This window comes from Nonomuraea rubra, from assembly GCF_014207985.1.
Lineage (GTDB): Bacteria > Actinomycetota > Actinomycetes > Streptosporangiales > Streptosporangiaceae > Nonomuraea > Nonomuraea rubra.
Genome location: NZ_JACHMI010000001.1, coordinates 2,284,225 through 2,739,430, shown reverse-complemented (window position 1 = coordinate 2,739,430; position 455,206 = coordinate 2,284,225). Strand labels below are relative to the sequence as shown.

Genomic DNA, 455,206 nt, shown 5'->3' with positions numbered 1-455,206 from the left:
ATCGTCTACATCTCGATCCCGTCGGAGAGCAAGCAGCTCCTGCCCGACATCCGCACGGTGATGAACCAGATCCGCCTGACCACCCAGTAGCGGGGCGCGCCTAGAAGGTGCACTCCATGTGCTTGATCCCGTTGATGAAGCTGGAGTGCAGCCGGTCGGGACTGCCGGCCTCGATCCCCGGGACGCGCCGCAGCAGCTCGCGGAACATCACCGTGATCTCCCGCCGGGCCAGGTGAGCCCCGAGGCAGAAGTGCGGGCCCGGGCCGCCGTAACCGACGTGCGGGTTGGGGTGGCGGGTGATGTCGAAGCGCAGCGGGTCGGGGAACACGCTCTCGTCCCTGTTGGCCGCCCAGTAGAACAGCACGACCTTCTGCCCCTTGCGGTAGAGGTGGCCGTTCATCTCGAAGTCCCTGGTGGCCTTGCGGCGCATGAAGTTCACCGGGGAGGCGAGCCGGACGATCTCCTCGACGGCCCCGGGAGCGCGGCCGTCGACGTCCTCCAGCCAGAGGGCGCGCTGGTCCGGGTTCTTGGTGAGCAGGCGCATGCCGTACGAGATGGCGTTGCGCGTGGTCTCGTTGCCCGCCACGACGAGCAGGATGAAGAACGAGCCGAGCTCCTGCATGGTCAGCCGCTCGCCGTCGATGTTCGCGTTGACCAGCGAGGAGGTGAGGTCGTTGGTGGGGTTGTCGGCGCGGTGGGCGGCCAGGTCCTGGACGAGCTGCTGCAGCTCCATGCCGGCGTTGAGGAGGCGCTCGGCGAGCTGGGTGAGGTCGTCGCCGGCGTACTCGGGGTCGAAGCCGCCCAGGATGATGTTGGAGCGGTCGAAGACGAATTGGTAGTCGCGCTCCGGGATGCCCATCATGTCGCAGATGATCTTCAGGGGCAGCCGCGCGGCCACCTCGGTCACGAAGTCGCAGCCGGGCCCCTTGGCGAGCAGGTCGTCCACGATGCCGACGGCCGCAGACTCCACGTCCGACTCGAACTGCTTGATCATCTTGGGCGTGAAGGCGCGGGAGACGATCCTGCGCAGGCGGGCGTGCCGCGGGTCGTCCATGTTGATCATCGAGCCGAAGTACTCGGCGAACTCCGCGGGCATGTCCGGGATGTTCGTCGCACCGCCGTCGCCCGAGCAGAACACCTCGGGGTTGCGGCTGGCCTCGAGGATGTCGGCGTGCTTGACCAGTGCGTAGTAGCCCGGCCCCTTGGGCATGTACGTCATCTCCATCTCCTCGAAGAAGGCCGGGGTATGGAGTGAGCGCAGCCGCTCGAACGCCTCCTCTCGCTCGCTCATGGGCTTGGCCCAGAAGTCACGATCCGACAGGTCGAAGTCCAGGACGCTCATGAGGCCATCATTGGAAAAGCGGCCACTTACGTCAATGGGTTGGACGTACACCGTACGTACGTGGCGGGAAAACCTGTGGCTCCCGACGCGCCGCGGGTCCTAGGGTGAGCTCCGTGTTCTTCTTCCGACGTTAGCGATCCGCCGGCGGGTCGCGGACGACCCACCGCCGGCGATGCGGGACGGCCGATCGACCGCCGTCCCGGGTCGCGACGTGGGAGAAAGACAGTTGCATACCTTTGCCGTGGCCAGGGCCGTGCGTGGCATCGAGCCCCTGGTGGCCATGGAGATCCGGCGTTCGCACACGGGCGTGGTGCGCGGGGTGCGCCACCGTGAGGTGTGGTTCGAGGCCCGGCCGGAGGCCGACCTGCTCGGCCTGCGTACGGCCGACGACGTGCTGCTCGCCGCCGCCGTCGTGGACGGGATCGGCCCGGCACGCTCCGCGCTGCTCCGGCTGGCGCGGGCGGCCCGCGAGGTGGACCCCCGGCTGATGGGCGCCCCCGGCAGCGGGGTGGAGGTGTCGGCGTCGTTCGTGGGGCGGCGCAACTACACCAGGTTCGAGATCGAGGACGCGGTGGGGGCCGAGCTGGCTCGGCCGCTGCGGGTGCCGTACCACTCCAGGCGGGACGGCCGGCGGCCGCCGGCCGGCGCGAGGTCGTGGCGGGTCACGATCGAGGACGATCAGGCCGTCATCGCGGTACGGGTGGCGGCGCGGCCGTTGCACCGGCGGGCGTACAAGACGGCCTCGGTCCGGGGCACGCTGCATCCGCCCGTGGCCGCCGCCATGGCGCAGCTCGCCCGGCTCGGCGGCACCGGGACGGTGGTCGATCCCTGCTGCGGCGCGGGCACCACCCTGATCGAGGCTCGCGCACTGGCGGGCGGGGGCGCGGACCCGGCGGGGATGCGCTTCCTCGGCTTCGACCACGACCCCGCCGCCGTAAAGGCCGCCACCCTCAACGCCGGCCCCGCCACACCCGGCCTGCCCGCCGCCCTCGACTCACCCGAGTCGCCCCGCCTGCCCGCCGCACCCGGGCTGCCCGCGGCGACCGGCCTGCCGGGCGCATCCGGCACCCAGGCCGCGGGTGGTGCGGGCGCAGGGGCTGCTCGGGTGCCGGTCGCGTGGGCGATGGCCGACGGCGGGCGGATCCCGGTGGGTGACGGGTGCGCGGACCGGGTGCTGGTGAACCCGCCGTGGGGACGCCAGGTGCCGCCCGCCGGCCTGCTCTCCCGCGGCCTGGCCCCGCTGTGGCGGGAGGTGCGGCGGGTGCTGGCTCCGGACGGGCTGGCCGTGGCGCTGGTGCACGACGGGATCCCCCGCGGGTTCGCGGTGGAGGAGGTGGTCGAGGTGAGCCTGTCGGGACAGCACCCGCTGATCGCCGTGCTGAGGCCCCGCTGATGCTGAGCAGGCCCGGCTGATCAGGAGGCCGGGCCGAGCCAGTCCAGGATGAGCCGGTTGACCTCGGCGGGCCGTTCCAGGTGGAGGAAGTGCCCGGCACCCGCCACCTGCTCGGCCCGCGACCCCTCGGGCAGGTGGTCCAGCGCCCCCTTGACCAGGTCGGCGCCCAGGCACCCGTCCTGCGAACCGTGCAGGTAGAGCACGGGCCCCGTGACGCCGCGCTCGACGGCGGGGTAGCGGCCGGAGGGCGGCGTGGTGCCGAGCATGGCGCGGTAGTAGCCGATGGCCGCGCTCAGGTTCGCGGGATCGCCGAGGCTGCGGCGGACGAACTCCAGGTCCTCGCTCGCGTCGTACCCGGGCGACCAGTCGCGCCACAGGTTGTCGATGAAGCCGGGCCTGGCGGCGGCCGTCTCGGCCAGCGCGGTCTGGAACAGGAAGATGTAGAACGAGCGCTTGAGCTGCTCGTAGTCGAGGAAGAGACCCGCCAGCGAGCCGGGCGGCGGCACGGCGAGCGTGACGGCCCGGCGGAAGCGCCCGGCGGTGGCGTAGGCGGGGAAGGCGCCCCAGTCGTGCCCGATGACGACGGCGTCGTCCCCGCCGCCGAGCTCCTCGTGCAGCGCGCGCACGTCGGCGACCAGCGCGGCGTCCTCGTAGGCGCCGTCGGCGGGGACCTCGGTGGGCGCGTAGCCGCGCAGGAAGGGTGCGACCGCGCGGTAGCCGCGCTCGGCCAGCGCGGGCATCAGGTGCCGCCAGGTGTGCGCGGTGTCGGGGAAGCCGTGCAGGCACAGCGCCAGCGGCCCCTCCCCCAACGATAGATACGCGAACTCCACCCCATTGGCGTGGATAGTCCTGATCTCCATGACTGCGAAACCTAGCACGCCGGATCTTCCACCACCGGACATCTCAGAACGCCCACCTCAGATGCTTGACGCCGTTGATGAAGTTGGACAGCAGGAAGTCGGGCTCCCCCACCGCCCTGACCTCCGGCAGCCGGGTGAACAGCTCGCGGAAGATCACGGTCATCTCCCTGCGTGCCAGGTGGGCGCCCAGGCAGTAGTGCGGGCCCGGACCGCCGAAGCCGACGTGCGGGTTGGGGTCGCGGGTGATGTCGAACGTGTCGGGGTCGCGGAAGACCGACTCGTCGCGGTTGGCCGAGTTGTAGAAGAGCAGCACCTTGTCGCCCTTCCGGTACGCGGTGCCGTTCAGCTCGTGGTCCCGCGTCACCGTGCGGCGGAACTGGATCACCGGCGTGGCGTAGCGCACGATCTCGTCGCAGGCCCCGACCACGCGCCCGTCGAAGTCCGCCAGCAGCAGCTCGCGCTGCTGGGGGTGGTCGGTGAAGAGCTTGAGCCCGTACGCGATGGCGTTGCGCGTGGTCTCGCTGCCCGCCACCACCAGCAGGATGAAGAACGAGCCGAGCTGCTGCGAGGTGAGCCGCTCCTCCCCGTTGACCAGCAGGCTGACCAGGTCGCCCGTCGGCCGCCTGCGCCGCTCGTCGCCGAGGCGGGCGGCCAGCCGGTTGAGCGAGTAGCCGGCGTGCAGCAGCCTGACCAGGCCGCGGGCGACGTTGACGCGGCTGAAGCCGGGCGAGATGCCGGTGTACTCCGGGTCGGCGTTGCCGAGGATGATGTTCGTCCGCCGCAGCACCATGTCATGAAATTTCGCGGGGATGCCCATCATGTCGCAGATGACTCGTACGGGAAGCCTGGCCGCCACCTGCGTGACGAAGTCGCCGGGCCCCTCCTCGATCGCCCGGTCCACGATCTCGGCGGCGGCCCGCGCCAGGTCCTCCTCCATCTTCGACAGGATGCGCGGCGTGAACGCCCGCGACACGATGCGCCTCAGCCGCGCGTGCCGCGGATCGTCCATGTTGATCATCGAGCCGAAGTAGACGCTCAGCCAGCGCGGCATGTCGGGGATGCTGTTGGAGCACGGCTCGCTGCTGAACACGGCCGCGTTCCTGCTGGCCTCGGTCACGTCGGCGTGGCGCACCAGGGCGTAGTAGCCGGGGCCGCCGCCGATGAACGGCACGGCCTGCTCCGGCACGAACACCGGACGCTCCAGCTCGCGCAGCTTGCGGAAGGCCGCCATGCGCTCGGCCTGCGACCGGGCCCAGAACGGGATCTGCGACAGGTCGAGGTCCGCCGGCAGAGTCATACCGTCGAGACTACGCAAGTGACCACTTACGTCAAGCCTTGCTCGCCCTGATCAGGTCGGCCCCCTTCTCCCCGATCATGATGGCGGGGGCGTGGGTGTGGCCGCGGTTCAGCGTCGGCATGATCGACGCGTCGGCCACCCTGAGCCCTTCGACGCCGCGCACGCGCAGCTCCGGGTCCACGACCGAGCCCTCGTCGGTGCCCATGCGGCAGCTCCCGACGGGGTGGTAGAGGGTCTCGCCGCGCTCGCGTACCCACTGGGCCAGCTCCTCGTCGCTCTCCGGCCCCCAGTACGGCGCCATCGGCCCGCCCGCGTACGGCTTCATCGCGGTCGTGGCGAACACGTGCTTGGCCGCCTTCAGCCCCTCGACCAGGCGCTTGACGTCGGCCTCGGCCGTCAGATAGCCGGGGTCGATCACCACGTCCCTGCCGCTCAGCCCGATCCTGCCGCGGCTCTCCGGCTGCAGCAGCACGACCCCGACGGTGAGCCCGTGGCCGGTCGGCGGCGCGAGCCCGTGGTCCACGAACGGCACCGGCGCGAAGATCAGCTCGATGTCGGGCGCGGGCTCCTCCGGCGAGGTCCTGATGAACGCCACGGCCTCCCCGACGTTCGTGGTGAGCATGCCGGAGCGCAGCACGATGTAGCGCAGCAGGTTGCCGATCGACTCGGCCTTGGTCAGCGTCACCGGCTGCTTGCACTCGACGAACACGCCGCTCGACAGGTGGTCCTGGAGGTTCTTGCCGACCTCGGGCAGCTCGTGCACGATCGGCACCCCGGCGTCGCGCAGCTCGTCGGGCGCACCCACGCCGGAGCGCAGCAGCAGGTACGGCGAGCCGATCGCGCCCGCCGCCAGGATGACCTCCAGCCTGGCCTTGATCGGGGCGCCGCCGCTGTGCTCGATGCCCGTCGCGCGCCTGCCGTCGAACGTCACCCTGTCGACCGTGGTGTTCGTGATCACGTGCAGGTTGGGCCGGGAGAGCGCCGGGCGCAGGTAGGCGTCGGCGGAGCTCCACCTCCTGCCCCTGTTCTGGGTGACGGGGGTGGCGCAGTAGCCCTCGTTGCTACGGCCGTTCAGCTCGGACAGCCGGGTGTAACCGAGCTCCTCGCACGCCTTGAGGAAGACGCCGGTGGTGACGTTGGGGCTGCGCAGCTCGGAGACGTAGAGCGGGCCGTCGGTGCCGTAGACGCCGCCCTGGTTGCTGCCGACGCGGCGCTCGGCCTTGGTGAAGTAGGGCAGCACGTCGTCGTAGGCCCAGCCGGGGATGCCCCACTGGTCATAGTCCTGCTGGCAGCCGCGTACCCACATCTGGGCATTGAGCGAGGAGGAGCCGCCCAGCACCCGGCCGCGGGGCCAGTAGAGCTCGCGGCCGGACATCTCGCTCTGCTTGGCCGTCTGGAAGGCCCAGTCGTACTCGGTCTTGAACAGCTTGGCGAAGCCGGCGGGCATGCGGATCTCGAGCTTGTCGTCCTTCCCGCCCGCCTCGACCAGCGCCACGGAAACGCCGGGGTCCTCCGACAACCTGCCGGCCAGCACGCAGCCGGCCGAACCCGCCCCGACGATCACATAGTCGAACTCCATGACACCCCTCCAAGGGGTAAGTAACTTTCCACTTGCTTACTTCACGCGGGGCGGGCGCGTCCATATGCACTTGTGACCTGAGTTACCTACCAGTCGGTATGCCCGTCCTGCGAAGATGGCGCGAAGCCGTTCTAGAGGGAGGAAGGCGTCATGCTCAACCTGTCGATCGTCCTGGAGGACAGCGCCAGGAACACCCCGGATGGCACCGCGATCGTCTTCGGCGACATGCGGCTGCCGTTCTCCATGATCGACACCGTAGCCAATCAGGTTGCGAACCTGCTGGTGACACGCGGCATCGGCAAGGGTGACAAGGTCGCGCTGGCCTGCCCGAACCTGCCGTATTTCCCGTTCGTCTACTACGGCATCCTGAAGGCCGGCGCCACGGTGGTGCCGCTGAACGTTCTCCTCCAGCCGCGTGAGATCGCCTACCACCTCGACGACAGCGACGCCAAGGCGCTGTTCTGCTTCGAGGGCACGCCGGAGCTGCCGCTGGGCGAGCGCGGCAAGGCCGGCTTCGAGGCCGCCGAGGGCTGCGAGCACTTCTTCGTGCTGCCCGCCACGCCGCTGGCCACCGAGTCGGAGTACGGCGAGTCGTTCTGGGCGGCGCTCGGCGGGATGGCGGCCGAGTTCGAGACCGTGCAGACCGCGGCCGACGACACCGCGGTGATCCTCTACACCTCGGGCACCACCGGCCAGCCCAAGGGCGCCGAGCTCAGCCACCAGAACATGCTGATGAACGCCATCATCAGCGACCGCATGTTCCCCCGCACCGAGGGCGGCGACACCTACCTCGCCGTGCTGCCGCTGTTCCACTCCTTCGGCCAGACGACCGTCATGAACACCGGCTTCCTGCGCGGCTCCACGGTCGTGCTGATGCCGCGCTTCGAGCCGGGCGAGGCGCTGGCGCTCATGGCGAAGGAGGGGGTCACGTACTTCGCGGGCGTGCCCACCATGTACTGGGCGATGCTCACGAAGATCCACAGCGAGGGCGCCGAGGTGCCGCGCTCGCTGAAGGTGGCCGTCGCCGGCGGCGCGTCCTCGCCGGTGGAGGTGCTCAAGGACTTCGAGCGCACGTTCGGCGTCGGCATCCTGGAGGGCTACGGCCTGTCGGAGACCTCTCCGGTGGCCTCCTTCAACCAGATCGGCAAGCCCGCCAAGCCCGGCACGATCGGCACCCCCATCTGGGGCGTGGAGATGAAGCTGGTCGACGGCGACTGGAAGACGATCGAGGGCGAGGGCCCCGGCGAGATCGCCATCCGCGGGCACAACGTCATGAAGGGCTACTACGGCCGGCCCGAGGCCACGGCCGAGGTGATGAAGGACGGCTGGTTCCGCACCGGCGACATCGCCACGCGTGACGCCGACGGCTACTACGCCATCATCGACCGGGCCAAGGACATGGTCATCCGGGGCGGGTTCAACGTCTACCCGCGCGAGGTCGAAGAGGTCCTCATGACCCACGACGCCGTCTCGCTGGCCGCCGTCGTCGGCGTCCCGCACGACTCGCACGGCGAGGAGGTCAAGGCGTACGTCATCCGCACCCCCGGGGCCACGATCACCGAGGACGAGCTGATCGCCTGGGCCAAGGAGAACCTGGCGGCCTACAAGTACCCGAGGATCGTCGAGTTCCGCGACGCCCTGCCGATGACGGCCACGGGCAAGATCCTCAAGCGCGAGCTCCGGTAACCTGAGCTGTTCGAGGCGCGGGCCCTCGTCCGCGCCTCTCGCGTCTCAGGATGGAGGCTCCGGTGCTCGCCCTCTTCGACCTGGACAACACGCTGATCGACCGGCTGGGCGCGTACCGGCGGTGGGCGGCCGAGTTCGCCGCGGAGCGGGCGCTGGGCGCCGGGGCCGTGCCCTGGCTGGTGGCCGCCGACGCCGACGGGTCGGTGCCGATGGAGCTGCTCTTCACCCGCATCCGGGACCGGTTCGGCCTGCCCGAGTCCGCCGGGGAGCTGTGGCACGCCTACCGGGCCCGGCTGCCGCACCTGATCCGGTGCCGGCCGGAGGTGCTGGACGGGCTGGAACGGCTGCGCGCGGCCGGCTGGACGGTCGGCATCGTGACGAACGGGATGACCGACAACCAGACCGGCAAGATCCAGCACAGCGGGCTGGCCACCCGGGTGAACGGGTGGGCGATCTCGGAGGCGGAGGGCGTGCGCAAGCCGGACGCCCGGCTGTTCGAGATCGGCGCCGCGCGGTGCGGCACGTCGCTGGGCGACGGCGGCTGGATGGTCGGCGACGACGCCGTGAACGACATCACGGGCGGGCGGGGCGCGGGCCTGCGCACGATCTGGATCGACCGCACCCGGGAGCTCGAACGGCACGGCCTCGCCCCCGCCCCCGCTCCCGGCCCCGGCTGCGATCGGGTCGTGACCGACGTCATGACCGCCATCGCCTTCCTGGCCGGGCTGCGCGGCCCGGGCGCGGGCCGGTAACTTGCCGCGTATGCGTGATCGACCGGACGACTTCGACGAAGAGCTGCTGCGCCCCGCGCTGAACGACTGGGGCATCGAGGCGGCCACGCTGGACTACGCGCCGGTCGGGTTCGGCGACTTCCACTGGATCGCGACCGGCGCGGGCGGGCGGCGCTGGTTCGTGACGGTCGCGGACGTGCGGCGGCAGAGCTACGACGGGCTCAGGCTGGCCATGGAGACGGCCGCGGCGCTGCGCGAGGAGGCGGGCCTGGCCTTCGTCGTGGCCCCGCTGCGCGCCGCCGACGGCAGCACGCTGCGCCGCCTCGACCGGCACCGGTACGCCATGAGCGTGTTCCCGTACGAGCGGGGCACGGGCGGCGACTTCGGCGACGAGCTGCCGCCCGCCGAACGCGGCCGCGTCATCGACCTGCTGGCCGAGCTGCACGCCACCCCGCCGCCGCTGTCCACCCCCGACCGGCCGGTGGCGCTGACCGGCAGGGCGGGGCTGGAGCAGGCGCTCGGCGACCCGGTCCTGCCCTGGCTCGGCGGCCCCTACTCGGAGCCCGCCCAGGACCTGATCGCCCGCCACGCCGGGATGTTGCGGCGCAGGCTGGCGGAGTTCGACCGCCTGGCGGCCAGGCCGGGCGAGCCGGTGCTCACGCACGGGGAGCCGCACCCGGGCAACCTCCTGCGGGCCGGCGAGCGCCGGCTGCTGATCGACTGGGACACGGTCGGGATGGCCGCCCGGGAGCGGGACCTGTGGCTGGTGGCCAGGGACGAGGACGACCTGGCCCGCTACACGAAGGCGACGGGGCGGGCGGTGGACCGCGAGCTGCTGGGGCTGTACCGGCTGCGCTGGGCGCTGAACGACGTGGCGGAGTTCGTGGAGTGGTTCCGCTCGCCGCACGGGCGCACGGCGGACGCCGAGCAGTCGTGGGAGGCGCTCACCGGCACGCTGGAGCAACTGGCGCGGTAGCCCGCCGAAAGTTTCATCGCTTTCCCCCTCTCCTTCCGGCCTCGGCGCAGCTCACAAGCGTCCCATCACATCCGCTCGCACCAGGCATATTGCCACGCCGAAATTTTCTGTGGACACTCGCAATATTTCGGCTGCCCTGCGAGAGGAACTCAATGAAGCTGAAAGCTCGCATAGCAAGCGCCATCCTCGCCGCCGCGGCCCTCGTGGCGGCCGCCCTGATCACCGCGCCCCCGGCCGCCTCGGCCCAGCTCACCGAGGTGACCGGCTTCGGCACGAACCCCACGAACCTGCGCATGCACCTGTACGTCCCCGACGGCGCCGGCACCAGGCCCGCCCTGCTCGTGGCCGTGCACTACTGCACCGGCTCCGGCCCGGCGTTCCACTCGGGCACCGAGTTCGCCTCGCTGGCCGACCGGCACAAGTTCATCGTCGTCTATCCGTCGGCGACCAGGAGCGGGTCCTGCTTCGACGTCTCCTCGCCGCAGTCGCTCACCCACAACGGCGGCAGCGACCCCGTGGGCATCGTCTCCATGGTCAGGTACGTCCAGCAGCGCTACAACGCCGACCCGGAGCGCACGTACGTGACCGGCGCCTCCTCCGGCGGCATGATGACCAACGTGCTGATCGGCGCGTACCCGGACGTGTTCAAGGCGGGGGCGTCGTTCATGGGCGTGCCGTTCGGCTGCTTCGCCACCACCGACGGCTCCAGCTGGAACAGCACCTGCGCCAACGGCCAGCTCATCAAGACCGCCCAGCAGTGGGGCGACCAGGTACGGGCGGCCTACCCCGGCTACGCCGGGCCGCGCCCGCGCATGCAGATCTGGCACGGCACCGAGGACAGCACGCTGCGTTACCCGAACTTCCAGGAGCAGATCAAGCAGTGGACCAACGTCCACGGCCTGAGCCAGACGCCCAGCCTCACCGACCAGCCCCGCTCCGGCTGGACCAGGACCCGCTACGGCGGCACGGGCACGAAGGCGCCGGTGGAGGCGATCAGCCTTCAGGGCGTGGGCCACAACCTGCCGCAGAGCGGGATGGCGGCCATGGCGATCGACTTCTTCGGCCTCTCCGAGGGCGGCACCGACCCGGACCCCACCATCACGCCCACGGTCACGCCCCCGCCGGGGAACTGCAAGGTCACGTACACGATGAACACGTGGAACACCGGCTTCACGGCCGCGGTCACGATCGCGAACACGAGCACGGCCCAGCTCTCCTCCTGGAGCCTGGCCTTCGCCCTGCCCGCCGGCCAGAGCGTCACCTCCGCCTGGAACGCCGCGATCTCCCCCAGCAGCGGCCAGGTGACGGCCAGGAACGTCGCCTACAACGCCACCATCGCCCCGGGAGCGTCGGTCTCGTTCGGCTTCCAGGCCACGCACGGCGGCAACACCGGCAAACCACCCGCCTTCACCCTGAACGGCACGGCCTGCACCACCTGAGATCGTCCCCGGCCGGTCGGACCTGCGGTAATTGCGGGGCCGCGAGCCGATCGGCCGGGGCACGCCCGCCCTGGAAAGTGCTTCACCTTTACCGCTTCCGCGCTTGCCCCGGCGCCGACTGTAGCCATACGGTCACTTTAAGCAGTCAGGACAGGGGAAGGAGAGCACCCGTGGGCAGGCACGCGAAGCCCCACAGCCCCAAGGAGCAGGAGCCGCAGGAGGATTCCGGCGGCGACGAGCATCGCCCGAGCAAGGGGCGGCACGCGAAGGACAGGCAGCGCCGCACCCCGGCCGAGCCGGCGCAGTCCCTGTCCGGGCCGGCCGGGTAGAGACGGAGCTCGCGCCGGCCGCAGGCTCCGTCCCGTTTCGAGCGAGGGGGTGGGTTCCCCGCGGCCCACCCCGTACCCGGCGGGCGTCAGGGCCAGTCGCGGGCCGGGCGCAGGGGCACGCCGGAGCGGCCGTTCTGGTCCAGCTTGACGCCGAGCACCTGGTGGAGCTGGACCTTGTTGCGTTCGAAGCCCACGATGCAGCCGGCCATGTACAGGGCCCACACCCGGGCCGTGCCCATGCCGACCTCCTGGACCGCGTCCTCCCAGTTGGCGTCCAGGTTGTCGCACCAGTGGCGCAGCGTCTTGGCGTAGTGCTCGCGCAGGTTCTCCTCGTGGCGGATCTCGAAGCCGAGGTCCTCCATCTGCCTGATCAGCCAGCCCACCGACTCCAGCTCGCCGTCGGGGAAGACGTACCGGTTGATGAAGCCGCCCTTGTTGAACGTCTTCTCCTTGCCGGTCGGCCGGGTGATGCAGTGGTTGAGGATGCGGCCGCCCGGCTTGAGCTTGCCGTACAGGAACTCGAAGTACGAGGGCACGTTCGCCTTGCCGATGTGCTCGGTCAGGCCGATGGAGCTGACCGCGTCGAAGCCGGACTCCTGGACGTCGCGGTAGTCCATGAAGCGGACCTCGGCCAGGTCCTGGAGGCCGGCGTCGGCGATCGCCTTCTGCGCGTACTCCGCCTGCTGGCGGCTGAGCGTGACGCCGAGGGCCTTGACGCCGTACTCCTTGGCGGCGTGCATGACCATGCCGCCCCAGCCGCAGCCGACGTCGAGCAGTCGCATGCCGGGCTTGAGGCCGAGCTTCCTGGCCACCAGGTCGAACTTGGCGTACTGCGCCTCCTCCAGCGTCGAGCTCTCCTCCGGGAAGCAGGCGCACGTGTAGGCCATGGACGGGCCCAGCACCCACTCGTAGAACCGGTTGGAGACGTCGTAGTGGTGATGGATGGCCTCGGCGTCACGCTGCTTGGCGTGCCGGGAGCCCAGCCTGGCCAGGGCGCTCTGGCGCATCTCCTGCGGAGGCGGCGGCACGCGCATGAGGAGCGGCTTGACGCCCAGGGCGCGCACGGCGTCGATCTTCTCGGAGGTGGTCAGGTCGTTGGTGGTGATGTTCCACATCCGGTCCAGCAGCGTGTACATGTCGCCGTGGACGTCGATGTGGCCGGAGATGTAGGCCCTGGCCAGCCCCAGCTCCCCCGGAGCCTGGGCCAGATAGCCCACGGCTATCGGGGATTTCACCTCGATGGCCAGGTCGGCGCCGTCCGGCCCCGCCTTGCTGCCGTCGTAGGCCATGAACGAGATGTTCGCGTTCGAGCCGACGATCTTCTCAAAGATGGATGCGAGAGCCATCTGCTTGCTCACCTTCCCCGTACACACTTTTCGTACAGGTCCAGCAGGCGCCCATTCGGGTCGTATTCCCGCTTGACCGGCCAATAGGCATCGCCGTTGTACAGCTGCCAGAACTGCTCACGGGCGTAGAACGAGGTCGAGTAAAGCGACTTGTGCCCGTCGAGGTCGTGCACCGCACGCTCGATGAGCCGGTTGTAGTAACCGTCGAACTGCCCCCGCGGCAGTGGCACCATTCCCCAGAAACCGAAGTTGACGTAGAGCTTGCCCGGCTCTAGCGGGTAGACCGGCCAGCGGGAGCTCGCCCGCAACGGGCACATCCACACCGGGGTCATGCCCACCTTGTCGTGGAAGAACTCCAGGAACTCCGCGCCGCGCTCGACCGGCGTCTCGACGTCCTGGATGACCGACTCGCTCACGGGCTGCCCGCGCCACCTGTCGACGCGGGCCGTCAGGCCGTGCCTGCGGTCGAGCGCCACCAGGCGCCGGTAGACGTCGGAGCGCATCCAGCGGCGCGGCATGAGCGAGCGGACGACCGGCTGCTGCACGCCGAAAGCCCGCGAGCACCAGAACCAGTCGGTGTCCCAGCGCCACAGGTAGTCGCGGACCGTCAGCCAGTCGCGGCTGCGCTGCCTGATCGACTGGTAGTAGATCCGCATCCCGGTGTAGTCGGAGATGTAGGGCGCGCGCTCGGCGAAGCGGCCCAGCGTCAGGTACATCTCCCCGGGCTCGAAGAACACGCCGTCCACGAAGTCGACGCGCTCGCCGTCGTACACCATGCTGTCGCAGATCTCCTGCATGGCCAGCATGCACTTGCCCGCGTCGGTGAACTTGACGTGCGTCAGGTGCACGTACGGCTGGACCTTGCGCAGCTTGATCCTGATGCGCAACGCGTAGCCGAGCGTGCCGTAGGAGTTGGGGAAGGCGCGGAACAGGTCGCGGTGCTCGTTGTCGTCGCGGGCCACGACGACGCGCCCGTCGCCGGTGAGGATCTCCAGCTCCTCCACCGACTCGTGCGGCAGCCCGTCCCTGAAGCTGGTGGACTCGATGCCGAGCCCCGTCACCGCACCGCCCAGCGTGATCGTCTTGAGCTGCGGCACCACGTACGGCATGAGCCCGTACGGCAGCGTGGCGTCGACCAGGTGCTCGTACGTCGTCATGCCCTGGACCTCGGCGGTCATGGTCTCGGGATCGACGCTGATGACCTCGTCGAGATCCCGGGCCGAGAGCTTGGCCGTCCTGCCGCCGTCGCGGAACCTGAACAGGTTGGACGTGGCCTTGGCCAGCCGGGGCGCGGCGTCGCCGGGAATCTCGGCGTACGACTGCCTGATCTGCTCTACTGCCCGCCGGTGTGTCGACATCGTCGTCGTCACGAAAGCACCCCCTTGAGCTGGTAGAGATCGTCCGTAAGACCGTATCTCCCAAGGGCGAGGTCGAACAGACCGGGGTCGTTAAAGACACGAAAACTGTTCATCGTGCCAGGTGGATTCCGCTATGCGATAGGCGATCGGGTAAACCTCCTGGAGATCACGGGCGATACGCCGTTCACCACGCCTTCCACCGCGCGCCCCTCGACGGCGGCGGCGAGGTTGCCGAGGACGGCGGTGACCAGGCGTCCGGTGGACTCCGGCGTGACGCCCGCGACGTGCGGGGAGAGCAGGACGTTCGGCAGGTCGCGCAGCGGGTCGCCGGCCGGGAGCGGCTCGACGTCGAAGACGTCCAGCGCGGCCCCGCCGAGGTGGCCGTCGCGCAGCGCCTCGACGAGCGCCCCCTGGTCGACCACGCCTCCTCTGGCCGCGTTGACGAGCAGGGCGCCCTGCTTCATGCGGCGGGGGTCGACCAGGCCGCGGGTCTCGTCCGACAGCGCGATCACCACGATCACCACGTCGCTGCCGGACACGAGCGCGTCGAGGTCCTGGTAGCCGGGGTCCTCGCGGGGTGTGCGGGTCCAGTAGGTCACCTCGCAGCCGAGCGCGCGGAACAGCCGCGCGCACATGGCGCCGATCGGGCCGTAGCCGATCACGCCGGCGCGGCGGCCGTGCAGCTCGTGCGGCAGCAGGCCCTGCTGGGGCCACTCGCCGGCGCGTACGGCCGCGTCGGCCGCGGCCAGCTTGCGTGACAGCGCCAGCGTGGCGGCCAGGCACCACTCCGAGACCGCGCCGGCGCTGACGCCGGGCGTGTTGGCCAGCGGCACCCCGGCCGCGGCCAGGGCCGCCAGGTCGTGGCCGTCCACACCCACCGACGGCTGCTGCACGAACGCCAGCCCGGGCGCCGCCGCGACCGCCTCCGCGTCCATGACGAGCGTGCCCGTCCAGTCACCGAGCACGATCTCCGCGCCGGGCAGCGCCGCCAGCAGCGCGTCCCTGTCGCGGGACGCCGGCAGGCGCAGCGTCACCCGGTCGCCGAGCGGGGCGAGCAGGTGGCGCATGGCCTGCTCGGGGAGCGGCGGGAGGGCGAGCAGGTTCCAGGGGCTCATCCCCCCACAGTAAAGCTGTTGATCACCTGCCGCATCAGTGGCCTGTTGCGCTGCCACTGCTCCTCGGTGACGGTCCACGACAGCACGTACGCGGTGTCGCCGATCGCCAGGGCCCGGCGGACCTCGTGGTAGCGGGTGCCGGGGCGTACCCAGGGGGCGTCGCCCGCCTCGCCCGCCGTCCAGGAGAACTCCCACTGCACGGCCTTGACGCCTTGGTGCGTGACCGTCCTGCGGCCGCGGTTGACCACGTTCTGCGCGTTCTGCCGCAGCGCCTCCTGGCCGTCGCGGATGATCTGGTGCGGGTCGAGGCTGGCGTACACGGCCTCGACGCCGAGGTGGGCGTTGCCGTCCCTGCGGGTCCACTCGGTGTACGCCTCGCCGAGCGCGCCGCGCCAGCCGGTGGGCCGCATGATCGACCAGCCGTCCCGCGACTGCCACGCCCGCACCGCGGGCGCCGCCCTGGTCGCGCTGGGCGACGGGGTGGCCGAGGGCGTCGCGCTCGGCGTCGGCGCCGCGGTGGGCGAGATCGCCTGGGTCGCGGCGGCCGGCTGGGTGGTGGCCCGCGGCGTGCCCTCGGCGGGCGAGGCGGTCCTGAAGTAGACGACCGCGCCGCCCGCGAGCACCAGCACCACCGTCGCGGCCGCCGCGAGCAGCGCCCGGCCGGGGCCCTGCCGCTGCTTCTTCTTCTCCGGGACGTCGAGGTCCTGGGCCGGGGGCCTGGCGGCGATGATGGCCGCGAGCAGCCGGTCGGCCTCCTCGGCGTCCAGGCGGTCCTGGGGCTCCTTCTGGAGCAGCCCCTTCAGGACCGGGTGCATGATCGGCGGGATCCTGCGGTAGTCCGGCTCCTCGGTGAGCAGCGCGTTGAGCGTGGCCATGGCGTCGCCGCGCTCGAACGGCGAGCGGCCGACCATGCACGCGTACAGGGTGGCGCCCAGCGACCACAGGTCGGACTCGGGGCCGGCGTTCTCGGCGCGTACCCGTTCAGGCGCCAGGAAGCTCGGCGAGCCGGTCACCATGCCGGTCCTGGTCAGCGAGACATCGCCCTCGACCGTGGCGATGCCGAAGTCCATGAGCACGGCCCGGCCGTCCTCGGACAGCAGGATGTTGCTCGGCTTGACGTCACGGTGCAGGATGCCCGCCGCGTGGGCGGTCCGCAGCGCCGACAGCACCTGCCTGCCCACGTCGGCCGCCTCCCGCACCGGGAGCGCGCCCGTGGTGAGCACGACCTGCTCGACCGTCGGATGGCTGACCAGCTCCATCACGATCCACGGCCGCCCGTCCTCCTCGATCACGTCGTACACGGCGACGACCGAGGGATGGTTGAGCTTGGCCGCGGTACGGGCCTCGCGGGCGGTCCTCAGCAGCTGCCGCTCCTGGTCGCCGGGCGACATCGTCTCCGGCAGGAGCACTTCCTTGATGGCCACCTGCCGGTTCAGCAAAGTGTCGTGGCCTTCCCAGACCACGCCCATCCCCCCGCGGCCCAGTTCGCGCAGCAACTGGTAGCGCCCTGCGATGAGCCGGTTGCTATCCGAAACCATTTCCTACCCCTGTTGACCACCCGACAGTGGGCAAGTTTCCCATACCTCCCAGATCTTCGCCGGAAGGTCGGTAAGGCCGCTTGCACCAGTTCACCGAATGTTGTTCTACTGGGGCAGGGTCCACAGCCGAGGAGGGGTCGATGCCTGAGGTTCGCCGAGGTCCGCTGTCCGGGGTGCGAGTGCTGGAGCTCGCCGGCCTCGCCCCTGGGCCGTTCGCGGGGATGATGCTAGCCGATCACGGGGCGGACGTCCTGCGGATCGACCGGGTCAAGGCGGTTTCCGACCGCCCGCGCACCGATGTCATGGATCGCGGCAAGCACACGATCGGGCTGGATCTGAAGGCGCCCGAGGGGGTGGCCACGTTCAAGGAGCTCGTCCGGCACGCCGACGTCGTGATCGAGGTGTTCCGGCCGGGGGTGGCCGAACGGCTCGGCATCGGGCCCGACGACCTGCACGCGATCAACGAGCGGCTGGTCTACGGCCGGATGACCGGCTGGGGGCAGGACGGGCCGCTGGCCCCGACCGCCGGGCACGACATCGACTACATCGCCGTGTCGGGCGTGCTGTCGATGCTGGGCCGCGAGGGGGACAAGCCGACCCCGCCGATCAACATCCTGGGCGACTTCGCCGGCGGCGGGCTCATGCTCGCGTACGGCGTGCTGCTGGCCCTGTTCGAGCGGGAGCGCACCGGCCTGGGCCGGGTGATCGACGCGGCCATGGTGGACGGCGCGGCGATCCTGTTCTCGATGTTCTACCAGGCGGTCCAGGGCGGGCACTGGGGGCCGCACGGCACGAACCTGCTCGACACCGGCGCCCCGCAGTACGACACGTACGAGACGGCCGACGGCAAGCACGTGGCCGTGGGCTCGCTGGAGCCGCAGTTCTGGGAGGCCATGGTCACCCTCATGGGCCCGACCGACCTGCCCGACAGGAACGACAGGGCCCAGTGGCCCGCGCTCAAGGCCCGCCTGGCCGAGGAGTTCAGGAAGCGGACGCGGGCCGAGTGGGAGGAGCTCTTCGACGGCTCCGACGCCTGCGTCTCGCCCGTGCTGTCGATGGCCGAGGCGCCCGCCCACCCGCACAACGCCGCCCGCGGCTCCTTCGTCCAGGTCGGCGGCGTCACCCACCCCGCGCCCGCGCCGCGCCTGCTCGGCGTGCCGGCGCAGGACCTCTCCCCCGCCACCCGCCTGGCCGACCTGTCCGGCTGGGGCCTGTCCCAGGAGGAGGCGGACAAGCTACGCAGCCAAGGGGTACTCGCATGATCGACTTACTCGACGGCGACCTCTACGCCGGTGACCCGTCCCCCGTCTACGCCTGGCTCCGCGAGCACGCGCCCGTCTACCGCGACGAGCCCAACGGCCTGTGGGGCGTCTCCCGCCACGCCGACATCTCGGCCATCGAGCGCGACCCCCGGCTGTGGACCAGCACCGCCGGCTACCGCCCCCAGCTCCCCTCGGAGCCGTCCATGATCGGCCTGGACGACCCCGAGCACGCCGAGCGCCGCCGCCTGGTCTACCGCCGTTTCACCCCCCGCCACGTGCACGCCCGCTACGCCGCCCGGGTCCGCGAGGTCGTCGTCGAGCTCATCGACCGCGCGCTGGAGCGGGGCACGGTGGACGCGGTGAACGAGCTGGCCGCGCCGCTGCCCGCCCGCATGATCGGCTGGCTGATCGGCTTCCCCGACGAGGACTGGCCCCGGCTCAAGCACTGGTCGGAGACCACGATCGTGGCCGGCGGCGGCCTGCGCTACGTCACGCACGAGGCCGCCGTGGCCGCCGGCGAGTACGGCCAGGCCGTGCTGGAGCTGGCCGCGGAGCGGCGCGCCCACCCGCGCGACGACCTGCTGTCCCTGTGGTGCGCCACCCCCGGCTACGACGACGAGTGCCTGGCCAACGATGCTCTGCTGCTGCTCGACGGCGGCGCCGAGACCACCAGGACGGTCATCGCCACCACCATCGACGCGCTGATCCGCCACCCGGACCAGTGGCGCCTGCTGCGCGCGGACCGGGGCCTGATGGAGGGGGCGGTGGAGGAGTTCATCCGCTGGACCACGCCCGTCCTGAACATGTGCAGGGCCGCCACCCGCGACACCACGCTGCACGGGCAGCAGATCCGCGAGGGGCAGCAGGTGCTGCTCATGTACGGGTCGGCGAACAGGGATCCCGAGGTGTTCGGCGACCCGGACGTCTTCGACGTGACCAGGAAGCCGGGCGGGCACATCGCGTTCGGCCTGGGCACGCACTTCTGCCTGGGCGCGGCCCTGGCCAGGCTGGAGTTGCGGATCTTCTTCGAGGAGTGGCTTGACCGGGTGGGGTCGGCCGAGTGGGCCGACTCCGGCGGGCCGCGCATCCTGCCCAACGCCTTCGTCAGGGGTGTGACGTCGTTTCCCGTGGTGCTGCGTAGCTCTTGAGCGCGATCGAGTCGTGCAGGCGCACCCCCTTGCTGCCGAGCTTGATCGCGGCCCTGGTCAGGGCGACGGGCAGGCGGTTGACCAGCCGCACGCCCTGGGTCATCGTCCACAGGTCGGACCGGCTGCCCGGCACGATCCGCTTCGCCGCGTTCATCGCGAAGGTGCGGCTGCGGCGCACGTACTCGCCGATCTCGGCCTCGTACGCCGGGTAGGCCCGCGTGTGGTCGCCGCCGTGTGCGGCCAGCTCCCCCGCCAGCACGTACGCCCCCACGACCGCCAGGCTCGTGCTGCCCCCGACGGCGGGCCCCGGGCAGTAGCCCGCGTCGCCGACGAGGGTCACCCGGCCGCTCGACCAGGTGTCGAGGCGGAGCTGGGTGATCGAGTCGAAGTAGAACGCGGGCGTGCGGTCCAGCTCCGCCAGCAGCCTGGGCACCTCCCAGCCGAGGCCGGCGAAGTGCTCGCGCAGCAGTTCCTTCTGCCGGGTGACGTCCCTGTGGTGGTAGTCGAGCGGCTGGGGCGTCCTGAAGAAGAACCCGGCCCGCGCGTCGTCCAGGTGCGCCGCGCCGTACATGACGGCCATCCTGCCCACCGCCGCGATGCCCTCCATGTGGTTGTCGAGCCCCAGGAAGTTGGGCACCGAGATGACCGCGAGGTAGGCGCCGACCCAGTGGGTGAAGCGCGACTCGGGGCCGAAGACCAGGCGGCGCACGTTGGAGTGCAGGCCGTCGGCGCCGATCACCAGGTCGAACCTGTCCGGCTCGCCGCGTTCGAAGGTGACCTCGCCCTCCTCGGAGATCGAGGTGATGGAGTCGCCGAAGACGTACTCGGCGTCGTGGCGGGTGGCCTCGTAGAAGATCTCGCTCAGGTCGTCGCGCATGATCTCGACGTGCCGGTCGGAGACCGCGCCCAGGATGCGCCGCAGCTCCAGGTCCACGCGGGCGCCGCGCTCGGTGTGCAGGGTGAGCCGCTCGGTGCCGGTCTTCCTGGCCACGACCTGCTCCAGCACGCCCATCCGCTCGACGATGTCCATGGCGGGCTTGAACAGGTCGACCGCGTGGCCGCCCGCCTTGCGCAGCGCCGGGGCCCGTTCGACGACGGTGACGGTGAAGCCGTACCTGGTCAGCCAGTACGCGAGCGCAGGCCCCGCCACGCTCGCCCCGGAGATGAGAACCCTCATGACCCCTCCTTACCTTCCGTTAAGTAAGGACGCTAGCACGCTGACTTACTTAACGGAAGGTAAGGACTATCCTTGATCCATGCCCAGTGACACCAAGGCGCGCATCCAGGCGGTCGCCCGCGAGCTGTTCGTGCGGCAGGGCGTGCAGAACACCAGCCTGCGCCAGATCTCCGACCGGCTGGGCATCACCAAGCCCGCGCTCTACTACCACTTCTCCTCACGCGACGACCTGGTGCGCAGCATCGTGCAGCCGCTGGTCGAGGACATCGAGGGGTTCCTGCGGGACCGGGCCGTGGAGAACGATCCCCGCGAGCTGCTCGGCGACTACTTCGAGCTGATCTGGCGGCACCGCGAGGTGATCGTGATGATGGTGCGCGACCTGTCCACGCTCGGCTTCCTCGACCTGGGCACGCGCATGTTCGAATGGCGGCGGGAGCTGGTCGCCAGGTTGCTGGGGCCGGAGCTCGCGCTGGAGCAGCAGATCCGCGCGACGGTGGCGCTGGGGGGCATGTCGGACTGCGCGGTCGAGTTCGCGCAGCTGACGCTGGAGGAGGTCAAGCCGACGGCCGTCGAGGCGGCGGCCGTCGCGCTCGGGTTCCGTCAGACGGCCACGTAGAGATCCACCCCGTCGGGGTGGTGCACCTCCAGATCCGTCGTGAAGGCACGCGCCGGCGTGCCACCGGACTCGGTGTGCTTCCACACCGCCTGCCACGACTCGACCAGGGCCTGCGGCATCGGGCCGCGGACCTCCAGCCTCAGCGCGTGAGCGGCCGGCACGCGTACGGCCACCATGCCCTCCGGCAGCCGCGGCACCGTGCGCACGCCCGTGCCGACGATCTGCGTGAAGGCCCCGTGATGGTCGCTCTCGTAATCGGTGAGCACCGCGTACAGGTTCTCGTCGACGCGGCCGGGCACGTGCGCGAAAGCCCCTGGCGCACCGGCCCGCTGCCACAACGCGGGCAGTTTGGCCCGAGCCGGATCCAGCTCGTCGGCATTGGTGGTGCGTACGGCGAAACCGACCACCACCAGTTCGGCCCGTTCGGTGACGTTCACAGGCCCTCCCTCCCCCAAAAGTGTCCCGGCCGATCATAAGGCCCCGCGAAACGGGGAAAAGCCTTGTTGACCTGTCAGCACATAAGATGGATGAACGTGAGATTTCTCAACGACCTCGAGCCGCATTACGACCTGACCTATAGCGACGTGTTCATGGTCCCGTCGCGTTCCGCGGTCGGTTCCCGGCTCGCAGTCGATCTTTCGACGAACGACGGCACCGGCACGACCATTCCGATCGTCGTGGCGAACATGACGGCCGTCGCCGGCAAGCGCATGGCCGAGACCGTCGCGCGGCGCGGCGGCATCACCGTGATCCCGCAGGACATCCCCCTCGACGTCGTGGCGAACGTCGTCGACTGGGTCAAGAACCGCGACCTCGTCCACGACACGCCCCTTACCCTGACCTCGCACGACACCGTCGGCGAGGCCCTGCAACTGCTGCCCAAGCGGGCACACGGCGCGATCATCGTCGTCGACTGGGAGAACCGCCCCGTCGGCGTCGTCACCGAGGCCGACTGCCGCGACATCGACCTGTACACGCAGCTCTCCCACGTCATGTCGAGCGAGCTGCTCACGCTCCCCGCCGGGCTCGACCCGCGCACCGCCTTCGACCGGCTGCACGAGGGCCGCCACCGCCTGGCGCCCATCGTGGACGCGGAAGGCCGGCTCGTCGGCATCCTCACCCGCACGGGCGCCCTGCGCGCCACCCTCTACGAGCCGGCCGTGGACGCCGAGGGCAGGCTGCGCATCGCCGCCGCCGTGGGCGTGAACGGCGACGTCGCCGCCAAGGCCAAGGAGCTGGTGGAGGCCGGAATCGACTGCCTGGTCGTCGACACCGCGCACGGCCACCAGGAGAAGATGGTCTCCGCCCTGCGCGCCGTCACGGCCCTCGACCCCGGCGTGCCGGTCGCGGCCGGCAACGTGGTGACCGCCGACGGCGTGCGCGACCTGGTGGACGCCGGTGCCGACATCCTCAAGGTCGGCGTCGGGCCCGGCGCCATGTGCACCACCCGGATGATGACCGGCGTCGGGCGGCCGCAGTTCTCCGCCGTGCTGGAGTGCTCCGCCGAGGCCCGCCGCCTGGGGCGGCACGTGTGGGCCGACGGGGGCGTGCGGCATCCGCGCGACGTGGCGCTGGCCCTGGCCGCCGGGGCGTCGAACGTGATGATCGGGTCGTGGTTCGCGGGCACGTACGAGTCGCCGGGCGACACCCATGTCGATGCGAACGGGCGCGCGTACAAGGAGAACTACGGCATGGCCTCGGCGCGGGCCGTGCGGTTGCGGACGGCCGAGGACTCCGCGTTCGAGCGGGCCAGGAAGGCGTTGTTCGAGGAGGGCATCTCGACGTCCAGGATGTACCTCGATCCGAAGCGGCCCAGTGTGGAGGACCAGATCGACGCCATCGTGGCCGGGCTGCGGTCGTCGTGCACGTACGCCGGGGCGTCGAACCTGGAGGAGTTCCACGCCAAGGCCGTCGTGGGGATCCAGAGCTCGTCGGGGTACGCCGAGGGCATGCCGCTGCATCAGAGCTGGTGAGCCACCGCCGCGGCCCCTGGGCCGTCGGCGCGGCTTTTGCCGTCGGCGCGGCCCCGTGCTCAGGGTTCGGGCGGTCTCATCACGTCCTGCGCCAGCCGCCCGCGGCATTGATCCCGCCGTCCACGTGCAGCGTCGTGCCCGTCACGAACCTGGCCAGGTCGCCGGCCAGGAACAGGGCCGCCGCGGCGGCGTCGCAGGGGTCGCCCAGGTGGCCGAGGGGCGGCACGCGTACCGGCTCGTAGGGGAGCGGGCGGGCCAGCATGCGCTCGCGCACGCCCGCCTCGCCCTCGGTCCTGATCGCGTCGGGGGCGATGGCGTTGACCCTGATGCCGCTGGGGGCCAGCTCCAGCGCCAGCGACTTCGTCAGGCTCGCCACGGCCGCCTTCATGGCCGCGTACACGGCGAACCCGGGCGCGGCCTGGTGCGCCTCGCTCGACGTCACGTTGATGATCGACGCGCCCGGGGACATCATCGGCAGCAGAATCCGAACCATGCCGGTGACCTGCGTGAAGTTCTCCTCGATGAGGATCTGCTCGCCGCGCGGCGAGGTGTCGGCGAACCCGGCGTGGAAGGTGCCGCCCGCGTTGTTGACCAGCACGTCCACGCGGCCCCACCGCTCGCGTACGGCCTGCGCGAACACCTCCACCGCCACGTGGTCCCGCACGTCGAGCGTCATCGCCAGCTCGCCGTCCGGCTTGTCGCGGTCGCAGACCGCGACGTGGGCGCCGAACGCCGCGAACGCCTCGGCGATCGCCAGGCCGATGCCCCTGGCCGCCCCGGTGACGACGGCCACGCGGCCGGTGAGCAGGAACGCGTCGGGAGAAAGGGCGGCCATGAACGTTGACCATATCCCGAGCGCATAGAGTCGTCGGGTCCATTCTCTTCAGAGAACAACCGTCAACAGGAGCACTTTCGTGGCACTCCAGAAGCCCGAGATCGATTTTCCGGGCGGCGAACCGCCCAAGGACCTCGAGATCGAGGACCTGACCGTCGGCGACGGCCCCGAGGCCAAGCCCGGCCAGAACGTCCGCGTCCACTACGTGGGCGTGTCGTTCTCGACCGGGGAGGAGTTCGACGCGTCGTGGAACCGCGGCGACGCGTTCGAGTTCCCGCTGGGCGCCGGGCGCGTCATCGGTGGCTGGGACCAGGGCGTCGCGGGCATGAAGGTCGGCGGCCGGCGCAAGCTGGTCATCCCGCCGCACCTCGGCTACGGCACCCGCGGCGCGCCTCCGCGCATCAAGCCGAACGAGACGCTCATCTTCGTCGTCGACCTGCTCGGCGTGAGCTGACACCTCCGCGAGGAGGCGCCGGGCCGCCGCCGGCAGCCCGCCGGCCCGGCGAGGCGCCGGTGTCCTGGTGGCCCGGCGCCTTCCCCGTTTTCGACACATCGCGTGGATATGCCGTTATCAAGTGGGGAAATGTCGCCGGCGTAAGGCACCATAGGCGTGTGCTTCTGATCGACGTGGTCCGGGTGTCCGAGGCGGTGACGCGCACGTCCGCGAGGCTCGGCAAGGTGGGTCACCTGGCGGAGCTGCTGGGCCGGGTCGGTCCGGAGGAGGCGGAGATCGCGATCTCCTACCTGTCCGGCGAGCTGCCCCAGCGCCAGGTCGGCGTGGGCTGGCGCACGCTGGAGGACATCCCGCAGCCCAAGCTGGCCGCCACCGCCACGCTCACCGACGCCGACCGGTTGCTGACCCGGATCAAGGCCGTCTCCGGCCCCGGCTCCCAGGCCGCGCGCAAGGCGCTGGTGGCCGAGCTGTTCGCCGGGCTGACCAGCCAGGAGCAGCAGTTCATGCGGCGGCTGCTGCACGGCGAGCTGCGCCAGGGCGCGCTCGACGGCGTCATGATCGAGGCGGTCGCCAAGGCGTCGGGCGCCCCGTCGGCGGACGTCCGCCGCGCGCTGACGCTGCGCGGCTGGCTCCCGGCCGTCGGCGCGGCCGCGCTGAGCGGCGGGGTGGCGGCGCTGCACGCGTTCAAGCTGGAGGTGGGGCGCGCGGTCGCGCCCATGCTGGCGGGCAGCGCGCCGAACGTGGCCGCCGCGCTGGAGAAGGCCGGCGCTCCGGCGGCGCTGGAGTGGAAGCTCGACGGCGTACGCGTCCAGGCCCACCGCTCCGGCCCGGAGGTGCGGGTGTTCACCCGTACGCTCGACGACATCACGCCGCAGGTGCCCGAGCTGGTCGAGGCGGTGCTGGAGATGCCGTCCGGCGACCTCGTGCTCGACGGCGAGGTGATCGCGCTGCGGCCCGACGGGCGGCCGCATCCGTTCCAGGTGACGGCCAGCCGCGTCTCCAGCAAGACGAACGTGGCCGCGCTGCGCTCGCAGACGCCGCTGAGCGTGTTCTTCTTCGACGCGCTGCGCGTGGACGGCGCCGACCTGCTCGACCTGCCGTACGCGCAGCGCCAGGAGGTCCTGGCCCGCACGGTCCCGCAGGGCCTGCTGACGCCCCGGCTGGTGACGGGGGAGGTCGCCGAGGCCGAGAAGTTCTTCATCGACGTGGTCAAGGCCGGTCACGAGGGCCTCGTGGTCAAGTCGCTCGCCTCCACGTACGCGGCCGGCCGGCGTGGGGCCGGCTGGATCAAGGTCAAGCCGCGTCACACGCTCGACCTGGTGGTCCTCGCGGCCGAGTGGGGGCACGGCCGCCGCGAGGGCAAGCTCTCCAACCTGCACCTGGGTGCGCGCGACCCGGAGGGCGGGTTCGTGATGCTCGGCAAGACGTTCAAGGGGCTGACGGACGAGCTGCTGGCCTGGCAGACCGAGCGCTTCCTGGAGCTGGCCGAGGGGCCGACGGACGAGTGGACGGTGCGGTTGCGGCCGGAGCTGGTCGTGGAGATCGCGTTCGACGGGGTGCAGCGCTCGCCCCGCTACCCGGGAGGCATGGCGCTGCGCTTCGCCCGGGTGCTGCGATACCGCCCGGACAAGCGCGTCGAGGACGCCGACACCGTCGAAACGGTGCGCTCCCTGATGATCTGATCGTTTCCGCGTTCTCCGGAAACGATCAGATCCACCGCGTATGGTCGGCCTTCAAGGCACCCCGTGCGGCATAAGTGAGAAATTTCACTGGATGTCCCATTAAGTTGCCTTTACCTGCTCTTTGTCGCATATGTTCGTGCCCATCGCGCGGGATCCCCCATCCCGCAGCGGGATCGGCCGCCGCACGCCCCCACCCCTCACGGCCCAGGCCTTTCCCTGCCCTATCCCCTACCTAGGACCGTGGTTTACCTTGGGCCAGCACACCCGCAAGCCGTCCCGACAGGATCGCAAGCCCTCTCCCCAGGCCCCCAAGCCACCTGCCCAGGACCGCGAGGCGTCTGCTCAGGACCGTGCGCGGTCAGGTCAGGGCCACAAGCTCACCGCGAACAAGCGCCGCTGGACCACCGTCGCCGTCAGCGCAGCCGTCCTCGCGGCCGCCTCCACCACCGCATGGGCCGCCATCGGCAACGACGACTCCCCCGCCCGGACCACGGCCCTCTCCCCGAAGCCGGCCTCATCCCCGGCCCCCGAACCCCCAGCGGCGGCCGCCCAGCCGGACACCACCCGGTCCCCACAGCCCGGCACACGCTCCCCCGCCCAGCCCGTGGATCCCTCCACAACCTCCTCACGATCGGACGAGACCTCGCGGCCCGCCCGAACGCCGGCCAAGCAGACGGAGTCGAAGACCGAGACCGAGACCGAGACCGAGACCGAGACCGAGACGGCGGAGGCGGAGGCAGAGGCGGAGGCGACGAAGCCGAGGTACCGCGTCCTGTCCTCCGGCCGCTGCGGCGCCTCCTACTACGGCGAGCCCCAGATGACGGCCAGCGGCGAACGCTTCAACCCCGCCGCCATGACCGCCGCCCACAAGACCCTTCCGCTGGGCAGCAAGGTCCGCGTCACCAACCCGGACAACGGCGAGTCCGTCACGGTCCGCATCAACGACCGGGGCCCGTACATCGGGGGACGCTGCCTGGACCTGTCCAGGGCCGCCTTCGCCGCCATCGGCAACATCAACGCCGGCGTGATGCGGGTCAAGTACGAGGTGCTGGGCCGCTGAGGCCATGGACAACTCCGACAGCAGGTCTCCGCAGGGCGGAAAGGGCATTTCGGTCCGGCTTGGCCGTCACTTCACCAGGCGGATTGTCAGCGGATAACGGAAATCGCCCTCCGACAGCGCCGAGACCCCGCCGACGACGGCGAGAACCACCGCCGCGACCCAGATGAACGGCACCAGCACGATGCCGACGAAGGTCAGCGGCAACAATACCGAGGCGCCTACGACCGTGATCTGGAAGTTGAGTGCCTCGAGGGCGTGCTTGCGGATGTAGGGCGAGGTCTTGCCGCCGGTGAGCAGCAGGAGCAGCGGGCCGAGGATCGGGAATCCGACGATCGGCAGCGCGTGGGCGAGGGCTCCGCCGAGACGTTCGTTGCTCTCCGCCGTGCCCGGCTGCGACGCCGGATGCGGGAGCGCGGCGGCGGCCCTGGGCACGGCCTGCGGGCCGTACAGCTCGTTCATGATGGGCACCAGGTCGCCGTGCGTGCGCGCCGTCATGGCGCGCTCCAGGCGGTCGTCGAATTCGAGCTTGTCGAAGCGGCCTTCCGCGTAGGCGGCTTTGACGTGCTCGACCACGTTCTCCCGGTCCTGGTTGGTGACGCGCAGATGAGCTGGCGGCACCTGTCCCGGCCCGGGGGTTTTCGGTACCCCAGCCATTGTCGTCATGCCTCTCCTTAGGGAATCGAACCGTCACCACCCATACTGCGTCGCGGATACCTCCGGTGCCATCGGGAGAATCCCGGATTCGTCCCCGAGATCATCCCCGACGCAAGCGCTCCAGACGGTATAAAAAGGATTCATGAGATGGCGAGACCGCTACGGCATTCGTCGACTGCGCGGCCGCAAGATCGCGAAGTTCGACCGAGAGGCGACAGACGCCGACATCGAGGCGCTCATCGCCTTTGCCCGTTCGCGGCGCGGTGTCGAGTTCTACGTCGAGCCAGAGACATTTGCCACCGATACGACCGCTGTGGCGGTGGCCGACGATGGCGAGTGGACCAGGCGCAGGGTCGGCTCGCCGGCTGTGATCCACAAGGTCGCCCGCGATCTTGCCTTGCCTGTCTACGACGTTCAGCTCACCGGGTACCCGCCGCGGATGCGTGCGTACAACGAGCGTCGCAGGAAGGAAGAAGGCAGCCTCTGACCCCTGCCGTTGTGGTTCAGGCTGACTCCGCTGTGCGGCCGGTCGCGTTCAGCGCGCCGGCCAGCTCGCGGCGTGAGGTCACGCCGAGCTTCATGAACACTTTGCGCAGGTGCCATTCGACGGTCCGCGGGCTGAGGAACAGCTGGGCGCCGATCTCGGGGTTGCTCCGCCCGGCGACGGCGAGCTGCGCGATCTCCGCCTCCTGGGCCGTCAGCTCGTCGAAGGCGTCCACCCTGCGCCGCCGCACTCGTTCCCCCGCCGCGGCCAGCTCCCGGCGCGCCCGCTCGGCGAACGCGTCCATGCGCATCTCGCCGAACAGCTCGAGCGCCTGCCGCAGCTGATCCCGCGCGGCCACGCGGTGGCCGGCGCGCCGCAGCCACTCACCGTAGAGCAGGTGCGCACGGGCCAGTTCCGGACGCACTCGCGTCGGCGACAGCCTCTCTATCGCCTCGCGGTACAGGCGATCGGCGTCCGCCCCGTCGCTCAGCAGCGCGCGCAGGCGCGTCTCGACGCCGAGTGCCCAGTCGGTGCCCGCGGCGGCAGTGCCCTGGCGAAGCCGGTCGAGCGCGGCGCGTGCCGCCTCCGGACGGCCGGCCCTGGTGGCCGCCTCGACCAGCTCGATCCTGGCCCAGTCCGAAACGAACAGCTCAGGGGTGTCGTCGGTAGCCTGCTGGGCCGCCACCAGCGCCTCCTCGTACCGGCCGAGGCCGTTGCAGAGCATGGCGGTGGCCGACCGGGCGTACTGCACGGCGCAGCCCTGCCCCGCGGCCTTGGCCTCCGAGATCGTCACGTTGATCAGCGTGCGGGCCTCGGCCTCACGTCCCCGCGCGCCCGCGAGCATGAGCCTCGCGTACGAAGCGATCCGCGACCCCGTCGCCTGGGTGACCGCGCCGGCTTCGGCGATCAGCAGGGCCGCGCCCCTGAGATCTCCGCCCACGCACAGAGCCTGGGCCAGGACGTCGAGGGCGACGGGCAGCACGCTGAGCGCGCCCGATTCACGAGCGATCCGGATCTGACGGGTCAGGGGGCCGGCCCAGGCCTCGTAGTCCCACACCATCACGGCCGCCGCAGTGGAACGAACGACCTCCTGGATCGTGGCCGCGCTGTCTCCGCCGAAGCTGTCCGCCGCCTGCCGGAGGAGGGACGCGGCCGCGTCACGCCCGCCGGTCACGGCGAGTGCGAGGCCGTCCAGGAGGAGATCGGCGGCCTCCGGAGGACCTTCAGGGCGCGGGCAGGCAAGGGCCTGGCCGGAGATCTCGGCCATGCTGGTGCCGCGCGTCATGGCACCCGCGAACAGCGCCGCGCTCCAGGCGTCGAGGTAGGTCTTGCGCGCCAGCCCAGGGTCGAGGGGCTCAAGCGTCCGCGCCGCTTGTAGCAGCAGCAGGGGGCCTTCGCTGCCGCGCGTCTGCCAGTACCTGGCCTGGGCGCGCAGCAGGTTCGCGCGGGCGCGTTGCAGGTCCCCGAGCGGCCCGGCCTCCGCCGTGGCCAGCAGCCCCAGCGCGACGTTGAAGACACCCGCCTGAACGCTCGCCCCCGCGGCGGTGAGCGCACGCTCCGCCCGCCGCACCGGATCCGCCGTCAGCGCCACCGCGCGTTGCAGGAACGAAGCCGCCGCCGCCAGGCCACCACGGGCCTGCGCCTGACCGGCGGAGCGTTCCAGCTCGGCCGCGACCTCCTCGTCCGGGCCTTCCGCGGCGGCGGCAAGATGCCAGGCCCGGCGAGCGGGATCGGTGTCCCGGTCCGTCGCCTCGGCCAGCGCCAGGTGCGCCGCCCGCCGGTCCTGCGCCTGGGCCGAGCGGTACACCACCGTACGCACGAGGGGGTGACGGAAGACGACGCGCTCGCCGATCGTCATCAGCCCGTCGGTGTACGCCGGGTCCGCCGCCGCGGGCCCGATGCCCAGCCGGTCCGCCGCGCGCCACAGCAGCAGCGGATCACCGAGTGGTTCCGCCGCCGCCACCAGCAGAAGCGCCTGGGCCGGGGCGGGGAGCGCCTCGACTCGGCGGCGGAAGCTCTCCTCGATGCCGGCTGAGACCTCCGGCCACCTGAACGGCCCGAAACCCCCCGCCAGCTCTTCGACCGGCAGCCCGCGCGGCAGCTCCAGCAGGGCGAGCGGATTCCCGCGCGTTTCGGCCACGAGCCGGTCGCGTACCTGCTCGTCCAGAGGACCGGGCTGAGCCCACTCCAGCAGTGCCCGCGCGTCGTCGGGCTCCAGGCCGTGCACCGTCAGCTCCGGCAGCGCGGCGAGGGTCTTGTCGTCGCCGGGCTCCCGCACGGCGAAGACCATCGCGACCGACTCGGCGACCAGCCGCCGGGCCACGAAGGCCAGCGTCTGCGCCGAGGCCCTATCCAGCCACTGCGCGTCGTCGATCACGCAGACGAGCGGCCGTTCCTCCGCCACCTTCGACAGCAGCGTCAGCACTGCCAGGCCGACCAGGAACCGATCGGGGGCGCCCCCGCCCCGCAGGCCGAAGGCGATCCGCAGCGCATCCGCCTGCGTGTCCGGCAGCGCGGGCAGGTGGTCCAGGAACGGTGCGCAGAGGAGGTGCAGGCCCGCGAACGCCAGCTCCATCTCCGACTCGACGCCCGCCGCCCGTGCCAACCGGCATCCGGAAGCACGGTCGCACAGCTGATTCAGCAAGGCGGTCTTGCCGATGCCGGCTTCCCCCCGCAGCACCAGGACCTCGCTCCGGCCGGTCCGTACGCCCTCCAGCAGGCGGTCCAGGGCTTCGCGTTCGCGGTGCCGGCCGCGCAGGTCAGGCAGGGGGTCTTCGCGCACCCGGCCAGGGTATCGGGCATCCTTTTCCGGCTTGCCGGCCGGCCCGGGGGGCTCACATCAGGGTGCGGGCGTACTCGGAGTTGGTGTAGTCGCGCCACTCCACGATGCGGCCGTCCCGCAGGCGGTAGATCGCCATGTTCTTGATCGGGGCGAGCGGGCGGCCGGGCAGGGCGAGTCCGTGGAGCTGTTCAGCGATCACGATGTCGCCGTCGACCGCCTGGTGGAGGGTGGTGAACTCGACGCGTTCCATGGCTGAGAAGACTCCGGCCCAGAGGCCGACCACGGCGTCCCGGCCCTTGATCTGGGGGCTGCCGTAGTTCTCGAAGACGATGTCCTGATCGAAGTAGGGGGCGAGCTTGGTGGCGTCCTTGAGGGCGAAGAGGTCGAGGAACTGCTTGATGGTGGTGTCGTTGTCGGTGGTTGCCGGGGTGGTGTTCATGGTTGTCGTTTCTGCCTGGTGAGGTGGACGCGCGGCTGAGGACGGGGTGGCGGTGGGTCTCCTGGTCTGGAAGCGGGAGACCCACCGGGCCACCTGGTCAGCGCAGCTTCCTGAAGGTCTCCCGGAGGTCGCCGGCGAAGGCTTCGGGGTTCTCGTAGTGGACGAAGTGTCCGCCCTTCATGTGGGCGTTGACGTTGATCACGTTGAAGGAGTCGCGCGTGGGGCCGTTCTCGAAGGCGGCGATCCGCTCCTCGACGGTGTTGACGCCGGGCGGGTAGGCGTCGCCGAGGAGGAAGGTGAAGCCGGCCGGCGGCTCGACGACGGGCCGGCGGTCGTGGGAGGGCACCCACGGGTAGCGCACCGCGTTGCGGTACATGCGGATGGAGGAGCCGATGGCCTGGTTCACCCAGAAGGCGGTGGCCTCGGCCAGGATGAAGTCGCGGGGGAAGTTCGCGGCGAAGTCGCCTCTCTTGTCGCTCCACTTCTTCCACCGCCGCAGCAGCCAGGCGAGCATGCCGATGGGCGAGTCGTTCAGGCCGTGGGTGAGGGTCGAGGCGTCGAGCATGTGCACCGCGACGTGCGAGACGTAGGTGCTGACGAGGTTCTCCAGGCCCGCGCGCAGCTCCGGTGTGGCGTCCTCGGGGATCTTGGCGCCGTCGGTCAGGTCCCAGAACCGCTCGTTGGCGAACTGGCCGGGCGGCAGGTCCTGGCCGTAGTGCAGGCCGATGATGCTGTCGGCGTACTTGTGGCCGAGCGCGCTGGTGACCAGGGCGCCGTAGTCGGAGCCCGCCGCGGCGTACTTGTCGTAGCCGAGCACCTCGGTCATCAGCTTGTGCATGATGTCGGCGATCTTCCAGTAGTTCAGGTCGCCCCTGCCGACGGGGGTGGACCAGGCGAATCCGGGCAGGTCGGGGATGACGAGGTCGAAGGAGTCGGCCGGGTCGCCGCCGTGGGCCGCCGGGTCCGTCAGCGGGCCGACGAGCGGGAGGCTGAACCCGCTGGACCACGGCCAGCCGGAGTGCACGGCGAGCGGGACGGGGTTCGGGCCCTTGCCGCGTACGTGGTAGAAGTGCACGGGCGTGCCGTCGATCTCGACCTTGTACTGGTCGTAGGTGTTCAGCCGCTGCTCCTGCGCACGCCAGTCGAAGCCGTCCGCCCAGTACTCGACGAGCGGCTTGAGGTAGGCGGTGCTGATTCCGTAGTACTCCTCCTCGTTGTCCAGGTCGTCGAAGAAGCGGGTCCTCCTCAGCCGGTCCCTGAGGTCGTCCAGGGCCTCCTGGGGAACATCGATCTTGTACGGCTCCAGGTTCATGACAAGGCTCTCTTTCTTGTGTGTCGGCGGGGTTCAGGCGGTGAAGTCGAGGCGGATCCGGGTCTGCTGAAGTTCGGCGATGTACCAGGTGCCGTCCGTCTTGACGAAGCGGGCGTGGTAGTGGCCGAAGCCGTGCATGCCTCTGAAGGGGATGTCGTCGGACACAGGGGCGTCCTCGGGCCTGGTGACGATGTCCTCCATCGCCCACACGCCGTGAGCGCCGGTCGCCGAGTCGACGTCGATCTCGTCGGAGAACAGGTGATGGACCAGGGTCACGCCGGGGCCCCCGCTCGCGCCTACCGTGGCCGCGATCCCTTCCCGGCCCTCCATGTGCAACCAGACCGATCCGTCAGGTTTGTACGGGGTGAACGTGCCGTCCGGCGTGAACAGATTCGCCAGGTCCTGCCAGCGTTGGTGGTCCGCGTAACGAACGTAGCGAGCCATCAGACGACGCAGCTCTTCGACAACGCTCAGACGCTCGATGGCATCCATGATCGATCATCCCCTCTACCGACGAGGCGCCCAGTGCTGCGGTACAGCCGGCTGGGGCCGTCGAACGGACTACTCTGCGATCCCACTTCTGGACTCAGCGGTCCACTCATCATGCGACTCGAAAAATGGACCCGCAAGTCCAAAAATGGGGACGCCGGCTCCTCGAACCCGGCCTCGACCACCCTCGCCGGAGCCGGCGCGGGCAGGACCAGGGTGAGTCACTGGCCGAGTCCCTGGCGCCGCACCCGGCCGCCGGGACGCGTGACCAGACCTGTGGCCGGGCCTGTGGCCGGACCTGTGGCCGGACCTGCGCCCGGTCATGCTCTGGGCCACGCGAACCCGCCCCTCCATCCGCACCCGCGAACCGAGGTCCCCGACTGGCCAGGGACGAGCCTCACCCCAGGGAGTCGACCAGTGATGCACCCGGGTCCTGCCGGCGGTCCCGCCCGGCGAAGCTGACCGGCATCGGCTGCGGGACCTGGGCGGTGAAGGGAGCGGGGCGTGGATTCAGCCACGACGACGTTGGTCGGCCGGGAGGGTGAGCAGGCGCGGCTGGCCGCCTTCGTGGAGGCCGCCGCGGGGCAGGCCCTCGTCGTACGGGGCGAGGCCGGGGTCGGCAAGAGCACTCTGCTCGACTACGCGGTGGGGCTCGCGCGGCAGAGTGGCCACCTCGTCATCCGGGCCACCGGCGTCGAGGCGGAATCCGAGCTGCCCTACGCCGGCCTTCACCAGCTGCTCCATCCGCTGCTCTCCGGTGCCGTGCGGCCGGACGACGGCTGCCGTGCGGTCTTCGACGCCGCCTTCGCCCAGCATGAAGGCAAGCCGCCGTCAGTCATGGCGCTCGGCGTCGCCATGCTCGGCCTGCTGTCCCGTGTGGCGGCGAAGCAGCCACTGCTGCTGGTCCTCGACGACGGCCAATGGCTGGACGACCCCAGCGCCGACGTCTGCGGGTTCGTGAGCCGCCGGATCGCCGACAGCCCGGTGAAGCTGCTGGTGGCCGTCCGCGCCGACATCGCCTCCCGCTTCGACACGGGGGCGCTGCCGGAGAGGCTGGTCGGCGCGCTCTCCGACGATGACGCGGCGCGCCTGCTGGATCGGCACCATCCGGCATTGGGCAAGCACGCCCGGCAGATGGTGCTGGACCAGGCCCAAGGTAATCCCCTGGCGCTCCTGGAGCTGCCCGCCCACGGTGCCGGCCACCCCGGCGACGAGCTGCCGCCAGGTGCCTCCGGCCGGCACGACGTGCCGCTGCCCCGGCGGCTCCAGCTCCTGTACGGCACCCGCATCGCCGCCCTCAGCGACACCGTCCGCGCGGAGCTGCTGATGGGCGCTCTCGACGGTGTCGGAGCACGCCCGGGCGACGCGGGCCCGGGTCCGCGCTACCGCATGCGCAACGTCGACGAGGCGGTGGCGTGCGGCCTGCTGGACACCGAGCCTGTCACCGACGACCTCACCTTCCGCCATCCGCTCGTACGGTCGAGCGTCGTGCAGCTGGCCACGCCCAACCAGCGCCGCGCGGCGCACACGGCGCTGGCGCAGGTGCACCGCGACAACCTCGAGCGGCGTGCCGTACACCTGGCGGCGGCCACCCTCGATCCCGACGAGGAGGTGGCCGAGGTGCTGGAGGCGGCGGCCGGTTCGGCGACCCGTCGTGGCGGCGCCATCGCGGCCGTGGCCTGGCTGACCCGCGCCGCCGAACTGAGCGAGAACCACGCCGACCGCTCCAGAAGGCTCGGTGACGCGGCGTTCGTCGCCGGGCACGCCGCGCTCCTCGGCCAGGCGCGCAAGCTCGTCCTGTACGGCACCGCACCCGACTCGGCCGGGTCCCCGGCCTCGGTCCTGGCCACGGCCCACCTGGCGCTGTACCAGGACGGCGACGTACGCTCCACCCACCGGCAGGTCACGGCGGCGATCGAACGCCTGCGCAGCTCTGCCCAGCCCGGCGAGGTGCTCGCCAGGCTGGTGATCCTCTTGCTCGCCATCAGCCAGTACGCCGCCGACCGCGCCCTGTGGCAGCGCGCCCATGAGCTGCTCGACTCCCTGGGTGACCTCGTCACGGAGCAACCACGCGTCTACAGCAACACCTGGAGCGACGTGGTCAGGCACGGGCAGGGCTGGTCAGAGCCGGTGGAGCGGGCGGCGGCCGACCTGCGGGGGCGGGAGCCCTGGGAGGTCACGCACCTGGCCGTGTCGGCGTACCACCTCGACCTCCTCACCCAGTACCGCCCCTACCTGCAGCGTGCCGTGGCCCGCGAGGTGGAGACCGGTGCGGTGTTCAGTGGGATGGCCATGCTGAACCTGACCATGCTGGACCAGATGGCGGTCGGGGAATGGGAGGCGGCCGAGCGCACCGGCATGCGGGCGCTGGCCCTGGAGATGGAGCACGGCCACGAGCTGTTCGCGCACCAGACGCGTGGCTACCTGGCGCAGCTCGCGGCGCTGCGCGGGCAGGTGGGAACGGCTCGGGACCTGCAGGCCGTGGTCGACGCCTGGGCTCGCCCGCGCGGGATCGGGTTCCTGACCCAGCTCGCCGACGCCGCCGGTGTGACGGCCGCGCTGAGCGCCGGCGACTACGAAACCGCATACCTCTACGCCATCGGCATCACGCCACCGGGAACGTTCGCGCCCTACGCCGACCAGGCCTCCCGGACCCTGCTCGACCTCGTCGAGGCCGCCATGCGCACCGGCCGCACGGACCAGGCCCGCCGCCACGCGCTGGCCGCCCGCGATGCCGGCCTCCCCGGGCTCTCCCCACGCTTGGCCCTGATCACCTACGGGGCGCTGGCGATGACCGCCGACGGGGACGAGGAAGCCGCCGAGATGTACGCGCGGGCCGAATCCCACGAGGCCGCGGCACGCTTCCCGTTCGAGCTGGCCCGGATCCGGCTCGCGCACGGGAACCGCCTGCGCCGCACCCAGGGCCGTGCGGCAGCACTGCGGCTCCTGGTCCTCGCGGCCGAGTCGTTCGATCGGCTCGGCGCCACCGGCTGGGCGGAGCGGGCACGAACCGAACTCCGGGGCACCGGGGCGGCGCCGCGCGTCTCCACGCTCAGCCTGGCCTCGTTGACGTGGCAGGAACGCCGGATCGCCGACCTGGCCGCCGGTGGCCTGACGAACAAGGAGATCGGTAAGCGGATGCACCTGTCGCCGCGTACCGTCAGCTCGCACCTGTACCGCGTCTTTCCCAAGCTGGGCATCACGACGCGCGCCGCACTACGCGACGCCCTGAGCAGGATGGACGAAGTCACGTCGCCGGTCTGACCGGGGTATCGGCAGCCGCTGCGGGCTCGGTGAACCTCCGGCATCCCTGCCCGGCCGCCACCCTCGCCCCAGCCACCAACCCGGCCGGGCGCCACCCTCCACCCAGAGCCCCAGCCGCCGCCCCGGCCAGGTACCACCCTCGCCGCAGAGATCCAGCCGCCGCCCTCGGACGAGATGTCGCTCTCGGCCGGGCAGGATCACCGTGCAGGTGTCGACCGCACCGGCATCAGACACGTAGAGCGCTGCGGAGGCGGGACCGCCGGCAACTGGCCGGCTCAGGGGCCGGCTCGTCGGCCGTGCCGTCATTCGAGAGCGGGGAGCGGGTCCTCCTCGTCGAGGAGGTTGATCAAGGGGAGCAGCCAGGAGGCGCAGGGTGGGCCCATGGTTTTGTCCAGCTCGGCCGGGGTCGGGAGGCGGCCTTGGAGGATGGTCGGGGAGAGCAGGTTCTGGAGGGCGTGCATGAGGAGGTTGGCCATCGAGTAGGCGGGGTCGGCGGTCAGGGCGCGTTCGAGGGCGATGGTGGCCTGGACGCTGTTACCCGAACGCCAGGCCGCCATCGCCAGCAGCGACGCGACCGGCGGGATGAAGCGTGGCTCCAGCCTGCGGGTCAGATCCTTCCAGAGCAGGGCGTGGGAGTCGTCCATCAGGGTCCACGCCTCGTCGCGGACTCTCATGACCGTCAGGTCCAGGCCCAGCCTGGCCGCTTCCGCGTCGTTGAGGCGGCCGCCGTCGGAATGGGTCTCCAGGGCCGAGTGAACCCTGGTCAGGGCTTCGGACACGAACTGCCCGGTGAAGGCGGTCAGGTCTGTGGCCGCCGTGACCCTGGCCTGGAAGTCCGCGATCGCCGCTGACGTGGCTCGGCGCATCGCCAGCCGTACGGGGCCGGTGACGGGGGCGAGCGTGCGTTCCAGGGCCTCCCTGTTGGGCAGGGCCACCAGGCCGCGTACCGTGGCCTCGGCCGCGATCTGGCTCGAGGACAGGTCGTACGGGGTGCCCTCCGCCGGGCAGCACGTCGCCAGATCGCAGACGTACGACCAGTAGCGGCCCTCGTGAGCCCGCAGCGCCTCGCCCACCCGGACCCCGTCCTTGGCCGCCAGCCGCCTGGCCTCGTCGACCGCCGGGGTGACCAGGTCTCCCGGGCCGTATCCGATGATGACGATCTCCGTGATGCCCTCGCGGCCGAACAGGGGCGACATCGCGTCGAGCGTGCCCGGCGGGAACGGCAGGCCCCAGCGGGCCACCATCTTCACCTGCCCCCGGGCCAGGCCTACGACGATGAGGCTGGCGGAGGGGTGGAATCCGACGAGGTACGGCACGGCGGCCAGGACGTCGGTGGGGCTGGTCAGGGTGAGGCAAGGCTCTGGGGTGAAGGGGGTGGTTGAGGGCGATGGCGTGGGCGGGGGACCGGAGGCCTGCTCGGACGCCTGCAAGGGCATCCGGGTGGCGGGCTGCTCGGGCAGTTGTGCGGGCAGTTGTGCGGGCATCGCATCGGTGGCTTCGAAAGAGCCCGGGGACGGGGACAGGGACAGGGTCGAAGGCGGGGGCAGGGCCGAGGGCAGGGTCGAGGGCGAGGGCACCCCGCCGGTGGCAGGGGCGGGGTGCGGGCGGTGGGGAGCGGGGGTGGGGCGGTTGCTCGTCATGGCTCCAGAGCGTGCCGGGTTTCGAGGGGCCGGAACGGCGTTGGGCGGCGTTCTGTGGATAACGGCGGGCGAGGATCGAGCGGGTTGTGGATAGACCGTCGAGCTGCCCGTCCGGTCCGGAGCGTCGGTCGGTCCATGGTTCGTCAGCTCACTGGCGGCTCCGTCCGCCGGACGTCAGCCGGCGAGCAGGAAGGCACATGCGTGCAGTGCCAGGGACGAAACGACGAAGAAGCCGAGCAGTTTCCGGGGGACGCGTGGCATCGTCAGCCAGGCCGCGGCGGGATATGCGAGGGCCCCGCTGAACAGGATGAGCGTTAGGGCGCCCAGCATCGACACGAGCAGCAGCGCGTCGGCGACCTGCCAGATCGCCGCCACGAAGACGCCGGCCACGATCGCTACGAGCCAGGAGGATGCACGTGCGGCGAGGATGCGCCTGACCCCCGATCGATCATGAGCGCATCGTGACACAGCGGACAGACACCTGGCTACGGCGCGATCTTCGCGCGGCGGCGCGACCTTCCGGGAGGCAGGGCAAGGCCGTGCCCGCCCGCGAGCGCAGGCGGGCACGGCCACAGATGCAGGATGCAGGCGGGCACGGCCACAGATGCAGGATGCAGGCGGGCACGGGCCACGCCCCAGGTCAGGAAATACTGGCAGGACCGCTCAGATGAGCGGGCCCGATCACCACGGCACCGGCCCCTCGGCGCTGAAGAAGCCACCGGTAGGCCCCTCCGCGTCCAGCGTGGCGAGCTGCACGAGCACCGCAGCCCCCTGAGCAGGAGTGAGGAAACCACTGTGGTTGTTGATGTCCGTGGCGACATAACCGGGAGCGGCGGCGTTGACGAGGACACCGTCCTTGCGCAGCTCGTTGGCATACTGCACGGTCAGAGCGTTCAGCGCCGTCTTGGAGGGCGAGTACGCGGCCGACGCCGGCAGGTCCGTCAGCGGGCCCTCCGGGTTGGCGGAGATGGCCAGGGAGCCGCCGCCGCTGCTGACGTTGACGATGCGGGGCGCGGATGAGCGGCGCAGCAGCGGGAGCATGGCGTTGGTCAGCGCGATCACCCCGAAGACGTTGGTCTCGAACACCGCCCTGACCATGTCGAGGTCGACGGTGCTGGGGATCTGGTCGACGGCGTCCTGGGGCGAGACCTGCCCGGAGCCGGTGATGGCGGCGTTGTTGACCAGCACGTCCAGGTGGCCGAAGCGTTCCTCGATCCACTTGGCGGCGTCCGCGATGGTGGCCGCGTCGGTGACGTCCAGGGTGAGCGCGTGGGCGTCGCCGCCCGCGGCCCGCACGGCCGCGGCGGCCTCCTCACCGCGCCGCGGATCTCTGGCGCCCATCAGGACGGTCATGCCCAGCGCGGCCAGTTGCTCGGCGGCCGCGCGGCCGATGCCCTTGTTCGCTCCGGTGATCAACACCACGGTCCGGTGTGCGGAGTGCTCGTTCACGATCAAGCTCCTGTCAGTGAGAGTCGGTCTCCCCCGGGACGAGACAGCCCTGCCGTTCTGTGACATCGGCTGAACGAGCCGGAGGGCCGTGTCACAGACGACCCCGCTGTCTCGTCTCGGGTAACGGACACAGGAACGTACGTCGGAAGGGTGACGGTCATGCGGGTGCGCGGAGGTTTCCACGATGCCGAGGAGGAGCGGGCGTGAGCCGGGCCGAGGAGTTCGAGGAGCTGCGGCCGTTGCTGTTCTCGATCGCCTACCGGATTCTCGGCAGCGTGAGCGAGGCCGAGGACGCGGTGCAGGAGACCTGGCTGCGCTACGAGTCCTTCCCGGCGCAGCCCGCGTCGGCCAAGGGGTTCCTGGCGGCCACGGTGTCCAGGATCGCGATCGACGTGCTGCGCTCGGCCCGCGTCCGGCGGGAGGAGTATGCCGGGCAGTGGTTCCCCGAGCCGCTGCTCGACGACCCGTACGAGGATCCGGAGCGGTCCGCGGAACTGGCCGACTCGGTGTCGATGGCGGCCCTGTTGCTGCTGGAGCGGCTCAGCCCGCTCGAACGCGCGGTGTTCGTGCTGCGCGAGGTGTTCGGGTTCGGGTTCGGCGAGGTGGCGTCAGCGGTGGGACGCTCGGAGGCGGCGTGCCGCCAGCTCGCGGTGCGGGCGCGCCGCCACATGGACGCGGGCCGCGCCCGGTTCGAGGCGGATCGCCGGGAACGGAAGGCACTCGCCGAACGCTTCTTCGACGCCTTCAGGGAAGGGGACGTGGACGGGCTGCGGGAGCTGCTGGCCGCCGACGTTCAGATGGTCGGCGACAGCGGGGGCAAGGCGCCGCTGTGGGGCAAGGGGGTGTTCGGCGCCGAGCACGTGGCCCGCGTGCTGGCCTCGTTCGTCACGCCGTTCGTACGGATCGGCGGCGTCGTGGAGACCCACGAGCTGAACGGCCAGCCCGGCGCGATCTTCCGCGACCGGGACGGCAGGGTCGTCAACATCCTGGCGCTCGACATCCTCGATGGGCAGGTCCAGACGATCCGTGCGGTGATCAATCCCGACAAGCTCGGGCATCTGGGGCCGGTCGCGGACGCCTGGACGGTCGTCCGCGAGACGAACCGGGCCCGCCGACGGCCCGAGGACCTGTGAGCCGTTCCGGAGAGGGTTAGGAGACCGGGGCCAGCCGGGTCCGTACGAGCAGGGCGGCCCCCGCCACCGCGGCCGGCATGGCGATCACGGCCACGAACGGCACCAGGAACAGCAGGAACACCGCCACCCCGAACCCCAGCGCACTGGCCTTGTTGGCGCGCAGCAGCGCGAAGCGCTGCTTGCGGGCCAGGCCGCGGCGTTCGAGGGCGAGCGTGGTGAGCTCGACTGTCAGGAAAAATCCGGACACGAGGGCGCCCAGCACCGGCACCACCGTCTGCCCGACCACCGGCACGAACCCCAGGAAGAACAGCGGGATCGTGAACAGCAGCACGAAGAAGAGCGTCACCAGGCTGTCACGGATCGACCGGGGCAGCGTGCGCCACCACGGCTGCTCCTCCTCGCTCTCCAGCGGGTCCGCCGCCGCCGACAGCTTCTCGTAGAACGGCTCCCCGATGGCCAGCGTCAGCGCCGCGAACGTCAGCACCGCCAGCACCAGCCCGCCGACGAACAGCGCGATGCCCACCAGCGTCCTGAACAGCTCCCGCCAGCCCCACGAGTCGGCGAACGGCGTCAGGAACTCGGCCACGGTGTACGCGTTCGTCCCGAAAAAGATCAGCACCCCGGCGTAGAGCGCGAACGCGATCAACGCGGGGATCAGCCCGAACAACCACCACCGGGTGTTCCTGGCGACCCATCCGAACCCTTGGAAGAAGAAGCCGACACCGGCCGTGAAGTCGCGCACTGATCGCATGCCCGGCAGGCTAGCGCCAGAACGATGTGACCGCGTAGCCCAGCTCGGCGAACAGCTCGCGCACCAGCGGGAGCGAGATGCCCAGCACGTTGCCGTGGTCGCCCTCGATGCCCTCGACGAACCAGCCGCCGCGCCCCTCGATGCTGAACGCCCCCGCCAGGCCGAGCGGCTCGTCGGTGCCGGCGTAGGCGGCGATCTCCTCCTCGGAGGGCTGGCCGAAGCGCACGACGGTGGTGGCGACCTCCGCCACCTGGCGGCCGGCGGCCACGTCGATCACGCAGTGGCCGGTGACCAGGCGGCCCGTGCGGCCCCGCATGAGGCGCCAGCGCTCGACGGCCTCCTCGCGGGTGGCGGGCTTGCCGTACGGGCGCCCGTCGAGCTCCAGGATCGAGTCGCAGCCGATGACCAGCCCCTCTTCGAGCCCGCTCGCGACCGCCTCGGCCTTGGCCGTGGCCAGCACCTTGCTGAGCGCGGCCGGCGAGTGGGCGGAGTAGGCGTCCTCGTCGACCCCGCTGACGATCACTTTCGGGTCGAGACCCGCGCTGCGCAGCAGGGCGAGGCGGGCGGGGGAAGCAGAGGCCAAGACGATCACTGGCACAGCCTACCGGTCACCAGTCGGGGTTCGACCTGCCCGGGGCCACCTGCCGCTCGCTGCGCATCGGATCGTGGTACGGGTCGTAGGGCCCCGCCTGCTTCGGCACCGCCGTGCCGCCGAAGATGCCGCCCAGCAGGGTCCCGAGCAGCTCCCCGAGCCCGCCGGGGATGGCCGACTCCTCGCGGTTCAGGTCGTCGGCCACGGCGCCGGCGTCCATGTCGCGGCTGGCGGCCCGGTTGGCCAGCAGCGACATGATCATGGGTGCGATGAGCGGCAGCAGCTTCATGATGGTCGCGGAGTTGACCCCGGCGAGCTGCGAGAGCTGCGCCGCCGCCTGCTCCGTGCCCTGCCCGCCCAGCACGTGGCCGAGGATGCTGTGCCCGTCGCGGGTCAGCGAGGCCACGTCGCCGTTGAACGGGTCGGCGTCCATGTGGTCGTCCAGGGCTCCGCGCAGGGCGTCGGCGCCCTCCGGATGAGTGGCGTTGCGGGCCATGCCGCCGACGATGGTGCCCGACACGGCCTCGATGACCTTGCGGGCGGTCAGCGTGTCCGTGCCGAGCATGCCGGCGATCTGTTCCACTCCTTGGTCTCCGAGTCCGGCGAGAAGCTCGTCATAAAGTGTCACGACGGTCCCCCGATCAGTCTGTCTCGGGTGACCTGCCCTCGCCGGGCCCGGAAGAACGTCCGAATTGCCCTAATTCTCGGAAAAGTGCGCCGGGACGGGGGCGGCCGCCGCCGGGCGGTCCTCGGCCGGCCTGGGCAGGCCCGCGGCCGTGTACGCGCCGAGCTCGTCGAGCGTCTCGTGCTCCAGCAGCGCCGTCACGATAGCGTCCAGCTTGTCGCGGTTCTCGGTGAGGATGCGGACGGCGCGCTCGTAGCACTCGTCCACGATCCGCCGGGCCTCCTCGTCCACCATGGCGAGCGTGACGGGCGAGGCCTGCGGCTGCTGGCCGTCGTTGGGCAGGATGGTCAGCGGCCCGACCTTCTCCGACATGCCCCACCGGCCCACCATGCCGCGGGCGATCATGGTGACCTGCTCCAGGTCGTTCTCGGCGCCGGTGGTGATGACGCCGTACACGACCTGCTCGGCCGCCATGCCGCCGAGCGCGCCGGTGATGCGCCCGCGCAGGTACTGCTCGTCGTAGGCGTACCGGTCGGTGTCGGGCGTGGACAGCGTGACGCCGAGCGCCCGGCCGCGCGGGATGATCGAGATCTTCCTGACCGGGTCGGCGCCCGGCTGGAGCATGCCGAGCAGCGCGTGGCCGGCCTCGTGGAAGGCCGTCCTGGTGCGCTCCTCCTCCGGCATCACGATGCTGCGCGCCGCGCCGAGCTGCAGCTTCTCCAGCGCGTCGGCGAAGTCGGCCGAGGTGACCTTCTCCTTGCCGCGCTTGGCGGCGAGCAGGGCGGCCTCGTTGACCAGGTTCGCCAGGTCGGCGCCCGTCATGCCGGGCGTGGTCTTGGCGATCTGCTCGGGGCTGACCTCGCCGTCGAGCGGCACGCCGCGCGTGTGCACGGACAGGATCGCCGCGCGCCCGGCCGCGTCGGGCAGGCCCACCTGCACCGTACGGTCGAAGCGCCCGGGACGCAGCAGCGCCGGGTCGAGGATCTCGGGCCGGTTCGTGGCCCCGATGACGATCACGCCCTCGGCCCCGGAGAAGCCGTCCATCTCGGTGAGGATCTGGTTCAGCGTCTGCTCGCGCTCGTCGTGGCCGCCGATGCCGCCCGCGCCGCCGCGAGCGCGGCCGATGGCGTCGATCTCGTCGATGAAGACGATCGACGGCGCCACCTTGCGCGCCTCCTCGAACAGGTCGCGGACCCGGGAGGCGCCCACACCGACGATCATCTCGATGAACTCGGAGGCGCTGGCCGAGAAGTACGGCACCTTGGCCTCACCGGCGACCGCCCTGGCCAGCAGCGTCTTGCCGGTGCCGGGAGGCCCCGCCAGCAGCACGCCCTTGGGCAGCTTCGCGCCCAGCTTGCGGTACTTGCCGGGGTCCTTGAGGTAGTCGACGATCTCGACGAGCTCGTTCTCGACCTCGTCGATGCCCGCCACGTCCTCGAACGTGACCCGCACCTTCCCGGCCTCGACCGGCTTGGCCGCCTTGGACTTGCCGAGCCCGCCCAGGCCGCCGCCCATCATGCTGGCGCCGCGCCGCATGATCCAGATCCACAGGCCGGCCAGCAGCAGCACGGGGAGCAGCGACAGCAGCAGGTTGGAGAAGAAGCCCCGGGTGATGGGCTGAGAGGTGATCTCGACCTGGCCGGTGGCGAGCTGCTGGTCGAGCTGGTCGGTGTTGGCGAACGCCGGGATCTCGGTGGCGAACTTCGTGTACTGCTCGCCGCTCTCCGGGTTCTTCGCCGCCGACCTGAGGTCGCCCTCGACCGACAGGCCCTGGGCGTAGATGTCCTTGACGTTCTTGGAGCTCACCTGCTTGGTGAACTCGGTGTACGAGATCGTCTCCACCGAGCCGCTGTCGACGAACGACGACACGACGAAGAAGCCCGCGTAGACGACGAGCAGGGTGACGATGAAGCGCCACCAGTTGATCTTGGGCTTGCCACCGGGCGTGCCCGGCAGGCCCTCAGAGCGCCAGGGCGGCTTGCCCTTGCCCTTGCCCGAGGCCTGCGGCGGTCCAGAGCGTTCCACGGCGTCACTCCCCAATATCGCCGCATTTATGATCTTTCTAGCCTAGAACACGCACCCCTGAGGCCACGCGGCCGATATCACGCCACTGCTTGCGCTGCGAGTCAGGCACTGTTACGAACGCCAGACCCGGTTTGCTCATTCCCCCGTCCACCACCACGACCGCGGCGCGCGAGGTGCGCTTGCCGTAGGTGACGCGGTAGACGAGCATCCAGCCGCGCCCGACCGGCTGCGAGGCCAGCCACGTGATCCGGGAGCCCTTGGGGTGGTGGTTGAGCGTCCAGCGGGCGGCCAGCAGGGCCGTGTCGCGCGGCGAGTCCTGCTCCATGATCGGCAGCGGGCAGGTGACGAACATGCCGCGCAGGCTCGTGCCGCGCTGCTTGGGCAGCACCTGCTTGGTGGTGAACGGCGCCGCCCCGTACGACTTCCACGGCCCCGGCAGCCTCACCACGGCCAGTCCCGTCCGCGGGTCCTTGACGAAGCGCTTGCCCGGGGAGAGGGGGGCCATGCGCTTCACCGCGCGGGTGAGCCTGGGGACGCGCGGGTCGGCGTACAGGGCCTCCATGGCCGTGTAGCCGGGTGCCAGAGAGGCGCCGGGGCTCGGCGTCCCCCTCGGGGCGGAGGACGACGCCGCCGCGGGGGTGGCGGGAGGCGCGGAGCCGGACGAGGGCGGCGCGGCCGGCGGCGCGGTTACCGGCCCCGCCACGACCTCGTCCGGCTCCGGCGGGAGCACCACGACCACCGCCACGGCGACGACCGCGGCGACGGCGGCGGCCACGGCCAGCCCCCGGTACACCACCCGCATGCGGATGTCACCGATGCGGGAGCGTTTGGGCGGAGAAGTCGGGACCCCACGCCTTGCGGCCGTTCTCACTCGGGAACCCTTGATCTCATCTTCCCCATGGAGCACGACGGGAGCGTACGACAAATCCCGCCATTGCGCCCCGGAAGCTACCGAAGTGCAATCATGGCGTGGTGGAACAGGTTGAGCTGCGATTCGACCACGCCTCGCGGGCGTCCCAGACGCACACGAATCTCTCTGCCCTCCGGCAGAGCTCCACCGGCCTCTGGGTGGCCGGCGACGAGACCGCCTCCTTCGAGCATCTGACGTGGACCGGTGACCACTACGGCGACCAGCGCACCTTCATGCTGGCCGACTACATCGCCCTGCCCGCCGGGCCGCAGGACGAGGCGGACATCGAGGGCCTGGCCCGGGCGAACGGGTACCTCTGGCTGGTCGGCTCGCACAGCCTGAAGCGCAGGAAGGTCAAGTCCAAGGACCCGGAGAAGGGCGCCGAGCGGCTGGCCACGGTGATCAGGGAGGAGAACCGCTTCATCCTGGCCCGGCTCCCCCTGGACCCGCGCACCGAGCTGCCCCAGCGGGGCTCGGTCCTGTCGGGCTCCCAGAGCCTCACCGCGCACCTGCGCAACGATCCACACCTCGCGCCGTTCCTGGCCCTGCCGGGCAAGGACAACGGGTTCGACGTCGAGGGCATCGCGGTCACGCCGGAGCACGTCTATGTAGGGCTGCGCGGCCCCGTCCTGCGCGGCTGGGCCGTGGTGCTGGAGCTGCGCGTCGAGGACGCGGGCAAGGGGCGGCTGCGGCTGAGCGAGCCGTACCGCAAGCACTTCCTGAACCTGGGCGGGCTCGGGGTGCGGGACATGTGCCCGGACGGGAACGCGCTGCTGCTCCTGGCCGGGCCCACCATGGACCTCGACGGCCCCGTGCGGGTGGTGCGCTGGCGGCCCGGCGGCAGGCGCCAGGGCGTCGTACCGGCCGACGAGCTGGAGACCGTGCTGGAGCTGCCGTACGGCGTGGGCTGCGACCACCCCGAAGGGCTGGCCCGCCTGTCGGACGGCCGGCTCATCGTGGTCTACGACAGCCCGTCGCCCGCCAGGATCACCCCGGCGGGCGGCGTCCTCGCGGACGTGTTCAAGGTCTAGCGACCCGACGCGGGCGCGTTCAGGGTCTGGCGACGCGGCCGGCCAGCCAGGGCGCGTCGGCCACGAACGTGCACGAGCCCGGCTCGATCTCGGTGAACCCCGCGTCGCGCACCACGGGCAGCCCAGCCGCCACCATGGCCTCGAAGCCGCCCTGGGAGGCGGCCGTGCGCACCGACACCGCCAGCCCCCGCTCCCGCCAGGCCGCCCGCTCCCCCGGGTCGCTGGCCCACCAGGCGAGCTGGGCGGCGTGCCCGGCCTGCGCCATGGCCTTGCCCGCCGACATCTCCAGCGCCGGGTTGGCCCACAGGACCGGCGGCCCGGCGGGCCCGGGCGGGGCGGGGTCGGTCAGCTCGGTGCCCGACACCTGGAGGCGGGCCAGGTCGCGCGGCCAGTCGTCGAGGGGCACGGGCGGGTGCACGCGCACCTCGGCGGTGCGGTGCTCGATCGTACGGCCGGGCAGCGCCACGGCCCGGCGCCACTCGGCGCCCCTGGCCCTGCGCACGACCTTGCGGATCTTCCCGGTGGACTGCCAGGCGCGCAGCTCCTCCGCGAACTCGCCCGGATCGTCCAGCAGGGTCAGCACGGCCATGGCGGCCGCCTCCAGGGCGTCGGTGCGCTCGGGAGGGGTGGCCCGCTCGATCCGCACGACCAGGGGCAGGACATAAAGCTCGTCGTTCATCGATTCCTAGCATGCCCGATGGCCAGGGACATGCCGGCGGCCAGGAGGCACAGGGCGCCGGCGGCGTACCAGGCCAGGTCGTAGGCGCCCAGGTGGTCGCGGGTGAGCCCGGCCCCGATGGCGGCGAACGCGGCGCCGACCTGGTGCGAGCCGAACACCCAGCCGAACACCACGGCCCCGTCGGCCCCGTAGATCCGCCGGCAGAGCGCCACCGTGGGCGGCACCGTCGCGACCCAGTCCAGGCCGTAGAAGATGATGAAGATCAGCATGCTGGGCTCGGTCGTGGCCGCGAACAGGCCGGGCAGCACCATCAGCGACAGCCCGCGCAGGCCGTAGTAGACGCCGAGCAGCACCTTGGGGTCGATCTTGTCGCTGAGCCAGCCCGAGGCGATCGTGCCCGCGATGTCGAAGATGCCGATGATCGCCAGCAGGCCCGCGGCGACGGGCTCGGCCATGCCGTGGTCGTGGGCGGCGGGGATGAAGTGGGTGCCGACCAGGCCGTTCGTGCTGGCCCCGCAGATCGCGAAGCCGCCCGCGAGCAGCCAGAAGGGCCGGGTCCGCGCCGCCGAGGCGAGCACGGTGACGGCCCGCAGCGCCGCGTTCGTCCTGGCGGGCTCGGTACGCACCTCGCCGGGCGGCGCGCCGAGCGCCGTCGTGCCCACGTCCTCGGGGCGGTCGCGCAGCAGCCACCACACGAACGGCACCACGGCCAGCGCCGCCACGGCCACGGTCAGCGAGGCGAAGCGCCACCCCGGCCCCTGCGCGAGCTGGGCGAGCACCGGCAGGAACACGAGCTGCCCGGTCGCCCCGGCGGCGGTGAGCACGCCGGTCACCAGGCCGCGGTGGCGTACGAACCAGCGGTCCACCACCGTCGCCGCGAACACCAGCGCCATCGACCCCGTGCCGAGCCCGACCAGCACGCCCCAGCAGAGCAGGAGCTGCCAGCTCGCCGTCATGAGCACCGTCAGCCCGCTGCCCGCCGCGATCAGCAGCAGCGCGATGGCCACCACGCGGCGCATGCCGAAGCGGTCCATGAGGGCGGCGGCGAAGGGGGCGGTCAGGCCGTAGAGCACCAGGTTGACGGAGACGGCCAGCGAGATGGTGCCGGCCGACCAGCCGAACTCCTCCTGCAGCGGCGTGATCAGCACGCCGGGGGTGGCGCGGAAGCCGGCCGACCCCAGGATCGCCACGAACGCGACGGCCGCGACGTACCAGGCCCGGTGCAGCCCGCGACGGGTGGGCGAGTTGGTGCTCACTGTCATGCGCCAATCCTGATTTATCCCCTTACAGAGCTACGAGTGGCCGGAAAGCCAATATGTGCAAGAATCCGGCCATGGAACGTCATCGTGTCGCCGTCGTGGTGCTCAACCACTTCGCCCCGATCGACCTCGGCGTGCCGGGCCAGGTGTTCTGGGCGGCGGAGACCCCGTCCGGCGAGAAGCTGTACGAGGTGGTGACCTGCTCGGAGGGCCGCATGCCGGTGCGGTGCAGCGCGGGCTACACCGTGCTGCCCGACCACGACCTCGACGTGCTCGACAGCGCCGACACCGTCGTGGTGCCCGGCATCCACGCGGGCCGGGCGCTGAAGGACGGCACGATCAAGGACACGCTGCGCGCGGCCCTGCAGGGACGGCCGCGGACGATGTCGATCTGCACGGGCTCGTTCGTGCTGGCGGCGGCGGGCCTGCTCGACGGCCGCCCCGCCACCACGCACTGGCGCGAGGCGGGCCGCTTCGCCGAGCTGTTCCCGCAGGTCAAGCTGGACCCGGACGTCCTGTTCGTGGACGACGGAGACGTGCTGACCTCGGCGGGCGTGGCCGCCGGCCTGGACCTGTGCCTGCACGTGATCAGGCGCGACCACGGCAGCGAGGTGGCCAACCGGGCGGCCAGGCGCTGCGTCATGCCGCCGTGGCGGGACGGCGGCCAGGCCCAGTACATCGACCGGCCCCTCCCGCTGAGCCTGGGCGGCGGCACGGCGGCCACCCGCGACTGGATGCTCGCCCACCTCGACGCCCCGCTCGACCTGAACGCGCTGGCCGGGCACGCCAGGATGAGCGTGCGCACGTTCACCAGGCGCTTCCGCGAGGAGACCGGCCAGAGCCCGGCCCGGTGGCTGAACGGCCAGCGCGTGCAGCACGCCAGGCACCTGCTGGAGACGACGGACCTCGGCGTGGAGGAGGTGGCCAGGCGGGCGGGGTTCGGCACGGCGGTCTCGCTGCGCCAGCACCTGCACGCGGCCGTCGGCGTGCCGCCGCTGGCCTACCGCCACACCTTCCGCCGCACGCCCTAGGATCCGGCCGGCACTCAACCGTCCGGCCCTCTCAGGTGTCCTTGGGGAGCGGAGGTGCGAGTGGACGATCCGACGTTCGAGAATTTCGTGGCGCAGCGGCTGCCTGCGCTCTTCCGCTACGCCATGGTCCTGACCCAGAACCGGCACGACGCCGAGGACCTGGTCCAGGAGGCGCTCACCCGCACCGGCCTGCGCTGGGCCGCCGTCAGGCGGAAGGACTCCCCCGAGGGGTACGTCCGCACGGCCATGATCCGCATCATGGCCAACCGCTGGCGGCGGCCCAGGCGGGAGGTCAGCGTGGCGGCGCCGCCCGAGCCCGCGGCCGAGGACCTCGGCCTGGAACGCCTGCTGGACGACGCCGGGGTGCGTTCCCGGGTCGCCGAGCTGCCACCGCGTACGCGGGCCGTGCTGGTGCTGCGCTACGTCGAGGAGCGCAGCGACGAGGAGATCGCCCGGCTGCTGGGCTGCAGCCGTGGCAGCGTCAAGAGCAAGGCGTCGCGGGGGCTGGCCCGGCTCCGCGAGGCCGCCGACCGCGCGGAGGTGGACCATGGATGACCTGGAGAGCCGGCTGGCCACGCTGCTCGGCGAGCCGGGCGCGGCGGACCCGCCGCCCGACCTGGCGGGCCGGATCCACCGGGCCGTGGCCACCAGGCGCAGGAACCGCCGCACGGCCTGGCTGGCGGCCCTGGCCTGCGTGACCGCCGTGCTGGTCGCGGTGCCGCTCACCCTGCGCGACGGGGGCGGCGACACCGCCGCGACGGTCGATCCCGCCCCGCGGCCCACCGTGACCGTGACCGTCATCGGGCCTCCCTCCGGCGGCCCGGAGCCCACCAGGACCGTCACGGCCGTCCCGGAGCGGCCCGCAGGCCAGGCTTTCGAGGAGCGGTTGCGCCACCTCGTGGCCGTGACCGGCATGGTGAAGGTCGGGACGCGCACGGCGTCCGGCGAGCCGTTCACGCCGTCGGCGCTCGGCCCGGACGGCACCGTGCTCGGGCTGACGCCCGGCGGCGTGGCGGCCGAGGCGCCCGCGACCGGCGGCACGCCCGGCAACGCCGGCTTCTCCGCGCAGTCGGGCCTGGGAGCGGCCGAGGGCCTGCGTACCTGGACGGAGAACGGCGAGCAGCGCTGCCGTACGGCCGGCGGCCCCACCCGCACGATCAGCCCGCAGGGCACCGACCCCCAGGCTCCCGTCTGGGTGGACGGCGGCGCGATCGCGGGCAGCGACGCCATGGGCCAGCCCTGGGTGGCCGCGGGCTGCGCGGAGACCGGCAGGACGGTCACGGACGGCCGCCCCGCCGCCGGGACGCCGGTGGCGTTCTCCTACCCCTACCTGTTCACCGTCGAGCCGGCCAACGACGGCAAGCTGCGGCTGGTGGACGTGCGGACGCTGACGGTGGCGGCCGAGCACCCGCTGCCCGAGGGGGTGCGGGCGCACACGATGGGGCAGCCGCGGCAGCAGTGGTACGCGGCCGCCACCGACACGGCGTTCGCCTGGGTGGCCGGGGGCGTGCTGCGTTCGGTTCCGCGTCACGGCTGGGAGCCGGAGAGGTCGTTCGGCCCGGTGCCGGAGCCCGGCGAGGGCGAGCGGGCCTGGATGACGGCCGGGGACCGGCTGGTCGCGTACACGACGGGAGACCTCTCGCTCGTGCACGATCCGGAGACCGGCGTCACGCTGAAGCAGCGCGGCCTCGTGCTGGCGGCCGGGCCGTGGCTGCTGTGGCAGGAGGGCGACGCCTACCGGCTGGCCCGGGTGAAGTAGGGCGCTCAGCCGGGCAGGTGCTTCTCGAACCAGTGGTGCGCGTATCGTTCGTCGCTGAACGCCGGCACCTCGGAGTATCCCGACGACCGGTACAGGGCGATGGCCTCGGTGAGCGCCCGGTTGGTCTCCAGGCGGAGCGTGCGCACGCCGTGCCCGGCGGCGCGCGACTCCGCCTCGGCGAGCAGCATGCGGCCCAGCCCCAGGCCCCGGGCGGACGGGGCCACCCACATCCGCTTGAGCTCGGCCGTCGCCGACCCGGGGTGCAGCTTCAGCGCCACGCAGCCCACCGGCTCGGCGTGCAGGGTGGCGACCAGCAACATCCCGGCGGGCGGCCGCAGCTCGTCGTCGGTGGCGGGCAGGCTGCGCGCCGGGTCGAACCCGGACTCGAAGCGGCGGCCCAGCTCGGCGACGTACGCCGCCAGGCAGTGGCGGGCGCCGGGATGGCCGGGGTCGAGCACGCCGATCTCCACCATGGAGGCGGCGAGCAGGCGCTCGACCTCGGACATCGCGGCCACCAGCCGCTCGCGCCGCTCGGTGGGCAGCCGCGCGAGCATCGACGCGGCCGCCTCGTCGGAGCGGCGGTCGAGCTCCTGCCACTCGGCGGCCCCCGCCGGGGTGAGCCTGGCCGTGCGGACCCGCCCGTCGGGCCCGGCGGCCTCGACCACCACCAGGCCGTCGGCCTCCAGGGCGCGCAGCAGCCTGCTCAGGTATCCGGAGTCGAGGTCCAGGCGGGCCCGCAGCGCGCGCAGCTCGCTGCCTTCCGTGCCGATCTCCCAGAGCAGCCGGGCCTGCCCGAGCGGCCGGTCGCGGCCCATGAAGGCGTCCTCCAGCGCTCCGATGCGCTGCGTCACGGTGCGCTGGAAGCGGCGCACCCGCGCGATCGCCGTGGCATCCATTCTCTGACTCTAGTCAGAGAATCTCAGGCCGGCCAGGGGCCGGCGATGGGAACCGTGCTGTAGTCCTCGCCGGCGACCGGGCGGATCTCCTCCCAGTGCACCCAGCGGGCGTTCGCCTCGTGGCGCACGCCGCCGTGCGCCTCCATCGTGCGAGGCGGCCACAGCAGGTATCCCCACCGCGCCCCCTGCGCGTCGTCACCCCAGGCCAGCAGGTAGCGCGCCGTACCGTCGGGGACCGCCGCCACGAGGGGCGGCCGCCAGATCTCAGGTAGCTCCACAGGGCTCATACGTACCATGATACGAACGCCAGTTCGATATGGCCATCGAACACGTCCGGGAAACACGGAAAAGCCCGCCCGATCAAGCTGATCGGACGGGCTTCGCTGTGGAGCTATGGGGATTCGAACCCCAGACCTCCTCCATGCCATGGAGGCGCGCTACCAACTGCGCCATAGCCCCTCGTTGCGTGTAAAAGTGTATCCGACTCCGGGACCACCTGAGCACGCCTCGGCCGAGGGGCCTGTGACGATCAGCCGACGGATTGGGCCTTTTCGATGAGGGTGGTCAGCTCGGAGACCATCGGATCCTCGGAGACGGAGGCCAGCCGGGCGGCCTGCTCGCGCAGCGCCGGCAGGTCCAGGCCGAACGCCTCCCGGTCCCGCAGGTACATCGCGAACGCCGCCACCACGACGTCCACCTGCAGCCGTACGGGCGCCTCGGACCAGATGCCTCCGGCCAGGTCGCCGGAGTCCAGCGACTCGCCGGCCTCCGAGGCGGTCCTGGTGTCGGGGTCCTGCCAGCGCACGGTGGCCTGGGCGAGCTGGCCGTCGGCGCCCGGCTTGAGCTTGAGCGCGTACAGGGCGGTGACGGAGTGGCCGGGGCCGATCTCGCCGCCGTCGCGGCTGTCGTCGCGGAACTCCTCCGTGGCGAGCGCGCGGTTCTCGTAGCCGACGAGCCGGTAGCTCTCCACGACCGAGGGGTTGAAGACGACCTGGGCCTTGGCGTCGCGGGCGCGCAGGTCGAGGGTGGCGGGCAGCTGCGTGGTGAAGAGCCTGGTGGCCTCCTCCTCGGTGCTGACGTACACGGCCAGGCCGTCGCCGGTGTCGGCGAGCCGCTCCATCAGCTCGTCGCCGTAGTCACGGCCGACGCCCACCGTGAGCAGCGTGACCTGCCTGGCGGCCTGCTCCTTGACCTTGGCCGAGAGGCTCTGCCACACGGTGTCGCCCTGGTTGGCCAGGCCGTCGGACAGCAGGATGACGCGGTTGGTGGCGGCGGGGCGGAACGCCCTGGACGCCTGCTCGTAGCCGGCGAGCACCCCGGCCTCCACGTTGGTCCCGCCGGCGACGGTCAGCCGCGACACCGCCTCGCGCAGCTCCTCCCTGGCGGTCAGCGGGGTCATGGAGGCCAGCACCTCGGCCTCCTCGCTGAAGGCGACGATCGAGACCTGGTCGCCGGGGGCGAGCTGGCCGAGCAGCTCCAGCAGGGCGGACTTGACCAGGTCCAGCCGGCCGGCCTCGGCCATCGAGCCGGACACGTCCACCACGAACGTCAGGTTCGCGGGCCGCCGCTGGGAGGAGTCGGAGGCGCGGGTCTGCAGGCCGACCCGCAGGACGGCCTCGTCCCGCTGGGGCAGCTTCGCGCCGTCCACGTGCACGGTGAACCCGTCGTCCGAGGGCTGGGCGTAGTCCTGGCGGAAGGCGTTCACCCACTCCTCGGGCCGGATCTCGCCGGGCGCGGGCCAGCGGCCCTCCTGGAGGGTACGGCGGGCGTAGCCGTACGAGGCGGTGTCCACGTCCAGGGCGAACGTGGAGATCTGCGCGGTCGTCGTGTCCTGCTCGCTGTCCTGGCGCGGTGACGCGGACGCCTCCGCCTCGGCCTGCCGGTCGGGGACGGCCGGTTGCCGGGGCGCGGCGGTCCCGGCGGGAGCGCTCTGGCTGCTGCTCTCGGTGCTGCCGGCACCACCACAGGCCGCCAGCCCCAGCAGGGCGACAAGGCCCACACCAGCCACCAAAGGGCGAAATCTCATCTCAACCACCTCCGAGTCGTACGACGGAATGCGCTCCACCACGGCCGGGCCGGTGACGCAAGCGAGCGCAAACCGCGATCGATACGTGATCAGTTGTGACGAATGAGAAAAATGAGGTAAGCCTGGTGCCGTGCGCGTCTATTTGGGCCTGGCCTCAAAGCGGCAGGACATTTCCCCAGCGGATCTGAATAGAGCCCGTTCCGTAATCGAATGGGCCTTTCCTGTGCCTCCAGAGGTGATTCGCGGCCAGGAATGGCACGGCCGGGGGGTGTCGCTGTTCGCCTGGACCAACGAGCCCGACGACTCCCGGCAGCCCCCGCTGATCTCCCGTCACGGCGACCGGGTCATCGGGCTCAACGGCCATCTGGCCGATCCCGCCGACGTGGCGGCGCTGCCGGACGACTCCGTGGGCGGCTGCTTCTCGGCCTGGTTCGCCCGTGACGGCGAGCTGGGCGCGAGCACCGCGATCAACCGGGTCTGCCCCGTCTTCCACGCCGAGACGCCGGAGCTGCACGTCGTCGGCAGCCGTGCCCTGCTCGTGCACCTCGCGGCCCGGCCGGACGACCGGATCGAGCACGACGTGCTCGCCCTGCAGTCGATGGTCAGGCAGGGGTTCTTCCTGTCGGACGAGACGCCGTACAAGGGGGTGTCGGCGCTGCGGCCCAGCTCGCGCCTGGTGGTGCGGGACGGCGTGCGCGCCATCACCGAGACCCCGCTGCCGGAGGCGGCGCCGGCGCCCACGTCGGCGCGGCACAAGCGGGCGGCGATCGGCGAGCTGGCGGACGCGCTGCTGGCGACCGTCGCCCCGCTGCGCGACCTGGGCGAGCCGGTGAACCTGGCGCTGACCGGCGGCCGCGACACCCGCATCCTGGCGGCGCTGCTGCACGCGGCGGGGGTGCCGTTCAGGACGACGACGAACGGGCTCGACACGCACCCGGACGTGATCCTCGCCCGCATGATCGCGGAGCGGCTCGGGGTGGAGCACACGGTCATCGCCCCGCCGCAGACCGCCGCCAAGGACGCGGTGCTGGTGGAGCATCCGCGCAGCCGCGCCTGGGAGACGCTGCGCACGTGCGAGGGCATGACCTCGGCGTACGAGTCGATCGTGAGCTACCTGCCCTACTCCGGCAAGCCCACGATGTCGGGCCAGAGCGGCGAGACGCTGCGCGCGGGCAGCCTGAACCTGCTGCAGAGCGACCTCAGCGACAAGGCCCTGCTGCGGCGCATCGACACGACGTTCCGCAAGGACGCCAAGCTGTTCACCGCCGAGGCCAACGAGCACGCCCGCGAGCTGGCGGAGCCGTGGCTGGCGCGGCCGAACCGGCTGGAGACGCTGGACCACCTCTACATCTGGTACAAGGTGGGGCGCTGGCAGGCCAGCGCCCGCGCGGGCTCGTTGCGGCGCGGCGACCCCGTGCGGCCGTTCCTGGACAACCGGGTGGTGCGGGCGGCGCTGAGCCTGGACCAGGGCTGGCGGCTCTCCGAAGAGGTCATCTATACGCTGATCTTGCGGTTCGCCCCGAAATTGCGGGATGTGCCGATCGAGGGCAAGCCGTGGCGGTTCACCGAAGGCGCGGCCCCGCAGCGCAGGTTCCCCTGGCCTGGCCGCCGGCCCGGCCCGCCCCCGCACCTGCCCACGACCAGGACCGGAGGCGGGTGGAGCTGGCGGACCAGCCCCGGCCCCGCGCTCACGGACGTGCTGCGCGAGCAGGTGCTCGGCAGCCTCGACGCCCTCGCCCCGATCGTCGAGCCGGACGAGGTGCGCGCCCTGTTCGCCGACCCGGTCGTGCGCAAGCCGGCGCAGGCCTGGCACCTCTACACGGTCAGCACCCTGCTGACCGGCCTGTATCCCGGCAAGGCACCCGAGGACCTGCCGCAGATCACGGTTTCCAGGCCGGATCCCGGCCGATGAGCCCGAGGAAGCGGTCGAGCGCCGGCGCGTCGTCCGGCACCGGCACCTCGGCGCCGAACGCCCCCTGCTCGCGGCCCCTGGGCGCCATCTTCGCGGCGAACGCGAGCAGCAGGGCGGCCGTCTCCTCGTCCACCTCCCAGTCGAGGCCCGTCGCCCTCGACAGGTCCCACCCGTGTGCCACGAGGTCGGTCAGCGCCATGTTGGCCAGCACGGCCCTGGGCAGGCCGCCCATGGCCTCGCTGACGCCCTCCCACGCCTCCGGGCGCTCGTAGACGGCGAGCATGCGCCCGGCCCGCTCGGGGAAGTCGCCGGTGTACTCCTGCTTCGGCGGCACGAAGGGGCCGCCGGCGGCGACGGACTCGAACAGGGAGGCACCCCACTCCATGTGGTTGAGCAGGGCCTTGACGTCGTACTCCGCGCACGGCGTGGGCAGCCCGAGGCGGTCGTCGCCGATGGCGCGCACGAGCTCGGTGGTGCTGCCCGCGGCGCGCCTCATCAGTGGCAGGATCTCGTTCATACGTTCTAGTCTGCCAGTGCGGCGTTCTCCACCCGTACCCGTACGGAGAGAAGTGCCGCATTCGTGATCGTGAACGCCAGGGCGGTCACCCAGGCCGTGTGCACGAGCGGCAGCGCGATGCCCTCGGCGACCACGGCGACGTAGTTCGGGTGCCGCAGCCACCGGTACGGCCCCCGGTGCACCAGCGGCAGCCCCGGCACCACCACGACCCGCGTGTTCCACTGGTGCCCCAGCGTGCGGATGCACCACCAGCGCAGCCCCTGGGCCAGGACGACGACGGCCAGCATGGGCCAGCCGAGCGCGGGCACGAACGGGCGGCCGAGCAGCCACACCTCGGCCGGCGCCGCGGCCAGGAGCGCCACGTGGGCCAGCACGATCCAGGGGTAGTGCCGCCTGCCGTACTCGACGCCGCCTCTGGCCCTGGCCCAGGCCAGGTTGCGCCTGGCCACGACGAGCTCGGCCAGCCGCTCGGCCACGACCAGGCCGATGAGCAGCGCGTACGCGGTCACCAGTGCAGCAGCAACAGCTCGGCGGAGAACCCCGGGCCCAGCGCCATGAGCAGGGCCGGGGCCCCGGGCCTGCCGCGGGTCTCCTGGAGCACGTGCAGGACCGAGACCGACGACAGGTTGCCGTGCTCGCGCAGCGAGCTCCACGTCACATCGAGGGCCTTGGCGGGCAGGCCGAGCGTCTCCACGATCTTCTCGATGACCTTCGGGCCGCCGGGATGGCAGACCCAGGTGGCCACCTGCTCCGGCGTCAGCCCGTAGTCGGCCAGGAACTCCTTGATGTCACCGGCCAGCACCTGCTCCACGAACCCCGTCAGGTCCGCGTCCAGCACGATGCGGAAGCCGTGGTCGCCCACCTCCCAGCCCATCAGGTGCTCGGTCCCCGGATAGAGCCGGCTGCGGGTGGCGACGACCTCGGGTCCGCTCCCGCGCCCCGTCGCGACGACGGCCGCCGCCCCGTCGCCGAACAGGCCGCTGGCCACGAGGTTGGCGATCGAGGTGTCGTCGCGCTGGATCGTCAGCGAGCACAGCTCCACGCACACCAGCACCGCCACGTGGTCGGGCCAGCCGCGCAGGTAGTCGTGCAGCCGGGAGAGCCCGGCGGCGCCCGCCGCGCAGCCCAGGCCGAACACCGGCAGCCTCTTCACGTCGGGCCGCAGCCCCATCCGCTGGGCCAGCTTGGCGTCCAGCGAGGGCGTGGCCAGGCCCGTGGTCGAGCAGAACAGCAGGTGGTCGATCTTCTCGGGGCGCACGCCCGCCTTGTGCAGGGCCCCCGCCAGGGCTCGCTCGCCGAGGTCCAGCGAGAGCTCGACGTAGGCGTCGTTGGCGCGGGCGAAGGAGTCGAGCTTGGCGTAGTCGGCCAGCGGCAGCGCCAGGTTGCGGCCTCGTACCCCGGTGGCCTCGTGGAATCGCCTCAGCAGTCCCTCGTCGCATTCGGTCAGCCGGGAGAACGCCTCGGTGATCTCCGCCTGCTCGTAGCGGTGATCGGGCAAAACGGTCTGTACTCCCGAAATATGCATATATCTCTCCTGCCGCGGAGAGGCTGCAGCTAACATGCGGGCATGCTGCTGCCCCTTCCGGCCAGGCCGCACCGGGTCGCCGTGCTGGCGTTCGACGGGATGGCGCCGTTCGAGCTGAGCTGCGTCGTCGAGCTGTTCGGCCTGCCCCGGCCCGAGCTGGAGATCCCCTGGTACGACCTCACGGTGTGCGCGGAGACGCTCGAACCGCTGCGCGTGGTCGGCGGGTTCACGATGACGGCGGCGCACGGGCTGGACACGCTGGCCGGCGCCGACACCGTGATCGTGCCCGGCGTGGCCGACGTCCGGGGGCCCGTCTCCGAGCGGACAGTGGTTGCGTTGCGGGAGGCGCACCAGCGGGGCGCGCGCATGGTGTCGATCTGCTCGGGTGCGTTCGCGCTGGCCGCGGCCGGGCTGCTCGACGGCCGCCCGGCCACCACGCACTGGCGCTACGCCGAGCTGCTCCAGGAACGTTTCCCCGCCGTCCTGGTCAACCCCTCCGTCCTGTACGTGGACGACGGCGACGTGCTCACCAGCGCGGGCAGCGCCGCCGGGCTCGACCTGCTGATCCACCTCGTACGCCGCGACCACGGCCCCGGCGTGGCCAACACCGTGGCCCGCCGCCTCGTCGTGCCGCCGCACAGGGAGGGCGGTCAGGCCCAGTTCATCCAGGCCGCGGTCACCCCCGTGGAGGACGACGACGCGGTGGCCAGGGCCATGGCGTGGGCCATGGAGCACCTGGCCGAGCCCATCACCGTGGCCGCCCTGGCCGGGGTGGCGCACATGGCCGAGCGCACGTTCATCAGGCGTTTCAAGCGCCAGACCGGCACCAGCCCGCTGCGCTGGGTCATCTCGCAGCGGGTGGCGGCCAGCCTGCCGCTGCTGGAGTCGACGGGCGCGCCGGTGGAGGAGATCGGGGCGGCGGTCGGGTTCGAGAGCCCGGTGACGTTCCGGCACCATTTCACCCGCGCCATGCGTACCTCGCCGTCGGCCTACCGCAGGGCGTTCAGCGCGTGAGCCGCCAGAGGGAGGTCACCTCCGCGGCCCTGGCCGCGTGCAGCGGATCGTCCTGATCGCCCGCCCGGCGGTGCCGCGGCGTGACGTCCATCCGCCCGGCCACCCTCAGCCCCGCCCCCGCGAACGCCTCCAGCAGCTCGCTCCGGCTGCGCAGCCCGAGCTGCTCGGCCAGGTCCGACAGGATGAGCCACCCCTCGCCCGCCGGCTCCAGGTGCTCGGCCAGCCCGCCCAGGAACCCCCGCAACATCCGCCCGTCCGGATCGTAGACGGCGTGGTCGAGCGGCGAGAACGCCTTGGCGGGCACCCACGGCGGGTTGCAGACGACCAGCGGCGCCCGCCCCTCCGGGAACAGGTCGGCCGTCACCACCTCCACCCGCCCGGACAGGCCCAGCCGATCGACGTTCGCCCGCGCGCACTCCACGGCCCGCGAGTCGAGGTCGGTCGCCACGACGTGCCGCACCCCGCGCCTGGCCAGCACCGCCGCCAGCACGCCCGTGCCGGTGCCGACGTCGAACGCCAGCCGGTCGCCGGGCAGCGGCGCCCGCGCCACCAGATCGACGTACTCGCCCCTGATCGGCGAGAACACCCCGTGATGCGGATGGATGCGCGCGTCCAGCGCCGGGACGTGCACCCCCTTGCGCCGCCACTCGTGCGCGCCGATCAGCCCGAGCAGCTCGCGGAGCGGCCCGACCGCGGGCGGCGCCTCGGGCCCGAACACCTCGGCGCACGCCTCCCGCACGTCGGGCGCCCTGCGCAGCGGCACCACGTGGCCCTCCGCGTACGGGACGAGCAGCATGCCGAGCGTGCGCGCCCGCTGGGACTGCGCCTGGCGGTAGCGGTGGAAGCCGCTGCCGGGCTCGGCCGGCTTGCAGCGCCGGCCCATGGCGGCCAGGAGCTGCCTGGCGCCCTGGAAGTCGCCGCGCCACAGCAGCGCGGTGCCCTCGCAGGCCAGGCGGTAGGCGGTGGCGGCGGTCATGCGGTCGTCGGCGACGACGACCCGCCTGGGCGGCGGCGCGCCGAGCGCGGAGCGCCAGGCCGCCGAACGCTCCTGCCCCGCCTCGGTCCACTGGATCATCGTCACCCGACCGTTTCACGGACGCGGCCGCACGGCCACCGGTTTTCCGGGGAGAAGACCGTTCAGGCAGCAGCGTGGCCGGCGCGGTGGGCGCGGCGGTGCTGTCGGGCGGGGCGCCGGGCTCACGCCTCCTGAGGGCGCCTGGCGCGCAGGGCGTCGAGCATCAGGTGGAAGTGGCGGCGCCACTGCCCGGGGTCCGCCTCGGCCACCCGCGAGTTGCCCATCACGAAAGGCCAGATCGGCCGGCCCGACGTCGGGCCGCAAGCCCCCTCCCGCTGGGCCCGCTGCACGAGCCGCTCGACCAGCCCGTTGACCTCGGCCCCGACGTCGAGGTGGGCCAGGCAGGCCAGCTCGGTGAAGGCCCGGTCGCGGGCCTGCAGCTCGCACGTCCGCTCCAGGAAGCACACCAGCCCTTCCCAGGCGTCCCCGACCTCCAGCGACTGCCTGGCCAGCTCGGTCCAGGCGGCCACCTTCCCGGCGAGGATCGCGTCGATCAGGTCGCCGCGCTCGGGAAAGTGCCGGTAGAGCGTGCCGATGGCCACGCCGGCGCGCTTGGCCACGACCTCGAGCGGGGCCTGCAGCCCCCGCTCGGCCAGCACCTGCTCGGCGGCGGCCACGAGGGCGTCGCGGTTGCGCTGCGCGTCGCGGCGGAGGGGGCGGTCCATACCCGCCATTCCAGTGAAGGTGAGGCATGCCCTCAGGCTCGCGCTAACCTGAGAAACACCCTCGACTTAAGGAGCGCCCGCCCACCCGGCCGACCTCGCGGACGAGGGCTCCCTGACCGAGGCGCTCGGCCGCATCGGCCCGGTGGACGTCCTCGTCCACAACGGCGGCGGCACCGCCAGGGGCCCACGCCCCTGTCATGGACGTCACCAGGCACAGCGCCCAGGACGCCTTCGACAGCGCGGTGCTCGCGGCGGTCACGGCGGTCAGGGCGGTGCTGCCGGGCATGCTGGAGCGCGGCTCGGGACCCTGCTGTTCACCTCGGGCATCTCCGCCGTGCACCCGCTGCCGTTCCTGGGCAACATCGGCCTCGCGGCGGCCGCCCTGCGCAACTACGCGCTGTCCCTGGCCGAGGTGCTGCGCGGGCGGGGCGTCCACGTGGGGCACGTGCCGATCTCCGCCGCCCTCGCGCCGGGCTCGCCCGCGTCCCCCGAGGCCGTGGCCGAGGCGCACTGGAGCCTGCACACCGGCCGCGACCGCCACGAGGTGATCCTCGGAGACCTGGCCGTCGTCCGGGCGGCGATCGCGGCCCATACCGTGGAGGCATGACCTTCCCCGGCACCCCTCGCCCGCGCCCCCGCTGGCACCACGCGGAGACCGACCTCGACGACTTCGCCATCGTGAGCTACCGGGTGGACCCCGACGCCCTGGCCAGGCACCTGCCCAGGGGGTTCGCGCCGATGAAGATGACGTTCGGTGACGGGCCCGGGGCCCTGGTCTCGGCCGTGGCCTTCCGCGACCGCGACTTCCACTTCCGGTTCCTGCCGCAGGTGGGCATCGACTGCGGCCAGATCAACTACCGCGCGTACGTCACCGCCCACGGCAGGCCCGGCGTCTGGTTCTTCGGCACCGCCCTGGACCACCCGGTGGTCGCGATCCCCCGGTACGTCTGGGGCATGCCGTGGCGCCGCGCCCGCATCGCGATCGAGGCCGACTGGGACGCCGCTCCGGCCCGCTGGGAGCTGCGGGCGGGGCAGGCGTACTGCGAGGCGGCCGAGCTTCCCGAGCCGCTCCCGCCGCTCGACGGCTTCGCGGGCGAGACCGACTGGCTGGAGCGGCTCACCCATCCGACGCTGGGCTGGTACCGGCGCGGGGACGGGCGGGTGGGCACGTACAGCATCTGGCATCCGGTCATGCGGCCCCGCCACCTCGCCGCCACGTCCGCGCGGTTCCCGGTCTTCGAACGGCTGGGCCTGATCACCCCCGGCACGGCGCCCCACTCCGTGCTGGCCCAGCCGAGCCTGCACTTCGACATCCACACCCCGCCGCGCCGCTTCCGCGCCTGAGACGGCGTTCCGATCAGAGCGATCCGGTCAGAGCGTGTAGTCGAAGGTGTAGGAGTGGCCCCCGTCGGGGCCGATGACGATGTCCATCTCGCCCCTGATGCCGCGCAGCTCGCCCGTCCCCGAGTCGGCCACGACCCTGATCCGCAGGCCCCGCTCACCGTTGTCGCTGGTGGCGTCGTGCTGGACGACGAAGCTGCCCGAGCGGCCGTCCAGGGTGCCCTCGATGCGCTCCAGCGCCACGTACGAGCGCGACTCCTCCACCGGGGTGGTGGCCACCAGCATGGTGACGAGGCTGGTGCCGGTCAGGTCGCCGGCGAAGGTCTTGGTCAGCGTCACCACGCCCAGCGTGACGCCGTCGCGGTCGTCGTACGGCGGCTGCGGGGTCCAGCCGGCGGTCTCGAAGGTTCCCTTTGCGGTCATGACCCTCATCCTGGCGGCCATACCTGTCAGATCCCGTCAGGTACCGGCGAGCCGTTCCACGACCGGGGCGAAGGCGTCCATGAACTGCGCGTTCACCGACACGTACGAGATCCCGAGATGATCGCGGCGGCGGCGCAGCGTGTCGGCCATCTCGGCCACCGTGCCGGTGAGGATGCCGGTGCCGGTGCGGCCGAAGCGGCTCAGCGCCCACTCGGGCGGCTCCGCCCCGGCGCAGGCCAGGTTCATGGCCAGCTCCAGCTCGTGGAAGCGGTCGCCGGCCAGCTCGTACAGCTCGTCGAGCTTGGCGGCGACCTGCTCCTCGGTGTAGTGCGGCGGCACGCCGAGCGCGACCGTGTCGGCCTTGCTCGCGGCCAGCCGCAGCAGCCTGGTGCCCGAGGCGGCCACCAGGATCCGCACGTCCCGGACGGCGTCGATGGTCCGGGAGAGCCGGTCGATGCGCTGGCTGGGCGTGCCGAAGCGCACGCCGAGCGCGGCCGCGTCGCTCTCCGCGTCGGGCCGCCCGGCGCCCAGGCCCAGCTCGAACCGGCCGCCGGTGAGCTTGTGCAGGGTGGCGCTCTCCCACGCGACGGCCTGCGGCGTGCGGTTGGGGACGCTGAGCACGTACGTGCCGACGCGCAGCGTCGTGGTGGCCGTGGCCGCCACCGCGGCGGCCGTGAACGGCGACAGCGTGCCGAGCGTGTCGGGCACGAGCAGGGTCGAGTAGCCCAGGCCCTCCGCCCGCCGGGCCAGTCCGGTCCACGCGCCGGCGTCGGGAGCCTGCCCGGCTACCGCGCCGAATCTGAACGGGTGATCGGTCATGGCCCCTACGATCGCCCACGGGCCGGGGGCGTGACATCGTCCCCCGGACCCGTGACCCGCTACATCCGCGGGAGCAGGCCCTCGCGGGGTGCTACTCCCCCAGCAGTACCCGGGTGAACTCGTTGGCGAACTTGCCCGCGGGGTCGAGCCGGCGGGCCAGCGCGCGGAAGGAGGCGGGGCACCCGGGCCACCGGGTGAACAGCTTGCCCCAGTGCGGGATCGGCTCGAACGGCGCCAGCGTCTCCTCCACCAGCTCCAGCACGGGCATCACCGCGGCCACGTCCTTGACCCAGGTGAAGTGGATGCCGACGCTGTCGCGGCCGTTGAACGGGCTCAGCCACAGGTCGTCGGCGGCGATGGAGCGCACCTCGGAGATCTGCAGCACCGGCCGGACGCGGTCGCCGATCGCGATTAGCGCGCGCAGCGCCTCGACGGCGTGCCGCCTGGGCACCAGCAGCTCCGACTGCAGCTCGTCGCCGGCGCCGCTGGGCGGGTAGTCGGCGCGGAAGTGCGGCAGCCGCTCGTACCAGGGGCCGGGCACGCCGAGCTGAGCGGTGCAGCTGTCGGCCGGCATGGCGGGCAGCGGGTGGCGGGGGCCGTCGGCGGGGGTGGTGCCGTACCAGTCGGGGCTGTCCAGCTCCTCCTCGCGCTTCAGCCAGACGCGGGTGTCGCGGTAGTCGGTGAAGAGGCTGACGCTGTAGCCGCTGGACATGATCTCGTCGAAGTGCGCGAGCGCGTCCTCGCGCAATCCCTCGCGGACGTATTGGCGCAGCTCGAAGGCGGGTACGAGGTCGAGCGTGAGCGAGGTGACGACGCCGAGTGCGCCGACCGACACCACGGCGCCGGGGAAGTCGGCGTCGCCGCGCGAGAGCGACAGCAGCGAGCCGTCGGCGGTGACGAGCTCGATCCCCGACACGGCGGCGGCCAGGCTCCGCACGGCGTCGCCCGAGCCGTGCGTGCCGGTCGCGACCGAGCCGCCGACGGAGATGTGCGGCAGCGAGGCCAGGTTCGCCAGCGCGAACCCGGCCCGGTGCAGCAGCGGCGCGAGCGTCGCGTACGTCGTGCGCGCCCCCACCCTCACCGTGGCCGCGGCGCTGTCGATCTCCACCTGGTCCGGCATCCGGTCGAGCACCACCAGGTCGCCGTCGGTGTCGGCGACGTGGTTGAAGGAGTGCGCGCTGCCGAGGGCCCGCACGGCGGCGCTGCGCGCGACGAGCCGTTGCAGCTCGTCGAGGGAGGTCGGATGGTGGAGGTCTTTCGCGTGGAATGTGGTGTTTCCAGCCCAATTGCTCAGCGTCACGGCCTTACCTTCCCACAGCTCCACCTTGTCAGCCCGTCCGGGTGCCGCTAGTTTCAGGTGCCGCCGACCGGAGGTGTGCCGTGCTTCTTCTGTCCCAGGCCGTCGGCCTGGTCACGCTCGTGCTCTGGCTCTATTGCCTGTTCGACGTGATCACCACACCCGACGTCGCGTGCCGCAACCTGCCGAAGATCGCCTGGGTGCTGATCGTGCTGCTGTTCCCGCTCATCGGGTCCGTCGCCTGGCTGGTGGCCGGCCGCCCGGAGCGCGCCGTCCAGGCCCGGCCGAGCGCCTACCCCGAGTACGACCGCCCCGGCCGCTTCGCCGCCACCAACCCTGACGACGACGAGGAGTTCCTGCGCCGCTGCCGCGAACGCGCCGAGGAGCAGCGCAGGAACGCCCCCAAGAAGTCTCCCGAGGGAGAGGCCTAGAAGCCCTGGGCCAGGCGGTAGTACGCCTGGTTCCAGCGCAGCTCCTTGGCGAACTGCTCGGTCGTGGTGCCGGCGTCGATGACCACCAGCTCCACGCCCAGCATGTCGGCCAGGTCGACCAGCTCCTCGCGGCCGACGGCCTTGGACAGCACGGTGTGGTGCGGGGCGCCGGCGGTCAGCCACGACTCGGTGGAGGTGCGCAGGTTCGGGCGCGGCTGCCACACGGCGCGGGCCACCGGCAGCTTGGGCAGCGGCTGCGGCGGGGTCACGACGTCGATCTCGTTGGCCACCAGGCGGAACCGGTCGCCCATGTCGGCCAGGCCGATCACGATGCCGGGACCGGGCTCGGCGTCGAACACCAGCCGGACCGGGTCCTCCCGGTTGCCGATGCCCAGCGGGTGGATCTCGCACGACGGCGTGCCGGAGGCGATCGACGGGCAGACCTCCAGCATGTGGGCGCCGAGGATGAGCTCGTTGCCCGGCGTCAGGTCGTAGGTGTAGTCCTCCATGAAGGAGGTGCCGCCCGGCGCCATGGCCTTGAGGGTGCGCAGGAGGACGGAGGTCTTCCAGTCGCCCTCGCCGCCGAAGCCGTACCCGTCGGCCATGAGCCGCTGCACGGCCAGGCCGGGGAGCTGGCGCAGGCCGCCGAGGTCCTCGAAGTTCGTGGTGAACGCCTTGAAGCCGCCCGACTCCAGGAAGCTGCGCAGGCCCAGCTCGATCCTGGCGGCGTAACGCAGCGAGTCGTTGCGCTCGCCGAGCAGCTCGGGGGCCACGGTGTACTGCTCGGCGTACTCCTTGACCAGCGCCGTCACGTCGGCGTCGGAGGCCGCGTCCACGGCCTCGACCAGGTCGTTGACGCCGTAGGTGTTGACCGAGACGCCGAAGCGGAGCTGCGCCTCGACCTTGTCGCCCTCGGTGACCGCCACGTCGCGCATGTTGTCGCCGAAGCGGGCCAGCTTGAGCGTGCGCACCTCGGCCAGGCCCTTGGCGGCGCGCAGCCAGGACAGGATGCGCTCGCCCACGGCCGGGTCGCTGACGTGCCCGGCCACGGTCTTGCGCGGCACGCCGAGCCGCGTCTGGATGTGCCCGAACTCGCGGTCGCCGTGCGCGGCCTGGTTCAGGTTCATGAAGTCCATGTCGATGGTGGCCCACGGCAGCTCGACGTTGGCCTGCGTGTGCAGGTGCAGCAGCGGCTTGCGCAGCGCGTCGAGCCCGGCGATCCACATCTTGGCCGGGGAGAACGTGTGCATCCACGCGATCACGCCGGCGCACGAGTCGTCGGCGTTGGCCTCCAGCATGATCCGCCGGATGGCCGCCGCGTCGGTCAGGACGGGCTTCCACTCCACCGGCATGGGCAGCTGCTCGGCGATCCGCTGGGACTGCTCGGCCACCTGACGCAGCGTGTCCTCGCCGTAGAGTCCCTGACTGCCGGTCAGAAACCAGATGTTCAACGCGGGCTCCTCTGTCCGTAGACGTTCTGATAGCGGTCGTACAGGCTGTCGATGTCGGCCTGCGCGATGGGCAGCGGATCGCCGAGCTGGCGGGCGACGTGGACCGTACGGGCCACGTCCTCGCACATCACGGCGGCCTTCACCGCGGCCTTGGCGTCCTTGCCGATGCTGAACACCCCGTGGTTCTGCATGAGGACGGCCTTGGAGCGGTGGCCCTTCAGCGTCTCCACGATGCCCTGCCCGATCGAGTCGTCGCCGATCAGCGCGAACGGGCCGATGGGGATCTCGCCGCCGAACTCGTCGGCCATCGCGGTCAGCACGCACGGGATGGCCTCGCCGCGGGCCGCCCAGGCGGAGGCGTAGGTGGAGTGGGTGTGCACGACGCCGCCCACCTCGGGCATGTTGCGGTAGACGTAGGCGTGCGCGGCGGTGTCGCTGGACGGCGCGTGCCCGCCCTCCACCAGGTTGCCGTCGAGGTCGCACACGACCATGTTCTCCGGCGTCAGCTCGTCGTAGGAGACCCCGGAGGGCTTGATGACGAACAGGTCCTCGCCGGGGACGCGGCCGGAGACGTTGCCGGCCGTCCAGACCACCAGGTTGTAGCGGACCAGCTCGGCGTGCAGGTCGGCGACGATCTTCCTCATGTCCATCAAGCCTGTGCCTCGTTCCTGATCGCACGCAGCGCGTGCAGCATCTGTCCGTCTCCGAAGAAGTCGTGGAGCCTGCGGTACTCGGCGTAGAGCCGGTCGTAGGCGTCGGCGCGGGCCTCGTCGGGCACGTACGCGTTCTCGGTGCGCTTGCCCATGGCCGCGGCGGCCTCCTCGATGGAGGCGTACTCGCCGGCGGCGACGGCCGCGTGGATGGCCGAGCCGAGGGCGGGGCCCTGGTCGGACGCGATGATCGACAGCGGGCGGCGCAGCACGTCGGCGTAGACCTGCATGAGGAAGCGGTTCTTCAGCAGGCCGCCGGCGACGATGAACTCCTCGACCGGCACGCCCGACTTCTCGAACGTCTCGACGATCATGCGGGCGCCGAACGCGGTGGACTCGATGAGCGCGCGGTAGACGTCCTCGGGCCTGGTGGCCAGGGTCTGGCCGATGATCACGCCGGAGAGGTTGTGGTCCACCAGCACCGAGCGGTTGCCGCCGAACCAGTCGAGGGCGACCAGCCCGTGCTGGCCCACGGCCTGCTTCTCGGCCAGCTCGGTCAGGCGCTCGTGCCCGTCGGTGCCGAAGTTCTCGACGAACCAGGCGAAGATGTCGCCCACCGCCGACTGCCCCGCCTCGTAGCCCCACAGGCCGGGGACGATGCCGTCGCGGACGACGCCGCACATGCCGGGCACCTCGGCGAGCTGGTCGCTGGGCATGATGTGGCAGGTGGAGGTGCCCATGATGGCCACCATCTGGCCGGGCCGCACGGCGTCGGCGGCGGCGGCCGTGACGTGCGCGTCCACGTTGCCGACGGCCACGGCGGTGCCCTCGGGGATGCCCGTCCACCCGGCGGCCCGCGCGGTCAGGCGCCCGGCCAGGCCGCCCAGCGGCGCCAGCGTCACGTCTCCCACCTTGTCGCCGACCTCGCCGGTGGCGAGCTTGCCGACGAATCCGGCGAAGCCCGGGTTCAGCTCGGCCAGGTACTCCTCGGACGGGTAGGCGCCGTCCTGGAAGACGCCCTTGTAGCCGACCGTGCAGATGTTGCGGCTCTCGGCGCCGGTGAGCTGCCAGATGATCCAGTCGGCGGCCTCGATCCAGCGCTCAGCCCTGGCGTAGACCTCGGGGGCCTCCTCCAGGACCTGCAGCCCCTTGGCGAACTCCCACTCGGAGGAGATCTTGCCGCCGTAGCGCGGCAGCCAGCTCTCGCCCCTGCGCGCGGCCAGCTCGTTGATCCGGTCGGCGTGCGGCTGGGCGGCGTGGTGCTTCCACAGCTTGGGCCAGGCGTGCGGCTCTTCAGGCGTCTCGAAGCAGAGCGGGGTGCCGTCGGCCGTGGTGGGCAGCACGGTGCAGGCGGTGAAGTCGGTGCCGATGCCGACGATCTCCCCGGCCGGCACGCCGGCGGCGGCGATGGCCTGGGGCACGGCGATCCGCATCACGTCGATCCAGTCCTGCGGCGACTGCAGCGCCCAGTCCGGGCCCAGGCGCACCTCGGTGCCCGGGAGGGTGTGCTCGATGACGCGGTGCTCGTACTCGTGGACGGCGCTGCCCAGCTCGGCGCCGTCGCTCACCCGTACGACGACGGCACGCCCCGAGAGCGTGCCGAAGTCCACTCCTACGACGTATTTGTTAGCGCTCACATTGAACTCCAGGGATTGTTCGGGGGCATGCACATCATCTACCGGGCGGGCTCATCTGACGGGCGCCGTGCTCGACCGGACGACGAAGCTGGGGCGGACGACCAGGCGCTCGTACGCGGCGTGGCCGAGGTCGATCTGCCGCAGCAGCACCTCGATGCAGTGCCGGCCCACCACGTCGAAGTCCTGCCTGACCGTGGTGAGCGGGGGCGAGAAGAACTCCGACTCGGGGATGTCGTCGAAGCCGACCACGCTGATCTGCTGCGGCACCTTCACGCCCTTCTCCGACAGGGCGCGCAGCACGCCCAGCGCCATCTGGTCGTTGGCGGCGAACACGGCCGTGACACCGTCCATCGCGGCCAGGCTCTTGCCCGCCTCGTAGCCGGCGCGCGGGCTCCAGTCGCCGGCCAGCGGCTCGGGCACCGGCCTGCCCGCCTCCTCCAGCGCGGCCCGCCAGCCTTCGAGCCGGCCCTCCGTCTCCAGCCAGTCGTGCGGGCCGCTGACGTGCCAGACCGTATCGTGGCCCTGGTCGAGCAGGTGCCGGGTGGCCAGCCTGGCCCCCTCGATCTGGTCGATGCACACGACCGACACGTCGGCCCTGTGCGTGCCCTCGACCGCCACCGCGGGCAGGCCCGAGGGCAGGCTCTCCAGCGCGAGCCCGGCCGAGCGTTGCGGGGCGACCACCACGACGCCGTCCACGCCCTGCTCGGCCAGGTAGTCGATGGCGTCGCGCACGTTGTCGGCGTCGATCGACTTCAGGCTGACGATGCTGACGAAGTAACCCGCGGTCCTGGCCGCCTGCTCGATGCCGTAGATGGTGCTGGCGGGGCCGTACAGCGTGGTGTCGAAGGACACCACGCCGAGGGTCCTCGAGCGCTTGGTGACCAGGGCGCGAGCCACGAGGTTGCGCCGGTAGCCCAGCCGGGTGATCGCCGCCTCCACCCGGGCGCGGGTGTCGGCCCGGACGTTCGGATGGTCGTTGAGCACCCGGGAGACCGTCTGGTGCGACACGCCCGCCTCCTTGGCCACGTCGGCCATGACCGGCAGGCGGCGCTTAGGTGTCGTCACGGTCTCTCCTTTTCGCTGGGCTCTGAGGATCTTACTTAGCGGGAGGCCCCTGCCCGGCGCTTGGTCCAGACGTCGAACGCGACGGCGGCCAGGAGCACGATGCCCTTGACGAGCATGACCCGCTCGCTGGGCGAGCCGATCAGGGACATGCCGTTGTTGATCACCGCCATGATCAGGCCGCCGGTGATGGCGCCCACGACCTTGCCGACGCCGCCCTGGACGGCCGCGCCGCCGATGAAGGCCGCCGCGATGGCGTCCAGCTCGAAGCTGTTACCCGCGGTGGGCCCCGCCTGGTTGAGGCGGCCGGCGAAGATGATGCCGGCGATGGCCGACAGCACGCCCATGTTCACGAAGATCCAGAAGACGACCGACTTGACCTTCACGCCGGACATGATCGCCGCCTGGAGGTTGCCGCCGATCGCGTAGATCTGGCGGCCGAAGACGGTGCGGTTGGCCATCATCGAGTAGGCCAGCACGAGAATCGCCAGCAGGACCAGCACCCACGGGAGGTTCTTGAACCGGGCGAGCTGGATGACCAGGAACATGATGATCGCCGCGCCCGCGATCATCTTCAGCCAGAACAGCGCCATCGGCTCGACCGACTGGCCGTAACCCTTGCGGGCGTTCCTGGTGCGCAGCTGGGCGGTGAACATGCCGGCGATCGCGACGACGCCGATCAGCAGGCTGAACAGGTCGGCGCCGCCGAGCGGGCCGAGGCCGATGTTGCCGAGGTAGCCGTCGGTGAAGCCGTTGGCCAGCGTACGGACCTGGTCGGGGAACGGCCCGATGCCCTGGTTGCCCAGGACGGTCATCGTCAGCGCCCGGAACAGCAGCATGCCGGCCAGGGTCACGATGAACGCCGGGATGCCGAAGTAGGCGATCCAGTACCCCTGCCAGGCTCCGATGAGCGCGCCGGCCACCAGCGTGGCCAGCAGGGCCAAGGGCCAGGGCCAGCCCATGTTCACCATGAGCACCGCCGCCAGCGCTCCCGTGACCGCCACCACCGAGCCGACCGACAGGTCGATGTGCCCGGCGATGATGATCAGGATCATCCCGATCGCGAGGATCAGGACGTAGGAGTTCTGGACGATGATGTTCGAGATGTTCTGCGGCGTGAGCAGCGCGCCGTCGGTCAGGATCGAGAACAGCACGATGATCGCCGCGAAGGCGATGTAGATGCCGCTGGATCGCAGGTTGAGCGAGACTCCGCCGAACGACACCCGGCCCGGCTGCTTGGGCGCTCCCCCGCCGTCCTGGGCGCCGACCTTCACGTCGGCAGGCGTAATGGAGCTCATCAGAGCTACTCCTGTCCCTTGGTCATGAGGTGCATGAGGCTTTCCTGGGTGGCCTCCTGGCGGGGAACCTCGCCGGTGATGCGACCTTCGGAGAGTGTGTAGATGCGGTCGCACAGGCCGAGCAGCTCAGGCAACTCACTGGAGATCACCAGCACGGCCTTGCCCTCGTCGGCGAGGCGGTTGATGATCGTGTAGATCTCGTACTTGGCGCCGACGTCGATGCCGCGGGTCGGCTCGTCGAGGATGAGCACGTCCGGCTCGGTCATGATCCACTTGGACAGCACGACCTTCTGCTGGTTGCCGCCACTGAGCTGGCCCACGATGCTGTTGACGCTCGGGGCCTTGATGTTCATGCTCTTGTGGAACTCCTCGGCGACCCGGTACTCCTCGTTGTCGTTCACCCAGCCGCGCTTGGCCAGGCCCTTGAGCCCGGCGGCGCTGATGTTGGTCTTGATGTCCTGGATGAGGTTGAGCCCGTACCGCTTGCGGTCCTCGGAGGCGTAGGCGATGCCGTGGTTGATCGCGTCCTGCACGTTGCGGATCTCGATCGGCTTGCCGTCCTTGAAGATCTTGCCGGAGATGTGCACGCCGTACGTGCGCCCGAACAGGCTCATCGCCAGCTCGGTACGCCCGGCGCCCATCAGCCCGGCCAGCCCGACGATCTCCCCGCGGCGCAGCGTCATCGCGGCCCCGTCCACGACCTTCCGGTCCGGCTGGCTGGGGCTGTAGACCGTCCAGTCCTCGATCCGCAGCGCCTCCTCGCCGATCGTCGGCTCGTGCGGCGGGTAGCGGTTGTCGAGGGCGCGGCCGACCATGCCGGCGATGATGCGGTCCTCGGTGACGTGGTCGGTGACCATGTCGAGCGTCTCGATCGTGCGGCCGTCACGGATGATCGTGACGGAGTCGGCGATCGCGGTCACCTCGTTGAGCTTGTGCGAGATGATCACGCAGGTGATGCCCTCGTCACGCAGCCCGCGCAGCAGGTCCAGCAGGTGCGCGGAGTCGTCGTCGTTGAGCGCCGCGGTCGGCTCGTCGAGGATGAGCAGCTTCACCCGCTTCGACAGGGCCTTGGCGATCTCGACGAGCTGCTGCTTGCCCACGCCGATCTCGGAGATGGGCGTCGTCGGGTTCTCGCGCAGGCCGACCCGCTTCATCAGCTCGGCGGCCTCGTAGTTGGTGCGGTTCCAGTCGATGACGCCGCGCCTGGCACGCTCGTTGCCGAGGAAGATGTTCTCCGCGATCGACAGCTGGGGGCTGAGCGCCAGCTCCTGGTGGATGATCACGATGCCGGCGTGCTCGCTGTCGCGGATGCCGCCGAACTCGCAGCGCTCGCCCTCGAAGAAGATCTCGCCCTCGTAGTCGCCGTGCGGGTAGACCCCGGACAGCACCTTCATCAGCGTCGACTTGCCGGCGCCGTTCTCGCCGCAGATGGCGTGGATCTCGCCCTGCCTGACCGACAGGTTGACGTCCTGCAGCGCCTTGACGCCGGGGAACGTCTTGGTGATCCCGCTCATCCGCAAGATGTGCTCGGTCATATCCCCTCGCTCAGGAAAAGCCCCGGGGAGCGTCGTCCCCGGGGCTGAACCCCTACTTGAGCTGGTCCTCGGTGTAGTAGTTGCCGCCGACGATGACTTCCTTGTAGTTGGTCTTGTCGACGATCACCGGGTCGAGCAGGTACGAGGGCACGACCTTGTTGCCGTTGTCGTAGTCCTTCGTGTTGTTCACCTCGGGCTGCTGCCCCTTGAGCACGGCGTCGGCCATCTTCACCGTCTGCTCGGCGAGCTTGCGGGTGTCCTTGAAGATGGTGGAGTACTGCTCGTCGGCGACGATCGACTTCACCGACTGCAGCTCCGCGTCCTGACCGGTCACGATCGGGTACGGCTTGCTGTAGCCGGAGCTCTTCAGCGCCGAGAGGATGCCGATCGACAGGCCGTCGTACGGGGACAGGACGCCGTCGACCTTGGTGCTGCCCGTGTAGGTCTTGGTGATGATGTCCTCCATGCGCTTCTGCGCCGTGGCGGGGTCCCACCGGAGGATGGCGGCCTGCTTGAAGTCGGTCTGGCCGCTGGCGACCTTCAGGGTGCCGTCGTCGATCTTCGGCTGGAGCACCGACATGGCGCCGTTCCAGAAGAACGTGGCGTTGTTGTCGTCGGGCGAGCCGCCGAACAGCTCGACGTTGAACGGGCCCTTCTTGCCGTCCTCGACGCCCAGGCCCTTCAGCAGCGAGGTCGCCTGCTGCACGCCGACCTTGAAGTTGTCGAAGGTGGCGTAGTAGTCGACGTTGGGGCTGTTGCGGATCAGCCGGTCGTAGGCGATGACCGGGATCTTGGCGTCGGCGGCCTGCTGGAGCTGCGAGGTGATCGCCGTGCCGTCGATCGAGGCCACGATCAGGAGCTTGGCTCCCTTGGTGATCTGGTTCTCGATCTGGTTGGCCTGCGTCGGGATGTCGTTCTCGGCGTACTGGAGGTCGACCTTGTAGCCGAGCTTCTCGAGCTGCTGCTTGACGTTGTCACCGTCGTGGATCCAGCGCTCGGAGGACTTGGTCGGCATGGTGACGCCGATGAGGGCACCGGCGTTCCCGGCGGCCGCGGAGGCGGAGGCCTCCTGGTCGACCGTCTTCGTGCTCGAGCCACAAGCCGTCATGGTCGCGGCGAGCGCGATGGCGGACACCACGCCCCCGATCCGTCCCAACCTCATGAGCATCCCTTTCCATGGGGGTCGCGGCAGACGCAGGACGCGGCGGCTGCCGGTGATAAATTGGGGGATTCGATCACAGAACGTGACGAATCAGAACAAAGTTCGCACTCGTTTCGCCTGATTGTTATCGCTAACAAAGTCTATGTCAACGCTCGGACATAACCTCACAGAAACGTTCAGGTAACTTCCACGCAGGTCAGCGGCCTGAGCGGGCCGAGAACAGGCGCTGCAGCAGGATGAAGACGAAGAGCAACATTCCGATGAAGATCTTGGTCCACCATGACGACAGGGTCCCTTCGAAACTGATGATCGTCTGAATCAGCCCCAGCACCAGCACGCCGAGCACGGTCCCCAGCAGGAAGCCGCTGCCGCCGGTCAGCAGTGTCCCGCCGATGACCACCGCGGCGATGGCGTCCAGCTCCATGCCCACCGCGTGCAGGCCGTACCCGGAGAGCATGTAGAACGACAGCAGGACACCGCCCAGAGCCGAGCAGAACCCGCTGATCGTGTAGACGGTGATCTTCGTCCGCCCCACGGGCAGGCCCATGAGCAACGCCGACTGCTCGCTGCCGCCCGTCGCGTAGACCGAACGGCCGAAGCGGGTGTAGTGCAGCACGTACGCCGCCACCACCACGACCAGAACCGCGATGATCACGCTCGGCGAGATCCACAGGTCGGCGAACAGGTCGATCCTGGTCTGCGCGAACGCCGTGAACGTGGCGTCCTCGATCGGGATCGAATCGGTCCCGATCGTGTAGCACAGCCCCCGCGCCAGGAACATGCCCGCCAGCGTCACGATGAACGGCTGGATGTCGAAGGCGTGCACGATGTACCCCATGACCAGCCCCAGCCCCGACCCGATGGCCAGCACCAGCGGCACCACCAGGTACGGCGGCCACCCGGGCCCCGCCATCAGGCTGGCCGAGATCATCGTCGACAGCGCCACCACCGACCCCACCGACAGGTCGATGCCCCCGGTGAGGATCACGAACGTCATCCCGACCGCCACCACCAGCAGGAAGGCGTTGTCGATGAAGACGTTCAGGATCACCTGCCCGCTGGCGAAGCCCTCGTAGCGGATCCCGCCGGCCACGAACATGGCCGCCAGCAGGCACCCGGTCACCAGGACGGGCAGGTACTTGGCCGGGATCGAGGCCCGGCCCACCGTCAGCGTCGTCACGTGGTCACCTTCACCTTCTCCTCGACGGCGGGGCTCGCGGGCGCCGCCCGCCCGCGCCCGCCGAAGACCTTCGCGCGGAACGACGGGGACTGGACGAGGCAGACCGCCGTCACCACCAGCGCCTTGAACAGCAGCGTCGTCTCCGGCGGCACCCCGATCGAGTAGATCGTCGTGGTCAGCGTCTGGATGATGAGCGCGCCCACCACGGTGCCGCCGAGCGAGAACCTGCCACCGGCCAGCGACGTGCCGCCGATCACCACGGCCAGGATCGCGTCCAGCTCGATCCACAGGCCCGCGTTGTTGCCGTCGGCGCTGGAGACGTTCGAGCTGATCATCAGCCCGGCCACGCCCGCGCACAGGGCGGCGAACGCGTACACCATGACGATGATCCCGCGCGCCCTGATCCCCGCCAGCCTGCTCGCCTCGGCGTTGCCGCCGACCGACTCGATCAGCATGCCCAGCGCCAGCCGCCTGGTCAGGAACGCGCTGATCGCCAGCACCCCGAGCACGATGAGGATGCCGAACGGCACGGTCAGCCAGTAGCCGCCGCCGATCACCTTGTACGCCGGGCTGTTGACAGTGATGATCTGCCCGTCGGTGATGAGCTGCGCCAGGCCGCGCCCCGCCACCATGAGGATGAGCGTGGCGATGATCGGCTGGATGCCGATGCCCGCGACCAGGAACCCGTTCCAGGCCCCCAGCACCAGGCAGAGCCCCAGCGCCAGCACCACGGCGGTGAACACGCTCGCGTCCTGGCTGATCTGCAGGCAGGCCAGCGCGCCCGAGATCGCCACCACCGAGCCGACCGACAGGTCGATGCCGCCGGTCGCGATGACCAGCGTCATGCCCAGCGAGACCAGGATCAGCGGGGCGCCGAAGCGCAGGATGTCGATCAGGCTGCCGTACAGGTGGCCGTCCTTGACCTCGATCGAGAAGAAGCTGGGGGTGAAGAACACGTTCAGCACCAGCAGCAGGGCCAGGACGGCCAGCGGCCACAACAGACGTCTCATGAGGTCCGCCCTCCGCTCGCGATCGTCTCCATCAGGACGTCGGTCGTGAGCGCCTCGTCGTTCGGCAGCTCGGCCACCAGCCGCCGGTCCCGCAGCACCTGCACCTTGTGGCTGAGCCGCAGCACCTCCTCCAGCTCGGCGGAGATGAACAGCACCGCCATGCCGCCGTCCGACAGCTCGGCCACCAGGCGCTGGATCTCGGTCTTGGCCCCGACGTCGATGCCCCGGGTGGGCTCGTCCAGGATGAGCAGGCGGGGCTCCAGGATCAGCCACCTGGCCAGCACCACCTTCTGCTGGTTGCCGCCGCTGAGGTTGCGCACCAGGTGCTCGGGGTTGGGCGGGCTGATCTTGAGCGCCTTGACGTACCTGGACACCAGCTCGTCCTGCTGCTCGCGCGGCACCGGCCTGGTCCAGCCCCTGGTGGCCTGCAGGGCCAGGATGATGTTCTCGCGCACGGTGAGGTCGGGGATGAGCCCGTCGGCCTTGCGGTTCTCCGAGCAGAACGCGATCTTCTGCGTCATCGCCGCGCGCGGCGTGCGCAACGACTGCGGCGTCCCGCCGACCGCGATCTCGCCCGTGCTCGCGTGGTCGGCGCCGAACAGCAGCCGGGCGATCTCCGTACGTCCCGAGCCGAGCAGCCCGGCCAGGCCCACGACCTCGCCCTCGTGGATCGTCAGGCTGAACGGCGCGATCGCCCCGGTCCTGCCGAGCCCGCGCGCCTCGACCAGCGGGCGGTCGAACACCTTGGCCTCGCCGTGCAGCCGCTCCAGCACGGCCAGCTCCTGGCCGATCATCTTGGCGACCAGCTCGACCTGCGGCAGCTCCGCGGTCGGGTACTCCCCGACCAGCCGCCCGTTGCGCAGGATCGTCATCCGGTCGGAGATCTCGTAGACCTGGTCGAGGAAGTGGGAGACGAACAGGATGGCGATGCCCTCCTCCTTCAGCCGCCTCATCACCCGGAAGAGCTGCTCGACCTCGTCGGCGTCCAGGCTGGAGGTGGGCTCGTCGAGGATCAGCACCCTGGCGTCGATGTCGATGGCCCGCGCGATGGCCACCATCTGCTGAATGGCCAGCGAGTACGACGACAGCGGCGCCGAGACGTCCAGGCTCAGCTCCAGCCGCGACAGCAGCTCGCCGGCCCTGGCCCGCATGCGTCTCCAGTCGATGCGGCCCCTCTTCCTGGGCTCACGGCCGAGCAGGATGTTCTCGGCCACCGACAGGTTCGTGCAGAGGTTGACCTCCTGGTAGACGGTGCTGATCCCGGCCTGCTGCGCCTCCAGGGGGCTGCCGAACGCCACCGGCGTGCCGCCGAGGTCGATGGTGCCCGCGTCGGCCGGGTGGACGCCGGTGAGCACCTTGATCAGAGTGGACTTGCCGGCGCCGTTCTCGCCCATCAGCGCGTGCACCTCGCCCGGCAGGAGCCGGAAGTCCACGCCGTCGAGCGCTTTCACGCCGGGGAACTGCTTGCTGATCCCGGTCATCGTCAAGACCGGGGCGGATACGGTCATGGACCCTCTCCAACGAGAAACCGGACCGGCCCCCGCCGGCCCGGCGTCTGTCCGATCAGTACTGGCGGGTGGACAGGACCTGCTTGGCCTGCTCCTGCGTGAACGTGGTCTCCTCGGTCACCACGCGGGCGGGCACCTGCTCGCCCTTGACGACCTTCTTGGCCAGGTCCATCAGCTGCGGGCCGAGCAGCGGGGAGCACTCGACAATGAAGTTGATCTTCCCGTCGGCGAGCGCCTGCATGCCGTCCTTCACCGCGTCCACGGTGATGATCTTGATGTCCTTGCCCGGCACCTTGCCTGCACCCTCGATGGCCTCGATCGCGCCCAGACCCATGTCGTCGTTGTGCGCGTACAGCACGTCGATGTCCGGGGTGGACTTCAGGAAGGCCTCCATGACCTCCTTGCCCTTGGCCCGGGTGAAGTCGCCGGTCTGCGAGGCGACGATCTTGAACTTCGGGTCGGCCTGGATGATCTCGGCGAAGCCCGCCTTGCGGTCGTTGGCCGGGGCCGAGCCCGTCGTGCCCTGCAGCTCGACGATGTTCACCGGGTCCTTGGTGTCCTTGTACTCATCCACCAGCCACTGCCCGGCCTTCTTGCCCTCCTCGATGAAGTCCGAGCCGAGGAAGGTCTTGTAGAGGGAGGTGTCCTTGGAGTCGACCGCGCGGTCGGTCAGGATGACCGGGATCTTCGCGTTCTGCGCCTCCTTCAGCACCGTGTCCCAGCCCGACTCCACCACCGGCGAGAAGGCGATGACGTCCACCTTCTGCTGGATGTAGGAGCGGATGGCCTTGATCTGGTTCTCCTGCTTCTGCTGGGCGTCGGAGAACTTGAGCGTGATGCCCGCGTTCTTCGCCGAGTCCTGCACGGACTTGGTGTTCGCGGTCCGCCAGCCGCTCTCCGCGCCGACCTGGGAGAAGCCCATGGTGATCGAGTCGTCACCGCCGCCGCCGCTCGTGCCTGCACTGGTGGTGCCGCCACCGCTGCCACACGAAGCCACCGCCATCGCGGTGAGACCGGCGAGCACCAACGCCGAGATCCTCTTGAACACGTGGGGGGTTCCCTTCTCATGTGAACGCTAACAACCCCAGCTGGGCGCCAGCGCGTCCTGCCTTGCCGTACGGCACTACGCCCGGGCCGTACTGACCCTGGGCACGAACGTGGGCGGCACCACGAGCCGCTCCCGCTCCTGCGGACCGCCTTCGAGCTGCCGTACGAGCACCTCGATGCTGTGCCTGCCCACCGCGTCGAAGTCCTGCCTGATGGTCGTGAGCGGCGGCGAGAAGAACTCCGACTCGGGGATGTCGTCGAAGCCGACCACGCTCACCCGCTCGGGCACTCTCACCCCCTGCTCGGTGAACGCCCGCAGCACTCCCAGCGCCATCTGGTCGTTGGCGACGAAGACCGCGGTCACGTTCCTCATGCTCGCCAGGCTGCGTCCCGCCTCGTATCCCGAGCGCGGGCTCCAGTCACCGGCCAGCGGTCGCGGGGCCTCGCGGCCCGCCTCCTCCAGCGCGGCCCGCCACCCGGCCACGCGCCCTTCCGCCTCCAGCCAGTCGGACGGCCCGCTGACGTGCCAGACCGTCTCGTGCCCCAGCGACAGCAGGTGCTCGGTGGCGACCCGGCCTCCCGCGACCTGGTCGACGCAGACCACGGACACGTCGCCCGCCTGCCCGCCCTCGACCGCGACGGTGGGCACGCCGAGCGGCAGGTCGGCCAGCGCCTGTGCGGCCGAGCGCTGCGGCGCGACCACCACGATGCCGTCCACGCCCTGGTCCGCCAGGTAGTCGAGGGCATCGCGCACGCCGGCCTTGTCGATCGACTTGAGGCTGACGATGCTGACGAAGTAGCCGGCCGCCCTGGCCGCCTGCTCGATGCCGTAGACGGTGCTGGCCGGGCCGTACAGGGTGGTGTCGAAGCTGACCACGCCGAGCGTTCTGGAGTGCTTGGTGACCAGGGCGCGGGCGACGAGGTTGCGGCGGTAGCCGAGCTTGTCGATCGCCTCGAGCACCCGCGTCCGGGTCTCGCTGCGCACGTTCGGATGGTCGTTGAGCACGCGGGAGACCGTCTGATGCGACACGCCGGCCTCCCTGGCCACGTCGGCCATGACCGGCAGGCGGCGCCCCAGGGTGGATCCCACAGCCGTGCTCCTTTCCTGGCTTGGCCCCGACTGTGAACGCTAACAAGACGTGTCGTCAATAGTTCGCCGCATTACGGTCGGGTTACACAGGACCCCCTTGACGGCCGCCCTGAGCACTCCTTACGTTGTCGCCGATCGCGGTTGTTAACGCTCACTTGATTGTTAACGCTAACAACACCTGAGGAGCCCCCCACTCATGTTGCGCATCGCCTTATCCGCCCTGCTTCTGGCCGGTCTGCTGACCGCGCCGGCGGCCGCGGCGGCGGATCCCATCCCCGAAGGCGCCGTCGTGGACCAGTTCGACGGCACCACGCTCGGCGAGGACTGGACGGTGCTCTCGCCGGACGACTCCCGCTGGAGCCTGTCGGGCAGCGCCCTGCGCCTGGACACCCTGACCGGCGACACCCACCAGGCCACCAACAACGCCAGGAACCTCTTCCTCGTGGACGTCCCCGACGGCGACTTCGAGGTGGTCACCAAGCTGAGCGCCCCCGTCTCGCTCGACTACCAGAGCGCGGGCCTGCTGGCCTGGCAGGACTGGGACAACTACGTCCGCGCCGGCCTGGCCCACGTCGGGTTCGCCGGCGGCCCGGTGATCGAGACGGCCACCGAGGTCGGCGCGGCCTTCACCTCGGCCTTCGCCGCCAGGCCCGGCTCCACGGCCGAGGTGCTCAAGCTGGCCAGGACCGGCGACGAGTTCACCTCCTCCTACTGGGACGGCACGGCCTGGGTGCAGGCGTCCAGGATGACCGCCGGCCTGAAGGTCGGGCAGGTCGGGCTGTTCGGGCTGTCGGCGCAGAACGGCACGTCCGTGCGGGCGGAGTTCGACTACTTCGCGATCAAGGCGGCCGAGGGGGCGGCCGTGGTGCCGGAGGGGCCGTTCACGCTGCGCGCGGAGGCGGCGCCGTACCTGTCGGCCGACCGCTCGGGTGTCGTGCGGGCCTCGGCGAAGGCGCCCATGACGGGCCTGGTCCTCACCGCCGAGCCCGGCGGCGCGCTCAAGGACGTCGAGAGCGGCAGGTACCTCCAGGCCACCACCCCCGTCCGGCTGGGCACGCAGGCCACGCCCTACCAGCTCAAGGACGCGGGCGGCGGCAAGGTCACGGTCTCCTCGGGCGGGCGGAACCTCGCGGTCAGCGACGGCAGGCTCGTCCTGGGCGCGGACGCGACCAGGTTCCGCGTCGAGGGCTACACCTCCGGCAAGCTGAGTGTGGACACCAGGGCGAAGGGCACGAAGGTCAGCCCCAACCTGTACGGCGTCTTCTACGAGGACATCAACCACGCCGCCGACGGCGGGCTCTACGCCGAGCTGGTGCAGAACCGCTCGTTCGAGTTCAACTCCGTCGACGAGCCCTCCTACACGGGCCTGACCGCGTGGAGCGAGACCGAGCGAGGCGCCACCGTCACGCCCGCCGTCACCGGCGAGGACCCGCTGAACACCAACAACCGCAACTACCTGCGGCTCGACGTGACGGGCGAGGGCACGGCCGGCGTGAGCAACGCCGGGTTCAACCGCGGCCTGCCGCTCGCCGGGGGTGAGCGCTACGACTTCTCCGTGTGGGCCAGGCGCGCCGAGGCGGGCCCGCTCACGATCACCGTCGAGGACGGCACGACCGTGCTCGGCAAGGTGACCGTGCGGGTCAAGGCGGGCGGCTGGGCCAAGTACCGGGCGTCGTTCACCGCCTCGGGCACCACCGACGCGGGCCGGCTCGTCGTGCAGGCCCCCGCCGGGCGGACCGACCTGGACATGGTCTCGCTGTTCCCCCGCGACACGTTCAAGGGGCACGGCATGCGGACCGACCTGGCCGAGCTGATCGCCGATCTTAAGCCGCGGTTCCTGCGCTTCCCCGGCGGCTGCGTGACCAACGTCGGCACCTACGACCCGTACGCGGAGACCGGCGACCGCCGCCGCATCTACCAGTGGAAGGAGACCATCGGCCCGGTCGAGGAGCGGCCGACGAACTTCAACTTCTGGGGCTACAACCAGAGCTACGGCATCGGCTACTACGAGTACTTCCAGTTCGCCGAGGACCTCGGGGCCGAGGCGCTGCCGGTGCTGTCGGTGGGCGTGAACGGCTGCGGCGAGAACCGCCCGCTGACCGACGAGGCCAAGCTGGCCCGGTGGGTGCAGGACACCCTCGACCTGATCGAGTTCGCCAACGGGCCGGTCACCTCCACCTGGGGCAAGAAGCGGGCGGCGCTGGGGCATCCGAAGCCGTTCGGGCTGGAGTACATCGGGCTCGGGAACGAGGAGATCTATCCGGAGTTCTTCACCAACTACCCGAAGTTCGCCGACGCGATCCGGGCGAAGTACCCCGACATCAAGATCATCAGTAACTCGGGTCAGACGTCGCAGGGCGCCTGGTTCGACCGCATGTGGCAGTTCGCCCGCGACCAGAAGGCCGACCTGGTCGACGAGCACTACTACAACAACCCCGACTGGTTCCTGGCCAACAACCACCGCTACGACACCTACGACCGCCAGGGGCCGAAGGTGTTCGTGGGCGAGTACGCCTCCAGGGGCAACACGTTCTACAACGCGCTGTCCGAGGCGTCGTACATGACCGGGCTGGAACGCAACTCCGACGTGGTGGAGCTGGCCTCGTACGCGCCGCTGCTGGCCAACGTGGACTACGTGGACTGGACGCCGGACCTGATCTGGTTCGACAACGACCAGGCGTACGGGTCGCCGAGCTACCACGTCCAGCGCCTGTTCTCCACGAACGTCGGCGAGCGCGTGGTGCCCAGCACGTTCGAGGGCGAGACCAGGCCCGTCGAGGACATCAAGGGCGCGATCGGCCTCGGCGCCTGGAACACCGCGGTCCGCTACGACGACGTCAAGGTCACCGCCGCCGACGGGACCGTGCTGCTGTCGGACGACTTCTCCGCCGGCGCCGGCGCCTGGACGCCCGGCCTGGGCACCTGGGCGGTGCAGGACGGCGCGTACGCGCAGACAGCGCAGGTCGAGGACGCCAGGTCCACGGCCGGCTCGGCCGACTGGTCGAACTACACGATCGAGCTCACCGCACGGAAGACCGCCGGCGCGGAGGGCTTCCTGGTGATGTTCGGCGTGCGTGACACCGGCAACTTCTACTGGTGGAACGTCGGCGGCTGGAACAACACCCAGTCCGCCATCGAGAAGGCCGTCAACGGCGGCAAGTCCTCGATCGCCACCTCGTCCACCACGGTCGAGACCGGCCGCGACCACCGCTTGAAGGTGCAGGTCAGCGGGCGGCGGATCACGACGTGGCTGGACGGGCAGCAGGTCAACGACTTCGTGGACAGCTCCCGGGTCGAGCCGCTGTACCAGGTGGTGTCCAGGGACGGCAGGTCGGTGACGCTGAAGGTCGTCAACGCGCAGGACACGGCCGTGCGGAGCAGCGTGGACCTCGGTTCTGCCCGGTTCCGGCCGTCGGCCACGGTGACCTCGCTGACCGGCGCGCCCTCGGACACGAACTCGATCGCCGACCCGGACCGCGTGGCTCCGGTACGGCGGCAGGTGAGCGGCTTCTCCTCGGTCTTCACCTACGACTTCCCCGCCCACTCGGTGACGTTCATCGAGCTCACCGAACGGTGACCCATGAGGGGGCGGGCACCCGGCCCGCCCCCTCTACGGGACGGCGCGGAAGTGCGTGGTCATCCGGCCCTCGTCGTCGAGCACGTGGAAGGCGATCAGCGGCGGCAGGGTGAAGTCGACGCAGTTGGCGAAGCTCGTCCCGCCCTCCCACGGCATCGTCAGCGTGGAGACCACACCCCCGCCGACCAGCAGCGGCCTGCCGGCGAACGTGGTGGCGGCGGCCGTGTGGGCGTGCCCGGCCAGCACGGCGGGCACGCCGGCGCGGCCGGCGAGCAGAGCCTCCAGCCGCCCGGTCTCGTGCATCCTGATCCCGTCGCCCGGCGGCGTGTGCAGCTTCACCGGCGGGTGGTGGAACGCCACGAACACCGGCAGGCCCGCGCTGTCGTCCAGCACGCCTTCCAGCCAGGCGAGCGTCTCGTCGTCCAGGTGCCCGTCGTCCCTGCCCGGGATGGAGGAGTCGCACATCGCGTAGACCGCGCGGCTGGTGCGCAGGACCTGGTTGACCGGGCCGTCCGCCGGCTCCTCGCCCAGCAGGGAGCGGCGGAACTCCCGCCTGACGTCGTGGTTGCCCGGACCCACCAGGACGGGGTGCCGCGAGGCGAGCAGCTTGGCGGCCGTCTCGTACTCCTCCTGCGCCCCGTGGTCGGCGATGTCGCCAGTGACGAGCACCGCGTCGAGGTCGCCGGGGATCGTGTCCAGGTAACGCATGACGGCGGTGGTGCGGGCGACGCTCTCGGGGGTGGCGCCGATGTGGATGTCGCTCAGGTGAGCGATCACGATCATGTGGCTCCCGTCCTTCCTGGTTCCGGCTGCTCACCACCGTAAGCCCGGGCACCGGACCAGGGGTAAGGTCCGGTTCCGTGCGCAAAGATTGGGCCGGTTCCGGGGTGGACCTGCATCTGGAGCTCGCCGCCGGGGGCGGGCGGCGGCGGGCGCTGGAGGAGGCGCTGCGGCAGGCCGTCAGGGACGGGCGGCTGCCGCGCGGCACCCGGCTGCCCTCCAGCCGCACGCTGGCCGCCGAGCTGCGCCTGTCACGGGGCACGGTGAGCGCGGCCTACGACCAGCTCGTCGCGGAGGGCTACCTGGCCACGCGCCCCGGCTCCGGCACGGAGGTCGCCACCACGCCGTCCGCCCCGGGCATGCCGCCGGGCGCGTTCCCCGCCGAGCCGACGCCCGGGCCCCTGCACGACCTGCGGCCCGGGCAGCCGGACGTGTCCGCCTTCCCCGCCCGCGCCTGGTTGCGCGCCACCCGCCATGTGCTGGCCACCGCGCCCGCCGCCGTCTTCGGCCCCTGCGACCCGCGCGGCCGGATCGAGCTGCGTACCGCGCTCGCCGGCTACCTCGCCAGGACCCGCGGCGTGCTCACCACGCCCGACCTGATCGTCGTCACCACCGGCTTCGTCCAGGCGGTCAACCTGCTCGCCACCGTGACCGGCGGCCCGTTCGCCATGGAGGACCCCGGTCACGACTTCTACCGCGAGGTGGTGAGAAGAGCGGGGCGCGAGGTCGTACCGCTGCCGGTGGACGAGCTGGGCGCGCGGACCGGCACCCTCACCCCTGACGTGGCCGCCGCCGTCGTCACGCCCGCCCACCAGTACCCCATGGGCGTCCCGCTGCACCCGTCCCGCCGCCTGGCGCTGCGCGCGTGGGGCGGGCTGGTCGTCGAGGACGACTACGACGGGGAGTTCCGCTACGATCGCCGGCCCGTCGGGGCGTTGCAGGGCACGGCGCCGGAGCAGGTCGTGTACTGCGGCACCACGTCGGAGTCCCTCGGCCCGGGGCTGCGCCTGGGCTGGATGGCGGTGCCGCCCGCGCTGATCGGCCCCGTCACCGAGGCCAAGCTGCACGCCGACGCCCATACCGAGGTGCTCGGCCAGCTCGTGCTGGCCAGGCTGATCGAGACGCACGACTACGACCGCCACATCCGCGCCGCCCGCCTGCGTTACCGCCACCGCCGCCAGCGGCTGCGCGCCCGCCTGTCCGGCGTGCTGCCCGGCGCGGCCCTGCCCGGCGTCGCGGCCGGCCTGCGTGCCCTCCTGCTGCTCCCCCCGGGCGGCCCGCCGGAGGCCGAGGTGCTGGCCGCCTGCGAGCGGGCCGGCATCGCCCTGCGCCCCTCCTCCCCCCTCTGGCACGGCGAGGGCCGCGACGGCCTGCTCATCGGGTACGCCGCCCCCTCGGAACGGGCCTACCCCCGCGCGCTCGAAGCCCTGGCGAGCACATTGGAGGGCACCTTGGCGGGCACCTTGGCGGGCCGGGAACCGCGGAGCCGTCCCGCACGTTCTTCTTCATGAGCGCACGATGGCGGAGGAGGGACATGGGCTGGCACTACCGCAAGTCAATCAAAGTGGGGCCGTTCCGGATCAACCTGTCACGGCACGGCGTCGGTCACAGTTTCGGCAATCGGCGCTTCCACGTCTCGACCACCCCCGACGGCCGCCGCTACGTGTCGGTGAACCTGCCCGGTGGCATCCACCTGAGCAAGGCCATCGGTGGCAAGCGCCACCGTCACTATCGTTACTGACACTCGGCGGTCGCGAGGCCGCTTGAGATAGAACGGGCCGGGGGCGAAAGCCTCCGGCCCGTCCCCTTTCCCCGGGCCCCGCCGCGGCGGCAGAGTGGTCGGATGAGCCCTCACATGAGCCCTGAGGAGTTCCGCCGCCACGGCAAGCAGGTCATCGACTGGATCGCGGACTACCTCGCCGGCATCGAGTCCCACCCCGTGATGTCCCAGGTCAAGCCGGGTGAGATCCGGCGTGCCCTGCCGGCGTCGCCGCCCGAGCACGGAGAGCCGTTCGAGAACGTGCTGTCGGATCTCGGGCAGGTGCTGCTGCCCGGCATCACGCACTGGCAGCACCCTGGCTTCTTCGCCTACTTCCCCTCCAACGCCAGCGGCCCCGCCATCCTGGGCGACCTGCTGTCCAGCGGGCTGGGCGTGCAGGGCATGTTGTGGGTGACCAGCCCGGCGTGCACGGAGCTGGAGACGGTGGTGGTCGACTGGCTGGCCGAGCTGATCGGGCTGCCGGAACGGTTCCGCACCGACGCGGCGGGCGGCGGCGTCATCCAGGACTCGGCGTCGAGCGCCTGCCTGGTCGCGCTGCTGGCGGCGCTGCACCGGGCGAGCGGCGGGCGGGTCGCGGCCGAGGGCATCGACCGGCGGTACACACTGTACGTGAGTTCCCAGACGCACTCCTCGCTGGAGAAGGCCGCGCGGATCGCCGGCCTGGGCGCGGCGGGCGTGCGGGTGGTGGACGTGGACCCGCGCACGCTGGCCATGGACCCCGCCCACCTGCGCGAGCTGCTGGCCGAGGACGAGGCGGCGGGCGCCGTACCCGCGATGGTGTGCGCCACCGTCGGCACGACCTCCACCACCGCCGTCGATCCGGTGCCCGCCATCGGCGAGGTGTGCCGGGAGCGCGGGGTCTGGCTGCACGTGGACGCCGCCTACGCCGGGGTCGCGGCGATCTGTCCCGAGTTCCGGTGGCTGAACGACGGCGTGGCCGAGTACGCGGACTCGTACGCGACGAACCCGCACAAATGGCTGCTGACCAACTTCGACTGCGGCGTGCTCTGGACGGCCGACCGCGGCCCGCTCCTCGGCGCGCTGTCGATCCTGCCCGAGTACCTCAGGAACACCGCCACCTCGACCGGCTCCGTCGTGGACTACCGGGACTGGCAGGTGCCGCTGGGCCGCCGGTTCAGGGCGCTGAAGCTGTGGTCGGTGATCCGCTGGTACGGGGCCGAGGGGCTGCGGGCGCACCTGCGCAAGTGCGTCGAGCTGGCGGCCGAGCTGGCCGGATGGATCGCCGCGGACCCGGGCTTCGAGCTGCACGAGCAGCATCCGCTCGGGCTGGTGTGCTTCCGCCCCCTGTGGCCCGGCCTGGACGACGCGGCGCAGGCGGACCGGGCCACGCTGAGGCTGATGGAGCTGCTCAACGCGAGCGGGTCGATGTACCTGACGCACACGAGGCTCGCCGGCCGGGTGGTGCTGCGGCTGGCCGTCGGGGCCGCGGCGACGGAGCGGCGGCACGTGGAGCAGGCGTGGGAGCAGATCCGCTGGGAACACGCGGCCCTGTCCACGACCATGCCGTGACTCAGCCATCGCTCGGTCTTGGCGTGCCTACTCGCCTTGGCTTGGCTAGCGGTAGCGCTCGACGAGTTCGGCGCCGATCCTGGCCAGCTCGGCGCGGACCTCGCCGGGCTCCTCGACCTCCACCCGCGCGCCCCACCCGGCGAGCTGCTCGGCGATCGTCAGCGCCATCGGCGCGGCCACCCGGGCCCGCACCCGCCCGTCCCCCGTCTCCCCCAGGCTCTCGAAGTGTCGCCCGAAGTGGTCGCGCAGGATGGGCAGGAGCCGGGCGGAGATCAGCACGGTCGCGGTGACGGTGGAGCGCCGCCGCTCCATCTCCTCGACCACCCCGGCCCAGGCCCGCGACAGCTCGAAGCCGTCCGGCCGCTCGAACTCCTCCTCCGTCACCTCGGCCGCGACGATCCGGTCGACCCGGAACGTGCGCTGCCCGCGCTCGGTCCCCGCCAGCAGGTACCAGACGTCGTCCTTGTCCACCAGCCCCCAGGGCTCGACCAGCCGCTCGGTGTGCTCGCCGTCGCGGCGGCCCGCGTACCCGAGCCTGACCCTGCGCCGGCGCACGGTGGCGCGTTGCAGGACGCGGACCAGCTCGGGCCGTTCCTTCTCCGGCTCGCCCCAGCGGGCGGGATCGACGACCACCGCGCCGGCCGCGGCCTCGGCCTCCTCCCTGAACGTCTGCGGCAGCGCCCGCAGCAGCTTGCGCAGCGCGGACCTGAGCTCGGGCGCGTCGGGCGCGGCCGGCCCGGCGAGCAGGAACAGCGCCTGGGCCTCGTGCGCGGTGAGCCCGGTCAGATCGGTACGAGCGCCGCCCAGCAACGACCAGCCACCACCGCGCCCCGGCTGCGGGTAGACGGGGATGCCCGCGGCGGACAGCGCTTCCAGGTCCCGCCGAGCGGTGGCCACCGACACCTCCAGCTTCTCGGCCAGCTCGGCGGCGGTCACCCGGCCGCGCGCCTGCATGAGCAGCAGCGCCGCCACCAGTCGGTCAGCTCGCATGCCCCCATTCTCCGCGCTGAAGTGCTCACCGGATGACCACTTATGCCAGGCGGGTCGATGCGACCGGCGCGAGGCGGGCGCGGGTCCGTGGTTCTCGGGGCGGGCCCGTTCTGCCATCCTGGTGCCGTGTCCAGGCCGCGCATCCTGCTCACCGCCCCGCCCCGCACGGGCAAGACCACCGTCGTCCGCCGCCTCGCCGACCTGCTGCGGGCGGCGCACGTGCCGATCTGCGGTTTCCTCACCGACGAGGTACGCGAGCGCGGCCGCCGGGCCGGCTTCACCGTGGCGGACTTCGCCGGCCACCAGGCCGTGATGGCCCACCTGTCGTGGGTCACCGGCCCCCGCGTCGGCAGGTACGGCGTGAACGTGCCCGCGTTCGAGCGCATCGCGCTACCGGCGATGCAGCAGGCGCTCACCACGCGCGGCGCCGTGGTGCTCATCGACGAGATCGGCCCCATGGAGCTGCTGTCGCCCGCGTTCATGCCGCGCTGCGTGGCGTTGTTCGAAGCCGGCGTGCCGATCGTGGCCACCGTCCACCAGCGCACCCACGCCTCGCTGAAGGCGCAGATCGACGCCGGCCTGATCACCGTGACACCGCAGAACCGCGACGAGCTCCCCGAGAGTCTCAGCCGCCTGTTCACCGGTTAGCGGCTCTTCACCGGCAGCCCGAACGCCGACAGCCCCTGCTCGTGATGCTCGATCAGGCCGAGGCGCCGGTAGAAGGCGTGGTTGGCGGGCCCGTCGGGTGTGGACTCGTGATCGGTGGTCAGCACGAAGTAGCGGCAGTGCGCGTACCGCTCCTTGAGGTGCTCCAGCAGCCGCCGCCCGACGCCCCGCCCCTGGAACTCCCTGCCGACCAGCAACTCCTGCACATAGCAGATCACCTCGTCGTCGGACACCGTCCTGGCCAGCCCGAGCAGCCGCCCGTCGCCGTCCCTGGCGGTGAGCACGAGGTGCGAGTTGGCCAGTGCCCTGCACACCTTGGCGATGTCACGGGTCCACACGGTCCAGCCGACGGAGTCGTAGAGCTCGAAGATCTCGGCCTCGTCGAACGAGGTCTCCTCAGCGATGATCATCATCTGTGTGACTCTACGACGTATCAAGGTGGAGCTATGGGGATTCGAACCCCAGACCTCCTCCATGCCATGGAGGCGCGCTACCAACTGCGCTATAGCCCCTTGCGATCAACAAGTGTAACGGAGTTCTGAACCCCTTGTGTCACACCGGGGCCTGCGTGGTACGTCTATGGTTTTATGTCGACATTTGAGGATCACCGGGGCGTGCTGGTCGCGGTCGCCTACCGGATCCTGGGCAGCGTGGCCGACGCCGAGGACGTTGTGCAGGAGGCGTGGCTGCGCTGGTCCAGGGTGGACGAGTCGGACGTGGAGGACCCCAAGGCGTTCCTGATCACGGTGACCTCGCGGCTGGCCATCGACCGGCTGCGGTGGGCGAAGTCGCGGCGCGAGTCGTACGTGGGTCCGTGGCTGCCCGAGCCGATCAGCACCGCGCCCGACGTGGCCGAGCACGCCGAGCTGGCCGACTCCGTGGAGATGGCGATGCTGGTCGTGCTGGAGACGTTGTCGCCGCTCGAGCGGGCGGTGTTCGTGTTGCGGGAGGCGTTCGACCTGCCGTTCTCGGAGATCGCGGAGATCATCGGGCGGGCGGAGCCGGCCACCAGGCAGCTCGCCCGGCGGGCCAGGGACCACGTGCGGGACAAGCGGCCCCGCTTCGACGTGGACCGGGACGAGCGCCGGCGGATCACCGAGCGGTTCATGGGCGCCTCCGCCGGCGGCGACCTGGACGCGCTGATCGAGATGTTCTCCGACCAGGTGTCGATCATCAGCGACGGCGGCGGCAAGGCCAGGGCGGCGCTGCGGGTCATCACCGGCGCCGAGAACGTGGGCCGCTACCTGACGTCGATCAACACCCCGGCGAACATCGCCAAGTTCATGGCCTCGATCGGCAGGGCGGAGCTCGCGGACCTGTCCTTCGCGGTGGAGACGCTGAACAACGCGCCCGCCATCGTCATCTCGGCGGGCGGCCAGGTGATCAGCGTCATCTCGCTGCTGGTCAGCGAGGGCAAGATCGAGACGATCTACGTGCTGGCCAACCCGGAGAAGATCGGCCACCTCCAGCCCTCCTGAGCTCAGCCGGCGCGGCCGGTGCGCATGGTCAGCGTGGCGTCGTCGAGCGACAGCTCGACGACGAGCCCGGCCAGCTCCCCCGTGCGGCTCACGTGGGTGCCGCCGCACGGGATGGACGCCTCTCCCTCCGGCAGCGAGCAGTGCCAGGTGCGGCGGGCCGTCAGCTCGGGGCCCGGCACCTCCACCCGGACCGGAGCGTCGGCCGCCACCCACGCCGCGAGCTGGTCGTTCACCTGCCGGGCGAGCTTCCCGGGGTCGAGGTCCTCGGCGGAGAAGCCCTTCTTGCGCAGCGACTTGCCCAGGCGGTAGACGTCCACGCTGCCGTGCGGGGTGATGCGGGAGGAGGTGATGGCCGCCTGGTCGAAGTCGGGGCGGCCGAGCGAGTCGGGCCGCGCCTCCTTGCGCCACCGGTCGGCCAGGGCGGCGTTGAGCGCGAGCGCGGCCAGGTGGCAGCCGGTGTGACCGGCGCAGAGCGCGGCGCGGAAGCCCGCGTCCACGTCCAGGCCGACCTCCGTGCCCACGGGCAGCGGCGTCTCGGTGACGTGGACGACCAGCCAGTCCCAGCCCTCGGCGCCGCGCCGGGCCGGGATGTCCGGGCCGAGGAAGATCTCGCCGGTCTCCGACCGCGCCCCCGTCAGGCAGTCGACGACCGGCAGGCCGCCGATCGTGCCCCGGTCGGCGGGCTGGTCGGGCCAGGTGTGGTCGAGGGGGTGGAACGGCGTCTCGGAGACGACGAGGCCGTGCCGCTCCCCCGCCGGCACGGCCTCGACGATCGTGGAGCGGCCACTGGTCAGGCCGCCGGGGAAGGTGACGAGGGTGGAGTTCACCCGGCCATTCTCTCGTCCTCCAGGTAGCGGTCGCGTCCGGCGTACAGGCCGGTCAGGAGCTGGACGGCGATCACCACGAAGATCAGCGTGTACGGCACCGCCCACCCCCCGGTAGCCTCCCGCAGCACGCCCACCAGCAGCGGGCCCGCGCCCGAGATGAGGTAGCCGGCGCTCTGCCCGAAGGCCGACAGGGCGGCCGTGGTCTCCGGCGTACGGGTGCGCAGCGCCAGCATCATCAGCGCCAGCGGGAACGACCCCATGCCCACGGCGACGAACACGACCCAGACCATGGCCGTGGAGGCGGGCGCGAACCACAGCCCGAGGAAGCCGATCACGTAGAACACGACGAGCCCGACCACGGTCGGACGCTGGTCGCGGAAGCGGGAGGCGATCATCGGCACGGCGATCGAGACGGGGATGTTCAGCGCGGTGAACACGCCGAGGATCAGCCCGGCCTCGGAAGTGGTGTAGCCGCCGTCGGTGAGGATGGTGGCGAGCCAGCCGAACATGATGTAGGCGATCATCGACTGGGTGCCGAAGTAGACCGCGATCATCCAGGCCAGCCTGCTCTTGACCATGCTGCGGATGCCCAGGTCCCGGCCGCCGGTGTCCCGCTCCGGCTCACTGCGCAGCAGCGCAAGCCACGGAATGGCGGCGACAGCGGCCAGGGCCGCCCACACGCCGAGCGCGATGTGCCAGTCCCCCGAGGCACGCTCGATCGGCACGGTCGCGGCGGCGGCCAGCATGGTGCCGGCGGCCAGGGCCGTGGTGTAGACGGTGGTCATGAGCCCGGTCCGGGCCGGGAAGTGACGCTTGATCAGCGTCGGGATCAGCACGTTGCCGACGGCGCCGCCGGACAGCGCGACCGCGCTGCTCAGCAGGAACACCGGCGCGGAGCCCACCAGCGACCTGACCAGCAGCCCGACGCCGAGCGTGACGAGGGCGAGCAGCAGCAGCCGGTGCTCGCCGACGCGCCTGGCCAGCGTCGGGGTGATGGCGCCCACGCTGGCGAAGGCCAGCACGGGCAGGGTGGTCAGCAGCCCGGTGCCGACACTCGACATGCCGAGGCCGGCGGCGAGCTGGTCGAGCAGGGGGCCGACGCTGGTGACGCCGGTGCGCAGGTTCAGTGCGGCGAGGACGATTCCCAGCACGAGGAGCCAGGCCAGCGGGGTGGTTCTGCCTCGGGACTCTTGGGCGAGCACGCTCATGGCGGGAACGGTCCTCCACTCATCAAATCATGGGACGAATGTCACCTTAACAGGACCGAAATATGCATTTATTCCTGGCGCGCCTCCCTCAGGCATGACAAAACCCCCGGAGCCGGGCTCCGGGGGTTTTGTGGCAGCTCACAGCACCGGGGGAGGTGGTTGCCCCGGCCCCTGGGGAGTCCCCGGACCGGGAGTACCGGGAGAGCCCGGAGGCACCGGCCCCGGAGGGGGCAGCGTGCCGCCCGGCGAGGCACCGCCGCCACCGGCAGGCGGGTAGTCGCCGCCCACCGTGCCCGGCGGCACGTTCCTGGCGCTGTCGCCGTAGGTCGAGCCCTGCTCGTGCTCGCGCTGGTGCGGCCCCGGCACGTCGCCGCGCCAGCCGCCGGTCTCGCCGCCGCGCGACTCGATGAAGGTCTTGAAGCGCTTCACGTCGCCGATCACGCGCATGCGTACGAGCTGCAGCTTGTCGCCCGCGGTCTCGAGGAAACCCTCGGGGTCGTACTCCATCTGGAGCGTGACCCTGGTGGTGCCCTCGTCGATCCGGTGGAAGGTCACCACCCCGGCCTGGTGCGGCTTGTCGACACTGCGCCAGGCGATGCGCTCGTCGGGGTGCTGCTCGGTGATCTCCGCCTCGAACTCGCGCCTGATGCCGGCGATCTCCGCCACCCAGGCCGTACGCGTGTCACTGAGCTGCTTGACCGACTCCACACCCTCCATGAACTCGGGGAAGCTCTCGAACTGCGTCCATTGGTTGTAGGCCACCTGTACGGGGACCCTGACGTCTTCGGAATGTTCGATCGTGCTCATGGGGTCTGCCACTGCCCCCGCACACCGGGCGTTAACGCCTGCGCCACAGCCAGAACAGGCCCACGAGAGGCAGCACGAGGGGGATGAACAGGTAGCCCCTGCCGTACGCCGACCACACGGTCTCGTCGGGGAACGCGGCCTGGTCCAGCAGGCTGAGCGTACCGATGATCAGCACGCCGGCCAGCTCGATGCCGAGCGCCACCAGCGCGAGGCGGCGCGCGCCGCGCCAGAGCGCGACCGTGAGCACGATGTAGACCAGCGCCGCGAACGCCGACAGCGAGTACGCCAGCGGCGCCTCGCCGAACCTGGTGGCGATCTGCACGCCCGCCCGCGCCCCCGCGGCCAGCGAGAACAGCCCGTAGACCGCGATCAGCGCGCGGCCTGGCCCCGAGCCGATGGCGGTCGTCACGCCGTGCCCTGCCAGATCTGCAGCAGCCTGCCCGTCATCACCGCGATCGCGAACCCGGCCACGGCCAGGATCGCCGGCCCCCACCTGCTGCGCTCGGCCAGCGCCAGGAACACACCCGCGGGCGGGATCAGCACCTCGCCGCCGACGTAGCCGAACAGCGTGACCTTGTCGTCGGGCCCCCGGCCGTCGGCCACCCCCGCGATCACGAACCCCGCCTGCACCAGCACGGCCACCTCCAGCAGGGCGAACCCGACCAGCAGCACCATGCCCATCGGCCGGTTGCGGATCGCGACGATCAGGCTCATCAGCATCAGCAGCAGCGAGCCGGAGATGACGATCGTGGAGACGGTGGTGTTCATCGGGGGTAAGGCTATCGCCCGGTATCGCCGCCCCCGATGGAGCCCTCGATCCCGTCGAGCACCCAGTTGAGCCCGCGCTCGAAGTTGTCGTCGGCCCCCCGCACGCCCTGCTCGATCATCGGCGCCAGCCGGGGGAACTCGCCGCCCTCGACCAGCTCCCTGATGTACGGCTCCGCCAGCGCGGCCCGCTCGGACTCGTCGATCCCCTGCTCCCTGGGCGAGCCGCGCTCCGCCGCCTGCCTGACCACGAACCCGGTCATGTAGTCGTTGAAGACCGCCAGGAACCGCCAGGCCGTCAGCCGGTCGATCCCGAGCCCGTCGAAGGCCGACAGCTTCTGCTCCACGTGCCGCAGCCCGTTGGGCCCGACGGCCACCCGGCGGGAGATCAGATCGACCCGCCACGGGTGCCGCCGCACCAGGTCCAGCTCGCGCCGGGCGAGCAGCAGCAGCGCCTCGCGCCAGTCGCCGGGCAGCGGCTCCTCGACCACCGCCTCCGCGGCGATCTCGTCGGCCATCAGCGCGAGCAGGTCCTCCTTGCGGTCGATGTAGGAGTACAGCGTCATCGCGCGGGCGCCCAGCTCGGTGGCCACGCGCCTGATCGAGACGGCGTCGAGCCCCTCGGCGTCGGCCACGGCGATGGCCGTGGCGACGATCGCCTCCCGGGTCAGCACCGGGCGGCGGGGCGGGGTCGGTCTCGACCAGATCGATGTCACGGCACCGATTCTAGACAGCGTACGAAAGTGATACGATGTACGACATGCGATACGGCGTACGAACCTCCTTCCGGACCACCGGCCTGGTCGTCCTGCTCGGCGTCGTCATGACGATGCTCGACACGACGATCGTCAACGTCGCGCTCGGCACCCTGGCCCGCGACTTCCACACCACGCTCGCCACCATCCAGTGGGCGGCCACCGGATACCTGCTGGCCATGTCCATGACCGTGCCGGTCACCGGCTGGGCGGTCGGCAGGTTCGGCGTGCGCAACGTCTGGCTCGGCTCGCTCGTGCTCTTCGTCGCCGGCTCCGCCCTCTGCGCCGCCGCCTGGTCCCTGTGGAGCCTGGTCGCCTTCCGCGTCGTGCAGGGGGTGGGCGGCGGGCTGCTCCAGCCGGTCGGGCAGATGATGCTGGCCCAGGCGGCGGGCAAGGAGCGGATGGGCCGGGCGATGGGCCTGATCTCGGTGCCCGCCATGCTGGTGCCCGTGCTCGGGCCGCCGCTCGGCGGGCTGCTCGTGCAGGGCCCGGGCTGGCGGTGGCTGTTCCTGGTGAACCTGCCGGTCTGCGCGGTGGCGCTGCTGGCCGCGCTCCTGCTGCTGCCCCGGGAGGGGGGCGCGGGGCAGCGGCAGCCCCTCGACGTGCTCGGCCTGGCCCTGCTGTCGCCCGGCCTGGCCGCCGTCATCTACGGCCTGTCGGAGGTGGGCAACGGGGCCTTGCTGCCGCATCCGGCGTTGTGGATCGGCATGGCGCTGGTGGCCGTCTTCGTGTGGCGGTCGCTGCGCGGCACGTCGCCGCACGGCACGTCCCTGCATGGCACGTCTCTGCGTGGCACGTCTCTGCGTGGCACGTCGCTGCTGGACCTGCGGCTGTTCGGTGATCGCACGTTCGCCGCCGCGGTGCTCGCCCTGGGGTGCTACTCGGCCGCGATGCTCGGCTTCACCGTGCTCGTGCCGCTCTACAGCCAGCTCGCCGAGGGCGGCACCGCGCTGGAGGCGGGGCTGCTGCTGGCGCCCATGGGGATCGGCGCGGCCATCACGATGCCGCTGGCCGGCAAGCTCACCGACAGCAGGGGGCCGCGCGGCACCGGGGCGACCGGGGTGGTGCTGGTGGTGGCGAGCATCGCGGCGTTCGTGCCGGCCGGCGGGGGGCCGGTGCCGATGTTCACGCTCGGGCTCGGCCACGGGCTGGTGGCCACGTCGGTGATGGCGGCCGCGTTCAGGACGCTGGAGCCCGCGGCCATCCCGGCGGCGACCACGCTGAGCACGATCGCGCTGCGGCTCGCCGGGCCGTTCGGGGTCGCGCTGGTGGCCGTGCTGCTGCAGGTGTTCACCAGGGCGGGCGTGGCGCAGGCGTACCCGTACACGTTCTGGATGGCCGCCGGGCTGGCCGGCGTCTCGCTGCTGCCGATCGCGCTCATAGGATCGGGTACGTGGAGAAGATCCTCGTCAGCGCCTGCCTGATGGGCCGCAGGGTGCGCTACGACGGCGGCGCGAAGACCAGCTCCGACGCCTGGCTCGCCGGGTGGCGGGAGGAGGGACGGCTGGTGCCGTTCTGCCCCGAGGTGGAGGGCGGGCTGCCGGTCCCGAGGCTCGCCGCCGAGATCGAGGGCGGCGCCGGCGGCGAGGCCGTGCTGGCCGGCGCGGCCCGCGTGCTGGCGACGGACGGGTCCGACGTGACGGCCGAGTTCCTGGCGGGCGCGCGGGGGGCGCTGGCCGTGGCGCGCGAGCACGGCATCCGGATGGCGGTGCTGAAGGAGGGCAGCCCCTCGTGCGGGGTCCTGGCCGTCTACGACGGCTCGTTCCAGGGACGCAGGGTCCCGGGGCGAGGGGTCACGACGGCGCTGCTGGAGCGGAACGGCATCCGCGTCTTCAGCGAGGACCGGCTGCCGGAGGCCGCCGGCTACCTGCGCACCCTGGAGACGTAGAAGGCGCCGCTCAGCCCCGAGGCGAGCGCGAGCGCCATGACGCTGTGGTACCAGGTGAGCAGCGCGCTGCCCGGCTCCGGGCCGAAGGCCAGCGCCAGGATGCCGAGCAGCACGCCGCCGAGCGCCGCCGCGTGCGTGTAGATGAGGCCGTCCCAGGCCCAGGACCGCCGGGCCAGCGCGCCGTACCCGCCGCCGATCAGCACCGCGCAGCACAGCGTCTCCACGATCGCGGCCGGCACGATCACCGGCTCGCGTACGGGCCCGAGCTCCGTTCCGGCGTGCAGCAGCGCGAACGTCGCGAAGACCAGCGCGTAGAGCAGCGACAGCCCGCCCAGCAATCTCCGGAGTGCGTCCATGCCACCACGCTGCCACGGCGCCGGGGCGGACGGAGTCGTCCCTAGGGAGTCGGCTCCGCTACGCCTCCGGATGTAGGCAGCAGCCGCCTCACCAGGCGAATGGTCTCGTCGATCGTCACCGTGGCGTCGAGGTCGGAGTCGCACGCGGCCACCTCGCGGCCCGCCTCGCCCATCATGGTCGTCAGCAGCACCACCAGCACCTGGCTCTCCCGCGAGTCGTCCAGGCCGAGCAGGCGCTTGTTGCCGCCGATCCAGTTCCAGCCGCGCTGCCTGCGCAGCGTGGTGAACTCGACCGGCCCGTCGTTCTCCAGGAACAGCCTGGCCACCTCGCGCTGCTCCCACGAGCCCTCCAGGTACGCGCGGGCCCCCGCCAGGAACTTCTCGGCCTCCCCCGCGCCCTTGACCGACTTCGCCGCGCGGGAGGTGCGCTCCTCCTGCCCGCGCATGAACTGCTCCCACAGGGCCAGGAACAGCCCTGGCTTGCCGCCGTAGTGGTGGTACAGGCTGCCGACGCTGATCCCGGACGCCTCCACGATGTCGGCGACCGTGGCGTCGGCGTACCCCTTGGCCAGGAAGACGTCGCGGGCCGCGCGCAGCAGCGTGTCGCGGGTGCCGCTCGACCGGCTCCAGCGTCGGCTCCTCATCAATACTCCCAGGTGTCGGTGCGCTGCTCGTGGCCGATGCAGAACACGCCCGTGCCGTGCTCGCCCCTGGCCAGGTCCACCCGGATCCAGCCGTCGGCGCGGGCGACCTTGGCGGTGTAGCCGCTGACCGGGGTGGCCGAGACCAGGCGGCAGCCGTCCGGGCCGAGCGTGAACGCCACCTCGCCGCCCTTCACCTTCACCACCTTGAGTGACGGGCTGCCCGGCTTCTTCGTCGCCGGAACCGGGGTGCGCCGCTGCTCCTCCGGCGTGCGGCGCGGGGCCGACGTGACAGGCGCGGACGTGACAGGCGCGGACGTGACAGGCGCCGGCGTGGCGGGCCGGCGTGTCACGGCCCGGTCGTCCGCCGCGATCGTCTGGGCGAGGAACGGCTCGACGTCCACGTCGTCCACGAACTCGTCGCGCAGCACATCCCGCACGCCGAACCACGAGACCGACACCGCGACCACGGTGGCACCGCACCAGATCGCGGCATATTTCAGGGCTCGACGCATGAGACGCATTATGTACGGTTGGGCCCCATGGCGACGGTTCTCGTAGTCGAAGACGACGAATTCGTCAGATCGGCGATCATTCACGAGCTGGGCCGGCGCGAGCACGCCGTCCGCAGCGCCGGCTGCGCCCTCGACGCGCTCAGGGAGATCTCGCAGTCCCCTCCCGACGCCGTCATCCTCGACCTCGGCCTGCCCGACCTGGACGGCTCGGAGGCGCTGCGCATGGTGCGCGGCATCTCCGACGTGCCGATCATCGTGGCCACCGCACGCGACGACGAGGCCGAGATCGTCAGGCTGCTGCGCGCGGGCGCCGACGACTACCTGGTCAAGCCGTTCTCCGGCGACCATCTCAGCGCCCGCCTGGACGCCGTGCTGCGCCGGGCCAGGTCCGCGCCCGAGCCGCGCGTGGTCGCGGTCGGCGGCCTGGTCGTGGACGTGGACCGGCGGGAGGCCGCGCTCGACGGCGGGCCGCTGGTGCTGACCAGGCGCGAGTTCGACCTGCTCGCCTACCTCGCCGCCCGCGCCGACCGGGTCGTCACGCGCAAGGAGCTGCTGGCCGAGGTCTGGCGGCTCGCCTACGGCGACGACCAGACGATCGACGTGCACCTGTCGTGGCTGCGCCGCAAGCTCGGCGAGAGCGCGTCCAGGCCCCGCTACCTGCACACCGTACGCGGCGTCGGGTTCATGTTGTCAGCGCCCCGATGAGGCGGACGCTCGCGGTGCTGATGGTCGCCGTCACCTCGATGGTCGCGCTGGCCTTCCTGGTGCCGCTGGCGCTGATCGTCAGGGAGACCGCGCAGAGCAGGGCCGTGGCGGGCGCCGAGCGGCAGGCGTCGGCGCTGGTGCCGGTGCTGGCGCTGACGACCAGCGGCGACGACCTCGGGCACGCGATGGCGCGGACCGAGGCGGGCCGGCGCGGCCTGCTGGCCGTGCACGTCGGCGGCGGCGCGACGGTCGGCACGTCGCGCGCGCCGGCCGCGCAGGTGGCCGTGGCCGCCGCCAGGACCAGGGCGAGCACGGTCGAGCTGGACGGCGGGTACGTGCTGCTGCGCCCGGTGGCGCTGGACGGCGACCGGGGCGCGGTGATCGAGGTGTTCGTGCCCGCCGACGACCTGAACCGGGGCGTGCTGTCCTCCTGGGCGGTGCTGACGGGCGTGGCCGTGGTGCTGGTGCTCGGCTCGGTGCTGGTCGGCGACCGGCTCGGGGCTCGGGTCGTACGGGCCTCGCGCCGCCTCGGCACGGCGGCCACCGCGCTCGGCTCCGGCGACCTGAGCGAGCGCATCCACCCCGACGGGCCGCCCGAGCTCAAGGCGGCGGCCAACGCCTTCAACACCATGGCCAACCGCGTCACCCACCTCCTCGCGGCGGAGCGGGAGCTGGCCGCCGACCTCTCGCACCGGCTGCGTACGCCGCTGACCGCGCTCAAGCTCAGCCTCGACCAGCTCGGCCCGCAGGCGGAGCCCAGCAGGCAGGCGCTGGCCCGGCTGGAGGGCGAGGTCACCACGATCATCTCGGCGGCCCGTCGCCCGGCACGCGCCGGCCAGTCGTTCGGCCAGTCGTTCGGCCAGTCGTTCGGCAGGTCGTGCGACGCGGCGGAGGTGCTGCGCGAGCGGCTGGCGTTCTGGTCGGCGCTGGCCGAGGACCAGGGGCGGCCGTGGCAGCTCGTCGGGGCGACGCTGCCGGTTCGGGCGCCCGTACCGGCCGGGGAGCTGACGGCGGTGGTGGACGCGCTGCTCGGGAACGTGTTCCGGCACACGGCGGAGGGCACGGCGTTCAGCGTCACGCTGCACGAGGGCCGCGGGGTGGTGGGCATCCTGGTCGCCGACGCGGGGCCGGGCATCCCCGACCCGGAGGCGGCCTTGGAGCGGGGTGCCAGCGGGAGCGGGTCCACCGGGCTCGGGCTGGACATCGCGCGGCGGCTGGCCGAGTCGACCGGCGGGTCGCTGCGGCTGGATCGTTCGTCGCTGGGCGGGGCTCAGGTGCAGGTGTGGTTGCGCCGTGAAAAGCTCTCTAAGCCAGCCTTAAAGGACACTTAAGCCCGATATTTCGGCATTAGCGGTGCCCCAAGGTGTTCTGCATGCAGATCAACCGCAAGGCGCTCGCCGCCGCCACCCTGGCCGTCCCCACCCTGCTCGTGCTCGCCGTCGCCCCCGGCACCGCCTCGGCCCACGGCACCATGAGCAACCCGCCCAGCCGCACGATGGTCTGCTACAGCGAGGGCCCGGAGAGCCCCAGGTCGGCCGCGTGCAAGCAGGCCGTGGCGACCGGCGGCACCCAGCCCCTGTACGACTGGAACGAGGTCAACATCGCCGACGCCGCCGGCCGGCACCGCCAGATCATCCCCGACGGCAAGCTGTGCAGCGCGGGCCGCGACAAGTACCGCGGCTTCGACCAGGCCCGCGCCGACTGGCCGGCGACGACCATGACGAGCGGCGCCACGCACACCTTCAAGTACCGGGCGACCGCGCCGCACAAGGGCGCCTTCGAGCTGTACATCACCAACGACAGCTACGACCCGGCCAAGCCGCTGAAGTGGTCGAACCTGGAGTCCACGCCCTTCCACACCGTGACGAACCCGACGGTGGCCGACGGCTACTACACGATGACCGCCAAGCTCCCGTCCCGCCAGGGCCGCCACCTGATCTACGCGATCTGGCAGCGCAGCGACAGCCCCGAGGCGTTCTACTCCTGCTCGGACGTGGTCTTCGGGCAGAGCAACCCCTCGCCCGCGCCGACCCCGACCGGCACGCCCACGGCGACCCCGAAGCCCACCCCGACGACCTCCACCCCCAGGCCCACCTCCACCGCCACGCCGCCTCCGGCCGGCGGCAACGACGCCCTGGCGGCGATCGACGCGGGCGTCGGCGTCTCCCCCGCCACCGCGGCCGCGGGCGCGCAGGTGAAGGTGACGGCCGTCTGCGGCGGCTCCCAGGTGCGCGAGGTCACCTCCGCCGCCTTCCGCCCGGCCAGGAACCTGCCCGCCGTGCCCACCGTGGCCTGGTCGCCGAGCCTGAAGGCGGCCAAGGCCGGCACGTACGCCGTGACCGTGCGTTGCAAGGACGGCGGCGTGGCGCGGACCTCGCTCACCGTCGGCTGATCGATCGGGAAATGCGGCCTATCCCTTTCCCGGAAACTTTCCCGCCGGCTCGCGAGTCGTACTGGTGGGGCGCGTCGGAAGACGGGGGATCGCTGGGGTGCGATTCCGCCGTGGCGCGTTCAGGGGGCCCGATTTCATCGGAAACGGGGAAGGGACACGGCAATGCCTGTCGACCTGAACAACGAACGACCCCTGGCCTGGGACTCGGCCACGCTCGACGCGGACACCAAGGCCATGCTCGACAACCTGCAGCCCAACATCCTGCGGGCTCACGTACGCGAGCACCTGTCCGTGCTGTTCGTCCGGTTCAACGACGTGGCCGAGGGCAGGGCGTTCCTGCGCTGGGTCGCGAGCACGAAGATGAAGTCGGCACGCAAGCACATGCAGGAGGTACGGGACTTCGCGGCAGGCCGCAGCCGCGGGACCCCGTACGTCGGCATCGGCATCAGCAAGGCCGGCTACCGCGACCTCGGCCACTCGGTGGAGGACGTGCGCAAGTTCGGCGACCCGGTCTTCCGCGACGGCATGAAGCGGCGGATCGCCGAGGTGAACGACCCTCCCGTGGAGGAGTGGGAGCGCGCCTACCAGCGCGAGATCCACGCCGTCATCCTGATCGGCGACGCGGAGGCGGAGCCGGTGGAGCGGCTGCGCGAGGAGATCCTGGGCGAGCTGCCCGAGAGCGCCCGGCTGCTCGGCGAGGAGCGGGGTCAGGGCATGCGCAACCCGGCCGGCGACGGCATCGAGCACTTCGGCTACGTGGACGGCCGCAGCCAGCCGCTGTTCCTGAAGGACGAGGTGGACAAGGAGCCGAAGAAGCACTGGGACCCGGCGTTCCCGCTGGGCAACGTCCTGGTGCCCGACCCGTTCGCACCGAACCCGGCCCGCCACCACGGCAGCTACCTGGTGTTCAGGAAGCTGGAGCAGAACGTGCGGGCGTTCAAGGAGATCGAGCGGGACCTGGCCGACAACCTGGGCCTGAGCGGGGTGGACCGCGATCGGGCGGGCGCCATGCTCGTCGGCCGCTTCAAGGACGGCACGCCCGTGACGCTCAAGCCCAAGCCTGGCGGCGGGCCGGTGGTCAACGACTTCACCTTCGACGGCGACGACGGCTCCAAGTGCCCGTTCTCCGGCCACGTCAGGAAGACCAACCCGCGCTCGTTCGGGCGCGAGGTGCTCATGGCGCGGCGCGGCCAGACCTACGGCGAGCGCACCGACGACCCGTGGGACGACTCGCCGCCGGAGAACCGGCCGAGCGGCGAGGTCGGGCTGCTGTTCATGGCGTTCAACAGCAGCCTGCTCGGCCAGTTCGAGTTCACCCAGCAGAGCTGGGCGAACAACCCGGACTTCGAGGTCCCGGCCACCGGCCACGACCCCGTCATCGGGCAGGGCGACCGCGACGTCAAGGTCGCCTTCCCCAAGGCTTGGGGCAAGCCCGAGCTGTCCGCGCCGCAGGCCCAGGTGGCCCAGACGGTCACCATGAAGGGCGGCGAGTACTTCTTCGCGCCGTCCCTGGCCTACCTGCGTAACCTGTAACAGTTTCAGCCCGCCTTGATGCCCGTGAGGCCGAGGATGCCGGCGACGAGCCGCTCCCTGAGCCTCACGGGCAGGCGGGTGAGCAGGCCGATCAGGCGCGCGTCGCCGGGGGCCACGTACAGGCGCCTGGGCCTGCGGGCCTCCAGCGCGGTCACGACCGTGCGGGCCACGGGGTCCACCGGCGCGAGCCGCTGCCTGGCCTGGGCCCGGCCGACGGCGGCCAGGTGGCGGGCGTAGAGCGCGCTCCTGCGCGGGTCGGCCAGCGCGAGCGAGGCCCGGGCCGCCGCCCCCGACTTGTCGAAGATCTCGGTCGCGGTGCTGCCCGGTTCGACGAGCACCACGGGGATGCCCCACGCGGCCAGCTCCATGCGCAGCGCCGTGGACATCGCGGCCAGGGCCGCCTTGCTGCCGGACAGCGGAGCCAGGAACGGCATCGGCTGCCTGGCCGTCGGTGCGCTGATGTTGATCAGCCGGCCACCGCCCGCCCGCAGCAGCGGCAGGAACGCCTGGGTGACGAACGCGGGCCCGTAGGTGTTGACCTCGAACTGGCGGCGCAGCTCGGCGTCGTTGCGCTACGGCCTGCTCGGGCTGCTCGCGGAGGGCCCGGCCAGCGGCTACGACCTCGCGCGGCGCTTCCACGAGGTGCTCGGCGCGCTGTGGCCCGCCCAGCAGCCCAAGATCTACGCCGAGCTCAACCGGCTGGCCGCCGAGGGGCTCATCGAGGTGGAGAGCGAGGGGCCGCGGCGGCGCAAGGCGTACCGGATCACCGATGAGGGCCTGGCGGCGGTACGGGGGTGGCTGACGTCGGGAGAGGTCGACCACACGCTGCGCATCCAGGCCGTGCTGCGCTCGGCGTTCTTCTGGCTGATGGAGCCCGAGGAGCTGCGCGCCCACCTGGAGGCCGAGCAGGCGCACTTCGCCCGCGAGGCCGAGCGGTACCGGCAGTTCGCGGCGGCCAAGGACCCGCGGCGACTTCGGCGACGGGCCCCAGACACGGTCGCTGCGCATCTCCGCCGAGGCCGGGCACCGCCTCTACCAGGCGCTCCCCGACTGGGCCGCCTGGAGTCTCGACAGGGAAGAGCTCTCCAAGTGAGCAGAAGGATGTACACCGGGTTCGGTCCGGCGAAGGAGGCGGGCACCCCGCCGCGTTCAGCATGATTTCCTCATGACCATCGCGCTGCTGCTCGCACTCGCGGGCCTGGCGGTGCTCGACAGCACGAGCTTCGGCACCCTCGCCATCCCCGTCTACCTCATGCTCGGCCTGGACCGCTCGCGGACCGCCCGGCTGCTGGTCTACCTCGCCACCATGACGGTGTTCTACTTCCTGGTGGGGGTCGCGCTCATGCTGGGGCTGACCACCGCGATGGACACCTTCGGCGACGCGCTCGACAGCAAGGCCGCCTACGCCGTGCAGCTCGTCCTCGGCGTGGGGCTGTTCGCGCTGAGCTGGCGCTTCGACCCCAAGTGGCGGGCCAAGCGGGGGCTGCCCGAGCGCACCTTCGAGCCCCGGATGGGCGGGCCGCGCACGATGGTGCTGGTGGGGCTGACCGCCGGGGTGCTGGAGGTGGCCACGATGGTGCCGTACCTGGCCGCGATCGGCATGATGACGACGGCGGAGCTGGCGGTGGCCCAGTGGGCGCCGCTGCTGGCCGGGTACGTGCTGATCATGATCCTGCCGGCGCTGGTCCTCATGGCGCTGCGCGCCGTGGCGGGCAGGCGGCTGGAGCCGAAGCTGGAGCGGCTGCGGGCCTGGCTGGTCAAGCACTCGTCGTCGATGCTGAGCTGGGCCCTGGCGATCGTCGGCTTCCTGCTGGCCAGGGACGCGGCCTTCTACCTGTTCTTCTAGCCGGGTGCGGCGCGGGAGCATCCGGGAGGCGCCTCTAGGATCAGATCTCCGGGGGGAGATCTACGATGTTGCGCGCGTTCCTGCGGACCGAGGCGGGCAGCACCAGCGTGCTGCTCGCCGCCACCGCGCTGGCCCTGCTCTGGGCGAACTCGCCGTGGGGTGACACCTACGAGGCGTTCTGGCACACCTCGATGGGCATCTCCTTCGGCGACGCGCAGTTCTCGCTGGACCTGCGCCACTGGGTCAACGACGGGCTCATGTCCGTCTTCTTCTTCCTCATCGGCCTGGAAGTCTCCTACGAGGTGCGGCTCGGGCAGCTCAGGGACCGGCGCCTGATCGCCGTGCCCGCCCTGGCCGCGTTCGGCGGCATGCTCGTGCCGGCCGGCGTCTACCTGCTGCTCAACTACGGCGGGCCCGGCGCGGGAGGCTGGGGCGTGCCGATCGCCACCGACACCGCGTTCGTGCTGGGCCTGCTCGCCGTGGTCGGCGCGCGCTGCCCCGACCCGCTGCGCGCGTTCCTGCTGACGCTGGCCATCGTGGACGACGTTCTGGCGATCATCATCATCGCGCTCTTCTACACGGAAGACCTGTCCGTCACCGCGCTGATCACCGCCGCGCTGCTGCTGGCGGCCATCGTGACGCTGCGGTGGCTGAAGATCTGGCGGGCTCCCGCGTACATCGTGCTGGGGTTCGCGCTGTGGGTGGCCACGCTGGAGAGCGGCATCCATCCGACGCTGATCGGCATCGCGCTGGGGATCCTCGTCTTCGTGTACGCCCCCACCGACCACAAGCTGCTGCTCGCCGGGGAGGCCGTGCAGGAGTTCACCAGCGAGCCGAGCGCGCGGGCCGCCAGGGAGGCCGCGCTGCGCGTCCAGCGGGCCGTCTCCGTGAACGAGCGCCTGCAGCTACGGCTGCACCCGTGGAGCAGCTACGTGATCGTGCCCGTTTTCGCGCTGGCCAACGCCGGTGTCCGCCTCGACGGGGAGACGCTGCGCGCCGCCGCCACCTCGCCGGTCGCCATCGGCGTGGCGCTGGGGCTGCTGCTGGGCAAGGTCGCCGGGATCTCGCTGGGCACCTGGCTGCCGCTGCGGCTGGGCTGGGGCGTGCTGCCGGGGAACCTGGTGTGGGGGCAGCTGCTGGGCGGGGCCGCCGTGTCGGGGATCGGGTTCACGGTGGCGCTGTTCATCGTGGACCTGGCGTTCCAGGATCCCGCGCTGCACGACCAGGCCAAGATCGGCATCCTGGCGGGCTCGCTGCTGTCCGCCGCGCTGGGCTGGCTGATCTTCCGCCTGGCGTGGGACCGGGGCGGGGTGTGCGCGCCGCCCGAGGCCGAGCCCGCCGAGGACCTGCCCACCACGCTGGCCGTCCCCGTCGGCCCCGGCGACCACGTACGCGGCCCCGCCGACGCCCGCGTCACGATCGTCGAGTACGGCGACTTCGAGTGCCCGTACTGCGGCCGGCTGCACCCGATCCTGGAGGAGATCCTCAGGAGGAACCCCGACGTGCGGCTGGTCTTCCGCCACTTCCCGCTGCGCACGCTGCACCCGCGCGCCGCCTCGGCCGCGCTCGTCGCGGAGGCCGCGGCCGACGAGGGCAGGTTCTGGGAGATGCACGACATCCTCTACGACAACCAGCGGTTCCTCACCGACGCCGACCTGGAGCACTACGCCGCCGAGCTGGGCGTCGTCCCCTGGTCCGACGTGGCCGGCCACGTCGCCAGGATCGGCGTGGACGAGGCGTCCGGCCGCGACAGCGGCGTGCGCGGCACGCCGACGCTGTTCGTGAACGGGGTGCGGTACGAGGGCGGGCACGATCTCGATTCGATCACCCGGGCGGTGGAAGAAAGCCGGGAGTCCGCGTAACGTCGTCGAGTCGCGTAACGATCCCCTGGAGCTTGTTAGATGCTTGCCAACATCCTCAACATCCTCAACCTGGTCGTGATGTTCGTCCTGCTCGTGGGCGGTGCCGTGTTGATGGGCATGCGCAGGGGCGAGCACGGCCGGGCGGCCGTGGCGGGCATCGTGGGGTGCGTCGTCCTGCTGCTCGCGGTGATCGTCAGCGCCGCCCTCGCCTTCCTGGCGCCCACCCTGGTCGAGTCGCTCGGCATCGGCGGATACCAGCCGGTGTTCATGCTGGTCAACGCGGCTTCCATGATCCTTCAGGCGGTGGGGACCGGGCTGCTGATCTGGGCGGTGGTCGCGCGCCGGAACCCGCCGCAGCAGGCCCGGCCCGGTCAGGGGGCGTGGCCGACGCAGCCGGAGTGGCAGCACGGGCAGCCCGAGTGGCAGCCCGGGCCCCAGCAGCCCGGACCCCAGCAGCCCTGGCCGCAGCAGCCTGGGCCGCAGCAGCCTGGGCCGCAGCAGCAGCCGCCTGGATGGCAGACGCCGCCGCAGCCGCCCTTCGGCCAGGGGCCGGGTCAGGGCTGAGCCTGGCGCAGGTACGCCTCCCAGGTGATCTCGCCGGCGGGCCTGGCGTTCGTGGTCAGGTGGCCGGCGCGGAAGGCCCGGCCGAGCCCGCCGGGCAGGCGCAGGCGCAGCACGGGCCTGCGCAGGCGCCGGGCCCGCAGCCAGCTCGCCGCGGCCTCGGCCATGGTCAGCGACTCGGGGCCGCCGTACTCCGCCACCTCGCCGGTCGGCCCCCGGCCCGCCAGCGCCGCCAGGTGCCCGGCCAGGTCCCGCACGTCCACGGGCTGCATCGTGATGCCCGGGTCGGCGATCAGGAACCCGAGCCTGGCCATGCCCCGCAACGCCTGCTCCACGAACTCGTGGAACTGCGTGGCCCGCACGATCGTCCACGGCACCGGGCCGTTCCGGACGAGACGCTCAGCCTGCACCTTCGTCCGGAAATATCCCCACGGCACCCGATCCACGCCCACGATCGAGACGTAGATCAGGTGCCGCACCCCGGCCTCCCGTGCCGCCGCGAGCAGCACCGACGTGCCGTCGAGCTCCACCCGCCGCGTGTAGCGGCCCCGGTAGGGCGCCGCGGCCAGGTGCACGATCACGTCCGCCCCCGCCACGGCCTCCGCCACGCCCCGGCCGGTGGTCAGGTCCGCGACCGCCCACCGCACGCCGCCGCCCGCGGGCCGGTCCCTGCGGCTGGTCGCCCGCACGTCGTACCCGGCTCCGGCCAGGCTCTCCAGAACGGCCCGGCCGAGGCGCCCGCTGCCGCCCGTCACAAGTACAGCTGTCATGAGGCATGGACGGGACAGCCCCGGTAAGTGTGACAATGTTGCCGTACCCGACACTCCGCAGCGTGTTCGAGGGAACCATGACGCGAGAGCCCGGCCCGCAGGATCCCGATCCCGACCAGACGATCCGATACCGCCACCCCGGGCAGCCGGACGAGCGGCGGCCTCCGGACGCGCCCAGCACGCGGCGGTTACCGTACACGCCGGACATGCTCCCGGACGTGCAGCACTACGAGGCCAGGCCGTCGAGGTCGGGCTGGTGGTGGGTGATCGTGGTCGGCGGGCTCGTGCTGCTCATCGCGGCCGTGGCCGTGGCGGCGATCCTGTGGGTGCGCTCGGCCTCCGCCACCGGGGCGTTCATGCTCGGGTGAAGTCCATGGTCCAGTTCGTCTCCCAGGTCTGTCCGTCGTCGTCGGAGAAGGCCTGCTCCCAGCGGGCGGTCTCGGAGCCGGCCGTCCAGACGAACCGGCAGCGCACCGGCCGGCCCTCGTGGCTCTCCTCTCCGTAGAACACGCCCCTCTCCCCGTCGAACGAGCCCACCATGGGCCTGGTGTCCAGCCGTCCGCTGGCGCTGCTGGCCCAGTAGATGGACCACTGCCGGGACGCCGGGTCGTACACGCGCACGGTCAGCCCGTTGAACCCCTTGGTGGGGAACTCGATCTCGTCGAAGCTGGCCGCGCCCCCGAAGTGCCGGGTGGCGGCGGACCGGCCGGGGAACTCGTCCCAGTCGTCGCTGCCGGACAGGGGCTTGACGAGGCGGCGGTTGACCACGTTCCAGTGACCGGCGAGGAAGTCGAAGTCGTTCATGCGGAGAACGTACGGCCGGGTCACTGACAGGTAGTGTCAGTGATGTGCGTGCCTCCCGCCTGGTCTCCATCCTCCTGATGTTGCAGACGCGCGGGCGGATGACCGCACGGGAGCTGGCCGATCGGCTGGAGGTCTCGGTACGCACCATCTACCGCGACGTCGAGTCCCTGCACGCCGCAGGCATCCCCCTCTACGGCGACGCGGGCCCGAGGGGCGGCTACCAGCTTCTCGACGGCTACCGGACCCGGCTCACGGGCCTGACGGCCGACGAGGCGGAGTCCCTGTTCCTGGCGGGGCTGCCCGGCCCCGCGGCCGAGCTGGGCCTGGGCACGGTGGTGGCGGCGGCGCAGCTCAAGCTGATGGCGGCGCTGCCGGTCGAGCTGAGGGACCGCGCGGGCCGCATCCAGGAGCGGTTCCTGCTCGACGCGCCCACCTGGTACCGCGACCAGGACCCGGCGACCTACCTGGCCGCCGTGGCCGACGCCGTCTGGAACGAGCGGCGCATCCAGATCAGGTACCGGCGGTGGAAGGAGCCGCAGGAGGTGGAGCGGCGGCTGGAGCCGTACGGGCTGGTCGTCAAGGCGGGGCGGTGGTATCTGGTGGCCCGGGCGGGCGAGGACGTGCGGACGTACCGCGTCTCGCAGATCCTCGACCTGCAGCCGCTGGCGGAGAAGTTCGCCCGGCAGGAGGGGTTCGATCTGGCCGCCTACTGGGCGGGGTACCTGGCGGAGTTCGAGGCCAGGCTGCGCTGGGGGGAGGCCGTGGTGCGGCTGTCGCCGCGCGGGGTGGAGCGGCTGGCCGATCTCATGACGCCCGGGGTGGTGGCGGCGGCCGACGAGAGCGCGTCGCCGCCCGACGGGGAGGGCTGGACGCGGGTGACGGTGCCGATCGAGTCGATCGAGCACGCGGCAGGGGAGTTCCTCAGGCTGGGGACGGATGCCGAGGTGCTGGCTCCCCTGGCGTTGCGCGAGCGGGTGGCGGCGACGGCGGACGAACTGTCCCGGCGTTACCGCGAGGCGGGACCAATTAATGGGGATATCTCGGGATAAGACACCCCTCGGCCCCAGGATGCGCGCGCCATGGACCTCCACGAGCGCCTGCTGGTCCAGGTCAGCGTCAGGGACGTCTACGACGCGGCGACGCTGGCCGGCCACCCCGGCTCCGGCCTGGTCTTCACCGGCCAGGCCGGCCACGACGCGGTGCGCATGGTGCGCAGGGCCGGCTACGACGGGCCGCTGCTCGCCGACCGCCGCCGGTACGCCGGCTCCGCCCGGGTACGGGGCACGGCGCGGCTGTCGGCCGACTGGATCGCGGACCAGGTGGAGGCGGGCGCGACGGCCCCGCTCACCGATTCCGGATATGTCGGGCCAGGGGATCACGAGGCCCTGCACGCCATCCTCGAACAGGCCCTCCAGTGGGACGGCGCCGTGGCGGTGCTGCCCGTACACGCCCGCTGGGTGATCGAGGACCGCGGCACCCTGCTCCGCACGGTCGCCGGCTACGGGTCGCCGGTGGCGCTGGTGGTCGAGGACGGGCCGCCGTACCGGCCGGTCCCGCTGCCGCTGCTCTCGGCCGGGGTGGCCGCGCTGGGGGCGCTGGCGTACGGGGCGGAGTGGGCCGCCATCGGCGTCCGCGAGGTGCTGCGGCACCTCTACCCGGAGCCGCACGAGGTGCGCGGCGGGTGGCGGCGCGGCGGGGCGCGCAGCGCGTTCGTGGTGGAGCGGCTGGAGTTCGTGCCGGTGGAGCGGCTCGGGGAGGGCACGTGCGGCTGCTCCACCTGCCACGGGCGGCCACTGCGGCACCTGGCCGGGGCTGAGGAGCTGCAGGTGAACACGCACAACGCCAAGGTCCTGCACGGGCTGCACAACCGGCTCGTACGAGCCACGCACCGGGAACGCTGGTGGCACACCCTGACGGAAACGGCCTCCTCCAACGCCACCCCCTGACGCTCCGGGCGCCTGCCGCCATGGTGCACCCCACCCTGAGGCTCCGGCACCTGCCGCCGTGGAGCACCCCACCCCCCTGCGACCCCGTCCGGGGGACGCGACTCATTCACAGGACAACCTGGACAGCCAACCCTCTTTCCACAGAACCGCATTCGGATCCTCGCCACCCGGCCCCGCAGAGCATCCTCATAGCCACCTCGACAACACAACCATCCACCACCACCGCACAACCAAGGAGCCACAGGATGCCCGGAGGCCCACCCACGCTCGGTTTCAGCCTGATCGTCTACGCCACGGTCGGCCTGGTGACCCTGATCGCGCTCAAGCTGAGGAGGCGACGCAGGTGACCACGCCCTCCTCCCCCGCACTCCCGCGGACGTCCCCGCCCCTGACCGTCACGGTCATCATCCCGGCCCACAACGAGGAGGCCGGCCTCCCCGCCACCCTCCGCTCCATCAAGTCCCAGTCCGTCCCCCCAGACAAGATCATCGTCGTGGACGACGGCTCCACCGACCACACCGGCGCCGTCGCCGCCTCCTACGGCGTCACGGTCCTGCGCCCACCCGGCAACCTGGGCAGCAAGGCCAAGGCCCAGAACCACGCGCTTCCCCACTGCGACACGGACCTGATCCTGGCGGTCGACGCCGACACCGTCCTGGCCCCCGACTACATCGAGCAGCTCAAGCCCGCTTTCGACGACCCGGCCGTGCAGGTGGCGGCCGGCAACGTACAGACCCGGTTCGCCCGCACCCCGTGGGAGCGCGGAAGGTCCACCGAATACCTCTTCGGCTTCCACTGGCACCGCCCGATCCAGCAGCTGGCGGACAGCCCCATGGTCTGCTCCGGCTGCTGCTCGATGTTCAGGCGCACAGCCCTGGAGGAGTCCGGCGGCTTCCCGGAACGCACCATCGTCGAGGACATGGACTTCACCTGGAGCCAGCAGGCGGCAGGCCGCCGGGCGGTCTACGTCTCCGACGCCGTGGCCTGGGCCGCCGACCCCGAGACCCTCACCTACCTCCGCAAGCAGGTGTGGCGCTGGATGGCCGGCTTCATGCAGAACGTCCGCCTCCACCTTCCCCGCCTGCTCACCCGCAAGCCCATGCTCGCCACCTGGGTCATCGTGGCCCTCCTGGAGATCCTGGCGGCCCCGCTGTGGTGGGCGGCCCCGGTGCTCCTCACCACGGCCTACCACGAGCCGGTGCCCCGCACGCTGGGCTGGTGGGCGGGCGCCGAGCTCTTCCTGACGATCCCCGCCCTCCTCTACGCGGCCAGACGCCGCCGCCTGCCCATCACCCAGGTCCTGCTCAACCTCCCCTTCGTGTACCTGAACAAGGCGGTGAACCTCTACTACGCCTGGAAGGCCCTCCTGGTGGAGCTGATCCTGGTCCCCCTCCGCCTCTCCCGGGGCCTGGTGATCTACGAGAAGGGCCGATGACTCCATTCTGTATCTGTTCAGTAACAGAGAGTAGTCATAGGATGTGGTGCCGATCGATCCGTCCATCCCATCCCGAAGGGACGTGCTCCGCCATGACCATACGCAGGACCGCCGCCACCCTGTCCTCCCTGACGCTGGCGCTGGCAGTGTCGCTGTGCACCCCCGCCCACGCCGCCACAGGAACGTTCACCTACACCTACCCGACCCCGAACGGCACGAGCATCGCCGACCTGACGGACCCCCACAGCGGAACCTGCATCAACATCCCCGAGGTCTACAACATCGAGGACAGCGCCCACTCCCCCGTCAACCACACCGATTCGACGGTCACCATGTTCACCGGCGTCGACTGCACGGGCGACTACTACTCCCTGCGCCCCGGCGGCCGCGCGAGCAGCCGCCTCCTGCTCAAGTCGGCCGTCTTCTCCTGACCCATCGGCAGGGCGGGACACCCACGTACCAGCCTCACGGTGTCCCGCCCTGCCGGCTCCGCCTCACCCGGGCCCCGTAGCATCATCGAGACACAACCCCTGATCAAGCTGAAGAGGCGAAAAGCGATGGCCGACCCCGAGCCGACAAGCGATCGGCTCCTCTTCCTCCCCCTGTCGGCAGCCGATGCCGAGGAGATGGTCCACGTCCTCAGCGCGGAAACCCTGTACACCTTCACCGGAGGCACCCCGCCCACCCTGGACGAGTTACGCGCCCGCTACATCCGCCAAGCCGCCGGCCGTTCCCCTGACGGAACCCAGGAATGGCGCAACTGGATCCTCCGCAGGAAACCGGCCGCCAAGGCCATCGGCTACGTCCAGGCCACCATCATGGACGAGGGTCGCCGAGCCGAGGTCGCCTGGGTGATCGGCACACCATGGCAAGGCCAGGGCTACGCCTCCGAAGCCGCCAAGGCCCTGCTCATCTGGCTCCGCGCGACGGGCGTCACCACCGTGCAGGCCCACATCCACCCCGCCCACACCGCCTCCGCCACCGTCGCCCGCAACGCCGGCCTCCTCCCCACCGCCCAGTTCAACGACGGCGAGCAACTCTGGCAACGCTCCTTCACCCAGCCCCCGGAACGTTCCCCCCACTGACGAGCGAGTGGCAGGGCCCGCCGCCCCTCCAGGCAGAGGGCCTGAGCCCCATGCGGCCCCCGGGCCGCACCTCCCCGGGCGCAACGCAAACGCCCCGACCCTGAAACCCAGGATCGGGGCGAATTGTCCGGTGGAGCTATGGGGATTCGAACCCCAGACCTCCTCCATGCCATGGAGGCGCGCTACCAACTGCGCTATAGCCCCTGGTCACCGCTCCGAGTCCACCCGTTGCGGCGCTCCGAGAGCATATAGCCATCCGCCCCCATTCACCTAATCGCGCCGCCCACCCCGCACCCTGGCCACCAACACCCCCACCCCATCGAGCTGCCGCCGCAGCCCGAACTCGAAGACCGAGTCGAGATCCAGGTCCAACCCCGGCTCCCCCACCACCTTGGCGAGCGTCGGATAGGCCCCGGAGGCGAACAGCGCCTCCAGTTCCCCTTCCCGCGCCAGCATCCAGTCATCCTCGGTGATCCCCGTCTCCGTACGCGCCTGCTCCTCAACCTCCAGGCTGACCGCCGCCCCGCGCACGTAACTCAGCAACGACATCACGGCGTGCATCATGGCGTTCGCGTCCAGCCCGAGCCCGTCCAGCGCACGCAGCAGCCGATCCGTGTGCGCCATGCCGTTGGGCACGAACTCGGGCCGGGTCAGTGAGACGGCCCGCGCCAGCCAGGAGTGCCGCCGGTGGATGCGCCACTGCTGCCGCAACGCCAGCTCCAGCTGCTCCCGCCACCCGCGCGGGATCCGTTCGGCCGGCGGATCGTCCCCGTACACCGCGTCCGCCATCAGGTGAACGAGCTCGTCCTTGCCCGCCACATGCCGGTACAGGGACATGGCGGAGACGCCCAGCTCGGCCGCGACCCGCCGCATGGAGACGGCCGCGAGACCTTCCTCGTCGGCGATCCTGACGGCCGCTCGCACGATGCGCTGCCTGGTCAGGTCCTGTACCTGCGTCCGCGCGCCCGCCACCACGGTGCCCACCCCCGGCACGGCCCGCGCCAGCCCCTCCTCCTGGAGCCTGCTCAGCACCTTGCTGGCGGTGGCCATCGCCACTCCCCACTCCTGGACGATCTGCCGCGTGGACGGCAGCCGATCACCCGCCGCCAGCTCCCCGCCGGCGATGCGCCGCCGCAACTCCTCCACGATCCGGAGGTACGGCGCACTTCCCCGATCCACCGAACCAACCCCCTCGATCGCACTAGTGCACCAGTCCGATTTCTACCAGACATCCCGAACGACCGCACTAGTGCAACAGGCAGCGATATTGCCGCGCCACCAGCCCGTCCTTAGAGTGCGCGTACACCGTAAACACCCACGGAAGGTCACCGCGATGCGCGACCTCGCCATCCTCATCTCCGGCGCAGGCATAGCCGGCCCCGCCCTGGCCCACTGGCTGGCCCGCCACGGCAACCACCCCACCATCGTCGAGCGCGCCCCCGACATCCGCCCGGGCGGCCAGGCGGTCGACTTCCGCGGCGCGCCCCAGCTGGAGGTCCTGTCCCGCATGGGCATCCTCGACCCGGTCCGCCAGGCCCAGACCCACATGGGCGACATCAGGATCGTCAACGAGCACGGCAGGCGCCTGTCGAGCCTGCCCTCGGAGGCGTTCAGCGGGGAGGTGGAGATCCTGCGCGGCACCCTGAGCCGCATCCTGCACGACGCCGCCCCCGCCGAGTACGTCTTCGGCGACTCCATCACCGCACTGACGGAAACCGCCGACGGCGTCCACGTCACCTTCGAACGATCCGCCCCCCGCACGTTCGACCTGGTCGTAGGGGCGGACGGCCTCCGCTCCAAGGTCCGCGAGCTGGCCTTCGGCGACACCTCCGGCAGGATCCACCACCTGGGCATGTACGGCGCGATCTTCTCCTTCCCCGGCACGTACGGCCTCGACCACGAGGGCGTCATGTACAGCGAGCCCGCGAGCTGCGCCACGATCGTCAGCACGGGCGGCCGGACGAGAGCCGCCCTGGACTTCGCCTCGCCCCCGCTCGCCTACGACCACCACGACAGGGCCCAGCAGGAGGCCCTGGTCGAGAAGGCGTTCGACGGGCTGGGCTGGGAGATCCCGCGCCTGCTCGCGCAGATGCGGGCGGCGGACGACTTCTACTTCGCCCCCGCGGCCCAGGTGGTCCTGTCGGCGTACTCGTCCGGCCGGGTGGCGCTGCTCGGCGACGCGGGTTACGCCCCCGGGCCGGGCGGCATGGGCACGGGCCTGGCGCTGATCGGCGCGTACGTGCTGGCGGGCGAGCTGGCCGAGGCCGGCGACCACGAGACCGCCTTCAGCCGGTACGAGAGCCGCATGAGGCCCTATGTCACCATCTGCCAGCGCCAGGCGCAGGGGGCCGACAAGTTCCTGGTTCCCCGGAAGAAGTCCCAGATCTGGCGGCGCAACCAGATGATGCGGCTGCTGCCGTACATGCCGGGCAAGAGCCTCATCAAGCGCATGACCGAACGCGCCGCCTCCGCCATCGACCTCACCTCGTACGCGACGCCCTGAGATCCTCGCGGCCCCCCTCAGACGGCTGTGGGGAACGGGCCGCGATTCCACGCCATGGCGTCCCCGAAGGCCGCTACCAGGTCCACGTCGGTGCGCGTCGCGTCGGCGTACGCGCGATGCAGGTTGAGCACGAGCCGTTCCGCGTCAGGCCAGCCCCCGAAGTCTCGCAGGTCGGCGCGGCGGGCCACGTCCAGAGGGCTCAGCCCGCGCCGGAGCCCGGCCACCGCGGTGCCGGCCACGAACCGGTAGTAACGCTCGTGATCGGCCAGGATGCCGGGCAGCGCCGCGGCGTCGGCGAGCGGCCCGTGCCCGGGCACGACGTGGTCGGCGCCGAACCCGGCCAGCCACTCCAGCGACCGCAGGGCCCCGTCGACCGACCCCATCAGCACCAGCGGCGTCACCCCGTGGAAAAGCAGGTCGCCGGTGAACAGCACGCGTTCCTCCGGCAGCCAGGCCACCACGTCACCGGCGGTATGCGCGGGATGTCCGGGATGCAGCAGATCGATCCGCCGCCCGCCGCTGTAGAAGGTCAGCTCGGAGCTGAACACGAGCGACGGTGGCCGCCGCGTCACCCCGCCCCAGTCGGGCACCGGCGACCAGAACGGCGGGCACCCGTCGATGACGAAGTCGGCCAGCACGCTCTCGCGAACACTCTCGTGCCCCACGATCACGGCCTCCTCCGGCAGCAGGCAGTTGCCGTGGGTGTGGTCGCCGTGCTGGTGCGTGTTCACCGCGGCCCTGACCGGGGAGTCGCCGGTGGCCGCGGCCAGCGCGCGGAGGAATCTCCGGGTACGTTCCTCGGTGGCGCAGGTGTCGACGACGATCGTGCCGTCGTCGCCCGTCACCGCGCCGGCGTTGTTGACCCACCAGGTGCCGTCGGGCTGCACCCACGCGTGCACCCCGGACACGATCTCCTGCAGCGCGGCCGAATCCGGCCTGATCCGCTGATGTCCCATGCCCTCGACTCCAGCACGGCACCGGGCGGGGCATCATCAGCGGGAAAGGTTGCGATCCCCCGCCGCCGAGATGTCACAGCCGGAGCGGACGGCCTCCGCCAGCCCGTCCACCGCCGCCAGCACCCTGCGGGCCTCCGCGACCAGCCGCTCCCCGGCCGGCGTGAGCACGACCCTCCGGCTCGTACGCTCGAACAGCCGCCGCCCGACCTCCCGCTCCAGGCGCTGGATGTGCCGCCCGAACGGCTGGGCCGCGATGAAATGCCGCTGCGCGGCCCGCCCGAAGTGCAGCTCCTCGGCGAGCGTGACCGCATAGCGAAGTGACCGAATCTCCATCGACGAACCTTCCCCGACGTCAGCGGCCCGCCCTCCCAGGCCGCCGCGGTCTCTGTCGCCGGGTTATTCGTCCGGGGCCGCCCCATGTATGTCCGTACGGCCCCCGAGCCGTACGAACCTCAGGCCTCGGCCTCGGGCTTGTCGTCGCTGTGCACCGGCTCGGGCAGGGTGCCGGCGTTGTGCTCCAGCAGCCGCCAACCCTTGCGCCCCTCCTGCAACACGGACCAGGAGCAGTTGCCCAGCCCGCCCAGCGCGGGCCACAGCTGCTCGGGCAGCCCGAGCAGCTCGCAGATGCCCAGCCGCAGCGCCGCGCCGTGCGAGACCACGACCACCAGCCCGTCGTCGTCGACGCGGGCCGCCCACCGGCGCATCGCGGTCGCCACCCTGGCGGCCACGTCGGTGACGGGCTCGCCGTCGGGCGCCTCCCAGGCGGCGTACTCGTCGGGCCAGCGCGCGGCGATCTCCTCACGGGTGAGCCCTTCCCACTGCCCGCCACCGCGCTCGCGGAAGTCCTTGTCGACCGCCACGTCGAGCCCGATCAGCCGCCCGAGGGCCAGGGCGGTGTCGTTGGCCCGCATGAGGTCGGAAGAGACGATCATGGTGGGCCGCAGCGAAGCCAGCAGCGAGGCCGCCCTGGCGGCCTGCGCGACGCCGGTCTCGTCGAGAGGGATGTCGGAGTGGCCCTGAAAACGCTGCTCGACGTTCCACAGAGTCTGCCCGTGACGCAGACACACGATCCGCCGGCTCATGCGGCGGCCTCGCGGAAACGCGGGAAGGAGGGGGTCACGCGCGGGCCCGCTGGAGGTTGGCCTGCATGACGCTCTCCGGCAGCGAGATGGCCGGGCAGTCCTTCCAGAGGCGTTCGAGCGCGTAGAACGTGCGGTCTTCCTCGTGCTGGACGTGGACGACGATGTCGATGTAGTCGAGCAGCACCCAGCGGCCCTCGCGCTCGCCTTCACGGCGTACGGGCTTGGCGCCGGCCTCGGTGCGCAGCCGCTCCTCGATCTCGTCGACGATGGCGCGTACCTGGCGGTCGTTGGTGGCGGAGCAGAGCAGGAACGCGTCGGTGATGACGAGCTGTTCGCTCACGTCGTAGGCGAGGATGTCATCGGCCAGCTTGTCGGCCGCGGCCTCCGCGGCGATGCGCACGAGCTGGACGGATCTGTCAGATGCGGTCACGATGCGGGTCTGTCCTCCTGTGTCGGCAGCATGCCCTTATGTTGAGGGTACCCTTCCAGCCCGAAACCCCTCACCTGTGTATCCGCGGGTCCCGTCAACCTGCCGCGTGGTACAGCCCGCGCTTGTTGATGTACTGGACGATTCCATCGGGCACCAGATACCAAATCGGCTCGCCCTTTGCCACGCGCTGACGGCACTCGGACGAGGAAATGGCCAGGGCGGGAATTTCCAGCAACGTCACGCGGCCTTCGGGCAGGCCGGGGTCGTGCAGCGTGTGCCCGGGGCGCGTGCAGCCGACGAAATGCGCCAGCTCGAACAGCTCGTCGGCCTGCTGCCAGTCGAGGATGGCGCCGAGCGCGTCGGCGCCGGTGATGAAGAACAGCTGTGCCTCAGGCCCGTAAATCTCGGAGATATCGCGCAAGGTGTCGATCGTGAACGTGGGCCCCGGGCGGTCCACGTCGACCCTGCTGACGGAGAAGCGGGGATTGGACGCCGTCGCGATCACCGTCATCAGGTAACGGTCCTCGGGCGCCGAGACCTCCCGCTCCGACTTCTGGTACGGCCGCCCCGTCGGCACGAAGACGACCTCGTCGAGCTGGAAGTGATGGGCCACCTCGCTGGCCGCGACCAGGTGGCCGTGGTGGATGGGGTCGAACGTCCCACCCATCACGCCCACTCGCCTCATCCCCTGCACACCAGGCGCATTCATCATGAAACGGACCTTACGCGGACGCATTCCCCCAACATGAATGGACCCCCCTTCGTGATGACCGCGCATCACTTCCGTTGCGGACGTAGCATGCCGGGCATGACGACCACCCCGGACCGCAACCGCGTCCAACTGCCCGGCATCTCGTCCCGAGCCTACGAACACCCCGCAGACCGGTCCGCCCTGGTCGCTCTGCGTAAGCTCAGTGGGTTCGACACGGTTCTCAAGCAGATGTCCGGTCTCATCAGTGAGCGGCGGCTGCGCCTGATGTACCTGGCGTCGGCCGTACGCGTGAGCGAGACCCAGTTCCGCTCCCTCTACGACATGGGCCGCGACGCCGCCTACACCCTCGACCTGCACCGGATCCCCGAGATCTACGTCCAGCAGGACCCGCAGGTCCAGGCCAAGGCCATCGGCTTCGACGACCCGTTCATCGTCGTGACCACCGGCCTGCTCAACCTCATGAACGAGGAGGAGCAGCGCTTCGTCATCGGCCACGAGACCTCGCACATCCTGTCGGGGCACGCGGTCTACCGGACGATGCTCGACATCCTCACCCGCCTCGCCACCCGCGTCGCCTGGATCCCGCTCGGCTACATCGGCCTGCGGGCGATCGTCGCGGGCCTGGAGGAGTGGTACCGCAAGTCCGAGCTGTCCTCCGACCGCGGCGGCCTGCTCGTCGGGCAGAACCCCGAGGCGGCCAAGCGCGCGCTGATGAAGCTCGCCGGCGGCGACTACACCCACGAGATGAACATCGAGGCGTTCCTGGAGCAGTACCAGGAATACGACACCGCGGGCGACCTTCGCGACGGCTTCCTCAAGGTCCTCAACCTCCTCGGCACCACCCACCCGTTCGCGGTGGTGCGCGTGGCGGAGCTGGACAGGTGGCAGCGCAGCGGCGAGTACGAGCGCATCCTCGGCGGCGACTACCCCCGCCGGGAGGACGACCCCAACGCCAGAGTGACCGACGAGATCAAGGCCGCGGCGGAGTCCTACCGCGCGTCCTGGCAGCAGTCGCAGGACCCGTTCATCGGCGTCCTGCGCGACGTGGCCGAGGGCGCGGTCAACGCGGGCGAGCGCATCTTCAACCGCTTCTCCCGCCGCGACGGCGGCCAGGGCTGAACCTCACGCGACGGATCGACGTGATCGGCCGCGCCGGCCCGCCGTGAGACGGCGGCGGGCCGTACAGCCCCGCTTCCTCGCAGCAGGAGGGCTCAGAGCAGGAGCGCTCACAGCAGGAGGGCGATCGCGCGTACGGCAGCCGCGCACAGGGCGACGAACCCGCCCAGCACGGCCAGTGCGCGCAGCCCCTCCCTGCGCAGGTCGGGCAGCCGGTGCCCGATCCGCTCGATCTCGCGCCCGGTGATACCGCCGCACAACATCCCGAACACCACCCCGGCCACCGTCACGGGCGCGGCCTGCTGCCACCAGTCGGAGTCGATCTGACCGCCGCCGGTGGCCCACAGCGCCCCGCCCGACGCGACCGCCACCGGCACCCCAGGCCACACGACGGCGGTGACCGCCGCCCCGGCCAGCGCCATCGGGAAGAGCAGCACGCGCAGCGTCACCCGCGTTCGCCGGGAGCTGCGCTTCCTGACCATCCAGTGGCTCATCCAGAGTGTCCTGGTCAGCACCACGAAGGCGGTCGTGATCGCGATCGAGGCGATCGGCCAGATCACCGAGGCCACCACGCACGGCACGGCCAGCACCGCGAGCATCAGCAGCGCGCCGTTGCCCGCGGGCAGGGTGGTGGCCGACTCGGCCTTCGACCTTGCCGTCGTCCTGCTCCTGACGGCCGCCGCCGTGCGCTGGCGTGAGGCGGTCAGCTTGGGCCGCGGGCCGGTGGTCTTCCCGTCGACGCTCGTACGGGCCCGCGGCGCGGGCACCTTCCCCTCGGCCCGGCTGCGCGCCACCGCCGCCGCGCCCTTCCCGTCGGGGACGGCCCTGCCTCCGGCCCGCCCGCTCCCGTCGGAGGCGGACCTGCTCCCGCTCCGCCCGCTCCCCTCGGGCACGGGCCTGTTTCCCGTACGCCCGCGCGGCGGCGGCACCTTGCCCTCGGCGGGCACCGCGTTGGGCCTGCTGCGTGCCTTGGCCTCGCCCCGCGCACCGGACTCCTCAGTCGTACGGCCGCGCGCCGCCGTGCCCTTGGGAGCCTCCTCGGCCACGTCACCGGCGCGCCCACCGGCCGCCGCCTGCTCGCTCTCAGCCGTGCCGGTGGCCGTGCCGGTGGCCGCGTTGGTGGCCGCGTTGGTCGCCCTGGCGAGCCTGGACAGGCGATCGGCCAGCAGTGCCGCCGTGGGCCGCTTGCCCGGCTCCCTGTTGAGCGCGGCGCGCACCAGCGGCAGCAGCTCCACGGGCACGCCCTTGAGGTCGGCCTGGCCGTTCAGCACCGCGTACATCTGCGCCTCGGCCGTGCCCCGCCCGAACGTGGGCCGGCCCGTCGCCGCGAACGCCACCGTGGCGGCCCAGGCGTGCACGTCGGCGGGTGAGTCGACCTGCTCGTCGGCGAAGATCTCGGGCGCCGTGTAACCAGGCGTGCCGAGGAACGTGCCGGTCATGGTCAGCCGGGTCGCGTCGAGCACCTGGGCGATGCCGAAGTCGATCAGCACCGGCCCGCGGCCGGCCATGATGATGTTGCCGGGCTTGACGTCGCGGTGCACGACCCCGGCCGCGTGGATGATCGCGAGCGCGGCGGCGATGCCCTGGGCCATGTCGACGAGCTGGGACACCTCGAGAGCGCCGCTCTGGCGTACCCGGTCGAGCAGCGTGGCGCCCTCGATGTGCTCCATGACGAGGTACGGCCGGGCACAGTTCAGGTCGGCGTCGAGCACCTTGGCGACGTACGGGCTCTCGACCCTGCGCAGCGCGCGGACCTCGCGCTCCAGCCGGATGCGCGCGGTCTCGTCCTCGGTCAGATCGCGCAGGACCTTGAGAGCGACCTGCTCGCCACGGCGGGTGGTGGCGAGGTAGACCTCACCCATTCCGCCCCGGCCGAGCCGCTCGACCAGGGTGTACGGCCCGACCTTGCCGAGCTTGCTCACCGTCCCTCCCCGCCCGGCGCGCCCATAAGGGACACAACCCTAGCGCCGGTACGCGAGTTACCGTGTGAGGCACGCCGAAGGATTATCGGCGTGTGTGATCGGAGAGCATGCTGTCGAGCCGGGCCGTGGGCTCGTCCGAGAGCTGCCTGCGGCCCTTCCTGCGCCAGTTGACGTGGCCGCGGCTCTCCAGCCAGAGCAGCAGCCGGTCGGCGCCGAAGAGCACCGCGGCCGAGAAGACCAGGGCGACGACTATTTCCATGCCCCCAGTCAAGCCGCGGCACCCCGCGCCGGTCAGGCCGACACGCCGGTCAACCGCACACCACCGTGCCCTCTGACGTGCGCAAATGCCCCTCACCCGTATAGACCCACTTGGTGGAGGTGAGCTCGGGCAGCCCCATCGGGCCGCGCGCGTGCAGCTTCTGCGTGGAGATGCCGATCTCCGCCCCGAACCCGAACTCCCCGCCGTCGGTGAACCGCGTCGAGGCGTTGACCGCCACGGCCGCCGAGTCGACGAGCGCCACGAACCTGCGGGCGGCCGGCTGCGACCGGGTGACGATGGCGTCGGTGTGGCCGGAGCCGTAGCGCCGGATGTGCGCCACCGCCTCCTCCAGCGACCCGACGACGGCGGCGGCGATGTCGAGCGAGAGGTACTCGGCGTAGAAGTCGTCGTCGGTGACGGGCACGACGCCGGCGCCGTAGCCGGCGATCCGCTCGTCGCCGTGCACGGTCACGCCCGCCTTGCCCAGCGCGGCCAGCGCCTTGGGCACGAACGCGTCGGCCACGTCGGCGTGCACCAGGAACGTCTCGGCGGCGTTGCACACCGACGGCCGCTGGGCCTTGGCGTTGACCAGGATCTGCACGGCCAGGTCGACGTCGGCCTCGGCGTCCACGTACACGTGGCAGTTGCCCACGCCGGTCTCGATCACCGGCACCGTGGACTCCTCCACCACCGAGTTGATCAGGGATGCGCCGCCGCGCGGGATCAGCACGTCGACCAGCCCGCGGGCCCGCATGAGCTCCTTGACCGAGTCGCGGGTCTGGCCCGGCACGAGCTGGACGGCGCCGGCGGGCACCTCGGTGGCCGCCAGCGCGTCCTGCATGATCCGCACCAGCGCGGTGTTGGAGGAGTAGGCGCTGGACGAGCCGCGCAGCAGCACCGCGTTGCCGCTCTTGAGGCAGAGCGCGGCGGCGTCGACGGTGACGTTCGGGCGGCCCTCGTAGATGATGCCGATCACGCCCAGCGGCACCCTGAGCTGGCGCAGCTCCAGCCCGTTGGGCAGCGTGGAGCCGCGGACGACCTCGCCGACCGGGTCGGGCAGGTCGGCCACCTGGCGCACGGCCTCGGCGATGGCGCCGATCCTGGCCTCGTCGAGCCGCAGCCGGTCGATCATGGCCTCGGAGGTGCCCTGGGCCCTGGCCCGCTCGACGTCCTCGCCGTTGGCCGCGACGATCTCGGCGGCGTGCGCGACCAGGGCGTCGGCGATCGTGCGCAGCGCCCGGTCCTTGGGCGCCCGCGGCAGCGGGGCCAGCTCGGCGGCGGCCTCTCGTGCCGCACGGGCGACCTTCAGGAACTCTTCGGACATCACGCGCTCCTTGCCGGGGCTGGTCTAGTTGTGGGCTTCCAGTATGACCATGTCGTCGCGGTGAATCAGCTCGCGTTCATATTCCGGACCGAGCGTGCTCGCCAGCTCCCTGGTGGAGCGGCCGAGCAGCCCGGGGATCTCGGTCGCGTCGAAGTTGACCAGGCCGCGGGCCACCACGAGCCCCTGAGGGCCGCACAGGTCCACCGGATCGCCCGCCGCGAACTCGCCCTCCACCGCCGTCACCCCGGCCGGCAGCAGCGACTTGCGGCGCCCCACGATGGCCTCGACGGCGCCCTGGTCGAGGTGGAGGCGGCCGCGCCCGGTGGTGGCGTGCGCGAGCCACAGCAGGCGCGTGCCGGGATGGCGGCCCCCGGGGTGGAAGTAGGTACCGACGTCGGCTCCGGCGAGCGCCTGGGCCGCGTGAGCGGCCGCTGTGAGCACCACGGGCACGCCCGCCCCGGTGGCGATCCTGGCCGCCTGTACCTTGGTGATCATGCCGCCGGTGCCGACGGCCGCGCCGTTCTTGCCCAGCTCGACCCCGACCAGGTCTTCAGGCCCGCGGATCTCGGCCAGCCTGCGCGAGCCGCTGCGGCTGGGCGGGCCGTCGTAGAGCGCGTCCACGTCCGACAGCAGCACCAGCGCGTCGGCGTGGATCAGATGGGCGACCAGCGCCGCGAGGCGGTCGTTGTCGCCGAAGCGGATCTCGTCGGTGGCCACCGTGTCGTTCTCGTTGACGATGGGCACGATGCCCAGCTCCAGCAGCCTGGCCAGGGTGCGCTGGGCGTTGGCGTGGTGCGCGCGCCGCATCATGTCGTCGGCGGTCAGCAGCACCTGGCCCACACGCAGCGCGTAGCGGGCGAAGGAGGAGGTGTAGCGGGCCACCAGCACGCCCTGCCCGACGGACGCGGCGGCCTGCTGGGTGGCCAGGTCGCGCGGTCGCGCGCTCAGCCCGAGCGGGCCCAGGCCCGCCGCGATCGCTCCGGAGGACACCAGGACGATCTGCGTGCCGGTGCGGCGCCTGGCCGCCAGCACGTCCACCAGGGCGTCCACCCGGTCCACGTCGATCATGCCCTGGGGGGTGGTGAGCGAGGAGGAGCCGACCTTGACGACCACCTTCGACGCTGCGCTGATCTGTTCCCGCACGTAAGGCAGCCTATCGGCTCGCCGTAGGGCCCTCGCTACCGAATTGATCCATTGGCTGCATTGACTGCATTACTACAACGAATGTAATTTTTCGCTCGTGGAAACTCGTACCTATGCCGTCACCGGCGCCGCCTCCGGCATCGGCGCGGCCACCGCCGCCCACCTCGCCTCGTCGGGAGCGAAGGTGATCCGCTGCGACGTGCGCGACGCGGACGTGCTGGCCGACCTGACCACCCCGCAGGGCCGCGACAGCCTCGTGTCGGGGGTCACGGCGGCCTCCGGCGGCAGGATCGACGGGGTCGTCGCCGTCGCCGGGCTCGCGCTGCCGTCCGAGCTGACCGTACGGCTCAACTTCTTCGGCACGATCGCCACCCTGGAGGGCCTGCGGCCGCTCCTTGCCGCGTCCCCGCAGCCCAGGGCGGTCGCCGTCTCCTCGCTGAGCGCCATCGTGGCGGCCGACGAGAGCCTCGTGGAGTCCTGCCTGACCATGGACGAGAACGCCGCCGCCGCGGCCGCCCGCGCGCTCGCCGAGTCCGGGCGGGGGCGCGCCGTCTACCCGTCGAGCAAGCTCGCCCTCAACCGGTGGCTGCGCCGCGCCGCCCTGTCCTGGGCCGGATCCGGCATCCCGCTCAACGCGGTGGCGCCGGGCGTGGTGGACACGCTGACGGCTCGTACGACGTTCCTGGACGACCCCGCGGCCCGCGCCCTCGTGGCCGCCGCCATGCCCCAGCCCCTGGGCTTCCCCGGCCCGGTCGACGCGATCGCGTCCCTGCTCGCCTGGACGGTCGGCGCCGCCAACTCGTTCATGACCGGCCAGATCCTGTACGCGGACGGCGGCGCGGAAGCAACCCTCCGCACCTGACCCCACCCCGCGAGGCGCGCGCGAAAGAAACCACGCGCGCCGTCACCCCTTCGTAGACGGACCGGGTGCTACCCGAGGCGCATGTCGCTGCCGCGCGGCCCCTGCCGCGCCGACTCGGCGTTCAGCGTCGGCTGCCAGTCGAAGACGTAACCGCCCTCCATGGGCCCGATGACCACCTCGGCCCCGGCCTTGGCACCCGCCTTGGCCAGCTCCACCTCGACCCCCAGCCGCTCCAGCCGGTCGGCCAGATACCCCACGGCCTCGTCGTTGCTGAAGTCGGTCTGCCTGATCCACCGCTCCGGCTTCTCACCGGTGATCTGGAACAGGTTGTCGTTGACCCGCCGCACCCTGAACCCGGCCTCCCCGAGCTGCTTGGGCCGGATCACCAGCCGCGTCGGCTCCTCGACCGGCTTGTTGGCCCTGGCCGCCGCGACCCACTCGCCCATCGCGTACGTCAGCTCCCGCAGCCCGTCGTGCGTGGCGGCGGAGATCGTGAACACCTGCAGCCCCTTGGCCTCGAACTCGGGCCTGACCATCTCGGCCAGCTCCCGCGCGTCGGGCACGTCGGCCTTGTTCAGCACGATCATCCGCGGCCGGTCCTCGAGCTTCCCGTACGCCCGCAGCTCGGCCTCGATCACCTCGTAGTCCGTGATCGGGTCGCGCCCCGGCTCCATGGTGGCGCAGTCGATGACGTGCACGAGCATGTCGCACCGCTCGACGTGCCGCAGGAACTCGTGGCCGAGCCCCTTGCCCTGCGAAGCCCCGGGGATCAGCCCGGGCACGTCGGCGACGGTGAACACGTTCTCCCCCGCGGTCACCACGCCCAGGTTCGGGATCAGGGTGGTGAACGGGTAGTCCGCGATCTTCGGCTTGGCCGCGCTCAGCGCCGCGATCAGCGAGCTCTTGCCGGCGCTCGGGAAGCCGACCAGCGCCACGTCGGCGACGCTCTTCAGCTCCAGGAGCACGTCGAGGCCGTCGCCCGGCTCGCCGAGCAGCGCGAAGCCCGGCGCCTTGCGCTTGGTGCTGGCCAGCGCGGCGTTGCCGAGCCCACCGTGACCGCCCTCGGCGATCACGTACCGCGTACCGGCGCCCACGAGGTCGACCAGCACCTCACCGGTGGCGGCGTCCTTCACCACGGTCCCGTTCGGCACCGGCAGGATCACGTCCTCGCCGTTGGCGCCGTCACGGTTGGAGCCCTGGCCCTGCTTGCCGTTCTCCGCCGCGCGGTGCGGGCGGCGGTGGTAGTCGAGCAGGGTGGCGGTGTTGGGGTCGACCTCGAGGATCACGTCGCCGCCCCGCCCCCCGTTGCCCCCGTCGGGGCCGCCGAGCGGCTTGAACTTCTCCCGGTGGATGGAGGCGCACCCGTTCCCCCCGTCACCGGCCCTGATGTGAAGGACCACCTGGTCCACGAAGTCCGGCATCCCCGTATTCCTCCATCACCCCGCCAGGGGGCATCTCATTTCCAGCCCCAGGGCCGTGAAAGCCCTGGAAACGCCAAGGGGTGGATCGACACCCGATCGAGTCGATCCACCCCTGAAGCAACAAACCCGAAGGTCGGAGAAGCAGGAAACCCTACTCCGCGACGGGAACGATGCTCACGGCCCGGCGGCCGCGCTTGACACCGAACTGCACGTGACCTGCGGCCAGCGCGAACAGCGTGTCATCGCCACCACGGCCGACGTTGTCGCCGGGGTGGAAGTGGGTGCCACGCTGACGGACGATGATCTCGCCCGCGTTGACCAGCTGGCCACCGAAGCGCTTGACGCCCAGACGCTGGGCGTTGGAGTCACGACCGTTCCGGGTGGACGACGCGCCCTTCTTGTGTGCCATCTCTCAAACTCCCGTTCAGGCCTGCTCGATACCGGTGATCTTCACCTGGGTGTACCGCTGGCGGTGACCCTGGCGCTTCTTGTAACCGGTCTTGTTCTTGTACTTGAGGATGCGGATCTTCGGGCCCTTGGTCTCACCGAGGATCTCGGCGTTGACCGTGAACTTGCCCGCCTCCGTGGTCACATCGCCGTCGTTGACGACGAGCACCGTCGGCAGCGAAACCGAAGAGCCGACCTCGCCGGCGACCTTGTCCACCTCGAGGACGTCACCGACGGAGACCTTCTGCTGCCTGCCGCCGCAACGAACGATCGCGTACACCGCGGAACCCTTCTACTGACTCACTGTTGTCTCGAACATCGGCCGCCTCACGAAGAGGCGGCCGCCGAATGCTGCGCCTGTCATTCGGCCTGTCTCAAACCGACGAACCGAGTAAGCGCGCCAACAGGGCACGTCACCTGACGCACCGGTTCACCAGGGTACCGGATTAACGGCCCCCTAGGCGAACCGGACGGATCGTCGGAAGTCCGCCGAGTGGCTACTCGGCCGACTTGGCTCGGCGGGAGCGTCGCCGCCCTCTGCCGGAAGTCTGGCTGGCCTGGTCGTCCTCGGCCGGGACGTCATCAAGCGCACCGGTCACGGTATCACGGCTGGAGGAGTCCTTGGCCGCGGAAACCTTGTCCTGAACCGCCTTCTCGACCGCCATCTTGCCCTGCGTGCCGCGCGGCTCCGGCTTGCTCTCCACCGGCTCCGTGGAGACCAGCAGGCCGCGCCCGTTGCAGCACTCGCACGGCGTCGAGAACGCCTCCAGCAGGCCCTGACCGACCCGCTTACGCGTCATCTGGACCAGCCCCAGCGAGGTGACCTCGGCCACCTGGTGCTTCGTCCTGTCGCGCGCCAGGCACTCCAGCAGCCGCCGCAGCACCAGGTCGCGGTTCGACTCCAGCACCATGTCGATGAAGTCGATCACGATGATGCCGCCGATGTCGCGCAGCCTGAGCTGCCGGACGATCTCCTCCGCCGCCTCCAGGTTGTTCCTGGTGACGGTCTCCTCCAGGTTGCCGCCCTGGCCGGTGAACTTGCCGGTGTTGACGTCCACGACGGTCATCGCCTCGGTACGGTCGATCACCAGCGAGCCGCCGCTCGGCAGCCACACCTTGCGCTCCATCGCCTTGGAGAGCTGCTCGTCGATCCGGTACGACTCGAACACGTCGCCGTGCTCGCCGTCGTCCCACTTCGACAGGCGCTCGGCCAGGTGCGGAGCGACGTACTTGACGTAGTCGTCCACCGTGTCCCACGCCTCGTCGCCCTGGACGACCAGGTTCGTGAAGTCCTCGTTGAAGACGTCACGCACGACCCTGATGGTCAGGTCGGGCTCGGCGGACAGCAGCTCCGGCGGGCTGGCCGACTTGGCCTTCTTCTGGATGCTCTCCCACTGCGCCGACAGCCTGGCCACGTCGCGGGCCAGCTCCTCCTCGGAGGCGCCCTCGGCCGCGGTACGCACGATCACACCGGCGTTCTCCGGCATGACCTTCTTCAGGATGCTCTTGAGCCGCGTGCGCTCCTTGTCGGGCAGCTTGCGGCTGATGCCGGTCATCGACCCGTCGGGGACGTACACGAGGTAACGCCCGGGAAGGCTGATCTGCGACGTCAGGCGGGCGCCCTTGTGCCCGATCGGGTCCTTCGTGACCTGCACGAGCACCGACTGGCCCGACTTCAGCGCCGACTCGATCCGCTTCGGCTGGCCCTCCAGCCCGGCGGTGTCGAAGTTCACCTCACCGGCGTACAGGACAGCATTCCTGCCCTTGCCGATGTCCACGAACGCCGCCTCCATCGAGGGCAGCACGTTCTGCACCTTGCCGAGGTAGACGTTGCCGACGTACGACTGGCTGGCCTCGCGGTTGACGTAGTGCTCGACGAGCACGCCGTCCTCCAGCACCGCGATCTGCGTACGGTCGCCCTGGCGGCGCACCACCATCATCCGGTCCACGGACTCGCGGCGGGCCAGGAACTCCGACTCGGTGATGATCGGCGGGCGCCGGCGGCCGAGCTCGCGCCCCTCGCGGCGGCGCTGCTTCTTGGCCTCCAGCCGGGTGGAGCCGCGCACGCTCTGCACGCCGTCGGTGGCGGTCTCGAGCGCCCCCGTACGGCCGGAGCGCGGCGCGCGGATGCGCACCACGGTGTTCGGCGGGTCGTCGCTGGCCGGCTCGGCGCCCTCGTCGGCACCCCGGCGGCGGCGACGGCGGCGACGCCGCGACGTGGAGGACTCCTCTTCCTGGGCCTCCTCCGCCTGCTCCTCGTCGCCCTCCTCCTCGGACTCCTCGCCGTCCTCGGCCTCGTCGCGCTCGCGCGTCTTGCCGCGGCCCCTGCCGCCCCTGCGCCGGCGCCTGCGGCGGCCGCCGCCCTCCTCCTCCTGCTCGTCGGAGGTGTCGAGGTCGGTCTCGTCCTCGGTCACGCTCTCGTCGACCGGCTCCTCGGCCTCCTCGGGCTCGGGAGCGGGCTGCGGCTCGGCCTTGCGCTGCACGACCGGCTTGGCCTGGCTGGGGTCGGGCGCCTGGAACAGCGGCGCGAAGATGGCCGCGGGCCGCTGGAACGCGGCGCCGCCCGGCTCGACGTCCCTGCGCGCCGTCAGCCCGAAGGGGTCGGCGAGCAGGCTCGGCCGCACGTTGTCCTCGTCGAGGTCCTCACCCGCGGGCTCGTCGTCGAGCGGCTCGTCCTCGGGCAGGATCTCCAGAATGTCCTCATCCGCCTCACTGGCACCAGCAGCCGCGGCACCCTCGCCGGCACCAGCACCCGCAGTGCCTGCACCAGCAGCCGCAGCGCCCTCGTCGGCACCAGCGCGCGCTGTGCCTGCGCCAGCCGCGGCACGGCCCCTTCGGGCGCCCGCGGCGCGGCCCTTACCGGCCGCCGCCTCGACGCCCGTAGCCTCGCCACCGGTCACGCCGGCATCGGCCAGGCCCTCACCGGCACCCGCCGCAGCACCGCCGGCCTCGCCCGCGGTCACCGCAGTACCGCCAGGCTCGCCCCCGGTCACCGCAGCGCCTTCGGCCTCGCCGGCGCCCGCCGCGACAGCCCCGGCCTTACCGGCCTTCGCCGTCGTCGCCTTACGCGTACGGCGTCTCGCCGTCCCTGCAGCGGCAGCCTCGCCGGCCGCAGGCCCGGCAACGCCCTCAGGCGCCTGTCCACCGGCACCCGCGACCGCCGCCTCGTCACCGAACGGCGCCACGACCTCACCACCACCGGAGGGCGCGACCACTTCGGCCCCCTCGGCGGCACCGGCCTCGACACCCCCGGCCCGCGCGGCGGAGTCCTCCACGGACCACGCCTCGGCACCGGCCGCCGGCGCCGCGGCCTCTTCGGCCTCGGCCTTCTTACGCGTCCTGCGCCGCTTCACGGGCGCCTCCGCGGCGGCCTCCCCGGCAGCCTCGGCTTCCGGAGCCGCCACCGCGGCTTCCGCCTCGGCCTCAGCGGCCTTCTTCGTCGTACGTCGCCGCGTGGTCGTCGCGGTCGACCGTGTCCTCGTGGCCCTCTTCGGCTTCTCGTCCACGGCCTCGGCGACAGCCTCAGCCACGGCGCCCTCCACAGGGCTCACCTCTCCGGCCTCGGCCGTACCGGCCGCAGCCCTCTCCGCGAGCAGCTCAGGCGCCGGCTCCCCGGCGGCCCGCTGCGCGGCGGTGCGCTGCACCGCCTGCACATCGGCCACGGACGGCGCGGCCTGCGCGGCGGCGACTGTGACCGGGGCGGAGGCCGGCTCCTCGGGCAGCTCCGGCGGAGGACCCGCGGGGCGGCTGGCGGAGCGGCGACGACTGGTCACCTCGGGCTGTTCAATTGTCTCCCCGTCAGGGCCAGTGGCCCCGGCGTTGGGCTCGTTGTCGAGCATGCGGGCGCTCTCCCGTCAGCTCCCGGGCGCGTCGCCGCGCCGCGCAGGAGCTCTCGTGTCTCGTTGTCCGCCGGCGCTCCCATGGAGAGCGCGCCGGCGCCAAGTCCTGTCAGCGGTCGTGCTCGGCTCATGCCGGGCACATCCTTAACCGGCGACGTGCTCACCCGCCGGTCCCGCCTCGCCGCCGCGCGTGGTGTCGCGGTCAAGGTCGAGCGGATCGGCAAGTGCACCGGTACTCGCGTCGAGCGGCCCCTGCGCCAGCCTGGTCACCTCGGGGGGAACCGGCGGCGCGAAGTCGGCCACAAGGCGCAGCCCTGTGAGCACATCGTCGGGTCGAACGGCAGGCGTCATGTGCCGAACAACCATGCGCAGTATGACACACGGCTCTCCCTGCACCTGAGCTGCGATTCTGTCTGCTCCCTCGGAAACCCTGAGCCCCAGGACGGCCTGCCGCGCGTCGAAGCGGCGGGGACCCTTCTTGGTCAGGCGCTCGACTTCCACGGTGCCTTCCGCGAGGAACTTCTCCACCGCCACCTCGGCGAGCTCGCGATCGGCACCCGGCAGCCGCACCTCCCAGTCGGAGACCTCCAAGCGGTCAGCCAGCCCACCCTGCCCCGCCTCCACGACGTCGAGCACATCGAGCCCGGAGGGCAACGACTCGTCCAGGCTCTGTCTGACCTGGGCGGGGTCGCACGGCGTGGTAACACCGATCTCGAGGTATTCGGCTTCGCTGGCGACGCCGGTCGGCGCCGCGCCCGCGTAGGAGATCTTCGGGTGGGGCGAGAAGCCCGCGCTGTAGGCCACCGGAATGCCGGCACGGCGGACCGCCCTCTCGACGGCCCGCGAGATGTCGCGGTGGCTGGTGAAGCGCAGGCGGCCGCGCTTGGCGTAACGCACACGCAGGCGCTGCACCGTGGGCGCGGGCGGAGGCCCTTCGGGAACAGGTTTCAGAGCTTGTCGTCCTTCCCTTGTAAGAGTTCCTTCGTCTCAGGATAAGCCGCTGCGGCGGATGAACGTGTACGCCGTGACACGGCTCGCCCACTGAGCGCGCTAGACCACCGTAAGAGGAAGGAGTTTCCGCCCCGTGGGGCCGATCTGAATTTCGGTGCCCATGGTCGGGCAGACCCCGCAGTCGTAGCACGGAGTCCAGCGGCAGTCTTCGACCTCACCGCCGGAGACGGCCTCCTGCCAGTCCTGCCACAGCCATTCGCGGTCGAGCCCGGCGTCGAGGTGGTCCCACGGCAGGACCTCGTTCTCCTCCCGCTCGCGGGTGGTGTACCAGTCGACGTCGACGCCCGCCTTCTCGGCGGCGGCCATCCAGCGCTCGTAGGAGAAGTGCTCGCTCCACCCGTCGAACCGGCCGCCGTCCTCCCAGACGGCTCTGATGACGGCGCCGACCCTGCGGTCGCCCCGCGACAGCAGCCCCTCCACGATGGACGGCTTGCCGTCGTGGTAGCGGAAACCGATGGCGCGGCCGTAGTTCTTGTCGCCTCTGAGCGAGTCGCGCAGCTGCTTGAGCCGCCGGTCGACCGTCTCGTGGTCGGCCTGGCCGGCCCACTGGAACGGCGTGTGCGGCTTGGGCACGAAACCGCCGATGGAGACCGTGCAGCGGATGTCGCGGCTGCCGGTCGCCTCGCGGCCCGCCTGGATGACCTTCTTGGCCAGGTCGGCGATGCCGAGCACGTCCTCGTCCTGCTCGGTGGGCAGCCCGCACATGAAGTAGAGCTTGACCTGGCGCCACCCCTGCGAATACGCCGTGGTGACGGTGCGGATCAGGTCTTCCTCGGTGACCATCTTGTTGATCACCTTGCGCATGCGCTCCGAGCCGCCCTCGGGCGCGAACGTCAGGCCCGAGCGCCTGCCGTTCCTGGAGAACTCGTTGGCCAGGTCGATGTTGAACGCGTCGACCCGGGTCGAGGGCAGCGACAGCGAGGTGTTGGTGCCTTCGTACCGGTCGGCCAGGCCCTTGGCGACCTCGCCGATCTCGGAGTGGTCGGCGGACGACAGCGACAGCAGGCCGACCTCGTTGAAGCCGGACTCCTTGATGCCGTTCTCCACCATCGCGCCGATCGTGGTGATGGAACGCTCGCGCACCGGGCGCGTGATCATGCCGGCCTGGCAGAAGCGGCAGCCGCGCGTGCAGCCGCGGAAGATCTCCACGCTGAACCGCTCGTGCACCGTCTCGGCCAGCGGCACCAGCGGTTTCTTCGGATAGGGCCACTCGTCGAGATCCATCACGGTGTGCTTGTGCACCCGCCACGGCACGTCGGCCCGGTTGGGCGCGACCCGCTTGATGCGGCCGTCGGGGTGGTACTCGACGTCGTAGAACCTGGGCACGTAGACCCCGCCGGACTCGGCGAGCCGCATCAGCAGCTCGTCACGACCGCCGGGGCTGCCCTCGCCCTTCCATTCGCGGATGACCTCGGAGATGGCGATGGAGATCTGCTCCCCGTCGCCGAGCACGGCCGCGTCGAGGAAGTCGGCGATCGGCTCCGGGTTGAAGGCCGCGTGGCCGCCGGCGAGCACGATCGGGTCGTCCTCGCCGCGGTCGGCGGCCAGCAGCGGGATGCCGGCCAGATCGAGCGCCGTCAGCAGGTTGGTGTAGCCGAGCTCGGTCGAGAACGACACGCCGAGCACGTCGAAGGCGCGCACCGGCCGGTGCGCGTCCACGGTGAACTGCGGGACGCCTTCGGCCCGCATGAGCTCCTCGAGATCGGGCCAGACCGCGTACGTACGCTCGGCCAGCGTGCCCGGAAGCTCGTTGAGAATCTCGTAGAGGATGGCCACGCCCTGGTTGGGCAGCCCGACCTCGTAGGCGTCCGGGTACATCAGCGCCCACCGCACGTCCGCCGAGTCCCAGTCCTTGACGGTCGAGTTGAGCTCACCCCCGACATACTGGATGGGCTTCTGCACCTTGGGCAGCAGCGCTTCCAGGCGGTGGAATATCGACTCGACAGGCATACCGTCAAGGGTAGCGGCGCTCAGACGGTGGCAGGTCCGGGGATGTCGATGTCGTTTCCACTGAGCACCAGGATGTGGTGCCCTTCGTAGCAGGTCAGCTCGACGGCGATGACCCCGCTGTCCAGATTGTGCACGGCGACGACGTGATTCGCGGGCAGCAGGAAGCGTTCGCCGCACTCATCGCAATATGCCAGGAACATACCCCTAATTAAACGACTGTCTTCGCACTCTGATGGCCTGCAGAAGCCCAATCGCAATGAGATTGGCGAACGTGGCGGTGCCGCCGTACGACACGAACGGCAGCGGCAACCCCGTGATCGGCATGATCCCGATCGTCATGCCCACGTTGATGAACGTCTGGAAGGCGAACCAGCACACGATCGTGCCCGCGACCAGCGTCCCGAACCGGTCCTCGCACTGCCTGGCGATCTTCAGCCCGCGCAGCAGCACCACCCCGAGCAGCAGCACCACGGTGACCGACCCGAGGAACCCGAACTCCTCCCCCGCCACGGTGAAGATGAAGTCGGTGTGCTGCTCCGGCACGAACCGCCCGGTCGTCTGCCCGCCGCCGAGCAGCCCCTTGCCCAGGAGCTGCCCCGAGCCGATCGCGATCATCGACTGCGTGCTGTTGTAACCCACCCCGCGCGGGTCCACGCTCGGGTCGACGAACGCCGTGAACCGCGCCACCTGGTACGGCTCCAGCATCTGGAAGTAGAACACCGAGAACATCCCGGCCCCCGCGACCAGCGTGAGCGCCCCGATCCACCGCTTGCGCATGCCCGCGATGATCAGCCCGGCCGCCGTGATCACCGCGAGCACCATCGCGGTGCCCAGGTCCGGCTGGAGCATCACCAGCCCCATCGTGATGCCCGAGGCGACGAGCGCCAGCGCCACGTCCAGCCCGCGCGGCCGATCGGTGCCCTCGGCCGGCTGGGCCAGCAACATCGCGATGATGAGCAGCAGCCCGACCTTGGCGAACTCCGACGGCTGCACCGCGAACCCGCCACCGAGCAGGATCCACGAGTGCGACCCGTTGATCGTCGCCCCCAGCGGCGTGATCACCAGCCCCAGCCCGACCAGCGACAGCAGGAACACCAGCGGCGCGTACGCCCGCATCGCCCGATGGTCCACCATCGCCACGATCCCGCACAGCACCACGCCGATCGTCTCGTTGAGCAGGTGCTTCTTCACCAGCCCCGTCGAGCCGGGCGCCCACGTCCTGGTGGACGACCACACCAGCAGCGTGCCGATCACGCACAGCCCGGCCACCGCGACCAGCATCAGCCCGTCGAGCCTGCGCACGGTGGAGTTCTCGGCGGTGATCCGCCGCAGCAACGAGGGCCGCCGCACGGCCGCTGTCCGCGCCATCACCCCCGCCCTCCCGTACGCCTGTTCATCCCCGGATCACCGTTCCGTCCGGGGCGAAGCGCGGCAGCCGCGTGGTCAGCCGCCCGCCGTTGGGCACGGCGGGCTTGCGCTTGATGCCGTAGATCCCCTCATAGATCTCCCGTACGGCCGGCGCCGCCGTCTGCGCGCCCATCCCGCCCTGCGAGACCATCGCGACCACCACGTACTGCGGGTTCTTCGTCGGCGCGAACGACGCGAACCACGAGGTGTCCTGCTTCCCCCAGACCTCGGCGGTGCCCGTCTTGCCGCCCACCCGCACCTTGTTCATCGGGAACCCGGCGAAGGCCCCCGCCGCCGTTCCGTCGGCGGCCACCTGGCTCAGCGCGTGCTTGATGTACAGGCGCTCCTTCTCGCTGAGCGGCAGCTTGCCCACCACCGGCACGGGGATGGTCCTGACCACCTTGCCGTCGGGCCGCACCTGCGCCCACCCGATGCGCGGGCTGCGCACCTTGCCGTCGCTCACCAGCGCCGCGTACGCCCTGGCCAGCTGCATCGGCGTGACCAGCACGTCGCCCTGCCCGATGGAGAAGTTGGCCGAGTCGCCCGGCCGCAGCAGGAACCCCTCGGTGCAGTTCTCCAGCGCCAGCCGCTTCAGGAACTCGGCCCGCGCCCTGTCCTTCTCCTCCGGATAGCCCTTGCGCGACCGCTCGCAGTTGATCGCGCTGGTCTTCTGCCACAGGTCCTTCTTCCAGGCGCGGTCGGGGATGCGGCCCCCGGACTCGCCCGGCAGGTCCACCCCGGTCGGGCTGCCGAACCCGAACGCCCGCGCGATGTTGGCGAACACCTCCTTGGGCTTCCGCTTCGGGAAGCGCCCGCCGTCCTTCAGATACTGCTCGTACGCCGCCCGGTAGAAGATCGTGTCGCACGACTTGACCAGCGCCGTATGCAGGGTGAGGGTGCCCAGGGGGATGCCGCGGAAGTTGTTGAAGGCCCGGCCGCCCACCGCGACCGAGCCCGGGCAGGAGTAGTGGCCGTTGAGCGGGTATCCCGCGCGCAGCATGGACGCCACCGACGAGATCTTGAACGTCGAACCCGGAGCGAACTGCCCGTTGATCGCCCGCGACACGAGCGGCTTGCCGGACTTCTCCGACAGCAGCCACTGGTAGCCACGCGCCGAGATCCCTCCCGCCCAGATCTCCGGGTCGTACCCGGGCGCGCTGGCCAGCGCCACGACCCGCCCCGTACGCGCGTCGAGCACCACCGCGGCGCCGCCGTCGGCCGACGGAGCCGACTTCATCGCCTTGTCGAGCGCCTTCTCGGTCACCGCCTGCACGCGGGAGTCGATGCTGGTCACCAGGTGGTCGCCGGGAACCGGGGTGATCTGCTCCTCGACGCCGAGCGCCTTGCCCATCCGGTCTACCTGCACCCTGCGCAGCCCGGACTTGCCCCGCAGCGCCTCGTCGTAGACGTACTCGAGCCCGTCACGCCCGGCCAGGTCCACCCCCGAGAAGCTGGCCTTGAGCCCCTCCCGCTTCTCGAGCTCGGCCTCGGTGACCGGCTGCAGGTAGCCGAGCATCTGCGCCCCGGCCCTGCCACCGGGATACTGCCGCACGGAGTGGATCTCCGCCGTCACGCCCGGAAACTCCTCCTGCCGCTCCAGGATCTGCAGCGCCTCGCGAGTGTCGACCTTCTCGTCCAGCGGCACCGGCTGGTACGGCGAGCCGGTCCAGCACGGCTTGCCCACGCCGGGCCCGCACGGCGTGATGCGCTGCTGCAGGTCCGACACCGGCCGCCCGAGCACCGCCGAGAGCTTGCGCAGCACCTTGACGCCGCCGTCCTTCATCCTCGACAGGCGGGTCCTGTCCACGGAGACGACCAGCGCGGTCTTGTTGCGGACCAGCGGCCGGCCCGAGGAGTCGAGGATCTGCCCGCGCACCGCCGGCACGATCACCGCCCGCGTCCTGGTCTCCGTCGCCCGCGTCACGAACTCCTGCCCGCGCACCACCTGCACCTGCCACAAGCGCACGGCCAGCACGACGAGCAGCGTCAGCACCAGGACGTGCAACACCAGCAGCCGGGCCCGCATTCTGGTCATGTCGCGAATCTCTTTCTGGTGGTCAGCCAGATCACGATCGGCGAGACCAGCAGGGTGTAGACGATCGTGACCGGCACCTGCTCGGTCAGCGTGGACATCGTCACCCGCGGATCGGAGATCAGCCCGCCCACGGCCGCCGCCAGCAGCGGCGCCATCAGCACGCAGAGCACGACGGTCGTCACGGGCCCGCCCGCGCCGCGCCCGGCGACGTAGCCGACCAGGGCGAGCACGAACGCGTACTGGCCCATGAGGTGAGCGGTCGGCGGCATCACGTCGACCAGCAGCCCGGCGAAGAACCCGAGCACCGCCCCCGGCGCGGGCCCTCTGACCAGCGCGGCCCCGATGACGGCCAGCAGCACCAGATCGGGCGCTCCGCCGGCGGGCAGCGGCATCCGGTTGACGAGCATCACCTGCGCCAGCAACGCCAGCACCACGGAAACACCCCCGATCACCGCGCTCCCTCCCCGTACGCCGACCCCATCCCCGCCCCGCCGATCACCACGACCACTCCACGCCCACCAGCCCCGCGCCCGCACCCGCACCGCGCCACCAACACCGCCCGGCAGGCGCCCGCGCATCTCCCCGTCCCGCAGGCACCCGCGCAGCTCCCCGCCTCGCAAGCGCCCGCGCGTCTCACCGCCCGGCAACCTCCTGCGCGTCTCACCGCCCGGCCGGCGCCCCTGCGCCAACGCCCTCCCCTCACCGCGAGCCCTCCTTGGAGGGCAGCACCGCGTCACGCGGGTCCCGCTTCGGCGCCTCCACCACCACGCCGACCACGTCGAGGGCCGTCAGGTCCGCGTACGGCCGCGCGTACGCGATGCGCGTCAGCTCCCCGGGAGTGGACTCCACCCGTTCGATGACCCCGATCGGCACCCCCGGCACGTACGGCCGCGCATGTTGCGAGCCGAAGCTGACGATCCGCCCGCCCCTGCTCATCGCCGCCGTGGAGTCGAGCAGCCGGAACTGCACGAGTCGCCCGTGCTCCCCCACCCCGTGCACGACGCCGATCTCCTTGCCGCCTTCCAGCCGCGCCCCTGCGGCCGAGGCGGGATCGCTGAGCAGCACCACCGTCGACGTACGGGAGGAGGCGTGCAGCACCCGCCCCACCAGCCCGTCGCCGTTGAGCACGGTCATCTCCGGCCGCACCCCGTCGTTGGTGCCGATGTCGATCTGCACCGCGTCCTCGAACCCGGGCTGCCCCCGCCTGGCGACCACGTTGCCGGGGACCACCTTGTACCCCCCGGCCCCGGCCAGCCCGACCAGCCGCTCCAGCTCCTTGGAGCGGTCGGCGTCGAGCTTGCCGGCCAGCAGCCCCGAGCGCAGCTTCGCGTTCTCCGCCTTGAGCGCCTCGATGCGCTCCCTGGCGGCGGGTGCGGTCAGGATCGCGTGCACGAACGTGCTGACGGGCCGCATCACCCCGCCGCCGAACTGCTCCGCCGTGCCGAACAGGTAGGACCCGGCCGCGCGCAACGGGCGCAGCGGTGAGCTCTCGCCGGTGCGGTGGTCGATGGTCAGGATGACCAGTGCCGCCGCCAGCAGCACTCCCAGGATCAGCCGGGCACGGCGTGAATCTCGCATCAGTGTCGCGACTCCGGCACCAGAACCTGCTGGAGGGCCTCGAACTCCTCGGCGCACTTGCCGGACCCGATGGCCACCGAGTCGAGGGCGTTGTCGACCAGGTGGACGGGCATGCCCGTCTCGGCCTTGACCCGCTCGTCGAGCCCCTTGAGCAGGGCGCCGCCGCCGGTGAGCGCGATGCCGCGGTCCATGATGTCGCCGGACAGCTCGGGCGGGCACTTGTCGAGCGTGGTCTTTACCGCGTCGACGATCGCGTTGACCGGCTCCTCGGTGGCCTTCCTGATCTCCTCGCTGGACACGATGATCGTCTTGGGCAGGCCACTGACCAGGTCGCGCCCGCGGACCTCCGCGTGCGCCTCCTCGCCGAACGGACAGGCCGAGCCGATGGCGATCTTGATCTCCTCGGCGGTGCGCTCGCCCAGCATCAACGAGAACTCCTTCTTGGCGAACGCGATCACCGCCTGGTCGAGCTCGTCGCCGCCGATCCTGATCGACTGGCTCGTGACCACGCCGCCCATCGAGATGATCGCCACCTCGGTGGTGCCGCCGCCGATGTCGACCACCATGTTGCCCGTCGGCTCGTGCACCGGCAGCCCGGCCCCGATGGCGGCGGCCATCGGCTCCTCGACGATGTAGACCTTCCTGGCCCCCGCCTGGTAGCCGGCCTCCTTCACCGCCCGCTGCTCAACGCTGGTGATGCCACTGGGCACCGCGATGATGATGCGCGGTTTGGCGAAATGTCGCCGTCGATGCACTCGTTGAATGAAATATCGCAACATCCGCTCAGTGACGTCGAAATCCGCGATCACACCGTCCTTGAGCGGACGGACCGCGATGATGTTGCCAGGTGTACGGCCGATCATCCTTTTGGCCTCGATGCCGACCGCCACGATTTTGCCGGTCGCCGTGTTGATCGCGACGACTGATGGCTCGTTGAGCACGATGCCACGGCCACGCACATAGACCAGCGTGTTGGCGGTGCCCAGGTCGACCGCCATGTCACGGCCGAGGAACGCGAGCTTGCTGCCCATGGGGAACGGAGCCCTCCGTAACGTCGTTCGCGAATGACTACGGATCGAATTCGAATCGTAACGTGACGTACCCACCGATGGGCGCAATGAGCCGTCGCGCCCATCAAAAATCTCCAGCCCCTACCTCAACCGCAATTTTGCCCGGATTGCACCACAACATCCGCTGAGAGTCTGGAACGATCCAACAACCAACCGCGAGAAACCTTACGGTAAGCCGCCGACAAAATTCTGCCGCGCCCCGGCATCCGTACAGAAGTAAAACGCGCGCCCCCGCGGCCGGAGCCGCGGAGACGCGCGCGAAAACCCGGACGGACTAGAACCGGTCCGGGAAGAAGATCTTGACCTCGCGGGCCGCCGACTCGGGCGAGTCGGAGCCGTGCACCACGTTCTCGCCGATCTCGAGGGCGTGGTCGCCGCGGATCGTCCCCGGAGCCGACTTGACCGGGTCGGTGGCGCCGGCCAGCGCGCGGAAGGCCTCGACGGCCCGCGGGCCCTCCAGCACCATGGCGACGAGCGGCCCCGAGGTGATGAACTCGACGAGCTCGCCGAAGAACGGCCGCTCGGAGTGCTCGGCGTAGTGCGCCTTGGCGGTGTCGGCGTCGAGGGTGCGCAGGTCCATCGCCACGACCTTGAGGCCCTTGCGCTCCACACGGGCGATCACGTCACCGATGAGGCCGCGCTTAACCCCGTCGGGCTTGATCAGGACAAGAGTGCGCTCGGACACTTGGAGTTCTCCTTCGAACAGAGTGGGGTCGCGACTGCAGGCATCCGGCCTGGCCGCGAAGACGCTTCGCGGGGCACGCGCCCACGCGTCGCCGTAGCAGGGCCCTCAGCTTACCGTCCCCGGCCGGGCCCTCGTTTTGCGCGGAGCCTACGAAGACGCGCCATCGTCCTCGGGAGAGTGCCCCTGAGGCGGCACAGCGGGCCCCTCGGACGCGACCCCGCCCTTGTCGAAGGCCCCTCGGGCCGCCACGGGCAGCACCACCCGGGGGATCGCGCCGGTCGGCCCCTCCTCCTCCTCGTCGTCGGCCCCGTCCGGCGCCGGCACGAGCAGCACGTCCGCCGGAGCAGCGGTGGGAATGCCCGCGCAGGGAGGCTCCACCGACGGGACGGGCTCCTCCGGCTCGGCGCCCGTCCCGGAACGCCGGGCCATCACGGACGCCAGCACGATGATCACCACCACGAGGAAGCCGCCGATCAACGCCCACCAGTGCAACGCCTCCACGAAGCTGTCGACCAGCTCCTGAGCGGACCGCACCCCGTCCAGCATGGCCATCTGCACCCCCGTACCGAGCAGGAACCCCGCCAGCACACCCGTGCAGCCCAGCGACAGCCCGAACACCGCCGCCCCGGCCCCCACCTCCTGCAGCGCCGCCGTCAGCGCCACCGCCGCGCCCACCGCGAGCAGGCTGAACGGCACCGTCAGCACCATCCCGTCGGCCGACGGCACCACGAGCCGCACCGAGCAGAGCCCGGCCACCATGGCCAGCAGCCCCAGGGGCGCCAGCCAGCGCCCGGCGGCCCGCGTGAGCAGCCGCACCGCCACCGAGGCGCCCACCGCGAGCACCCCCGCCACGGTGTACGGCACCCACAGCCCGCGCAGCCCGGGTCCGCCGAGACCGCCCATCTCCACCAGCGTGACCTGCGCCGCGCTCGGCAGCAGCACCACCCCGACCGCGACCATCGTGTACGCCATCGTGCGACCGCGCGCGGCCCCGATCGAGGCCAGCGCCAGCAGCCCGAGCACCGCCACCACCGCCAGCAGGATCACCGGCACGGCCCGCCAGCCCTCGCTCGCCGTGCTGATCGCCGCGACCGCGATGGCCGCGGCGGGCACGGCCGCCAGCAGCAGCCGCCCGCGCTCGCGCGGATCGGGGGCGGGAGTCTCTGGCCGCCCCAGCAACATCCACGCGACCAGGTGAACCGCGGCCAGGCCGAGCGCGACCCCCGTCACCATCGGGTACGGCTGCAGCGTCACCCGCCAGCTGCTCACCTCGTCCAGCGGCCACAGTGCGAACGCCTGCGCCGCGAGCAGGCTCAGGCCGAACACACCCACCCACAGGGCCCGCAGGACCGGCACGCGGTCCCACACGGCCGCCAGCGTGGTCGTGAGGACGAGCCCGGCACCGACGCCGCGCAGCACGCGCACCGCGCCCACGACGAGCTCGGTGTCCGCGTACCCGCCCGCGGCGTCGGACAGCGCCACCAGCGCCAGCCCGCCGACCAGCAGGTGAGCGGCAGGCACGCGGCGCAGCGCCACCCCCGCCAGCGGGACGGCCAGCATCAGCGCGGGCAGCGCGAGCCCGTGCGTGCGCATGAGCCCGGCGTGGTCGAGGCCGGGCGGCAGCAGCCCGGCGACGACGGACAGCGTGTTGGGGATCGCGACGACCGCCAGCGGCAGCGACGCCACGACGAGGAGCCCGAGCAACGTGTCGAGCAGCCAGGGATGTCTGAGGCGCGCCTGATGCGGCGGCCGCGTGCTTGGGGGGACGGCCATAGAGGCCGACTTTAGCGGGAAGTAGCGCCCTCGACACGGCGAGCGACGATAATCACCGTGATCCACAGCGCCGTGAAGATCGCGCCGAGGAAGAACATCGTCGTCACGAGGAAGCCCGTGCAGATCGCGAGCACCTGGACGACGCTGCCGAGCACGTACCCGAAAGGCCGCTTGAGCAGGCCCGCGGCGATCACGCACAGCACGGCCAGACCGATGCCGACCGTCACGGCGAGCGCCGGCTCGACACCGCCCACGCTGATCGCCACGGGCGTGATCAGCCCGGCCACGATCGCCTCCATGCCGAGCACGCTCGCGCCGAGCCTGCGCATGCCCGGGGTGACTTCGAAGTTCATCATGTGCCGTCCGCCTTGAGCAGCAATCTCGCGTCGCCCGCCGTCACGACGGACCCGGTGATGACCACGCCCGTGCCGCTGAACTCGCCCTCGGCATCGGCGATGCCGATCGCCCTGTCGATGGCGTCGTCGAGCCGCTCGACGACGTGGACGCGCTCCTCGCCGAACAGCGGCACGGCCAGGGCCGCCAGCTCCTCGGCGGTCATGGACCTGGGCGAGGAGTTGCGGGTCACGACGATCTCGTCGAGGACCGGCTCCAGCAGCTCCAGCAGCCCGTCCACGTCCTTGTCGTGCATGACCCCGACCACGCCGATCACCTTGGCGAAGTCGAACGCCTCGTGCAGCGCCTCCAGGGACGCCTGCATGCCGCCGGGGTTGTGCGCGGCGTCGATCACCACCGTCGGAGTCCGCCGCACGACCTCCATCCGCCCCGGCGAGGACGCCTGGGCGAACGCGGCGCGTACGAGCTCGACGTCGAGCGGATCGTCACCGCCGGTCAGCGCCTCGACGGCGGCCAGCGCGCAGACGGCGTTGCTGGCCTGGTGGGCGCCGTACAGCGGAAGGTAGACCTCGTCGTAGACGCCCTTGAGCCCGCGCAGCGTCAGCAGCTGCCCGCCGATCGCCACCTCCCGGCTCAGCACCCCGAACTCCAGCCCCTCGCGCGCCACGACCGCGCCCACGTCGGCCACACGCCGCATCAGCACCTCGGCCGCGGCCAGCTCCTGCTGGGCGAGGATGGTGGTCGCGCCGGCCTTGATGATGCCCGCCTTCTCACCGGCGATGGCCGGGATGTCGGGGCCGAGCCGGTCGGTGTGGTCGAGCGAGATGGGCGTGATCACCGACACGGTGCCGTCGGCGACGTTCGTCGCGTCCCACGACCCGCCCATGCCGGTCTCGACGACGGCGACGTCGACCGGCGTGTCGGCGAACGCCGCGAACGCCATGGCCGTCAGCAGCTCGAAGAACTGGATGCGCCGCCCCTGCGTGTCGGCCAGCTCGACGTACGGGATGACCTCCTCGTAGACCTGGGAGAACCGCTCCTCGCTCAGCGGATCACCGTCGACGGTGATCCGCTCGCGCATCGACACCAGGTGAGGGCTGGTGAACCGCCCCACCCGCAGGTTGCGCTCCCTGAGCAGCGCCTCGGTCAGCCGCGCCGTGCTCGTCTTGCCGTTGGTGCCGGCGATGTGTATGACCGGGTACGCCCGCTGCGGCGAGCCGAGCAGGTCAAGAAGGGCCGCGATCCGATCGAGCGTCGGCTCGAAATCCCACTCGACGCCACGATCCATGATCGCGCGTTCTACCGCACGAAAATCCACCCTTCAACCCTACTGACCGCCGGCAGCGGTCCGTACGCGGGGCGAACATATTGCCGGACATATAGAAAAGTGGAGGGTACTCACCCGGACGGCCACGGTGCCACCTTGGGAAACAGCCCGCTCCACCCCCCGGCGGGCCGCTCTTGAGGAGGCAATCGTGGACGGCGAGCACACTCGCGCGGAAAAGCAAGGCGGCATCAGCAGAAAGACGCTGTTCAAAGCGGCACTCATAGCGACACCGGTCCCCTTACTCGCCGCACAGGTGCCGGCCCTCGCCCGGCAGACGGCCGAGACCGGCGGGCCGCTCACCCCCACCCCGTACTGCGACGACGGCGACGACCCCACCATCCCGCAGACCGAGGGCCCCTACTTCAAGCCGAACTCCCCCCAGCGCACGGTCCTGCCCGGCGCCGGCACGCCGCTCACCGTCAGCGGGTACGTGTTCGGCCTCGCGTGCCAGCCCCTCGCCAACGTGCTGCTGGACTTCTGGCAGGCCGACAACAGCGGGGCGTACGACAACATCACGTACAACTTCCGCGGCCACCAGTACACCAACGCGCAGGGCGCCTTCAAGCTCACCACGATCGTGCCCGGCCTCTACCCGGGCCGCACCAGGCACCTCCACGTCAAGGCCCAGGCCCCCGGCCGGCCGATCCTGACGACGCAGCTCTACTTCCCCGGCGAGCCCCGCAACAACACCGACACCATCTTCGACCCCCGCCTCCTGATGACCGTCCGGACGGTGGGGACGGGAAGGGAGGCCACGTTCGACTTCGTGCTCAACGTCCCGGGCGTACCGCCCACGGACCCACCGACGAGTCCGCCTCCGGGCGGCGGCACCTGGCAGGTTGGGGTGACCTACCAGGCGGGTGACCGGGTCACCTATGGCGGCGCTGCCTACCGGTGTCTGCAGGGGCACCAGGCGCAGGCGGGCTGGGAACCACCCAACGTGCCCGCGCTGTGGCAACGCGCCTGACCCGCACGGTCCCCGAACGCAAGAGAGGGCCACTCCGGCTGCCGGGGATGGCCCTCGTTGCACCAAAAAAGAAAGGGCCCCGACGCTCGGCGTCGGGGCCCTTTCCTTATAAAGATTGTCCGGCGGTGACCTACTCTCCCACACCCTCCCGAGTGCAGTACCATCGGCGCAGAGAAGCTTAACTTCCGGGTTCGGAATGTAACCGGGTGTTTCCTTCCCGCCATAACCGCCGAAACCCTGCGAAACAGCACAGCTTGCTGTCTCAGAACTGCATAGTGGACGCGAGCAAAAGAAAGTCTGCTTTGTGGTCAAGTCCTCGGCCTATTAGTACCGGTCAGCTCCACACGTTACCGCGCTTCCACCTCCGGCCTATCAACCCGGTCGTCTACCGGGAGCCTTACCCCCTCACAGGGTGGGAGACCTCATCTCAAGGCGAGCTTCCCGCTTAGATGCTTTCAGCGGTTATCCCTTCCGAACGTAGCCAACCAGCCGTGCACCTGGCGGTACAACTGGCACACCAGAGGTTCGTCCGTCCCGGTCCTCTCGTACTAGGGACAGCCCCTTTCAAGTCTCCTACGCGCGCAGCGGATAGGGACCGAACTGTCTCGCGACGTTCTAAACCCAGCTCGCGTACCGCTTTAATGGGCGAACAGCCCAACCCTTGGGACCTACTCCAGCCCCAGGATGCGACGAGCCGACATCGAGGTGCCAAACCATCCCGTCGATATGGACTCTTGGGGAAGATCAGCCTGTTATCCCCGGGGTACCTTTTAGCCGTTGAGCGACACCGCTTCCACACGCCGATGCCGGATCACTAGTCCCAGCTTTCGCTCCTGCTCGACCCGTCAGTCTCACAGTCAAGCTCCCTTGTGCACTTACACTCAACACCTGATTGCCAACCAGGCTGAGGGAACCTTTGGGCGCCTCCGTTACTCTTTGGGAGGCAACCGCCCCAGTTAAACTACCCACCAGACACTGTCCCCGATCCGGATCACGGACCAGAGTTAGACGTTCAAAACGACCAGAGTGGTATTTCACCAATGACTCCACCCGAACTAGCGTCCGAGCTTCCCAGTCTCCCACCTATCCTACACAAGACGCTCCAAACGCCAATGTCAAGCTGTAGTGAAGGTCCCGGGGTCTTTCCGTCCTGCTGCGCGTAACGAGCATCTTTACTCGTAGTGCAATTTCGCCGGGTCTGCGGTTGAGACAGCGGGGAAGTCGTTACGCCATTCGTGCAGGTCGGAACTTACCCGACAAGGAATTTCGCTACCTTAGGATGGTTATAGTTACCACCGCCGTTTACCGGCGCTTAAGTTCTCACCTTCGCCCAGAAAACTGGACTAAGCGGTCCCCTTAACGTTCCGGCACCGGGCAGGCGTCAGTCCGTATACATCGTCTTACGACTTCGCACGGACCTGTGTTTTTAGTAAACAGTCGCTTCCCCCTGGCCACTGCGACCCCCACCAGCTCCGAGTGCAAGACTCATCACCAGCAGAGGTCCCCCTTCTCCCGAAGTTACGGGGGCAATTTGCCGAGTTCCTTAACCACAGTTCACCCGATCGCCTTAGTATTCTCTACCTGACCACCTGAGTCGGTTTAGGGTACGGGCCGCCACAACACTCACTAGAGGCTTTTCTCGGCAGCATAGGATCATCCACTTCACCACAATCGGCTCGGCATCACATCTCAGGATTAACGCGCGGCGGATTTGCCTACCGCACTCCCTACATGCTTACCCCAGGACAACCATCGCCTGGGCTGGACTACCTTCCTGCGTCACCCCATCGCTTACCTACTACCCGATCGGATCGAGCGTTCACTCTGACCCCAAGCCCGAAGGCTTTAGGCGAGCTAAGGACTCTTAGCATCACGAGGTTCAGTATGGGCGCATTGAAGCGGGTACGGGAATATCAACCCGTTGTCCATCGACTACGCCTGTCGGCCTCGCCTTAGGTCCCGACTTACCCTGGGCGGATTAGCCTGGCCCAGGAACCCTTGGTCATCCGGCGCGAGGGTTTCTCACCCTCGATTCGCTACTCATGCCTGCATTCTCACTCGCACAGCCTCCACAACTAGATCACTCTGCTGCTTCGCCGGCTGCACGACGCTCCCCTACCCACCCAGACCCAAAGGTCTGAGTGCCACGACTTCGGCGGTGTACTTGAGCCCCGCTACATTGTCGGCGCAGAATCACTTGACCAGTGAGCTATTACGCACTCTTTCAAGGGTGGCTGCTTCTAAGCCAACCTCCTGGTTGTCTTTGCGACTCCACATCCTTTCCCACTTAGCACACGCTTAGGGGCCTTAGTCGGTGATCTGGGCTGTTTCCCTCTCGACTACGAACCTTATCGCCCGCAGTCTCACTGCCACGCTCTCACTTACCGGCATTCGGAGTTTGGCTGACGTCAGTAACCTTGTCGGGCCCATCGGCCATCCAGTGCTCTACCTCCGGCAAGAAACACGCAACGCTGCACCTAAATGCATTTCGGGGAGAACCAGCTATCACGGAGTTTGATTGGCCTTTCACCCCTACACACAGATCATCCCCCAGGTTTTCAACCCTGGTGGGTTCGGTCCTCCACCCAGTCTTACCTGAGCTTCAACCTGCCCATGCGTAGATCACTCCGCTTCGGGTCTACAGCATGCGACTCAAACGCCCTCTTCAGACTCGCTTTCGCTACGGCTCCCCCACACGGGTTAACCTCGCCACACACCATAACTCGCAGGCTCATTCTTCAAAAGGCACGCAGTCACATCACAGCCGATCCGAAGATCAGCTAAGCTCCTACGGCTTGTAGGCACACGGTTTCAGGTACTATTTCACGACCCCTCACCGGGGCACTTTTCACCTTTCCCTCACGGTACTCGTGCACTATCGGTCATCAGGGAGTATTTAGGCTTACCAGGTGGTCCTGGCAGATTCACACAGGATTTCTCGGGCCCCGTGCTACTTGGGATCCCCTCCAGCAGTCGACAAGGTTTCGCCTACCCGGCTCTCACGGTCTACGGCAGCCCTTCCCAGAGCTTTCAACTACCCCATCGATTTATCACTGCTTGCGGTCCCGGCAGAGACCGCCAGAAGGTCCCACGACCCCGGACATGCAACGCCTGCCGGCTATCACACACGCCCGGTTTAGCCTCATCCGCTTTCGCTCACCACTACTCACGGAATCACTCTTGTTTTCTCTTCCTACGGGTACTGAGATGTTTCACTTCCCCGCGTTACCACCAACCGCCCTATACATTCAGGCGGAGGCAACACCACATGACTGGTGCTAGGTTTCCCCATTCGGACATCCCCGGATCAACGTCTGGTTGGCGACTCCCCGAGGCTTAACGCAGCCTCCCACGTCCTTCATCGGCTCCTGATGCCAAGGCATCCACCGTGTGCCCTAAAAAACTTGGCCACAAAGATGCTCGCGTCCACTATGCAAATCTCAAACAACAAACAGCAACCACCTCCAGACCGCGTGATGCGACCCTTCAGTGGCCCTGTACTGAGTCAAACGAGCGCTGCCCGTTTCCTCAGGACCCAACAGTGTGTCCGATGCTTCACGGCTCCTGGCCTGTCGTTCCCACTCCCCGAAGGGCGGTACTAACCAGGCAGCAACCACGCTGCACCGAATAGCCAGTGCTCCACTAGTGAGCTGTCACCCCACCGATCGTGCGCCGGTGACGGGTGAGAGTGCTCCTTAGAAAGGAGGTGATCCAGCCGCACCTTCCGGTACGGCTACCTTGTTACGACTTCGTCCCAATCGCCAGCCCCACCTTCGACCGCTCCCCCCCTTGCGGGTTGGGCCACGGGCTTCGGGTGTTGCCGACTTTCGTGACGTGACGGGCGGTGTGTACAAGGCCCGGGAACGTATTCACCGCAGCATTGCTGATCTGCGATTACTAGCGACTCCGACTTCATGGGGTCGAGTTGCAGACCCCAATCCGAACTGAGACCGGCTTTTAGGGATTCGCTCCACCTCACGGTATCGCAACCCTCTGTACCGGCCATTGTAGCATGTTTGCAGCCCAAGACATAAGGGGCATGATGACTTGACGTCATCCCCACCTTCCTCCGAGTTGACCCCGGCAGTCCCCCATGAGTCCCCAGCACGCCGAAGCGCCTGCTGGCAACATGGAGCAAGGGTTGCGCTCGTTGCGGGACTTAACCCAACATCTCACGACACGAGCTGACGACAGCCATGCACCACCTGTCACCCAGTCCGAAGAGGCCCACATCTCTGCAGGTTTCCGGGTGATGTCAAACCTTGGTAAGGTTCTTCGCGTTGCGTCGAATTAAGCAACATGCTCCGCCGCTTGTGCGGGCCCCCGTCAATTCCTTTGAGTTTTAGCCTTGCGGCCGTACTCCCCAGGCGGGGCGCTTAATGCGTTAGCTCCGGCACGGAGATCGTGGAAGATCCCCACACCTAGCGCCCAACGTTTACAGCGTGGACTACCAGGGTATCTAATCCTGTTCGCTCCCCACGCTTTCGCTCCTCAGCGTCAGGTAAGGCCCAGCAAGCCGCCTTCGCCACCGGTGTTCCTCCTGATATCTGCGCATTTCACCGCTACACCAGGAATTCCACTTGCCCCTACCTACCTCTAGCCGACCCGTATCCACCGCAGACCCGCAGTTAAGCTGCGGGCTTTCACGGCAGACGCGACCAGCCACCTACGAGCTCTTTACGCCCAATAATTCCGGACAACGCTTGCGCCCTACGTATTACCGCGGCTGCTGGCACGTAGTTAGCCGGCGCTTCTTCTGCAGGTACACGTCAACTTCGTCCCTGCTGAAAGAGGTTTACAACCCGAAGGCCGTCATCCCCCACGCGGCGTCGCTGCGTCAGGCTTCCGCCCATTGCGCAATATTCCCCACTGCTGCCTCCCGTAGGAGTCTGGGCCGTGTCTCAGTCCCAGTGTGGCCGGTCGCCCTCTCAGGCCGGCTACCCGTCGTCGCCTTGGTAGGCCACTACCCCACCAACAAGCTGATAGGCCGCGAGCCCATCCCCAACCGAAAAACTTTCCACCACCACCCGATGCCGGAGGCGGTCGTATCCGGTATTAGACCCAGTTTCCCGGGCTTATCCCAGAGTCAGGGGCAGGTTGCTCACGTGTTACTCACCCGTTCGCCGCTCGAGTACCCCGAAGGGCCTTTCCGCTCGACTTGCATGTGTTAAGCACGCCGCCAGCGTTCGTCCTGAGCCAGGATCAAACTCTCCAAACAATGTCTGGATTATCTATCCAAGCGTTTCATCAAGTATCACTTGACGAGGTGTTGCATGAAAATCATGCACTGGCTTTTAACACACTGTTGAGTTCTCAAGAAACGGACGCGTTCATCCGCACCCGAGCCCTTCTGGACCCCGGTGCGCGAGGCGCACATTTCATTTCCTTCATACTACCAGATCCGGACGATCCTTGTCAAACCGCCCGATCCGGGAGCTTCCGGACTTGCCTCTCTTCGAGGCAACCCTGCTAACTTACTCTAACTTTCGGCTCTTGTCCAACCGCGCGGCTGGAGCCACCCGAAAGTCGGGGTTCGTTCAGCGGGATGTCAGCGCCGATTGGCCCTGCGTTGAAAACTGTAGCAGCCTCGGAGACGTGGAAGGTCCATCTTCGGTAACGAATGGACCTTCCCCTCGTGCGGATGGTTCAAACACCCAGGGCGGCGAGCTGGGCTTCCAGCCGCTCGATGTCGGCCGACGCCTGCTCCGCCCTGCTCCTGACCTTGGCCACCACGTCCTCCGGCGCCTTGGCCATGAACTGCTCGTTGCCCAGCTTGCCCGCCACCTGGGCGGCCTCCTTGCGCGCGGCGGCCAGGTCCTTCTCCAGCCGCTTGCGCTCGGCGGCGACGTCGATGGCGCCCGCGGTGTCAATCTCCACGCTCACCGCCCCCACCGTGAACCGCGCGGTGGCGCTGAACGACTCCGGCGGATCCGTCAGCCGCAGCAGCGAGCGGATCGCCGTCTCCTGGCCGGCCAGCGGCGTGCCGCCCAGCCCGAGCCGCGCCGCCACCTTCTGGCCGGGCTTGAGCCCCTGGTCCGAGCGGAACCTCCGGACCTCCGTCACCAGCTCCTGCAGCGCCTCGATCTCCGCCTCGGCCGCCGGGTCGGCGTAACGCTCCTCTCGCAACGGCCACGGGGCCACCGCGATCGACTCGCCGCCCGTGACGGCCCGCCACAGCTCCTCGGTCACGAACGGCACCAGCGGATGCAGCAACCTCAGCAGCGCGTCGAGCACGTGCCCGAGCACCAGCCTGGTGTGCTCCAGGCCCTCACCGAGCTGGATCTTGGCCAGCTCCAGGTACCAGTCGCAGACCTCGTCCCACGCGAAGTGGTAGAGCAGATCGGACGCCTTGGCGAACTCGAACTCCTCCAGAGCGGCGTCGGTCGCCGCGATCACCGACTGCAGGCGTGAAAGGATCCACCGATCGGCCGCCGTCAGCTCGGCACCGTCGAGCGAGCCGACGGCGGCGCCGTTCATCAACGCGAACCGGGTGGCGTTCCAGATCTTGTTGCAGAAGTTGCGGGAGCCGGCCGCCCACTCCTCGCTCACCGCGACGTCGGCGCCGGGGTTGGCGCCGCGCAGCAGGGTGAAGCGGGTGGCGTCGGCGCCGAAGCGCTCGACCCAGTCGAGCGGGTCGACCACGTTGCCGAACGACTTCGACATCTTCTTGCCGTACTGGTCGCGGACCATGCCGTGCAGCGCGACGACGCGGAACGGCGGCTCGCCGTCCATGGCGTACAGGCCGAACATCATCATCCGCGCGACCCAGAAGAACAGGATGTCGTAGCCGGTGACCAGCACGGACGTCGGGTAGAAGCGCTCCAGCTCGTCCGTGCGGTCGGGCCAGCCCATGGTCGAGAACGGCCACAGCCCGGAGGAGAACCACGTGTCGAGGACGTCGGAGTCCTGCGTGTAGCCGGCCGGCGGCTCCTCGTCGGGGCCCACGCACACGACCTCGCCGTCGGGGCCGTACCAGACCGGGATGCGGTGACCCCACCAGAGCTGTCGGGAGATGCACCAGTCGTGCATGTCGTCGACCCAGTCGAAGTAGCGCTTGGCCAGCTCCGGCGGGTGGATGCGGGTACGCCCGTCGCGGACGGCGTCGCCGGCGGCCTTGGCCAGCGGCGAGACGTTGACGAACCACTGCAGTGACAGCCTCGGCTCCACCACCGTCTTGCAGCGCGAGCAGTGGCCGACGGAGTGCAGGTACGGGCGCTTCTCCGCGACGATCCTGCCTTCGGCGCGCAGCGCGGCGACGACGGCGGGGCGTGCCTCGAAGCGGTCGAGCCCCTGGAACGGCCCGTGCGCGGTGATGACGCCGCGCTCGTCCATGACGGTCAGCGACGGCAGGGAATGACGCCGCCCGATCTCGAAGTCGTTGGGGTCGTGGGCGGGGGTCACCTTGACCGCGCCGGTGCCGAACGCCGGATCGACGTGCTCGTCGGCGACGACCGGGATCATGCGGCCGGTGAGCGGCACCTCCACCATCGTGCCGATCAGGTGGGCGTAACGCTCGTCGGACGGGTGCACGGCCACGGCGGTGTCGCCGAGCATGGTCTCGGCGCGCGTGGTGGCCACCACGATCTCGTCGGAGTAGCGGATCGAGACGAGCTCGCCCTCGTCCTCGCTGTGCTCCACCTCGATGTCGGACAGCGCGGTCAGGCAGCGCGGGCACCAGTTGATGATGCGCTCGGCGCGGTAGATGAGCCCGTCGTCGAACAGTTTCTTGAAGATGGTCTGGACGGCCCGCGAGAGCCCGGGATCCATGGTGAACCGCTCGCGCGACCAGTCGACGCCGTCGCCGAGCTTGCGCATCTGGCCGAGGATCCGGCCGCCGGACTCCTCCTTCCACTCCCAGACGCGCTCGACGAACGCCTCGCGCCCGAGGTCGTGGCGGGACTTGCCCTCCTTGGCCAGCTCGCGCTCGACGACGTTCTGGGTGGCGATGCCGGCGTGGTCCATGCCGGGCAGCCAGAGCGTCTCGCGGCCCTGCATGCGGGCGCGGCGCGTGAGCGCGTCCTGGATGGAGTGGTCGAGCGCGTGCCCGATGTGCAGGACCCCCGTCACGTTGGGTGGCGGGAGGACGATGCTGTACGGCTCGCGCGAGCTGCCCGGGTCGGCGCGGAAGTAGCCTTCGGATACCCAGCGCTCGTAGCTGCGGGTCTCGACGTCGGCCGGTGTGTATTGAGTAGGCAGCTCTGGCGTTGTCACAGGAACCAATTCTAGGGAGGCGGGCAAGCGGAACGCCCCATGGTTTCCACCACGGGGCGTTCGGTTGCTCCCAAGAGCCTGCTCAGGCGGACTTCTCCTGCGGCGTGTGCTGCTGCTTGGCGGCGAGCTGGTCGCGCGGGACGAGCGTCGGGATCGCGTGCTCCAGCACCGACTCGCGGGTGATGACCACGCGGGCGACATCCTGCCTGGAGGGCACCTCGTACATGACGGACTGCAGCACCTCCTCCAGGATGGCGCGCAGCCCGCGGGCGCCGGTGCCTCGCAGGATGGCCTGGTCGGCGATGGCCTCCAGGGCTCCGTCGGTGAACTCCAGCTCCACGCCGTCGAGCTCGAGCAGCTTGCGGTACTGCTTGACCAGCGCGTTGCGCGGCTCGGTGAGGATCTGGATGAGCGCCTCACGGTCGAGGTTGTGCACCGAGGTGATGACCGGCAGGCGGCCCACGAACTCGGGGATCATGCCGAACTTCAGCAGGTCCTCGGGCATCACGTCGCCGAAGATGTCGGCCGTGTCGACCTCTTCCTTCGACCGGATGATGGCGTTGAAGCCGATGCCCTTCTTGCCGATGCGCGACTCGATGATCTTCTCGAGGCCGGCGAACGCGCCACCGCAGATGAACAGCACGTTGGTGGTGTCGATCTGGATGAACTCCTGGTGCGGGTGCTTGCGGCCGCCCTGCGGAGGAACCGACGCGGTGGTGCCCTCCAGAATCTTCAGCAGCGCCTGCTGCACGCCCTCACCGGAGACGTCGCGCGTGATCGACGGGTTCTCGCTCTTGCGGGCGATCTTGTCGACCTCGTCGATGTAGATGATGCCGGTCTCGGCCTTCTTGACGTCGTAGTCGGCGGCCTGGATGAGCTTGAGCAGGATGTTCTCCACATCCTCGCCGACGTAGCCCGCCTCGGTCAGCGCCGTGGCGTCGGCGATGGCGAAGGGCACGTTGAGCATCTTCGCCAGGGTCTGCGCCAGCAGCGTCTTGCCCGAACCGGTGGGCCCGAGCAGCAGGATGTTGCTCTTGGCCAGCTCCAGAACGTCGTCTCTGCCCCGGTCGCCCGACTGCACCCGCTTGTAGTGGTTGTACACCGCCACCGAGAGGGCCTTCTTCGCTTTGTCCTGACCGATGACGTAAGCGTCGAGGAACTCGTAGATCTCTCTTGGCTTGGGCAGGTTGTCCCACTTGAGCTCGGAGGACTCGGTGAGCTCCTCCTCGATGATCTCGTTGCAGAGATCGATGCACTCATCGCAGATGTAGACGCCTGGACCGGCAATGAGCTTCTTGACTTGCTTCTGACTCTTTCCACAGAAAGAGCACTTCAGCAGGTCTCCCCCGTCGCCGATGCGTGCCACCCCAGATACTCCTTTGCGTGGGACCGCCCTGCTCCCGCGAGCAGTGTCTCCGGACATCCTCCGGACTAGGCCGAACCGCTCAGGTTTCGACGTTACCGTCTTCTGGGCCCTCAGTGAGCCCCCTAGCGGCGAGTCGCACCGGAACGTGCCCTATTGGGCAGCGCTCCGGTGCGTCACGTCTCGTCTAGGAAGCTACGGCCTGAGCTCGTTTCTTCCTGGACGGGATGATGTCATCGATCAGACCATACGCCTTTGCCTCGTCCGCGTTGAGAATTTTGTCGCGTTCGATGTCCTTGCGGACTTCGGCGGATGACTTGCCGGTGTGCCGGGCCACGATGTCCTCCAGCAGCGTGCGCATGCGCAGGATCTCGCGGGCCTGGATCTCGATGTCGCTGCCCTGGCCGCCGCCCTCGGTGGACGGCTGGTGGATCAGCACCCGGGCGTTCGGCAGCGCGAAGCGCTTGCCCGGGGTGCCGCCGGCCAGCAGCACGGCCGCGGCGGACGCGGCCTGGCCGAGGCAGACGGTCTGGATCTCCGGCCGGACGAACTGCATCGTGTCGTAGATCGCCGTCATGGCGGTGAAGGAGCCACCCGGCGAGTTGATGTAGATGCTGATGTCACGGTCGGGGTCGAGCGACTCCAGCGTCAGCAGCTGGGCCATCACGTCGTTGGCCGACGCGTCGTCGATCTGCACTCCGAGGAAGATGATGCGGTCCTCGAAGAGCTTGTTGTACGGGTTCATCTCCTTCACGCCGTAGGACGTGCGCTCGACGAAGGAGGGGAGAACGTAACGGCTCTGGATGTTCATGTCAGCTCCCCCTAGGAAACCGGGCCCGCGGAGGGCACCTGACGCGCGCTGCGCACCACGTGATCGATGAACCCGTAGTCCTTGGCCTCCTCGGCCGTGAACCAGCGGTCACGGTCGGAGTCGGACTCGATCTGGTCCAGCGGCTGCCCCGTGTGGAAGGCGATCCGCTCGGCCAGCGTCTTCTTCACGTAGAGCATCTGCTCAGCCTGGATGGCGATGTCGGCGGCGGTACCGCCGATACCACCCGACGGCTGGTGCATCATCACCCGGGCGTGCGGCAGGCCGAAGCGCTTGCCGCGTGCCCCCGCGGTGAGCAGGAACTGCCCCATCGAGGCAGCCATACCCATCACCACGGTGGAGACGTCGTTAGGCACGTATTCCATCATGTCGTAAATCGCCATACCGGCACTCACCGAGCCCCCCGGCGAGTTGATGTAGAGCGTGATGTCGCGCTCGGGGTCATCGGCGGCGAGCAGGAGCAGCTCGGCGCAGATGCGGTTGGCGATCTCGTCGTTGACCTCCTGCCCGAGCACGATGATGCGCTCGCGGAGCAGGCGCTGGTAAAGCTGGTCCTCAAGCCGGAAGGCGGAGCCGTTCTCACGGCCTCGAGACTCAGGCTGATAGAAGGTCGGCGGGCTGGTCACAGCGTCACCTTCCGATGCGTCGTAATCGATTGGCTTTGCTTGTGACCTTAACGCGCGCCGCCCACAGGTCATGCCCGGTCCCCCGGACTGTTCGCTGACGGCGCAGGTTCGGATGGATCGGCTCCTGTTGCCCTTCGCGGCTTGGTGCGGCTTTCGTCCCGGTTGCGGATGGCGACCCGTCCCCCGGGCGGCTCCCCGTACTCCCCCACAGGGCTCTCAGACGGCGCTCGGGATGTCGCGTACGGACGCCGCCGCGCAAGAGTGCGTCCCGCGGCTGCTCTCCCGGCAGCGGCCATCTGAGCGCCGCGGGCGCCACGGCCTTCGCGGCAAACGTCGCGGGCGGGCCACACCTCACTGGCGGTGACGGCACACTTCCATGGACGGCGAGGCCCGCGAAACATGAGAAGCCCCCGGACCGTGAGTCCGGGGGCTCCTGTTACTTCTGAAGCGTCAGGCCTCGGCCTTGTCCTCGGCGGGCTTGTCACCGGCGTCGGCCTCGGCGGCCTCCTCCTCGACCGGCTCACCGTTGATCTCGGTGTAGATGGCCTTGAGGTCGACCTCGTTGCCGTCGGTGTCGACGACCTTGGCGGCGTCGCCGAGCACGGACTTGGCCTTGTCGCGCACGATCTCGACCATGGCCAGCGTGAGCTGGTCGTTGTCGGCGAGGTGCTTGGCCAGCTCGTTGGGCTGCACGCCCATCTCCATGGCGCGGCGGACCACGAAGTTGGTCAGCTCCTGCTCGGAGACGCCCAGCTCCTCGTTCTTGACGATCTTGTCGAGCACGAAGCCGACCTTGATCGCACGGGCGGAGTTCTTCTCGAACTCCTCGAAGCGCTCCTCCTCCGTCGTCTGGTACAGACGGAAGAAGGCGTCACGGCTGAGGCCGCTCTCGGCCACCTGGTGGTTGAGGTTGTGCTTGCGGGCGTCGACCTCGGCCTTGAGCGCGCTGTCCGGCAGCGGGATCTCGATCTGCTCGAGCAGCGCGTCGAGCGCCTTCTCGCGGGACTGCACGACCTGGTCGATGAGCTTGTTGCGGCGGGCCTGCTCGCGGATGCTGTTCTTCAGCTCGTCGAGCGTGTCGAACTCGCTGGCGAGCTGGGCGAACTCGTCGTCCAGCTCGGGCAGGACCTTCTCCTTGACCGACTTGACGTTGATGATGACGTCGGCTTCCTCGCCGGCGTTCTCACCACCGACCAGCTCGGTCTTGAAGCTCTTCTCCTCGCCCGCGGACATGCCCTCGAGCGCGGCGTCGAGGCCCTGCAGCACGGAGCCGGCGCCGACCTCGTAGGAGACCTCGCTGGCCTGCTGCTCCTCGATGTTCTCGCCGTTGATCTCGGCGCGCAGGTCCATGATCACGAAGTCGCCGGTGGCGGCGGGGCGCTCCACGCCGGTCAGCGTGGCGAAGCGCTGGCGCAGCGCGTCGAGCTGCGCGTTCACGTCCTCGTCGGAGACCTCGGCGGAGTCGACCGTGACCTCGATGCCCTGGTAGTCGGGGACCTCGAAGTTGGGCCGGATGTCGACCTCGGCGGTGAACTCGATCTGCTCACCGTCGTCGATCTTCGTGACCTCGATGTCAGGCTGGCTGACGGGGAACACGTCGGCCTCGTCGACGGCCTGGCCGTACAGCTTGGGCACCGCGTCGTTGAGGGTCTCCTCCAGCACTACCGCCCGGCCGAAGCGCTGTTCGATGATGCGGGCCGGAACCTTGCCAGGCCGGAACCCGGGGACGCGCACCTGCTGCGCGACCTTCTTGTACGCCGCATCCATGCTCGGGCGCAGCTCGTCGAACGGCACCTCGACAGTGAGCTTGACCCGGGTCGGGCTGAGCTCCTCGACAGCGGTCTTCACGGAATGGTCTCCTTGATCAAGCTACGAGTGATCGCGGGCGCGTCCAATCGGTACGGCTCACGCGCCGCGCCCACATGAGCGGTGTTGGGCATGCTCCGCAACGGCTGCATCCAACGCCGATGGCCAGTCTAGGGCAGATGCACACCCAACCACGACGCCGCCGCGGTCAGAACTCCTCCGCGATCGTCCTCAGCAGCTCGATCGTCTCATCCGGGGTGGTGCTCACGGCGCACAGCCGCTCCATCACCTCGGTGTATCGGTCCACGTCCTCACGCTTGTCCAGGTAGAGAGCGCTGGCGAGCTGCTCCACGTACACCACGTCGGGCAGGTCGTTGTCAGGGAAGCGCAGGACGCTGAACGCCCCGCCCTCCGCGCTGTGCCCGCCGAAGCTGAACGGCATGACCTGAATCGTGATGTTCGGCTGGCGCATCAGGTCGATGAGGTGCTCGATCTGCGCCCTCATCACCTCGGCCCCGCCGATCGGCCGCCTGAGCGCGGCCTCGTCGATCACGGCCCAGAAGACCGGCCCGTCAGGCCTGTCCAACATCCGCTGGCGCTCCAGCCGGAGATCCACCCTGCGGGCGATCTCCTCCGCCCCGATGCCCGCCGCTCCGGCGGTCACCACGGCCCTTGCGTACTCCTTGGTCTGCAACAGTCCTGGCACGAACTGGACCTCGTAGGTCCTGATCCTGACGGCGGCCTCTTCAAGGCCGACGTACGCCTGGAACCACGTGGGCAGGACATCGTTGAACCGGTGCCACCAGCCAGGCTCGTTGGCGGTGGCGACCAGATCGAGGACGGCGGAGCGTGCCTGCTGATCCACGACCCCGTACAGGGTCAGCAGGTCCGCCACGTCACGTTCTTTGAACCCCACCCGGCCGAGTTCCATTCGGCTGATCTTGGACTCCGACCCCCTGATGAGGTGGCCGGCCTCCTCACGAGTGACGTTCTTCGCTTCCCTGAGCTTGCGCAGCTGGGAGCCCAGGAGGATGCGCAGCGCCGTCGGCCCGGAACCCGGCTGGTTCTGCGTCACTTTGCCTCCTATCAAGGTCCGCACACACAGTGACACCACATTGCCGGGTATGACAAGGTCTCAACCTCGTGTCCGGATTCGGAGATTTATCCCCAAAACGTCGCTTGCTGCTGCACATTGCAACTGCACGTGCATTTGGGTCTTGCAGGTGCCGCGTTCGTGACCCATGATGGCTTAGTGCATATTGGGCCAAACATGCACTAACCAAGGCTGAACGGGGAGGTATCGGCGGCATGGTGGAGGATCCTCTGGCCACTGCCGATTGCCTGCAGATCACCCGGGAGGTCGGCTTCGACCGGCTCCTCACGGGTGGCAAGCCGTACACGACCTCGTGCCCCCTGCCCTTTCAGGCCGACTCGGTGAAGACCGCCAGGGACGTCACGCGCAGGACACTGCGCGGCTGGGGGTTGCACGATCTCAGCGACGACGCCGCGCTGGTGGTCTCCGAGCTGGTCACGAACGCGGTCAGGTACGCGATGTACGCGGCGGGCCGCAGGGAGATCGAGCTGCTGCTGATGCGGGTCGCGCCCCACGTGCTGCTCGCCGTGGCCGACCCCAGCGACGAGGTGCCCACGCCCAAGGAGCCCGACTTCGTCTCCGAGAACGGGCGGGGCCTCTACATCGTCGAGACCTACAGCCAGTGCTGGGGCTGGGACCCGCTGGCCCGCGGCGGCAAGGCCGTCTGGGCGCTGTTCCGCGCCGACGCCTGACGGTCCCGTCATCCGCTTCAGCGCTGACGCCTGGCGCCCGTCACTCGTTTCGGCGCCGACGTCTGACGCCTCTCATTCGCCGGTGACGCCGTCGATGCGCTCGCGCAGCAGGTCCGCGTGGCCGTTGTGGCGGGCGTACTCCTCGATCATGTGCACCAGGATCCACCGGTGCGTGCAGTCCTGCCCGTTACGGTCACCCACCGCGTCCAGCGGCTTGGCGGCGGAGATCGCGCGGGCGAGCCGGATCTCCTCCTCCCACGTGTCGAACGCCTCCTTCGCCGACGCGGTGTCCACCTCGGAGAAGTCGGCGTCGTTGTCGCGGTCCTTGTCCCACAGCTTGGGCAGGTCCTCGCCGTTCAGCACCCGCCTGAACCACGAGCGCTCGACGTGCGCCATGTGCCTGACCAGGCCCAGCAGGGACAGCGCCGAGGGCGGCGCGGAGCGCTCGCGCAGCTGCTCCTCCGACAGGCCCGCGCACTTGACGGCCAGGGTCCCGCGGTGCCATTCGAGCCAGTTGTTCAGCATGGCGCGCTCGTCGCCTGCGAAGGGGGGAGGGGTCCGGTTGTCTGTCACGAGCCCCGACCCTATCCCCCGCCGGCCGGGCGTCGGACTCGGCTCTCCCGCTGCAGCAGCAGGTACGCCGCCTCCCGTACGGTGTCGTCCCTGACACTGGCCACGAACTCCTCGGGCGTGCCCCCGCACAGGTGGCGCAGGGCCGCGGAGGCGTCCAGGAGGGACTGGATGAGCGCCGGCTGCGAGGTCAGGCGGCGGGGCCGGCCGTCCCCGCGGGCGGCGACGCAGCCGTGCCTGCCCTCGTACACGAAGGGCGGCGGGAGACTCGTGCCGTCCTCCAGGGTGACCGGGCGTTCGAGCGGTCGCCTGCGGTAGTTGGGCTCGGTGAGGTCGAGGGCGGCGAGCTGGAGCTCGTCCAGCCAGAGCACGAACAGCCTGGACGTCTCACCGGGTGTCTCGATGGGCGCGGCCGGCACGTACCCCCACTTGCTGACGTGCGCGGACACGCCGGGCGCGATCCCCGGTACCCGCGCGACCGTCATCGGGACGACCGGGCGTACCCCGTGATCGCGGAACTTCCTGCGCAGCTGGCCCGGCGCGGCGTTGGAGCCGACGGCGACGACGCGGTGGCGGGCGTCCAGCGGCGCCTGCCCCGCCGACGCCAGCAGCGCGGCGATCGCCGCGCCGCCCTCCCGCCACTCATGCGGTACGTACGCGTCGTCCACCAGGACGCCGGAGCCGGGCGGGATCCGGCCGGGGTACGTCAGCGGTAAGGCCATCGGGTCGTCCGCGAAGAGATCCACGCCTCCCAGGATGCCCGCCCGGCTTCCCGCCCGATTTCCCGCCAGGTTCAGGACGCCCGCCCGGCGACCGCCGACCACAGCCGTGCCGTGTTCTCCCAGCGCCCCCACGCGATCAGGAGGCAGAGCACGAGCAGGACCAGCGGCAGCAGTACGCCCCCTCCCCGGAACACGAACGCCTCGGTCAGCACCGCGCCCGCCATGAGCCCCGCCAGCGCCAGCCCTGCCGCCCCGGCCAGCCGTGGCACCAGCAGCGCCACCGCCCCCGCCACCTCCAGCACCCCGACCGCGACCCGGAACCAGTCGCCGAGCCCGATCGCCTCGAACGTGGAGGCCGACGGCTCGGCGCCCGCGAACTTCCCCAGGGCCGCCATCACGAAGAAGCCGGCCACGGGGATCTGCAGGATCCACATGACGATGCGCATGAGGGTTCTTCCTCCCTGTCGTCGATGTCTCCGACGCTAGGGACGCCGCGCGAGCCGGGGAATCGAGCTACCTGCCCGGTCGGGGTGTACCTGGATGCACCCTGGCGAAATGGACAGCGGGGCGCTTCCCAGGGCAGGCTGTAGAGCATGGCCGCCCAACCTGACCAGCGCCTGCGCGAGCTCGCCCTGCTGCGCCGGGTGCGCGACAGGATCGACCGCGACTACGCGCAGCCGCTGGACGTGGAGGCGCTGGCGCGTGGCGTGCACCTCTCGGCCGGACACCTGAGCCGGCTGTTCCGCGCCGCGTATGGAGAGTCGCCGTACAGCTATCTCATGACCCGGCGCATCGAACGTGCCATGACGCTGCTGCGGCGCGGCGACCTGTCGGTCACCGAGGTCTGCTTCGCGGTCGGCTGCTCGTCGCTCGGCACCTTCAGCACGCGCTTCTCCGAGCTGGTCGGCATGTCGCCGAGCACGTACCGGCGGCTGGCGGCCGGTGACGCGGCCGGTCTGCCCAGTTGCGTCGCCAAGCAGGTGATGCGGCCGATCAGGAACCAGGAGACGCCGGCCGCGGGCGCCCGCCTGTCGTAGGCGGCATTCGCCCCTCGGAGGAGGCGGCGACGGCGGTGTGCCGTGTGCGCGGGTCAGCAGATCGTGGTCAGGGAAACCTTGAAGGTGCCGTACGAATGGCGCGGGGTGGTGAAGGACTTCTCCAGCTGGTTAGGAGGAGTGGTCGTGTACCTGTGGCTGGTCCGCTTCGCTTGGGATCTTCACGGTAGAGAGCGCCGATATGTTCCTGGCATGCCACCGTGCCGCGCAGGCGGAACGGGCCCGAGCTCCGGGCGGCATGATCGAGCAGCTGGAGGTCGGCGGACTGGCAACGTCCGCTGACGTACGCCCGCGTTCGAGTCATTCACCGCGATTCAACCTGTTTCAGCAGCTCTCCCAGGCCCACCGAACGGGGACGAGGACGCTCCGAGTCAGCCCTCCTACGCGTTATGCAGGTGTGTTCTCGCGCCAGCCACCGGTCATCCATGGGCGCGCCCATGATGGCCTCCGCCGTCATCAGCGACGCCGTGCCGTAATTGTTCTGCCACCCCTCCAATCCGCCGGGCGTGGTGCTCATCCAGCGCTCCACCGTCTCCTGATCGGGCTTGGCGTCGTCCTCCCACCCAGTGCCGTCGAAGCTCACCACGACACGCCCCTTCTCCCTGTACGTGACGAAGGGTGGACCGAAATCGCTCCAGCCGACGTCCAGGCACACACCTGCCGGGGAGAGGCGAATCCGCTCGTCGGTTCCCACGCAAGGCAGCCCTGGTTCCATGAGAACGACCCCATGGCCGAGCGCACCAGCGAAGAGGACCGGCATCCCGTCCTCCATGCCGAGATGGGCCGCCTCGTCGGCCTCGCGGAAGGTGGCCGTCATCGGCAGGTTCCAGCCTGCGCCGTAGAGGGCGAGAACATCGTCCAGGGTCGCGTCCGTGAGCCAGGTGATCCAGGTGGTGTTCCCCAAGGCCTCGGCCACCTGCTCGTAGTCAGTCACGACGTGATCTTGCCGTTCACTGCGGCAGGCAGCAAGAGCTGGATTGTGAGACGAGGCATGGCAAAGGCCCCGACTCACGATGTGAATCAGGGCCCTGACCAGCAACCACCCGTCGGGGCGACAGGATTTGAACCTGCGGCTTCTTGCTCCCACATCCACTCAACCATGATCTCTACCAAGGCGAATAAGCCCTGTGACCTGCATCAGAAGTCTTTGAGAGTCCGTGAGCGTCCGCGATTGCTCGCAGCGATCGTCACTCAATACGTCACCCAGCAGGGCGCCTCAGCACATCGGGCAAGGATGCTGCCCGAGAGCCGCAGATATGTCTCTGACGCACGGGCTCGGCAAGATCCATTCCGAGGGCTATCGTACCGTCGTGACGCTCACAGACACCGATGTGGCCGGTCTTCTCGCACCTGCCGGTCTGCTGTTCATCAAGCGCATGGACCACGATAGTGTCCGGTTGCCTGCACTGCCCTCGGGGCACTCAGCCGCGAGTGCGCGCCCCGAGCACGGCCGATTCGACTCCTTACCTGACGAGGTAGCCGACGTCGAGGCCGACGATATGCCTGAAAAGGTCAACGCGGGCTGGTTCCGGATGGCAACCGAGTTTGGGCTCTTCAACGAAGATCGCGAGTTCCTGCTCTCGGTCTGCTACGCGAGGTACTGGGAAACCGGCACGGGGGACGATGACATCGCGTGGGTTCAGGTGCGACTTCTCAATGAGTGGGACCTCGCCGCAAGTGAAGTAGATCTGCTGAGAAGCTGGATGGCAGGGATGTTCACCGAGCGCTTCGTGCCGGAGTTCACGATGGCGTCTCTGGACGGGCAGATGAAGCTGAACACCACTGTCTGGGGCGACGGCACAGTCAGCACCATCGTCATACGCCCGGGTGCCGACCGCGCGAACTCCACCCACAGGAGGTGATCAGCCCTCAGCCACCCCTCTACGTTCAGGGCCGTGTGGCGATCACCTCGGTGCCGGAGCGCTCCCGCCGGAGGCATGCCTTGACCGCCAGGCTCAGTCCGGGACTCGGCATCCCCTGGTGCTGGTGAACGTCATAGTCAAGCAGATAGACAAGCAGAAGGCCCCACCCGAATTGGGTGGGGCCTTCTGGCTGGTCGGGGCGACAGGATTTGAACCTGCGACTTCTTGCTCCCAAAGCAAGCGCGCTGCCAAGCTGCGCCACGCCCCGTCTCGCCGAGTGCGCATGCGCTCCGGGACTCCGGTACGCTTACGCCCTGACGACCGGATGAAGTCTAGACCAGAGTTCGACCGGTTCGCGCGGACGTAGCTCAATGGTAGAGCCCTAGTCTTCCAAACTAGCTACGCGGGTTCGATTCCCGTCGTCCGCTCCAGTACAGCGCAGGGCCAGGTCAGGAGCCTGGCCCGAGGCTTTTCCAGGCCTCTGCGGTGGCCGAGGCCAGGGTGCGCATGCGTTCCCCGTACGCGGCGTGGCCGTCGAGGATGAAGCCGCCGTCGCCGTACGGCAGGTCGCTGAAGCTCGTGCGGAAGCGGGCGGGCGGGCCGCCCGCCGGGAGCGGCGGGTACGGCTCCAGCGGCGCCATGTCGTAGCTCGCCCTGGATCGGTGGTTGTTGCGGGCCACCTGGTGCGCCCGTAGCCGGAGCACCGCGTCGATGCCCTGGTCGAGGTAGAACTGCAGCCAGCGGAACTGGCTGTCGAGGTACTTCTCGTGACCGCGCGAGGGGTGTTGCAGGAGGTAGGCGCAGACCACCACCGCGTGCCACTTGTACATCTCGGGGTCGAGCTGCTCCTCCGCCAGGATCGTGTTGTAGTAGTCGGCGCACACGCCGAGCGGTCCCGCCGTCGCGCCGCAGTCGCACTGAGCCATGGCGGGCACCCTAGCGAGGCGGTCGCGGGAACGTCGACGACATTTCGGGCGTCGAGGGCCCGCAAAGGCCGGAGGGCTGTGGCCGGAAGGGGATGAACGCGGCGCTCGTAAGCTGTGATCGATGCGTGTGCGACCGATCTCCCGTGAGGCCCTCGTCGAGGAGCTGGCCGAGCTGATCTCCGGCCGCCCCCAGGGCGCGTGGGTGCGGGTGGCCGTGGACGGGGCGCCTCCCGCGCGGCCGGGGGCGCTGGCCGACGAGCTGGTGGCGCCGTTGCGGCTGCGCGGGCGGCCGGTGTTGCGGGTGTCGGCGGGCGATTTCCTGCGGCCCGCGTCGCTGCGGCTGGAGTACGGCAGGACCGACCCCGACGCCTTCCACGACGACTGGCTCGACGCCAAGGCGTTGCGCAGGGAGGTGCTGGAGCCGCTCGAACCGGGAGGCTCGGGGCGGGTGCTGCCGGCGCTGTGGGACAGCGGGATCGACCGGGCCTACCGGCTGCCGTACACGGAGCTGCCTCCGGGCGGGGTGGTGCTGGTGGACGGGGCGCTGCTGCTGGGGCGGGGGCTGGCGTTCGACGTGAGCGTGCACGTGTGGCTGTCGCCGGGCGCGCTGGAGCGGGGGACGCCGGAGGGCGAGCGGTGGACGTTGCCTGCCTACGAGCGGTACGAGCGGGAGGCGCGGCCCCAGGAGGCGGCCGACGTCGTGGTACGCGCCGATCACCCCGAACGGCCGGCGGTGCTGGTCCGGTGAACTCCGGCGGCGCAGACTGAGGCAATGATCCCCAGCAACTGGTACAACATCGTTCCCGATCTGCCCGCCCCGCCGCCTCCGCCGCTGCATCCCGGCACGCGCCGGCCCGTCGGTCCCGACGATCTGGCGCCGCTCTTCCCCATGGAGCTGATCGGGCAGGAGGTCAGCGGCGAGCGGTACGTCCCGATCCCGCAGGAGGTGCTGGACGTCTACCGGCTCTGGCGGCCGACGCCGCTGATCCGGGCGCACCGGCTGGAGCGGGCGCTGGGCACGCCGGCCAGGATCTACTACAAGTACGAGGGCGGCTCCCCCGCCGGGTCGCACAAGCCGAACACGGCCGTGCCGCAGGCGTACTACAACGCGCGCGAGGGGGTGCGGCTGCTCACCACCGAGACCGGCGCCGGTCAGTGGGGGTCGGCGCTGGCGTTCGCCTGCGCCCAGTTCGGCCTGGAGTGCCGGATCTGGATGGTACGGGCCTCGTACGACCAGAAGCCCTACCGCCGCTCCCTCATGCAGGTGTACGGCGCCACCGTGCACGCCAGCCCCTCCCCCGTGACCGGCGCGGGCAGCAAGATCCTCGCGGGCGATCCGGACTCTCCCGGCAGCCTGGGGATCGCGATCAGCGAGGCGGTCGAGGTGGCGGGCGCGACGCCCGACGCCAGGTACGCGCTCGGCTCCGTGCTCAACCACGTCCTGCTGCACCAGACGGTGATCGGCGAGGAGGCGCTCGCCCAGCTCCCGGAGATGCCGGACCTGGTCATCGGCTGCACCGGCGGCGGCTCGAACTTCGCCGGCCTGGCCTTCCCCTTCCTGCGGGAGAAGCTGGCGGGGCGCATCCGGACGGTGTTCCGCGCGGTGGAGCCGGCGGCCTGCCCGACGTTCACGCGCGGCGCGTACGCCTACGACTTCGGTGACACGGCCGGCTTCACGCCGCTGCTGAAGATGCACACGCTGGGGCACTCGTTCGTGCCGGACCCGATCCACGCGGGCGGGCTGCGCTATCACGGCATGTCGCCGCTGCTGTCGCACCTGTACGAGCTGGGCCTGTTCGAGGCGGTGACCCGCGCCCAGAACGAGTGCTTCGAGGCCGGCGTGCGCTTCGCCAGGACCGAGGGGATCGTGCCCGCGCCCGAGCCCACGCACGCGCTGGCCGAGACGATCGCCGAGGCGCTGCGCTGCAGGGAGAGCGGCGAGGAGAAGGTGATCCTGACGGCGTTGTGCGGTCATGGGCACTTCGATCTGGGGGCCTATGACCGGTATCTGGCGGGCGAGCTGGAGGACTACACGCTGCCGCAGGACCGCATCGACCAGGCACTGAGCGAACTGCCGTGACGAACAGCCGGGGGTGGCCGCCGGAACGGGGCGGCCACCCCCGGCCGCCCCACGTCATCGCGCCGTGGGGCGCTTGCCGTGGTTCGCCTTCTTCTTCTTGCGTGCCCTGCCCTTGCGTGCGCGCCTGGCCATAAGCTCGCCTCCGGTGATCGGTGAGCCCTCACCGTCTCCCGCCGCGCTGACCAGCGCAAGCGTTCCCGCGCTAACTAACATTCCCCAACAATTCCGTGTCATAATTTGGTGGAATCTGTTGGAAGGAGCGGGCGTGCTCGCACAGCAGCGTCAGCAGGCGATTCTCGAACGCGTGCGCAGCAACGGCGGCGTCCGGGTGGCCGATCTCGTACGCGAGCTCGGCGTCTCCGACATGACCATCCGCCGCGACCTCGAGGTGCTGGCCGAACGCGGGCTGCTGGAGAAGGTGCACGGCGGCGCGACGGCGCTCGGCCCCGGCTCCACAGAGGAGCCCGGCTTCACCGCCAAGTCCGCCCGCCAGCAGCAGGAGAAAGAGGCCATCGCGCGCCACGCCGCCACGCTCGTCCGCCCCGGCACGGCCGTGGCGCTGTCGGCGGGCACCACCACGTGGGCGCTGGCCCGGCACCTGGTCGGCGTGCCCGAGCTGACCGTGATCACCAACTCGATCCCGGTCGCCGACGTCTTCCACCGCAACCCGCGCGCCGACCGCACGGTCGTGCTGACCGGCGGCGTACGCACGCCGTCCGACGCCCTGGTGGGCCCCGTCGCCGTGGCCGCGATCCGCCGCCTGCACGTGGACACGCTCTTCCTGGGCGTGCACGGGATGAGCGTGCGGGCCGGGTTCACCACGCCCAACCTGCTGGAGTCCGAGACCGACAGAGAGCTGGTGACGGCCGCGACCCGGCTGGTCGTCCCCGCCGACCACACGAAGTGGAACACCGTCGGCATCAGCACCATCGCCGAGCTGAGCGAGGCCCACGTGGTCATCAGCGACGCGGGGCTGCCGGAGGACGCACGCACCGAGCTGGCCGAACGGGCCGGAGAACTGATCATCGCGGAGGGCTCGTCTTGAAGCGCACCATCACCCATCTGGCCGACGGCCGGGAGCTGATCTACTTCGACCGGCGTGACGACGCCGACAGGAGCGCGATCGACCGCCGGACCCTGGAGCCCCGCCCCGTGGCGTCCGAGCTGCGCTACGACCCGCTGACCGAGGAGTGGATCGCGATCGCCGGGCACCGGCAGACGCGCACGTTCCTGCCGACCGGCGGCACGGCCGAGTGCCCGCTGTGCCCGTCGTCGGACACGCGGTCGTCGGAGATCCCGGCCTACGACTACGACGTGGTGGTGTTCGAGAACCGCTTTCCCTCTTTCTCCACAAATTTCGGGACTTATGTGGAGCCGGGCGGGTTGAGTGACGTCCGTCCGGCGGTGGGGCGGTGCGAGGTGGTGTGCTTCACCTCCGATCACTCCTCCTCCTTCTCCAAGCTCTCCGACTCCCAGGTGGAGCTGGTCATGGAGGCGTGGGCCGACCGCACGGCCGAGCTGTCCCACATCGAGGGCGTGGAGCAGGTGTTCTGCTTCGAGAACCGGGGCGAGGAGATCGGCATCACGCTGGCCCACCCGCACGGCCAGATCTACGCCTACCCGTACGTGACGCCCAGGACGAAGCTGCAGCTGGCCGCCGCCGGGCGCTACACCAAGGGGAACCTGTTCGCCGACGTGCTGGCCGCCGAGCGGGAGGCCGGGACCCGGGTGGTGGCCGCCAACGAGCTGTGGACGGCCTTCGTGCCGGCCGCCGCGCGCTGGCCGTTCGAGGTGCATGTCTACCCGCACCGGCAGGTGCCCGACCTGGCGGCGCTGACGGAGGAGGAGCGGGCGGCGTTCGCGCCGCTGTACACCTCGGTGCTGCGGGCGTTCGACGGGCTGTTCGACATGACGATGCCGTACATCGCGGCCTGGCACCAGGCGCCGGTGCGGGCGGGCAGGGAGCTGGCGTACCTGCATCTGGAGCTGTTCAGCATCAGGCGGGCGGCGAACAAGCTCAAGTTCCTGGCGGGTTCGGAGTCCGCGATGGGGGCGTTCGTGAACGACGTGCTGCCCGAGGAGGCGGCACGCATGATTCGATCACAGATAGATCACTAATGGATTTCTAGTTAAGGTCGCATTACTCGTGATCTACCACTAATATCCCCATATGCACCGGCCGTAACGGCCGTAGCAACGCCTAATCCCGGGCGCCTCGCCCGGGAGCCGGGGACCCAAACCGCACCTGGGGTGAATCCGCTACGGCGGTAGGGAATCGCACCTCCCATGCCCGAACCCGTCAGCTAACCCGGCCGGCAGAGGGAGAGGAAACATCCACGTGGCGGCTTCGTCCCCCGCGATCCTTGCCATCGGCCTCATTACCGCCACCGCCGCCGCCCTGTCGGCGGCCCCCGCCACCGCCGTCGCCCGGTCGACGGCCCGCACCACCGCCGCCTCAGCGGCGCCGAAACCCACGGAAGCCGAGCTCCGCGCCCAGCTCAAGCAGCTCAACAACAAGGTCGACAAGCTCATCGAGCAGTACAACCTCAAGCGCGTCGAGCTGGCCAAGGCGCAGGAGTCCGCCAAGACGGCCGCCGCCAAGCTGGCGGCCGCCGAGCAGACGCTGGCCGGAGCCGAGCAGCGGGTCGCCGACATCGCCCGCCTGCGTTACCAGAACGGCGACCCCTCCTCGCTGCCCGGCTTCATGCTCCCGACGGACGCCGGCAGCGCCGCCCTGCTCGAACAGCTCACGGCCGAGCAGCAGGCGCTCGTCGCGATCGTGGCCAAGGCCCGCGACGACAAGCAGAAGGCCAGCGAGGAGGCCGCCGCGCTGACGGTCAAGATCAAGGCGGATGCCGCCAACGTGGACGAGCAGCGCGACGAGGCCGAGAAGGTCATCGACGACATCAAGGACAAGCTCGAAGACCTCGTGCCGTACGGGACGGGCCGCAACGCCAACGGCACCTGGGCCCCCGAGCTGCCCACGGGCTCCGACAACATCACCTCCCGTACGCGGCTGATGAAGGCCCAGGTGGAGAAGAACTTCTCGCTGCCGTTCACGGTGGGCTGCTTCCGCTCGGGCTCCAGCGGCGAGCACCCGCTGGGCCGGGCCTGCGACTTCATGATGAGCTCCGGCGGCTCGATGCCCTCGGCCGCGAACCTCGCGCTCGGCGACAGGATCGCGGACTGGGCGATCAAGAACCAGGACAAGCTGGGCGTCAAGTACGTGATCTGGAAGCAGCGGATCAACCAGGGGTCCGGCTGGCGCGCGATGTCCGACCGGGGCAGCATCACCGAGAACCACTTCGACCACGTGCACATCTCGATGAACTAGGAGTCACAGGCCGAAGGGCAGAACCTGACCTCCGGGTAGCGCGGGGACGGCTCGTCCAGGACCGGCCGCTCCTGCGCCTTGAGGTGCCGGTCGAGGAAGGCCGCCACGTACGTGCGGGTGAGCTCGGCGGATCGCTGCGCGGGCAGGGCGCCGTAGGCGGGCGTGATGCCGAGCGAGCCCTGCAGCAGCGGGCCGTCGGTGAAGGACTGGTGATCCGCGCCCGTCACCACGATCCAGCGTTTCCACCCGGTCAGCAGCTTCCAGTCGCGCTCCCACGACGGGTCCCGCCCGCCGGGGACGTGCTCGGGCGCGCCCACGAACAGGAACGGCCGGGAGAACCCGCTCTTCGGGATCCGGGCGTAGGTGGAGCCGTCCAGGTTGATCCCGGCGCGGAGCCGCGGGTCCCGCACCATGGCCGCCAGGGCGCTCGCCCCGCCGATCGACTGCCCCGCCATCGCGATCCTGGAGCGGTCGAGCACCGCGGAGCCGTCCCACGCGGACGGGAGCCGGTCGAGCACGAACGAGGCGTCCGCCGCCCGGATCCGGGCCACGCCCGTGCCGAAGCCCGGGTCCGTGTCGCTGTCGCACGCCAGGCACTCCGCGACCGTCCCGTCGGCCAGGGTCGTGGCGTAGCTCTCGTAGGGGTGGTCGATGCCGGCCACCACGTACCCTCGGCTGGCCAGGTCCTCGGCCAGCGACGTGAGCGTGCTGACCGGCTTGGTGAAGCCGGGCGAGAGCAGCACCAGCGGCAGCTCCCGGCCGGCGGGCTCGGCGTCCGCGACGGCGTTCGTGCGCGTCCTGCTGAGCGTGTCGGGCGGCACGTTCGCGCTCCTGAGCCCCTTCAGCACCAGCTCCGACTCCTTGGCCGACATGTACGGCGCCCGCGGCCCGCCCCGCTCCTCCGCCGGGTACCACAGCGTGACCTTGAGCTCCCTGGCCCCGGCGTCCAGGTTCCACGGGTCGGGGCGGGAGGTGTCCTTCAGATGCAGGACGGTGGTGCCGACCGGGTGCTCGCCCGTGGGGGCGGGCAGGGTGGCGGGGCCGGACGGCGGGGGCGCCACGGCGGCGGTTCTGGGCGGGGTGGGCGCGGTGCAGGCGGATGCCGCGAGAACGGCCAGCCCGGCGAGCGCCACCGCGATCGGTCTCATGTTCCCTCACTCGTGCAGCAGGGTCAGGGCCTTGGCCAGGACGGGATCGCGCCCCGCCGCCGCGTCACGCGGGGACGGGATCACGTGGTGGTCGGGCGGCACGCCGATCCGGTCGACCACCTCGCGGTCCGGGCCGAGGTGGTGCTTGGCGGGGAAGCTCAGCGTGGTGTTGTCCGCCAGCAGGTACGACTGCGCGGGGCCCGAGATGACGCCGGCCGTCCTGGTGCCGACGAGCTGCCCGATCCGCAGATCCTTCACCGCCGAGCTGACGTGCTCGCACGCCGAGGCGCAGCTGCGGTCGATCAGCACCGCCAGCGGCAGCCCCACCAGCTCGACGGTGTCGTCGGTGCGGAAGGCCTCGCACGTGCCGTCCACGGCGCACTGGTATCCGGTGACCTTGCCGTGGACGAACGCGCTCACCAGCCGCACCGCCTCGGCGGGGATGCCGCCGCCGTTGCCGCGCAGGTCCAGCACGACGCCGGTGAGCGTCCTGCCCTGGCGCATCCTGGCGATCGCGTTGAGCGCCCGTTTCGCCGAGTCGGGGGCGAACCCGGACAGGCGTACGTAGGCGACGCCGTCGTCCAGCAGCTTCGACCGCACCACCTGGAGGGTGGCGAGGTCCCGCTGGTAGAGGCCCGGTTCGAGCGTCACGGTCCAGCGGCGGCCGGTGCTCTCGCGCAGCAGCCGGAGCCGGACCGGGCGCGCTTCCGGGTAGTCGGGGTAGAGCGCGGCGATCGCGGAGGTGGCCCTGCCGTCGATGAAGGGCGCCGAGCCGTTGATCGACTCGATGACGTCGCCGGGACGAACCCCGGCCGCCTGTGCCGCGCCGCCCTGCACGGTGGTGACGAACAGGGGCGGGACGGCGGCGCCCGGGTTGCCGTCCACCTGGGGGCCGTTGACGCTGGCATGGAGGCCCAGGCCGTAGCCGTCGCCGTCGTAGTGGTCGGGGTGCCTCGCGGCGCCGTGCGCCCAGCGGGCGTGGTTGTCGCCGAGTGCGCCCACGAGGGCTTCGAGGGTGGCGACGGCGAGCTTGTCACGCAGGTCGGGGACCTGGTCGGTGGTCTTCCTGTAGACGGCCTCGAAGGCGGTCCAGTCGGTCTTCCTGTCGCCGCTCAGCGCGGGCATGGTGGCGTCGGGCACGTCGCGGCCGCTGCGGTTGAGCTCCTGGGTCAGGGCGACGAATCCGGCGGTGAGCAGGGAGCGGGCGTCGAGCGTGGTGGCGGCGTAGTAGTGGGTGAGTATGCAGAAGTAGGCCTGCTCGATGACGTCGATCGTGGTGGGCTTCTCCGGGCCGGGCGGGCCCTGGGGGCTCGCGCAGACCGTGCCGGCGGCGGTGACCGCCTGGCTGCGCGGCGGTGACGGGGCCGTGCAGGCCGCCGCCAGGAGGAGGGCGAGCCCGGCCGTCACCGTCCTGATGACGGTCATGACAGGCGCCTCCTGATCCACCAGAAGGACAGCCAGGTGAGGCCGAGGGTGAGCAGGGCGTAGATGCCGGTCTCGATCCACTGCAGCGGCCAGAACCGTTCGAGCGGCTGGTAGGTCGCCTGCTGGCGGTAGCCGAGCCGGTTGATCTCGACCATGCACGCGTTGCCGGCCTGGGGCCCGGCTCCCGACAGCGCGCAGGGCCCCGACGTGGTGGAGACCGGGATGACGCCCATCTCGCCGCTGGCGGCGATCTTGCGTCCTGACGGGTCGACGAGGTCGCTGGACAGGACCCAGGAGCCGGTGTGCCCGGGGATCGCCGCCGTGAGGTTCGCCGAGAAGACGCCCTCGCGGCTGATGCCGAGCCCGTCGATGTTCTCCCGGCTGAGCTCGAAGGTGGCCGTGACCGGCGGGATCAGGTGGGGCCTGACCAGCAGGGGCATGGCGATCTGGACGGCGGCGAAGACGGCCAGGGTGAGGGCCATGGCGGGCAGGGTGCGGCGTACCAGCATGCCCACGGTCACGCCGAGGGCGAAGGCGAAGGCCGCGTACCCGAGAGGGGCGATCCCGCGCGCGCTGAACACCAGCGGGTCCATCAGCGCGAACCCCTCGGGGGCGGACTGGTCCAGCGGCCCCGACCACCAGGTCACCGCCAGGCCGCTGACGCCGGCGGCGGCCGTGGCGACCAGGCCGGTGAACCCGAGCTTGATCATCAGCCATCGGGTCCTGGTGATGCTCTGGTTCCACACCAGCAGGTGCGTGCCCGCCTCCAGCTCGCGGGTGATCAGCGGCGCTCCCCAGAAGAGCCCGACCAGGGCGGGCAGGATCAGTACGACGAGGGTGCTCGCCAGGAACGGGAGCTGGTAGGCCTCGAAGAACCGGTTGTAGAAGCTCCCGCAGTCGTCGCCCCGCGTGCAGGAGGCGATCCCGGCGGTGTAGTCGGCGGCCAGCCCCGAGCCGGTCAGGAGCAGGACGGCGGCCAGCAGCGCGAGCAGGGCGGCCGTCATCGTGGCCGCGCCGCGGAACTGCCGCCAGGTCAGCCAGATCATCGCAGGGCCTCCAGGTCGGCGGCGGTGGAGTGGTCCATGTAGGCCAGGACGAGGTCTTCCATACCGAGCCCGCTGACCGTCCAGGCGGGGTCCATGGCCGGGGCGTCGCCGGCCACGACGAACGTGCTCTGCCGGTCGGTGTGCCGGGCCGAGACGACGCGCCCGGCGGTGGGCGGGGTGCCATCGGTGCGGCGCGGGCCGGTGAGCCGGTGGTGGGCGGCCAGCAACTCCTCGGTCCTGCCCGCGACCTGGACGCGCGAGTCGACGAGCACGATCAGGTAGTCGCAGGTGCGTTCCAGGTCGGAGACCAGGTGGGAGGAGAGCACCACGCTGAACCGGTGCTCGGCGGTGGCCTCCATGAGGCCCTGGAGGAAGTCGCGGCGGGCCAGCGGGTCGAGCGAGGCGACCGGCTCGTCCAGGATCAGCAGGTCGGGCCGCTTGGCCAGGCCGAGGGTGAGGGCGAGCTGGGCGCGCTGGCCGCCGGACAGCCTGCCCGCGCGGTGTGCGGGGTCGAGGCCGAGCCGCACGATCCGCTCCCGCGCCAGCGTGGCGTCCCAGCCGGGGTTGAGCCGGGCGCCGATGCGCAGGTGGTCGGCGACGGTCAGGGCGCTGTAGACGGGGGTGTCCTGGGCCACGAAGCCGACCCTGGCCAGCTGCGCGGGGCCGGCGGCCGGGCGGCCGCCCAGCACGCCGATGCCGCCCGTCGTGGGCTCCAGAACGCCGGTGGCCAGCTTCAGCAGCGTGGTCTTGCCGGCGCCGTTGGGGCCCACCAGGCCGACGACGTGGCCCTGAGGGATGTCGATGGTGCAGTCGCGCAGCGCCCAGCGCCTGCCGTACCTCTTGCCGAGCCCTTGTGCTTCTAAGACCGAAGTCACGCTTGGTCCTCCTGAGCAGCGTTTCTTCATTTATCTAGTGTCCTAGCACTTTAGGTAGGCGAATGTATGGGGCCGGTAAAGAGGCACGGGCGGGGCGGCTAGAACGGCAGCGTCGGGGCGGGCGGCGCGTCCGGCAGCAGGTCCGGCAGGGCATCCGGCAGCAGGTCCGGCAGGGCATCCGGCCGCACGGCTGACGGGGCGGACGGCGGGACCGGCAGCCGGGAGTGGGCGGGCAGCAGGGATTCGCACGCCCGCAGCGCCGCCCCGTACTTCTCGGACAGGACGTCCACGCGCTCGCCCTCGATCCGCAGGTTGATCAGCCCCTCCGAGGAGAACGTGACCTCGGGGAAGCCGGGCAGCCCGTGCGAGCGCATGCAGGCCGTGAACGCCTTGCCGCCGTCGCCGGCGGGCGCCGCGTCGGCGCTGGGGATCCAGCTCAGCCCGGCGGCGAGGACGACGCCTGCCAGGACCATCTTTCTGATCATCATGCCTCCGTTCGTTTCGGGTGCTCCCAGGCAAGCCGGTCAGCGGTTACACGGCGGTGACAGCAACGGTTACCCCGCTGTAACCCCGGTGGCGGGCATCCTGGGGATCATGAGGGTGTTGGTGGTCGAGGACCACGAGGAGCTGGCCCTGACGGTCGCCGCGGGCCTGCGCCGCGAGGGCATGGCCGTGGACGTGGTGCTGGACGGGGCGGACGCGCTCGAACGCGCCCAGGTCCATCACTACGACGTGGTCGTGCTCGACCGGGACCTGCCCGGGCTGCACGGCGACGAGGTGTGCCGGGCGCTGGCCGCCTCCGGGAACCCGGCGCGGATGCTGATGCTGACCGCCGCCGGGACGATCGACGACCGGGTGACCGGGCTCGGCATCGGCGCCGACGACTACCTGCCCAAGCCGTTCGCCTTCGCCGAGCTGGTCGCGCGGGTCCGGGCTCTGGCCAGGCGGTCGCAGCAGGCCCTGCCCACGGTGCTGGTCCACGGCGGCCTGCGGCTGGACCCGGCCACCCGGGTCGCCACCCGCGACGGGCGCCGGCTGCCGCTGAGCCCCAAGGAGTTCGCCGTGCTGGAGCTGCTGCTGGCCGCCCAGGGCGCGGTGGTCTCGGCCGAGCAGTTGCTGGAGCGCGGCTGGGACGAGTTCGCCGACCCGTTCACGCACACCGTGAAGGTGACGATCAGCCGGTTACGCCGCAAGCTCGGCGATCCGCCGCTGATCGAGACGGTTCCGCAGGCCGGGTACCGGATATGAGGCGGACCGTACGGTTGCGGCTGACCGCGCTCTACGGCGGCCTGTTCCTGACGGCCGGGGTGGTGCTGGTCGCGCTCATCTACCTGCTGGTCAGGTACTCGCCCTTCCCCGCGCCACCGCCCGCGCCCGCGCCGTTCGGCGGGCTCGCCGTGCCCGCCCCCGCGCCGCCGGCCGCCCAGGCGGAGACCCTGAACAGGCTGCTGGTCAACTCACTGATCGCGCTGGCCGTCATGGCGGGCGCGGCGATGGTGCTGGGCTGGCTGATGGCGGGGCGCGTGCTGCGGCCGCTGGGCGAGATGACGGCCACCGTACGACGCATCACGGCCGACCGGCTGGACCGGCGGCTGGCCGCGTCGGGGCCCGACGACGAGCTGAAGGGGCTGGCGGACACGTTCGACGAACTGCTGGACCGGCTGGAGGCCGCCTTCACCGCGCAGCGGCGCTTCGTCGCCAACGCCTCGCACGAGCTGCGTACGCCCCTGACCCTGCAACGCGCCATGGCCGAGGTCGCGCTGGCCGATCCGGAAGCCGACGCGGCGGCGCTGCGCGGCGTGCTGGAGCGCGTGGTCGCGTCCGGCCAGCACCAGGAACGCCTCATCGAGGCCCTGCTCGTGCTGGCCCGCAGCCAGCAGGGCCTGGCCCGGCGCGAACCCCTCGACCTGGCCGTGATCGCCGCACGGGCCCTCGACGAGCATCCGGGGATCAGCCTCGCCTCCGGTCTCTCCCCCGCGCCCGCGTCCGGCGACCCCGCCCTGATCGAGCGCCTGGTCACGAACCTGCTGGACAACGCCGTGCGCTACAACGTGCCCGGCGGCCGGGTCGAGGTGGAGACCGCCACGCGCGCGGGCCGCTCCGTGCTCAGGATCGCCAACAGCGGCCCGGTGATCGCGCCCGGCCAGGTCCACCTGCTCATGCAGCCGTTCCAGCGCCTGGAGAGCGGCAAGAAGGCGAGCGGGGACGGCCTGGGGCTCGGCCTGTCGATCGTGGCCGCCATCGTCGAGGCCCACCACGGCACGATCGACGCCCGCCCCCTTCCGGGCGGCGGGCTCGACGTCACCGTCACGCTGGAGCAGGCGTGAGGTGCCCGCTCAGTTCGTGAGCGTGAGCGGGTTGACGAGGTCGGCGTAGACGAGCAGGCCCGCCATGATCATCATCACGATCGCGATGGCGTACGTCAGCGGCAGCACCTTCGCGATGTCCACGTACTTCGGCTCCGGTCGCCGCATCACCCTGGCGAAGGCCCGCTTGACGCCCTCCCACAGGCCGCCGGCGATGTGCCCGCCGTCGAGCGGCAGCAGCGGGATGAGGTTGAACATGCCGATCGCCAGGTTGAAGCCGGCCAGCAGGTTGACGAAGATGGCGATCTTCTTCTCGGTGGACAGGTCGGAGGCCAGGATCTCGCCGCCCATGCGACCCGCGCCGACCACGCCGACCGGCCCCTCGGGGTCGCGTTCCTCGCCGGAGAAGGCGGCGTGCCAGACGCCGACCATCTTCTCCGGCAGGTTGAGCAGCGAGCTCGCCACCCGGCCCGTCAGCTCGCCCATGTAGCCGATGACCTGGCCGATGCTCTGCTGCTCCATGACCTCGGTGGGCAGCACGCCGAGGAAGCCGACGTTCTTGTCGATCTTCTCGGGGTCGTCGAGGTTGGGCCGGTCCTGGGCGATGAGCGTGACCGAGAGCGTCATCGGCTTGCCGTCACGGACGATGCCGAGCTGCACCGGGCCTGCGCCGTGGGAGCGGATCAGCCGGGTGGCGTCCTCCCAGGAGCCGATCTGCTTGCCGTTGAAGCTGACCATCTGGTCGCCGGGCTTCATGCCCGCCTGCGCGGCCGGGGTCGGCTTGTCGGTCGGCTTGCACTGGGCGCGCTGCTCGGAGATCGGGATCACGCACGTGTTGGTGTCGGGCGAGACGATCGGCGCCCAGGTCGGCAGGCCGATGCCGACCAGCAGGATGGTGAAGAAGATGAAGGCGAGCACGAAGTTCATCGCCGGGCCGCCGGACATGATGATGACCTTCTGCCACCACTTCTTGCGGTAGAAGACGCGGTCCTCGTCGCCCGGCCGCACCTCTTCCTGGGCGGCGTCGCGGGCCGACTCGATCAGGCCCTGCCACGGGCCGGTCGCCGTGCTCCTGACCGTGCCCGGCGCGTCACCGGGGCGGGGCGGCAGCATGCCGATCATGCGGATGTAGCCGCCGAACGGGATCCACTTGATGCCGTACTCGGTCTCGCCCTTGCGCCGCGACCACGCCGTGGAGCCGAAGCCCACCATGTACTGGGTCACCTTGACGCCGAAGATCTTGGCCGGCACGAGGTGGCCGAGCTCGTGCAGCGCGATGGAGACCATCAGGCCGAGGAGGAAGAGGATGATCCCCACGACGTAGAGCCAGTTCATCTAGGCGTGCTCCCCGGCAGACGACAAGGACAGACGAAAGGACCGACAGCCCCAGAGTAGTCGAACTCCCCACGGCTGATGGCTTACCGCTTTTCCTTGGCATTGACAGCCCGCGATCACACGATCACTCTGGGAGACGACGGAGGGGGACGTCTTGATCCGCATACTGATAGCCGAGCATCTGCCGTTGGTGCGCCGTGGCCTGCACGCCACCCTCGGAGCCGAGCCCGACCTGCGGGTGGTCGCCGAGGCCGTACGCGCGGAGGAGGTGGTGCGAGCCGCGTTGTCGTCCGAGGCCGACGTGGCCGTGGTCGATCTCGACCTGCCCGGGCCGGCCGTGACCGGCGACCTGGCCGAGCACGTGCCCCGGTGCGGGTTGCTGATCCTGTCGGCCGCGCCCAACCCCGGCCAGGTACGCGAGGCGCTGGCCGGGCCCGCGCTGGGGTTCATGAGCCTGTGCGTGCCGCCCGAGCGGCTGGCCGAGGGGGTGCGCCAGGTCGCGGCGGGGCGGCAGGCCATCGAGGCGGAGCTGGCCGTGGCCGCGCTGCAGTGCGCGTCCAACCCGCTGACCAGGCGGGAGCTGGACGTGTTGCGGATCGCGGCGGGCGGGGCGCGCTCGACGGAGATCGCCGACGAGCTGTTCCTGTCGGTGGGCACGGTGCGCAACCATCTGTCGCGCATCATGTGCAAGACGGGCGCGCGCAACCGGCTGGACGCCGTACGCATCGCCAGCGACAGCGGCTGGTTGTGAGGTATCCGGCTCTGGTGGGCCGGGTTTGAGGGGGCCGGTACTGGTGACGGGACCCGGAGGAGCCGCGCCGCTCCGCCGGGGCCCGAACACCTAGAGGATCTCAGCCGTGCAGGGCCGCTGCCAGTGACCGCCATCACGACCGGCCCGTGTGAAACGTCACGGGTTCGCGGGCTCGTTCACGGGGCTGTCACGGGCGCCAGATGAGCACCAGCGCGCAGTCGTCGTTGTGCCCGGAGGCCATGGCGTTGACCAGCGCCCTGGCGCCGTCGCGGAAGCCGGAGGGCAGCAGCCGCTCCGCCTCGCCGAGCAGCCGGTCGAGGCCGGCGTCGATGTCGCGCCCCGGCTGCTCGATCAGCCCGTCGGTGAACAGCAGCAGCGCGTCGCCCTTGCGCAGGGTGCCGCTGTCGGGCTCGCAGTGCAGGTCGGGCACCACGCCGAGGACCACGCCCTTGGCCGAGGCCACCTGCCAGTTGCCGGTGCCCGCGTCGAACTTGACCACCGGCGGATGCCCGGCCGAGGTGATCGTGTAGTCGCCCGTGGCCAGGTCGAGGCGCACGTGCACCGCGGTGACGAACCCCTCGTCGCCCCGCTGCCTGTGCAGGTAGGCGTTGCACGCGGGCAGGAAGTCGTCGACCGAGCCCAGCAACCCGCCGAACGTGCCCGACAGCAGCAGCGCCCTGGTGCCCGCGTCGACGCCCTTGCCCGACACGTCGACCAGGGCGATCTCGACGGAGTCGCCGTCGCGCATGGACACCAGGAAGTCGCCGCCGAACGACGACCCGCCCGCCTGCTTGAGCACCACCTTGCCGCCCCAGTCCTTGGGCAGCGGCGGCAGCTCGCCCTGGCTCCTGAGCCGGTCGCGCAGCTCCAGCAGCATGGCGTCGCCGCGCAGGCCCTGCACGCCCAGCTTGCCCCTGGTACGCGCCATGAGCACGGCGAGCACGGCGGTGAACACGATGGTCACGGTCAGCCCCAGCCCCACCCGGCCCGCGCCGAGGTTGGCGGCGACGTACGCCAGCGCGACCCCGACCCCCACCAGCAGCTTGACCAGGCTGGCCAGCCGGAGCTGGAGCCCGCCGACGAGGGTGACCAGGATGAGCAGGGACGGCGAGAACCACTCGTTGGAGACCTCGGCCGCGAGGAACCCGATGACGAGCGCCACCACGACCAGCGTGCCGAGCAGGTTGCGGTCGCGGGCCAGCATCCGCCGGACGAACCGCACGACAGGCACCAGACCAGGCACCCGCACCAGGGCCGCACGGACCCGTGGCGGGATCAGCGGCGCCGGTCGGGAACTCATGATGCGCCTGACTGTATCGGTCTGACCCGTGTTTGGGCAGCCCACTTGACCAACGCCTTGATCATTAAGGCGGTATATTGGGTGGCCGTCCCCCTTTGCCCGCTCATACCGTGGACGGATGACGTATCCCATCCGCCCGATTGACGAGGCCGAGTGGCCGGCGTTCTCCAGGGTGAACGAAGAGGCGTTCGGCTGGATGCCCCACCCCAAGCAGGCCGAGCGGTTCAAGGCGCAGACCGAGTTCGGCCGGACCCTCGCCGCCTTCGACGGCGAGCAGATCGTGGGAGTCACCGGCATCTTCAGCCTCCCGATGACGGTGCCCGGCGGGCGGCTGCCCGTCGCGGGCGTGACCGCCGTCAGCGTGCTGGCCTCGCACCGCCGCCGCGGCGTGCTGTCGTCGCTGATGCGCAGGCAGCTCGCCGACATCCGCGAGCGCGGCGAGTCCGTGGCCGCGCTCTACGCCTCCGAGTCGCTCATCTACGGCCGGTACGGCTACGGCAGGGCGGCCGCGGAGCTGGCGCTCAAGGTCGACACCCGCCACTCGGCGTTCGTCCCCGGCGCGCCGCAGGACCCCTCGCTCCGGCTCAGGGTCGCCAGGCCCGCCGACGTGCGTCCGGAGCTGGAGAAGCTGTTCGCCTCGATCGTCCCGCACCGGCCCGGCCGGTACGAGCGCAAGCCCGAGTTCTGGACGGCGGTGCTGGCCGACGAGGAGTACGACCAGCGCGGCAACGGGCCGCTGCGCTCGATCCTGGCCGAGGACGACCACGGCGTGCGCGGCTACGCCCTGTTCCGCATCAAGCCGTCCTGGGACGAGACGGCCATCCCCGACGGGACCCTGAAGCTGCAGGAGCTGGAGGCCGCCGACCCCGCGGCGTACGCGCTGCTCTGGCGCAGCGTGCTGGACCGCGACCTGGTCTCCACGGTCGAGGCCGGCAGGCCGGTGGACGACCCGCTGATCGCGCTGGTGGCCGACCAGCGCCGGCTGCGCGCGCGGTGGTTCGACGAGCTGTGGGTTCGCGTGGTCCAGGTCGACAAGGCGCTGACCGGGCGGGCGTACTCGGCGCCGGTGGACGTCGTGATCGAGGTCGAGGACGACGTGTGCCCGTGGAACGCCCGCCGCTGGCGGCTCACCGCCGACCTGACGGGCGCCGAGTGCAAGCCGGTGGACGAGGAGCCGGACGTGACGCTGCCGGTGGCCGCGCTCGGGTCGGCGTACCTGGGTGACGGCACGCTGGGCGAGCAGCTCGGCGCGGGCCTGCTGCGCGAGCACTCCTCCGGTGCCGTACGCAGGCTGGCCACCGCCATGTCGTGGAGCCCGAAGCCGTGGGCCGGGCTGACCTTCTGACGTAGGCTCGGCGGTATGGCGCTGCAGAGCTTGCAGATCACGGCGGTCGTCGCCATGCGCGCCCGCGACGTGTCGAGGCCGTCGAAGGAGCAGCAGGAGGCCGCCGACCGGCGGCCCCTGCGTGACGAGACGCCCAGGCGCGACTCCAAGCGCAAGGGCTGAGGGCCGGAGGGCCGCACGCCGGCGGGCCCTCCGGGGGTGGCTACGGCAGCGAGGGCAGCTGGCCGATCGTCTCGTACGTGGTCAGCTGCGCGATGCGCCTGCTGTGGCGCTCGCTGCCGGAGAACGACGTGCCCAGGAACACCTCCACGAACCGGGTGGACTCGTCGAGGGAGTGCATGCGGGCGCCGACGCTGACGACGTTGGCGTTGTTGTGCTCGCGGGCCAGGCTGGCCGTCTCCTCGCTCCACGCCAGGGCCGCGCGGATGCCGCGCACCTTGTTGGCGGCGATCTGCTCGCCGTTGCCCGATCCTCCGATGACCACCCCGAGGCTGCCGGGGTCGCCCGCGACGCCCTCGGCCGCCCGCAGGACGAACGCCGGATAGTCGTCCTCGGCGTCGTAGACGAAGGGACCGCAGTCGGTCACCTCGTGCCCGTGGTCCTTCAGCCAGGACACCAGGTGGTTCTTGAGCTCATAGCCGGCATGGTCGGCACCGATGTAGACACGCACCCGACCAGTCTTCCACAGCCCCGCCGATCGGGCTCGCCCGCTAGAGTAAGGGTCTGCATCGCAGTCCAGTCCTTACATCGCGAAAGCAGAGAGCCATGCGAGAGATCCGCGTCATCGGCGATCCCGTCCTGCGCACGCCCGCAGAGCCCGTGACGGACTTCGACCGGGAGCTGCGCCGGCTGATCGACGACATGTTCCAGGCCATGTACGCCGTCAACGGCGTCGGCCTCGCGGGCCCGCAGATCGGCGTGTCGCGGCGGCTGTTCGTCTACGACATCGCCGGGCGCAAGGGGCACGTGGTCAACCCGCTGCTGACCGTGGACGACCCCGAGGACGTGCTCGACGAGGAGGGCTGCCTGTCCGTGCCCGACCGCCGGACCCGCCAGCCGATCTACGCCACGGTCGCCCGCGCCGCCGGCGTGACCGTCGAGGGCCTGGACCGGCTTCAGCGTCCCGTACGCGTCAAGGCCCGCGGCTCGCTGGCCCGGTGCTTCCAGCACGAGACCGAGCACCTCGACGGCAAGCTGTACGTCGATCGCCTGCCGCGGAACGAAGCCCGGGAGATCATGCTCAAGGCATAGATTGACGGCATGAGCGTACTTTCCGGAAAGGGCGCAGTGGTTACCGGAGGCTCCCGGGGCATCGGCAAGGCCGTCGTGGAGCGACTGACCAGCGACGGCGCGGAAGTCGTCTTCTGTTACCAGAGCTCGGACGAGGCCGCCCAGCAGGTGGCCAAGGAGACCGGGGCGCACGCCGTACGCGCCGACCTCGGCAGCAGGGAAGACCTGGAGCGGCTGTTCGCCGAGGCGGAGGCCCGGCTGCCCGGGGTGGACATCCTCGTCAACAACGCCGCCACCGACCAGCCGAAGAAGCTCATCACCGACCTCACCGACGAGGAGTACGAGCGGGCGTTCGCGGTGAACACCAGGGCCGTCTTCCTGTCCCTGCAGTGGGCCGGCCGGGTGATGCGCGACGGCGGGCGCATCGTCAACATCTCGTCGCTGAACACGCAGGTGCCCGCGCCGACGCTGGCGCTCTACTGCGGCTCCAAGGGCGCGATGGAGCAGTTCACGAAGGTGGCGGCGCGGGAGCTGGGCCCGCGCGGGATCACCGTCAACACCGTCTCCTCCGGCGCCACCGACACCGACATGCTGCGCAACGCCAACCCGCCCGAGGTGCTGGAGCAGACACCCGCCATGACCGCGCTGCAACGGCTGGGCAGGCCCGACGACCTCGCCGCGGTGGTCGCGTTCCTCGCCGGGCCCGACGGGCGGTGGGTCACCGGGCAGAACGTGCTGGCGACCGGGGGCCTGTTCATCTAGGCGCCGCTTCGGGGGGCCGCCCGCCCCCCGAAGGACCGCCTACAGCTGCAGCGACTTGACCTCGAGGTACTCCTCCAGCCCGTGCTCGCCCAGCTCGCGGCCCACGCCCGACTGCTTGTAACCGCCGAACGGCGCCAGCGGGTTGAACCGGCCGCCGTTGATCGACACCTGCCCCGTGCGCAGCCGGCGGGCGACCCCGACCGCGTGCTCCTCGGTGCCCGCCCAGACGGCGCCGGCCAGGCCGTATTTGGTGTCGTTGGCGATCTCGACCGCGTTCTCCTCGGTCGTGTACGGGATCAGCGACAGCACCGGGCCGAAGATCTCCTCCTGCTCGATCGTCATCCCCGGCTCCACGGCCGCGAACACCGTGGGCTCGACGTAGTAGCCGCGCTCGTGCGGCCGCTCGGTGCCGCCCGCCACGAGCCTGGCGCCCTCCTCCTGGCCGCGGTTGACGTAGCGGATCACGCGGTCGCGCTGCGCCGCGGAGACCAGAGGGCCGATCTTGGTGGACTCGTCGAAGGGGTCGCCGACCCGGTAGCCGCGCGCGGCCTGGACGGCCAGGTGCACGGCCTCGTCGTACTGGTCGCGCTGGACGATCATGCGGCTCCACGCCGAGCAGGTCTGGCCCGCGTTGACGAAGCAGTTGGCCACCCCGACCTTGACGGCCAGCGCCAGGTCGGCGTCGGGCAGGATGATGTTGGCGGACTTGCCGCCCAGCTCCAGCGCGACCCGCTTGACGGACTCGGCGGCCAGCGCGGCCACCCTGCGGCCCGCGGCGGTGGAGCCGGTGAAGGAGACCATGTCCACCTCGGGATGGGTGGCCATGGCCTCGCCCACGACCGGGCCCCGGCCGCTGACCAGGTTGAACACGCCCGGCGGCAGGCCCACCTCGGCGAAGATCCCGGCCAGCGCGTACGCGGCCAGCGGCGCCACCTCGCTCGGCTTGAGCACCACCGTGCACCCGGCGGCGAGCGCGGGCGCGACCTTGCACACGATCTGGTGCAGCGGATAGTTCCACGGCGTGATCGCGGCGACGACGCCGATGGGCTCCTTGACCACCAGGGAGTTGCCCACGCGGGACTCGCGCGGGTGGCTCTCGGCGAGCTGGGCGAAGGAGGCCAGGACGGCCGCGGGCATGAGCGTCTGCACCTTGAGCGCGAAGCCGAGCGGCGCCCCCATGTCGGTGGCGATCGTCCTGGCTATCTCGTCGGAGCGCTGTTTCAGCAGGTCGGCCGCATGGGCGAGGAGCTTGCCGCGCTCGCCGGGGGCCGCCCGCGACCATTCCGGGAAGGCCTTTCTGGCCGCTGCCGCGGCCGCCTCGACGTCGTCGGGAGAGCCCGCGGGCACCCGGTCGATGATCTCCTCAGTGGCCGGGTTGACGACCTCGATGGGCTCGTCCGACGCCGAAGCGGTCCAGGAGCCGCCGATGTACAGCTGACGCATAGGGCCATCCTGACAGTGAGCCAGGCCACATGCGAGGGCTCACCCTGACTCGGGATGAGCCCTTTCCACCGCCACCGGCTTTCTTACTCCGGCGTATCAGTCGAACTGCGGGCGCTTGGTGCGGGTGCGCTTCAGCTCGAAGAAGTCGTCGTACTGGGTGACCATGAGCACGCCGTCCCAGAGCCTGCCCGCGTCCTCGCCCCGGAGGATCTTGGTGATCACGGGCCCGAAGAAGGCGTTCTCGCCGACGCGGATGATCGGGGTGCCGACCTCCTGGCCGACGAGGCCGATGCCCTCGTCGTGGGAGGCGCGGATGGCGGCGTCGTACTCCTCGGAGTGCATGGCCTCGGCCAGGCTCCGCTCGAGGCCCGCGTCGTCCAGGGCGCCCTCGATGACCTCGCGCAGGCGCTCGGGGTCCTTGATGCCCTGGTTGTGCAGACGGGTGCCGAGCCCGGTGTAGAGGGGGCCGACGACCTGCTCGCCGTGCTTGGCGGCGGCCGCGGCGACCGTCCTGATGGACCCCATGGCCTTGGCGGCCCGTTCGAGGTAGTCCGCGGGGACGTCCTTCTCCTCGTTGAGGAAGTAGAGCGACATCATCCGCCAGCGCGGCTCGATGGGGCGGACCTTCTCCACCTCCAGCAGCCAGCGCGAGGTCACCCACGCGAACGGACAGGAGGGGTCGAACCACAGGTCCACGGGAATCTTCTCAGTCATGTCTGCCCGTAACCTGAGGTGGTTCGGGTCCTATTCCCGGCATGGCAGGATACGGACAACCCCGACGAAGTGGTGAAAAGGAGCGCAACTTGGCAGGCAACCTGACCCGGGAAGAGGCTCGTGAGCGCGCCCGGCTGTTGAAGGTCGAGTCGTACGAAGTCGCACTCGACCTGACGGAGGGAGAGGAACGCTTCGAGAGCGTCACCACGGTCCGCTTCACCAGCGCCAGCCCGGGGGCGTCCACCTTCATCGACCTCCACGGCGCGAACGTCCGCAAGGTCACGCTCAACGGCACCGACCTCGACGTGTCGGCCTACGACGCCGACAAGGGCCGCTTCCCGATCACCTCCCTCGCCGCGTCCAACGAGCTGGTCGTGGACGCCGACTGCACCTACATGCGCACCGGCGAGGGGCTGCACCGCTTCGTCGACCCCGTGGACCAGAAGGTCTACCTGTACACCCAGTTCGAGACGGCCGACGCGCACCGCATGTACGCCTGCTTCGACCAGCCCGACCTCAAGGCCACCTTCCAGCTCACGGTGCTGGCCCCGGCCGGCTGGGAGGTCGTCTCCAACTCCGCCGCCACCGGCGTCGAGGAGCTGCCCGAGCAGGCGGGCAAGCACGGCACGATCCAGGCGGCCAGGCGGTGGGAGTTCGCCCCCACCCCGGTCATCTCCACTTACATCACCTCGCTGGTAGCAGGTCATTACCACAAGGTGACCTCCGAGCACGACGGCATCCCGCTCGGCATCTACTGCCGCTCGTCTCTGGCCGAGCACCTCGACGCCGACAACATCCTCGAGGTCACCCGCCAGGGCTTCGACTTCTTCCACCGCGTGTTCGGCGTTCGCTACCCGTTCGGCAAGTACGATCAGCTCTTCGTGCCCGAGTTCAACGCCGGCGCGATGGAGAACGCGGGCTGCGTGACGTTCCTGGAGGACTACGTCTTCCGCTCCCGCGTCACCGACGCCGTCGTCGAGCGCCGCGCCGAGACGATCCTGCACGAGATGGCGCACATGTGGTTCGGCGACCTCGTCACCATGCGCTGGTGGGACGACCTGTGGCTGAACGAGTCGTTCGCCACCTACATGTCCGTGCTCGCCCAGGCCGAGGCCACCCGGTGGAACAGGGCGTGGACCACGTTCGCGAACGTGGAGAAGTCCTGGGCCTACCGCCAGGACCAGCTCCCCTCCACCCACCCCATCGCCGCCGACATCCCCGACATGCAGGCGGTCGAGGTCAACTTCGACGGCATCACGTACGCCAAGGGCGCCTCGGTGCTCAAGCAGCTCGTGGCCTACGTCGGCCTGGACAACTTCCTGGCCGGCGTGCGCGACTACTTCGCCGAGCACGCATGGGGCAACACCGAGCTCGAGGACCTGCTCAACGCCCTGGAACGGACCTCGGGCCGCGACCTGTCCTCCTGGTCCAAGGAGTGGCTGGAGACCTCCTGGGTCAACACGCTGCGTCCCGAGTTCGAGGTTTCGGGGGGCCGTTTCACCAGCTTCGACGTGGTGCAGGAGGCGCCGGTCGAGCACCCGACGCTGCGCTCGCACCGCATCGCGATCGGCCTGTACTCGCTGGCCGACGGCAAGCTGACCCGGACCAGGCGGGTGGAGCTGGACGTGGTGGGCGCCCGTACGAGCGTGAGCCAGCTCATCGGCGAGGAGCAGCCCGACCTGGTGCTGCTCAACGACGACGACCTCACCTACGCCAAGGTCCGCCTCGACGAGGACTCGCTGCGGACGCTGGTGGACGGCGGCATCAACGCGTTCACCGAGTCCCTGCCGCGCGCCCTGTGCTGGACGGCGGCCTGGGACATGACCCGCGACGGCGAGATGTCCACCCGCGACTACGTCAAGCTGGTCGTCTCCGGAGTGGCCACGGTCAGCGACATCACCGTCCTGCAGACCGTGCTGCGGCAGGCACGCCTGGCCGTGCAGCAGTACGCCGACCCCGCCTGGCGGGCCGAGGGCCTGTCCTTGCTGGCCACCGAGCTGCGCGCGCTGCTCGGCTCGGCCGAGCCCGGCTCCGACCAGCAGCTGTCGTTCCTCCAGGCGTTCTCGGCCGTGGCCACCTCCGAGGAGGACCTGGACGTGCTGCAGGCCGTCCTCGACGGCACCTCGGTGCCCGAAGGGGTGGCCGTGGACGCCGACCTGCGCTGGACGCTCGTGCAGGCGCTCGTCTCCGGCGGTCGCCTGGCCGAGGACGGCATCCAGGCCGAGCTGGAGCGGGACCCTACGGCGAAGGGTGAGCGCTCGGCCGCGATGTGCCGGGCCTCGATCCCGACCGCCGAGGCCAAGCAGGCCGCGTGGGCGCAGATCGTCGGCGGAGAGCTGGCCAACGCCGTCGCCCGCGCCATGATCGGCGGCTTCCAGGACCCGCACCATCCCGAGCTGCTGGTGCCGTACCGGGAGAAGTACTTCGCCGAGGTGGGGCGGATCTACCAGGAGTGGACGTTCGACCAGGCCTCGACGTTCGCGGTCGGGTGCTTCCCCGCGCTGCTCATCGAGCCCACCACGGTGCGGTCGGCGCACGACTTCCTGTCCACCGCGCAGCCGCCGCAGGCGCTGCGCCGGCTGATCCTGGAAGGCGCCGACGGCGTCCGCCGCGCCCTGCGCAACAGGGAGACGGACGCCGCCTCCGCCTGACGGCCCCGCCGGCCCCCGCCACGACGGCGGGGGCCGGCTGCGCTGTCTTGACGTGGGCATCCGGGGTGCGGTGTTAGCCTCGAAACGTGCTAGGCCCGGGGTCCTCCCTCAACGACCGCTACGTGCTCGGCGCCCGCATCGGTGGCGGGGGCATGGGCGAGGTGTGGCGTGCCGACGACACGGTCCTCGGGCGTACGGTGGCGGTGAAGGTGCTGATGCCGGCGCTCAGCGAGGACCCCACGTTCGCCCAGCGCTTCCAGAACGAGGCCAGGGCCATGGCCACGCTCACCCACCCCGGCGTGGTCGACGTCTACGACTACGGCATCTGCGACGTCGCGGGCCGGCGCGTGAGCTTCCTGGTCATGGAGCACATCCAGGGCGAATCGCTCGACCGCGTGCTGCGGCGCGGGCCGCTCGGGGTCGCGGCCACCATGCGGCTGATCGCCGAGGTCGCCGACGCGCTGGCGGCCGCGCACGCGCAGGGCATCGTGCACCGCGACGTCAAACCGGCCAATCTCATGGTCAAGCCCGGCGGCAGCGTGGTGCTCACCGACTTCGGCATCGCCCACTCGGCCTCCGCCGGCCAGCTCACGGCCACCGGGACGATGCTCTGCTCGGCCGGCTACTGCGCGCCCGAGATGGCCACCTCCAACGAGGTGACGCCCGCGGTCGACGTGTACGCGCTGGGGGTGGTGGCGTACGAATGCCTGCTGGGGCATCTGCCGTTCCAGGGCGACACCCCCATCCAGATCATCTTCAAGCACCTCAACTCACCCGTTCCCCGGCTGCCCGATGACGTGCCCGCCGGCGTGCGGCAGGTGGTGGAGCGGGCCCTGGAGAAGGCGCCAGAGGCGCGGTGGCGGACTGCGCCGCAGATGGCCGAGGCGGCGCGCGCCGCCCTGACCGGTTCCGCCTTCGACGGGATCGGCTCTTCTGCCACCTTCGGGTCGCCTTCCTCGGCCGGTGCGCAGGGGCCGTCGGGCCCGTCGGGTCCGCACGGCGACAGTGCGCCGGGATCGGCTCCCGGGGCCGGCACGCTCGGGCTCGCTGGTCTGGCGGGGGCTCCCCCTGGCGGCGAGACGTCTTTCGGCGGAATGTCCAGCGGCAGCAAGACGCCTGCCGGCGGAGTGTCCGGCGCTGGCAGAACGCCTGCCGGCGGCGGGAAGCCGGGGGTGGTGACCGCGCCTGGCGGGACGGCGTCGTCGCGGCGGCGCCGGACGTTGCAGGTGGTGGTCACCATGGCGGCCGCCGTGCTCGTGTCGGCGGCCGTGGCCGGGTTCGTGTGGTTCCGGCCCACCCCGCAGGCGGTCAGGGAGGAAGCGCCGTCCATCCCGATCAGCGTCAGCAGCCCGGCGGACGTCGTCCCCACCACGCCGTCGGCAAGCAGCGGCAGGAAGCACACGGCAGAGCCGACCAAACGCGGGCCCACCCCCCGGGCGACGCGGGCGACGCCCGTGCCCTCCCCCAGCCCGACGGTCACCACGTCCAGCCCGGCGACCGAGAGCCCCACGGCCACGCCCACCACGTCCGAGCCGGAAGAGCCGACGCAGGAGCCCACCACGCCGGGCCCCGAGGAGCCGACGTCCGAGCCGACGATCACGGCCCCGCCCGGCGAGATCCAGTGCATCCGCGCCCCTTGCCCGTGACCGCCCCCCTGCCGGCAACGCCCGGCGCCGTGTCCCTGCCCGCGATCGCCCACCCCGCAGGTGCCCGGCGCCACGTCCAACCCCGTGACCACCCCGGCCTGCTCATGGCCGTGCCACCCGCCACGGGCCGGGTGTGCTTCCGGGGGGTTGGCCCGGAGGCGACACCCATGGGCCTCATGTCCGTAATCGCTCGCTGATCGTGAGAAAGTCATCGCGTGGACTCGACTCGTGACCTGTTCGTCGCCCTCGCCCGCCGTTACGCCTTCGCCGACCTCGGCGCGCTCGCGCCCGCCGCGGAGATCGCGGAGGTGTGCGAGTTCGGGCAGCGGCTGCTCTCGCTCGACGCGGAGGATTTCGCGGCCGAGGCGCGAGAGGTGCCCGCCGACCTGCGGCGGCGCGCCAGGGCCTGCCACATGCCGCAGACCCCGCGCGAGCAGCCACGGGGAGCGCTGGAGTCGCTGCGCCCGGCGTACGGGCTGCTGCTGGAGGTCATCGCCGTACGGTGGCACCGGCGCGAGCTGAGCCCCATGATCGCGGCGGTGCACATCGCCAGCGAGTACCTGCCGCTGCTGGCCTTCGAACCGCAGCTCGGCCACGCCGGCGACCCGGCGAGGTGGCCGGTGGGGCTGAGCGCGTCGGGAAGCAGGTTCGGCGTGATCGGCGATCGGGAGTGCGACCACACCAAGTCCGAGCAGTCCGCCACGAACCGGACGCTGCGGGTCTCGGCCGAGCCTTCCGAGGGCTGGCGGGCGTACTTCGACCGCCAGCACAGCCAGGTCGCCGGCGCGCTGGGCGTGTGCGTGGCCACCTGCCGCAACCCCTGCACGGCCATGGACTGGATCGAGCCGGAGCCGCGCGCCGACCTGCAGTCGCGCGCCCGCACGGCGCTGGCCTTCGCCGAGACCCCGCTCGTCCGGCTCCGCCACGCGGCGCCGGTGGGGCACGGGTTCGGGGTGCCGTCGCCCGAGGAGGTGCTCGACGCCTGGGAACGCAGCCGCGCGGTGCTCGACAAGAACCCGATCGGCACCGCGGCCCTCAAGGAGGACGGCTTCCCTCTCCCCGGCCTGCCCTCGCTCTTCTCGGCCATCGCCGACGCGTCCATCGAGCCGGCGACCCTCCTCAACGGCGTCAGCGAGCACATCGTCACCCTCCTCGAACGCCAGCCCTGACCGCACCGCCTCCGCATCGGGGCCGGGAGGGAAGCCGCCCACCGGCCATGGCGCCCCCGCCCGGCCAGCGCGTTGCGCGGCGCGGAGAGCCGCCCGGCCGGCGAAGGCGCGCCGCCGGGAGCCGCCCGCCCCAGCGTGCGGCCGCCGGTGGTGACGCACACCGTGGCGAGTCACGCGGCCGGCGTGCGACCGCGACGCACCAGCAGCGCCGCGAGCGGCGACGGATGGCGGGTGGCGGCGGTCAGCGGCGGGCGGTGGCTTGTTCGCCGAGGGCGCCGATGCCGTACAGCAGGCCGCCGATCAGATCGCCCGCGCTGAACGCCGTAGCCATCGACATGGCCGTCAGCCGGCAGGCGCTGTCGCTCAGCCGCCTGCGCGCGTTCTCGCCCGTCACGATCTCGATGGCCCGCCCGGCCGGGTCCACGAACACCACCACGGCGTCGCCGGCCTCCGAGCCCAGGGCGGCGTGCAGGCGTTCGGCGAAGTGCCGGCGCCCGCCCACAGGGTCGCCGAGGAACACGCCGAACCGCAGCCCGCTGCGCCGCTCCGCGGTGTGCAGGGCCTTGCGGACGTCGTCGCCCTGGGCGGCGGTCAGTCCCTTCATGGTCACCTCACCATCCCGCCGAGGCGCCGCCGACGTGCCTGCCGGGCTCCGCCGTCTCGGCGGCCGCCACCCAGTCGTGTTCGGGCACCTCGGCCCAGTGCGCCACCCTGTCGGCCAGTACGAGTCCGGACGTGCTCACCCCGCGCTCGCTCCTGGAGGGCCCTCCCAGCCACACGGGGCCCGCTTCGATCCGGCGTTGCGCCCCGCGCCCCGGCACCATGACGAGCAGGGTGATCAGCACGAACAGCCCCATGGACACGCCGATGAGAAAGAGCAGAATCTCCGCCGCGCTGTTCACACCAAGACCGTAAACCTCGTCAGCGGGCTCGGCCAGACCCGTCGTGCTCTCCCTGGGTTAAGATCTTTTTGCAGTGCGGGGCTTCTCTAGAGAAGAAGTAGACATACCCCGAAAACATGAGTGGAACACGATGAGCTGGGCCATAAAACTATGGACACGGCAACACTAGGAATCGATCGAAACCCCGGGCTACGGTGAGTTACGTGGACTCCGACAACCAGCGAGAAGACGGTCACAACGCGTCACCCATCTGGGTGAGCGACCGGCCAGAAAGCGAGCAGACCGCCGCCGCGAAGCCTTCGGCGCCCACCTCCACGTACGCGCCGGTCGAGCGCGCGTCCGTGCGTAGCCTGCTGCAGCAGCCCCGGTTCCGCCGCCTGCGCAACCGCTTGATCCTGGCGGTGGTGGTCGGCCTGGCTGTGGGCTTCCTTGTGCGCGACTGGCGGGTGGGCGTGACCGCGGGCGTGATCGCGGCCATCCTCGAGGCGGTCTACCGCGCTCGCTCCAGTTCGTCCGTGCCCGCGTGGCGGCGGACGTCCGTGGCAGAGCGCCGCACGGAGGCGCAGCTGCGCAGGCTCGAGCGCAGCGGCTACCGTACGCTGCACGCCAGGGCGATCCCGGGCAGTGAGGCCCAGATCGACCACCTCGTGGTGGGCCCGACAGGCGTGTACGCGGTCGACTCCGAGAAGTGGGACCGCCGGCTGCCCGTCCGGGTGCAGATGGGCAAGAAGCTGTTCCACGGCCCGTTCGACATGAAGCCTCGGCTGACCGAGGCCAAGTGGGAGGCGACGCAGGCCAGCGAGCTGATCAGCAAGTCGTTCGGCCGCGAGATCTCCGTCGTGCCCTCCCTGGCGATCTACGGCCCGCCGGTGCCATGGAAGATCATGAACATCCGCGGCGTGGACGTCTACCAGGGCGATCGGGCCCGGAAGTGGATCACCAAGCGGGAGCGGGCGCTGACGACCGCCGAGATCGACCGGATCTACGACATCGCCACGCAGGTGCTGCCCGCCCGCTACGGCGAGGGCTGATCCCCCGGTCCGCGGGCCGCCAGCCTCGTACCGAAGTCGTCGAGGCAGGCGGCCAGCTCCGCGCTCGGCGGCAGCGCTCGCGGCAGCCGCGAGTACACCGCCGCGCCGAACCCGGCCTGCCTGACGACGTGGTCGAGCAGCGCCTCCCTGTCGCGCGGCCACGGGAACGCCGGCTGGGCGATGAGCAGGGAGACGCAGCCGTGCACGGCCGACCAGAGGCCGAGCGCGAGCTCCTCGGGGTCGCCTTCGAGCACCCTGGTCGCCACGCAGGCCGACACGGCGTTCACCATGTGGCGGAAGGCGTCGGCGGCGGCGGGCGGCACGCCGGGGACCGCTGACGGCCGCATCATGAGCACCCTGTACTGCACGGGGTGGTCGAGCGCGAAGCGGGCGTAGGCGCGGGCGCACCTGCCCAGGGCGAGGAACGGGTCGCCGCCCTGGTTGTCGGCGAACAGGCGGCCCAGCTCGCCCCACACCCGCATGCAGACCGCCTCGACGAGCGCTTCCTTGTCGGCGAAGTGCAGGTAGACCGAGGGGGTGGACACGCCCGCCCGCAGCGCGACCGCGCGGACCGTCAGCGCGTCCTCGGTGCCGGACTCGGCCAGCAGCTCCTCGGCCGCGCGCAGGATCTCCTCGCGCAGCAGCGCGCCCTCTCCGCGCCTGGCTCGTACGCGTCTGGTGCTCATGTCCTCAGGTTGACGTCGTCAAGTTAACGGTGTCAAGCTGACCTTCCTGGGGAAGGGATGGCGAAAAATGGGGACTTTTCAGGAAGCAACGGCGTTGACCGCGTACGGCGACGGCGAGTTCGGCGCCACGCTGGACCCCCAGTGGAGCGTCGGCACCCGGCTGCACGGCGGCTACCTGCTGGCGGTGCTGGCCAGGGCCGCCTGCGAGAGCCCGGCGGGCGCCGCGCACCCCCACGTGACGGCCGTCAGCGGCACCTTCGTCGAGCCGCCCGAGCCGGGCGAGGCGGTCGCCCGCGTCGAGCCGCTGCGGGTGGGCAGGAGCGTGGCGCAGGTCAGGGCGGCGCTGGTGCAGGAGGGCCGCACGCGCGTCGAGGCGCACATCACGCTGGGCCTGCTGGACGACTCCGACCCGTGGTGGTCGGCGTCCGAGCCGGTCGCCCTCCCGCCCGAGCAGGACTGCTTCCTGGCGCCCGTCGACCCGCCGGGCGCGGACATGCACGTGCCGCTGATGGCGGTGATCGAGGAGCGCATCGACCCCGAGCACCTGGCCTTCGCCTTCGGCGCCCCGTCCAGGCGCGGCACGATCGCGTCCTGGCAGCGGCTGGCCGACGGCTCCGACTGGGACCCGCTGAGCCTGCTGGTGGCGCTCGACCCGGTGCCGCCGGTCTCGTTCGATCTGGGGCTGTCGGGGTGGGTGCCGACGATCCAGCTCTCGGCGTACCTCCGCCGGCTGCCCGCCCCCGGCCCGATCCGGGTGCGGCTGTCGGCGACGGACGTCGGCGGCGAGCGGATGGACGAGGTGGCCCATATCTGGGATGACAAGGGCCGCCTGGTGGGACAGGCCACCCAGCTCGCCGCCGTCAGGGTGCCGGGCTAGCGATACCGCGGGGGGATCGAGCCGCACCAGGGGAAGAGATCCTTCTCGGTGGCACCCTTGATGTTGCCGCAGGCGCCGACCTGGGTCGGCCGTTCCGCGCCCTTGGCGTAGAGGATCAGTACGGCCTTGTCCACGGGGTACTGCCGGGGCGAGTTCGTCCCGAAGTCCAGCGCCCCCGTGGCGCCTTCGATGGCGTGGCCGCCCGGGTCAGCGGTGTAGAGGGTGCCGAGCTGGCGCCAGACGGTGTAGGAGTTCACCGGCACGCGGTGGCGCATGCCGCCCAGCCGCCGGATGGCGGTGATCATCGTCTCGGTGGCGTCGTACGACAGCGCGGCGTGCCCGTCCAGGGTGCGGCCGGGGCCGGGCTCCTCGCATTCGAAGGGGAACGTGGTGAACAGCTCGGTGTAGAAGTCGTGCCGCTGCGGCTGGCCGCACTTGCTGGGCGCGACGGCGAACGACTCGTAGTAGTAGCCGATGCCGCCGACGGCCGACCTGAGGCTCACGTCGGCGACGTACCGGGTGACGTCGTCGCCCCCGAGGATGACCGGCGGCGCGGACGCGCACTTGTCGGCCACCCCCTTCACGAACTCGGCGAAGTCGGGGATGCCGCGGCCGGCGAAGTACACGAGCCCGTCGAAGCCGCAGGCCGACACCCCGGCGTCGCGCGGGTCGCCCGCGTACGGGTCCTCGCTGCGGTCCTCCGCACCCGGCTTGGCCGTGCCGATGGGCGTGAACCGGTGCGCCTCGACGGCGAACTGGTGCTCCTGGAGGCCGGCGACGACGCGGGACTTGAGGTTGGCGGCGTAGTAGTCGGTCTCGTCGTGGGAGTAGTAGACGCGGGCCTGGCGGGTCACCTCGCCCTTGCCGGCCAGCGAGCTCGCGAAGGCCGCGGCCATCCACGCCTGCCTGGAGTTCTGCGGCGCCACCTGGAAGTAGAACGGCGAATCCTTGACGAGGCGGTCGGCCGACAGCGTGGAGGCCACCATGGGCAGCCCGGCCTTGCCCAGCTCCTGGATGGCCGCGACCGTCTCCTGGCGGCTCTGGTCCAGGCCCACGACCCCCACGATGGGCGCCTGCCCGTCCTGGTAGCGCAGCAGCAGGCGGGCGATGCGGGAGCCGTGCTGCATGCGCCCGCCCGCGTTGGCCAGCAGGATTCGGACCAGCGGCTCGCTGGGGCCCGCCGCGCTGTTCTGCCGCTTCTGGGCGATGGCCACGCCCGCCAGGCCCTCCCGGGCGGCGGCCAGCGTGTCGTTGTCGGAGGAGGTCAGCGCCGCCAGGTAGACGAGCGTCACGTACGGCCGGCCGCTGCCCTCGCTCAGCTGCGCGGCCCGCTCGTTCTGCTGCTGGAGCACCGCCTGGACCTGCCGCATCTCCTCGTTGCCCGGCGCGAACAGGTAGTCGGGCTCGGCCACGCCCACGCACTCGGTGCCGGCGAGCTGCCTGCCGCTCTCCGTCCAGGGGGTCCACAGGCCCGTCGCGCAGGCGCTGCGGTGCCAGGCGGCGGTCTGGCCCGCGTACGCGCCCACGGCGCCCGCCAGGACCATCCAGAACAGTGTGATGGCGACCCAGGACGACCACCAGGGCGCCACGCGGGCGGGCGGCACCCAGGTGAGGTCGGCGACGTCGTACCTGGCCAGGCCGGGCGGCAGCGGTGGCGCGCTGATGACCAGCGGGGTGCCCAGCACCTGGTGCCAGGTCGCCGCGTCGTCGGCGGTGACGAGCTCCCTGCGCCAGCGGATGAGCGTCCACAGCGGCTCCTCGTCGTCCTCGACCAGGACGGCGTCCGGCGTGTAGGAGACCACCACGACCGGGTCGAACCTGTCGAGGTCGGCGCGCCGTTCCCGCATCAGCTCGACCAGCTCGCCGGCGTGCTCGTTGAGCAGCAGGAGGGGGTAGAAGACGTGGGCGGCGCCGCGCACGTGGGCCGGCGAGCGCCGGTACTGGCGGGCGAGGTCGTCCATGAACGCCCGCAGCAACAACCGCGAGACGCGCTGCTCGTCGGCCGGATCGAGGGCGGCCAGGAGGGCGGGCACGCCGGGCGCCGTACGGTCGTCCTGGGACAGCGCCCGCCGCAGCCAGCGGAACCTGCCGCCGAGGCCCGGCACGCGCCCGCTCAGCCGCAGGTCGTGCAGGAAGCCGGGCACCAGCCTCAGCAGCAGGTTGACCGGGAACGGCACGCTCTCGGCGCCCGTGTTCGCCGTGTCCACGCCCCAGCCCCAGTTGCGGTCGGCCTCGCGCAGGATGCGGCGGGCGCGTTCCTCGCCGCCGTGCGTCTCGGCGAGCTGCTCTGCCAGCAGCGCGGCCAGCCGGTAGCGCGGGAAGCGGAGCCGGTTGCTGCGCAGCTCGGCCACGATGCGGGCGAGGATCTTCGGCACCGGCTCGCCGGGCTGGATGTCCGGGTGGGCGCGCGGGATGTCGCGCGAGATGACGTGCGTGGCCGCCTTGTCCCTGGGAGCGAGCACCTCCGGCCAGGTGCCGGCCTCGCTGAGCCGGATCAGCGGGATGCCCTTGCGGTCGGTGTGCTGCCTGGCCTCGGCTCCCTCCCGCCATCCGGTCAGCAACGGCCGCCTGGCGACGTGCGGGGAGTCCTGCACGCCCTCGCCCCTGGCAGGTCTGCGGCATAAGCGGTCTATCGTATGAATGAAGTTGCCGACCCTTGCGGGGTCGTCCAGCATGGCTGCCCCATGACTCATTTGATCTCTGTAACACGAGTTCGCGTGTCAGTACCTCGGATTCCGGCACGATCAGGTAACCAACCGTCCGATGCATGGACAGGCGTCTCATTTACCGGGCGGTGGCCGTAACATGTGAAGACTCGCTAGCGATGGGAGATGCGCAATGCCCGCCCTCAGGTCACGTACAGTCACCCACGGCAGGAACATGGCCGGTGCCCGGGCCCTGCTCCGGGCGACCGGCGTAGCCGGGAGCGACTTCGGCAAACCCATCATCGCGGTGGCCAACAGCTTCACCCAGTTCGTGCCGGGTCACGTGCACCTGCGGGAAGTCGGCGACGTGGTCTCCGCGGCGATCAGGGAGGCCGGGGCCATCCCCCGCGAGTTCAACACGATCGCGGTTGACGACGGCATCGCGATGGGCCACGGCGGCATGCTCTACTCGCTGCCGTCGCGCGAGCTGATCGCCGACGCCGTGGAGTACATGGTCAACGCCCACTGCGCGGACGCGCTGATCTGCGTGTCCAACTGTGACAAGATCACACCGGGCATGCTGCTGGCCGCGTTCCGGCTGAACATTCCGACGATCTTCGTCTCCGGCGGCCCCATGGAGGCCGGCAAGACGCCGGGCAAGAAGCTCGACCTGATCGACCCCATGATCGCCTCCGCCGACGACTCGGTCTCCGACGCCGAGCTGCTGGAGATGGAGGAGAGCGCCTGCCCGACCTGCGGCTCGTGTTCCGGCATGTTCACCGCCAACTCCATGAACTGCCTGGCCGAGGCCATCGGCCTGGCGCTGCCGGGCAACGGCACGATCCTGGCCACGCACAAGGCGCGCAAGCAGCTCTTCGAGGACGCCGGCCGCCAGCTCGTCGAGATCACCCGCCGCTACTACGAGGACGGCGACGAGTCGGTGCTGCCGCGCTCGATCGCCACCCGCGAGGCGTTCGAGAACGCGATGACGCTCGACGTGGCCATGGGCGGCTCCACCAACACGATCCTGCACATCCTGGCCGCCGCCCGCGAGGCGCAGGTGGACTTCGGCCTCAAGGAGATCAACGAGATCTCGCTGCGGGTGCCCTGCCTGTGCAAGGTCGCCCCGGCCACGGCCAAGTACCACGTCGAGGACGTGCACCGCGCCGGCGGCATCCCCGCGATCCTGGGCGAGCTCGACCGGGCCGGGCTGCTGCACCGCGACGTGCCCACCGTGAACGGCGGCACGCTGGCCGACCTGCTGGCCCAGTGGGACGCCATGTCGCCGACGGTCAAGCCGGAGGCCATGGAGCTGTGGCACGCGGCGCCGGGCAACGTGCGCACGGTCAAGGCGTACTCGCAGGACAACCGCTGGGACGACCTCGACCTCGACCGCGAGAACGGCTGCATCCGCGACCGCGAGCACGCCTACACCGCCGACGGCGGCCTGGCCGTGCTCTACGGCAACATCTCGCGTGACGGCGCGGTCGTGAAGACGGCCGGAGTGGACGAGTCCATCTGGAAGTTCAGCGGGCCCGCAGTGGTGTTCGAGTCGCAGGAGCAGGCGGTCGAGGGCATCCTCGGCGGCAGGGTCAAGGCCGGCGACGTGGTCGTCATCCGCTACGAGGGCCCCAAGGGCGGCCCCGGCATGCAGGAGATGCTGTACCCGACGTCGTTCCTGAAGGGCAAGGGCCTGGGCAAGGTCTGCGCGCTGGTCACCGACGGGCGCTTCTCCGGCGGCACGTCCGGGCTGTCGATCGGCCACGCCTCCCCCGAGGCGGCCGAGGGCGGCACGATCGCGCTGGTCGAGGACGGCGACATCATCGACATCGACATCCCCGGCCGGTCGATGGAGCTGCGGGTGCCCGAGGCCGAGCTGGCCGCGCGGCGCGAGCGGCTGCTGGCCGACCTGGGCGGGTACCGGCCGCGTGACCGCGACCGGCAGGTGAGCGTGGCGTTGCAGGCGTACGCGGCCATGACGACGTCCGCCTCGACGGGCGCCTCGCGCGACCTGTCGCAGCTCTCGCGGTAGTCACCGTGCCCTGTGCGGCAGGCCGAGTGGGTTCTCGCCTGCCGCACAGGCACCTGTCTTCCCGGACAGACTTTCGAAAATTGTCGGTGGTCATCCCTATTGTTGGGGTATGACGACAGTCGTGAAGCACGATACTCGCCCGCTGACGACCGCCGAGATCGCCGCACTCGCCCTCTCCCTCGCCCACCTCGGAGCGGGGCCCCAGGCCGTCACCGCCAGGCGTGGCCTGCAGCACGCATTCGAGCACCTCGACCTCGACGACGACGTCATCGCCACCACGCTCACGACCCTCACCGAGCCGCTGCCCGTCGACGTCGCCTCCCGCGCCCGCCTGATGGCCGACGCCATCACCAGCCGCCTCATGATCCGCCTGCACTACCGCGACGCCTCGGGCCTCGTCACCTCTCGCGACGTCGAGCCGGTGACGTGCCTGGTGCACCGCGAATACTGGTACCTGGTCGGCGTGTGCAAGCTGCGCAGGGCGATCAGGGCGTTCAGGTTCGACCGGATCATCGCGGTCGAGCCCACGCTCACGCCGTCCAGGCCGCATCTGGCCGACCGGTTCCTGCCGTTCCAGCGCCGCAAGCGCCGGGCCGTCACGGCGGCCGAGACGGGTCAGCGCAGGCTGACCGCCTAGCCGCCGGAAACCGAGACCGCCGGTTGACCAACGGCCGCCCGGCCGTTGGCGCGGCGGATGGCAGGCTCCCGCACATGCGCGTACGGGAGTTCTCGCTCTTGGCCGTCCTGCTGCTCGTCCCGGCCGGCTGCGTGGCGCCTTCCGCGGGGGCGCCGCGCCCGGCTCCGCCCGCCAGACGGATGCCGGCGGCCGTGGCCTTGAGCGTGCTGCCGGAGGCCGAGCGGCGGGCCCTGGACCGGGCGCTGGAGCGGTTCCTGCGCGAGCGTCCTGGACGGGCGGCGCTGGCCGTCCACGACCGCACCACCGGCGCCAGGTACTCCTTCCGCGAGCACACCCCGTTCATGCTGGCCAGCGTGGCGAAGGTGGACATCCTGCTGGCGTTCCTGCTCGGCGAGCACGGCCGGCGGCTGAGCGCGTACGAGCGCGCCCTGGCCTCCCGCATGATCCGCAACAGCGACAACGACTGCGCCCACGAGCTGTACCTGACGATCGGCGGCCCGGACGGCCTGCGCCGGGCGCTGCGGCGGCTGGGCGTGCGCCACACGCGGCCCGGCTCCGGGCTGTCCTGGGGCGTCACCCACAGCAGGCCCTCCGACCAGGTCAAGGTGCTGGAGCGGCTCACCGACCCCGAGGGGCCGCTGCCCGCCAGGAGCCGGCGCTACGCGCTCGACCTCATGTCGTCGGTGGTGCCGTCGCAGGCGTGGGGCGTCAGCGCGGCCGCCTCGGGCGGTGAGGTGGCGCTCAAGAACGGCTGGCTGCCCGCCGAGGCGCACGACGGGCTGTGGACGGTCAACAGCGTCGGGCGGCTCGTCGTGAGCGGGCACGAGCTGCTGATCGCCGTGCTGTCGGAGCGCAACCCCGCCATGGAGGACGGGGTCGCCACCGTGGAGCGCATGGCCCGCCTCGCGGTCAGGACGCTGACCCGCGGGAGCGCCGCCGTCGGGGTCTAGGAGGAGCAGCACCCGCCGCCGCAGCACCCGCCACCACCGGCGGCGGCCCTGGGCGCGGCGGCGCCACCGGTCATGGCGACCGTGGACAGCAGCTTCACCGTGTCGCCGTGGCCCTCGGGGCAGGTCGCCGGGTCGTCGGAGGCCGACATGGGGCGGGACACCTCGAAGGTGGAGCCGCAGGCGCGGCACCGGAAGTCGTAACGCGGCATGGGCCAATCCTACGAGACGGGGCCGGGAGGCACAGCCCGCTAGCCGTAGGCGATGTGCTCGTAGTCGGAGACGGGCTCGTAGCCGATGGCCTGGTAGATGGCGTTGCTGGTGGGGTTGGCCAGGTCGGTGAAGAGTACGACCTGCTCGCAGCGCTCCGCCAGGCCGACCCGGCTGGCGTGCGCGGTGACGGCCGCGCCGTAGCCGCGCCTGCGGCGGGACGGCGGCGTGTAGACGGGGCCAATGCGGCAGACCCCGCCGGCCGCCGGGGAGAGCGCGGCCAGCGAGACCGGCGCGCCGTCCGCCTCCCACACGAACAGCTCCCGGCCCTCCAGCCGCCGCACCACCCGGTCGACGACGTCGCCCTCGCCCATGCCCGTCTCTTCGCCGAACGCCTGGTACCAGCTCACCAGCAGCGGGAGGTCGCCCGGCTCCGCGAGCCTGCCCCTGCCCGGCACGTCGGGCACGTTGAGCGTGCCGAGCCGGAAGAGCCGCTCGGAGACGACCCGCGACGGGGTGCCGAGCAGGCGCGTGGCCTCGCCGGTCACCTCCAGCGGGCCCACGAACATGGGCAGCCGGCCGTCGAGCGCCTTCACCAGCGGCGCGACGGCCTCGACGGGGACGGCGAACAGGCCGGCGGGATGCGGCGGCGTGTGGAAGACCGCCCCGCGCACCTCGCCGTCGACCGTCCACCAGCCGAACACGGGGTCCCGCACGGGCGTGCCGGCCCGCAGGTTGGCCAGGACGGTCAGTGGCACGGTGTTGCGCACCGGGTCGCCGAGCAGGAACGGCTCGGCGACCGCGGCGTACTCCTCAGCCGATGAGGTGAAGGTCCACATGCCTGCTCATGGTGTCAGGCGTGCGGCCTCGCGCTCAACGCGGTTTCAGGCTGCTGCTTCCAGGTAGGGCGCCCATTGCGGGTCACCGACGAGGGAGGCGCCGATGAGCCGCCAGTGGGCGCCCCGTGGCACGGCCGGGCTGACGCGCAGCGTCCACCCCAGCTCCTCCAGGTACTTGTCGGCCTTCCTGTGGTTGCAGGTGGTGCAGGAGGCGACGCAGTTCTCCCAGGTGTGCGTGCCGCCCCTGGATCGGGGGATGACGTGGTCGATGGTCTCGGCCTTCTGCCCGCAGTAGGCGCAGCGGTAGTCGTCGCGCCGCATGAGGGCGGCCCTGGTCAGGGGAATGCGGGACCGGTAGGGGATACGGACATATCTGCGAAGCCTGATCACCGAGGGCACGTCGAGCGTGCGGCTGGCGGACCGCAGCACCGCGCCCCGGCCGTCGCGGTGGACGACGTCGGCCTTCTCCCGCAGCACGAGCACGACGGCGCGGTGCAGCGAAAGGGTGGTCAGTGGCTCGTAAGTGGCATTCAGCAGCAGGACTTGGCGCATCATCGGGCCTCTCCCCGCTGCGCGCGTATCAAAGGGGACATGCCTTGGCATGTCCCTCCTGTCGGCCCCTCCTGGGGCACTCGTGCTTCCGTCACGTGGACCTCCGCCGGACGGTCCAGCGGATGGTCACCACGGCACCGTCCTGTCACCAAGTCTGGCGTTTGCACCGTGGTCCCCGCCACCCCAAAAACCTCCTGCCGGAATGACCAGAGGGACGCACGGTACGTTTTATGCCCGCTCTACCAGCGCTTTACGCATGCCCATTGGCAGTAGGGTTCCTGGCATGACGCGAGAGCCGTACCCGACAGCACGTCGCGAAGACATCGTCGACATCCTGCACGAAACGCCCGTCCCCGACCCCTACCGGTGGCTGGAGGACCCTGACAGCCCCGAGACCAAGGGATGGTTGCTCGCGCAGGCCGAGTTGTTCGGCAAGGAACGCGGGGAGCAGCGGTTCAAGGACCGCATCGCCGAGCTGCTCAGGTCCGGCTCGGTGGGCGTGCCCGCCTGGCGCGGCGAGCGGTACTTCTTCTCGCGGCGCACCCCCGACCAGGAGCACGCGGTCTACTACGTGGTCGAGCCCGACGGCACCGAGCGGGCCCTGGTCGACCCGATGGCGCTCGACCCGTCGGGGCTGACCACGCTCGACGCGGTGCAGCCCGACAAGGAGGGGCGCCTGCTGGCGTACCAGATCTCCGTGGGCGGCGACGAGGAGTCGATCCTCTACCTCGTCGACGTGGCCACGGGCGAGCGGGTCGAGGGGCCGATCGACCGCTGCCGCTACTCGCCGGTGGCGTGGCTGCCCGGTGGCGAGGCGTTCTACTACGTACGCAGGCTGCCGAGCACCGAGGTGCCGGAGAACGAGAGGCAGTTCCACCGCCGCGTCTACCTGCACCGCGTCGGCACCTCCACCGAGGACGACGTGATGATCTTCGGCGAGGGCCTGAAGATGACCAACTACTACGGTGTTTCGGTCTCGCGCGACGGCCGGTGGCTGCAGGTGTCGGCCCACGAGGGCACCGCCCCGCGCAACGACATCTGGGTGGCCGACCTGACCGCCTCGCCGATCGACCGGCCGGAGCTGAAGGTCGTCCAGGAGGGCGTGGACGCGCAGGTCGGGCTCTCGTTCGGGCGCGACGGCAGGCTCTACGTGCACACCGACCGCGACGCGCCGAGGGGCCGGGTGTGCGTCACCGACCCGTCGGAGCCGGGCTACGACACCTGGCGCGAGCTGATCCCCGAGGACGCCGAGGCGGTGCTGAGCGACTTCGCCATCCTCGACGACCTGGAGCGCCCGGTCATGCTGGTGGGCTGGACCCGCCACGCGATCAGCGAGATCACCGTGCACGACCTGGCGACCGGCGAGCGCGTCGGCGAGGTGCCGGCCCCCGGGCTCGGCTCGATCGGCGGCATCGCCGAGCGCCCCGAGGGCGGCTACGAGGCGTGGTTCGGCTACACCGACAACACCACGCCGCCCACCATCCAGCGCTACGACGCCCGCACGGGCGAGACCACGCTCTGGGCGGCCTCCCCCGGCTCGGTCGAGGTGCCCCCGGTACGCACCGAGCAGGTGGTCTACCGGTCCAAGGACGGCACCGACGTCCGCATGCTGGTCATCTCCCCCGCCGGCGAGTCGCCGGGCCCGCGCCCGACCATCCTGTACGGCTACGGCGGCTTCGGCTTGTCCATGACCCCCGGCTACTCGGCCTCGATCCTGGCCTGGGTGGAGGCCGGCGGCGTCTACGCCATCGCCAACCTGCGCGGCGGCGGCGAGGAGGGCGAGGACTGGCACCGCGCGGGCATGCTGGCCAACAAGCAGAACGTCTTCGACGACTTCCACGCCGCGGCCGAGCACCTCATCGCCACCGGCGTGACCACGCCGCAGCAGCTCGGCATCTCCGGCGGCTCCAACGGCGGCCTGCTGGTGGGCGCCGCGCTGACGCAGCGCCCCGAGCTGTACGCGGCCGTGGTCTGCTCCGCGCCGCTGCTCGACATGATCAGGTACGAGCAGTTCGGGCTCGGCGCCACCTGGAACGTCGAGTACGGCTCGGCCGAGGACCCCGAGCAGTTCGGCTGGCTGTGGGGATACTCGCCCTACCACCACGTCAAGGAGTCGGTGGCGTACCCGGCGACGCTCTTCACCGTCTTCCAGTCCGACACGCGGGTGCACCCGCTGCATGCGTGGAAGATGTGCGCGGCGCTGCAGCACGCCTCGACGGCCGACCGGCCGGTGCTGCTGCGCAACGAGACCGAGGTCGGCCACGGCGCCCGCTCGGTGAGCAGGTCGGTGGACCTGTCGGCCGACACGCTGACCTTCCTGGCCGCGCACACCGGTCTGTAATCTCGGAGGCATGACGACGCCGGGGCTGGCCATGCTGGAGGCCACCCCCAGCGCTGCCCTGCGGCCGTACGTGACCCGCCTGTGCGCCTACCGCGAGCACTACGCCGCGCCGGTGACCAGGTCGGAGATGGCGATGGCCGGCTCCGTGCTGATCCTGGCCTTCGGCACGCCGATGGAGGCGGGCGGGCAGCGGGTCACGGCGTTCGGCGGCGGTCTCGGCGACCGCTTCACCGTCACCCGCGTCGCCGGGCCGTCGGAGGGAGTGGAGGTGTTCCTCACCCCGTTCGGCGCCCGGCGCCTGTACGGCGTGCCGATGCGGCACCTGACGAACCGGGTGGTGCCCATCGCCGACCTGCTCGGCCCGCGGGCGGACCTGATGGTGGAGCGGCTGGCCGCGACGTCGTCCTGGCGGGCCAGGCTGGCGCTGGCCGACCGGCTGCTGTGCGAGCGGATCGCGGCGGGCCCCACGCTGGGGCCCGAGCTGCCGTGGGCGTGGGCGCGGCTGGTGGAGTCCGGCGGCCGGCTGGGCGTGTCGTCGCTGGCCGAGTCGCTGGGCTGGAGTCACCGCCATCTCGTCGCCCGCTTCCACGACCAGGTGGGGCTGCCGCCGAAGACGGCGGCCCGGGTCATCAGGTTCGGGCGGGCGCTGCGGCTGCTGCGCGCGGGCACGGCCCCGGCCGAGGCGGCGGCGGAGTGCGGCTTCTACGACCAGGCGCACATGAACCGCGAGTTCAGGGTGCTGGGCGACACCACGCCGGGTCAGATTTATCCAAGACCGGGCGGCGCCGCCGAGGCATCGTGAGTGTCATGACACGCACTGTTTACGCACTGACCCGCTACGAGGACTGCCAGGCCGCGATCGACTTTCTGACCAGCGCCTTCGGCTTCCGCGTGCACGAGGTCTCCAAGAACGACGAGGGCGTCGTCCACCACGCCGAGCTGCTCGCCGGCGACGACATGATCATGGTCGGTCAGGGCAGGCCCGGCGGGCCCGGCATCTACGTCGCCGTGGACGACGTCGACGCCCACCACGACCGCGCCAGGACGGCGGGCGCGAAGATCACCATGGACCTGGTCGACCAGCCGTACGGCTCGCGCGAGTACGGCTGCCAGGACCCCCAGGGCAACCCCTGGTTCTTCGGCACCTACCGGCCGTGACGCTCACCTCGGGAAGACGATGGTCTTGTGGCCGTCGAGCAGCACCCGCTGCTCGGCGTGCCACCTGACCGCCCTGGCCAGCGCCAGGCACTCCACGTCGCGCCCCATGGCCACCAGGTCCTCGGGAGAGTGGCTGTGGTTGACCCTGGCCACCTCCTGCTCGATGATCGGCCCCTCGTCGAGGTCGGCGGTCACGTAGTGGGCCGTGGCGCCGATGAGCTTGACCCCGCGGTTGTGGGCCTGGTGGTAGGGCTTGGCGCCCTTGAACGACGGCAGGAACGAGTGGTGGATGTTGATCGCCCGCCCCGCCAGCTTCTCGCACAGGTCCTCGGAGAGCACCTGCATGTAGCGGGCCAGCACTACCAGGTCGACCTGGTAGTGCTCGACTAGCGCCAGCACCTCGGCCTCCTGCTTCGGCTTGGTCTCCGGGGTGACCGGCAGGTGGTGGTAGTCGATGCCGTTGGACTGGGTGAGCGGCCGCAGGTCGGGGTGGTTGGACACGACTGCGGCGATCTCGATGTCGAGGGCTTTGGAGCGTACGCGGTAAAGCAGGTCGTTCAGGCAGTGGTCGAACTTGCTCACCATGATCAGCACGCGCGGCTTCCTGGCCACGTCGCGCAGCTTGAACTCCATGGCGAAGTCGGGCGCGAGCGCGGCGAAGGCGGCGTTGAGCTCGTCCTCCCCCGGCCCTCCCGCGAACTGCACGCGCATGAAGAAGCGCTGCCCCACCCTGTCGCCGAACTGCTGGCTCTCGATGATGTTGCATCCGTGCCCGGCGAGCAGGCCGGAGACGGCGGCCACGACACCGGGCCGGTCGGGACAGGACAGCGTCAGGATGTATTCGGCGGGGCTGGTCATGCCTTCACTCTCGCGGACGTCGACGTGCTCGAAGCTTGAGACGAGGGTACCCGCGACGAGGGGCCGGGGGCGCGTGACCGGGACCGCAGAGATCCTCTGTCCATTTTGGGTAGTTGTCGGGAGACGATCCCTGGAACGCACGTGTCCCGCCGGGGCGGGGCGGGATGGAGTGCATGCCGTTGGACGCCTTCGCGCTGGTCGTGGTGGCCGGCCTGTTCGCCGTCGTGGCGGGGATCAACGACGGGGGCGCGCTCCTGGCGACCGGGCTCAAGCTGCCCGCGGTGCGCCCGGTGACGGGGATCGCGGTGCTGGCCGGGTTCGTCGCGGTCGTGCCGCTGGTCACGCACCAGGTGGCGTTGACGTTCGTGACCCGGCTGGGCTCCTTCCAGGAGCCCGGCGGCCGGATCGCGACGGTCGTCGCGGTGGTCTCGGCGCTCGCCGTGGTGAGCGTGCTCAGCGCGAAGGGCCGCCCGACCAGCCTGACGCTGGCCGTGGTCGGCGGGCTCACCGGGGCCGGGCTGGGCTGGGGGCTGCGGGTCTCGCCCGGGTGGGTGGCGCTGGTGCTGGCGTTCGGGCTGGCGGCGCCGTTCGCCGGCGGGCTGCTGGCGTGGGTGCTCATCCGGGTGCTGGTGGCCACCACCACGGCACGGGGGCTGGCGCGCTGGCACTGGGCGGGCTTCCTGCTGCAGACGCTGGCGTACGCGGCCAACGACGCGCAGAAGATGCTGGCCGTGTTCATGATCGCGCTGGGTTTCACCGGCGCCCCGCCGCAGTACACGACGCTGGCGGCCGTGCTGTTCGCCTTCGGCATCCTGTACGGGCTGCCCAAGGCGGGCCGCACGCTGAGCCGCGAGATCATCGTCTCCCGGCCCCCGCACGGGGTCGCGGCCGAGCTGGCTTCGGGCGCCGCGGTGATCGGGTGCGCGGCGGCCGGCATGCCGGTGAGCATGACGCAGGCCATCGCCGGCGGCCTCATCGGCGCGGGCGTGGCGCAGGGCGGCGGCCGGGTCCGCTGGTACGCGGCCGGCCGGATCGCCGCCGCCTGGCTGCTGACGCTGCCCGCCAGCGGCCTGCTGGGCTGGGGGCTGGCCCTGCTGGTGAAGGGGTTCGCGAGCGTGAGGCTGTCATGAGGGGGGAGGCGGCGTGAAGCGGCTGCGGCGGATCAGGGATCTCATGTCCGGGCGCATGGACGGCGCGCTCACGGAAGCGCTGCTCGGGCAGCTCAAGGCCACCAAGGAAGGAGCGTGGCTGGCCATGGCCATGATCGGCGGAGAGGTCGGCAGGACGGGGGCGCACGAGCAGATGCGCTCGATCGAGCACCTGGGCGACGAGGAGCGCGCCCGGCTCATCGACGAGCTCAAGACCGCCCTGGTCACGCCGATCGACCGGGAGGACCTGTTCCGGCTGTCGCGCTCGATCGACGACGTGCTCGACTCGTTGCGGGACTTCGTCCGCGAGTCCCACCTGTACCGGGTGCCGGACCAGATCCGCTTCACCCCGATGCTCGACCAGGTCATCGTGGGCATCGAGGCGCTGGAGGAGGCCGTGCGCAGCCTGGCCTCGCGGCCGTCGGCGGTCTCCCACGACGCGCTGGAGGCGAAGAAGGCGGGCGGGGCCATCCGGCGGATGTACCAGTACGAGATCTCCCGCATCTTCTCCGGGGAGATCACCGCGGACGCGTTGAAGGAGAGGGAGCTGGTGCGGCGGCTGGAGATCGTGGGCGTGGCCATCGGCGAGGCGGCCGACGCCATCGCCGACGGGGCGATGAAGCGCTGAGGCCCCCGGGCGTCCCCGTGCCGTCCGTCCCGGGTAGCGTCTGCGAACGTGACTGACATGGACGACCGTCCCGCCGCGCGCGTGGTCTGCCTCGACCGCGACGGGCGGGTGCTGCTGATGCACTGGTACGACTCGGTCGACGACGCGGAGGTCTGGGAGCCGCCGGGCGGCAGGCTGGAGCCCGGTGAGACCCCCTTGGAGGCCGCCAGGCGGGAGCTGGGCGAGGAGACGGGGCTGCCCGGCGCGGCGGTGCTGGATCGCCACGTCGAGGTCGATCGGGACTTCCGGTGGCTGGGGACGCGGTTCCTGAAGCGGGAGCTGTTCTACCTGGCGAGGTTCGCCGGGGAGCGGCCGGAGGTGGTTCCCGGGGCGCTGACGGAGGAGGAGCGCGGGGCGTTCCGCGGTTACGTGTGGGCCGAGGAGCTGCCGGAGGGCGTCGAGCCGCCCGAGCTGGCCAAGGTCGTCGAGCGGCTCACGCGAGATCCACGGTGACACCGCGGCGGCCCATGCGAGGCTTGCGGTGACGACCGCGGCGGCTCAGGTGAGATCCACGGTGAGGCCCGCCGTGGCGACGGACAGGGTGCCCGGGTAGGACGCGGCAGCGGCGGCGAGTACGGGCTCGGCGGGGGTGTCGGGCCACAGGTGCGTGAGCAGCAGGCGGGCCGCTCCCGCCGACGCCGCGGTGCGGCCGGCGTCGCGGGCGCTGGAGAGGTAGGGGGCGTCCTCCTCCGGGACGCGCTCCGGGTAGGTCGCCTCGGCCAGCAGCAGGTCCGCGTCCTTGGCCAGGGAGACCAGCTCGGTGGACGGACCGGTGTCGCCGGTGTAGGCGATCACCCGGCCGGCCGCGGACGTCAGCCGCAGCCCGGCGTTCGGCACGTGGTGGGGCAGGTCGAAGACGTCCAGGCGGAACGGGCCGAGCTCGCACGGCCGGCCGGGCCGCAGGTCGTGGATCGTCAGGGCGGCGGCCAGCATGCGCGGCCTGTCCAGCGCCATGACCGCGTCGAGCGCGCCCGGCGGGGCGTGGACGGGCAGCGGCGGGGCCGGCTCGTCGGCCAGCGCGCGGGCCCGCAGCAGCGGGTTGAGGTCGGAGCAGTGGTCGGGGTGGCCGTGGGTGACCAGGACCGCGTCCACGTCGGCGGCGCCCATGAGTGCCAGCAGCCTGGGCAGGGTGGCGTACCCGGGGTCGATGAGCACCCGGAAGCCCTCGTCCTCGACGACGTAACCGCTGCACGCCTGACCGGCTCCCGGCCACGCCCCGCACCCGCCCAGCACGGTCATCCTCACGAGCCCGCCCTTTCCCTCCGCGCTCGCTTCACGAGCCTGCCACGTCTCCACGCCCGTCCACGAGATCGCTACCTCTCCGCGCCCGCCTCACGAGCCCAGCTCCTCCTGGGTCGTCGTCATCAGACCGCGTAGCAGCGTGCCGGACACCTTCTCGTGCTCCGCCTCCACGGGCAGGCCCTTGCCGACCCTCTCGCGGTAGACGTCGCGCTCGTGCGGGTCGGTGTAGGGCAGCGCGGTCATCGCGACGATCACGTTCACCCTCGTGCCGCCGCGCGGCTGGACGGCCACGGCGTGCGTACGCAGGACGGTCTCATCGGGCGCGCCGTACCAGCCGCACTTGACCGCGGACTCCGGCCAGCCCAGCGCCTCGCGCGCGCCGAACGCCTGCGGCTCGGCCACCTGCCCCATCCACTCCAGCACGGTGCCGGCCACCGGGTCGCCCGCGACGGCCGACTGGGCGAGCACGGCGTAGGCGGCGCTCACCTCGCTGGCCGTGACCTCGACGGAGCCGAACCTGGACGGGTCGCCGTTCGGCAACCCCCAGGCCACGCCCGTACGGTCGCGCAGGTCGTCGAGGATGACGCGGGGGCCGACCGCGAGCCACAGGCTGAGCGTGTCGGAGTTGGAGGAGATCACGACGGCGGGCTCCGCGTGGCGGCGCCACCGGTCGGCGTCGGGGATGCGGGCCGCGCTCACCCACGCGTACAGGGGCTTGAGCACGGAGGCGCAGCGCAGCCGGGTCATGCCGGCGGTGAAGCTCACCGCGCGCGCGGGCGGCCCGCCATAGCCGCGTCTGATGCCCGCTGCCTGGGCGGTGGCACTGTGATCAAGGTCGTCGAGCAGCTCGTTGAAGCCCACGCACCCCACCGTAGACCTACGGAGGGGTTCCCCAGCGCCGTTCGTACCACTCCATGGCGGGCGCCTCGCCCGGCAGCTCCGTCCGGCCGGGCGGGCGCAGGCCGTCGAGGGCGATGGCCAGCAGGCGCTGCTTGACGTGCTCGTGCTCCGGGCGGGGCGGCCCCGCCGCCGGGCGGCTGAACTGCTCCATGAGCAGCGAGATGTCCAGCATGGTGACGTCGTCCCTGAGCACGCCGGCCTCGTGCGCGCGGGTGACCAGCCGCTCGGCCGCCTCGTCCGCGCGGCGCGAGGTGCGCCACATCTCGTCGGTGACCTCGATCGTGCCCGCGACCGGCGCCAGCGCGCCGGCCCTGTTGGCCACGCAGGTGCGTACGTAGAGCGCCAGGCCCTCCCACGGATCGGGCTCCGCCAGCCCCGCCTCCGCCGCCTCCACCACCCGCTCCATGGCGATCAGGCACAGGCGCTGGAACAGCTCCTCCTTGGTGCGGTAGCGGCGGTAGAGGCTGCCCATGCCGATGCCCGCCTGCTTGGCGATGGCAGACACGGGCGCGTCGAAGCCCTGCGTGGTGAAGACCTCGTGCGCCGCGCGCAGCAGCCGCAGATCGTTGCGTGCCGCCTCGGCCTGCCTGCCGCGTGTGCCCATGCGGTACAGGATATTCAGGCCAGCGCGGCCTCGAACCTGGCGCGCAGCCCGGCCAGGCGCTCGACCGGCTCGTTGCTGAACACGAGGCGGACGAACCGCGCCGCCACCGTCTCGCCCCACGCCGTCATGGGGGTGGCGGCGACGCGGCCGCGTTCGAGCAGGCGGGCCGACAGGGCGCCGGCCGTCAGCCCCATGGCCTCGGCGTCCACCAGGCACGACCAGCCACCGCCTGCCCGTACCAGCGGCAGGCCGTCGAGCTGGGCGGCCACCGTCTCGTGGCGGGCCTGGTACTCGGCCACCGCCTCCGCCACGCCCGACGGGTCCCTGAGCGCGGCCGCGGCGCCGAGCTGGTGGAAGCCGCTGGCCACGGTGGTGTTGTAGATGGTCGCCACCATGACGCGGGACATGATGTCCGCGGGGCCGGCGACCCAGCCGATCCGCCAGCCGATCATGCGGTACTCCTTGGACATCGAGCCGATGATGATCGTGCGCTCGGCCAGGCCGCCGACCTGGCACGGGTTGATCCGCGGATGGCCGTCGAAGACGATGCGCTCCATGGCGGCGTCGTAGATCAGGTACGCGCCGGTGCGCTCGCACACCTGGGCGACCTGCGCCCAGTCCTCCCGGTCGAGGACGACGCCCGACGGCATCGACGGGCTCATCAGCAGCAGGGCCGCGGCGCCGCTCACCCCGGCCAGCGCCTCGCGGTCCAGCCGCCAGTGCCCGCCGTCCACGCGCAGCGGCACGAGATGGGGACGGGCGCCCGACAGCCGTACGCGCTGGAGCAGCCCCGCGTACGTGGGGTCGGTGAGCACCACCGGGTCCCCGGGCTCCGTGGTGGCCAGCAGCACGGGCATCACGGCCGACGTGCCGCCGGAGGTGATGGCGATCTGGCGCACCGGGTCGTAGTCGTGCCCGGTGCGGGCCCGCAGGTCGGCGGCCACCGCCGCGCACAGCTCGGGCAGGCCGGTGAACGGCAGCCAGCTGTTGCCCGTGCCCTCCTCAAGCGAGCGCCTGGTGGCCTCGACGGCCACGGGCGGGGGCGGCACGTCGGTGTCGAGGTTCTCCATGCGCAGCACGTCCGGGTCGGCTCCGGCCGCCGCGGCGACCCTGTCGATGTCGAACGGCTGGACGTGCGCGAAGCGGATGTTGGGTCGCATGACAAACACCTCCGAGAAGCGTTCCGTATATGGAACACTCCGCCGCCGCGTCTCCGCTGTCAAGGGAGCGGCCCGCAAGCGCGGGCGCAGAGAGGGAGGCACCTGGAGGCCCGAGCCCGGCGAGACCTCGCTCAGCGGCCGCGCCTGGCGAGACCTCGGTCAGAGGCCGCTCCCGGTGAGACCTCGGTCAGAGGCCGTGTCTGGTGAGGGAGGTGACGAGCGCGACCGGCAGCAGTGCCGCCACGGCGAGCGCGGTCCACACCCGCCTCCGCCTGGACGCCCCGGCCTCCGTCACGAACGCCGCCAACGCCCCCGCCCCCGCGAACACCGCCCCGGCCACGGCCGCGTCCGCGAGCGACGACGTCCAGGAGGGCAGCGACTCCCCCGCCAGCCGGAACACCACCAGCATCCCGGCCGCCGTCAGCGCCACCCGCCGCCCCGGCCGGACGGCGACCCGCTCCAGCGCGAGCGCGGATCCGGCGAGCAGCGCCAGGCTGATCACCACGACGACGCCGACGGCCGGCACCAGGCAGCCCCAGTCCTCGCAGCCGACCCCGGCCCAGGCCAGCCGCACAGTGGCCCACCACAGCACGCCGAGAGCGGCGCACACCGCGGCCGCTCGTCCTGTTCGCCCCCTCATACGCCAATGGTCCCATCAGCCGCGCCCGCCGCCCGATGGTCGTCCGCCTCCGCCTCGGCGCGACGGCCCAGGGCCCGCAGGGCGATCGCACGGTTGGCGTACAGGTCGGGCTGGGGGTGGAGCGCGATGGCGTGCGTCAGGTCGCCGACCGCGCCCTCCAGGTCGCCGGTCGCGTACCGGAGCGCGCCCCGGCTGGCCCAGGCCGACACCAGGTCCGGCGCCCGTTCCAGCGCCCGCGCCAGCGCCACCTCGGCCTCGGCGTACCGGCCCGCCGCCGTCTCGAGCTGGCCGAGCACCGTCAGCAGGTACGGGTTCTCCGGCGCCAGCCGGAGCCCGGTCTCGACGTCGGCCCTGGCCTCCTCGTCCCGCTCGTACCCGGCCAGCAGCCCGGCACGGTTGATGTAGGCGTCCAGGTAACCGGGGTCGAGCTCGATCACCCGCCCCAGGTCCTCCAGCGCCGCCCCGGCGTCCCCCCGCACGGCGTGCAGCTCCGCCCGGTTGTAGTACGCCTCGGGCAGCGGCGGCCCGGCCCGCATGGCCTGCTCGAAGTCCGCCATGGCCTCCTCGTGGCGGCCGAGCTTGAACAGCAGATTGCCACGTTCCAGGTACTGGTCGGGAAAGCCGGGATCGATCGCGATCGCCGCCCCGTAGTCCTCCAGCGCCTCCTTGGTCCTGCCCAGCCCGGCCAGGAGCTGGGCCCGGTTGGCCAGCAGCACCATCCGGTGCGGCCGGTGGCGCTCCCCCAGCTCGCGCGCCAGCTCGATGGCTGACTCCACCAGCGCCAGCGCGGCGTCCGGCCGGCCCTGCCGTAACTCGATCAGCGCCAGGCCGTTGCGGTCGAAGCCGAGCTTGAAGGCCCGCTCGGCGGGGTCGGGCAGGATGGTGGAGATCGCGATGGCCTCGTTGATCCAGGCCCTGGCCCTGGTCAGGTCGCGCTGGGCGGGGTCGGGGTGGCGGGCGTCGAGCATGGCGGTGCCGTACGCGGCGGCGGCGTGCATCGCCGGATCCTGGCTGACCAGGCGCACCCGGTCCCAGACGGCGCGGGCCTCGCCGGTACGCCCCAGGCCGCCGAGCGCGGTCGCGGTGCGCTGGGCGAAGTGCCACCAGCTCGGCTCGCCCGGGGGCGTGGCGGCCATGCCGAGCTCCCCCAGCTCCGCCACGGCGTGCAGGAAGCCCTCGCGGGTGCAGCGGTCCACGACGGCCCAGAGCTCGTCGGCGTCACGGGTGTCGGGCGGGGGCTCGGGGCCCCCGGAGTACGTCATGATCGTCAGAGTGCCGGGCGGGATCCGGCGCATCATGACGTCCAGCAGCTCGATGTCCGTCGGGTCGGCCGCGCCGGCGTTGCACACCGCGATCGCCCGCCCAGGCCGTACGGCGTCGCGGACGAACTCCGCGATCCCGTTGGCCAGCCGCAACGTACGGCGGGGCGCGGGCACGAGGATGCGCTCCTCGTCGGGCAGCTCCATGTCGATGGTCACCCGCCCGGCCCGTACGGTCCCGGCCAGCCCGGGGGCGGCCGCCAGGATCTCGATGTCGTGAGCGGCCACCAGCTCAGGGGAACGCCGCAGCACCGTCGGCACCAGCCTGCGTAGCAGCTCCGCGGCGAAGGAGTAGGGGCCGTGCGGCCGGCGATGCGCGTCGATCAACGGCGTCAGCAGCCGCACGGCCCCCCATCGGGCGGGTGGTTCGCCCTGGACCCTGAGGTGGGACCTCTCCTCAGTCACCCCTTGTGAATGACGCTGGAGGTCCCTGCCAGCCTCGCGGTTCCAGGCTTGCGGACGACGATGCGCTTCATGACGTACCTCTCCACTTGGGGTTGAACACCCATTATTGGGTCACCCCACCGAATATCAAGGTTTATCGCGAATAAGTGGGAGGCTAATGGATAAAATGCACTTGCCTTTTGTGGGGCACATCTAACCTATTAGGACCGAAACCAACGCTGCAATCGTGTGGTATGTACCTGCTCGGATTCCTCCATCAAGTCGCACAGGCACCTGCCCAGCAGCGTGACCGACTGGCAGCAGCCGGGCCCGGGCAGGTTCTTCGCCCGCACGATGTGGGTTGCCCGCTCGATCAACCGCTCCAGGCTCGGCTCCGCCCCTCCCTTGAGCGACCGGGTCTGCCAGGGACAGGAGGCCGAGTCCGCGCAGGCGCTCTTGGCGATGTACGGCGCCACGCCGCGCTGGAGGCGCAGCGGGTCCTCGCGTTTGATCCGGTGGCTTTCGAGCACCTTGGCCGCCCGGCGGGCGACGAACAGCAACCGGCGGCGTTCCTTACCCCTGGCCTCGCTCCTGCTGGGCAGCGCGAGCAGCGTCGCACCGCCCATCAGCAGCCCGCCCACGACCATGCTCCAGCCCATCTGCTCGTGGAACCAGATCACCGCGATCGCCGCCACCCAGAGCGGCTGGGTCGACATGAGGATCTGGCTGGGCACCGCCGGCAGGTGCGCCTGCGCGTGGGAACGTGCCAGAAAGCCCAGCGCGCACGAGATCACCGACAGGTGCAGCAGGATCGTCCAGTCGGACGGCCCGACCGGCACGGAGATCCCGTCGCGTACGGCGAAGCCACCCGTGAGCACCCCGATGGTGAAGAGCTGGATCACGGTCAGCGCGTACGCGGGAAAGCCGGTGGGCCGTTCGGACAGCCGCCCGAGCAGCAGGGTGTGGCCGGAGTAGAGCGCGGCGGCGGTGAGCGTGACGCCGAGCGCGAGCATCGAGATGCCGCGATCCTCCACCCCGCGCACCAGCGTGAAGACGGCCATGCCCGCCACCGCGAGGGCGACCCCGGCCCAGACGCGCCGCCGCACCGGGTCCTTGAACAGCACCAGCGACAGGATCGGCGTGATCACCACGCTGCACCCGACGGCGAACCCGGACACCGCGGACGGCAGGCTGCCGAGCGCCATGGCCTGGCCCACCTGCCCCACCCCGAACATCACACCGAGCAGGGCCCCGTTCAGCCACGTGTCGCGCGACAGCCCCCGCAGGCAGCCGGGCTTGATGAGGAACAGCGTCAGCGCGGCCAGCAGGTAACGCTCGGCGAGCAGGTCCTCCACTGGTAACCGGTGGATGAGATCTTTCATCAGCGGGAAGGCCGACCCCCAAGCGGCGCTGACGAACAACAGAAGCACGGCTCCCAGAAGGGGGCGGGGAGCGGCCACGACTGCCATAGGAAAAGCATGGCACTACTATTCGCAGCCTTAGATGTACAGGGAGCAGCCGGTGATGCTTGCTTACACCTGGGTGGTAAGAGCCTCACCCGCGGGTTCGTACATCCTTATCCGGGGAAGCCGCTTTACGACGTCTCCGACATATCGCTCATGGGGAATTAGGCGAAAGATGTCGGGTTCAGCGGCCCGGGAAGTGTCACCTATCGTGACGGCGAAGGCTCGGCGACGACGTCACGCCGAGCGGGCCCCGGGAAGGTCACCGGGGACGACGGAAGTGGCGGCCCCAGGAGGGGGAAGGGTGGGGCCGATCCGCGGTCTAGAACTCCAGGACCGCCGGCGGCAGCAGGCGTTTCTCGCCGTAGACGACCGTCAGGCCGCCCACCTGCTCCCTTGACAGCTCGCGCCAGCCCTGGCGTTCGTACAGCGCCAGCGCGGCTTCCTGGTTGAGTGTCGTGTCTCCTCTGACGCTGTGGAACCCGAGCTCCACCGCACGCCGTTCGAGCGCGATGAGCATGGCCGCGCCGTAGCCGCGCCGCTGGAACTCGGGATGCACTCTTAACCGGCAGATCTCCGCCGTGCCGGTGTCGACGGGTCTCAGCCCGCCCATGGCCACGACCCGCGAGCCGGTCTCGCCGACGAGGAAGTCGCCGCCGCAGGCCAGGTAGATCTCCTGGATGCGGGGGAAGTCGTCGTCGTAGTAGACGCCGTCACCGGGTACCAGGCCCACCTCCGCGAGGCAGATCCGGTGGAGTGCGAGGATGGTGTCGAGATCCGACCACCGATACCGTCTGATGGTCAGTGTCATCCATCGCCCCCTTTCATCTCGGGCTGTTTGGACCGCCGGAGGGCGGCCGAGAATCGGTCCAGTCCTGGAGCGCTCGCGTCCCGGGCGAGGATCGCCCGTTCGAGCTGCACCGCGGGCCGCATGATGAGGTCGGTCAGGTACTCGTCGCTGACCATGTTCAGCGCCCGCGTGGCGATGGACACCGCCTCCTGGACGTCTCCGTCGATCAGCCGGCACTGGGCCTGGTCGAGCCTGATCAGCGTCTGGTCGAGGATGTGGTCCTCGTACTTCTCCAGCGCCTGGTCGAGCACGACCTCGGCCTCGATCGTCTGGCCCAGCTTGGTGAGCACGTCACCCTGGTAGAAGTAGAGCTGCTTCTCGGTGTAGCCGAACGCCACGTCCTCCTGGTCCTCGGGGCGCATGTGCGCGAAGGCGTTCCTGGCCCGCGCCAGCGCCCGCTTGGCCTGGTCGACGATCTCCTTCTTGGTCTCGCCGTTCGACATCATGGCCAGCGCCCTGGCCTCGACGACCGGCGCCATGGCCTGGGCGGCGCACGGCGTGGAGCCGGCCATGTCGCGGCTCTTCTTGGCCAGGGTGAGCGCCTCGCGGGCGTCGCCGAAGTAGAGGGGCACGAGCGACTCGCGCGCCGCGATCCACGCGCGCAGCGCCCGGTCGCCGGTCTCGTCGGCGGCGGTGCGGCCCGTACGGAAGAACGACCGTGCCAGCCGGTGATCACCCAGGTTGATCATGATCATGCCGGCCAGCCCGGCGAGCTGGGCGGCCATCCTGCACAGGCGCTCCTGCAGGTCGATGGGCTGACGCCGGGACATCGCCGTGCGCACGGCGCTCAGCTCCAGCAGCACGTCGCACAGCAGCCGCAGCGGGGCCGCCGTGGTGTACTGGCGGCCAAAGCTGATCGTCGACTCCTCCCACTGGTCGAGCATCGCGGCGGACACGGAGGCCGAGACCAGCGTCTCGTCCATCCTGCGCCTGATGCCCTCGCACGCCCCGAGCACGGGGCCCTCCAGATCGGCGAGGTTGGCGTCGGCCTGGAGTGAGTTTAAAAGGGTGCGCCGGAGGATGTTCTCGTTCTCCTCGTCCTCCGGCTCCGTCTCCACCGGCTGGATCACCAGCTCGCGCTCGCGCTCCGCGGGCCGCTGCGCCCGTTCCTTGGACTCGATCGCGGCGAGCACCCCCGGCATCCGGTGGCCGTGGCCGCAGATGCAGGGCGAGTCGTAGCCGAGCGACACGGGCTCGACCCGGTAGACGGTGCACAGGTAGTGCAGGTACTCGGGCCCGGGCCGCTTGAGCCCGCTCTCGTACGCCGACAGGAGCGTTTCGCCGATGCCGGGCATCGCCTTGCTGTCACGCTCGAACAGGGCTCTGACCTGCTCGATGACGTCGGCCAGTGCGATGCCGTAGGCCAGCCGATGCGCCTTGATGCGGCTCGTGCTGAAGTGAGCCGCGCACGCTTCGTGAATCTCATCAGCTATCTGAGCCGACGTGCGCCCGGCGGCCAGGCCCTTGGCCCTGATCCGCCGGGCGATCTCCGTCTCTCGGTGCTGTCTGCCGGACATCCCGGCCCCTCTCACGCATGTCTCGACCGGTCCGCAACTGGTGACTCAGCGTAGCCCTCAAGTTGCCCTGCGCCTACCCATGACTATGAAGCAATGCCGAGATGATTGGAACGCCCTTGAGCAACCTACGGTTAAGGAACATCCTCCCCGGGACTATTCCTTACACCCCACGAAGGAGAAGCGACTCCCCGTGAGCGAATCCCCTCGTTGCGCGAACCCTTGACTTGGGCCATCTTTGGCCCACCAGCAACGATTCCCGAGGGAGGAACGAACGGTGGGGGACGACAACTTCGAGCACCTGGAGCGTCTCGTGGCAGAACTGGACGCCCGCGGGTTGCTCGCACGAGTGGTCCGGACCCAGAGCGGACGGACGTTCGTACGGGTCATCAACCCGAGCGCGACGAGCCTGTCCGAGAACGTCACCTGCCGGTCGGCAGCCGTCTCCGACATCCGCGACTGGTGGTACTGCTGGTCCTGGGGCGAGCGGATGCACACGGCCGACGACCCGGCCGGCGCCGCGACGAAGGTCGCCCGCGTGCTCGCCGTCGTGGGGGAGTGACGACCCGGTGAACCGGGTGGAGCGCAGCCACCACGGCTCACCGCAGCCCACGGCGGCCCATGGGAGCCGGCGGAGTGGCCGGTGCGGAGGGTTATCCGCTCGTCGGAGCCCTGGTCACTCCGCCGGTTCCGGCCCAGACGCGCGGCGCCGCGCGCCGCGCCCACAAGCCGCCCGCCCGGGTCAGCCGGGCGGGTGTTCGGGGGATCCCTCCCGGAACCGGCACGGGACACGCTTCCGGGTGCGTGCCCCGTTCCGAGCCGTCCGTCATCGGAGCGTCCGCTCTCTCCCTCCGCGGCCCAGAGAGCGGGCAACCCCGTCTTCCCCGGCGTGATGTGACGGCGGGCGGTTCGGTCAGCGGTATTTTTGGATCGAAACGGTCCATTTTCCTGACCGAACCGCTTCCGGAGGGGGATCCACCATAGTGTTACTGCTGGTGACGCCGTCGCCACCGCCGACGACTCCATCGGTGCTGCCCGATATTGACAAGGTGACCTCACAAGTGGCCGTGACCTGCCAAAACGACCCGGTGTGCTCGACGATCGCCGGGGTGTTCAACAACGCGGCCTGGGCACCACTGGCAGCCATGCTGGTCGTCGTCTTTCTGATCATCGTGTTCGCGTTCGTGCTCCGCAACGTCGCGCACCGGGTCATCACGCGGGTGGTCAACCGGGCGGCCACGGGTGGATCCCTTACCAGCCGGTTCCGCAAGGGCGCGGCGACCGACGGCATCGACGCGCTGCTGCACGAGCGGCGCAAGCAGCGGGCCGAGACGATGGGGTCGGTGCTCAAGCACGTCGCCTCCGTCGTCATCCTCGGCACCGCGGTGCTGACGGTGCTCGACAGGCTGACGATCCCCATCGCACCGCTGCTGACCAGCGTCGGCATTCTCGGCGTGGCCATCGGCTTCGGCGCGCAGGAGCTGGTGAAGGACTTCATCGCGGGCATGTTCATGCTGCTGGAGGACCAGTACGGAGTGGGCGACGTGATCGACGCGGGCCCCGCGGTCGGCACGGTCGAGGCTGTCACCCTGCGCGTCACGAGGCTGCGCGACGTGGACGGCCGCGTCTGGTACGTCCGCAACGGCACGATCACCCGGGTCGGCAACGAGTCGCAGGGCTGGTCGCGCGCGTTCATGGACGTGCCGGTGGCCTACGACGCCGACGTGGTCGCCGTGCGGGTGCTGCTGGAGCACGTCGCCGAGGAGGTCTGGGCCGACCCGGAGCTGCGCGAGTCCAAGATCGTGGAGGAGCCGCGGGTGTTCGGGGTGGAGCAGCTCTCCGACAGCTCGCTGGTGTTCCGCATCACGGCCAAGACGCTGCCCTCCGCGCAGGCGGAGGTGGCACGCGAGCTGAGGCTCAGGGTCAAGTCGGCACTCGATACCGCGGGCATCCCCATGGTTGCCACGGCCTAAGCTAGGAAACGTGACAGAGACCTCCTTTTACGACGCCGTCGGAGGCGAGGAGACCTTCCGCCGCCTCGTGCACCGCTTCTACGAGGGGGTCGCGGAAGACCCGACCCTGCGGCCGCTCTATCCGGAGTCCGATCTCACGGGCGCCGAGGACCGGCTGCGGGGCTTCCTGATCCAGTACTGGGGCGGCCCCAACACCTACAGCCAGCAGCGCGGCCATCCCCGGTTGCGCATGCGGCACATGCCGTTCGTGATCGGCGAGCCCGAGCGGGACGCCTGGCTGCGGCACATGCGTGACGCGGTCGACTCGCTCGACCTGCCCGACGAGCTGGAGACCAGGCTTTGGGACTATCTGGTCTACGCCGCCCACAGCCTGGTGAACTCTCCCGCATAACGGGGCATGACACGCCACATGGATATCCCCTGGTGGCGTGACGCAGTCGTCTACGAGATCTATGTCCGCAGCTTCGCCGACGCCTCGGGAGACGGCGTCGGCGATCTGGCGGGGGTGCGCGAACGCCTGCCGTACCTGCGGCGGCTGGGTGTCGACGCGATCTGGCTGACGCCGTTCTACCGCTCCCCCATGGCCGACGGCGGCTACGACGTGGCCGACTACCGCGACGTGGATCCGCTGTTCGGCTCGCTCGGCGACTTCGAGGCGCTGGTCGCCGACGCGCACGAGCACGATCTGCGGGTGATCGTGGACATCGTGCCCAACCACAGCTCCTCCGAGCATCGCTGGTTCCAGGCGGCGCTGCGCGGCGAGGGACGCGAGCGGTACATCTTCCGCGACACCGTCAACAACTGGCAGTCCACCTTCGGCGGGCCGGCGTGGACGCGGGTGGCCGACGGGCAGTACTACCTGCACCTGTTCGCGCCCGGGCAGCCCGACTTCAACTGGCGCAACCCCGAGGTGCACGCCGAGTTCCTCGACGTCCTGCGGTTCTGGCTGGACCGTGGCGTCGACGGCTTCCGCATCGACGTGGCGATGGGCCTGTACAAGGCGGAGGGGCTGCCCGACGTGGGCGACCAGTCGTTCAAGTCGGTCTCGCCGGTGTGGGGGCAGCCGGAGGTGCACGGCGTCTACCGCGACTGGCGGCGGGTGCTGGACGCCTATCCGGGCGAGCGCATGGCCGTGGGCGAGGTGTGGACCGACAGCCCGGAGGACCTCGCCCTCTACCTGCGGCCCGACGAGCTGCACCAGAGCTTCAACTTCGCCTGGCTGCAGGCGCCGTGGTCGCCGACGGCGTTCAGGAAGGTGATCGACGACACCGTGTCCACGGTGCCGTTCGCGACCTGGGTGCTGTCCAACCACGACGTCGTACGCCATCGCACCCGCTACGGCACGGCCGACCCCGGCACGGGCCTGGCGCGGGCCAGGGCGGCGCTGCTGGTGATGCTGGCGCTGCCCGGCTCCGCCTACCTCTACCAGGGTGAGGAGCTGGGGCTGCCCGAGGTGACCGACCTGCCGGACGAGGCCAGGCAGGACCCGGTGTTCTTCCAGTCCAAGGGCAAGCTGCCGGGGCGCGATGGGTGCCGGGTGCCGATCCCGTGGACGGTGGACCCGCCCTCCCACGGGTTCTCGCCCGGCGGGGTGGAGCCGTGGCTGCCGCAGCCGGAGTCGTTCGCGGAGCTGAGCGTCGAGAAGCAGGAGGGTGATGCGGACTCGACGCTGGAGTTCTACCGGCGGGCCCTGGCCTGCCGCCGTGAGCTGGTGCGGAGCATTCCTTACACGCTGGAGTGGCTGGATTCTCCCGAGGGAGCGCTTTTCTTCACCCGCGGGCCGCTGATCTGCGCCATCAACTGCGGCAGCGAGCCGGTACGGCTGCCGGAGCACGAGGAGGTGCTGCTGTCGAGCGCGCCGCTGAAGCGCGGGCTGCTGCCACCCGACGCGGCGGTGTGGCTCAGGAGCGCCTCGACCGCTCCCAGCGCCGGGGAATGACGGGCAGCGAGGCCACGGCGCAGGCCAGCCCCGCCGCGAAGCCGGCCCAGTAGCCGGCGCCGACGATCAGGGCTCCGGCCACCGGCGTGACGGCCAGGGAGACGGTGTTCTGGACCGTGTTGTGGGTGCCGAGCACCTTGCCCGCCCAGCCCGGCCCCGCCAGCTCGCCCGCCGCGAGGTAGGCCAGCCCGTTGCCCGACACCGTCATCACCGAGGCCAGCACGAGCGCCGCCACCCCGAGCCGGGTGGCGGTGAGCGTGCCGGCGACCAGCAGCGCCAGCACCGCGAGGTTGCCGAGGGTGAGGATCAGCAGGGGCCGCATGCGCAGGCCGACACGGTCGGACCAGCGCCCGGCCGCGACGCGGATCACGGCCCCGCCGATCGCGGCCACGCCGAAGAGCCGGCCGGCCGCCACGTCGTCCCAGCCGTAGGTCCTGACCAGGCAGTCCACGCCGTACGTGCTGACCACGACCTGGGGCACCACGTGCAGGGCGCTGGTGGCGTGCACCCGCCACAGAGCGGGCTGCCGGTACGGCGAGCCCGCTCGCTCCGCGCCCGGCCCGGAGATCGTACGCGGCGGCTCGGCCATGAACAGCGCGGCCAGCACGGCGGCCAGCAGGCTCACGCCGGAGCAGAGCAGCAGCACGCCCGGTAACCCGGACGACCGCGCCATGGGTGGCAGCGCGAAGGCGGCCACGGCCATGCCGAGGGTGAAGGAGACCTGGCGCACCCCCATGGCGACGCCGCGCTCCGCCGGCTCGAACCAGCGCAGCACGATGCGCCCGCCGCCCACCATCGCGGCCGAGCCGGCGGCGCCCGCCAGCGCCAGCAGCGTGATCACCGCCCAGGTGCTCCCCGCGAATGCCGTGGCGGCCAGCGACGCGGCGGCCAGGCCCACGCCGGCGCCCAGGACCAGCCGCTCGCCGTACCGGTCGGCGAGCGCGCCCCAGGCGACGAGGGCGAACATGACCCCGATGGCCGGGGCGTTGGCGATGAGGCCGCCTACGGGCAGCGAGACATTGAAATGTCGCAATATTTCGGGCATGACCAGGGGCAGGCCGAACAGCCCCAGGGTGACGCCGGCGTGCGCGTTGACGCCCAGCGCCAGCATCCACCAGCGTTTCATTCCGCCGCGTAGCGCTTCAGGATCGTCAGCTCGTTCTCGGTGAGCCTGCGCGGGGCGGCCCGTTCGACGTCGAAGGCCGCCATGACGGATTTGGCCGTCACGTAGAGGCCCTCGTCGTCGCGGATCTCGTACTGCAGGGTGAAACGCACCGCCCTGATCTCGGTCACCCAGGTCTCGACCCGCACCGGCTGCGCGCGGAAGCCCAGCGGGCGGCGGTAGTCGATCTCGTGCCGGGTCACGACCAGGCCCTTGAACGGCTCGTCGCCCGCGACGTACGGATCGAGGCTCAGCATGCCGAAGCGGGCGTCCTCGAGGTAGTCGAGGAAGCGCACGTTGTTCACATGCCCTTGGGAGTCGATGTCGCCGAATCTCACCGCGCGGGGGAAGATGTGCCGTTCGGGCGGGGTGCGTTCGGGCGGGGTGCCATCGGGCGGGGTGCCATCGGGCGGGGTGCTTTCAACCACGTCCGCCACCGTACCCGGCCGGGTCAGGTGGCTCGGCGGCGGGCCAGGCAGGACAGCACGGTCAGCACCGAGATCGCGGCCATGGAGCCCAGCGCCCAGCGGTAGCCGGTCACGAGTTGCTCGACCGCCCCGCCCTGGAGTTGCGCGAGCGTGCCGGCGAAGACGCTCTGGTGCAGCTCGGCGGGGAGCGGCGCGGTGATGATCGACAGGACCAGGCCGGTGCCGACGACGTTGCCGGTGTTCTGCAGCATGAGGCGCATGGCGTTGACGATGCCGAGCCGGTTGGAGGGCAGGCCGTCCAGGATGGCGGTGGTGTTGGAGGGCAGGAACACGCCCGAGCCGAGCCCGATGAGCACGAGCCCCGCCGCCACGGCCGCGTACGGCATGTCGGCCGACATCACCGACAGCATGACGACCAGCCCGCACGTGGTCGTCGCGGCGCCGGCCACGGCGAGCGTGCGCGCGCTCGTCAGGCGCTGCAGGAAGCCCGAGCCCACAGAGCCGATCATGGCGGCGACGGCCAGCGGCAGCACCTTCAGCCCCGCCTGTACGGGGTCGTCGCCGCGCACGGCCTGGAAGTAGAGCGCGACCAGGAAGACCATGCCCATGCGCGCCACGGCGTTGAGGAAGGAGGCCAGCGTGCCGAACGCGAAGGCCCGCTCCCTGAACAGGCTCAGGTCCACGACCGGATGCGCCGCCCGCGACTCCCTGAGCAGGAACAGCGGCAGCCCCGCCACGAACGCCGCCAGCCCGCCCAGCACCACCGGGTGATCCCAGCCGAGCCGGGTGAACTCCGACAGCGCCAGCAGCAGCCCCCCGAGGGTGGCCAGGACCAGGACGTTCCCCGGCCCGTCGAGCCCGCCCTCCCGCTCGGCCCTGGGCGGCCTGGGCAGCACCAGCACGCCCCACAGCAGGCAGACGAGGCCGACGGGCACGTTGAACCAGAACACCCACCGCCAGCCCAGGCTCTCGGCCAGCACGCCGCCCAGCGTCGGCCCGACCAGCCCGGCGATCGAGAACGAGGCCACGTACACGCCCATGCCCTCGCCCAGCCGCTCGCGCGGGAAGGCGTCGCTGATCAGGGCGGCGCTGTTGGTGAGCAGCATCGCGCCGCCCACCGCCTGCAGCGCCCGCATGACCACGATCACCCACGCGTTCGGCGCCAGGCCCGCGAGCAGGGCCGCCAGCGTGTACGTGGCCAGCCCCAGCAGGTACATCCTGCGCCTGCCGAACAGATCGGCCAGCCGGCCGAATACCACCATGAGCACGGTCGTGGTCAACTGGTAGCCCAGGAGGATCCAGCTCGCGGCCGTGGCTCCGGCCCCGGTGTGCCGGGCGATCTCGGGCAGCGCGACGTTGATGGCGCTGCCGCTGAGACCGGTCAGCACGCTCGCCAGGCTCACGACCGACAGTGTTCGCCAGGCGTCGCGGGTGGGGTTGGTCGTCGCCGGCAAGGGCTCTGTCCTTTCTAGATTTTAATACTAGAATCCAATTCAAATCGTCAGCCGGTCAAGGATCGAGGTGTCGGATGAGCGGGATCGTCGAAGGCCGCGTGGTGATCGTCACCGGTGCGGCCAGGGGCATCGGACGGGGACACGCGCTGGAGTTCGCCAGGCAGGGAGCGAAGGTGGTGGTCAACGACCTGGGCGCGGAGGTGGACGGCACCGGCTCGTCCGGCGCGGCCGCCGAGGTGGTGGCGGAGATCGAGGCCATGGGCGGGCAGGCCGTCGTCAACGGCGAGGACGTCTCCGACTTCGACGGCGCCGAGCGGCTCGTCCGCGCCGCCATCGACCACTTCGGAACCCTCGACGTGCTGGTCAACAACGCCGGCATCCTGCGTGACCGGATGCTCGTCAACATGACCGCCGACGAGTGGGACGCCGTCATCAGGGTGCACCTGCGCGGCACGTTCGCCCCGCTGCGCCACGCCGCCGCCTACTGGCGCTCCAAGGCCAAGGCGGGCGAGCGGGTGGACGCCCGGATCATCAACACCACCTCTTCCTCCGGCATCTACGGCAACCCGGGGCAGGGCAACTACGGCGCCGCCAAGGCCGGCATCGCGGGCCTGACGATCATCGCGGCCAGGGAGCTGGAGCGGTACGGCATCACCGTGAACGCCATCGCCCCCGCCGCGCTCACCCGCATGACCGAGAACCTCATGCCCGCCGGCGCCACCGGCGCCGACCCCGACGACATCGCGCCGCTGGTCGTCTGGCTCTCCAGCGCGGAGGCGCGCGGGATCACCGGGCGCGTGTTCAACGTGCGGGCCGGCAAGATCAGCGTGGCCGAGGGCTGGCACGCGGGGCCGGAGGCCGACAAGGGCAGCCGGTGGGACCCGGCCGAGCTGGGCTCCGTCATCCCCGCCCTGGTCGAGAAGGCCGCGCCGAACGCGCTGACCAACGGCCGCATCCCCGGACGGGAGGACTGACCCGCCATGGCACTCGACCACTCGCTGATCGGCGTCGAAGGGCCCGCGTACGAGCGCACGTGGACCGCGAAGGACACCATGCTGTACGCGCTCGGCGTCGGCGCGGGCACCTCGGAGCTGGAGTTCACCACCGAGAAGGAGCAGCGCGTGCTGCCCACGTTCGCCGTCCTGGCCGCCCAGGCGCCTGGGCGGCGGCTCGGCGACTACGACCCGGCCATGCTCGTCCACGCCGAACAGGGCTTCGAGCTGCACCGCGAGCTGCCGGCGGCCGGTGGCGTGCGGACCACGTCCCGCGTGACGGGGATCTACGACAAGGGCTCGGGCGCGCTGATCACCTCCGAGTCACGCGCCGTGGACCTGGCCGACGGGGAGCTCGTCATCGCCTCGCGCAGCTCGGTGTTCATCCGGGGCGAAGGCGGCTTCGGCGGGGACCGGGGGCCGCGCGACACCTGGACACCGCCCGACCGGGCGCCCGACCACAAGGTCACGTACTCGACCCTGCCCGAGCAGGCGCTGATCTACCGGCTGTCCGGCGACTACAACCCGCTGCACAGCGACCCGTCGTTCGCGGCCAGGGCGGGCTTCGACCGGCCCATCCTGCACGGGTTGTGCACGTACGGCGTGACGGGGCGGGCGCTGCTGCATGCCGTCGCGGGGTCCGACCCCGGGCGGTTCAAGGCCATGTCGGGGCGGTTCTCCAGCCCGGTCTTCCCCGGGGAGTCGCTCACGGTGTCGATCTGGGTGGACGGGACCGAGGTGCTGTTCAGGACCGCCAAGGACGACGGGACCGTGGTGATCGACCGGGGGCGCGCGACCATCGCCTGATACTCCGGCCCGGCGGGTCATCATCGGCCCGCCGGGCCCACTGGGCTCAGGTCTCGTCGAGGGCCCGGAGGGGGTCGAGGCGGTGGATCAGGGTCATGGCGGCCTCGATGACCTCCCGGGCCTCCTCCTCGGTGTCGGAGGTGGCGACCTCCCGGGCCGCCTCGCCGATGATGCTCGTCAGGACGGCCACCGTGAACCGATCAAGGGGGTCACCACCGGCACCCAGGAGCACCGCGTTCTGGCGGACCCACTCGCGCCCCCGCGTGCGGCGGATGAGCTCGAAGCCCGGCGGGCCGTCGCCGTCGATGAAGAGGCGGACCAGGTCGCGCCGCTCCCACGCCCCCGCGAGGTACGCCCTGGCCCCCGCGATCAGCAGCTCCACCGGGTCGGAGACCCCGTCCTTCCTGGCCTTGGCCACGCTGGAGGCCGAAGCCTGCTCGTGGGCGGCCTGGTGGTCCTCGTACAGGGCGAGGAAGAGCTCGGTCTTGCCGCCGAAGTGGTGGTAGAGGCTGCCGACGCTGGAGCCGGCGCGGGCGACGACCTCCGAGACGTTGGCCTCGGCGAAGCCGTGCTCGCCGAAGACCTCGCGCGCCGCCTGCAGCATGCTCTGGCGGGTCTGCGCCGTACGGCTCCACTCCCACGAGGACTTGCGTGCCATGGCAACCATCCTAGCCGCCGGAATTCTAGAATCAGATTCTTGACACAGAGCCGTAACAGTTGGAATGTCTTCCTAGAGAACGATTCTAGAAATAGCACCAGGAGGCGGCTGTGGACTTCTCGCTCACTCCCGAGGAACGCCAGATCCGCGACACCGTCCGCGCCTTCATCGAGAAGGAGGTCATGCCGCTGGAGCCCGAGGTCCTGCGCAACGAGCGCGAGGGCCGCCCGGGCCTGGACCCCGACGTGCTGCGCGATCTGCGCGCCAAGGCCAGGAAGTCCGGCTTCTGGGGGATCAACACCCCCGAGGAGTACGGCGGAGCCGCCCTCGGCCCGATCATGTCCGCGATCATCGCCATGGAGATCGGCCGGACGTTCGTGCCGTTCTCGTTCGGCGGCAGCGCCGACAACATCCTCTACGCCGGCACCGAGGAGCAGAAGCAGCGCTACCTGATCCCCACCATCGAGGGCGAGCGCCGTTCCTGCTTCGCGATCACCGAGCCCGGCGCCGGCTCCGACGCCCGCAACATCCGCACCAGGGCCGTCCGCGACGGCTCCGAGTGGGTGATCAGCGGCGAGAAGACGTTCATCACCGGCGGGAACGAGGCGGACTTCGTCATGGTCTTCGCCCTGGCCGGGGAGCACGGCGTCACCTGCTTCCTGGTGGACCGCGACATGGGCTGGAAGTCCGAGCCCATCCCCACCATGGGCCAGTGGGGCCCGGCCTCGCTCGTGTTCGAGGACGTACGGGTGCCGGAGGAGAACATCCTCGGCGAGCTCGGCAAGGGCTTCGAGCTGGCCATGCAGTGGATCGGCCAGGGCCGCTACATGATCCCGGCGCGCGCCATCGGCTCGGCGGAGCGCATGTTGCAGATGGCCGTCGACTACGCCAAGATCCGCAAGTCCATGGGCCAGACCATCTCCAATTACCAGGCCATCCAGTGGATGATCGCCGACTCCCAGGTGGAGATCGAGGCGGCCAAGTGGCTGACGCTGTACGCGGCCTGGCGGGTGGGCCAGGGCCTGGACGCCCGGCACGCCTCCTCGATCGCCAAGCTGAACGGCGCCGTCATGGCCAACCAGGTCGTGGACCGGGTGCTGCAGATCCACGGGGGCATGGGCTATACCAAGGAGCTGCCGATCGAGCGCTGGTACCGGGAGCTGCGCCTGCTGCGCATCTTCGAGGGCACCGACGAGATCCAGCGCCGTACGATCGCCCGCAACCTCATCAAGGGCCACGCCCGGCTCGGACTCATCGGGGAATGACGTACATGTCGGTTGGGGAGCTGTTCAATCCGCGCTCGATCGCCCTGGTGGGCGCCACGGACAAGTCGGGGTGGTCGATCAGCACGCTGGCCAACCTGCGTGCGCACGGCTTCCCCGGGCCCGTCCACCTGGTCAATCCGCGGGGCGGCGTGGTGCACGGCCAGGCCGCGTACCGGAGCCTGGCGGAGGTACCCGAGCGGGTGGACCTGGCGTACGTGATGGTGCCGACCGCGGCCGTGCTCGGCGTGCTGCGGGAGGGCGCCAAGCTGGGGATCCGGTGTTACGTGATCCTGACCGCCGGGTTCGGGGAGGCCGGGGAGGAGGGGGCGCGGCTGGAGGCGGAGATCGCGGCCTTCGCCGCCGAGAACGGGCTGACGATCCTCGGGCCGAACGGCAACGGCTACATCAACGCGGCCGCCGGCGTGACACCGTACGGGCTGCCCATCCCCCAGCCGCTGCTGCGCGGCGCTGTCGGCGTGGTGTTGCAGAGCGGGGCGCTGGCCAGCTCCGTGCTCGGGTTCGCGCAGGCCCGCAACGTGGGGGTCAGCCTCCTGACGTCCATGGGCAACGAGTCGGTCGTGACCGTCACGGACGTGATCGACTACCTGGTGGACGATCCGGCGACCAGGGTGATCGCGCTGTTCCTGGAGACGATCAGGAACCCGGCCGAGTTCTCCCGCGTGGCGCGGCGGGCCCTGGAGGCCGGCAAGCCGATCGTGGCGCTCAAGATCGGGCGCAGCAAGCTGGCCTCGCACACCGCGCAGGCGCACACGGGCGCGCTGGTGGGCGACGACGACGTCATCGACGCGGCGTTGCGGCAGCTCGGCGTGATCAGGGTGCGGTCGCTGGAGGACCTCATCATCACGGCCGGGCTGCTGGCGTCCTCGGGGCCGCTGCCGGGGCGGCGGGTCGGGGTCGTCACCCCGTCGGGCGGCGCCTCGGAGATCATCGCTGACCGGGCCGAGGACGAGGGGCTGGAATTGCCGCCGTTCGCGCCGGAGACGGTGGCGCGGCTGGCGGAGATCGTCCCGTCCTTCGGCACCGTGCAGAACCCGCTCGACGTCACCGGGTACGTGCTCATCGACCGGACCCTGCTCGGCCGGGCGCTGGAGGCGGTGACCGCGGACCCGGGGATCGACCTGATCATGCTGCTGTCGGAGCCGCCCAAGGTGGCGCCGCCCGACCCGGCTCCGGTGCTGGCCACGTACGCGGCCAGCGCGGGGAGGATCGCCGCCTCGCCGGTGCCGGTCGTGGTGGTGAGCAACGTGCTGACGGACGTGACCGAGTTCGGGCGGCGGGTGCAGGCGGAGACCGGGTTCCCTTACGTGGCGGGCGGGATCGAGCACGGGCTGCAGGCCATCGGGGCGGCCGTGCGCTGGTCGGAGCAGCGCGAGCGCGTCCTGTCCAGGCCCGCCGCTCCGCTCCCCCGCGCCGTGGCGCCGCCCGAGGGGGCGAGCGGGGTGTGGGCCGAGCATCGGGCCGCCGCACTGCTGGCCGCCGCCGGGCTGCCGGTGGTGCCGTCGGAGCTGGCCCGCGACGAATCGGCGGCGGTGGCGGCGGCCGAGCGGTTCGGCTCGCCCGTGGTGCTCAAGGCCGCCGCCGAGGGGCTCGGGCACAAGAGCGACGTCGGCGGGGTCCGGCTCGGGCTCGGCGGGGCGGAGGAGGTGCGGCAGGCGTACCGGGAGATCGTCGCCGCGGTGCCGTCGCTGGACGGCGTGCTCGTCCAGCCGCAGCGCCGTGGCGGGATCGAGCTGCTGGTCGGCGTCGTACGGGATCCGGCCTGGGGCCTCACGCTGGCCGTGGGGCTGGGCGGGGTCTGGGTGGAGGTGCTGCGTGACACGGCGCTGCGGGTGCTGCCGGTGGACGCCGGCGAGGTGCGTACGGCGCTCACGGAGCTGCGCGGCGCCGCGCTGCTGGACGGGGTCAGGGGCACCGAGCCCGCGGACCTGGACGCGGTGGCGGGCGTGGTGGCGCGGGTGGCGGCGTTCGCCGAGTCGCTGGGCGACGGGCTGGAGTCGCTGGAGATCAACCCGCTGCTGGTCAGCGGCTCCAGGGTCGAGGCCCTCGACGCGCTGATCACCTGGCGCTGAACCGGGACGGACGGCCCTTCGACGGCCCCGACGACAGGCAGAACACCTTCCCCGAGTCCGGGTCGAGCCAGGCGCGCTCGAAGTGCACCCCCTCCGCCTCCTCGATCGCGAGGTCACGCTCGTGGGCGGCACGGAGCTGCTCCTCCGTGACGCCCACGAACCCGCTGTGCACGTCCATGAACTTCGGCATGGCGCCTCCCTCCTCACCCGGAAGGCGTTCCATCCCGTTCCACGTCAGGGCAGGCGGTTGGCGAGCACCAGGGTGGCGGCCGAGGCGAACATCCCGCCGTTGCCCAGCACCACGCTGACCTCCACGTCCGGCACCTGGGCCGCCGCCTCGCCGCGGAGCTGGCGCACCGACTCCTGGATGGCGAACATGCCGTACATGCCGGTGTGCGTGTACGACAGGCCGCCGCCGTTGGTGTTCAGCGGCAGCCGCCCGCCGGGCGAGGTGTGCCCTTCCGCGATGAACGCGCCGGCCTCGCCCCGGCCGACGAAGCCCAGGTCCTCCAGGCCGTAGATGGGCACGTGGGCGAAGGCGTCGTACACCATGAGGTGGTCGACGTCCTCGTGCGTGATCTTGGCCTCGGCGAACGCGGCCTCGCCCGACAGGCGGAAGCCCTTGGAGGTGGTGAAGTCCTCCATCTGCGAGATGATCGGCGACTCGGCGGCCTCCCCCGAGCCCAGCAGGTGGACCGGGGAGCGGCGGGCACGCTCCGCCGAGGTGACGATCAGCGCGCCGCCGCCGTCGGTCACCAGGCAGCACTCCAGCAGGTGGAACGGGTAGGCGACCATCCGCGAGTCGAGCACGTCCTCGACCGTGATCAGGTCGCGGTACATGGCCCGCGGGTTGAGGTGCGCCCACCGCCGCTGCGCCACCGCGACCTCGGCGAGCTGCTCGTGCGTGAGCCCGGTCTCCTTCATGTACCGCAGCGCCGTGATGGTGAACGAGGTGGGCGGCCCGATCACCCCGTACGGCAGCTCGAACTGCCCCAGCAGCGAGTCGGCCCCCAGCCCGAACCGTCCGGCCCCCACCCGCGACCGCCCCGACTCGCCGTGCGTGATCAGCACGGTACGGCAGAGCCCGGCCTTGATCGCGGCGGCCGCGTGGCGGACGTGGAACAGGAACGACGAGCCGCCCACCCCCGTGCCGTCCAGCCAGGCGGGCGTGATGCCGAGGGCGTGGGCGATCTGGATCGGGCCGGGGGTGCCGACCGTGGCGACGCCGTCGATGTCGTGGATGGTCATGTCCGCGTCGGCGAGGGCGTTCCTGGCGGCCTCCAGATGCAGCTGCATCGTGGAGTGGCCGGGCAGGCGGCCCACCTCGTCGGTCTCGGCGGCGCCGGCGATCACGATGCTCATCGGGCGCCTCCTGCCGGCTCGAACAGCGGCACGCTGACGTCCCCGCGCCGCTCGAACACCACCTGGAGCTCCATATCGAGCTCCAGGTGCTCGGGGGTGTTCGGCACGCCGACGAGGTTCGTCATCATGCGCACGCCTTCCTCCAGCTCGACGACCGCGATGGCGTACGGGGCCTCGTCCTCGAAGCCGGGCGCCGGGCGGTGGTTGATCACGTAGGAGTACAGGGTCGCGCGACCGCTGGCGCGCACCCATTCGACCTCGTCACCGCCGCAGCGGGGACAGCTCGGCCGCGGGTAGAAGTAGTGCCGCGCGCACGGTTTGCAACGCTGGATCCTGAGCTCGCCCGCGGCCGTGCCGTCCCAGAACGGCTGGGTCTCCGGTGTGGGCTTAGGTGCCGGCTTCATCGGCCTCCCCAATCCTAGTTCTAGAATCCCACTCTAGATCTAGGTTCTGCCGGGGCTCAAGGGCTCGGGATGCCGTTGCCGTTCCTGCCCCGCCCCGCCAGCACCTCCTCCAGGCTCGGGCGCGACTCCCCCGCCTCGCGCGGCCCCGGCTGGGCGAGCTGGATCAGCACGCCGTGTGCCTCCTTGGGGTGCAGGAACACCTCCTGCCAGCGCACGTCGGAGCGGTTGAGCCCGTGCAGGCGGAAGCCGCGCTCGGTCAGCCTGGCCACGGCCGCATCCAGGTCGCCGACGTGGAAGTTCAGGTGGTGCACGCCGCCCCGGCCCCTCGTGAGCTCGAAGAAGCTGTCGAAGAACGTGGACCCGGCCAGCGGCTCCATCAGCTCGACCTTGTTGCCGTTGCCGTTGCCGTTGCCGTTGCCGTTGCCGTAGGTGAGCTGCAGGGTCCGGTAGCCGGCGACCCGGTTGTCGCCGCCACCGCCCAGATGCCGGCCACCGAGCAGATCGCGGTAGATCGGCAGCAGATCCCTGATCCGGGGCGCGGCCACGGCCGTGTGGTCGAAGTGCACTTCCAGCCCGTCCAGTTCCAGGTCCACGCGGGGGCTCCTCACACATTCGGAATCCTAGAATTTCATTCTAGCCGCTCACCCTTGACGGGTCCTCGCTGTGAGGAGCAGCATCACAGAAAGGAATTCTAGAGTTTGCTTCTAGAACGTACGGGGGTCCAGCCCGACCAGAAAGGCTAGCCATGAGGCTGTCCTACGTCCGTGAGCTCGACGAGTACCCGACCGGCGCCCGCCGCATGAAGATCCTCACGATGGCCGTGCTGGCCATCCTCATCGGCTCCTACGAAGGGCAGATCGCGCCCGTCGTCCCCCTGCTGCTCAAAGACCTCGACATGACGCTGACCATGTACGGCGCCGTGTCAGGCGCGGCGGCCGTGGCCGGCGCGATCGCCTCCATCCTCGGCGGCCGGCTCACCGACCGGCTCGGCCGCGTCCGGCTGCTCATCCCGCTCATGGCGCTGACGGCCGTGTGCTGCTTCGCCATGACCCTCGTGCACAGCCCGAGGGACCTGCTGATCGCCAGGATCGTGCTGGCGTTCGTGGACGGCGTGGCCATGGCCAGCACCGCGCCGCTGATCCGCGACTTCTCCCCGCGCCTGGGCCGGGCCCAGGCCTTCGGCTTCTGGACCTGGGGCCCCGTCGGCGCGAACTTCCTGGCCGCCGCCGTCGCCGGCTGGACCCTGCCGATCTTCAACGACTCGTGGCGCTCGCAGTTCGTCATCATGGGCTGCTTCTCGCTGGTCATCTCCGCGGTCATCGCGTTCAACATCGCGGACCTCTCACCCGAGCTGCGCGCCAGGATCCAGCACACCGAACGGGCCGGCACCGACGTGGTGGACCTGACGCAGCCGGCCCGCGTGCGCTCGCTGTTCATGCGGCGCAACATCTGGGCGCACGTCGTGGGGATCTCCCTGTGGCTGGTGCTCTACATCACGCTGTCGCTGTTCGGCCAGACGATGCTGGTCGGGGCGCTCGGCGTCAGCAGCGCCGAGGCGTCCACGATCATGGCGGCGTTCTGGAGCCTGAACCTGATCACGCTGATCGTGACCGGGCGGCTGTCGGACCGCACGCAGCTCCGCAAGCCGTTCTGCCTCGGCGGCACGGTGTCGGCCGTGATCGTCACCGGGTACCTGGCCGTCTCCCTCGGGCAGGAAGGCGTGTCCACCGGCACGCTCATGGTGGTGGGGGCGCTGCTCGGCGGGTCGCTCGGGGTCGCGTACGCGCCGTGGATGGCCAACTACTCCGAGGACGCGGAGGACGCCGACCCGCGGCTGCAGGGGACCGCTTGGGGGTTGTTCGGGTTCCTCAGCAAGGGGATCGCGGTGATCGGGCTGCTGGTCATCCCGCATGTGGTGGAGGCCACGAACTGGCAGACGTGGTTGTTCGTGGCGCTGGGGTGTCTCGTTCTGTTCGTTCCGGCGATCGTGATGTTCAACGGGCCGTGGCGGCGGCGGGCCGCTCCCGCGCCTGCCACCGTGGGTGCTGAGAGCTGATCTGGCCGGCACGGTCGTCCCGGCCGTGATCGTGTACCTGGCCGTGCGGTTCGACGAAGGGGCGCTGCCGCGTTCCGTTCATCTCGGAGAACGTGATGTTCGCCGGGATCCAGCGGCGGCGCCTGATCACCGGGTCTTCCAGCGGCGGGGCAAGATCGCCGGCTCCCCAGCCCCGACTCTCCAGCGCCGGCTCCCCAGCGCCGGCTCCCCAGCGCCGGCTCCCCAGCGGCGGACCCGAGCGTCGGCGCCCCCACCGCGTGGCCGACCCGCGCGTGCTCGCTCCCGCGCCGTCAACTCGGAAGGCGGAGGACTCTGCAGATGTCTTCGCTGCACAGCTCGCTGGTCGTATCGCGGGGGTCCGGAGCCTTGATGGACACCTTGCCGCCCCACTTGCTGTAGTGCGTGTCGATGTGGAGGGTCTTGCCCACCACCTCCTCCGGGCCGCCAGTGAGCGTGTACGTGCTCTGGACCCTGCTGACCAGCCCCGCCGGCGACAGCGTCAGGGTGTAGGAGATCTCGGTGTCGTCACCCCAGGAACTGTGGGCCGAGCCGTCGAACCAGACGGAGACTTCGCGGAGCTTCTTGAAGGTGATGCGACCGCTGACGATGCTCTCGCTTCTCTGCCCGTTCTTCAGCAGAGCCGCCAGAGTGGCCGGTTCCGTCGGGTTGACGAGCTGCAGATCGTCGCCGAGCAGCACGGTGTACCAGAGGTGCAGCTGGTGGGAGTCCTTCCACCACGTCTTGCCGCGGTGCTTGCGTAACTCCGCGACGAGACCGCCGGAGCGGTAGGCGGTACCGCCGATGTCATGGTTGAAGCCGATGACGCGTTCGCGCCCGTACTCGCCTCCGGTCGTGGTGATGTCCAGGGCCACGATCTCGCCCTTGGCGTTGAACCTGAGGTCTCCTTCGCGGCGGCGTTCCGCCCGTTCGTCGGTGCCCTCCATGAGGGTGGTCGTCTCGGTGATGTGCACGCCGCCCCCGGCCGCCAGAACGGCCTTCAACGCCCTGACGGGGTCCTTCGCCGCCACAGCCTGCACCGGGGCGGCGGCCGTCAGCAGGGCACCGCAGGCCACCAGCGCCGTGATCATCTTCCTCATGGTGCGATCCTGACGCGATCGGGTCACGTCCGGAGCACGGGGCAGCTGCGACCGGCGAAAGGTCCGTCAGAGGGCCGGTACGGACAAGGCCCGCGCCCAGCCGCACATGCCCAGCCCGCATGCCCTCAGCCGCCACGCTTCCACAGGCATGTTCTCTCAACGGCGGTGGTCCCAGCGGGCGCATTCTCATCCGCCGTGCTCCCGGCCTACGCGCCCCAGCTCATGTGTTTCAGCCACCGCGCTCCCAGCCTGCCCATTCTCAGTGGCGGCAGCGCTCTCAGCCGCGTATACGCAGCGACGGCACCGCTCTCAGCCCGCAGATGCGCAGCGGCGGTAGCGCTCTCAGTCTGCCTATGCGCAGCGACGGCCGCGCTCTCAGCCTGCGTATGCGCGGTGACCCTGCAGCCACACTCGTGCGCCCAGCGACCGTGCTCTCACATGCGGAAACCCATGGACCAGGCCGGGGATGGCGTGGTCCATGGGTTGTCAGCCGGCTACTCAGCCGATCAGTCGCGGTGCAGCTTGCGGTAGGTCACCCGGTGCGGACGCGCCGCATCGGCACCCAGCCGCTCGATCTTGTTCTTCTCGTAGTCCGCGAAGTTCCCCTCGAACCAGAACCAGTTGGACCCTTCCTCCCAGGCCAGGATGTGGGTCGCGATGCGGTCGAGGAACCACCGGTCGTGCGAGGTGATCACGGCACAGCCCGGGAAGTCGAGCAGCGCGTTCTCCAGTGACGACAGGGTCTCGGTGTCGAGGTCGTTGGTGGGCTCGTCCAGCAGCAGCACGTTGCCGCCCTGCTTGAGCGTGAGCGCCAGGTTGAGCCGGTTGCGCTCGCCGCCGGACAGCACGCCGGCCTTCTTCTGCTGGTCGGGGCCCTTGAACCCGAACGCCGCGATGTACGCCCGGGACGGCATCTCCACGTTGCCGACCTTGATGTGGTCGAGCCCGTCGGAGACGACCTCCCAGACGTTCTTGGTCGGGTCGATGCCGCCACGGCTCTGGTCGGCGTAGGAGATCTTCACGGTGTCACCGATCGTGATCGAGCCCGTGTCGGGGGTCTCCCCGCCGGTGATCATGCGGAACAGCGTGGTCTTGCCGACACCGTTCGGGCCGATGACGCCGACGATGCCGTTACGCGGCAGGTCGAACGTCAGGTTTTCCATGAGCAGCCGCTCGCCGAAGCCCTTGGTGAGCTCGTCCGCCTTGATCACCGTGGTGCCCAGGCGCGGGCCCGGCGGGATCTGGATCTCCTCGAAGTCCAGCTTGCGGAACTTGTCGGCCTCGGCGGCCATCTCCTCGTACCGCTGGAGTCGGGCCTTGCTCTTGGTCTGGCGAGCCTTGGGGTTCGACCGGACCCACTCCAGCTCCTCCTCCAGGCGCTTCTTGCGCTTGGCGTCCTTCTGTCCCTCGACCTTGAGCCGCTGCGCCTTCATGTCGAGGTAGGTGGAGTAGTTGCCCTCGTACGGGTAGCACCGGCCCCGGTCGAGCTCGAGGATCCAGGTGGCGACGTTGTCGAGGAAGTACCGGTCGTGGGTGACGGCCAGCACCGTGCCCGCGTACTTCTCCAGGTGCGACTCCAGCCACTGCACGCTCTCGGCGTCGAGGTGGTTGGTGGGCTCGTCGAGCAGCAGCAGGTCGGGCGCCTCAAGCAGCAGCTTGCACAGCGCGACCCGGCGTCGCTCACCACCGGACAGCTTGCTCACCTCGGCGTCGGGCGGCGGGCAGCGCAGCGCGTCCATGGCCTGCTCGAGCTGGCTGTCGAGATCCCACGCGTTGCGGTGCTCGAGCTGCTCCTGCAGCTTGCCCATCTCATCCAGCAACTCGTCGCTGTAGTCGGTGGCCATCTGCTCGGCGATGTCGTTGTAGCGCTGGAGCATCGCCATCGTCTCGGCGACGCCCTCCTGGACGTTACCGAGGACGGTCTTCTCCTCGTTGAGCGGCGGCTCCTGCTGGAGCATGCCCACCGTGAAGCCCGGCATGAGCTTGGCATCACCGTTGGACGGCTGCTCCAGGCCGGCCATCATCCGGAGCAGCGTCGACTTCCCGGTGCCGTTCGGCCCCAGGACACCGATCTTGGCTCCGGGCAGGAACGACAGCGTCACGTTGTCAAGCACAACCTTGTCGCCGTGCGCCTTGCGCACGCGCTGCAGCGTGTAGATGTACTCCGGCATGCTCTCTAGCTTAGGGGCTCCCAACCCAGGCTTCCGCCGCTCCTCCCCAGTCGCCGTCCTTCCACCTCCGCGAGACCTCGCCGGCGCACCGGAGAAGCGCTCCCCGCGTGTCTTGCCACGCCAAGGCCGGACAGCGCACGGATCCGCGGGATAGCACGACCAACCGATGCGAACGGCGCACAGCGCGAGGGTGACCCCTGGCGCACGGCGTGAGACCGACCCATGGCACCCAGCGCGAGAGTGACCCCTGGCGCACAGCGCGAGAGTGACCCCTGGCGCACAGCGCGAGGCCGACCTACGCGAACAGCACCGGGCAGAAGCGCCGCGCCGAAGATACGAAGAGGCACCTACCAGACAGAGAGGTCACAGAGAAGAGGACAGAGAAGCACCTACCCGGCAGAGGTGTCGCACGAAGGGGTCGTGGAGGCGCCTACGGGGTCGAGGGGTCGTTGGGGAGGGGGCGGGGTGGGGGTTGGACGGCGGGGATGCAGACGCGGTCCCGGCCCAGTTCCTTGGCCCGGTAGAGGGCCAGGTCGGCCGCCGTCAGCAGGTCGATCAGGTCGTCACCGTGGACGCTCAGCAACGCCACCCCGGCCGAGATCGTAACCCTGACCAGGGTGTCGTCCACGGGGATGGCCATGTGGCCGATGCGGACGCGCAGGCGTTCGGCCACCCGGCGGGCCTCGTCGATGTCGGCCCCCGGCAGCAGGACCACGAACTCCTCACCCCCGAACCGGCCCACCACGTCGTAGTCACGGAGCTGGCTGCGCAGCATGGAGGCCACCCCGACCAGCACCTGATCCCCGACGAGGTGGCCGTGGGCGTCGTTGACGCGTTTGAAGTGGTCGATGTCGATGATCAGGAGAGCCAGGGTGTCACCGGTGCGGCGGGCCCGGACGATCTCGGTGTCGGCCTCGCGCTGCCAGGCCGCCGCGTTGAGCAGCCCGGTCTTGGCGTCGGTACGGGCCGCGGCCTGGAGCTGCGCGTGCAGGAGGCTGCGCTGCAGCAGGACCACGGGCGGCAGCGCGAGAACCAGCAGGCCCAGGTTGAGGCCGCAGCCGATGGAGACAATGACGCCGAGGCAGAGCTCCACGACGTCGAGCATCACGCTCTCCCTGTCCCACAGCACCTCCCGCCAGGCGCTGTCAGGGTTGGCCGTGTGCGCGGCGATGGCGATGAGAGCGATGTTGAGCAGGGAGAACAGCACGGCGGCCAGCACCGCGGAGAGGATCGGCGGCCCGCTGCCCTGCGACAACACCCACGGATCGTCCACGAGGGCGTGGAACACGATGGACGCCGTACACCCGGCCAGGCCGATGGCCGCGGAGCTGAACACCCGGCGATAGAGCACCGTCGCCCGCACCCGCACCTGAAGCAGTACCTGCAACACAATAGGCGCGAAAAGCGCATAAACCGGAGGCAAGAGCAGCGCCACCGGCAACCACCAAGCCGACAACAGGTCACGTGACACGCCGGCGGGCATGCCCAGCCGCCTGCTCGCCTCGATGCACACCGCGCCGCAGCCCATGAGAGCGGCGAACGTGAGCACGTCCCGCCACTGAACGACCGTGGACGCCGAGAACGTCACGATCGCAACAAGATCGAGAGCGACTATCGCGCACAAGTAGATCACGAGCGGCCGATGTTGCCCTAGCAACGGCCAGCGGTCGGCCAGGGTTGACACACCGTCGCGAGACTTTATCGATGCGTGACTGGTCACCGCCATCTTGTCCCCTCTCCGACTAACGATGTGTAACACAATAATTGCGGAGTGTGCGTTGTGCGATGGGAACCGATACGTTGGCAGTGACCACACCTGCTCGCTTTATGAGCGGGCCGTGACAAGGAGCAGTGCTGGAAAGGAGCAGCCATGGTGCGGGGCGTGACCTGGACCTGACAGATGCTCTAGCCATCTGACGCGGGCAACACAACATCGGCCGCCCATCGGGGTGTCAACAGGACCCGGCCGGTGCCCCCCTCCCCCCTCCATCCCAGCTGTTCCCCAAGCCCTCCCCCTGCCTTCCTCCCCATCCCTGCGCTCTTTCGCCGCTGATCTCCCGCACTCTCCTGCCGCTGCTCCCTGCGCCCTCTCTGTGCTGCTTCGCTGCGCCCTCTCTGTGCTGCTTCGCTGCGCCCTCTCTGTGCTGCTTCGCTGCGCCCTCTCTGTGCTGCTTCGCTGCGCTCACCCCTTCCGTCGCCCTGCGCGCCCTCCCTCTCCATCGCCTGCGCTCTTCCGCCGCGGCTTTCCCGTGCCTGCCCTGCTGCCTCCCCTGCGCGCCTTCACTCCATCGCCTCGCGCTCTCCCCCGTCGCCCTGCGCACCCTCCCTCTCCATCGCCTCGTGTCCAGGAGGACCGCAGTGCTGGGAGGCACCGCAGTGGCGGGAGGCCACCGCAGTAGTGGGGGCACCGCAGTGGCGGGGGCACCGCAGTGGTTGTCGGTGCCCCCTGTGCGTGCTTGTCGCTAAGCCGCTGCCTTCTCCGCCATCGTCAGCCGCTTGCCCTCCCTGCCGGCCTTCCGGCCTCCCACGTCCCGTCCCTTCCCGCCGGTGTCGCCGTCCAGGAGGTGAGCCGTGTCATCCTCCGCTCCCACTGCTCGGACAGCACCGCTCTTCGGCCCTCGCTTCCGTACGGGGCTGTCCTCGGAACTCAGCGCCCGCGTGGTTTCGCCGCCCGAGCCGAGCGCACGGGTGGTGTCGTCGTCCGGGTCGAGTGCCCGCACGGCACCGTCGGCCGATCCCAGCACTCGTGCCGTGTCTTCGGCCGACCGACCGATGCCTTCCTCCGGCGCCAGCGGTCGCAGGGTGCTCGCGACCGAGCCCAGCGAGCGAGCCCCGTCAGTGTCCGACCTCAGGGTGCGGCTCGCGTCAGCGTCCGACCTCAGGGTGCGCGTCGAGTCAGCGTCCGGCCACAGGGTGTGAGCCGGGTCGGTGTCGGACCTCAGCTCGCGGGCCGTGTCGGCGGCCCGGTCTGGGGTGTGGGCGGCTGCCGGGTTGGACGTGCTCGCCGCTTCGTCGAACGGCTCCGGGGTGGATGCCGGGCCGTCGCCGGGGACGGGCGTGGGAGGAAGGGTGTCGTTGGCGTTGACAGGCCGTACCGTCTCTCCGGCGGCGTCGGCCGTGTGGAAGGGGTTGGGCTCGTCGCGGGAGCCGGAGCGGGACAGGGATCGCTGGGAGCGGGGGCCCATGGCCCAGTCGCGAGTCTCCTCGTCCAGGCGGTCGCGCATCTCCTTGCTCACCGCCCCACCCCCGCCCCGCTCCGGCTTGGTGAAGGCGCCGGTGCCCCAGCGCAGGTCGTGGCCTACCGCGCTCGCCTCGATCTCGGGCATGAAGCGGCGATCGCCCTCGGCGCCGAACTCGCGGATACGTAGCTTGCCCGACACCACCACGGGCTGGCCCGCTCGTACGGAGGCCGCGACGTTGTCCCCCAGCGCGCGCCAGCAGCGGACCGCGAAGCAGACCTTCTCCCCGTCCACCCACTGGCCTGTCTTCCTGTCGAAGTAGCGGTGCGTGGTGAGCACCCTCAGCGAAGTGACCTTGACGCCCTCGTCGAAGCTGTACTGCCTCGGCTCTGCCGCGACGTTGCCGGTGAGCGTGATGTAGATGTCGTTCATCCCATGCCTCCCATGTGGCGGGCCGGCTGCCCGCGGTCTGGGGAACACGGTGCCGTGGTGGGAGGGGGGCGAACGTAGCCGAGTGCGGTTCTGTGGATGAGTGGTGTCGGAGGGGGGCGAGGGCTGTGGATGAGAGCCGCGGTGGAAGCCGGCTTCCGGCCTTGTCAGGGAGGGCGGTGGGAGCGAGCGTCCGGCCTCGTGAGGGAGGGCGGACGCTCGGTGCTCGTCGCGGAGGCTACTTCGCCTTGGACGTCAGCGTGTCGGCGATGTGGCGGGCCATGGCGGTGTAGCCGGCGTCGTTGGGGTGGAGGTGGTCGCCGCTGTCGTAGGCGGGGTCGAGCACGTCGCCGTCGCCGGGGGCGGCCATGGCGCGGTCGAGGTCCACCACCGCGTCGTACTCGCCGGAGGTGCGGATCCACTGGTTGACGGCGTCGCTCACGGCGGCCGCGTGCGTGCCCCAGTGGTCGGAGCCCTTGAACGGGAGCAGCGTGGCCCCGACGACCTTGACGCCCTTGGCGTGGGCCTGGCGGATGAGCCGGCGGTATCCGGCGATCAGTTCTTCGGCGGAGACCACGGGTGCGGGCTTGTAGGTCGGCGTGTCGGATTCGCTGAAGCCGAGGTCGTTGACGCCCTGCAAAACAACCACCGTGCCGGCGCCCGGCTGGTCGAGCACGTCGCGGCGGAAGCGGGCCGCCGAGCGGTCGCCGTACCAGGCGGAGTCGTTCAGCACGAGGTTGCCGCCGATGCCCGCGTTCAGGACCGGCCGGGAGGCGCCCCGGGCGGCGAGTTGCTCGGCCAGCTCGTCGGGGTAGCGGCCGTTGGCGTCGTTGGCCGAGCCGAAGCCGTCGGTGATGGAGTCGCCGAAGGCCACCACGGCGCCTTCTTGCGGGTTCCCGCCGCCCGTGACGTCCACGCGGGACAGGTAGTACCAGGAGTGGGTGGCCTGGGTGAAGGCGGTGGCGGCGGTGTCCGCGGCGTGGTCACCCTGGGCTCGGTAGCTGGTGGCGTAGGCCTGGGAGTGGAAGGTCGCCGGGCCGGTGGTGCCGGAGAAGTGGAGCGTGACCGCCACGGACTGGAACGGCTGGACGGGCAGCCGTACCGGGTCGCTGGTCAGGGCGCCGTGCGCGGGGAGGTCCGCCGACCGGGCGCCGGCGAAGGTCAGGGGCCTGATCGAGCCCGTACGCACTGCGGCCCCCTGCCCGGCGTGGGCCACGGTGGCTGCGGTCAGGCGAACGGGAGAGGGTCCGTAGTCGTTCGACAGGCGAATGCGCAGCGATGAGCCGCCGGCGGTGAGCCGGACCACCTGGCGCACGCTCTGGCCGCTGAAGCCGTCCTCCGACCAGTTGGGCTCGAAACCGGTGCTGGCCCGCTGCGGCGCCGCCATCCAGGCCGCTTGCCAGCCGGCGGGCTGCCGGACGGGACCGGTCTGAGCGCGCATGACAGCGGTCCGTGCGGCAGGCTCAATGGCGGCCCGGGCAGGCACGGTCCTGGACTGAGCGGGCGCGGTGGTGGCCTCTGCAGGCGCGGTGGCCTGGGCGGGCGTGGTGGCCTGGGCGGGCGTGGTCGTCGCCTGAGCGGGCGCGCTGGCCGCCGCAGACGTGCTCACGGCGATCACCAGTGCGGCCAGCGCCGTGCTGGTCCTGGTGGCAAGGGGGTTCATCACAACTCCTGTTAGTGGAGAGCCTTGGCGAGGGTGTGCGAAGCGGCGGGCGGTCAGGTACGGGGCCGCAGGAAGAGCGCGGCGACGAGGACGCCGAGCAGGACGAGGGCGGCGTTGACCGCGATGGCGACGGTGACGCCGTGCAGGACGGCTCCCGCGGTCACCACGCCGCCCGTCGCCGCGGTGACGATCGCGGACATGATCGGGGTGCCCATGGTGATGCCGACCTGCTGGGACATCGAGGCCAGCCCGGTGGCCAGGCCCTGCTGGCGGTCGGGCAGGCCCGTGGTGGCGGTGACCATGAAGCCGACGATGACCAGCATGTTGCCGACGCCGCCCAGGAAGGTGGCGGGCAGCAGCAGTCCCATGGCGGCCGGGGTGTCGCCCAGGAGGAGCAGGACGGCGGTGGCGCCCGTCTGCAGCAGCCCGCCGCCGACCAGGACGGACACGGTGGAGGTGCGGGCGATCACCTTCGGGGCGAGCAGGCCGCCGGCCACGGTGCCGAGGCCGAGGACGCCGAAGGAGAGCCCGGCGGCGAGGGCGGAGAAGCCGAGGGTCTTCTGCAGGTACAGGGTGAGCAGGTACACCAGCGAGGTCTCGGTGACGAAGGCGAGCAGGCCGAGCAGGTTGCCCCAGGCCACGGTCGGCCTGCGCAGGACGTGCAGCGGCACGAGGGGCTGGGCGGCGCGGCGTTCGACGCGGTGGAAGACGACCAGCAGGGCGGCGCCGGCCAGCAGGCCGGTCAGGGCGAGAGGGTGGGTCCAGCCGTGCTCGCCGGCCTGGGTCAGGCCGTAGACGATGCCGAGCAGCCCGAGGGTCACGCTGAGCGCGCCGGGCACGTCGAGCCGGGGACGGCCGGCGGGGCGGGACTCGGCGATGACGGCGGGGGCGACGAGGAGGACGGCGAGGGCGACGGGCACGTTGATGAAGAACGCCCAGCGCCAGGAGAGCAGGTCGGTCAGGAGGCCGCCGAGGACGGCGCCGGCGGTGAACCCGGCGGACATGAGGGCGCCGTTGAGGCCCAGCGCCTTCTGCCGCAGCGGCCCTTCGGGGAAGGACGTGGTGAGCAGGGCGAGCCCGGCCGGGGTGGCGGCGGCCGTCGCCAGCCCCTGCGCGACCCGGGCCACGATGAGGATCTCGGGGGTCGGGGCGAGCCCTCCGGCGAGCGAGGCCACGCCGAGGAGCGCGAGGCTGCCGAGGAAGATGCGCTTGCGTCCGATCAGGTCGCCGATGCGGCCGAAGAACAGGGTGAACCCGGCCGCGCACAGGGCGAAGGCCGTGGCGATCCACTGGAGCCCGGCCAGGGAGAAGCCGAGGTCGTCGCCGATGGCGGGCAGGGCCACGTTCAGGATCGAGAAGTCGACGGCCAGCATGAACTGGGCGACCAGGAGCACCGCGAGGATGACGCGCAGGCGGCCGGTCAGGCGCCGCGGCGGTGCCTGGCGGGCGGACGCCGGCAGGGGTGTGGCGATGGTCATGACAGGACTTCCTCTCGGGCGTGCCGGACGGCATGCCGCTGCAAACGGGTCAAAAGTTCCGTTAAGGTGAGGTAACAGTAGCACCTGGAGACGCACTAAAGGAACTGTCGTCCCGATAAGTGAAGGAGCCGGTCATGGCCGCCGCCCCACCACCCGGAGCCGCCCGTCCCGGCGGGCGAACCGCCCGCGTCCGCGAGGCGGTCCTCCTGGCCGCCGGCGACACCCTGGCCGAGCAGGGCTTCTACGGGCTCGACCTCGGTGAGATCGCCCGCCTGGCGGGGGTCGGGAAGACCACCGTCTACCGCCGCTGGGGCACGCCAGGTGCGCTCGCCGCCGACCTGCTCAAGGACATGGCGGAACGCTCACTGCCCCGCGCCCGCACCGGGAGCGTGGAGGAGGATCTGCGCGAGAACGCCCGCCTGGTCGTCAGGACCCTCACCGACCCCCGCCAGGGTCGCCTGTTCAAGGCACTGATCGCCGCCTCGCTCTGCGACGAGGAGGCCGCGCGGGCGCTGCGCCGCTTCTACGCCGTACGCATCGAAGAGTGGTCCGGCTGCCTCACCGACGCCATCGCACGCGGCGAACTGCCGCCAGGCACCGACCCGGGCCGGCTGATCGCCGCCGTCTCCGCGCCCTTGTACTACGCCTGGCTCAACACCGGGGAAGCCCTCGACGAGGCCGCCGCCGACCGGGCCGCCGCGGCGGCGCTGGCGGCGGCCCGCACCCGGGTCATCTAAATGTGCGGTCTGGTGGACCGGGCCGCCGCCTTACACCGACAGATCGCGCAGAGCCGTGTAGAAGGCATGGTGACGGCTGAGCTCCCGCTCCACCGGCTCCACCACCATCGTGCCCGCCACCGCCGCCACCCTGCGGCGCATCTCGCGTTCGAGCCGCTCCCGCTCCCGGGACGCGCCGAGCTCGACGAAGTTGCGGGACGCGATGCCGGACAGCGCGCCGAGCCCGAGCACCGAGGCCATCATCAGCCCCACCCACGGCAGCGTGGCCGTGTCGCCCAGGAGCTCCAGGGACGGCGGAAGCCGGCCGGGCATGAGCAGCCCGACCGCCAGCCAGGCCAGCCCGGCCACGAACGCCACCACCAGGAAGTACTGCCACACCTTGAGCGCCCGCCACCAGCCCGGCACGCGGTCGAGCTGCGGCGCCACCTCCGCGAGGTCCTCGGTGAGGGCCTGCGGGAGCTGGCCGGCGCGGGACCTGGCCGCCTGGTGCACGGCCGTGCGCCACACCGGGTGCATGCCCATGGACAGCCCGTCGGCCAGCGCCTGGACCGCGTTGGAGACCTCGGCCGACTGGGCGCTCACCGAGGAGGTGGAGATGCCGCGGATCTCCTCGTTCACGTCGTCGAGCCGCAGGCTCTTCAGCGGGTCGCCGCGCAGCTTGCCGATCCAGCGCGGGTACGGCCAGCCGACCCACCGGCTCGACCGCTCCGCGTACACGTTCTCCATGGCCTCGCCCACGGCCGGCACGCCGACCGCGTCGCACAGCGCGTCCGTCAGCCCCATCCTGCGGGCCTCGTCGACCGCCGAGGGCGCCGACAGCGACTGCCCCAGCGGCATGGCCTGGCCGAGCTTCTGCTCCAGCCGATGCAGGTCGGCCTCGAGCTTCTGGATGGCGGCGCGCCGCCGGGCCACCGCGGTCGCGATGACGCTCTTGAGGCTCTCGATGCCGCGGCCGGTGACCGCGGAGGTCGGTACGACGCTCGGGTGCTCGACGCCCTCCCTGCGCAGCAGGTCGTTGAGGTCGATGACCAGCTCGGCCAGCTCCTCGGTGGTCAGCCGGTCGGCCTGGTTGAGCGCGAACACGGTGACCGCGTCATGCCCGGCCAGCTCCGTCACGTAGCGCCGATGCGTGGAGGCGTCGGCGTACTTCTGCGGGTCCAGCACCCACACCACCAGGTCGGCCAGCCCGATGAGCCGGTCGGCCTCCGTGTCGGTGAGCGCCCTGATCGAGTCGTGGTCGGGCAGGTCGAGCAGGATCAGCCCGTGGAGCTGGCTGTCGGCCTTGTCGAGCGCGCTGGCGCGGGAGAAGCGGTGACGCCACTGGATCTGCAGCCAGTCGAGCAGCGGCCCCGCGCCCTCCAGCCCCCACACGCAGGCGTGGGTGCGGGCGGTGGTCGGCCTGCGTACGCCGGTCGGCGACAGCTCCAGCCCCGACAGCGCGTTGAACAGGGACGACTTTCCGCTGCCCGTGCCGCCCGCGAGAGCGACGACGGTGTGCTCGGAGGAGAGCTTGAGCCGGTTGCCGGCCCGCTGCAGCAGCGTGCCGGCCTCGGTGAGCAGCTTCTTGTCCAGCCGCCCCGGGCCCAGCTCCACCACCTTGGTGAGCGCGGTCAGCCGCGGAGCGAGCCCCGGCCTGGTGGTCGTGGTGGTCATCGTGCGACCTCGAGGTTGTACGTTGCCTGGTAGAGCCGGGTCGCGACGGACTCGTCGGGAATGCCCGCGGAGTCGAGCGCGTGCACGTAACGCATGGCCTCCTCGTCGAACAGCATGCCGATCCTGGCCCGCAGATCGCTGAGCGCCTTGGCCCCGATGCCGCGCAGCGACTCGGCGCCGAGCAGGGCGTTGACCAGCCGGTGCGGCACCCCCTCGCCGTTCCCCCCGCTGAACATCGCGACCATGAAGATCAGGGCGAGCGAATCGGGATCGAACGAGACCAGCTTCGACACCGACCGCTTGGCCACGCCTTCCGTGCGTACGAGCTCGCCCAGGTGCTCCTGCCAGGACGCGATGGCCCGTCCGGTGTGCCGGATGAGCTCGTCGGACGGCCGGTCGAGGTCCTCCCCGAGCTTGGCCCCCAGCTCGGAACGGTGCCGCCAGCGCGCCACCACCTCCTCGGAGGCGCGGTTCGCGGCGGCGACGATGACCGACTCCAGGCCGGTGCGGATCGCCGCCTTGAACGCCAGCACCCGCTCCGGCGCCTGCCTGGCCGCCCGGCCGCGCTTGCGCAGCTGCAGCGAGCGTACGAGGTCGCCGGACCCGGCGAAGTCCTGCCACCGGGCGAGCACCTCGCCGTGCAGCAGGGAGCCGTTCCTGGACGCCTTGTCGATCTCGCTCAGCGCGCTCAGGAAGGCCGCCTCCACGTCACTGCGCAGCTCGGCCCTGAACGCGACCTGCGCCTCCAGGTGCTTGGCCAGCGCGGGTACGCGGGTGCGGAAGCTGTTGAGCACGCCGTTGAGCGTCTCGCGTACGGCCTGCGCCCGGCGCTCCTCGTCCACCGACAGCTCGGCCAGCCACAGCCGCAGGTCGGTCACCTCGGCGTCGGGCAGCCTGCCGTCGGTCACCTTCGCCTCGTGGATGACGAACCTGTCGATGTCGCCCAGACCGTACTCGGTGAGCATGCGGACGAAGTGCTTGAGCACCACGTCCGCGGAGCGCTGCTGCACCCGCGACAGGACGATGGCCAAGCGGGCGCCGCGCTCCTTGGCCAGGCGCAGCAGGTTCCACGCGGGGGCGTCGGCGTAGCGGGCGGCCGTGGTCACGAAGATCCACAGGTCGGCGGCGTCGAGCATGCGGTGGGCGATCTCGTGGTGCTCCTCGACCACCGAGTCGATGTCGGGGGTGTCGAGCAGCGCGACGCCCTGCGGGAGCTTCTCGGTCGCGACGATGACCAGGCTGCCCATGCCGGCCTCGGGGGACGCCTTGTCGAGGCGTTCGAGGCCGCCCAGCAGCTCGCCCTCCGCGAACCACTCGCGGTCGTCCGGGTGGCAGACCAGGACGGGGGCGCCGGTGGTCGGGCGGCGTACGCCGGTGCGCGAGACGTTCTTCTCGGCGAGGCTGTTGACCAGGGTGGACTTGCCTGCGCCGGTCGAGCCCGCGATCACGATGAGGGCCGGGGCCGTGCGGGTGCGCACCCGGGGCAGGACGTAGTTCTCGAGCTGGGCCAGCAGGTCGGACTGGGCCTGCCTCGCCTCGTCCGAGCCGGGCAGGTCGAGGCCGAAGCGCAGGTCGGCGACGCTGCCTCGCAGGGCGTCGAGGGCTGCCATGAGGGCTTCCGCGGCCTCCGCCGGCAGCTCCTCCAGGCTCTCCCCCGGCTGCGCCCGCTCCTCCGCCGGCTGCTCCTCGCCCGGCTCCTCGGATTCGGGCTCCGGCTCGGAGGCGGGGTCGAGCTCGGACGCGGGCTCGGTGCCGGACTCCGGCTCCGGGTCGGTTCCGGGGTGGGGCTCGGTGTCGGACTCCGGCTCCGGATCGGTTCCGGGGCGGGGCTCGGTGCCGGACTCCGGCTCGGGGACGGTGTCGGACGCGGGCTCAGGCTCGGGTGCGGAATCGGACTCGCCGGTGGGGCCGGGTTCAGAGACCGCCGCAGACTCAGCCGCCGCAGCCTCCGACTTGGACGCGGCTTCGGGGCCGAGGTCGGGATCAGGGCCGGGGTCGGCTGCGGCCTCGGGCTCTGACGTGGCCTGAGCCTCCGACGTGGGCTCAGCCTCCGACGTGGCCCGAGCCTCCGGGACGGGCTCAGCCTCCGACGTGGGCTCACGCTCCGACGTGGCCTCAGGCTCACCCGCACCGGCGGCCTCGCCGTCGGCGGCCTCGGCGTCTGACGACCCTTCGGAGGCGTTCGAGGACGGCACGTCCTCCGCTACCTTCGCGACCGGCGCCGCGCCGGGCCCGCCCAGCGCGGCCGGCTTCACGAAGAGGGAGGGCCGCTCGGAGGAGGGCTCGTCGGAGCCGGGCGGCGACGGCCGGAACGCCGAGGGCGGCCCGTCACCGGACGGGGGTTGCCGCAGGATGGCCGGCTTCTCGAAGAGGGAGGGCCGGCGAGCAGGCGGCTCCTCGCCCGCATCCTGGCCTTCCCACTGATCACCAGCCTCATCTCGCCCGCCGTCAGCATCGCCGCCGGGAGCACCACCGCGGCCACCCTCGGGACCGCCGCCACGATCACCGCCGACGCCACGGTCGGGGCCGCCGTCGTCCCGGGCCTCGGGGTCGAGGTCCTCGTCTGTCACCGCCCGGAAGCTCAACGTCTGCTCCCCGGGTGACTCCTGCCGCCCGTCATCCATGGCCGTGTTCACGGCAAGCGCTCCGCTCGTACCATCTCGACCTCCTGGCCGACCCGCACGACGTCTCCGACGATGACGATCGCCGGCGGCCGTATCCCAGCCGCGGACACGCGGTCGGCCACGGTGGAAAGCGAAGCGATGACCGCCCGCTGGGTCGGAAGGGTACCGTCCTGTACCACCATTACGGGAGTCTCCGGCGAACGTCCGTCGCGTACGAGCGTCTCGGCCACCTTCGCCAGCCGCTCGACGGCCATCATGAGCACCAGCGTGCCCTGGGAACGGGCCAGGCCGGGCCAGTCGACGGTGGACTTGGGGTCGTCGGGCGCCACGTGCACGGAGATGACGTGGAACTCCTGGCTGACGCCGCGGTGGGTGACCGGCACCCCGGCGGCGGCGGGCACCGCGACGGCGCTGGTGATGCCGGGCACGACGAGGACGGGGATGCCGGCCTCGGCGCAGGCGATCATCTCCTCGCCGCCGCGGCCGAACACGAACGAGTCGCCGCCCTTGAGCCGGACCACGAACTTGCCCTGCCTGGCGCGGTCCACGAGCAGCTCGTTGATCGTCTCCTGGGACAGGGACCGGCCGTAGGGCACCTTGGCGGCGTCGATGAGCTCGACGTCGGGGGCCAGCTCGTCGAGCAGGGCGCGGGGCGCGAGGCGGTCGGCGACGACCACGTCGGCCTGGGCGAGGAGCTGGCGGCCGCGCACCGTGATGAGGCCGGGGTCGCCGGGGCCGCCGCCGACGAGGGCGACGCCGACCGGCTTGGTGCGGTTGCGCCGGGCGTCGACGGTGCCGTCGCGCAGCGCCTCGACCACGGCGTCCCGGATGCCGGCGGCCCTGCGCGGGTCGCCGCCCGCGGTGACGGCCACGCCGATCTCGTCGACCCGCCCGGTGGCGGGTGTCCAGGCGGCCGAGGCGTCCTTGTCGTCGGCGCGCACGCACCACACCCGCTTGGCCTCCGCCTCGGCGGCGACCGCGGTGTTGACGGACCTGTCATCCGTGCAGGCCTGTACGAGCCAGGCCCCGTCGCAGTCGCCGACCTCGTAAGGCCGGGCGTGCCACGTGACCCTTCCTGCGGCGATCAGATCGTCGAGCGCCGGCGTGACGGACGGCGACACGACGGTGACCTCCGCACCGGCCTCTAGCAGCGCGGGCACGCGCCGCTGCGCGACGCGGCCGCCGCCCACGACGAGGACCCGGCGGCCGGAAAGCCGCAGGCCGAGGAGGTAGGGACCCATGGGGGGAATCTCCCGTTCGCGAAGGTTGTGTTAGGAGGTAAACCTACCGGCTCCGCATGTGTCATTTGCTGCGCACGGGTCAACGCCCGTCAAGAAGGGGCTGCCGCGGATCCCAGCGAGGCCCGCCCTCATCGTCCTTGCGGCGTCTGGCCATCGCTGACAAGGCCTCAAGGATAACCCGGTTCCCGAGGAACGCGGTGATGTCCGCGTGGTCGTACGGCGGCGCCACCTCGACCACCTCCATGCCGGCCACCGGCAGCTCGTAGCAGATCCGGCGCACCGCGTCGAGGAGCTGCCTGGCCGTCAGGCCGCCGGGCTCGGGTGTCCCGGTGCCGGGGGCGTGGCCGGGGTCGCAGACGTCGATGTCCACGGACAGGAAGATCTGGTCGCACTCGTCGAGCGCGATCCCGAACGACTCCGTCAGGCATTCGTCGAGCCCGCGGGCCACGATCTCCGTCATCTCGTAGGAACGCATGTTCTGCCGGGCCATCCAGCCGAGCGTCTCCGGCTCGGGCCAGTACCCCCGCAGGCCGATCTGCAGGAACCTGTCGCCCCTGATGGCCCCGGACTCGATGAGCCGCCGCATGGGCTGGCCGTGCCCGTACAGGTGACCGAAGGTGATGTCGCCCGTGTCGGCGTGCGCGTCGAAGTGGATCATGGAGGTGCGCCCGGCCGCGTACGCCCTGGCGGTGCCCCGCGCGTCCGGCAGCGCCACCGTGTGGTCGCCCCCGAGCACCAGCGGGATCGCCCCGGAGGACGCCACCCGGTGCACCGCCTCCTCGATGGCCGCCAGCGAGCCCTCGACGTCCCCCGAGTAGCACTCCACGTCACCGGCGTCCAGCACGCGCAGGTCGCGCAGCGCGTCCACGCGCAAAGCGAGGCTGGGCCTGGAGCCGTCGTGCGGCAGGTAGCAGGCCTGGCGCAGCGCCATGGGCCCGAACCTGGCGCCGGGCCTGTTCGACGTGCCGCCGTCGAACGGGGCACCGATGATCACCACGTCGGCGCCCGCGTAGCTCGCCGGGTCGTTCACGTCGCAGCGGTCCACCCCGAGGAACGTGATATCGGGGCCGAACATGGGTCCATAACGAGACACTGTGCTCCCTCCAGTGCCTCCATCATCACACGGTCTTTTCGGTCACTCCGGCCGAGTCGAACGTCGCCACGTCGTGCATCACGCGCACCGCCGCGCACACCATCGGGTGCGCCAGCAGGCCGCCCGTGCCCTCGCCGAGCCGCAGCTCCAGCTCCACCAGCGGGCGCAGCCCGAGGTGGGCCAGCGCGGCGGCGTGACCGGGCTCGGCGGAGCGGTGGCCCGCCACGCAGTGGTCGAGCGCGGCCGGGTCGAGCGCGGCGGCCACCAGGGCGGCGGCTCCGGCGATGACGCCGTCGAGGATCACCGGCACCCGCTGCGCCGCGCCGGCCAGGATGAACCCGGCGATGGCCGCGTGCTCGAACCCGCCGACGGCCGCCAGCGCCCGCAGCGCCTCGCTGGGCGAGGAGGAGGCGTCCGTGACCGCGTTCGTGCGCAGGGCCGCGCGCACGATGCCGACCTTGAGCTCGTACGTCTCGTCGTCGATGCCCGTGCCCCGCCCGGTCACCTCGGCCGGGTCCCTGCCGGTGAAGGCGGAGACGAGCGCGGCGGAGGCGGTGGTGTTGGCGATGCCCATGTCGCCGGTGATCAGGCAGCGCGCACCCTTGGCGACCAGGTCCCTGGCCACGACGATGCCTGCCTCAAGCGCCTGTACGGCCTGGTCCACGGTCATCGCGGGGCCCTGCGACAGGTCGGCGGTGCCGTACGCGATCTTGTGGTCGACCAGGTCAGGAGCTTCGGGCAGGTCGGCGGCGACGCCCACGTCCACCACGGTCACCGACGCCCCGGCCTGGGCGGCGAAGGCGTTGGCGACGGCGCCGCCGGCCAGGAAGTTGGCCACCATCTGCACCGTGACCTCCTGCGGCCACGGGCTGACGCCGCGCGCGTGCACGCCGTGGTCGGCGGCGAAGATGGCCAGGGCCGCCGGCTCGGGCATGGGCGGCGGGCTGACGCCGGCCGCGCCCGCCAGGCGTACCGCGACCTCCTCCAGCACGCCCAGCGAGCCGCGCGGCTTGGTGAGGCGGTCCTGGTGGGCGCGGGCCTCGGCGAGCGCCACCGGGTCGGCGGGACGGATCTCCGCCAGCGTCTCAGCGAACACGGAACCTCCAGGAACTAGGCGTCACGGGACGAGTTGGAGCGCTTCCTCGTAACGGTCGATCACCACGTCGGCCAGGGTCTCGCAGTCGCCGATCACCTCGGCGCAGCGGATGTCGAGGTCGGGGTGGCCGGCGCCGTACGCCAGCGCCTGCGCCCAGACCCGCTCCAGCATGCCGCCCGCGAACAGCAGGTACGGCACCACGATCACCCGCTTGGCCCCCAGGCGGCGGCAGCGCTCCAGCCCGCCGGGCACCCCGGGCGGGGTGACGGAGACGAACGCGGTCTCGACGGTCATGAAGTCGTAGGCGTGCGTCTCCCAGAACAGCCGGGAGACGCGGTGGACCTCGGCGTTGGCCGTGGCGTCGGTGGAGCCCTCGCCGACCAGCACGACGGCGGTCTCCCCCGGCTCGACGTGCGGGTGGTGGTCCTCGGCGGGCAGGGAGTCGACGGCACGCAGCCGGGGCCTGGCTCCCGCCAGCTCCAGCGCGCGCGGCCTGGACAGCTCGGCGGCGGCCTCGTTGAGCCGCTCGGCCAGCAGCGCCAGCACGCGCGGGTCGGGGCCGAGCGGGCGGCCGTAGTCGTACATCAGCGTGGGGTGGCGCTGCTGCTCCAGCGCCATCGCGGCGGGGAACTCCTCGCCCAGCCTGCTCAGGCTCAGCGGCAGCGCCACGAGCCGGTGGTGCCCGCGCGCGACCAGGGAGGCGACGGACTCGCTCAGCCGCGGCGTGGCCCGCTCCAGGTAACCCCCCGACACGTCGGCGCCGGACTGGTCGAGCCGGCAGCGCAGGCGGTGGACGAACCTGCCGAACTCGGCGGCGTAGGCGTCATCCTGGGAGCCCTGCCCGATCAGCAGGAGCGGCGGCTTCATCGTGAGGGATTCTCCGGTGCGGTGGACAAAGACACGCGAGGATAACCGATGCGCCCGTGTGCGGAACAGGTCACGCTGCGTGCGCGGGCGTCGCGTGCACGACGAAGACGGGGTCGGAGGCGGCCAGGCGGTGGGAGCCGTCGGGGTCGAGCACCAGCTTGGAGACCTGGATCTGGGTGCCCTCGCCGCGGTAGCCCTGCTCGCGCAGCCGCCCCAGCACGGCGGCGACCTGCTCGACCTTGCGCAGCACGCACACGAGCACGCGCGGGCCCCTGGCGGCGCAGGCGACGATCACGTCGAGGCCGCCGCCGCCCACGAAGACGGCGTCCGGGTCGGGCAGCGGCTCCAGCGCGGGCGGCGCCTGTCCCCTGGTCAGGGCCACCTTGACGCCGTGTTCGAGCACGTTGGCGCGCAGCCTGGCGCAGCGTTCCTCGTCGCGTTCGACGGCCACGACGGCCGCGCCCAGCCGGGCGCACTCGACGGCGATCTGGCCGGTGCCCGCGCCCACGTCCCACACCAGGTCGCCGAGGCGGGGGCCCAGCTTGGCCAGCACGTACGCCCGCGCCTCCGGCGGCATCCCGCCCTCGAACGGCAGCGCCCACTCCGACGGCCCCGGCTGCGCCCCCGCGACCCAGCTCGGCTCCTTCGGCTGGTGCAGCGGGTCGATGACGAGCACCACGTCGGGGTCCTTCCACGGCCTGGTCGTGGCCTCGCCCATGCGGCTGTGCGTGACGCGCTCGTCGGGCCCGCCGAGGTCCTCGCAGACGATCAGCGCGCGCGGCGTGGTGGGCGCCAGCTCCCTGGCCAGCTCGCCGGGGCCGACGCCGGGCGCGACCAGCAGCGCGACCTTGGGGTGGGCGCGGCAGGCGTTGACCGCCCTGTTGAGCTGGCGCGGGCCGGAAGGGGCGACGATCAGCGCGTCCTCCCAGTTGAGCCCGGCGCAGGCGAAGGCGCGGGTGACGAGCGAGGTGGCGGGCAGCACCTCGGGCTTGAGCCCGTGCGCGCGCAGCCTGCGTACGACGCCGAAGAAGCCGGGGTCGCCGGGCGCGAGCACGACGGCGGGGCCCTCGCCGTGTTCCAGGTGGTCGTCAAGGGCCTCCAGCAGCGCCCCGTCGGCCGCGGTCGCCGCGTTGAGCCGGAGCTGCCCGAGAACGGCGTCGGGGCCCACGACGAGCCTGGCCTCCCGCAGCTTGCCCACCGCCTTGGCCGAGAGCTCGGACCCGTCCCAGCCGACAACCGTGATCATGCGCCTCACCGTCCTCCACTCAAGGGTGACGGCTGCGGGGCGGTTTCACAAAGGGGTGCCGGGGCCAGTCCGGTGTGCCCTCAGGCCAGGTCCGAGGGGATGAGGCTGTAGACGACCAGGTCCTGGCCGCCGAGCGAGGAGCGGGCGACGCCTTCGCGGACGAACCCGGCCTTCTCCGCCACCCGCTGGGAGGCCGTGTTGCCGGGTGCGGCGCGGAGCTGGAGCCGCTCGAAGGCGTGCTGCTCCAACAGCCAGCGGGCGATCTCCCGCACGGCCTCGCCCGCGTACCCGTTGCCCCTGGCCCAGGGGGCGGTCATGTAGCCGACCTCGGCGGTCCTGCTGTGCCAGTCGATGTCGCGCAGGTCCACGTTGAGCACGAAGCGGCCGGTGGCCGGCTCCTCCCCCGTCCAGGCGGCGCCCAGGCCCCTCATCCGCATGCGCTCGGCGTGGGCGACGTAGCCCCGCGCGTGCTCCTCGTCGTAGCCGCGCGGCACCCCCGTGTACGCCTGGGTGAGCGGGTCCGCCCCGGTGACGGCCAGGTCGGGCACGTCCGCGGGCGTCTGCGGGCGCAGGAGCAGCCGCTGGGTGCGCAGCTCGGTCTTCGGCAGGGTGACGGCGGGCAGGCGCCTGTCGTGGCGCAGCAGGCCGAACATGACGAGGTCGTGCGCGCCGTCCTCGTCGAGCACCGCGTCACGCAGGACGCCTTCCCAGGTGAAGCCCGCTTTGCAGGCGACGCGGAGCGAGGCGAGGTTGTCCAGCCTGGCGGTCAGGTCGATCCTGCGCAGCCCCATGGTGTCGAGCGCCCAGGCCGTCAGGCCGCGCACCGCCTCGGTGGCGAAGCCGCGGCCCCGGTAGAGGGGGTGGACGCCGTACCCGACCTCGGTCGTGCCGGCGCTCCACGAGGTCTTGAAGAGGCTGATCGCCCCCACGATGACCCCGTCGGCGTCGGTCATGGCCAGGTGGACGCCCTGGCCGGAGCGGCGCAGCTCGTGCACGCCGTGCATCAGCCACGGGGCGATCCCCGGGATCCTGTCGGGCGCGCCCGGCGGGAGGAAGCGGGCTCCGGACTGCACGATGGAGCGGATGCGGAGGGTGTCCTTGGGGCCGAACGGCCGCAGCGTAAGCCGTTCCGTGGCGATGCTCACGTCGGGATCGAACACCCTGTGGAGGGTACACAGTCGCGATGTTTGCCCACGAAAGCGGGGGTAGGGGCGAATTGAGAGGAGTGAGGCTAATTATGGAACGTGGGAGCGACAAGCACGGACCCCGCCTCGACGACGAGCAGAAGCACGAGACCGAGGGCATGGTTCGCGGCGGCGGCACGACGCACGCCGAGGAGTGGAAGGAGCCCGAGGCCATGCCGGCGCCCGGTGAGGAGTCGCTTCACTCGTACTCACCAGGACGCGAGCCCGGCGCCCCGGAAGGCATGACGCGGCGGGACGTCGACGTCCGCAGCGACCTCGCCAAATGGCTGAGCGACACCCATTGGCCCTCGTCCAAGCGCGAGCTGCTGGCCCGCGCCCGCCGCGAGGGCGCGCCCGACCCGGTGATCGACATGGTCGAATCCCTGCCCGAGCGTGACTACACGAACATGGCCGACATCGCCAGGACGCTCGGCATCGGCGTGGAGAAGCGGAGGTGGTGAGCGGTGCGGCTCGACTTCATCCGGCCGCTGTACGAGCGGCACGGCCCGTACGCGTCGGTGTACCTGGGCGCGCTCACCGGGCCCGAACGGGCGAGCCACTGGCGCGGCGTGCGCGACCAGCTCGACGGCCAGTCAGGCCAGGCCGACAAGGCGACGCTGGACGCCCTGGAGGACGAGGCGCTGAGCGCCGCCGCCGGGCGGGCCCTGTTCGCCACGCACGGTGACGTGGTGCTGGCCGAGTCGCTGCGCGAGGCGCCGTACGAGCTGGCCACGTGGACGCCGCTGCCGCACGTCACGCCGCTGCTGATGCGGCGCGGCGAGAACGTGCCGCACATCAGGGTCATCGTGGACCACGCGGGGGCCGAGCTGACCGTGTTCGGCGGCGGCTCGCCGCGCAAGGCCACCGTCGAGGCCGCCTCGTGGCCGCTGCAGAAGACCGCCCAGGGCGGCTGGTCGCAGAAGCGGTACGAGCGCGCCGTGGACGAGGTCTGGGAGAAGAACGCCCTGGCCGTGGCCCAGGAGATCGACGAGCAGGTACGCAGGATCGGCGCCGAGCTGATCCTGGTCGCGGGCGAGCCGAAGTCGCGCTCGTACCTGCTGCACCACCTCGGCACCAAGGCGGCCGACCGGGTGACGATGGTGGAGCACGGCAGCCGCGACGACCACGGCCAGTTCGAGCAGGACGTGGAGCGGGCGCTCGACGAGTGGCTCGACCGCAGGCGCGCCGAGCTGCTCGAACGCCACCAGGAGGCCGCGGGCCCCACCGGGATGGCGCGGGTGTCGCAGGCGCTGCGCGAGGGCCGGGTGCACGCGGTGCTGCTGCCCGGTGAGCTGCCCGGCCCCGTCTGGATCGGCGAGGGCGGCACGCAGCTCGCCACCGACCGGGGCGAACTGCAGCGATGGGGCGTGGACGAGCCCATCCAGGAGCGCTCGGACTCCGCGCTGGCCAGGGCGGCCGCGATGACGGACGCCGAGCTGTGGTTCACCGACTCGGTGGCGGACGTCGCCGCGGTGCTCAGGTACTGATGATCACTTCCAGGGTGCGGGGGCCGTGCACGCCCTCGACCCGGTTCAGCTCGATGTCACTGGTGGCCGAGGGGCCGCTGATCCAGGTGAGGGGGCGGGCCGGGTCGAGCCGGGCGACGGCCTCCGGCACGCCCGGCACGATCTGGTCGGCCCGCACCACGCACAGGTGGTAGTCGGGGACCAGCGTCTGCGCCCTGGTGCCCTGGCCGGGGCCGTGGTCGAGGACGATGGTGCCGGTCTCGGCGATGGCCACGGCGCAGTTCGTGACCACGCCGTCGGCCGTGTTCACGTCGTGCCAGCCGCCCTCCCGGCCGAAGCCGTCCGGGACGATCATGCGGCGCTCGCCGAGGCATTCGTCGATCTTGCCGGGGACCTCGGCCGCCGGGACGACGTGCACGATCGCCCGGTAGTCGTCCACCCGCTCTGCGAACAGCTCCACCAGGTCGCCGCCCTGCCGGTCCGCCCGGTAGTGCCGGGGGATCTCCACGTCCCCGGCTCCGGCGACGGCCTTGCGGACCCTGGCGAGGATCTCCTCACGCGCGCTCATTCCGCTCCCACCAGTCTCTGAAGGATTCTTCGGGAATCTCGGGCAGGTCCCGGGTGTCCGTCCACGCCGACAGCGGGCCCGGCAGCCGCTTGGGCACCAGCTTCCGTACGCGGGTCGCGGCGCGCTGCGCCCTGGCCAGCCGCTCGTGGTCGTTGAGTATCCAGCCGGCCACCTTCATGCCGGCCTTCTCCGCCGCCGCGTGCGGCGCCTTGGCCCGCAGGTCCACCAGGACCTCGGGGATGTCGATGGCCACCGGGCAGGCCTCGTAGCAGGCGCCGCAGAGACTGGAGGCGAACGGCAGCGAGGCGTCCAGCTCGGAGGACATGCCTCTGAGCTGCGGGGTGAGGATCGCGCCGATGGGGCCGGGATAGACCGAGCCGTACGCGTGGCCGCCCGCGCGCTCGTACACGGGGCACACGTTCAGGCAGGCCGAGCAGCGGATGCAGCGCAGCGCCTGGCGGCCCACCTCGTCGGCGAGCACGTCGGTGCGGCCGTTGTCGAGCAGCACCAGGTGGAACTCCTGGCCTTCGACGGCGCCGGTCCACATGCTCGTGTAGGGGTTCATCCGCTCGCCCGTGGAGCTTCTGGGCAGGAGCTGGAGGAACACCTCCAGATCCCGCCAGGAGGGCAGCAGCTTCTCGATCCCGACGACGCTGATGAGGGTCTCGGGCAGGGTCAGGCACATGCGGCCGTTGCCCTCCGACTCCAGCACCACCAGCGTGCCGGTCTCGGCCACCATGAAGTTCGCGCCGGAGATCGCGACCTTGCTCCTGAGGAAGCGTTCGCGCAGGTGGAGCCGGGCGGCCTCGGTGAGGGCGGGCGGGTCGTCGGTGAGGTCGGCGGAGACGTGCGGCATCTTGTCGAGGAAGATCTCGCGGATCTCCGACCGGTTGCGGTGGATCGCGGGGACCAGGATGTGGCTGGGGAAGTCGTCGCCGAGCTGGACGATCAGCTCGGCCAGGTCCGTCTCGTACGCGGTGATGCCGTGCTCGGCCAGCGCCTGGTTGAGCTCGATCTCCTGGGTGGCCATCGACTTGACCTTGACCACCTCGGTCTCGCCGGTGGCCTTGACCAGGTCCGTCACGATGCGGTTGGCCTCGGCGGCGTCCCTGGCCCAGTGCACGGTGCCGCCCGCCTCCGTGACGGCCGCTTCGAGCTGGATCAGGTAGCGGTCGAGGTTGCGCAGCGTGTGGTCCTTGATGGCCTTGCCGGCCGCGCGCAGCTCCTGCCAGTCGGGCAGCTCGCCGACGACGCTCGCCCGCTTGTCGCGAATGGTGTGGGTGGCCTTGCGGAGGTTGAAGCGGAGCTGCGAGTTCTGTACGGCTTCCCGGGAGTTCTCCGGGAAGCTTCCTGGCATGCCGAGGAATGTCGCGCTCATTGGGCCTCCTCCGTCGATGCGAGGATCTCCGCCAGGTGCATGGTCCTGACGCCGGTCTGCTGGCGGCGCAGGGTGCCGCCGATGTGCATGAGGCAGGAGTTGTCGGCCGCGCAGAGCACCTCGGCGCCGGTGTCCATGATGGCGCGGGTCTTGTCGGCGCCCATCGCGGCGGAGACCGCCGGGTTCTTGACCGCGAACGTGCCGCCGAAGCCGCAGCACTCCTCGGCGCCCGGCAGCGGCACGAGCTCCAGGCCGCGCACGTTCCGCAGCAGCCTGGCGGGCCGGTCGCCCAGGTGGAGGCCGCGCAGCGAGTGGCACGTCGGGTGATATGTCACCCGATGCGGGAAATATGCGCCGACGTCCTCGACCTTCAGCACGTCGATCAGGAACTCCGACAGCTCGTACACCCTGGGCGCGACCTCCGCGATCGCCGCCGCTCCCCTGCTGCCCGGCCTGGCCAGCTTCGGGTACTGCTCGCGCACCATGGCCGCGCACGACCCCGACGGCGCGACGACCGCGTCGTACCCGGCGAACACCTCCGTGAAGTGCCGGGCCAGCCGCACGCCCTCCTCCCGGTAGCCGGTGTTGACGTGCATCTGCCCGCAGCACGTCTGGGCCACGGGGAAGTCCACGTCGCAGCCGAGCCTGCGCAGGAGCGACACCACGGCCTTGCCGGTGCCCGGGAAGAGCGTGTCGTTCACGCACGTGATGAACAGGGCGACTCGCACGGCTCTCCTTCCGAAGTATGGTCAGACCACAGTATGGTCAGACCATATCGAACCACAACGTTTCCGGCCAGCATGAGGAGGCTCCGGGTGGAGGACACCGGCTGGCGTCCCGTCAAGCGGACGCGGACGTTCGAGGACGTACTCGCTCAGATCGAGCGGCGCATCGCCGAGGACGGCCTCACCGTGGGCGACCGGCTGCCCGCCGAGCGCCAGCTCGCCGAGCAGCTCGGCGTCAGCCGCTCCTCGGTACGCGAGGCGATGCGCGTGCTGGAGACCCTCGGCGTGGTCTCCTCCCAGGTCGGCCGGGGGCCCGACGCGGGCGCCGTGCTCACCTCGCGCCCCGACTCCGCGCTGACCGACCTGCTCCGGCTGCACCTCGGCCTGGCCAGCCTGGAGATGCGCGAGGTCATCGACACCCGGCACATGATCGAGCAGTGGGCCGCCGCGCAGGCCGCCACGGCCCGGGCCGACACCTCCGCCCTGGCCGCCGCCCTGGCCGGCATGGACGGGGCACGGACGGCCGAGGAGTTCGTCGAGCACGACACGGCCTTCCACTGCGCGATCGCGGACGCCTCGGGCAACCGGCTCATCGCGGCCATCATGCGCTCGCTGCGCGACTCGATGCGCAGGTACTCGGTCGAAGCGGTGCAACGCCTCGGGGACACCTCCATCCTGCGCGCGGACCACGTACGGATCCTGGAGGCCATCGAACGGGGCGAGGCGGACGAGGCGACCCTGGCCGTGTCGGAGCATCTGGCGCACGCGTACCCGTCGCTGTTCCGCTAGCCCTGACTGTCGGCCTGGCGGCAGGCCGCCCCCGCGCACGCGGCCATCGCCGCCAACTGCCTGTCCAGCCGCGCCACCAGGGCCGGGTCGGCGGTCGCTGCCAGGTTGGCGAGCTGGTAGGGGTCGGTGTTCAGGTCGTAGAGCTGCCGCTCGCCCGTCTCGTACCGGACATAGGTGTACTGCTCCGTTCGCAACGCCCGATAGGCGGGCACAGGCGTCTGGGCGGCCGACGACGGGTCGGCCGGCCGGGTGAACTCCACCAGCACGTGCTTCCGCCATTCCGCGGGCGGCCTGCCGCGCAGCAGTGGCACCAGCGAGCGGCCCTCCGCGAACGGCGGCAGGACGGCCCCGCCCAGCTCGGCGAAGGTCGGGGCAAGGTCGATCGTGGCGCCCATCCGGTTGATCGTCGAGCCGGGGGCGATGCCGGGGCCGCGCACGACGAGCGGGACCCTGATCGTCTCCTCGAACGGGGTGGTCTTGCCCTGCTTGAGGCGATGCGTGCCGAGGTGGAAGCCGTTGTCCGAGGTGAAGAAGATGTACGTGTCGTCCAGCTTCCCGGCCTCCCGCAGGGCGCCGACCACCGAGCCGACGAGGTCGTCCACGCCGAGCATGGCCCGCAGCCGCCTGCGGTAGGTCTCGTCCACGTCGGCCTGGGCGTCCAGCGGGAGCGGGGGCCTGTTGCGCAGCCAGAACGGCTCGCGGCTCACGTCCGCCTGGTTGAACGACGGCGTGCGCGGCGCCATGGCCAGCGGGAAGGCGTGGGCGTGCCGGTGGGCCGGGTTGGCCGGGTTGTGCGGGCCGATCGGGGCGAGGAAGAGAAAGAACGGCTGGTCGGCGCCGGCGATGAAGTCGCGGGCCTTGCGGGCCAGCACGTCGGACAGGTAGTCCTGCTCCTCCCAGCCATAGTCGCGGGTCACGCCGTTCTCGTTGAGCCGGTAGCCGTACTCCTCGTAGAGCTTGCGCACCGGCACGTCCCACTCGTCCCAGCCCGGCGGCACGTACGTGCCCCCGGCCGTCTCGCCCGGATAGTGGTTGAGGAACTTGCCCATCAGGCCGGTGCGGTAGCCGGCCTCCCGCATCCAGGTGCCGACGGTGGAACGTTCCAGACCCTGGGTGTGGAAGCGGTCGAATCCCCCTTCCGGGGCGGTGTTGGTCAGCACGCCGTGGCTGTGGACGTGCTGGGAGCGCAGGATCGACGCCCTGGAGGGGCAGCACCAGGAGTTCGTCACGAAGAAGCGGTCGAACGAGGCGCCCTGCTGGACGAGGTGCCGCGTGATGTTGGGGAAGAGCGGCAGGGTGCCGGTCTCGAGGTCGTCGGCCAGGATGAGGACGACGTTGGGCCGGGAGTCGCCCGCCGCGATCGTCGGCTCTGCTGCGGGCAGGAGGAGCAGCAGGCACGCGAGTCGACAGAGAGCCTTGAGCACAGAGTGTGACTACCCCGGAAGATCCTCCATTGACACTTGGGACATCCCCGGACGTAATAGAACTTAATTCCGGAGGTGTCCCATGAAGCTCGGTCTGAACCTCGGCTACTGGCAGCGCAACGCCGACGACGCGACAGAATCGGTCCTGGCGGCCGAGCGGCTCGGCTACGACTCGGTGTGGACGGCCGAGGCGTACGGCAGCGACGTCTTCACGCCGCTGGCCTGGTACGGCGCGCGTACGTCCCGCATCAAGCTGGGCACCTCGATCGCCCAGATCTCGGCCAGACCTCCGGTCACCACCGCGATGACCGCCATGACCCTCGACCACCTCACCGGCGGCCGGCTGCTGCTGGGCGTGGGCGCCTCGGGGCCGCAGGTGGTGGAGGGCTGGTACGGCCAGCCGTTCGCCAGGCCGCTGGCCAGGACCCGCGAGTACGTCGAGATCATGCGCAAGGTGTGGCGCCGCGAGGAGCCGGTGACCAGCGACGGCGACCACTACCCGCTGCCGCTGCCCGGCGGGCTGGGCAAACCGCTGAAGTCCATCACCCATCCGCTCCGCCCCGACATCCCCCTCTATCTCGGGGCGGAAGGACCGAAGAACGTGGCGCTGGCCGCCGAGGTGGGGCAGGGCTGGCTGCCGCTGTTCGCGTTCCCCGAGAAGATCGAGGAGATGTACGGCGAGGCGCTGTCGGGCGCCGAGCCGGGCTTCGACGTGGCGGCCATGGTGATGGTGCTGATCTCCGACGACCTGCGGGCCGCGCTCGACGTGGTCAAGACGATGCTGACGCTGTACATCGGCGGCATGGGCGCCAAGCAGCGCAACTTCCACGCCGACATCATCGGCCGGATGGGCTACGCCGAGGCCGCCGAGCACATCCAGGCGCTGTACCTGGCGGGGCGCAGGGACGAGGCGTTCCGGGCGATCCCGGACGAGCTGGCCGACGGCATCTCGCTCGTCGGCCCGCCCGGCCGGATCAAGGAGCGGCTGGAGCTGTGGCATCGCAGCCCGGTCACCAGCCTGCTCGTCATGGGAGTGCGGGACGAGCCCTCGCTGAAGCTCGTCCGCGACCTCGTACTCGGTTAGCCGCACTCGGATAGCCGCACTCGGTCAGTCGGGGCGGGGCGCCGGGTCCTCGGTGACCGAGCGGAGCAGCGGGCGGCTCAGCGCGCCCGCCCCGACCACCCCGGCGAAGCCCGCCACGACGCAGCCCGCCAGCGTGAGCGCGCCGACCACGTTCATGCCCCCGATCATGAACGGCACCGCGCAGAACGCCCCGACCAGGATCGCCCCGCCGCCCATGACCGTCAGCGGGACCAGCGTCTCGGCGCGGCGGGCCCGGTCGAGCACCTCCAGCGGCGTGCCCGCCAGGCGCAGCAGCCCGTACGTCTGCCGCCGGTCCAGGATCGACGACGCGGCCGTGATCCCCGAGCTGGCGATGGCCACCAGGAACGACACCGACAGCACCACGATCGTGCCCACCCTGACGTCGGCCAGGAGCTGGACGCCGAACCGCTGGTCGTCACGTTCCGTGGTGGGCGTGCGGCCGGGCACCAGGCCGGCCATCGCGGTGCGGGCGCGGTCGAGGGTGGCGGTGTCGGCGGAGCTGCCCAGGGCCGCCACCACGACGTCCTTGACGGGCTTCACGGTGGCCTGCACGCCGGCCGCGCGCAGCCGCTCTCGGGCCTGCCCCACCACCTCCGCCACCTGCCCGGCGGGCGCGGTGACGCGGAGCTGCGGCGGGCCGGACGCGTCGCCGTCGAACGCCGCCGGGCTGAGCAGGCCGAGGAAGCCCGCCACGAAGCCGGTCAGCGCCACGCCGCTCACCGTGCGCCAGGCGGCGCGCGGGTCGTCCACCAGCCGCCGGCCTGCCAGCAGCCGGGCGGGGCCCCGCGCGCTCGCCGCCGTGATCCGGCCGATCACGCCGACCACCCACGGCCCCACCAGGTTGATGCACAGGAACGCCAGCGCGAGCGCCACCGCGATGACCGCGACGCTGGTGCCCCTGGTCAGCATCGGGAACACGGCCAGCACCGCCAGCAGGGCGAGCACCCGTACGAACCGCATGGCCGGCGGCGTCTCCCGCCTGGCCACGCCGAGCGGGCTCACCACGACCCGCCGCAGGCCGGCCACCGCGGAGAGCCCCACCAGCAGCGGCACCGCGACCAGCACCCCGGCCAGGACGAGCGGCCCGGGGAACAGGTCGGCGGCGAACCACGGCCCGCCCTGCATCTCGATCCCGGCCAGCAGCGGCACGGCCAGGGCGAAGGCGACGGCCCCCGCGAGCGCGCCGGCCAGCGCGACCATCACCGCCTCCGCCACGGTCATCGCGACGACCTGCCCGGGCGTGGCCCCGACCAGGCGCAGTGCGGCCAGCCGCTGGTCGCGCCTGGCCACCGTGAGCCGGGCCGCCGCGCCCCCGAACACCAGCAGCGGCACCACCATGAGCACGCTGGCGACGAGCGAGAGCATCCGGTACGCCTCCGCGTCCTCGCTCGGCTGCCCCGCCAGGCTCGCGACCTTGACGGGCGGCTTGGCGACGATCCAGTCGCCGGAGCGGGCCGCGGTCATCGCGGGACTGTCCGGCGCGTGGCCGACGACCGCGACCAGCTCGCCCGGATGCACCAGCCCCTCGTCGCCGAGCACCCCCTCCGGGCCGGGGTAACGGCCGGCCAGCTCGCCGGCGGGCAGCTCCCTGGCCAGCTCGGCCAGCGCGGGCGACAGCCACACCTCGCCGGGCGCGGGGAAGCGGGGCAGCCCCGGCGGCGGGGCCGGGCTCTTACCGGGGAGCGCGGCCAGGTCGATCACGGTGATGGCCTGGTCGCGGACGAAGTCGTAGCGGGACGCCTCGACGGCCACCGCGCCCGAGGTGGCCGGGACGGGGTTGCGCCAGGCGCCGCGCTCGGCCCTGGCCTGGAAGGCGGAGTTCGCGGCCACCGCGAACAGCAGCAGCGCCGTGGCCACCGCGACGGCGGCCAGCGTGAGCCAGGTGCCGAGCAGCCCCCTGCGGCCGCCGCCCCTGAGCAGCCGCCAGGTCAGGTCGAGGTTCACGCGAAGGCCCCGCTCACCAGCAGGCGGCCGTCACGGACCTCGACCGTGCGGTCGCACCAGGCGGCCACGTTCGGGTCGTGGGTGACGACGATCAGGCAGGCGTCGTTGTGCTTGGTGGCCTCCACCAGCAGCCGCATCGTCTCCTGCCCGGTCTGCTGGTCGAGCGCCCCCGTGGGCTCGTCGGCGAAGACCACGGCCGGCCTGGTGACCAGCGCCCTGGCGATGGCCACCCGCTGCGCCTGGCCGCCGGACAGCTCACCCGGCCGCCTGGACTCCATGGAGTGCAGGCCGAGCGGGGGGAACCACTCGCGGGCCTGCCGTACGGCCTGGGCCCTCGGCACCCCGCCCAGCATGAGCGGGAGCGCCACGTTCTCCTCGGCGGGCAGCTCGGGCAGGAGCTGGCCGAACTGGAAGACGAAGCCGAAGCGGGTGCGGCGCAGCGCGCTGCGCCTGCGCTCGCCCAGCGAGTCGATGCGCTGGCCGAGCAGGTGCACCTCGCCCCCGTCCGGCTTCATGATGCCGGCCAGGCAGTGCAGCAGCGTCGACTTGCCGGAACCGCTCGGCCCCATGATCGCCACGGCTTCGCCCGCCCGTACCGCGATGTCCACGCCGCCCAGGGCGACCGTCTGCCCGAACCGTTTGGCCAGGGCCCGTCCAACAAGCACGTCGTTCATGCCGTCCAGGCTCCCGCCGGAGGCGGTGCCGGGGGATCGGCCGTGCGTCCATATCCGCCTCGGCCGAACGGCTGATCCCTAGAGTTGAGGCCGTGACTATTCGGGTTCTCATCGCAGACGACCAGCAACTGGTGCGCACCGGCTTCCAGATGATTCTGGACGCCCAACCGGACATGGAGGTCGTGGCCGCGGTCTCGGACGGGGCCGAGGCCGTCGCGGAGGCCAGGCGGCTGCGGCCGGACGTGTGCCTGCTCGACATCAGGATGCCCAAGCTCGACGGGCTCGAGGTGACCCGCGTGCTGGCGGGTCCCGGCGTGGAGAACCCGATGCGGGTCGTCATCGTCACCACCTTCGACCTGGACGAGTACGTGTACGGAGCCCTGCGCTCCGGCGCCACCGGCTTCCTGCTCAAGGACAGCGGGCCCACCCTGCTGATCGAGGCGGTCAGGGCCGCGGCGGCCGGCGACGCGCTGGTGTCGCCGTCGATCACCGTGCGGCTGCTGCAGCACCTGGCCCAGCCCCGCCGCCGGGCCGCGCTGCCGGTGAACGACCCGCTGACGGACCGCGAGCTGGACGTCGTCCGCCTGGTGGCCAGGGGGCGGACGAACCAGGAGGTGGCCGGGGAGCTGTTCGTGTCACTGTCGACGGTGAAGACCCACCTGGGCAGCATCCAGGCCAAGCTCGGTGTCCGCAATCGGGTTGAAATCGCAGCTTGGGCGTGGGAATCCGGCGTGGTGAGCTGATTAACAGCGGGGCTGCCGGGATACAAGTGAATCAGAACCTCAGCGCATGGCCCGGGGGGAGATCAACGTGCGCTACACCCAGGCATCGCCCGCCAGAGCCGCCTCTGCCGTCTACGTGACGCTCACCGCCCAGATCCTCTCCCTCGGCGCTCTCGTGAGCTTCGAGCTGTCCCGCGGGCGCCGGCTCGCCGCCGAGCTGGCCGCCTTCGGCGGGCGCCCGCAGGGGGCCGACGCCGAGGCCGTGGTGGGGGCGGTGACGATGTTCGCGGTGCTGATGATGCTGGTGGCGGGCACCACGATCGCCGCCGCTGCCGCCTACGTCACCTGGCTGGTACGTGCCAGGCAGGCCAACGACCGCTCCGCCGCGGCCACCCCCGTCGCGGCGGCCTGGCTGCTTCCCGGCGTCAACCTCGTCGCGCCCGCGGTGCTGGTCGACGAGGTCTGGCGCGGCACCCGCCCGCCGGCCGGGCGGCGCGGGCGGTGGCTGGCGCTGCTGGCGGGGTGGTGGGCGGCCTGGCTGGCCACGCTCGCCCTGGTGACGATCCGGCTGCCGCTCGGCGCCTCCGCCGGCGACCTGACGGGGGTGGGGGTGCCGGAGCTGGCCTGCGCCTCGGTGGCCGCCCTGCTGTGCGGCTGCACCGTACGCGAGCTGACCCGCCTGCAGCGCGCGTCCCGCTCGGCCCGCGCCGTCGAGCCCGGCACCGTACGCACCTTCTCCCCGCAGCCGGCCCAGCCTGCGCCGGGGTCCACGGCGATGGGGCGCACGAGCTAGCGGCCCAGGATCACCCCGCGAACGGCCCACGATGCGCACGTCACGGCGGCCGGCCCTGTGAACCGGAGGAGCGTTTCCCTGGACGGGGGCCGGCCACGTGCGGTGGGTGGGGTGACGTTGGCTGTGCCGTAAAGAATGAATAGGGAGCGATCACGCCGCCGTGGGACCCGAGCTGCCCGGGCTGGCGTGCCAGAGCTGGCGGGGCGGGTTGGCGGTGATGGCCGGGCCGAGGTCGGAGTAGGGCGAGAGGCGGAAGCCGTTCGCGTACTCGATCTTGCGCCCGCCGACCCCCGCCAGCTCCTCCGGCGCCCGCTCGACGGCGGCGCGCACCGCCTCGATGCCGCGGGAGCGCCACAGCGCGTCGAGGTCGGCGAGGTTCCAGCAGTCGACCGCCCGCAGCGACACCGCCCGGGTCCCCGTGCGCCGGACCACCCCCCTGGCCAGCATCAGCCACGAGCCGAACACGATCGACGCGCACCGCCCCTGCACCGACTCGAAGAACGTCAGGTCGACCGGCCCCGTCGAGTCGTCGAGCGTGGTGAAGATGACGCGCTGGCCCGAGCGCACGGCCGGGGTCTGGGTGGCCACCTTGACCCCCGCGACCAGGATCTCCGCCCCGTTGCGCTGGGCGAGCAGGTCCCTGGAACGCACCACCCCCAGCGCGTCGAGCAGCTCGTCGTGGAAGCTGATGACGTGCCGGCTGACGTCGATGCCGAGGATCTCCAGCTCGGCCTCGACCATCTCCGTCTCCGTCATCTCGGGCAACTCCCCCGGCGACAGCCTCTCGCCGAACCCGAGCGGAAGCTGTACCGCCGGGGGAGCCGCGTTCCTGGAGAGATCCAGATGGGAGTGGTAGCGCTTGGACCTGCGCGGGCCCGCCTGCACGCCGATCGCCGAGGCCCGGTCGAGCACGCCGACCTGGGCGATCAGGTCGCGCCTGGTCAGCTCGCCGGGACGCCAGCGCCGGCGCCCGCCCGGGTGCAGGTCGTGCAGCGCGTCGAGGCCGCCCACCTGGACGATCCGCTCGATCGTGGGCCGCGAGGGCCGGGCGCGGTCCCAGAAGTCGGCCAGCGACGTGTACGGCTGCCCCGCCACCATCCGCTCGACCTCGGCCTCGCTCACCCCCTTGATCGCCGAGAACGGCACCCGCAGCGCGTACCCCTTGCCGATGTCGCCGATCTTGAAGTCCCTGACCCGCCGCCGCGCGTCGTCGGGGGCGCCGAGGGCGGCGGGCCGCACGCGGACCTGGACGCGCGGCCCGAGCCGCTCCACCTGCCAGTCCCTGCCCGACTTGTTGATGTCCAGCGGCAGGATCTTCACCCCGCACTGCCTGGCCTCGTCGATGATGACCCGCGGCGGGTACATGCCGGGCTCGTGCGTGAGCACCCCGGCGAAGAACGCCGCCGCGTGGTGCCGCTTGAGCCAGGCCGACTGGTACGTCGGCAGCGCGAACGCCGCCGCGTGCGCCTTGCAGAACCCGAACGAGCCGAACGCGTCCAGCACCTGCCAGGCCCGCTCCACGGCCGCGTCGTCGAACCCGTTGGCCTTGGACAGCGGCACGAACGCCCTGCGCACCCTGGCCCGCCCCTCGGGCGTGTCGAGCGTGCGCCGCAACATCTCGGCGTACGACAGGTCGCGCCCGGTCATCACCGAGATGATCTTCAGCACCTGCTCGTGGAAGACGACGACGCCGTGCGTCTCGCTCAGCGCCTCCCGCAGCCGCTCGTGCGGGTAGTACGGCTGCCGCCACCCGTGCCTGGCCTCCAGGTAGGGGGTGACCATGTCGGAGTTGACCGGCCCCGGCCGGAACAGCGAGATGTCCACGATCAGGTCGTGCATCCTGCGCGGCTCCAGCTTGGCCACCAGCTCGCGCTGCCCCGGCGACTCGATCTGGAAGCAGCCGAGGGTGCGGGAGGCGCAGATCATGTCGTAGGTGTCCTGGTCGTCGTGCGGCACGTACTGGACCTCGGGGTCGTCGCCCTGCTGCGTGTCGAGCTCGACCACGACGTCGTCCACCCGCTTGATCTCGCTCAGCGTGTACGCCATCGCGGACTGCATCCGCACGCCCAGCACGTCGAGCTTGAGCAGCCCGGCCTCCTCCACGTCGTCCTTGTCGAACTGCGACATCGGGAACTCCAGCAGGCTGCGCTCCACCGGCGTGCGGTCGTGCAGCCCGGCGTTGCCGATCAGCACGCCGCACGGGTGCAGCGCGATGTGCCTGGGCAGGCCGTCGAGCTTCTCCGCCAGCCGGAACACCCGGTCGAGCCCGGCCTCGCCGAGCCGGCTCTCGCGCAGCTCGGGCAGGTCCTCCAGCGACGCGGTGATCTGCCTGGCCCTGATGTGCGGGAAAGCCTTGGCGATGGCGTCGATCTCGTGCGGCGGCAGGCCCATCGCCCCGGCGACGTCGCGGATGGCGCTGCGGGCCCGGTAGGTCTCCATCATGGACACGCAGGCCACGCGGGACTCGCCGTAGCGGTCGAAGATGGCCTGGTAGCAGTCGAGGCGGCGGGCCGACTCGACGTCCACGTCGATGTCGGGCAGCCCGATGCGGCCCTCCGACAGGAACCGCTCCATGAGCAGGCCGTGGTCGAGCGGGTTCACCTCGCCGATGCCGATGAGGTAGTTGACCAGGCTGCCGGCGCCCGAGCCGCGGATGGCGCAGCGGATGCCCATGCCGCGGATCATGTCCGTGATGCCGGCCACGGCGACGAAGTAGCCGGACAGGCGCTTGCGCTCGATGATGGCCATCTCGTCCCCGAGCCGGCCCCTGGCGTCCGCGGAGCGGTCGAGGCCGCGCCGGATCAGGCCGTCCTCGACCCGGTGGCGCAGCAGCGGCACGGGGTCGCGGCCGATCTCCGGCAGGTGCAGGTCCGGCGGGTCGTTGCGGAGCGCGAGCAGGACGAGCGGGTCCATCGCGCACGCCTCGGCCAGCCGCCTGGTGGTGAACAGCAGCCTGGCCACCCGCTCCTGGTCCGCGCCGCACACCTTGGCCGCCACCTGCCGCATCTCCTTGGTGCTCTTGAGGTAGGCGTGGGAGGTGGTGCGTTCCAGGTGGCGCGGGTGCAGCGGGACGAGCTGGCGGGCCGCGTCGAGCACGTCGCCGACCTGGTGGTCGGCGGGGTCGAGGTAGCGCACGGCGTTGGTCAGGATCGCCGGCACCCCCGCGGACTCGGCCAGGCCGAGCATGCGCACGGCCGTGGTGGCGTCGCGGAAGCCGTACTGGTCGACCAGCTCGATCACCACGCCGGGCACCGCGGCCCGCCACAGGCCGAGCAGCGCCCTGGCGTGCTCGTCGCGCCGCGCGGCCACCGCGCGGCCCACGTCGGACCTGGGGCCGAGCAGCACCACGAGCCCGTCCTCCGCGCCGAACCCGTGATCTCCGCCGGGACCGCCCGCCCATGCGCCGACCAGCTCGCGGGTCACCTTGGGCGCGCCGCGCTCCCCCGCGCGGTGGGCGGCCGTGACCAGGCGGCACAGGCGGGACCAGCCCTTGCCGCGGGCCAGCACGGTGACGCGGTCCTCGGCGTCCGGGCCGGTGCGCGGGCGCGGCGCGCGGGCTCCCGGCACCGGGCTGAAGGCCGGGGCGGGGGTGTCGAGCGCCAGGTTCACGCCGAGCACCGGCGCGATGCCGGCCTCCGCGCACGCCTGGGCGTGCTTGACCGCGCCGTAGAGGCCGTCGCGGTCGGTCAGCGCGAGGATGTCCATCCCGTGCTCCACCGCCCGGTTCACCAGCGCTCGCGGGAACGCGGTGCCGTAACGCATGGAGTAGGCGGAGCACACGTCGAGGTGCGGGAACGGGGGCGCCATCAGTCCCACGCCCTCAGCAGCAGCCAGCCGTTGCTGGCGGTGTCGTAACGCAGCTCGTAGGAGCCCACCTCGCGGCCGGGGCTGGCCTCCACCCGCCAGAACTGGCGCTCGCCGGGGTCGCCCTCGCCGGTCTTCCACCACTCGCGCGCGACGACCCACTGGTCGAGGACGCGGCGGACGAGGTAGAGGCGGTCGCGCCAGACGAACTGGGTCGGCTCCCCGTCCCTGGTCCACACCTCTATCGGATCGCCATAGAGTCTGCTCAAGATCGCTTCTCCCCGCGGCTCTGGTCCTTGTGCTGAGCCACCCGGGGGAAGACGGGCGCTATGACTCGAACATATGTTCTCCGGCGCCGAAACGCAAGTCGCCCGCCTGCCGTACGAGCGGGTTGGCGCCGATCGAGTTGCGGATGCTGAAGGCCACGCTGCCTGCGCGGTAGCGGTCGTCGGACGTCTCCACGGGGCGGCCCTCGTGGGTGGTCGTGGTCCTGCGCTGGCGCAGCAGCGGGCTGCCCCGGCGCACCCCCAGCAGGCGGGCGTCCTCGGCCCCGGCGGGCACGGCGTCGATGAGGTGCTCGCCGTAGGCGAACACCAGGCCGATGGACTCGTACAGCGCCTCGGTGACCGACTCGCAGTCGGCGGGCAGCTTCTCGACGGCGCCGGCCACCCACTCGGCGTACACCGTCCGCTCCAGCAGCACGGGCTCGCCCTCCAGCGTGCGCACGCGCAGCACCTCCAGCACCTCCGGCGAGCCCAGCCTGCCGGGCTCGGGGCCGCGGGCGGCCCGGCGGCGCTGGGCGATCACCTGGCCGCCGTAGCGGTAGCCGTTCGCGCGCGCCCACTGGGCGAAGCTGTGCAGCTCGGCGAAGCTCTGGCTGCGCGTCTTGCCGAGCACGATGCGCCTGGCGCCCTGCCGGGAGCCGACCAGCCCCTCGGCCGCCAGCACGGCGATGGCCTGGCGTACGGTGCCGCGGGCCGCGCCGTGCCGTCCGGCCAGCTCGGCCTCGCTGGGGAGCTGGGAACCTACCGGATGCGCGCCGGACAGGATCTCGTCCCGCAGCTCATCGGCTATCCGTTCATAGCGCGCAACCATCCCCGATCCTTCCCATTCATGAAAGTGCAACATTGATGCGACTTACTGGGGCTCGCTTGTTTGTACAAGTTCTCCTACGTTCTTGACATACCCCCTGGAAAGTGGAGGCGTCGTGTTCACACCTCGCGCCCGAGCGGCCGGCATTGTCGCAGCCCTAACCGTAGTCACCGCGGCGTGCGGCGCCGCCCCGAGCACCCAGCAGACCACCCAGGCCTCGCAAGGCGGGGTGAACGCCGCCACCGCCACCTCCGCCGCGGACTTCGGCGGGCTCGACAAGCTGGTCGAGGCGGCCAAGAAGGAGGGCGCCCTGCACGTCATCGCCCTGCCGCCCGACTGGGCCAACTACGGCGAGATCATCGAGAAGTTCCAGACCAAGTACGGCATCAAGATCGAGAGCGAGACTCCCGACGCCGCCAGCGCCGACGAGATCAACGCCGTCAAGACGCGCAAGGGCCAGGACCGCGCCCCCGACGTGCTCGACCTCGGCCAGTCGTTCGCGATCAGCGGGGCCGCGGAGGGGCTGTTCGCGCCGTACAAGGTGCAGACGTTCGACAAGATCCCCGAGGGCCAGAAGGAGCCGACGGGGCTCTGGGTCAACGACTACGGCGGCTACGTGTCCATCGGCTGCGACGCCAAGAAGATCAAGACCTGCCCGGCGAGCTTCGCCGACCTGCTCAAGCCCGAGTACAAGGGGCAGGTCGCGATGAACGGCAACCCGACCGAGTCCGGCTCGGCCTTCGCCGGCGTGTACGCCGCCGCGATCGCCAGCGGCGGCTCCTTCGACGACATCCAGCCCGGCATCGACTTCTTCAAGAAGCTCAAGGAGGCGGGCAACTACAACCCGGTCGAGACCACGCCCGCCACCATCGAGAACGGCGAGACCAAGATCAGCATCGACTGGGACTACAACAACGCCGCCTACGCTCCCCAGCTGACCGCCAAGGGCATCGACTGGAAGGTGAACGTGCCGTCCGACGGCAAGTACTTCCAGATGTACGCCCAGGCCATCAACAAGGACGCCCCGCACCCGGCCGCCGCCCGCCTGTGGCAGGAGTACCTCTACAGCGACGAGGGCCAGAACCTCTACCTCAAGGGCTTCGCCCGGCCCGTCCTGCTGCCCGCGATGACCGCCGCCGGCACCGTGGACCAGGCGCTGGCCGCCAACCTGCCCGCGGTCGACGGCGAGCCCGCGTTCCCGACGACCGCCCAGGTGGACGCGGCCAAGGCCAAGCTGGCCGCCGGCTGGGACACCGCGATCTCGGGATGAGCCGCTCCGGTACGGAGGCGCGGCCCGGCTCCGGCACGGAGGCGCGGCCCGGCTCCGGTTCGCGAGGCTGGCTCGGGGCGCTGCCGCTGCTCGCGTTCTTCGCGCTCGTGTTCGGCGTCCCCGCCATCGTGCTGGTGGCGGGGGCGTTCACCGCGCAGGGGCGGCCCAGCCTGGCCAACCTGTCGCAGAGCCTCCAGGGCGGCTACCTCACCGCCATGCTCGGCAGCGTCCGGCTGTCGGCCGTGGTGGCGCTGCTGGGAGCCGTGCTCGGCACGTTCCTCGCGCACGCCATCGTCACCTCCCGCGGCACGATGTTGCGGGAGGCCGTGCTGACCGCGTCCGGCGTGCTGGCCAACTTCGGCGGGGTGCCGCTGGCGTTCTTCTGGATCGCCACGCTCGGCAACTCCGGCGTGGTCAGCGGCCTGATCGGGCTGCCCTCCGGCTCCCTGTACACGTTCTGGGGGCTGGTCGTCGTCTACCTGTACTTCTCGGTCCCGCTCATGGTGCTGGCCATGGCGCCCGCGCTGGACGGGCTGCGCCCGCAGTGGCGCGAGGCGGCGGCGAACAGCGGGGCCACCACCTGGCACTACTGGCGCTTCGTCGCGCTGCCCGTGCTGGCGCCGGCCATGCTGGGCGGGGTGGTGCTGCTGTTCGGCGGCGCCTTCTCCGCCTACGCCACCGCGAACGCCATGGTCGGCACCGTCGTCCCGCTCGTCACGCTGAAGATCGCCAGCGCGCTGACCGGCGACGTGCTGATCGGCTACGAGAACATCGCGCTGGCGCTCAGCCTCGACATGGTCGTCGTGGCCGGGCTCGTCATGGCGATCTACCTGCCGCTGCAGAGGAGGACCTCCCGATGGCTGCACTGACCGGCCTGGAACGGGTCTCAGGGGCCGCGCCGCGGCGGCCGGGCGCGTGGTGGCGCGGGCTGGTGTTCCTGCTGGCCGCGGCCTACTTCCTGGTCCCCCTGGGCACCGCCTTCTGGTACACGATCTACACGCCGACCGCCGGGGTGTCCCTGTCGGCGTACGGGGAGCTGCTCACGGCCGACGGCTTCGCCCGGTCGCTGTCGCTCTCGCTCGGGCTGGCCGTGGCCACGATCGTGGTCGTGCTGCTGCTGGCGCTGCCGGCGATGCTGGCCGTACGGCTCTTCGCGCCCCGGCTGCGGCCCGTCATGGAGGTGTTGTGCACGTTGCCGCTGGTGGTGCCGCCGATCACGTTCGTGGCGGGGATCGGGACGGCGCTGCGCGGCGGGACCGACCTGCTGGCTCCCACCCCGTTCTGGGCCACGCTGATCGCCGTGCAGGATCCGGCGTTCCCCGTGGTGCTGGTGCTGGCGTACGTGGTGCTGGTGCTGCCGTTCGTCTACCGGTCGCTGGACGCCGGGCTGCGCACCATGGACGTGCGGACGCTGGTGGAGGCGGCGCGCAACCTGGGCGCGTCGTGGCCGTACGTGCTGGTGCGGGTCATCGTGCCGAACCTGCGCTCGGCCCTGGCCAGCGCGTCGTTCCTGACGCTGGCGCTGGTGCTCGGCGAGTACACCGTGGCCAGCCTGCTCGGCTACGAGCCGTTCGCGGTGTGGATCGTGACGGTGTCGGGCTCCAAGGGACAGCTCTCGGTCGCGGTGTCGATCCTGAGCCTGCTGCTCATCTGGCTGCTCTTGCTGGCCGTGTCCACGGTCTTCAGTAGGGAGAAGGGGAAATGACCGCATCGGTGGAGTTCCGCGCGCTGCGGCGGACGTTCGGCAAGACGGTCGCGCTGGACGGCCTGGACCTGGTCGTCGCGCCCGGCGAGCTCATCGCCCTGCTCGGCCCCTCGGGCTGCGGCAAGACGACGGCGCTGCGCTGCGTGGCCGGGTTCGAGCGGCCGGACTCGGGGGCCGTGCTGGTGGACGGCAAGGACGTGACGAACGTCCCCGCCAACAAGCGGGACGCGGGCATGGTCTTCCAGTCCTACTCCCTCTTCCCGAACCTGAACGCCCGCGACAACGTCGCCTTCGGCCTGCGCGTGCGCAAGGTCCCGGTGGCCACCAGGCGGGCCAGGGCGGGCGAGCTCCTCGACCTCGTCGGCCTGCCGGCCCACGCCGACCGCTACCCGCACCAGCTCTCCGGCGGCCAGCAGCAGCGCGTCGCGCTGGCCCGCGCGCTCGCCCTGGAGCCGCGCGTGCTGCTCCTGGACGAGCCGCTGTCGGCGCTGGACGCCAAGGTACGGGTCGCGCTGCGCGAGGAGATCCGCCGCCTCCAGCTCGACCTGGGCATCACCACCGTCTTCGTCACCCACGACCAGGAGGAGGCCCTGTCGGTCGCCGACCGGGTCGCGGTGCTCCGCGACGGGCGCCTCGAACAGGTCGGCGCGCCGGCCGAGGTGTACGACCGGCCGGCCACGCCGTTCGTGGCCGAGTTCGTCGGCACCATGAACCACCTGGCCGGGCGGGTCTCCGGCGACCACGTGACGGTGCTCGGCCAGCTCCTTCCGGTGGACGGCCCCGTTCCTGCGGATCCGTCCGTGGACGTGCTGATCCGTCCGGAGGCCGTGCAGGTCGTCCCGGCCGACGACGGGCCCGCCGAGGTGCTGGCGGCCTCGTTCCGCGGCGCCTCCGTACGGCTCAGGCTCGCCGTCGAGGGCGGCGAGGTGCTCGCGGACGTCCCCGGCCACGAGGCCGCCCGCCTCGGCCCCGGCGCGCGCGTCACGGTACGCCTGGTGGAGCGGCCCGTCCTCGTCGCGGCCCGCACCGTGACGGTCCCCGCCCCCGTCGTGGCAGCCGATGCCGTCTGACCCGGCGGCCGTCCTGCTGGACATGGACGGCACCCTGGTGGACACCGAGCGGCTGTGGTGGCAGGCCGTCGCCTCCGTCGCGGGACGACCGCTCACGGCCGTGGACGTGCCGCACGTCCACGGCCGCACGATCGAGGACGTGGCCGCCTACCTCGGCTCGCCCGAGCTGACCGGCCCGCTCACCGACGCCTTCGCCGACCGGATCCACCGGGACCTGACGGTCGTGCGGGGCGCACCCGAGCTCCTGGCCGGCCTCGCCGCCGTCGCCGTCCCCACCGCGCTGGTCAGCGCCTCTCCCCGGAGCATCGTGGAGCTGGTGCTGCCCCGGCTGGGGCACGCGTTCGACCTGGTGATCGCCAACGAGGACACGGAGCGGGGCAAGCCGTGGCCGGACCCGTACCTGGAGGCGGCCCGGCGGCTCGGGGCCGCGCCCTCACGGTGCGTGGCCATCGAGGACAGCCCGGCGGGGGTCGCGGCGGCGCGGGCGGCGGGGTGCCGGGTGCTGGTGGTGTCGCCGGCGCAGGGGCTGCCGTCGGTGCAGGCCGTACGGGCTTGGCAGGCGTGACGCACAGGCTCGGCGCTGCTGTACGCGTGTCTTCGCGCCGGATCTGCGGCGGGGAGCGCTGTGTCGGTAAGCTAGCGCGCCGTGAGCGGTGAAACCTCCCACATCGGGCGCTACAGGCTGCTTGGCGTGCTCGGGCGGGGCGGGATGGGCACGGTGCATCTCGCCGAGGATGCCGCTGGGCAACGGGTCGCCGTCAAGGTGATCAACCCGGAGCTCAGCCAGCACGAGCAGTTCCGCATGCGCTTCCGCAGGGAGGCGGACGCGGCTCAGCGGGTGCGCAGGTTCTGCACGGCCGCCGTGATCGAGGCCGCGCTCGACGGCGGCCAGCTCTACGTGGTCACCGAGTACGTGCCGGGCCCCAACCTCGACGAGGCCGTCAGCCAGTCGGGCCCCCTGCGCGGCTCCAGCCTCGACGCGCTGGCCGTCAGCGTGGCCACCGCGCTCACCGCCATCCACGCCGCCGGGGTCGTGCACCGCGACCTCAAGCCGTCGAACGTGCTGCTGTCGCCCGTCGGCCCCCGCGTGATCGACTTCGGCATCGCGCGGGCGCTCGACACGCTCGGCGGCGTCACCGGCACCGGCGAGATCGTCGGCACGCCCCGCTACATGGCCCCCGAGGTGCTGCGGGGCGACCCCGTCTCCCCCGCCTGCGACGTGTTCTCGTGGGGCTGCCTGGTGGCGTTCGCGGCCAGCGGGCGGGCGCCGTTCGGCGGCGACACCCTGCCCGCCATCGTCTACCAGGTGCTCAACAACGAGCCGAACCTCGACGCCGTCGAGCCCGGCCTGCGCGAGCTGGTCGCGGCGGCGCTGCGCAAGGACCCCGCCACGCGGCCCACCGCACAGCAACTGCTCGACCACCTCGTCGGGCGGGCGGCGGCGCCGGAGCAGGCCGCGCACACCGCACAGGTGGCCTGGCAGACGACTCCCTTCACCTCCGCCTCGCCGGTCGCGGCCGCCGCGGTCGCCGGGAAGCGGACGCACCGGGGGCGGCTGTACGGGGCGCTGGCGGCCGGGGCCGCGGTCCTGGTGGCCGGGGGCGTGGCCGCGTGGGCCCTGCTCGTGCCCGGCGGGCCGCCCGACGACATGGGCGTGCTCTACCGCGAGGACTTCACGCAGACCTCCGGCGGCTGGACCGGCATGTACGACCCGGAGGACACCACCAGCCAGGGGTACCGCGCGGACGGCACGTACGGGCTGGACGCGGAGTGGGACGACGGCCGTGACGAACGCTGGGCCAAGGCCCCCGTCCCCTTCCTGGTCAGCACGCCCACGGGCACGCCCGAGCCGTCGGCCACCCCCACGCCGATGTTGCCCTCGTCCGTCGTCATCGGGGTCACCGCCGACGTCACGAAGTCCGTCGGGTCCGGCGAGTACGGCATCTACTGCCACAACTCCGACCGGGACGACACCTACTACGAGTTCGGGCTGGACACGAAGGGCAGTGCCAGGATCCGGCGCATCGTGGACGGGGCGGGCGGGACGCTGGCCCAGCCCGTACAGGTGAGCGACCTGGGCGGCAAGGCGCGGCTGGTGGCGGCTTGCGAGCAGGCGGGGTCGACCGTGCGGTTGCGGATGTGGGTGAACGACGAGCTGGTGCAGGACGTGGAGGATCCGAACGGGATCGGGAACGGGACGCTCGGGCTGTTCGCGCGTACCCCGCAGGATGGGCAGTCGTTGCTGAAGACGACGTTCGACGACTTCGAGCTGCGAGGTCACAAGGAGCCCTGACACCCGTTCACCGCCGGGCGTGAGGTGCGCGGACGGCGACGCCCAGAGGCTGCAGGCGGCGGCAGCGCTCGGTGGACGCCGGCACGGACAGTGACGTTCACAGGACGCCGGCACGGACAGTGACGTTCACAGGACGCCGGCGCGGGCGGCGGCCAGGGCCGCGTCGGCGGCGCGGTCGGCGTCGCGCTCGGTCACCGGCTCGTGCGCGACGAACAGCCGGTAGTAGACGGGCGCGACCGCCACCCTGATCACCTCGCTGGGATCCACCACGTCGGGCAGCTCACCGCGCGCCACAGCCCGCCGCACCACCTCGGCCGACTGCTCGTGCCTGGCCGCGAAGAACTCGTGCAGCGCCCGCGCGGCAGCGGCATCCTGTACGGCCGCCGCCACGAACGCCGTCGACACCGGCCCCAGCTCCGGATCGTCGAACCCGGTGCGTACGAGCTGCACGACCCCCCGCAGGTCCCCCTCGACCGAGCCGGTGTCGGGGATCGGCCACGGCTCGTCCCTGGCCAGCTCCAGCGCGTCGGAGATCAGCCCCTCGACCCCGCCCCAGCGCCGGTAGACGGTCGTCTTGTGCACGCCTGACCGCTCGGCGACGTTCTCCACCGTCAGTCCCTGGTAACCCCGCTCGGCCAGCTCGGCGAGCGTCGCCTGCCGCACGGCGTCACGAACCCGCGCGCTCCGCCCCCCAGGACGCTTACTCGTTTCCAAAAACTACTCCAGTTGCATTAACTTCTCCCACGTGGCACACTAACGCTACCTCAGTTGCGATTGGAGTTCCATCCTGATCAGTCTCCGCAAGGTCTTCAAGTCCTACGGCGAGCGCGCCGTCCTCACCGGCGTCTCCCTGTCCGTGGGGCCGGGCGAGCGCGTCGGCATCGTCGGCGAGAACGGCTCGGGCAAGTCCACCCTGATGCGCCTGCTGGCCGGCGTCGAGCGGCCCGACGACGGCGAGGTGCGGGTGTCCGGCGACTTCGGCTACCTCGGCCAGACGCTCGGGTTGCCCCTCACCCACACCGTTCAGCAGGCGGTCGATGCCGCGCTGGCCGGCCTGCGGGCCATGGAGCGCAGGATGCGACAGCTGGAGTCCGCGCTGACCGAGGAGGTCATGGACGAGTACGGCGAGCTGCTCACGGCGTACGAGCTGCGCGGCGGCTACGAGGCGGACGCCCGCGTGGACCGGGCGTTCCACGGCCTCGGGCTGGCCCACGTGGGCCGCGAGCGGCGGCTGTCCAGCCTGTCGGGCGGCGAGCAGGCGCGGCTCGGCCTGGCCTGCGTGCTGGCCGCCGCGCCGCGCACGCTGCTGCTCGACGAGCCGACCAACCACCTCGACGAGCCGGCGCTGACCTGGCTGGAGGGCCGGCTGCGCGAGCACAGGGGCGCGGTCGCCGTCGTCTCGCACGACCGCGTCTTCCTCGACCGGGTCGCCACGGCGATCGTCGAGGTCGAGCACGGCTCCGCCACCCGCTTCGGAGGCGGCTACACCGGCTTCCTCGCGGCCAAGGCGGCGGCCAGGGCGCGCTGGGAGCAGGCCTACGCGGCGTGGTGCGAGGAGGTGCGGCAGGTCCGCGAGTACGCGTCCACCACCGCGCACCGGGTGGCGGCCGGTCGGGTGATGCGCGACAACAACAAGATGGCCTACGACCGCAACGCGGGGCGGGTGCAGAGCTCGGTGGCGGGCCGCGTCCGCAACGCCCACGAGCGGCTCCGCCGCCTGGAGGCCGACCCGGTGCCCCGCCCACCGGCCCCACTTCGCTTCCGCGGCACCTTCGCCACAGGCTCAGCCCCTGAAGAGCCACCGGATGCGGCCGTTCTGGCGGGCGAGCGCGGCTTCGCCGGGGACGTGGCGGAGCAGCCCGCCCAGGGCACGGCCACCCACGCTCCCGCCGAACGCACGATCTCGCGTGAGGCACCGGGGGCAGCCGACTCGCGCACGGCCTGGCGTGAGGCCGCGGGCGAAGCTGCCCAGCGCACGGCCTTGTGTGACGCTGCAGGGGAAACTGCCCAGCGCACGTCCTCGCATGAGGCTGCGGGGGACGTCGCCGTGCGCACGACCCGTGACGCTGGCGGGGGCTCGGCGGCTCGCGTGCTCGTGGAGCTGCGCGACCTGCGGATCGGCGACCGGCTGCGGATCGACTCCCTGACGATCAGGCAGGGCGAGCGGCTCCTGGTCCGGGGCGCCAACGGGGCAGGCAAGTCCACGCTGCTCCAGGCCCTGGCCGACCGGGCCGACTGCAGGGTGGGCCACCTGCCGCAGGAAGTAACGTTCGATCCCGAACAGAGCGTGCTGGAGGCATATGACGAGGGTTACGCCGACGAGCGCCGCGCCGCGCTCCTGAACACCGGCCTCTTCAGAGCACACACCCTCGACCAGAAGATGGGCGCGCTGTCGGTCGGGCAGCGGCGCAGGCTGGCGCTGGCCCGGCTGCTGGCACGCGAGCACGACCTGCTGCTGCTCGACGAGCCGACCAACCACCTGTCACCGGTCCTGGCCGAGGAACTGGAACGGGCCCTCGACGCGTACCGGGGCGCACTCGTCCTGGTCTCGCACGACCGTGCGCTCATCCGCCGCTTCCGCGGATCCGAGCTGGAGCTGACCGGAGGGCGCGTACGTTGACCGAGACCCCGACCACCACCGACCGGCATTCATCCAGACCGACCATCATCGGGGGGACATCCATGTTGACCATGATCGAAGCGGGCGCGCCGTACGGCATCGCGACCGCGCCCGACGGAGCCCTCTGGTTCACACTCGTCCACCAGGGCTGCGTCGGCAGGCTGGTGCCCGGCGAGGAGCCCGTCATCCACCGGCTCGACCCGGCCGACGGGCTGCCGACGGTGATCGCGCCTGGGCCCGACGGGGCGATGTGGTTCACCGAGTACAAGGGCGGGCGCGTCGGCCGCATCACCGCCGACGGCCGGCTCACGGTCCACGAGACGACCACGCCGTACGGGATCACCGCCGGGCCGGACGGAGCGATGTGGTTCACCCAGCTCGAGGCCACCAAGATCGGCCGGATCGGGGCGGACGGGGCGTTGACCGAGTTCGAGGTGCCGGTGGAGGGCGGAATGCCGTCGTTCATCGCGGCGGGGCCCGACGACGCCCTCTGGTTCACCCTCAACCAGGGCAACGCGATCGGGCGCAGCTCGCTCACGGGCGAGATCACCGTGTTTCCGCTGCCCACCGAGGGGGCGGCACCAGTGGGGATCACGCTCGGGCCCGACGGCGCCCTCTGGTTCGTCGAGATCGGCGCGGGCCAGATCGGGCGCATCGACACCACCGGCAAGATCACCGAGCATCCGCTCCCGGACCGGGCGGCGCGACCCCACGCGATCGTCACCGGAGCCGACGGCGCGCTCTGGTTCACGGAGTGGGCGGCCGACCGCGTCGGACGCATCACCGTGAACGGCCTCATCGAGGAACATCCCCTGCCCAGCGTGCCGGGCAAGGGTGAAGACCAGGGGAAGAGCGAGCCGCACGGGTTGACGGTCGGACCGGACGGCGCGATCTGGGTCGCCCTGGAGGCCGGCGCACTGGCCCGCCTGGGCTGACGACCACCTGGCTGCGCGCACCACCAGCGGTCACCCTAGCCAGGCGGTCGCCGCAGCAGAGCGGCCGCCGTAGCCAGGTGGACGCACGACCAAGTGGTACCTGCCCAAGTCAGGGCCGTGGCCAAGCGGGCGTTCTGGTGGGGGTTGGAGGTGGGGCGGGGCCCGGGTGGCGTTGGTCCTGAGGGGAGGAGTTGACTAGGACCATGCATGCCATCATCGTCTCCGCCCCAGGCGGCCCAGAGGCTCTTGAATACGTCGAGCGGCCCGACCCAGTCCCCGGTGACGGGGAGGTCGTGGTCGACGTCGCCGCCAGCGGTGTGAACTTCATCGACATCTACCACCGCTCAGGCGCCTACCCCCTCCCCCTGCCCACCCCCATCGGCTCCGAAGGTGCGGGCACGGTGGCGGCCGTCGGGGCGGGTGTGCGGGACGTGGCCGTGGGCGACACCGTCGCGTGGGCCAACGTGCTCGGCAGTTATGCCGACAAGGCCGTGGTGCCGGCGCATCGGGTGGTGCCGGTGCCGGACGGAGTGTCGGCCGAGGTGGCGGCTGCGACGATGTTGCAGGGGATGACGGCCCACTACCTGACCCATTCCACGCATGAGGTCAAGGAGGGCGACCAGGTTCTGGTGCATGCCGGGGCGGGCGGCATGGGGCAGTTGCTGATCCAGCTGGCCAAGCTCAGGGGCGCCAAGGTGTACACCACGGTCTCCACCAGCGAGAAGGAGAAGCTGGCCAGGGAGGCGGGGGCGGACGAGGTGCTGCGGTACGACGACTTCGCCGAGGCGCTGCGCGGAAAGATCGACGTGGTGTACGACGGTGTCGGCAAGTCCACGTTCGACGGCGGGCTGGAGGCGCTGCGTCCGCGCGGCCTCATGGCCCTGTACGGTGCCGCCAGCGGGCCCGTCCCGCCGTTCGACCCCCAGACGCTCAACAAGCAGGGCTCGCTCTTCCTCACCAGGCCCACGCTGGTCCACTACATCGCCGATCGGCAGGAGCTGCTGCAGCGTGCCTCCGACCTGTTCGGGTGGATCACCGAGGGGCGGCTCGCGATCAACATCTCGCACCGGTATCCGCTGACCGAGGCTCGGCAGGCACACGAGGATCTGGCCGCCCGCCGCACGACCGGGAAGCTGCTCCTGATTCCCTGAGCACCGCCGAAGGACAGAGGCACCGAAGTGCCGGAGGGCCCGTGCGGCTGTACGGGCGTTGCGGGCATCAGGGGCGGAAGGCCCGTGCGGGCATGAGGACCGGACGAGCCGTGCGGGTGGCGGGACTGAGGGCCGCAAGGCCCGTACGGGCATGGGAACCGGACGGGCCGTGCGGATAGCCTCACATGCGTGGACATCGCAGCATCTATCTGGTCATTCGCCGCCGTGGTCGCCTTCCTCACCATCACCCCCGGCCTCGACACGGCCCTGATCCTGCGAACGTCCCTGCTGGCCGGGCGGCGCCCCGCCTGGGGTGTGACGATCGGCATCCAGCTCGGCACGCTCTGCTGGGGCGTGCTCACCGCCGCCGGGCTGTCGGCGTTGCTGGCCGCCTCTCAAGTGGCCTACGACGTGCTGCGCTGGGCCGGAGCGGCGTATCTCGTGTGGATGGGGCTGCGCATGCTGCTGACCAGACATGAGCAACTGCCTGAGACCCAGCCGCAGGAGGAGATGCGGTTCGGCAAGGGGTTGCGGCGGGGGCTGCTGACGAACCTGCTGAATCCCAAGGTGGGCGCGTTCTACGTGGCCATGTTGCCGCAGTTCATCCCGGCGGGGGCACCGCACGCGCTGATGGGGCTGGCGCTGGCCGGGGTGCACGTGGTGGAGGGGCTGGTGTGGAGTGCGCTGCTGATCGGGTTCGCGTCGTGGATGGGTGGGGTCCTGCGTTCGGCCGCCGTCCGGCGGTTCCTCGATCGGCTGACCGGGGTGGTGATCGTGGGGTTCGGGGTTCGGCTCGCCGTGAGCGACTGAGCCGAACGCGACCATGCTGACCCCCGTCCGAGCGGCTGAGCGCCGCCCTGTCACGGAACGTCAGTCGCAGGCGGGCCAAGCCAACGTCATTCGCCGGCGGGCCAGCCCAGGAGGCGGGCGCCGAGGACGGCTGTTTCCAGGGTGAAGCGCTGGGTCGGGTCGTCGGGTGAGAAGCCGGTCAGGCGGCGGATGCGTTCCAGCCGGTACGTCACCGCCCGCGGGCTCACCCCCAGCCGCCGGGCCGCGGCCGTCTGGTTGCCGTGGGAGGCGAAGATCGCCTCCAGGGTCTCCAGCAGCGGCTCGTGCCCGCCCCGCGCCTCCAGCAACGGGCTGAGCACGCTGTTCACCAGGTCCTCGATGGCGCTTCTGTCGCGGAGCAGTACGGGGAAGACCAGCAGGTCGGCGGCCTTGACCACGTCGATCTTGAGGCGGAGTCCGTCGGCCAGTTCCAGGGCCTGCGCCGCTTCCCGGTAGGAGGCCACCACTCCCCCGGGTCCCCGGTGCGCCCGGCCGACGCCGACGCGCCAGCCGGGCGGGAAGCGGGCGCGTACGTGGTGGGTGAACTCACCCACGGCGGCGGGCAGGGTGGCCGGGGCCACGCACACCAGCAGCCCGTCGCGCATGGCGACGAGCACGTTGTGGGAGCCGAACCGGGCGATCAGGTCACGCTCGATGCGGTCCTGGTCACGCTCGATACGGTCCAGGCCAGGCTCGATGCGGTCCCGAGCAGGCTCGATGCGGTCCGGCTGGGCAGGGTGGCCGGTGCGCAGGCCGCGGGCCACCGTCACCACGTACGACTCGGCCAGCCGCAGCCCGAAGTGCTCCGCCCGCTCCGCCAGCCGCTCGGCCCGCCCCTGCAGCAGATCGTCCACGAACTCCCTGCGCGCGCTCTCCTCACTCCGGATGGCCGCGAGCTGCGCCCCCTCGTACCCCTCCATCAGCGCGGAAACCACCCGGCGCAGCACGGGCAGCACCCCGGGCACCTCCTCACCGCCGGCGAGCGCGGCATCCACCAGGGCCCGCAGTGACAACCCCAGCTCGGCGGCCCGGGCACCGGCGGCACGGTACGCGTCCAGCGCCTCCCGGTCAGGTAACCGGCCGGTCGCCGCGTGGGAGGCCAGCCGCTGCCCGTGCCCCTTGAGCAGGTCGGCGGGCAGCTCGGAGATCGCCATCAGACTCCTACGTCGCGCCTGTCGAAGGCGAGCACCGCGGTGAGCGCGAGCACGGCCGTCGCCCCCGCGAGGACAAGGTAGTCCCCGACCGGCAGCCCGTCATAGAGCGGCCTGCCCTCGGCGTAGTAGTGGAACGGCGAGACCCACTTCAGCCAGGCGATGGCGTCCACGGACCGGCCCACGGTGACCACGGTGTATCCGGCCGCCGCCCACACGCCCACGACGGCGGAGGCGACGAGCCTGCGCCCGGTGGCGGCGCCGACGGCCAGGGCGACGGTGCCGGAGAACAGCCCGAGCAGGAGCACCCCGGTGTGCCCGGCGAGGATCCGGTCGAACGCCACCCCGGTCCCCATGAGCGCGCTCATGGACACGGCCACGACGAACGTCACGACGGCCACCAGGAGCAGGCTCAGGGCCAGCGCGGCCCACTTGTCGAGCACGAGCCGCCGCCGGTCCACCGGCAGCGTGACGACCAGCTCCAGCGTGCCGGTCTCCTCGGGCCCGGCCAGCGCCCGGTTGGCCAGCAGCGTCGCGCAGGCGATGAACAGCATGGGCACGAAGAGCTGGTAGACGACCGTCTGGAGGTATCCGGCACCGGACACCATGTCGGTCATACCGCCCATGAGGTCGCGCAGCGGGCCGGGGAACTTGGCGACGGCGGCGGGGCCGTAGACCTCCGGGTTCTCCTGGATGCTGCCGTAGACGGTCAGGTAGAGGGCGATGAAGGCGCTGATGCCGAGGCTCCACCAGGTCAGCATCCGCCGGTAGTCACGCAGGCTTCGGGTGATCATCGTGCTCCTCCTCGCCGCTGTAGTAGGTCAGGAAGATCTCCTCCAGGTCAGGCTCGGCGCTGACCAGATGGACGACCGTGAACTTCGCCGCCGCCTTGATCAGCGCGTCGGGGCGCCCGTCGATCGTGCAGCGCACGCCGGCCCCTTCGACGCGCAGGTCGCGTACGCCGGCCAGGTTCTCGAAGGCGGCGGGTGGGACGGGCGACTCGAAGTGCAGCTCGACCCTGCGCACCGCCTTCTCGCGCAGCGCGGCGACGTTCTCGACGGCGACGAGCCGTCCCGCGCGGACGATGCCGACCCGGTCGGAGACGCTCTCCACCTCGGCCAGCACGTGCGAGGACATCAGCACGGTACGGCCGGACGTGCGCACCTCCCGCACCAGCGCCAGGAACTCCTGCTGCACCAGCGGGTCCAGCCCCATGGTCGGCTCGTCGAGTATCACGAACTCCGGCTCGTGCATGAACGCCTGGATGAGCCCGATCTTCTGCTTGTTGCCCTTGGAGAGCTTGCGCATCGGCACGGTCAGGTCGGCGTCGAACCGCTCGGCCAGCGCCTCGATCCTGGAGGCCGGCACCCCGCCGCGTACCCGGCCGAGGAAGCGCAGGTAGTCGATGGCCCGGTCGCGGCTCTCCAGCACCAGCTCGCCCGGCAGGTAGCCGATCCTGGCGCGGGTGGCGGGCTCGCGCGGGGCGCCTCCGAGCACGCGTACGGTGCCGCGGGTGGGCCTGATCACGTCGAGCAGGAGCCGCAGGGTGGTGGTCTTGCCCGCGCCGTTGGGCCCCAGGTAGCCGAAGATCTCGCCCGGCTGGATCTCAAGGGTGAGGTCCTCCAGCCCCCGGCGCCTGCCGTAGTACTTGGTCAGCCCTTCGGCCTGCACTACTGCTGTCATGCCCCGTATCGTCCCGCCTGCCGTGGCCTGGCGTCATTGAGCGAGTACGGCAGCTTGCGCCCCGGTTCCCTTCCGGAGCCCGGCAAACATCATTCGAGGTTGCGGGGGTAGGGGCAAGGACCGGAGTCTGAAGGAACGGGGAATGGGTCATGAGCCGCATCGGAGAGTGGCTGAAGAAGGCGGAGAACCTTGCCAGAGGGCACTCCAAGCAGGCCGACCAGGTGCTCGACCGCGCCGAGCGGTATGTGAAGGAGCGCACCGGCCACAAGTACGACGACCAGATCAGCAAGGGCGCCGACGCCGTGCAGCGCCGTTACGGCGGTGGCGGGCCCGGTGAGCAACGGCCGCCGTACCCGCCCCAGCAGCCGGGCCAGCCGTACTCCCAGGAGGAGCGCGAACGGCGTACGCCGCCGCAGGGCTGAGAAGACGGCGAGGGGGCGTGGCCGCGCCACGCCCCCTCGAAGCACGCCCGCGGATCAGCGGCCCGCGTCCTCCATCACCTTGCGCGCGTCCCGCTCGAACGAGGCCCTGGCTCCCAGCGTGAGCAGGCCGCCGACGGCCATGGGGATGACCAGCACGTACATGCCGGTCAGCAGGGAGCCGGACTGGTCGGACACGATGCCGACGACCAGCGAGCCGAACGCGCTGCCGGCCGTGAGCAGCAGTTGCAGCACGGCGAACCCGAGGCCGCGCGAGGCGGCGGACACGACGTCGGCCAGGCAGGCCGTCATGTTCGGGATCGCGATCGACATCAGCGAGCAGGCGACGAGCACCAGGACCGTCAGCCCGCCGAGCGAGTCCATGGACAGCGCCGCGGCCAGCACCAGCGACCCGGCCACGATGCCGCTGCCGCCGGCCAGCAGCCTGCCGCCCTTGCGGGTGCCGTGCCACTTCCTGCCCAGCCACGAGCCGACCAGGGTGCCGATCAGCGTGCCGGCGATGGTGATCAGGCCGCTGATCGAGGCCGCCGTGCCGACACTCGCGCCGAAGCCGCGCACCATGAGGGTGGGCAGCCAGAAGAAGATGCCGGCCAGGCCGAGGCTGAGCAGCGCCAGGCCGACGCAGACGAAGAGCAGGGTCGGGATGGCCAGCACCTGGCGGAGCTGTGGCCAGAACGGCGGCTTGACCTGCGGTTGCGGCGTCTCCTCCGACGCCGCCTGTCCGGTCGCGACGAGCCGGTCCAGCTCGCCGCGGCGCGGCTCGCGCAGGAACCAGACGAGCAGCGCCGTGAGCACGCCGGGCACGACCATGATGAGGAACGCCGTGCGCCAGGAGAACGCCTCGGCCAGCACGCCGCCGAGCAGGGTGCCGACGCCGCCCAGGTACGTGGTCACCCGCGTCAGCCCGTACGCCTTGGCCCGGCTGACCGGCGGGTAGTAGTCGGCCAGGAGGCTGCCCGCGGCCGGGTTGTCGATGTTCTCGGCGGCGGCCAGGAACACGCGCATGAGGTAGAACATCGCGAAGCCGGTCGCCAGGCCGGAGCCGAGCGTGGCAATGGCCCAGCAGAAGACGACGATGGCGATGATCCGGGTACGGCTGAAACGGTCCGCCAGGTATCCGGCGGGCAGCGACACCACGACCGCGGCCAGGGCGGCCGCCGTGGGGATGGAGCCGGCGGCGGTGTCGCTGAAGCCCCATTCCTTCTGAATGAGCGGGAGCACGCCTGACAGGAGGTTGTGCTCGATCCGGTCCACTAGTCCGACGATGAAGAGCACCACGAGGGGTGCCCAGCCGAATGGCGCGCGGGACTGCGCGTCGATGGTGCCTGTACGCGGCGAACCGAACGTGCCGACCATGCCCACCCTTTCCGTAGGGAAATCTAGAATTGCGTTCTAGGGCAATGTTCTAGCCAGAGTGGCAGAAGTCACAGCGTTCGTAAATGGGGGATTACTGGGAATTTGCCGCCGTGTACCGTGATCCCATGGTCAAGGGGGCATTGCTGGTCGCGGGCACCACATCGGACGCGGGCAAGAGCGTGGTCACCGCGGGCATCTGCCGCTGGCTGGCCCGCCAGGGCGTCCGCGTGGCGCCCTACAAGGCGCAGAACATGTCGCTGAACTCGTACGTCACCGCCGAGGGCGCCGAGATCGGCCGGGCGCAGGCCATGCAGGCCCAGGCGTGCGGCCTCGAACCCGTCGCCGACATGAACCCGATCCTCCTCAAGCCGGGCAGCGACCGCCGCAGCCAGGTCGTGCTGATGGGCAGCCCGGTGGCGGACGTGGACGCCATGGAGTACGGCGCGCTGAAGGACCTGCTGCGCACCACGGCCCTGGAGGCGCTCGACCGGCTTCGCCGGCAGTACGACGTGGTGGTCTGCGAGGGGGCGGGCAGCCCCGCCGAGATCAACCTGCGCCGCGGCGACATCGCCAACATGGGCCTGGCCAGGGCCGCGAACCTGCCGGTGATCGTGGTCGGCGACATCGACAGGGGTGGGGTGTTCGCCGCCTTCTACGGCACGGTGGGCCTGCTGGACGCCGCCGACCAGTCGCACGTCGCCGGCTTCGTGGTGAACAAGTTCAGGGGCGCGAAGGAGCTGCTGGAGCCGGGGCTCGACCTGATCAGGGAGCTGACCGGGCGGGCGGTGTACGGGGTGCTGCCCTGGCTCGACGGGCTCTGGCTGGACGTGGAGGACTCACTGGCCCTCGACAACCGCCGGGTCGCCGTGCGCGGCCCGTACGGCAGGCAGACCCTCAGGGTGGCGGTCGTGCGGCTGCCCAGGATCTCCAACTTCACCGACGTGGACGCGCTGGCCGCCGAGCCGGGCGTGGTAGTGCGGTTCGCCACCGATCCGGCCGAGCTGGACGACGCCGACCTGGTCGTGCTGCCCGGCTCCCGCGCCACGGTCTCCGACCTGGCCTGGCTGCGCGAGAGCGGCCTGGCGGCGGCCATCCTCGACAGGAAGGGGCCCGTGCTCGGCATCTGCGGCGGCTTCCAGATGCTCGCCGGGGAGATCGTGGACGAGGTCGAGTCCGGGGCGGGGCGCGTCGACGGGCTGGGGATCCTGCCGGTACGGGTGACGTTCGGGCGCGAGAAGCGGCTGGCCAGGCCCGAGGGCACGGCCTACGGGCAGCCGGTGCGGGGCTACGAGATCCACCACGGGGTGGCCACGGTGGAGGGGGGCGAGCCGTTCCTCGACGGGTGCCGGACCGGCGACGTCTGGGGCACCACGTGGCACGGTGTCCTGGAGAACGACGGCTTCCGCCGCGCCTTCCTCACCGACGTGGCGGCGCGGGCCGGGCGCGACTTCGTCCCCGACCCCGCCACCGACTTCGCCGGGCTGCGCGAGCAGCGGCTCGACGCGCTCGGCGACCTGGTCGAGCGGCACCTGGACACGGACGCGCTGCTGCGTCTCATCGAGCAGGGCCCGCCCGCGCACCTGCCCCCGCTGCCGCCCGGCGCCCGGTGAGGGCTACGGCTTGCGGCCGACGACGCCGTACTGGAACACCTCGCGGTCGGTGAAGCTGGTGCCGGGCTCGGGCCGCCACTTCGGCAGCGACACCAGGCCGGGCTCCACGAGCTCCATGCCGTCGAAGAAGGCGAGCAGCTCCTCCTCCGTACGCAGGGTGAGCGGGGTCGCGCCGGAGGCGTTCCAGCGGGCGGCGGCCTCGTCCATCGGCGGGCACTTCAGGCTGTGGGCGATCGCCAGGTAGCTGCCCGGCGGCAGCGCCTTGAGCAGCGTACCCACCGAGGCGTGCGCCTGCCCGGCGTCGGGCACGAACTCCAGCACGCCCATCAGCATCAACGCGACCGGGCGGGAGAAGTCGAGCGTCCGCTCGGCCTGGCGCAGGATGTTCTCCGGCTCGCGCAGGTCGGCGTCGATGTAGTCGGTCTCGCCCTCGCCGGTGCCGATCAGCAGTGCCCGGGCGTGGACCAGGACGATCGGGTCGTTGTCGACGTACACGATGCGGGCCGCCGGGTTGACCGCCTGCGCCACCCCGTGGGTGTTGCTCTCCGTCGGGATGCCCGTGCCCACGTCGAGGAACTGGTCGATGCCGCACTCGCCGGCCAGGTGGCGTACGGCGCGGCCGATGAACTCCCGCTCGGCGCGGGCGTTGACCGGCAGGTCCGGCATGATCTTCACGATCTCGTCGCCGACCTCGCGGTCGGGCGCGTAGTTGTCCTTGCCGCCCAGCCAGTAGTCCCACACGCGGGCCGGGTGCGGGACGGAGGTGTCAATGCGGGCCAGCTCAGCGGCCTTCTCGCTGTTCTGGGATCCCTCGCCCATCAATGCCTCCCCGTCGGCATCCCTGTTCCTGGTGTCAGAGATCAACATAGACGCCCGAAGCCGGGCATGCAGGGCGAATCCCGTCAAGCTCCGGGATCAGCCGGGCCTGGCGGCCATGCGCTGGGCCGTGATCCACTCGTCGATGCGCTCCCAGTGGTCGTACAGCCAGCGGATCCGTTCCTCGCGATCGCGCGGGACGCTGGCGGCGGGCACGCGCCACCATTTCGCGGTGATGTGTGCGCGGATGGGCAGGTAGCGCCAGATGTCGTGCAGCGTGACCAGGTCGTCGAGGCCGGTGTGCGCGACGAAGACGACGTCCGCCGACGGGCACGCCTCGATGGCCGCGATGGCGCCGTTCGGGCGGGGCGGGAGCAGGTGGTCCATGCCGCGCGCCCGCTCCGCCTCGGCGCGCAGCCCCTTCTCCTCCAGGCGGGTGATCGCCTTCTGGCGGCGGCGCGGGGTGAAGTTCCCGCCCTCGGGGAAGATCACCAGGGCGTCGCTGCCGCTCATCGTGGCGGCCAGGCGGCGGATCTCCTCGATCACCAGGGTCTGGCCCGACTTGCGGGGGACGAACGCGTTCGGCAGCCGGTTGATGACCACGTCGAGCGAGGGGTCGTACTGGAGGGCGGCCTTCATGACGATGCGCGGCTGCCGCCCGTAGCGCTCCAGGAGATGGTGGATCAGCAGGAACGAGTCGCCGGGGCCCGCGTGCCGGGACAGCACGATGATCGGCTTGGCCGGCCCGCCCTCCCGCTCCACGGGATCCGGCTCCTCGATGTCCACGCGGAGCTGGAAGATGTGCACCGCGGTCGTGTACACCTTCTCCAGGAACCACTTGATCAGCGCGTAGTGGTGCTCCTGCCGCCGGGCCCCGCCCGCCACCCACAACCACGCGCAGGCGACCAGCACGGCGGACTCCAGCGTCAGCCACACCACCGCGAACCAGACGAACCGCGCGCTCCTGCGCTGCGGCGGCGGCAGCCTGAGCGCGGCGGCGGCCGCGACGACCAGCCAGAGCGGCAGCGTCACCACCATGAACACGGTCATCACGATGACCAGGGGCGCCAGCACGAGCCGGCGCACGATCCTAGGTGGGAGCACCCGGGCCTCCTTCAGGCTCTCCCTTCATCCTGCCCCGTTCCGCAGGTAGCTGGAAGACGCCTGGTAGGCCCGGTCGATGCAGGCGGAGATCTGCGACACGTCGCGATAGCGCAGCGTCGACAGCGGCTCGGTCACCCCCGCCGGCAGCACGTGCACCTCCACGCCCGGCGGCAGCGTGGCCAGGTCCTCGGCGAACCGGTGCCGGCGGGCGATCTCGAACGCCACCATGCCCACCTCCCAGAACCGCCTGGGCGGCGAGAGCGGGCGCTCGATCCGGCCGACGTGCAGGACGTAGACCCTGCTCGCGCCGAGCATGACGGCTCGCCCGATCGGGATGCTGTGCACCAGCCCGCCGTCGTAGAAGTGCTCGCCCCCGATCACGACGGGCGGCAGCAGCCCGGGCACCGCGCACGACGCCAGCACCGCGTCCACCAGCGGCCCGCCGGTGAACCAGTGCGCCGCCGCCCGCTCGACCGAGGCCGCCACGCACTGGAACGGCACGGCCAGCTCCTCGATCCGCGAGACCTGCACGGTCTTGCTCAGCACCGCGCGCAACGGGCCGATCGGATGCAGGTGGGTGCCCGTCCTGGCCAGCGTGGACAGCCGGGCCACCCAGGACCCGGCGAACGCCGTACGGACGACGTCGGACTGCCACAGGTCCGTCAGCCTGCCGACCGCGTCGGCGGGGTCGGCGGCGATGACGGCGCCGTTCAGCGCGCCCACGGACGTGCCCACGACCAGGTCGGGACGGATGCCCGCCTCGTCGAGCGCCCGCAGCATGCCCACCTCGTGCGCGCCGAGCACGCCGCCTCCGCCGAGCACGAACGCGGTCCCGCCCATGCTGGACGTCACCTGGGACAGGTCCGGCCCTCGTAGGCGGAGGCCACGGAGAGGATCGAGTCGAGCCTTTCGCGGGTCTTGACCAGGTCGTCGATCCGGTCCTCGATGCGCTGCCGCTCGGCCCGCAGCCGTTCCAGCAGCTCGGGCGTCACCTCGCCCGAGATCACGCACGGCATCAGCGGCTCGATCGACCGGCTCGGCAGCCCGGCCGCGTACAGGTGCTGGATCATCCACACCCGGTCCACCGCGCTGTCCGCGTACACCCGCTGGCCGCTGGGGCTGCGCTCCGAGGTCAGCAGCCGCTGCTCCTCGTAGTAGCGCAGCGCGCGCACGCTCACCCCCGTCTTGGCGGCGAGCTCGCCGATCCGCATGGTGATCCCCCTCACAACATTTGCCCCTGACGTCAACGTCAGGTTTTAGCTTATCCGCACATCACCTCGCTCAGGAGACAACCATGAACATTTCCGGATCCGTCGCCCTCGTCACCGGCGCCAACCGCGGCATCGGCCGCCACTTCGCCCGGCAGTTGCTGGAGCGGGGCGCGAAGAAGGTGTACGCGACCGCGCGCGACCCCCAGCGCATCGACCTGCCCGGCGTGGAGGCCCTGCGGCTGAACATCACTGACCCGGCGTCGGTCTCCGCGGCGGCGGAGGCGGCCGGGGACGTGACCCTGCTGATCAACAACGCCGGCGTCGCCACCTACACGAACCTCGTCACGGGCGACCTGGACCAGATCCGCCTGGAGCTGGACACCAACTTCTACGGCCCGCTCCGCATGATCCGCGCCTTCGCCCCCGTCCTGGGCGCGGGCGGCGGCGGCGCGATCGTGAACGTGCTGTCGGCGCTGTCCTGGTTCTCCTACGACGGCGCGAACGCCTACGCCGCCGCCAAGGCCGCCGCGTGGAGCCTGACCAACGGTGCCCGCCTGGAGCTGCGCGGCCAGGGCACGCAGATCACCGGCGTGCACCTGGGCGCCGCCGACACCGACATGATGGCCGGCTACGAGGGCGAGCTGCTCGACCCGGCGGACGTCGCGCGGGCGGCGCTCGACGGGGTCGAGGCGGGGGCGTACGAGGTCGTGGTGGACGCCTGGTCCGCGCACGTCAAGGCGTCGCTGTCCGGCGACCCGCGCGCGTTCTACGACGCCGCTTGAGTCTCCAGCAGGGGGAGACGGCAGAGTGAGCGCATGGACGGGGACACGCTCTACTCGATCGGCGACCTGGCCCGGCGCACCGGGCTGACGGTCAAGACCGTCAGGTTCTACTCCGACGCGGGGATCGTGCCGCCCACCCGCCGCAGCCCCGCCGGCTACCGCCTGTACGACCGCGCCGCCGCCGCCCGCCTCGACCTCGTGCGCACGCTGCGCGACCTCGGGCTCGACCTGCCCACGATCCGCAGGGTCGTGTCCCGGGAGGCGTCGCTGCCCGAGGTCGCGGCGGCGCACGCCGAGGCCCTTTCGGCTCAGATCCGCACGTTGCGGCTGCGGCGGGCGGTGCTGACGGTGGTGGCCGGGCGCGGCTCCACCCCGAAGGAGATGGAACTCATGCACGAGCTGGCCAAACTGTCGGAGGCCGAACGGCATCACCTGATCGGCGACTTCCTCGCCGCCGTGTTCGGCGACCTGGAGGGTGATCCCGGGTTCGCGGGGGTCATGACCTCGCTGACGCCCGAGCTGCCGGACGATCCCTCGCCCGAGCAGGTGGAGGCCTGGGTGGACCTGGCCTCGCTGTCCCGCGAACCGGGGTTTCGCGCCAGCATGCGCCGCATGGTCGAAACCCACGCCGCCGACCGCACCGGCGACACCGCCGGGGTCAGGACCGGGGGCGGGGCGGGTGGCCTTGGCGGGGGGCCTGTGTTGCGGCCCAGTCCCGCCGCGGTGGCGCGTGACCTCGCCGCCCCCGCGCTGGCGGCCGGCGTGGACCCGGCCGCTCCGGAGGCCGGGCCGTACGTCGCGGCGCTCCTCACCGCCTGCGGCGAGGACCGCGCCGAGCTGGCCGCCCGGCTGGAGGCGGCCGGCGACCCGCGCTGGGACCGGTACGTCCAGCTCCTGGCCGTGATCAACGGCTGGCCACCGCCGGAGCCGCTGGCCCCCGCTCTCGCCTGGTTCACCCAGGCGCTGCGCGCCCACTGACGCCCCCGCCGGCGCCCTCGCCGGCCTCCAAGCCGACAGCCCGGCTGACGCCCTCGCCGGCGTCCGAGCCGACAGCCCCGCCGACGCCCTCGCCGGCGTCCAAGCCGACGTCCCCACCGGCGTCCGCGCCGGCGATCCCGCTGGCGACGCGGCGCAGGAAGTCGTCCGCGAGCCGATCGGTGTACGCCCGCCCGACCGGCTCATCGGTGACCAGCACCCGGTAGTAGAGCGGCCCCACGAGCCGATCGGTCTCGGCCGCCACGTCGAGCCCGGCGGGCAGCTCGCCCCGCGCCACCGCCCGCTCCAGCGGCAGCCGGTCGCGCCGCCGCTGCTCGTCGAGGTAGCGGGCGCGGAAGTCGGCCCCGAACGCCGGGTCGTGCTGGGCCTGCGCGATCAGGGCCCTGAACACGGCCCCGGTGTCGGTCGCGCTCAGCACGTGGGCGAGCCGGCCCAGGTAGGCGGGCAGGTCGAGGGCGAGCGCGCCGTGGTCGGGCGGCGTCAGCTCCTCGGCCAGGTCCTCGACGAACGCGTCCACGAGCACCGCCGTCTTGCTGCTCCACCAGCGGTAGACGGTCTGCTTGGCGACCCCGGCCCGAGCCGCGATGCCCTCCATCGTGACGCCCGCGAAGCCCTTCTCGGCCAGCAGGTCGTCGGCCGCCTGCAACACCGCCTGCCTGGCCGCCTCGCTGCGCCCGTGCCGGTTGCCGTGGTGCCGCCGTTCCGTGTCCGCCATGCCGTGAGAATACCGCTAGCGTAGACGCAACGTACCGTCTACTCTAGGCGTCATGACACACACCAACACGCTCGCCGACCCGCGCGTGGCGGCGGCGCTGGAGCGCATGTTCGCCGAGGCCGGGCGCGACGCGGCCAGGGCCGTCCAGGGCGATCGGGGCACGATGACGGCCGGGGAGCTGGCCGACGCCATGGCGGAGATCTACATGCCGATCTCCGCCGAGGGCGGCCGGCTGCTCTACACCCTGGTCCGCGCCGCCCGCCCCGCCACGGTCGTCGAGTTCGGCACCTCGTTCGGCATCTCGACCCTCTACCTGGCCGCCGCCGTACGCGACAACGGCGCCGGCCGCGTCGTCACCACGGAGCTGAGCAAGGACAAGATCGCCGCCGCGCGCCGGACGTTCGCCGAGACCGGGCTGGACGACGTGATCACCGTGCTGGAGGGCGACGCCCGCGACACCCTCGCCGGCCTCTCGGAGCCGGTCGGCTTCGTGCTGCTGGACGGCTGGAAGGACCTCTACCTGCCCGTGCTGCGCCTGCTGGAGCCCCGGCTCGCCCCCGGCACCCTGGTCGCCGCCGACGACAGCACGTTCGACAGCGTCCGGCCCTACCTCGACCACGTCCGCGACCCGGCCAACGGCTACCAGAGCGTCTCGTTCCCGGTGGAGGACGGCATCGAGATCAGCTGCCGGCTCTAGTCGTACGGGCCGCCTACCATACGCGCATGACCACGCACGGATTCACGCTGACCGCCGAGGGCCCGTTCGACTTCGCCGACTCGCTGCGGTTCGTCCAGGACTGGCCGGCCACGAGCGCGCTGCCCTCCGACGGCCGGGCGCTGCGCTTCGCGTACTGCGCGGAGTCCGACTGGCGGCCGATCGGCGTGACCGTGACGGGCGCGCCCGGCGGGGTGGCGGTCACCACCACGCGCCCGGCCGGGCCCGGCATCCGCGGCGAGGTGGCGCGCATCCTCTCCCTCGACGTGGACGGCGCCGGCTTCGCCAAGCTCGGCGAGACCGACCCGGTGCTCGGCGACCTGCAGCGGCTGCGCCCCGGCCTGCGTCCCGTGTGCTTCTGGAGCCCGTGGGAGGCGGCGTGCTGGGCGGTGATCGTGCAGCGCTCCTCGATGCTCATCGCCTCCCGGATCAAGCAGCGCATCGCCGAGCGGTACGGCGCGCTGGTCGAGGTGGACGGGCAGCCGTGCACCGCCTTCCCGTCGCCGGTCTCGCTGCTCGACGCGGGCGGGCTCGGGCTGCCCGCGCAGAAGGAGGAGTGGGTGCGCGGCCTGGCCAGGGCGGCGCTCGACGGCCTGCTGACCACCGAGCACCTGCGCTCGCTCGCCCCCGAGGAGGCGCTGGCCGAGCTGCGGGCCCTGCCCGGCGTGGGGCCGTTCTCGGCCGGCCTGATCCTGATCCGCGGCGCGGGCGCGCCCGACGCGTTCCCCGGGGACGAGCCGCGGCTGTTCGCGATCCTGCGCGAGGCGTACGGGCTGCCGGAGGACGTGCCCCCGTCGGCGTACAGGAAGCTGGCCGGCTCGTGGCGGCCCTACCGTTCGTGGGCCTCGTTCCTGTTCAGGGCGACCGCGTACGGTGTCATGGACGATCGCGACTGAGCTCGTCCGGCTTCCTGTCGCCGGTCAGGTCGTGCTGGGTGAACATGTCGATCAGCAGGCTGATCGGCAGGCCGGCCTCGGTCGGGTAGCGGAAGTGCTGGTCCAGGTTGAGGCTGTAGCGGTTGCGCCGCCCCACCCTGTCGCGGTTGAGGTAGCCGCCCTCGTGCAGGTCGCGCACGATGTTCTGCACCGCGCGCTCGGTGATCCCGATGCCGGTGGCGATGTCGCGCAGCCGGATGTCGGGATCGCGGGCGATCTCCACGAGCACCCGGGCATGGTGGGTGAGGAACGTCCAGCTGGACGCTCGTTCGTCGGCTGTGCTCACGTCCTCCGCCTCTCACCCGATCCTGGCCCTCGACAGGCAGATGAATCACCTTTCATGAAGATCCTATGACGAAAAGTCTTTCAGGTATCTATCTACGGGCATAGAGTCTGCGACAACGGCAGGCATACCGCGGTAACCGTTCGCCCCACCCACCGGTCCGCCCCCACCGCCAGGAGTGCCCGTGAACCTCACCTGTCGCCATCTTCCGGGCGCCACGCTGATCGCCGTGGCCGGGGAGGTCGACACCACGACGTCCACCCACTTGGAGGATTACATCGACCAGCAGCGCGAGCGGCTGGACCAGCACCTCATCATCGACATGAGCGAGCTGTCCTTCCTGGACAGCTCCGGCCTGGCCGTGCTGCTCGCCGCCGCGACGCTGGCCCGCGCGCACGGCGTGGGCGTGCACCTGGCCGGGCTGCGGCCGATGCCGGCCCGGCTGCTGGAGATCACCGGCGCGCGGCGTGCCGTGACGGTGTACGACCATGTGGAGCAGGCCATCGCCTCGGTCGAGGCGCTCAACCTGGTCAACCCCTCGGAGCGGGCGTAGGGAGGCTACGCGGGCCGGCGGTGCACCCCCACCAGGTGACCGTTGTGCCGCACCTGCGCCTCGTCGTAGGGGCACAGGGGGCGCGTCACGTACGCCTCGGCGATGCTGTCGGCGTGGCCGCGGTCCACGCCCCAGCCGATCGTGTGCCAGCGCGCCTCGCCGTCGCCGCCCGTGGTGTCCAGAACGGCGATCTCGAACAGCTCGGCGGCGGCAGGAGGCGTGCAACGAACGCGTACGGGCCCGGGCCCGTCAACGGTGCGTACGTCCCTGCCGCCGAGGCCCCGCTGGTCCATTGTGGATCTCCTTCCGCTCCTGCAACCCTGGTGCGGAGATCCATGCCCCGATCGCCCGCCGGTCAGTCATGTCGCAGCACACGGGGCATGCCCCCGTCAGGCCTCCTGCACCGGCAGCCGGAGCACGAACCGGGCGCCGGTGTCGGAGTCCTCGATGGTCAGCGTGCCGAGGTGCGCCGTGGCGATCTCGCGGGCGATCGGCAGGCCGAGCCCGGTGCCTCCGGCGTCGCGGCTGCGCGAGGCGTCCAGGCGGGTGAAGCGCTCGAAGACCTTCTCGCGGTGCTCGGGCGCGATGCCCGTGCCGTCGTCCACCACTTCCAGGACCGCCTCGTCGCCCTGCCGCCGCACGGTCACGATGATCTGCGACTCGGCGTGCCGCTCGGCGTTGTCGAGGAGGTTCGTCAGCAGGCGGGCGAGCTGCAGCCGGTCGCCGTCGACGACCACGCCGGTCTGCAGCGTGGTGACGACGTGCTTGGAGCGCGGCCTGGCGGTCTCGGCGGCCACCAGCTCGGCCAGGTCCAGGGGCTCGCGCTCGTCGGGGGCGCCCGCGTCCAGCCTGCTCAGCGTGAGCAGGTCCGCCACGATCGCCTGCAGCCGTTCCAGGCTGGTCAGCACCTCGGCGCCGGTCTCCGCCCAGTCGGTGTCCTCGGGGTGGAGCAGGGCGTCCTCGACCTGGGCGCGCATCGCGGTGATGGGGCTGCGCAGGTCGTGGGAGGCGTCCGCGGCGAACTGGCGCTGCCGCTCCATCGCCACCTGCAGCTGCCGCAGCGCCGACTCCAGCCGCTCCAGCGTGCGGTTGCTGGTCTCGGCCAGGGCCCTGATCTCGTCGTCGGTCTCGGGCACGGGCACGCGCATCCCGCCGCCGCCCTCGCTGATCTCCGCCAGCCGCTTGGTGATGCTGCTGACCGGCTGCAACGTCCTGGCCACGACGCGGGAGACGCCGAACCAGGTCAGCGTGACCAGCGTGGCCGTCACGGCGACCTGGAACGCGATCACCTGCGGCACGACGTACCAGGGCACGGCCGGGTCGACGGCGTAGATCAGCCACTCCCCCTCCGGCTGGTACGCCACCAGCACCATGACGAGCTTGCACTGGCCGGGGAAGCGCGGCAGGTCGCAGAGCCTGGCGGCCTCGTTGGCCTGGCTGTGATGCGGGATCTCGCTCGTCAGGCGTGGCGCGCCGGCCAGGTTCGGCGTCCACGCGACCGGCCGGCCACTCGGGTCCACGACCTGGATGCCGTCGAGCCCGTGCTGCGGCAGCACCTGGGGCAGCCTGTCCCGCTTCACCATGAGCAGCACGCGCACGGCCTTGCCCGCCACGTCCCGCGCCTTGATGTCGGCCACTTCGCTCCGGATGCCGAACAGCACGAAGGCGCTGACGATGACGTTCAGCAGCAGCATCGCGATGCTCGCCCACAGCGCCAGCCGCGTTCGCAACGAACGGCCCAACCGTCTGCTCACGCCCCTCCCCCGAGGATCAGCAGAACACAACGGGTGTGTTCGCCGCCAACCTCGGGAGATTCCCCGACAAATGCGCCTACCGGCGTAGCCGCCTGAGCAGGGGGAAGAGCGCGACGGGCACGAGCAGGGCGCCGAGCAGGAAGATCCCGCCGGAAGAGCCGGGCTCGGCGCGCTCGCCGACCTTGAGCGTCGGGCTCTCGGCGACCAGGACCGCGGAGCCGCGCTCGCCGCCGACGTCGTACCGGACGAGCGTCTCCGTGCTGTGCACGAACGTCTCGGCGTCGGGGAACAGCGCGCTGGAGATCGCGTGCGTGCCCCCGGGCTCGCCCTGGCAGGCGAAGGCGAAGGTGAGCACGGCGTAGCTCTTCTTGTCGCGCGGGCGCACGTCGGCGTCGCCGGTCAGGGAGGGGGCGCACGGCCGGCCGTCGTAGGCGACGGCGAAGCGCTCCGTGACGTACGTGACCACGGCGTCGCGGTTGAGCCGGAGCTGGCGGAGCTGCTCGGCCCGCTCCTTGGCGTCGTAGGCGGTGGCGTAGAGCCAGGCCGACTTCATCAGCAGGTCGTACTCGAGGTCCAGCACCACCCGCACGTTCACCCCGGTGCCCGTCACCTCGGCGCGGGCGGTCGTGGTCGCGTCGTGAGCGGCGGCGGCGGGGGCGGGCAGCAGCAGGGCGCCGAGCAACACGAGGGCGGGCAGCCAGCGCAGCATGTCGGGTCTCCAGAGGGGAGGCCGCCCCGGGCCTGGCAGCCCGGGGCGGCGGGTCGTCCTAGCGGTTGAACCAGCGGTGCATGGGCGAGTCGGCGTCCCACCTGCCGGGGCGGCCGTGCGCGTCCTTGGTGACGAAGACGCTCGGCTCGGAGGCGGTCACGCCGCCGCCGGCGGAGCGGGCCGTGACGAACCAGGCGTAGGCCGTGTCGTCCTTGAGCCTGTCCCACTTCACCGAGGCCACCTCGCCCGAGGCGACCCTGTCCCGCCCGATGACCCGGGTGGGCTTGTAGATCGCCAGCGAGTCGGTCTGCAGGGTGGTCGTCCGCGAGGTGAGGTCGACCGGCAGCACCATGTTGTCCTCCAGGCCGTTGTAGCGGCGCAGCGGATCGTACTCGGTGGCGCCGAACTCGTTGAGCAGCGGCGAGAAGGTGTCGACGATCAGCTCGGAGCGCTTGACGTCGAACTGCAGCATCCGCAGGAAGCTCGCACCGAACTGGAGCTGGTCGGCCGGGTTGTAGCCGCCGATCTCGGTGAGCCCGAGGCGGTCGGCGGAGACCGTGTAGAACTGGTAGTCCGCCAGCAGCTCGACGACGCCCTTGCCGACCTGGCCCACCTTCGGCTTGACGTTGGTGCCCACGCCGTGCTCGTGGCCGGCGAGGATGAGGAAGACGTTCGCGTTCTTCTCCACGACCGTCTTGTACAACATCGAGCCGTCGGGGGCCGAGAAGCCGGCGCCGCGGCCGTCAGGGCTCGTGCTCGGCACGATGTAGTCGTGCGAGAGCAGGATGCCGTTGCGGTTGGGGTACTTCTTGAAGATCGAGTCGGCCCATTCGGCCTCGTCCCTCGTCACCCCGTACGACAGGCCGACCACCACGAAGTCCAGCCCGCCCGCGGAGAACAGGTCGTAGTGGTTCTGGTTGTCGCCCTCCTTCCACGGGCCGCCGTACTCCGCGTGCTGCCAGCCCTGCGAGGCCGTCTGGTAGCGCGAGGGGCCGTAGTACTGGTTGTAGAGGGCGCCGGGGCCCTCCTCGGTGCCCGACTGGTTGTCGTGGTTGCCGGCGATGACGCCGTTGGGGATGCCGGCGTCGTCCAGCACGCGCTGCTGCTTCGAGGAGACCTCGAACTCGCCCACGATCTGCCGCTGCATGGACTCGTCGGCGGGCTTGCGGATGTTGTTCTCGATGATGTCGCCGGTGTGCGCGACGTACGAGATCTTCCGCTGGTCCTTGTTGTCCTTGATCCAGTTGACGATGCCGGCGTAGGCGGACTCCCACACCGCGCGCTCCTCGGCCGTCTCCTGCTCCACCGCGCCCTCGCTGATGTACTGCGTGTCGGTGAAGTGCACGATCGAGAAGTCGTACGCCGAGGGGTCGGCGAAGCCGTTGGGGTCGCCCGGCTCGATGTCGTCGGCGAACGGGTCCTCACCCGTCACCATGACGTGGACCTTCTGCCGGTCGATGTACTTCGGGTCCACGACGGCCGTGAGGGCGGTCTTGCCCTCGGGGGCGCCGCGGGAGCTGGTCAGCAGGTCCCAGGCCTTGTCCCTGGTGTTCCAGACCCGCAACGACGCCAGCCGCTCGGGGTCGATCGAGCCCTCCCAGCGCAGAACGGGCGCGTCCGCGTGACCCTTCACCTGGACGTCGAAGCGCTGGTAGACGAGGTCCTGCCCGGCGGGCGCGTCGATCGTCCGGCCGTCGGCGGGGTCCAGCCCGCCGGTCCTGACCTTCTTCTCGCCCGGCACCTGGAGCGTGGTCGGCAGGGACTTGGCCGTACCCTGGTACACCTCGTTCGGGGTGAGGATCTCGGCCTGCGAGAACGTGGCCGTGACCTGGCCGCCGTCCGGCTCGGCCACCTCGGCCGAGAGGGTGGCGGGGTCCGACACGTCCACGGCGCCCAGCGCCGGGCTCAGCTCGGCGGGCGCGTCCGGGATGCCGGCCGACTCGAAGACGATCTCGCGCGTCGCGGTGTTGCCGAGCCCGTCGGCGCCGGTCACGGAGAGCGTGTGCTTCCCGGCCTTCAGCCCCGGGCCCACCTGGGCGCCGGGCTGGATCTCCTGGCCGTCGAGCTTGACGTCGGGGCCGGAGACCACGCCGGAGGCGTCCTCCAGCTTGACGTCCAGCACGACCGTGGCCTTGATCTTCTCGCCCGCGGCCGGGACGCTCCTGGACACCTTGGGCGCGGAGTTGTCGGTGATGAGCAGGCGGGTGGCGCTCTCGCCGGTGCTCGACTCGGCGGCCAGCGTGTGCTTGCCGTCCTTGACGGCCGTGGTGTCGAGGTCGGCGCGCAGGCCGCCGGCCGGGGCGTCCACCAGGAACTGGAGGTCGATCTCGGTCAGCGGGTTGACGGAGTCACCGCAGTTGCCGTCGCCCATGCTGTACGAGCTCTTCAGCATCTGGCCGGTGGCCGTGCCCTGCGCCGGGGTCAGCACGAAGTTCGAGATCGCGTAGTCGTCGCGGTTGTTGCCGCACGACGTGGGATACGTGCCGGTCACGAAGTCGATCGTGTTCCAGCCGGGCACCAGGTACTCGTTCGGGATCGTCAGGTCGACGCGCTTGCTGACGAAGTCGCCGTCCACGACGATCTTCTGGCCGTTGACGAGCAGGTAGCTCTGGTAGCGGGCCTCGATCGAGTTGCTGCCGACGTTGAAGCTGAGCTTCGCCTCGCCGGAGCCGAGCGTCTCGACGAGGTGCACGGCGGGGGCGTCGATCGTGTAGCGCAGCTCGGCCTCGGGCCTGGCCGCCTGGTTGTCGCCACAGGTGCCGTCGCCCATCGGGTACGACGGCTCGACGCCCTGGGCGGTCACCGTGGCGCCGTCGAGCGTCAGGGCCAGGTTGGAGATCGTGAAGTCGTCGCGGTCGTTGCCGCAGGACTCCTTGTAGTCGCCGGTGACGACCTTGATCGTGTTGTCGCCCGGCGTCAGGTAGCGGGCCGGCACGGCGACGGTGGCCCGGGCGTTGACGTACGTGCCGCCGAGGTCGATGCGCTTGCCGTTGACGAGCAGGAAGTTGTTGTACTTGTCGTCCAGCGCGTCGGGGCCCACGTCGAAGGCGAGCATCGCGGCGCCGTTGCCGAGGGTGGCCTTGGTGACGGGCGCCTCGCCGTCCACGGTGAGCCTCTTGACGCCGCCTGAGCCGCCCGCCGGGACGGTCGCGAAGACGGCCTTGGTGCCGGCGACCAGGGTGCCGTCCGTGGGCATCAGGCGTGGCGCGCCCGCCGGGGCGTTGTTGACGGTCACGTTGTGCTTGACCGTGACGCCCGCCGCGGTGGTGGCGCTGAGCACGTGCGTGCCGTTGGCCAGCTTGGTGGTGTCCACGTCCGCGGCGAGGCCGGTGGTGCCCTGTGGGTCCGACAGGGTGAAGAACGTGAGCGTGGCGCGCTTGAGCAGCGAGGTGTTCGTGCCGCAGCTTCCGTCTCCGAAGGAGAACGTGTACGGGTTGTCCTCGCCGTCGGCGACCTCGCCGAGCAGGTGGAGGCCCACGTCAGACAGCACGAAGTCGTCGTAGTTGGTGCCGCAGGACGACTGGATGGCGCCGACGACGATCTCGACGGTGTTCTCGCCCTTGACGAGGTGCTCGTTGGGGATGTCCAGCGTCGCCCGCTGGCTGACGTAGTTGCCGATCTCGACCTTGTAGGCGCCGTTGACCAGCACGTAGCTGTGGTACTGCGCCTCGGTGGAGTTCGAGCCGACGTCGAAGGAGAGCTGGGAGACGCCCACCGTGCGGGTGGCGTTGTCGATCGCGGCGTCGTCGATGGCGAGCTTCGTGACGCTGTCGCCGGCGGTCGCCGGGACCGCCGCGACCTTGACCGTGCCTTCGAGGTAGGAGCCGTCGGCGGGGGTGAGTGCCGGCGGGTTCTGGGAGGTGGTGGGGGTCGGCGACGGGGTCGGCCTGCCACGCTCCTGCTGCTCCGGGTCGGCGTGCGCCGCCGTCACCAGCGTGTTGACGAGCAGCGCGGTGAGCGTGGCGGCAATGGCCAGCCGCCCTCGCTTCCATAATCTTCGTGATGCCGTTGGCTGCATCGGGTGCAGTCCCTTCTCGAACGTTCGTGGGCGCCGGTCAGGCGGCCCCCGGGCACCTTGGGGGGCTTGTGTGAACGCTGAGCATGGTGTGACTGAAGAGAACAGGAAATGTCTACTCATTCTGGTCATTTGTCACGAACGAGTGACGGGACCCACCGACTCCCCCGGCACCAGCGTGCACGGGATGAGCGTGTGCGGCGGCGCGTCGGGGACACCTTCGAGCTGGTCGATGAGGGCGTCCACGGCCAGGCGGGCCAGCTCGGCGGCCGGCGCGGCCATGACGGTCAGCTCGGGCTCGATCATCTCGCCCAGCTCCCGCGTGGTGGACGCCGAGATGATGGACAGGTCGCCGGGGATGGCGCGGCCCGCGGCCCTGATCCCCTTGGCCAGCCCCGCCGAGGCGCCCTCGTTGACGAGGATGGCGGCCGTGCACCCGGGATGTTCCTCGCACAGCGCCCGCGCGGCCTCCCGCCCGCCCGCCGACGTGCTGTCCACCGCGATGATCACGGGCTGCCCGCCGAGCGGGGCGATCGCCTCGCGGTAGGCCGACTCGACCCGCATGATCCGGCCCGGCCCCGGCCCGCCCCTCGCCCGGTCGGTGATCAGCGCGATGCGCTCGTGGCCGTAGGAGCGCAGGTGGGCGACCGCCTCGTGGATCGTGGTGGCGAAGTCGATGTCGACGTACGGCAGGTCGTCGTTCTCCGTGCGGCCGATCAGGGCGAACGGGATGCCCGAGGCGACCAGCCGCTCGACCCGGGAGTCGCGGATCTGCACCTCCATGAGCAGCGCGCCGTCGACCAGCCCTCCCGCGAGCAGGTGCGACATCTGCTCGTCGTCGTTGACCGGCCACAACACCAGGTCGTAGCCGCGCTCGCGGGCGCCGTGCGCGGCACCCATGACGAACTGGATCACCGTGGCGTTCGCCCGCGACTCCAGGTCGGGATGGAGCAGGGCGAGGATGCGGGTGCGCGAGCTGGCCAGGGCGCGGGCCACGACGTTGCGCCGGTAGTTGAGCTCCTGGATGGCCGCCTCGATCCTGGCCCGGGTCTCCGGCGCGACCCGCTTGGTGCCGTTCAGCACGAAGGAGACCGTGGCGATGGAGACGTTCGCCCGTGCGGCGACGTCGCGCATCGTGACCATGGATGCCAGCTCTTTCCCTGAGGAGCACCGGAGCACTGCGACTATATCCCGCCGCCCCCTTCGGCAAAACGCTTAACTTGTTGTTGACATCACAGACGGATCAGCGCAACATACACAACAAGCAAACGCCGGTTAAGCGCTTTGACAGATCGGTGCCAGTCTGGCCCGTCAATACCGTCTCCCCTGCTCGCAGCCCTCCACGGCCGATTTCCGCGACCCGCGCCAACGGGACAGGAGTCTTCACATGGAGACAGCACGGAAGCGCCAGAAAAAGGCGCCCAAAGTGGCTGTCGCGGCGGCGGCACTCGCCCCTCTCACGCTCACCGCGTGCGCCGGGGCCGCCGCCTCCGGCACGGAATCCCCCAACACGCTGACCATCCAGGACTACTACGACGAGGCCCAGGACCCGATCTACCACTCGTGCGCCCGCAGCACCGGCGTCTCCATCGAGATCAGCCATGTCGCCGGGCCCGGGCTGATCCCCAAGGTGCTCCAGCAGAGCTCCTCCCGCACGCTGCCTGACGTGCTCATGCTCGACAACCCCGACGTGCAGCAGATCGCCGAGTCCGGCGCGCTCTCGCCGCTGTCCGACTACGGCGTCACGGGCGAGGGCATGGTGCCGGCCGTGGTGCAGGCCGGCACCTACGCGGGCAAGCTGTACGGGCTCGCCCCCGCCGTGAACACGCTGAGCATCTTCTACAACCAGGACCTGTTCCGGCAGGCCGGCATCACGACCCCGCCCAGGACCTGGGACGAGCTGCGCGCGGCCGCCAGGAGGCTGACCGGGCCCGGCCGCTACGGCTTCGCGATGAGCACCATCAACACCTACGAGGGCACCTGGCAGTTCCTGCCGTTCATGTGGGGCAACGGCGGCACGGAGCAGGACATCACGACGCCGGCGACCGAACAGGCGCTGCGGTTCCTCGTCGATCTGCAGAACGACGGGTCGATGTCGCGCAGCTCGATCATCTGGAGCCAGGACGACGTGATCGACCAGTTCATCGCGGGCAAGGCGGCGATGGTGGTCAACGGGCCGTGGCAGATCCCGGCGCTGCGGGAGCAGCAGGACGTGAAGTGGGGGGCGTTCACGATTCCCGAGCGGGACGCGGCGCAGGCCACGGTCGCCCCGCTCGGCGGTGAGGTCTTCACGGTGCCGCGCACCGGGAACCAGGCCAGGATGGCCAAGGCCGGGCAGTTCGTGAAATGCCTCGTCTCTCCGGAGAAACAGCTCGAGACGGCGAGGATCAAGCAGAACGTGCCGTCCAACCCCGAGGTCGCCGAGCAGGCCGGGAAGGAGAACCCGGCGCTCGCCCCGTTCGTCACGACCGTGCGGACCGCGCGCTCGCGTACGGCGCTGCTCGGCCCCGACTGGCCGAAGGCGGCGACCAAGATCTACAACGCCGTGCAGATCGCGCTGACGGGCAAGGCCGCTCCCGCCGAAGCCCTGCGCCAGGCGCAGGGCGAGCAGTAAGGAGCACCGCTGATGACCTCAGCCCATCTGAGCCTCTCCGTCGCGGCGGGCGAGCGGCGCGCGATCCTGTGGACGCGGCTGCTCCGGCGGGCCACGCCGTGGCTGTTCTCCCTGCCCGCGGTCGTGTTCGTGGCGATGTTCTTCGGCTACCCGATCGTCCAGAACGTCGTCATGAGCTTCCAGGAGTACACGACCTCGACCTTCTACAGCGGCGAGGCGCCCTGGGTCGGCCTGGCCAACTACGTGACGATCCTGTCCAGCTACCTGTTCACGACCACGCTGGTGAACACCGCGCTGTTCACGATCGGGTCGATCACCTTCCAGTTCGTGATCGGGCTCGCGCTGGCGCTGTTCTTCCGGCGCAACTTCCCGCTCGGCGGGTTCCTGCGCGCGATGTTGCTGCTGCCGTGGCTGATCCCGCTGATCGCCTCCAGCGCGGTCTGGAAATGGCTGCTCGACCAGGAGAGCGGCGCGCTCAACCAGTTCCTCGGCCTGTTCGGCGTCTCCGCCGTGCCCTGGCTGGTCGATCCCACGCTCGCGCTCGTGGGCGTGATCGGCGTGAACATCTGGCTCGGCATCCCGTTCAACGTCGCGATCCTCTACAGCGGCCTCCAGGCCGTGCCCAGGGAGCTGTACGAGGCGGGCTCGCTGGACGGCGCGACCGGCTGGAAGGCGTTCCGGCACATCACCTGGCCCAACCTGCGGCCCGTGGTGAGCGTCGTCATCGTGCTCGGCGTCGTCTACACGCTCAAGGTCGTCGACATCATCCTCGGCCTGACCGGCGGCGGGCCCGCCAACTCCACGCAGACGCTGGCCACGAACGCCTACAACAAGTCGTTCGTGGAGTTCAACTTCGGCGAGGGCGCCGCGATCAGCAACGTCCTCATCGTCGTCTCCCTCGCCTTCGCCCTGGTCTACCTGTACCTCTCGCGCCGGGAGCCGTCCGAATGAACCCGAACGTCCGCCGACTCCCCATGACCGCGCTGGGCGTGCTGTTCCTGGCCGTGATGCTCTTCCCCGTCTACTGGATGGTCAACAGCAGCCTGCAGTCCAGCTCCGGCGCCACCACCAGGGACTGGTTCCCGCTCGACGCGACACTCTCCGGGTACGCCAAGGCCATCACCGAGCAGGGGCAGAACTTCGTCACCAGCCTGCTCATCGCGCTCGGCACCGTGGTGCTGACCCTGGTCATCGCCACCCCTGCCGCCTACGGGCTGTCGCGCTTCCGCTCCCGCGGGGCGAGCGCCTTCGTGCTGGTGCTGCTGGTCACGCAGATGATCCCCGCCATGGTCATCGCCAACGCGCTCTACCCCCTGTTCAACTCCCTCTTCCTGATCAACAACGTCTTCGGCCTGATCCTCGCCAACACCGCCGCGGGCATCCCGTTCGCGGTGCTACTCATCCGGGCGTTCATGGGGTCCATCCCGCGGGCGCTCGTGGAGGCGGCCATGGTGGACGGGGCCGGGCAGTTGCGGGCGTTCGTCTCGATCGTCGTACCGATCAGCAAGAACGCGATCGTGACCGCCGCCCTGTTCACGTTCCTGTCGGCGTGGAGCGACTTCCTGTTCGCGCTGACCCTGACCAGCACGCCGGAAGTACGGCCCATCACCCTCGGCATCTACGACTACATCAGCGCGAACACGCAGGACTGGGACACGGTGATGGCCACGGCGGTGCTCGCGTCCGTCCCCGCCGCCCTGCTCCTGATCTTCGCGCAGCGTTACATCGCGGCAGGCGCCGTAGCCGGCGCCGTCAAGTAAGGAGATCCCCGAACATGACGATCCGAGTCCTGGTGTGGGGCGAGAACCGCCACGAACAGGCCGAGCCCGAGGTCGCCGAGATCTACCCGGACGGCATGCACAACGCCATCCGGCGCGGCATCGAGGCCCGGCTGGGCGAGCGGGCCACCGTACGGACCGCCACCCTCGACGAACCCGAGCACGGCCTGACGGAGGAGACGCTCGCGAACACCGACGTGCTCACCTGGTGGGGCCACGCCGCCCACGGAGAGGTGGCGGACGAGGTGGTGGAACGCGTGCACCGGCACGTGCTGTCGGGCATGGGGCTGCTGGTGCTGCACTCCGGGCACTGGTCGAAGATCTTCACCAAGCTGATGGGGACCACGTGCACCTTGCGCTGGCGCAGCCAGAACGATCGCGAGCTGGTCTGGACGGTGAACCCGACGCATCCCATCGCTCGCGGCATCCCGCATCCGATCGTGATTCCCGCCCAGGAGATGTACGGCGAGCAGTTCGACATCCCGACGCCCGACGAGCTGATCTTCATCAGCTCCTTCACCGGTGGGGAGGTGTTCCGGAGCGGGTGCACGTTCCGGCGGGGCAACGGGAAGATCTTCTACTTCAGTCCCGGTGATCAGGATTATCCCGTTTACCACCATCCGGACGTGTTGCAGGTCATCGCCAACGGGGTGGAGTGGGCGGCCGGGGATCCGGGGCGGCGGGAGATGCCTACCTTGCTGCGGTACGAGATGGGGGAGTTCTTCGACGGGCACGGGTATCGGGGGGCGATGCACAACAAGGAGGGCTCTCAGTGAGCGGGCGGCCGCTTCGGGTCGTGCAGGTGGGGGCGGGGTCCATGGGGGTGGCCTGGCTGCGGACGCTGGGCGCCGCCGAGGACGTCGAGCTGGTGGGGGTGGCCGATCTCGACGTGGCCCGGGCGGAGGCGGCCGTTCTTGAGGTCTTCGGCTCGGGCGGCTCGGGCGGCTCCGGCGGCGGCTCGGGTGGCTCGGGTGGCTTGCGCGGCGGCTCGGGCGGCTCGGGCGGCTCGGGCGGTGGCTCGATCGCGGTGGCCGGCTCGCTGGGCGAGTTGCTTGTGGCGACCCGGCCCGACGCCGTCGTGAACGTCACCGTCCCCGCGGCGCACAGCGCGGTGAACATCGAGGCGCTGTTCGCCGGGGTGCCCGTCCTGTGCGAGAAACCGGCCGCGCCGACCCTGGCCGAGGCGCTCGTCCAGGCCGCGGCGGCCGAGGCCACCGGCCGGCTGCTGATGATCAGCCAGTCGCGCCGGTACTTCGCCGCCCTGGCCGCCTTCCGGGAGCGGATCGCCGGACTCGGCACGCCCTGCCTGCTCACCACCGACTTCTTCCGCGCCCCGCACTTCGGCGGGTTCCGCGACGAGATGCCGCAACCGCTGCTGGTGGACATGGCCATCCACGCCTTCGACGCCGCCCGCCACCTGCTCGCGGAGGAGCCGGTCTCGGTCGTGTGCGAGAGCTGGAACCCCGCCTGGAGCTGGTACCGGGGTGACGCCTGCGCCACCGCCACCTTCCTGTTCTCCGGCGGGACCCGGTACGTGTTCACCGGGAGCTGGTGCGCGGAGGGCAGGGACACGTCCTGGAACGGCGAGTGGCGGGCCGTCGGCGCGGGCGGCACCGCGACGTGGGACGGGGAGCGGTGCGTCACGTCCAGCGTCGGCGGGCTGGTGGAGGAGGTGGCGCCTGCTGTGCACGAGCAGATCGCCGGGGCGCTCGCCGAGTTCGTGGCCGCCGTGCGGACCGGCGTGGAGCCGGATGGGGCGATCAAGGGCAACCTGCGGAGCCTGGCGATGGTCGAGGCGGCCGTCCGGTCGGCCGAGACGGGGGAACGGGTGGGGATCGGGGCGTTGCTGGAACGGGCGTATGAGGAGGCGCTGGCGTTGCCGGTGCGGGATGAGGTGCGGGAGCGGCTGAAGTCCTGGGGGGCGGCGGCCACCGTTCTGGGCTGAAGTTCATGATCGGTGGGCGCGGGTCACGGATTCCGAAAGAACCCGTGACCCGCGCGACCGGCGTGGCGCCCTGCCCTGATCACCGCGCTCAGCCGGCATGGCGCCCTGACGCCCGCGCTCAGCCGGCAAAGCGCTCATACACCCGAGGTCCGGTCAGCGGGTGTGCCGATCGGGGAGCATCGGATCGTCCGGAAGGGGTGACGCCCTTTCCGGGGCCCGCCGGGCCGGTGACACGTCCGCCCAGCGCAGCAACGTGGCCGTCGCCGCCGCCCGTTCCTCCTCGGGCAGCAACGCGATGGACGCTCCGTGGTTGGCGCCCGGCGCGACGTACAGGTAGGAGTCACGCCGGCTCGGGGTGAACTTCTCGGCACTCCACGGGTCGTTCTCGCCGTAGATGAACAACATGCGCTCCGAGCGCGTACGCACCCAGTGGTCCACGTCCAGCATCGGCCACGGATCGTGCCGCGAGCGCAGCTCGGCGGGGAGCACCGAGTTCGGCTGGTAGAGCCCGCGGTACCGGATCAGCCCGCGCAGGTGCCGGAAGGCGAGGTCGGGCCAGCCGAGCTGGGTGGCCGCCTGGTAGTAGTACGGCGCGTAGTACTCCATGCCCTGGTCGGTGTAGAAGGAGAAGGAGGCGACGTTGTCGATCCAGGCGTACAGCTCCTCGTCCGTCGCGGTCGCGGGCGGCACGGACGGGCAGTCGCTCACCGAGAGGTACTGCCAGAACGCCCACGCCGTGTCCAGGACCGTCATCTCGAACGACCGGTCGGCGCTGCCCAGCGTCCTGGCGAAGGTGTAGCCGTTGCGGGCGGCGTCCGCCTCCAGCATCGCCACCATCCGCTCGCGCCGCTCGAGCGCCTCGCGCTGCACGTTCTCCAGCGCGGTACGGCACGCCTCGGTGCCGACCCGAGCGAAGAACCGGTCGTAGGCGTGGTCGAGCGGGTTGATCGGATCGTTGGGCGCGACGTAGGCCACCACCGCGTCCACGTCGCCCGGGTAGAAGCGGCGGTGATAGACGGAGGTCATCCCGCCCTTGCTCACCCCCGTCTGGATCCACTTCCCCGAGTAGATCGTCTTGAGCGCCTGTACGATCCGGTGCTCGTCGGTCGCCTCCTGCCAGATGGTCAGGTCGTCCCAGTCGGCCGGGGACGGGCGCGAGGAGCGGAAGAAGCGGTGCTCGACGGAGACCTGGTTGCCGTCGATCAGGCGGGTCGGCTCGGTACGCGAGGCGGACGGGTTCACCGGGAGCCCGTAGCCGCCGGTGGCGAGCACGACGGGCGCCTGTTCCGAGCGGTGGAGCAGGGTGAAGCGCTGCTGGAAGGTGCCCTTGCCGGGGTTCCGGTGGTCGGCGGGCTGCGTGAGGGACAGGACGAAGAACCGGTAGCCGGACGGCTGGGTCTCCGACACGACGGTCAGTCCCGGGATGGCCCTGAGCCGTTCCAGCAGGTCGTCCCGGGCTGCTGCGGCGGTGGCCGGCGGAGCGGGCAGGACGAGAGCCAGCATGGCCGTCAGCGCGGCCAGAAACCGTAATCGCACGGTACGCGCCCCTTCGGAGGAGGAGGACCGGTATCGCCCGAACGTATACCGATCATGTCCCTCCGGCCACCCCAGCCGTTCACCTCGTCATCCAGCGTCATCCAGCGTCATCCAGCGTCATCCAGCATCGTCCAGTGTCATCCAGCGTCATCCGGCCTTCAACCGCCGGAGCCCGGCGAGCTCCAGCCCGGCATAGACGGCCACCACCAACGCCCCGGCCAGCATGAACGCGACCCCCAGCCCGGTCAGCGGGATCACCTCCGTGAACGCCAGGACCAGCAGCGCCACGCACGACAGCGCGTTCCCCGCCACGACGAACGCCACGTAGCGGGCGGGGATCCGCGGATGGCCGGCGATGAGACCGAGCGCCGCGGCCCCGCCCAGCATGGCCACGCCGAACGGGATGGACCACGCGGTCGGCAGGCCGAGCGGCCCGCTGAGAGGCTGCGCGGCCGCGAGCATCACCACGCCGAAGACGGCGGTGCTCCACCCGTCGATCCGCAGGATCGTGCGCAGCGGGCCCGTGGTGTCGGCTTGCGGGTGCCGGGCGGTCCCGGTCGGGGTGCTCATCCGAGGTCTCCTTCGCCTGAATGGTTCCTGTCCGGACAAGACCATGGCACCGCGCCGGTCATGTGCTCAATAACCTCCGAGGTCATGGCGCCGCCCACCTGCCCGTGTCCTATCCTCCTCGGCATGGACGCGGAACAACCGTCTCGGGTGGGCGCCTTGCTGCGGGAGTGGCGGCAGCGCCGCCGGCTCAGCCAGCTCGATCTCGCCAACCTGGCCGACACCTCGGCGCGGCACCTGTCGTACATGGAAAACGGCCGCGCCCGTCCGAGCCGCACGATGTTGCTACGCCTGTCGGCCGCACTCGACGTGCCCCTGCGCGAGCGCAACACGCTGCTCCTGGCCGCCGACTACGCCCCCGCCTACCGGGAGAGCAGCCTGGACGACGGTTACATGGCCTCGATCCGGTCCGCGCTGGACACCATGCTGGCGGCGCACGAGCCGTACCCCGCCGTCGTGGTGGACCGGGTCTGGAACGTGCTGCAGGGCAACCGCGCCATGGGCGTCCTGATGGACGGCATCCCGCCGCACCTGCTGCAGCCGCGGCCGAACGTGTTCCGGCTGGCCCTGCACCCCGACGGGCTGGCGGCGCGGCTGGCCAACCTGGAGGAGGTGCGAACCCTCTTCCTCGAACGGCTGTCACGCCAGGTCAACGCCACCGGAGACACCGAGCTCCAGCGGCTCCACGAGGAGGTGTCCCGCTACCCTCTCCCATCGAGCGGCGAGGAACCCCGCCATGACCCGGCCTCCGGGCACCGGCCGAGCCCGATCCAGGTGCCGCTGAGGATTCGCAGCCCGTTCGGGGAGCTGGCGATGTTCAGCACCATGGCCACGTTCGGCGCTCCGGCGGATGTGACGCTGGCCGAGCTGGCGATCGAGCTCTTCTACCCTCTCGACGACTTCACCGCCAACACCCTGCACGCCCTCTCCCGCGGCCAGCCCTGAGCGACCGTGCCCACCCACTCACGCAACCGGACCTGAGCCGACCCCGCACACCCACTCACGCAACCGGACCTGAGCCAACCCTGCACACCCACTCACGCAACCGGACCTGAGCCAACCCTGCACACCCACTCACGCAACCGGGCCCGAGCCAACCCTGCACACCCACTCACGCAACCGGACCTGAGCCAACCCTGCACACCCACTCACGTGACCGCACCCGAGCCGACCCCTCACACCCACTCACGTGACCGGGCCCGAGCCGACCCTGCACGCCCGATCCACCTGGGCACGAGCAGGCGCATCCACCACCACGGTCTCCCGCCCGCAGCATGTGCCCCAGCACGCGCCCCACCGCCACGAACCCCCACCCGCAGTGAGCGGCGGGATGCGTCCCTCATGCCCGCCGACTCCAGCACAGCCGGCCTTGGCGGAGCCGATCCCCGCTCTTCTAGGGATACTTGGCGGTGAAGCGGGACAGGAGCAGGGCGAGCCTCCTGTCATGACCGTCGCTGGGCAGCCGGCCCGCGCGCATGAGCGTGGCCAGCCCGTGCAGCGCGGCCCAGAACGTCTCCACCAGCAACCCCAGCTCCTCCTCCTCATCCGCGAACGGCCGCACGGCCTCCTCCAGCTCGCCGTACGCCGCCCACAGTTCACGCGGCGCTTCAGGATCGGCGAACGGCAGGTCCACCCTCTGGTGGAACATCGCGTCGTAGAGCGCCGGCCGCCAGCCCGCGAACGACGTGTACGCCTGCGCGACCCCCGCCAGCGCACCGGCCGCGTCCACCGCCTCCGTACGGGCAGCGCGCAGTTCCCCGGCCATGTCGGCGAACCCCTCCACCGCCACGGCCGCCACGATCGCGTCCTTGCCCTTGAAGTGGCTGTAGAGCACCGGCTGGCTGTATTCGACCCGCTCGGCCAGCCGCCGGGTCGTCACCGCCTCCCACCCCTCGGCCTCGGCCAGCTCCCTGGCCGCCGCGATGATCAGCTTCTCCCGCTCGGCACGCACGCGCTCCATGCGCGTCTGTTTCGACATGCACTCAAATCTAGCACCGCTAGAACTTCTGCCACCGCTAGTGCTAGCGTTGCTCGCATTCCTAGCACCGCTAGATTCAAGGAACGGACATGCTTACTTACCTTGCCTACGGCCTGGCCATCGCCCTCAACCTGATGGTGCTGTACATCGGCGCCCGCTTCCTGCTCGTACCGCGCCCGTCAGCCGCCGGCTACGGTGTCCCGGCCAAGGAGGACGGCGATCCGGCCTACCTCACGATCAAGGGGGTGCGCGACGGCACCTACGGCGTGCTCGGCCTAGCCCTGCTGGCCTTCGCCGGACCTACGGCCGAAGCCTGGTTCATGCTGGTCGTCGCCCTGGCGCCGTTGGGCGACACGGTGATCGTGCTGCGGCATGGGGGGACGAAGGCGGTGGCCCTCGGCATCCACTTCGCGACCGCCGTGGTCATGCTGATCAACGCCGCCTTGCTCTTCGCCGTGAGCTGACGGCCCCCTCCGCCCCGCCCCCACACCGCCCCGCCACTCCTCCGCCCCGCTGCTCCACCGTTCCACCGCCCTACTGCTCCACCGCTCCACCGCCTCACCGCTCCACCGCCCCGCTGCTCCACCGCCTCACCGCTCCACCGCCCCGCTGCTCCCACCGCCTCACCGCTCCGCCGCCTCACCGCCTCGCTGCTCCACCGCGACGATCTGGTTCGGTCCGCTCTGTCGGCGGGCACGAGGCCGGCGGTCAGGCGCAGGTCCTCCGGGTGGTCCCGCAGCCTGCGCCACACCGGCGGCCGAGCGGCTGGTGGCGAGCGGCTCATGGCGAGCGGCTCATGGCGAGCGGCGAGCGGCGGGCGGCGGGCGGCGGGTGGCGGGTGGCGGGTGGCGGGCGCACAACCGCGCTGATGCGGGCCGACCCATGCCGCTGATCGGCGCGACCCGAGTGCTGATCGGCGACCCGACGAACTGGTCTACGTGACCCGACGGGCTGGTCTACGCGACCCGACGGGCTGGTCGAGACGAACCAACGTACTGATCGGCGCGACCCAACGTCCTGATCGGCCCGACCCAACGTCCTGATCGCCGCCTTGGCAAGTTCGTCCCACCCCCACCAACCTCAGCAGCCCTCGCACACGGAGGCTGCGCGCACGGCCTCACCCCTCGGCGCGCCTCAACACGTGATCGGTGCCGCTGGACCGCGACACGTGCGCGATGGCGTCGAACGCATCGAACACCGGCATGTCCAGGAAGTAGTCCGCCATGCGCGAATGCTGGAAGGAAGCCGCATCGTCGATCTGCGGACGGGCCGCGCGCAGATCGGCGAGCGTCCACAGCCGATCCGTCGGGAACGCCGACTCGATGCTGCCCTCGACGGGCGGGGGCAGCGGCGCGTCGTACCAGGCGCCCTGGGGCCGTTCCGGGGTCGGGTCGCCGAGCGTGGTGGTACGGCCCAGGCTCGACGTGATGCCGATGGCCCGGTAGTCGTCGCCCAGGGCGGCCGCGAGGTGGACGCCCGTCGGCATGAGCAGGTTCCCCTGGCTGTCGGCCGCCGGCGTGCGCTGGATGTGCCAGTTGTGTGCGGCCAGCACCACGCGCGCGCCGCCCTCCAGGAGGCGCAGTACGGACTCGGCCATGTAGACGTCCCGGAACGTGGAGGCGGACTCGAAGCCCTCCTGGACGTTGGCGCGATGGAGGTGGTCGAGGTACCAGGCGCCGCGCAGGTGCCACATGGCCGTGTCGTGCTCGGCCCCGTAACCGTGGGCGTGCTGGACGAGGGTCAGGCGCTGCAGGTGCGCCATCAGCCGGCTCAGCGCACTGGTGAGCAGGTCCTGCTCGCCGGGGCCGAGGTTCTGGTAGCGGCCGAGCGCCGTGAAGATCACGGGGTCGTCGAAGCGCCGCGCCACGCCGGCCGCCTGTTCGAGCGCGGGAAGCGCCTCCGGGGCGGCCCAGCGTACGTAACCGGCCACCTCCTCCAGCGCGGGCAGAGGCGAGGCCGCGGCCCCGGGCAGGTCGGTGCCCAGGCAGCGCAGCGGCGGCTGCGCGGCGGCGTGGTTACGCTCCCTCATCCAGGCCAGCACCTCGTGCATTTCCCGGCACCGGCCCAGCGACAGGGCGATGCCGTCCGCCGCGACCTGCTCCACGGTGCCGGGGCCGCCGCGTACCCAGTCGTCCAGGACCTGGCCCTGGGTGAACGGGGCTTCCAGGGCGTACACCTCGAAACCGCACCGTTCGACCAGGAATCGCAGGATGCGGTGGCGTACCTGGTAGAACTCCCGGATGTGGTGGGAGCTCTCGCCGAGCGCCACGACCCGCGCGCCGCCGACGAGGTCCCGCAGGGGTTCGAGATCGTCCACGGCTCGCTGGAAGTCCAGGGATTCCAGGGCCACAGCATGTTCGCCGGCCCAGTCGGCGAAACTCGTCCGGCGGTTCGCTCTCACGTTCATGCCCGACAGCGTTTCGTGGCGGGCCGGCCGCGGTCGTCATGCCTGAGAAGGGACTTGCGGGTACGACCGGTGGAGCAGACACGTTCCTGATGACGACGTGGGAAGTATCGGGGGACAGGCCGCTCAGCTCGGGTGTGCCGCCGGCACGTCCGCGCCCATGTCGACCGCCACCGTCCCTCCCCCCGGAAGGGGCAGCACGACCACGTCACCGGGCTCGACGCGGACTGCGGGCGCGGGCGGGTCCTGCTCCGCCCCGGCCAGCCAGACCAGGCTGACGTAGAGCGCGGTGCCGCCCGGGTGGGACGCCGCGAACGCGTACGGGGTGGCGGAGTGGAGCCCGAAGGCGTTGGCACCCGTCGCGGTGACCAGCCCCGTGCCCGTGAAGCCATGCAGCGAGCGCACGGCGCTGGTCAGCCCGTCCGGGCGGGCGGCGAGCGCCAGGCCGTCCTGCTGCCGGAGCGCGGGCGCGGCCGGGGCGGCGAGGGCGTGGCCGCCGTCCCGTACCTGGTGCCCGGCCGGCGCCGTGACGCGGTGGATCCTGATCTCCGCGGCGCCGTCCACGACGGAGGCGGTCACCACGCGTACGGGACCGTCCTGGTAGGCCGAGGCGGCGAAGCCGTCGGAGACGGCGAGCGGTTCGATGAAGCGGCGCAGCGAGACGGTGCCGTCGGGTGCGACGACGGCCACGTGGTTGTCCACGCCCTGCGCCCGCTCCCCCACCTCGGGGCCCGTGTGGCTGCTGTAGGCGAGCTTGGTGTAGTACGGGTCGGGGGCGCCGTCCGGGGGCTGGACGCGGTCGCGGTCGCTGCCGTGGTTGATCAGGCGTACGACGCCGTCCGCGCTGGTGGAGCGCAGCAGCCAGCCGGGGGCGGGCATGGCCAGCGACCGGTCGGCCAGCTCGACGGGCGCGGGCTCCTCGGGTGCCGTCCAGACGGGGTGCTCGGGCGGGAGCAGCAGGCCGAGGAACGCCTTGCTCGCCCAGTACGGCGACGCCGGCCCCGAGTACGACTGCGCGATGGACGGGAACGGGCCGTACCAGCCGAGGGAGAGCAGCCCGCGCTCGTCCGGCGCGCCGCGCTCGGCGAAGTGGCGCAGCACCCGCCCGGCGATGCGCCGGGTGCGGCCGGGCGGCAGCGGCGAGGCGCCGGTGAGCGCGCCCAGCCACAGCGGCGCCACCGTCGCGAACCGGTACGTCAGCGAGCGCCCCTGGTGCACGGGCCCGCCGTCGGCGGCGAAGAAGTGCTGGTACTGCTCCAGGAAGCGGTGCAACCGGCCGGCGTACAGCTCCTGCCTGGCCGTGTCGCCGCTCATCCTGGCCCACAGCGACGGGTACAGGTGCAGCGCCCAGCCGCAGTAGTAGTCGAAGTTCTTGCCCTTGCCGTCGGAGTACCAGCCGTCGCCGGCGTACCACTCCTCGATGCGCTCCAGCCCGCCGCTGATCTCGCCCGGTTCGTACGGCCCGCCCACCCCGGCCAGGAACTGTTCGACGATCACCCGGAACAGCACCCAGTTGTTCTCCGGCGTGCGCCGCCCCACGAACCCGGCCAGCCACTCCACCACCCGCTCCTGCTGCCCGGGCGAGAGCCGGTCGAACAGCCACGGCCGCGTCTCGTGCAGCGCCAGCGCGATCGAGGCCGCCTCGACGAGCTGCTGCGACATGTCGGTCAGCGCCGGCCACGCGTACGGGTGCGCCGGGTCGGTGCCGGCGTTCAGGCCGCTCGCGTACCGCTCCAGCAGCCCGGGCGGCACGTCGCCGCCCGCCCCCGCGATCCTGAACGCGGCCAGCAGGAACGTGCGCGCGTACCCTTCGAGACCGTCGCTCACCGGCCCCGACCTGCTCGCTCTGCCGGGCAGGCGGTACTGGGCGAAACCGTCGGTCGCGTACGGCAGCACGGCGGCCAGCAGGTGGTCCGCCGCGGCCTCCCAGTGTTCACGAGGGTGCATCGACATAAAGCGGATACTAGGCCACTATGCCGGGAAAATGGAGACGGTGGGGGCGAGGTCGCGGTAAGCGTTTTACTCGCACGGTGATTTGACACCATGACAGCCGGGCGGAAACATTCCATGTAAGCGGTTTACCCACGTGTTTCACCGGGAGGTGGCATGGTCCGGCGAGCGGCGTCCGAAGGCGGAGAGCGGCGGCCGACGACGATCCGCGACGTGGCCGCGCACGCGGGCGTGTCCGTGGCCACCGTCTCCCGCATCCTGTCCGGCTCCTACCCCAGCGCCCCGGCCACCCGCAGCAAGGTCATGAAGGCGGTCCGCGAGCTCGACTACGTCGCCAACGCCAACGCCCGCAACCTCGCCGGCGCCAGCAGCCGCAGCGTCGCCATCATCGTCAACTCGGTCGTCTCCCCCCACTACGCCCACGTCGCCCAGGGGGTGCAGGCGCAGGCCGCACTTGAGGGCAAGCTGTGCATCGTCGGCACCACCGGCGGCGACCCGGAGCGCGAGCTGGCCACCGTGCAGCTCATGCGGCAGGAGCACGCCGAGTGCGTGATCCTCGTCGGCAACGTCGTCAACAACGACGCCTACCGCGAACGCATGGCCGACTACGCCCGCGCGCTGGCGGCGGCCGGCTCGCAGCTCGTCCTGTGCGGCCGGCCCACGCTGGGCCCCGACGTGCCCGCCCTCGTCGTCGAGTACGACAACACCGGCGGCGCCTACGCCATCACCAGCCACCTGCTCTCGGCGGGGCACCGGCGCATCCTGTTCCTCGGCCGGCACGAGGGCTACACCACCTCCGACAGCCGCATCACCGGCTACCGCAACGCGCTCGCCGACCACCGCGTCCCCCACGACCCCGGCCTGGAGGCCGACGGCACGATGGAGCGCAGTGAGGGCTACCGCATGATCCGCGAACGGCTCGCGGCCGGGCCGCCCGACTTCACCGCCGTCTTCGCCGGCAACGACCTCATCGCCGCCGGCGCCCGCCAGGCCCTGCGCGAGCACGGGCTGCGGGTGCCCGACGACGTCTCCATGGTCGGGTTCGACGACCTGCCGCCGGCCGCCGACATCGACCTCACCACCGTGCACGTGCCGCACGAGGAGCTGGGCCGCACCGCCGTGCGCCTGGCGCTCGAACGCGGCCAGGACAAGGCGGCGCCGGCCCAGCACGTGCTGCTCGGCACGCACATCATCGTCCGCGACTCCGTGCGGCCGATCCGGCCTGACCTGGGCTGACCTCCTCCGGCGGTCCTTTTGGACGGCCGCCCTGAGGTCAGCCGGGCTCCACGTCGCCCAGCCAGACGTAGCCGTCGTCCACGTTCAGCCAGGCGCTTTCCGAGGTGCTCGGGCCGATCGCGTTCGCGATCTGCTGGATGACGTACGCGGCCGGGTAGGTGGTCGTCGCCGCCTGGGCGGGGACGGCCGTCGAGGCGGCCGGCTCGTCGGCGGTCATCTCGCTGTACACGTCATGCGCGGCCGAGTCGCCGGAGGTGTTGTCACCGGTCGCCATCTCACCGGACGGCATGTCACTGGACGGCATCTGACCGGCGGGCATCTCACCGGTAGGCATCTCCGCGGACGGCATGTCGCCGGTTGCCATCTGGCCGGCCGCCATCTCGGCAGCCGCGGCCTCGGCCTCGGCAGCAGCCGCCATCTCGGCGGCCTCTTCGACCGTCGGCATGGCGGCGGGGATGTCCTCGCCGGCCATCAGCTCGGCGATCTGGGTCGCCTCCTCCTCGGTCATCTCGACGTAGCCGGTCGTCTCGTCGTACTGCACCGGCTCGCCGTAGTCCATGCGGCCGACGACTTCGTAGGCGGGGCCGGGGCCGGCACGCACGGGCGCGCCCTCGGGATCGGCCACGCGCAGGTCGTCGTCCTCCGGCATCGGCTGGACGGCCTGGACCCGCACCGGCCCGGCGACCACGTCGGCCTGGGTCCGTACTTGCCCCGTGGCCACGTCGGCCTGCGCGGTGGTCGCCGCGCCGAGCAGGCCCGTCGCGCCTGCGGCGCCGGCGATGGCGAGCTTGGTGATGGTGGTCCGCATCGCGGGTACCCCCGATTCCTGCTTCTTCGCGACCGCCGCTCCCCACGGAGAGCCGTCGCCTTGCAGTCACCTGTCGGGCTGCCCCGCGGCCGGGAGGTCCCATCCCGCCCCGGCGTCAAAACCGGCCCAACTGCCCCTGCGGCTCACCCGTAACGGCCGCCCCATCCGCCGCTTCACGGAGGAAGGGCAGGAGGTGGCCGAGGAGGGCGTCTGGGCTCTCCTCGGGGACGTAGTGGCCGCAACCGGGCAGTACGGCGGTGCTCAGCCGTTCGGTCACGGGGGCGAGCAGAGCGCCGAGGCGTTCGCCCTGGCCGCGGTCTCCGGAGACGCCGAGGACCGGCAGCGTGAGCGGGCGCTGCCTGCGGCGGTGGTTCTGGGCGATGTTGTCGTCCGTGGCCCGGTAGTAGTCGAAGCTGGCGCGCAGCGCTTCCGGGTCGCGGGCGATGCTCTCGACGTAGAAGGCGACGGCCTCGGCGGGGAGCGGGCGGGCGGCCTTGAGCTGGAACTGGTCGCCGTAGTAGATGTGCTCCCGGCCCCGGACCAGCAGCTCGTTGACGGAACGCCGCCGGTTGAACGAGAAGTGCCACAACAGGTCGTTCTGCGCCTCAGGGCCGAAGATCGGGATGTCGGGCGCGAGGCCGGGGATGGTGGCGTCGATCAGGACGAGGCGGTCGACGGCCGCCGGGTGGTCCGCCGCGAGGGCGTAGCCGATCCACATGCCCACGTCGTGGCCGGCCATGGTGAAGCGGTCGTGGCCCAGCGTGCGCATGAGGGCGACGAGTTCGGCGGCCACGGTGGCGGTGTCGTAGCCGCCGTGGGGCTTGTCGGAGCGGCCGACGCCGCGCGGGTCCGCCGCGATGACGCGGAAGTGCCCGGCCAGGCGGGGCATGACGTGGCGCCACACGTACCAGTTCTGCGGCCAGCCGCCGACCAGGAGCAGGGGGTGTCCGGCACCGCCCTGCACCGTGTGCAGCCGGACGTCGCCGACGCGGACCAGAGTGCTGTCGAAGACGTCCGCGAAGCCTTCGGGCAGCCAGGGGACGCCGGTCACGGTACCGAAGCCCGTGATGCGGTTGGAGTGGTTCACATGAACCTGTTTAAACGGTTCGCCGAGGTCATGTCAACCTGCCCGTGCGACCCTGCGCTTCCCGTAAGATGAACCATCATGACCGGTTCACCTGCTGCCATGGACGCTGCTCCGCGCGGCGCGGAGGGCTTCCGGCTGGGCAACGAGATCCTGGCGTTCCGCTTCGTCGCCACGCTCTCCGAGCGGCGCGGCGATCCGGTGGAACGCATCCCCACCCCGGAACGGCTGGGCGCCTGGCTGAGCGCCAACGCGCTCGGCGAGCCCGGCCTGCCGGTCTCCGAAGCCCTCCTCCGGGAGGCCCGCGACCTGCGCGAAGCCATCCACCGGGCCGGCACCGCCATCGCGGGCGGGGGCGTGCCGGATCCCTCCGACGAGGCACTGCTCAACCGGTGGAGCCTGCGTCACCGGGCCCGGCTCGTCCTCGACGGCGGGCGGGCGCGGTGGCGGCTCCCGGACACCGACCCGGCACGGGCCGCACTCGCCGTCGTCGCGCTCGACGCCATCGCGACGCTCGGAGGGCAGGGGGACGGTGTGATCAAGCGGTGCGAGCAGGCCACCTGCGGGGGGCTCTTCGTGGATGCCAGCCGTGGCGGGCGGCGGCGGTGGTGCTCGATGGCGACGTGCGGCAACAAGATGAAGAAGGCCAACCTCAAGTCGGCCCGGGCCAGGAGCGACGACCCGGCAGCACACAGCGGCGAACGCCCCTGAACGGCGAACGCCCCGACGGCATGGGCGTGCTGATCAGCGCGGGCGGCTGAGGGCGGCCTCGGCCAGGTCGGTCCAGGTCTCGGCCGAGGAGTGGGGCACGACCACCCAGTCCTTCATCACCCTGCCCTGCCCCGAGGGGTCGAACAATGACGCCCCGGCCAGCTGGAGCGCGGCCGCGTGCTCGGGAGTATCCCTCACCAGCCGGAACACCATCGCACCGTCACGCTGCAGGCTCGCGAACACCTTCCCCGCCTGATCCTTGAGCGCGGGACTCCCCATCATCCTGGAGATCCGCACCCCCAGATCGGCCAGCTCGTCGCCGACCCGCTTGAAGTCCTCTTCCGCACTCATCTTCACTCGCCCCCGAACTCGATGGCGGCATGGCCGGACAGCTCGTCGTGGCCGGGGCTCCTCCCGCGTGACACGATCGCCCGGCCCCGCCTTTCGCCAGAACGGCGATCAGGCTAGCCCTCCTGGCCACGCCGATCAAGCGCCGGTCAGGGACCGGAACAGCGTCAGCGGGCGGCCCGCCATGGCGTCGCCACCCTCTCGCCGTAGACGATCTCGCGGGCACCGGCGAACGCGGCCAGGCCGGTGATCGCCTCCGTGACGGCCCGGACGGTGCCCTGGCCGGTGGTGGTGCCGTCCTCAGGGAAGACACCCTCGATCTCCAGCACGCCGCGCCGCCTGTCCATGCGCGGGACGAGCCGCCCGATCAGCCGCTCCTCGTGCAGGATCGGCATGATGTAGTGGCCGTACTGCCGCTTGGCCTTGGGGACGTACATCTCCGTGCGGAACGCGAAGCCCCAGAGGCGCTGGGTGCGTTCGCGGTCGCAGATGAGGTTGTCGAACGGGGACAGCAGCGTGGTGTGCGGCTGCCAGGCGCCGCGTTCGAGGAGGGCGAGCGCGTCGGTGTGCGCGTACCAGACCTCGTCGCCGCCCTCGACCTCCACCTGTACGACGCGGCCCGCGTGGAGCAGGGCGGAGAGCGCGTCGGCCAGGCCCGGGTAGCGGGCGCGGGTGAAGTGGCGTTCGATGTCGGGGACGCGGGCCACGCCGAGGGCGCGCAGGGCGTACTCGGCGGCCCGGGCCACCGCCTCCTCCTGGGAGAGCCGCTCCGCCTGCGCCCAGTCGGGGAGCCAGCGCTCCGTCAGGTCCCAGTGGCGGGTGCGGCCCTGCCGGGACGCCACCGTGATGTGGCCCTGGGTCCACAGGAAGTCCAGCATGCGCTCGACGTTGCGGCCGTTGGTCCAGCCCGTCGACTTCCACGGCACCGCCGCGAGATCCTCGAACGCGCCCGGCGGGAGCGGGCCCTCGTCGCGCAGGCGGTCGAGCACGTGGCGGCGCAAGGCGTCGTTGGCCTCGATCCAGTCGCGTACGGTGCGGGCGTAGTCGGACTCGCCCGTGGCGTAGCGGCGCATCATGAGGTGGTGGATCGGGTAGTCCTCGGCCAGCACGATCGAGGCGGCGTGGGCCCAGTACTCGAACAGCCAGCGCTCCCGCCACAGCAGCGCGTCGAGGTCGGCGGGGTCGTAGTGACCTGCCCGGCTCCAGAGCACGAGCAGGTGGCTGCGGGCCACCGCGTTGACCGGGTCGAGCTGCAGGCAGCGCAGGCTGCGCAGGATGGTGCGCAGGCCCTCGAGGCCGGCGCCCGGGCGCGGGCCGGCCAGGTGCTGGCACATCACGGCCAGCCGCCGGGCCGACTCCAGGGTGAGGGTTAGGGCCACGAGGCAGGAGCGTAATCGAAAAGACGTTCGACGGCAAAGTGGGGTTCCGGTGGCCGGCTCGGGGCCGGCGGTTCAGGGATGACGTTCATGGCCTGGTGTCGATGAGGTTCTGGCGGGCGTCGCCGGGGAGCAGGTAGCCGGCCTTCACGTTGCGGGTGTCCGCACGGACGACCGCCGCCACGTAGTGGCCGTGCGTCGGGTACAGCCGGTCGAGTTGCGCCTGGTCGAACGGGAGGTGGGTGCCGAACAGCACGCAGAACGTCTCCCCCGAGTTGTCGCCCGTGTTCAGCGCGGTGGGCGCCGCCACCTGCGAGAGCCGGATGCCGCCGCGTGCCAGCCCCAGCTCGTCGCGCGCCTTGGTGCCGTCGGCGGCGAACTCCAGCGGCGGCGCGGAGGGCGGCGCGGTGCCGCGCCGGGCCCAGCGGGTCAGGTGGTCGTAGGCGGCGGCCAGGACGTGGTGCAGCGGGACGCGGCTGAACGGCGGCCTGGCGCACGTGTACGTCGGCGGGGCCCCGAGATCGCGGGCCAGCAGCGGGACACGGGCGCTGTAGCCGTGCCATCCGGAGTGCGCGCTGCCGGCCACCTCCCAGCGGCGGAACCGCTCGGTGTCCGGCGGCCGAACGGGCGAGCGCACGTCGGTCTCCGACAGCACCTGGAAGACCGGCTCCGCGCCGGCGCGGGTGGGGGCGGGGCCGACGATCTGGCCGTACCCGTCGAAGACGCTCTCGATGTGCGGCAGCACGGCGTCGTAGTAGACGGCCAGCCTGCCCGCCGACTGCGAGGCGCCGATGGCCAGGACGGTGCCGGCCCGCAGGCGGCCGAGGAGGGCCGGTGCGGCCGGGGCCCTGATGGCCTTGGCCGCCTGGGAGAACACGTCGTAGGAGAGCTGGTCCGTCATGAACTGGCCGCCGCCGGTGACGTCGAGGGTGCCGTAGCGGGCGGGGCTCCACTGGCGGAGCTGGTTCACGCCCACGCGCTGGGCGGAGATGCCGACCCACGCGTACCCGGCGCGGGTGAGCTGCTCGGTGCTCCAGAGGGCGTCCAGGTCGTATCCGGCGGTGACGTTCTGCCACTCCATCAGCACGGTTCCGTTGAACGCGGCCTGGCTCACCGGGCGGCGGACGATCACCCTGGTCCGGTACGGCACGTCGGCGGCGAGCAGCTCGCCCGTGGCGCTGTAGGCGTCTGCGTTGCCCGACAGGTGGAACTCCTGCTCGACGTAGCCGAGCGCGCGCAGGTCGGCGTCGGTGGCCAGCCACGGGTAGGTCTCCGGCAGCTCCGGCGAGGCGGGATCACCCGGCGGAGCCCCCGGCAGCGGCCCCTCGACCCGCGGAACGTCGACCGCGGTGGCGACGGCCTGCGCGGCCGGCGCGAACGACGCAGCCGACGCAGCCGGCGCGAACGACGCGGCCGACGCAAACGACGCGGACGACGCGGACGACGCGGACGAAGCGAACGACGTGGACGACACGGACGACGTGGGCGGCAGGGTCGCGACCACCAGCGCCGCGCCCGCGATCAGTGCCGCTCCAGGAAATACCGCCATGAACGCGATCTCCTTCCGGACCCCGGGAAGCCGGCCGCGCCGGGCACTCTCCCTCCCGGAACCCAACGGCCACGCCCGATGCTCCCCCGCCCGCCCCCGTCACGCATCGGCACAATCACCGGCCCGCTCAGGAAGGCGGCGTCGCCTCGATGCGATAGAGCGAGTGGAACAGCGGCCAGGTCAGCGCGGCCATCTCGGCCGGAGACCGGGGACACCCGCCCCGCAACCACTCGGCGGCCACCCCGATGAGCGCCCCCGCCGTGAACGCCGCGGGCACGTCCAGCGGCAGCTCCAGCACCGCCCTGGCCCGCTCGGGCACGCCGGCGCCCTCGACGGCCTCGCGCAGGCGCTCCTGGATGGCGACCGTGCTGCGGTGGCGGATGTGGTCGGCCACGCGCGCGCTGCCCTGCGGCCCCAGCAGCGCGCGGTAGAGCCCGGCGTGCTCGGCGAGGCTGGCGAAGAACGCCTCCAGCGACTGGGTGGCCTCCTCGGCGGGGTCGGCCACGTCGAAGTCGCCCGGCAGCGCCTCGATCAGGTTGTCGATCATTGCCGTGCAGGCGGCCTCGGCCAGCTCGTGCACGTCGCGGTAGTGGTCGTAGAAGGTCGAGCGGCTCACCCCGGCGAGCTCGGCGACGTCGGCGACGGTGATGCGGGACAGGTCCTGCTCCTCGACGAGCCGGAGCAGCGCCCGCGCCAGGGCGGCCTGGGTGCGGCGCACGCGCCGGTCGCCCGAGGCGGGGGTGCTGCTTGCTCTGCTCGTTGCCACGTCTTCACCCTACCGTCTACCTACATGTGCAGGTTTTCCTACAGATGTAGGGTAATGTATGGGCGAAACGAGGGAAGGACGACGACACATGCGGGTTCCTGCACGTAGCGCCACCTCTCGCCGGAGCGGATCGGCGTGACCGCGCCCGGCAGCGTCCTGATCGTCGGCGCATCGGCCGCCGGCCTGAGCACGGCCGAGGCGCTGCGGCGCCAGGGCCACCGGGGGCGGCTCACGCTGCTCGGCGCCGAGCCGCACCTGCCCTACGACCGGCCGCCGCTGTCGAAGCAGGTCCTGGCGGGCGACTGGGAGCCGGGCCGGGCCCAGCTCCGCACGCAGGCGCAGCTGGAAGCGCTGGACGCGGAGTTCGTCCGGGGCGAGCCGGCCGTCGCCTTCGACGCCGCGGCCCGCGAGGTGCGCACGGCCACCGGCCGGGTGCTGCGCGGCGACGCCGTCGTCATCGCGACGGGCCTGACCCCGTGCCGCCTGCCGGGGCAGCGCGGGCTCGCGGGGGTGCACGAGCTGCGCGGCCTGGACGACGCGCTCACCCTGCGCACCCACCTGACCGCCGCCAGGCGGCTGGTGGTCGTGGGCGAGGGCGTGCTGGGCGGCGAGATCGCCGCGACGGCCCGCAAGCTGGGCCTGGACGTCACGCTGGCCGGCCTCGGCCCGGCGATCCTCGCCGACCAGGTCGGCGGCCCGGTGTCCGAGCTGCTCACCCGCACGCACGCCGAACGCGGGGTTACGCTGCGGCTCGGCGTCGCGGTCGAGGAGCTGGCCTCGGCCGGCGGCCGGGTCACCGGCGTACGGCTGGCCACCGGCGAGCTGCTGCCCGCCGACGCGGTCGTGGTGGCCATCGGCTCCCGCCCGGCGACCGGCTGGCTGTCGGGCAGCGGGCTCCCGCTCGGCGACGGCGTGGAGTGCGACTCGCGCTGCCGCGCCGCCGAAGGCGTCTACGCCGTCGGCGACGTGGCGTCCTGGCTTCACGAGGGGTACGGCAGGCGGCTACGCCTGGAGAACCGCACCAACGCCACCGAGCAGGCCCAGGTCGTGGCCGCCAACGTCCTCGGCGCCGACCGCCCGTACGAGCCGATCCCGTACTTCTGGACCGACCAGTACGACATCAAGATCCAGGCCCACGGCCTGCCGTCGGCCACGGCCGAGGTGAGCATCGCGGAAGGCGACCCGGGGCAGGGCCGCTTCGCCGCGCTCTACCGGGAGAACGGCCAGGTCACCGGCGTGCTCGGCTGGAACATGCCGAAGCAGGCCCGCGTACTGAGACAGCAGCACCTCGCCACCCGGCCCGTCACCACCGCGTGACGGCAGCACCTCGCCCACCCGGGCCCGTCGCGACCGCGTGACAGGCCCTCACCAGCGATCCAGGCATGACACGGGCCGCCCGGGGGCGGCCGAACGATCCGCGCACGAGGAGAATGCCGAATGAGTGTGAACGAGCAGGTTCTGAGCTATCCGATCCCCAACGACGCGGCGCTGGACCCGCCCGCGGAGTGGGCCGAGCTGCGCAGCGGGTGCCCGGTGGCCCACGTGAAGCTGCCCAGCGGCGACTCGGCCAAGCTGATCACCCGCTACGAGGACGTCAAGCAGGTGCTGGCCGACCCGCGCTTCACCCGCCAGCTCACCGCCCCGGACGCGGCCCGGCTGACGGCCGACGGCACGGGGGTGTTCAACAGCGCCCTGGCCGAGATCATCCCTGACAGCGGCGACGGGCACCTGCACTGGCGGCGCCTGGTCGGCAAGTGGTTCACGGCCAAGCGCATGGCCGCCATGCGGCCTCAGATGGCGCAGATCGCCGAGGACCTGATCGACGACCTGGTCAAGCGGGGCGCCCCCGGTGACCTGCGGGCGGCGCTGGGCTTCCCGCTGCCGGTGTACGTGATCTGCGACATGCTCGGCGTGCCGGCCGAGGACCGGGACAGGTTCTCGTACTGGTCGGACACGCTGCTCAACCTGACCCGCTACGGCAAGGAGGAGATCGACGCCGCCCAGGCCGAGTTCTTCCAGTACATGTCCGACCTCATCGCCGCCAAGCGCGCCGAGCCGGGCGAGGACCTGCTGAGCGAGCTGCTGGCGGCCGGCGGCCCCGACGACGGCGGGCTGGCCGACCTCCAGATCATCGTCACCGGCATGGCGCTGCTGGTCGCGGGGCACGAGACCACCGCCAACATGATCGGCAAGATGGTCTCCATGCTGCTGGCCGACCGCGCCCGGTGGGAGGCGCTGCTGGCCGACCCGTCGCTGATCCGCGGCGCCGTCGAGGAGACGCTGCGCCTGGACGCCAACTCCGGCTTCGGCCTGCCCCGTTACCTGCCCGTGGAGGCGGAGATCGGCGGCGAGAGCCTGCCCAAGGGCACGACGGTGATCTGCAGCATGGCCGCGGCCAACCGTGACGAGAGCGCCTTCGAGGCCGCGGCCGAGATGGACCTGACCCGCAGCCCGAATGCGCACCTGGCCTTCGGCTCCGGCGCCCACTCCTGCCTGGGCCAGTCGCTGGCCCGTACCGAGCTGCAGGTCGTGCTGGAGGTGCTGCTGCGCAGGCTGCCGACTCTGGAGCTGGCGGTGCCGGTGGCGGAGCTGGAGCGGGTGGAGGGGCTGGCGGTCGGCGGCCTGCGTACGGTGCCGGTCCGCTGGTGACAGCGATCAACGAGGAGGGAACCCGGATATGAAGGTCACCGTCGACGAGGACAAGTGCTGCGGCGCGGGATCGTGCGTGCTGATCGCGCCCGAGGTGTTCGACCAGCGGGAGGATGACGGCATCGTGGTCCTGCTGAACGCCGAGCCGGGCGAGGACCAGCACGCGGCGGTCCGCGAGTCCGCCGCGGTCTGCCCCGGCGCCGCCATCGAGGTGAGCGAGTAACGCGAAGATCGGAGGGCGCACGTGCGAAGGACCGCACGTGCGCCCTTCGTCATGTCCTGCCGGTGAGGCGGGACCGGGTGCGCTCCGGCGCGTACGCGGGCAACTCGGCGAGGATGTCGGCGAGCGAGACCCCGGCGAGGCTGGCCCGCCACGCCCGGTGCGCGTCGGCCATCTTCTCCGCCAGGACGCAGACGCGCCGGCACTCCTCGGGCGGCAGCGCGCCCCGCCCCTGCTGGCGGATCTCGCGGCACTCGTACGGCATCGACGCGCCGTCCACCGCCTCGACGATCTGCAGCAGCGTGATCTCGGAAGCCGCCCGCGCCAGCCTGAACCCGCCCCTCGGCCCCGTGGTCGCCGCCAGCACCCCGGCCTTGACCAGCGACTGGAGCTGCTTGGCCAGGTAGGGCGCCGGGAGGTCGTAGTAGGCGGCGAGCTGCGCCGCCGACGCGGTGGCGCCCGGCTCCAGCTGGGCCAGCGACGTCGCGCAGTGCAACAGCCATTCGGTACTCACGGGCAGCTTCACGATCGACAGCATATCGCGGATATTGCGGATCTATTTAGTCCGAGATACGGTCGCAGTGATACGAGATCGCGAAGGAGACCATCATGCGGATCGCCGTTGCCGGCGCGACCGGGAACATCGGAGCCCTGACCACCACCGCCCTCGAACGGGACGGCCATGACGTGGTGCGCATCAGCCGCTCCCTGGGCGTGGACCTCGTGACCGGCGAGGGGCTCGACGCCGCGCTCGCCGGCGTGGACGCGGTGGTGGACACGATCAACGGCCAGGCGGCCTCGCCCGAGGAGACGGTGGCCTACTTCGCCGGCACCACGCGCAACCTGCTCGCCGCCGAGGAGCGGGCCGGCGTGCGCCACCACGTGCTGCTGTCGATCGTGGGGGTGCACCGGGTGGAGGGCAACGCCCACTACGCCGCCAAGCGCGAGCAGGAGCGCCTGGTGGAGGCGGGCCCGGTGCCGTGGACGATCGTGCCTGCCACGCAGTTCCACGACTTCGCCGCGATGGTGGCGAGCTGGACGGAGCGGGACGGCGTGGCCACGATCGCGCCGCTGCTCGTGCAGCCGATCGCGCCGGCCGACGTGGCCGAGGTGCTGGCCGAGATCGCGGTTGGCGACCCGAAGGGACGCTACGCCGACGTCGCCGGGCCCGAGCCGCAGGACCTGGTGGACATGGCCCGCCGCACGCACCAGGCGCGCGGGCGCGAGGTGAGGCTGGTGCCGTCGTGGTCGGCGATGTTCGGGCCGGAGATGGCCGGCAACGCGCTGCTGCCCGGCGAGGGCGCCCGCCTCGCGCCGACCACCTTCGAGGAGTGGCTCGCCACCCAGCGATAACATCGGGGAGCGTCGAACACGAAGGGCTGAGATGAGCGAGCTGGTGGACCTGTCACATGTCGTCGAGCACGGCATGATCACCTACCCCGGGCTGCCGGGCCCCGAGATCGGCGACCACCTCTCGCGGGAGGCGTCGCGCGGCAGCTACGCCCCCGGCACGGAGTTCCAGATCGGCCGCATCGGCATGGTGGCGAACACCGGCACCTACCTCGACGCGCCGTTCCACCGCTACCCGGACGGCATGGACCTGAGCGAGCTGCCCCTGTCGAGGCTGGCGGGCCTGGCGGGGGTGCTGGTGTCCGTCGGGGAGCCGAGGGCGATCGGGCGCGAGGCGTTCGACAAGCACGAGGTACGCGGCAGGGCGGTGCTGGTGCACACGGGCTGGGACCGCCACTGGCGCACCGAGCGGTACGGCCACCCCTCGCACCCGTTCCTGACCTCCGACGCCGTCGATTGGCTGGTCGAGCAGGGGGCCGCCCTCGTGGGCATCGACTCGCTGAACATCGACGACGTCGGCGACCCGTCCCGCCCGGCCCACACGAAGCTGCTGGCCGCCGGCATCCCGGTGGTGGAGCACCTGACCGGGCTGGAGCGGCTGGCGGGGCGCTCGTTCGACTTCCACGCCGTCCCGCCCGCCGTGCGGGGCATGGGCACCTTCACCGTACGGGCGTACGCGGTTCTGAACGGCTGACCAGGCCGCCGGGCCGAAGAGCGCCGGCGCGTAGAAGCCGCCGAGGGGCGTGCTCTCGCAGGCGTGCGCCAGCACGCCCTCGACGCCCAGCGCGGTCACGATGATGCCGGCGACGATCGGGAAGTGCCCGTAGGTGTAGGCCTCCACGACCATCTTCACCCGGGCGGCGCCGGTGTGGGCCGGCCGGTGCTCGGCCGCGAGCGCGACCGTGTCGAAGTAGAGCCGCCGCAGGCACACGGCGACGCCGATCCCGAGCACGGCGGCCATGAGCAGCGGGATGCTCACGGCGTGCGCGCCGGCGCCGGCGCCGATGGCGATGGCGATGATCGACTCGCCGATCGCCAGCAGGATGAACACGCCGTGCCGCTCGCTCCGGTGAGCGGCGCTGTGCACCCGCCAGTTGCCGCTGCGGGAGGCGAGATAGGTGCCCGCCCAGTCGACGAGCAAGCCCCCGCGAACAGCGCCGTCTGCGCCCACCCGCCCAGCAGCGCCCCCGCCACCAGGAACGGCGTGCCCGCCAGCAGGGACGCCCAGGACAGCAGGAGCTGCCGTCGCGACCGCGCTCCCGCCGCGCAGCACGCCCTGGCCGGCCCGGCCTGGTCGCCCAGCCAGGTGTAGGCCTCCCACGTCCCCCACAGCAGGGCCAGCAGCAACAGGCCCTGGAGCAGGCCGTGGGCGCTCCTCCTGACAGCCTCGGACCGCGCGGCCGCTCCCCCTGGTCGGCCGTGGCCGGCACTCCTTCTCAGGTCCCATGTGGCGATTCGCCGACCCGAGGGTATGGGGACCGGTTACGCGGGGCTCACTCGAGTCAGAAGTACTGCTTGACGCGGAACTCGCGGACGAAGAGCGGGGCCGAGGCGCGGCCGAGCACCTTGACCTTCCTGAGGTGGGTGGCCTTGTCGATGGTCACCTTGACGCACTTCATGTACACCTCGTGATGCCCGGGCGGCGCGTACCGGGAGATGATGATCCCCCGCCTGCCGAAGCCCCGCCCCGAGAGGCCCACGCCGACCTCGCGGTAGGCGAGCCAGGAGCCCTTCAGCGGGAACGCGGTGGAGCCGACGATCGCGTGGTTCGACTCGTCGGGGCAGTGCAGGAGCACCCGGATGACGTCGTTCTGGTGCGGCGCGTACGGCGTGACGAAGAAGGACGTGAGCTTGCGCCACGGCGGCGGGTCGGCGTGGGCGGTCCCCGGTGCGGCGGTGACGAGGACGGCCGCCGCCGCCATGCCGACGATGGCCCGCATTCGCCCTCCCCGCCCGCTGTGACCTGGCCTTTTCCCATTGTGACCAGGCCGCGGCCCTCTGGGCGTGACGCCACGCCGCGCGATCAGCGGCCGGGGCTGAGACGGCGGGCGACGTCGAGCCAGGCGGTGACATCGGAGGCGGTGTGGTGGCGGATGGCCCAGTCGACCAGCCGCAGGCTCAGGTGGGCCCAGCAGGCCGGTGCCGACTCCGTGTCGGGGACGTCCACGCGCAGGCCGGGGTCGCGGCGGGCCAGGTCGAAGCGGAGGGTGTGCAGGTCGAAGTCGGCGTCGCCGCGCGTGGCGCCGTCCCAGTCAATCACGCCGGTGACCGTGCCCGCCGCGTCCACCAGCACATTCTCGGGGTGGAAGTCGGTGTGCACCAGGTCGTCGCCCTCTAGGGCGTCGGGGAAGGCCCGGCCGATCTCCTCGACCTGGTCGAGCAGGTGACGGGTCCGGCTGTCGTACGTGCGCAGCGAGCCGTGCAGGCAGTAGCCGGGCCCATCGTCGCGCAGGTGGAGGCGGTGCGGCGGCAGGTCGGCGCGGCCGGCGAGCAGGCCGCGGCAGCGGGCGTTGATCTCGACCATGTGCCGCACCGTCGCCTCCGACGGCACGCGGGAGATCGTGCCGGGCAGCAGCTCCTGCACGATCACCGGCGAGCTGACCAGCTCGTACGCCGGCGCCGGGATGCCCGCCGCCCGCGCAACCTCCAGCAGGTGGCGCACGTCGGGCCCCCGGGTCAGGACCGAGCGGTGGCCGTCGGGCCAGCGTACGTACGCGGCACCGACCTCACCGCCCGGGCACGGCCCCGCGTAGGTCAGCGGTTCGGGGATGTCGTGGTGGACGTCGAGCTTGGGCACAGGAGGAAGCATCACGGGTTCCTTCATACTCCGAGCAGGAACGCGCCCACCACCGGAGCCAGGTACAGCAGGGGGAACGGGAGGTGGGCGTACGAGCGGGCCCTGGCGACGGTGACGACGGCGCCCGTGAAGTAGAGCACCAGGCCGATCGTGGCCAGGACGCCGATCACCGGCACGAACAGCCCCGCCAGCAGGCCCAGCGATCCGGCGGCCTTGGCGGCGCCGAGCCACGGCCACCAGCGGCGGGCGACGCCGTACTCGGCCAGGGGCTCCACGACCCACTTGGCGTGGATGAAGACCGACAGGGCCGAGAAGCCCACCCAGAGGGCGGCCAGGACGGTGACGATGGTGTAGGCGAGGTTCATCGGATGCTCCTTCGTGGTGCGTTTTCGAGGTCTTCATCGCCTTGACCCCCCGCACCGCGAAAGTGTGACTCAGAAGCGCGGCACGATTTCCATGCCGAGATCCGGCTGTCCCAGCCAGTCGAGCCGGACGGCCGCGGCCGCCGCCCGCTCGCCCAGCTTCAGCCGCACCTTGTACACGCTCAGCAGGAGGGCCTGCAGCGAGTCCACGCCGAACGACGCGCCCACGCCCTCCTCCCCCAGGCCCACGATCTGGTGCGGGCAGCACCAGTCGCCGCTCGTGCTCAGCTCGTCGGGGCGCGGCCTGCCGAACCTGACCGTCACCTGGCTGCGGGCGCCGTCCGCGGTCACGGCCTCGATCTGCCGTTCCGCCATGATCTCGCCGAGTTCGTACGTCATCGCCATGGTCATCAGTCTGACCGACGAACGGGCCCGGCGGTAAACTGCCCGATATGCGGCGTTTGAGCAGTACGGTGGTCGTGGTGGCGGGGGACGGCGCCGCCGGAGTGGTCGCGGGGCTGGACCAGCTGCACAACGTGCGGGCCATCGTCCGGGGCGAGCGCGGCGCGGCCGAGGTGATGGAGCTCGCAGGGCGGTCGGCGGCCACGTACGTCGTGCACGACGCCGACCCGCTGGCCGGGGTGGCGGCGGCGTGGGCCGGCTACTTCGACGGCACCGGCGTGGTGGGCGCTCTCGAAGTGGCCATCGAGCAGGCGCTGGGCGAGCTGCGGGCCGGTCGGCTGGTGCTGCCCGACTACTACCTGGTGCTGGAGCCCGACGAGCTGACCCAGACGTGGCGGCACTGGTGGCTGGGGGTGCTGGCGGGGGCGGCGCCCGTGCGGGTGGTGCCGGTGGGCGCCTCGTCGGCCGCGGTCGCGCAGGAGCTGGGGCGGCTGGCGGCCGGGCGGTGGTGGCCCGCCGACCTGGAGGGATGGCTGCGCGCCCTGCCCAAGGTGGTCCCCGACCAGGCCGGCCTGCCCGCCGCCGGCCGCGTCCAGGACCAGGCCGGCGCCGCGCTGACCTGAGCACCCGGCCCGTGCCCGCCTCGCTCTCCCCGCCGCCGGCACCGCGCCGGCCTGAGCGCCGGCCCGCGGCCGCCTCGCCGGCCTGAGCGCCCGGCACGCGGCCGGCACGCGGCCGGCACGCGCACGGGTCCATCGGGCCTGTTCTGAAGGACTTTGGTCCCTGCCTCGGGCGTGGCGGATCACGAGATCTTGGGTGCATGTCTGCTCATGTTCCCGTGACCGATCCGCCCGGCGCGCCGCCGTTCGCGACGCGTGCCGGGGTGCGCAGGGCGGTGTCCGCCGCCGTGGCCGCGCCGTCCGTGCACAACACCCAGCCCTGGCGCTTCCGCCGGGTCGACGACGCCACCATGGAGCTGTACGCGGACCTCGACCGGTTGCTGATCGTCACGGACCCGATGGGCCGCGGGCTCGGCATCAGCTGCGGGGCCGCGCTGTTCAACCTCAGGCTGGCGCTCCGGATGACCGGCCACGACGCCCGCGTCACGGCCCTGCCCGATCCGGGCGAGCGCCCCGACCTGCTGGCCACCGTGCGCGCCGTGCCGGGGGAGCCGCCGGAGGCCGGCGAGCGCCTGCTGTACGAGATGATCCCGCACCGGCGCACGAACCGGTTCCCGTTCGACGGGCAGCCGCTGCCCCGGGACGTCTTCGTCAAGCTGGTCCACGCCGCCCACGCCGAACGCGCGACGCTGGTGCCGGTGACGGGCAGGGCGGCGCGGCGGGTGCTCGACATGGTGGGCGCGGCCGAGGACACGCTGGCCGCCGACGAGTCTTACCGGGCCGAGCTGGCCCGATGGACCGGCTCGGGCGTGCGCTCCGACGGCGTGCCCGAGCACGCCTTCGGCCCGCGCCCGGTACGCGGCGCGCCACCCCTGCGGGACTTCGCCCCCGGCGCCGCCCGGCCGGACGCCGACTTCGAGAGGGAGCCGCGGCTGGCGGCCCTGTTCACCCGGCAGGACGGGCCGCGGGACTGGCTGCGTGCCGGGCAGGCGCTGCAGCGCGTGCTGCTCACCGCGACCGCGCACGGCGTGGCGGCGTCGCTGTTCAGCCAGCCGCTGGACCTGCGCGCCCCGCAGCACCGCGGCGACCGCCCAGGGCCGTTCGGGCACGTGCAGATGCTGGCCAGGTTCGGCTACGGGCCGGCGGTCGCGGAGGTGCCGCGGCGGCCGGTGTCCGAGGTCGTCGACCTGCGGGAGGCCCGGCGTGGCTGATCCGACCAGCGGGCCGAGGACCCGGCCGGTACTGATCCAGGGCGGGATGGGCGTGGGGGTGTCCGGGTGGCGGCTGGCGCGGGCCGTCGCGATGACCGGCCAGCTCGGCGTGGTGTCGGGCACCGCGCTGGACGTCACCCTGGCCAGGCGGCTGCAGCTCGGCGACCCCGGCGGCGACCTGCGCCGCGCGCTGGCGAGCTTCCCCGTGCCCGGGATCGCCGAGCGGGTGCTCGGCCGCTACTTCGTGCCGGGCGGCACCGCCGAGGGTGTCCCGTACCGGCCGGTGCCCAGGCTCGGCCTGCGCGGCAGCCGCGCGGGCGACGAGCTGACCGTGGTCGCCAACTTCGCCGAGGTGTTCCTCGCCAAGGAGGGGCACGAGGGCCCCGTCGGCGTCAACTACCTGGAGAAGATCCAGCTCGCCACGCCCGCCGCCGCCTACGGCGCGATGCTGGCCGGAGCCGACTACGTGCTGATGGGCGCGGGCATCCCGGCGGAGATCCCGCGCCTGCTCGACGACCTGGCCGGGCAGCGTCCCGGCCGGATCTCGGTCGCCGTGGCGGACGGCGAGGGGCACACGGCGGGGATCGACCCGGTGGCGCTGCTCGGCCGCCGGCTCGGGCCGCTGCCCAGGCCCCGGCTCCTGGCGATCGTGTCGTCGCACGTGCTGGCCGCGTACCTGGCCCGCGCTCCCCTGACGAGGCCCGACGGGTTCGTGATCGAGACGCCGGTCGCGGGCGGCCACAGCGCGCCGCCGCGCGGCCGGACGGTGCTCGACGCGGCGGGCGAGCCGGTGTACGGGCCGCGCGACGAGGCCGACCTGGCCAAGGTGGCCGCGCTCGGGCTGCCGTTCTGGCTGGCCGGCGGGTACGGCACTCCCGGCGGCCTGGAGCGGGCCCTGGCGGCGGGCGCCGACGGGATCCAGGTGGGGTCGGCGTTCGCACTGTGCCGCGAGTCCGGGCTCGATCCGGTGCTGCGCCGGCGGCTGCGCAGGCAGGCCGGGCTGGTGCGCAACGATCCGCGGGCCTCGCCCACCGGGTTCCCGTTCAAGGTCGCCGCCGTGCCGGGGACGCTGTCGGAGCAGGACGTGTACGAGACCCGGCCCCGCCTGTGCGACCTGGGCTACCTGCGGACACCGTACGAGAAGGGGGACGGCTCGGTCGGCTACCGCTGCGCCGCCGAGCCGGTGGACGTCTACGTGCGCAAGGGCCGCCCGGCCGAGGAGGCCGACGGCCGCCGCTGCCTGTGCAACGGCCTGCTGGCCGCGATCGGGCTCGGCCAGCACCGCGCCGGCGGCTACGCGGAACCGCCCCTGCTGACCCTGGGCCAGGACACCGGCTTCCTCGACGGCCTGCCCGACGACTACTCGGCCGCCGACGTCGTGTCCCACATCCTGTTGCAAGCCCACCTGTAAGCCAGGGCGCCGCCGTGCGGCGGCGCCCTGCCGTGTACCCCCTCAGCCGACCGGCAGCTCGGCGGTGCGGCGGGTGGCCGCCGCGCGGATCACGGTGACCGTCAGGGCCAGGGTGATCACGGCCGTGACCGCCAGCAGCGCCAGGCCCAGCCCGTACGACCCGAGCTCCCCGTAGATGAACCCCATGAGCAGCGGCGGCACGAACCCGCCGAGCCCGCCCGCGGCCCCCACCAGCCCCGTGACCGAGCCCACCTTGTCCGCCGGCGCGACCTGCGCGACCAGGGCGAACGTGGCGCCGCTGCCCGCTCCGAGCGCGGCGGCCATGGTCAGGAACGCGATCGTGCCCAGCGGCATCAGCCCCGGCGTGAGCGCCTGCACGCCCGCCATCACGGCGATCACCGCGAACCCGCCCGCCAGCACGGGCACCGGCCCGACCCGGTCCGACAGCCAGCCGCCGATCGGCCGCAGCAGCACCGCCAGCACCACGAACCCGGCCATCCGGTTGGCGGCGTCGGCCTGTTCGAGGCCGTACCCGGTCTGCAGGTAGGCGGGCAGGTAGACGGAGAAGGCCACGTACCCGCCGAACGCCACCGCGTACAGCACGCACGCCTGCCAGGTGATCGGCAGCCTCAGCGTGGCCGCCATGCGCGCCGCCAGCGGCTCGGTCGCCACCGTACGGCCGGGCGCGTCGCGCAGGACCAGCCAGGCGACGGCGGCGTAGCAGGCCAGGACGGCGGCGGTGATCAGGAACGGGGTGGCCGCGCCGCCCGTCCTGACCAGGCTCACCGTGGTCAGGGCGCTGATCGCGGTGCCGCCCATGCCGGCGCCGAACACGCCGACCGCGAACCCGCGCCGGTGCGGCGGGAACCAGGCGTTGACGAACGGCACGCCGACGGCGAAGACCGTCCCGCCGATGCCCAGGAAGAAGCCGCCGGCCAGCAGCGCGGCGAACGACGTCTGCCCCGCCACCCCGATGAACAGCACGGGCACGATGGTCGCGGCGGAGATCAGCGGGAACATCACGCGCCCGCCGAACCGGTCGGTGAGCGCGCCCACGGGGATGCGGCCCAGCGACCCGACGATCACCGGCACGGCCACCAGCAGCGCCTGCTGGGCGGCCGACAGGCCGAGGGACTCCTTGAAGCGGGGGCCGAGCGGGCTCAGCAGCGCCCAGGCCCAGAAGTTCACCGCGAAGCCCAGCGTCGCCAGGGCGAGCATCACCGCCGGTCGGCGGCCGGTGGGCGAAAGGTTCGTCATGTCTTCCTCACAGGGGTTGCGAGAGGTGGTGGGGCCGGCGCTCGGGGGATGCCCGTGCCGCCCAGCCCGAGCCGGGTGTGGAAGTCCTCGACGGCGGCGCGCACGCCGTCGGCGGTGCGGGGGGTGCAGCGGCCGGCCAGCGCGCGGTGGTAGGCCCGGGCGGCGCGGACGGCCGCGGTCATGTCGGCCAGCGGCTCCCCCGCCAGCCGCCCGCCGGCCACCTCCGACGCGATCCAGGCCAGGTAGCCGCGGGCACGCCGCAGGTAGACGGCCCTGCTGGAGTGAGCCAGGCGGGAGCCCGCCAGCGCGGCGGCGTACGCGCGCAACAGCCCGTCGTACGGCGCGGGAAGCTCACCCCCGCCACGCCCGGCGACCGGCTCGCGCACCGCGCGCCCGGCACGCGGCTCGCGCACCGCGCGTCCGGCGAGCGGATCGCACGAGGTGGCGGAAGGCGCTTCCACCGGACGTCACCCCGTGGTGGCGAGCAGGGCGCTCGCGGCGAGGAGCGCGGCGCCCGTCACGGTCAGCAGCGCGCCCAGGCCGATGACCAGGGTGGTGACCTGCCAGGCCTGGTAGGCGTTGAGCAGCGAGGCCCGCAGCATCTGGCCGGTGAAGGCGGTCTGCCGCAGCCGGGTCAGCGCCTCGTCGTCGCCTCCCGCCGCCATCAGCTCGGCGCTGACCTCCGCGTACGTGCGCCCGCCCGTGGCCGCGAGCACGTTGCGCCCGATCACCTCGGCGAAGGCCCTGGCCTGCGGCCCGGTCAGGACGTCCCGGCCCGGGGCCCCGGCGGGCGGCGCCTGGCCGGAGAGGCTGATCGCCTGGCCGGGGAAGCTGATCGCCTGGCCGCGCAGCTCCGCCCGGATGTCGGCACGGCCCCGCGCCCCCTTGAGCGCCATGACCGGCCCCGCCGCTACCATCGCGGCTCCGGCGGCTCCCAGCAGGATCGCGGCCGCGCCGCGCACGGCGCTCATTTCCCGGCCCCCGCGGGCACCGCACGCCGCCGGTAGACGACGTACGGCCGCCACAGGTAGGCGATCGGCGCCGACCAGACGTGCACGAGCCGGGTGAACGGCCAGATGGCGGCCAGCAGCCACGCCGACATCGCGTGCAACTGGAAGATCAGCGGCACGCCCGTCATGAGGTCGGGGTCGGGCCGGAAGGAGAGCACGCCGCGGAACCAGACGGCGATGGTGGCACGGTAGTCGTAGCCGCCGCCGAGCAGGTTCTTGCCCACGGTGGCGCTCATGCCGAGCAGGATCACCACCGCCAGCACCGTGAACAGCACCTTGTCGGCGCGGGTCGTGGTGCGGCGTACCCGTGGGCTGGTGAGGCGGCGGGCCAGCAGCAGCGCGAGCCCGGCCACCACCATGAGCCCGGCCACGGTGCCGGCGCTGACCGACACCAGGTGGTACAGGTGCTCGTCCACGCCGACGGCCGCGGTCCAGCTCTTGGGGACGAGCAGCCCCAGGACGTGCCCGCCGATCGCGGCGAACGCGCCGAGGTGGAACAGCGGCGACCCGAGCCGCAGCAGCCGGCTCTCCAGCACCTGCGTGGTGCGGGTGGTCCAGCCGAACTGGTCCACCCGCCAGCGCCAGACGTGCCCCACGACGAAGATCGTCAGGGCGATGTACGGGACGACGACCCAGAGCACGACGCTCACGGCCGTACCTCCATTTCGTTGAACGGCTGGCCGAGCGGCGGGCCGTACGGCGCGAGGCCGACCTCCTCGGCGGGCGGCCCGGCCAGGGCGAGGCCGGCGACGGCGGCGCGGTCGGCCGCGGACAGCTCGGGCAGCCCGGCGCAGAGCGCGTCGAGCACCAGCGAGTACGGCGACCCGGCGGAGCGCAGGGCGGAGCGGATCAGCTCCAGCCCCCTGCGGTGCTGCCGCAGCGGCGCCTCGCCCGTGACGGGCCCCGCCAGGGCGGCGAACTCGCAGACCACCGGCAGGAAGTCGGGCAGCTCGCCCTCCGGCGGGACCAGCCCGGCCACGCGGTAGCGCTGCTTGAGCGTGAGCAGGGCCATGCCGCGGCGGCGGGTGTCGCCGTGCAGGTAGTAGGTGAGGTAGAGGCTGGACCTGCGGCGCAGGTCGAACGTCTCGACGTAGGAGCGGGCCAGCGGCATCGGCTCGCACTCGCGGTACCAGCCGGTGAACGCGACCAGGTCGTCCCGCCCCGGCGAGACGGGCAGCGCGCCGGCGGCGCGGCACAGCTCGTCGCGGGCGGCCAGCAGGCCGTCGTCGGGGTACTGCAGGAGCAGCGACACCAGCCGCAGGAACGCCGCCCGCTCCCGCGGGCTCGCCTCAGGGGTGGTGTCGGGCCGCGTGCGGAGCTTCACGCCGCACCTCCCTTGCCGCCGGCGAACAGCTTCAGCCCGAGGCGCCCGTCGCCGCGCCTGCCGGTCAGCCCCTCCGGGTGGAAGCCGCCCATGCCCGGCCCGCCCTCCCCGTCGAGGCTGCACCCGTCCACCTGGGCCGACAGCGCGGCGGCGTCCTCGCGGTGCGCGGCGGGCACGACGTAACGCTCGTCGTACTTGGCGATGGCCAGCAGCCGGTACAGCTCCTCCAGGTCGGCCGCGGTCATCCCCACCGCCTCCAGCAGCTCTGCGGACTGGGTGCCGTCGATGGTCCTGGCCCGCATGTACGCCCGCATGGCCGACAGCTTCATCAGCACCCCGGCCACCACCTCGGTGTCCCCCGCCGAGAACAGGCTCGCCAGGTATTCGAGGGGGATCCGCAGGTCGGTGATGGCGTGGAAGACGTTGTCGGGGTCGTCGGCGTCCGCGCCAACGCCGGTGACGGCGTCCAGCACGGGAGACAGCGGCGGGATGTACCAGACCATGGGCATCGTCCGGTACTCCGGGTGCAGCGGCAGCGCCACCCGGTACTTCATCGCCAGCCGGTAGATCGGCGAGCGCCGGGCGGCCGCGATCCAGTCCTCGCTGATCCCGGCGGCACGGGCGGCGGCGACGACGGCCGGGTCGTCGGGGTCGAGGAAGACCCGGCGCTGCGCCTCCAGCAGGTCGCGCGGGTCCTCGACGCGGGCCGCGCCGAGCACGGCGTCGGCGTCGTACAGGATGAGCCCGAGGTAGCGCAGCCGGCCGACGCAGGTCTCGGCGCACACGGTCGGCTGCCCGGCCTCGATGCGCGGAAAGCAGAACGTGCACTTCTCGGCCTTGCCGGTCCTGTGGTTGACGTACACCTTCTTGTACGGGCACGACGACACGCACATGCGCCAGCCCCTGCACCGGTCCTGGTCCACCAGGACGATGCCGTCCTCCTCCCGCTTGTACATGGCCCCCGACGGGCAGGCGGCCACGCAGGCCGGGTTGAGGCAGTGCTCGCAGATGCGCGGCAGGTGGAACATGAACGTCCGGTCGAACTCCAGCCGCACCCGCTCCGCCATCGCGGCCAGGTTCGGGTCCGCCGGGGCGTGCTCGGGGGCGCCGCCCAGGTCGTCCTCCCAGTTCGCGCCCCAGGTGATGGCCAGGTCCTCGCCGGTGATGGCGGACTTGGGGCGGATGACCGGCGTGTGCGGCCCGGCAGGGGCGTTGAGCAGGGTGTCGTAGTCGTAGGTGGCCGGCTCGTAGTAGTCGTCCAGGGCGGGCAGGTCGGGGTTGGAGAAGAGGTTGACCAGCCGCTTGATCCGGCCGCCGGCGCGGAGCTTGAGCCGGCCGCGCCGGTCGAGCTGCCAGCCGCCGCGCCAGCGCTCCTGGTCCTCGTAGCGCTTGGGGTAGCCGACGCCTGGCTTGGTCTCGACGTTGTTGAACCAGACGTACTCGACGCCGTCCCGGTTGGTCCAGGTCTGCTTGCACGTGACGGAGCAGGTGTGGCAGCCGATGCACTTGTCCAGGTTCATCACCATGGCCACCTGTGCCATGACCCTCATCAGTAGGTCACCTCCTGGGTGCGGCGGCGGATCACGGTGACCTCGTCCCGCTGGTTGCCGGTCGGCCCGTAGTAGTTGAAGGCGTAGGTGAACTGCGCGTACCCGCCGATGAGGTGGCTGGGTTTGAGCAGCAGCCGGGTGAGGGAGTTGTGCACGCCGCCGCGCCGGCCCGACTTCTCGGTGAGCGGCACGTTCACGTTGCGGTCCTTGGCGTGGTACATGTACACGGTCCCGGCGGGCATGCGGTGGGAGACGACGGCCCTGGCCACGACCACGCCGTTGCGGTTGTACGCCTCGATCCAGTCGTTGTCGGCGACCCCGATCCGCGCGGCGTCCTCGACGCTCATCCAGATCGTGGGCCCGCCGCGCGACAGCGCCAGCATGTACGCGTTGTCCTGGTACTCGGAGTGGATGGACCACTTGGAGTGCGGGGTCAGGTAGCGGACCGTCACCTCGGCGGCGTCCCCCTCGCCCTGCTCGCCGTAGTGGCGCAGCAGGTTGAGCGGCGGCCGGTAGGCGGGCAGCTGCTCCCCCAGCTCGATGATCCAGTCGTGGTCGAGGAAGAACTGCTGCCGCCCTGTCAGCGTGTGCCACGGCTTGTCGCGCTCGACGTTGATCACGAACGCGGAGTAGCGGCGCCCGCCCGTCTCGGAGCCCGACCACTCGGGCGAGGTGATCACCGGTTGCGGCCTGGACTGCGTGTCCGCGAACGTGATGCGCTTGCCCTCGTGCTCGGCGGCCAGGTCAGCCAGCCGGGTCCCGGTGCGCCGCTCCAGCGTCTCGAAGCCCTGCGTGGCCAGGCGGCCGTTGGTGGTGCCCGACAGCGCGAGGATGGCCTCGCACATGCGGTCGGCCGTCTCCAGCGAGATCCGGCCCTCGGGGGTGCGGCCGTTCTTGCCGCGCAGGTGCACCAGCTCGGGCCCGACCTGGTAGGTGATGCCCTTGGTGGTCAGCCCGAGCTTGCCGAAGAGCGGCCCGATGCCGCGCATGCGCTCGGCGACGGCCGCGTAGTCGCGCTCGATCGTGACGATCCTCGGCATGGTCCTGCCGGGGATCGGCTCGCACTCGCCGCGCTTCCAGTCGAGCACCCGGCCGCCGGGCTGGGCCAGCTCGTCGGGGGTGTCGTGGGCGAGCGGCACGGCCAGCACGTCGGTACGGGTGCCGAGGTGGGCCGCGGCCAGCTTCGAGAACGCGTCGGCGAGGCCGAGGAAGGCATCGTAGTCGGAGCGGGTCTGCCAGGGCGGGGCGATGGCCGGGTTGAAGGCGTGCACGAACGGGTGCATGTCGGTGCTCGACAGGTCGTGCTTCTCGTACCAGGTGGCGGCGGGCAGCACGACGTCGGCGAACAGCGCCGTGGACGTCATCCGGAAGTCGATCGTGGTCAGCAGGTCGAGCTTGCCCTCGGCGGCCTCCTCGCGCCAGGTCACCTCGGCCGGGCGGGTGCCTTCCTCGTTGCGGGTCTCGGCGTCGGTGCCGAGCAGGTGCCGCAGGAAGTACTCGTTGCCCTTGCCGGACGAGCCGAGCAGGTTGGCCCGCCAGACGGTGAGCACGCGCGGGAAGTTGGCCGGGTCGCCGGGGTCCTCGGCGGCGAAGCGCAGGCGGCCCGCGGTCAGCTCGTTCACCACGTGCTCGGCGACCGGGACCCCCTTCAGCCCGGCCTCGTCGGCGAGGTCGAGCGGGTTGCGGTCGAACGTCGGGTGCGAGGGCAGCCAGCCCAGCCGGGCGGCCTGGGCGTTGCAGTCGGCGAACGAGCGGCCCTCGAACAGGCCCTCGCCCAGCGGGCTGGCCAGCTCGTCCGCGCCGATCCGCTCGTAACGCCACTGGTCGGTGGCCAGGTACCAGAACGCGGTGCCCGCCATGTGCCGGGTCGGGCGCTGCCAGTCGAAGGCGAAGGCCAGGTGCTGGAAGCCGGTGATCGGGCGGACCTTCTCCTGGCCGACGTAGTGGCCCCAGCCGCCGCCGTTGACGCCCTGGCAGCCGGTCAGCGTGGTCAGGGTCAGGAACGCGCGGTAGATCTGGTCGGAGTGGAACCAGTGGTTGGTGCCGGCGCCCATCGCGATCATCGAGCGGCCCTCGGTGACCTCGGCGTTGCGGGCGAACTCGCGGGCGATCCTGGCCGTCGTGGCGGCCGGCACGGAGGTGATCTCCTCGGCCCAGGCCGGCGTGTACGGCTGCGCGGCGTCGCCGTACCCGGCGGGCCACTGGCCGGGCAGGCCGTCGCGCGGCACCCCGTACTGGGCCATGAGCAGGTCGAACACGGTGGTGACGAGCTTGCCGCCCACCTCGGCGACGGGCACGCCGCGCCGCATGGCGGAGCCTCCCTCGGTGTCGCCCTGGTCGAAGCGCGGCAGGTCCACCTCCACCGCGCGCCCGCCGAGCAGCGTGAGCGCCGGGCGGGCGCCGTCCAGGTCGAGGTTCCAGCGCCCCTCGCCCTCCTGGCCCCACCGGAAGCCGAGCGAGCCGTTCGGCACGACGGGCGCGCCACTCGCCTCGTCCAGGAAGACGGTCTTGAACGCGGCGTTCTCACCGCCCTCGCTCTCATGTCCGGGCAGGTCGGCGGCGGTCAGGAAGCGGCGCGGGACGTAGGCGTCGCCGCGCGGCTCCAGCGTCACCAGGAACGGCAGGTCCGTATATTTCCGGGCATAGTCGGTGAAGTAGGGGACCTGGCGGTCGCGGAAGAACTCCGACAGCACCACGTGCCCCATGGCCATGGCCAGCGCGCCGTCCGTGCCCGGATGCGGCGACAGCCAGTCGTCGGCGAACTTGACGTTGTCGGCGTAGTCGGGGCTGACCGCGACGACCTTGGTGCCCTGGTAGCGGGCCTCGGTCATGAAGTGCGCGTCCGGCGTCCTGGTGACCGGGATGTTGGAGCCCCACATGATCAGGTAGCGGGAGTTCCACCAGTCGGCGGCCTCGGGCACGTCCGTCTGGTCGCCCCACACCTGCGGGGAGGCGATCGGCAGGTCGGCGTACCAGTCGTAGAAGGACAGCAGCGTGCCGCCGATCATCGACAGGAACCGGGTGCCGGCCGCGAACGACGCCATCGACATGGCGGGGATGGGCGAGAAGCCGACGACCCGGTCGGGACCGTACCGCTTGATGGTGTGCACGTGCGCGGCGGCCATCAGCTCCAGGACCTCGTCCCAGCTCGACCGCACGAACCCGCCCTTGCCGCGCGCCCTCTTGTACGCCCGCGCCCGCTCCGGGTCGCCGGTCAGCTCCGCCCACGCCAGCACGGGGTCACCCAGCCGGTCGCGGGCCTCCCGCCACATCTCCAGCAGCACCCCGCGCACGTACGGGTAGCGCACGCGGGACGGCGAGTAGGTGTACCAGGAGAACGACGCGCCACGCGGGCACCCGCGCGGCTCGTACTCGGGCGACTCCGGCCCCACCGACGGGTAGTCGGTGGCCTGGTGCTCCCAGGTGATCAGGCCGTCCTTGACGAACACCTGCCACGAGCACGAGCCCGTGCAGTTCACCCCATGGGTCGAGCGCACGACCTTGTCGTGCGCCCACCGGTCGCGGTAGAAGCGGTCCCACGCGCCTGGGTCGATCTGGTGCAGCGTACGGCCGTCGGCCGACACCTCGGCCTTGGTGAAGAACGTCCTGGCGGCAAGCAACGGCCCCATGCCGGGAACCGCGTCGATATCGGGCATGGGACCAGCCTCGCGGCCGGCCCAGGGCGGGAGGCAGGGACCAAAGTCCCTACTGAGAGGTCCGATGGACCCGTCGCGGCGGGCCGGTCACGGGTGCGGCCGGCCCGCCGGGACCGGTTACCAGGTGACCCAGACGTCCTGGAGGCCGCCGGCGATCAGGCCGGTGCGCAGCCGCAGGTGGTCGGGGTGGTCGCGCAGCCGCAGGCCGGGCAGGCGGCGGGTCAGCGTGCCGAGCACGACCTGGAGTTCGAGCCTGGCCAGCGGCTGGCCGAGGCAGTAGTGCGGGCCCGCGCCGAACGTCAGGTGCTGGGCGCCGTTCTCGCGGCGCGGGTCGAACCGGTCGGGGTCGGCGAACTTGACCCGGTCCCGGTTGGCGGCCGGGATGTGCGGGATCACCGTGCTGCCCGCGGGGACCATGGTCTCGCTCAGCTCGACGTCCTCGGTGCAGAACCTGGGGAGCCCGCCGAGCACCGACAGCGTGCTGTCCAGGCGCAGCACCTCCTCCACCGTGCCGGGGACCAGGTCGGGGTCGTCCACGACGTCCTCGTAGCGGCTCCTGTCGGCCAGCAGCATGGCCGTCATGATGGCGATCATGTTGGAGGTGGTCTCGTGGCCGGCCAGCAGCAGCGCGCGCACCGTGGCGACGAGCTCGTCCCGGCTGAGCCTGCCGTCCTCGGCGTCGCTGATCTGGGTCAGCTCGCTGAGCAGGTCGTCGCCGGGGTCGGCGCGGTTGCGGTCGATCAGGTCCGAGACGTAGCCGTTGAACTCCCGGTAGGCCTGGTCGACCTCCTCCTGGGTGTAGCGGGTCAGCGTCAGCATGACGCGCGACCAGTGCGCGAACCTGTCCTGGTCCTCGGCCGGCGCGCCGACCAGCGCGCAGATGACGCGTACGGGGAGCGGCAGGGCCAGGCCGGCCGACAGGTTGCCCGGCGGTCCCTTGGCCAGCATGGCGTCGAGCAGGTCGTCGGTCATCGCCTGGACCCGGGGCCGCCAGAGGTCCATCTTGCGCAGGGTGAACCAGCCGCTGAGCAGCCGCCGCCAGCGCAGGTGCCCCTGGCCCTCGCGGATCCGGGTGACGCCGGCCCTGCGGCGGTTGAAGAGCCCGCCGTCCTCGGTGGTGGACAGCCTGGCGGCGCCGTCCCTGGCGAGGTCGCGGCTGAACCGCGGGTCGGCCATCACCGCGCGGGCGTCGTCGTACCGGGTGACGACGGTGGCCACGTCGCCGCTCGGCAGTCGTACGTGGGCCACCGGGCAGTGCTCGCGCAGCTCCGCGAGCCGCGGCGGCGGCTCCAGAGCGGTGGGGCGGTCGAACGGGAAATCAGGGATCGCGTCAGCCATCACCTTTGTCCTCCGACTGGGGAGTCCGACCCCTCCGAATATAAGAAGATCATCTATTGCTGACAATCGTCTTGACTCGATGAGGACGGATCCGGCGCCGCCACCACTCGGAACCTCTAGTGAGCGGCTTCGTACTGCTCCACGACGGTGGAGGCGATGCGGCCCCGCTCGCTGACCGGCAGCCCCTGGGCCTTGGCCCAGCGCCGGATCTCCGTGGCCTTCTCGCGGCTGACGGCGCGCGAGGAGAGCGCGCCGACGCGGCGGCCGCGTACGCGGTCGGCACGGACCGCGCGGGCCTTGGTGATATAGGGGGCCAGTGCCTTCTCCAGCTTGTCCCTGTTCGAGCCCGACAGATCGATCTCGTAGTTCACTCCGTCGAGCGCGAACCTTGTCGTGCCCTCGGCCTCACTGCCGTCGATGTCATCGATAAAGGACTCAACAATACGCTTCGCCATAAGGGTGCTCCAATTAACGTCACGGGCTGCAGGTACTGTAGCCCGCTTCAGCACATCGTGCATCACCGAGGGGGGCCATACCTGCGCAAACGACTTTAGCGAACCGGCTCCGCACCGGGGCGCGACTTGAGCATGATGGAAGCAGACAGATGCTCGTCCGGGTCCACCCGCCCGCGTACGAGGACCGTGCCGAGCGGCCCGCGCCGCAGCTCGCACCGGCTCCGCGGGCAATGGCGGTGATTCCCCGGTATTGAAGTCGAATTCAAAGTTTCCCTTGCTGCATAGGGCTTTGCGGCAACGGCCGGCGGCGCGTCAGGAGTCTTCCGGCTCGCGCGCCGGGGTCTCGACCTGCCGCGCCGTTTCCCAGAGATAGTCGAACTGCTCGACCCAATAGGCGTACCAGCGCTCGTGCCGCTCGCGCGTGAGGTCCACGTGCATACGCGCGAAAGTGGACCGGCCCGCCCCGTGCAATTCGACGATGGCGCGCCCCTGCCAGTCGTCGGGATCGGTGAGCACGAGGCTGAAACCCGGGTTGTAGGGGAACAGGCGGTACTCCACCTTTCCCGGTGTCCCCCAGCCCCGCATTCGCGCGAGCCGTTCCAGCATCGCCCCGAGCGCGACGGGCAGGCTCTGGAGCTGGTGGTCGTCCGACTCGTCGAGCTGGCTACGCGCGATCCTGACCGCCTCCTCCTGGCCGGGGTCCAGCACCACGACGCGGACGGTGGCGTCCCGGCGCTGGAGCACGCTGGTGCGCAGGGTCTCGCAGACGTACGGGGAGAGCAGGTTGGCCGCGGACGGCGCGAAGACGCGCACGTCGCGGACGCCGTCGAAGAGCCTGGGCACGGGGGTGTCGTCGAAGCCGGCCCGGTCGCCGAGCACCTGGCGGCCGCCGCGCGGCTGCTCGGGCAGGGTGGCACGGTAGAGGAGCACGCCGAGGCCGGCCAGCACGGCCGCCCACTTGACCTCCTCCGGCACCACGTCGCTGATCACCGAGACGACGGCGAACAGGAGCAGGATGAGGGCCATCACGTAGGTCTCGATGTTCTTGCGCGCCCGCACGTCGGCCTTGACCCGCCGCAGGAACCTCACCGCGCCACCGCCTCACGTCGAGCCCGGCTCTGCCTCCATTCTGGAGCGCCGCCCGCCGGGCCGCCCGTGAAACTTTCATTCCGCCGACCAACGGCCGACCTGGGAGTAACGCAGTGTGGGCATCCGGATTTGCAAACGGTTGCAGCCGATGCTTCCCGCGGGCGATCCGGCTGTGGTTGACTCGCCCTCGCCTCGGGAAAGCGCTTACCCAACCTGGCTTCAGCACTCATTCTCGAAACGGAGTTCGGCGTGCGCGAAAAGGAACGTATCGGCAGAAGGCTCATGGTCGTGCTGGCCACCGGCCTCCTTGCGACCGGAGGGCTGGTGGCCGCGCTCAACAGCCCCGCCTCGGCCGCCCCGTCCAACGGCAACTACACGCTGGTCAACGCCGGGAGCGGACTCTGCGCCGCCGTACCGAACCAGAGCACCGGGGACGGCGTCCAGCTCGTGCAGAGCACCTGCTCGGGCGGCGCCGGGCAGGTCTTCACGCTCACCGCCACCAGCGGCGGCTTCCAGATCAAGGCCCAGCACAGCGGCAAGTGCGCGGGCGTGCGCGACGCCTCGACCTCGGCGGGCAAGGCCGTCCAGCAGGAGGGCTGCACCGGGGGCGCGTCGCAGACCTGGCAGCTCACCACGTCCGGGTCGGCGTACCGGGTGGTCAACGGCAACGGCGGCAAGTGCCTCAACGTCAAGGACAACTCCACGTCGTCCGGCGCCCTCCTCCAGCAGAACTCCTGCGACTCGGTCGCCACCAAGCAGTGGACGCTGCGGGCCGCCGGCGGCTCCGGCCCGGACCCCACGCCCACCCCCACGCCGACCATCACCCCGACCAGCGGCGGCGGGGACGGCAGCGGCGCGTGGCCGACCGCCACCGGCAGCGTCAAGCTCGCCGACACCCAGCAGGTCACCAACTTCGACGGTGGCATGAAGAGCTACTACGGCATCGGCGACGGCGGCCAGAGCGAGAGCCAGGACCCGATGTTCGAGGTCGCCAACGGCGGCACGATCCAGAACGTCATCATCGACGCCCCGGCCGGCGACGGCATCCACTGCCTGGGCTCCTGCACCATCCGCAACGTGTGGTGGAACGACGTCGGCGAGGACGCGGCCACGTTCATGAGCTCCAGCTCCTCGGCGACCTACCTGGTGGACGGCGGCGGCGCCAAGTCCGGCTCCGACAAGGTCTTCCAGCACAACGGCGCCGGCACGGTCACCATCAAGAACTTCCAGGTGCACAGCTCGGGCAAGCTCTACCGCGCCTGCGGCAACTGCTCCTCCTCCTACCAGCGCCACGTGGTGATGGACGGCGTGACCGCCCGCTCCACCAAGGTGCTGGCCGGCATCAACACCAACTGGGGCGACACCGCGCGCTTCCGCCGGATCACCGTGTACGGCAGCGCGGTCATCTGCGAGAAGTACAAGGGCGTGCCGAAGGGCAGTGAACCCACCAAGATCGGTGAAGGCGCCGACGGGGTGAACTGCCTCTACTCCCCGTCCGACATCACCTACCGGTAGGCCCCTGGAGCCCTCGGCCACCCTGACCGGCCGAGGGCTCCAGCCTTGTCAGTCGTCCCGGTCGTCCGGGATGGTGGCGAGCTTGTCCGGATTGCTGATGATGTAGACGTCGTCCACGTGCTCGCCGTCGGCCGCCAGGCCGAGCACCATCACGGCGACCGGCCCCTCCTCCGAGAACAGCACCAGCGAGGGCTCGCCGTTGACCTGCCGGTAACGCAGCTCCAGGTCCTCGTTGTGGCGGGTGCCCGCGACGATCGTGCGGGCCACCTTGTCCCGGCCGCGGATCGGGCGCGGCCCGCCCACCGCGGACTTGCCGCCACCGTCGGGCCACAGCGTGACGTCGGGCGCGAGCAGCTCCATCAGCCCGCCCAGGTCGCCGCCGAACGCGGCCGCCACGAACCGCTCGGTGACCGCCTGGTGCGTACGCCGGTCGATGCGGGCCCTCGGCCGCCGCGCCTGCACGTGCTCCCGGGCCCGGTGCGCGATCTGCCGGACCGCGGCCGGGCTCCGGTCGATCATGTCGGCGATCTCGGTGTGCCGGTAGGCGAACACCTCGTGCAGGACGAACACCGCCCGCTCCAGCGGGGTGAGCGTCTCCAGCACCACCAGCATCGCGATCGACACCGACTCCCCGCGTACGGCGGGCTCCGCCGCGTCGTCGGCCAGCGGCTCCGGCAGCCACGGGCCCAGGTAGGTCTCCTTGCGCCTGCGCAGCGCGCTCTGGTGGGCCAGGGCCTGGTTGACCGCGATGCGCGCCAGGTAGGCGCGGTGGTTCTCGATCCGCTCCAGGTCCTTGCCCGACCAGGCCAGCCACGTCTCCTGGAGCACGTCCTCGGTGTCGCCGACCGTGCCGAGCATGTTGTAGACGATGGAGAACAGCAGCTCGCGGTGGCGGGCGAACACCTCGGAGGCCCTGTCGTCCCGCTTCGTCCCGTCCCTCTCCGTCCCGGGCATCGTCATCCCAGCTCCCCCGTCTCGGTGTCTCCGGATCCGCGATCCAAGAGCTCGCCGGGGCCGCGAGTGTGACACGTCCGGGGAAGATGTGATCCGCGTCATAGGGACCCGCCCGACATGTCACAAATGCGCGCTCAGCAGCGTCTTAGAGAGTACCTGAGTGACAGCGAGGTGAATCATGGCCTGGCGGATCGCCATGGACGCCACCGAGGCGACGCTCTCGACGGGCACGTCCGACGAACCCCTCTACGCACTGCCCGGTCTCACCGGATCCTTCTACCTGCGCCCCGGCGGGGCGCTGGCGGGATTCGCGCTGCGGCTCCCGCTGCCCGCGCGCCGCGGCGAGCCGCAGGACCTGTGGTGGGAGGCCGCCGACCTGGACCGCGAAGGGCGGGCCTGGCTGCGGTCCGGGCGGCAGGAGGTGTGCCGGGCCGTGTCCGTGTTGTGCGCCGAGATTCCCGGTGAGCGGCCGTACGAGAAGATCGTCCTGGAGACGTCGTTCTCCTCCTGGAGCCTGCGGCTGCCCGGCGTGCCGCTGCTGTGGCCGCGCCGGCTGACGCTGCGGCTGTTCAGCGAGCTCCGCACGACGGAGAGCACGCCCCGCTGACCGGCACCCGTAAGAGGGTGGTGCTCAGCCGAAGTCGGCGCGGTGGTCGGCGGCCCACTGCGCGTACGTGCGGGCGGGCCGGCCGGTGAGCTCCTCGACCAGGGAGCCGACCGGCGCGGGCTTGCCCACCGTGGCCTCCATCAGGTCGAACAGCGCGTTGACGAAGGCCGGGTCCATGAATCGGCCCAGCTGCGCCCTGACCGGCCCGGCGTCGAGCTCCTCGAAGCGCAGCGGGCGGCCGAGCACCGTGCCGAGCACGCCCACCTGCTCGGCCTGGGTCATGGACTCGGGCCCGGTCAGCTCGTACACCTTGCCCGCGTGCGCGTCGCCGGTCAGCACCCGGGCCGCCACCGCGGCGACGTCGCCCTCGTGGATGGGGGCGCTGGTGGCACCGGCGTACGCGCCGCGCACGACGTCGGAGCCGCCGAGCTGCATGGCGTACGACAGGGAGTTGATGGCGGGGAAGAAGAGGCGCAGGAACGTCCACTCCGCACCGGTGGCCTTGACGGCCTGCTCGACCCCGTGATGGTAGGCGGCGATCACGTCGGGCTGCTCGCCGGCGCCGTCGACCACGGCCCCTGACGACAGGAACACGATCCGCCGGACGCCGGCCCGCCGCGTGGCCCGCAGCAGCGGGGCCGCGTCCATGCCGTACGGCAGCACGAGGAAGACCGCGTCCACCCCGCTCAGCGCGGGGGCCAGCGTCTCCTCCAGCGTCAGGTCACCGCGCACGACCTCGACGCCCGCGGGCAACCCGGCCTTCCCCGGCTCGCGGCTCAGGGCCCGGACCCGGTGGCCCTCGGCGGCGAGCGTTTCGACGGTCTGCCTGCCGAAGTGGGCCGTAGCCCCGACAACCAGGATCATTTCATCCTCCTCTGGTGAAGTTGGCTCCACCATATCAGAACGGAATGCTTTGTTCCATTCAATCACCTCTTCACGGTTTGCCTAAAGCCTTTAGGAAAATACATAATCGCTTACGGCAAATGGAGGGAGTGTTATGGCACGAGCGGGGCTGACCACGGAGCGCCTGGTGCGGGCGGGGGCCGAGCTGGCCGACGAGGTCGGGTTCGAGCAGGTGACGGTCTCGGCCGTGGCCAGGCGGTTCGACGTCAAGGTCGCCAGCCTGTACTCGCACCTGAAGAGCTCCCACGACCTCAAGACCAGGATCGCGCTGCTCGCCCTGGAGGAGCTGGCCGACCGGGCAGCCGAGGCCCTGGCGGGCCGCGCGGGCAAGGACGCCCTGATCGCCTTCGCGAACGTCTACCGCGACTACGCCCACGAGCATCCGGGCCGCTACGCCGCGGCCCAGCTCAGGCTCGACCCGGAGACGGCCGCCGCCAGCGCCGGCGTGCGGCACGCGCAGATGACGCGGGCGATCCTGCGCGGCTACGACCTGTCCGAGCCCGACCAGACCCACGCCGTACGGCTGCTGGGCAGCGTCTTCCACGGCTACGTCAGCCTGGAGCTGGGCGGCGGGTTCAGCCACAGCGCGCCCGACACCCAGCAGACCTGGTCCCGCACCATGGACGCCCTCGACGCCCTCCTCCGCAACTGGCCCGCCCCCGCGCCATGACCACCCCTCCGACCCCGGAAGCGATCGGCTGACACCATGCTCATCACCACGCCCATCACCGCCGCCCTCCTGCGCGGCGCCCTCGACCTGGAACGCACCGCGCACGGCCTGCTGCCGCACCGGCTGCCCGCCCGCGCCCGCGCCCAGTACACCGACGGCCAGCTCGCCATGGCGGAGTCACAACCCTCCGGCGTACGGCTGGCCCTCCGCACCCGGGCCACCACCGTCGAGCTGGACACGCTGCCCACCAAGCGGGTCTACGTGGGCGCGCCGCCACGCCCCGACGGCGTGTACGACCTGCTCATCGACGGCCGCCTCACCGGCCAGGCCACTCTCGGCGACGGCAACACGGTGACCATCGACCTGGCCACCGGCGCGGCCGAGCACCGCCCCGGCCCGACCGGCACCGTGCGCTTCTCGGGCCTGCCCGACCGGGTGAAGGACGTCGAGATCTGGCTGCCGCACAACGAGACCACCGAGCTCGTCGCGCTGCGTACGGACGCCCCGGCCGAGCCCGTGCCGGACCTCGGGCGCAGGGTGTGGCTGCACCACGGCAGCTCGATCAGCCACGGCTCCGACGCGGCGAGCCCCAGCACCACGTGGCCCGCGCTGGCCGCCTCCCTGTCCGGCCTGGAGCTGATCAACCTCGGCCTGGGCGGGAGCGCGCTGCTCGACCCGTTCACCGCCCGGGCCATGCGGGACACCCCGGCCGACGTGATCAGCGTCAAGCTCGGCATCAACGTGGTCAACGCCGACCTGATGCGGCTGCGCGCGTTCGGGCCGGCGGTGCACGGCTTCCTCGACACCATCCGCGAGGGCCATCCGGACGCGCCGCTGCTGGTCGTCTCCGCCCTCTACTGCCCCATCCACGAGGACACCCCCGGCCCGGGCGCCTTCGACCTCGCCGCGCTCAGCACCGGCAAGCTGCGCTTCCGCGCCACCGGCGACCCGGCCGAGCGCGCCGCGGGCAAGCTGACGCTGGGCGTCATCCGGGACGAGCTGGCCCGCATCGTCGAGCAGCGGCGGGCCGAGGACCCGAACCTGCGCTACCTCGACGGCCGCGACCTCTACGGCGAGGCCGACTACGCCGAGCTGCCGCTGCCCGACGAGCTCCACCCGGACGCCGCCACCCACCGCCTCATCGGCGAACGCTTCGCCAAGCTCGCCGCCTTCTGAGCCGAGGCCCCCTCAGCGGTCCGACGCCCCCTCAGCGGTCGCGCGCCCCGGCCAGCACGTCCGACGTCCCCTCGTCGTCCGAGGCGTCCTCGGCTGAGGCGTCGTCATCCGGGGCGTCGTCGTCGAGGTCGTCGTCGATCAGGAAGCCGCCCGACTGGTGCCGCCACAGCCGGGCGTACGGCCCCTGCGCCTGCAGCAGCTCGCTGTGGGTGCCCTGCTCGACGATGTGCCCCTTGTTGAGCACGACGAGCCGGTCCATCCGGACGACCGTGCTCAGCCGGTGGGCGACCACCAGCGCGGTCCGCCCCTCCATCAGCCGCCACAGGGCCTCCTGGACGAGGATCTCGCTCTCGGAGTCGAGGGCGCTGGTCGCCTCGTCCAGCAGCAGGATCGGCGCGTCACGCAGGATGGCGCGGGCCAGGGCGAGGCGCTGCCGCTGGCCGCCGGAGAGCTTGACGCCGCGCTCCCCCACCAGCGTGCCGAACCCGTCGGGCAGCGACTCGGCGAACTCGGTGACGTGCGCCGCCCGCGCCGCCCGCAGGATCTCGGCGTCGGTGGCGTCCGGCCGGGCGAAGGCGATGTTGTCGCGGATCGACCGGTGGAACATGGCCGGCTCCTGCGGCACGTACGCGATGAGGCTGCGCAGGTCGGCCTGGCGCAGGCGGGCGATGTCCTGGCCGCCGATGAGGATGCGGCCCCCGTCGATGTCCATCAGCCGCAGCAGCAGCCGGGTGAGCGTGCTCTTGCCGCCGCCGGACTGGCCCACCAGCCCGATCCTGGTGCCGCTGGGGATGTCGAGGTCGAGGCGGTCGAACAGGGGCGGGCCCTCGGCGTAGGCGAAGCGCACCCGTTCGAAGCGCACGCTCGCGTCGGCCGGCCGCAGCGGCTGCGGGTCGGGCGGGTCCACCACGGTGGGCGGTTCGAGCAGCAGCTCGGTGAACTGGGCGGCCTCGGTGAGCACGCTCTCCAGCCGCCGGTAGATCTGGTTGAACTCGAACATGATGCTGATCGTGTTCGTGTAGTAGGTGAAGGTCACGATGATGGCCTCCACGCCCAGGCCGCCGCGCAGCGCCACCGCCAGCAGCAGGCCCACGGCGCTGGTCAGGACCGACATCGGCGCGACGACGGTGTCGACCCGCAGGTTGCCGTAGTCCCATGAGCGCAGCGACAGCCTGGCCTGCTCGGCGATCCTGGCGCGGTGCTCGATGGCCTCGCGGTCCTCGGCGGCGAACGCGCGGACCGTGTCCATGTTGGACAGCACGTCGGCCACGTGCCCCGACACCCGGACCTTGGCGGCCTCGCGCTCGTCGACCAGCGCCTGCCTGCGCCTGATGAGCGGGGCGACGAGGAAGCCGGTGACGACGATGAGCCCCAGCAGCACGACGACCAGCAGCGGGTCGTAGCGCCACAGCACCACCGAGGCGAAGGCCAGCGGCACCAGCTTGGCCATGATGGAGAACGTCATCGTGTCGACGAAGTCCTCGAACCTGCTGGAGAAGCCCAGCACCCGCTTGGTCAGCGAGCCGGCGAAGTTGTCGTGGAAGAACGCGGCGTCCTTGACGAGCAGCTCGTCCATGCCGACCACGCCGAGCCGTTCGATGCCACGGGCGTCCGTGCGGTTGAGGAAGTGCAGGCCCAGCCGCCAGAACACCTCGCCCGCCAGCAGCAGGCCGCCGAAGCCGAGCACGTACGGCAGCAGCGCGCCGATCGCGCCGTCACCACCGCCGGCCAGGTGCCCCACGAGCCCGGCCACCGCGAGCGGCGCCAGGTAGAACAGGCAGACGTTGCCCAGCGCGGGAAGCGTCAGCGCGGGCGCGGCGACCCGCCACTGGCGCTTCAGCTCGCCGAAGTAGTAGCGCAGGACGAGCATGATCGACGATTTACGGGAGGACGGTGCGTCCCCGGAGCCCTCGCGTGTCCCGAGCACAGTCATCCGCCCTCCCCGGAAGCCGACACCCGCCGTCATCATGCTGCCGCAGTGCGTACCCGGGGGCGACTGATTTTTCGCGGGTACTCCAGCACACCGTTGTTGCTGTACGTAGTGCTATAACTACACTTCGTAATAATGGCCGCCCGGCGTTGACCGCCCGGGACGCCATCCCCCCACTCTCCGCGAAGGAGAACCACGTATGCGCTTGACGCGCGCAACGCTCGTCGCCGGCGGCACCGCACTCGCCGCGCTCCTGCTGTCCACCCAGCCGGCTCCCGCCGCGCCACCCGGCGGCGGCTGCCTGGCCCCGGGGCAGATCGGCAGCTACCTGTCCAAGGAGGGCAGCGCGAAGGCCACCTTCTCCCCGGAGTTCCTCGGCGAGCTGAACAGGGCCGGAATCAGGTTCGAGGCACTCGACCCCATCGAGTTGACCGACGGCGGCACCGTGGCCCGGATGCCCATCGGGGAGCGGTACGACAACATCGAGACACCGAGCGGCCGGGTCTGCTACCCGGGTGGATTCCGCCTCATCAACGAAGAGACGGGAGTGACGTACGAGATCGACACCTTCTGGGTGTTGTTCGCGGCCACGGGCGACAGCAAGTTCCTCGCCACCCCGGCCGTGAACGGGGAGCCGCGCCCCGGCGGCGAGCTGACCATGGTCAACTTCAGCGTTCCCCAGGCCCTGATGCCGGGCAACTTCGTCCCGCACAACGGCGGGATCGGCCCACTCAAGGTGATCCTGCGCCTTGACCGAGGGTGGGCCGAGGACCTCAACAAGGAGCTCGGCACCTCGTTCCACGGGGGCGCCCACTGGGCGGATCTCGACATCGCCTGGCGGGGCGCGCCGAGCCGGCCCGTCCCGTCCGGCACCTCGCTCGGCATGCTGGGCGTCCGCGTCATGAGCGACGCCATTCGCGGCGGCGGCGGCGATGCCCTGCCCATGCCGGGCGGCCTGTTCTAGACGGCGCCTTCCGCACCGCGGGGCGCCTCGCACGGCGGGGCGCCCCGCGGCCATGCCCGGCCACCTTCGAGACAAGATTTTTATGACCCCTTTACAGACAGTGATCAGATCACTACTTTAAGCGAGTCATTGCAGGTCAGAGGCAAACCGCGCCTCTCCCCACGAAAGGTCGATGGCCATGCGTGCCCTTGTTCGCGTCGCGCGGATTCTCGCGGTCGGTGCCGCGGTGTTCGCCGCCGCACCGGCTGCTCCGGCGAGTGCCGGCCCGTTCCCCCCGATTCCCGGCGTCCCTGGCGCCCCGTCGGTCCCGGCGCCGACCGCCTCGTGCTTCCAGTTCCCGTACTTCGGCCCGAAGGGGCACGCCAACTTCGACTTCGGCCCCGAGATCGTCCGGCTCCTCGACGAGCGCGGCGTGCGGGTGGAGGGCATCGCCCCGATCGAGGCCAAGCCCGGCAACAAGGGCATCTACATGCCGATCGGCTGGAAGCAGGACCACATCGACCCGTGCAACGGCGTCTACTACCCGGGCGGCTTCGTCCTCAACGACGTCGAGAGCGGGCACACGGCCGCCATCCACGACATCTACCTGCGTCCCGACGGCGCCCACGCGCAGGTGGAGATCGACGGTGAGCCGCAGGGCGAGCAGCTCGTGGCCACGTACCGGCTGGAGGAGTTCCTGCCGAACGTGCCCACTCCCCGCCCGCTCGAAGGCGGCATCGGGCCCCGGCACTGGCCGTTCTACACCAGCGCGTACCTCAGCCGGACGATCAGGGACCTGACCGGCATCCCGCTGAACGAGGGCGACTACCTCGCCAACCTCGACGCGGTCGTCCAGTACGTGCCGTAGAGCGCCGATCCCGAACCGAGTTCGCGGGGCCGTGCCGCGGGCGCGGCCCGGCCCCGCGACACGACGCGAAACGAGACACACATGCAACTGACCAGCGCTCGGAGCCGGTGGGCGTGGATCGCCGCCGGCGGCACCGCCATCGCCGTGCTGACCACCACCGTCCTGCTCGGCCCCGCGATGCGCCAGGGCACGGCGACCAGCCACTGGGACGCCCCCGCCACCACCGTGGACAAGCAGATCGACGCCACCGACCTGTACGCCTTCACCAGCCCTGAACGGCAGGACACGGTCACGATCGTGGCCAACTACATCCCCTTCCAGGCACCTCACAAGCCGTACCAGTTCGACACCGGCGCCCGTTACGAGGTGCACATCGACAACGCCGGCACCGGCAGGGCCGCGATCACCTACCGGTGGACCTTCGCCAACAAAGGGTTGCCGGTGCCCTCGTTCATCCGCAAGCGCGAGCATCAGGCGGGGCCGCTCGACAAGCTCGTCGAGCAGAGCTACACGCTGACCAGGCTGCGGGACGGCAAGTGGGAGACTCTGGTGCACGACGGGTACGTGGCGCCGACGGACATGGGCGGACCGGCCACGCCCGACTACCCCTCGCTGCGCCGCAAGGCCGTCCGTGACCTGCCAGGAGGCGGGAAGGTCTTCACCGGCACGGCCGCCGACCCGTTCTACTCCGACAACCACGCCGTCAGCCTGCTCCGGTTCGGGCTGCCGTTCTTCCCGGTCAAGACCGGGGTGCCGACGAACGTCAGCGCCCTCGCCCTCCAGCTCCCCAAGTCCGAGCTGGCTCTGCGCGGCGACGCCGCCGCCAACCCGGTGATCGGCGTGTGGACGACGGCCTCCCGCAAGTCGAGCGGCCTGCTCGGCTCCGGATCCGACGCCTACAAGCAGGTGTCGAGGCTGGGTAACCCCAACTTCAACGAAGTGATCATCCCGCTCAAGCAGCGCGACCGGTTCAACGGGCTGCGCCCCGAGGACGACGAGAGCGGCAAGCTCGTCGTGCCGTCCACCCTCGACCCCGACCAGGCCAGGGTCGTCGCCAAGCAGGCCAAGGTCAGCGCCCCCGCCGCTCCGCGCAAGGACTTGGAGCAGATCTACCTGACCGGGCTCACCACGCGCGGTGACGGCCCGATCCGGCGGGACCTCAACTCCCACCTGCTCAACCGCGACGTCTCCCGCGTCGCCAAGGCCGAGGAGCTGCGGCTCAACATGAGCACGCCCGTCCCCGCCACGCAGGACAAGTACGGGCTGCTCAAGGGTGACGAGCAGGGCTACCCCAACGGCCGCCGGCTCATCGACGACGTCGTGACGATCAACCTGCGGATGCTGCTCGGCGAACCCGCGGGCAAGGGCGCGCCCGGCCTGATCGCCGAGGACAACCCGGCCTTCCTGCTCAAGCCCATCACCGGCAGCTTCCCCTACCTCGCGCCGCCGGTCACCGCCGCCGGCTGACCACCGATCACCATCACCGAGGACATCCGATCAGATGAACCGCGTACGGCGACTGCTGCCCCTGCTGGGATGCGTGCTGCTGGGATGCGTCCTGCTGACCCTGTACGCCCCGGGAGGCGTCCTACGCAGGAACGAGCCGCCAGGGCCGCTCGCGTGGTCGCCGTTCGACCTGGCCGGATCGATCAATGACACCCAGAACCGGCTGCGCCGTCACCCCGACGACGCGGCCGTCTGGGCGAGCCTCGGTGACCTCTATCTGGAGCAGGCCCGCCGCACCGCCGACGCCGCCTACTACGCGAAGGCGCAGGGGGCTTTCGAGCGTTCCCTGCGGCTGCCCACGGGCGACGGCGAGCCGTACATCGACGCCGTGATCGGCATGGGCGCGCTGGCGAACGGCAGGCACGACTTCGCCGGCGCCGTCCGCTGGGGCGAGCGGGCCCGCAAGGCCGCCCCGTACCGCTGGCCGCTGTACGCCGTGCTCACCGACGCCTACCTCGAACTCGGCGAGTACGAGCAGGCCGAGAGCGCGTTGCGGCGCATGCTCGACGGCCGCCCCGGCCTCGCCTCCTTCACCAGGGCCGCGCGGCTGGAGCAGTTGCGGGGGCGGATCGAGCCCGCGCGCAAGCTGCTCCACCGCGCGTGCGAGATCGCCGGTGACCCCGGCGAGTACGCCTTCTGCCAGTGGCAGCTCGGCGAGCTCGCCTGGCACGACGGCGATCCGCGCGGCGCCCGCACCGCCTACGCCCAGGCGCTGGCCGCCGATCCCGAGCACGTGCCCTCGCGGGCGGGCAAGGCCAGGGCGGAGGCCGCGCTCGGCCGCATCGACCAGGCGCTGCGCGACTACGCCACCGCCGTCGCCCGTTCCCCCTCGTACGTCGTGGAGTACGGGGAACTGCTCGAACACCTCGGCGACCGGGACGGGGCCAGGCGGCAGTACGCCGTGTTCGCCGCGCACTCCAGGCTGCTCTCCGCGAGCGGAAAGCCCGACCGCCTGGCCGCGGGCGTGTTCGAGGCCGACCACGGCGACCCGGACGTCGCCGTCCGGCACCTGCGTGCCGAATGGCAGCGGCGGCGCAGCGTCGAGGTCGCCGACGCGCTGGGCTGGGCGCTGCACCGCGCGGGCCGCCACGCCGAGGCCGCCGCCTACGCCACCCGCGCCGACCAGGCCGGCGGGCGTAACGCGCTGTTCGCCTACCACCGGGGGGAGATCGAGCACGCGCTCGGCCGCGCCTCCGCCGCCTGCGCCCACCTGTCCAGGGCCCTGTCCATCAACCCGCACTTCTCGCCCGGCGGGGCGGCGCGGGCGCGGGCGTTGCTGGCGGCGGCATGAACGCGATCGTGCCCCTCCTCGCCGCCGCACTGGCCGCCCTCCCGCCGGGGACCGTCACCGACCACCCCGCCGCGCAGGCCGCCCGCCCACCGGCCACAACCGGCGCCCACCCCATCGCGCAAGCCGCCCGCCCACCAGCCGCAGCCGGCACCCGCCACATGGCGCTGGCGGCGCACCCGCTGGGTGACTTCAGCGTCAACCACTACGACGGGCTGACGATCCGCCCGGATCGGGCCGAGGTCGTCGCGATCGTCGACAGCGCCGAGATCCCCACGATGCAGCAGGGGCCGATCGGCTCCGCCGTCGCCCACGCCCGGCGCGGCTGCTCGTCACTGCGCGAAGCGATCCGCGCCCAGGCCGACGGACGGCCGCTGGCCTGGGACGTCACCGACGCCTCCTTCACCTACCTGCCGGGCGCCGCCGGGTTGCGGACCAGCAGGCTGACCTGCCGCCTGACCGCGCCTCTGCGGGTCGATCGGCCGCTCACCCTGACCTTCGCCGACGGCTACCTCACCGGCACCATCGGCTGGCGGGAGATCACCGCGAACGGGCACGGCGTACGGCTCAGCGCCTCCAGCGTGCCCGCGCACAGCGTGTCGCGCGAGCTGCGCGACTACCCCGCCGACCTGCTCAGCTCGCCGCTCGACATCCGGGAGGCGCGGATCACGGTGGAGCCGGGCGACGGCGGCACCGCCGCGCCCGCGTCCGCACCGGGTACGGGCATCGTGGACATCGCGGGCTCGCTCGCCGACCGGGTGGTGAGCGTCGTGACCCGCTGGACCGGGATGCTGGCCGACCGGCTCAACGGCCTGATCGGCGCCGACCGGCTGACCGTCCCGCTCGGGCTGCTGGCCCTGCTCTTGTCGCTGGTGCTGGGGGCCGTGCACGCCGCCATGCCCGGGCACGGCAAGACGATCATGGCCGCGTACCTGGCCGGGCGGCGCGGCCGGCTGCGGGACGCGGTCACCGTCGCGGCCACCGTCACCGGTACGCACACGGTGGGTGTGCTGGTCCTCGGCGCTCTGGTGACGGTCACCGCCTCGTTCGCGGGTGAGGCGGTTCTGGGCTGGCTGGGGGTGGTGAGCGGCCTGATCATCTTCTTGATCGGCGCGGCTCTGCTGCAATCCGCAGTACACCACCGCCGGGGGCACGGGCACGGGCATGGGCACGGGCACGGGCACGGGCACGGGCACGGGCACGGGCGATGGTCGGGGGGTGTGGCGGCGATGGCGGTGGCCGGGGGGCTGGTGCCGAGCCCGTCCGCCCTCGTGGTACTGCTGGGCGCCGTGGCCCTGGGCCGTACCGTCTTCGGCGTCATGACCGTGATCTGCTACGGCCTTGGCATGGCCCTGACGCTGCTGATCGCCGCGCTCGTCCTGCGGAGGCTGGGCGACCTCGCCTCCCTGGGGCGGCTGGGGCGGCTGCGCCCGTACAGCGCGGCGATGACCGCCGGGCTCGTCCTGCTCGTAGGCGCGGGCATGACGCTGCGCGCGGTCACCGCCCTGGCGTGAGGGTGCCGGGCAGGGTGGAGCGCCCCGCCCGGCGTCACAGCGTCAGAAGGCCAGCTCCTTCCAGGTCTTCACCTCGTCGGCGGTCAGCGTCCTGGCCAGGATGGCGGCGCGGTCCACGCCGCCGGTCAGGCGCTGGCCGCCGCCCTGGTCGGCGCCGAAGCGCAGCGGCCTGGCGGTGCAGCCGGTGATGCCGTCGGCGGTCACCTGGCCGGTCGCCGCGCGTTCGCCGTCCACGTAGAGGGCGAGCGCGCCGGTGCGGTCGAGGGTGACCACGAGGTCGAGCCAGCGGCCGGCGGGCAGGGTGGCGTCCAGGGTGACGTTCGCGCCGGCGCCGATGAAGCGCACCTTGTTCGCCGGGGTGACGTCGATGAGCACGCCGTCGGTGCCCGGGTCGCCGGACGGCTGGGAGTCGAACAGCCGCCGGTAGCCGCTGCCCGCGACCTTCACCTCGGCGGCGAACGTGGCCTCCCGTACCACGCCGAGCGTGGTGTTCGCGGTGGTCAGGTACGTGTTGCCGTCGAGCGTCAGCCCGCTGCCCGTCGGGGCGCCCTGGTCGTAGGAGGCGGTCCCCGTGACGGTGGCGTGGCGGCCGTTGCCCGAGGTGTCGGTGACCGTGCCGCCCTCCTTCGGGTCCCAGGCGACCAGGACCGATCCGGCGGGGGCCGGCGCGCAGGGTTCCAGGGCGAGCACGGCGGTGGCCGCGCCCTTCCAGGAGTCACCGGTCACCGAGGCGGCCAGCACGGCCCGCCGCGTGCCGTCGGACGGTCCGGGCGTGACGGTGAAGGTGGCCGTGCGCGACTGCCCGGGCGCGACCCCCGCGAGGTGCCGGGTCGCCGGCTCGGCGATCCAGCCCTGCGGCACGGTGAGCGTCACGTCGGAGGCGGGCACCGACCTGCGGCGGGTGGCGGTGACGGCGACCTTCGCCTCGAACGGCGTACCCGGCGTGGCGGTGGCGGGCGCGGCCAGGGTCACGGCGGCCTCGTTCTGGATCGTGTACGCCTTGCCGGCGCGGGCGTTCCAGCTCAGCGTGTCGCCGTCGCGGCGCGGGCCGACCTCGTGCCCCTGCTCGTCGAAGACGCGGTAGCGCCCGGCGATGAACGGCGACCTGACCTTGATCGTCCCGGTCCTGCCCGGCCGGACGGTGATCGTGTCGGCGGCGCCGTCCTTCCAGGCGGCGTCCACGGTGACGTCGCCGCGGGCGCGCAGCCCGGTGACCGAGCCGTCCCGCCACGCGCTGGGCAGCGCGGGCAGCACGTGCACCACGTCGTGCTGGCTCTGCAGCAACATCTCGGCGATGCCGGAGGTGGCGCCGAAGTTGCCGTCGATCTGGAACGGCGGGTGGGTGTCCCACAGGTTGTCCAGCGTGGAGCCCTTGAGCTGCTCGGCGAGCATCTTGTGCGCGTGGTCGCCGTCCAGCAGCCGCGCCCAGAAGTTGATCTTCCAGGCCTTGGACCAGCCGGTGCCGCCGTCACCGCGCGCGGTCAGCGAGACCTTGGCGGCCTCCGCCTCCGGGGTGCCGGGCAGGATCTGGTTGCCCGGGTGCAGGGCGTACAGGTGGGAGACGTGCCGGTGGGTGTCGGTCTTGGAGTCCCAGTCGCTCTTCCACTCCTGGAGCTGGCCCCAGGAGCCGACGCGCAGGCCCGGGTCGAGCCTGGCCAGGGCCGCGCCCACCTCGGCCTGGAAGTCCTCGTCCACCTTCAGCTTCTTGGCCGCCGCCAGGGCGTTGGTGAACACCTCGCGGACGATCTGCTGCGACATCGACGCGCCCGCCGAGAAGTCGCCGTGCTCGGGCGAGTAGCTCGGCGAGACGACCAGCCTGCCGTCACGCGGGTCGGTGTGCAGGAAGTCCAGCCAGAACTCCGCCGCGCCCTTGATCACCGGGTACGCGGTCTCGCGCAGGTAGCCGAGGTCGCCGGTGAAGCGGTAGGTGTCGTACAGGTGCTGGGTGGTCCAGGCCGCCGCCTCGGGGAACCAGAACGCGGTCGCCCAGTCGTGCAGGCCGGTGAACCCGAACGGGTTCGTCTCGTTGTTGACCACCCAGCCGCGCGCGCCGAACAGGTCCTGCGCGGTCTTGCGGCCCGGCGCCACCATCGAGGTGATGTAGCGGTCGTACGGTTCCGTGGTCTGGTGCAGGTTGGTCTGCTCGGCGAGCCAGTAGTTCATCTGCAGGTTGATGTTGACGTGGTAGTCGGCCGACCAGGGCGGGTTGGTGACGTTGTTCCACACGCCCTGGAGGTTGGCCGGGAGCAGGTCGTTCTCGCGGGAGGAGGAGATCAGCAGGTAGCGGCCGTACGCGAAGAACAGCGCCTCCAGCGCGCGGTCGCCGGCCGAGGCGCCACCGGTGTAGTTCCTGCGCAACCGGTCGGTGGGGATCGCCGGTGCCGTGCCGCCGAGGTCCAGCTTCACCCGGTCGAACAGCTCGCGGTAGTCGGCGACGTGCGCGCGCCTGAGGTCGTCGTAGCTCGTGGCGGCGGCCGCGTCCACCGCGGCGGTGACCTTGGCGTGCGGGTCCTCGCCCCGGTAGGCGGGGTAGGTGCCGGCGTAGTCGGTGCCGGCCGAGAGCACGATGACCGCGCTGTCGGCCCCGCTGACGGTGATCCTGTCCCCGTCGTCGGTGCGGGTGCCGCCCTCGCTGATCACCTGGACCTGCGCCTCGAACGTCATGCCGTTGTCCCGCAGGGCGCCGCGGATGGTGAGCCTGCCGTCGGCGGCCGTGACGGTCTTGTCGTCGCGCGGCGAGGTGTGCCGCAGCGTGAACGACACCTTGCCGCCCTGGTCGGCCGAGAGCCGGCCGACGATCACGTTGCCGGGATTGCTGGCGAAGAACTCGCGGGAGTAGCGCACGCCGCCGGCGGTGTAGCCGACCCGGGCGACGGCCTCGCGCAGGCCCAGCTCGCGCCGGTAGTCGGTGGGGTTCGCGTGGCCGAAGTCGAGGAACAGGTCGCCGAACGTCTGGTACGCCCCGAAGCCGGTCTTGGGCTGGCCCAGCTTGGCGGCCACGGCCTCGGGCGTCATCCTGCCGTCACGGTCGATCTGCTGCTGGACCTCGGCGATGGCGCCCGGCCGCGGGGTCTTCCAGTTGCCGAAGTCGTAGCCGGAGACGCCGGGCCCGCCGGTCCATAACGTCTTCTCGTTGAACTGGAGCTGCTCGGACGCCACCCCTCCGAAGACCATCGCGCCCAGGGGGCCGTTGCCGATGGGCAGGGCCTGGGTCTCCCAGTCGGTGGCGGGCCTGTCGTACCAGAGGGTCAAGTCATCGGGTGTCTGAGCAGTGCCGGCGGATGCGCTCAGCGGGACGGACAGGCCGGCGGCGAGAGTGAAGACGGCGACCAAGGCACTGCTGATGCGTCGTCGTGGGGGGTGCGGCACGAAATCCTCCGATCACAGGAGCCTTGATCCTAGGAGATAGCATCGAAACCCGAGCGTAACAAGACTTCCCATCCGATGTTTCTGGATGGAGACTCGGTGGAGCAGCACCGATCCCACACATCGGATCACCGGAGCGTTAAGCATCCGTCAACGATCTGTCGACATGCGTGCCCTATCATCGTGCGCCATGTCCACTGACCAGTTCGCGGTAGAACGCGCCGCTTCAGATACGCTCCCCGCGAGCGACGCCCCCTCCGCGGAAGAGGGTAACGGCGGCGTCCTCTACCTCCTAGAACGCATCGGATCCGTCATCGTGCCCATCGGCGTGACGCTCTATGCGGTGCTCTACCTCGGTGTCGAGGCGATGTACGACGTCTTCGGCATCAGCCCCCAGCAGGCGGGCATCGACCAGTCCGTCCTGCTGGGACGGCTCATGGGCACGCTGATCCTGATGCTGCTCGTCCTCATCCCCACGCTCGGTCTCGTCGTCGGCCTGTTCTGGGTGGCCGACAAGCTGACCAGGGGCACGTTCGGCCGGATGATCGAGGCCGTCCGGCGGCGGCCGTGGGCGGCCGCGCTGCTCGCCGCGTTGTGGTGCGGCGCGACGTACTGGGGGCTGTTCACCCTCTTCGGCGACCTCGACCTGTTCGTCATGGTGATCGTCGCCGTGGGACTCGGCGTGCTGACGTTCCTGGTGCCGTTCCGGCTGCTGCGCCGCAAGCCGGTCGGCCGCGCCGCGACGAAGGTGCTGCTCGGCGCCCTCACCGGGGTCGGGCTGGGCTTCCTGCTGATCCTGGCGATGGTGCAGGGCGCGCTGGAGGTCCAGGAGACCGGCCAGGCCAACGAGCTGCTCGGCTACGTCGGCTTCCAGGACCAGTGGGCGATCATCCACAACGCCGAGGACGACAAGCCGCTCTACGACGGCCGGTGGATGATGCTGCTCGGCGAGAGCGACGGCACCTACGTCTTCTACGACTGCGACAAGTACGAGACCTTCCGCCGCCCCATGGAGACGACGAACCTGGCCTCGATCCAGCTCGACCCGGAGCGCGAGAAGGGTTACACCTGCGGCTCGCTCGCCGAGCAGTAGACCGGCGGGTCCAGCCGGGACAGCAGGGCACGCACGTCGTCCGCGTCGGGCAGTCCCTTCTCCTCCATGATCGCGAGTGCCCGGGTCAGGCAGGCCCTGGCCCTGCCGCGCCGGCCGAGCGCGGTCAGCGCCCGGCCGAGCACGGCGAGCGCCTTGGCGCCCATCCAGCCCTGGTCCGCCTCCCGCAGCATGGCCAGCGCCTCCTCGGCGTGGTCCACGGCCCGGTCGGGGCGGCCCATGGCGAGGTAGGTCTCGGCCATCCGGCGCAGGGTCAGGCCCTCCCAGGTGTACTGCCCGAGCCGGCGGAACTCCGCACGGCTCCCGCCGAAGCCCGCGAGCGCCTCCTCAGGCCGCCCGGCGGCGCCCAGCGCGACGGCGAGCTGGTAGAGGATCTGCGGGTTGGGCCTGCCGCCGCCCAGCTCGCGGGTGACGCCGACGGCCAGCTCCGCGACCTCCACCCCTTCCTCGCCCCGGCCGGCCTCGGCCAGCACCATCGCCAGGTTGCCCCTGCAGATGGCCTCCTCCGAGCGGTGGCCGAGGGCACGCCAGATCTCGATCGCCTCGATGTACAGCGCGATCGCCTCGTCGTGGGCCCGCCTGTCGTGCGCGAGCATGGCGAGCAGGTTGACCGCGGAGGCGTGGTCGGCCGGGCGGGCCTCGGCGCACTCGCGCACGGCCCTGGCCTCCTCGGCCGCCGCCCCGGCGGCCCTGCGGGCGTAGAGGATCTCGCCGCGCTTGCGGCGGGCGTGCGCCTCGGCGATCCGGTCGCCACGCTCCGCCGCGGCCGTGACCAGCCGCTCCGCCACCTGCTCGTAGCCGGTGGGGCTCGACTCGAAGTCGAAGACCAGGCTCATCATGTCGAGCAGCGACACCGCGTCCCGCAGCGCCGCGCCCGGCGTCCCGGCGATCTGGCGCAGGCAGCCGAGCATGCCCTCCTCCTCGGCCTGCCCCCACGCGATCGCGGCGTCGAGATCCGCGAACGACGGCCGCGCGCCGGTCGTCGTGCCGAAGCCGAGCGCCGGGTCGCCGGGGTACATCACGTCCACGATCCACGCCATGGCCGCCAGGTAGTGGCCGAGCAGCCGGTCGAGCGCGGCCCGCCGGCTCTCCTCCTGCCCGTCCAGCCGGGCGCGGGCGTAGAGCTTGAGCAGGTCGTGGTGGCGGTAGCGGCCGGGCGCGGGCGACTCCATCAGGTGCACGTTCACCAGCGCCTCGCACAGCTCCTCCGCCTCCTCCTCCGCGACGCCCAGCACGGCCGCCGCGGCCGGGAGCGGCAGGTCGGCCGCGTTCGGCACCGCCAGCAGCCTGAACGCCGCCGCGTGCGCCTCGTCGAGCTGGTCGTACCCCAGGGCGAACGTCGCCTCGACGGCCAGGTCGTCCACGCGCAACTCGGACAGGCGGCGGCGCTCGTCGGCCATCCGGTCGCGCATCCTGGCCAGGCTCCAGCCGGGACGCGCCGCCAGCCGGGAGGCCACGATCCTGATCGCCAGCGGCAGGTACCCGCACGCCCGCATCAGCTCCTGCGCCGCCTCCCGCTCGGCGGCCACCCGCTCCTCGCCCACCACCTTGGCCAGCAGCGCCAGCGCCTCGTCCGGCCGCATCGCCGCCAGCCCCAGGTGCCGCGCGCCGGAGAGCCCGGCCAGCCGCGCCCGGCTGGTCACCAGCACCGCGCACCCGGCGGCGCCCGGCAGCAGCGGCCGCACCTGCGCCGCGCTCGCCGCGTTGTCCAGCAGCACCAGCACCCGCCGCTCCGCCAGCAGCGAACGGTAGAGCGCGGCGCGCTCCTCCAGGTCCTCGGAGACCTCCGCCAGGTCCACGCCGAGCGCCCGCAGGAACCCGCCCAGCACGTCCCGAGCCGCCGGCGGCCGCGGCCCCGCGCCCTGGAGGTCCACGAAGAGCTGGCCGTCGGGGTAGCGGGCGGCCAGCCGGTGCGCCACGTGCACGGCCAGGGTGGTCTTGCCCATGCCGCCCGCGCCCGCCACGGCCGAGATGACCAGCGCCGAGCCGTTCGCCTCGGTCAGGGCCCGCGTCACCTGGTCGATGTCCGGCTGCCTGCCGGTGAAGTCCGTCATGTCCGCGGGGAGCTGGCGCGGCACCGGCGTCGCGGCCCTGGCCCTCTCCCCCGGCTCCGCGCAGAGCCCGGGATCGGCGGTGATGATCCGCTGGTACAGCTCCGCCGGCTCCGGTGACGGGTCGACGCCCAGCTCCTCGGCCAGCAGCTTCCTCAGGTCGGTGAACACGCCGATCGCCTCGGCCTGCCTGCCCGAGCGGTACAGCGCCAGCATCAGCAGACAGGCCAGCCGCTCCCTGACCGGGTGCTCCGCGCAGAGCGTGGTCAGCTCGGTGACGACCTCCGCGTGCCTGCCCGCCTCGACGTCCTCGCTCAGCCTGCGCTCCAGCAGCGTGAGCCGCCGCTCCGCCAGCCGGGCGCGCTGCGCGTGCGCGTACCCGCCGTCCAGCCCGGCCAGCGACTCGCCCTGCCAGAGCGCCAGCGCCTCCCTGTGCCGTCCCTGCCGTGCCAGCTCGTCCAGCTCGGCGAGGTCGCTGGTGCCGGCGGTGAGGGCGTACCCGCTGCCGGTCGAGGCGATCACCTCGGCGCCGAGCGCGGCCCGCAGCCGGGACACGTACGTGCGCAGGGTGCCGACGGCGCTGCGCGGCCGGGACTCACCCCAGACCGCGTCGAGCAGCTGGTCCTGGCTCACCACCCTGCCACCGGCCACCAGCAGCACCGCCAGCACCAGCCGCTGCTGCGGCGAGCCGGCGTCCACCTCGACGCCGCCGCGCCACGCGCGCACCGGGCCCAGCACCGAGAACCGCAGCTCAGGATCACTCATCGGGCAACACGCGACGCGCTCGTCTCCTCTGGGCCGCTACCTGATCAAGGCCAGCATCATAGGGGACGGCCGCCACGCCGCGTGGCCGTTCCGCGACCCCCGGCCCAGGGCTTCCCCTGGCCGCCGGCGGGCTGCCACGGCGCGTACACATGAGCGTCACCGTCCTGCCGCAGGCTGCACGATGTGTTCGAGCACGTGTGCAAACGCTGGTTATCGCCGCTCGTCGTGGCGGCTCTCCTCCTCCTCGTCGGTACGGTCCCCGCACGGGCGTCCTCCTCCACTGCGGAGGGAACGCTGGCCGTCGCCTCGCCGGCCGTGCTCCGCGGCGAGCCGATCAGGCTGACCTACACCACCCCGGATCCTCACCCGGCCAACTGGCTCGGCCTCTACACCGACCCCGGCAACGGCCCGGTGGAGGAGCAGTACGTCGGCCCGTCGACGCGGTGGGTCTACATCACCGAAGGCAGCGGCGAGGCCACGCTGCCGACCGACGGGCTGGAGCCGGGCGACTACATCGTCTTCGCGCTGGCCCAGGACGGCTACCGGTGGCTGGCCGCACCGGTGAAGATACGGATCATGAGCGACGAGCCGCTGCACTTCATCACCGACGCCTTCGGCCTGCGTAACGCCCGCGCGCTCGCGCCGTACCGGGCGAAGGTGAACGGCCTGGTACGCGGGGACACGGAAGGGCTCACCTTCCGCAAGGTGAGCGGGCCGAAGTGGGCCAGGGTGTCGGCCGAGGGCGAGGTGACCGGGACGCCGCGGGTGCTCGACTCGCTGCGCCGGGAGCCCCTGCGCGTCGAGGCCCGCAACGCGCGCGGCCAGACCGGCACCGCGACGATCGGCATCGAGGTCCGCCGGCCGGGCCAGAGCCTGGTGCCCGAGCTCAGGGCGATGAGCTTCAACCTGTGGCACGGCGGCAGCCAGGTGGACGGCGGGCGGGAGAAGCAGCTGCGCTTCCTGCTCGAGTCCGGCGTGGACGTCGTGGGGCTGCAGGAGACCTCGGCCGTCTCCACCCGCGAGCTGGCCGAGGCGCTGGGCTGGGAGTACCACCAGGCGGGCACCGACCTGGGCGTGATCAGCAGGTACCCGATCACCGAGCGCAGGGAGCCGGTGGCCGGCGGGCCGCTGTCGGTGGCGACGAAGGTGCGGGTGCGGATCGGCGAGCGCCAGGAGGTCGTGGTGTGGAACGTGCACCTCGGCTACACCCCGTACGGACCGTACGACGCCTGCTTCGGCAGGATGACGCAGGAGGAGCTGCTGGCCAACGAGGCGCGCTCCGGGCGCACGCCGCAGATCGAGGCCGTGCTGGAGGCGATGAGGCCGGACCTGGACGCGGCGCGGCGCACGCCGGTGCTGCTGACGGGCGACTTCAACGCCCCGTCCCACCTGGACTGGACCCCGGCCGCGAACCGCTGCGGCTACACCTCCGTCCCGTGGCCGGCCTCGGTGCTGCCGGCGAAGGCGGGGCTGCGGGACTCCTACCGGGTGGCGCACCCGGACCCGGTGACGGCGCCGGGCCTCACCTGGTCGCCGGTCTACCCGGTGTTCACCGGCGGCTACGGCCACGACTCGCACAAGGGCGAGCCGGAGCCGCAGGACCGGATCGACTTCGTCTACTACGCGGGCCCGCTGCGCGTGACCGGGTCGCAGGCCCTGGTCGAGGGCACGCCGGCCGCGGTGCCGAACCATCGCGGCAACGAGTGGAGCTCCGACCACGCCGCCGTCCTGACCACGTTCCGCACCTCCTGGCCATGAGTCACGCCTGCTCCCCGCCCCCGTGACCTGATCCTCGACCCGGGTCCGGCCTGGAAGGGCCGGGCCGCCGCGGTCACCTTTCCCAGCGGCACGTCCGCCACGGTCGCTCGTGTCTGGTTCCCCTTCCTCAGACGCTGCGCAGGACCGAGACCACGATGCCCAGCACCACGGCCTCGTCGCCGTCGATGACGTCGTAGGCGGGGTTGCGCGGTTCGAGGAGGACGTGCCCGCCGCGCCGCCGGTACACCTTCACGGTCGCCTCCCCGTCGATCATCGCGGCGACGATCTGGCCGGAGTGCGCCTCGGGCTGCTGCCGGACCACGACGAGGTCGCCGTCGCAGATGGCGGCGTCGATCATCGAGTCGCCGCGCACCCGGAGGCCGAACACGGTGCCCCGCCCGGTGAGGTCGCGGGGCAGGGTCAGCGCCTCGTCCAGGTGCTCGTCCGCGAGGATCGGCGTGCCGGCGGCGATGTCGCCGACCACGGGCACGCTCACCAGGTCGCCGGCCGGCTCGGACGCCGCGGCCCGCAGGAACGGGCGCACGTCGATCGGCCTGGTCACGGCGGTGCTCCGGCGCAGCAGCCCCCGCTCCTCCAGGCTCCTGAGGTGCTTCGACACCGACGAGGACGATCTCAGCCCGACGGCGCGCCCGAGTTCGCGGGTGCTCGGCGGGTACCCGTACCTGGCGACCCAGTCCCGGATCGTGGCCAGGATCCGCTGCTGGCGCTGCGGCAGGGCCGAGAAGTCCACGTACTCGAACGCGTCATGATCGTCGTAGCTGGTCACCCGCGAAATGCTAGGCCCATCGCGGCCCGCCCGCGTGCCGGGCCGCGACCGCTCAGGGGACCAGGCTCCGCACCGAATCGGTCAGGGACCGCGCGGTACGGAACGTGCCGGGCTCGATCATTTCGTCCGGGAATTCGATGGAAAGGCGTTCCTCGAGCTCCGTCATCAATTCCACCATACGCAGGGACGTGAGCCCGGAGACGCTCAGGTCGGCGTCCGGGTCGAGCTCTTCGGCGTCCATTCCCAGGCACTTCTTGACGAGGCCCGCGACTATTTCATAAAGCTCGTCCACAATGCTACCCTCGATCGATCCATTACTTCCCGGCCTGCGTTGAAAAGGTATAATGAGCCGTGGACGACATCCCAGCAGAAGTGCATCGTCATCCGTCCGCTCCACCTGCGCGCACCAGCTTCGCCGAGTTTTTCGACGAGCATCTCCGAGTCCGTCCCGACGCGCCGTACATCACCGGTGACCCGGCCGTGGCGGGCGAGAGAATGACGCTTTCCTATCGGCGGCTCGACACCTGCAGCCGCCGGCTCGCGTACTGGCTGAAAGGCGAGCTCGGCGCCTGCGAAACCGTCGGGCTCATTCCGCGGAACGAGCTGACCTCGGTGGTGGCGATTTTCGCCGCGGTACGCGCGGGATACCGCGTGCTGTTCCTCAGCCCGGCGGACCCCGAGTCGCGGCTGCGCCGGCAGACGGAGGCGCTGGGCGTGACGGCCGTCCTGAGGTCCGCCGCCGTGCCCGAGGGCACCTTCGCCGGGGCGATCCCGATCCCCGAGCCGTACGACCTGCCCGACGCCGGGCCACTCGTGGCGCCCGTCGCGTCCCCTGGCGACGACGTGTTCTACTTCGGCACGTCCGGCTCCACCGCCGCCTCGAAGCTGGTCGCCCAGTCGCATCGCAACGTGGTGTCCAACGCCGAGGCGGTCCGCCGCCACCACGGGCTGGTCGCGGGCGACCGGCTGCTGGGCTGCCTGCCGATCCACCATGTCAACGGGGTGCACTTCTCGCTGATGGCCACGTTCATGGCGGGCGCGCACGTCGTCCTGGCCGGCGGGTTCGACCCGTTCGCCTACCCGCGCCTCATCGAGCGGTACCGCCCGCGGATCGCCAGCGTGGTGCCGAGCATCCTGGAGACGCTGACGACCACGTGGCGGCGCCCCTCGCTGCCCGCCGAGTTCGATTACTTCGTCTCCGCCGCCGCCCCGTTGCCCGCCGCGACCGCCCGCGCCGTCCGCGAACGGCTCGGCGCCCGCGTCCTGCAGGGGTACGGGCTCACCGAGACCACCAACTTCTCCACCACCATGCCGCCCGGCCTGCCGGAGGAGGACGTCGAGCGCTTCGTGACCGGGGCCGACGTCCCGTCGATCGGGGTCGCGGTGCACGGCAACGAGGTGGCCGTGCTGACCAGGGACGGCGAGCGGGCCGCCCCCGGCGAGACGGGAGAGCTCTGCATGCGCGGCCACAACGTCATGAACGGCTACGCGCGCAACCCGGCGGCGACGCGGGAGGCGTTCGAGGAGGGCTGGTTCCACTCGCAGGACCTCGGCTTCGAGCTGCGCGACTCCTCGGGCCGGGCCTTCTTCTTCGTCACCGGGCGGCTGAAGAACATCGCCAAGGTGGGCGGCGAGTCCGTCTCGCTGGAGGAGATGGAGAAGGTCCTGCGGGGGGTGCCGTACGTGCGGGACGCGGCCTGCGTGGCGGTCCCGCACCGCTTCCTCGGGGAGGAGATCGTCGCCGCGGTCGTCCACGCGGAGGGCGCGCCCGAGACGGTCAACGTGCGTCCGCACCTGCTCGCCGCCTTCGCCCAGAGTGTGGTTCCCAACCGCGTCGTCCGCCTCGACGCGATCCCCAGGACCGCGACGGGCAAGATCCGCCGGCCCGAGCTCGCCCACCTGCTCGCCTCCTCATGACCGGCTCCCGAGCGACCGGCTCGCGAATGATCGGCTCGCCAGTGCCACTGTCAACCCGGCCGCGCGCCGTGCGCCGCCCGCCGCGGTCATCCTGTCCCTGAGGGCCAGGCACGCCTCCCGGTACGACGGGTCGTCCAGCACCTGCCGCACGGCCAGGGCCAGCCGGTCGGCGGTCAGCGTGGCGAACACGTCGTGGAGGTCCCAGAGCGCCACCGCGGCGCCGCCCGAGATGGCGATCTCCGCGTTCGGAAGCTGGTCGCCGACGCCGGGCACCGAGACCATCGGGACACCCGCGAGGATGCTCTCGGTGGTGGAGTTCATGCCGTGGTGGGTGATGAACGCATCGGCGTACCCGTGCAGGAGCTCCCGTTGCGGGAGGAAGGCCCGCACCACGAAGTTCTCCGGCCACCGGGGCTCGCCGGCGGGCGGCGGCGCATCCGTCGCGACCACGACGAGCACGTCGTCGCGGTCGCCGAGCACGCGGACCAGGTGGCCGAGCAGGGCCGCGAGGTACGCGCGCCCGGTCGGCGCCCCGCCGACCGGCGAACCGGACCTGAAGCCGGTCAGCACGGTGCCGAGGGAGAACAGCACGATCGAGCGGCCCGCCCGCCGCGCCGCGTCCAGGCGCTCGTACGGGAAGCCCCGGCCGAGGCGGTCATGCGGCTCGAAGCCGAACCTGACGTCCCCCACCGACGGCCCCACGAACGCGCAGGTGCCGTCGTAGCGGGACAGCGCGGCGTGCAACCGCGGCATCGTCACCGCGTCCACCTCCCGGGACAACGACTCGACCGCCGTCACGATCGACAGGTCCGGCGACGGGAAGAGCACGGGCAGGAAATCCTCGCCCAGCAGGTCCAGCCCGTACAGCTCCCGGTAGCGCTCCCCGGCCGGGGCGAGCCGGTCGTACGCGGCGCCGTGCTGGATCGCGAAGTGCTCGCCGAGCGCGCCGTACCCGGGGAAGGTGACCAGCGAGGCCGACGGCAGGCCGAGGGCGCGGGCGGCGACCAGCCCGTGCACGCAGAACACGTCGTACAGCACGACGTCGGGGCGGAACCCGGCGGCGTGCGCCGTCATCCGCTCGGTGATCGCGAGCGGCAGGACGAAGCTCCTGTACGCCAGCTCCGACACTCCCGGTGGCGGCGGTGGCGGAGCGGCCGGGTCCTCGACGGGCACGTGGCACGCGCCCGCGGCGGTGAACGCCCGGGCGAGCCGGGCCGCTCCGAAGCTGCGCACCTCCGCCACCTCGGGATGCGCGGCCAGCGCCTGCACGATCGGCAGGAGCGGGTTGACGTGGCCGATCGCGTCGATCGGGAAGACCGCGACCCTGACGCCGCCCGGAGCCGGCGGGCTCATACGAGGGGAAGCGGTTTGCGGATCTGGATGGCGGGCTCGATCCTGGGCGTGCGGTAGTCGCGGCCGTTGCAGTAGCCGCACGCTCTGAGGTGCGTCGTCCTGCCGTACAGGCGCCGGATGCCGGCCCGCAGCGCGGCCCCCGACGTGTCCGACGTCAGGTCCACCACGTCGGCGGGGTCGTCCGGGATGGCGCCCAGGTTGGTGCCGTTGGCGGAGAACGGGCACCGGTAGAGCTTCCCGTTGAGCAGGGTCAGCACGTCGTTGACGCAGCAGTTGCGGAACATGTCGTCGAGCTCGGCGTCACTGCGCTCGACGAACCTGATGCGCCCGGAGTCGGTCCAGACCGGGATCTTCGACAGGTGGGTGACGCCGTTCTCCCGGAGCGTCGCGACCAGCTCGTCATGTTTCCTGGAATGGGCGCCGTAGTTGGTGATCTCCACGACCACCTTCTCGTGGCGCAGGCAGTCGAGATTGTCGCCCCGCGGAACGATGGTGGCGTTGGTGTAGATCACCACCTTCTGCACCTGCTCGTAGCCGGTCAGCTTCCTGATCACCCGATGCACGCGGGGATTGACGAACGGCTCGCCGCCCAGCACCCGGAACTCGTAGATGCCGTCGATGGCCGCCACGATGCGGTCCACCGCGCTGTCCAGCAGGTCGAGGTCGCTGTGCCGGGGCTTGGTGTAGTACTGCATCAGGTTCGAGCAGTCCTGGCATTTCATCGAGCACGCCTCGGTCACCACGACGTCGAGGTATTTCAGGACGAGCGGTTCTTCGGCTGATTCGCCGGCCTTCATGCACTCCCACTTGTGCAGCGCGATCTTGCGCTCGATCAGCACGAGGTCCATGCCCGTGTCGGAACCGCGGAAATCGAAACCGTCGAGGAGTGCCACGCAGTCGTGAATCTCGCTGAAGCCCATCGCGCGCAGCCGCGCGGTCATGGTGGTGAGGTAGTTCCCGCAGAGGAAGATGTGGGAGTCGGCGGGGAGCTCGGCCAGCCGTTCGGGTGCCCAGATGTCCAGGCCGCGCAGGGTCTGCCCCTGCTTGCTCTGCCGGCCGTCGGCGAAGCAGGTGACGCGCACGCCGAGCCGGGTCAGCGCCTCGTGCGCGAGCACGCCGATGTCACCCGCGCCGAAGAGCACGACGGCCCGGCCCGCGGCGGCGAGCTCGGCCACCAGGTCCGGCGCCACATAGGTCTTCATCGAAGTCGTCCCTCACTGCCGTAGGAACCTCTGGAGGTGGACGTAGCGCCTGCCGGTCTCGTCGGCGTGTACCGGGCCCTGCTGCTCGAAGCCGAGCCCCAGCAGCATGGTCCTGGTGCCGGCGAGGTCGGGGTTCGCCTCCGCGCGCAGCACGTCGGCTCCCGCGTCGGTGGCCAGCCTGATCGCCTTCCTGACGCAGCGCACGCCCGCGAACGAGCCCTCGGCCAGCAGCTCGGGCAGGACCGCCAGCCTGCTCAGATAGACGGGGTCGCGGGCGGCGGGAAAGGCGTCCGGGTCCAGGCCGGAAGGGGGCGACCCGCTGAGGGTGAACGACGCGACCGCCCTCCCGCCGTGCCTGAGCACGTGCACGAGCCCGCGCGACACCAGGGCCCTGGTCGTCTCGACGCGCCTGGCCGGAGCGGCCGTCCCCGACCGCTCGGCCTGGTAGGCGTCGCACAGGACGAGCAGCTCGTGCAGCTCGGCGGCTTCCTGGCCGTCCTCCCACGCCCAGTCCGCGCCGCCGGTCCGGGTCATGCCCGGTCCGCCGCCACGGCCTGCTTCACGACCGTCATGCGTCTCGTGGAGTCGAGGGGCATGTGCGGCACGCCGAACGAGAGCAGTTCGAGCGGCTCGCGTACCGCGTGGTTGGTCTTCACCCCGTGCGCGTAGTCGGCCGGCACGTAAACGGTGTCACCGGCGACCATCTCGTAGTCGATGCCGTCCACGTGGATGTAGCCACGGGAACTGAGCACGTAGAGGATATGCGCGCCCGGGTGCGTGTGGAGCTCGAATTCGGCGCCACATTCCATGGTGATGCGGTCGGCGCCGACTTCCATTCCGCGCTCGATCAGCTCGGCCGCGCCGGCCGTTCCGCGGATTCCTTTCAGTACGACACCGTCGGAGTCGTAGAGCAGACTTTCCGGGCCGGTGAAGACATTGCGAATGTGGGTGTCGGGATCGAAACGGACCTGATTTCCTCCCAGTTGAATGGGAGAATTCCCCGTTAGTGACATGAGCCGCATGCTAGTCGGCGCATTCAGCGGCCAACAACCGCCATCGTGCTCTGTCGGCTTCCGGCGGTGCGGAACTCGTGGACGGTCCGGTGCAGGTAGCTCTGCCCGGGGTCGAGGCGGGCCGAGGGGAAGTCGGGCCTGTTGGGCGCGTCGGGCCAGGCACCGGCCTCCAGGCAGAGCCCGGCCCTGGGCCTGTGGTAGTGGTCGGCCGAGTAGACGCCGAGGCCGGGCTGGTCGGTGGTCACCCGCATGATCCGGCCGCTGGCCTCGTGGGACAGCTCGGCGGCCCAGGCAGGGTCGTCGAGCACGAAGAAGTTGTCCAGCCTGGCCCCGGCCAGCAGCCGGGGCCCAGTGTGGTTCAGCGTGTAGTCGAGCGCGGTGCCGGTGACGTCACGCGGCGGGCCGGGCAGCGGGATGAGCTCGTCGTCGAACGCCACGGTGCGGCGCGCGTTGAGCGCCAGCCGGTGGCCGTCGATCGGCTCGGAGCCGCCGGACAGGTTCCAGAAGGCGTGGTTGGTGAGGCCGACGATGGTGGGCGCCGTGGTGACCGCGCCGAACTCGAAGGCCAGCCGCCCGCCGGGGCCGAGCTCGTAGCGCGCCTCGGCCGTGACGTCGCCGGGATATCCCTGGTCGCCGTCGGGGCTCTCCAGCGTCAGCCGCAGGACGAGCCGGTCGCCGCGGGTCTCCGCGTCGGCCTCCCAGACCTGGCGGTCGAAACCCAGCGTGCCGCCGTGCACGTGGTGCGCGCCCTCGTTGCGGTCCAGCTCGTGCACGACGCCGTCGAGCGGGAAACGGCCGCCGGAAACGCAGCGGCAATAGCGCCCGACCGTGGCGCCGACATAGGCGTTGCGCCGGCGGTCCTCATAGGAATCCAGATCGGGCAACCGGACCACCACATTGTCCACCCGGCCCGCCGCGTCCGGGACAAGGACCTCGACCAGCGTGGCGCCATAAGTCCACACGGTGACGGAGAAGCCATTTCCCGGGTCGAGCGTGTACGCGTGCACGTCGGCCGGCTCACGCCCGCTGGTCCGGCCGACCGGCGTGCGGACTATTTTCACGTGGACCTCCGGTCGGAATGTGGCCCGGCAGACTTTCGTGTGACACATTGGACCATTCCCACCCGCGCATCGCAAGCGACCACAATGGGGGAGTCATGCTCAGATTCGGCGTTCACTCGGGCCAGCAGTACAGCACTTTCGAAGAATGTCTCGACCTCTGGCAGCGGGCGGAACAATTAGGATTCGACTGGGTGTCGTTGTTCGACCACTATCGTCCGCCGCTCGGCGGGCCCGGCGGCCCGTGCTTCGACGGCCCCGCGCTGCTGGCCGCGCTCGCCGCCAGGACGAGCAGGGTGCGCTGCGCCATCCTGGTCTCCGCGGTCACCTGGCGCCACCCCGCGCTGGCCGCAACCCTCGCCGCCACCATCGACCACGTCTCCTCGGGCCGGCTGGAGTTCGGCGTCGGCGCGGCCGGGCCCGACCTCGGCTACGAGCAGTACGGCCTGCCCTTCCCCGACGCCGGCACCCGCCTGGACATGCTGGAGGAGTACTGCCAGATCCTGCGCAGGCTGTGGGACGGCGAGCGGGTCACCTTCCACGGCGAGCACTACCGGCTGACCGGCGCCCACCTGAGCCCGCGGCCGCTCCAGCGCCGCCTGCCGCTGGTGATCGGAGGCGGCGGTGAGCGGCGCACGCTGCGCATCGTGGCCAGGCACGCCGACGTCTGGAACACCCTGGCCGGCGACCTGGAGAGCTACCGCCGCAAGGCGGGCCTGCTGGCGAGCCACTGCGCGGAAGAGGGCCGCCGGCCGGGGGAGATCCGCCAGTCGATCACGTTCAGAGCCGTGCTCGCGCCGACCCCCGAGGACGCCGGGCGGCGCCGCGCCGAACGGCTCGCCCTGCTCCCGCCCGGCTCCCCCGACCTGGCCGAATACCTCACCTTCGGCACGCCCGAGCAGTGCGTCGCCGACCTCCTCCCGTACGCCGAGGCGGGCGTGCGGGATTTCCTGCTCGGCTGCCGCCCGCCGCTCGACTGGCAGACGATCGAGCTTTTCGCCACCCGGGTCGTGCCCGAACTCCGGGTGAAAGCGCACAACAGAAGAAATTGAGGAAGGCCCGCCCGGATAGCATGCAGTCGGGTTCACGGGGAGTGTGACATATGCATCATGGTGCATTCACAGAGAATTCGACCGACCGGCATGTGGCGTCCAGGCGGAACCTGCTCGACAGCGGCGCCATTCTTCCGCCGCCCGCGGCACCGGCCATTCACGCGACAGCCGCCGGATTTCTGGCCGGCCCGGTCCACGACGCATTGAATTGCCTGGCCTCGACCGGCTGCGCCGTCGTGCGACTGGACGAGCCATTGACCGCGCGGCAGTTTCTGGCCTTCGGCGCGCTGCTCGGTGAGGCGATGCCGGAAAAGGATCCGGCCGTCCTGCCCTACGTCGAGGAGGAGGTCATTCTCAACCTCCGCCGCGAGCACGCCACCACCGCGGACGTCTCCTTGCAGCCATTCGCGACGAATTCGCTGTCGCTGCACACGGAGAGCAGCGGCAGGAAGGCCGCGGAACAACCGCGGTACATCGTCCTGATGTGCGTCACCCCCGGAAACGATCCGACGGCCTCCCAGACGGTCCTGGTGCCCATGGCCGACGTGCAGCGCCGGATCGGGCCGGAGGCGGCGGCGACGCTGCGCCAGACCCGATACCGCCACAGTGCCGAGGGGCCCAGCCTCCTGCGTACGGTGGACGGCCGGCCGGTCTTCTCCTTCCGCGACTTCCAGTCCCAGCCCCTCCAGTGGACCCACCTCGGGCAGGACGCGGGCGGCGTCAACCAGGCCGTGCTCGGCCTGCTGGCCGCGATGTACGGCACGTCCGCCACGGGCGTCCACTGGGCCCGAGGCATGATCGTCGTCATCGACAACACCTTCTTCTTCCACGGCCGTACCGCGAGCCCACCGGCGGCCGCGGCCTCCGCCGCCCCGCGCCATCTCAAGCGGCTGCGCATCATGTGATCGCCGAGCCCGAAGGACACGTCATGCGGTTATTCGAATCCGTACGCCCGGCCCGCCTTCCCGAGGTGCCCGGTCCGCCTGCCTCCTTCGCCGGCCGGGACGGCTTCGCCGACGGTTTCGTGCCCGCCGTTGACGACCGGATGCTCGACGTCTACGCCCGCGCGCGCAACCCGGAGGACCCGCTGGAGCTGCGCGACCTGTGGCTCGGGCGGGTGGAGTGCGAGCTCGGCGCCGCCGCCCGGAGCCCAGGGGCGCACCGGGTGGCGCAGGCGGAGCGGTGGCGTTCGGCCGCCGTGCTGCGTACGGTCGGGCCCGCGGACGTGCTCGGCTCCAGGGCCACGGTCCGCTTCGTCAAGGAGCTGTTCAACTGGTACTTCCGCGACGACCTCTACGGCGAGCTGCGCCCGCAGGCCACGCACATCCTGTCCGGCGGGTCCATCGACGAGCAGGCGTGGGGCCTGCCGCAGACGTTGAAGGACTGCATCCGCTTCGCCCTCGACATGGACTGGTACGGCTACTCCGACTCCCGCGGCCGCCTGCCGGTGCGCGAGGCCGTGGCCGAGTACGAGAACGCCCGCATGGAGGCCCCCGCCTACCACGCGGGGAACGTGGCGATCACCATGGGCGGCACCTTCGCGGTCAGCTCGCTGGCGGACTTCGTCCTGCACGGCGCCTCGCCCACCGGCTCGCCCGCGCTGTGCGCGATCCCCAACTACCCGCCGCTCGTCGAGACCGTGGCACGCCGGTCGCAGGTGCGGCTCGTGCCGCTGCCCTCGCTGGACGGGCGCACCTCGCTGCAGCCGCTCATCGACGCGCTGACCCCGGACACCCCGATGGTGCTGCTCCAGACGGTGGGCAACCCGACCGGCGCCGCCGTCGTGGAGGCGGACCTGGTCCGGCTCATCAGGGCCGCCTCGCCGTCCACCATGATCGTGCTGGACGAGTGCCACGAATGGCTCGGCCCTGAGCGGCCGTGCTCCGGCGTCCGGGCCGCGCCGAACGTCGTCCGCGTCTCCAGCCTGTCGAAGACCTGGTCGGCTCCTGGCCTGAAGGTGGGCTGGCTGGTGGCGGACGAGCGGTTCGTGGCCGACTACTACGAGTACGCCTCCACCACCTTCGGCGGGCCGCCCTCGTTCTTCTACACGATCGTCGAGGTGCTGGCCAGGATGGAGCGCTGGCTGCTGACCGGCTTGGTCACGCCCACCGCGGCCGAGGTCGGCGAGTTCGAGCCGGCCTACGGCATGCGGCTCGGCCCGCTCATCGCGGCCTACCGCTCCTACCGGTCGGAGCGGCTGCGGCGCGAGGCGGGCCTGAAGGCCCTGCGCGACCAGGCGAGCGGCGAGCTGGCGCAGACCCCCGCGCGGGTGCTGGAGCCGCACTACTCCATCAACACCATGGTCGAGTTCACCGGCTGGGACGACTCCTACCTCTGCTTCCGCGACCTGCTGCACGGCAGCGGGGTGTCGGTCTTCCCCGGCATCCTCACCTTCTGCTTCTCCGGAGGCGTCGTCCGCATCACCAGCTCGCGCCGCGAGCAGGACCTGCGGGCCGCGCTCGGCCGGCTGAAGTCCGCCTTCACGCTGACCTCGCCCAGGTGACGCCATGGCGAAGCTGATCTTCGGCATGGTGCACCTCCAGCCGCTGCCCGGCACCCCGTACTACGAGGAAGGCAGCTTCCCGCGCACGCTCGACGTCGCGGTCGAGTCCGCCCGCGCGCTGTCCGACGGCGGCGCGGACGGCTGCCTGGTGCAGACGGTCGAGCGCGTCTACCGGGTGGACGACGAGTCGGACGCGGCCAGGACCGCCGCCATGACCCTCGTCGTGAACGCGATCGTCCAGGCCACGGGCCCCGGCTTCCAGGTCGGCGTCCAGCTCATGCGCAACGCGCTCAGGGCCTCGCTCGCCGTCGCCACGGTCACCGGCGCCTCCTTCATCAGGGCGGGCGCGCTGGTCGGCGCGACGCTCACCGAGCACGGCCTGGTCACGGCGGACCCGATGGGCGTCATGGAGTATCGCCGCCGCATCGGGGCGCGGGGCGTCCGGGTGCTCGCCGACGTCGACTCCAGCCACTTCACCTGGTACGGCGGCGGCAAGCCGACGGCCGAGGTGGCCAGGGCGGCCGTGAAGGTGGGCGCCGACGCGGTGGTGCTGGGTCACGCCGACGAGCGCAGGACCACGGAGCTGATCGCCTCGGTCCGTGAGGCCGTCCCCGGCGTGCAGGTCATCCTGGCCGGGCACACCGACCACGCCAACGCGGCCAGGCTGCTGGCCCGGGCCGACGGGGCGTTCGTGGGCGGCTGCCTGGAGCGCGGCGGCTGGGGCGGCAGCATCGACGTGGACCTGGTCAGGCGGTACGTCGAGATCGTCAGGGGGATCTCGTGAACCCCGAGGTCCTCATCCGGCAGGCCGAGCGGCTCGCCGACGACCTGCGCGAGCTGACCGGGACGTTCGCGCGGCGGGTGGCCGGGCTGCTGGGCGAGGCGGAGCGCGGCACGATCGAGCGCGTCCACCTGGTGGGCGACGGCGACTCACACCACGCCTCGTGCGCGGCCGAACCGGCCTTCGCCTCGATCGGCGGCGTGGCCTGCAGGGCGTCGAGCGCCTTCCGGTTCTCCGCCTACGACTCGCCCTGGGCGAACCGGCCGGGCGGTGGGCGGACGCTGGTGGTGGCGGCGACCGCGTCGGGGCGCACGCCCGCCGTGCTGACCGCGCTGGAACGGGCCGCGGCCGAGGGCGCGCTCACCCTGGTCGTGACCGGTACCGCCGGCTCGCCGGTGACGGAGATGGCCGAGCGGGTGCTGCTCGTGGACCTTCCCGGGCTGGAGCCGTCGCCGGGGGTGCGGACGTACCAGGCGAGCCTGCTCGGGCTGACGCTGATCGCGATGAGGCTGGGCGGGGCGGAGGCGCTGCACGCCGAGTTCGGCCCGCTCGCCGGCGCGGTGGCCGCGACGCACCGCGCCACCGGGGCGCGGGCCCATGAGGAGGCCGGGTGGCTGGCCGGGCACGCGTCCGCCGTCGTGCTGGGCAGCGGGCCGAGTCACGGCACGGCCATGTTCGCGGCGGCCAAGCTGGTGGAGTCGGCCGGGCTGCTCGCCGTGGGGCAGGACCTGGAGGAGTGGGCGCACGTCGAGCGGTGGGCCCGCCCGCGCGACATGCCCGTGTACGTGCTCGCCCCGCCCGGCCGCTCGCACGCGCACGCCTGGGCGATCGCCGCGCGGGCCCGCGAGCTCGGCAGGCACGTCGTCGTCGTGGCGGACGACGGTGACACGGAGGCGGCGGCGCACGCGACGTTCCCGGTGGCGGGCCGGGTGCGCGAGGAGCTCTCGCCGTTCCTGTACCACCTGTTCGGCGTGCACCTGGCGGCGCGGGTGACGGAGCGGCTGGGCAGGCGCCCGTTCCAGCGGGACGAGGCACCCGCATGAGCCCCGCAGCGCTACTGGAGCCGTACGGTGACCGTCTTGGGCCGCTGGTACTCGGCGAGCGCCAGCACGCTCAGGTCGGTGCCGTGCCCGGAGCTCCCGCGCCCGCCGTGCGGCAGCTCGGCGGTCTGCTCCAGATGGCAGTTCACCCACACCTCACCCGCGTTCAACGCGCCCGCGAGGTCGAGCACCGGCCCCACCTCGGCACCCCAGACGCTGGCCGCGAGCGCCTGCGGCAGGCCGTTGGCCAGCCGGACGGCCTCCTCCAGGTCCGCGGCGGCCTGCACGGTGAGCACGGGCCCGAACACCTCCTCGACCACGGCCGGCGCGCCGGGTTCCAGATCCGCCAGCACGCGGGCGGGCCGCCAGTAGCCGCCGGACTCGCCGGGCCCGGCCGTGACGGGGCCGGCGTGCTCCACGCCCGCGCCGCTCTCCGCGAGGATGCGGTCGTGCCGGGCGGCCTGGCCGGCGCTGTTCAGCGGGCCGAAGCCGGTGCCGGCCGCGCGCGCCGTCATCGCCTCGGCGAGGCGCTCGACGGTCTCCTTGTAGTTGTCGCGCAGGGTGATCACGCGGGCGGGCGCCGCGCAGCTCTGCCCCGCGTTGTACGTGCAGGCCGCGGCGAGCTCCGCGTACGTGTACGCGGGCGCGCCGGGCAGCACCACGGCCGGGCAGTTGCCGCCGAGCTCCAGGCTCACCCTGCGCAGCCCGGCCGCGGCGGCGACGTCGAGCCCGCCGGCCACGCTGCCGGTGAACGCCACCGCGTCCACCCCCGCGCGTACCAGCAGCCTGCCGGTCTCCCGGTCGCCCGGCACGACGGTCAGGACGCCGGGGCCCAGGGCCTCCTCCGCGTGACCGGCCAGCAGCGTGACGCTGTCGGGCGTGGTCTCCGCCGGCTTGAGCACCACGGTGTTGCCCGCCGCCAGGGCGGGCGCGAGCCGCCACATGGCCATGAGCAGCGGATAGTTCCACGGGACGACGGCCGCCACGACGCCCAGCGGCTCCCACCGCACCCAGCTCTCCCGCCCGGGCAGCCGCCTGCCGCCCGCGGGGGCGAGGTCGGCGCGCGCTGCTCCCGCGTAGAAGCGCAGCACGTCGGCGCTCTGCGCGACCTCCGCGACGGCGTCCGCGTGCGGCTTGCCGGTGCCCGCCCGCTCGGCCGCGGCGTAGTCGCCGGCCCGCGCCTCGATGATCTCGGCCAGGCCCAGCAGGGCGCGGGCCCGCTCGCCGGGTACCCGCGCCGACCACCGCGGCTGCGCCTCGCGCGCCGCCGCCACCGTCCCGGCCACCTCCTGCTCCCCCGCCGGCCGGTACGACAGGCGCGCCTCGCCCGTCCGCGGGTCGGCGGCGGTGACGAGTTCCGGCGAGGATTCGACTGCCCGGTCCGCAGAAAAGTGATGATCAGTCACACCGGCGATCGTAACGAATGGCGGTCGTTCCGGCGAGAGCGGAGATTTTCCCGGCAGGAAACAGGCGCATGCGCCCGCGATTTGTCATCCCATCAGGAGTGAAATTGAGCCCGACAATTTCCAGTCTTTTCGAGGAGCAGGCCGGCCGGACGCCCGGCGCGCCTGCGGTCCGGCACCCGGACGCGGGCCGCGAGCTGACCTATCGTGACCTGTCCCGCGAGGCCGGCCGGCTCGCCCAGGCGCTGGTCGCGCGCGGCCTGCCGGCGAGCGGCACGGTCGCGGTCTGCCTGCCCCAGGGCGTGGACCGCATCGCCGCCTTCCTCGCCGCGGGCAAGGCCGGCGCCGCATATGTGTCCATGGACCCGGCCCAGCCGAAGGCCCGCCACCAATTCATGGCCGAGGACAGCCGGGCCGATATCGTGATCACCGTGAAAGAGCTCGCCGAGCACTTTCCCGGGACACCGGCGCTGCTGGTCGACGCCGACCGCGCGGAAATAGCCGCGATGCCGCCTGTGCCGCCACCGGTTCAGCGTGCGAACGAGGTGGCCATCATTTATTACACCTCGGGGACGACCGGCACGCCGAAAGGCGTCCTCGTCTCCCATGACAGCGTCGCGCATTTCCTGCGCAGCCTGCGCGACCCGGCCCTGTCGCCGTCGGACCGCATGGCCCAGGTCAACAACCCGGCCTTCGACGCGAGCACGTTCGAGATCTACGGGCCGCTCACCAGCGGCGGCTGCCTCGTGATCGTCTCCAGGGACCTGCTCACCGACCCCGCCGAGTTCGGCGAGGCGATCAGGCGGCACGGCATCACCGCGTTGTTCCTGGCGACGTCGGTGTTCCACGAGATCGCGGCCGCGAACCCGGCGGCCTTCGCCCCGCTGCGCCTGCTGGTGACGGGCGGCGAGGCCCTGGACCCGCGCAGGGCCCGGGACGTGCTGGCCGCGGGCCCCGGCCACCTGCTCAACGCCTACGGCCCCACGGAGACGACCACGTTCGTCACCTGGCACGAGATCACCGCCGTGACCGGCGGCACCCGCTCGATCCCCATCGGCCTGCCGCTGGGAGAGGCCCGGATCCACGTCCTGGACCGGGACCTGCGGCCCGTGCCCGACGGCGAGCCGGGCGAGCTGTGCATCGCCGGCCCCTGCGTGGCCCGGGGTTACCTCAACCGTCCCGAGCTGACCGAGGCCGCCTTCGTGCCCGATCCCGCCGTGCCGGGCGAGCTGATGTACCGGACGGGTGACCTCGCCCGGCGCGGGCCCGGCGGGGTGCTCGAGTTCGTCGGGCGGCACGACAGGCAGGTGAAGCTGCGCGGCTACCGCATCGAGCTGGACGAGATCGAGGCTCGGGTGACCGCCCACCCGGACGTGGCCGGCGGCGTCGTCCTCGTCGAGGGCGAGGGTGACGGCAGGAGGCTGGCGGCGTACGTCGTTCCCGCCCGGGACGCGGCCGGTGACCTGGTGCCGCGGCTGCGCGCGTACCTGTCCGAGTGGCTGCCGCTGTGGATGGTGCCCGCGCTGACGGTGCTCGACCGGTTGCCGCTGACGTCCTCCGGCAAGATCGACAGGGCGGCGTTGTCCGTGCCCGCAGAGGAGCCGCGCGCCGAGGCGGGCCTGACCGGGCTGGCGCCGCTGGAGAGCTGGCTGGCAGGCGTCTGGACCGACCTGACGGGCATCGCCCCGAAGGGGCCCGACGACGACTTCTTCGTCATCGGCGGCCACTCCGTCCTGGTCGGCAGGCTGCGCGCGAGGGTCCGCTCCGTGCTCGGGACACAACCTCCGCTGCGCGACTACTTCACCCACAGCAGGCTCTCCGACCAGGCCGCGATGCTCCGCCGCCACGACGGGAGCGGGAACCTCGACGCGCTCGTCCGCGCGCTCCCTGACAGGCAGGCCCGCTGATGGAGACGACCGTTCTGTGCCGGGACGCCGCCGACTTCGCGGCCAGGGCCGGCGCGTGGGCGCCCGGCCGCCCGTTCCCGCTGCTGGCCTGCCCCGCGCTCGACAGGTACCGGTCGCTGTTCCCCGGCGGCCGGCTGCCCGAGGCCGAGCGGGCCGGGCGGCCCGGCGTGGTGGTGTCCGTCGGCGACGCGGCGCCGGCGGGCCGCATGCTGGCCGCCGCCACCGGCCGCGAGCACCACGAGGTGGAGCCCGAGCACCTGCTGAAGCGGCTGGCCGGGTACGCGGGCGAGCTCGTCGCCGTGGTGGGGCTGGCGGAGGACCTCACGGCGGCCGGCGACTGGCCGGGCGCGACCGGCGCGACCGTGGGCGTGCTGGCCACCCGCGACCTGCCGTCCCTGGCCTGCCTGGTCTACCGGAGCCTGACGGTCGGCGCGGTGGGCGAGGACCGGGTCTTCATCGCCTCCCACCCCATGCTGGAGGACTCGGAGTCGGCCGACACCGTCGAGTTCGCGGGCCTCGGCGTGCTCCGCGAGCGCAGGCTCAAGGTCGTGGTGGTGCGCAGCCTGGGCAAGGAGTGCTGCGTGGGGCTGCCCGACGGCATCATCTGCGGGCGCTCCGACCCGATCGACGGCCCGCTGCCGCCCTTCGAGCCGCACTACCGGCACATGCCCTGCATGAAGGGCGAAGGCTGCCACCGCGCCGACCTCACCGAGGACCAGCGGCTGCCCGCGGCCGACGTCCACGCCACCGTCGTCTTCACCCACAGCTGCGGATCCATCGGCGTCGGCGCCAACCTCTACCCCAACCACATCGCCCTCGCCCTCGGCTTCATGGAGGGGACGGCCGTGGCGGTGGTCGGCGCCATGGGCGTGCACATCGTGCAGCGCAGCGCGCAGGCCGAGTTCGAGTCGGCGCTGGCCGACGGGCTGCCGCTGGGCCGCGTCGTCGAGCGGCTGGCCGATCGGGTGCATCCCATCAACGGCTACCTCAACCGGTTCGGGCTGCTCGGCGACCCCGGCCTGGTCGTGCCGTGGCCGAGCGGGCGCGCCGCGCTCAGGAGCACGCCCGGCCCGCGGGCGGACGAGGCCGTCGTACGCCGGCTGGCCGAGCTCAACAACGTCATCCTCCCGCGCCTGGAACGGCTGCCCTGGCTGGAGCCCGTCGTGGACGCCGCCGAGATCACCGGCCTGCGCGAGCGGGTGCGCGACCTGTCCGCCGACCTGGTCGCGCCCGGGCTGGCCGGCGAGGTCACGCGGCTGGAGGACGAGATCGCCGACTTCCAGGTACGGACCGTCCGCCAGGTGGCCGCCAGCATCTACGTCTCCGGCTGGAACTACGGCGGCCCCTCCCTCGACGGGCTCCGCCAGGTCGCCCAGCACGACGAGACGTGCCCGAGCTGCCTGCGGGACACCGCCGTGCTGGTGACCCTGCGCCACGCCGTCCACGACGGCCTCACCGTACGGACGCTGCAGTGCCGCAGGTGCGGGGACATCTGGTGGAGCAGCGAGAGCGGGGAGCCCAGCGTGGTGCTGCACGGGCCGGTGGACGTGGACGCCGTGCGCGGCACCGTCGCCCGGCCCGCCAGGCAGATCCGCAACGGTGGCGGCGAGACGTTGCGCGGTGGCATCGGGTTCGCGTTCGCGCTGCGCAAGCGGTTCGGGCTGCCGCCCGAGACCTGCTCGCCCGTCACGGTCGCGCCGTACAGTACGGCGACGTACACGGCGGAGACCGACCTGGTCACCTACCGTCCCCGGCCGGACGTCCACACCTCCGTCTTCGTCGCGGTGCTCAACGGCCACTACCTCGCCTCGGCCATGATGCTGCGGCTGTCGTGACGGGCCTGGCCGCGATCGGTGCTGTCGCGGGCGCGGCTGTCGTGACGGCTCAGCGGGCGCGCAGGCCGGTCAGGAGGTTCGCCAGCTCGCTCACGACCTCGCGCCCCGAGCGATCGTCCACGACGTCCTCCCGCCACCGGGCGGCGACGGCCCAGCCGCCCTCCGGCTGCGGCTCCACCTCCACGATCAGCGGCGCGCTCGCCCGGGGCGCGCGGACGCGCACCGGCTCGACGGCGACCTCCGTGCCGCCGAACGAGCCCGCCTCCAGGGGCGCCTGCAGGGCGACCATCACCTCGTACAGGGGCAGGCGGCCGGCTCCCGGCCGCAGGGAGCGGACGAGCCGGTCGTACGGGGTGCGGGCGTGGCGCAGGGCCCGCAACGTCAGGCGGGCCGTCTCCTCGACCCGCTCCTCCGGACGGCCGTCCCGCACCGAGGCGAACGGCAGCACGACCGGGTTGACGAAGCAGCCGATGACGGGGTTGAACACGCTCTCGAAGCGGCCCGACGCGATGGTGGCCAGGTTCAGCCGGTCGGCGCCGAAGACGCGGCCCAGCGCGCGGGCCGTCCCGTACAGGACGCTCGCCAGGGGGACGGCTCCGCGCGTGCGTACCGCCGCCGACAGCTCCCCGACGGTGCGGGCGTCGAGCACGATCTCGTGCTCGTGACGCTTGGCCTGGTCGGCGAGTGGGGGCGCGGGCAGCAGCGGGGGCGGGGGATCCGCGTCGAGCAGCTCCCGCCAGAACGGGAGGTCGCGGTCCGCCCACCGCTCCACCAGGTCGTGCTCCCACTGCGCGTAGTGGTGGTAACCGGGCACGGCCGGCCAGCCCGGTTCCTGGCCCGCGGCGCGGGCGGCGTAGGCGGTGCCGAGGTCCTTGAGGAGGATCAGCTCTGAACGGCCGTCGAAGACGATGTGGTGCATGCTCAGGCAGAGCAGCCAGGACTCGGGGCCCAGCCGCGCCAGGCGGGCCCGGAGCGGGGGATGTTCCTCCAGGTCGAAGGGCTGATCCCACCAGCCGGCGCACAGCTCGGCCGCGACGTCGGCGGGACGACGGGCGGCGGGGCCGCTGGTGGTGGGACCGCTGGCGGCGGGGCGGGCGAGGCTGGGGCGTCCGGCGGCGGGGGCTGGGTGGGGGCCGGTCAGCGGTGACCGTTCGCGGTCCGGTGGCAGCACGCGCTGGAGCGGCCCGCGCTCGCCGTCCCAGTAGTGGACGGTGCGCAGGATCGGGTGCCGCGCCACCAGGTCGCCGTAGGCGGCGGCCAGCGCCTCGGGGTCGAGCGGGCCCGACAGCAGGTACGCCAGGACGACGTGGTTGTCGTCCTGGCCCGGCGCGAGCGTCTCGTCGAGCAGGAAGCGCTGCTGGCCGTGCGAGAGCGGGACCGGCACGCCCGCGCTCCCGCCGGGGGCGCCGGTGGCTGCCCGCTCGACCAGCTCGGGCAGCGAGCCGCCGGCGAGGACGTCGGGCACGCGCACGTCGGTGCCCAGCCGGGTGGACAGCCGCATGGCCAGCCGGAGCGCCTGCTCCGGTGTCAGCCCTGCGGGGTCCAGCCCACCGGCCGCCCCCAGGCGCCACCGGCCGGTCAGCTCGTCCAGCTCCGCGAGCAGCCCCGCAGTCGCCGCGCCCCATGGCTCGGCCGCGCCCGGCCCCGCGCCACGTGACTCAGCCTGGCCCGGCCCCGCTGTCACCGTGCCTCCTCGATCAGTCTGGCCCGGTCGAGCTTGCCGTTCGGCGTCAGGGGCAGCGCGTCCACGCGCCGCCAGGTAACCGGCACCATGTAGTCCGGCACCCTGGCCCCGACATGCGCCTTGAGCTCGGCGGAGGCGACCTCCTCCCCCACGTACACGGCCACGAGCTGCGCGTCCGCCACGACCACGGCCACTTCCTTCACCCCGTCATGACTGCGGGCCGCCGCCTCCACCTCGTCCGGCTCCACCCGGTAACCGCGCAGCTTGACCTGCCGGTCCAGCCGTCCCAGGTGGACCAGCGCACCGCTCTCCCATCGCACGCGATCCCCCGTGCGGTACCAGTCCCCCGGCTCCGGAAGCCCGTCCACCCCCTCGTACGGGCCGTCGCCCCGCAGGAACCGCCCGGCGTTGTCCGCCGGATCGACGTAACCCGAGAAGCGCTGGCCGCCGCGTACGCACAGCTCGCCCTCGCCCGCGACGACCCCGCCGGGGCCGAGCACCACGGAGTCGAGATGGCCGTAGACCCGGCCGATCGGGACCGTGCCGTTGCTGGTGGGGATCCAGTCCGCCGTGCGGGCGGGCAGCCGGTGGTTCGCGCACACGCCGGCCAGCTCCGACGGCCCGTAGTTGTTCTCGATGACGTTCGTGCCGACCGCGGAGCGCCAGGCGGCCGCGGCGGCGTAGGGGAGCTGCTCGCCGCTGAACATGCTCCATCGCAGGTCGGGCAGGCAGCCCTCGGTGAGGGTACGGGTCCGCTGGGCCAGGGCGATGATCGACGGCACGGTGTCGAGGTGGGAGATGCGCCGGTCCCGCAGGAACCGTACGGGGCTCATCCAGGTGCGCTGCCCGGCCACCACGAGCGTCGCCCCGGTGGCCCACGTCGCGAGGAGCTCGAACACCGACGCGTCGAACGTCAGCTCCGCCGCCTGGGCCATGCGGTCCCCCGGGCCCAGCTCGTACAGAGGGCACACGTGGCCGAGGTACCGGGCGAGCGCGCGGTGCGTGATCGGCACTCCCTTGGGAGTGCCCGTCGATCCCGACGTGTAGATGACGTAGGCGTCGTCGTCCAGGCGGGCGCCCGAGGCCGCGGCCCTGGTGCCCTCCGTGGGGACCGTCATGACGGGCACGCCGGCGGGCAGGTGCCGCGGAGCCGCGGCGGGTCCGTTCAGCAGCACCACGTCCGGCTCGGCGGCGCGCACCACGTCGGAGATCCGGGCGTCCGGCCAGCGCGGGCTCATGGGCAGCACCGCGCCGCCCGCCCTGAGCACGCCGAGGTAGGCGGCGTAGGTCAGGGCGGACCTGTCACCGCGGAGCGCGACCCGGCGGGTGCCGCCGAGCAGGGGCGCCAGGTGGCCGCTCACCACCCCGGACAGGTCCCACAGCTCGCCGTAGGTGAGGTCCCTGTCTTCGAGGCTGAGCGCGGTCAGGGAGCGGAAGCGGCCGGCCGTCTCCTCCAGCTGGGCGACGAGGTCGTGCATGGTCCTGCTCCGATCAGTTCGCCGGGGCCTGTTCGGGCTGTGGTGCGCGCAGCTCGCGTACGCTCGGATAGGCGAGGCTGACCAGCCGCGGCAGGGCGACCACGGCCGCCATCACGGCCAGCACGGCCGCCGCGGTGGCGCCGTCGGCGGCGGCCGCGGCGCCCAGCGCGTACCCGATCGGGCGCAGCGCCTGCGAGCTCAGCCAGTCGTACGACGAGACCTTCGACAGCGCGTCCTCCGGAACGTGCTGCTGCATGGTGGTGATCCAGAGCGAGTCGGCTGCCGTCATGCCGGCCCCCGCCAGCGCGATCGCCACCGCCTGCACGGGGGCGGGCACGCCGAGGGCGATGAGGATCAGCGCGGGCACGAGCAGCAGCTCGGCCAGCCTGGCGACCAGCAGGGGCCGTCTGGGCCGGTAGCCGGCGAGCAGCACCAGGTCGCCGAGCACGTCGCCGACGCCGAGCGCCGCGACGACGAGCGCCCAGCCGAGCGCGCCCCCCTGCTCCTGGAGTGCCAGTACCGGCCCCGTGACCAGGAACACGGCGATGGCCACGTGGGTGCAGGCGAAGCAGGCGACGCTCGTCCAGATCCACGGCGTGCGGGTGACCAGCCGGAAACCGTCGGACAGCTCCTTGACCAGGCCGCCGTCCGCGCGCGGCGGAGCCGCCGGCACCCTGATCCGGGAGGCGAGGAAGGCGCTGAGCAGGAACGTGCCGCCGTCCAGGAGCAGCGCCCAGCCGGCGCCGATCGTCGCCGCCAGCCCGCCGGCGATCAGCGGCCCGGCGATGCCGGACAGGCTCCTCGTGATCGACATCAGCGCGTTGGCCCGCTGCAGGTCCTCCTTCGGCACGGTGAACGCGGTCAGCCCGCCGGCGGCGGGCAGGTGGAACGCCTGCGCCGTGCCGAACACCACCTGCAGCCCGATCAGCAGCCCCAGGTTGACCTCCCCGGTGAGGATCATCGCGCCGAGGCCGAGCTGCACCACTCCGCGGACCAGGTCCATGCCGGCCATCACCAGGTGGCGCGGCAGCCGGTCCGCCCAGACGCCGCCGATCAGCAGGAAGACGACCAGCGGGATCGTGCTCGCCCCCAGCGCGAGGCCGGCCGCCGCGCCGGAGCCGGTGACCTCCAGCAGCCCCACCGTGAGGGCGACCAGGCTGAGCATGTTCCCGGTGACGGACACCGAGAAGCCCGCGAACTGGTACCTGAACGCCCGGTGCCGCAGCGGCGCCAGCGACTCCTTCCACCGCGTCACCGTTCCGCCCCCATCTCCCGCTCCAGGACCCGGAGCACCCGGGCCACCGCGGCGTCGAGCGCGGGCCGGTCCCCGGCGCGCAGCGTCACGTTGGCCATCCGGAACTGCGTGGCCGACTTGGGCGCGCCGTCCTCGGCCAGCTCGTCCACCGCGCACACGCCGGGCAGCGCGCGCAGCTCGCGCCGTCTCAGCGACGTGCGTACGGGGCCCGCCCTGTCGGCGAACGTGGGGAACACGCCGGCCGCCGCCCCGCGCATCGCGGTCAGGCCCGCCTCCGGCGCCTGGCCGGCCGCCACCCGCAGCGCCATCGCGACCAGGTCGGGCCCGTCGAGGAGGCGGAAGAGCCTGGCGGTGTGCCCGGCCAGGCGCCCGTTCACCTCCAGCAGCTCGAACCCCGTGGCCGTGATCAGCAGCTCTGTGTGGGTCAGCCGGGACCGCACGCCGAGCACGTCGAGGACCCGGCCGGTGTACTCCTCGGCCGCGCGGCGGCGCTCCTCCGGCAGGCAGGACGGGAGGAGGTCGCCCTGGACGTGCACCGCGTCCGCACCCGCGGACCCGGCGCCTCTGGTCACCGCGACCGGCAGCTTGTCGAGCACGCCGAGATGCACCCGCCCGGCGGGCGCCGACAGGGTCTCGACCGAGACCAGGCTGCCCAGCCAGGCCGGGCCCGTGGGATGCGGCGCCGGATCGATCCTCGTCTCCAGCATCAGCCCGGCCCAGCCGTGGCGCCGGCCGAGCTGCCGCCGCACGTCCCGCTCGTCGTCGAGGAAGGCGACGCCCTGGCCGCCGGCCGCCCGCCTGGGCTTGAGCACGCAAGGACGGCCGCCGAGCGCGGCGAACCCCTTGACCAGGTCTTCGGGCTCGTCGACCGGCACGGCGCCGACCGAGGTCAGGCCGTGCTCGCTGAGCAGGCGCCGCTGCACGAGCTTGTCCCAGGGACCGGCCACAGGACCCGTCGCAGGGTCCGTGGCCGCCGCGTTCAGCTCGTCGGCGAGCTCCAGCTCGTCGTCGTGGAACGTGGTCACGCCGCGCAGTCCGAGCGAGGCGACGAGCTCCCGGTACCCCCGCTCCGGCAGCACGTGACACTCGAAGAACCGCTCCGCGACCCGCATGACGTCCGGATGGGCCGCCGCGACCGCCGCCCGGACCAGCATCACCGCCTCGCACACGCCCTGGGCGGCGACGTAGACCTCACGCAGGTTGGCGGCGCCGTCCGGGCGGTGGCAGACGCCCAGCCTGGGCACGACGGGCTCGGGCATGCCGGCCCCGCTAGCGGGCACCGGCCGAGCGCGCGCCGTCGAGCAGCGTGCCCAACCGCCCGTCCATGAAGAACTGCTCAAGGGGCACCTCGACGCCCAGCCGCGACTCGATGCGCTCGATGAGCGTGACCGCGAGCAGGGAGTTGCCGCCCAGCTCGAAGAAGTCGTCGTCCGCCGAGGGCACGTCCACGTCGAGCACGTCGCACCATTCGGCCAGAACGACGTCGTCAGCCTTGTCCACGAGTCCTCCAGTCATGTTGCGGTCAGGTGAGTTTCACGGCCCAGACGGGGGAGAGCGTGGCGCCCCTGCGCGTCTTGGGCGTGTCGGCGTCGAGGCCGAGGTCGAGGCAGGTGAGGCGGCGGTCGAGAGCGTGCCTGAGCGGGGCGTGGATCAAGCTCTCCACGTACGCCTCGTGCCGGTGCGGGGTGTCGTCGGCGACGCCGGTCTCGTAGATCTCCAGCCGCCCGCCGATCGCGCAGCCGAACGTGACGGCCAGGCAGTCCGGCGTGCCGTCGGCGTACACGGCGAAGGCGACCCGCTCGCCCACCGGTTCGGCCGCCCACCGGGACAGGCGCATCCTGAGCAGCCGCGGGTGCTCCTCGATGCCGTGCCTGCGCTTCACCGCCGCGACGAGGTCCGCCCCCAGGCCCACGGCGTCCCGGGCAGGCATGGTCGTGCTCCGCAGCCCGGGGGCCCGGCGGTCCTTGAGCACGGTCCTGCGCTGGCTGTGGGTGAGCGCCGCGAGGAACCGCTCGTCATCGGGCGGGACGGCGAGCGTGGAGAGCCCGCCGATCCGCTCCCGCCGCGCATCATCACCGTCCGGGGCGAAGGCGGCGAGTTCCTCGTCCCGCACGTAGATGGCGGCCGCGATCAGGCCGCGGCGCCCGGCCTCGGCCCGCGCCCGGGCGACGAGCGCCCGCCGGACCTGCTCCGCCCGGCCTGCGGGGAGGGCGGCACTGGTCACGGCCCCGGCGACCAGGTCGGCGCAACCCCCGACGAAGAGGTACGACCGCGCGTCCTCGACCTCGCCGAACAGGCGCGGCGCCAGCGCGGCGGGATCGAAGACGGGGCTCGGCACGGCGCGGCTCCGCACCCGCTGCACGGGCAGCAGCCCCAGGATGCCGTCCTCCCCGGTGGCCAGCACGATCTCCGTCTCCCAGGAGGCCGACAGGTAGTGGCGGCCCAGCCTGCCGGGCAGCAGGCTCACGGAGGCCGCGTGCCACTCCCGGCCCGACAGACCGGCAGGAAGGTCGTCGACCCCGGCCACCTCCGTCGCGACGGGAAGCGCCTCGTGTCTGGTCACAGATAGTTTCGTCATCCGCCGTCACCTGGCCGGTACCGTCCCCGGAAAGCCCCCACTCGGGGAACGTAATCCACCGGCTCCGCGCGGAACGACTCATATCGTGCGGTCCTTGATGACCGTGCCCGCGTGAGGGCTCGCGGCGGCTGCGCATCGTACGAAGCCGACACATCGGCGCCCCTGAATGGACACGAAGTGTCAATGTTCAAGATTTCACGGCACGTCCACGCCTAATACAGGGTTTTTCACCGTATGTCGGTTTACGCTCCCCGGCATGCGTGTTACGTCCCGGGTCTCGGCGATCCTCGTCGTGGCCGGCCTCGCCGGCTCGATCGCCGCCCTGTCCTCACCCTCCATGGCCGCCGCGGCACCAGGCACCGTGGTCATCAGCCAGGTCTACGGCGGGGGCGGCAACTCCGGCGCCCCCTTCTCCAACGACTACGTCGAGCTGTTCAACCGCAGCTCCGCCCCCGTCTCGCTGGACGGCTGGTCCGTGCAGTACACCAGCGCCAGTGGCACCGGGAACTTCGCCGCCAACAGGGCCGCCCTGTCCGGCACCCTGGCGCCGGGCCAGTACCACCTCCTCCAGCTCGCCGCGGGCACCACGCCAAGCGGCGCGCTGCCCCAGCCCGACAGCGTCGGCTCCGTCAACATGAGCGGCACCGCGGGCAAGGTGGCGCTGGTCCGCTCGGCCGACGGCCTGGCCTGCAACGGCTCGACCACCCCCTGCACCGAGGACCAGCTCGCGCAGCTCGCCGACCTCGTCGGGTACGGCACCGCCAACTTCTCCGAGGGCACCCCCGCCCCCGCCCTCACCAACGCCACCGGCGGGTTCCGCAAGAGCGCCGGCTGCGCCGACACCGACGACAACGGCGCCGACTTCGAGACCGCCGCCCCGGCGCCGCGCAACAGCGCCACCACCCCGGCCCCCTGCGGCGGCGGCGAGCCGACCCCGACGCCCACGCCGACCCCGACGCCCACCGAGAGCTGCGACACCCCGGCCACGCACCAGATCCCCCAGGTGCAGGGCAACGGCGACGCCAGCCCGGTCGCGGGCCAGAACGTCCGGGTCGAGGGCGTCGTGACCGGCTCCTTCCAGGGCTCCGGCGGCCTCGGCGGCTTCTACCTCCAGGCCGCCCGGCCGGACGCCGACCCGGCGACCTCCGAGGGCCTGTTCGTGTTCTCCTCCTCGCCGGTCAAGGCCGGTGACCGGGTGCTCGTCTCCGGCAAGGCGATCGAGTACAACGGCCTCACCGAGATCTCGCCGGCCACCGCGGTGAACGTCTGCGGCACCGGCACGGTCCGGCGTACCGAGATCGACCTGCCGCTCAGGAAGGGCCTCACCTTCGAGCGCTACGAAGGCATGCTCGTCACCTTCGACGACGACCTCGCGATCTCCGAGACCTACAACCTGGCCCGGTACGGCGAGCTGCTCCTCGCCGAGGACGAGCGGCTGTACCAGCCGACCGACCGCAAGGGCGTGGACACCGAGAAGGACGCGCGGCGCAGGATCCTGCTCGACGACGGCTCCAGCGCGCAGAACCCGGCCACGCTGCCGTACCACACCCAGGGCTCGAACACCGTCCGCCTCGGCGACGAGGTGCGGGACCTGACCGGCGTCCTCACCTACGGCTTCGACGTCTACCGCGTCCAGCCGACCGAGCCGGTGGTCTTCCGCGCCACGAACCCGCGCCCCGTCCGCCCCGAGCGGGTCGGCGGCGACGTCCGGGTGGCCGGCCTCAACACGCTCAACTGGTTCACCACGCTCGGCTCGCGCGGCGCCACCACGGCCGAGGAGCGGGACCGCCAGCTCGCCAAGCTGGTCGCCAACATCACCACGCTCGACCCGGCCGTGGCCGGGCTGATGGAGGTCGAGCGCAACGGCGACGTGGCGCTCAACGCCCTGGTGGACGCGCTCAACGCCAAGGCCGGCGCGGGCACGTACCAGGCGATCTCGCACCCGAACCCGGGCACCGACCTCATCCAGACCGCGCTGATCTACCAGCCGGCCAAGGTCACCCCGATCGGCCCGGCGCGCTCCTCCGCCGACCCGATCTTCAACCGGCCGCCGCTGGTGCAGACGTTCGGCAAGGCCAGGGGGCACGGCAGCACGTTCACGGTGCTGGTGAACCACTTCAAGTCCAAGGGCTGCACCGACGCGGACGGCCCGGCCACCGGCCCGGACGCCGACCAGGGTGACGGGCAGAGCTGCTACAACGCCAAGCGCGTCAAGCAGGCCCAGGCCGTGCTGTCCCTGATCGGCGAGCTGAAGCTGAAGAACGCGCTCGTCCTCGGCGACATCAACGCCTACGGCGAGGAGGACCCGATCCACACCTTCGAGGACGCCGGGCTGACCAGCCCGAGCAAGAAGTACGTGGAGAAGGACGAGCGTTACAGCTACGTCTTCGAGGGCCTGTCCGGCGAGCTGGACCACGTGCTGGCCGACAAGGGCGCCCGCAAGCTGGTGACCGGTGCGACCATCTGGCACGTCAACTCCGACGAGGGCCGGTTCATGGACTACAACACCGAGTTCAACCCGCCCTACCTGTACGCGCCCGACCCCTTCCGCTCCTCCGACCACGACCCGCTGCTGGTGGGTCTGCGACTCTGAGAACACGCACACCGGCCGCGGCGGAGCTCCCCTCCGCCGCGGCCGGCGCGTTTCAGACGGCCTTCGCGTTGATGGTGACCGGGATGTTGCCGCGGGTCGCCTTGGAGTACGGGCAGAGCTGGTGGGCCGCCGCGCCCAGCTCCTCGGCCGTCTGCTGGTCCACGCCGCCGAGCTCCAGGTTGAGCACGGCGCTGAGGCTGAACTCGCCGTCGTCATGGTTCAGGGACGCCTCCACGGTGATGGCCGTGCTCTTCAGCGTGACCTTGCGCTGGGCCGCGGCCCGCCTGACCGCGCCGAGGAAACACGCGCCCCAGCCCGCGGCGAAGAGCTGCTCGGGGTTGGTGGCCCCGCCCGCGCCGCCGAGCTCCTTCGGGATGGCGAGCGTGGTGTCGAGCAGGCCGTCATCGGCCTGGACGCGCCCGCCGTTCCTGCCCTCTCCCGTGACGGTGACGACGCCGGTGTAGCTGACAGCCATGGCTGTATCCCTTCTGAACGGGTACGCCGGGAAGCACCAATCGCGTCACCGGCTTAACTGGTGACGATATTGGCAGACGGGGCGTCACCCGTCAAACCGGTGACGGCCCCGTCTCCAGCAGGCGCCCGCCGGACAGCTCCAGCCACCGCTCGATCCCGATCTCCGCCAGGAACCGCTCGTCGTGGCTGACCACCACGAACGCCCCCTCGTACGCCGCCAGGGCGCTCTCCAGCTGGGCCACGCTGACCAGGTCGAGGTTGTTGGTCGGCTCGTCCAGCAGCAGCAACTGGGGCGCGGGCTCGGCGCACAGCACGCACGCCAGCGTCGCGCGCAGCCGTTCCCCGCCGGACAGCACGCCCACCGGCAGGTGCGCCCGCTGGCCCCGGAACAGGAACCGGGCCAGCAGGTTCATCCGCTCGGCCGAGGCCATGCCGGGAGCCGCCGCGGCCAGGTTCTCGGCCACGGTGCGGTCCAGGTCGAGCAGGTCCAGCCGCTGCGACAGGTAGGCCACCCGGCCGTCGGCCCGGCGGGCGGTGCCGCCCTCCGGCTCCAGATCGCCGCTGATCATCCGGAGCAGCGTCGACTTGCCGGCGCCGTTCGGGCCGGTCAGCGCGATGCGCTCGGGCCCGCGCACGATCAGCTCCAGGCCCTCCCCTGCGAACAGGCCACGGGCCTGCAGCCGCTCGCCGTGGAAGACCGTGCGCCCGGCGGGCACGTGCGTGCCGGGCAGCTCCAGCGCGATCTTCTGGTCGTCGCGCAGCGCCCGCCCGGCCTCGTCGAGCCGGGCCTTGGCGTCGCTGACCCGGGCGGCGTGCAGCTGCCCCGACCGGCCGGCCGACTCCTGCGCGCCGCGCTTCATGTTGCCGGCGAAGATGCGCGGCAGGCCGGCGTTCTTCAGGTTGCGGGCGGCGTTGCTCGCCCGCCGCTCGGCCCGCTCGCGGGCCTGCTGCATCTCCCGCTTCTCGCGCTTGAGCTCCTGCTCGGCGCTGCGCACGTCCCGCTCGGCGGCCTCCTGCTCGACCCGCACGGCCTCCTCGTAGGCGGTGTAGCCGCCGCCGTAGAAGCGCAGCTCGCCGCGGTCGAGCTCGGCGATGCGGTCCATCCGGTCGAGCAGGGCGCGGTCGTGGCTGACCACCAGCAGGCAGCCGTTCCAGTCGCCGAGCAGGTCGTGCAGGCGGCGCCGGGCGGGCAGGTCGAGGTTGTTGGTGGGCTCGTCCAGCAGCAGCACGTCCGGCCGCTTGAGCAGCTGCGCGGCCAGGCCGAGCGAGACGACCTGGCCGCCGCTCAGCGTGCCGAGCGTGCGGTCGAACGCGAGCCCGGCCAGGCCGAGCCGGTCGAGCTGGGCACGGGTGCGCTCCTCGATGTCCCAGTCGGTGCCGATGGTGGTGAAGTGCTCCTCGCTGGCGTCGCCGGACTCGATGGCGTCCAGCGCGGCGATCACCGGGGCGATGCCCAGCACCTCGGCCACGGTCAGGTCCTGGGTGAGGGGCAGGCTCTGCGGCAGGTAGCCGAGCACGCCCTGGACCGACACGTCGCCGCCCGACGGGCGCAGCTCGCCGGCGATCAGCTTGAGCAGCGTGCTCTTGCCGGCGCCGTTCGGCGCGACCAGCCCGGTACGGCCGCCGCCCACGCTGAAGGACAGCCCGGAGAAGACGGGGGTGTCGTCGGGCCAGGAGAAGGACAGCCCGGAGCAGATGACGAATGCGTCAGACATGTGACAGACCTCGGAAAGGTGACCCGGGCCCGCGAGAAAGGGCAGCCCGGCAGGGGAAACAGGAACAAGGGAACGACGACCCTGGGCCGCACCGGCGACGGTCTACGCGCGTCGGGCCGGGGCCGGGTCAACCTCCGGTATCACCCGGAGATGTCGTCGTCGCCTGCCATGTCTGGTCTCCTAGCTGTCATGGATATGCACCTGCCACCTTAGCATCCACCTGCAACAGCTCCGGCCACGTCAGCCGCGCGCGTCCCGCGCCTCCTCCTCGGCCCACTGGGGATGCTCCTTCCTGGCCCACCTCCACGTCACCGACCCCGTGCGCATCCCGCGCCGCGCCTCCGGATCCCGGTACGCCAGCCGGATGTGCCCGGCCACGACCACGGCGATCGCCAGCGCCGTCACGTCGTGCACGAAGATCGCGCTCGTCCGGGAGATCCACGGCAGCGCCCCGGTGAACCACATCAGCAGCCCGGTGAACGCCATCACCGGCACGGCCCCGGCGATCCAGCCCGCCCAGATCTTCTGCCCCGCGTTGAACTTTCCGGCCGGCCGCGGCCCTGGCATGCCCCTGCGGGCCGCGCGCAGCCACTCCCTGTCGTACGGCGCCAGCCGGTTGAGCCTGCGCAGGTCCGCGCGGAACGACCGGGCGGCCAGCCCGATCAGGAACGGCACGGGCAGCAGCAGCCCCGACCACTCGTGCACGACGACCACCAGGTGGCGCCGGCCGACGAGCTGGGCGAGCGGCGCGAAGTAGAGGAACGCCGCCGACCCCGCGCACAGCAGCATGAGCGCGGCCGTGGCGCGGTGGACCAGGCGCTCGGCACGGGTGAAGCGCCGCAGCCGCTCAGGCGCTCTGGTCGAGCCAGCCGTCGACGTCATAGCCGTACTCCTCCCAATATCCCGGGACGACCTTCTCGGTGACGGAGATGCCGGACAGCCACTTGGCGGACTTGTAGAAGTACATCGGGGCGACGTAGAGCCGCACCGGGCCGCCGCGCTCGTGGGTGAGCGGCTTGTCCTGCATGTCCAGGGCCACCACCACGTCGGAGCGGCGGGCCTGGTCGAGCGTGAGGCTCTCGGTGTAGACGCCGTCGAAGCAGGTGAAGCGGAGCGCCTTGCCCTCCGGGCGCACGCCCGCCAGGTCGAGCAGGTGCGCGAGCGACACGCCCGAGAACGGGGTGCGCGGCACCCGCCAGCCGTCCGTGCACTCGACGTCGCCGACGACCCGGGTCTGCGGCATGGCGCGCAACTCGTCCAGCGTGTACGTCACGGGCCGCTCGACCAGGCCGCCGATCCGCAGCTGGTAGTCGGCCGCGGTCCGCTCCGGCACCGAGCCCGCCACGCTGAAGTAGCGGAAGCCGCCCGGGCCGGGCAGCAGCCCCGTCGGGTCGGTCGCGGCGAGCCGTTCCCAGCCGTTCTGCAGGAGCGGGGCCGCGGCGAGGGCGGCGGCGCCCGCGCCGAGCATCGAGAGCATCGTCCGGCGCGCGATCGGCGCGCCGGTCTCCTTCGGGTGTCGTTGATCGGTCACGCCTGCGATTCGAGCACCCGTGTCCCGCTTTCGTGAGAAATGACCGGATCCGGTAATACTTTCGTCACTCTTGTCCCGCACGGGACACCTCCTGACGCAGGAAGAGGTCCCGCTCCGCCCACAGTTCCTCGTCCAGATGGTGGTCACGCCACACCTCCGGCGGGTCGGCCAGCCAGTCGTGGCCGAAGATCGCGTACGGGTGACCCGCACCCGCGCGGGTCAGCTCGTCGTGGCCCAGGTACTCCATCAACGGCCGCCACAACGGCCCGTTGGCGACGATCAGGTACGACGCCGCCAGCCCCGGCTCGTGCAGCCAGCGGCGCAACATCCACGCCTGGAACACGTCCGTGATGGGCGACGGCTTGGCCTCGTAGGCGGGGCAGATCAGGTGCCGGGCGATCCCGACGTGCCCCTCCGGGGGCAGCGGCGTGCGCCGGCTCACGTCCCGCCAGATCTCCCCGACGACCGGATCGGCGTCCAGCTCCTCCCGCTCGGGGCGGCGCAGCGCCAGCCAGCTCATGAAGGCCCGCAGCCGGCCGCTCCCGCGGGAGCGCAGCAGCGTGAACGCCTCCGGCCTGCGCTCCAGCCAGAACCGGACGGACCCGGCCGCGGCCTCGCCCTGCGACTCGCGCGCCATGGCGACGAGCTCGTCGTGGGCGGCCGGGGTCACCGGGCACGCGCGCACGTCCTCCTCGCCCACCTGTGACACGTACCGGGCCAGGACTCCGCCGCGCCGGCGCAGCCGGCTGACCGTGCGCATCACCGCCACGCTCGCCTGCGGGTCGCGGGCGCCGCGCAGCAGCTCGTCCAGGACGTGGTGGCGGATCGCGCGGTGCATCCGCTCGTAGCCGGCGGGGTCGCGCCAGCGCAGGTGGTGGTCGAGGGCCTCGCGCAGCGCCCCGCCCACCTCCAGGCCGCGGGCGGCGGTCTCGACGTACGGCTGCGCCCTGAGCCAGTCGAACAGCTCCGCAGCCCGGCCTCCGGGCAGCACCGCGGCGAGCAGGTCCTCGGTGGTGTGGCGGGCGTGCGCGCACACGTGCAGCGCCCACCGGTGCAGGTCCGACGGCACGTCGCCGGCCAGCCGCGCGAGCACGCCGTCGACCACCTGCCTGGCCGCCTCGCGGCGCGACGGCTGGCCCGTGGCGGACCTGCTCCTGCCGACCTCGGCGGCCAGCGACAGGGCGAAGGGGTGGCCGGCGGCGAAGCCCGCGATGGAGGCGCGCAGGCCGGGCTCGACGCCGCGGGCTTCGAGCAGCGCGGCCGACTCCGCGGGGGTGAGGGCCTCGAGGTGCCTGATCACGATCGCTCCCGACCAGGCCGGGTCGGTGAGCCAGGCGGCGCTCGGCCCGCTCCTGCCCGCCACCACGACGACCGTGTCGCCGGGCAGGCGGGTGAGGTAGTCGTCGCGCAGCCACGGTTCGAGGTCGGCCAGCTCCTCGAAGGCGTCGAGGAGCAGGACCGGGCCCGCGGCGCCGGCCAGCTCCTCCGCGAACCGTTCGAGGCGTTCGCGGGGGCTGGGGGACGGGTGCGGGTGACGGGCCGGCCGGTTCCCGGGGCGCAGGTGCCGTACCTGGCGGCCCTCGGCGGTGGCGTCCTGGGCGAGCTGGTGCAGCAGCGCCGACTTCCCGATGCCGGCGGGCCCGCGGACGAAGAGCAGCGCGGGGCGGGCCTGCCCCAGCAGGTCCCGGAAGGCGGCACGTTCGCCGGCCCGGCCGACGAACCGCGCCGCGACAGGCCGCTCCGCCCACGAGGCCCGCGACGCGGGCGCCGCCGCTGGTGCCGACAACCCGGCCGACCCGGCCGATGCCGGCAATCCAGCCGGCCCGGACGAGGCCGCCGACCCGGACGACCCGGACGACGCTGCCCATGCCGACTCCCCCGACGACCCAGCCGATGCCGGCGAGTCAGACGACCCGGACGATGCCGGCCAGTCGGACGGCGCCGGCACGGGCTCGTCGCCCGGGTCGGCCTCGGCGCGCAGGATCCTGTCGTGGGCGGCGCGCAGCCGTGGCCCCGGGCTGACGCCCAGCTCCTTGCCCAGCAGGTCGTAGACCATCCGGTAGACCTCGAGCGCCTCCGCCCGGCGCCCGCTCCGGTACAGGGCGAGCAGGTAGATCTCGTACAGCGGCTCCTCGAGCCGGTTCCGCTCGATGAGCAGCGGCACCTCGGCCGCCACCTCGGCGTGCTCGCCGCGCTCCAGCCGCAGCCGCAGCAGCTCCTGGACGGCGGCCAGCCGCAGCCGCTCCAGCCGGAACCGCTCGCGTTCCGCCGCCTCGCCGGGAACCCCGGCCAGCGCCGTGCCCGTCCAGAGGGCCAGCGCCTGCTCCAGCAGCTTCACGGCCGCCGGGACCTGCCCGCCCTCGCGCTCCTGCCTGGCCGCCTCCAGCAGGTCGGCGAACTCGATGGCGTCCACCACGAACAGCTCGGGATCGAGCATGTACCCGCCGGACCTGGAGCTGATCACCGCGTCCAGCCCGTGCGCGGACAGCAGCCGCCTGATGCGCGAGACATACGTCCTGACGACCGCCTCACCGGTGGCCGGCGCGTGCTCGCCCCACAGGCCGTCGATCACCTCGCCGATCCGTACGAAGCTGCCGCTGTTGGCGAGCAGCAGCAGCAGGACGGCCTGCTGCTGGGGCGTGCCGAGGTCCAGGCGGGTGTCACCGCAGGCGAGACCGGGCGGTCCTAGGATGGTGAACCTGAAGGGAAGCGGAGACATGTCTCCGACGGTAGGTTCGGCCGGATCCGCGCCTCTAGCGTCGAATGACTCCCTTTGTGTACGTCATGTGTATGTCCCGCCGGGCCCGTCTCGCGACCGAGACCTTACAGACTGCGGACAAGCCCGGCAATACGCCAAAACCACGACGCGACGTCAGTAGGGTCGGTCAGGGAATCACGCGAAACAAGAGGTGGGGGAACCTCGATGGGCGGGGTGAGTTTCGGGCTGCTGGGCCCGGTCAGCGTCTGGAGCGGCGGGGAGGAGCTGGACGCGGGGTCCCCGCAGCAGCGCGGGGTGCTCGCCCTGCTGCTGCTCGGCGAGGGGCGCCAGGTCTCGCTCGGCGAGATCGTGAGCGCGTTGTGGGGTGACCGGGCGCCGCGCAGCGCCGTCGTGAGCACCCGTACGTACGTCTCGCGCCTGCGCCGGGTGCTGGCCGACGGCGGGGGCGCCGGGCTGGGCACCGAGGCGGAGATCAGGTCGGCGGGCGGCGGCTACCAGCTCGTCGTGGACCCGTGCGCGGTGGACGTGACGGTGTTCCGCCAGACAACCGCCGCCGCGCGCCAGGCCCGCGAGCGCGGCGACGTCGCGGAGGCGTCCCGGCTGCTGCGCGGCGCGCTGGCGCTGTGGCGCGGGCCGGCGTTCGACGGGCTGGGCGGGGGCTTCTTCGACGGCCGCCGTACCTGGCTGGAGCAGTTGCGCGCCTCCGCCATGGAGGAACGCTGGGCGCTGGACATCGAGCGGGGCGACGGCGGCGAGGCGATCGCCGAGCTGACGCTCGCGACGGCGGCGGAGCCGTACCGCGAGCGGTTGTGGGAGCTGCTGATGTGGGCGCTCGACCGCGACGGCCGCCCGGCGGACGCGCTGGCGGCCTACCGCCGCGTCGCCCGGTTGCTGGCCGAGGACCTCGGCCTGGACCCGGGCCCCGGCCTGCGCGGGATGTACGCCCGGATCGGCACGCCGGCCGGCGCTCCGCCGCGCCTCACCGCGCTTCACTCCTCCGGCCGGTAGGTCCTCAGTATCCGCGGGAGGTCGGCCCGGGAGCTCACCCCGAGCTTGGGGAAGATCCGGTGCAGGTGGGTGCCGACGGTGCGGTGGGACAGGTAGAGCCGCTGCCCGATCTCCCGGTTCGTCAGCCCCTCGGCGGCCAGCCGGGCGATGCTCAGCTCGTGCGGGGTGAGCCGGTCCCACGCGTCCGGGTTGCGGCTGGGGCTCGACTCGCCCGCGCCACGCAGCTCCTGCCGCGCCCGCTCGCCCCAGGCGGCCAGGCCCAGCGCGTCGAAGGACTCCCTGGCCGTACGCAGGTGCAGGCGGGACTCCACGGCCCGGCGACGGCGGCGCAGCCACTCGCCGAACGCCAGGTGCAGCCGCGCCCGCTCGGCGGGCCACCCGGACAGGTCCGCCCGCAACGCGGCCGCGAACAGCTCCTCCGCCACCTCACCCGGGGCGAGCACGGCACGCGCGTACCGCAAGCCGATGTGCAGCGCGGGTGACGGGCTCGACGCGGCCAGCGGCTCCAGGTCGCGCAGGACGTCCCGCATGGCGGCGGCGCGCCCGGCCCGCAGCGCGGCCTCCGCGAGCTCGGCGAGGAAGTAGGCGCGCAGGCCGAGCTGGAAGGCGGGGTCGCTGGGGTCGAGGATCCGGCTCAGGTCGGCGTACGCGTCGTCGAACCGTCCCTCGCTCATGGCCGCGAGGCCGCGGGCGAGCTGCACGGTGGCGAGCACCGGCCGGGCGCCGGCGGGCAGCGCGACCCGCTCGGCCTGGTCGGCCAGCGCTCTGGCCTGCTCGTTCTCGCCCCGCAGCGCGGCGATCTCGGCCTGGACGGCGGTGGCCAGCCCGAACATGAACGGCTGGCCGGTCTCCTCGGCGAGCCTGGCGGCCTCCTCGGCGGCGGGAACGGCCGTGGCCAGGTCGCCCAGCCTGGCCAGGCTCCACGACTGAACGGCCAGCGCCCTGGGGAGCAGCCCCAGCCTGCCCTGGGCGCGCAGCCCCGGCGCGGCCGCCGCGGAGAGCCGGCCCGCCAGGTCGAACGCCCCCACCTGGAGTGCCGCGCTGCCGAGGTACCGGTCCACCTCGGGGTCGGCGCCGGCGGCTCCGGCCAGCTCCCGGAGCCCGTCCAGCACGGTCGCGCCCCGCTCGAACGGCCCCGCGTACGCGGTGATCGCGACCACGCGCGGGTCGCCGGCGGGCAACGGCAGCCCGTCGGCCACGCTCAGCACCAGGCGGCGGGCGGCCTGGCCCGGCTCGGACCAGAAGCAGCGCATGGCCGCGCCCCACAGGATCCGGACGGCCGGCTCGACGTGCCCTTCCGCGGCGATCGACCCGGCCAGCCGGGCCAGCTCGGGCACCCGGGAGACGTCCTCGCGGACCCCGTCCTCGAACCCGCTGAGCAGCCAGGCGGCGGTGGCGCGCCGGCGCGGGGACAGGCCCAGCTCCCGCGCGTCGCGCACCAGGCGCTCGGCCGTGTCGCGGCTGCCGGACTCGACCGCCAGCTCGGCCGCGCGCAGCAGCCTCAGCGCCTTGCCCTCGCGCTCCTCGCTCAGCCGGGCCGCCTGCTCCAGCGCCGCCACCGCGGCCGCGACCGCGCCCCGGCGCCGCGCCCCGGCGGCGGCCCGATCCAGCTCCGCCGCCACCTCCTCGTCGGGCCCTGCCGTCGCGGCGGCCCGATGCCAGGCCCGCCGGTCGGGGTGCTCGCGCAGCGTCTCGGCCAGCGCCAGGTGCGCCCGCCGGCGCTCGCCGAGCTCGGCGGCAGCGGCGATGGCCGACCGCATCAGCGGATGCCCGAACCTGACCAGCCCGCCACAGATCTCGACCAGCCTCGCCTCGACGGCCGGTGCAAGGATCTCCAGCTCTGCCTGCACCTCGGGGACCAGGACCGCCTCCATGCCTGAGGTCGGCGCCGGTGACACCTCCGGGCTGGCGGTCGGGCCGGAGTCCGTGAGTGGCCGGGCGCGCAGGATCAGGTGTGTGGCCGCGAGCGTCTCCGCCACCGACTCGCTCTCGTTGAGCGCCGCGACCAGCAGGGCGGTGCGGGCCGGCAGCGGGAGGGCGGCGACCCGGGCGGTGAACGCGCGCTCGAGGCGTTCCCCCAGCGGCGCCGTCGGCCCGAGGCCGCCCTGGTCCGCCGTGACCCCGGGCAGCTCGATCAGCGCCAGCGGGTTTCCCGCCGCCTGTTCGAGGATCCGCTCCCGGGCCGCCGGGGCGAGGCCGGGGGCGGTCGAGTCGAGCAGCTCGGCGGCGGCCTGTCCGGAGAGCCTGCCGGCGGTCATCACCGGCAGCCCCGCCTCCCGCAGGGGCGAGGGCTCGCCCTCCCGCAGGGCCGCGATCATGACGATGGGCTCGGACTCGATCCGGCGCGCCACGAAGGCGAGGACGTCGGCGCTGGCGCGATCCAGCCAGTGCGCGTCCTCGGCGACGACCAGCAGCGGCCGGTCGGCGGCCACCTCCGCCAGCAGGGTCAGCGTGGCCAGCCCGACCACGTAGACGCCGCCTCCCGTCGTGTCGCCGGCTCCCGTCGTGTCGTCGGCGGCGGTCGTGTTGCCGGGCTGAGCGCTGGATTCGGACGGGTCGCCGGCCCGGGCGCCGGGTTCGGGCGGGCCGGCGAGGCCCAGTGCGGTGCGCAGGGCGGCGCGCTGGCGGGCGGGCAGCGCGTCCATACCCGCACGGACCGGATACAGCAGTTGGTGCAGCCCGGCGTAGGCGAGGTTCTGCTCGGCCGCCACGCCGGTCGTCGTGAGCACGCGCAGACCGGCGCCGGACGCCACCGACACGGCGGCCGCCACCAGCGCGGACTTGCCGATCCCGGCCTCGCCCTCGATGAGGACGCCACCGCGCTCCCTGAGGCCGTCGATGAGCCCCGCCAGGGCCTTCAGCTCGGCCTCCCGCCCGAAAAGCGGCATGGTGGTGCGACTCCTAACCTAGGCTGCGCGAGCCCTGGGACCATACCCGAACGAGCGCGCCACGCTGCAACAGAACGTATACATCGCGGACAGCCCTCCGCCCCGCACGCCGACCGTTCGTCAACGGAGTCTTCTCCCTCCGCTCCTACGCTGCCATGACATGTCCACCACCCCAGAGGCCGCGGCCGCCATCGAGAGCCGCCTCCCACCGGCGCGCCGCGCTCGCCGCCCGCGCGATCCCGGCGGGTCCAGCGAACACGGCGGGAGGCTGAGGCGGGCATGAATCCCGGACAGGCGATCGTGGGGCGGGACGGCGAGCGGGAGAAGCTGTCCGCCTTCCTGGCGGCACCCCAGGGCCAGGCCCTGGTCCTCAGAGGCGAGACCGGCGTCGGCAAGAGCGCCCTGCTCGACCACGCCGCCGCCCTGGCCACCCCCGCCCACGACGTGATCAGGGCCGCCGGTGTAGAGGCGGAATCGGAGCTGCCCTACGCCGGCCTGCACCAGCTCCTCCACCCCCTGCTCCCCCGCCTGTCCGGGCTCGACGACGGGCACCGCGCCGCCTTCGACGTCGCCTTCGGGCTGCGCCAGGGCGGGACGCCGTCGGTCATGTCCCTCGGCATCGCCGTCCTGGACCTGCTGTCCCTGGCCTCATCGGGCGGGCCGCTGCTGCTGTTGCTCGACGACGGCCAGTGGCTGGACGCGTCCAGCATCGAGGTGTGCGGGTTCGTGGGGCGCCGGCTCGCGGGCAGCGCGGTGAAGATGCTGATCGCCGTGCGGTCGGACGTCGGCTCGCGGTTCGACACGGCCGCGCTCCCGGAGCTCACGCTGCCGCCCCTCCCCGACGAGGCCGCCGGGCGGCTGCTGGACCTGCGCCATCCGGGGCTGAGCCCGCGCACCAGGCGCCTGGTCCTGGAGCACGCCATGGGCAACGCGCTGGCCCTCGTGGAGCTGCCGCCGTACGTCGAGGCGGCCGGCTTCGGCTCGGTCCCGCTGTCGCGCCGCCTCCAGCACGTGTACGGCCTGCGCATCGAACGCCTCGCCGCCCCCGTACGCGAGGAACTGCTGCGCGGCGCCCTCGACGGCGTCGGAGCCGGCCAGGGCGGGAACCGCTCCCCCGGCAGGCGCTACCGCATGCGCGACACCGGCGAGGCGATGGCGGCCGGCCTGCTGGACACCGATCCCGCCACCGGCGAGCTCGTCTTCCGGCACCCGCTGGTCCGCTCCACCGTCGTCCAGCTCTCCACGCCGAACCAGCGCCGCGCGGCGCACGCGGACCTCGCCCGGCTGCACGAGGGCGAGGTCGAGCGGCACGCGCGTCACCTGGCGGCCTCGCGGGTGGACCCCGACGAGGAGGTGGCGGCCACGCTGGAGGCGGCGGCCGAGTCGGCGACCCGGCGCGGCGGCGCGGTGGCGGCCGTGGCCTGGCTGACCCGGGCGGCGGAGCTGAGCGAGACCCCGGCCGACCGGTCCAGGCGGCTCGGCGACGCCGCGTTCATCGCGGGGCACGCCGCGCTCCTGGACCAGGCGCAGAGGCTCGTCCGCTCGGATCCGGCGCCGGGCCCGGCCGAGTCCCCCGCCACGGCCATCGCCGCGGCGTACGTGGCCCTGTACGAGGACGGCGACGTGCGTTCGGCGCACCACCGGGTGGCGGCGGCGATCGAGCACCTGGGGGACGACGGCCCCGAGGTGCTCACCCGGCTCGTGGACCTGCTGCTCGCCATCAGCCAGTACGCCGGCGACGCCGGCTCGTGGCACCGTACGGAGGAGCTGCTGCGCGCGCTGGGCGACCGCGTCCACCCGCGCTCGGCCGTCTACCGCGACGCGTGGAGCGACGTGGTCCGCCACGGAGGCGGGGTGGACGAGCGGGTCGAGCGGGCGTTCGCCGACGTGTCGGCCCTGGAGCCGTGGGACGTCTCCCGCCTGGCCGTGGCCGCCTACCACGTCGACACGCTGAGCAGGTACCGCCCGCACCTGCAGCGCGCGGTGGACCGCGAGGTGGAGACCGGCGCCGTGGCGAACGGCATGACCATGCTGCACCTGATCATGCTCGACCAGCTCGCCGCCGGCGAGTGGGACGACGCCGAGCGGACGGGGCGGCGCGCGCTGGAGCTGAACACCGCGCACGGCAACGTGCTGTTCGCCCACCACACCCGCGCCTACCTGGGGCTCCTCGCCGCCGTGCGCGGCCGGCTGGAGCGGGCCCGCGAGTTGCAGGCGGTCGTGGACGCCTGGGCCCGCCCGCGTGGCGTCGGGTTCCTGACCCAGCTCGCGGACGCGATCGGCACGGCGGCGGCCCTCAGCGAGGGCGACTACGAGGCCGCCTACCTGCACGCCATCGGCATCACCCCGCCGGGCTCGTTCGAGCCCTACGCGCACCAGGCCGCCCGCACGCTGCTCGACCTCGTCGAGTCGGCCGTGCACACGGGACGGCTGGAGCAGGCCCACCGGCACTCCCTGGCCGCGCTGGACGCCGGCCTGCCCGGCATCTCCCCCCGCCTGGCCCTGATCACGTACAGCGCGGCGGCGATGACGACCGGCGACGAGAAGGAGGCGGCGGACCTGTACGCGCGCGCCGAGGCCGCGCCGGGCGCCGCCGGCTTCCCGTTCGAGCTGGCCCGCATCCGCCTGGCCCGCGGCGTCCGGCTGAGGCACACCCAGGGGCCCCGGGCGGCACGGCCGTTGCTGGTCCTGGCCGCGGAGTCGTTCGACCGGCTGGGCGCCGTCGGCTGGGCGGAGCGGGCGCAGGCGGAGCTACGGGCCTCGGGCGCGCCCGCCGGCACCGCGCCGTCGCACCTGACGGAGCTGACCTGGCAGGAGCGCCGGATCGCGGAGCTGGCCGCCGGCGGGCTGACGAACAAGGAGATCGGCGAGCGGATGCGCCTGTCCCCGCGTACCGTCAGCTCGCACCTCTACCGGGTCTTCCCGAAGCTGGGCATCACGTCCAGGGCCGCCTTGCGCGACGCCCTGGGCAAGCTCCCCGGCTGACGGCCTGTCAGGCACCGAGGCCCCGTTCGGCGAGCCAGCGCAGGACGTAGTCCGCGACCGCCCGCCAGCCGCTGTCGAGAACCATGGAGTGGCCCCGGTCGGGGAACTGCTTGAGCCCGGTCACCGCCGTCGAGTCGCCGTACAGCTTGTACACCGCGCGGGTGACGGAGTCGGGCACCAGCCGGTCCTCCTGCCCCGAGATCAGCAGCAGCGGGCCGCGGCCGGTGTTGCCCGTGTTCACCTCGGCGCGCGGGTGCGGGCCGCCGCCCAGCTCGGCCAGCAGCCGGGCCGGCGCGGGAACGGCGTGCCGGGCGAAGAGGTGTGCCGATTCCTCCTGGGTGACCGCGTTGGCGAACAGCCGGCGGAACAGCGCCGCGTCGAGCGTCGCGGGCCACGGCTCGCGCGGGACCTGGTTCACGGGGACGGGCGCGATGGCGACCGCGGCCCGCCCGAGGTCGGTGCCGAGGAGGTGCTGCGCGATCAGCCCGCCCACCGAGTGACCGACCAGCACGGGCGGGGTGTCGAAGGAGCGTACGATGCCCGCGTAGTGCTCGGTGAGGGCGTCGAGCCCCAGCTCGCGCGAGCTTTCCGGCTGCCGGCGGGCCTCCGCCGGCGTGGCGGGCTCCCCCGGCCTGAGCGGCGCGGAGACGGCGTAGCCGAGACTGGAGAAGCGCTCCGCCCACGGCTTCCAGGACAGCGCGTGCAGCCACGCGCCGTGGATGAAGACGACGGGAGTGGGGTTCACGGAGCCTCCGGAACACTGGACGTGGCTTCTGACGGGGAAGCCGCGTCCCGGGGCCGCGGCTGGGCGGCCCCGGGACGCGGGACGGTCAGTGCCGGGGCTTCGCGCACCGGTAGCTCGCCGCGTCGGCCTGGTCGCCGTGGCCGGTGTAGCGGGAGACGGACGGGTACAGGCACAGGTTCCTGGTGACCGTCTTGCCGGAGGCGTCCTTGATGGCGGCGCTCAGCGTCCGCGGGGCCTTGCCCTGCTCGACCCAGGCGGTCAGGGCGGCCAGGGCGTCGGTGGGCACGGGGCCGGTGCTGGTGGCGTTGCCGCAGTGGTCGACACCCGGCGCGAGGAACAGCCGGTAGAAGTCGTCGACGCGGTGCGAGCCGCCCATCGCGCGGGCCACCCGCTCGCGGTAGTCCACGGTCCCCTGGGTGGGGATGAGCTGGTCGGACTGGCCGTGCCAGGACAGGAGCTTGCCGCCGGCCTTGCGGAACGCCGACAGGTCCGGGTCGTCGGTGCCGATGATCTGGTCGTATTCGGCCTGGGACTGGGCGAACAGCTTGGCGAAGTCGGCGTAGGTGATCGTGGTCAGGTCGAAGGTGGGCTGGCGCTTGAGCCAGGTGGTGACCCAGGCGGCCGGGACCGGGAACGGGGCGCCGACGCGGGTGCCGTCCGGGCCGGGCTGGGTGCCGGCCAGGTCGAAGCCGGCGCCGATGGGCAGGCCGGCCCAGAGCTTCTTGCCGGACGGGGTGCGCGGGCCGTCCCAGATCTTGCGGACGACGGTGGCGTCGGCGGCGGTGATGGTCTCCTGCTTGCCGTCGCATTCGACGGTCTTGCCGATGAGCTTGCGCGGGTCGTAGGTGCACCGGGCGGGCTCGCCGATGACGCCGTCGCGGACGCCGTCGAGCGGGTCGCAGGCCTTGATGGCGGCCTGGTTGAAGGCGGCGAGTTCGCACGGAGCGGGGTAGGTGTGCTCCTGGTTCATCACGACCTGGGGCCACAGGGTGGCGACTTCGAACTCGTCCCAGTTGATGGCCGGGGCGGTGGCCAGGATGCCGTCGTAGTCGCCGGGGTGGCGCTGGGCCTCCATGTAGCCCTGGCGGCCGCCGGTGGAGCAGCCGTTCCAGTAGGAGTAGGAGGCGGGCTTGCCGTAGACCGTGGCGATGACCTGCTTGGCGACCAGGGTCATCTCGTGCTGGGAGCGGTCGGCGAAGTTCTTCAGCAGGTCCTTGTTCACCTCGCCGTCGCTGGTCAGGGCCCAGGTGGTGTCGAGGTAGGTGCCGACGCCGGCGTCGGTGGTGGCGGCGGCGTAGCCGGTCTTGATCGCGCCGGCCAGGGCGGCGCCGTAGTCGCCGGCGGCGAAGGCGCTGCCGCCGACCGCCTGGAACCGGCCGGTCCAGCCCGTCTCGGGCAGCCAGACCTGCACCTTGGCGTGGTCGCCGACGCCGGGGTGGGTGAGGGTGACGGTGACCGCGCAGTGCGCCGGCACGCCCGGGACGTCCACGCCCGGCAGCGGCGGCACCGGCGGCACGTGCACCGTGCCCGCCTCGCGGCGCTGCGCCGTCACCGATTCCACCGTGGTGCCCGCCGGAGCCTTGACGGAGATGGACGGCGAGCAACTGAACGGCGCGGCGACCGCGGCGACCGCGGCGCTGGTCGGCAGGCAGATCGCCGCCGCCAGCGGCACACCGGCCGCCAGGACGGCCAGAAGTCTTTTCATGAATGTCCCATCACTGGAGTACGCGTGTCGCTGAGCAGCAGGTCCGGCCGGTCCCTGGTGCGGCCCCTACTCTGGCCCGCCAGGCGGGTGCGGCACATCAGTCACATGACGGCCAGAACCGTCGGGCCGGCCCGCCACGCCGCGGCGCCCCGGGGCCACCGGACCACCGTCAAGTGACTGAGGTGGCCGAGCCCGTCCGCGGACCGGAGCGGAAATTTCCTCCGGGTGATGTCGATTCCGGCGGCACGCGATCGACGCGTTGACGAAACCACCTTCGACCACGCTCAGGAGCTGTGATGGGTAACGTGATCATGCACAACGTCGTCTCGGTCGACGGCTTCATCGCCGACGCGAACGACGAGGTCGGCCCGCTGTTCGACTGGTACTACAACGGGACCGTCGACCTCGGCGGCATCGGCAAGGTCTCGCGGGCCTCGGCCGACTACGTCAACCCGGTCTGGTCCCGCATCGGGTCGATGGTCATCGGGCGGCACCTGTTCGACATGACCAACGGGTGGGACGGCAGGCCGCCCACGGGCGACCACGTGGTCGTGCTCTCGCACCGGCCCAAGCCCGAGGGCTGGCACCCCGAGGCGTCGTACCACTTCGTGGACGACGTGACGCGGGCGGTCGCGCTGGCCAGGGAGCTCGCGGGCGAGCGCAACGTCGCCGTCGCGGCGGGCGAGGCCGGCGGCCAGGCCTTCGCCCTCGGGCTGGTGGACGAGGTGGCGATGGACGTCGTGCCGGTGGTGCTCGGCTCGGGCAAGCGGTACTTCGGCTCCGTCGACGCCCAGCACCTGCTGGAGGACCCGCACGTGGTCGTCCGGGGCGACCGGGTCCTCCACCTGCTCTACCGCGTCCGGCGCTAGTCCTTCTCCCTGCGGAGGGGGAAGTGGCAGGCGACCTGGTGGGCGCCGCCCTCCAGGACGGGCTCGGTGGCGCAGACGTCCTGCGCCAGCGGGCAGCGGGTGCGGAAGCGGCAGCCGGTCGGCGGGTCGAGCGCGCTGGGCAGCTCGCCCCGGATGGTCGTGTCCGGGCTGGGCGTGTGGCCGGGGTCGGGCGAGGGCACGGCGTCCAGCAGGGCCTGCGTGTACGGGTGGCGCGGCGCGCGCACCACCTGGTGGGCGGGGCCCACCTCCACCAGCTTGCCCAGGTACATCACGCCGATGCGGTCGGCCATGTAGTCCACCACGGACAGGTCGTGGCTGATGAACACGTACGACAGGCCCAGCTCGCCCTGGAGGTCCCGCATCAGGTTGAGCACCTGCGCCTGCACCGACACGTCCAGCGCGCTGACCGGCTCGTCGGCCACGATCAGCCGTGGCCGCAGCGCCAGCGACCTGGCCAGCCCGATGCGCTGCAGCTGCCCGCCGGAGAACTCGTGCGGGTAGCGCTCCAGCGCCCGGCGCGGCAGCCCGACCTGGTCGAGCAGCTCGCTCACCCGGGCGCGGCGGGCGGCGGCGTCGCCGACCTGCTGGATCTCCAGCGGCTCCGTGAGGATGGAGTCGATGCGCATGCGCGGGTTCATGGCCGCGTAGCTGTCCTGGAACATGAGCTGCACCTTGCGGTGCACGCGGTGGCGCTCGCGCCGGTCCAGGCCGGCGAGGTCGGTGCCGTCCACGACGATCCGGCCGCCCGTGGGGGCTTCGAGGCCGGCGACGAGGCGGCCGACGGTGGACTTGCCGCAGCCGGACTCGCCCACGATGCCCAGCGTCTCGCCGGGCTTGACCTCGAAGGACACCCCGGCCACGGCGCTGACGCGGCCGGCGGTCCTGCGCAGCCCTGCGCCGCCGGCGTCGTACTCCTTGACCAGGTCCCGCACGGTCAGGATCGGCTCGGCGGCGCCGGAGGCGGCCCGCTCGGAGCCGGCCGAGGCCGTGATGGTGACGGGCTCGGTGACCGGGTGCAGGCAGGCGAACGCGTGCCCGTCCCCGGTGAGCGCGACGTCGGTGGTGCGGCACTCGTCGGTGGCGAAGCCGCAGCGGGGCGCGAAGCGGCAGCCGGTCAGCGGCCGTGACAGGTCCGGCGGCAGGCCGGGGATGCTGTAGAGGCGGCCTTCCGAAGCCGATTCCGGCAGGGCGCGCATGAGCGCCTCGGTGTAGCGGTGGCGCGGCGCGCGGAACAGCTCGGCGGTCGTGGCGGTCTCGACGACGCGGCCCGCGTACATGACGGCGACCCTGTCGGCGCGGCCGGCGATCACCCCGAGGTCGTGGGTGACCAGGATGACCGCCATCTTGAACTCCTCGCGCAGGTCGTCGATGAGTTCCAGGATCTGGCGCTGGGTGGTGACGTCCAGCGCCGTGGTGGGCTCGTCGGCGATGAGCAGGCGCGGGGAGCGGATGAGCGCCATGGCGATGACGACCCGCTGGCGCATGCCGCCGGAGAGCTGGTGCGGGTAGTCATCGACGATCTTGTCGGGGCGGGGCATGCCGACCCGGCGCAGGATCTCGATCGCCCGCTCGCGCGCCTGCGCCTTGCTCAGGCCCTGGTGCACCCGCAGCGGCTCGGCGACCTGGGCGCCGATGCGCATGGTGGGGTTGAGCGAGGTGAGCGGGTCCTGGAAGACCATGCCCATCTCGACGCCGCGCACCCGGCGCAGCTCGGCCGCCTCCATCGTGCGCAGGTCGCGGCCGTCGAAGAGGATCTCTCCGCCGACGACGCTGCCGCCGGTGGGCAGCAGCCCCATGACCGACAGCACGGTCATGGTCTTGCCGCTGCCCGACTCTCCCACGATGCCGAGCGTCTCGCCCTGGTGGACCTCCAGGTCGACGTGGTCGAGCGCGTGCACCGTGCCGCGCCGCAGCGCGATGTCGGTGCTGAGGCCGCGCAGCCGCAGCAGCGGCTCGCTGGGAACCTCCATGTACGAAACCTCCTGCTAGCGCCGCCGGAGGCGGACCTCGAAGACGTCCCTCAGCCCGTCGCCGATGAAGTTGAAGGCGAGCACGATGAGGATGATGGCGATGCCCGGCGGGTACAGCAGCCACCAGTGGCCGCTGAAGGTGTCCGACAGGCCGTCGGACAGCATGCCGCCCCAGTTCGCCGCGGGTGGCGGCACTCCCAGGCCGAGGAACGACAGGTAGGCCACGTACAGGATGGCGTCGGCGACCTGGAAGGTGGCGTTGACGATCACGGTGCCGATGGCGTTGGGGATGATGTGCCTGCGCACCGCGCGCCCGCCGGTGCCGCCCATGCCGCGCATCGCCAGGACGTACTCGCGGGTGCGCAGCGTCAGCGCCTCGCCGCGGACCAGCCGCGCGGGGCCGAGCCAGGCGAACGCGCCGATGATGACGATGAGCATCGGCACCGTGGGCGTCACGATCGAGGCCATGAGCATGAACAGGAACAGCGCCGGGATCGACATCATCGCGTCGACCACCCGCATCATCACCGCGTCCACCCAGCTCCCGGCGAACCCGGCGATGGCGCCCCACACGGTGCCCACGACGGTGGCGAGCAGGCCGGCGGCCAGGCCCACCACGATGGACGTCTGGCCGCCCAGCATCAGCCGCCCGAGCTGGTCGTAGCCGACGCCGTCGGTGCCGAGCGGGTGCCCGTCCGTGCCGGGCGTCAGGTAGACCTTGGTCAGGTCGGTGTGCACCTGGTCGGTCTGGTAGAACAGCGGCCCGAGGAAGGAGAAGGCCGCCAGCACCACGAACAGGCCCACGCCGACCAGGGCGAGCCGGTTCTCGCAGAAGACCTCCAGGCCCTGCCGCCACATCCCGCGGACGGGCTGCGCCTCTTCCTGAGTGGTCATGAACGGCCTGCCTTGAGTCGTACGCGCGGATCGACCGCGGCGTAGAGCACGTCCGCGACCAGCGCGCCGAGCACGGTGGCCACCGAGATCAGCAGCGTGACGCCGAGCAGGATCGGATAGTCCCGCTTGAGCGCCGCCTGCCAGAACAGCAGCCCCATGCCCGGGTAGTTGAACAGCCGCTCGACCACCAGGGCGCCGCTGAACAGCGCGGGCAGGTACATGCCGAGCAGGGTGATGACGGGGAACAGGCCGTTGCGCAGCGTGTGCCCGACGATCACCCGGCCCTCCGACAGGCCCTTGCTGCGGGCCGTGCGGACGTAGTTCTCGTTCAGGTTGTCGACCATGGACGAGCGGATGTAGCGGGAGTAGACCGCGACGGTGAGGATCGTCAGCGTCAGCGTGGGCAGCACCAGCCCGGCCGGGTCGGCCAGCACCTCCGCCATCGTGAAGCCCTGCGGGGCCTCGGGCGGCAGCACCGGCCACACCTGCGAGAACAGAATGATCATCATGAGACCCATGAAGAAGATGGGCGTGGCGTACGCCAGCAGCGCCAGCCCGTTGATGGTGTAGTCGGGCCAGCGGTTGCGCCGCACCGCCTGCACCACGCCCAGCGGGACGGCCACCACGACCGCCAGCAGCGTCGAGGCCAGCGACAGCAGCATGGTCTTGGGCAGCCGCTGCCCGATGGCCTCGGACACCGACTGGTTGAGCTGGAAGGAGTAGCCGAGGTCGCCCTGGACCAGCCGCTGCAGGTACATCGCGTACTGCTGCCACAGCGGCCGGTCGTACCCCATCTCGTGGTTGAAGGCGGCGATCTGCTGCAGCGTCGCTTCCTTGCCCAGGATGGCCCTGGCCGCGCCTCCCGGCAGCAGGTGCAGGATCACGAACGTGATCAGCGTCACCAGGATCACGATGACCAGGGCCTGCCCGAGGCGGGTGAGGAGGTACCGGGTCAACGGTCAGCTCTTCCAGGACCAGTCTTGGAAGTACATCAGGTTCATCGGGTCCTGCGGCTCGACGCCCTGCAGCCCCGACTTGTACGCCGAGATCTGGTAGACGGGGTTCGGCATCCACAACACCGGCAGGTCCTTGGCCAGGAAGTCGTTGTACTCCTGGAGGGCGGCGGCGTCGTCGGAGAACTGCGCCTTCTCGATCAGCTTGTCGGCCTCGGGGTTGCTGTAGCTGCCGAGGTTGACGGGGGCGTCGGTCTGGAACAGGCGCTCACCGGAGGCGAAGGCCGGGTAGTACCAGCTGCCCTGCGAGCCGAAGAACGACAGGTCCCAGTCGCACTTGGACTCCTCCGGCTTGCAGGCCGGGGTGACCGCGACGGAGTCGGGCACCTCCTTGATGGTGAGCTGCACGCCGACCTTGGCCATCGCCGACTTGATCTCGGCGAACATCTTGGTGGTCGCGGCGAAGCCGGACTGGCTGGTGACGGTGAAGCTCAGCGGGGTGTCCTTGGCGATGCCCTCGCCGCACAGGGCGGGGTCGGCACAGGTGGTCTGCCCGTCGGGCGTGACCTTCCAGCCGTGGCTCTCCAGCAGCTGCTTGGCCTTGGCCGGGTCGAACGGGTAGGCGCAGCCCTGGCCGGCGGGCGAGCCCTGCTTGGCGGGCACCGGGCCGCAGGTGGGCGCGGCCATGCCGGACCAGATGACCTTGCTGATCGTAGGCTGGTCGATGAGCATCTGCAGCGCCTGGCGCAGGTACGGCTGCTTGAACAGCACCCCGGTCTTGGGGTTGTTGAAGTTCAGCTGGAGGTAGGTGATCGACCACCCGTACCAGGGGGCGACCTTGTACCCCTTCGACTCCAGGTAGCCCTTCTGCGACAGGTTGGCCGGCGGGATGTAGCCGTAGTCGATCTGCCCGGCGCGCAGCACGTTGAACTCGGCGTCGTCGCCGGTGAACGGCCGCAGCACGATCTTGTTCAGCTTGGGCTTGTCGGTGCCCGAGTAGGTGTCCTGCTTGGCCAGCACGACCTCGCCGCTGGGCACGTAGCTCTGCAGCTTCCACGGGCCGCTGTTGGTCTTCCACAGCGGGTTGCTCGCGTACGACTTGGGGTCCTTGGAGGCGGCGGTCAGCTCCTCGAAGGTCTGCTTGGCGTCACCCTTGTCCCAGGCGTGCTGGGGCAGCGGGACGATGCGGTTGAGCTGGTTGCCGACGAACCAGGCCGTGTTGTACGGCTTGTTCGTGGTCAGGGAGAAGGTCTTGTCGTCCTTGACCTTGAAGCTGTCGATGTTGTCGGGGAAGCCGCCGGGCTTGTAGGACGCCCACTTGTCCTTGTTCGCGGTGACGAGGTCCCACCAGAACTGCACGTCCTTGGTGGTGATCGGCTTGCCGTCGGACCAGGTGTTGTCCTTGAGCGTGATGGTCAGCGTCTTGCCGCCGTCGCTGACGGCGGGCGGCTCGGCCAGCGAGCGCTCGGGGTCGACGTTGTCGGCGCTGGATCCGTCGAGCTTGTAGCTGTACAGCTTGCGGTACAGGGCGGTGGAGAAGATGTCGTTCTCGCCCTGGGTGAAGCCGGGTGCCGAGATCGGCAGGATCCAGTTGGGCGTGCGGAAGGCCACGGTCACGGTGTCCGTGCCCTGCGCGCCGCCGCCGCTCTGCTGCGCGCTGCCGCCGGCGCCTCCGCTGCAGGCGCTCAGACCCAGCCCGATGGCCACCACGCCGCACACGATGCGGGTTCTCGTCCCCATGTTTCTCCTCGTCGAGACGTGGGCTGCCCTCCAGGGGCCGTTCAGCCGGAGAATGTATAGAGGTACAAGTGGTAAGTCAATGCGAAAAATCTACTTTGTTCGTGACACTTATTTCGGGATAGAGTCCGCGGCGAAGGCATCTATCGGTGATCGTCTTCTTGCTCGATGATGGTCTTCCTTCCAGGGAGAGGAGAGGCATGCCGGAGGAGCCCGCCAATCTGCGTGAGCAGGCGTTGAGCCTGCTGGCCAGCGGTAAGGCCGTGTCACGCGCGGATCTGGTGGAGATCCTTCAGGTGGCTCCCTCCACCGTCTCCAGCGTGGTGCGGCGCCTGCTGGAGGACGGCACGATCCTGGAGGAGGGCGTGGGCGCCTCCACCGGCGGGCGCCGGCCCAGGATCCTGCGCCTGCGCGAGGACGGCGGCGTCCTCGCGGTGGCCGAGCTGGGCGCCCGCCACGCCCGCGTCGGCCTGTGCTCTCCCTCGGGAGCGCTGCTGACGGCCGAGGAGTTCGCCGTCGACATAGGAGCAGGCCCCGAGGCGATCTTCGACCAGGTCGCGGGGGCCTTCGACGGCGTAAGGTCCGCCCACGCGCCCGGCCGCCGGCTGCTCGCCGTCGGCATGGCGCTGCCCGGCCCGGTGGACTTCCCGCACGGCCGCCTCGTCGGCCCCGCCCGCATGCCGGGCTGGAGCGGCTACGACGTACGGAGCGACCTGCGCGAGCGGTTCCAGGTGACGGCCGTCGTCGACAACGACGCCAAGGCCGCCGCCATCGGCGAGCACGTCACCCGCCGCGACGCTGGCGACATGATCTACGTCAAGGCCGGCAGCGGCATCGGCGGCTGCCTGGTCAGCGGCGCCCGGATCTACCGCGGCGGGCGCGGCCTGAGCGGCGACCTGACCCACGTACGGGTGGCCGACAGCGGCGAGCGCGAGTGCTCCTGCGGCGGCAGCGGCTGCCTGGAGACCGTCGCCAGCGGCGCCGCGCTGGCCCGCGAGCTGGCCGGCCGCGGCCTGCCCGTGGCCGACATCCGCGACGTCATCGCCGCCACCATCAACGCCGACCCGGCCGTGGTCACCCTGGTACGCCAGGCCGGCCGGCTGCTCGGCGTCGCCCTGTCGGGCCTGGTCAACTTCCTCAACCCCGACAGCGTCGTCATCGGCGGCGCGCTGTCGAGCCTGGACGTCTACGTGGCGGCCGTCAAGGGCATGCTCTACGAGCGCTGCCTGCCGCCGCTGACCCAGTCGTTGTCCATCGAGGCGAGCATCGCCGGCCCCGACGCGGCCCTCATCGGACTGGGCCGGCTCCTCCGGGAGACGGCCGATCTCCGTCCCTCCTAGAAAGCCTCCTAGAAAGCACAGCGGTAACGTGTCCTTGCGCATCGCCATCTGCGGCATCCACATCGAGTCCAGCACCTTCTCGCCGCATCTCAGCGGCACCGCCGACTTCGAGGTCACCCGCGGCCAGGCCCTGCTCGGCAGGTACGGCTGGCTCGGCGAGCCGTGGGCGGCCGGGGTGGAATGGGTGCCGATCGTGCACGCCCGCGCCCTGCCCGGCGGCGCGGTCGAGGCCGCCGCGTACGACGCCTGGCGGGCCGAGATCGTCCAGGGCCTGTCCGACGGCGCCTTCGACGGCGTGCTGCTGGACATCCACGGCGCGATGAGCGTCGTCGGCCGCCAGGACGCGGAGGGCGACCTGATCACCGCCGTCCGCTCCGTGATCGGCCCCGAGCCGCTGGTCTCGGCGGCGATGGACCTGCACGGCAACGTCTCGCACACCCTGTTCGCCGGCTGCGACCTGCTGACCTGCTACCGCACCGCGCCCCACGTGGACGTCTGGGAGACCCGCGAGCGCGCCGCCCGCAACCTCGTCGAAGCACTCCACCGGGGCGAGCGCCCGCACAAGTCGCTGGTCCACGTGCCGATCCTGCTGCCGGGCGAGATGACCAGCACCCGCGTCGAGCCCGCCCGCGGCCTGTACGCCCGCATCCCGGACATCGAGGCCAGGCCCGGCGTGATCGACGCGGCCGTCTGGATCGGATTCGCCTGGGCCGACGAGCCGCGCTGCACCGGCGCCGTCGTCGCCACCGGCACCGACGCCGCCGCCACCGAGCGGGCGGCCCGCGAGCTGGGGCAGGCGTTCTGGGACGCGCGCGACGACTTCGCCTTCGTCGCCCCCACGGGCTCCATGGACGAGTGCCTGGACGCGGCGCTCAAGGAGGGCTCGGCCCGGCCGTACTTCATCAGCGACTCCGGCGACAACCCGGGCGCCGGTGGTGCCGACGACGTCACCTACGCCCTGGAGCGGATGCTGGCCAGGCCCGAGATCCGCGACGGCTCGGCCCGCGCCGTCTACGCCTCCCTGTTCGACCCGGAGGCGGTGGCGGCCGTCGCGCACCTCCCGGCCGGCTCGGCCGTCAGCGTGCGCGCCGGTGGCCGCGTGGACACCCGCCCGCCCGGGCCGCTGCTGCTGGAGGGCACGCTGGAGGCCGTGGCCGACGACCCCGACGGCGGGCGGGTGGTCAGCGTGCGCATCGGCGGGCTGAGCGTGTTCCTGACCTCGCGGCGGATGCAGTACCGGCTGCTGGAGTCGTACCGGCGGCTCGGGGTGGACGTGGCCGGGGTGGACGTGGTCGCGGTCAAGATCGGATACCTGGAGCCGGAGCTGTTCGAGGCGGCGGCCGACTGGATGCTGGCGCTCACGCCCGGGGGTGTGGACCAGGACCTGCACCGGCTGCCGTACCGGAACCTGAACCGGCCGATCTTCCCGCTGGACCCGGACGCCGCGCTGAAGGATTGACACCGTCGTTCCTGGGGCGATAAGCCCGTCGCTCGTGTCCTCCAGAATCGCCTTACCCGTCGTGTGCGCGCTGGCGCTGCTGACGCCGCTGGTTCCCGCGGTCATCGTGCCCAGAGCCGCGAACGTCGCCGCCGGCGCGGCCATCACCGCGTTCCTGATCGTGCCCGTCGTGGTGCTGCGGCGCAGGCGGTGGGCGCCACTGCTGGGCGCCGGGCTGCTGGCCCTGCTCGCCGTGGCCGCCGCCACGCCGCCGATCACCGGGCTGGGCATGCCCAGCGAGGAAGAGGTCCGGCAGGCGGTTGAGATGCATTACGCCGTGGGCGGGCTGGACGCCGTCCGAGCCTTCTCCGGCGACGCGCTGCGCTTCCTCCTCTGGGACGGCGACGAGCTGCTGCTGATCGCGCTCGCCTGCCTGGTCGCCGCGGGGCTGCTGCTGGCGCTCGACCGGATCGTCCGCCCCAGGGCGCCGCGTGAGCTTCTCCCGCTGCGCTGGCGGTGGCCGCTGGTCATGTGGGGCGCCGCCCTGGTGCTGGTGGGCGTCCCCCAGGCGATGCTGCTGGCGGTCCTGGCCGGCGGGCCGAGCGAGGTGGAGATCTCGATCGTGGACAGCTCCTGCTTCGGCAACGTGGCGGAGCTCATGACCGCGGCGGCCGTCCTGATGCTCCTCCCGCAGCCGCTCGTGGTCGCCGTGGGCTTCGGGCTGTGGGCGCTGCTGGCGCGCACCGGTCACCGGCCGGCGGCCCGGGTCGCCGGCTGGCTGACGGTGGTGCCCCTGGTGGTCAGGGACCTGATGGTGAACTGGCTGCCCGTGCTGGGATGCACGCTGGACGAGGAGCAGGTGACCAACCCCGTCACACCCCTATGGGTGCTGTACGCGCTGCTCCCCGTCGTCCTGATCCTCCTGGCGGTACGGCTGCGCCGCGCCCGCTAGCTCCCGGCCTCCCGCTGCCGCCACTGGCGGACCCAGGCCCGGCCGTAGTCGTTGCCGTGCGGGGTGCGCAGCACGGTGTGGACGTGGAACGGCTTGGGCGTGTCGTAGTCGAGGAACACCCCGCAGTGGTGGTCCAGCTCGGCGATGAGCACCGGCGACTGCAGCCGGTAGTAGAAGACGTCGCCGGCCCGGTGGCCGCCGATCCAGCAGAACCAGGTCTCGTCGAGGTGCCCGGCGATCTCCCGCATGCGGGCGGCGCGCGGCCCCTCCGGCAGCAGCCGGACGAACGACCCGGCGATGGCCAGCGCGTGCTCCCGGGCCTCGGCGGGCACCTCGGCGAGGCGCACCCCCTCGACGGGGATGACCCGGTTGTCCTGGAACGCCCCGGCCAGGTGGCGTTCGTCGCCCGGATGCACCCGGCCCTCCGGCATCGCGGGGTCGACCATCCGCTCGTACACGACGGCCTGCCGCCGCAGCTCCTCCGGCAGGGCGGCCATCAGCCGCAGCCCGGGCTCCACCCGGTCGGCGAACAGGTCGCGCAGGCCGGCGTGCGGCCCGGCGTCGATCTCGTCGGGCTCGGCACCGAGGAACACCGGCGACAGCACCATGCGCCCCTCGACGACCAGGCAGTTGACCGCGCAGTGGTGGCCGTAGAGCTGCCAGCCCCACGGGGCCCGCAGGTCGGGGGTGCCGTAGAGGGCGAGGTTGTAGCTGTACTCGTTGAGTATGGTCTCCAGGCCGACGACCTCGCCGAGGAAGCCGTTGACCAGCATCATCGCGTGCGCCAGCCGGAAACCCTCGGGCGAGAGCGAGGCCCGCACCAGGGCCAGAGCGCGCTCGCGCACGGCCTCCGGCTGCAGGTCCAGCCGCAGGCCGGTGTCGAACTGCATGAACTCCGGGTTGGCCCAGGTCTGCCACTCCGCGGCGTCCACGGCGTACGAGATCCGCTCGCGCCCCTGCTCGTCCAGGGCGGCGAGCAGGTCGTTCGCGGCGGCCACCATGGCCTCGACCGGCGCCTCCTCCCCCGGCTCCGCGGGCTCGAGCGGGTGGAGGCCCTCGCGCTGGACGCCGTTCTCCGTGACGCCGTGGAAGGCGTTCCCGTAGAGCGGCGTCCAGCCCTCGACCAGGCCGCCGGTGAACGTGCCCGGCTTCCTGGCGAACTCGCGGTAGGCGTACGGGTCCAGGCCCCGCACCTCGGCCAGCCTCGGGTGATCGTGCGGGAACAGGTACTGGCGGTACTCACCGGGCATGAGGGCCCCTTCTCACGTGGTGGTGTTGTGCCGGGCGACGGCGGCGCGGACCGCGGCCTCGTCACCGGCGGCGATCGCCTCGACCAGGTCGGCGTGCACCTGGTAACGCCCGGCGCGGTAGCCGGCGGCGGCGGCCGGGTCGTCGCCGAAGCGGGAGGACGCGGCGCCCAGGTGGCCGAGGGTGCCGGTGTAGACGGCCCGCGCCATCGTGTTCGGGCTGATCGCGGCGATCCGCTCGTGCAGCGCCCAGTTGGCGCGCATGAAGCCGTCCCAGTCGGGCGCGGCGCGCAGCCGCCGGAGCAGGCCGCGCAGGTCGGCGACGTCCTGGCCGGTGCGGTGCCGGGCGGCGCCGACGTCGATCAGCTCCTCGAGGTGGTCGCGCAGCTCGATGGCGTCGGCGACCGTGCCGGGCTCCTCCTCGACGCTCAGCAGCGTGTGCCGCAGCCGCACCACCGGCCCGCGCTCGGCGACGAACAGCCCGCCGCCGCGCCCCGGCCGGATCTCCAGCACGCCCCTGTCGCGCAGCAGCCGGACGGCCTCGCTGACCGTGGCGTAGGCGAGGCCGGTCTCCGCGCGCAGCGACTCCAGCGTGCCGACCGGCTCGCCGGGGGCCAGCCCGCGCGTGCGGATCCGGTCGTCGAGCAGCGCGGCCAGTCGCTCGGCCCGCGTACGCGCGCCCTGCCCCAGGCCGGTCAGGGCTTGTCCGGGCGAGGAACTCTGCGGCATAGTCCGTCATCTAAGCACAAACCTGCGAACCTTTAGAAGGGTTCGTACCTTCCGTACCAGGAGAGGTGGCCGATGAGGATCGTGGGCATCCGCCGGAGCGGCGGCCCGGTCGAGGTGGCGTCGTTGTCGGCCGACGGCAGCGAGGTCGCGGTGCTGGCGCCGCTGGAGCGGTTCTGGGCCGACGCGCCGGGCTTCCTGTCCCGGGAGCCGGACGGCGAGACGGCCGCCGCCGGGGAGGTCACGTTCGTGCCGCCGGTGCTGCCCGGCGCCCGGGTGATCTGCATCGGGCTGAACTACCTCAAGCACGTCGCCGAGGGCTCCTTCGCCGGCAAGGAGCTGCCGCCGCACCCGACGCTGTTCGCCCGGTGGACGCGGTCGCTGACCGTGGACGGCGCCCCGGTGCCCGTCCCGGCGAACGAGGACGGCCTCGACTGGGAGGGCGAGGTCGTCGCGTACGTCGGCGCGCCGCTGGTGGACGCCGGCCCCGAGCAGGCGCTGGCCGCCGTCGTCGGCTACTCGGCCTTCAACGACCTCACCTCGCGCAGGGCGCAGAAGCTGACCAGCCAGTGGATCCTCGGCAAGAACGGCGACGACTCCGGCCCGCTCGGCCCCATGGTGCCCGCTTCCGAGGTCGGCGACCTGCGTGACGGCCTGCGGGTGCGTACCCGGGTCAACGGCGAGGTCGTGCAGGACGGCAGCACCGACGAGATGGTCTACACCGTCGGCGACACGCTCTCGCTCATCTCGCGCACGTTCACGCTGCGCCCCGGCGACCTGCTCGCCACCGGCACCCCCGCCGGGGTCGGCTACGCCCGCACTCCCCCGTGGCTGCTGCGGCCGGGCGACGAGGTCGAGGTCGAGGTCGAACGCCTCGGCACGCTGCGCAACCCGATCGTCGGCAACGACGCCCGGCTGCGCCCCGCATGACCAGGCCGTCCGCCCGCGCCCTGATCGAGGCCACGGTCGATCCCGGGAGCTTCCTCTCCTGGGACGAGCCGATCGAGCGCGCCGCGTACGAGCCGGGGTATCTCGCCGTGCTCCGGCGCGCGGAGGAGCGGGCCGGCACCGACGAGGCGGTGCTCACCGGGCGGGCGTCGATCCGGGGGCACGCGGCGGCGCTCGTGGTCAGCGAGTTCGGCTTCCTCGGCGGCTCCATCGGCGTGGCCACGGCGGAGCGCATCATCGCCGCCGTCCGCCGGGCCACGCGCGAGCGGCTGCCGCTGATCGCCGCGCCCGCCTCGGGCGGGACCCGCATGCAGGAAGGCACGCCGGCGTTCGTCCGGATGGTCGAGATCAGCCGGGCCGTCGTGGCGCACAAGGCGGCCGGGCTGCCGTACCTCGTCTACCTGCGCCATCCCACGACCGGTGGCGTGTTCGCCTCGTGGGGGTCGCTCGGGCACGTCGCGGTCGCCGAGCCGGGGGCGCTCATCGGCTTCCTCGGGCCGGTCGTCTACCGGACGCTGCGCGGCGAGCCGTTCCCGGAAGGCGTCCAGGTGGCGGAGAACCTGGTCGACAAGGGCATCCTGGACGCGGTCGTGCCCGCGTCCGAGCTGGCCGCCGTCGCCGCCCGCGCCCTCGCCCTCCTCACCGGCACCCCCCGCCCGGCCACTCCCGAGCCCGGGCCGTCGCCCGCCGGCGACGACCCGAACCCCGCGTCCACCAGCGGCGACCCGCACTCCCCTCCCATCGGAGGCGACGCGGGATCCCCTCCCGCAAGGAACGACGCTGGATCCCTTCCCGCCGGGGGCGACGCGTGGTCGTCGATCGCGCTCACCCGGCGCGCCGACCGGCCCGGCGTGCGGGAGCTGCTGCGCCATGCCGCCGACGACGTCCTGCCGCTGCACGGCACCCAGCTCGGCGAGACCGACGACGCGCTCCTGCTGGCGCTCACCTCGTTCTCCGGCACCCCCTGCGTCCTCGTCGGCCAGGACCGCCGCACCCAGTCCCAGCTCCGCCCCCTGGGCCCGGCGGCGCTGCGGGGCGCCCGCCGCGGCATGCGCATCGCCCAGGAGCTGCGGCTGCCGCTGATCTGCGTCATCGACACCCCGGGAGCGGATCTCTCGGCGGCGGCCGAGGAGGGCGCGCTGGCCGGCGAGATCGCCCGCTGCCTGGCCGAGATGGTGGAGCTCACCGTCCCCACCGTCTCGGTGCTGCTGGGCGAGGGCACCGGCGGCGGCGCGCTGGCGCTGCTGCCGTCCCGCCGGGTGATCGCGGCGGGCAACGCGTGGTTGTCACCGCTCCCGCCGGAGGGCGCGAGCGCGATCCTGCACGGCGGCCCCGAGCAGGCGCCCGCGGTGGCCAGACGGCAGCGGGTACGCGCGGCCGACCTGCTCGCCGAGGGCATCGTGCACGCCGTCGTGCCCGAGCACGTGCCCGCGCACGAGGACCCGGCCGGGTTCGCCCGCCGCATCGCCGACGAGTGCGTCCGCCAGATCGCCCTCCAACGCTGAAGGGTTTACCACCTCAGGCCGGTCGTTGCAGGAGCTCGCCGATCTGGGCCAGCTCCGCCGCGCTCAGCGCCCCGTGCCGGAGCGCGCCCGCGTTCTCCTCGGCCTGCCCCACCGTCCTGATCCCGGGGATCGGCACCGTACGCTCGCTGCGCCCCAGCAGCCACCCCAGCGCCCCCTGCGCGAGGGTACGCCCCCCGGAGGTCAGAATGTCGCGAACCGCCTCCATCATGGCCAGGAACTCGGGAGCGGGCCGCCCGTCACGGAAGAGCGTCATCCACGCCGGCGAGTCCCCGCGCACGTCGTTCATCGGCAACCGGGACTCCGGCCCGTACTTCCCGGACAGCAGCCCCATCGCCAGCGGCCCCCGGTTGACCGACGCGAGCTCGTGCGTCTCGCACACGGCCACCATCGCCGGGGCGTCGCGCAGCACGCTGAGCTCGTGCTGCACCGCCGCGCAGTGCGGCCCCTTGGCGAAGGCCGCCGCCCGCTCGGGGTCGTCGGTGCTCCACCCGTACGCGCGGATCAGCCCGTCGTCCACGAGCCCCTCCAGCGTGGCGACCAGGTCGTCCACCTGCTCCAGCGGCGCGTCGCCGATGTGCAGCTGGTAGAGGTCGATGCGGTCGGTGCCCAGCCGTTCCAGCGACGCCTGGCACGCCCGCCGGACGTAGCCGGGCGAGAGGTCGCGGCCGGTGACGGTACGGGTGCCCGCGTCGAAGACGTTGCCGAACTTGGTGGCGATGACCACCTCGTCCCGCCGTCCGGCCAGCGCCCTGCCGAGCACGCGCTCGCTGTGGCCGGTGCCGTAGACGTCGGCGGTGTCGAAGAAGGTGATCCCGAGTTCGAGGGCGCGGCGCACCGCCGCGATGGACTCGTCGTCGTCCACCTCGCCCCATCCCGCGGGCTTGCCGCCGGACGTGAACGGCCCCCCGATGGCCCAGGCGCCGAACCCGATCGCGCTCACCTGGATGCCGCTCCGCCCCAGCTGCCGGACTGTCATGTAAGGCTCCCTCGTAGCCATGGCTGTTTCCGAGGACGACGCTGCCACCTGGAGCAGGCTCCAGGTCAAGTGACACTGGCGTCCGATATGTCATCGGGCGGAGCATTCAGGTCATGACCACCCGCGATGACGCCATTCTCGTCGGTACCCCCGACTTCAAGGCCGACGCCCACGCCCGCTACGCCGAGCTGCGCGAACGTGGTCCTATCCACCGCGTGCGCTCCGCCGACGGATCGGCCGTCTGGCTGGTCGTCGAGTACGAGCTGGGCCGGGAGGCGCTGGCCCACCCGAAGCTGAGCAAGGACCCGGAGCCGTTCGCCGAGCGATTGCGCGCCGCCGGGCAGCACATCATGCTGGCCGGCTCCGGTTTCGGCGGCAACATGCTGACCGCCGATCCCCCCGAGCACACCAGGCTGCGCCGCCTGGTCTCCAAGGCGTTCACCTCGGGCGCCGCCGAACGGCTCGCCCCGCGCATCGAGCAGCTCTCCCACCGGCTCGTGGACGCCTTCGCCGCCGACGGCCGGGCCGACCTGGTCGCCTCGTTCACCAGGCCGCTGCCGATGGCGGTGATCTGCGAGCTGCTCGGCGTCCCCGAGGAGCGCCGCGCCGACCTGCAACGCTGGACCCGCGAGGGCATGAGCAACCCGTCGGAGGCCCAGCGGGCGGCCCTGGTGGCGCTCAACTCCTACCTGCGCGGCCTCCTCGGCGACAAGCGCCGCACGCCCACCGGCGACCTGCTCTCCGAGCTCGCCCGCGTGCACGACGACGACCACGGCCGCCTGTCCGACACCGAGCTGCTCGGCACCGCCGTCCTGCTGGTCGTGGCGGGCCACGAGACCACCGTGAACCTGCTGGGCAACGCCCTGGCCGCCCTCCTCGACCACCCGGAGCAGGCCGCGTACCTCAGGGAACGGCCCCGGCTCGTCCCGGCGGCGGTGGAGGAGTTCCTGCGCTACGACGCCCCCGTCGAGACCACGCCGGCCCGCTTCGCCACCGAGGACCTCACCCTCGGCGGGCAGCACATCCGGGCCGGTCAGGCCGTCGCCGTCGCCCTCACCTCGGCCAGCCGCGACGCCCTCCCGCCGGACGAGGCCGCCCGGCTCGACGTGACCCGTCCCGAGCCGCGGCACCTGGCCTTCGGTCACGGCATCCACTACTGCCTGGGCGCCCCGCTGGCCCGCGTCGAGGCCGCCGTCGGGCTGCGCGTGCTGCTGGCCCGGCTGCCCGGGCTGGCCTGGGCCGACCCGTCGGCCGCGGTGCGCTGGCTGCCCGCGGGCATCACCCGCGGGCCCGTCGCCCTGCCCGTACGTTTCACCGCGTCCGTCATCCACCGGGCGGTCCCGGGCGAAGCAGGGACAAACGGCTGACGCCGCACACATATCAGGTGGTGGTCCCGGCGCGCGCGGGGTGGCCGGGACCCACCACCCGGGGGGACACATGAACTTCGGCACGAAACGGGGGAAGGCGCGCGTGGTCGCCACGGCCGCCCTGGCGCTGGCGATCACCGGAGCGGGGCAGCTCGTTCCCGGTTCTGGAACGGTCCAAGCCGCCGTCTTGCCCGGCGCCCCCGCCGGCTCGGCGGACGGCCGCTACACCCTCACGCTGCGGCGCGGGCTCGACGGCTACCGGATGTGGGCCACGTTCGTGGCTCTGGGGCCGGACGTCGCCGCGCACCCGTCCGTGCTGCGTGAGACCGTCGCCGGCCTGGCCGGGACGCTGGGCCGTCCGAGGAGTTCCTCGTTCAAGAGGCCGCTGACCCGGACGATCGACCGCTACCTCGGCGCCGTCCCCGGCGAGGTGGCGGTGTCGGTGCGGGACCTGTCGACCGGCCGGTCCTACTCCTACAACCCGGGGCTCAGGACGGCCACGGCCAGCATCGTCAAGGTCGACATCGTGATGGCGCTGCTGCTCAGGGCCCAGCGCCAGCGGCGCGGCCTGACCGCCGGGGAGCGGCGGGACGCCGCGCGGGCCATCCAGGTCAGCGACAACGCCGCCGCCTCGGCGCTGTGGTCGGCGATCGGCGGCGCGTCCGGGCTGGCCGCCGCGAACCGGCGGTTCGGCCTGCGCGAGACGAGGCCCGACCCGAGCGGGGCGTGGGGCTCGACCACCACCAGCGCCGCCGACCAGGTCCGGCTGCTGTCCGCGCTCACCTCGCCGCGGAGCCCGCTTTCCGGAAAGAACCGCCGGTACGTGCTGGGCCTCATGGGCGGCGTCACCCCTGGGCAGGTGTGGGGGGTGAGCGCGTCCGGGCGGCAGGGGGCGGACGTCGCGCTCAAGAACGGATGGCTTCCCCGGCCCCGGCACGGCGGGCGGTGGACGGTCAACAGCATCGGGCGGGTGCGTACGCGGGGGCACACGTACCTGATCGCCGTCATCTCCGACCGGCACGGCTCGATGGGCGCGGGCGTGCAGGCGGTGGGCAAGGTGAGCCGGCTCGTCACCGGCACCCTGGCCCGGCAGGATTGAGGGGCGCGAGACCGTCACTCAGCTCCGGCGCAACCGCCGCAACGTGGTCAGCAGCAGGGCCAGCACGACCGCCCCCGCCATCCCGGACGCGCCGTAGTGAATAGGATTCGCAATCTCGGTCAGCCGGCCATCGGCGCGAAGATCTGTCCCACGTCCGGCCTGGCCTTGAGGAACCCGAAGCCGTACATGAGGTCGGCCAGCTTCTGCACGCTCGCGCGGTCGGCCTCCATCGTGAACTCGCCGACCCGCATGGCCGCCGCCACGTCCGCGGGGATCTGCGTGTACGTCGGCACGACCTCGTCGATGGCCTTACGATCCGCGCCGGCGATCTGCTGTCCCTTGGCCAGCGCCCGGTGCAGGGCGGCGGCCGTCTTCGGGTACTTCGCCAGCCACTGCTCCGTGACACCCCACCCGTCGATCGGCACCCCCGCCGTGGGCCCGCCGATGGTGTCGACGATCTGGACGGCGCCGTCCTTCTTGGCCGCGCTCAGGAACGGCTCGGCCAGCCAGGCCGCGTCCACCTTCCCCGAGGCCAGGGCGCCGAGTTGGTCAGCGAAGGGCACGGCGACGAACTTGACGTCGTCCGGCTTGAGCCCGGCCTGCTGGAGGTGGGCGTTGACCACCGTGTGGCCGAGCGTCTTGAGCACGTTGACCGCGATGGTCTTGCCCTTGAGGTCGGCCACGGTCCTGATCGGCGACCCCTCGGCCACGACCACCGCGCAGAATCCCGGCGCGCCTCCCATCGTGTGCTGGAACAGCTTGAGCTTGGCCGCACCCGAGTCGTTGATCGTCATGAGCGAGACGTAGCTGGTCAGGAACGCGTCCATGCTGCCGTTGACGATCTTCGGCATGACGGCGGTGGGCGCCTGGATGATCTCCGTCTTGACGGTCAGCCCCTCCTCCTTGAAGAAGCCGCGCTGCTGAGCGATGAACAGCGAGGCGGACGACGCGACCGGCACCACGCCGATCAGCAGCTCACTCTTCTCCAGCCCTCCGGGGGACGCACCCCCCTGCGTCTCGCCGACGCCTCCACCTTGGCCCCCGCCTCCGCCCCCGCCCGCGCACGCGCCGAGCGCCAGCGCCACTGCCATGCCCGCGACAACGATCCTGGTCAGTCGCATCGCCACTGCCTTTCCGAGTCCGGTGGTGCTAGCGGAACGAGCCCGCCGGACTCCTGGCCCGGCAGGCGGTTTGCACAGGATCTTGACTGCCTTGACAGCGTACGCCGGAGCTGTTTCACACCGCATTCACCCATCAGGAGGCGAGACCTGATTCGCCCTTTCTTTCTGTACGCTTGGCGGCGTGGCGATCGAGAGCACACGCGAGGAAGTCACCCGGCCGCGACGGCTCGCCTGGGGGGCGCTCACGCTGTTCCTGGCCGCCTTCGCGGTCTTCGAGAGCGTCAAGTACGGCTTGCCGACCACGGCCGCCGCACTGGGCTTCTTCGTCCTCCCCGACGCGGCCCGACTCGCCGGCCCCCGGCTGCCGGGGCTGCTGCACCAGGCCGCGCACCGGGTGTGGATCCCGCTGGTGGTGCTGGTCGGCTACTCCTTCGGGCCGATCGTGTGGCCGCCGCTCTTCACCGCCGGGCTGGGCTGGCTCACCCGCATCGCCATCGACCGCACCTTCGGACACCGGCCGCCTTCCCTTCGACCCGCTTCCTCCTGACTTGGACGGGAGTCCCTTGAGGTAGGCGCGGGCCGTCTCATCCGATTACGCAATCTGACGTGGGCGAACACCCTGAACCGGTGTCCGCTCCTGCTTGATCATCCCGTGGTGGTCCCGCTTTCCATCGCCCTCGTGGGATCCGTCAGGGCCTGGCCCACGTGACTGCGTAGCTCCACGTCACCGCCTTGTTCCCTTACTGCCCATCAGCCAATACGGCGCCACAAGGGCTTGATCTTGCGGAGCTAGTCGCCAGGCAACCCAGCATCGGACGACCCGCCCCCATTCTCCAGGGGCCGGTAGGCCGCCGATGTGTCCAGCCACTCATGTGAAGATCGATCATCACACTCAGAGACACTCATCGCACTCACCGTCCCGAGCGTGGTGTGCGACCATCGAACTCTCCCGGTTAGAAAGGGTCTCCATTCGCGAGAGGAGGATGCATGAGCGTCGTTCTGGCGGTGCTCGGAGTCGTCGCCTCGATCGCCGGCATCGTCCAAACAGTGGTTGTCATCATCGAGAGGGCCGAACGCAAACGCCGAGAAGCGCAAACCGCCACATCGGAGCGTAGGCGAAACAGCATCAGCGGCCGGGCGGCACCTCGCCGCACAAACGCGGGGTCCGACATCGAGCCTCCCTGGAATCCGGACGTTGTCGGCACCTCATGGCGCTCCGCTCTCGCGTACCTTCTGGGGTTCGTTGGGGGTTTGGTCTTCCGTCGTGATCAACGGCCCGTCGTGCGCTTCCACGCCGTGCAGTCGATCCTCATCGATGTCGTGGCCGTCGTGTCCTTCTTGGTCACTCTGGTTCTGGTGGGCGTCTACGCCTCGCTTCGGTACCAGGGGGCTGCAACCGAGATCCCGTCGGACGACGTCGTCATGTGGACCTGGACGCTCGCATCCATACTGGGGCCGCCTGCCTTGCACCTTCTCCTGACTATCTTGGCACTCACCGGGCGGAGCCCTCGTGTCCCGGTCCTCTGGAAGGTGGCGGCGACCGTCACCGCTCGCCCCGCCGAGGACGCGGGCCGAATCCCTCACCCAGCGAGTCCTATCTCTTCTCGGCCACTGCCGAGGCAGCCCCAAGACACCGACCTCGCGGAAACCGGATCGAGTGCCCATGCCTTCGATCCTGTCTGGGGCCGTATCAGACGGTACGCGGGGGAGGCTTTCCGGCTACGGCGCGGCGGAACCTTCACATACCGGTTACGCGACAATGAGGTCTATCCCGACCGGACGAAGATTGGTATTCATAGGTCCAATTTCGTCCGCGCATGGGGCCGACGACCGCTGTCGGGGCCCGGACAGCTCAGCAAGGACATCATCGGTCCGTCGTACGTTTACGCGATCCTTACCGATCCACGGATCGCCGCAGAAGAAGGGTCCGTCGCGCGTCATATGTCAACCGAACTGATTGAGGAACGACCGTACGAATCAGCGCTACACCGTGGACGACGCGCGGCCGAAGGCGGTTGTTCCTGGCACGGCCGGACCTGCGAGGAATCAGTGGTCGCCAGTGTCCTGACACGGGATAAGGGCGGAGAGACGTGGCACGCCGTCTGCCAGCGCGCCTTGAGTGCGCTTCGCGGCAACTGATGGGACGGCCAATCAGCGACACGCAGGTGATTCGTCCGCAATCCCGGGGCGGTGGACTTCCCCGTTGCGGGGCCATCGGAGCTGTTCGCGGCCAGGCGCGGAGGACGTCTCGAACACGCCCTGGTCTGCTAGATCGTCCATAGACCCGAAACGCCTTCTGATCCACCTGCGTAACGTTATGCAGGATGCCTGAGGATGTGTAGGAGACTTCACGCGGAAGGGACTCATGGTGGATTGGGAACAGGGCGTCATCGTATGCCGAGCGGCACGCCAGGTAGTCCAAGGTGGTGTTCTGACCGGGGAGTCATTGTTTGCTCCCGGCCTGCGCGCATGGACGTCGGATGCCGCGGACGAGCTGTTCCGCCGGTTCGTGGAGAACTTCGACGAGTCCTCTGACGAGTTCCTGGTCAAGCTCAAACGGCAGATCTCCGAGGGCAGCGATGAGGCGATCGTGCTTGCCGCCGAATTGCTCTATCTCAATGTCATGCCGTTGAGCCCGGCCACAATCGGCGTCAATCGCAAATTCGAGATCCTGGGCAGTGTGCTGTCATGGGTATCTTTCGAGGTGAAGGTGCCCGAGGAGTTGGCTGCGGCGGCCTCACCGGGTTATATGAAAGGCGGCCAAGCGTTCCTCAACTACCGTTGGGCCCAGTTCGCGTTCCTCATCCGCCTCACGCAGCTGTTGGTGAAGCTACCGCTCGGCGAACGGGAATCGGCTCTGCAGGATCCGTGGCGCTTCCGAGACCTGGCCGAATCGGTGCTCACCGACTACGACGGCAAGTCGCGGGCCCGCGCCCAGTTCCACGTGCTGCTGTTTTTACTGTTTCCCGATGTGTTCGCCCCGGTCTCCGTCGAGCGTAACAAGCAGCTCATCCGGGATGCCTTCGCCGACCGGCTGGCCGAGCCAACAGGCGATCTCGATCGTGATATCCACGCCATACGCCAGCAGATAGAAGCTGAGCAGGGTGGACGGTTCAGCTTCTATGACGAGCCCTGGCGGTCTCGCTGGGAGCCGCCCCCGCCACCACGGCCGCAGAAGGGCTGGCTGGTGCGAGGGGCCAACGTCGACGGCGTCAACGCGATCCCCCAGTGGCTAGCCGGAGGCTTCTGCTCCGTCAGCTTTTCGGACATCAAACAGCTACCGGCCGGCGCGTCCCGACAGCAGGTCAAGGACGCTGTCGCTGCCGGGCTTCCCGACGCCAAACAGGGCAGGAAGGACGTCGCGGCCGGGCAGCTATGGCGTTTCCTCAGCGGCTTTCAACCTGGAGATCTCATCGCGACCGTCAACGACGATGCCGTCTACGTCGGCACCATCACCGGCGACGCGTATTACGACGATTCCGCCGGCCGTGGCCTGGCTCGTCGCCGCTCGGTCGAGTGGAACCCCAGCCCCATAAGCCGCCAGGCTCTCCCCGAGGAAGCCCAGGCCAAGCTCAAGACCGCGATGACGATCGGTGAGCTGACCAGTGTGATCGCGGCGCTGGCCACCGACGCCGGGCTGGAGGAACAGCTCACCGACGAGGTGCTGGCTCAGGACGAGACCCGTGACCTGATCGTGCCGGCACTCACCCAGGCGTTCGCCGACGACCTGCTCATGCCGCTCAGCTGGCTGCAGGAGACCGCCGACCTGCTGACCGCCAAACGGCAGATGATCCTTTACGGCCCGCCCGGCACCGGCAAGACCTACCTGGCCACCAGGCTCGGCGAGGCGCTGGCCGGTCCCGATCGCACCAGCCTGGTGCAGTTCCACCCTTCCTACGGGTATGAGGACTTCATCGAAGGCTTCCGCCCCCGGCTCGCCGAGAACGGCATGATCGGCTTCGACCTGGTGCCCGGCCCGTTCAAGAACGCCGTGGAGGCCGCCGAGAAGGAGCCGGACCGGCCGTATGTCCTGGTCATCGATGAGATCAACCGCGCGAATCTGGCCAAGGTGTTCGGCGAGTTGTACTTCTTGCTGGAGTACCGCAACCGTGAGATCACCCTGCAATACTCGCCGGACGAGCCCTTCAAGCTGCCCAAGAATGTCTTCGTCATCGGCACGATGAACACCATCGACCGCTCGGTGGCCTTGATCGACGCGGCCATGCGCCGCCGGTTCGTCTTCCGCGCCCTGGCCCCGGACCGGCTCCCGGTCGACGGGCTGCTACGCCGCTGGCTGGAGCGCGAGAAACTCCCCGTTCTACCCGCGCTCCTGCTGGAAGAGGTCAACCGCCGTCTGAACGACCCCGACCGCGCAGTCGGCCCTTCCTACCTGATGGCGCCCAACGTGGCCACCCGGCGCGGACTGGAACTCATCTGGGCGGCCGAGATCCTGCCCCTGCTGGAAGACCAGCTCTACGGCAAACTCAACGACATCGAGGCCGAGTACGGCCTGCCGGCCCTGCTCGCCGCGCTCGGCCACACTCTGCCATGACCCTGCATCTCCACCTCGCCGAGGCCACCGCCGGCCCGCCCCGGCCCCTGACTCCGGCGCAGGTCGCCACGCTGGCCACCGTCCCTGAGCTGGTCACCATGACCCCGACCGCCGGCGGACGGTGGCGGCTCGCGGGCCGCCAGCGCGTCGGGACCGTACGGCTCGGCCACAACGACGGCGCCATCGAGCTACGCATCCAGCCGAAACTGCCCGTCCGGCGGCTCCTCGGCCTGCTCGGTGACAACGACCACATCTGGCAACACCGCCAGATCACCGCCGCCACCGACGACCTGCTCGTGCCCGCACTGGCCACCGTGTTCACCCGCGCGGCAGAGCGCGTGCTTCGCCGCGGGGTTCTGCACGGCTATGTCTACCGCGAGGACGCTCTCACCGTCGTGCGGGGCCGGATTCGGACCAGCGCCCAGCTGAGCCGCCGGATGGGGCTGCCCACCGCGATCGAAGTCGCCTATGACGACTACCTGGCCGACATTCCCGAGAACCAGATACTGCTCGGCGCAATCGAGCTCGTCCAGACCCTGCCTGGCGTCGCGGACACCACGATCGCGCTGCTCCGCCATCTGAGCGGCAGGCTCGTCGGCGTCGTCCCCGTCCGACCCGGCGCACCGCTGCCGCGGTGGAGGCCAACCCGGCTCAACGAGCGCTATGTCCCCGCGCTCAAGTTGGCTGAACTGATCCTCTCTGGAGCCTCACTACAACAGGAGGGTTCGCAGGCGATAAAGATCGACGGGTTCATCCTGAACATGGCCCAGATCTTCGAACGTTTCCTCACCAGACAACTAGCCACTGGGCTTTCGCCGCACAGCCTTCGCTGCGTCGCCCAGCAGGGGCACCCGCTCGACCAGCAGAGGCGGGTGCTCTTCCAGCCCGACATCCTCATCTATCGCGACGGGCGGCCCGTCGTGATCGTGGACGCGAAGTATCGGACTCTGGACGGTGCTCCGCCAACGGGGCACCTGTTTCAGCTGATCTCCTACTGCACCGCTCTCGGCCTCACCGAGGGGCACCTCGTCTACGCCTCCGGGACGCCGTCGGCACAGCCTTACCGGATCAAGAACTCGGATATCAGCGTGCACGCGCATGTCCTGGATCTCAGCCAGAAGCCCGCTGATCTTGTAGTCGCCACAGCTTCGTTGGCCGACCGCCTCGCAGCCTGTTCCGGAGGGCCGGACATGGCGACCGTCCCTCTGCCAGGCACCGACGAGGTTGATTCATAACGCCAAGGGGCGGGATCCAATCCCGCTGTAGGAGAGCGGGAGGCTTCTCCTGTTCCAGGGCGGGAAACATCTGCCACCCTGCGGACGGAAGGCATCTCCCCTTCTCCGGCCCGAATGCCGCCCACTGAGCCTCCAGCCCTGTCGCCCATCCAGCCATCCCCACAGCCGCAGCCGCACCCCCTTGACAAGAGGCGCGCTCGGCGACCACGACGAAGCCACGCCATCCACCAGTTAGAGTCAACCGGCCCAACAGCAAGAGCCACCCGCTCAGCCGCAGCTAGACCGCCCAGCCGAGGGTGTCCGCGCAGTTGCACCTAACCACGCCTGCCGACCAGAGGCGTCCGCGCAGTCGCAGGCACGCCCCCTGACCCTAGGCGTCCGCGCAGCCGCAACTACGCCCCCCGAACGGGGGCATCCGCGCAGCCGCAACTACGCCTCCTTACCAGGGGCGCGCTTGGCGCGAATGGCGGAGCCGCGCCGTCGAGCAGCAGGTCGACGGCCTGCCGCGCCATGGCCGCGAGAGGCTGGCCGGTGACGGTCAACGACGGAGCGGTGTAGGCGCTGTCGGGGGTGCCGTCCAGAGCCATGACCGCCATCCGGCCAGGGACGGACAGGCCGGTGGCGCAGGCACCGGACAGCAACCCGATGGCCTGCTCATCCGTGGCCGCGATCACCGCACCCGGCACGTCTCCCGTCGACACCAGCCAGCGGATCAGCGTGTCAGCCGCGGCCCGGGCGTAACCGGAGCGCAGCAACACACCCCGCCCTCCGGTGGCCGCCTGCCAGACCTCCCGCCGCCGGCCCACCGGGCCGGTGTCCTGCGGCCCGGCCAGAAAGGCGATGTCTCGATGACCGTGTTCACGCAGGTGGGCGACCGCTTCCCGAACCGCCTGCCCGTTGTCGGCGGTGACCAGTGGCGTATCACCCGCGGCGGGCCCGTTGTGCAGGTACACGGCGGGCACACCGGCCGCCCGGGCGTGCGCGGCCACGTCATCGCCCGCATCAGCGGAGGCGATCACCAGACCGTCGACCCGGGCGTCGAGAAAACGCTCGACAAGATGCCGCTGGCGCTCGCCGGAGTAACCCGCATTACCGATGAGCATGAGCCTGCCGTGCCCCGCGAGCGCCTGCTCGACATGCCCGGCCAGCGCGCCGAAGTACGGGTTGAGCGCATCCGCCAGCACCAGCCCCACCACGCCCGTAGTGCGTGAACGCAGCGCGCGGGCGATGCGATTGGGGCGGTAACCAAGCTCTTCGGCCGCGGCCAGCACACGCTCCCGGGTCGCGGCGGCGACCGGTCGAGGACCGTTGTTCATGACGTAGCTGACGACCGCCGTCGAGGTACCGGCCAAGCGGGCCACATCGGCCACGGTGATCTGCCTGCTCATGGGCTTTACATTCTCGCATCTAATCGATTAGATGATGCATCCCGCAATCTAATCGATTAGACGAGGTAGCACGTGCCGGGATTTCCCCTCCTCATCGACACCGACACCGGCTCGGACGACGCGGTGGCCCTGCTACTGGCAGTCGCCGGCAGCACCATGCCCACGACCGGCGACAACGACGTACGCACGACTGGCGACTACGGCGTACGTATGACCAGCGACGACGACGTACGCGCGCCCGACGTCAGCGACATGCCCGCGCCCGGCGATGACGGCATGCCTCCGCTCACCGGCACCGATGCACCCGCAGCCAGCGACAACGACACGCGCCCAACCGGCGCCAACGACGTGCCTCCGGTCAGCGGCGGCGACGCGCATCCGGTGGGCAGGGACGCGCCTCGGGTGGGGCGCGACGACGTGGTCTCGGTCCCCAGCGGCGGCGTGCGTGCGGGCGGCGTGCCCGCAATCGGTGGCAGCGAGCGCCTGGGTGACGGGCCTGTGGGCGGCAGGCCTGTGGGTGGCAGGCTCGTAAGCGACCGGCCCGTAAGCGACCGACCCGTAAGCGACCGGCCTTCGGGCGGTGGCGGTGAGGTTCTTGCTGTGACCACCGTGGCGGGTAACGTGCCGCTGGCGACGGCCACCCGTAACGCTCTGATCACGTTGGAGATGGCTGGGCAGGCCGGCGTGCCCGTTCACCCCGGCTGCGACCGGCCGTTGACCCGGCCGCCGTCCACCGCGCAGCATGTTCACGGGCTCGACGGCATGGGCGACGTCGGTCTGCCCGAGCCGGCGCGCGGCCCCGCCGAAGGTCATGCGGTGGACGTCCTGTTGTCCCTGCCCCGGCGGCATCCGGGTGAGCTGACGCTCGTTACCCTGGGGCCGCTCACCAACCTCGCCGCCGCCCTGCTCCGGGACCGCGAGCTGCTGACCCGGTTCCGTCACGTCTACTGCATGGCGGGCGCGGCGGACATGCGCGGCAACGTCTCCCCGACCGCAGAGTTCAACGTCTGGGCAGACCCTGAGGCCGCCCGCGTGGTGCTGCAGGCGGCCACGCCCGACAGGGTCACCTGGATCGGCTGGGACGTCTCACGCAAGTACGCCGTCATGACCCCCGACGACCAGCGCCACCTGGAGAGCCTCGGCACTCCTCTGGCCGCCTTCGCCCACCGCATCAACCGGACCGTCGCCGATTGGGCCCGGAACGTCACGGGCCTGGCCGGGTACGACCTCCCGGACCCCGTTGCGATGGCGGTGGCCCTGCGTCCCGAGCTGGTTCTCGGTAGCGAGCAGGCCCATGTGGACGTGGCGGTCGGCGACGAGACCCGCGGCCAGCTCGTCATCGACCGCCGGCGCTCGGCACCCCCGCCCAACCTGACCCTGGTCCGCCGGGTCGACGAGCAGGGCTTCAAGCAGTTGCTCTTCGACGCCCTCACCGCCGCCACGCCCGTGCCCGCCCGCACCACCGCCACGCCTACGAAGACCCGCACCATCGCCACTCCTGCAGACGCCCGCTCCACCGCCACTCCTGCAGACGCCCGCTCCACCGCCACTCCTGCAGACGCCCGCTCCACCGCACACATCTGAACCTCCTCATCACCGCGCCCGTGAACGCTCGTCTCCCCCGCCCCCGCGTCCCTCATGTCGTTGAACGTCCTGATCACATTCCTCCCGAACCGCACACCCTTGGACGCCCCCGTGGTCACGTCCCTGACGGAAGAAGGACCTGCATGAACGGCCGCCATGACCTGCACTGTCACCTCGACGGCTCCGTACGCCCCGACACCATCGCCGACCTCGCCCGCGAGCAGGGCATCCCCGTGGACCGGCCGGTGGTGGAGCTGGTCACCGCGCCTCCCGAATGCGGCAGCCTGACCCGGTACCTCACCTACTTCGACCTTCCGCTCCGGGTCCTGCAGACCCCCGAGGCGCTGCGCCGGGCGGCGCGGGAGCTGGTGGAGGACTGGAGTGCCGACGGCGTCGTTCACGGTGAGGCGAGGTTCGCGCCGCAGCAGCACGGCCGGCTGGGCATGACGCTGGACGAGGGGGTGTCGGCGGTCGCCGCCGGGCTGGCGGAGGGACGGGCCGCGACGGGCGTCCGTACGGCACTGCTGCTGTGCTGCCTGCGTCACCAGAGCCCGGAGGAGAGTCTCGCCGTCGCCGACGCCGCAGTACGGCACCGCGGCGTGGTCAGCGGGCTCGACCTGGCCGGCGACGAGCGGCTGTACCCCGGGGCGCCGCACCGGCCCGCGTTCGACCTGGCGCATGGGGCGGGGCTGCCGTGCACCGTGCACGCGGGCGAGGCGGCGGGGGCCGAGAGCGTGTGGGAGGCGATCGACGTGCTCGGTGCCCGCCGGATCGGCCATGGCGTGCGTTGTGCCGAGGACGGCGCGCTGGTCGAACGCCTGCGCCGTGACCGCATCACGCTGGAGACGTGCCCGATCAGCAACGTGCAGACCGGAGCCGTTCCCAGCCTGGCCGCCCATCCCGCCACCCGGCTGCTGGCATCGGGCCTGGCCGTCACCGTCGGCACGGACGCGCGCACCACGTCCGCCACCTCGCTGGCGCGCGAGTTCGCCGCCCTGCGCGAGGCTGCCGGCTGGACCGGGGAGCAGGAGCGGCTCGTGCAGGAGCACGCCGCCGCCGGCGCCTTCAGCTGACCGCCGGCCCGGCAGACGCCGCCACCGGCATCAGCCGACCGCCAGCCCGACGACGAACGGCCACCACCGGCGCCGTCAGCCGACCGCCGGCCCGTTGACAGTCGGTCTCGTGACAGCTGGTCCGATGACAGCCGATCCAACAACAGCCGACCCGATGACAACCGCACTGACAACAGCCGGTCCGACCACGGCCGACCCAACGGCAACCGGCTCCACAACAGCAGGCCCGACAACAACAGGCCCCACAACAGCCGGCCCATCCACATCCCGGCCGACGACGACCACCCCGGTCACCGCTTCAGATCCGCTCGCCGCCGATAGACCCCATAGAGCCCCCCAGCCAAAGAAATCCCCATGATCCCCAGGAGCCTAATCCCATCAGACCCACCAGTCACATTCAGCTCCCCCACAGGATGAGTAAGGAACCCGGTAGCCAACGTCCACGCCAGAACCCCCGTCACAGCGGCAGCCCACAGATCGGCAGCAACCACGGCATACAGACAAGCCGCCACCCCCATAGCGGCGAACCGCACCTCGACCTGCGTATCTGGAACCAGCAGCGCAGTAACCGCGCATGCGGCGACCGCCACGAAGAACCCGACCCCGATCAGGAGTTCGGTGGGGCGCCGGCTGAAGGGCTTGGGGCTGCGGAGGAACATAAGTCCCCATTCAAGGGCCGTACGGAAGTTCGAGCAACTGCCCCCCAGGCGAGGAGGCCGGGTACACCCCAGCCCCCCGGGCGTCACTGGAACGAGACGGAGTCGATGGTGATGGCACTGTCGCCGCCGTACCAAAAGCCCATCACGAGCGGAGCGGGGAGCGGAGCAGGAGCTGGCGAACCTGATGACGCACCTGCCGGGTGAGCCGGCCATCGTGCGCAAGGACCGGTACGTGTTCGCCCGCGACGGCGGTGGGAGGTTGGACTTCGGCCCCGGCCGATGACGGGCAGTGGTACCCGATCCCCTGAGGTCGCATTACCCTTTTTGTCAAGAGCGCATCGTTAAGCAGGGGGGCGACGGTGACCGAGCAGGTCACGACCGGGACGGACGTGAGCCGGATGCGGGAGCTCAACGCGCTCAGCATCGTCAGGGCGCTGCGGGCCAACCCGCCGTCCACCGTCACGGAGCTGGCCGCCCGCACCGGGCTGTCCCGGCCCGGCACGGACGTCATCGTGCAGGGCCTGGTCGCCGACGGCTGGCTCACCGTGGTCGAGCCCGACGGCAGCAGCGTCGTCGGGCGCCCCGCCCGCCGCTACCGGTTCAACGCCGGCACCGGCCACGTGGTCGGCGTGGACGTCGGCGCCCACAAGGTGCTGGCGATGCTCGCCGACCTCGACGGCACGGTCGCGGCCACCAGCCGGTTGCCGGTCGATCCCGACGCCGGCCCGGCGGCGCGGCTGGCCGTCGTCGACGCGGCCATCGACGAGTGCCTGGCCGCGGCCGGCCTGCGGCCCGCCGGGATCTGGGCGATCACCGTCGGGGTGACGGGGCCGGTCGACGCCAGCGGCCGTACCGCGCTGTTCACGCCGCTGCCCGGGTGGGAGAGCGTGAGCCCGGCCGAGCATCTGGCCGCGCGGTTCTCCTGCCCCGTCCAGGTGGAGAACGACTGCAAGCTGGCCGCGCTCGCCGAACGTTGGCAGGGGGCGGCCCGCGACGCCGACGACATCGTCTACCTGCTGGCGGGCATGCGTACCGGCGCCGGCCTGATCATCGACGGCGCGCTGCGGCGCGGCTACGGCGGCGCCGCGGGCGAGATCGGCGCGCTGCGGGCCGTCCGCTGGCTCACCGCGCCCTCGCACCTGGAGAACTGCCCGAGCCTGCCCGCCGGCATCGGCACCGACGACGCGGCCGCCTGGGTGTTCAACGCCGCCCGCGCCGGCGACAAGGTGGCCAGGACGGCCGTCCGCCGCTACACCCGCGACCTCGCCGTCGGCACCGCCGCCCTGGTGCTCACCCTCGATCCGCAGGTCGTCGTCCTCGGCGGCGGCTTCTCCCGCTCCGCCGACCTCATCCTCGACCAGCTCGCCCGCGAGCTCGGCCGCACCTGCCTGCGCGTCCCCGAGATCCGCGCCTCCACGCTGGGCGCCGAGAGCGTCGCCCTGGGCGCGCTGCGCCTGGCGCTCGACGAGGTGGACGCCCGCCTGTTCGACGCGGGCCTGCCCGCGCCGGCCGCCCCACGCGCCTGACCGCGTCCGCTCAGGTCACCAGGCCGTTGCGGTACGCGTAGACCACCGCCTGCACGCGGTCGCGCAGGTCGAGCTTGGTGAGGATGCGCGACACGTACGTCTTGACGGTCTCCTGGCTGATCACCAGCGTGGCGGCGATCTCGCTGTTGGACAGGCCGTCGGCGATCAGGCGCAGCACCTCCAGCTCGCGCGGGGTCAGCGCCACGTCGTCCTGGGCGTGGTCGGTGGGACGGATGCGGGAAGCGTACCTGCCGACGAGCTGCCTGGTCACCTCGGGCGCCAGCAGCGCGGCGCCGGCCGCGACGGTGCGGATGCCGTGCAGGAGCTGCGCCGGCGGGGCGTCCTTGAGCAGGAACCCGCTGGCTCCCGCGCGCAGCGCCTCGTAGACGTACTCGTCCAGGTTGAACGTGGTCACCACGAGCACCTTGACGGGGTCCGCCACGCCGGCGCCGGCCAGGAGGCGGGTGGCCTCGATGCCGTCGAGCACCGGCATGCGCACGTCCATGACCACGATGTCGGGGCTCAGCCGGCCGGCGAGGTCCACGGCGGCGCGGCCGTCGCCGCACTCGCCCACCACCTCCAGGTCGGGCTGGGCGTCGATGATGGTGGCGAAGCCGGTGCGGATCAGCGCCTGGTCGTCGCAGACCAGCACCCGGACCGGCGCGCTCACGCCGCTCTCCCCGCGCAGCCGCCGCCGCGGCGAAGCGCGTCGGGCCTCCCGGGGAGGCTACCCAGGCGGATCGTGCCGGACCTCCCGCGGAGCCTACCCGGGCGGATCATGCCGGACCTCCCGGGGAGGCCGCCGCGGCGGATCATGCCGGGCTTCCCGCGGGGACGCGGGCCTTGACGAGGAAGCCGCCGCCCGGCTGGCGGCCGGCGCTGAACTCGCCGCCGAGGGCCTCGACCCGCTCCCGGAGCCCCGCCAGGCCGCGCCCGCTCCCGCCGGGAGAGGCGGTCCGGGATCCTGAGCCGTCGGTGCTGACCGCCACGCTGATCTCCTTCTCCCCGTAGCGCACGTGAACCACGGTGGGCCTGCCGTGGGCGTATTTGAGGGCATTCGTCAGAGCTTCCTGCACGACCCTATAGGTCACGAACTCCGCGCTGCCCGCCGATTCCGCACGGTCGCCCTCCTCCGCGAGCTCCACCGGCTGCCCGGCCTGGCGCGTCCGCTCCACGAGCGCGTGCAGGTCGCCCGCGGACGGTGTCCTGCCGTCGGTGTCGTGGCCGGGGTTGAGCAGGTCCAGCATGTGCCGCAGGTCGGTGATGGCCCGCCGGCCGGTGTCGGTGACGGCGGTCAGGGCCGCGTCGAGGCGGTCCGGCGCGGCGGTCAGGTAGCGGGCGGCCTCGGCCTGGACGACCATCGCCGTCACGTGGTGGGTCACGACGTCGTGGAGCTCGCGGGCGATGCGGGTGCGCTCGGCGGCGCGGGTGGCCTCGGCGACGTGGCGGCGGCGTTCCGCCTCGGTGGCCCGGCTGAAGCGCAGCCACGCGCCGATGCCCCAGGCGAAGGCCAGCGCCACGTAGAACACCACGTACCCTTCCGGCGGCTCGCTCGCGCCGAGCCGGCTGAGCACGACCGCCAGCAGCACGTACGCCGCGGTGAGCCCGGCCACGGCGATGCGCCGGCCGCGCTCCAGATGGACACCCGCGCTGATGAGCGCGAAGGGCATCGCGTTGCTCGCCAGCGGGTGGTACGCGAGAACCTGGTCGAGGGCGAACCCGAGCGACACCAGGACGAGGCAGACGGCCGGCCACCGCCGGCGCACCGCGAGCGGCAGGGACTGCAGAGCGATCACCAGGATCGCCAGCTCGTCCATGGGGCGGACCGGCAGGTCGCCGACCTGCGTCCCCTTGCCGTGGAGCGCCGGGAGCAGTGACACGACGGCCAGCGCCAGCCCGAACGGCAGGTCCCGGACCGTGACGTCGTACCGCTGCCACGGCTCCGCGATCCGCCGGAAGTCGATCATCGGGAGAGCGTAACGGGCACGCCGCTCCGGAGCCGGCCTGAGGCCGGGCTCCGGAGCTCGACTGAGGCCGGTCATCGGGAGAGCGTAGCGGCCGCGCGGCGCCGCAGCGGGACGAGGTTGCCGCGCCGGCGGGCCAGCGACATGAACACGACCGTCAGCAGCAGGCCGAACACCACCGCGTACGGGCTCGCCTCCGGCCCGAACCCGCCGCCGGTGAGCAGGGCCGGGCCGGACGTCACACCGTTCAGCAGGCCCTGGGACGCGCCGTTGCCCGAGACCTCGGTGGCGAAGATGCCGGCCGCGGCGAAGTTCCAGCCGAAGTGCAGGCCAATCGGCAGCCACAGGGTGCGGGTGGCGGCGTACGCGGCGGCGAGCATGCCGCCGGCCTCGATGGCGATGGCGATCGCGCCCCACAGGGTGGCGTGCGCGTTGAACAGGTGCATCACGCCGAACAGCACCGCTGTCAGCACCAGCGCGAGCCACGTGCCCAGGCGCTCCTCGACGATCCTGAACAGGATGCCGCGGAAGATCACCTCCTCGGTCACGGCGGCGGCGGCCATGAACCCGATCATCGCCACCGCGCCCGTCACCGAGCCCAGGCCGTCCACCCGGTAGCCGCCCAGGAAGGCGATGTTCAGGATGACGGCCGCGAACATCCCGGCGCCGATCAGCATCCCGCGGCCGGTCGCGGCCACGGCTCCCGCCGCGGCCACCTCCGCCGGCTCGCGGCGCTCGGACCAGCGCACCGTCCTGGCGTACACGAACAGCGCGAGCGCGGCCGTCGCGACGCCGAGGACCAGGGTGAGGTACGGATTTCCCCCCACCGCCTGCACGGCCGCGTTACCGGCGGCGGCGACCACCACGGCGGGCACGAGCTGCTTCAACAGACGCATGACGACTCCCTAGCGACCTCCCGCGGCCGGTGCGCCGCGGTCACGCCGAGAACGCTAGGGATCCCGCGGGCCGTAATCGTCACCGTCCGGTGGACAGTCGCGGGTAGCTCTCACGGGGGACACGCTTCCCGCGACCGCCCTGGTCCGGCGGCCGGCGAGAATCCGGCTGAATGGCCGAATTCGAGCTCCCGGCCGATCCCGATATAAAGCGCACCCGCCGGCGTCAATTCATTCCGTGCCGTAATTCCCGGGGAGCCATTCGACCCTGGGAGCGAGCGCCCGCGCGGCCTGTCGCCGGTACGCCCCCGGCGTGTACGCTGTGGAACGAAAAACGCAGAAGTCCGCGTCCGCCCGGAAGTCTCACGCCCGGGCGGAAAGGTCGAGGTGAGCGGAGGTCCGCCGCCACCACACCTTGACCTGCGAATTGCTCTCTGCCCCCAAACCCGTCACGGTGGGTAGTGTTCGCAACCGGGCGAGAATCCCGGCGAAGGAGCGATTGACATGGCGCGCCTCGGTGATCGTGCGGATCAGCTCAAGTGCTCGTTCTGCGGCAAGAGCCAGCGGCAGGTCAGAAGGCTCATCGCCGGCCCTGGCGTCTACATCTGCCAGGAATGCATCGTGATCTGCAACGAGATCATCGAGGAAGAGGCGGAGGAGACTTCCGAGGTCAGGCGCGACGACCTGCCCAAGCCGCACGAGATCTACGCCTTCCTCGACGCGCACGTCGTCGGCCAGGAGAAGGCCAAGAAGACGCTGTCGGTCACCGTCTACAACCACTACAAGCGCATCTTCTCCGGCCGCACCGGCTCGCGCGGCGACGACGTCGAGCTCGCCAAGTCCAACATCCTGCTGCTCGGGCCGTCGGGGTCGGGCAAGACGCTCCTGGCGCAGACCCTCGCCAAGCTGCTGGACCTGCCGTTCGCGATCGCCGACGCGACGGCGCTGACCGAGGCCGGCTACGTGGGCGAGGACGTCGAGAACATCCTGCTCAAGCTCATCCAGGCCGCCGACCACGACGTACGCAAGGCCGAGACCGGCATCGTCTACATCGACGAGATCGACAAGATCGCCCGCAAGAGCGAGAACCCGTCGATCACGCGCGACGTCTCCGGCGAGGGCGTGCAGCAGGCGTTGCTGCGCATCCTGGAGGGCACCACCGCGTCGGTGCCGCCCCAGGGCGGGCGCAAGCACCCGCAGCAGGAGTTCATCCAGCTCGACACCACCAACGTCCTGTTCATCTGCGGGGGCGCCTTCGCGGGCCTGGACCAGCTCATCGAGCAGCGCGTCGGGCACAGGAGAACGGGCTTCGACTCGGTGCTGCGCCCGGCGGGCGGGCAGCCCGGCGACGGCGGCTCGCTGGCGGCGCTCATGCCGGAGGACCTGGTCAAGTACGGGATGATCCCGGAGTTCGTCGGACGCCTGCCGGTCATCACGACGGTGCACGACCTCGACAGCACCGCGCTGATCCAGATCCTGACCGAGCCCAGGAACGCGCTCGTCAAGCAGTACGCGCGGCTGTTCGAGCTGGACGGCGTGGACCTCGAGTTCACCCGTGACGCTCTGGACGCGATCGCCGAGCTGGCGCTGCTGCGCGGCACCGGAGCGCGCGGGCTGCGGGCCATCATGGAGGAGGTGCTGCTGCCGGTGATGTACGACGTGCCCAGCCGCACCGACGTGGCCCGCGTGCTGATCAACGAGGACGCGGTGCTGCGGAACGTCAACCCGAGCCTGATCCCGCGCGGGCGCGCCGCCATGGCCAGGAAACACGGCCCCCAGGAGCAGTCGGCATAAATCCGTGGCCGTGTAATAGGCGTCAAGCCTTTACTCTGCGTAATAACCGGCCATAACTCGTGCACCACCTTCGCCATTGCGGCCGGCCGCCCGGCGAATAGGCCGGTAAACCGATACGGCCGCGCTCATGAAGATTGTTCGCGTCATTGACGGGTATTCGCATGACCATGCGACTCGGCGTTCTCGACATCGGCTCCAATGCCGCCCATCTGCGTATCGCCGACCTCACGGCGGGTTATCCGCCGCAACCGGTGGCCACGCTGAAACGCCAGATCCGCCTGGCCGAGGCGATCAGCCGGGACGGGGTCATCGGGCGGGCGGGGATCGACCGGCTGACCGACGCCGTCAGGGAGGCCGCCGACGTCGCGAGCCGGCACCGGGTGCACGAGCTGGTGCCGTACGCCACCTCGGCCGTGCGCGACGCCGCCAACCGCGACGCGATCCTGACGGAGATCCAGGCCACCTCGGGCGTCCGCGTCGGCTACCTGGACGCCGAACAGGAGGCCAGGCTGACCTTCCTGGCGGCACGGCACTGGTTCGGCTGGTCGGCCGGGCCGATCCTGCTGGCCGACATCGGCGGCGGCTCCATGGAGCTCGCCTACGGCAACGGCGAAACCCCTGACCTGGCGCTCTCCCTCCCTCTGGGCGCCGGCCGCCTGACCCGCC

412 protein-coding genes, 5 tRNA genes, 3 rRNA genes, 1 pseudogene and 1 riboswitch (2 of these 422 running past the window's edge) are annotated in these 455,206 nt (G+C 71.6%); of the genes and pseudogenes, 171 read left to right on the top strand and 250 right to left on the bottom strand.

All coding sequences use genetic code 11. The features are described 5' to 3' along the window. Window positions 1–90, top strand: partial view of a hypothetical protein gene (locus HD593_RS12515; RefSeq protein WP_185102332.1) — the final stretch only. The gene continues 1,827 nt to the left of window position 1, outside the view; the window shows 90 of its 1,917 coding nt (coding positions 1,828–1,917); the start codon falls outside the window, past its left edge; its stop codon occupies window positions 88–90. A 10-nt stretch (window positions 91–100) separates the two neighbouring features. Here the strand turns inward: HD593_RS12515 and HD593_RS12510 are convergent, their stop codons facing one another. Then, window positions 101–1,342: a cytochrome P450 gene (locus HD593_RS12510; RefSeq protein WP_185102331.1), complete on the bottom strand. Its 1,242-nt coding sequence runs from the start codon at window positions 1,340–1,342 to the stop codon at window positions 101–103. A gap of 226 nt (window positions 1,343–1,568) precedes the next feature. Here HD593_RS12510 and HD593_RS12505 point away from each other — a divergent pair, with 226 nt between their 5' ends. Beyond that, on the top strand, window positions 1,569–2,735 hold the full coding sequence (locus HD593_RS12505) for a TRM11 family SAM-dependent methyltransferase (RefSeq protein ID WP_185102330.1): 1,167 nt from the start codon (window positions 1,569–1,571) through the stop codon (window positions 2,733–2,735). A 20-nt stretch (window positions 2,736–2,755) separates the two neighbouring features. Here the strand turns inward: HD593_RS12505 and HD593_RS12500 are convergent, their stop codons facing one another. From HD593_RS12500 to HD593_RS12490, 3 genes are read right to left on the bottom strand one after another with little or no spacing between them, the layout of a single operon-like run. Then, on the bottom strand, window positions 2,756–3,595 hold the full coding sequence (locus HD593_RS12500) for an alpha/beta fold hydrolase (protein ID WP_185102329.1): 840 nt from the start codon (window positions 3,593–3,595) through the stop codon (window positions 2,756–2,758). A 43-nt stretch (window positions 3,596–3,638) separates the two neighbouring features. After that, the gene (locus tag HD593_RS12495; protein WP_185102328.1) at window positions 3,639–4,892 is read right to left on the bottom strand and encodes a cytochrome P450; all 1,254 of its coding nucleotides are present in this window, start codon (window positions 4,890–4,892) and stop codon (window positions 3,639–3,641) included. 31 nt (window positions 4,893–4,923) lie between these two features. After that, entirely contained in the window at window positions 4,924–6,471 is a 1,548-nt protein-coding gene (locus HD593_RS12490; protein WP_185102327.1) for a GMC family oxidoreductase, read from the bottom strand. Between the two features lie 150 nt (window positions 6,472–6,621). On the opposite strand from HD593_RS12490, the gene HD593_RS12485 reads away from it, so the two are divergent. The 5 genes from HD593_RS12485 to HD593_RS12465 all read left to right on the top strand — a co-directional run bounded on the left by HD593_RS12485 (window position 6,622) and on the right by HD593_RS12465 (window position 11,632). Beyond that, window positions 6,622–8,157 (top strand): long-chain-fatty-acid--CoA ligase, encoded by a 1,536-nt coding sequence (locus HD593_RS12485; RefSeq protein ID WP_185102326.1) that lies wholly within the window; start codon window positions 6,622–6,624, stop codon window positions 8,155–8,157. 62 nt (window positions 8,158–8,219) lie between these two features. Next, on the top strand, window positions 8,220–8,909 hold the full coding sequence (locus tag HD593_RS12480; RefSeq protein WP_312903444.1) for an HAD family hydrolase: 690 nt from the start codon (window positions 8,220–8,222) through the stop codon (window positions 8,907–8,909). A 10-nt stretch (window positions 8,910–8,919) separates the two neighbouring features. Further along, the gene (locus HD593_RS12475) at window positions 8,920–9,864 is read left to right on the top strand and encodes a phosphotransferase (protein ID WP_185102324.1); all 945 of its coding nucleotides are present in this window, start codon (window positions 8,920–8,922) and stop codon (window positions 9,862–9,864) included. 152 nt (window positions 9,865–10,016) lie between these two features. Then, window positions 10,017–11,303, top strand: coding sequence for an extracellular catalytic domain type 1 short-chain-length polyhydroxyalkanoate depolymerase (locus HD593_RS12470; protein ID WP_185102323.1), 1,287 nt, complete (start codon window positions 10,017–10,019; stop codon window positions 11,301–11,303). A gap of 170 nt (window positions 11,304–11,473) precedes the next feature. Next, a complete protein-coding gene (locus tag HD593_RS12465) occupies window positions 11,474–11,632 on the top strand; it encodes a hypothetical protein (RefSeq protein WP_185102322.1) in 159 nt (52 codons plus the stop codon). Between the two features lie 86 nt (window positions 11,633–11,718). Here HD593_RS12465 and HD593_RS12460 read toward each other — a convergent pair whose 3' ends face one another. The 4 genes from HD593_RS12460 to HD593_RS12445 all read right to left on the bottom strand — a co-directional run bounded on the left by HD593_RS12460 (window position 11,719) and on the right by HD593_RS12445 (window position 16,989). Next, window positions 11,719–12,978: an SAM-dependent methyltransferase gene (locus tag HD593_RS12460; protein WP_185102321.1), complete on the bottom strand. Its 1,260-nt coding sequence runs from the start codon at window positions 12,976–12,978 to the stop codon at window positions 11,719–11,721. 8 nt (window positions 12,979–12,986) lie between these two features. Continuing rightward, complete coding sequence (locus HD593_RS12455; protein WP_185111799.1) at window positions 12,987–14,336, bottom strand: FAD-binding oxidoreductase; 1,350 nt, start codon at window positions 14,334–14,336, stop codon at window positions 12,987–12,989. A gap of 131 nt (window positions 14,337–14,467) precedes the next feature. Continuing rightward, the gene (locus HD593_RS12450; RefSeq protein WP_185102320.1) at window positions 14,468–15,451 is read right to left on the bottom strand and encodes an NAD(P)-dependent oxidoreductase; all 984 of its coding nucleotides are present in this window, start codon (window positions 15,449–15,451) and stop codon (window positions 14,468–14,470) included. Continuing rightward, window positions 15,448–16,989 (bottom strand): serine/threonine-protein kinase, encoded by a 1,542-nt coding sequence (locus HD593_RS12445; protein WP_185102319.1) that lies wholly within the window; start codon window positions 16,987–16,989, stop codon window positions 15,448–15,450. The genes HD593_RS12450 and HD593_RS12445 overlap by 4 nt, the downstream gene beginning before the upstream one ends. A gap of 140 nt (window positions 16,990–17,129) precedes the next feature. Here HD593_RS12445 and HD593_RS12440 point away from each other — a divergent pair, with 140 nt between their 5' ends. Both HD593_RS12440 and HD593_RS12435 read left to right on the top strand, forming a co-directional pair. Next, window positions 17,130–18,251, top strand: coding sequence for a CaiB/BaiF CoA transferase family protein (locus HD593_RS12440; protein WP_185102318.1), 1,122 nt, complete (start codon window positions 17,130–17,132; stop codon window positions 18,249–18,251). Next, the gene (locus tag HD593_RS12435) at window positions 18,248–19,399 is read left to right on the top strand and encodes a cytochrome P450 (RefSeq protein WP_185102317.1); all 1,152 of its coding nucleotides are present in this window, start codon (window positions 18,248–18,250) and stop codon (window positions 19,397–19,399) included. Before HD593_RS12440 ends, HD593_RS12435 begins: the two co-directional genes overlap by 4 nt. Here the strand turns inward: HD593_RS12435 and HD593_RS12430 are convergent. Beyond that, entirely contained in the window at window positions 19,356–20,576 is a 1,221-nt protein-coding gene (locus tag HD593_RS12430) for an FAD-dependent monooxygenase (RefSeq protein ID WP_185102316.1), read from the bottom strand. The two genes, HD593_RS12435 and HD593_RS12430, sit on opposite strands and share 44 nt — an antisense overlap. Window positions 20,577–20,655: 79 nt before the next feature. Here HD593_RS12430 and HD593_RS12425 point away from each other — a divergent pair, with 79 nt between their 5' ends. Continuing rightward, window positions 20,656–21,192 (top strand): TetR/AcrR family transcriptional regulator, encoded by a 537-nt coding sequence (locus tag HD593_RS12425; protein WP_185102315.1) that lies wholly within the window; start codon window positions 20,656–20,658, stop codon window positions 21,190–21,192. Here HD593_RS12425 and HD593_RS12420 read toward each other — a convergent pair. Continuing rightward, on the bottom strand, window positions 21,177–21,629 hold the full coding sequence (locus HD593_RS12420; protein ID WP_185102314.1) for a GyrI-like domain-containing protein: 453 nt from the start codon (window positions 21,627–21,629) through the stop codon (window positions 21,177–21,179). The two genes, HD593_RS12425 and HD593_RS12420, sit on opposite strands and share 16 nt — an antisense overlap. Before the next feature lie 96 nt (window positions 21,630–21,725). Between HD593_RS12420 and HD593_RS12415 the strand changes: the two genes are divergently transcribed. Beyond that, a complete protein-coding gene (locus HD593_RS12415; protein ID WP_185102313.1) occupies window positions 21,726–23,165 on the top strand; it encodes a GuaB1 family IMP dehydrogenase-related protein in 1,440 nt (479 codons plus the stop codon). A 79-nt stretch (window positions 23,166–23,244) separates the two neighbouring features. On the opposite strand, the gene HD593_RS12410 is transcribed toward HD593_RS12415, so the two are convergent. After that, a complete protein-coding gene (locus HD593_RS12410; RefSeq protein WP_185102312.1) occupies window positions 23,245–24,000 on the bottom strand; it encodes an SDR family NAD(P)-dependent oxidoreductase in 756 nt (251 codons plus the stop codon). A gap of 79 nt (window positions 24,001–24,079) precedes the next feature. Here HD593_RS12410 and HD593_RS12405 point away from each other — a divergent pair, with 79 nt between their 5' ends. The 3 genes from HD593_RS12405 (at window position 24,080) to HD593_RS63325 (ending at window position 27,196) form a co-directional block, all read left to right on the top strand. Next, window positions 24,080–24,454 (top strand): FKBP-type peptidyl-prolyl cis-trans isomerase, encoded by a 375-nt coding sequence (locus tag HD593_RS12405; RefSeq protein WP_185102311.1) that lies wholly within the window; start codon window positions 24,080–24,082, stop codon window positions 24,452–24,454. Window positions 24,455–24,612: 158 nt separating this feature from the next. Then, window positions 24,613–26,136 carry an ATP-dependent DNA ligase gene (locus tag HD593_RS12400; protein ID WP_185102310.1) on the top strand — a complete coding sequence of 508 codons (1,524 nt, stop codon included), beginning with the start codon at window positions 24,613–24,615 and terminating at the stop codon, window positions 26,134–26,136. A 250-nt stretch (window positions 26,137–26,386) separates the two neighbouring features. Then, window positions 26,387–27,196 (top strand): septal ring lytic transglycosylase RlpA family protein, encoded by an 810-nt coding sequence (locus HD593_RS63325; RefSeq protein ID WP_281402453.1) that lies wholly within the window; start codon window positions 26,387–26,389, stop codon window positions 27,194–27,196. 66 nt (window positions 27,197–27,262) lie between these two features. Here the strand turns inward: HD593_RS63325 and HD593_RS12390 are convergent, their stop codons facing one another. Beyond that, window positions 27,263–27,850, bottom strand: a complete 588-nt coding sequence (locus HD593_RS12390; protein ID WP_185111797.1) for a DUF1707 and DUF4870 domain-containing protein — start codon at window positions 27,848–27,850, stop codon at window positions 27,263–27,265. Window positions 27,851–27,992: 142 nt separating this feature from the next. On the opposite strand from HD593_RS12390, the gene HD593_RS12385 reads away from it, so the two are divergent. Beyond that, window positions 27,993–28,337: a hypothetical protein gene (locus tag HD593_RS12385; protein WP_185102309.1), complete on the top strand. Its 345-nt coding sequence runs from the start codon at window positions 27,993–27,995 to the stop codon at window positions 28,335–28,337. Between the two features lie 16 nt (window positions 28,338–28,353). Here HD593_RS12385 and HD593_RS12380 read toward each other — a convergent pair whose 3' ends face one another. The 4 genes from HD593_RS12380 to HD593_RS12365 form a co-directional block, all read right to left on the bottom strand. Further along, window positions 28,354–31,116, bottom strand: a complete 2,763-nt coding sequence (locus HD593_RS12380; RefSeq protein WP_185102308.1) for a helix-turn-helix transcriptional regulator — start codon at window positions 31,114–31,116, stop codon at window positions 28,354–28,356. A gap of 52 nt (window positions 31,117–31,168) precedes the next feature. Next, complete coding sequence (locus HD593_RS12375; protein WP_185102307.1) at window positions 31,169–31,555, bottom strand: nuclear transport factor 2 family protein; 387 nt, start codon at window positions 31,553–31,555, stop codon at window positions 31,169–31,171. Between the two features lie 97 nt (window positions 31,556–31,652). After that, window positions 31,653–32,867: an epoxide hydrolase family protein gene (locus HD593_RS12370; RefSeq protein ID WP_185102306.1), complete on the bottom strand. Its 1,215-nt coding sequence runs from the start codon at window positions 32,865–32,867 to the stop codon at window positions 31,653–31,655. Window positions 32,868–32,900: 33 nt separating this feature from the next. Further along, a complete protein-coding gene (locus HD593_RS12365) occupies window positions 32,901–33,359 on the bottom strand; it encodes a nuclear transport factor 2 family protein (RefSeq protein WP_185102305.1) in 459 nt (152 codons plus the stop codon). Window positions 33,360–33,860: 501 nt separating this feature from the next. On the opposite strand from HD593_RS12365, the gene HD593_RS12360 reads away from it, so the two are divergent. Then, the gene (locus HD593_RS12360; protein ID WP_185102304.1) at window positions 33,861–36,620 is read left to right on the top strand and encodes a helix-turn-helix transcriptional regulator; all 2,760 of its coding nucleotides are present in this window, start codon (window positions 33,861–33,863) and stop codon (window positions 36,618–36,620) included. A 302-nt stretch (window positions 36,621–36,922) separates the two neighbouring features. Here the strand turns inward: HD593_RS12360 and HD593_RS12355 are convergent, their stop codons facing one another. The 3 genes from HD593_RS12355 to HD593_RS12345 all read right to left on the bottom strand — a co-directional run bounded on the left by HD593_RS12355 (window position 36,923) and on the right by HD593_RS12345 (window position 39,709). Beyond that, a complete protein-coding gene (locus HD593_RS12355) occupies window positions 36,923–38,260 on the bottom strand; it encodes a DUF4192 domain-containing protein (RefSeq protein ID WP_246546476.1) in 1,338 nt (445 codons plus the stop codon). A 174-nt stretch (window positions 38,261–38,434) separates the two neighbouring features. Then, window positions 38,435–38,650, bottom strand: a complete 216-nt coding sequence (locus HD593_RS12350) for a hypothetical protein (protein WP_185102303.1) — start codon at window positions 38,648–38,650, stop codon at window positions 38,435–38,437. Window positions 38,651–38,941: 291 nt separating this feature from the next. Beyond that, window positions 38,942–39,709, bottom strand: coding sequence for an SDR family NAD(P)-dependent oxidoreductase (locus tag HD593_RS12345; protein WP_312903443.1), 768 nt, complete (start codon window positions 39,707–39,709; stop codon window positions 38,942–38,944). A gap of 203 nt (window positions 39,710–39,912) precedes the next feature. On the opposite strand from HD593_RS12345, the gene HD593_RS12340 reads away from it, so the two are divergent. Next, on the top strand, window positions 39,913–40,842 hold the full coding sequence (locus HD593_RS12340) for an RNA polymerase sigma-70 factor (protein WP_185102301.1): 930 nt from the start codon (window positions 39,913–39,915) through the stop codon (window positions 40,840–40,842). Between the two features lie 16 nt (window positions 40,843–40,858). On the opposite strand, the gene HD593_RS12335 is transcribed toward HD593_RS12340, so the two are convergent. The 5 genes from HD593_RS12335 to HD593_RS12315 all read right to left on the bottom strand — a co-directional run bounded on the left by HD593_RS12335 (window position 40,859) and on the right by HD593_RS12315 (window position 45,637). Next, window positions 40,859–41,593: an EI24 domain-containing protein gene (locus HD593_RS12335; protein WP_185102300.1), complete on the bottom strand. Its 735-nt coding sequence runs from the start codon at window positions 41,591–41,593 to the stop codon at window positions 40,859–40,861. Window positions 41,594–41,603: 10 nt separating this feature from the next. After that, the gene (locus HD593_RS12330; protein WP_185102299.1) at window positions 41,604–42,185 is read right to left on the bottom strand and encodes a Maf family protein; all 582 of its coding nucleotides are present in this window, start codon (window positions 42,183–42,185) and stop codon (window positions 41,604–41,606) included. A gap of 16 nt (window positions 42,186–42,201) precedes the next feature. Continuing rightward, a complete protein-coding gene (locus HD593_RS12325) occupies window positions 42,202–42,813 on the bottom strand; it encodes a DUF937 domain-containing protein (protein ID WP_221524738.1) in 612 nt (203 codons plus the stop codon). Window positions 42,814–42,882: 69 nt separating this feature from the next. Continuing rightward, window positions 42,883–44,835 (bottom strand): ATP-dependent zinc metalloprotease FtsH, encoded by a 1,953-nt coding sequence (gene ftsH / locus HD593_RS12320; protein WP_185102297.1) that lies wholly within the window; start codon window positions 44,833–44,835, stop codon window positions 42,883–42,885. Window positions 44,836–44,872: 37 nt separating this feature from the next. Continuing rightward, the gene (locus HD593_RS12315) at window positions 44,873–45,637 is read right to left on the bottom strand and encodes a hypothetical protein (protein WP_185102296.1); all 765 of its coding nucleotides are present in this window, start codon (window positions 45,635–45,637) and stop codon (window positions 44,873–44,875) included. Window positions 45,638–45,804: 167 nt separating this feature from the next. Between HD593_RS12315 and HD593_RS12310 the strand changes: the two genes are divergently transcribed. Next, window positions 45,805–46,776 (top strand): DUF3616 domain-containing protein, encoded by a 972-nt coding sequence (locus HD593_RS12310; RefSeq protein ID WP_185102295.1) that lies wholly within the window; start codon window positions 45,805–45,807, stop codon window positions 46,774–46,776. A 19-nt stretch (window positions 46,777–46,795) separates the two neighbouring features. On the opposite strand, the gene HD593_RS12305 is transcribed toward HD593_RS12310, so the two are convergent. Both HD593_RS12305 and HD593_RS12300 read right to left on the bottom strand, forming a co-directional pair. Beyond that, a complete protein-coding gene (locus tag HD593_RS12305; RefSeq protein ID WP_185102294.1) occupies window positions 46,796–47,455 on the bottom strand; it encodes a peptidyl-tRNA hydrolase in 660 nt (219 codons plus the stop codon). Continuing rightward, window positions 47,452–48,717 (bottom strand): MFS transporter, encoded by a 1,266-nt coding sequence (locus HD593_RS12300; RefSeq protein WP_185102293.1) that lies wholly within the window; start codon window positions 48,715–48,717, stop codon window positions 47,452–47,454. Before HD593_RS12300 ends, HD593_RS12305 begins: the two co-directional genes overlap by 4 nt. 71 nt (window positions 48,718–48,788) lie before the next feature. On the opposite strand from HD593_RS12300, the gene HD593_RS12295 reads away from it, so the two are divergent. The 3 genes from HD593_RS12295 to HD593_RS12285 are packed head-to-tail and all read left to right on the top strand — an operon-like array spanning window position 48,789 to window position 51,504. Beyond that, on the top strand, window positions 48,789–49,745 hold the full coding sequence (locus HD593_RS12295; RefSeq protein ID WP_246546470.1) for a GlxA family transcriptional regulator: 957 nt from the start codon (window positions 48,789–48,791) through the stop codon (window positions 49,743–49,745). A 54-nt stretch (window positions 49,746–49,799) separates the two neighbouring features. After that, on the top strand, window positions 49,800–50,300 hold the full coding sequence (locus tag HD593_RS12290) for a SigE family RNA polymerase sigma factor (protein ID WP_185102291.1): 501 nt from the start codon (window positions 49,800–49,802) through the stop codon (window positions 50,298–50,300). Continuing rightward, window positions 50,293–51,504 carry a hypothetical protein gene (locus HD593_RS12285; protein WP_185102290.1) on the top strand — a complete coding sequence of 404 codons (1,212 nt, stop codon included), beginning with the start codon at window positions 50,293–50,295 and terminating at the stop codon, window positions 51,502–51,504. The genes HD593_RS12290 and HD593_RS12285 overlap by 8 nt, the downstream gene beginning before the upstream one ends. A 5-nt stretch (window positions 51,505–51,509) precedes the next feature. Here HD593_RS12285 and HD593_RS12280 read toward each other — a convergent pair whose 3' ends face one another. The 4 genes from HD593_RS12280 to HD593_RS12265 form a co-directional block, all read right to left on the bottom strand. Then, window positions 51,510–52,400, bottom strand: coding sequence for a bifunctional helix-turn-helix transcriptional regulator/GNAT family N-acetyltransferase (locus HD593_RS12280; RefSeq protein ID WP_185102289.1), 891 nt, complete (start codon window positions 52,398–52,400; stop codon window positions 51,510–51,512). Window positions 52,401–52,423: 23 nt separating this feature from the next. Next, on the bottom strand, window positions 52,424–52,687 hold the full coding sequence (locus HD593_RS12275; protein WP_185102288.1) for a hypothetical protein: 264 nt from the start codon (window positions 52,685–52,687) through the stop codon (window positions 52,424–52,426). A gap of 99 nt (window positions 52,688–52,786) precedes the next feature. After that, window positions 52,787–52,859: transfer RNA gene (locus HD593_RS12270), tRNA-Ala, on the bottom strand. A gap of 70 nt (window positions 52,860–52,929) precedes the next feature. Continuing rightward, on the bottom strand, window positions 52,930–54,399 hold the full coding sequence (locus HD593_RS12265) for a vWA domain-containing protein (RefSeq protein WP_312903442.1): 1,470 nt from the start codon (window positions 54,397–54,399) through the stop codon (window positions 52,930–52,932). Between the two features lie 250 nt (window positions 54,400–54,649). Here HD593_RS12265 and HD593_RS12260 point away from each other — a divergent pair, with 250 nt between their 5' ends. Continuing rightward, a complete protein-coding gene (locus HD593_RS12260; protein ID WP_312903441.1) occupies window positions 54,650–56,338 on the top strand; it encodes an asparagine synthase-related protein in 1,689 nt (562 codons plus the stop codon). On the opposite strand, the gene HD593_RS12255 is transcribed toward HD593_RS12260, so the two are convergent. The 3 genes from HD593_RS12255 to HD593_RS12245 are packed head-to-tail and all read right to left on the bottom strand — an operon-like array spanning window position 56,307 to window position 58,380. Next, the gene (locus tag HD593_RS12255) at window positions 56,307–56,855 is read right to left on the bottom strand and encodes a TIGR03086 family metal-binding protein (protein WP_185102286.1); all 549 of its coding nucleotides are present in this window, start codon (window positions 56,853–56,855) and stop codon (window positions 56,307–56,309) included. The two genes, HD593_RS12260 and HD593_RS12255, sit on opposite strands and share 32 nt — an antisense overlap. A 5-nt stretch (window positions 56,856–56,860) precedes the next feature. Further along, entirely contained in the window at window positions 56,861–57,364 is a 504-nt protein-coding gene (locus HD593_RS12250) for an isoprenylcysteine carboxyl methyltransferase family protein (RefSeq protein ID WP_185102285.1), read from the bottom strand. After that, complete coding sequence (locus HD593_RS12245; RefSeq protein ID WP_185102284.1) at window positions 57,361–58,380, bottom strand: type III polyketide synthase; 1,020 nt, start codon at window positions 58,378–58,380, stop codon at window positions 57,361–57,363. The genes HD593_RS12250 and HD593_RS12245 overlap by 4 nt, the downstream gene beginning before the upstream one ends. Before the next feature lie 42 nt (window positions 58,381–58,422). Here HD593_RS12245 and HD593_RS12240 point away from each other — a divergent pair, with 42 nt between their 5' ends. Continuing rightward, window positions 58,423–59,394 carry a helix-turn-helix domain-containing protein gene (locus HD593_RS12240; protein ID WP_185102283.1) on the top strand — a complete coding sequence of 324 codons (972 nt, stop codon included), beginning with the start codon at window positions 58,423–58,425 and terminating at the stop codon, window positions 59,392–59,394. On the opposite strand, the gene HD593_RS63320 is transcribed toward HD593_RS12240, so the two are convergent. From HD593_RS63320 to HD593_RS12225, 3 genes are all read right to left on the bottom strand, one after another. Beyond that, on the bottom strand, window positions 59,384–60,469 hold the full coding sequence (locus HD593_RS63320) for a methyltransferase (protein ID WP_185102282.1): 1,086 nt from the start codon (window positions 60,467–60,469) through the stop codon (window positions 59,384–59,386). The genes HD593_RS12240 and HD593_RS63320 overlap by 11 nt on opposite strands. Before the next feature lie 122 nt (window positions 60,470–60,591). Then, on the bottom strand, window positions 60,592–61,134 hold the full coding sequence (locus HD593_RS12230) for a TetR/AcrR family transcriptional regulator (protein WP_185102281.1): 543 nt from the start codon (window positions 61,132–61,134) through the stop codon (window positions 60,592–60,594). Window positions 61,135–61,177: 43 nt separating this feature from the next. After that, a complete protein-coding gene (locus tag HD593_RS12225) occupies window positions 61,178–61,420 on the bottom strand; it encodes a hypothetical protein (RefSeq protein ID WP_185102280.1) in 243 nt (80 codons plus the stop codon). Window positions 61,421–61,468: 48 nt separating this feature from the next. Between HD593_RS12225 and HD593_RS12220 the strand changes: the two genes are divergently transcribed. Then, on the top strand, window positions 61,469–61,741 hold the full coding sequence (locus HD593_RS12220) for a Rossmann-fold NAD(P)-binding domain-containing protein (protein ID WP_185102279.1): 273 nt from the start codon (window positions 61,469–61,471) through the stop codon (window positions 61,739–61,741). Continuing rightward, entirely contained in the window at window positions 61,738–62,478 is a 741-nt protein-coding gene (locus HD593_RS12215) for a DUF2071 domain-containing protein (protein ID WP_185102278.1), read from the top strand. The genes HD593_RS12220 and HD593_RS12215 overlap by 4 nt, the downstream gene beginning before the upstream one ends. A 27-nt stretch (window positions 62,479–62,505) precedes the next feature. Here HD593_RS12215 and HD593_RS12210 read toward each other — a convergent pair whose 3' ends face one another. The 3 genes from HD593_RS12210 to HD593_RS12200 all read right to left on the bottom strand — a co-directional run bounded on the left by HD593_RS12210 (window position 62,506) and on the right by HD593_RS12200 (window position 65,017). After that, complete coding sequence (locus HD593_RS12210) at window positions 62,506–62,898, bottom strand: DUF3224 domain-containing protein (RefSeq protein WP_246546465.1); 393 nt, start codon at window positions 62,896–62,898, stop codon at window positions 62,506–62,508. A 36-nt stretch (window positions 62,899–62,934) separates the two neighbouring features. Continuing rightward, the gene (locus HD593_RS12205; protein ID WP_185102276.1) at window positions 62,935–63,717 is read right to left on the bottom strand and encodes an LLM class flavin-dependent oxidoreductase; all 783 of its coding nucleotides are present in this window, start codon (window positions 63,715–63,717) and stop codon (window positions 62,935–62,937) included. Between the two features lie 91 nt (window positions 63,718–63,808). After that, complete coding sequence (locus HD593_RS12200) at window positions 63,809–65,017, bottom strand: FAD-binding protein (RefSeq protein WP_185102275.1); 1,209 nt, start codon at window positions 65,015–65,017, stop codon at window positions 63,809–63,811. A gap of 80 nt (window positions 65,018–65,097) precedes the next feature. Here HD593_RS12200 and HD593_RS12195 point away from each other — a divergent pair, with 80 nt between their 5' ends. Further along, window positions 65,098–65,445 carry a PLD nuclease N-terminal domain-containing protein gene (locus HD593_RS12195; RefSeq protein ID WP_312903440.1) on the top strand — a complete coding sequence of 116 codons (348 nt, stop codon included), beginning with the start codon at window positions 65,098–65,100 and terminating at the stop codon, window positions 65,443–65,445. Here HD593_RS12195 and araA read toward each other — a convergent pair. From araA to HD593_RS12135, 12 genes are all read right to left on the bottom strand, one after another. Beyond that, a complete protein-coding gene (gene araA / locus HD593_RS12190) occupies window positions 65,442–66,896 on the bottom strand; it encodes an L-arabinose isomerase (RefSeq protein WP_185102273.1) in 1,455 nt (484 codons plus the stop codon). The genes HD593_RS12195 and araA overlap by 4 nt on opposite strands. Next, complete coding sequence (locus HD593_RS12185) at window positions 66,893–67,540, bottom strand: L-ribulose-5-phosphate 4-epimerase (RefSeq protein ID WP_185102272.1); 648 nt, start codon at window positions 67,538–67,540, stop codon at window positions 66,893–66,895. Before HD593_RS12185 ends, araA begins: the two co-directional genes overlap by 4 nt. 5 nt (window positions 67,541–67,545) lie before the next feature. After that, entirely contained in the window at window positions 67,546–69,183 is a 1,638-nt protein-coding gene (araB, locus tag HD593_RS12180; RefSeq protein ID WP_185102271.1) for a ribulokinase, read from the bottom strand. A 51-nt stretch (window positions 69,184–69,234) separates the two neighbouring features. Then, a complete protein-coding gene (locus HD593_RS12175) occupies window positions 69,235–70,248 on the bottom strand; it encodes a LacI family DNA-binding transcriptional regulator (RefSeq protein ID WP_312903439.1) in 1,014 nt (337 codons plus the stop codon). A 35-nt stretch (window positions 70,249–70,283) separates the two neighbouring features. Next, entirely contained in the window at window positions 70,284–71,543 is a 1,260-nt protein-coding gene (gene mmsB, locus HD593_RS12170) for a multiple monosaccharide ABC transporter permease (RefSeq protein ID WP_185102270.1), read from the bottom strand. Between the two features lie 5 nt (window positions 71,544–71,548). After that, window positions 71,549–73,078, bottom strand: a complete 1,530-nt coding sequence (mmsA, locus tag HD593_RS12165; RefSeq protein ID WP_185102269.1) for a multiple monosaccharide ABC transporter ATP-binding protein — start codon at window positions 73,076–73,078, stop codon at window positions 71,549–71,551. Between the two features lie 52 nt (window positions 73,079–73,130). Then, window positions 73,131–74,240 carry a multiple monosaccharide ABC transporter substrate-binding protein gene (gene chvE, locus HD593_RS12160; protein ID WP_185102268.1) on the bottom strand — a complete coding sequence of 370 codons (1,110 nt, stop codon included), beginning with the start codon at window positions 74,238–74,240 and terminating at the stop codon, window positions 73,131–73,133. A gap of 196 nt (window positions 74,241–74,436) precedes the next feature. Further along, window positions 74,437–75,420 (bottom strand): galactofuranose ABC transporter, permease protein YjfF, encoded by a 984-nt coding sequence (gene yjfF / locus HD593_RS12155; RefSeq protein ID WP_185102267.1) that lies wholly within the window; start codon window positions 75,418–75,420, stop codon window positions 74,437–74,439. Continuing rightward, complete coding sequence (locus HD593_RS12150) at window positions 75,417–76,430, bottom strand: ABC transporter permease (RefSeq protein WP_185102266.1); 1,014 nt, start codon at window positions 76,428–76,430, stop codon at window positions 75,417–75,419. The genes yjfF and HD593_RS12150 overlap by 4 nt, the downstream gene beginning before the upstream one ends. Further along, window positions 76,427–77,938 carry a sugar ABC transporter ATP-binding protein gene (locus tag HD593_RS12145; protein ID WP_185102265.1) on the bottom strand — a complete coding sequence of 504 codons (1,512 nt, stop codon included), beginning with the start codon at window positions 77,936–77,938 and terminating at the stop codon, window positions 76,427–76,429. Before HD593_RS12145 ends, HD593_RS12150 begins: the two co-directional genes overlap by 4 nt. Window positions 77,939–77,993: 55 nt before the next feature. Then, window positions 77,994–78,986 (bottom strand): ABC transporter substrate-binding protein, encoded by a 993-nt coding sequence (locus HD593_RS12140; RefSeq protein ID WP_185102264.1) that lies wholly within the window; start codon window positions 78,984–78,986, stop codon window positions 77,994–77,996. Between the two features lie 75 nt (window positions 78,987–79,061). Further along, window positions 79,062–80,042 (bottom strand): LacI family DNA-binding transcriptional regulator, encoded by a 981-nt coding sequence (locus tag HD593_RS12135; protein WP_185111793.1) that lies wholly within the window; start codon window positions 80,040–80,042, stop codon window positions 79,062–79,064. Between the two features lie 229 nt (window positions 80,043–80,271). Between HD593_RS12135 and HD593_RS12130 the strand changes: the two genes are divergently transcribed. Further along, complete coding sequence (locus tag HD593_RS12130; protein WP_185102263.1) at window positions 80,272–83,652, top strand: alpha-L-arabinofuranosidase C-terminal domain-containing protein; 3,381 nt, start codon at window positions 80,272–80,274, stop codon at window positions 83,650–83,652. 33 nt (window positions 83,653–83,685) lie between these two features. Here HD593_RS12130 and HD593_RS12125 read toward each other — a convergent pair whose 3' ends face one another. Continuing rightward, window positions 83,686–84,435: a metallophosphoesterase gene (locus tag HD593_RS12125; RefSeq protein ID WP_185102262.1), complete on the bottom strand. Its 750-nt coding sequence runs from the start codon at window positions 84,433–84,435 to the stop codon at window positions 83,686–83,688. Window positions 84,436–84,512: 77 nt separating this feature from the next. Here HD593_RS12125 and pdxR point away from each other — a divergent pair, with 77 nt between their 5' ends. The 3 genes from pdxR to HD593_RS12110 all read left to right on the top strand — a co-directional run bounded on the left by pdxR (window position 84,513) and on the right by HD593_RS12110 (window position 87,742). Then, window positions 84,513–85,943 (top strand): MocR-like pyridoxine biosynthesis transcription factor PdxR, encoded by a 1,431-nt coding sequence (pdxR, locus tag HD593_RS12120; protein WP_185102261.1) that lies wholly within the window; start codon window positions 84,513–84,515, stop codon window positions 85,941–85,943. A 23-nt stretch (window positions 85,944–85,966) separates the two neighbouring features. Next, entirely contained in the window at window positions 85,967–86,173 is a 207-nt protein-coding gene (locus tag HD593_RS12115) for a DUF4236 domain-containing protein (protein ID WP_185102260.1), read from the top strand. A gap of 114 nt (window positions 86,174–86,287) precedes the next feature. After that, window positions 86,288–87,742, top strand: coding sequence for a pyridoxal-dependent decarboxylase (locus tag HD593_RS12110; RefSeq protein ID WP_185102259.1), 1,455 nt, complete (start codon window positions 86,288–86,290; stop codon window positions 87,740–87,742). A 45-nt stretch (window positions 87,743–87,787) separates the two neighbouring features. On the opposite strand, the gene HD593_RS12105 is transcribed toward HD593_RS12110, so the two are convergent. After that, window positions 87,788–88,732 (bottom strand): helix-turn-helix transcriptional regulator, encoded by a 945-nt coding sequence (locus tag HD593_RS12105; RefSeq protein ID WP_185102258.1) that lies wholly within the window; start codon window positions 88,730–88,732, stop codon window positions 87,788–87,790. Window positions 88,733–88,858: 126 nt separating this feature from the next. Here HD593_RS12105 and HD593_RS12100 point away from each other — a divergent pair, with 126 nt between their 5' ends. Further along, window positions 88,859–89,380 carry a nucleoside-triphosphatase gene (locus tag HD593_RS12100; RefSeq protein ID WP_185102257.1) on the top strand — a complete coding sequence of 174 codons (522 nt, stop codon included), beginning with the start codon at window positions 88,859–88,861 and terminating at the stop codon, window positions 89,378–89,380. Here HD593_RS12100 and HD593_RS12095 read toward each other — a convergent pair. After that, the gene (locus tag HD593_RS12095) at window positions 89,377–89,811 is read right to left on the bottom strand and encodes a GNAT family N-acetyltransferase (RefSeq protein ID WP_185102256.1); all 435 of its coding nucleotides are present in this window, start codon (window positions 89,809–89,811) and stop codon (window positions 89,377–89,379) included. The genes HD593_RS12100 and HD593_RS12095 overlap by 4 nt on opposite strands. A gap of 26 nt (window positions 89,812–89,837) precedes the next feature. Next, window positions 89,838–89,910: transfer RNA gene (locus HD593_RS12090), tRNA-Ala, on the bottom strand. A 75-nt stretch (window positions 89,911–89,985) separates the two neighbouring features. Between HD593_RS12090 and sigJ (HD593_RS12085) the strand changes: the two genes are divergently transcribed. After that, complete coding sequence (gene sigJ, locus HD593_RS12085; protein WP_185102255.1) at window positions 89,986–90,876, top strand: RNA polymerase sigma factor SigJ; 891 nt, start codon at window positions 89,986–89,988, stop codon at window positions 90,874–90,876. 2 nt (window positions 90,877–90,878) lie between these two features. Here the strand turns inward: sigJ (HD593_RS12085) and HD593_RS12080 are convergent, their stop codons facing one another. From HD593_RS12080 to HD593_RS12055, 6 genes are all read right to left on the bottom strand, one after another. Continuing rightward, window positions 90,879–91,703 (bottom strand): alanyl-tRNA editing protein, encoded by an 825-nt coding sequence (locus HD593_RS12080; RefSeq protein WP_185102254.1) that lies wholly within the window; start codon window positions 91,701–91,703, stop codon window positions 90,879–90,881. Beyond that, window positions 91,700–92,911, bottom strand: coding sequence for a CynX/NimT family MFS transporter (locus HD593_RS12075; RefSeq protein WP_185102253.1), 1,212 nt, complete (start codon window positions 92,909–92,911; stop codon window positions 91,700–91,702). Before HD593_RS12075 ends, HD593_RS12080 begins: the two co-directional genes overlap by 4 nt. Window positions 92,912–93,049: 138 nt before the next feature. Next, entirely contained in the window at window positions 93,050–93,718 is a 669-nt protein-coding gene (locus tag HD593_RS12070; RefSeq protein WP_185102252.1) for an SRPBCC family protein, read from the bottom strand. 31 nt (window positions 93,719–93,749) lie between these two features. Beyond that, window positions 93,750–94,127, bottom strand: coding sequence for a hypothetical protein (locus tag HD593_RS12065; protein WP_185102251.1), 378 nt, complete (start codon window positions 94,125–94,127; stop codon window positions 93,750–93,752). After that, window positions 94,124–94,486 carry a hypothetical protein gene (locus HD593_RS12060; RefSeq protein ID WP_185102250.1) on the bottom strand — a complete coding sequence of 121 codons (363 nt, stop codon included), beginning with the start codon at window positions 94,484–94,486 and terminating at the stop codon, window positions 94,124–94,126. The genes HD593_RS12065 and HD593_RS12060 overlap by 4 nt, the downstream gene beginning before the upstream one ends. An 11-nt stretch (window positions 94,487–94,497) precedes the next feature. Then, complete coding sequence (locus HD593_RS12055; RefSeq protein ID WP_185102249.1) at window positions 94,498–95,199, bottom strand: TetR/AcrR family transcriptional regulator; 702 nt, start codon at window positions 95,197–95,199, stop codon at window positions 94,498–94,500. Between the two features lie 35 nt (window positions 95,200–95,234). On the opposite strand from HD593_RS12055, the gene HD593_RS12050 reads away from it, so the two are divergent. Both HD593_RS12050 and HD593_RS12045 read left to right on the top strand, forming a co-directional pair. Further along, window positions 95,235–96,662: an MFS transporter gene (locus tag HD593_RS12050; protein WP_185102248.1), complete on the top strand. Its 1,428-nt coding sequence runs from the start codon at window positions 95,235–95,237 to the stop codon at window positions 96,660–96,662. After that, entirely contained in the window at window positions 96,632–97,126 is a 495-nt protein-coding gene (locus HD593_RS12045) for a 2-thiouracil desulfurase family protein (RefSeq protein ID WP_185102247.1), read from the top strand. Before HD593_RS12050 ends, HD593_RS12045 begins: the two co-directional genes overlap by 31 nt. On the opposite strand, the gene HD593_RS12040 is transcribed toward HD593_RS12045, so the two are convergent. Genes HD593_RS12040 through HD593_RS12030 form a run of 3 tightly spaced genes read right to left on the bottom strand, consistent with a single transcriptional unit; the run spans window position 97,102 to window position 98,638 of the window. Continuing rightward, window positions 97,102–97,482 (bottom strand): hypothetical protein, encoded by a 381-nt coding sequence (locus HD593_RS12040; protein ID WP_185102246.1) that lies wholly within the window; start codon window positions 97,480–97,482, stop codon window positions 97,102–97,104. The genes HD593_RS12045 and HD593_RS12040 overlap by 25 nt on opposite strands. A gap of 41 nt (window positions 97,483–97,523) precedes the next feature. Next, window positions 97,524–98,126: a TetR/AcrR family transcriptional regulator gene (locus tag HD593_RS12035; protein ID WP_185102245.1), complete on the bottom strand. Its 603-nt coding sequence runs from the start codon at window positions 98,124–98,126 to the stop codon at window positions 97,524–97,526. Then, entirely contained in the window at window positions 98,126–98,638 is a 513-nt protein-coding gene (locus HD593_RS12030) for a hypothetical protein (protein ID WP_185102244.1), read from the bottom strand. The genes HD593_RS12035 and HD593_RS12030 overlap by 1 nt, the downstream gene beginning before the upstream one ends. Before the next feature lie 27 nt (window positions 98,639–98,665). On the opposite strand from HD593_RS12030, the gene HD593_RS12025 reads away from it, so the two are divergent. From HD593_RS12025 to HD593_RS12010, 4 genes are all read left to right on the top strand, one after another. After that, window positions 98,666–99,343: a response regulator transcription factor gene (locus HD593_RS12025; RefSeq protein ID WP_185102243.1), complete on the top strand. Its 678-nt coding sequence runs from the start codon at window positions 98,666–98,668 to the stop codon at window positions 99,341–99,343. Beyond that, window positions 99,340–100,674: a sensor histidine kinase gene (locus tag HD593_RS12020; protein WP_185102242.1), complete on the top strand. Its 1,335-nt coding sequence runs from the start codon at window positions 99,340–99,342 to the stop codon at window positions 100,672–100,674. The genes HD593_RS12025 and HD593_RS12020 overlap by 4 nt, the downstream gene beginning before the upstream one ends. Window positions 100,675–100,715: 41 nt before the next feature. After that, window positions 100,716–101,735, top strand: a complete 1,020-nt coding sequence (locus HD593_RS12015; protein ID WP_185102241.1) for a lytic polysaccharide monooxygenase auxiliary activity family 9 protein — start codon at window positions 100,716–100,718, stop codon at window positions 101,733–101,735. 162 nt (window positions 101,736–101,897) lie between these two features. Further along, window positions 101,898–103,268 carry a Dyp-type peroxidase gene (locus tag HD593_RS12010; RefSeq protein ID WP_185102240.1) on the top strand — a complete coding sequence of 457 codons (1,371 nt, stop codon included), beginning with the start codon at window positions 101,898–101,900 and terminating at the stop codon, window positions 103,266–103,268. Window positions 103,269–103,273: 5 nt separating this feature from the next. Here HD593_RS12010 and HD593_RS12005 read toward each other — a convergent pair whose 3' ends face one another. Beyond that, complete coding sequence (locus HD593_RS12005) at window positions 103,274–103,825, bottom strand: SDR family NAD(P)-dependent oxidoreductase (protein ID WP_185111792.1); 552 nt, start codon at window positions 103,823–103,825, stop codon at window positions 103,274–103,276. Between HD593_RS12005 and HD593_RS12000 the strand changes: the two genes are divergently transcribed. From HD593_RS12000 to HD593_RS11985, 4 genes are all read left to right on the top strand, one after another. Beyond that, window positions 103,803–104,426, top strand: coding sequence for a PadR family transcriptional regulator (locus HD593_RS12000; RefSeq protein ID WP_221524736.1), 624 nt, complete (start codon window positions 103,803–103,805; stop codon window positions 104,424–104,426). The genes HD593_RS12005 and HD593_RS12000 overlap by 23 nt on opposite strands. 7 nt (window positions 104,427–104,433) lie before the next feature. Next, entirely contained in the window at window positions 104,434–105,114 is a 681-nt protein-coding gene (locus HD593_RS11995) for a GAP family protein (protein WP_185102239.1), read from the top strand. Window positions 105,115–105,179: 65 nt separating this feature from the next. After that, window positions 105,180–106,976, top strand: a complete 1,797-nt coding sequence (gene nhaA, locus HD593_RS11990) for a Na+/H+ antiporter NhaA (RefSeq protein ID WP_185102238.1) — start codon at window positions 105,180–105,182, stop codon at window positions 106,974–106,976. Between the two features lie 39 nt (window positions 106,977–107,015). Then, window positions 107,016–107,540 (top strand): hypothetical protein, encoded by a 525-nt coding sequence (locus HD593_RS11985; RefSeq protein ID WP_185102237.1) that lies wholly within the window; start codon window positions 107,016–107,018, stop codon window positions 107,538–107,540. On the opposite strand, the gene HD593_RS11980 is transcribed toward HD593_RS11985, so the two are convergent. Beyond that, complete coding sequence (locus tag HD593_RS11980; RefSeq protein ID WP_185102236.1) at window positions 107,531–108,307, bottom strand: SDR family oxidoreductase; 777 nt, start codon at window positions 108,305–108,307, stop codon at window positions 107,531–107,533. The two genes, HD593_RS11985 and HD593_RS11980, sit on opposite strands and share 10 nt — an antisense overlap. 62 nt (window positions 108,308–108,369) lie before the next feature. Here HD593_RS11980 and HD593_RS11975 point away from each other — a divergent pair, with 62 nt between their 5' ends. After that, window positions 108,370–108,675, top strand: coding sequence for a hypothetical protein (locus HD593_RS11975; RefSeq protein WP_185102235.1), 306 nt, complete (start codon window positions 108,370–108,372; stop codon window positions 108,673–108,675). Here the strand turns inward: HD593_RS11975 and HD593_RS11970 are convergent. Next, complete coding sequence (locus HD593_RS11970; protein WP_185102234.1) at window positions 108,662–109,111, bottom strand: hypothetical protein; 450 nt, start codon at window positions 109,109–109,111, stop codon at window positions 108,662–108,664. The genes HD593_RS11975 and HD593_RS11970 overlap by 14 nt on opposite strands. Window positions 109,112–109,155: 44 nt before the next feature. Between HD593_RS11970 and HD593_RS11965 the strand changes: the two genes are divergently transcribed. The 5 genes from HD593_RS11965 (at window position 109,156) to HD593_RS11945 (ending at window position 113,577) form a co-directional block, all read left to right on the top strand. After that, a complete protein-coding gene (locus HD593_RS11965; protein WP_185102233.1) occupies window positions 109,156–110,160 on the top strand; it encodes a helix-turn-helix transcriptional regulator in 1,005 nt (334 codons plus the stop codon). 30 nt (window positions 110,161–110,190) lie between these two features. Beyond that, the gene (locus HD593_RS11960; protein ID WP_185102232.1) at window positions 110,191–111,057 is read left to right on the top strand and encodes a hypothetical protein; all 867 of its coding nucleotides are present in this window, start codon (window positions 110,191–110,193) and stop codon (window positions 111,055–111,057) included. Window positions 111,058–111,400: 343 nt separating this feature from the next. Continuing rightward, window positions 111,401–112,492 carry a glycosyltransferase family 2 protein gene (locus HD593_RS11955; RefSeq protein WP_221524735.1) on the top strand — a complete coding sequence of 364 codons (1,092 nt, stop codon included), beginning with the start codon at window positions 111,401–111,403 and terminating at the stop codon, window positions 112,490–112,492. Window positions 112,493–112,584: 92 nt separating this feature from the next. Further along, complete coding sequence (locus tag HD593_RS11950; RefSeq protein ID WP_185102231.1) at window positions 112,585–112,923, top strand: hypothetical protein; 339 nt, start codon at window positions 112,585–112,587, stop codon at window positions 112,921–112,923. A gap of 126 nt (window positions 112,924–113,049) precedes the next feature. After that, window positions 113,050–113,577 carry a GNAT family N-acetyltransferase gene (locus tag HD593_RS11945; protein WP_185102230.1) on the top strand — a complete coding sequence of 176 codons (528 nt, stop codon included), beginning with the start codon at window positions 113,050–113,052 and terminating at the stop codon, window positions 113,575–113,577. A gap of 131 nt (window positions 113,578–113,708) precedes the next feature. Here HD593_RS11945 and HD593_RS11940 read toward each other — a convergent pair. Both HD593_RS11940 and HD593_RS64285 read right to left on the bottom strand, forming a co-directional pair. Next, window positions 113,709–113,781: transfer RNA gene (locus tag HD593_RS11940), tRNA-Ala, on the bottom strand. A gap of 66 nt (window positions 113,782–113,847) precedes the next feature. Beyond that, complete coding sequence (locus HD593_RS64285) at window positions 113,848–114,756, bottom strand: TetR/AcrR family transcriptional regulator C-terminal domain-containing protein (protein WP_185102229.1); 909 nt, start codon at window positions 114,754–114,756, stop codon at window positions 113,848–113,850. 154 nt (window positions 114,757–114,910) lie between these two features. Between HD593_RS64285 and HD593_RS11930 the strand changes: the two genes are divergently transcribed. Further along, window positions 114,911–116,080: an FAD-dependent monooxygenase gene (locus tag HD593_RS11930; protein ID WP_185102228.1), complete on the top strand. Its 1,170-nt coding sequence runs from the start codon at window positions 114,911–114,913 to the stop codon at window positions 116,078–116,080. Window positions 116,081–116,097: 17 nt separating this feature from the next. Here the strand turns inward: HD593_RS11930 and HD593_RS11925 are convergent, their stop codons facing one another. The 5 genes from HD593_RS11925 to nadD all read right to left on the bottom strand — a co-directional run bounded on the left by HD593_RS11925 (window position 116,098) and on the right by nadD (window position 119,260). Then, window positions 116,098–117,036, bottom strand: a complete 939-nt coding sequence (locus HD593_RS11925) for an MBL fold metallo-hydrolase (RefSeq protein WP_185102227.1) — start codon at window positions 117,034–117,036, stop codon at window positions 116,098–116,100. 36 nt (window positions 117,037–117,072) lie between these two features. Next, window positions 117,073–117,369, bottom strand: a complete 297-nt coding sequence (locus tag HD593_RS11920) for a LysR family transcriptional regulator (RefSeq protein WP_185102226.1) — start codon at window positions 117,367–117,369, stop codon at window positions 117,073–117,075. Window positions 117,370–117,488: 119 nt separating this feature from the next. Next, window positions 117,489–118,118 (bottom strand): histidine phosphatase family protein, encoded by a 630-nt coding sequence (locus HD593_RS11915; RefSeq protein WP_185102225.1) that lies wholly within the window; start codon window positions 118,116–118,118, stop codon window positions 117,489–117,491. A 34-nt stretch (window positions 118,119–118,152) separates the two neighbouring features. Next, window positions 118,153–118,548 (bottom strand): ribosome silencing factor, encoded by a 396-nt coding sequence (gene rsfS, locus HD593_RS11910; protein WP_185102224.1) that lies wholly within the window; start codon window positions 118,546–118,548, stop codon window positions 118,153–118,155. Between the two features lie 94 nt (window positions 118,549–118,642). Further along, window positions 118,643–119,260 (bottom strand): nicotinate-nucleotide adenylyltransferase, encoded by a 618-nt coding sequence (gene nadD, locus HD593_RS11905; protein ID WP_185102223.1) that lies wholly within the window; start codon window positions 119,258–119,260, stop codon window positions 118,643–118,645. A gap of 87 nt (window positions 119,261–119,347) precedes the next feature. Between nadD and HD593_RS11900 the strand changes: the two genes are divergently transcribed. Continuing rightward, the gene (locus HD593_RS11900; protein WP_379478863.1) at window positions 119,348–120,379 is read left to right on the top strand and encodes a M48 family metallopeptidase; all 1,032 of its coding nucleotides are present in this window, start codon (window positions 119,348–119,350) and stop codon (window positions 120,377–120,379) included. Between the two features lie 107 nt (window positions 120,380–120,486). On the opposite strand, the gene HD593_RS11895 is transcribed toward HD593_RS11900, so the two are convergent. The 4 genes from HD593_RS11895 to proB all read right to left on the bottom strand — a co-directional run bounded on the left by HD593_RS11895 (window position 120,487) and on the right by proB (window position 125,024). Further along, complete coding sequence (locus HD593_RS11895; protein WP_185102221.1) at window positions 120,487–122,298, bottom strand: serine/threonine-protein kinase; 1,812 nt, start codon at window positions 122,296–122,298, stop codon at window positions 120,487–120,489. Window positions 122,299–122,380: 82 nt separating this feature from the next. Next, a complete protein-coding gene (locus HD593_RS11890) occupies window positions 122,381–122,557 on the bottom strand; it encodes a hypothetical protein (RefSeq protein ID WP_185102220.1) in 177 nt (58 codons plus the stop codon). Window positions 122,558–122,606: 49 nt separating this feature from the next. After that, entirely contained in the window at window positions 122,607–123,881 is a 1,275-nt protein-coding gene (locus HD593_RS11885; RefSeq protein WP_185102219.1) for a glutamate-5-semialdehyde dehydrogenase, read from the bottom strand. 24 nt (window positions 123,882–123,905) lie between these two features. Further along, window positions 123,906–125,024, bottom strand: coding sequence for a glutamate 5-kinase (proB, locus tag HD593_RS11880; RefSeq protein ID WP_379478864.1), 1,119 nt, complete (start codon window positions 125,022–125,024; stop codon window positions 123,906–123,908). 97 nt (window positions 125,025–125,121) lie between these two features. Between proB and HD593_RS11875 the strand changes: the two genes are divergently transcribed. Beyond that, window positions 125,122–125,886 carry an SDR family oxidoreductase gene (locus HD593_RS11875; protein ID WP_185102218.1) on the top strand — a complete coding sequence of 255 codons (765 nt, stop codon included), beginning with the start codon at window positions 125,122–125,124 and terminating at the stop codon, window positions 125,884–125,886. Between the two features lie 68 nt (window positions 125,887–125,954). On the opposite strand, the gene obgE is transcribed toward HD593_RS11875, so the two are convergent. From obgE to HD593_RS11795, 16 genes are all read right to left on the bottom strand, one after another. Continuing rightward, entirely contained in the window at window positions 125,955–127,307 is a 1,353-nt protein-coding gene (gene obgE, locus HD593_RS11870; protein WP_185102217.1) for a GTPase ObgE, read from the bottom strand. Window positions 127,308–127,458: 151 nt separating this feature from the next. After that, entirely contained in the window at window positions 127,459–127,716 is a 258-nt protein-coding gene (gene rpmA, locus HD593_RS11865) for a 50S ribosomal protein L27 (protein ID WP_012893687.1), read from the bottom strand. A 15-nt stretch (window positions 127,717–127,731) separates the two neighbouring features. Then, window positions 127,732–128,034, bottom strand: coding sequence for a 50S ribosomal protein L21 (gene rplU / locus HD593_RS11860; protein WP_080046162.1), 303 nt, complete (start codon window positions 128,032–128,034; stop codon window positions 127,732–127,734). 217 nt (window positions 128,035–128,251) lie between these two features. Then, entirely contained in the window at window positions 128,252–130,747 is a 2,496-nt protein-coding gene (locus HD593_RS11855; RefSeq protein ID WP_379478866.1) for an Rne/Rng family ribonuclease, read from the bottom strand. A 990-nt stretch (window positions 130,748–131,737) separates the two neighbouring features. Then, entirely contained in the window at window positions 131,738–132,490 is a 753-nt protein-coding gene (locus HD593_RS11850; protein WP_312903438.1) for a TIGR03936 family radical SAM-associated protein, read from the bottom strand. Between the two features lie 153 nt (window positions 132,491–132,643). Next, window positions 132,644–134,554: a TIGR03960 family B12-binding radical SAM protein gene (locus HD593_RS11845; RefSeq protein WP_185102215.1), complete on the bottom strand. Its 1,911-nt coding sequence runs from the start codon at window positions 134,552–134,554 to the stop codon at window positions 132,644–132,646. Window positions 134,555–134,574: 20 nt separating this feature from the next. After that, window positions 134,575–134,754, bottom strand: a complete 180-nt coding sequence (locus tag HD593_RS11840) for a hypothetical protein (protein WP_185102214.1) — start codon at window positions 134,752–134,754, stop codon at window positions 134,575–134,577. A 4-nt stretch (window positions 134,755–134,758) separates the two neighbouring features. After that, window positions 134,759–135,922 carry a rod shape-determining protein RodA gene (rodA, locus tag HD593_RS11835; RefSeq protein ID WP_185102213.1) on the bottom strand — a complete coding sequence of 388 codons (1,164 nt, stop codon included), beginning with the start codon at window positions 135,920–135,922 and terminating at the stop codon, window positions 134,759–134,761. 25 nt (window positions 135,923–135,947) lie between these two features. Next, window positions 135,948–137,996 carry a penicillin-binding protein 2 gene (mrdA, locus tag HD593_RS11830; protein WP_185102212.1) on the bottom strand — a complete coding sequence of 683 codons (2,049 nt, stop codon included), beginning with the start codon at window positions 137,994–137,996 and terminating at the stop codon, window positions 135,948–135,950. After that, on the bottom strand, window positions 137,993–138,448 hold the full coding sequence (gene mreD / locus HD593_RS11825) for a rod shape-determining protein MreD (protein ID WP_185102211.1): 456 nt from the start codon (window positions 138,446–138,448) through the stop codon (window positions 137,993–137,995). The genes mrdA and mreD overlap by 4 nt, the downstream gene beginning before the upstream one ends. A gap of 247 nt (window positions 138,449–138,695) precedes the next feature. After that, window positions 138,696–139,574, bottom strand: a complete 879-nt coding sequence (mreC, locus tag HD593_RS11820) for a rod shape-determining protein MreC (RefSeq protein WP_185102210.1) — start codon at window positions 139,572–139,574, stop codon at window positions 138,696–138,698. Beyond that, complete coding sequence (mreB, locus tag HD593_RS11815) at window positions 139,574–140,605, bottom strand: rod shape-determining protein (protein WP_148443635.1); 1,032 nt, start codon at window positions 140,603–140,605, stop codon at window positions 139,574–139,576. Before mreB ends, mreC begins: the two co-directional genes overlap by 1 nt. 313 nt (window positions 140,606–140,918) lie before the next feature. Continuing rightward, window positions 140,919–141,329: a nucleoside-diphosphate kinase gene (gene ndk / locus HD593_RS11810; protein ID WP_185102209.1), complete on the bottom strand. Its 411-nt coding sequence runs from the start codon at window positions 141,327–141,329 to the stop codon at window positions 140,919–140,921. 147 nt (window positions 141,330–141,476) lie between these two features. After that, a complete protein-coding gene (locus HD593_RS11805) occupies window positions 141,477–143,102 on the bottom strand; it encodes an MFS transporter (protein ID WP_185102208.1) in 1,626 nt (541 codons plus the stop codon). An 11-nt stretch (window positions 143,103–143,113) separates the two neighbouring features. Continuing rightward, window positions 143,114–143,458: a DUF4233 domain-containing protein gene (locus HD593_RS11800; RefSeq protein ID WP_221524734.1), complete on the bottom strand. Its 345-nt coding sequence runs from the start codon at window positions 143,456–143,458 to the stop codon at window positions 143,114–143,116. Further along, complete coding sequence (locus HD593_RS11795; protein ID WP_185102207.1) at window positions 143,455–144,744, bottom strand: bifunctional folylpolyglutamate synthase/dihydrofolate synthase; 1,290 nt, start codon at window positions 144,742–144,744, stop codon at window positions 143,455–143,457. The genes HD593_RS11800 and HD593_RS11795 overlap by 4 nt, the downstream gene beginning before the upstream one ends. A gap of 292 nt (window positions 144,745–145,036) precedes the next feature. Here HD593_RS11795 and HD593_RS11790 point away from each other — a divergent pair, with 292 nt between their 5' ends. After that, complete coding sequence (locus tag HD593_RS11790) at window positions 145,037–145,750, top strand: dioxygenase family protein (protein ID WP_312903437.1); 714 nt, start codon at window positions 145,037–145,039, stop codon at window positions 145,748–145,750. 117 nt (window positions 145,751–145,867) lie between these two features. Here the strand turns inward: HD593_RS11790 and rrf are convergent. The 9 genes from rrf to HD593_RS11745 form a co-directional block, all read right to left on the bottom strand. Beyond that, window positions 145,868–145,984 (bottom strand): 5S ribosomal RNA (gene rrf / locus HD593_RS11785). Window positions 145,985–146,054: 70 nt separating this feature from the next. Then, window positions 146,055–149,160: ribosomal RNA gene (locus tag HD593_RS11780) — 23S ribosomal RNA — on the bottom strand. Between the two features lie 289 nt (window positions 149,161–149,449). Further along, window positions 149,450–150,968: ribosomal RNA gene (locus tag HD593_RS11775) — 16S ribosomal RNA — on the bottom strand. Together the 16S, 23S and 5S rRNA genes form the textbook arrangement of a ribosomal RNA operon. 428 nt (window positions 150,969–151,396) lie before the next feature. Then, on the bottom strand, window positions 151,397–153,970 hold the full coding sequence (locus HD593_RS11770; RefSeq protein WP_185102205.1) for a valine--tRNA ligase: 2,574 nt from the start codon (window positions 153,968–153,970) through the stop codon (window positions 151,397–151,399). 73 nt (window positions 153,971–154,043) lie between these two features. Next, window positions 154,044–155,327, bottom strand: coding sequence for an ATP-dependent Clp protease ATP-binding subunit ClpX (gene clpX / locus HD593_RS11765; RefSeq protein WP_185102204.1), 1,284 nt, complete (start codon window positions 155,325–155,327; stop codon window positions 154,044–154,046). 184 nt (window positions 155,328–155,511) lie between these two features. Then, entirely contained in the window at window positions 155,512–156,135 is a 624-nt protein-coding gene (locus HD593_RS11760; protein WP_080046146.1) for an ATP-dependent Clp protease proteolytic subunit, read from the bottom strand. A gap of 11 nt (window positions 156,136–156,146) precedes the next feature. Next, window positions 156,147–156,779: a ClpP family protease gene (locus HD593_RS11755; RefSeq protein WP_185102203.1), complete on the bottom strand. Its 633-nt coding sequence runs from the start codon at window positions 156,777–156,779 to the stop codon at window positions 156,147–156,149. Between the two features lie 450 nt (window positions 156,780–157,229). Then, window positions 157,230–158,627: a trigger factor gene (gene tig / locus HD593_RS11750; protein WP_185102202.1), complete on the bottom strand. Its 1,398-nt coding sequence runs from the start codon at window positions 158,625–158,627 to the stop codon at window positions 157,230–157,232. A 166-nt stretch (window positions 158,628–158,793) separates the two neighbouring features. Further along, the gene (locus tag HD593_RS11745; protein ID WP_185102201.1) at window positions 158,794–159,660 is read right to left on the bottom strand and encodes a helix-turn-helix domain-containing protein; all 867 of its coding nucleotides are present in this window, start codon (window positions 159,658–159,660) and stop codon (window positions 158,794–158,796) included. Window positions 159,661–159,893: 233 nt separating this feature from the next. Between HD593_RS11745 and HD593_RS11740 the strand changes: the two genes are divergently transcribed. Further along, on the top strand, window positions 159,894–160,370 hold the full coding sequence (locus tag HD593_RS11740) for an ATP-binding protein (RefSeq protein ID WP_185102200.1): 477 nt from the start codon (window positions 159,894–159,896) through the stop codon (window positions 160,368–160,370). A 72-nt stretch (window positions 160,371–160,442) separates the two neighbouring features. Here HD593_RS11740 and HD593_RS11735 read toward each other — a convergent pair whose 3' ends face one another. From HD593_RS11735 to HD593_RS11725, 3 genes are read right to left on the bottom strand one after another with little or no spacing between them, the layout of a single operon-like run. Further along, complete coding sequence (locus tag HD593_RS11735; RefSeq protein WP_312903435.1) at window positions 160,443–160,943, bottom strand: DinB family protein; 501 nt, start codon at window positions 160,941–160,943, stop codon at window positions 160,443–160,445. 11 nt (window positions 160,944–160,954) lie between these two features. After that, on the bottom strand, window positions 160,955–161,686 hold the full coding sequence (locus tag HD593_RS11730) for a hypothetical protein (RefSeq protein WP_185102199.1): 732 nt from the start codon (window positions 161,684–161,686) through the stop codon (window positions 160,955–160,957). Between the two features lie 47 nt (window positions 161,687–161,733). Further along, entirely contained in the window at window positions 161,734–162,108 is a 375-nt protein-coding gene (locus HD593_RS11725; protein WP_185102198.1) for a DoxX family protein, read from the bottom strand. Window positions 162,109–162,255: 147 nt separating this feature from the next. Between HD593_RS11725 and HD593_RS11720 the strand changes: the two genes are divergently transcribed. Then, complete coding sequence (locus HD593_RS11720; RefSeq protein ID WP_185102197.1) at window positions 162,256–162,699, top strand: helix-turn-helix transcriptional regulator; 444 nt, start codon at window positions 162,256–162,258, stop codon at window positions 162,697–162,699. A 322-nt stretch (window positions 162,700–163,021) separates the two neighbouring features. Here the strand turns inward: HD593_RS11720 and HD593_RS11715 are convergent, their stop codons facing one another. Then, window positions 163,022–163,651, bottom strand: a complete 630-nt coding sequence (locus tag HD593_RS11715) for a hypothetical protein (protein ID WP_185102196.1) — start codon at window positions 163,649–163,651, stop codon at window positions 163,022–163,024. 376 nt (window positions 163,652–164,027) lie between these two features. Between HD593_RS11715 and HD593_RS11710 the strand changes: the two genes are divergently transcribed. Then, window positions 164,028–164,579 (top strand): hypothetical protein, encoded by a 552-nt coding sequence (locus tag HD593_RS11710; RefSeq protein WP_185102195.1) that lies wholly within the window; start codon window positions 164,028–164,030, stop codon window positions 164,577–164,579. A gap of 191 nt (window positions 164,580–164,770) precedes the next feature. On the opposite strand, the gene HD593_RS11705 is transcribed toward HD593_RS11710, so the two are convergent. Beyond that, window positions 164,771–164,847: transfer RNA gene (locus HD593_RS11705), tRNA-Pro, on the bottom strand. Between the two features lie 89 nt (window positions 164,848–164,936). Between HD593_RS11705 and HD593_RS11700 the strand changes: the two genes are divergently transcribed. Then, window positions 164,937–165,010, top strand: a tRNA-Gly gene (locus HD593_RS11700). Window positions 165,011–165,028: 18 nt separating this feature from the next. On the opposite strand, the gene HD593_RS11695 is transcribed toward HD593_RS11700, so the two are convergent. After that, entirely contained in the window at window positions 165,029–165,505 is a 477-nt protein-coding gene (locus HD593_RS11695; RefSeq protein ID WP_185102194.1) for a DUF5946 family protein, read from the bottom strand. 121 nt (window positions 165,506–165,626) lie between these two features. Between HD593_RS11695 and HD593_RS11690 the strand changes: the two genes are divergently transcribed. Beyond that, a complete protein-coding gene (locus HD593_RS11690) occupies window positions 165,627–166,253 on the top strand; it encodes a nucleoside/nucleotide kinase family protein (RefSeq protein WP_185102193.1) in 627 nt (208 codons plus the stop codon). Window positions 166,254–166,277: 24 nt separating this feature from the next. Continuing rightward, complete coding sequence (locus HD593_RS11685; RefSeq protein ID WP_185102192.1) at window positions 166,278–167,585, top strand: TrpB-like pyridoxal phosphate-dependent enzyme; 1,308 nt, start codon at window positions 166,278–166,280, stop codon at window positions 167,583–167,585. A 54-nt stretch (window positions 167,586–167,639) separates the two neighbouring features. On the opposite strand, the gene HD593_RS65090 is transcribed toward HD593_RS11685, so the two are convergent. Then, window positions 167,640–167,717, bottom strand: a complete 78-nt coding sequence (locus HD593_RS65090; protein WP_372513659.1) for a 50S ribosomal protein bL37 — start codon at window positions 167,715–167,717, stop codon at window positions 167,640–167,642. Window positions 167,718–167,850: 133 nt separating this feature from the next. On the opposite strand from HD593_RS65090, the gene HD593_RS11680 reads away from it, so the two are divergent. The 3 genes from HD593_RS11680 to HD593_RS11670 all read left to right on the top strand — a co-directional run bounded on the left by HD593_RS11680 (window position 167,851) and on the right by HD593_RS11670 (window position 170,919). Next, window positions 167,851–168,630: a DeoR/GlpR family DNA-binding transcription regulator gene (locus HD593_RS11680; protein WP_185102191.1), complete on the top strand. Its 780-nt coding sequence runs from the start codon at window positions 167,851–167,853 to the stop codon at window positions 168,628–168,630. Further along, on the top strand, window positions 168,627–169,703 hold the full coding sequence (gene galT / locus HD593_RS11675) for a galactose-1-phosphate uridylyltransferase (protein WP_185102190.1): 1,077 nt from the start codon (window positions 168,627–168,629) through the stop codon (window positions 169,701–169,703). Before HD593_RS11680 ends, galT begins: the two co-directional genes overlap by 4 nt. A 69-nt stretch (window positions 169,704–169,772) precedes the next feature. Continuing rightward, a riboswitch (cyclic di-AMP (ydaO/yuaA leader) is annotated at window positions 169,773–169,917 on the top strand. A gap of 6 nt (window positions 169,918–169,923) precedes the next feature. Beyond that, entirely contained in the window at window positions 169,924–170,919 is a 996-nt protein-coding gene (locus HD593_RS11670) for a coiled-coil domain-containing protein (protein WP_185102189.1), read from the top strand. On the opposite strand, the gene HD593_RS11665 is transcribed toward HD593_RS11670, so the two are convergent. The 5 genes from HD593_RS11665 to HD593_RS11645 form a co-directional block, all read right to left on the bottom strand. Then, window positions 170,916–172,067 carry an alpha/beta hydrolase family protein gene (locus tag HD593_RS11665; RefSeq protein ID WP_185102188.1) on the bottom strand — a complete coding sequence of 384 codons (1,152 nt, stop codon included), beginning with the start codon at window positions 172,065–172,067 and terminating at the stop codon, window positions 170,916–170,918. The two genes, HD593_RS11670 and HD593_RS11665, sit on opposite strands and share 4 nt — an antisense overlap. A 6-nt stretch (window positions 172,068–172,073) precedes the next feature. Continuing rightward, complete coding sequence (locus tag HD593_RS11660; protein ID WP_185102187.1) at window positions 172,074–173,492, bottom strand: S41 family peptidase; 1,419 nt, start codon at window positions 173,490–173,492, stop codon at window positions 172,074–172,076. Next, window positions 173,489–174,538, bottom strand: coding sequence for an ABC transporter permease (locus HD593_RS11655; protein WP_185102186.1), 1,050 nt, complete (start codon window positions 174,536–174,538; stop codon window positions 173,489–173,491). Before HD593_RS11655 ends, HD593_RS11660 begins: the two co-directional genes overlap by 4 nt. Beyond that, complete coding sequence (locus HD593_RS11650; protein ID WP_185102185.1) at window positions 174,535–175,413, bottom strand: ABC transporter ATP-binding protein; 879 nt, start codon at window positions 175,411–175,413, stop codon at window positions 174,535–174,537. The genes HD593_RS11655 and HD593_RS11650 overlap by 4 nt, the downstream gene beginning before the upstream one ends. A gap of 98 nt (window positions 175,414–175,511) precedes the next feature. Beyond that, the gene (locus tag HD593_RS11645; RefSeq protein WP_185102184.1) at window positions 175,512–175,901 is read right to left on the bottom strand and encodes a hypothetical protein; all 390 of its coding nucleotides are present in this window, start codon (window positions 175,899–175,901) and stop codon (window positions 175,512–175,514) included. A 106-nt stretch (window positions 175,902–176,007) separates the two neighbouring features. Between HD593_RS11645 and HD593_RS11640 the strand changes: the two genes are divergently transcribed. Continuing rightward, window positions 176,008–176,661 carry a response regulator transcription factor gene (locus tag HD593_RS11640; RefSeq protein WP_185102183.1) on the top strand — a complete coding sequence of 218 codons (654 nt, stop codon included), beginning with the start codon at window positions 176,008–176,010 and terminating at the stop codon, window positions 176,659–176,661. Then, the gene (locus HD593_RS11635; RefSeq protein ID WP_185102182.1) at window positions 176,658–177,740 is read left to right on the top strand and encodes a sensor histidine kinase; all 1,083 of its coding nucleotides are present in this window, start codon (window positions 176,658–176,660) and stop codon (window positions 177,738–177,740) included. Before HD593_RS11640 ends, HD593_RS11635 begins: the two co-directional genes overlap by 4 nt. A gap of 9 nt (window positions 177,741–177,749) precedes the next feature. Here HD593_RS11635 and HD593_RS11630 read toward each other — a convergent pair whose 3' ends face one another. Continuing rightward, window positions 177,750–179,054, bottom strand: a complete 1,305-nt coding sequence (locus tag HD593_RS11630) for a M50 family metallopeptidase (RefSeq protein ID WP_185102181.1) — start codon at window positions 179,052–179,054, stop codon at window positions 177,750–177,752. A 154-nt stretch (window positions 179,055–179,208) separates the two neighbouring features. On the opposite strand from HD593_RS11630, the gene HD593_RS11625 reads away from it, so the two are divergent. Then, window positions 179,209–179,805 carry a response regulator transcription factor gene (locus HD593_RS11625; RefSeq protein WP_185102180.1) on the top strand — a complete coding sequence of 199 codons (597 nt, stop codon included), beginning with the start codon at window positions 179,209–179,211 and terminating at the stop codon, window positions 179,803–179,805. A gap of 187 nt (window positions 179,806–179,992) precedes the next feature. Here the strand turns inward: HD593_RS11625 and HD593_RS11620 are convergent, their stop codons facing one another. Then, window positions 179,993–181,105, bottom strand: coding sequence for a PP2C family protein-serine/threonine phosphatase (locus tag HD593_RS11620; protein WP_185102179.1), 1,113 nt, complete (start codon window positions 181,103–181,105; stop codon window positions 179,993–179,995). Window positions 181,106–181,223: 118 nt separating this feature from the next. Here HD593_RS11620 and HD593_RS11615 point away from each other — a divergent pair, with 118 nt between their 5' ends. Continuing rightward, complete coding sequence (locus HD593_RS11615) at window positions 181,224–182,450, top strand: GNAT family N-acetyltransferase (RefSeq protein WP_185102178.1); 1,227 nt, start codon at window positions 181,224–181,226, stop codon at window positions 182,448–182,450. A 15-nt stretch (window positions 182,451–182,465) separates the two neighbouring features. Further along, window positions 182,466–182,612, top strand: a complete 147-nt coding sequence (locus HD593_RS11610; RefSeq protein WP_185102177.1) for a hypothetical protein — start codon at window positions 182,466–182,468, stop codon at window positions 182,610–182,612. 40 nt (window positions 182,613–182,652) lie between these two features. Here HD593_RS11610 and HD593_RS11605 read toward each other — a convergent pair whose 3' ends face one another. Then, window positions 182,653–183,120, bottom strand: coding sequence for a ribose-5-phosphate isomerase (locus HD593_RS11605; RefSeq protein ID WP_185102176.1), 468 nt, complete (start codon window positions 183,118–183,120; stop codon window positions 182,653–182,655). A gap of 95 nt (window positions 183,121–183,215) precedes the next feature. Between HD593_RS11605 and def the strand changes: the two genes are divergently transcribed. Both def and HD593_RS11595 read left to right on the top strand, forming a co-directional pair. Next, window positions 183,216–183,701 (top strand): peptide deformylase, encoded by a 486-nt coding sequence (def, locus tag HD593_RS11600; protein WP_185102175.1) that lies wholly within the window; start codon window positions 183,216–183,218, stop codon window positions 183,699–183,701. 9 nt (window positions 183,702–183,710) lie between these two features. Continuing rightward, window positions 183,711–184,442: an SDR family NAD(P)-dependent oxidoreductase gene (locus HD593_RS11595; RefSeq protein WP_185102174.1), complete on the top strand. Its 732-nt coding sequence runs from the start codon at window positions 183,711–183,713 to the stop codon at window positions 184,440–184,442. A 39-nt stretch (window positions 184,443–184,481) separates the two neighbouring features. Here the strand turns inward: HD593_RS11595 and HD593_RS11590 are convergent, their stop codons facing one another. Together HD593_RS11590 and HD593_RS11585 are read right to left on the bottom strand one after the other, a co-directional pair. After that, complete coding sequence (locus HD593_RS11590) at window positions 184,482–185,885, bottom strand: aldehyde dehydrogenase family protein (RefSeq protein WP_185102173.1); 1,404 nt, start codon at window positions 185,883–185,885, stop codon at window positions 184,482–184,484. Window positions 185,886–185,981: 96 nt separating this feature from the next. Further along, window positions 185,982–186,599, bottom strand: a complete 618-nt coding sequence (locus tag HD593_RS11585; protein ID WP_185102172.1) for a mycothiol-dependent nitroreductase Rv2466c family protein — start codon at window positions 186,597–186,599, stop codon at window positions 185,982–185,984. An 89-nt stretch (window positions 186,600–186,688) separates the two neighbouring features. Here HD593_RS11585 and pepN point away from each other — a divergent pair, with 89 nt between their 5' ends. From pepN to HD593_RS11570, 3 genes are all read left to right on the top strand, one after another. Beyond that, complete coding sequence (pepN, locus tag HD593_RS11580) at window positions 186,689–189,250, top strand: aminopeptidase N (RefSeq protein WP_185102171.1); 2,562 nt, start codon at window positions 186,689–186,691, stop codon at window positions 189,248–189,250. An 86-nt stretch (window positions 189,251–189,336) separates the two neighbouring features. Then, window positions 189,337–190,896, top strand: a complete 1,560-nt coding sequence (locus HD593_RS11575) for a serine/threonine-protein kinase (protein WP_185102170.1) — start codon at window positions 189,337–189,339, stop codon at window positions 190,894–190,896. A gap of 215 nt (window positions 190,897–191,111) precedes the next feature. Continuing rightward, a complete protein-coding gene (locus HD593_RS11570; RefSeq protein WP_185102169.1) occupies window positions 191,112–192,065 on the top strand; it encodes a hypothetical protein in 954 nt (317 codons plus the stop codon). Between the two features lie 241 nt (window positions 192,066–192,306). On the opposite strand, the gene HD593_RS11565 is transcribed toward HD593_RS11570, so the two are convergent. Both HD593_RS11565 and HD593_RS11560 read right to left on the bottom strand, forming a co-directional pair. Continuing rightward, window positions 192,307–192,669, bottom strand: a complete 363-nt coding sequence (locus tag HD593_RS11565; protein ID WP_185102168.1) for a DUF5130 family protein — start codon at window positions 192,667–192,669, stop codon at window positions 192,307–192,309. 7 nt (window positions 192,670–192,676) lie between these two features. Continuing rightward, a complete protein-coding gene (locus HD593_RS11560; RefSeq protein WP_185102167.1) occupies window positions 192,677–192,967 on the bottom strand; it encodes a hypothetical protein in 291 nt (96 codons plus the stop codon). Between the two features lie 203 nt (window positions 192,968–193,170). On the opposite strand from HD593_RS11560, the gene HD593_RS11555 reads away from it, so the two are divergent. Further along, a complete protein-coding gene (locus tag HD593_RS11555) occupies window positions 193,171–193,998 on the top strand; it encodes a nuclease-related domain-containing protein (RefSeq protein WP_185102166.1) in 828 nt (275 codons plus the stop codon). Here the strand turns inward: HD593_RS11555 and HD593_RS11550 are convergent. Then, window positions 193,983–194,684 carry a TetR/AcrR family transcriptional regulator gene (locus HD593_RS11550; protein ID WP_185102165.1) on the bottom strand — a complete coding sequence of 234 codons (702 nt, stop codon included), beginning with the start codon at window positions 194,682–194,684 and terminating at the stop codon, window positions 193,983–193,985. The genes HD593_RS11555 and HD593_RS11550 overlap by 16 nt on opposite strands. A 67-nt stretch (window positions 194,685–194,751) precedes the next feature. Here HD593_RS11550 and HD593_RS11545 point away from each other — a divergent pair, with 67 nt between their 5' ends. Continuing rightward, the gene (locus tag HD593_RS11545; RefSeq protein WP_185102164.1) at window positions 194,752–195,561 is read left to right on the top strand and encodes a thioesterase family protein; all 810 of its coding nucleotides are present in this window, start codon (window positions 194,752–194,754) and stop codon (window positions 195,559–195,561) included. On the opposite strand, the gene HD593_RS11540 is transcribed toward HD593_RS11545, so the two are convergent. Next, the gene (locus tag HD593_RS11540) at window positions 195,558–198,155 is read right to left on the bottom strand and encodes a type 1 periplasmic-binding domain-containing protein (RefSeq protein WP_185102163.1); all 2,598 of its coding nucleotides are present in this window, start codon (window positions 198,153–198,155) and stop codon (window positions 195,558–195,560) included. The two genes, HD593_RS11545 and HD593_RS11540, sit on opposite strands and share 4 nt — an antisense overlap. A 244-nt stretch (window positions 198,156–198,399) precedes the next feature. Here HD593_RS11540 and ilvD point away from each other — a divergent pair, with 244 nt between their 5' ends. From ilvD to HD593_RS11525, 3 genes are all read left to right on the top strand, one after another. Next, a complete protein-coding gene (gene ilvD / locus HD593_RS11535; RefSeq protein WP_185102162.1) occupies window positions 198,400–200,238 on the top strand; it encodes a dihydroxy-acid dehydratase in 1,839 nt (612 codons plus the stop codon). A 109-nt stretch (window positions 200,239–200,347) separates the two neighbouring features. After that, a complete protein-coding gene (locus HD593_RS11530) occupies window positions 200,348–200,875 on the top strand; it encodes a WYL domain-containing protein (RefSeq protein ID WP_185102161.1) in 528 nt (175 codons plus the stop codon). A gap of 74 nt (window positions 200,876–200,949) precedes the next feature. Continuing rightward, window positions 200,950–201,825, top strand: coding sequence for a serine hydrolase (locus HD593_RS11525; RefSeq protein ID WP_185102160.1), 876 nt, complete (start codon window positions 200,950–200,952; stop codon window positions 201,823–201,825). Here HD593_RS11525 and HD593_RS11520 read toward each other — a convergent pair. The 3 genes from HD593_RS11520 to HD593_RS11510 are packed head-to-tail and all read right to left on the bottom strand — an operon-like array spanning window position 201,822 to window position 203,423. Beyond that, on the bottom strand, window positions 201,822–202,034 hold the full coding sequence (locus HD593_RS11520) for an FmdB family zinc ribbon protein (RefSeq protein ID WP_185102159.1): 213 nt from the start codon (window positions 202,032–202,034) through the stop codon (window positions 201,822–201,824). The two genes, HD593_RS11525 and HD593_RS11520, sit on opposite strands and share 4 nt — an antisense overlap. Before the next feature lie 39 nt (window positions 202,035–202,073). After that, window positions 202,074–202,871 carry a GNAT family N-acetyltransferase gene (locus HD593_RS11515; RefSeq protein ID WP_185102158.1) on the bottom strand — a complete coding sequence of 266 codons (798 nt, stop codon included), beginning with the start codon at window positions 202,869–202,871 and terminating at the stop codon, window positions 202,074–202,076. 45 nt (window positions 202,872–202,916) lie between these two features. Then, window positions 202,917–203,423 (bottom strand): HNH endonuclease, encoded by a 507-nt coding sequence (locus HD593_RS11510; RefSeq protein WP_043640342.1) that lies wholly within the window; start codon window positions 203,421–203,423, stop codon window positions 202,917–202,919. Between the two features lie 283 nt (window positions 203,424–203,706). Between HD593_RS11510 and HD593_RS11505 the strand changes: the two genes are divergently transcribed. The 3 genes from HD593_RS11505 to HD593_RS11495 are packed head-to-tail and all read left to right on the top strand — an operon-like array spanning window position 203,707 to window position 206,922. Further along, on the top strand, window positions 203,707–205,764 hold the full coding sequence (locus HD593_RS11505; RefSeq protein WP_185102157.1) for a prolyl oligopeptidase family serine peptidase: 2,058 nt from the start codon (window positions 203,707–203,709) through the stop codon (window positions 205,762–205,764). A gap of 10 nt (window positions 205,765–205,774) precedes the next feature. After that, on the top strand, window positions 205,775–206,566 hold the full coding sequence (locus HD593_RS11500) for a helix-turn-helix domain-containing protein (RefSeq protein WP_185102156.1): 792 nt from the start codon (window positions 205,775–205,777) through the stop codon (window positions 206,564–206,566). Between the two features lie 5 nt (window positions 206,567–206,571). Then, window positions 206,572–206,922: a VOC family protein gene (locus HD593_RS11495; RefSeq protein ID WP_185102155.1), complete on the top strand. Its 351-nt coding sequence runs from the start codon at window positions 206,572–206,574 to the stop codon at window positions 206,920–206,922. Between the two features lie 3 nt (window positions 206,923–206,925). On the opposite strand, the gene purU is transcribed toward HD593_RS11495, so the two are convergent. Continuing rightward, window positions 206,926–207,780: a formyltetrahydrofolate deformylase gene (gene purU / locus HD593_RS11490; RefSeq protein ID WP_185102154.1), complete on the bottom strand. Its 855-nt coding sequence runs from the start codon at window positions 207,778–207,780 to the stop codon at window positions 206,926–206,928. A gap of 173 nt (window positions 207,781–207,953) precedes the next feature. Between purU and HD593_RS11485 the strand changes: the two genes are divergently transcribed. From HD593_RS11485 to HD593_RS11475, 3 genes are read left to right on the top strand one after another with little or no spacing between them, the layout of a single operon-like run. Continuing rightward, complete coding sequence (locus HD593_RS11485) at window positions 207,954–208,910, top strand: inorganic phosphate transporter (protein ID WP_246546452.1); 957 nt, start codon at window positions 207,954–207,956, stop codon at window positions 208,908–208,910. Window positions 208,911–208,923: 13 nt separating this feature from the next. Further along, window positions 208,924–209,556, top strand: coding sequence for a DUF47 domain-containing protein (locus HD593_RS11480; protein ID WP_185102153.1), 633 nt, complete (start codon window positions 208,924–208,926; stop codon window positions 209,554–209,556). 57 nt (window positions 209,557–209,613) lie between these two features. Further along, the gene (locus HD593_RS11475; protein WP_185111786.1) at window positions 209,614–210,048 is read left to right on the top strand and encodes an NUDIX domain-containing protein; all 435 of its coding nucleotides are present in this window, start codon (window positions 209,614–209,616) and stop codon (window positions 210,046–210,048) included. 45 nt (window positions 210,049–210,093) lie between these two features. Here the strand turns inward: HD593_RS11475 and HD593_RS11470 are convergent, their stop codons facing one another. The 9 genes from HD593_RS11470 to HD593_RS11430 form a co-directional block, all read right to left on the bottom strand. After that, window positions 210,094–210,834 carry an MBL fold metallo-hydrolase gene (locus HD593_RS11470; protein WP_221525746.1) on the bottom strand — a complete coding sequence of 247 codons (741 nt, stop codon included), beginning with the start codon at window positions 210,832–210,834 and terminating at the stop codon, window positions 210,094–210,096. Window positions 210,835–210,927: 93 nt separating this feature from the next. Further along, window positions 210,928–211,698, bottom strand: coding sequence for a hypothetical protein (locus HD593_RS11465; RefSeq protein ID WP_185102151.1), 771 nt, complete (start codon window positions 211,696–211,698; stop codon window positions 210,928–210,930). A 16-nt stretch (window positions 211,699–211,714) separates the two neighbouring features. Next, window positions 211,715–212,341 (bottom strand): TetR/AcrR family transcriptional regulator, encoded by a 627-nt coding sequence (locus HD593_RS11460; protein WP_221524730.1) that lies wholly within the window; start codon window positions 212,339–212,341, stop codon window positions 211,715–211,717. A 14-nt stretch (window positions 212,342–212,355) separates the two neighbouring features. Then, a complete protein-coding gene (locus HD593_RS11455; protein WP_185102150.1) occupies window positions 212,356–213,501 on the bottom strand; it encodes a pyridoxal phosphate-dependent aminotransferase in 1,146 nt (381 codons plus the stop codon). Between the two features lie 187 nt (window positions 213,502–213,688). Beyond that, on the bottom strand, window positions 213,689–214,141 hold the full coding sequence (locus HD593_RS11450) for a hypothetical protein (protein WP_185102149.1): 453 nt from the start codon (window positions 214,139–214,141) through the stop codon (window positions 213,689–213,691). Continuing rightward, window positions 214,138–215,865 (bottom strand): tetratricopeptide repeat protein, encoded by a 1,728-nt coding sequence (locus HD593_RS11445; protein ID WP_312903434.1) that lies wholly within the window; start codon window positions 215,863–215,865, stop codon window positions 214,138–214,140. The genes HD593_RS11450 and HD593_RS11445 overlap by 4 nt, the downstream gene beginning before the upstream one ends. Window positions 215,866–216,065: 200 nt before the next feature. Next, a complete protein-coding gene (locus HD593_RS11440) occupies window positions 216,066–217,313 on the bottom strand; it encodes a DMT family transporter (RefSeq protein ID WP_281402452.1) in 1,248 nt (415 codons plus the stop codon). 316 nt (window positions 217,314–217,629) lie between these two features. Beyond that, window positions 217,630–218,118 (bottom strand): GNAT family N-acetyltransferase, encoded by a 489-nt coding sequence (locus HD593_RS11435; RefSeq protein ID WP_185102147.1) that lies wholly within the window; start codon window positions 218,116–218,118, stop codon window positions 217,630–217,632. Next, window positions 218,115–219,674: an NsdA family TPR-like regulatory protein gene (locus HD593_RS11430; protein ID WP_185102146.1), complete on the bottom strand. Its 1,560-nt coding sequence runs from the start codon at window positions 219,672–219,674 to the stop codon at window positions 218,115–218,117. Before HD593_RS11430 ends, HD593_RS11435 begins: the two co-directional genes overlap by 4 nt. A 274-nt stretch (window positions 219,675–219,948) precedes the next feature. Between HD593_RS11430 and HD593_RS11425 the strand changes: the two genes are divergently transcribed. The 4 genes from HD593_RS11425 (at window position 219,949) to HD593_RS11410 (ending at window position 223,583) form a co-directional block, all read left to right on the top strand. Continuing rightward, complete coding sequence (locus tag HD593_RS11425) at window positions 219,949–220,233, top strand: hypothetical protein (protein ID WP_185102145.1); 285 nt, start codon at window positions 219,949–219,951, stop codon at window positions 220,231–220,233. Between the two features lie 487 nt (window positions 220,234–220,720). After that, on the top strand, window positions 220,721–221,644 hold the full coding sequence (locus HD593_RS11420) for a mechanosensitive ion channel family protein (RefSeq protein ID WP_312903433.1): 924 nt from the start codon (window positions 220,721–220,723) through the stop codon (window positions 221,642–221,644). 10 nt (window positions 221,645–221,654) lie between these two features. Next, entirely contained in the window at window positions 221,655–222,035 is a 381-nt protein-coding gene (locus HD593_RS11415) for a globin (protein WP_185102143.1), read from the top strand. A gap of 18 nt (window positions 222,036–222,053) precedes the next feature. Continuing rightward, window positions 222,054–223,583: a glycoside hydrolase family 13 protein gene (locus HD593_RS11410; protein ID WP_185102142.1), complete on the top strand. Its 1,530-nt coding sequence runs from the start codon at window positions 222,054–222,056 to the stop codon at window positions 223,581–223,583. Here the strand turns inward: HD593_RS11410 and HD593_RS11405 are convergent. The 3 genes from HD593_RS11405 to HD593_RS11395 are packed head-to-tail and all read right to left on the bottom strand — an operon-like array spanning window position 223,546 to window position 226,627. Further along, on the bottom strand, window positions 223,546–224,709 hold the full coding sequence (locus HD593_RS11405) for an MFS transporter (RefSeq protein ID WP_185102141.1): 1,164 nt from the start codon (window positions 224,707–224,709) through the stop codon (window positions 223,546–223,548). The two genes, HD593_RS11410 and HD593_RS11405, sit on opposite strands and share 38 nt — an antisense overlap. Beyond that, window positions 224,706–225,173 (bottom strand): acyl-CoA thioesterase, encoded by a 468-nt coding sequence (locus tag HD593_RS11400; protein WP_312903432.1) that lies wholly within the window; start codon window positions 225,171–225,173, stop codon window positions 224,706–224,708. Before HD593_RS11400 ends, HD593_RS11405 begins: the two co-directional genes overlap by 4 nt. A gap of 23 nt (window positions 225,174–225,196) precedes the next feature. After that, a complete protein-coding gene (locus HD593_RS11395; RefSeq protein WP_185102140.1) occupies window positions 225,197–226,627 on the bottom strand; it encodes an MFS transporter in 1,431 nt (476 codons plus the stop codon). 74 nt (window positions 226,628–226,701) lie between these two features. Between HD593_RS11395 and HD593_RS11390 the strand changes: the two genes are divergently transcribed. Then, complete coding sequence (locus HD593_RS11390; protein ID WP_185102139.1) at window positions 226,702–227,601, top strand: SDR family oxidoreductase; 900 nt, start codon at window positions 226,702–226,704, stop codon at window positions 227,599–227,601. A gap of 6 nt (window positions 227,602–227,607) precedes the next feature. Further along, window positions 227,608–228,426 (top strand): MaoC family dehydratase, encoded by an 819-nt coding sequence (locus tag HD593_RS11385; RefSeq protein WP_185102138.1) that lies wholly within the window; start codon window positions 227,608–227,610, stop codon window positions 228,424–228,426. Between the two features lie 46 nt (window positions 228,427–228,472). Here HD593_RS11385 and HD593_RS11380 read toward each other — a convergent pair whose 3' ends face one another. After that, the gene (locus HD593_RS11380) at window positions 228,473–229,084 is read right to left on the bottom strand and encodes a TetR/AcrR family transcriptional regulator (protein WP_185102137.1); all 612 of its coding nucleotides are present in this window, start codon (window positions 229,082–229,084) and stop codon (window positions 228,473–228,475) included. Between the two features lie 110 nt (window positions 229,085–229,194). Between HD593_RS11380 and HD593_RS11375 the strand changes: the two genes are divergently transcribed. Beyond that, the gene (locus tag HD593_RS11375) at window positions 229,195–230,349 is read left to right on the top strand and encodes an acyl-CoA dehydrogenase family protein (RefSeq protein ID WP_185102136.1); all 1,155 of its coding nucleotides are present in this window, start codon (window positions 229,195–229,197) and stop codon (window positions 230,347–230,349) included. A gap of 5 nt (window positions 230,350–230,354) precedes the next feature. Next, window positions 230,355–232,439: an acetate--CoA ligase family protein gene (locus HD593_RS11370; RefSeq protein WP_185102135.1), complete on the top strand. Its 2,085-nt coding sequence runs from the start codon at window positions 230,355–230,357 to the stop codon at window positions 232,437–232,439. On the opposite strand, the gene HD593_RS11365 is transcribed toward HD593_RS11370, so the two are convergent. From HD593_RS11365 to HD593_RS11350, 4 genes are read right to left on the bottom strand one after another with little or no spacing between them, the layout of a single operon-like run. Further along, the gene (locus tag HD593_RS11365; RefSeq protein ID WP_185102134.1) at window positions 232,426–232,629 is read right to left on the bottom strand and encodes a nickel-binding protein; all 204 of its coding nucleotides are present in this window, start codon (window positions 232,627–232,629) and stop codon (window positions 232,426–232,428) included. The genes HD593_RS11370 and HD593_RS11365 overlap by 14 nt on opposite strands. Before the next feature lie 44 nt (window positions 232,630–232,673). Next, complete coding sequence (locus HD593_RS11360) at window positions 232,674–233,801, bottom strand: thiolase C-terminal domain-containing protein (protein ID WP_185102133.1); 1,128 nt, start codon at window positions 233,799–233,801, stop codon at window positions 232,674–232,676. Next, window positions 233,798–234,205, bottom strand: coding sequence for a Zn-ribbon domain-containing OB-fold protein (locus HD593_RS11355; protein WP_185102132.1), 408 nt, complete (start codon window positions 234,203–234,205; stop codon window positions 233,798–233,800). Before HD593_RS11355 ends, HD593_RS11360 begins: the two co-directional genes overlap by 4 nt. Window positions 234,206–234,261: 56 nt before the next feature. Next, window positions 234,262–234,798 carry a VOC family protein gene (locus tag HD593_RS11350; RefSeq protein ID WP_185102131.1) on the bottom strand — a complete coding sequence of 179 codons (537 nt, stop codon included), beginning with the start codon at window positions 234,796–234,798 and terminating at the stop codon, window positions 234,262–234,264. Window positions 234,799–234,950: 152 nt separating this feature from the next. Between HD593_RS11350 and HD593_RS11345 the strand changes: the two genes are divergently transcribed. Beyond that, the gene (locus tag HD593_RS11345; RefSeq protein WP_185102130.1) at window positions 234,951–236,261 is read left to right on the top strand and encodes an MFS transporter; all 1,311 of its coding nucleotides are present in this window, start codon (window positions 234,951–234,953) and stop codon (window positions 236,259–236,261) included. Window positions 236,262–236,551: 290 nt separating this feature from the next. On the opposite strand, the gene HD593_RS11340 is transcribed toward HD593_RS11345, so the two are convergent. The 6 genes from HD593_RS11340 to HD593_RS11315 all read right to left on the bottom strand — a co-directional run bounded on the left by HD593_RS11340 (window position 236,552) and on the right by HD593_RS11315 (window position 246,278). Further along, on the bottom strand, window positions 236,552–237,358 hold the full coding sequence (locus HD593_RS11340) for a hypothetical protein (protein ID WP_185102129.1): 807 nt from the start codon (window positions 237,356–237,358) through the stop codon (window positions 236,552–236,554). A 506-nt stretch (window positions 237,359–237,864) separates the two neighbouring features. Further along, the gene (gene ettA / locus HD593_RS11335; protein ID WP_185102128.1) at window positions 237,865–239,529 is read right to left on the bottom strand and encodes an energy-dependent translational throttle protein EttA; all 1,665 of its coding nucleotides are present in this window, start codon (window positions 239,527–239,529) and stop codon (window positions 237,865–237,867) included. Between the two features lie 430 nt (window positions 239,530–239,959). Beyond that, complete coding sequence (locus HD593_RS11330) at window positions 239,960–241,117, bottom strand: GGDEF domain-containing protein (RefSeq protein ID WP_312903431.1); 1,158 nt, start codon at window positions 241,115–241,117, stop codon at window positions 239,960–239,962. 874 nt (window positions 241,118–241,991) lie between these two features. After that, window positions 241,992–243,140 (bottom strand): single-stranded DNA-binding protein, encoded by a 1,149-nt coding sequence (locus HD593_RS11325; RefSeq protein ID WP_185102126.1) that lies wholly within the window; start codon window positions 243,138–243,140, stop codon window positions 241,992–241,994. A 235-nt stretch (window positions 243,141–243,375) separates the two neighbouring features. Further along, on the bottom strand, window positions 243,376–244,800 hold the full coding sequence (locus HD593_RS11320; protein WP_185102125.1) for an SGNH/GDSL hydrolase family protein: 1,425 nt from the start codon (window positions 244,798–244,800) through the stop codon (window positions 243,376–243,378). Between the two features lie 53 nt (window positions 244,801–244,853). Beyond that, window positions 244,854–246,278, bottom strand: coding sequence for an MFS transporter (locus HD593_RS11315; RefSeq protein ID WP_185102124.1), 1,425 nt, complete (start codon window positions 246,276–246,278; stop codon window positions 244,854–244,856). A 134-nt stretch (window positions 246,279–246,412) separates the two neighbouring features. Between HD593_RS11315 and HD593_RS11310 the strand changes: the two genes are divergently transcribed. Then, window positions 246,413–247,015: a TetR/AcrR family transcriptional regulator gene (locus HD593_RS11310; protein ID WP_185102123.1), complete on the top strand. Its 603-nt coding sequence runs from the start codon at window positions 246,413–246,415 to the stop codon at window positions 247,013–247,015. Between the two features lie 30 nt (window positions 247,016–247,045). Here the strand turns inward: HD593_RS11310 and HD593_RS11305 are convergent, their stop codons facing one another. The 8 genes from HD593_RS11305 to HD593_RS11270 form a co-directional block, all read right to left on the bottom strand. Continuing rightward, on the bottom strand, window positions 247,046–248,668 hold the full coding sequence (locus tag HD593_RS11305; protein ID WP_185102122.1) for a GTP-binding protein: 1,623 nt from the start codon (window positions 248,666–248,668) through the stop codon (window positions 247,046–247,048). After that, the gene (locus tag HD593_RS64280) at window positions 248,665–251,304 is read right to left on the bottom strand and encodes a dynamin family protein (protein ID WP_312903430.1); all 2,640 of its coding nucleotides are present in this window, start codon (window positions 251,302–251,304) and stop codon (window positions 248,665–248,667) included. The genes HD593_RS11305 and HD593_RS64280 overlap by 4 nt, the downstream gene beginning before the upstream one ends. Next, window positions 251,301–252,533, bottom strand: coding sequence for a uroporphyrinogen-III C-methyltransferase (gene cobA / locus HD593_RS11295; protein ID WP_185102121.1), 1,233 nt, complete (start codon window positions 252,531–252,533; stop codon window positions 251,301–251,303). The genes HD593_RS64280 and cobA overlap by 4 nt, the downstream gene beginning before the upstream one ends. A 79-nt stretch (window positions 252,534–252,612) precedes the next feature. Next, a complete protein-coding gene (speB, locus tag HD593_RS11290) occupies window positions 252,613–253,608 on the bottom strand; it encodes an agmatinase (protein ID WP_221524727.1) in 996 nt (331 codons plus the stop codon). 43 nt (window positions 253,609–253,651) lie between these two features. After that, window positions 253,652–254,722 carry a nicotinate-nucleotide--dimethylbenzimidazole phosphoribosyltransferase gene (cobT, locus tag HD593_RS11285; RefSeq protein WP_185102119.1) on the bottom strand — a complete coding sequence of 357 codons (1,071 nt, stop codon included), beginning with the start codon at window positions 254,720–254,722 and terminating at the stop codon, window positions 253,652–253,654. A gap of 21 nt (window positions 254,723–254,743) precedes the next feature. Further along, window positions 254,744–255,589 (bottom strand): sirohydrochlorin chelatase, encoded by an 846-nt coding sequence (locus tag HD593_RS11280; protein ID WP_185102118.1) that lies wholly within the window; start codon window positions 255,587–255,589, stop codon window positions 254,744–254,746. A gap of 70 nt (window positions 255,590–255,659) precedes the next feature. Continuing rightward, entirely contained in the window at window positions 255,660–256,835 is a 1,176-nt protein-coding gene (locus HD593_RS11275; protein ID WP_185102117.1) for a bifunctional cobalt-precorrin-7 (C(5))-methyltransferase/cobalt-precorrin-6B (C(15))-methyltransferase, read from the bottom strand. An 80-nt stretch (window positions 256,836–256,915) separates the two neighbouring features. Beyond that, the gene (locus HD593_RS11270; protein ID WP_185102116.1) at window positions 256,916–257,995 is read right to left on the bottom strand and encodes a GNAT family N-acetyltransferase; all 1,080 of its coding nucleotides are present in this window, start codon (window positions 257,993–257,995) and stop codon (window positions 256,916–256,918) included. A gap of 77 nt (window positions 257,996–258,072) precedes the next feature. Here HD593_RS11270 and HD593_RS11265 point away from each other — a divergent pair, with 77 nt between their 5' ends. Together HD593_RS11265 and HD593_RS11260 are read left to right on the top strand one after the other, a co-directional pair. Then, window positions 258,073–258,480 carry a DUF2795 domain-containing protein gene (locus tag HD593_RS11265; RefSeq protein ID WP_185102115.1) on the top strand — a complete coding sequence of 136 codons (408 nt, stop codon included), beginning with the start codon at window positions 258,073–258,075 and terminating at the stop codon, window positions 258,478–258,480. Window positions 258,481–258,483: 3 nt separating this feature from the next. Further along, complete coding sequence (locus tag HD593_RS11260; protein ID WP_185102114.1) at window positions 258,484–259,506, top strand: baeRF2 domain-containing protein; 1,023 nt, start codon at window positions 258,484–258,486, stop codon at window positions 259,504–259,506. On the opposite strand, the gene HD593_RS11255 is transcribed toward HD593_RS11260, so the two are convergent. Genes HD593_RS11255 through HD593_RS11245 form a run of 3 tightly spaced genes read right to left on the bottom strand, consistent with a single transcriptional unit; the run spans window position 259,496 to window position 262,159 of the window. Further along, window positions 259,496–260,053: a LutC/YkgG family protein gene (locus tag HD593_RS11255; RefSeq protein WP_185102113.1), complete on the bottom strand. Its 558-nt coding sequence runs from the start codon at window positions 260,051–260,053 to the stop codon at window positions 259,496–259,498. The genes HD593_RS11260 and HD593_RS11255 overlap by 11 nt on opposite strands. Next, window positions 260,040–261,431, bottom strand: a complete 1,392-nt coding sequence (locus HD593_RS11250) for a lactate utilization protein B (RefSeq protein WP_185102112.1) — start codon at window positions 261,429–261,431, stop codon at window positions 260,040–260,042. The genes HD593_RS11255 and HD593_RS11250 overlap by 14 nt, the downstream gene beginning before the upstream one ends. Then, entirely contained in the window at window positions 261,428–262,159 is a 732-nt protein-coding gene (locus tag HD593_RS11245) for a (Fe-S)-binding protein (protein WP_185102111.1), read from the bottom strand. Before HD593_RS11245 ends, HD593_RS11250 begins: the two co-directional genes overlap by 4 nt. Window positions 262,160–262,246: 87 nt before the next feature. Between HD593_RS11245 and HD593_RS11240 the strand changes: the two genes are divergently transcribed. After that, the gene (locus HD593_RS11240) at window positions 262,247–262,945 is read left to right on the top strand and encodes a FadR/GntR family transcriptional regulator (RefSeq protein WP_185102110.1); all 699 of its coding nucleotides are present in this window, start codon (window positions 262,247–262,249) and stop codon (window positions 262,943–262,945) included. On the opposite strand, the gene HD593_RS11235 is transcribed toward HD593_RS11240, so the two are convergent. Next, window positions 262,942–264,369, bottom strand: coding sequence for a sulfatase family protein (locus HD593_RS11235; RefSeq protein ID WP_185102109.1), 1,428 nt, complete (start codon window positions 264,367–264,369; stop codon window positions 262,942–262,944). The genes HD593_RS11240 and HD593_RS11235 overlap by 4 nt on opposite strands. 82 nt (window positions 264,370–264,451) lie before the next feature. On the opposite strand from HD593_RS11235, the gene HD593_RS11230 reads away from it, so the two are divergent. Then, window positions 264,452–265,453: an LLM class F420-dependent oxidoreductase gene (locus HD593_RS11230; RefSeq protein ID WP_185102108.1), complete on the top strand. Its 1,002-nt coding sequence runs from the start codon at window positions 264,452–264,454 to the stop codon at window positions 265,451–265,453. Window positions 265,454–265,477: 24 nt separating this feature from the next. On the opposite strand, the gene HD593_RS11225 is transcribed toward HD593_RS11230, so the two are convergent. Beyond that, the gene (locus tag HD593_RS11225) at window positions 265,478–267,418 is read right to left on the bottom strand and encodes an FtsX-like permease family protein (protein WP_185102107.1); all 1,941 of its coding nucleotides are present in this window, start codon (window positions 267,416–267,418) and stop codon (window positions 265,478–265,480) included. Beyond that, window positions 267,415–268,092, bottom strand: a complete 678-nt coding sequence (locus HD593_RS11220) for an ABC transporter ATP-binding protein (protein ID WP_185102106.1) — start codon at window positions 268,090–268,092, stop codon at window positions 267,415–267,417. Before HD593_RS11220 ends, HD593_RS11225 begins: the two co-directional genes overlap by 4 nt. Before the next feature lie 92 nt (window positions 268,093–268,184). Between HD593_RS11220 and HD593_RS11215 the strand changes: the two genes are divergently transcribed. Together HD593_RS11215 and HD593_RS11210 are read left to right on the top strand one after the other, a co-directional pair. Continuing rightward, window positions 268,185–268,835, top strand: coding sequence for a response regulator (locus tag HD593_RS11215; protein ID WP_185102105.1), 651 nt, complete (start codon window positions 268,185–268,187; stop codon window positions 268,833–268,835). A gap of 46 nt (window positions 268,836–268,881) precedes the next feature. Continuing rightward, window positions 268,882–269,607, top strand: a complete 726-nt coding sequence (locus HD593_RS11210) for a DUF4328 domain-containing protein (protein ID WP_185102104.1) — start codon at window positions 268,882–268,884, stop codon at window positions 269,605–269,607. Between the two features lie 150 nt (window positions 269,608–269,757). On the opposite strand, the gene HD593_RS11205 is transcribed toward HD593_RS11210, so the two are convergent. Genes HD593_RS11205 through HD593_RS11195 form a run of 3 tightly spaced genes read right to left on the bottom strand, consistent with a single transcriptional unit; the run spans window position 269,758 to window position 274,506 of the window. Beyond that, on the bottom strand, window positions 269,758–273,414 hold the full coding sequence (locus tag HD593_RS11205) for a DNA polymerase III subunit alpha (RefSeq protein WP_185102103.1): 3,657 nt from the start codon (window positions 273,412–273,414) through the stop codon (window positions 269,758–269,760). Beyond that, the gene (locus HD593_RS11200) at window positions 273,414–273,680 is read right to left on the bottom strand and encodes a DUF6504 family protein (RefSeq protein ID WP_168015120.1); all 267 of its coding nucleotides are present in this window, start codon (window positions 273,678–273,680) and stop codon (window positions 273,414–273,416) included. The genes HD593_RS11205 and HD593_RS11200 overlap by 1 nt, the downstream gene beginning before the upstream one ends. Before the next feature lie 58 nt (window positions 273,681–273,738). Next, window positions 273,739–274,506, bottom strand: a complete 768-nt coding sequence (locus HD593_RS11195) for a GntR family transcriptional regulator (protein WP_185102102.1) — start codon at window positions 274,504–274,506, stop codon at window positions 273,739–273,741. 112 nt (window positions 274,507–274,618) lie between these two features. Between HD593_RS11195 and HD593_RS11190 the strand changes: the two genes are divergently transcribed. The 6 genes from HD593_RS11190 (at window position 274,619) to HD593_RS11165 (ending at window position 280,841) form a co-directional block, all read left to right on the top strand. After that, window positions 274,619–275,773: an ABC transporter substrate-binding protein gene (locus HD593_RS11190; protein ID WP_185102101.1), complete on the top strand. Its 1,155-nt coding sequence runs from the start codon at window positions 274,619–274,621 to the stop codon at window positions 275,771–275,773. Next, window positions 275,770–276,642, top strand: coding sequence for an ABC transporter permease (locus tag HD593_RS11185; RefSeq protein ID WP_185102100.1), 873 nt, complete (start codon window positions 275,770–275,772; stop codon window positions 276,640–276,642). Before HD593_RS11190 ends, HD593_RS11185 begins: the two co-directional genes overlap by 4 nt. Then, window positions 276,630–277,478, top strand: coding sequence for an ABC transporter permease (locus HD593_RS11180; protein WP_185102099.1), 849 nt, complete (start codon window positions 276,630–276,632; stop codon window positions 277,476–277,478). The genes HD593_RS11185 and HD593_RS11180 overlap by 13 nt, the downstream gene beginning before the upstream one ends. Continuing rightward, a complete protein-coding gene (locus HD593_RS11175) occupies window positions 277,475–278,548 on the top strand; it encodes an ABC transporter ATP-binding protein (protein WP_185102098.1) in 1,074 nt (357 codons plus the stop codon). Before HD593_RS11180 ends, HD593_RS11175 begins: the two co-directional genes overlap by 4 nt. Next, complete coding sequence (locus HD593_RS11170) at window positions 278,538–279,113, top strand: HAD family hydrolase (protein ID WP_185102097.1); 576 nt, start codon at window positions 278,538–278,540, stop codon at window positions 279,111–279,113. The genes HD593_RS11175 and HD593_RS11170 overlap by 11 nt, the downstream gene beginning before the upstream one ends. Window positions 279,114–279,194: 81 nt before the next feature. Then, a complete protein-coding gene (locus HD593_RS11165; RefSeq protein ID WP_312903429.1) occupies window positions 279,195–280,841 on the top strand; it encodes a serine/threonine-protein kinase in 1,647 nt (548 codons plus the stop codon). Window positions 280,842–280,967: 126 nt separating this feature from the next. On the opposite strand, the gene HD593_RS11160 is transcribed toward HD593_RS11165, so the two are convergent. After that, the gene (locus tag HD593_RS11160) at window positions 280,968–281,504 is read right to left on the bottom strand and encodes a TetR/AcrR family transcriptional regulator (protein WP_312903428.1); all 537 of its coding nucleotides are present in this window, start codon (window positions 281,502–281,504) and stop codon (window positions 280,968–280,970) included. 121 nt (window positions 281,505–281,625) lie between these two features. On the opposite strand from HD593_RS11160, the gene HD593_RS61265 reads away from it, so the two are divergent. From HD593_RS61265 to HD593_RS11140, 4 genes are all read left to right on the top strand, one after another. Continuing rightward, the gene (locus HD593_RS61265) at window positions 281,626–283,461 is read left to right on the top strand and encodes an ABC-F family ATP-binding cassette domain-containing protein (protein WP_185111780.1); all 1,836 of its coding nucleotides are present in this window, start codon (window positions 281,626–281,628) and stop codon (window positions 283,459–283,461) included. A 62-nt stretch (window positions 283,462–283,523) separates the two neighbouring features. Then, window positions 283,524–284,396, top strand: coding sequence for a Vgb family protein (locus tag HD593_RS11150; RefSeq protein WP_185102095.1), 873 nt, complete (start codon window positions 283,524–283,526; stop codon window positions 284,394–284,396). A gap of 203 nt (window positions 284,397–284,599) precedes the next feature. Then, window positions 284,600–285,547, top strand: coding sequence for a quinone oxidoreductase family protein (locus HD593_RS11145; protein WP_185102094.1), 948 nt, complete (start codon window positions 284,600–284,602; stop codon window positions 285,545–285,547). A gap of 189 nt (window positions 285,548–285,736) precedes the next feature. Continuing rightward, window positions 285,737–286,357, top strand: coding sequence for a LysE family translocator (locus tag HD593_RS11140; RefSeq protein ID WP_185102093.1), 621 nt, complete (start codon window positions 285,737–285,739; stop codon window positions 286,355–286,357). Between the two features lie 86 nt (window positions 286,358–286,443). Here HD593_RS11140 and HD593_RS11135 read toward each other — a convergent pair whose 3' ends face one another. Genes HD593_RS11135 through HD593_RS11125 form a run of 3 tightly spaced genes read right to left on the bottom strand, consistent with a single transcriptional unit; the run spans window position 286,444 to window position 289,209 of the window. Next, window positions 286,444–287,529 carry a PucR family transcriptional regulator gene (locus HD593_RS11135; RefSeq protein ID WP_185102092.1) on the bottom strand — a complete coding sequence of 362 codons (1,086 nt, stop codon included), beginning with the start codon at window positions 287,527–287,529 and terminating at the stop codon, window positions 286,444–286,446. Then, on the bottom strand, window positions 287,529–288,320 hold the full coding sequence (locus tag HD593_RS11130) for an ABC transporter permease subunit (protein ID WP_185102091.1): 792 nt from the start codon (window positions 288,318–288,320) through the stop codon (window positions 287,529–287,531). The genes HD593_RS11135 and HD593_RS11130 overlap by 1 nt, the downstream gene beginning before the upstream one ends. Further along, the gene (locus tag HD593_RS11125) at window positions 288,298–289,209 is read right to left on the bottom strand and encodes an ABC transporter ATP-binding protein (protein WP_185102090.1); all 912 of its coding nucleotides are present in this window, start codon (window positions 289,207–289,209) and stop codon (window positions 288,298–288,300) included. The genes HD593_RS11130 and HD593_RS11125 overlap by 23 nt, the downstream gene beginning before the upstream one ends. Window positions 289,210–289,358: 149 nt before the next feature. Between HD593_RS11125 and HD593_RS11120 the strand changes: the two genes are divergently transcribed. Beyond that, on the top strand, window positions 289,359–289,631 hold the full coding sequence (locus HD593_RS11120) for an antitoxin (RefSeq protein WP_185102089.1): 273 nt from the start codon (window positions 289,359–289,361) through the stop codon (window positions 289,629–289,631). Between the two features lie 54 nt (window positions 289,632–289,685). On the opposite strand, the gene HD593_RS11115 is transcribed toward HD593_RS11120, so the two are convergent. Beyond that, complete coding sequence (locus HD593_RS11115) at window positions 289,686–291,005, bottom strand: MFS transporter (protein WP_185102088.1); 1,320 nt, start codon at window positions 291,003–291,005, stop codon at window positions 289,686–289,688. A 125-nt stretch (window positions 291,006–291,130) separates the two neighbouring features. Here HD593_RS11115 and HD593_RS11110 point away from each other — a divergent pair, with 125 nt between their 5' ends. Next, window positions 291,131–292,615, top strand: coding sequence for a cobyric acid synthase (locus HD593_RS11110; protein WP_185102087.1), 1,485 nt, complete (start codon window positions 291,131–291,133; stop codon window positions 292,613–292,615). A 3-nt stretch (window positions 292,616–292,618) separates the two neighbouring features. Here HD593_RS11110 and HD593_RS11105 read toward each other — a convergent pair whose 3' ends face one another. From HD593_RS11105 to HD593_RS11090, 4 genes are all read right to left on the bottom strand, one after another. Further along, the gene (locus HD593_RS11105) at window positions 292,619–293,434 is read right to left on the bottom strand and encodes an SAM-dependent methyltransferase (RefSeq protein ID WP_185102086.1); all 816 of its coding nucleotides are present in this window, start codon (window positions 293,432–293,434) and stop codon (window positions 292,619–292,621) included. 96 nt (window positions 293,435–293,530) lie between these two features. Then, a complete protein-coding gene (locus HD593_RS11100) occupies window positions 293,531–294,535 on the bottom strand; it encodes a 1-acyl-sn-glycerol-3-phosphate acyltransferase (protein WP_185102085.1) in 1,005 nt (334 codons plus the stop codon). A gap of 24 nt (window positions 294,536–294,559) precedes the next feature. Continuing rightward, the gene (locus tag HD593_RS11095) at window positions 294,560–295,375 is read right to left on the bottom strand and encodes a patatin-like phospholipase family protein (protein ID WP_185102084.1); all 816 of its coding nucleotides are present in this window, start codon (window positions 295,373–295,375) and stop codon (window positions 294,560–294,562) included. An 8-nt stretch (window positions 295,376–295,383) separates the two neighbouring features. Next, window positions 295,384–295,746, bottom strand: a complete 363-nt coding sequence (locus HD593_RS11090) for a MerR family transcriptional regulator (protein ID WP_185102083.1) — start codon at window positions 295,744–295,746, stop codon at window positions 295,384–295,386. Window positions 295,747–295,829: 83 nt separating this feature from the next. Here HD593_RS11090 and HD593_RS11085 point away from each other — a divergent pair, with 83 nt between their 5' ends. Together HD593_RS11085 and HD593_RS11080 are read left to right on the top strand one after the other, a co-directional pair. Then, window positions 295,830–296,528 (top strand): SDR family oxidoreductase, encoded by a 699-nt coding sequence (locus tag HD593_RS11085; protein WP_185102082.1) that lies wholly within the window; start codon window positions 295,830–295,832, stop codon window positions 296,526–296,528. A 33-nt stretch (window positions 296,529–296,561) separates the two neighbouring features. Beyond that, complete coding sequence (locus tag HD593_RS11080) at window positions 296,562–297,506, top strand: MerR family transcriptional regulator (RefSeq protein WP_185102081.1); 945 nt, start codon at window positions 296,562–296,564, stop codon at window positions 297,504–297,506. Here the strand turns inward: HD593_RS11080 and HD593_RS11075 are convergent. After that, window positions 297,481–298,239 (bottom strand): TetR/AcrR family transcriptional regulator, encoded by a 759-nt coding sequence (locus HD593_RS11075; protein WP_185102080.1) that lies wholly within the window; start codon window positions 298,237–298,239, stop codon window positions 297,481–297,483. The two genes, HD593_RS11080 and HD593_RS11075, sit on opposite strands and share 26 nt — an antisense overlap. Window positions 298,240–298,291: 52 nt before the next feature. On the opposite strand from HD593_RS11075, the gene HD593_RS11070 reads away from it, so the two are divergent. Then, window positions 298,292–298,936: an O-methyltransferase gene (locus tag HD593_RS11070; protein ID WP_185102079.1), complete on the top strand. Its 645-nt coding sequence runs from the start codon at window positions 298,292–298,294 to the stop codon at window positions 298,934–298,936. A gap of 26 nt (window positions 298,937–298,962) precedes the next feature. Further along, window positions 298,963–299,850 (top strand): DNA-3-methyladenine glycosylase family protein, encoded by an 888-nt coding sequence (locus HD593_RS11065; RefSeq protein ID WP_185102078.1) that lies wholly within the window; start codon window positions 298,963–298,965, stop codon window positions 299,848–299,850. On the opposite strand, the gene HD593_RS11060 is transcribed toward HD593_RS11065, so the two are convergent. Beyond that, entirely contained in the window at window positions 299,831–300,175 is a 345-nt protein-coding gene (locus HD593_RS11060) for a helix-turn-helix transcriptional regulator (RefSeq protein ID WP_185102077.1), read from the bottom strand. The genes HD593_RS11065 and HD593_RS11060 overlap by 20 nt on opposite strands. A 181-nt stretch (window positions 300,176–300,356) precedes the next feature. Between HD593_RS11060 and HD593_RS11055 the strand changes: the two genes are divergently transcribed. After that, on the top strand, window positions 300,357–300,725 hold the full coding sequence (locus HD593_RS11055; RefSeq protein ID WP_185102076.1) for an STAS domain-containing protein: 369 nt from the start codon (window positions 300,357–300,359) through the stop codon (window positions 300,723–300,725). A 5-nt stretch (window positions 300,726–300,730) separates the two neighbouring features. On the opposite strand, the gene HD593_RS11050 is transcribed toward HD593_RS11055, so the two are convergent. The 5 genes from HD593_RS11050 to HD593_RS11030 form a co-directional block, all read right to left on the bottom strand. Next, entirely contained in the window at window positions 300,731–301,018 is a 288-nt protein-coding gene (locus HD593_RS11050) for a hypothetical protein (RefSeq protein ID WP_185102075.1), read from the bottom strand. 96 nt (window positions 301,019–301,114) lie between these two features. Further along, window positions 301,115–302,479: a sensor histidine kinase gene (locus HD593_RS11045; RefSeq protein WP_312903427.1), complete on the bottom strand. Its 1,365-nt coding sequence runs from the start codon at window positions 302,477–302,479 to the stop codon at window positions 301,115–301,117. Window positions 302,480–302,555: 76 nt separating this feature from the next. Continuing rightward, window positions 302,556–303,188 (bottom strand): hypothetical protein, encoded by a 633-nt coding sequence (locus HD593_RS11040; RefSeq protein ID WP_185102074.1) that lies wholly within the window; start codon window positions 303,186–303,188, stop codon window positions 302,556–302,558. Between the two features lie 58 nt (window positions 303,189–303,246). After that, complete coding sequence (locus tag HD593_RS11035) at window positions 303,247–307,206, bottom strand: metallophosphoesterase (RefSeq protein WP_185102073.1); 3,960 nt, start codon at window positions 307,204–307,206, stop codon at window positions 303,247–303,249. Window positions 307,207–307,338: 132 nt separating this feature from the next. Continuing rightward, window positions 307,339–308,346 carry a LacI family DNA-binding transcriptional regulator gene (locus tag HD593_RS11030; protein ID WP_185102072.1) on the bottom strand — a complete coding sequence of 336 codons (1,008 nt, stop codon included), beginning with the start codon at window positions 308,344–308,346 and terminating at the stop codon, window positions 307,339–307,341. Between the two features lie 283 nt (window positions 308,347–308,629). Between HD593_RS11030 and HD593_RS11025 the strand changes: the two genes are divergently transcribed. The 5 genes from HD593_RS11025 to HD593_RS11005 are packed head-to-tail and all read left to right on the top strand — an operon-like array spanning window position 308,630 to window position 313,540. Beyond that, on the top strand, window positions 308,630–309,817 hold the full coding sequence (locus HD593_RS11025; RefSeq protein ID WP_221524725.1) for a sugar ABC transporter substrate-binding protein: 1,188 nt from the start codon (window positions 308,630–308,632) through the stop codon (window positions 309,815–309,817). A 12-nt stretch (window positions 309,818–309,829) separates the two neighbouring features. Continuing rightward, the gene (locus tag HD593_RS11020) at window positions 309,830–310,768 is read left to right on the top strand and encodes a carbohydrate ABC transporter permease (RefSeq protein WP_185102070.1); all 939 of its coding nucleotides are present in this window, start codon (window positions 309,830–309,832) and stop codon (window positions 310,766–310,768) included. Beyond that, a complete protein-coding gene (locus HD593_RS11015; RefSeq protein WP_185102069.1) occupies window positions 310,765–311,577 on the top strand; it encodes a carbohydrate ABC transporter permease in 813 nt (270 codons plus the stop codon). The genes HD593_RS11020 and HD593_RS11015 overlap by 4 nt, the downstream gene beginning before the upstream one ends. Window positions 311,578–311,591: 14 nt before the next feature. Further along, on the top strand, window positions 311,592–312,371 hold the full coding sequence (locus HD593_RS11010; RefSeq protein ID WP_185102068.1) for a ThuA domain-containing protein: 780 nt from the start codon (window positions 311,592–311,594) through the stop codon (window positions 312,369–312,371). Then, window positions 312,368–313,540: a Gfo/Idh/MocA family protein gene (locus tag HD593_RS11005; protein ID WP_221524724.1), complete on the top strand. Its 1,173-nt coding sequence runs from the start codon at window positions 312,368–312,370 to the stop codon at window positions 313,538–313,540. Before HD593_RS11010 ends, HD593_RS11005 begins: the two co-directional genes overlap by 4 nt. 153 nt (window positions 313,541–313,693) lie before the next feature. Here HD593_RS11005 and HD593_RS11000 read toward each other — a convergent pair whose 3' ends face one another. After that, window positions 313,694–315,076: a S28 family serine protease gene (locus tag HD593_RS11000; RefSeq protein ID WP_312903426.1), complete on the bottom strand. Its 1,383-nt coding sequence runs from the start codon at window positions 315,074–315,076 to the stop codon at window positions 313,694–313,696. Between the two features lie 147 nt (window positions 315,077–315,223). After that, window positions 315,224–315,646 carry a hypothetical protein gene (locus HD593_RS10995; RefSeq protein ID WP_185102067.1) on the bottom strand — a complete coding sequence of 141 codons (423 nt, stop codon included), beginning with the start codon at window positions 315,644–315,646 and terminating at the stop codon, window positions 315,224–315,226. 123 nt (window positions 315,647–315,769) lie between these two features. Here HD593_RS10995 and HD593_RS10990 point away from each other — a divergent pair, with 123 nt between their 5' ends. Continuing rightward, a complete protein-coding gene (locus HD593_RS10990; RefSeq protein WP_185102066.1) occupies window positions 315,770–316,588 on the top strand; it encodes a helix-turn-helix domain-containing protein in 819 nt (272 codons plus the stop codon). A 448-nt stretch (window positions 316,589–317,036) separates the two neighbouring features. Here the strand turns inward: HD593_RS10990 and HD593_RS10985 are convergent, their stop codons facing one another. After that, window positions 317,037–317,621, bottom strand: coding sequence for a TetR/AcrR family transcriptional regulator (locus HD593_RS10985; protein WP_185102065.1), 585 nt, complete (start codon window positions 317,619–317,621; stop codon window positions 317,037–317,039). A gap of 89 nt (window positions 317,622–317,710) precedes the next feature. Here HD593_RS10985 and HD593_RS10980 point away from each other — a divergent pair, with 89 nt between their 5' ends. Next, a complete protein-coding gene (locus HD593_RS10980) occupies window positions 317,711–318,085 on the top strand; it encodes a DUF4267 domain-containing protein (protein ID WP_185102064.1) in 375 nt (124 codons plus the stop codon). A 653-nt stretch (window positions 318,086–318,738) separates the two neighbouring features. Here HD593_RS10980 and HD593_RS10975 read toward each other — a convergent pair. Then, window positions 318,739–320,028: an erythromycin esterase family protein gene (locus tag HD593_RS10975; protein ID WP_185102063.1), complete on the bottom strand. Its 1,290-nt coding sequence runs from the start codon at window positions 320,026–320,028 to the stop codon at window positions 318,739–318,741. A 123-nt stretch (window positions 320,029–320,151) separates the two neighbouring features. Further along, window positions 320,152–321,978 (bottom strand): DUF2264 domain-containing protein, encoded by a 1,827-nt coding sequence (locus HD593_RS10970; protein WP_185102062.1) that lies wholly within the window; start codon window positions 321,976–321,978, stop codon window positions 320,152–320,154. Between the two features lie 153 nt (window positions 321,979–322,131). Between HD593_RS10970 and HD593_RS10965 the strand changes: the two genes are divergently transcribed. Next, a complete protein-coding gene (locus HD593_RS10965; RefSeq protein ID WP_185102061.1) occupies window positions 322,132–323,211 on the top strand; it encodes a LacI family DNA-binding transcriptional regulator in 1,080 nt (359 codons plus the stop codon). 37 nt (window positions 323,212–323,248) lie between these two features. Here HD593_RS10965 and HD593_RS10960 read toward each other — a convergent pair whose 3' ends face one another. Together HD593_RS10960 and HD593_RS10955 are read right to left on the bottom strand one after the other, a co-directional pair. Further along, window positions 323,249–324,019, bottom strand: coding sequence for an SH3 domain-containing protein (locus HD593_RS10960; RefSeq protein WP_185102060.1), 771 nt, complete (start codon window positions 324,017–324,019; stop codon window positions 323,249–323,251). Window positions 324,020–324,134: 115 nt separating this feature from the next. Further along, window positions 324,135–325,106, bottom strand: coding sequence for an alpha/beta fold hydrolase (locus HD593_RS10955; protein ID WP_312903425.1), 972 nt, complete (start codon window positions 325,104–325,106; stop codon window positions 324,135–324,137). Between the two features lie 99 nt (window positions 325,107–325,205). On the opposite strand from HD593_RS10955, the gene HD593_RS10950 reads away from it, so the two are divergent. Beyond that, complete coding sequence (locus HD593_RS10950) at window positions 325,206–325,814, top strand: CGNR zinc finger domain-containing protein (protein ID WP_185111775.1); 609 nt, start codon at window positions 325,206–325,208, stop codon at window positions 325,812–325,814. 33 nt (window positions 325,815–325,847) lie between these two features. On the opposite strand, the gene HD593_RS10945 is transcribed toward HD593_RS10950, so the two are convergent. The 4 genes from HD593_RS10945 to HD593_RS10930 form a co-directional block, all read right to left on the bottom strand. Further along, window positions 325,848–326,165, bottom strand: a complete 318-nt coding sequence (locus HD593_RS10945) for a hypothetical protein (protein WP_185102059.1) — start codon at window positions 326,163–326,165, stop codon at window positions 325,848–325,850. Window positions 326,166–326,329: 164 nt separating this feature from the next. Next, window positions 326,330–327,541, bottom strand: a complete 1,212-nt coding sequence (locus HD593_RS10940) for a winged helix-turn-helix domain-containing protein (protein WP_185102058.1) — start codon at window positions 327,539–327,541, stop codon at window positions 326,330–326,332. An 85-nt stretch (window positions 327,542–327,626) separates the two neighbouring features. Then, the gene (locus tag HD593_RS10935; RefSeq protein ID WP_221524723.1) at window positions 327,627–329,087 is read right to left on the bottom strand and encodes an alpha/beta hydrolase domain-containing protein; all 1,461 of its coding nucleotides are present in this window, start codon (window positions 329,085–329,087) and stop codon (window positions 327,627–327,629) included. A gap of 127 nt (window positions 329,088–329,214) precedes the next feature. After that, window positions 329,215–329,853, bottom strand: a complete 639-nt coding sequence (locus HD593_RS10930; protein ID WP_185102057.1) for a TetR/AcrR family transcriptional regulator — start codon at window positions 329,851–329,853, stop codon at window positions 329,215–329,217. Window positions 329,854–329,988: 135 nt separating this feature from the next. Between HD593_RS10930 and HD593_RS10925 the strand changes: the two genes are divergently transcribed. The 3 genes from HD593_RS10925 (at window position 329,989) to HD593_RS10915 (ending at window position 332,725) form a co-directional block, all read left to right on the top strand. After that, window positions 329,989–331,170, top strand: coding sequence for an NAD(P)/FAD-dependent oxidoreductase (locus tag HD593_RS10925; protein ID WP_185102056.1), 1,182 nt, complete (start codon window positions 329,989–329,991; stop codon window positions 331,168–331,170). Window positions 331,171–331,290: 120 nt separating this feature from the next. Then, window positions 331,291–332,502, top strand: coding sequence for a cytochrome P450 (locus tag HD593_RS10920; protein ID WP_185102055.1), 1,212 nt, complete (start codon window positions 331,291–331,293; stop codon window positions 332,500–332,502). A gap of 28 nt (window positions 332,503–332,530) precedes the next feature. Then, complete coding sequence (locus HD593_RS10915) at window positions 332,531–332,725, top strand: ferredoxin (RefSeq protein ID WP_185102054.1); 195 nt, start codon at window positions 332,531–332,533, stop codon at window positions 332,723–332,725. Window positions 332,726–332,774: 49 nt separating this feature from the next. Here the strand turns inward: HD593_RS10915 and HD593_RS10910 are convergent, their stop codons facing one another. Then, entirely contained in the window at window positions 332,775–333,248 is a 474-nt protein-coding gene (locus HD593_RS10910; protein WP_185102053.1) for an RrF2 family transcriptional regulator, read from the bottom strand. Between the two features lie 83 nt (window positions 333,249–333,331). Here HD593_RS10910 and HD593_RS10905 point away from each other — a divergent pair, with 83 nt between their 5' ends. Continuing rightward, window positions 333,332–334,075 (top strand): SDR family oxidoreductase, encoded by a 744-nt coding sequence (locus tag HD593_RS10905; RefSeq protein WP_185102052.1) that lies wholly within the window; start codon window positions 333,332–333,334, stop codon window positions 334,073–334,075. A gap of 31 nt (window positions 334,076–334,106) precedes the next feature. Next, window positions 334,107–334,766, top strand: coding sequence for a cyclase family protein (locus HD593_RS10900; RefSeq protein ID WP_185102051.1), 660 nt, complete (start codon window positions 334,107–334,109; stop codon window positions 334,764–334,766). A 63-nt stretch (window positions 334,767–334,829) separates the two neighbouring features. Here HD593_RS10900 and HD593_RS65085 read toward each other — a convergent pair. The 5 genes and pseudogenes from HD593_RS65085 to HD593_RS10875 form a co-directional block, all read right to left on the bottom strand. Then, a pseudogene (locus HD593_RS65085) lies at window positions 334,830–335,519 on the bottom strand (low temperature requirement protein A); the annotation flags it as partial. Window positions 335,520–335,574: 55 nt separating this feature from the next. Next, window positions 335,575–336,012: a hypothetical protein gene (locus HD593_RS10890; RefSeq protein WP_185102050.1), complete on the bottom strand. Its 438-nt coding sequence runs from the start codon at window positions 336,010–336,012 to the stop codon at window positions 335,575–335,577. Between the two features lie 83 nt (window positions 336,013–336,095). Continuing rightward, window positions 336,096–336,881 carry a phosphotransferase family protein gene (locus tag HD593_RS10885; protein WP_185102049.1) on the bottom strand — a complete coding sequence of 262 codons (786 nt, stop codon included), beginning with the start codon at window positions 336,879–336,881 and terminating at the stop codon, window positions 336,096–336,098. A gap of 11 nt (window positions 336,882–336,892) precedes the next feature. Continuing rightward, window positions 336,893–337,234 carry a DoxX family protein gene (locus HD593_RS10880; protein ID WP_185102048.1) on the bottom strand — a complete coding sequence of 114 codons (342 nt, stop codon included), beginning with the start codon at window positions 337,232–337,234 and terminating at the stop codon, window positions 336,893–336,895. Window positions 337,235–337,303: 69 nt separating this feature from the next. Further along, window positions 337,304–337,636: a DUF6968 family protein gene (locus HD593_RS10875; RefSeq protein WP_185102047.1), complete on the bottom strand. Its 333-nt coding sequence runs from the start codon at window positions 337,634–337,636 to the stop codon at window positions 337,304–337,306. A gap of 47 nt (window positions 337,637–337,683) precedes the next feature. On the opposite strand from HD593_RS10875, the gene HD593_RS10870 reads away from it, so the two are divergent. From HD593_RS10870 to HD593_RS10860, 3 genes are all read left to right on the top strand, one after another. Then, window positions 337,684–338,256: a hypothetical protein gene (locus HD593_RS10870; protein WP_185102046.1), complete on the top strand. Its 573-nt coding sequence runs from the start codon at window positions 337,684–337,686 to the stop codon at window positions 338,254–338,256. A gap of 197 nt (window positions 338,257–338,453) precedes the next feature. Then, the gene (locus HD593_RS10865; protein ID WP_221524721.1) at window positions 338,454–339,464 is read left to right on the top strand and encodes an Acg family FMN-binding oxidoreductase; all 1,011 of its coding nucleotides are present in this window, start codon (window positions 338,454–338,456) and stop codon (window positions 339,462–339,464) included. Further along, window positions 339,457–340,875 carry a nitronate monooxygenase gene (locus HD593_RS10860; protein WP_312903424.1) on the top strand — a complete coding sequence of 473 codons (1,419 nt, stop codon included), beginning with the start codon at window positions 339,457–339,459 and terminating at the stop codon, window positions 340,873–340,875. The genes HD593_RS10865 and HD593_RS10860 overlap by 8 nt, the downstream gene beginning before the upstream one ends. Window positions 340,876–340,917: 42 nt before the next feature. On the opposite strand, the gene HD593_RS10855 is transcribed toward HD593_RS10860, so the two are convergent. The 10 genes from HD593_RS10855 to HD593_RS10810 all read right to left on the bottom strand — a co-directional run bounded on the left by HD593_RS10855 (window position 340,918) and on the right by HD593_RS10810 (window position 352,554). After that, window positions 340,918–342,132 carry an MFS transporter gene (locus HD593_RS10855; protein WP_281402451.1) on the bottom strand — a complete coding sequence of 405 codons (1,215 nt, stop codon included), beginning with the start codon at window positions 342,130–342,132 and terminating at the stop codon, window positions 340,918–340,920. Beyond that, window positions 342,129–342,593 (bottom strand): hypothetical protein, encoded by a 465-nt coding sequence (locus tag HD593_RS10850; protein ID WP_185102045.1) that lies wholly within the window; start codon window positions 342,591–342,593, stop codon window positions 342,129–342,131. The genes HD593_RS10855 and HD593_RS10850 overlap by 4 nt, the downstream gene beginning before the upstream one ends. Window positions 342,594–342,599: 6 nt before the next feature. Further along, window positions 342,600–343,103: a hypothetical protein gene (locus HD593_RS10845; RefSeq protein ID WP_185102044.1), complete on the bottom strand. Its 504-nt coding sequence runs from the start codon at window positions 343,101–343,103 to the stop codon at window positions 342,600–342,602. Then, window positions 343,100–343,792: a respiratory nitrate reductase subunit gamma gene (narI, locus tag HD593_RS10840; protein ID WP_185102043.1), complete on the bottom strand. Its 693-nt coding sequence runs from the start codon at window positions 343,790–343,792 to the stop codon at window positions 343,100–343,102. Before narI ends, HD593_RS10845 begins: the two co-directional genes overlap by 4 nt. Next, window positions 343,789–344,466, bottom strand: a complete 678-nt coding sequence (gene narJ / locus HD593_RS10835; RefSeq protein ID WP_185102042.1) for a nitrate reductase molybdenum cofactor assembly chaperone — start codon at window positions 344,464–344,466, stop codon at window positions 343,789–343,791. Before narJ ends, narI begins: the two co-directional genes overlap by 4 nt. Then, window positions 344,463–346,016 (bottom strand): nitrate reductase subunit beta, encoded by a 1,554-nt coding sequence (gene narH / locus HD593_RS10830; RefSeq protein ID WP_185102041.1) that lies wholly within the window; start codon window positions 346,014–346,016, stop codon window positions 344,463–344,465. Before narH ends, narJ begins: the two co-directional genes overlap by 4 nt. Continuing rightward, window positions 346,016–349,672 (bottom strand): nitrate reductase subunit alpha, encoded by a 3,657-nt coding sequence (locus HD593_RS10825; protein ID WP_185102040.1) that lies wholly within the window; start codon window positions 349,670–349,672, stop codon window positions 346,016–346,018. The genes narH and HD593_RS10825 overlap by 1 nt, the downstream gene beginning before the upstream one ends. 117 nt (window positions 349,673–349,789) lie before the next feature. After that, complete coding sequence (locus tag HD593_RS10820) at window positions 349,790–351,010, bottom strand: cytochrome P450 (protein ID WP_185102039.1); 1,221 nt, start codon at window positions 351,008–351,010, stop codon at window positions 349,790–349,792. A gap of 116 nt (window positions 351,011–351,126) precedes the next feature. Beyond that, a complete protein-coding gene (locus HD593_RS10815; RefSeq protein ID WP_185102038.1) occupies window positions 351,127–351,465 on the bottom strand; it encodes a histone-like nucleoid-structuring protein Lsr2 in 339 nt (112 codons plus the stop codon). A 312-nt stretch (window positions 351,466–351,777) separates the two neighbouring features. Continuing rightward, on the bottom strand, window positions 351,778–352,554 hold the full coding sequence (locus HD593_RS10810) for a hypothetical protein (protein WP_185102037.1): 777 nt from the start codon (window positions 352,552–352,554) through the stop codon (window positions 351,778–351,780). 249 nt (window positions 352,555–352,803) lie between these two features. Here HD593_RS10810 and HD593_RS10805 point away from each other — a divergent pair, with 249 nt between their 5' ends. After that, window positions 352,804–354,069: a pectate lyase gene (locus tag HD593_RS10805; protein WP_312903423.1), complete on the top strand. Its 1,266-nt coding sequence runs from the start codon at window positions 352,804–352,806 to the stop codon at window positions 354,067–354,069. Window positions 354,070–354,117: 48 nt separating this feature from the next. Here the strand turns inward: HD593_RS10805 and sigJ (HD593_RS10800) are convergent, their stop codons facing one another. Next, entirely contained in the window at window positions 354,118–355,029 is a 912-nt protein-coding gene (gene sigJ / locus HD593_RS10800; protein WP_246546446.1) for an RNA polymerase sigma factor SigJ, read from the bottom strand. A 172-nt stretch (window positions 355,030–355,201) separates the two neighbouring features. On the opposite strand from sigJ (HD593_RS10800), the gene HD593_RS10795 reads away from it, so the two are divergent. After that, a complete protein-coding gene (locus HD593_RS10795; protein ID WP_185102036.1) occupies window positions 355,202–355,630 on the top strand; it encodes a hypothetical protein in 429 nt (142 codons plus the stop codon). A gap of 24 nt (window positions 355,631–355,654) precedes the next feature. Here HD593_RS10795 and HD593_RS10790 read toward each other — a convergent pair whose 3' ends face one another. Beyond that, window positions 355,655–356,494, bottom strand: coding sequence for an SDR family oxidoreductase (locus HD593_RS10790; RefSeq protein ID WP_185102035.1), 840 nt, complete (start codon window positions 356,492–356,494; stop codon window positions 355,655–355,657). A gap of 133 nt (window positions 356,495–356,627) precedes the next feature. Between HD593_RS10790 and HD593_RS10785 the strand changes: the two genes are divergently transcribed. Together HD593_RS10785 and HD593_RS10780 are read left to right on the top strand one after the other, a co-directional pair. Next, complete coding sequence (locus HD593_RS10785) at window positions 356,628–357,203, top strand: TetR/AcrR family transcriptional regulator (protein ID WP_185102034.1); 576 nt, start codon at window positions 356,628–356,630, stop codon at window positions 357,201–357,203. A 36-nt stretch (window positions 357,204–357,239) separates the two neighbouring features. Then, complete coding sequence (locus tag HD593_RS10780) at window positions 357,240–358,379, top strand: GDSL-type esterase/lipase family protein (protein WP_185102033.1); 1,140 nt, start codon at window positions 357,240–357,242, stop codon at window positions 358,377–358,379. 31 nt (window positions 358,380–358,410) lie between these two features. On the opposite strand, the gene HD593_RS10775 is transcribed toward HD593_RS10780, so the two are convergent. Continuing rightward, window positions 358,411–360,312: an ABC transporter ATP-binding protein gene (locus tag HD593_RS10775; protein WP_185102032.1), complete on the bottom strand. Its 1,902-nt coding sequence runs from the start codon at window positions 360,310–360,312 to the stop codon at window positions 358,411–358,413. Between the two features lie 196 nt (window positions 360,313–360,508). Between HD593_RS10775 and HD593_RS10770 the strand changes: the two genes are divergently transcribed. From HD593_RS10770 to HD593_RS10750, 5 genes are all read left to right on the top strand, one after another. After that, on the top strand, window positions 360,509–361,273 hold the full coding sequence (locus tag HD593_RS10770) for a hypothetical protein (protein ID WP_185102031.1): 765 nt from the start codon (window positions 360,509–360,511) through the stop codon (window positions 361,271–361,273). A gap of 178 nt (window positions 361,274–361,451) precedes the next feature. Then, window positions 361,452–362,120 carry a hypothetical protein gene (locus tag HD593_RS10765; RefSeq protein WP_221524720.1) on the top strand — a complete coding sequence of 223 codons (669 nt, stop codon included), beginning with the start codon at window positions 361,452–361,454 and terminating at the stop codon, window positions 362,118–362,120. An 81-nt stretch (window positions 362,121–362,201) separates the two neighbouring features. Then, window positions 362,202–363,587 carry a DUF4331 domain-containing protein gene (locus tag HD593_RS10760; protein ID WP_185102030.1) on the top strand — a complete coding sequence of 462 codons (1,386 nt, stop codon included), beginning with the start codon at window positions 362,202–362,204 and terminating at the stop codon, window positions 363,585–363,587. A gap of 34 nt (window positions 363,588–363,621) precedes the next feature. Next, complete coding sequence (locus tag HD593_RS10755) at window positions 363,622–364,917, top strand: tetratricopeptide repeat protein (RefSeq protein ID WP_185102029.1); 1,296 nt, start codon at window positions 363,622–363,624, stop codon at window positions 364,915–364,917. Further along, window positions 364,914–366,428 carry a High-affinity nickel-transporter gene (locus HD593_RS10750; RefSeq protein ID WP_221524719.1) on the top strand — a complete coding sequence of 505 codons (1,515 nt, stop codon included), beginning with the start codon at window positions 364,914–364,916 and terminating at the stop codon, window positions 366,426–366,428. The genes HD593_RS10755 and HD593_RS10750 overlap by 4 nt, the downstream gene beginning before the upstream one ends. Window positions 366,429–366,470: 42 nt before the next feature. Here HD593_RS10750 and HD593_RS10745 read toward each other — a convergent pair whose 3' ends face one another. Then, complete coding sequence (locus HD593_RS10745) at window positions 366,471–369,680, bottom strand: glycosyl hydrolase family 95 catalytic domain-containing protein (RefSeq protein ID WP_185102028.1); 3,210 nt, start codon at window positions 369,678–369,680, stop codon at window positions 366,471–366,473. 304 nt (window positions 369,681–369,984) lie between these two features. Here HD593_RS10745 and HD593_RS10740 point away from each other — a divergent pair, with 304 nt between their 5' ends. Continuing rightward, window positions 369,985–370,887 carry a hypothetical protein gene (locus tag HD593_RS10740; protein WP_185102027.1) on the top strand — a complete coding sequence of 301 codons (903 nt, stop codon included), beginning with the start codon at window positions 369,985–369,987 and terminating at the stop codon, window positions 370,885–370,887. On the opposite strand, the gene HD593_RS10735 is transcribed toward HD593_RS10740, so the two are convergent. Next, complete coding sequence (locus tag HD593_RS10735; RefSeq protein WP_185102026.1) at window positions 370,857–373,721, bottom strand: AfsR/SARP family transcriptional regulator; 2,865 nt, start codon at window positions 373,719–373,721, stop codon at window positions 370,857–370,859. The two genes, HD593_RS10740 and HD593_RS10735, sit on opposite strands and share 31 nt — an antisense overlap. A 183-nt stretch (window positions 373,722–373,904) precedes the next feature. On the opposite strand from HD593_RS10735, the gene HD593_RS64275 reads away from it, so the two are divergent. Beyond that, complete coding sequence (locus HD593_RS64275) at window positions 373,905–375,479, top strand: endonuclease/exonuclease/phosphatase family protein (protein ID WP_312903422.1); 1,575 nt, start codon at window positions 373,905–373,907, stop codon at window positions 375,477–375,479. 127 nt (window positions 375,480–375,606) lie between these two features. On the opposite strand, the gene lexA is transcribed toward HD593_RS64275, so the two are convergent. Both lexA and HD593_RS63305 read right to left on the bottom strand, forming a co-directional pair. Further along, on the bottom strand, window positions 375,607–376,275 hold the full coding sequence (lexA, locus tag HD593_RS10725; protein ID WP_434094589.1) for a transcriptional repressor LexA: 669 nt from the start codon (window positions 376,273–376,275) through the stop codon (window positions 375,607–375,609). Window positions 376,276–376,318: 43 nt separating this feature from the next. Then, window positions 376,319–376,558, bottom strand: coding sequence for a phosphopantetheine-binding protein (locus HD593_RS63305; RefSeq protein WP_185102024.1), 240 nt, complete (start codon window positions 376,556–376,558; stop codon window positions 376,319–376,321). 59 nt (window positions 376,559–376,617) lie between these two features. Here HD593_RS63305 and HD593_RS10715 point away from each other — a divergent pair, with 59 nt between their 5' ends. Beyond that, entirely contained in the window at window positions 376,618–378,183 is a 1,566-nt protein-coding gene (locus tag HD593_RS10715) for a class I adenylate-forming enzyme family protein (RefSeq protein ID WP_221524718.1), read from the top strand. On the opposite strand, the gene HD593_RS10710 is transcribed toward HD593_RS10715, so the two are convergent. The 5 genes from HD593_RS10710 to HD593_RS10690 are packed head-to-tail and all read right to left on the bottom strand — an operon-like array spanning window position 378,178 to window position 382,812. Then, complete coding sequence (locus HD593_RS10710) at window positions 378,178–379,536, bottom strand: nucleotide disphospho-sugar-binding domain-containing protein (RefSeq protein WP_185102023.1); 1,359 nt, start codon at window positions 379,534–379,536, stop codon at window positions 378,178–378,180. The two genes, HD593_RS10715 and HD593_RS10710, sit on opposite strands and share 6 nt — an antisense overlap. Beyond that, window positions 379,533–380,738 carry a radical SAM family protein gene (locus HD593_RS10705; protein ID WP_185102022.1) on the bottom strand — a complete coding sequence of 402 codons (1,206 nt, stop codon included), beginning with the start codon at window positions 380,736–380,738 and terminating at the stop codon, window positions 379,533–379,535. The genes HD593_RS10710 and HD593_RS10705 overlap by 4 nt, the downstream gene beginning before the upstream one ends. A gap of 12 nt (window positions 380,739–380,750) precedes the next feature. Beyond that, window positions 380,751–381,272, bottom strand: coding sequence for a hypothetical protein (locus HD593_RS10700; protein WP_221524717.1), 522 nt, complete (start codon window positions 381,270–381,272; stop codon window positions 380,751–380,753). Next, window positions 381,269–381,751 carry a cupin domain-containing protein gene (locus HD593_RS10695; protein ID WP_185102021.1) on the bottom strand — a complete coding sequence of 161 codons (483 nt, stop codon included), beginning with the start codon at window positions 381,749–381,751 and terminating at the stop codon, window positions 381,269–381,271. Before HD593_RS10695 ends, HD593_RS10700 begins: the two co-directional genes overlap by 4 nt. A 23-nt stretch (window positions 381,752–381,774) precedes the next feature. Continuing rightward, on the bottom strand, window positions 381,775–382,812 hold the full coding sequence (locus HD593_RS10690; RefSeq protein ID WP_185102020.1) for an aldose epimerase family protein: 1,038 nt from the start codon (window positions 382,810–382,812) through the stop codon (window positions 381,775–381,777). A gap of 17 nt (window positions 382,813–382,829) precedes the next feature. Here HD593_RS10690 and HD593_RS10685 point away from each other — a divergent pair, with 17 nt between their 5' ends. From HD593_RS10685 to HD593_RS10665, 5 genes are read left to right on the top strand one after another with little or no spacing between them, the layout of a single operon-like run. Beyond that, window positions 382,830–383,861, top strand: a complete 1,032-nt coding sequence (locus HD593_RS10685; protein ID WP_312903421.1) for an LLM class flavin-dependent oxidoreductase — start codon at window positions 382,830–382,832, stop codon at window positions 383,859–383,861. A gap of 50 nt (window positions 383,862–383,911) precedes the next feature. After that, window positions 383,912–384,766, top strand: a complete 855-nt coding sequence (locus HD593_RS10680; protein WP_281402450.1) for a TauD/TfdA family dioxygenase — start codon at window positions 383,912–383,914, stop codon at window positions 384,764–384,766. Between the two features lie 23 nt (window positions 384,767–384,789). Next, complete coding sequence (locus tag HD593_RS10675; RefSeq protein ID WP_221524716.1) at window positions 384,790–386,364, top strand: pyridoxal phosphate-dependent aminotransferase; 1,575 nt, start codon at window positions 384,790–384,792, stop codon at window positions 386,362–386,364. A gap of 4 nt (window positions 386,365–386,368) precedes the next feature. After that, window positions 386,369–387,148, top strand: coding sequence for a BtpA/SgcQ family protein (locus HD593_RS10670; RefSeq protein WP_185102017.1), 780 nt, complete (start codon window positions 386,369–386,371; stop codon window positions 387,146–387,148). Continuing rightward, a complete protein-coding gene (locus HD593_RS10665) occupies window positions 387,145–388,188 on the top strand; it encodes an SIS domain-containing protein (RefSeq protein WP_185102016.1) in 1,044 nt (347 codons plus the stop codon). Before HD593_RS10670 ends, HD593_RS10665 begins: the two co-directional genes overlap by 4 nt. 11 nt (window positions 388,189–388,199) lie before the next feature. Here HD593_RS10665 and HD593_RS10660 read toward each other — a convergent pair whose 3' ends face one another. Then, complete coding sequence (locus HD593_RS10660) at window positions 388,200–389,591, bottom strand: aldehyde dehydrogenase family protein (protein WP_185102015.1); 1,392 nt, start codon at window positions 389,589–389,591, stop codon at window positions 388,200–388,202. A gap of 104 nt (window positions 389,592–389,695) precedes the next feature. On the opposite strand from HD593_RS10660, the gene HD593_RS10655 reads away from it, so the two are divergent. Further along, window positions 389,696–391,495: a non-ribosomal peptide synthetase gene (locus HD593_RS10655; RefSeq protein ID WP_185102014.1), complete on the top strand. Its 1,800-nt coding sequence runs from the start codon at window positions 389,696–389,698 to the stop codon at window positions 391,493–391,495. Next, complete coding sequence (locus tag HD593_RS10650) at window positions 391,495–393,330, top strand: hypothetical protein (protein ID WP_185102013.1); 1,836 nt, start codon at window positions 391,495–391,497, stop codon at window positions 393,328–393,330. Before HD593_RS10655 ends, HD593_RS10650 begins: the two co-directional genes overlap by 1 nt. A 49-nt stretch (window positions 393,331–393,379) precedes the next feature. On the opposite strand, the gene HD593_RS10645 is transcribed toward HD593_RS10650, so the two are convergent. From HD593_RS10645 to HD593_RS10620, 6 genes are read right to left on the bottom strand one after another with little or no spacing between them, the layout of a single operon-like run. Further along, on the bottom strand, window positions 393,380–395,014 hold the full coding sequence (locus HD593_RS10645) for a condensation domain-containing protein (RefSeq protein ID WP_185102012.1): 1,635 nt from the start codon (window positions 395,012–395,014) through the stop codon (window positions 393,380–393,382). Further along, window positions 395,011–396,492: an amino acid adenylation domain-containing protein gene (locus HD593_RS10640; protein ID WP_185102011.1), complete on the bottom strand. Its 1,482-nt coding sequence runs from the start codon at window positions 396,490–396,492 to the stop codon at window positions 395,011–395,013. Before HD593_RS10640 ends, HD593_RS10645 begins: the two co-directional genes overlap by 4 nt. 13 nt (window positions 396,493–396,505) lie before the next feature. After that, window positions 396,506–397,747, bottom strand: coding sequence for an MFS transporter (locus HD593_RS10635; RefSeq protein ID WP_185102010.1), 1,242 nt, complete (start codon window positions 397,745–397,747; stop codon window positions 396,506–396,508). Next, entirely contained in the window at window positions 397,744–399,006 is a 1,263-nt protein-coding gene (locus HD593_RS10630) for an ATP-grasp domain-containing protein (RefSeq protein ID WP_185102009.1), read from the bottom strand. The genes HD593_RS10635 and HD593_RS10630 overlap by 4 nt, the downstream gene beginning before the upstream one ends. A 10-nt stretch (window positions 399,007–399,016) precedes the next feature. Continuing rightward, complete coding sequence (locus HD593_RS10625; RefSeq protein WP_185102008.1) at window positions 399,017–399,247, bottom strand: phosphopantetheine-binding protein; 231 nt, start codon at window positions 399,245–399,247, stop codon at window positions 399,017–399,019. A 22-nt stretch (window positions 399,248–399,269) separates the two neighbouring features. Then, a complete protein-coding gene (locus tag HD593_RS10620; RefSeq protein WP_185102007.1) occupies window positions 399,270–400,310 on the bottom strand; it encodes a hypothetical protein in 1,041 nt (346 codons plus the stop codon). A 271-nt stretch (window positions 400,311–400,581) separates the two neighbouring features. Between HD593_RS10620 and HD593_RS10615 the strand changes: the two genes are divergently transcribed. Then, the gene (locus HD593_RS10615; protein WP_185102006.1) at window positions 400,582–402,918 is read left to right on the top strand and encodes an ExeM/NucH family extracellular endonuclease; all 2,337 of its coding nucleotides are present in this window, start codon (window positions 400,582–400,584) and stop codon (window positions 402,916–402,918) included. A gap of 52 nt (window positions 402,919–402,970) precedes the next feature. On the opposite strand, the gene HD593_RS10610 is transcribed toward HD593_RS10615, so the two are convergent. From HD593_RS10610 to HD593_RS60265, 5 genes are all read right to left on the bottom strand, one after another. After that, window positions 402,971–403,393: an organic hydroperoxide resistance protein gene (locus tag HD593_RS10610; RefSeq protein WP_185102005.1), complete on the bottom strand. Its 423-nt coding sequence runs from the start codon at window positions 403,391–403,393 to the stop codon at window positions 402,971–402,973. Between the two features lie 91 nt (window positions 403,394–403,484). Beyond that, the gene (locus HD593_RS10605) at window positions 403,485–405,107 is read right to left on the bottom strand and encodes an ABC-F family ATP-binding cassette domain-containing protein (protein ID WP_185102004.1); all 1,623 of its coding nucleotides are present in this window, start codon (window positions 405,105–405,107) and stop codon (window positions 403,485–403,487) included. Window positions 405,108–405,347: 240 nt separating this feature from the next. After that, window positions 405,348–405,989 carry a cytochrome b/b6 domain-containing protein gene (locus HD593_RS10600; RefSeq protein ID WP_185102003.1) on the bottom strand — a complete coding sequence of 214 codons (642 nt, stop codon included), beginning with the start codon at window positions 405,987–405,989 and terminating at the stop codon, window positions 405,348–405,350. Next, complete coding sequence (locus HD593_RS10595) at window positions 405,955–406,638, bottom strand: molybdopterin-dependent oxidoreductase (protein ID WP_221524715.1); 684 nt, start codon at window positions 406,636–406,638, stop codon at window positions 405,955–405,957. The genes HD593_RS10600 and HD593_RS10595 overlap by 35 nt, the downstream gene beginning before the upstream one ends. Before the next feature lie 64 nt (window positions 406,639–406,702). After that, window positions 406,703–409,357 (bottom strand): BTAD domain-containing putative transcriptional regulator, encoded by a 2,655-nt coding sequence (locus HD593_RS60265; protein ID WP_221524714.1) that lies wholly within the window; start codon window positions 409,355–409,357, stop codon window positions 406,703–406,705. A gap of 204 nt (window positions 409,358–409,561) precedes the next feature. On the opposite strand from HD593_RS60265, the gene HD593_RS10585 reads away from it, so the two are divergent. Beyond that, a complete protein-coding gene (locus tag HD593_RS10585) occupies window positions 409,562–410,365 on the top strand; it encodes an AfsR/SARP family transcriptional regulator (protein WP_185102002.1) in 804 nt (267 codons plus the stop codon). Here the strand turns inward: HD593_RS10585 and HD593_RS10580 are convergent. Further along, window positions 410,347–413,253 (bottom strand): helix-turn-helix transcriptional regulator, encoded by a 2,907-nt coding sequence (locus HD593_RS10580; protein WP_185102001.1) that lies wholly within the window; start codon window positions 413,251–413,253, stop codon window positions 410,347–410,349. The genes HD593_RS10585 and HD593_RS10580 overlap by 19 nt on opposite strands. A 279-nt stretch (window positions 413,254–413,532) precedes the next feature. On the opposite strand from HD593_RS10580, the gene HD593_RS10575 reads away from it, so the two are divergent. Next, window positions 413,533–416,238 carry a helix-turn-helix transcriptional regulator gene (locus HD593_RS10575; protein WP_185102000.1) on the top strand — a complete coding sequence of 902 codons (2,706 nt, stop codon included), beginning with the start codon at window positions 413,533–413,535 and terminating at the stop codon, window positions 416,236–416,238. A 7-nt stretch (window positions 416,239–416,245) separates the two neighbouring features. On the opposite strand, the gene HD593_RS10570 is transcribed toward HD593_RS10575, so the two are convergent. Then, on the bottom strand, window positions 416,246–416,983 hold the full coding sequence (locus tag HD593_RS10570; RefSeq protein ID WP_185101999.1) for an alpha/beta hydrolase: 738 nt from the start codon (window positions 416,981–416,983) through the stop codon (window positions 416,246–416,248). A gap of 85 nt (window positions 416,984–417,068) precedes the next feature. Further along, a complete protein-coding gene (locus tag HD593_RS10565) occupies window positions 417,069–418,688 on the bottom strand; it encodes a tannase/feruloyl esterase family alpha/beta hydrolase (RefSeq protein WP_185101998.1) in 1,620 nt (539 codons plus the stop codon). Between the two features lie 296 nt (window positions 418,689–418,984). Between HD593_RS10565 and HD593_RS10560 the strand changes: the two genes are divergently transcribed. Continuing rightward, window positions 418,985–419,557 carry a dihydrofolate reductase family protein gene (locus HD593_RS10560; RefSeq protein ID WP_185101997.1) on the top strand — a complete coding sequence of 191 codons (573 nt, stop codon included), beginning with the start codon at window positions 418,985–418,987 and terminating at the stop codon, window positions 419,555–419,557. Here HD593_RS10560 and HD593_RS10555 read toward each other — a convergent pair. From HD593_RS10555 to HD593_RS10540, 4 genes are read right to left on the bottom strand one after another with little or no spacing between them, the layout of a single operon-like run. Then, window positions 419,554–421,548 carry an ABC transporter ATP-binding protein gene (locus tag HD593_RS10555; protein ID WP_185101996.1) on the bottom strand — a complete coding sequence of 665 codons (1,995 nt, stop codon included), beginning with the start codon at window positions 421,546–421,548 and terminating at the stop codon, window positions 419,554–419,556. The two genes, HD593_RS10560 and HD593_RS10555, sit on opposite strands and share 4 nt — an antisense overlap. A 15-nt stretch (window positions 421,549–421,563) precedes the next feature. Beyond that, complete coding sequence (locus HD593_RS10550; RefSeq protein ID WP_185101995.1) at window positions 421,564–422,442, bottom strand: ABC transporter permease; 879 nt, start codon at window positions 422,440–422,442, stop codon at window positions 421,564–421,566. Beyond that, window positions 422,439–423,398 (bottom strand): ABC transporter permease, encoded by a 960-nt coding sequence (locus tag HD593_RS10545; RefSeq protein WP_185101994.1) that lies wholly within the window; start codon window positions 423,396–423,398, stop codon window positions 422,439–422,441. The genes HD593_RS10550 and HD593_RS10545 overlap by 4 nt, the downstream gene beginning before the upstream one ends. 3 nt (window positions 423,399–423,401) lie before the next feature. Beyond that, on the bottom strand, window positions 423,402–425,135 hold the full coding sequence (locus HD593_RS10540; RefSeq protein WP_185101993.1) for a peptide ABC transporter substrate-binding protein: 1,734 nt from the start codon (window positions 425,133–425,135) through the stop codon (window positions 423,402–423,404). A 197-nt stretch (window positions 425,136–425,332) separates the two neighbouring features. Here HD593_RS10540 and HD593_RS10535 point away from each other — a divergent pair, with 197 nt between their 5' ends. Genes HD593_RS10535 through HD593_RS10525 form a run of 3 tightly spaced genes read left to right on the top strand, consistent with a single transcriptional unit; the run spans window position 425,333 to window position 428,862 of the window. Beyond that, window positions 425,333–426,472, top strand: a complete 1,140-nt coding sequence (locus HD593_RS10535) for an ROK family transcriptional regulator (RefSeq protein ID WP_185101992.1) — start codon at window positions 425,333–425,335, stop codon at window positions 426,470–426,472. Window positions 426,473–426,500: 28 nt separating this feature from the next. After that, window positions 426,501–427,931: a M81 family metallopeptidase gene (locus tag HD593_RS10530; RefSeq protein WP_221524713.1), complete on the top strand. Its 1,431-nt coding sequence runs from the start codon at window positions 426,501–426,503 to the stop codon at window positions 427,929–427,931. Window positions 427,932–427,965: 34 nt separating this feature from the next. After that, entirely contained in the window at window positions 427,966–428,862 is an 897-nt protein-coding gene (locus tag HD593_RS10525; RefSeq protein ID WP_185101991.1) for a hypothetical protein, read from the top strand. Here the strand turns inward: HD593_RS10525 and HD593_RS10520 are convergent. Continuing rightward, complete coding sequence (locus HD593_RS10520) at window positions 428,859–430,112, bottom strand: DUF3500 domain-containing protein (protein ID WP_185101990.1); 1,254 nt, start codon at window positions 430,110–430,112, stop codon at window positions 428,859–428,861. The two genes, HD593_RS10525 and HD593_RS10520, sit on opposite strands and share 4 nt — an antisense overlap. A gap of 12 nt (window positions 430,113–430,124) precedes the next feature. After that, the gene (locus tag HD593_RS10515; protein ID WP_185101989.1) at window positions 430,125–430,838 is read right to left on the bottom strand and encodes a FadR/GntR family transcriptional regulator; all 714 of its coding nucleotides are present in this window, start codon (window positions 430,836–430,838) and stop codon (window positions 430,125–430,127) included. Between the two features lie 72 nt (window positions 430,839–430,910). On the opposite strand from HD593_RS10515, the gene HD593_RS10510 reads away from it, so the two are divergent. Both HD593_RS10510 and HD593_RS10505 read left to right on the top strand, forming a co-directional pair. Continuing rightward, window positions 430,911–431,765, top strand: coding sequence for a fumarylacetoacetate hydrolase family protein (locus HD593_RS10510; protein ID WP_185101988.1), 855 nt, complete (start codon window positions 430,911–430,913; stop codon window positions 431,763–431,765). Beyond that, the gene (locus HD593_RS10505; RefSeq protein WP_185101987.1) at window positions 431,762–433,288 is read left to right on the top strand and encodes a carboxyl transferase domain-containing protein; all 1,527 of its coding nucleotides are present in this window, start codon (window positions 431,762–431,764) and stop codon (window positions 433,286–433,288) included. The genes HD593_RS10510 and HD593_RS10505 overlap by 4 nt, the downstream gene beginning before the upstream one ends. Window positions 433,289–433,301: 13 nt before the next feature. Here the strand turns inward: HD593_RS10505 and HD593_RS10500 are convergent, their stop codons facing one another. After that, the gene (locus HD593_RS10500) at window positions 433,302–434,285 is read right to left on the bottom strand and encodes an aldo/keto reductase (RefSeq protein WP_185101986.1); all 984 of its coding nucleotides are present in this window, start codon (window positions 434,283–434,285) and stop codon (window positions 433,302–433,304) included. Window positions 434,286–434,398: 113 nt separating this feature from the next. Here HD593_RS10500 and HD593_RS10495 point away from each other — a divergent pair, with 113 nt between their 5' ends. Together HD593_RS10495 and HD593_RS10490 are read left to right on the top strand one after the other, a co-directional pair. After that, complete coding sequence (locus tag HD593_RS10495) at window positions 434,399–435,652, top strand: cytochrome P450 family protein (protein ID WP_185101985.1); 1,254 nt, start codon at window positions 434,399–434,401, stop codon at window positions 435,650–435,652. Between the two features lie 70 nt (window positions 435,653–435,722). After that, window positions 435,723–436,751, top strand: coding sequence for a serine hydrolase (locus HD593_RS10490; RefSeq protein ID WP_185101984.1), 1,029 nt, complete (start codon window positions 435,723–435,725; stop codon window positions 436,749–436,751). A 119-nt stretch (window positions 436,752–436,870) separates the two neighbouring features. Here the strand turns inward: HD593_RS10490 and HD593_RS10485 are convergent, their stop codons facing one another. Then, entirely contained in the window at window positions 436,871–437,872 is a 1,002-nt protein-coding gene (locus tag HD593_RS10485; RefSeq protein WP_185101983.1) for an ABC transporter substrate-binding protein, read from the bottom strand. A gap of 181 nt (window positions 437,873–438,053) precedes the next feature. Between HD593_RS10485 and HD593_RS10480 the strand changes: the two genes are divergently transcribed. The 4 genes from HD593_RS10480 to HD593_RS10465 all read left to right on the top strand — a co-directional run bounded on the left by HD593_RS10480 (window position 438,054) and on the right by HD593_RS10465 (window position 443,659). Beyond that, window positions 438,054–438,419, top strand: a complete 366-nt coding sequence (locus HD593_RS10480) for a DUF4260 domain-containing protein (RefSeq protein ID WP_185101982.1) — start codon at window positions 438,054–438,056, stop codon at window positions 438,417–438,419. Window positions 438,420–438,859: 440 nt separating this feature from the next. Further along, the gene (locus tag HD593_RS10475) at window positions 438,860–440,011 is read left to right on the top strand and encodes a hypothetical protein (protein ID WP_185101981.1); all 1,152 of its coding nucleotides are present in this window, start codon (window positions 438,860–438,862) and stop codon (window positions 440,009–440,011) included. A 226-nt stretch (window positions 440,012–440,237) separates the two neighbouring features. Next, window positions 440,238–442,424, top strand: coding sequence for an McrB family protein (locus HD593_RS10470; protein WP_221524712.1), 2,187 nt, complete (start codon window positions 440,238–440,240; stop codon window positions 442,422–442,424). Further along, window positions 442,421–443,659, top strand: a complete 1,239-nt coding sequence (locus tag HD593_RS10465) for an McrC family protein (protein WP_185101980.1) — start codon at window positions 442,421–442,423, stop codon at window positions 443,657–443,659. Before HD593_RS10470 ends, HD593_RS10465 begins: the two co-directional genes overlap by 4 nt. Window positions 443,660–444,051: 392 nt before the next feature. Here the strand turns inward: HD593_RS10465 and HD593_RS10460 are convergent, their stop codons facing one another. Next, window positions 444,052–445,047 (bottom strand): LacI family DNA-binding transcriptional regulator, encoded by a 996-nt coding sequence (locus HD593_RS10460; RefSeq protein WP_185101979.1) that lies wholly within the window; start codon window positions 445,045–445,047, stop codon window positions 444,052–444,054. 72 nt (window positions 445,048–445,119) lie between these two features. On the opposite strand from HD593_RS10460, the gene HD593_RS10455 reads away from it, so the two are divergent. From HD593_RS10455 to HD593_RS10445, 3 genes are all read left to right on the top strand, one after another. Continuing rightward, window positions 445,120–446,631: a nucleoside hydrolase gene (locus HD593_RS10455; protein WP_312903420.1), complete on the top strand. Its 1,512-nt coding sequence runs from the start codon at window positions 445,120–445,122 to the stop codon at window positions 446,629–446,631. Between the two features lie 143 nt (window positions 446,632–446,774). Further along, window positions 446,775–447,704, top strand: coding sequence for an adenosine deaminase (gene add, locus HD593_RS10450; RefSeq protein WP_185101978.1), 930 nt, complete (start codon window positions 446,775–446,777; stop codon window positions 447,702–447,704). 1,018 nt (window positions 447,705–448,722) lie between these two features. Continuing rightward, on the top strand, window positions 448,723–449,889 hold the full coding sequence (locus HD593_RS10445) for an ROK family transcriptional regulator (RefSeq protein ID WP_221524711.1): 1,167 nt from the start codon (window positions 448,723–448,725) through the stop codon (window positions 449,887–449,889). 10 nt (window positions 449,890–449,899) lie between these two features. On the opposite strand, the gene HD593_RS10440 is transcribed toward HD593_RS10445, so the two are convergent. The 3 genes from HD593_RS10440 to HD593_RS10430 all read right to left on the bottom strand — a co-directional run bounded on the left by HD593_RS10440 (window position 449,900) and on the right by HD593_RS10430 (window position 452,749). Continuing rightward, window positions 449,900–450,559 carry a response regulator gene (locus HD593_RS10440; protein ID WP_185101977.1) on the bottom strand — a complete coding sequence of 220 codons (660 nt, stop codon included), beginning with the start codon at window positions 450,557–450,559 and terminating at the stop codon, window positions 449,900–449,902. A 142-nt stretch (window positions 450,560–450,701) separates the two neighbouring features. Beyond that, the gene (locus HD593_RS10435) at window positions 450,702–451,856 is read right to left on the bottom strand and encodes a sensor histidine kinase (protein ID WP_185101976.1); all 1,155 of its coding nucleotides are present in this window, start codon (window positions 451,854–451,856) and stop codon (window positions 450,702–450,704) included. 71 nt (window positions 451,857–451,927) lie between these two features. Next, the gene (locus HD593_RS10430) at window positions 451,928–452,749 is read right to left on the bottom strand and encodes a CPBP family intramembrane glutamic endopeptidase (protein WP_185101975.1); all 822 of its coding nucleotides are present in this window, start codon (window positions 452,747–452,749) and stop codon (window positions 451,928–451,930) included. 501 nt (window positions 452,750–453,250) lie between these two features. Here HD593_RS10430 and clpX (HD593_RS10425) point away from each other — a divergent pair. Then, window positions 453,251–454,540, top strand: coding sequence for an ATP-dependent Clp protease ATP-binding subunit ClpX (gene clpX, locus HD593_RS10425; protein WP_185101974.1), 1,290 nt, complete (start codon window positions 453,251–453,253; stop codon window positions 454,538–454,540). A 161-nt stretch (window positions 454,541–454,701) separates the two neighbouring features. Further along, window positions 454,702–455,206, top strand: the 5' portion of a protein-coding gene (locus tag HD593_RS10420; RefSeq protein ID WP_246546438.1) for a Ppx/GppA phosphatase family protein. It continues 476 nt past the right edge of the window; 505 of the gene's 981 nt are visible here — the first part of the coding sequence; its start codon is at window positions 454,702–454,704; its stop codon lies off the right edge, out of view.

Excerpts from the sequence above, each read along its gene's own strand:
- HD593_RS11900 (WP_379478863.1), top strand. The coding sequence starts at position 119,348 with ATGCCGGGCATGACGACCACCCCGGACCGCAACCGCGTCCAACTGCCC.
- HD593_RS12470 (WP_185102323.1), top strand. The coding sequence starts at position 10,017 with ATGAAGCTGAAAGCTCGCATAGCAAGCGCCATCCTCGCCGCCGCGGCC.
- HD593_RS11405 (WP_185102141.1), bottom strand. The coding sequence starts at position 224,709 with ATGAAACGCTGGTGGATGCTGGCGCTGGGCGTCAACGCGCACGCCGGC.
- HD593_RS11080 (WP_185102081.1), top strand. The coding sequence starts at position 296,562 with ATGGACGGGGACACGCTCTACTCGATCGGCGACCTGGCCCGGCGCACC.
- HD593_RS11075 (WP_185102080.1), bottom strand. The coding sequence starts at position 298,239 with ATGGCGGACACGGAACGGCGGCACCACGGCAACCGGCACGGGCGCAGC.
- HD593_RS11315 (WP_185102124.1), bottom strand. The coding sequence starts at position 246,278 with ATGACCATCGCCACACCCCTGCCGGCGTCCGCCCGCCAGGCACCGCCG.
- HD593_RS11010 (WP_185102068.1), top strand. The coding sequence starts at position 311,592 with ATGACGATCCGAGTCCTGGTGTGGGGCGAGAACCGCCACGAACAGGCC.
- mreC (WP_185102210.1), bottom strand. The coding sequence starts at position 139,574 with ATGCGAGATTCACGCCGTGCCCGGCTGATCCTGGGAGTGCTGCTGGCG.
- HD593_RS11050 (WP_185102075.1), bottom strand. The coding sequence starts at position 301,018 with ATGGACCAGCGGGGCCTCGGCGGCAGGGACGTACGCACCGTTGACGGG.
- HD593_RS12135 (WP_185111793.1), bottom strand. The coding sequence starts at position 80,042 with ATGGCCGACGTGGCCAGGGAGGCCGGCGTGTCGCATCAGACGGTCTCC.
- HD593_RS11320 (WP_185102125.1), bottom strand. The coding sequence starts at position 244,800 with ATGAACCCCCTTGCCACCAGGACCAGCACGGCGCTGGCCGCACTGGTG.
- HD593_RS12370 (WP_185102306.1), bottom strand. The coding sequence starts at position 32,867 with ATGAACCTGGAGCCGTACAAGATCGATGTTCCCCAGGAGGCCCTGGAC.
- HD593_RS11385 (WP_185102138.1), top strand. The coding sequence starts at position 227,608 with ATGGCACTCGACCACTCGCTGATCGGCGTCGAAGGGCCCGCGTACGAG.
- HD593_RS10935 (WP_221524723.1), bottom strand. The coding sequence starts at position 329,087 with ATGGCGGTATTTCCTGGAGCGGCACTGATCGCGGGCGCGGCGCTGGTG.
- HD593_RS12215 (WP_185102278.1), top strand. The coding sequence starts at position 61,738 with ATGACCTTCCCCGGCACCCCTCGCCCGCGCCCCCGCTGGCACCACGCG.
- HD593_RS10820 (WP_185102039.1), bottom strand. The coding sequence starts at position 351,010 with ATGGCTGACGCGATCCCTGATTTCCCGTTCGACCGCCCCACCGCTCTG.
- HD593_RS11510 (WP_043640342.1), bottom strand. The coding sequence starts at position 203,423 with ATGCGCCAAGTCCTGCTGCTGAATGCCACTTACGAGCCACTGACCACC.
- HD593_RS60265 (WP_221524714.1), bottom strand. The coding sequence starts at position 409,357 with ATGTCTCCGCTTCCCTTCAGGTTCACCATCCTAGGACCGCCCGGTCTC.
- HD593_RS10435 (WP_185101976.1), bottom strand. The coding sequence starts at position 451,856 with ATGATCGACTTCCGGCGGATCGCGGAGCCGTGGCAGCGGTACGACGTC.
- HD593_RS10535 (WP_185101992.1), top strand. The coding sequence starts at position 425,333 with ATGCCGGAGGAGCCCGCCAATCTGCGTGAGCAGGCGTTGAGCCTGCTG.
- HD593_RS10920 (WP_185102055.1), top strand. The coding sequence starts at position 331,291 with ATGAGTGTGAACGAGCAGGTTCTGAGCTATCCGATCCCCAACGACGCG.
- HD593_RS12315 (WP_185102296.1), bottom strand. The coding sequence starts at position 45,637 with ATGCGGGTGGTGTACCGGGGGCTGGCCGTGGCCGCCGCCGTCGCCGCG.
- HD593_RS11135 (WP_185102092.1), bottom strand. The coding sequence starts at position 287,529 with ATGGCGATCTCCGAGCTGCCCGCCGACCTGCTCAAGGGGCACGGGCAG.
- HD593_RS11390 (WP_185102139.1), top strand. The coding sequence starts at position 226,702 with ATGAGCGGGATCGTCGAAGGCCGCGTGGTGATCGTCACCGGTGCGGCC.
- rpmA (WP_012893687.1), bottom strand. The coding sequence starts at position 127,716 with ATGGCACACAAGAAGGGCGCGTCGTCCACCCGGAACGGTCGTGACTCC.
- HD593_RS11180 (WP_185102099.1), top strand. The coding sequence starts at position 276,630 with ATGGCTGCACTGACCGGCCTGGAACGGGTCTCAGGGGCCGCGCCGCGG.
- HD593_RS12275 (WP_185102288.1), bottom strand. The coding sequence starts at position 52,687 with ATGAGCCCTGTGGAGCTACCTGAGATCTGGCGGCCGCCCCTCGTGGCG.
- HD593_RS12490 (WP_185102327.1), bottom strand. The coding sequence starts at position 6,471 with ATGGAGTTCGACTATGTGATCGTCGGGGCGGGTTCGGCCGGCTGCGTG.
- clpX (WP_185101974.1), top strand. The coding sequence starts at position 453,251 with ATGGCGCGCCTCGGTGATCGTGCGGATCAGCTCAAGTGCTCGTTCTGC.
- HD593_RS12115 (WP_185102260.1), top strand. The coding sequence starts at position 85,967 with ATGGGCTGGCACTACCGCAAGTCAATCAAAGTGGGGCCGTTCCGGATC.
- HD593_RS11035 (WP_185102073.1), bottom strand. The coding sequence starts at position 307,206 with ATGCAGCCAACGGCATCACGAAGATTATGGAAGCGAGGGCGGCTGGCC.
- HD593_RS11380 (WP_185102137.1), bottom strand. The coding sequence starts at position 229,084 with ATGGCACGCAAGTCCTCGTGGGAGTGGAGCCGTACGGCGCAGACCCGC.
- HD593_RS12460 (WP_185102321.1), bottom strand. The coding sequence starts at position 12,978 with ATGGCTCTCGCATCCATCTTTGAGAAGATCGTCGGCTCGAACGCGAAC.
- HD593_RS11805 (WP_185102208.1), bottom strand. The coding sequence starts at position 143,102 with ATGGCCGTCCCCCCAAGCACGCGGCCGCCGCATCAGGCGCGCCTCAGA.
- HD593_RS11515 (WP_185102158.1), bottom strand. The coding sequence starts at position 202,871 with ATGTGGACCTTCACCTCATCGGCTGAGGAGTACGCCGCGGTCGCCGAG.
- HD593_RS12025 (WP_185102243.1), top strand. The coding sequence starts at position 98,666 with ATGGCGACGGTTCTCGTAGTCGAAGACGACGAATTCGTCAGATCGGCG.
- HD593_RS10970 (WP_185102062.1), bottom strand. The coding sequence starts at position 321,978 with ATGTCGATGCACCCTCGTGAACACTGGGAGGCCGCGGCGGACCACCTG.
- HD593_RS10615 (WP_185102006.1), top strand. The coding sequence starts at position 400,582 with ATGCGTGTTACGTCCCGGGTCTCGGCGATCCTCGTCGTGGCCGGCCTC.
- HD593_RS10520 (WP_185101990.1), bottom strand. The coding sequence starts at position 430,112 with ATGCCCGGTGAGTACCGCCAGTACCTGTTCCCGCACGATCACCCGAGG.
- HD593_RS11960 (WP_185102232.1), top strand. The coding sequence starts at position 110,191 with ATGGACCTCCACGAGCGCCTGCTGGTCCAGGTCAGCGTCAGGGACGTC.
- HD593_RS11355 (WP_185102132.1), bottom strand. The coding sequence starts at position 234,205 with ATGAAGCCGGCACCTAAGCCCACACCGGAGACCCAGCCGTTCTGGGAC.
- HD593_RS11175 (WP_185102098.1), top strand. The coding sequence starts at position 277,475 with ATGACCGCATCGGTGGAGTTCCGCGCGCTGCGGCGGACGTTCGGCAAG.
- HD593_RS11485 (WP_246546452.1), top strand. The coding sequence starts at position 207,954 with ATGCCGTTGGACGCCTTCGCGCTGGTCGTGGTGGCCGGCCTGTTCGCC.
- HD593_RS10960 (WP_185102060.1), bottom strand. The coding sequence starts at position 324,019 with ATGCGGACCACCATCACCAAGCTCGCCATCGCCGGCGCCGCAGGCGCG.
- HD593_RS10475 (WP_185101981.1), top strand. The coding sequence starts at position 438,860 with ATGAGCGTCGTTCTGGCGGTGCTCGGAGTCGTCGCCTCGATCGCCGGC.
- HD593_RS11365 (WP_185102134.1), bottom strand. The coding sequence starts at position 232,629 with ATGCCGAAGTTCATGGACGTGCACAGCGGGTTCGTGGGCGTCACGGAG.
- ettA (WP_185102128.1), bottom strand. The coding sequence starts at position 239,529 with ATGCCGGAGTACATCTACACGCTGCAGCGCGTGCGCAAGGCGCACGGC.
- HD593_RS12225 (WP_185102280.1), bottom strand. The coding sequence starts at position 61,420 with ATGCCCGGCAGCACCGCCCTGACCGCCGTGACCGCCGCGAGCACCGCG.
- HD593_RS12060 (WP_185102250.1), bottom strand. The coding sequence starts at position 94,486 with ATGAACACCACCGTCTCCACGATCGTCATCTCCGGCTCGCTGCTGCTG.
- HD593_RS11095 (WP_185102084.1), bottom strand. The coding sequence starts at position 295,375 with ATGGGCGGGACCGCGTTCGTGCTCGGCGGAGGCGGCGTGCTCGGCGCG.
- HD593_RS11065 (WP_185102078.1), top strand. The coding sequence starts at position 298,963 with ATGACCACGCACGGATTCACGCTGACCGCCGAGGGCCCGTTCGACTTC.
- HD593_RS12365 (WP_185102305.1), bottom strand. The coding sequence starts at position 33,359 with ATGGATGCCATCGAGCGTCTGAGCGTTGTCGAAGAGCTGCGTCGTCTG.
- HD593_RS12375 (WP_185102307.1), bottom strand. The coding sequence starts at position 31,555 with ATGAACACCACCCCGGCAACCACCGACAACGACACCACCATCAAGCAG.
- HD593_RS10680 (WP_281402450.1), top strand. The coding sequence starts at position 383,912 with ATGCATCATGGTGCATTCACAGAGAATTCGACCGACCGGCATGTGGCG.
- HD593_RS12455 (WP_185111799.1), bottom strand. The coding sequence starts at position 14,336 with ATGTCGACACACCGGCGGGCAGTAGAGCAGATCAGGCAGTCGTACGCC.
- HD593_RS10540 (WP_185101993.1), bottom strand. The coding sequence starts at position 425,135 with ATGGGGACGAGAACCCGCATCGTGTGCGGCGTGGTGGCCATCGGGCTG.
- HD593_RS11620 (WP_185102179.1), bottom strand. The coding sequence starts at position 181,105 with ATGAGTTCCCGACCGGCGCCGCTGATCCCGCCACGGGTCCGTGCGGCC.
- HD593_RS11930 (WP_185102228.1), top strand. The coding sequence starts at position 114,911 with ATGCGCGACCTCGCCATCCTCATCTCCGGCGCAGGCATAGCCGGCCCC.
- HD593_RS12125 (WP_185102262.1), bottom strand. The coding sequence starts at position 84,435 with ATGATCGTGATCGCTCACCTGAGCGACATCCACATCGGCGCCACCCCC.
- HD593_RS12485 (WP_185102326.1), top strand. The coding sequence starts at position 6,622 with ATGCTCAACCTGTCGATCGTCCTGGAGGACAGCGCCAGGAACACCCCG.
- HD593_RS11410 (WP_185102142.1), top strand. The coding sequence starts at position 222,054 with ATGGATATCCCCTGGTGGCGTGACGCAGTCGTCTACGAGATCTATGTC.
- HD593_RS11115 (WP_185102088.1), bottom strand. The coding sequence starts at position 291,005 with ATGGTCGGCACGTTCGGTTCGCCGCGTACAGGCACCATCGACGCGCAG.
- HD593_RS10775 (WP_185102032.1), bottom strand. The coding sequence starts at position 360,312 with ATGACTGTGCTCGGGACACGCGAGGGCTCCGGGGACGCACCGTCCTCC.
- HD593_RS11925 (WP_185102227.1), bottom strand. The coding sequence starts at position 117,036 with ATGGGACATCAGCGGATCAGGCCGGATTCGGCCGCGCTGCAGGAGATC.
- HD593_RS12210 (WP_246546465.1), bottom strand. The coding sequence starts at position 62,898 with ATGACCGCAAAGGGAACCTTCGAGACCGCCGGCTGGACCCCGCAGCCG.
- HD593_RS11915 (WP_185102225.1), bottom strand. The coding sequence starts at position 118,118 with ATGAGCCGGCGGATCGTGTGTCTGCGTCACGGGCAGACTCTGTGGAAC.
- HD593_RS11665 (WP_185102188.1), bottom strand. The coding sequence starts at position 172,067 with ATGAGACCGATCGCGGTGGCGCTCGCCGGGCTGGCCGTTCTCGCGGCA.
- HD593_RS12385 (WP_185102309.1), top strand. The coding sequence starts at position 27,993 with ATGAGATGGCGAGACCGCTACGGCATTCGTCGACTGCGCGGCCGCAAG.
- HD593_RS11470 (WP_221525746.1), bottom strand. The coding sequence starts at position 210,834 with ATGACCGTGCTGGGCGGGTGCGGGGCGTGGCCGGGAGCCGGTCAGGCG.
- cobA (WP_185102121.1), bottom strand. The coding sequence starts at position 252,533 with ATGGGTCCCTACCTCCTCGGCCTGCGGCTTTCCGGCCGCCGGGTCCTC.
- HD593_RS11520 (WP_185102159.1), bottom strand. The coding sequence starts at position 202,034 with ATGCCGCGTTACGACTTCCGGTGCCGCGCCTGCGGCTCCACCTTCGAG.
- HD593_RS12300 (WP_185102293.1), bottom strand. The coding sequence starts at position 48,717 with ATGACAGTGAGCACCAACTCGCCCACCCGTCGCGGGCTGCACCGGGCC.
- HD593_RS11255 (WP_185102113.1), bottom strand. The coding sequence starts at position 260,053 with ATGAGCGCGCGTGAGGAGATCCTCGCCAGGGTCCGCAAGGCCGTCGCC.
- HD593_RS10700 (WP_221524717.1), bottom strand. The coding sequence starts at position 381,272 with ATGACCCGGACCGGCGGCGCGGACTGGGCGTGGGAGGACGGCCAGGAA.
- HD593_RS11475 (WP_185111786.1), top strand. The coding sequence starts at position 209,614 with ATGGACGACCGTCCCGCCGCGCGCGTGGTCTGCCTCGACCGCGACGGG.
- HD593_RS10780 (WP_185102033.1), top strand. The coding sequence starts at position 357,240 with ATGCTCATCACCACGCCCATCACCGCCGCCCTCCTGCGCGGCGCCCTC.
- HD593_RS11070 (WP_185102079.1), top strand. The coding sequence starts at position 298,292 with ATGACACACACCAACACGCTCGCCGACCCGCGCGTGGCGGCGGCGCTG.
- HD593_RS11345 (WP_185102130.1), top strand. The coding sequence starts at position 234,951 with ATGAGGCTGTCCTACGTCCGTGAGCTCGACGAGTACCCGACCGGCGCC.
- def (WP_185102175.1), top strand. The coding sequence starts at position 183,216 with ATGCGAGAGATCCGCGTCATCGGCGATCCCGTCCTGCGCACGCCCGCA.
- HD593_RS10560 (WP_185101997.1), top strand. The coding sequence starts at position 418,985 with ATGGGTAACGTGATCATGCACAACGTCGTCTCGGTCGACGGCTTCATC.
- HD593_RS12495 (WP_185102328.1), bottom strand. The coding sequence starts at position 4,892 with ATGACTCTGCCGGCGGACCTCGACCTGTCGCAGATCCCGTTCTGGGCC.
- HD593_RS63320 (WP_185102282.1), bottom strand. The coding sequence starts at position 60,469 with ATGATCCAGTGGACCGAGGCGGGGCAGGAGCGTTCGGCGGCCTGGCGC.
- HD593_RS11030 (WP_185102072.1), bottom strand. The coding sequence starts at position 308,346 with ATGGTCACGATGCGCGACGTCGCCGCACGGGCGAACGTCTCCATCGCC.
- HD593_RS10870 (WP_185102046.1), top strand. The coding sequence starts at position 337,684 with ATGCGGCGTTTGAGCAGTACGGTGGTCGTGGTGGCGGGGGACGGCGCC.
- HD593_RS11265 (WP_185102115.1), top strand. The coding sequence starts at position 258,073 with ATGGAACGTGGGAGCGACAAGCACGGACCCCGCCTCGACGACGAGCAG.
- HD593_RS11325 (WP_185102126.1), bottom strand. The coding sequence starts at position 243,140 with ATGAACGACATCTACATCACGCTCACCGGCAACGTCGCGGCAGAGCCG.
- HD593_RS11640 (WP_185102183.1), top strand. The coding sequence starts at position 176,008 with ATGAGGGTGTTGGTGGTCGAGGACCACGAGGAGCTGGCCCTGACGGTC.
- HD593_RS10865 (WP_221524721.1), top strand. The coding sequence starts at position 338,454 with ATGTCTGCTCATGTTCCCGTGACCGATCCGCCCGGCGCGCCGCCGTTC.
- HD593_RS11550 (WP_185102165.1), bottom strand. The coding sequence starts at position 194,684 with ATGAGCACCAGACGCGTACGAGCCAGGCGCGGAGAGGGCGCGCTGCTG.
- HD593_RS12500 (WP_185102329.1), bottom strand. The coding sequence starts at position 3,595 with ATGGAGATCAGGACTATCCACGCCAATGGGGTGGAGTTCGCGTATCTA.
- HD593_RS11120 (WP_185102089.1), top strand. The coding sequence starts at position 289,359 with ATGAGCCGCATCGGAGAGTGGCTGAAGAAGGCGGAGAACCTTGCCAGA.
- HD593_RS11590 (WP_185102173.1), bottom strand. The coding sequence starts at position 185,885 with ATGCGTCAGCTGTACATCGGCGGCTCCTGGACCGCTTCGGCGTCGGAC.
- nadD (WP_185102223.1), bottom strand. The coding sequence starts at position 119,260 with ATGATGAATGCGCCTGGTGTGCAGGGGATGAGGCGAGTGGGCGTGATG.
- HD593_RS12035 (WP_185102245.1), bottom strand. The coding sequence starts at position 98,126 with ATGAGGAGCCGACGCTGGAGCCGGTCGAGCGGCACCCGCGACACGCTG.
- HD593_RS11690 (WP_185102193.1), top strand. The coding sequence starts at position 165,627 with ATGCGTGTGCGACCGATCTCCCGTGAGGCCCTCGTCGAGGAGCTGGCC.
- HD593_RS12430 (WP_185102316.1), bottom strand. The coding sequence starts at position 20,576 with ATGAGGGTTCTCATCTCCGGGGCGAGCGTGGCGGGGCCTGCGCTCGCG.
- HD593_RS11110 (WP_185102087.1), top strand. The coding sequence starts at position 291,131 with ATGGTCAAGGGGGCATTGCTGGTCGCGGGCACCACATCGGACGCGGGC.
- HD593_RS11370 (WP_185102135.1), top strand. The coding sequence starts at position 230,355 with ATGTCGGTTGGGGAGCTGTTCAATCCGCGCTCGATCGCCCTGGTGGGC.
- HD593_RS12150 (WP_185102266.1), bottom strand. The coding sequence starts at position 76,430 with ATGAGACGTCTGTTGTGGCCGCTGGCCGTCCTGGCCCTGCTGCTGGTG.
- HD593_RS11340 (WP_185102129.1), bottom strand. The coding sequence starts at position 237,358 with ATGAGGAAGATGATCACGGCGCTGGTGGCCTGCGGTGCCCTGCTGACG.
- HD593_RS10855 (WP_281402451.1), bottom strand. The coding sequence starts at position 342,132 with ATGACGAACCTTTCGCCCACCGGCCGCCGACCGGCGGTGATGCTCGCC.
- HD593_RS10580 (WP_185102001.1), bottom strand. The coding sequence starts at position 413,253 with ATGCCGCTTTTCGGGCGGGAGGCCGAGCTGAAGGCCCTGGCGGGGCTC.
- HD593_RS11800 (WP_221524734.1), bottom strand. The coding sequence starts at position 143,458 with ATGATGAACTTCGAAGTCACCCCGGGCATGCGCAGGCTCGGCGCGAGC.
- HD593_RS12240 (WP_185102283.1), top strand. The coding sequence starts at position 58,423 with ATGCTGCTGCCCCTTCCGGCCAGGCCGCACCGGGTCGCCGTGCTGGCG.
- HD593_RS10760 (WP_185102030.1), top strand. The coding sequence starts at position 362,202 with ATGCAACTGACCAGCGCTCGGAGCCGGTGGGCGTGGATCGCCGCCGGC.
- HD593_RS11360 (WP_185102133.1), bottom strand. The coding sequence starts at position 233,801 with ATGAGCATCGTGATCGCCGGCGCCGCCGAGACCGACGAGGTGGGCCGC.
- HD593_RS11220 (WP_185102106.1), bottom strand. The coding sequence starts at position 268,092 with ATGAACGACGTGCTTGTTGGACGGGCCCTGGCCAAACGGTTCGGGCAG.
- HD593_RS11795 (WP_185102207.1), bottom strand. The coding sequence starts at position 144,744 with ATGGATCGTGGCGTCGAGTGGGATTTCGAGCCGACGCTCGATCGGATC.
- HD593_RS11720 (WP_185102197.1), top strand. The coding sequence starts at position 162,256 with ATGGCCGCCCAACCTGACCAGCGCCTGCGCGAGCTCGCCCTGCTGCGC.
- HD593_RS10470 (WP_221524712.1), top strand. The coding sequence starts at position 440,238 with ATGGTGGATTGGGAACAGGGCGTCATCGTATGCCGAGCGGCACGCCAG.
- HD593_RS11630 (WP_185102181.1), bottom strand. The coding sequence starts at position 179,054 with ATGAACTGGCTCTACGTCGTGGGGATCATCCTCTTCCTCCTCGGCCTG.
- HD593_RS10765 (WP_221524720.1), top strand. The coding sequence starts at position 361,452 with ATGCGTGCCCTTGTTCGCGTCGCGCGGATTCTCGCGGTCGGTGCCGCG.
- HD593_RS10875 (WP_185102047.1), bottom strand. The coding sequence starts at position 337,636 with ATGGCGATGACGTACGAACTCGGCGAGATCATGGCGGAACGGCAGATC.
- HD593_RS12205 (WP_185102276.1), bottom strand. The coding sequence starts at position 63,717 with ATGACCGATCACCCGTTCAGATTCGGCGCGGTAGCCGGGCAGGCTCCC.
- mmsB (WP_185102270.1), bottom strand. The coding sequence starts at position 71,543 with ATGAGCTCCATTACGCCTGCCGACGTGAAGGTCGGCGCCCAGGACGGC.
- HD593_RS10795 (WP_185102036.1), top strand. The coding sequence starts at position 355,202 with ATGGCCTGGCGGATCGCCATGGACGCCACCGAGGCGACGCTCTCGACG.
- HD593_RS11845 (WP_185102215.1), bottom strand. The coding sequence starts at position 134,554 with ATGCCTGTCGAGTCGATATTCCACCGCCTGGAAGCGCTGCTGCCCAAG.
- HD593_RS11885 (WP_185102219.1), bottom strand. The coding sequence starts at position 123,881 with ATGTCCGAAGAGTTCCTGAAGGTCGCCCGTGCGGCACGAGAGGCCGCC.
- HD593_RS10785 (WP_185102034.1), top strand. The coding sequence starts at position 356,628 with ATGGCACGAGCGGGGCTGACCACGGAGCGCCTGGTGCGGGCGGGGGCC.
- HD593_RS11105 (WP_185102086.1), bottom strand. The coding sequence starts at position 293,434 with ATGGGCGAGGGATCCCAGAACAGCGAGAAGGCCGCTGAGCTGGCCCGC.
- HD593_RS11655 (WP_185102186.1), bottom strand. The coding sequence starts at position 174,538 with ATGATCTGGCTGACCTGGCGGCAGTTCCGCGGCGCGGCCACGATGACG.
- purU (WP_185102154.1), bottom strand. The coding sequence starts at position 207,780 with ATGACCAGCCCCGCCGAATACATCCTGACGCTGTCCTGTCCCGACCGG.
- HD593_RS11015 (WP_185102069.1), top strand. The coding sequence starts at position 310,765 with ATGAACCCGAACGTCCGCCGACTCCCCATGACCGCGCTGGGCGTGCTG.
- HD593_RS10695 (WP_185102021.1), bottom strand. The coding sequence starts at position 381,751 with ATGTCACTAACGGGGAATTCTCCCATTCAACTGGGAGGAAATCAGGTC.
- HD593_RS12050 (WP_185102248.1), top strand. The coding sequence starts at position 95,235 with ATGTACGACATGCGATACGGCGTACGAACCTCCTTCCGGACCACCGGC.
- HD593_RS12130 (WP_185102263.1), top strand. The coding sequence starts at position 80,272 with ATGTTGCGCATCGCCTTATCCGCCCTGCTTCTGGCCGGTCTGCTGACC.
- HD593_RS12355 (WP_246546476.1), bottom strand. The coding sequence starts at position 38,260 with ATGACGAGCAACCGCCCCACCCCCGCTCCCCACCGCCCGCACCCCGCC.
- HD593_RS10885 (WP_185102049.1), bottom strand. The coding sequence starts at position 336,881 with ATGCTTCCTCCTGTGCCCAAGCTCGACGTCCACCACGACATCCCCGAA.
- HD593_RS11985 (WP_185102237.1), top strand. The coding sequence starts at position 107,016 with ATGCTTGCCAACATCCTCAACATCCTCAACCTGGTCGTGATGTTCGTC.
- HD593_RS11635 (WP_185102182.1), top strand. The coding sequence starts at position 176,658 with ATGAGGCGGACCGTACGGTTGCGGCTGACCGCGCTCTACGGCGGCCTG.
- HD593_RS11565 (WP_185102168.1), bottom strand. The coding sequence starts at position 192,669 with ATGAAGGGACTGACCGCCGCCCAGGGCGACGACGTCCGCAAGGCCCTG.
- HD593_RS10750 (WP_221524719.1), top strand. The coding sequence starts at position 364,914 with ATGAACGCGATCGTGCCCCTCCTCGCCGCCGCACTGGCCGCCCTCCCG.
- HD593_RS11970 (WP_185102234.1), bottom strand. The coding sequence starts at position 109,111 with ATGAACGACTTCGACTTCCTCGCCGGTCACTGGAACGTGGTCAACCGC.
- obgE (WP_185102217.1), bottom strand. The coding sequence starts at position 127,307 with ATGCCGGACTTCGTGGACCAGGTGGTCCTTCACATCAGGGCCGGTGAC.
- HD593_RS10495 (WP_185101985.1), top strand. The coding sequence starts at position 434,399 with ATGACCACCCGCGATGACGCCATTCTCGTCGGTACCCCCGACTTCAAG.
- HD593_RS12040 (WP_185102246.1), bottom strand. The coding sequence starts at position 97,482 with ATGGACGCACTCCGGAGATTGCTGGGCGGGCTGTCGCTGCTCTACGCG.
- HD593_RS10685 (WP_312903421.1), top strand. The coding sequence starts at position 382,830 with ATGTGGCCCGGCAGACTTTCGTGTGACACATTGGACCATTCCCACCCG.
- HD593_RS11610 (WP_185102177.1), top strand. The coding sequence starts at position 182,466 with ATGGCGCTGCAGAGCTTGCAGATCACGGCGGTCGTCGCCATGCGCGCC.
- HD593_RS11435 (WP_185102147.1), bottom strand. The coding sequence starts at position 218,118 with ATGACACTGACCATCAGACGGTATCGGTGGTCGGATCTCGACACCATC.
- HD593_RS10705 (WP_185102022.1), bottom strand. The coding sequence starts at position 380,738 with ATGAAGACCTATGTGGCGCCGGACCTGGTGGCCGAGCTCGCCGCCGCG.
- HD593_RS10670 (WP_185102017.1), top strand. The coding sequence starts at position 386,369 with ATGGCGAAGCTGATCTTCGGCATGGTGCACCTCCAGCCGCTGCCCGGC.
- HD593_RS11585 (WP_185102172.1), bottom strand. The coding sequence starts at position 186,599 with ATGACTGAGAAGATTCCCGTGGACCTGTGGTTCGACCCCTCCTGTCCG.
- HD593_RS12435 (WP_185102317.1), top strand. The coding sequence starts at position 18,248 with ATGATCGACTTACTCGACGGCGACCTCTACGCCGGTGACCCGTCCCCC.
- HD593_RS12390 (WP_185111797.1), bottom strand. The coding sequence starts at position 27,850 with ATGGCTGGGGTACCGAAAACCCCCGGGCCGGGACAGGTGCCGCCAGCT.
- HD593_RS10465 (WP_185101980.1), top strand. The coding sequence starts at position 442,421 with ATGACCCTGCATCTCCACCTCGCCGAGGCCACCGCCGGCCCGCCCCGG.
- HD593_RS10485 (WP_185101983.1), bottom strand. The coding sequence starts at position 437,872 with ATGCGACTGACCAGGATCGTTGTCGCGGGCATGGCAGTGGCGCTGGCG.
- HD593_RS11615 (WP_185102178.1), top strand. The coding sequence starts at position 181,224 with ATGACGTATCCCATCCGCCCGATTGACGAGGCCGAGTGGCCGGCGTTC.
- HD593_RS10950 (WP_185111775.1), top strand. The coding sequence starts at position 325,206 with ATGGACGCTGCTCCGCGCGGCGCGGAGGGCTTCCGGCTGGGCAACGAG.
- HD593_RS10430 (WP_185101975.1), bottom strand. The coding sequence starts at position 452,749 with ATGCGTCTGTTGAAGCAGCTCGTGCCCGCCGTGGTGGTCGCCGCCGCC.
- HD593_RS12445 (WP_185102319.1), bottom strand. The coding sequence starts at position 16,989 with ATGGTTTCGGATAGCAACCGGCTCATCGCAGGGCGCTACCAGTTGCTG.
- HD593_RS12425 (WP_185102315.1), top strand. The coding sequence starts at position 20,656 with ATGCCCAGTGACACCAAGGCGCGCATCCAGGCGGTCGCCCGCGAGCTG.
- HD593_RS10650 (WP_185102013.1), top strand. The coding sequence starts at position 391,495 with ATGGAGACGACCGTTCTGTGCCGGGACGCCGCCGACTTCGCGGCCAGG.
- HD593_RS12285 (WP_185102290.1), top strand. The coding sequence starts at position 50,293 with ATGGATGACCTGGAGAGCCGGCTGGCCACGCTGCTCGGCGAGCCGGGC.
- HD593_RS11145 (WP_185102094.1), top strand. The coding sequence starts at position 284,600 with ATGCATGCCATCATCGTCTCCGCCCCAGGCGGCCCAGAGGCTCTTGAA.
- HD593_RS10675 (WP_221524716.1), top strand. The coding sequence starts at position 384,790 with ATGCGGTTATTCGAATCCGTACGCCCGGCCCGCCTTCCCGAGGTGCCC.
- HD593_RS10945 (WP_185102059.1), bottom strand. The coding sequence starts at position 326,165 with ATGAGTGCGGAAGAGGACTTCAAGCGGGTCGGCGACGAGCTGGCCGAT.
- HD593_RS11150 (WP_185102095.1), top strand. The coding sequence starts at position 283,524 with ATGTTGACCATGATCGAAGCGGGCGCGCCGTACGGCATCGCGACCGCG.
- HD593_RS10630 (WP_185102009.1), bottom strand. The coding sequence starts at position 399,006 with ATGCCCGAGCCCGTCGTGCCCAGGCTGGGCGTCTGCCACCGCCCGGAC.
- HD593_RS10980 (WP_185102064.1), top strand. The coding sequence starts at position 317,711 with ATGCTTACTTACCTTGCCTACGGCCTGGCCATCGCCCTCAACCTGATG.
- rodA (WP_185102213.1), bottom strand. The coding sequence starts at position 135,922 with ATGGCGCGGACAGCGGCCGTGCGGCGGCCCTCGTTGCTGCGGCGGATC.
- HD593_RS10755 (WP_185102029.1), top strand. The coding sequence starts at position 363,622 with ATGAACCGCGTACGGCGACTGCTGCCCCTGCTGGGATGCGTGCTGCTG.
- sigJ (WP_246546446.1), bottom strand. The coding sequence starts at position 355,029 with ATGACGATGCCCGGGACGGAGAGGGACGGGACGAAGCGGGACGACAGG.
- HD593_RS10550 (WP_185101995.1), bottom strand. The coding sequence starts at position 422,442 with ATGACCACTCAGGAAGAGGCGCAGCCCGTCCGCGGGATGTGGCGGCAG.
- HD593_RS10975 (WP_185102063.1), bottom strand. The coding sequence starts at position 320,028 with ATGAACGTGAGAGCGAACCGCCGGACGAGTTTCGCCGACTGGGCCGGC.
- HD593_RS11760 (WP_080046146.1), bottom strand. The coding sequence starts at position 156,135 with ATGAACATCCAGAGCCGTTACGTTCTCCCCTCCTTCGTCGAGCGCACG.
- HD593_RS12335 (WP_185102300.1), bottom strand. The coding sequence starts at position 41,593 with ATGCGATCAGTGCGCGACTTCACGGCCGGTGTCGGCTTCTTCTTCCAA.
- HD593_RS10985 (WP_185102065.1), bottom strand. The coding sequence starts at position 317,621 with ATGTCGAAACAGACGCGCATGGAGCGCGTGCGTGCCGAGCGGGAGAAG.
- HD593_RS11185 (WP_185102100.1), top strand. The coding sequence starts at position 275,770 with ATGAGCCGCTCCGGTACGGAGGCGCGGCCCGGCTCCGGCACGGAGGCG.
- HD593_RS11275 (WP_185102117.1), bottom strand. The coding sequence starts at position 256,835 with ATGATCACGGTTGTCGGCTGGGACGGGTCCGAGCTCTCGGCCAAGGCG.
- mmsA (WP_185102269.1), bottom strand. The coding sequence starts at position 73,078 with ATGACCGAGCACATCTTGCGGATGAGCGGGATCACCAAGACGTTCCCC.
- HD593_RS11205 (WP_185102103.1), bottom strand. The coding sequence starts at position 273,414 with ATGGCGCCCCCGTTCCCGCACCTCGACGTGTGCTCCGCCTACTCCATG.
- HD593_RS11685 (WP_185102192.1), top strand. The coding sequence starts at position 166,278 with ATGATCCCCAGCAACTGGTACAACATCGTTCCCGATCTGCCCGCCCCG.
- chvE (WP_185102268.1), bottom strand. The coding sequence starts at position 74,240 with ATGAGGTTGGGACGGATCGGGGGCGTGGTGTCCGCCATCGCGCTCGCC.
- HD593_RS10880 (WP_185102048.1), bottom strand. The coding sequence starts at position 337,234 with ATGAACCTCGCCTACACCATCGTCACCGTCCTGGCCGCCCTCTGGGTG.
- HD593_RS12015 (WP_185102241.1), top strand. The coding sequence starts at position 100,716 with ATGCAGATCAACCGCAAGGCGCTCGCCGCCGCCACCCTGGCCGTCCCC.
- HD593_RS11020 (WP_185102070.1), top strand. The coding sequence starts at position 309,830 with ATGACCTCAGCCCATCTGAGCCTCTCCGTCGCGGCGGGCGAGCGGCGC.
- HD593_RS10600 (WP_185102003.1), bottom strand. The coding sequence starts at position 405,989 with ATGACGTCGACGGCTGGCTCGACCAGAGCGCCTGAGCGGCTGCGGCGC.
- HD593_RS11980 (WP_185102236.1), bottom strand. The coding sequence starts at position 108,307 with ATGACAGCTGTACTTGTGACGGGCGGCAGCGGGCGCCTCGGCCGGGCC.
- HD593_RS12295 (WP_246546470.1), top strand. The coding sequence starts at position 48,789 with ATGGAACGTCATCGTGTCGCCGTCGTGGTGCTCAACCACTTCGCCCCG.
- HD593_RS10515 (WP_185101989.1), bottom strand. The coding sequence starts at position 430,838 with ATGCCGCAGAGTTCCTCGCCCGGACAAGCCCTGACCGGCCTGGGGCAG.
- HD593_RS11660 (WP_185102187.1), bottom strand. The coding sequence starts at position 173,492 with ATGACCGTCATCAGGACGGTGACGGCCGGGCTCGCCCTCCTCCTGGCG.
- HD593_RS10710 (WP_185102023.1), bottom strand. The coding sequence starts at position 379,536 with ATGAGCCCGCCGGCTCCGGGCGGCGTCAGGGTCGCGGTCTTCCCGATC.
- HD593_RS10815 (WP_185102038.1), bottom strand. The coding sequence starts at position 351,465 with ATGGCGAAGCGTATTGTTGAGTCCTTTATCGATGACATCGACGGCAGT.
- HD593_RS11920 (WP_185102226.1), bottom strand. The coding sequence starts at position 117,369 with ATGGAGATTCGGTCACTTCGCTATGCGGTCACGCTCGCCGAGGAGCTG.
- nhaA (WP_185102238.1), top strand. The coding sequence starts at position 105,180 with ATGTTGCGCGCGTTCCTGCGGACCGAGGCGGGCAGCACCAGCGTGCTG.
- HD593_RS65090 (WP_372513659.1), bottom strand. The coding sequence starts at position 167,717 with ATGGCCAGGCGCGCACGCAAGGGCAGGGCACGCAAGAAGAAGAAGGCG.
- HD593_RS10575 (WP_185102000.1), top strand. The coding sequence starts at position 413,533 with ATGAATCCCGGACAGGCGATCGTGGGGCGGGACGGCGAGCGGGAGAAG.
- HD593_RS10790 (WP_185102035.1), bottom strand. The coding sequence starts at position 356,494 with ATGATCCTGGTTGTCGGGGCTACGGCCCACTTCGGCAGGCAGACCGTC.
- HD593_RS11645 (WP_185102184.1), bottom strand. The coding sequence starts at position 175,901 with ATGATGATCAGAAAGATGGTCCTGGCAGGCGTCGTCCTCGCCGCCGGG.
- mreB (WP_148443635.1), bottom strand. The coding sequence starts at position 140,605 with ATGGGCAGCAAGCTCGCGTTCCTCGGCCGTGACATGGCGGTCGACCTG.
- HD593_RS11085 (WP_185102082.1), top strand. The coding sequence starts at position 295,830 with ATGAACATTTCCGGATCCGTCGCCCTCGTCACCGGCGCCAACCGCGGC.
- HD593_RS12450 (WP_185102320.1), bottom strand. The coding sequence starts at position 15,451 with ATGAGCCCCTGGAACCTGCTCGCCCTCCCGCCGCTCCCCGAGCAGGCC.
- HD593_RS10890 (WP_185102050.1), bottom strand. The coding sequence starts at position 336,012 with ATGCGGGCCATCGTCGGCATGGCGGCGGCGGCCGTCCTCGTCACCGCC.
- HD593_RS10585 (WP_185102002.1), top strand. The coding sequence starts at position 409,562 with ATGGGCGGGGTGAGTTTCGGGCTGCTGGGCCCGGTCAGCGTCTGGAGC.
- speB (WP_221524727.1), bottom strand. The coding sequence starts at position 253,608 with ATGTTCGGCCCCGATATCACGTTCCTCGGGGTGGACCGCTGCGACGTG.
- HD593_RS12280 (WP_185102289.1), bottom strand. The coding sequence starts at position 52,400 with ATGGATGCCACGGCGATCGCGCGGGTGCGCCGCTTCCAGCGCACCGTG.
- HD593_RS12095 (WP_185102256.1), bottom strand. The coding sequence starts at position 89,811 with ATGATGATCATCGCTGAGGAGACCTCGTTCGACGAGGCCGAGATCTTC.
- HD593_RS10735 (WP_185102026.1), bottom strand. The coding sequence starts at position 373,721 with ATGAGTGATCCTGAGCTGCGGTTCTCGGTGCTGGGCCCGGTGCGCGCG.
- HD593_RS10845 (WP_185102044.1), bottom strand. The coding sequence starts at position 343,103 with ATGAGCGCCGTGCGCGGCGCGGCCGCGATCCTGCTGGGAGCCGCCGGA.
- HD593_RS11725 (WP_185102198.1), bottom strand. The coding sequence starts at position 162,108 with ATGCGCATCGTCATGTGGATCCTGCAGATCCCCGTGGCCGGCTTCTTC.
- HD593_RS12255 (WP_185102286.1), bottom strand. The coding sequence starts at position 56,855 with ATGAACGAGATCCTGCCACTGATGAGGCGCGCCGCGGGCAGCACCACC.
- HD593_RS11945 (WP_185102230.1), top strand. The coding sequence starts at position 113,050 with ATGGCCGACCCCGAGCCGACAAGCGATCGGCTCCTCTTCCTCCCCCTG.
- HD593_RS12110 (WP_185102259.1), top strand. The coding sequence starts at position 86,288 with ATGAGCCCTGAGGAGTTCCGCCGCCACGGCAAGCAGGTCATCGACTGG.
- HD593_RS11090 (WP_185102083.1), bottom strand. The coding sequence starts at position 295,746 with ATGCGGATCGGCGAGCTCGCCGCCAAGACGGGGGTGAGCGTGCGCGCG.
- HD593_RS10510 (WP_185101988.1), top strand. The coding sequence starts at position 430,911 with ATGAGGATCGTGGGCATCCGCCGGAGCGGCGGCCCGGTCGAGGTGGCG.
- HD593_RS11125 (WP_185102090.1), bottom strand. The coding sequence starts at position 289,209 with ATGACAGCAGTAGTGCAGGCCGAAGGGCTGACCAAGTACTACGGCAGG.
- HD593_RS11430 (WP_185102146.1), bottom strand. The coding sequence starts at position 219,674 with ATGTCCGGCAGACAGCACCGAGAGACGGAGATCGCCCGGCGGATCAGG.
- HD593_RS10905 (WP_185102052.1), top strand. The coding sequence starts at position 333,332 with ATGCGGATCGCCGTTGCCGGCGCGACCGGGAACATCGGAGCCCTGACC.
- mrdA (WP_185102212.1), bottom strand. The coding sequence starts at position 137,996 with ATGACCAGAATGCGGGCCCGGCTGCTGGTGTTGCACGTCCTGGTGCTG.
- HD593_RS11500 (WP_185102156.1), top strand. The coding sequence starts at position 205,775 with ATGACGACGCCGGGGCTGGCCATGCTGGAGGCCACCCCCAGCGCTGCC.
- HD593_RS12245 (WP_185102284.1), bottom strand. The coding sequence starts at position 58,380 with ATGCATATTTCGGGAGTACAGACCGTTTTGCCCGATCACCGCTACGAG.
- HD593_RS12105 (WP_185102258.1), bottom strand. The coding sequence starts at position 88,732 with ATGCGAGCTGACCGACTGGTGGCGGCGCTGCTGCTCATGCAGGCGCGC.
- HD593_RS11210 (WP_185102104.1), top strand. The coding sequence starts at position 268,882 with ATGGCCCGGGGGGAGATCAACGTGCGCTACACCCAGGCATCGCCCGCC.
- HD593_RS10990 (WP_185102066.1), top strand. The coding sequence starts at position 315,770 with ATGGACGCGGAACAACCGTCTCGGGTGGGCGCCTTGCTGCGGGAGTGG.
- HD593_RS11950 (WP_185102231.1), top strand. The coding sequence starts at position 112,585 with ATGACCATACGCAGGACCGCCGCCACCCTGTCCTCCCTGACGCTGGCG.
- HD593_RS11450 (WP_185102149.1), bottom strand. The coding sequence starts at position 214,141 with ATGAGGGGGCGAACAGGACGAGCGGCCGCGGTGTGCGCCGCTCTCGGC.
- HD593_RS10770 (WP_185102031.1), top strand. The coding sequence starts at position 360,509 with ATGCGCTTGACGCGCGCAACGCTCGTCGCCGGCGGCACCGCACTCGCC.
- HD593_RS11530 (WP_185102161.1), top strand. The coding sequence starts at position 200,348 with ATGACGACAGTCGTGAAGCACGATACTCGCCCGCTGACGACCGCCGAG.
- HD593_RS12510 (WP_185102331.1), bottom strand. The coding sequence starts at position 1,342 with ATGAGCGTCCTGGACTTCGACCTGTCGGATCGTGACTTCTGGGCCAAG.
- HD593_RS12070 (WP_185102252.1), bottom strand. The coding sequence starts at position 93,718 with ATGAGCACGATCGAACATTCCGAAGACGTCAGGGTCCCCGTACAGGTG.
- HD593_RS11840 (WP_185102214.1), bottom strand. The coding sequence starts at position 134,754 with ATGTTCCTGGCATATTGCGATGAGTGCGGCGAACGCTTCCTGCTGCCC.
- HD593_RS10565 (WP_185101998.1), bottom strand. The coding sequence starts at position 418,688 with ATGAAAAGACTTCTGGCCGTCCTGGCGGCCGGTGTGCCGCTGGCGGCG.
- HD593_RS11250 (WP_185102112.1), bottom strand. The coding sequence starts at position 261,431 with ATGAGCGCGACATTCCTCGGCATGCCAGGAAGCTTCCCGGAGAACTCC.
- HD593_RS12010 (WP_185102240.1), top strand. The coding sequence starts at position 101,898 with ATGCCTGTCGACCTGAACAACGAACGACCCCTGGCCTGGGACTCGGCC.
- HD593_RS12020 (WP_185102242.1), top strand. The coding sequence starts at position 99,340 with ATGAGGCGGACGCTCGCGGTGCTGATGGTCGCCGTCACCTCGATGGTC.
- HD593_RS10640 (WP_185102011.1), bottom strand. The coding sequence starts at position 396,492 with ATGCACGACCTCGTCGCCCAGCTGGAGGAGACGGCCGGCCGCTTCCGC.
- HD593_RS11545 (WP_185102164.1), top strand. The coding sequence starts at position 194,752 with ATGGGGACTTTTCAGGAAGCAACGGCGTTGACCGCGTACGGCGACGGC.
- HD593_RS11595 (WP_185102174.1), top strand. The coding sequence starts at position 183,711 with ATGAGCGTACTTTCCGGAAAGGGCGCAGTGGTTACCGGAGGCTCCCGG.
- HD593_RS11455 (WP_185102150.1), bottom strand. The coding sequence starts at position 213,501 with ATGCGACCCAACATCCGCTTCGCGCACGTCCAGCCGTTCGACATCGAC.
- HD593_RS11890 (WP_185102220.1), bottom strand. The coding sequence starts at position 122,557 with ATGGAAATAGTCGTCGCCCTGGTCTTCTCGGCCGCGGTGCTCTTCGGC.
- HD593_RS10900 (WP_185102051.1), top strand. The coding sequence starts at position 334,107 with ATGAGCGAGCTGGTGGACCTGTCACATGTCGTCGAGCACGGCATGATC.
- ilvD (WP_185102162.1), top strand. The coding sequence starts at position 198,400 with ATGCCCGCCCTCAGGTCACGTACAGTCACCCACGGCAGGAACATGGCC.
- HD593_RS12305 (WP_185102294.1), bottom strand. The coding sequence starts at position 47,455 with ATGAACGACGAGCTTTATGTCCTGCCCCTGGTCGTGCGGATCGAGCGG.
- HD593_RS12030 (WP_185102244.1), bottom strand. The coding sequence starts at position 98,638 with ATGCGTCGAGCCCTGAAATATGCCGCGATCTGGTGCGGTGCCACCGTG.
- HD593_RS12185 (WP_185102272.1), bottom strand. The coding sequence starts at position 67,540 with ATGAGGAAGATCGTCGCCGACCTGCACGCCGAGCTGGTCCGCTACAAC.
- HD593_RS12440 (WP_185102318.1), top strand. The coding sequence starts at position 17,130 with ATGCCTGAGGTTCGCCGAGGTCCGCTGTCCGGGGTGCGAGTGCTGGAG.
- HD593_RS11305 (WP_185102122.1), bottom strand. The coding sequence starts at position 248,668 with ATGACCACCACGACCACCAGGCCGGGGCTCGCTCCGCGGCTGACCGCG.
- HD593_RS10500 (WP_185101986.1), bottom strand. The coding sequence starts at position 434,285 with ATGACAGTCCGGCAGCTGGGGCGGAGCGGCATCCAGGTGAGCGCGATC.
- HD593_RS11505 (WP_185102157.1), top strand. The coding sequence starts at position 203,707 with ATGACGCGAGAGCCGTACCCGACAGCACGTCGCGAAGACATCGTCGAC.
- HD593_RS10825 (WP_185102040.1), bottom strand. The coding sequence starts at position 349,672 with ATGCCCGATATCGACGCGGTTCCCGGCATGGGGCCGTTGCTTGCCGCC.
- HD593_RS11280 (WP_185102118.1), bottom strand. The coding sequence starts at position 255,589 with ATGAAGCCGCCGCTCCTGCTGATCGGGCAGGGCTCCCAGGATGACGCC.
- HD593_RS11695 (WP_185102194.1), bottom strand. The coding sequence starts at position 165,505 with ATGGCTCAGTGCGACTGCGGCGCGACGGCGGGACCGCTCGGCGTGTGC.
- HD593_RS11310 (WP_185102123.1), top strand. The coding sequence starts at position 246,413 with ATGGCCGCCGCCCCACCACCCGGAGCCGCCCGTCCCGGCGGGCGAACC.
- HD593_RS10995 (WP_185102067.1), bottom strand. The coding sequence starts at position 315,646 with ATGAGCACCCCGACCGGGACCGCCCGGCACCCGCAAGCCGACACCACG.
- HD593_RS11460 (WP_221524730.1), bottom strand. The coding sequence starts at position 212,341 with ATGGGCACACGCGGCAGGCAGGCCGAGGCGGCACGCAACGATCTGCGG.
- narH (WP_185102041.1), bottom strand. The coding sequence starts at position 346,016 with ATGAGGGTCATGGCACAGGTGGCCATGGTGATGAACCTGGACAAGTGC.
- HD593_RS10740 (WP_185102027.1), top strand. The coding sequence starts at position 369,985 with ATGTCCACTGACCAGTTCGCGGTAGAACGCGCCGCTTCAGATACGCTC.
- HD593_RS11195 (WP_185102102.1), bottom strand. The coding sequence starts at position 274,506 with ATGGTTGCGCGCTATGAACGGATAGCCGATGAGCTGCGGGACGAGATC.
- HD593_RS11740 (WP_185102200.1), top strand. The coding sequence starts at position 159,894 with ATGGTGGAGGATCCTCTGGCCACTGCCGATTGCCTGCAGATCACCCGG.
- HD593_RS12410 (WP_185102312.1), bottom strand. The coding sequence starts at position 24,000 with ATGGCCGCCCTTTCTCCCGACGCGTTCCTGCTCACCGGCCGCGTGGCC.
- add (WP_185101978.1), top strand. The coding sequence starts at position 446,775 with ATGAACGGCCGCCATGACCTGCACTGTCACCTCGACGGCTCCGTACGC.
- HD593_RS12075 (WP_185102253.1), bottom strand. The coding sequence starts at position 92,911 with ATGAGCGTGCTCGCCCAAGAGTCCCGAGGCAGAACCACCCCGCTGGCC.
- HD593_RS10505 (WP_185101987.1), top strand. The coding sequence starts at position 431,762 with ATGACCAGGCCGTCCGCCCGCGCCCTGATCGAGGCCACGGTCGATCCC.
- HD593_RS10605 (WP_185102004.1), bottom strand. The coding sequence starts at position 405,107 with ATGTCTGACGCATTCGTCATCTGCTCCGGGCTGTCCTTCTCCTGGCCC.
- HD593_RS11170 (WP_185102097.1), top strand. The coding sequence starts at position 278,538 with ATGCCGTCTGACCCGGCGGCCGTCCTGCTGGACATGGACGGCACCCTG.
- HD593_RS11230 (WP_185102108.1), top strand. The coding sequence starts at position 264,452 with ATGAAGCTCGGTCTGAACCTCGGCTACTGGCAGCGCAACGCCGACGAC.
- HD593_RS10915 (WP_185102054.1), top strand. The coding sequence starts at position 332,531 with ATGAAGGTCACCGTCGACGAGGACAAGTGCTGCGGCGCGGGATCGTGC.
- HD593_RS12475 (WP_185102324.1), top strand. The coding sequence starts at position 8,920 with ATGCGTGATCGACCGGACGACTTCGACGAAGAGCTGCTGCGCCCCGCG.
- HD593_RS11495 (WP_185102155.1), top strand. The coding sequence starts at position 206,572 with ATGACACGCACTGTTTACGCACTGACCCGCTACGAGGACTGCCAGGCC.
- HD593_RS11440 (WP_281402452.1), bottom strand. The coding sequence starts at position 217,313 with ATGGCAGTCGTGGCCGCTCCCCGCCCCCTTCTGGGAGCCGTGCTTCTG.
- HD593_RS12145 (WP_185102265.1), bottom strand. The coding sequence starts at position 77,938 with ATGACCGTATCCGCCCCGGTCTTGACGATGACCGGGATCAGCAAGCAG.
- sigJ (WP_185102255.1), top strand. The coding sequence starts at position 89,986 with ATGTCGACATTTGAGGATCACCGGGGCGTGCTGGTCGCGGTCGCCTAC.
- HD593_RS11995 (WP_185102239.1), top strand. The coding sequence starts at position 104,434 with ATGACCATCGCGCTGCTGCTCGCACTCGCGGGCCTGGCGGTGCTCGAC.
- HD593_RS10490 (WP_185101984.1), top strand. The coding sequence starts at position 435,723 with ATGAACTTCGGCACGAAACGGGGGAAGGCGCGCGTGGTCGCCACGGCC.
- HD593_RS10965 (WP_185102061.1), top strand. The coding sequence starts at position 322,132 with ATGGTCCGGCGAGCGGCGTCCGAAGGCGGAGAGCGGCGGCCGACGACG.
- HD593_RS10460 (WP_185101979.1), bottom strand. The coding sequence starts at position 445,047 with ATGAGCAGGCAGATCACCGTGGCCGATGTGGCCCGCTTGGCCGGTACC.
- HD593_RS11525 (WP_185102160.1), top strand. The coding sequence starts at position 200,950 with ATGCGCGTACGGGAGTTCTCGCTCTTGGCCGTCCTGCTGCTCGTCCCG.
- HD593_RS10555 (WP_185101996.1), bottom strand. The coding sequence starts at position 421,548 with ATGGAGGTTCCCAGCGAGCCGCTGCTGCGGCTGCGCGGCCTCAGCACC.
- HD593_RS10610 (WP_185102005.1), bottom strand. The coding sequence starts at position 403,393 with ATGGCTGTCAGCTACACCGGCGTCGTCACCGTCACGGGAGAGGGCAGG.
- HD593_RS11040 (WP_185102074.1), bottom strand. The coding sequence starts at position 303,188 with ATGCTGCGCTGGCTGCCCGCCCTCGTGTTGCTCGGCGCCCTGCTGCTG.
- HD593_RS12230 (WP_185102281.1), bottom strand. The coding sequence starts at position 61,134 with ATGGACCGCCCCCTCCGCCGCGACGCGCAGCGCAACCGCGACGCCCTC.
- HD593_RS11130 (WP_185102091.1), bottom strand. The coding sequence starts at position 288,320 with ATGATCACCCGAAGCCTGCGTGACTACCGGCGGATGCTGACCTGGTGG.